We start from the raw sequence: 461,373 nt of genomic DNA on the forward strand, positions 1-461,373 counted from the left end.
TCCTGTACCCCATCGCGACCTTCGTCATCCAGCCAGTCAATATTTTTCATTTTGCGGATCATGATGAACTCGTCGCGGTTGGAGCCGACGGTACCGTAGTAGTTGAAACCGTAAGCCAGTTGGGCGTAGCCGCCAATCATATGGGTCGGTTTCGGGCACACGCGGGTGACCGAGTTATGGATCCCGCCGCGCCGTCCGGTGACTTCCGAGCCCGGAATATTCATCAGGCGCTCCTGGGCGTGGTACATCATGGTCATCCCCGGCGGTACGCGCTGGCTGACCACCGCGCGGGCGGTGAGCGCGCCGTTGGCGTTGAAGGCCTCGATCCAGTCGTTATCTTCGATACCCAGCTCGCGGGCGTCGGTTTCGCTGATCCACACGATTGGCCCGCCGCGCGACAGGGTCAGCATCAGCAGGTTATCGCTGTAGGTGGAGTGGATGCCCCATTTCTGGTGCGGCGTCAGGAAGTTGAGCGCTTTTTCCGGGAAGCCATTGGGCGGGATCGCTTTCATCTGGCTGACGCTGCGGGTGTCAATCGGCGGACGATAAACCACCAGGCTTTCGCCAAAGGCGCGCATCCAGGGATGATCCTGATACAGCTGTTGGCGGCCGGAAAGGGTGCGCCAGGGGATCAGCTCGTGGACGTTGGTATAGCCGGCGTTGTAGGAGACATGCTCGCTCTCGAGGCCGGACCAGGTAGGGCTGGAGATGATTTTGCGCGGCTGGGCCTGAATATCGCGGAAGCGGATTTTTTCATCCTCTTTATTGCGCGCCAGGTGCGTGTGCTCGCGGCCGGTAAACTCGCCGAGCGCCTGCCAGGCTTTTACCGCCACCTGGCCGTTGGTTTCCGGGGCGAGGGCGAGGATCACTTCCGAGGCGTCGATGGCGCTGTCGATGCGCGGTCGGCCTTTCGCCGGGCCGTCCAGCTTGACGTAGTTAAGCTTGCCGAGGAAATCGACTTCGCTCTGGGTGTCCCACGTAATGCCTTTGCCGCCATTGCCCAGCTTGTCGAGTAGCGGGCCAAGGGAGGTGAAGCGCTCGTAAGTCGCCGGGTAATCACGCTCAACCACGGCGATCGACGGCGCGGTTTTACCCGGCGTCAGCTCGCATTCGCCTTTCCGCCAGTCCAGCACGTCGAAGGGTTGAGACAGTTCCGCCGGGGAGTCGTGCTGCAGCGGCACCAGCACCACGTCGGTCTCTTTATCGAGGTGGCCCACACAGACCTCGGAGAAGGTTTTGGCGATATCTTTGTAGATTTCCCAGTCGCTGCGCGATTCCCACACCGGGTCAACGGCGGCGGAAAGCGGGTGGATAAACGGATGCATATCTGAGGTGTTCATATCGTCTTTTTCATACCAGGTGGCGGTTGGCAGAACGATATCGGAGAACAGGCAGGTACTGGACATGCGGAAATCGAGGGTCACCAGCAGGTCGAGCTTGCCTTCGATGGCCGCGGTCTGCCACTCCACCTCTTCGGGCCTCACGTCGTCGGCAGCCCCCAGCTCATCGCCCTGAATGCCGCTGTCGGTGCCCAGCAGATATTTGAGCATATACTCGTGGCCCTTGCCGGAAGAGCCCAGCAGGTTGGAGCGCCAGATAAACAGATTACGCGGATGGTTTTTGCCGTTATCCGGCTGTTCGCAGGCGAAGCGTATCTCACCAGACTTCAGCGCCCGGGCGGTGTAGTCCGCAGGGGTAAGTCCGGCCGCGGCGGCCTGTTCCTTAATCGTCAGTGGGTTGACGCCAAGCTGCGGCGCGGAGGGCAGCCAGCCCATACGTTCGGCGCGTACGTTAAAGTCGATCAGACTGCCGCTGAATTGGCTGGCATCGGCCAGCGGCGACAGCAGCTCCTGGGCGGTCAGCTTTTCATAGCGCCACTGGCTGGCGTGATTGTAAAAAAAGGAGGTGCTGTTCATCTGGCGCGGCGGGCGGTTCCAGTCAAGAGCGAACGCCAGCGGCAGCCAGCCGGTTTGCGGACGCAGTTTCTCCTGGCCGACATAGTGAGACCAGCCGCCGCCGCTCTGGCCGACGCAGCCGCAGAACACCAGCATATTGATCATCCCCCGGTAGTTCATATCCATGTGGTACCAGTGGTTGACGCCGGCGCCGAGGATAATCATCGACCGTCCGTGGGTTTTATGCGCGGTATCGGCAAATTCGCGGGCGATCTGCTCGATGTGCTGGCGCGGGACGCCGGTAATCTGTTCGGCCCACGCCGGGGTATAGGCTTTTATCTCGCCGAAGTCCTGCGCGGCATTGGGATCGTCTAAACCGCGATCGAGTCCGTAGTTGGCGAGGATCAGATCATAGACGCTGACCACCAGGCCGGTTTCGCCGTTGGCCAGCGGCAGCTGTTTAACCGGCAGCTGATGCAGGGTCACCGGCTCCTGCTTAACGCTGCGGAAGTGCGGGTTTTCGTTGCCGCCGAAGTAGGGGAAACCTACCGTCACCACGTCGTCACGGCTACCCAGCAGCGACAGCGAGAGTTCAATGGTTTGCCCGGCGGCCTGCTGTTCGAGGTTCCATTTGCCTTTTTCCCCCCAGCGGAAGCCAATCGAACCGTTGGGCGCCACCAGTTCACCAGCGCTGTTATAGGCAACGGTTTTCCACTCCGGGTTGTTGCTTTCGCCCAAATCGTCAACCAGATCGGCGGCGCGGACCATCCTGCCGGGAACGTAGAACCCCTCCTCGCGACGCTCAAGCATCACCAGCATCGGCATATCGGTGTAGGTGCGGCAGTAGTTGAGGAAATAATCGCTCGGGGTATCAAGGTGAAACGTTTTGAGGATCACATGGCCCATCGCCATGGCCAGCGCGCTGTCGGTACCCTGTTTCGGCGCCAGCCACTGGTCGCTAAGCTTGGCGACTTCCGAAAAGTCCGGGGTAATCGCGATGGTTTTGGTGCCCTTGTAGCGCACTTCGGTAAAAAAGTGGGCGTCCGGCGTTCGGGTCTGCGGGACGTTGGAGCCCCAGGCGATGATATAGCTGGAGTTGTACCAGTCGGCGGATTCGGGAACGTCGGTCTGTTCACCCCAGGTCATCGGCGAGGCGGGAGGAAGGTCGCAGTACCAGTCGTAGAAGCTCAGGCAGGTGCCGCCGAGCAGCGACAGATAGCGGGTACCGGCGGCGTAAGAGACCATCGACATCGCCGGGATCGGCGAAAAGCCCGCCACCCGGTCCGGGCCGTAGTTTTTGATGGTCCAGACGTTGGCGGCGGCGATCAGCTGGTTCAGCTCCTTCCAGCTTGAACGGATAAACCCGCCTTTGCCGCGAACCTGCTTGTAGCTAAGGGTTTTGACCGGGTCGCGCATGATGCTGTCCCACGCCTCTACCGGATCCGGATGCTGGGCCAGCGCTTCGCGCCACAGCTCAATCAGCCGCTTACGCGCCAGCGGATACTTCAGACGGTTGGCGCTGTACAGGTACCAGGAGTAGCTTGCGCCGCGCGGGCAGCCGCGGGGCTCGTGGTTCGGCAGGTCAGGACGGGTTCGGGGATAGTCGGTTTGCTGGGTTTCCCAGGTCACCAGTCCGTTTTTGACGTAAATTTTCCAGCTGCAGGAGCCCGTACAGTTCACACCGTGCGTTGAGCGGACGATTTTGTCGAACTGCCAGCGCTGACGGTAGCTGTCCTCCCAGTCGCGGTTGGTGTTGTACACCTGGCCGTGACCGTTGGCAAAGCTCTCGCCTTTCTGCTTAAAGTAGCGAAAGCGATCCAGTAGTTTACTCATGACATTTCTCCTGATCCATAAACTGTCAGGGCGTTCGCCCGCAGGCCGGGTAAGGCGTATCAGCGCCACCCGGCGTAGCGAGACGACCTGCGTTGAACATGTTGTTATTGTCTTGTCGCCGTCGGTTTCCGCCGGCCGTAGACCAGCCAGGTCACCAGCACGCAGACCACGTAGAATACAAAGAAGACCTTCATCGCCCCGACCGGGGAGCCGGTCATCGCCAGCGAGGTGCCGAAGGCTTTCGGGATAAAGAAGCCGCCAATCGCGCCGATGGCGGAGATAAATCCGAGCGCCGCCGCGGTATCGGTCACCGCTTCGTGCTGAGCCTGCTCATCGCTGCCGCCGCGTTTCTTCACGCTGTCGATAGTGATTTGGCGGAAGATCACGGCGATCATCTGGAAGGTGGAACCGCTGCCGAGACCGGCGGTCAGAAACAGGCCCATAAACACCACGTAAAAGGCGAGAAAGCTGCCTGAGCCGGTGCCGGGCAGGGTGAGAAACAGCAGGCCGGTAAACAGCGCCATCAACACAAAGTTGACCAGCGTCACCCGCACGCCGCCGAGGCGGTCGGAGATGATGCCGCCAAACGATCGCGCCAGCGCGCCGATAAACGGCCCGAAGAAGGCCAGCTTAAGGATGTTAACGTCGGGAAACTGGGTTTTCGCCAGCATGGCAAAACCGGCGGAAAAGCCGATAAACGAGCCGAAGGTGGCGAGGTAGAGCAGGCTCAGCAGCCACATGTGCGGGCGTTTAAGCACCGGGAGCTGTTCGCGAATGGATGCCTTCGAGCTGGCGATGTCGTTCATGCCTACCCAGGCGGCGAAGGTGGCAATCACCAGCAGCGGAACCCAAATAAGGGCGGCGTTGCTTAGCGCGAGGATCGAACCATCTTCCTGAGGCACGCCGTGTACGCCAAGAAAGGCGAAAATGGGCACAAAAATCGCTGCCGGGGCGATCATCTGCATCACGCTGACGCCAAGATTACCGAGGCCGCCGTTGATGCCCAGAGCGCTGCCCTGTTTCGCTTTAGGAAAGAAAAAACTGATATTTCCCATGCTGGAAGCAAAGTTCGCCCCGGCAAAACCGCAGAGTAATGCAATCGTAATAAATACCCAAAAAGGAGTAGCGGTATTCTGTATGGCTATTCCCAACCAGATACAGGGCGCTACCAGAATAATCGTGCTTAATACCGTCCAGTAGCGCCCGCCAAATATAGGTACCATAAAGGAGTAGGGCACGCGTAATATTGCGCCAGAGAGCGAAGGCAGGGCGGTTAATAAAAAAAGCTGATCGGTGGTAAAATTAAAACCAACCTTATTGAGATTAACGGCGACGGCGCTGAATAGCATCCAGACGCAAAAAGCGAGTAGCAGACAAGCTACGGAAATGCAAAGATTTCTGCGGGCTATTTTCTTTCCCTTATTCTCCCAAAATGCCGCGTTTTCCGGTTTCCACTCTTTTAAAAGATAATGATTCTTTTTCTCATTTTTGCTCTGCATATTGCCCTCGAATGAACAGTCGTCAGTCAAAAAGAATAAACTTGTAAAACAGCAAATTAATAAAAGAAATAAAACCAGGGGATGGGGGATGTATTTGTTGTAATGAATGAAGAATAGATAAGAAAAGCGCATCTAAAAGAGACGCGCGGAGAATAGGTGGGAATTATTTGTTACAAAGTGTAACCCTGATTAAAATAATTCCATCGAAATATAATGATTGATATGTTGATTAAAGGCGGCATCATCAATTTCCTTCATTCCCAGGGCGTAAATACCATCCAGACCGCAGACGAGGGCAATAAGCCGCCAGGCGATACTTTCCGCAGGGTCCCTTGGCCTGAACTCACCCGCTTCGGTGCCGCGCTGGATTATCTTCAGCGTCTCTTCATGCCACATGCTCATCGTCAGCAGATACGCGCCTTTAATATCAGCATCGCTATCGGCCAGCAGCTGCGCTTCGCGCCATAAACGAATGTAGGGCTCAAGCCTGCCGTCATCGCTGCCCACCATGGAAAACAGGCGTTCACGCCATGTGGCATCGTCGGCGACCAGCGGCATATCCATCATTTCGCGAATCAGGCGCACGAAGGTATGGGCCTTTAACTCACCCGCGGAGGTGAAATGGTGGTGCAGCTGGCCGGCGGAAACGCCGGCTTCGGCGGCGATATTGCGAACGGTCATGGCGCTAAACCCGCCCTGAAGCGCCACGCGCATGGCCGCCTGCACAATAACTTCCCGACGCGCATCGCGATTTAAGTAGCTCATAACGTTTGTGACCCTGGTTTTTTTGCCGATAGTAACAAAAAGTTGGACACTCGTTCAACATTCCGGCAGGATCGCTTTCCTGGACAGCTGTCCAATATTTAACTTTGAGGAAATGTAGTATGTCTCGGCAATGGTTGACGCTGATGGCGATTTTGCTGGTTTATATCCCGGTGGCGATTGACGCCACCGTTCTCCACGTGGCCGCGCCCACGCTAAGCGTAGCGCTGGGCACCAGCGGCAACGAGCTGCTGTGGATTATTGATATTTATTCGCTGGTCATGGCAGGCATGGTACTGCCTATGGGCGCGCTGGGCGATAAAATCGGCTTTAAACGGCTGCTTCTGCTCGGCAGCGGTATTTTTGGCTCGGCGTCGCTGGCGGCGGCGTTTTCCCCTACCGCAGAGACGCTGATTGCCTCCCGCGCGCTGCTGGCGGTGGGGGCGGCGATGATCGTCCCGGCGACCCTTGCCGGTATCCGCAGCACCTTTTCGCAAGCGCAACAGCGCAATATGGCGCTGGGTCTATGGGCGGCGGTCGGTTCCGGCGGCGCGGCATTCGGCCCGCTGATTGGCGGCATGCTGCTGGAGCACTTTTACTGGGGTTCGGTATTCCTGATCAACGTGCCGATCGTGCTGTTGGTGATGGCGATTAACGCCAAAGTGGTGCCGCGCCAGCCCGCGCGGCGCGAGCAGCCGCTTAATTTTTTCCAGGCGCTGATCCTCATCGCCGCCATCCTGATGCTGGTGTTTAGCGCCAAGACGGCGCTCAAAGGGCAAATGGCGCTGTGGTTAACCGGGCTGGTGGCGCTATCGGGCGCTGCGATGCTGTTCTGGTTCGTGCGCAAACAGCTCTCGGCAACCCGTCCGATGGTCGATATGCGTCTGTTTACCCATCGCATTATTTTAAGCGGGGTGATGATGGCGATGACCGCGCTGATTACGCTAGTGGGTTTTGAGCTGCTGATGGCGCAGGAGCTGCAGTTTGTGCATAGCAAAACGCCTTTTGAAGCCGGGCTGTTTATGCTGCCGGTGATGGTAGCGAGCGGTTTCAGCGGACCGATTGCCGGCATGCTGGTGTCGCGTCTGGGGCTGCGCGAGGTCGCCACCGGCGGAATGCTGTTGAGCGCCCTGAGCTTCCTCGGCCTGTCGATGACCGATTTCAGTACGCAGCAGTGGCAGGCCTGGGGACTGATGACGCTGCTGGGCTTCAGCGTTGCCAGCGCGCTGCTGGCCTCCAGCTCGGCGATCATGGCCGCCGCGCCGAAGGAGAAAGCGGCGGCGGCGGGGGCCATCGAAACCATGGCCTATGAACTGGGCGCGGGCCTGGGCATTGCTCTGTTTGGCCTGATCCTGACCCGCAGCTACACTTCGTCAATCGTCCTGCCGTGGGGTATTGAGGGCGCGGCGGCGGAGCAGGCGTCCTCCTCCATCAGCGAGGCGATTAAGCTGGCGCAGTCGCTGCCCGCCATTCCGGCGCAAAGCCTGCTTGAGGCGGCGAAGACGGCGTTTATTCACTCGCACAGCACCGTGCTGGCCACGGCTGGCGTCCTGCTGTTGTTGCTGGCGGCGGGGATCTGGCGAAGCCTGGCAAAAGCGCCGGAGCTCAACTAACCCTTTGCCAGCCGGCAGCCAGATGATTGAAGAGGTGCCCATCCCGGGAATTGCCATCAGGGATGGGACTGAAGTCAGTCGCGGATCGTGTCGGCCATTAAGGCGTTCGCCGCCTCCGCTTTAGCGCCGGGTTGCCTGCCAGCAGAGCAGGGAACCGGCGCAGACCATTCCGGCGCCCTGCCAGAACGACCACGATAGCGCGGCGCTGAGCAGTACCGCCGCCAGCGCCGATGAGAGCACCGGGGTAAAGTAAGAGGCGGCGGCCAGCAGGCTAACGTTGCCGTGCAGGATTCCGACGTTCCACGCCGCGTAGCCAAACCCCAGGGCGACGGATAGCGCGATCAGCTTGATCGTCACCGGCCAGCTAAAGACCATCGGCGGCTGATCGCTGAACAGGAATTTCAGCCACAGGGTCAGGGCGGTGAGCAGAACAAACAGCGTAATCCCGTTTTTGCCTTTGGCGTATTTCGCGGTGACCGTGCAGTAGGCCGCCCAGATAAACGCCCCGATGAACGCCAGAATATAGCTCAGCGGGCTGGAGATCACGTTGCTGATAATTTCGTCTATATTCAGACCATGCTCACCGCCTAATACCCAGGTGACGCCAAATATAGCGAGTAATAAACCGGGGATAACCAGCCAGCTGCTTTTTTGGCCGTTAAACAGAATGGCGAATAAAATCGTCAGGCTGGGCCAGAGATAATTGACCATCCCCACTTCAATAGCCTGCTGGCGGGTACCGGCAAAGCCAACCGACAGCGCCAGGCAAATTTCATAGCTGACGAACAGCAGGCTCCCCGCCAGTAAATAAGGGCGGGGAATCTGGCGTATTTGCGGGAAGCCGACGGTAAAGATCAGCAACATGCCGCTCAGGCTGTAGAGCATCGCCGCGCCGCCCACCGGGCCAAGACCTTCGCTGACGCCACGAATCAACCCGACCATAGTGCTCCAGAGTACGATAGCGGCCAATCCAATGAGCGTGGCTCTCTTTTTCTCCATATTTAACCTGATGTTGGTTCAAACGCAGTCGGGTTTTATAACACTTTTTACTGCCGTCGGGGGGATATTTTCCACCATGCTTAATACTATCGGAGTAATAAAAATTGGCGCCGCTGACTATTAAGGGGGCGTCAGTTTTCGACATTGATTTGACGCAAATAAAACAGGGATATTGCTGTTAGTTTTGCCCTCCGCGATGAATAAACATCCCGCATGGAGGGGAACAATGGACGTCAGCCGCAGAAAGTTTTTTAAAATCTGCGCAGGCGGTATGGCCGGAACAACAGCCGCTGCTTTGGGTTTTGCGCCCAAAATGGCCCTGGCTCAGGCGCGTAATTACAAGCTGCTGCGCGCTAAAGAGATCCGCAACACCTGCACATACTGCTCCGTAGGCTGCGGGCTATTAATGTATAGCCTGGGCGACGGCGCGAAGAACGCGAAAGAAGCGCTTTATCACATCGAGGGGGACCCGGATCATCCGGTAAGCCGCGGCGCGCTATGCCCGAAAGGGGCCGGACTGCTGGACTACGTCCACAGTGATAACCGCCTGCGCTACCCGCAATACCGCGCGCCGGGTGCGGATAAATGGCAGCGCATCTCCTGGGATGAGGCGTTTGAGCGTATCGCCAGGCTGATGAAAGCCGACCGCGACGCCAACTTTATGGAGAAAAACGAGCAGGGCGTCACGGTAAACCGCTGGCTTACCACCGGGATGCTGTGCGCCTCGGCAGCCAGCAACGAGACCGGCATGCTGACGCAGAAGTTTGTGCGTTCCCTCGGTATGCTGGCGGTAGACAACCAGGCGCGCGTCTGACACGGACCAACGGTAGCAAGTCTTGCTCCAACATTTGGTCGCGGTGCGATGACCAACCACTGGGTGGATATCAAAAACGCCAACGTCGTGGTGGTGATGGGCGGTAACGCCGCCGAAGCCCATCCGGTGGGATTCCGCTGGGCGATGGAGGCGAAAAACAACAACGACGCTCTGCTTATCGTCGTCGACCCGCGCTTTACGCGTACGGCGTCGGTGGCCGATATCTATGCGCCGATTCGTTCCGGCACCGACATTACCTTTCTGTCGGGCGTGCTGCTGTACCTGATCGAAAATAACAAAATCAACGCTGAATACGTGAAGCATTACACCAACGCCAGCCTGCTGGTGCGCGACGATTTTGCCTTCGAAGACGGCCTGTTCAGCGGCTACGATGCCGAAAAGCGTCAGTACGATAAATCGTCGTGGAACTATCAGTTCGACGAAAACGGCTACGCCATGCGCGATGAAACCCTGCAGCATCCGCGCTGCGTATGGAATCTGCTCCGGCAGCACGTTTCGCGCTATACGCCGGAGGTAGTGGAGAATATCTGCGGCACGCCGAAGGCCGATTTCCTCAAGGTGTGCGCGGTGCTGGCCTCAACCAGCGCGGCGGACCGGACCACCACCTTCCTTTACGCGCTGGGCTGGACGCAGCACACCGTCGGGGCGCAGAACATCCGCACCATGGCGATGATCCAACTGCTGCTCGGCAATATGGGGATGGCGGGCGGCGGCGTGAATGCGCTGCGCGGACACTCCAATATCCAGGGGCTTACCGATTTAGGGCTGCTATCGACCAGCCTGCCGGGCTACCTGACGTTGCCGTCGGAACAGCAGACGGATCTGCAAAGCTATCTGACGGCGAATACGCCGAAAGCGCTGCTGGCGGACCAGGTGAACTACTGGAGCAACTATCCGAAATTCTTCGTCAGCCTGATGAAATCGTTCTACGGCGATGCGGCGCAAAAAGAGAACGACTGGGGCTTTAACTGGCTGCCGAAGTGGGACCAGGCTTACGACGTTATCAAGTACTTCAATATGATGGATAACGGCAAGGTGACGGGATATCTCTGCCAGGGCTTCAATCCGGTGGCTTCGTTCCCGGACAAAAACAAGGTGGTCCGCAGCCTGAGCAAGCTGAAGTACATGGTGGTGATCGACCCGCTGGTGACCGAAACGTCGACCTTCTGGCAAAACCACGGCGAGTCGAATGATGTCGACCCGGCGGCGATTCAGACCGAAGTCTTCCGTCTGCCGTCTACCTGCTTCGCCGAAGAGGATGGTTCGATCGCCAACTCGGGGCGCTGGCTGCAGTGGCACTGGAAAGGTCAGGATGCGCCGGGGGAAGCGCGTAACGATGGCGAAATCCTTGCCGGGATCTATCACCGTCTGCGCGAGATGTATCGCACCGAGGGTGGCAAAGGCGTCGAGCCGCTGCTGAAGATGGGCTGGAATTACAAGCAGCCGGATCATCCCGAATCTGAGGAAATCGCCAAAGAGAACAACGGCTATGCACTGGAAGAGCTATACGACGCCAACGGTGTGCTGCTGGCGAAGAAGGGCCAGTTGCTGAACAGCTTCGCGCTGCTGCGCGATGATGGTAGCACCGCTTCATCCTGTTGGATCTATACCGGCAGCTGGACCGAGCAGGGCAACCAGATGGCCAACCGCGATAACGCCGATCCGTCAGGTCTTGGCAACACGCTCGGCTGGGCGTGGGCGTGGCCGCTCAACCGGCGGGTGCTGTATAACCGCGCATCGGCGGATATCAACGGCAAGCCATGGGATGCGAAGCGGATGCTGATCCGCTGGAACGGCAGCAAGTGGGTCGGAAACGATATTCCGGACTTTAATAACGCCCCGCCGGGCAGCAAAACCGGGCCGTTTATTATGCAGCAGGAAGGGATGGGAAGACTCTTTGCGCTGAATAAATTGGCGGAAGGCCCGTTCCCGGAACACTACGAGCCGATGGAAACGCCGCTTGGCACCAACCCGCTGCACCCGAACGTGATCTCCAGCCCGGTGGTGCGGCTGTATGCAGAGGATGCCCTGCGTTTAGGCAAGAGGGCGCAATTCCCGTACGTCGGCACCACCTATCGCCTGACCGAGCATTTTCACACCTGGACCAAGCATGCGCTGCTCAACGCCATCGCGCAGCCGGAACAGTTTGTCGAAATCAGCGAAGGCCTGGCGAAAGCGAAGGGGATAGCCAACGGCGATCGGGTGACGGTCAGCAGCAAACGCGGCTTTATTCGCGCGGTGGCGGTGGTGACGCGTCGTCTGCACACGCTTAACGTTAACGGCCAGCAGGTGGAAACCGTCGGTATCCCGCTGCACTGGGGTTTTGAAGGCGTAGCTAAAAAAGGCTACATCGCCAATACCCTGACGCCGAACGTGGGGGATTCCAACTCGCAAACGCCGGAGTATAAGGCGTTTCTGGTCAACATCGAGAAAGCGTAAGGAGCGAATCAATGGCGATGGAAACCCAGGACATTATTAAACGCTCCGCTACCAACCCGATAACTCCCGCGCCGCGCGCGCGGGATTTTAAGGCGGAAGTGGCGAAGCTGATTGATGTCTCCTCCTGTGTAGGCTGTAAAGCCTGCCAGGTGGCCTGTTCCGAGTGGAACGATATTCGCGATGAGGTTGGGCACTGCGTCGGCGTGTATGACAATCCCGCCGATCTGAGCGCCAAATCCTGGACGGTAATGCGTTTTAGCGAAACCGAGCAGAACGGCAAGCTGGAGTGGCTGATTCGCAAAGACGGCTGTATGCACTGCGAGGACCCGGGCTGCCTGAAGGCGTGCCCGTCCGCCGGGGCGATTATTCAATACGCCAACGGCATCGTCGACTTTCAGCAGGAAAACTGCATCGGCTGCGGCTACTGCATCGCCGGGTGTCCCTTTAACGTCCCGCGCCTCAATAAAGAGGATAACCGGGTTTATAAGTGCACCTTGTGCGTTGACCGGGTCAGCGTCGGCCAGGAACCGGCCTGCGTGAAAACCTGCCCAACCGGCGCGATTCATTTCGGCAGCAAGAAAGAGATGCTGGAGGTGGCTAACGAGCGCGTGGAAAAACTGAAGAAGCGCGGCTATCCCCATGCCGGGGTGTATAACCCGCCGGGCGTCGGCGGCACGCACGTGATGTACGTGCTGCATCATGCCGACCAGCCTGAGCTATACCATAACCTGGCGAAAGCGCCGCAGATCGATACCGCGATCAACCTGTGGAAAGGCGCGCTGAAGCCGCTCTCGGCGGTCGGATTTATCGCCACCTTTGCCGGGCTGATTTATCACTACATCGGGATTGGGCCGAACAAGGAAGCGGGTGACGAAGAGGAGGAGCACGATGAGTAAATCGAAAATGATTGTGCGCACGAAGTTTATTGACCGCGCCTGTCACTGGACGGTAGTCATCTGCTTCTTTCTGGTGGCGCTCTCGGGGATCTCGTTTTTCTTCCCGACGCTGCAGTGGCTGACCGAAACCTTCGGTACACCGCAGATGGGGCGTATTCTGCATCCGTTCTTCGGGGTGCTGATTTTCGTGGCCCTGATGTTTATGTTTGTGCGCTTTGTCCACCACAATATTCCTGATAAGCAGGATATTCCCTGGCTCAAAGGGATTATTGAGGTGCTGAAAGGCAACGAGCATAAAGTGGCGCGGGTAGGGAAATATAACGCCGGGCAGAAAATGATGTTCTGGACCATTATGAGCATGATTTTTGTGCTGCTGGTGACCGGGGTGATTATCTGGCGACCCTGGTTTGCCCACTATTTCCCGATTCAGGTGATTCGCTATAGCCTGCTGATTCACGCGACCTCGGCGATTATTCTTATTCATGCGATTCTGATCCATATGTATATGGCGTTTTGGGTAAAGGGATCGATTAAAGGCATGATCGAAGGGAAGGTGAGTCGCCGCTGGGCGAAGAAGCATCATCCGCGCTGGTATCGCGAGGTGGAGCGTCAGGAAGCGAAGAAAGAGAGCTGCGAAGGGCTGAAATAAGTTCTGAGTCGTAAACCCGCTCCGGTTAAACCCGGAGCGGGTCAGGTATTGGTAATAAGAGCATCGATGGCTGAAATAACATCTCCGTGGCTACTTTTTAAATTACAGACGAAATGCTTCTTTTTTAATTTGCTCTTTTCTACACTGGTGATCCCTGGTGTATTCAGGAATAAAGATTGAAAATTAATATTTATCCGTGGAGACGCGGAGTGGTAGTATCCTGCCAGCCGAGTACTATAGCCTAATGGAAGAGTAAGTCTGGTAGACAAATCACAGTAATAATCATGTTGAATAACCATAATATATGGCTGTAGCTGATTGGTTCTCTCCGATGGATTGCGATAAACATCAAATTGTAAGCTCATCACAGTCCCTCAAAGAAGGGGTCATCAGATAACAGGCCGGCTTCAGCAGTAAATTCATTCATTGCCTGCATAAACTCCTTGTCCTTCTGGTACTGTTCATCGCGATCGTCAGATGCCTGACATGGATTCTGTGGAGGGGCTTTGACGGTTAGGTTTTCAATATCGTTTAGTTTCATTATGGCCTCCATAAGTGGTGTGCTTCAATTATCAACCTATCACTTTAAAAAACAATACCGACTCCCCTGGTTGTTGCAGGTTTGCGAGACGGGTTCCAGAGAACAGCAACGATATGAAAAAGATGGCACTTTTGTGGAAGCGTGGTCCTGGGTCGGCATTGCCACACGGTTTATAGTTGCAATCCAGCCGCTGGTCACAGAATGTCCTGGCGATCGCTTTTATGGTAATCCGACCTTCGAAATAATGAGTACCTTGAGATAATGCGCAATTAATAACCGACTTGCGAATAAGCTTATGAAATAACCGCGCCGTTTTATGGATAAATATGCCACCCGGCGTTTTTATCTGGTCTGCCGTTTGATAATGCACAATAATGCCGCCGGTATATTTTATAACAAGTGATTAGTTGTATGAAAAAGACTATTTTTTCGTTAGCGCTTGGCACCTTTGGTCTCGGGATGGCGGAGTTTGGCATTATGGGCGTATTACCTGAAATCGCTCATGATGTCGGCATATCTATTCCCGCCGCGGGCAATATGATCTCATATTATGCCTTTGGCGTGGTGATCGGCGCGCCGGTGATGGCGCTGTTCTCCAGCCGCTTTTCGTTAAAGTCGGTTATGCTGTTTCTCGTGGCGCTGTGCGTTATCGGCAATGCCATCTTCACTTTATCTTCCAGCTATTCGATGCTGGCGTTGGGCCGTCTGATCTCCGGCTTTCCGCACGGCGCATTTTTTGGCGTAGGGGCGATTATCCTGTCAAAAATCGCCCCGCCAGGAAAGGTGACGGCGGCGGTGGCGGGGATGATCGCCGGGATGACGGTCGCCAATTTGCTGGGGGTGCCCGCCGGGACCTGGCTCGGCCATCAGTTTAGCTGGCGCTATACTTTTCTGGCGATTGCGGTGTTTGATATCGCGGTGCTGGTATCCATCGCCTGGTGGGTGCCCACGCTGTTTGATAAATCCACGGCGCGCCTGCGCTCGCAGTTCTGTTTTTTAACATCGCCCGCGCCGTGGTTAATTTTTGCCGCCACGATGTTCGGCAATGCCGGCGTATTCGCATGGTTTAGCTATATTAAGCCGTTTATGATTAACGTCTCCGGTTTCGGTGAGAGCGCCATGATATTCATTATGATGCTGGTGGGCCTCGGGATGGTTCTCGGAAATCTCTTTAGCGGTAAAGTTTCCGTTCGCTTCAGCCCGCTGCGTATTGCCGCCGTTACCGATGGCGTTATTGTGGTGACCTTATTATTGATCTTTCTGCTGGCTGAGCATAAAGCCGCCTCATTAACCCTGGCGTTTATTTGCTGCGCGGCGCTGTTCGCCCTGTCGGCGCCGCTGCAAATTCTGCTGCTGCAAAACGCCAAAGGCGGCGAGATGCTGGGTGCGGCGGGCGGTCAGATAGCCTTTAATCTCGGTAGCGCCATCGGCGCGCTGTTTGGCGGAATGATGATTACGGCCGATTTTGGCTGGCGTTCCGTTGCCTTACCGGCCGCTCTGCTCTCGTTTCTTGCCCTCAGTTCGCTGCTGATTTATGCCCGCTATCAGCAGCGTCCGGCCTGATTCATTTACTCCTGCCAGGGTTCGCCGAGGGTCAACATTAAACGGTTGGCCCAGGCGAAGAACGCTGCCGATTGCAGTAAATCCAGCTGAGCGAGCGTATCCAGGCCCTGCTGTTCGACCGCGGCAAGGTGTCCGGCGCCCAGGGCGGGCGGGGTAACGGAAATCGCGGCGGCGAAATCGATTTGCGCCTGCCAGCCCGGCGTCTGCCCGTCGCTCAGGTTCTCTCCGGGCGTTACCGCCAGCAGCGTTTCTACCGCCGTTTCATCCTTAGCCAGCTGCGCGGCCTTGCGCGCATGCACCGACGCGCAATAAATACAGCCGTTAACTTTGCTCGCCACCGTCGCCGCCAGCTCGCGTTCGGCGCGCGGCAGGCCGCCGGGAGTATAAAAAATCCCTTTGTCGGTTAACGTACGCTGCTCCAGTACCGGCTGGTTGCGCGCCAGCAGGCGGAAATAGGGGGAATCGCTATGGCCGAACTTCGCCAGCAGCGCCTGCTCATCCGGGGTAAACTCCGCCAGCGGTTTAGCCGCCAGCCAGGGCTCCCAGTGCAGTTCGTCGCGGGTAAATCGCACTGGCGCGCGCTTACCGCTGAGGGTTTGCGGCGAGGTATGCCAGAATCCAGCCGCGACCGGGGTTTGTGCGACAGTAATGCTTTTGCCGTTAAGCAGGCGCAGCCCGGTGACCAGCCGACTCTGGAAGCTGACAAAGGCGATAAGCTGGGCGAGGGTGACGATGCCGCGCAGGGTCCAACCGGCGCGGATTAACGCCTCCAGCGGCGATGGCGTGGCCTCCACAGGCGTAAAGGTTAACAGTCGGGCAAAGGCCAGCGCCGGGACCAGCCGCGGGGATGTGGGGTCGGCGATACCAAAACCGGCATAGTGGGCCGCCAGCGCATCGCTCTCATGCAGCTTAGCGACCCTGGCGGCAACGGCAAAACGCTCATCGAGCGGAAAGTCGTTATCCTGCTGACCAAACAGTGTTTCATAGCTTCCCTGAGCGTGGCGGGTGGCCGCCTCGCGCACGGCGCGCGCCGCGGCTAAAGCGGAATCGGGGGCAATCTCTGCCAGTTCGGCCAATATATCCTGACTTAGCGTCATGGTGACTCCTTATGTAACTGAAGGGGCAATGTGCTGAGCGATCAGCTCAAGGGAACGCAGCGTGTCCCGGTGCGACGGTTCAACGGAGTGCACCTGAAACGAAATATCGGTCACCCGCCGCAGCACGCTATCCCGCGCCAGCGAGGCGGCGACGTGTGAGGGGTCGCCAACGTGAGCGTCAAGCTGCGGTAGAAATTCGGTGACAGTGTCACCAATAATTTCATGGCCGGCGGCGCGATGTTGGGCTGCCTGCCGGCGTAAACCGGATTCGGCGACATGTAGCGCGTACTCCTGGCTGTCGGCGACGAAAGCGGTACGCGAGGCGAGGATCCGCGGCGCGACGCCCGCGGGCAGCGCGGCGAGATAGGCGTCGATAATCGGATTCTGAATCGCGTCCAGCGGCAGCATCGGTTGCCCGGACGGGCGCGGCTGGGTACGCGAGAGCATCAGTCCATGTCCGGCCTGCGCGGCGCGGACCGCGCCGTCGACGGAAAATGTGGCAATCCAGATACGTTCCGCCAGCTGCGGCGCCGGAGGGTAAAGATGATTATCCGGATGGGCGAGCGAATCTCCGCGCCAGGCGCTTTGAATCAGATGCAGGTGCTCGGCGAACACCGCGCTGCGCTGGTCGATCGTCAGGCCGAAGGGTAAAAACGAGGTGGGGGTGCCGCCGGAGCCGAAGCCCACCTCCAGCCGCCCATCGGCGAGCAGATCCAGCACCGCCGCATCCTCCGCCACCCGTAGCGGGTTTTCCATCGGCAGAGTGATAATAGCGGTTCCCAGACGGATGCGTTCAGTGTGCGCTGCCGCATGGGCGAGAAAAACCAGCGGCGATGGCAGGCCGCCTTCGTGCTCATGAAAATGGTGCTGCGCAATCCACGCGCTGTCGAACCCAAGGCGTTCGGCGTGGAGAATTTGCTCGGTGGCCAGCCGATAGCGCTCTTTGGGCGTGGCGTGGTCCAGCAGGCGGGTGAAAAAGCCCAGTCGTTTACGCGTCATGCAACCTCCTTGCTCAGGGATGAAAAGTGGGGAATCGCGGCGATAAGCTCGCGGGTATAGTGATGCTGCGGGGCGCTGAACAGACGGCTGACATCCCCATGTTCAACCACCTGGCCCGCCCGCAGCACCGTCACGCTGTGGGCGATACGGCGCACCGTCGCCAAATCGTGAGTGATAAACAGATAGCTCAGCCCGAGCTGCTGCTGAAGCTGCTGCAGCAGGGCGAGAATTTGCGCCTGCACCGTGACGTCCAGCGCTGAGGTCGCTTCATCCAGCACCAGGATCGTTGGCTCAAGGATAAGCGCGCGGGCGATGGCCACCCGCTGACGCTGGCCGCCGGATAGCTCGCGGGCGGTACGCGACAGCAGCTCCGGCGCGAGCGCCACGCGGGCGGCGACCGATTCCACGCGCTGGCGTCTCGTCTCGGCGTTGAGTCGGTCAAAGTTTTTTAGCGGCTCTTCGATAATCTCAAACAGCGTTTGCCGCGGATCCAGGGACGCAAAGGGGTTCTGGTAGACGAACTGTATTTTACGCCGCAGCTGGCGGAGCGCCTCGCGGCTGAGATGCCCGGCATCAATACCGTCAATAGCGATATGGCCAACATCGGCCTTTTCGAACCCCAGCAGGATCCGCGCAAGGGTGGTTTTGCCGGAGCCGGACTCACCGACTAGCGCGTGGGTGCTGCCCCGTTTCACCTCGAAACTCACGGCGTCCAGCGCCTGTAAATGCGCACGGCCTAGCGAAAAACGCTTGCTGATGCCCTCTACGCGGATCGCCGGGGTCGCCAGCACGCGCCCGCTGGCCGGGGGGATGGTCAGCGTCGAACCCTGGAGATCGCTGAGCAGCTGGCGGGTATAGGCGTGCTGCGGCGTGCGCACCACATCGACGGTCGCGCCCTGTTCCTGAATTTCGCCGTGGCGAAAGACCAACAGTCGGTCGGCGCGTTCCGCCGCCAGCGCCAGATCGTGAGTGACGAACAGCACCGCCGTACCGGACTCCCGGCGCAGCGTGTCCAACAGGTCGAGGATCCGTTTTTGTACCGTCACGTCGAGGGCGCTGGTGGGCTCATCGGCAATGATTAAATCGGGTTTCAGGGCGATGGCGATAGCGATCAGCACCCGCTGCTTCATACCACCTGAAAGCTGGTGAGGATATTGATCGATGCGCTGTTCCGGGTGGCTCAGCCCAACCTTCGCCAGTAGCGCCAGCACCTGCGCTTTACGCTCTGCGGCGCTGCTTTGCTGATGCAGGCGCAGTATTTCGCCCACCTGAGCGCCGATAGTTTTTACCGGATTCAGGGAGTTGCCCGGATCCTGAGGCACCAGACTAATCCGCGCGCCGCGAAGGCCGTCGAGGCGTTTGGCGGACCAGCCGCTGATATCTTCGCCGTTAATCGAGATGCGCCCGCTGTCCCGGCGCGCGTTATCCGCCAGCAGGCCGATAATCGCCTGCGCGGTGGTGGTTTTACCCGAACCGGATTCGCCGACGAACGCCAGCATTTCGCCGCGTTTTACCGCAAAACTGACGTCGTGCACCACTTCGCGCCATTCGCGCTGCGAACGATAGCTGATGCGCAGATTCTCGACGGTCAAAACATTCATGGGCGTTCTCCGCTAAATTGACGGCTGATGCGGTTGGCGGCGAGCACTACGGCGATCACCACAAGGCCGGGAAGGGTGGTAAGCCACCAGGCGGTGGAGAGATAGTTCCGGCCCTCAGCGATCAGCAGCCCCCACTCCGGTACCGGCGGCGGCGTGCCGTAGCCGAGAAAACTCAGGGTTGAGAGCGCCAGAATGGCCTGACCGAACTGGAGGGTGGCAAAAGCCAGTACCGCAGTGAGCGAATTGGGCAGAATATGCCGCCAGAAAACGGCGAAAAAAGTGCCGCCGCTGCCGTACGCCGCTTCGACGAAGTCGCTGTGGCGCACGCGAACCACTTCCGCTCGTGCCAGGCGGGCAAAGCTGGCTATTGCCGCGACGCCGACCGCGACGGCGGAGTTAAGGGTGCCGAAACCGAGCAGGATGATGACCGTCAGCGACAATAACAAAGCGGGGATCGCCAGCAGCACGTCAACCAGTCGCATGATCGCCGACTCCACGCGTCCCGCCAGCGCACCGGCCAGGGTGCCCAGCGCGGTACCGATGAACAGGCCGATCGCCACCGCCGCCAGCGCGGCGGAGAGGGAATGCACGGCGCCGTAAACGATGCGGCTCCACAGATCCCGACCCAGCTGGTCGGTGCCCAACCAGTGGCCGGCCTGCGGCGCCAGCCGCTGGGCGCCGGGAAGTCCCTCCAGCGGGTTATAAGCGGTAAACAGCTGCGGGGCGATCGCCATCAGCGCGGCAACGATCGTTATCGCCCAGGCCAGCAGCAGGCCGGGCTGAACGCGCAGCGTACGCCAGTTTATCCTGCGGCGTCGCGCGGCGATTGCGTAATCCACCAGGCTCATACGGCACCTCCGATAACGGTTTTCAGGCGCGGGTCGAACAGCGGCATCAGCAGGTCGACCAGCAGGTTAATCAGTACGAAACCGAGGGCAGAGATCATCACCACCGCCTGCAGCACCGCGATATCCTGATTATTGACGGCCTGCTGCGTCAGCAGTCCCAGACCGCCGCGACCAAACACGGTTTCGGTAATCAGCGCGCCGGCGATCAGTTCCCCCAGCAGCAGACCGGCAATATTGAGTACCGGCAGCAGGGCGTTGCCGGTAACGTGCCGCCACAGAACGCCCGTTTCGCTCAGGCCTTTGGCACGGGCAACGGCGACAAATGGCTGTGCGGCGACCTGATCCAGACTGCGCATCAGGATTTGCGCCAGCGGGGCGGAAATTGGCACCGCGACGGCAATAATGGGCAAAATCAAGCCCTCAACCGGACCCGGGTTGATCACCGGGATCCAGCGCAGCTGAAAGGAGAAAAGCTGAATCAGGGCGATCCCGAGCCAAAACGTTGGCAGCGAGATAAACAGCACCGGCAGCGATTGCAGCGTGTTGCTCAGCCAGCGCAAACCCGGCAGCCGTGAGGCGAAGGCGAGGGTGAACGCCAGCGCCACCGCCAGCGCAAAGGCGGGCAGCGCCAGGCTTAATGTCTCCGGCAGGTTGCTGGCGATAAGCGCGCTGACCGGCAGCCCGGCCTGCAGCGAATAGCCAAAATCGCCCCGTAGCATGGCCCATAGCGTGTGGAAATACTGCTTCCACAGCGGGCTATCGGCCCCGTAGGCGAGGCGCATTTCGGCGATCTGCTCGGGGCTCAGTCCCAGATCCGGGTTCTGAAACTTGATCAGTACCGCATCGCCGGGCAGCACCTGTAACAGGACGAAGGAGAGAGTAAACGCCGCCCACAGCACCAGTAGTCCCTGGCCGGAGCGCCGCAGAAGATAGTGGCTCATCGCGGGCTCCTTAGTGCTTTTCCAGCCACGCGCCGTAGAACGACGGGCGGCCTACCGCTTCAAAACTGACGCCTTTCACCCAGGGGGCGCCGGCAAAGACCTGCGGCTCTTCAAATATCGGGATCACGTAGGCGTTATCCAGCAGGTAGCGCTGGGCGTCGCCGGTGAGCTGAAGGCGTTTTTTCGGCTCGACTTCGGCTGAGATCGCGGTCAGCAGCGCGTTGAGCTTATCGTCGCGGAAGCTTTGCACTTTGTCGCTGGAGCCGCCTTTTTGCAGCAGCGCGTCGCGGTTAATGGGGAAGAACATGCTTTTCACCACGTCAGGGTCGGCGCGGCCCACTTCCGACACGGTGAGCGGCGTTTTCAACGGGTCGAGACTGTCCAGCGTACGGCTACCGGCATCACCGGCTTTGACCGCCAGCGCAACGCCGACCTGACGCCACTGCTGGGCGATAAGCTGGAGTACCTCTTTGTTTTGCGGCTGGGGCAGGGATTCATAGACGGTTAACGCCAGGCGCTGACCATCCTTTACCCGTATACCGTCGGCGGCCGGTTTCCAGCCCGCCTCATCCAGCAGCTGTTTCGCTTTGGCCGGATCGAAAGCCAGCTTATCACTGAGGTTTATGTATCCGGCCGCGCTGCTGGCGATGACGGAAGTGGCCTGCGGATAGTTGGCGGAGAACAGGGTTTCGACCACCTGTTTCGCGTTGGTGGCGTGCAGCAGCGCCTGGCGCACGCGCAGGTCGGCAACCAGCGGGTTATCCGGGCGGAAGCTCAGGCTATCGTTGACGCCGCGCGTCGGAGCGGCATAGATTTTAAAGCCTGCATCGGTGGCCTGCTTCTCATCGTAGGCCTGCACCTGGCGGATAAAATCGGCCTGTCCCGCCAGCAGCGCGCCAATACGCACGCCATCCTCCGGGGTGACGATATAGGTTATGCCGTCGAGATTGGCTGGTCCCTGCTGGGCGAGGCTTTTTGGCCCCCATTGATAATCTTTACGCGCGACCAGCGTGAGTTCACGCCCCGGTTTTTCATCTTTAACCGTAAAAGGTCCGGAACCAATAATATGGCGGGCGTCCCCCAACTCTTCAAAATTACGCGCCAGGGTGCTGAGGGAAACCAGTCCGGAGCCGATGGTCGCGGTGCCCTGCAGAAATCCCGGCGAGGGCTTTTTAAAGTAGAATTTTATCGTCAATGGATCGATGACTTCGCTGCGATCGTAATTATTAATCACCTCGGAAACCGGTAGGCGGCGCGCTTTATTCCCAAGCCCGTAGGTATCAAAGTTTTTGGCAACCGCATTGGCGTCAAGCGGGGTTCCGTCCGAGAAGGTGACGCCAGGGCGAATCTTAAAGGTATATTCGGTTTTATCGGGGTTAACGCTCCAGCTTTCGGCAATCCAGGGTTCGACTTGTAGGGTTTCGGGATTTTGCCAGGTCAGCTTATCGGTTATTTGATTCAGGATACCGCCGTTGGGATAGAACCCGCCGGCCGGCGGATAAAGATTAGTATGCGGCTGTTGCTCCAGATAAATTAACGTGCCGCCTTTAACCGGCGCATCGGCGGCCCACGCGGAAAAGGCGCCGCTTAAAAAAAGTGCCGCCAGCGCGGGCAGGCGAAAACGGGTGTGCATGGTGAATTCCTTTGTTATCTATTGTTTGGTCATCATCGGGCGCGCGTTTTAACAAAGGAAGTGAGGATTTGCGCTAAGCATTTGCATAAAAAGCATTTATACCCGGATCGATTTTTAGGGGCTGGTATTTCCATGCCTTTCAGCTGAAACTCATGATGGATAATTTAATGGCTGAGAGATAGTCAGCGTAACAAAGGGATAGCAACGATGCTGAAGTATTTACTGATGTTGGCGGTGACGGTGCTGGCGGGCTGTACCAGCGCACCCAATTTGCCTTCTACCGATACCATTATTAAGGTTAAACCTATTGAGTCGGGCATCATTGCCAATTCAAATAAATACAGCTATCGATTCTTCCGTAAAGGGGTGCCGCAGGAGTACCAGCGTTATAATACTTTCTACGAACGCTTCAATAAGGTCGCATCCGGCGTACGGGTGAATTTTGTCGTGAAACAGCATGAGGTTGTTGCGGAATATCTGGTGGTGCTCGACAAGCGCAGGCTGGATGCCAGCCAACAAACTTTATTAACCAACCAATATAAAGCGAATGCACTGGACAACGAGCATCTTGGCGTGCTGTTTAAAGCGACCGGTTTCTGGTCAACCGTTGATCCCAATGAGCTGGATGACGCTTATCGGCTTGCCAGCCCGGTGGTGGTGTCAATTAACGATACAACGCAGACCATTAGCCCGCTGGGAGAGATCGCCCTGATTCCGCTGGTGCCGCTATTTCCGCTGGTGATGATGTACGGTTGCGCAACGGGGCCATGCGTGTAAATGGGAAATGAAACCTCTCCCGCAGCGGGGAGAGGTCCGACGATTAGCGGCGGAAATCAATGACCATACGGCCGCGAATCTGCCCCTGTTCCATCTCTTTAAAGATGGCGTTGATATCGCCCAGCGGGCGCAGGGTGACTTTCGGTACGACTTTACCTTCTGCGGCGAACTGGAAGGCTTCGGTCAGATCCTGACGGGTGCCGACCAGCGAACCGACCACCTCAATTCCGTCGAGGACCAGACGCGGAATGTCCAGGCTCATCGCTTCCGGGGGCAGGCCTACCGCCACCACGCGTCCGCCGGCGCGAACCGCGTCTACCGCTGAGTTGAACGCCGCTTTAGCGACGGCGGTGACCACTGCGGCATGCGCGCCGCCCGTTTTCTCGTGAATGATTTTGGCCGCGTCTTCGCTGCGGGAGTTGATGGTCAGGTCCGCGCCCATTTCTGCGGCCAGCTTCAGCTGTTCATCGTTAACGTCAAGGGCGATCACTTTGGCGTTAAACACGTTTTTGGCGTACTGCAGCGCCAGGTTGCCGAGGCCGCCGAGGCCATAGATGGCGATCCACTGGCCGGGTTTGATATGGGAGACTTTTACCGCTTTATAGGTCGTCACGCCCGCGCAGGTGATGCTGCTGGCCGCCGCTGAATCCAGCCCGTCCGGCACTTTGACCGCATAATCGGCCATGACGATGCACTCTTCCGCCATACCGCCATCGACGGTATAGCCGGCGTTTTTCACCGAGCGACACAGCGTCTCGTTGCCGCTGTTACAATATTCACAATGCCCGCAGCCTTCGAAGAACCACGCGACGCTGGCGCGATCGCCCGGCTTCAGAGAATGCACGCCAGGACCGACCTGCTGTACGACGCCCACGCCTTCATGGCCAAGGATGACCCCGGTTTTATCGCCAAAATCGCCGTTCTTGACGTGCAGGTCGGTGTGGCATACGCCGCAGCAATCCATTTTTAATAGGGCTTCGCCATGTTGCAGTGGACGAAGCGTTTTTTCCGTAACATTGACCTGATGATCTTGCGTGACAACAGCAGCTTTCATTCTGTTCTCCTTATTGAACATAAGCGTACTAACACAATTTTGTTTTTTACGCATGCTAAGGTTTAGCTCAAATCATCACAAAATCAAGGGAATAATAGCAGTTCCTGGCTGAGATGAGTTTCATGTGCCGTTTTTTTAATCAGATTTATTAATGAAATTATCGTCACATTACCGTCATCGTTACGTCATGCACGCTTCATTTGCGGCCTCTATCGTTCTGTATTTCAATTTCTTATAACGAGAGAGCGACAATACAATGCATCTGGTAAAAACACTCCTTGCCTCAGGCCTTCTGCTTTCCGCTGCCGCTCAGGCGCAGAACGTACTGGATTTCCCGCAGCCGAAAAACAATCCTGAAGAGTTTTATGCGGTGACCGAAATTCCCGCGGGCGGGATTATCAAATATGAAACCGACGCCAAAACCGGCTTTCTGATCGCCGATCGTTTTCAGTCGATGCCGGTGGCCTATCCGGCTAACTACGGCTCGCTGACCCAATCTCTGGCAGGGGATGGCGATCCGCTGGACGTGGTGTTTTACACCCGCGCGCCGATGGCGCCGGGAACGCTGATTAAGCTGCGCGCGATTGGCGTGCTCAAGATGATTGATGGCGGCGAGAAGGACGACAAAATCATTGCCGTTCCGGCAAGCAAAATCGACCCAACCTACGATGATATCAACGCGATCGGCGATCTGCCGAAAATTGAGCAGGAGCGTTTGCAGGCTTTCTTCCGCGTTTACAAACAGCTGCCGGAAGGGCGTAAAAAAGTGGAGCTGAACGGCTTTAACGATTCCGCCGCCGCGAAGCAGGAAATTAAAGCGGCATGGGATGCCTGGAAAGAGAAAAATCCGCAATAAGCGGAAAAACAGGCATCGCCCGGTGCCTGTCGCTTTTTCTTCGCCTTATTGTCCGCAGAGTGCGGCAATACGGGGAACTACGCCGGAACCGCCGAAATTTCCGTTACCCTGCGTCCTTTTCTTCAGCCCCTGCGTGGCGACGATGCGCTCGGGATTGCTTTTTTCACGGGTAATAAGATCCCGGTCAATCTCACTGCTGACGTTGTTTCATATCACTGGTACGATATAAATCTCTTTCACGGCCCCTTATACGTACATATTTATGACAGAAATACGTATTGGCTATGCCCGATGTTCAACTGACCGCCAGGATCTGGCTGCACAGCAGGAAGCCCTCGTCGGTCTGGGCGTTTCCCCGGACCGGATTTATACCGATAAGGGACTGACCGGTTCAAATCGCCAGCGTCCCGGTCTGGCTCAGGCTCTGGCGGCAGTTCGCCAGGGAGACACGCTGGTCGTACCGAAAATGTTCTTTAATGTGCTGGCGACGTTTGCCGAGTTTGAAGGCGACCTGATACGTCTTCGCACGCGCGAAGAGATGGCCATCGCCTGGGCTAAAGGAAAACTGCGGGGGAAGCAGTCGAAGCTGTCAGATAAACAGCAGAAATAGCTTTGCAGGATGCACGGAAGCGGCGAGTACTCTATCAGCGATCTGGCTGAATTATTCTCCGTCTCCCGCCCCACGGTCTATCGGACGCTTTCCCGTGGGGAATAATGATTAACCGGATTTAATGAAATAAGCAAGGAGCGGCTATGTACTACAGAAATGAAGTTATAAGTTATTTGCAGGCTAATGAAATTCTTGCGTTAAAACTCGACCACGCATTAGAGGGTGTAGGAAAAGACGTATCAAATCAGATTGAAAGGATCGGTGCAGGTGCAACGCGTGTGCTGTATTATACATCCTGCTTTACTGATGAATATCAGGTCGTATGCCAGAAACAAAAGTCCGAAGATATCCGATTTACTAAAGGCGTTTATCATATTATAAGGCGTGGAGATGTTGTGTATGAAATGCTTAGAATTTACTTTGAAGAAGTATTCCGATACAAAACGTCCGTTCAACTAGAGCACATCAAACAACTGTTGATGGCAGTAAATATTCATATTGCCGCAAGTTCACTCACAAATACAGGATTTGCTTTAGCAACAGCATCATTTGTCGCTGCAGGCATGAATTTAAGTCTTGAACTCAGTGCACTGGCAGGGCGAAGAGCGGGAGGTATTGTTGGGATTATTGGTTTATATGGCGTTGTGCAGAATGCAGCAGATAGTGCGCGTCGTCTTGCTATTAATTGTCCAGCGTACTACTCAGCGCTATATGCACAAGAGCTGGAGATGATGTACTTCCTGATGGAGCCATTGTTTGAACGAGCTGAAGCGTTTAATGCACAATGGGTATCGGATGGTGAGATTGCAAACATCATCACCAGGATGATTCGATAATCATGATGAGTCTTATTAAAAGGTTTTTCAGACGGATATTCAGGTCATTGATATCGATGTACGGTCCTGCCTTATTGACACTTTTATTTGCAATTGTCCTTTTTCAAATTTTTCCTGACGGACCAATATGGCCTGTCCCCATATTCTGCATTTTTGTGATCGTTATTTTTTATCGATATGTGAAATGGTAATCATCAAAACATCAAAATTTAGCATTATTTGAAATTTATTTATAAGGAAATTCTATGTCTATACCCGCACATTTATGGCTTGAAGATGAAAATGGTTCGCCGATTGTTGGCAGTTGCCAAATGCCACTTCGCCTGGGTTCAATCGAATTAAAATCATTCTCTCACGGTGTCACTATTCCGGTTGACCCGAGCTGGGGAAAACTTACAGGTACACGCGTTCACCGCCCTATAACGATAGTGAAAGAATTTGATCAGACAACACCACTTCTGTACCGCGCGGTCTGTGAAGGCCGGACCATGAAAAAGGCTACAATCAAGATGTACCGCATTCTGGAATCGGGCATCGAGGCCGAGTATTTCAATATCATTCTTGAAAACGTCAGGTTCACAACGGTCGCACCATTCCTGTCTCCTGACGGTATGAGTAGTACTCACCTTGAAACGCTTGAATTGCGTTATGAAGCAATTACCTGGATGTATACGGAGGGTAATATTATCTATCGTGATTCATGGAACGATCGTTGTTGTGCCTGATGACAAGGGGTACCAAGGGAGGCCATTGTCTCCCTTGGCTCTGACGAGGAGTTAAAATGAGCGACTTAACCACGAGGATTGCTATCGTTACCGGCTTTCGTCCGGGAATGATTGGCCGCATTACGCAGATGCACGGCGAGTACTATGCGAAGCACTACGGATTTGGTCACTTTTTCGAGAGCAAGGTGGCCAGCGGGCTAGCGGAGTTTTCCGGTCGTCTTGAGAAACCGTGCAACCGGGTTTGGCTTGCCGTTCAGGGTGGGCAGATTGTCGGATCGGTGGCGATTGACGGCGAAGACCTCGGTAACAATCAAGCGCACCTGCGCTGGTTTATCCTCGACGATAGCTGTCGGGGAAGCGGCATTGGCCGCCGTCTGCTGAATGAAGCGATGGCTTTTTGCGATAGCCAGGGCTTTTCTGCGGTGCAGCTGTGGACCTTCAGCGGGCTGAACGCCGCCCGCAGGCTATATGAATCCTTCGGCTTCACGCTGCATAAAGAGTGGCAGGGCGATCAGTGGGGGCGGATGATGACCGAGCAGCAGTTTAGCCGGCAGCAGGCCCGCGCTGGATAATCTCCCGGCGCGAATCGCCGCGCCGGGAGAACCTCTTTTAGCTTAATTTCGTATTGATCGTCGCCATCTCCTTACGCCACTGCGCCTGCAGCTGCGGTTTTTGATGTTTTGGCTTGCGCGCCAGATCGTCGGCCAGCAGCTGCTCAAGCGTGATTAACCGCTCCAGCAGCGCATCATGATCGTCCTCTGCTTCGCGCCTGTTCACCGTCGTCTCCTCTATCAGCGGACGGCGAACGGCGGCGCGTAAAACGTCATACACCTCGTCGGCGCTTTGCCATTCGCTTAGCCCGCGCTCGTCGATAAGCCAGAAGCGATTGCAGCTGTGGTTGATGAGCTCGCGATCGTGGCTGACCAGCAGCAGGCCGCCGGGGTAGTCGTTCAGCGTCGCCGCCAGCGCCGTTTTGCCATCCATATCTAAATGGTTGGTGGGCTCATCCAGCAGCAGCAGGCTATAGCGGGCCAGAGACAGGCCGACGAACAGCAAGCGCGAACGCTCGCCGCCGCTTAAGGTGGCGACCTTTTGCCCGTGACGCGCCCAGCTAAACCCGGCGGAGATCAGCGCCCGCCTGCGCGTCTCCGGCGCCGGTTCAAAGGGCTCCAGCGCGTCGAGAAGGGTGTCTCCATCCGCCAGTTGATGCAGGGTCTGGTCGTAGTAACCGGGCTTCAGCCGCGGATGCAGACGCAGACCGGGCTCCGTCGTTTCATGCTGCATTTGCCGCCACAGCAGACGCAGCAGCGAAGACTTGCCGCAGCCGTTACGTCCCATCACCGCCACCCGATCGCCGCTTTTCAGACGCGCCAGGCCCGCAGTGAACAGGGCCGGCAGACCCGGCGCGGGCGAAACGGGGAGCTGTTCCATCTCCAGCAGTCGATCGGCCCGCAGCATGTCGCCGCACAGCGCCAGCCGCCAGGGCGTTCCGTCGGTGAGCTCGGTTTGGCTATCCTTCAGGCGCTGAACCTGCTTTTCCATCTGCTTGGCTTTGCGCGAAAGATCTTCGTTGTCATACGTCCGTCCCCAGATGGCCAGCCGTTTGGCGCTGGCGGCGACCCGGTCGATCTCCTTTTGCTCCGCTTTATGGCGCAGCGCGTCGCTGGCGTCCTGGGCTTCCAGCGCCTGACGGGCGGCGCTGCAGGGCAGGGAGAAGGCGTGCAGGGTTCTGTCGCGCAGGATCCAACTGGCATTAGTTACAGCATCCAATAGGATATTGTCATGCGACACCAGAACGAAGCTCCCCTGCCAGGTCTGCAAGAAGCTTTCCAGCCACAGGAGGGTCGGCAGGTCGAGGTGGTTTCCCGGCTCATCCAGCAGCAGGAGATCCGGTTGCTGGATCAGCGCTCTGGCAAGCAGCAGCCGGGTGTGCTGACCGCCGCTAAGCGTTGACGCCAGCTGCAGGACCTCATCTGGCGTAAAGCCCATCTCCGCCAGCAGCCTTTCTGCTTGCCAGCGCTGGCTCTCACGTTCAAGGACGGGAAGTTTCGCCAGTACCGCCTGCAGCAGAGGCTGCGCTAACAGCGTATCGGGTAGATGCTGTTCCACTCGCGCCATCAGACAGTGATTGGCCAGCGCCACGCTGCCCGAATTGGGCACGATAGTGCCGTCCAACACCTGTAGCAGGGTACTCTTTCCGCAGCCGTTGTAGCCAATCAGGCCAATGCGGTCGCCTTTTTTCAGGGTAAAGGAGAGGTTAGTGAACAGCGGACCAAACGCCGTATCAACATGAAGAGATTGTGCAGTTAGTAATGTGCTCATTGTGAACTTACTCAAGAGTTACAGGCATGTTAATGCCTCGTCAAACATCGCTGACGATAACCCGGTAAGCCCGAGGGAAGGGATTTAGTCTTTGGTTTCTTCGCTCAAGCTGAAGTTATCGCAGCACGATACCGATAACGCTTGAGCTGGTGCGATCGCCAAATGCACGTGAAAAAAACATTTCACGGTACGACATGGGATCCTCCTTTTCTATTCAGTTAGTTGATGGGTGCTGGCAGTGTAGAGGGATAAAAGCAGTTTGGCTAGATGAAGAACAGAAAAAGGCCTGCAAAGCAGGCCCGTTATACGGCTGATTTCCGGTTAAATCGACGTCCGGCGGTAACTGCGGTACTCCGGCTGCCAGAAGTTATCGGCAATCGCCTGCAGCAGCGCTTCGGCTGAGGTTTTCACCGCCACGCCTTGTTCCTGCGCTACTTTGCCGACCGCGAAGGCAATCGCCTGCGAGACGGTCTGGATATTCTTCAGCTCCGGCAGAACCGGGCCTTCGCCGTTATTTACCAGCGGCGAGTGTTTCGCCAGAGTTTCGCTGGCGGCCATCAGCATTTCATCGGTGACGCGAGACGCGCCCGAAGCGATCACGCCGAGGCCAATTCCCGGGAAGATATAGGAGTTATTGCACTGAGCGATAACGTACTGTTTACCTTTGAGCGTGACCGGGGCGAACGGGCTGCCGGTAGCAACCAGCGCCGCGCCATCGGTCCAGCTGAGGATGTTTTGCGGCGTGGCTTCCACCCGGGAGGTCGGGTTGGACAACGGCATGACGATTGGCCGCGGGCAGTGCTTATGCATCTCGCGGATAATCTCTTCGGTGAACAGACCCGGCTGGCCGGAAACGCCGATCAGGATGTCCGGTTTGACGTTGCGCACCACGTCAAGCAACGACAGCACATCATTCGTGGTATCCCACGCTTGCAGATGCTCACGCTTTTGTACCAGTTTGCTCTGGAACGGCAGCAGGTTCGGCATGGCGTCGGTCAGCAGGCCGAAACGGTCAACCATAAACACGCGCTTGCGGGCTTCCTCTTCGCTTAACCCTTCGCGCTGGATTTGGGCGACGATCTGCTCGGCGATACCGCAGCCCGCGGAGCCGGCGCCGAGGAAGACAATTTTCTGCTCGCTCAGCTGGCTGCCCGCGCCGCGGCTGGCGGCGATCAGCGTACCGACGGTGACCGCAGCTGTGCCCTGGATATCATCGTTAAAAGAGCACACTTCGTGGCGATAGCGGTTGAGCAGCGGCATGGCGTTTTTCTGCGCGAAGTCTTCGAACTGCAGCAGTACGTCCGGCCAGCGGGCTTTAATCGCCTGGATAACGTCGTCAACAAACTGATAGTACTCGTCGTCGGTAATACGCGGGTGACGCCAGCCCATATACAGCGGATCGTCCAGTAGCTGCTGGTTGTTGGTACCGACGTCCAGGACTACCGGCAGCGTGTAGGCCGGACTGATACCGCCACAGGTGGTATACAGCGACAGTTTGCCGATAGGAATGCCCATCCCGCCGATCCCCTGGTCACCGAGGCCGAGAATACGTTCGCCGTCGGTCATCACTATCACCTTGACGTTGTGGTTCGGCACGTTTTGCAGAATATCGTCGAGGTTATTGCGGTTCTGATAAGAGATAAACACGCCGCGGGCGCGACGATAGATCTCAGAAAAGCGTTCGCAGGCGGCGCCGACGGTCGGGGTATAGATAACAGGCATCATCTCATCGAGATGGTTGCCGACCAAACGGTAGAACAGCGTTTCGTTGGTGTCCTGGATGTTGCGCAGATAAATGTGTTTGTCGATCTCGGTTTTAAATCCCTGGTACTGGATCCACGCGCGTTCGGCTTGCTCTTCGATGGTTTCGACCACTTCTGGCAGCAGACCCAGCAGGTTGAAGCTGCTGCGCTCTTCCATACTGAAGGCGCTACCTTTGTTGAGCAGCGGAAACTCAAGCAGCACGGGGCCGGCGTAAGGGATGTAAAGAGAGCGGTTTTTCTTATGGGTGAATTGCATCGCACTAACTCCTTGATAATCGCTTCAGCCCGGGCGCGGCGACAGGCGGGGGCTGGCAGGGAATGGCAGCGTGCAGAGTATAAGGCAGATGGCATCAAAGGAGGGTAAACAAGAGGACGATAGCGTTAAAAAAACACCATCCGGTAGAAAGGACGGTGTTTTTATCATCATTCAGCTGAAAAGTTAGCCACCGCGGCGTTTGCGGCCGGTGGCGCGAACATGGTTAACCGTGGTTTCCGCATCGCCCTCCAGCAGCACTTTTTTCTGCTGAGAAAGCTTGTAGTTCAGACCGAGAAGATGACGTGCCTGTTGGTTCGATTTCATTCTTACTCCTTTATCCTGTGTCGGTTTCAAGGACAAGCCCGACGGGTGTCGGACGAAATTTAACCCTTAAGTACGCCGCACATTTTTTAGCACGGCGATAATCAGCGTGGCCCATTTTACCAGGATTAGCAACGTTGAGGCGGCAGATTAAGAACAGTCTCTTCAGCGGACCGCGGTATGTCGGCCGGATCGCGGCCGGCATACCCGCGCGATAGCCGGAATTACCACTTCATTTCGCCGGTATTCACTTTAGCGCTTAGATCCAGCGAACTCTCTTCCGCCAGTCCCGGCCAGCGCTGTTTCATCGCCTTGATGACGCCAGCGGAGTTTTTGTGCGCGTTAAGCGCCTGCTCGAACTGGGTCAGATAATCGCGGGTAAAGGTAATCGCACGGTCGCCTGCGGGCGGCGTACCCAGGTAATGGCCGGGGATCACCTGCTGCGGATGCAACGCGGCCATCTCGTCGAGCGTATGTATCCACTGCTGGCGGCTCTCCACGCTTTGGGTATCCGCGGTCCAGACGTGCATTCCCCACGCGACACCAGTGCCGCCAAGAATGGCTTTATTCGCCGGGATCCACACATAGGCGGCGTAATTTTGCGGCTGGCGGATCTCCACTTTTTCGCCGTCGATGGTGAAGGTATTTGTCGTCAGCGCTTGCGGGACGTAAACCTGCTTCGGCGCGCCGTCCTTCATCTGTGGGCCCCAGTAGGCCAGTTTAGCCGCCCTGGTGGCGTTAATGTGTTTAACCACTTCCGCGGTCGCCACCACTTTGGCGTCCGGGAAGGCCTTCACCAGCGGCTCGAGGCCGAAGTAGAAATCCGGATCGCCGGAAGTGATCACAATGCGGGTCAGTTTTTTACCGCTTTTCTGAATCATTTCAACCAGCTTCTCGCCATCTTTAACGCTAAACTGGGCGTCAAACAGCACCGCTTCATGCGGGCCGGAAGCGAGGGTGGAGTTCACTGCGAAAATGGCGTTTTCCTGCGGGTTGTAGGTTTGCAGCGTTAAAGGGGCAGCCAGAACGGACGTGCTGAACAGCGTGCTCGCGATAGCCAGGGCAGATAATTTCATATTCATTTTCTCTTGGTCAGGTGAATGAGCGCTATTGTACGGATTTCCTGATTTGCGAAAATTCCTGAAAAAAGAGATGCTGAGTTTCATAAAACGTGCAGATGGAATCAAAGAATGGATAGGGTCATCGCCGCGCAGGTGTATATGCGCATTTGTGAACTGGGGAGTTTAAGCGCCGCTGCGCGCGCGCTGGGGATGTCGCGCCCGATGGTCAGCCGCTATCTGGAGCAGATGGAGCAGTGGGCCGGTACCCGGCTGGTCCATCGCTCAACCCGCAAATTGACGCTCACGGCTGCGGGGGAAAAGGTGCTGCAAAAAACGCGCACCCTGACGCAGCTGTCGGATGAGATCGCCGGGCAAAGCGAACGCGCGATCCCCAGCGGTACGCTGCGCGTCGCCTGCGCGCACTTCACCGCCATGCAGCTTATTTCTCCGTTATTACCCGATTTTCTCGCCCGCTATCCGCAGCTGCGCCTTGAGCTGGATATCAATAATCATCCGGTGAGCCTGATTGGCGAGCGTATCGACGTGGCGATACGGATCACCGATAACCCAGAACCGGGGGCTATTGCCCGCCGCCTTGGCGTATGCCGTTCGGTGCTCTGCGCGTCGCCGCGCTGGCTGCAGCAGAACGGCCCTCTGCAAACGCCTGAAGATCTCGCCCGCCACAACTGTCTGCACTACAGCCATTTTGCCAGCCAGACGTGGCAGTTTAGCGACCCTGGCGGCGAAAGCGTGGCGGTGGCGGTTTCCGGTAATCTTAGCGCCGGGATCTCTTCGCTGCTAATGGAAGCGGCGGTAGCTGGCTGCGGCATCGCGATGCTGCCAGAGCTGGAGGCGCAGCGGGCGCTTAACAGCGGGGCGCTGAAGCTGGTGTTGTCGGCCTGGCGGCCAAAACCGTTAAGCGTGTATGGGATTTACCTCTCCAGGGACTATCAGCCGAGCGCGCTGCCGCTGTTTCTCGGCGAGATTCAGCAGCTGCTGGCGCAAACTCACGATATAAAAGGAAACCTTTGATGATAGTGCTTCGCCCCATGTGTGATGAAGAGTATCCCGCTTATCTCGACTATTTTATCCCCGACTATGCGGCGGAAATCTCGGCCAATTATGCGCTTTCGCCGGCGGCCGCTTTCGCCCAGGCGCAGCGCGAAATCGCCGCGGATCTGCCCGACGGCGTCAATACCCGCGGCCAGGTTTTATGCTGCTTATTCGATGACGGTGACGGAGCAGAAAAGCGGGTCGGCTATCTCTGGTACAAGCCGGATGAAGAAATGCGCTCCGCCTTTATCTGCGATTTTTATATTTATCCGGCATTGCAGGGACAAGGGTTGGGTAAACAAGCAATGGCGGCTTTTGAGCATGCGCTGAAAAGCCAGGGCATCAGCCAAATTAAGCTGCGCGTCGCCGGGGATAACCCACGCGCGCGCCATCTCTATGACGCCGCGGGTTTCCGCGTTACCGGCGTTAATATGAGTAAAAATATCCCGACGGATTGATCTGAAAAACGCCGCGCGCCGCCCAAATGCGTAAAGGGGTTCTATACTTAACCCTTTAATGTCAAAAAGGAGCGATATTATGGCAATCCATAAGAAAGGTCAGGCGCATTGGGAAGGGGATCTGAAAAGCGGTAAAGGAACCGTCTCGACCGAGAGCGGCGCGCTGAACCAGCAGCCTTATGGTTTTAATACCCGTTTCGAAGGCGTCAAGGGTACCAACCCGGAAGAGCTGATCGGGGCCGCCCATGCCGCCTGTTTCTCTATGGCGCTATCGCTGATGCTGAGCGAAGAGGGCTATACCGCCACCTCTATTGATACCGTGGCGGTGGTGACGCTGGATAAATCCGGCGGCGGCTTTGCCATCACCAAAATCGCGCTGCAGAGTAAAATTGTGCTGCCAGGCATCGAGGCCGATGCGTTTGACGGGGTCATTCAAAAAGCCAAAGCCGGTTGCCCGGTGTCGCAGGTGCTGAACGCGGAGATAAGCCTCGACTACCAGCTCAATCCATAAGCTCACTGGCGCCCGCTATCGGCGGGCGCTCCTGCCTTAAAAGCCATTGTTGGCAAATGCCCCTGGCGTTAATTAATGCTATCTTTGCCGCCTACGGAAAAGAGCAGGTAGGGTAATGATCGGCATACGTAAAACCATTGAGGCTCAGGTTCTGGGCTTAACCGGGATAGCGCTTAAAGAGATCGATTTTGAGCATCCCAAAGGGGAACCGGGGCTATTTGGTCCGCAGTCTGCCATCTGGCAGGTTCACGGCGATTTTACCTCCATGCTCTGCGGCGGCGTCAGCGCGCTGCTGTTGCAGATGCTGCATCCTCTGGCGCTGGCGGGCGTCTGGGATCACTCAAACTTTCGCGAAGATATCTTTGGCCGCCTGCGCCGTACCAGCCAGTTTATTTCCGCCACCACCTTTGGTGCCACCGCCGACGCCGAACGGCTGATTGCAAAAGTGCAGGGGATCCACCTGCGGGTCAGCGGCAAAGATAAAGACGGCACGCCCTATCAGGCCAGTGACCCGGCGCTGCTCACCTGGGTCCACGTCGCCGAATGCAGCAGCTTCATGGCTTCGCATCTGCGCTATAAACGTACCGTGGTGAGCCCCGCCCGCCAGGAGCAGTATTATCAGGAAGCCGCCGAAATTGCCCGCCGCCTTGGCGCTCGGGATATCCCGGTGACGCCACGGCAGGTTGCCGACTACCTGCAGGATATGCGCCCGGCGCTGCGCTGCGATGAGCGAACGCAGGAAGTGGCCGACGTACTACTGTCGGCCCGTCTGCCCGGTCGCCTGAGCCAGCCGGTTGGGCGAATGATGATGTGCGCCGGGATTGATCTGCTGCCGCCGTGGGCGCAGGAGATGCTCAATTTACCGATGAGCGCAACGCAGCGCCACAGCGCGCGGATTACGGTGCACGCCGTCGCTCGCGTACTGCGCGCGTCGGTGCGCAACGGCGCTTATCACTGCGCTATGCGTCGGATGAATCAATTTTAATTACTCAGGCTGCGTTTTACCCGGAAATATAGCCATGGCTATTATTGTCATGGCTATATTTTTTAAAAACAAACTATTCTCATTTATATATTTGGCAGTCGTAAAAATAATTAAATATTCTCTTAACGACGGCGAATTATTCAGGAAAAATTAAGCCAAAGCGCGTACGTTATTTATTTTTTTACGGAGAAGCGAATATGGGCGGGATGACTGGCGAGGATCGGCGTTCTCAGGTTGCGCGCAAAACGACGATGGTCAGCGTGGTGGTCAATCTATTTTTATCCAGCGCTCAGGTGCTGGCGGGTGTGTTCTGCGGATCGCAAGGACTCATAGCCGATGGAATCCATTCGCTTTCCGATTTAGTCGCCGATTTTGTCGTGCTGCTGGCGAATAAAAAAAGCCGCCAGCCTTCGGATGACGATCACCCCTACGGGCACTGGCGATATGAAAACGGCGCTTCCCTGGCGATTGGCGCGCTGCTGTTGCTGGTTGGCGCGGGGATGCTGTGGTCCGCCTGCGGCAAACTGTGGCATCCGGAGTCTATCCAGAATGTGCATATAACCGCGCTGTGGGTTGCGATCGCCGCGCTGGTCGCCAAGGAGGTTTTATTCCGCTATATGCTAAGGGCGGCGACGCGGATCCAGTCTTCAATGCTGATCGCCAACGCGTGGCACGCCCGCTCTGACGCCGCGTCGTCGGTGGTGGTCGCAGTGGGCATCGTCGGCAATCTGGCCGGCTTTCCGTGGCTTGACCCGGTTGCCGCGCTGGTCGTTGGCGCGCTGGTCACCCGCATGGGCTATACCTTTTCATCTGACGCTCTGCATGACTTAATGGATCGCTCAGTGGACCGTGATACCGAGCAGCAGATAACCGCCACCATTCTGTCGACGCCTGGCGTTGCGGCGCTGCATGACCTTAAAACCCGCCGTGCCGGAGATTTCATTTTGGTCGATGTGCACATTGAGGTGCCGGGAAACTTATCGGTTGCCCAAGGACACGATATTGCGCTGACGGCGCGCTCGCGGGTATTAAATAGCCATAACGTTTTGCATATGATGATTCATATCGACCCTTGTCGCGCGGAAATAGCCGCAATGAGTACCTAGTTTATTCCTCAGCAACCTAAAGGGCTTTATTATTCTGCAGACAATATTGCCTGGATAATAAAAAAGGACCATAATTCAGTGGCTATTCTTTCATCGCTGATTAATAGCAGGTTGACGCATTGTCGTGTTTTTAATCAATATAAAAAACCAATCGGCTAATAGAAAATATCTATTGTCCGTACGAAATTTCAGGAAGTAATACAATGATTATCCGGCCAGAACAACACTGGTTTCTTCGTCTGTTTGACTGGCACGGTTCGGTGCTGTCAAAAATCGTCTTTCGCCTGTTGCTTAATCTGCTGATGTCGATTATCGCCATCATCAGCTATCAATGGTACGAGCAGTTGGGGATCCATCTTACCGTCGCGCCGTTTAGCCTGCTGGGGATTGCCATTGCCATTTTTCTCGGCTTTCGTAATAGCGCCGGATACAACCGCTTTGTTGAAGCGCGTAATCTGTGGGGAACGGTCCTGATTGCGCAGAGAACGCTGGTGCGCCAGTTGAAGAATATCCTGCCAATGGAAAGCGTATCCCATCAGCGGTTGGTGAGCTACCTGGTCGCGTTTAGCTGGAGCCTGAAGCATCAGTTGCGCAAGACGGACCCGAGCGCCGATTTAGCACGTTTGCTGCCGCCGCCAGACGTGGCGGATATTCTCGCCAGCTCGATGCCCACCAACCGTATTCTGCTGCTGGCGGGGAATGAGCTGGGGCGTCTTCGCGCGGAGGGGAAACTCAGCGATATGACCTTCAGCCTGATGGACAATAAGCTTGATGAGCTCGGTCATGCGCTGGGCGGCTGTGAGCGCCTCGCCAGCACGCCGGTACCCTTTGCTTACACGCTTATTTTGCAGCGTACGGTTTACCTGTTCTGTACGCTGCTGCCATTTGCCCTCGTCGGCGATCTGCACTATATGACGCCGTTCGTGTCGGTCTTTATCTCCTACACCTTTCTGTCATGGGATTCGCTGGCGGAAGAGCTGGAGGATCCGTTTGGTACCGCGGCCAATGATTTGCCGCTGAACGCAATGTGCAACACCATTGAGCGCAACCTGCTGGATATGACCGGGCAGCATCCTTTGCCGGCGCAACTTGAGCCGGATCGCTACTACAATCTGACCTAATTTGTATGTTTATTATTCGTTAAATAAGTTAAATCTAACGCGTGATAGATAACATTGATTATACAGTCCCGGCCCTGATTGTTATGCTTTCGTTAACAAAAATGCCCGTTACGCTGGCTGGTAGCGGGTGATAAGAATCATGCGGCGTTTCACCTGCTATCCGCCGCCGAAAGCGCATCAGGAGTGAACATGAGTAATAAAAGACGCGTCGTTCCCGGCGTCCATCCCTATGATGGCCCGGCGGGAGGCTGGGGTGCCTTAAAAGCCACCGCCATCGCCGTTCGGACGCAAATGGATGCGCTCGATGCCCCCGCGACGCTACTGCGAACCAATCAGCCTGATGGCTTTGATTGCCCCGGTTGCGCCTGGCCCGATAAGGAGCATAAATCCACGTTTCAGTTCTGCGAAAACGGCGCCAAAGCGGTGACCTGGGAGGCCACCAGCAAGCGGGTCACCGAAGAGTTTCTGGCGTCGAATAGCGCCACGTCGCTGCTGGCCCGGAGCGATTTCGAGCTGGAAGGCTACGGGCGTTTAACCCAGCCTCTGGCTTACGATAAGGCCAGCGACACCCTGCGTCCGGTGTCATGGGAAGCGGCGTTTGCCCGCATCGGCGAAGTTCTTCGCACCCTGCAGCCCAATGAAGTGGAGTTCTACACCTCAGGGCGCGCCTCTAATGAAGTGGCCTGGCTGTTCCAGCTGTTTGCCCGCGAATACGGTACCAATAACTTTCCCGACTGCTCCAATATGTGCCACGAGTCGACCAGCGTCGGCCTGCCGCAGTCGATCGGCATCGGTAAAGGGACCGTCTCGCTTGATGACTTTGACAAAACCGAGCTGGTTATCTCTATCGGCCACAATCCCGGCACCAACCATCCGCGCATGATGGGTACGCTGCACGAACTGGCGCGCCGGGGCGTGCCGATTATCGTCTTCAACCCGCTAAAAGAGCGGGCGCTGGAGCGATTCGCCGATCCGCAGAACGTCATTGAGATGGCGACCTACAGCTCAACCAACATTGCATCGACCTACTTCCAGGTCAAAGCGGGCGGCGACGCGGCGGCGCTTAAGGGTATCGCGAAGGCGCTGTTAAGGCTTGAGGAGGAGCAGGGCGAGGCGCTGGATCGGGCCTTTATCGATGAGCACACGCTGGGCTTTGCCGACTTTGCGAGGGATGTCGACGCGACGCCGTGGCTGGATATCGAACGCGAGTCTGGCCTGACGCGCGGCGATCTTGAACGGGTGGCGGCGGCTTACGCTAAATCTAACGCCACGATTATCACTTACGGCATGGGCATCACCCAGCATAACAAGGGCACTTCCAACGTACGCCTGATAGCCGACCTGCTGCTGATGCGCGGGAATATTGGCAAACCGGGGGCCGGGATCTGCCCGCTGCGCGGCCACTCCAACGTCCAGGGCAACCGTACCGTCGGTATCACCGAAAAACCGAGCGCCCAGTTTCTCGCCAACCTACAGCGGGTGTGTGGTTTTACGCCGCCGCAGGAGCACGGCCATGATGCGGTAAAAGCGCTGCAGGCGATGATTGACGGTGAATCGAAAGCGCTGATCTGCCTTGGCGGTAACTTCGCGGTGGCCATGCCTGATAGCGAACGGGCTTTTCCGGCGATGCGGGGGCTGGATCTGAGCGTCCATATTGGCACTAAGCTTAACCGCTCGCATCTTCTGGTGGCAAAAGAGACTTTTATCCTGCCGTGCCTTGGGCGAACCGAACTCGATATTCAGGAGACCGGACGTCAGTCGATCACCGTCGAAGATTCCATGTCGATGGTGCACGCGTCATCGGGCAAGCTGAAGCCCGGCTCGCCTGAACTGCGCTCGGAACCGGCGATTGTCGCCGCAATGGCGACGGCGACGCTGCCGGAGAGCAAAATCGACTGGCAGTGGTTGGTTGCCGACTACGATCGTATCCGCGATCTGATTGAACAGACCGTTCCCGGCTTTGACCAGTACAATCAACGTATTCGCCATCCCGGCGGTTTTCGTATGCCGCTGCCGCCGACGGAGCGTATCTGGCCGACGCCGACCGGAAAAGCGATGTTCTCGGTTTTCCACGGCGTGCGCGAAAATCTGCAGGTGGAGGGTAACGATGTGATGCGGCTGGTGACGTTGCGCAGCCACGATCAGTACAACACCACCATTTATGCCATGGACGATCGCTACCGCGGTGTGTTTGGCCGTCGCGACGTGCTGTTTATGAACGAGCAGGACATGGCGGAGCAGGGATTCGAGCACGGCGATCGGGTGGATATCAGCTCCGCGCTACCGGGCCACCATCAGCGGTTGGAAGATATCACGCTGGTCGCCTACAGCATCGCGCCGGGCACCGTTGCGGCCTATTACCCCGAAGCGAACGTGCTGGTCCCTCTGGATTATCTCGATAAAGAGAGCGGCACGCCGTCGTATAAATCGGCGCCCGTCCGTTTAACCCTGCGCTCGAAAGAGATCCGCGCGCTGGCGGGGCTTCGCTAAAGGGCTTTTTGCCTGCGACGATCGTCGCGTCGTGGGCAAAATCGCTACCTCTGCGCCAGAATCAGCTTTATCCCCAGCCCGACAAAACCGACGGCAAAGCAGGCTCTCAGCCCTTGTAAAACCCTGGGGCGAGTCAGCACGTATCCACGCATTGCCGCCGCAAAGGCGCCATAGAACATAAAAACCAGCAGCGTCATCAGCATAAACATAGCGCTCAGGATCAGCATTTCCCGGATCGGCGAAGCCGAGCCGCGCTGGATAAACTGCGGCAGAAAGGCGAGAAAGAAGAGCGGCAGTTTGGGGTTAAGCAAATTGATCAGAATGGCGTGGCTGATGACCTGCCCCGGGATGCGTTGCCCGACGCCTTCCACGCTCAAGCTGCCGCGCTGGGTCAGCGTAGCCCAGGCGAGGTACAGCAGCCAGGCGACGCCGGCGTACTTCACCAGTTCGAATGCGCCAGGCGTGCTGTGAAGGATGGCCGCCAGCCCGGTTATCGCCGCCAACATATGCGGAATAATACCCAGCGTGCAGCCGAAGGCTGCGGCAAAACTCATTCGTCTGCCCGCCGCCAGACCGGTGGCAATGGTGTACAGCGTCCCGGTGCCGGGAGCGATAACCACAATAAACGAAGTCAAAAGAAACTCAGGGCTGATGAGCGCCATGATGTTATTCCTGATGTGGTGAATCGAGGCTCTGAGTATTTCGTAAAGCCGCGTGCCGGTATTGAACAAAATTGCACAACGTCAGCTAGCGGCTCGCCTGAACGATCGCCTGATAGCTGCCCGGCGTGACGGCAAACTGTTTTTGAAACGCGCGGGTGAGGTGGCTCTGATCGGCAAAACCGGCCATCAATGCGGTATCAGCGGGGGAGTAGCCTTCCGCCAGCAGACGGCGAGCCAGGCGTAGGCGTGCTTGTACCAGGTAGGCGTGCGGCGTGATGCCGGTTTCTCGAGCGAAGCCGCGGATCAGCTGAAAGCGGCTGAGACCGCAGAGGGTAGCCAGCGCGTCGAGAGAGATTTTTTCTTCGGGGGCGTCGTCGAGATATTGCCTGGCCAGCGCAATGGCGGGAGTGCCGATTTTGCCGGGTCGCCTGGCGCAAAGATGAAATTGGCTCACCTGCATCAGGCAGAGCAGCAGCGCCTCTTCCACGGCGGTATCGTCGGGCGCGCTGGCGACGATCTCGTGAAACAGCCGCTGCATTTGCCCGCGCAGCTGCGGGTCGTCGACGACCGGACGCAGGAGGATCTCTTCTGCCTTCATCTCTCCCTGCAGTTCGTCGACAACGCGCTCAGGATCGAGATAGACCATACGCCAGCTGCGTGGGCCCTCCAGCGGAATACCATCGTGTATTTCGCCCGGATTAACCATAATGATATTTCCGGCGGCGGCCTCAACTTTGCCCAGATGGCTCCACGAACGCTGCGCGCCCTGAGTGAAAATCCCGATGCCGAACCGATCGTGGGAATGGCGCGGAAAGCTCTGGTCCGTAACTAACGATATGGCTTCCAGTCCCGGCATGGCTATCCGGTGCTGCTGAACGTGATGAAGGCGAGTTTTCAACGGTTTCTCCTGCCGGGGCATAGCATGAGTGTAGCCTCAGGCGCGCGGGACGAGCAATGGTTGACCGGCGCTTGAATTTCATCAACGCAGAACATAACATTTAGCTAACATTTTGCCTGCTGCGCTGGCAGCAGATTGCGCAACAGTGGAACATTAATGGATATCAAACAGCTTAAGTACCTGATTGCGCTCGACAGAACACGACATTTCGGCCAGGCCGCGGCGGCCTGCCATATCACCCAGCCTACGCTATCAATGCGGATCCGCAATCTTGAAGAAGAACTTAATCTGACTCTGATTCAGCGCGGGCAGCGGTTTGAAGGTTTTACCCCAGAGGGCGAGCGTATTCTGGCCTGGGCGAGGGCGCTGCTGGCGGCGCACGACGGGCTGGAGGCGGAGGCGGCTATCTGCCGCGGGCAGATGGTCGGTCAGCTCAGAGTGGGAATGGTGCCCTTAGCCAGCCTGAATCCGATGCAGCTGATCAAACCGCTGGCGGATAAATACCCGGAGCTGCAGTTCAGTCTGCTGTCCATGACCTCGGAACAGATTATCGACGGCGTCAGCCGCAACCAGCTGGATCTGGGGATCTGCTATCTACATCACGTCGATAGCCGGCTGTTCAACGTGGTGTGGCTGCCGAACACCCGGATGGGTTTGCTGCACGATAAGCGCCATTTCCAGTTTGCTGACGCCATCCCCGGTTGGGAGACGCTGGCCGCGCTGCCGCTGGGCTTTTTGACCAAGGGCATGTACTACCGCGAATCGATTGAGATGAGCTTTAAGGCCAAGGGGCTGGCGCCAAAATACGTTTTCGAAAGCGACTCCACGTTTCAGATTATCCAGGCGGTGCAGGCCGGGATCTGCTGCGCGATTATGCCGCTGAACAACGGCCTCGAAGCGCTGAGCGATAATCTGGAAATCAGGCCGATCGCCGAGACGGAGGTCGACTCGATGCTGGCGCTGATCATGCGCAACAAAGAGCCGGTGTCGTCGCTGGCGGAAAAATGCTTCGCCGATGCGCAGGTAATTTTTAGCGAACGCCGGCCATCTGCGACTGGATAAATTCAAGCCAGACGCGCGTTCTGGCGGGCATAAAGTGGCGCTCTCGATAGAGGGCGGAGAGCTGTAACGGCGCCGGCGGCAGCTCCAGCGTGACTTCCTGGAGTTCACCGCGTTCAATAAACGGGCGGCAGGGTTTCTCCCCCAGAATCGCGAAGCCGACGCCGGCAAGCGCGGCGTGCAGGGCCATTTCGCCGCTGTTGACGCGATAGTGGCCGTTGACGCTTACCTTTTTGAAGCTACCGTCCGCCGCGGCGAACTGCCAGGCTTGCCCCGCCAGGGCGCTAACGGTGGTAATACAGGGCAGCGTGGTTAATTGCTCGCTGTTTGTCGGCATTCCCGTTCTGGCAATCAGCTGCGGAGAAGCGACCACGCAGCAGGGAAACGAAAAGAGCGGACGCGCAATAACGCTGGCGTCTTCCATTTTGCCGCGGGTAATGATCACCGCAATATCCACATCCTCTTTTAACACCTCCGTTCCCGCCAGATTGGTGGTACAGCTCACGGTTATTTTTGGGTAGCGCAGGGCAAATTGCGCCATTAGCGGCGCAAACAGCGAAGGGCCAATCTCGTTTGGCAGGCACAGGCGCAGCGGTCCTTCGGGTTCGGCCTGCTGCTGAGTCAGCTCGGCTTCCGTAGCGGCAAGTTGCTCCAGCACCGGCCGCATACTGGCGAGCAGCGTCTGACCGGCAGGGGTCAGCTTCATGTGCCGGGTACTGCGTTGTATCAGGCGTAGCTGAAGGCTCTCCTCAAGCTGTGAAATCTGTCGGCTTACGTTCGATGAGGGCATCTGCAGCGCTTTTGCTCCGGCGCTGAATGAGCCAGTTTCCGCCACGGTGACGAACACCCGCAGGGCGTTGAGATCCACTTTTTTCACTCTCGATTATCCCGATTTTGATAATTAACAACGCCACTTTTACCGTCTTATGCGCGGATTTACCAGCAGCTAGACTCTGCGCATTACATTGTCAGGAGTCTTACATGCCCGGATATCTGGTACGAATAACGTTGATCATGGCCTTTGTTCAATTCATCAACGCCCTCGAATATATGATTTTTAATCCCTTATTTACCTGGATGGCGCCGACGTTTCAGGTGCCGGTAAGCCAGGCGGGTTACGTCACCGGCGTTTATACGCTGGCTTCCGTTGTTGCCGGGGTAAGCGTCTGGCGATGGGTCGGTAACGTTAAACCACGGCGCTTTTTGCTCTGCAACATGGCTCTGTTGGGGGGACTAACGATGATGACGCTGACCACCACCCGTTTTGACGTATTGTTATTCTGGCGTTTTCTTGCCGGCCTGGTCGGCGGGACCACGATGGGCGTGGCCAGCAGTCTGCTGGTCAACATTATGCCGCCGCAGCTGCGCTCTCGGGCATTGGCCTCAACGATTGCCGCATTCTCACTGGTCAGCATTGTCGGCATGCCGATGATGCTATTTCTCAGTGAACAAATCGGCTGGCAGATAGCTCCCGCGACGATCGGCGGACTCTGCTTAATCACGTTACCGCTGATAAAACTCGTGCTGCCGGAACAACCCATCGAGGCGAGTCGTCATGCGGGTTTGCGCTGGTCGTCATCGGTGCTGTTTTACGCCTCCGGCAACGCACTAGCGCAGTTCAGTCCGATGTTAATCATTCCGCTGCTGGTACCGTTACTGACGGTGAAAATGGGGGCCAGCGGCGACGAATTGCCGTGGCTCTTTTTCGGCGGAGGAGTGGCAGGGCTGGGCGCCACTAAACTCACCGGCAAACTATGCCAGCATTACAGCGGCTACCGCATCAGCCTGCTGGCCAGTCTGCTGTTTATACTGAGCCTGAGCATCGCTTTTATCTTCAACCACGGCGGCGCACTGTTTATGGTGCTGTTTCTGGCTGCCGCCTACTGTCGCCTGGTGGCCTCATCGGCTGTGGCAATGCGTTTTCCCGCGGATAGCGCCAGGGCCGGGTTTACGCTTTTACAGAATACCTTAATGTCATTAAGTACGGCGGCGGCCTTTCTGCTTTCGTCGTGGTTGCTCTCGGTTGACGGCAACGGCGAGCGGGCAATGCAGGGAATATTGCTGCTCTGCGCCCTGAGCGCATTGCCGCTGCCGTGGCTGCTACGGATTCAGGAGAAAAGATTAGCCACGCGCGCCGCCGGCTAACCCGGCGGCGGCTAGCGTCAAATATTCTCCAGGCTGATCCCGCGAGTCTTCGGACCAAAGATGCCTACCGACAGCATCACCATCAGCATGCTGGCGACGATAAAGCTAATCACCCCTGGGGTACCGGCGTACTGCAAAATAATGCCGATCAAAATGCTGGTGATCGCCGTCGACAGTCGGCTAAAGGAGTAGCAGAAGCCGACCGCCCGCGCGCGGATGTGGGTTGGGAAAACTTCGGCCTGGTAGGCGTGATAGCTAATGGTTAGCCAGGCGTTTGACCAGGTGATCATAAACCCGCAAATCACCAGCAGCACCGGGCTGTTCTGCAGGGCAAACAGGGTCCCAAACACCACCGTCATCAGCGCGGAAAGCACAATTTGCCATTTATTTTCAAAACGATGGACGAAGCGGGTGCAGAACAGACAGCCAATCGGATAGGCGAGGGTAATAAAGAACGCGTACAGCAGGCTGTGGGTGATACTCGCCCCCTGACCGGAAAGCAGGGCGGGCAGCCAGTTGCCGAAGCCAAAGAAGCCAATGGCCTGGAAGAAGTTCATCACCATCAGCATGATCGTGCGTTTGCGGTACTGCGGCGCCCAGATCGCTTTAAAGCTTCCCAGCCTGCGCTGGTTGTCTTGCTTCTCAATCCGGTGGCGCGGCGAGGGAGAAACGCCGCAGCGCTGTTCCATTTCGCACATCACCTTATGGGCTTCCTCGTGACGACCTTTTTCCTCCAGCCAGCGCGCCGACTCCGGCAGCTTCTTGCGGATAACCCAGATGACCAGTGAGCAGAGCGCGCCGAAAATAATCACCCAGCGCCAGCCGGTCAGGCCGAAAAGGGTAATCGGCACCAGCAGCCACGACATCAGCGCCACGGCAGGAACCGATAAAAACTGAATAAAGAAGGCGAAAGCGAAAGCTTTATTGCGCAGATGCGTCGGCACCCATTCGCTTAAATAGGTGTCGATGGTCACCAGCTCAATGCCGAGACCGACACCGACCAGAAAGCGGCAGAAGATAACCCCTTCGGCGCTGCTTTGCAGGGCCATCATCAGCGAAAATACGCCGTACCAGGCGAGGGCAAACATAAACGTCAGGCGGCGGCCCAGTTTATCCGCCAGCGGCGCAAGCAGGCTGGCGCCAATAAACAGCCCCATAAAAGTGGACGACGCGAAGGCGGCCTGGTCGGAGATACCGAAGATACCCTGTTCGCCGGTATGGAAAATATTCTCTGCCAGCAGCCCGGTGCTGATATAGCCGGTCTGAAAAAGATCGTACAGCTCGAAGAAGCCGCCCAGCGCCAGGAGGGTGATAAAAGACCACAGGCCAACGGAGGCGGGCAGCGCATCGATGCGAGCGGTCAGGCTGGAGTGGGGATGTCCTGGGGAGGCGAACGCGGCGTCGCCCAGAACCTGGGTGGTAGACATATTATTATTTTCCTCAGATAAAATGTTTGCCTGCTAATGTTATTTGATTGTTAATGGTTTTAAATTTTTATTCGCACCGAGGGGGGAATATTTGCAGAATAAAATCTCGGAAATGGGATTCTGATGAGAAAGTATGCTGGTTTTCGCGCTGCATCCGCCCACGGGATGAAGGAATTCACCACTATGCCGTAAGGTTTTGACTTGGGTTAAATTTAAGATAAAGAGAGATTGTTACGTCGCGGTTATTCACCTACGTTCAAAGCGAGTACTCCCACTCAGGAAAATAATCATGTCTAGCAAGAAAATTTTACAAGCAGCGCTGGCGGCGGTGCTTTCGCTGTCAATGATGGCTACGCCGGTCTTCGCTAATCCCGGTAACGGGAATGGCGGCGGTAACGGCGGTGGAAATAGCGGTAACCATGGCAACAGTGGTGGGAATAGCGGTAACCATGGCAATAGCGGTAACAAGGGCAATAGCGGTAAAAATAACGTTGATAAGGGCAACCAGGGCCATAAAGAAGGAAATCCGGGGCAGAGAAAAAATTACGGCAAACCCGATCATGTCTCCGCCGATATCAGCTTCTCCAGAGCACGTTCGCTGGCGGTAAACTACGGTTTAACCGGCTATCAGTCCCTGCCGCCGGGAATCGCCAAAAATCTGGCGCGTGGTAAACCCTTACCTCCGGGGATTGCGAAAAAAGCGGTTCCGGCATCAATGCTCAACGAACTGCCTTACTATCCAGGCTATGAATGGCGCGTGGTGGGCCAGGATTTAGTGCTGATCGCGCTGAGTACGGCGATCGTGACGTCGATAATTAATGGCGTCTTCGATTAGTGAATTAACCCCGGTTCGCGCCGGGGTTAATCCCGGTGGGCAGGCCTGGCGCATTAAGGTCATTCTAAACAAATCGTCACTAAAGCGAGATTTTAACTTTACTCAAATAATTGAATGACTATAATGAGCACAAATTCACACAGGAGAAATATGTTGGACAGTCACCCTTACTTAAACATCAAGGCAAGCTGACGCTATTTTTTCTGCGCTGCTTGCCAACCGGCGGGCAGCAATCTCCTCATCATTCAGACGATTGCATCCCATAAAGAATAACGCAGCATGGCTGCGAGGATAATCGTCATGTTCATGTTTAAAAATACATTATTCCCTCCACCGTCAACGCGACGCTAATCGCCTATCTGGCGACAATTTGTCGTGTGCTTAATAAAGCACGTAGTTAATTCTTCCAGCAAAAATGGAGGAAGCTATGTTGATGTTTCCTTATATCGCAAATTTACTCGCGGCAATGCTGTTGGGCGCGCTGATTGGCGCCGAAAGACAGTGGCGGCAGCGAATGGCTGGCCTGCGCACTAATGCGCTGGTCGCCACCGGCGCGGCGGTTTTTATTCTGAGCTCTATCTCCGCATCGCCGGATAGCCCGGGGCGTATTGCCGCGCAGGTGGTTTCCGGAATTGGTTTTCTCGGCGCCGGCGTCATCATGCGGGAAGGCATGAACGTGCGCGGCCTGAATACCGCGGCAACGCTGTGGTGCTCTGCGGCAATTGGCGTACTGTGTGGCTTAGGCCAGTTCTGGCAAGCGGCGGTGGCAACGCTGATCATCCTCTGCGCTAATATTCTACTGCGCGAAGCGGCGCAGAGAATTAATCAGATCCCCGGTGCGACAGAAGAAGAGAAATGCTACGTCCTGAATATTATTTGTCATAGCGAACACGAAAACGCGATTCGTCAGCTATTGCTTAATATCAGTAAAGAGATGACGCTCAGCTTGCAGGGGCTGGTGTCGATAGCAGCAAAAGAACAAGGACATAAAGAAATTCGTATCGAACTGGTCGGTAATACCGACCACCGCAAAGTACGAGATCTTATTATGGCAAGAATTGGCGGTGACGAAAACATTACGTCAGTGCGCTGGTGCGTCGAAGGGAGTTAGCCTCCCTGATATTCTACTGTGGCAATGATTTGTCTAAGGAGGGAATGATGGATATTCCCAGGCATATAAAGTAATAAGCGTTTAATAACGTAAAAATGAATTATGCATAAGTTAATTATGCAGGGATAACGACGTCTTAATTTTGAGGATTAATCATGACTGACATGAAAATAGAAAACCGGAAAATAAACCGGTCTGCGTCAGAAAATGATAAGCAGCATAAAAAAAGCTTCGCCATTGAAACCGAGGCATTTAACAGCCCGGATCATACGCTGGCGCGGCTCAACAGCAGCCGTCAGGGTCTCACCACCGAAGATGCCCTTGAACGACTGGATGAATATGGCCGCAATGAAGTCGCGCACGAGCAGGCGCCGCCAGCGCTAATCCAGCTTTTGCAGGCATTCAATAACCCGTTTATCTATGTCCTGATGGCGCTGGCCGCCGTCAGCTTCGTGACCGATTACTGGCTACCGCTGCGTAACGGCGAAGAGACCGATCTGACCGGGATCATTATTATCGTCACGATGGTTAGCCTGAGCGGGTTATTGCGTTTCTGGCAGGAGTTTCGTACCAACAAAGCGGCACAGGCGCTGAAATCGATGGTCCGCACCACGGCGACGGTGCTGCGTCGCGGTCCTGGTAACATGGGGCCGGTGCAGGAGGAGATTGCCATTGAGGAACTGGTGCCCGGTGACATCATTTTCCTGGCGGCGGGGGATCTGGTTCCGGCAGATGTCCGTCTGCTGGAGTCCCGGGACCTGTTCGTCAGCCAGTCGATACTCAGCGGTGAATCGCTGCCGGTTGAAAAGTATGATGTTCTGGCCAGCGTGTCCGGCAAAGGGTGCGACAGGCTTCCCGAGCCGAATAAAGATAAAAGCCTGCTGGAGATGGGCAATATCTGTCTGATGGGCACCAACGTGACCAGCGGCAGGGCGCAGGCGGTGGTGGTGGCCACCGGAAACCGCACCTGGTTTGGTTCGCTGGCGAAGTCTATTGTCGGTACGCGCACCCAGACGGCGTTCGATCGCGGGGTAAACAGCGTCAGCTGGCTGCTGATCCGCTTTATGCTGGTGATGGTGCCGATTGTTCTGCTGATTAACGGCTTCAGCAAAGGCGACTGGGTTGAGGCATCGCTGTTTGCTCTCGCGGTCGCCGTGGGCCTGACGCCGGAGATGCTGCCGATGATCGTCAGCTCCAACCTGGCGAAAGGCGCTATCGCCATGTCGCGGCGTAAAGTGATCGTCAAGCGGCTGAACGCGATTCAGAACTTCGGCGCCATGGACGTGCTGTGCACCGATAAAACCGGCACGTTGACTCAGGACAATATCATTCTTGAGCATCATCTTGACGTCAGCGGCAGCGAGAGCGACCGGGTGCTGACGCTGGCGTGGCTCAACAGCAGCAGCCAGAGCGGGGCGCGCAACCTGATGGATCGGGCGGTGCTGCGCTTTGGTGAGGGGCGGATTGCGCCGGCGACCAAAGAGCGCTTCGTGAAGCTTGATGAACTGCCGTTTGATTTTGTCCGCCGTCGGGTGTCGGTGTCGGTGGAAGATGTTCGCCACGGTGATAAAAGCCTGATCTGCAAAGGCGCGGTCGAAGAGATGCTGATGGTGGCCACGCATCTGCGCGAAGGCGACCGCGTGGTTGCGCTGGATGAAACCCGCCGCGATCTGCTGTTAGCCAAAACGCAGGACTACAACGCCCAGGGCTTCCGCGTGCTGCTGGTTGCGACCCGCAAGCTGGATGATTCCGCCCTGACAGCCCCGCTGTGCGCCAACGATGAGCAGGGGCTGACGGTAGAAGGAATGCTGACCTTCCTCGACCCGCCGAAAGAGAGCGCGGGAAAAGCGATTACCGCGCTACGCGACAACGGCGTGGCGGTCAAAGTGTTGACCGGCGATAACCCGGTCGTCACGGCGCGGATTTGCCTGGAAGTAGGTATCGATGCCCACGGTATCCTGACCGGGCCGCAGATTGAGACGATGACGGATAACGAACTGGAGCGCGAAGTGGAAACGCGCGCGGTGTTCGCCAAACTGACGCCGTTGCAGAAGTCGCGGATCCTGAAAACGCTGCAGAAAAACGGCCACACCGTCGGCTTCCTCGGCGATGGCATCAACGATGCGCCAGCGCTGCGCGACGCGGACGTCGGTATTTCGGTCGACAGCGCGGCGGATATCGCCAAAGAGGCATCCGATATTATCCTGCTGGAAAAGGATTTGATGGTGCTGGAAGAAGGGGTGATCAAAGGACGTGAGACGTTCGGCAATATCATTAAGTACCTGAATATGACCGCCAGCTCTAACTTCGGTAATGTCTTCTCAGTACTGGTGGCCAGCGCGTTTATTCCGTTCTTGCCGATGCTGGCGATTCATCTGCTGATCCAGAACCTGATGTACGATCTCTCCCAGCTCTCGCTGCCCTGGGACAAGATGGATAAGGAATTCCTGCGCAAGCCGCGCAAGTGGGATGCAAAAAACATCGGCCGCTTTATGCTGTGGATTGGCCCGACGTCGTCCATTTTTGATATCACCACCTTCGCGCTGATGTGGTACGTGTTCGCGGCGAACAACGTCGAAGCCCAGGCGCTGTTTCAGTCCGGCTGGTTTATTGAAGGGCTGCTGTCGCAAACGCTGGTCGTACATATGCTGAGAACGCAGAAAATTCCGTTTATCCAGAGCCGCGCGACGCTGCCGGTACTGCTCACCACCGCAGTGATTATGGCGATGGGCATCTACATTCCGTTCTCCCCGCTGGGAGCGATGGTCGGGCTGGAGCCGCTGCCGCTGAGCTACTTCCCATGGCTGGTCGCGACGCTGCTCAGCTACTGCGTGGTCGCGCAGGGCATGAAACGTTTCTATATCAAACGTTTCGGTCAGTGGTTCTGATAATAAGGAGGCGCAGAGATGAATCGTTCTCCGGACACTATCATCGCGCTGATATTTTTCCTGATGGGTCTGCTGGTGCTGCTGTTAGCTATCTGGCAAATCCTGTTCTGAATAAGGGGGCGCGATGCGTAGAGGATCGCTGGATAAAGTCTTTATTCAGGTGGCGATTATTGCGGCCATCATTATTCTGCTGACAATCTGGATTAGATAGAAGAAACCCGGGCCATTGGCCCGGGTTTAGCATTTCTGCCGGGGAAAAGATTACAGATCGAAGCGGTCGAGGTTCATCACTTTGGTCCATGCGGCGACAAAGTCGCTGACAAACTTCTGCCGCGCATCGCTGCAGGCATACACTTCTGCCAGGGCGCGCAGGACGGAGTTGGAGCCAAACACCAGATCAACGCGTGTCGCGGTGTATTTCTCTTCGCCGCTCTTACGATCGCGGCCAATAAACAGCTCAGCGTGCTCGTCAGCAGCTTTCCAGACGGTACCCATATCGAGCAGGTTAGCGAAGAAATCATTGCTCAGCACGCCCACGCGGTCGGTAAATACGCCGTGCCGGCTGCCGTCAAAGTTAGCGCCCAGCACACGCAGACCGCCTACCAGGACCGTCATTTCTGGCGCCGTCAGCGTTAACTGCTGCGCTTTATCAATCAGCAGCGTTTCGGTGGAGATGCCGCCGCCCACGCGACGATAGTTGCGGAAACCATCGGCCAGAGGCTGCAGCAGATCCATCGCTTCGACATCGGTCTGATCCTGACGCGCATCGACGCGGCCAGGAGCGAAGGGGACGCTGACCTGAACGCCTGCCGCCGCGGCAGCCTGCTCAATGCCCACCACGCCGGCGAGGACGATGATATCAGCCAGAGACGCTTTACCGGATGCCTGCTGAATCGCCTGCAGGGTTGGCAGCACGCGGGAGGCGATGGCGTTAACCGGCCACGATTTCTGCGGCTCGAGCGCCAGACGCGCGCCGTTGGCGCCGCCGCGTTTATCACCACCGCGGAAGGTGGATGCCGATGCCCAGGCTACGGAAACCAGCTCGCTGACCGAAAGGCCGGCGTCGGCAATGGCGGTTTTCAGCGTCGCGATATCCTCTGCGGTCGGGGCGTGGATCGCCGCCGGTAGCGGGTCTTGCCAGATCAGATCTTCTTTCGGCACTTCCGGACCCATGTAGCGGGACTTCGGCCCCATATCGCGGTGGATCAGTTTAAACCATGCGCGGGCGAAAGCTTCGTTAAAGGCCTGCGGGTCGTTCAGGAAACGGCGGGAAATCTTGTCGAATTCCGGGTCAAAGCGCAGCGTCAGGTCGGTGACCAGCATGGTGGGCTTGCGTTTTTTCTCCGGATTAAACGGGTCAGGAATGATTTCAGGGGCGTCTTTCGCTTCGAACTGAATCGCGCCTGCCGGGCTGCGGGTCTGTACCCACTCGTATTTGTACAGGTTTTCGAAGAAGTAGTTGCTCCATTGGGTTGGCGTTTGCGTCCAGACCACTTCCAGACCGGAGGTGATCGCGTCGGCGCCCGCGCCGCTGCCGTAGCTGTTCGCCCAGCCGAGGCCCTGCGCTTCGATCGGCGCCGCTTCCGGCTCTGCGCCAACGTGGCTGGTCACCGCGGAGCCGTGGGTTTTGCCCAGCGTATGGCCGCCGGCGATCAGCGCGACGATCTCTTCATCATTCATCGCCATATTGCCGAAGGTCGCGCGAATTGCGGAGGCCGCGGAGAGCGGGTCGCCGCTGGCATTAGGACCTTCAGGGTTGACGTAAATCAGCCCCATTTCGGTGGCGCCGATCGCCTGCTGATTCAGGCTTTCCGGATGACGATGGGCCAGCCATTCGGTTTCATTACCCCAGTCAACGTCCAGATCCGGTTCCCATACGTCTTCACGACCGGCCCCGAAGCCAAAGGTGCGGAAACCGGCGTTTTCCAGCGCCACGTTGCCCGCCAGCATATAGAGATCGGCCCAGGAGATTTTCTGGCCGTATTTCTGCTTAACCGGCCACAGCAGGCGACGGGCTTTGTCGAGGCTGACGTTATCCGGCCAGGAGTTGAGCGGGGCGAAACGCTGCTGCCCGCGGCCTGCGCCGCCGCGCCCGTCAACGGTACGATAGGTACCGGCGCCGTGCCATGCCATACGAATAAACAGCCCGATATAGCTGCCCCAGTCCGCCGGCCACCACTCCTGAGAATCGGTGAGCAGGGCGCGCAGATCGGCTTTCAGGGCCGAGTAGTCGAGCTTCTTAAACTCTTCGCGGTAGTTAAAGTTTTCGCCCAGCGGGTTTGAACGATTGGAGTGCTGATTCAGCAGATCCACACGTAGTTGATTAGGCCACCAGTCGCGGTTGCCGGTGCCACCGCCCGCGCTCTGCGTGGGCGTCGGTGTTTCGGCGTGAAAGGGACATTTTCCTGCCGACGGGGTATTCGAAGGATCGTTTGACGTGCTCATATCAGGCTCCGTTTGCTTTTGTGAATGCCATTACGATATACACTGCTACCAATAAGCGATATTTGAATGAGTCTACGGATTTAATAGTTATTTCCGTTCAATGCCTTTGTAAAAACCGAATATATATCATTGTTGAATGGCTGGTTTTCAACAATGACCTTACCACCATAGTCGTAACATCAGCGTAAAGGAATCGTTAAGGCATCATCTCCGCCAGCGAAGATCCCATTATTTGCGTTATGACAATTTTAGTGCGTAAACAAGCTTAGCGCTGCCAGTATAAAGGTGTACCAAAAACGTCGATAAAATAGTCAATTACCGCCCGTACGTTAAGTGACGGATGCCTGGCGTGAGGGTAAATCGCCGAAACCGGCGAGGGGGTATTGCCGATTGCCGCGGTGTAGCGGGGCATCAGCTGAATTAGCCTTCCTTCTCCTGTCGCTTCATTAACCATCCAGTCGGGAAAGAGCACCACTCCCATGCCCCCCAGCGCAGCGGTCAGCAGCGCATCAGCGTTATTTGAAGTGAGCTGCGGCGTTTGCGGATAGTGCACCCATTCCCCTTGCGCAAGGCGGAACAGCCAGCGGTTGGGCCCGTTTGAGCCGCTGTAGACCAGCGTGCTGTGCTGGCGAAGATCTTCCGGCGTCTCCGGGATGCCGCGGCGTCGCAGATACGCCGGAGCGGCGACCAGATAATGATGCTGCATACCCAGTACTCTGGCGTGAACGCTGGAATCCGGCAGGCTACCGATGCGAAAAATCACGTCGGTCGCATCGCGGTGCGGATCGATGAAATCATCGGTCAGCGCCAGCTCAATCTGCATCTGCGGATAGCGCGCCGTCAGCCCCGGCAGCCAGGGCGCGATATGGCGCTGGCCAAAATAGACCGGGGCGTTGATGCGCACCAGCCCGCCTGGCTCAAGGTTCCGGTCCTGCAAATCGCGTCGCGCGGCGCTGAACTGTTCGCTGATACCTCTGGCATGAGCGGCAAACAGGCGTCCTGCTTCGGTAGGCACCACGGCCCGGGTATTACGATAAAACAGTTGCTGACCGAGCGCGTCCTCAAGCTGGTGAATGGTGCGCGATACCATTGAGGGAGAAACGCCTTCCCGTCGCGCCACGACGGAAAAGCTCTGGCTGTCGTAAACGGCGATAAACAGCTGCAGCGCCCGAAAGTTCACATTACCCGCATCGCTCATTAATGCAATATCCGCAAAAGTGTTTCCTTGATTGTATCGTTTTTCACATCACTCCGCTGCTTTATGCTCTGCCACCCCATTAATAATCGGATAGCAACGATGCAGTTATTACTTATTTTTCTTGTGATTGCCGGCGGCATGGGATTATCCGTGGAAGCTGGACTACTCGGGCCGCTGGCCGGTCAGGTAGGGGACCTGTGGGCCACCTTCAGTATTTTCAGCGTTGGCAGCGCGCTGACGTTTCTGTTGATGCTGCTGTTTGGCCAGAGACAAAGCCCCTCGTTCTTCTCTTTGCCGGGCTGGCAGCTTACCGGGGGCATCCTGGGCCCCATCTATGTCGTCATCTTAACTATCGCCGTGCCGGTTATCGGTATTGCCATGACGATGATCGGCATTCTTGCCGGCCAGGTCTGCAAAAGCCTGTTGATTGACCATTATGGCCTGTTCGGTTCGCCAAAACGTAAAATCGACGGTCGGCGGCTTATCGCACTGCTGTTTATCGTTGTCGCCCTGATTCTGATCGCCGCAAGCTGAGGACTTAAGATGAGTAGCATAATGATTTTGCTGGCGCTGGCCGGCGGCGCGATGTTGAGTATGCAGGCGGCGATTAACGGTCGTTTAGGCAGTCAGGTAGGCGTATTTCGTAGCGCGTTTCTCACTTTCTCCGTAGGCGCCTTGATCACCGCGCTGCTGATTTTCTACTTTGCGCCCCACCAGACGACGACGCTGCTGGATGTGCCGAAATGGCAGCTGCTGGGGGCATTTTGCGGCGTCCCCTATATCGTAATTATGGTGGTGGCGGTGCAGCGTATCGGTACCGCGACGGCCACGGTGGCGGTGATTTTTGGCCAACTGGCCATGAGTCTGCTGATCGATAACTTTGGCTGGCTCGGTAATGATGCCATTACCTTTTCACCGGGGCGGCTTGGGGCGATCGTCTGTTTGGGGTTGGCGCTGTTCTTTATTTATCGCTCCGGCAAGGCGGCAAAAGCCGCAGAGAAGCGATAGACCGCCCACCTGTTCAGGTGAGTTGTCGTGCATCGCTAACCGCGGCCATACTGTTCGTCACCATGTGACTGGCGCTTTAGACAGGTCACTGTCGGGGAGCATGGTTGCCGCCGCCGCGCGCCTGGGCATCACTTCACTTTATGGAGATACGCTATGCCTGAGATTTCGTCGCTGCTGACCTTCGCTCTGGTGGCCCTTGGCCTGGTGCTGACCCCGGGGCCGAATATGATCTATCTGATTTCGCGCTCGATTTGCCAGGGAAGAAAGGCCGGACTGGTCTCCCTCGGCGGGGTGGCGCTGGGGTTTGTCTTTTATATGCTGTGCGCCGCGTTCGGTATTACCGCGCTGATCTTCGCCGTGCCCTATGCTTATGACGTCTTGCGCATCAGCGGCGTTGTCTATCTGCTTTATCTGGCCTGGCAGGCGGTGAAGCCCGGCGGGCGCTCGGTCTTTACGGTGCGCGACCTGCCTGCGGATAGCGGCCGTAAGCTGTTTATGATGGGCTTTATTACTAACCTGGCGAACCCTAAAATCGCCATCATGTATCTCTCACTGCTGCCGCAGTTTATCTCTCCCGGTCACGGCAGCATCCTTGCGCAATCGCTGGCGCTGGGATTTACCCAGGCGATAATTAGCGTGGCGGTTAACGCGCTGATTGTGGTGATGGCCGGGCAGGTGTCGCTGTTTCTTGCGGGGCGCCCGTTATGGCAGCAGTTTCAGCGCTGGTTGATGGCGACGGTGCTGGCGGGGATGGCGGTGAAAATTGCCTTCGAAGCGCGGAAGTAATCGCTCTGCCCGGTAGTATAGCGCTGCCGGGCGCAGCGGAAGGGGGTTAAGCCCCCGGGCCAATCAGCCGCGAGCGGATCGTCGCCTCCGGCATCATCTCCAGCAGACCGTTGCTCAGCATCTCTCCCGCGTCCTGCAGCGCGCTAAGCGGCATTTCCGGCAGGCTTTCAAGAATAAACCACATCCGCGGACTCTCCACGCTCAGACGCGTGCGTACTCCCTGTCTCCAGTTCCAGCGGCGGCAGGTCACGCCGCGATCGTCGCCCCAGACCACCTCTCCCGCGTCGGGGTATTCGTAAACCGTCTGTCCTTTCTTAACGGTATCGAACGGCTCGCTGCCGTCCGCTATCTTGAGCTGCGGCACGCCAACATACGCCGCCAGGTTTTCGCCGCCGACCGGCACGGCGTAGCGCAGGCTCACCGCGTTATAGAGGTCGACGATAGGATCGATCGCGGCCATCTCGCCATCGCGCAGCACCCGTTTACGCAAGGCTTCCGCCGAGCAGGGGGTCCTTTTAGGTTTTGCGCCAAAGGCGCGGAATACTTCGCTCCAGGCCTGCAGGTGCGCCTCCGCCCACTGCGGCTCGTCGGCGAGAACCGCTTTGCAGGCGGAGCGGAGCGCATCTGACCCGACCTGGGGGGCGCGTACGGCGGCGGAAACGACATCAATGCTCAGGGCGCGAAAGCCGGGGGCCAGCGCGGAGACCTGCGGGCTGATTGACGGTAATACGCTATTCATTGGATAATCCTGTAACGACCATTTTAAAGCATAATATCGACCGATGACCAATAAAGTCAATATAACGACCGATGCGGGCGCCGATGCCGCCATGATCAATGAAGCCGTTGCCGCGCGCCTTAAACGCTACCGGGCGGAAAAGAAGATCTCCCTTGATGAGCTGTCGCGACGCGCGGGGGTCAGTAAAGGCATGCTGGTAGACATTGAAGCCTGCCGGGCCAATCCGAGCATCGCGCTGTTGTGCCGTCTGGCCTCGGCGCTGGGCGTATCCGTGGCCGATTTTGTCAACGTCGCCGCCGCGCCGCCGGTCAAGGTGATGGCCGCAAGGGATATTCCCACCCTGTGGCAGGGCGAGCGGGGCGGTCATGCGCGGCTGCTTGCCGGTACCAGCGGACCGGATATGGTGGAGCTCTGGCAATGGAGTCTCTATCCCGGTGAGATTTTTACCTCGCCGGGGCACGGCGATGGCACGACAGAGCTGCTTTTTGTGACCGAGGGCGCCTTAACCCTGACGGTCAACGACGCGAGCTATGTGATTGTCGCCGGAGATTCCGCCGTGGCGCGCACCGACGCCCCGCATAGCTACGCTAACGCCGGGGATGCTGTCACGCGCTTCACTATGACGGTCAGCGAAAAAGCGCGTTAGTATTATCCCGACCGCGCTCCTCTCTCACGGCGAGCGCACCAAATTCATGCAATGCCCCATCATCACTCCCCATTATTGGGAATCGCGGCGACGCCTGTCGTCGTATGGCTGATTTTACGCGCTCTGCGCGCCTGGCATAGACCTTGCAAACTCCTCGTCAGAAGGCAGCGCAACAGACAATTGAGATAACACAATAGCTGGCTAGGGTTCCGGTTCACTCAGGTGAACGTCTGGTCCGAGAGCTGGCGACCTCTGCGAGGTTACACGGCGGGACAAAAGCCCGGGAGACAGCAGCACCGTTGGGTGTCGCGCTGCCCCCGTTTCCCGTGCTAACCAGAGGTCCACCATGAAGACACCGCCGCTCCTCCGCTCTCTTATCCTGTCGCTGGCGCTGCTGGCCAGCGTCCCATCGTTTGCCGCCGTCAAAAAAGAGTTCAACGTCTGCTGGACTATCTACGCCGGATGGATGCCCTGGGGCACCATCAGCAACGAAAAAATCATCGATAAGTGGGCCAGTAAATACGGCATCAAAATCAATATCGTTCAGCTAAACGACTACATCGAGTCCATCAACCAGTATACCGCGGGCCAGTTTGACGGCTGCACCATGACCAACATGGATGCCCTGACCATTCCGGCGGCGGGGGGCGTTGACACGACGGCGCTGATTACCGGCAGCTACTCCGACGGCAACGACGGCGTGGTGCTGAAAGGGGCGAATAAAAAACTCAGCGATCTGAAAGGCATGGCGGTGTATCTCCCGGAGCTTTCGGTATCGCACTACCTGCTGGTTCGCGGCCTGGAAAAAGCCGGACTGCATGAAAAAGACGTCAAAGTGGTCAATACCTCGGATGCGGATATCGTCTCGGCCTTTGGCACCAGCGGCGTACGCGCGGCGGTGGCCTGGAACCCGCAGCTTTCGGTTATCAAAAAGACGCCGCAAACTACAGAAGTCTTTAGCTCTTCACAGGTCCCCGGCGAGCTGATCGACATGATGGTGGTAAATACTCAGACGCTGAAAGATAACCCGGCGCTGGGCAAAGCCCTGACCGGCGCCTGGTTCGAGATGATGGCCAAAATGCAGGCCGGCGATACCGAGGCGCTAAACGCTATGGCCGCCGACTCCGGCACCGACCTCGCCGGTTACCAGGCGCAGCTAAAAACGACCCATCTGTTCTGGACGCCTGCCGACACCCTGACGTTTATCTCCTCGCCGGAGCTGGCCAAAACCATGCAGCGGGTGGCGCAGTTCTCCTTTGATAAAGGGCTGCTGGGCGAGGGAGCGCAGAGCGCCGACTTTATCGGCATGACCTTTCCCGGCGGCGTCACCGTCGGCGATACCGCGAACAGCAAGCTGCGCTTTGACGACAGCTATCTGAAGCTGGCCGCGGCGGGCAAGCTGTAATGATTGACTCCGGGAGTCCACGCCATGCGCCACATTAACCGCTATCCCCGTCAGGGTATGCGTCTGACGCTGATGCTGTTGCCCTTTGTCCTGCTGGTCGCCGCCTGGTTTATCGGCTCGGCGGTGCGGCTGGAAGCCAATCCGCAGGATAAGCTGCTGCCCGGCCTGTCGCAAATGATCGCGGCCATTAACCGGATGGCGTTCACGCCGGATAAACGCAGCGGTGAGTATCTGCTGTGGGCCGATACGCTGATTAGCCTTGGCCGCCTGCTGATTGGCCTGACACTCTCTTCGCTGATTGGCCTGGGCATCGGCATCGCCGCCGGCGTGTTCCCGATGTACCGCGCGGCGCTGTCGCCGCTGATGACCGTGGTGTCTATGATCCCGCCGCTGGCGATCCTGCCGGTGCTGTTTATCGTCTTTGGCCTGGATGAGCTATCAAAAGTGATGCTTATCGTTATCGGTATTACGCCGATGCTGGCGCGCGACCTTGAGCAGCGGGCGCGGGAAATCCCGGCGGAGCTGTTTATCAAAGCGCAAACCCTCGGCGCCAATAGCTGGACGGTGGTCCTGCGGGTCGTGCTGCCGCAGTTGCTATCGCGGCTGATAACCTCCCTGCGCCTGCTGCTGGGCTCCGCGTGGCTGTTTTTGATCTCCGCTGAAGCCATTTCCGCCACCGCCGGGCTTGGCTATCGCATATTCCTCGTTCGCCGCTATATGGCGATGGACGTGATTATTCCTTACGTCATCTGGATAACGCTGCTGGCGTGGTTGATGGATCTGGCTCTGCGCCAGCTGCACAAAGCCTGTTTCCCGTGGGCGGAAGGAGGTCGGGCATGAGTTTTATCGACATCAAAAATATCTGGCAGGAGTACGGCGATCACGTGGTGCTGGAGCGTATCAATTTGCAGGTGAAAGAGGGCGAGTTCTGTTCGATGGTCGGGGCGTCCGGCTGCGGCAAATCAACCTTTTTACGCCTGCTGCTCGGCCAGGAAAAGCCGACCCGCGGTGAAATTACCCTCGACGGCCTGCCGCTGGCGGCGGAGCCGGATCGCAGCCGCGGCGTGGTGTTTCAGCGTTATTCGGTTTTCCCGCATCTCAACGTGTTGGATAACGTCGCCATAGGTCTTGAACTTCCGGCGTCACCGCTGTTTGGCCGGCTGTTTGCCGGCAGGAAACGCGACGCCCGCGAACAGGCGCGGCGGATGCTGGAGAAAGTCGGGCTGGGGCACGCGCTGGATAAATACCCGGCGCAGCTCTCCGGCGGGATGCAGCAGAGGCTGGCGATTGCCCAGGCGTTCGTGATGCAGCCGCGCGTGCTGCTGCTCGATGAGCCCTTCGGCGCGCTGGATCCCGGGATCCGCAAGGATATGCACGGGCTGCTGCTCCAGCTATGGAGCGAAACCCGGATGACGGTTTTTATGGTCACCCACGACCTCGCGGAAGGCTTCAACCTTGGCTCCCGGCTGCTGGTTTTCGACAAAGTGCGCATTGACCCGCAGGCGCCTAACGCCTGGGGGGCGCGCATTACCTACGATATACCGCTCAATGAAGCGCGGATGTCGCAGCTGACGACCGGCAGCGACAATAACGTTTACGCATTAAGGAGATAGTTTGATGACCGCACTTTTTCACTCCTCCCCCAGTCTGCGCGAAGAGCGTCTCCCCGGCGGGGCGCATACCTCGTTGATTTTGCGCCAAGGGCAGATCCTGCGCCTGACCGATATCGACGGCGGGGCTAACGTCAGCATGATGATGCTTAATCCCCACGAGAAGAGCGAGCGCCTGAATTTACCGGATACCCTCAAGGGCCAGCACACCGCGCGCCTGACCGCCGGGCACTGTTTCTACTCAGATATGGGGCGCGTCCTGGCCGGGATTGTGGCCGATAGCTGCGGCTGGCACGACCCGTTCGGCGGGGTACTCAACGCCGACGAGACGCGTGAAAAATATGGCGCAGGACGCTACCAGGAGCTGCGCAACGGCTTCTATCGCAACGGTGTCGATAACCTGCTGGTCGAGATGGGCAAGTGGGACCTGGGCCTTGAAGACCTGCTGATGGTGGTTAACTTCTTCAGCAAAGTGACTGTCGATGAGGACGGTAGTTTCCGCTTCATCCCGGGCAACAGCCGCGCCGGAGATTACGTTGAGCTGTTTGCGCCGATGGATGTCCTCATGGTGCTGACCGCGCTGCCTCATCCCCAGGATCCTGCCGCGGAGTACGCCCCGCGGCCGATTCAGCTCAGCTGGTATCAGGCCGACGATGTGCAGGCGGCCACAGAAGCGCTCTTTACCCGCGATGAAAACCAGCGCGCGTTCCTCAATACCCAACTTTTTGCCCTGTAAGGAGGCAGCGATGAGCCTTATCACCAGTAACCGTCGTCCTGAAGATGCCGTCTATCGTCATGTGATCCCGGCAGGGGAACCCTGGCTGTTTGAGGTACAAAAAGGGCAAACCCTGCGCCTGCTAGACCTCGAAGGCAACCAGGCCATTGATACTCTGTTCTACAATGCTGATAACCCCCGGGAACGCTACGATCCGCAGCGCACGCTGCGCCGCCAGGGCAATGCCTATCTGACCACCGGCAGCGTGCTCTATTCCAATCTGGGCAATCCGCTGCTGACCATCGTTGCCGACACCTGCGGTCGCCACGATACCCTCGGCGGCGCCTGCGCCCAGGAGAGCAACACCGTGCGCTACGCCCAGGATAAACGCTATATGCACAGCTGCCGGGATAATTTCCTTTGCGCCTGCCTGCACGATGGTCGCCTGCACAAGCGCGATATCGGCGCCAACATCAACTTTTTTATGAACGTCCCGGTAACCCCGGAAGGTGGGCTGACCTTTGAGGACGGCATATCGGCGGCGGGGAAATACGTTGAGCTGCGCGCCGAGTGCAACGCCGTGGTGCTGATATCCAACTGTCCGCAGTTGAACAATCCCTGCAACGGCTGGAACCCTACGCCCGCCGAGGTGCTGGTATGGAACTGACCCGCTGGCAGCGCTGGCGTCTGCTGGCCTTTCGGCTCTTCGCCGTCCGCGCCGATCGCCTGAACAGTAAGCCGACGCGCAAACCTTAAGCGCCGGTTCACCCCGGGGACGACCTCAGGGGAACATCGAATTTTTGCGGGACGACCCGCGACCCTGTGAGTTCCGCTTATGTTTGATACCTTACTGATTGCCAACCGCGGCGCGATTGCCTGCCGCATTCTGCGCACCCTGCGCGCGATGCAGGTGAAGGGCGTCGCCGTCTATTCCGAAGCCGACCTGAGTAGTCTGCATATCCGCGACGCCGATGAAGCCTTCAGCCTCGGCGACGGTCCGGCGGCGCAAACCTATCTGGCCACGGAGAAAATCATTGCCGCCGCGCAGCAGAGCGGCGCCCAGGCGATCCACCCCGGCTACGGCTTTCTGTCTGAGAACGCGGCCTTCGCCGAAGCCTGCGAGGCGGCGGGGCTGGCCTTTGTCGGCCCAACCCCGCAGCAGCTGCGCGTCTTCGGTCTGAAGCATACCGCCCGCGCCTTAGCCAAAGCCGAGGGCGTGCCGCTGCTGGAGGGCAGCGAACTGCTGGCTGACAGCGACGAAGCCTGCCGGGCGGCGGAGGCGGTGGGCTATCCGGTGATGCTTAAAAGCACCGCCGGCGGCGGCGGGATCGGCATGCGCGTCTGCCGCGACGCCCGTGAGCTGACCGAAGCATTCGCCACGGTGCAGCGGCTGGGGCAAAACAATTTCAGCGACGCCGGCGTATTTCTCGAAAAATATATCGAACGCGCCCGTCATCTGGAGGTACAAATCTTCGGCGACGGGCGGGGGGACGTTATCGCCCTCGGGGTGCGCGACTGCTCGGTACAGCGGCGTAACCAGAAAGTGATTGAAGAGACGCCTGCGCCTAATCTGCCGGAAGGCACCGCGCAGGCGCTATGCGCGGCGGCTATCGCGCTCGGTAAAGCGGTGAACTACCGCAGCGCCGGCACGGTGGAGTTCGTCTATGACAGCACGGCGCGGCAGTTTTATTTCCTCGAAGTGAATACCCGGCTTCAGGTTGAGCACGGCGTCACCGAGCAGGTGTGGGGCGTTGACCTGGTGCGCTGGATGATTGAGCTGGCGGCGGGCGATTTACCCGCGCTGGACGTGCTGGCCGCCGGGTTACGGCCCCAGGGGCATGCTATTCAGGCGCGACTTTACGCCGAAGATCCGGGACGGCAGTTTCAGCCATCTCCCGGACTGCTAACGGAAGCCATCTTTCCACCGGCGGACGGCGCCGCCCTGCGTATCGATCGCTGGGTGGAAGCAGGCTGCGAAGTGCCGCCGTTTTTCGACCCGATGCTGGCAAAAACGATCGCCTGGCGCCCCAGCCGCGATGAGGCTATCGCCGGCCTGGCGCAGGCGCTGGCGGAGACCCGCCTGTACGGCGTCGAAACCAACCGGCTGTACCTGCTGCAAATTCTCGGCTTTGCGCCGTTTACCGAAGGCGAGCCCTGGACCCGCTGCCTTGAGCAGCTGTGCTACCGGGCGGCCACCGTCGAGGTGCTGAGCGCCGGGACCCAGACCAGCGTGCAGGACTACCCTGGACGTCTCGGGTACTGGGCGGTGGGCGTATCGCCGTCGGGGCCGATGGACGATCGCGCCCTGCGTCTCGGCAACCGTCTGCTGGGCAATGCCGAGGGTGAAGCCGCGTTGGAAATCACCCTTAACGGGCCGACCCTGAAATTTAATACTGACGTTCAGGCGGCGGTGTGCGGCGCGCCGCTGGCGGTGACGCTCGATGGCGTTGACCAGCCGCTGGACCGCGTTTTTACCATTCCGGCAGGGGCGACGCTGAAGCTTGGCGCGATAAGCGGCGCAGGGGTCAGAAGCTATCTCTGCCTGAGCGGCGGTATTCAGGTGCCGGACTATTTGGGCAGTAAAAGCACCTTTACCCTCGGTCAGTTTGGCGGCCACGGCGGACGGGCGCTGCGCGGCGGCGACGTGCTGCATCTGGCGCCGCGCGCCGCCGCCAGGGTCGGGGATCAACTGCCCGCCGCGCTCCGCACGGCGCTTGCGCAGGTACGGACGCTGCGGGTGATTTATGGCCCCCACGGCGCGCCGGAGTTTTTTACGCCGGAGTATATCGCGACCTTTTTCGCCACCGACTGGGAGGTCCATTTTAACTCCAGCCGCACCGGCGTGCGCCTGATTGGGCCCAAGCCGCTGTGGGCCCGCGACAGCGGCGGCGAAGCAGGACTGCATCCGTCGAATATTCACGATAATCCTTACGCGGTGGGCGCGGTCGATTTTACCGGCGATATGCCGGTGATCCTCGGGCCGGACGGGCCGAGCCTCGGCGGTTTCGTCTGCCCGGTCACCGTTATTGAAGCCGACCTCTGGCAGTTAGGCCAGCTCAAGGCCGGGGACAAAGTGCGTTTCGTGGCGGTGGATTTACCCACCGCCCGGCGGCTGGCGCAAGGGCGGCGCGCCGAGCTGGCGACCCTAAGTCACCAGGCGATAGCCTGGCAGCCCGCGCCCCTGACGTCGCCTGTCGTCATGACCTGCGGCGAGGCGGATAAACGCCTGGTGGCGCGCCTTTCCGGCGATACCCACCTGCTGCTGGAAGCCGGGGAGCCGGAGCTGGATCTGGTGCTGCGTTTCCGCATTCATGCCCTGATGCAGGCCCTTGAGGCGCAATCCGCAGAAGGCGTGATTGATATCACGCCGGGGATCCGCTCGCTGCAAATCCATTTTCAGCCGGAAACGCTGCCCCTGGAGGCGCTACTGGAGCGGGTGCGCGGCGAATGGTCCACGGTATGCCTGAGCGACGATCTGCAGGTGCCGACGCGCGTGGTGTATCTACCGCTCTCCTGGGACGACCCGGCCTGCCGCAAGGCGATCGATAAATACATGACCACCGTGCGCCAGGACGCGCCATGGTGCCCGAGTAATCTGGAATTTATCCGTCGCATCAACGATCTACCTGACGAGCAGGCGGTATGGAATACGGTATTTGACGCCAGCTATCTGGTGATGGGACTGGGCGACGTCTATCTCGGCGCGCCGGTGGCGACGCCGCTTGACCCACGCCATCGCCTGGTCACCACCAAGTACAACCCGGCGCGCACCTGGACGGCGGAAAACTCGGTCGGCATCGGCGGGGCCTATCTGTGCGTCTACGGCATGGAGGGACCTGGCGGCTATCAGTTCGTTGGCCGAACCCTGCAGATGTGGAATCGCTACCACGAAGTGGCGGATTTTGCTGGCAAACCCTGGCTGCTGCGTTTCTTCGACCAATTGCGTTTCTATCCGGTTTCAGCGGAAGAACTGCTGCAAATTCGCCGCGACTTCCCGCTCGGACGCTACCCGCTGCGCATTGAGAACAGCACGCTGCGGCTGGCGGAATACCAACAGTTTCTTCGCCGCGAAGCGCACAGCATCGACGCGTTTCGCGAGCATCAGCAGCGGGCGTTCAACGCCGAACGCGAGCGCTGGATAGCCAGAGGCCAGGCCCATTTCGACAGCCAGGAAGGCGCCGTGGATGAGGGCGGCGACGCGCCGCTGCGGCAGGGCGAGCAGGGAGTGGAGAGCCCGATTTCCGGCAACTTATGGCAGGTACAAACCGCGCCAGGCAGTCGGGTTCGCGCGGGGGATGTGCTGGTCGTTCTGGAGTCGATGAAGATGGAGATCCCGCTGCTGGCCCCCTGCGATGGCGTTATTCAGCAGGTTCACGTCCAGCCGGGTAGCGCGGTGCGCGCCGGGCAGCGGGTGGCGGTGATTATTGAGGAGAAGGCATGATGCAGCAGACGTTTGATTTACGCCTGGCGACCCTGGCGGCAGATTATCGCAACGGCAAAACCACCCCGCGCCGCCTGCTGGCGGAAGTGCGCCAGCGGGCGCAGGCGCTGAACCCCGAATTCCGCTTATTTATCCATATTCTGAGCGAAGAGGAGCAGGAGCCGTTTCTGGCGGCGCTGGAAGGCCTCTCGCCGACCGAGTTACCGCTATACGGCGTGCCGTTCGCCATCAAAGACAACATCGATTTGGCGGAGATTGTCACCACCGCCGCCTGCCCGGCGTTTGCTTACCGGGCGGAGCAGAGCGCGACGATTGTCGCTCAGCTGATCGCGCTGGGGGCGGTACCGGTCGGTAAAACCAATCTCGATCAGTTTGCCACCGGCCTGAATGGTACCCGCTCGCCGTACGGCGCCTGCCGCAACGGCTATCTTGCCGATTACCCCTCCGGGGGCTCCAGCGCCGGCTCCGCGCTGGCAGTGGCGCTGGGCGTCGCCAGCTTCTCGCTGGGAACGGACACCGCCGGTAGCGGCCGCGTCCCGGCGGGGCTGAATAATCTGGTTGGCCTGAAGGCCACGAAAGGGCTGATCTCCACCGCTGGGGTCGTGCCCGCCTGCCGTACGTTAGACTGTGTGACTTTTTTCAGCGCCACCGCCGACGAGGCCAGCCAGCTGCTGGCGCTGGTCGCGCAGTACGATACATTGGATGCCTGGAGCCGCCATAATCCGCAGTGGAACAGCCGTCAGGCGTTCGGCAGGCCGGCAGCCGGTTTTCGTTTTGGCGTTCCGCGCGAGCTGAACTTCCTCGGCTGCAGCGCAAGCGAACGACTGTTTACCCAGGCCCGGCAACGGCTGACGGCGCTGGGCGGGGTGGCGGTTGAGATCGAATTCGCGCCGTTTCTGGCGGCAGCCCGGCTGCTGTATGACGGACCGTGGGTCGCTGAACGTTACGCGGTCGTCGGCCCGCTGATGGCGCGGCAGCCGGAGGCGGTGCTGCCGGTTATTCGCGATGTGCTGGCGAAAGCGCCGGACACCGACGCCACGGCGACCTTTAAGGCGATCTATCAGCTACAGCAGTACAAAGCCCGGTGCGACGCGATCCTCGAGACCCTCGATTGCGTGCTGACGCCAACCTATCCACGTCCGGTGACGCTCGACGAGCTGCAAGCGGAACCGATCGCGCGTAACGCCGATCTCGGGTATTACACCAACTTTATGAATCTGCTGGACTACGCGGCGGTGAGCGTGCCCTGCGGATTTATGCCGGACGGATTGCCCTCCGGCGTTACCCTGTTTGGCCGGGCATTTACCGACCAGTATTTGCTCAGCCTGGCCGATGCGTTTCAGCGAGCGGAGCGGCTGCCGCTGGTCGGCGGGACGCTGCTGGAAACCCCGGAGCCCGAGCGCGCCGCCGGCCATGACCGAATGGCGCTGGTTGTTTGCGGCGCGCATCTTGCCGGCCTGCCGCTAAACGATCAGCTGTTGGCGCGGGGCGGCCGGCTGCTGCAGGAAACCCGCAGCGCAGCGCACTATCGGTTGTACGCCCTCGCGGACGGTAAGCGCCCGGCAATGGTTCGCGATAAGTGCGGCGGGGCGGCGATTGCGGTCGAAGTGTGGGAGCTACCCAGCGCGGAGGTCGGTTCGCTACTGGCGGCCATTCCCGCGCCGCTGGGCTTAGGTAAAGTTGAACTTGCCGACGGACGCCGGTTAACGGGCTTTATTTGCGAAGCCGATGGATTAGGCGAAGCTACGGAGATTACCGCTTACGGCGGCTGGCGCGCCTGGCTGGCACGCTAGGACATCATCACCTCCGTCGAGTTTTCGAGGGAGGTGTTTTTTGTGACAGTGTCACGCCTCTAACATGCTGAAACATTTCTGCCAAATCATTAGCAACCTTTCGGTAGGGCTCCCGCTGCGATAACGCTATTCTTCCCCGCTTTTCCTTTTTCAGGCCCTTTGTAACCCAGGTATATGACCGCTAATGTCCCTAATGAGAGATGAAATTCGCGACCATTCAGCGGAAGAGATGCTATTTATCCGCCGAGCCGTCATTGCGTTTCTACTGGTGGTGGTCTGCTTTGCCATCCTGATCCTTAATCTTTACCGTTTGCAGGTCGATCAGCACGATTTTTATCAGACGCGTTCAAACCAGAACGATATTAAAATGCTGCCCATCGCGCCGAGCCGGGGACTGATTTTCGACCGTAACGGTATCCCGCTGGTACAAAATATTACCCTCTACCGTTTGCAGGTGATCCCGAGCAAAATCGCCGATATGACGGCGCTGCTGCAGCAGCTAACACCGATCGTCGATTTAACCCCGCAGGATATCGCCGATTTTCGCGACGATATGCACCACAACAGCCGCTACAAAGAGGTGACCTTAAAATCGGACCTGAGCGATGTTGAAGTGGCGCGTTTTGCAGTCAATGAATTTCATTTCCCCGGCGTCACGGTGGAGAGCTATCAGCAGCGCGCGTATCCCTACGGGGCCGAACTGGCGCACGTGGTTGGCTACGTATCGAAAATCAACGATAGCGATCTGCAAAAGCTGGCCAAAGCGGGGGAAGAGGAGAACTACGCCGCCGACCACAATATCGGCAAGCAGGGCATTGAAGGCTACTACGAGAAAGCGCTGCACGGCACCACCGGATACCAGGAGGTCGAGGTGGATAACCACGGGCGGGTCGTGCGCCTGCTGAAAGAGGTGCCGCCGGTGGCCGGGAAGAATATCTACCTGACGCTGGATCTGCACCTGCAGCAGTATATCGAATCGGTGCTGAAGGGGCAGCGCGCGGCGGTGGTGGTCGTCGATCCGCGCGATGGCGGCGTGCTGGCCATGGTGTCCAGTCCCAGCTACGATCCCAATCCCTTTGTCAGGGGCATCGGCTATCAGGCCTACCGTTCGCTGCTCGATAACCCGGACCGGCCGCTGATTAACCGGGTCACCCAGGGGCTCTATCCGCCCGCGTCGACGGTGAAGCCCTACATGGCGCTGTCGGCGCTATCGGCGGGCGTGATCACGCCAACCACCTCCTTCTTCGGCGCGCCGACCTGGACGCTGCCGGGGACCCAGCGCCGCTATCGCGACTGGCTGAAGAGCGGCCACGGCATGCTTAACGTCACCAAAGCGATAGAAGAATCGGCGGATACCTTCTTCTACCAGGTGGCGTTTGAGATGGGTATTGACCGTATTCACGAGTGGCTCAGCAAGTTTGGCTACGGTCAGTCAACCGGCATCGATCTAAACGAAGAGTATGCCGGGGTGCTGCCGAGCCGGGAGTGGAAACAGCGGGTGCATAAAAAACCGTGGTATCAGGGGGATACCATTTCCGTCGGCATCGGCCAGGGCTACTGGATTGCCACGCCGATCCAGATGGTTAAGGCGCTGACGACCCTGATTAACAACGGCAAAGTGCAAAATCCGCATCTGCTTTACTCCATGAAGCAGGGGAATAAGGTCGAGCGCTATCAGCCGCCGCAGGATCTGCCGCAGGTTGGCGATCCGCGTTCGCCCTACTGGAGCGTGGTGCGTAACGGCATGTACGGCATGGCGAACCTGCCAAACGGCACCGGCTATAAGCTGTTCCATACCGCGCCGTACCAAATCGCCGCCAAGTCCGGGACGTCCCAGGTCTTCAGCCTGAAGGAGAACCAGACCTATAACGCGAAAATGATCCCGGTGCGCCTGCGCGACCATATTTTCTACACCCTGTTTGCGCCGTATCAGCATCCGAAGGTGGCGATGGCGCTGATTCTGGAGAACGGCGGCGGCGATGGCGTGGTAGCGGGACCGACGGCGCGCGCCATCCTCGACCATATCTTCGACCCGGCCAACGCGCCGGCGGTACAGGGCGCGACGTCGACGGTGCCGCAGGTGGAGAGCGCCGACGCGCAGTAGCGGTTATTCGCGTAGAGCATAAGCGTTGGCGGATTGGTTATTTGCCGCCGCCGGCGCTTTTGCGCATAGTAGCGATCTATGTTGCTGTGAAAAAGGCGCTCTGATGTCGTTAAGCCGAAATACGCTTCTTCTTGTCCAGACCGGGACTCCGCCGGATGAAATCGTCTCCGACCACGGCGATCTTCCCCTCTGGTTTGGCAATCTGCTGGCGCCGTGGCGCAATAAAATCAGCGTCGCGCGGGTGTATGCCGGCGAGCCGCTTCCCGCGCCGGACAATAATACCGTGGCGGTGATTACCGGATCCTGGGATATGGTCACGGAGCGCCTGCCGTGGAGCGAAATGACCGCCGCATGGATCCGCGAGGCGATGGCAATTGACATGCCGCTGTTTGGCGTCTGCTACGGGCATCAGCTGATGGCGCACGCGCTGGGCGGCGAGGTGGACTACCATCCAGCCGGACGCGAAGCGGGAAGTAAAACCATTTCACTGTCCGCACACGGCCTGGCGGATTGTCTGCTGGCTGACCACCCGGCGCCGTTCAGCGCGCACCTCACGCATATGCAAACGGTCACCCGATTACCGCCAGGGGCGAAGGTGCTGGCTTCGTCGCAGCACGACCCTCACCAGATTGTTCGCTACGGCGCACATGCCGTATCTACGCAGTTTCATCCGGAGATCACCCCGGCGATTGCCCGCTCGCTGATCGCGTTCCGTCAGGCGGCGCTGCGCAACGAGGGGGTTGACCCGGACAGGCTGAGTCGTGACGTTGCGGAGAGTCCGGTGGCCTCGGCGATTTTGACCCGCTTTGTCGCAGGCTACCTGCAGCCAGACCTCAACCCGGCTTAACGTTAGCGCTGTTTTTCCGCGAGCCAGGCCGCCGTTTCAGCCAGGATTTCGTCGGAAAACGCCGAATCCGCGGTCATCCGCGCCAGAATCAACGCGCCGACCATGGCCGACCAGCTGCCTATCGCCACACGGCGGCGGGCTTCAGCGTCTTGATCATCCATCGCTTCACTGAGCTGCGCTATCTGCTGCTGCAGCCGTGCGCTCATTTCGTCGCGCGCGGGTTCGGACTGGCGGATGGTCTCAGCCGCCAGCGCCGCCAGCGGGCAGCCACTGGCAAAATTATCCCGATGTTTGGGTGAAAGATAACGCTCGATTTGCGCGATGACGCCATTATTCGCCGCGTCGCTCTCTATCTTCAGTTCCGCGAGGGTTTGGGCGATCAGGTCATCCTTCGATTTGAAGTAGCCGTAGAATCCGCCGTGGGTCAGACCGGCTGATTTCATAATATCGGTGACCGTGACCGCGTCAAAACCCCGCTCGCGAAACAAGCGTCCAGCGGCGGTCAGGATTGTCTGCTTATTCTCTTCAACTTGTTTTCTGCTCACTCTCATGGCGTCGTCCTGCTGCGAAATTATTTATGATGGCCATCATATAACATTATTTACAGCATACCCAGCCCGTGCCATTATACATGACGATCATCATGTATAAATTAAGGAGTACACCTATGAGCAGTAAATCAGCCGTGCTGGTAACCGGCGCATCGACCGGAATTGGCGCAGTCTATGCCGAACGTTTTGCCCGTCGTGGCCACGACCTGGTGCTGGTCGCGCGTAACCGCGAGCGTCTGACGGCGCTGGCCGAGCGACTGCGCGGTGAAACCGGCGTTCAGGTTGACATCCTGCAGGCCGACTTAACCCAGGATAGCGACATCACCGTCGTGGAGCAGCGGCTGCGGGAAGACGCGCGTATTGGGATTCTGGTCAACAATGCCGGCACCTCGATTCCCGGTGATTTCCTCCACCAGAGCAGTGACGATATCACTCGCCTGATTACCCTCAACGTGACCTCAGTAGCTCGCCTGGCGAACGCCATCGCGCCGCGTCTGGCCGAAGCCGGAGAGGGGGCGATTGTCAACATCGCGTCGGTCGTTGGGCTGGGCCCGGAAATGGGGTTGACCGTCTACGGCGCCACGAAAGCCTTTGTGCTGTTTCTCTCGCAGGGGCTCGATGTTGAGCTGAGCGCGAAAGGCGTATACGTCCAGGCGGTACTGCCGGCGGCGACGCGCACCGAGATTTGGCAGCACAGCGGCAAAGATGTGGATACCATCCCCGGCGTCATGGAGGTGGATAAACTGGTGGATGCCGCCCTGGTGGGGTTCGACCGCCGTGAATCGGTGACCATTCCGCCGCTGCATGATGAAACGCAGTGGCAGGCGCTCAACGCGACGCGTCAGGCCATGCTCCCCGGCTTTGCGCAATCTGAACCGGCGGCGCGTTATCTGGACTGATCGTGCGTTTGTCTCACCGTATATCGGAAAGGAGAGTCGATACACGGTGCGACAACATCCCGCCATGTCACGCCTGGCGCAGATACCAAGCAGCGGGAAAAATCGTGACAACGTCACAAGTCGAGGGCGAATAACCAATAAAAAAGCCGATAAGGTGAGTTATCGGCTTTCAAGGTTAATGCGAAAACAAATTTACTGCGCCAGCAGCTCCTGGGCGGTACGCTCTACCAGGCTCAGCAGCACCTTCACGTCCTCTAACGTCACGATCGGGTTCAGCAGCGTCAGCTTCAGGCAGGTGATGCCGTTGTGCTCAGTCACGCCGACGTTAGCGCGACCGGAAGCCAGCAGCGCATCGCCAACCCGCTGGTTGAGCAGGGCGATCGCGGCATCGTCGCTGCCCGCCATCTGCTGCGGACGTGAACGGAACAGCACGCTCGCCAGCTGCGGCTGCATGACCAGTTCCAGCGTCGGCTGCGTTGCGACGTAATCCGCCACGTTCAGCGCCATCGTCACGCCGTGGTCGATGATTTCCGCGTACTGCTTCTGGCCCAGCGCTTCCAGACCCATCCATAGCTTCAGCGCGTCGAAGCGGCGGGTGGTCTGCAGCGATTTGGATACCAGGTTCGGTACGCCGTGCTCTTCATCGAACTCGGAGTTCAGATAGGCCGCCTGATAGCGCATCAGCTCATAGTGACGGGCTTCTTTTAACAGAAACGCGCCGCAGCTGATGGTCTGGAAGAACTGCTTGTGGAAATCCAGGGTGATGGAGTCCACTAACTCAATGCCGTCCAGACGGTCGCGATACTTCTCGGACATCAACAGCGCGCCGCCCCAGGCCGCGTCGACGTGCAGCCAGATCTGGTGCTCTGCCGCGACGGCCGCAATCTCGCGAAGCGGGTCGATTGCCCCGGCGTCGGTGGTGCCGGCGGTGGCGACGATCGCCATAATCTGCTCGCCGTTAGCCTGCGCCTCGGCGATTTTCGCTTTCAGATCCGCCACGTCCATCCGCGCGAATTCGTCGGTTTTCACCAGCGTTACAGAGCGGTAGCCGAGGCCCATCAGCGCCATATTCTTCTGCACCGAAAAGTGGGCGTTTTCTGAACACAGCACTTTGTACTGACGAATATCGCCCGGCAGACCATCCTGCTGGATGGAGTGACCCCGGCGGGCGAAGAAGGCATCGCGCGCCAGCATCAGACCCATCATATTGCTCTGGGTGCCGCCGCTGGTGAAAACGCCAGCATCGCCAGCGCCGTAGCCGACCTGGGCGCGCAGCCATTCAATCAGCTTGATCTCGATGATGGTCGCTGACGGGCTTTGATCCCAGGAGTCCATGCTCTGGTTGGTGGCGTTAATCAGCACTTCCGCCGCCTGGCTAATTACCAGGCTCGGGCAGTGCAGATGCGCCACGCACTGCGGGTGATGTACCGACAGGCTGTCTTTCAGGAAGTACTCGATCGCACGTTCAATCGCCGCCTGGTTGCCCAGACCCTGTTCGTTGAAATCAAGGGTGATACGCTCACGCAGTTCGTCAACGCTTTTCCCCTGATACATTTCAGGCTGTTGCAGCCACTGCGCTACCGCCTGGCTGGTCTGGGCGATCGCTTGCTGGTAGGCATCAATACTTTGCGCGGAACCAGCAAGAATCGGATTCAATTTGGACATTGCGGTCACTTACTCCACTCAGACCGGTTTTACGCCGGCGGCCAGCAGGGCCTGTTCAAATTTGTCGAAGAAAATTTCCAGCTCAGCGTTGCTGATCAGCAGGGACGGCAGCAGACGCAGCACGCAGCCGTGGCGGCCACCGCGCTCGAGGATCAGACCCGCTTCGAAGCATTTCTTCTGCAGCAGCGCGGAGAGTTCTCCGTCCGCCGGGTAGCAGCCCATGTGGTCCGGCGCTTCGTTCGGTTTAACGATCTCGATGCCGATCATCAGGCCCAGACCGCGAACGTGGCCGATAACCGGATAGCGTTTCTGCATCTCGGCCAGCTTGCCTTTCAACCATTCGCCCTGAGCGGCGGTTTTATCCGCAATCTTATTGTCTTTCAGGTGACGCAGGGTGGTCAGACCGGTGGCCATCGCCAGCTGGTTGCCGCGGAAGGTGCCAGTGTGGTGACCCGGTTCCCAGGCGTCGAACTGCTTTTTGATACCGAGAACGGCCAGCGGCAGACCGCCGCCAACGGCTTTCGACATCACGATAATGTCCGGCTCAATGCCTGCGTGTTCAAAGGCGAAGAGTTTACCGGTACGGGCAAAGCCAGCCTGAACTTCATCGATGATCAGCAGAATACCGTGTTCCTGAGTCACTTTACGGATGCGCTGCAGCCACTCGACCGGAGCCGGGTTGACGCCGCCTTCACCCTGAACGGCTTCAAGAATCACCGCCGCCGGTTTACGCACGCCGCTTTCGACGTCATTGATCAGGTTTTCGAAGTAGTAGGTCAGTGCTTTCACACCGGCTTCACCGCCGATACCCAGCGGGCAGCGGTACTGATGCGGGTAAGGCATAAACTGCACTTCCGGCATCATGCCGTTAACCGCCGCTTTTGGCGACAGGTTGCCGGTGACCGACAGCGCGCCGTGGGTCATGCCGTGGTAGCCGCCGGAGAAGCTGATCACGGAAGAGCGACCGGTGTATTTTTTCGCCAGCTTCAGCGCCGCTTCCACGGCGTCAGCGCCGGACGGACCGGTAAACTGCAGGCAGTATTCTTTGCCTTCGCCCGGCAGCAGGGAGAGCAGGTATTCAGAAAAGCGATCTTTTAACGGTGTCGTCAGATCGAGAGTATGTAACGGCAAGCCGCTGGTAATGACACTTTGGATGCTCTGCAGCACGTCAGGATGGTTGTGGCCGAGTGCCAGAGTACCGGCGCCGGCAAGGCAGTCCAGATACTGTTTGTTATCCGCATCGGTCAGCCAGACGCCTTCCGCTTTGGTAATCGCAAGGGGCAGCTTGCGCGGGTAGCTCCTGACATTCGATTCGAATTCAGCCTGACGGGCCAAAAAGGTATCGTTGTTTGCATCTAATAAATCTGCGCCTAAAGTATCAATACGGACTTTATCCGTCATCATATCACTCCCACAACCAGCGTTACGGTTGAGCGCTGGTTGAATAAATTGGTGTAAGAAATTGAATCGCCATGCATTAAAGCGGGCACAATATATGGCTTTTTAGATACGCATTCAACGTTTTATTGATTAAGGTATATTTACGTTATTTTTACACTGCCGAAAACCATCATAAAAAATTGATTTTAAAGTAATATTTTAAAGCATGAAAGACCTTTAAAATTGTAATTATTAGTGAGGAAGTTTCTCGATTTTTATTAACGTTGCGCGGATATTGCTGGCGAAAAGTTTCCGCCAGCAATGGCATGACTCAATGCAGCTCAACCGCATAATTCGTTAAAGGTGTGACTTTTTTCACCAACTTATTGTTATATAAAAACTGTTCATAAGCTTCATAGCGAGGTTTATCCAACGCCGCCGGATCGCTGGCAAACAGAGGAAGGGTTTTCAGCCATGCCTGCTTGTTCAGTTCGGTGTTGAGCTCGGGATGCGCGGCGGCAAACGCCTGCCAGGTCTCCTGCGGGTGAGCGCGCAGGTAAGCGACGCCTTTTTGCAGCGCCGTGAGGAACGCCTTAATCTTCGGCGCGTTGGCTTCATCCCGGTTGGCGACAATCACCAGCTCGTCGTAGGCTGGTACGCCGTAATCCTCAACGTTCATCACCTGCGGATCTTTCCCCTGTAGCTTCAGCTCCAGCGCTTCGATATTACGATAGCCGCCAATCACCGCGTCGACCTGACCGGCCAGCAGGGCGCTGGTCAGCTGGAAGTTCACGTTGATGAGCTTGATGCTTTTGGGGTCGATGTGCGCATGCTGCGCCATGGTGGCCAGCGTCGCCTGTTCGATACCGCTCACCGAGTAACCCACTTTTTTGCCCTGCAGATCGGCGGGAGATTTTATGCTTTTATCCAGCGCGATCACCGTATTCAGCGGCGAATTAATTAGCGTGCCGACGCGGACCAGCGGCAGTCCTTCATCAGCAAAAAAATGCACCTGCGGCTGGTAGGTAATCGCCAGGTCCGCCTGGCGTGCAGCGACTAAGCGCGGCGGCAGCGCCGGGTCGGACGGCGGCACAATTTTGACGTCCAGCCCCGCGTCTTTAAAGGCGCCGATCTGTTCGGCCACCACGATCGGCGCGTGGTCGGGATTGATATACCAGTCCAGCACCAGGGTGAGTTTCTCGTTGGCCAGCGCCTGACCGCTGAACAGCACCCCAAGGGCCATTCCGCTATAAAGATGTTTACGCATGGTTATTCCTTCTGTTTAAAATCGTTATTCCGGCGTCCAGTCGATCAGCCGGCGTAAAAAAGCATCCACCGCCAGCCAGAGCAGGACGGTCAGCACCACCAAAATGAACAGGGCTGCGAAGCAGATATCGGTTTGCAGGCGGGCGTTGGCGTTAAGCATGACGTAGCCCAGACCTTCGGCTGAACCGACCCATTCGCCGATAATCGCCCCAATGGGGGCAACGGCGGCAGCCATCCGCAGGCCCGAACCGAGGGCCGGAAGGGCGGCCATCATGCGAACGTGGCGCAGCTGCGCGCCAAAAGAGGCCCCCATGGTGCGCGCCAGATCGAGATAGTCGCGATTAACCCGGCGTAGACCGTCAAAAAACGCCGAGGTGACGGGAAAGAAAATCACCAGCACCGCCATCATGACCTTGGCGCCCATGCCAAAACCGAACCACAGCACCAGCAGCGGGGCGAGGGCAAAGACCGGGATCGCCTGGCTGGTCAGCACCAGCGGCATCAGCCAGCGCTGAAGGCGAGGCGAGACAATCATGCACAGCGCCAGCGTCACTCCGAGGAGGGCGCCAAGCACGAGGCCGCTGAGGATCTCGCTCAAGGTGATCAGCGTGTGTTGGCCGAGGTACATGCGGTTGACCCACAGAGCCCTTGCCACCGCCGAGGGTGAAGGCAGCAGAAAAGCGGGAATGCCGCTGCGGCTCGCCAGCCACCAGAGCAGCAGCAGGCCGCAGAACACTACGGCGGCGCGAAACAGTTTTGCGCTCATCCGTTAGCCCTTATGAGCTGTTGCAGCAGCTCCGCCTGGCTGGCCAACAGCGCCGGATCGTCCGGCGCGCGCGGCGGCATACCGGAGAGGTGATGCGCATCGTCAATCCCGCCGGGAGCGGGGGAAAGGACCAGCAGACGATGGCTCAGGCGGCAGGCTTCCATCGGATCATGGGTAATCAGTACCACGGTGCGGTTCACCAGCAGTTCCGCAGCCAGGGTCTGAATGCGCGTGCGGGTAAGGGTATCGAGGGCGGAAAAGGGCTCGTCCATCAGCACAATGGGGCGGTCTTCATAGAGCGTGCGCGCCAGCGCTGCACGCTGGCGCATGCCGCCTGAGAGGGCGGCCGGGCGGTCGCCGGCGCAGTGTTCAAGGCCAACCTGCTGTAACAGCGCGGCAACCCGCCGATGGTCTACGCGCTCTCCGCGCAGACGCGCGCCAAGCGAGACGTTGTCGCGCACGCTTAACCATGGATAAAGCAGATCTTTTTGTCCCATCCACGCCAGCCGTTTATCTATTGGCTGCCCGTCGCTGGCGCGAACGTCACCGGCGGTAGCTTTTGCCAGCCCGGCGATAATACGCAACAGGCTGGTCTTTCCAGCGCCGCTGGCCCCCAGCAGCGATACCCACTGGCCGCCGGGGATATCGAACGTCAGATTGTCGAATATCCACCGCGCGCCAAAGCGCAGGCTCAGACCGCGCACCTCGATACCGGGTGCCGTCACGCCGGGCGCTCCGCGACGGCGTTGAGGCCCATCTGCCAGAAGTTTGCCTCCAGACGCGTGGCGGTAGTGAAAATAGCGCTGAGTTCAGCGAAGCGCGCCTCGCCGCCGCGCTGCCGCCAGAGGGTTTCCAGCAGGCCGATAGCGTTAGTGACGCCGTTCAGGTAACCCTCATCGCCGTAGTTGCGGATCCAGGAGGCATAAGGATTGGCGGTCAGCCTGGTCGCCGGATAGTGCAGCAGGCCGAGGCCGATTTCCGCGTAGCCGGCAACGCAGGGCATCAGCGCTGCCAGCAGATCCAGGGCGTCGCCGGAGTGGCCGATGTCCAGCACGTAGCGGGTGTAGTTGACGGTTTCCGCGGCTTCCGTTTCGGCGGCCATCGTCGCTTCATCCAGCCCCCATTCCCGACAGTAGCCAACGTGCAGCGGCAGCTCGTCAATAATAGCGTTCATCGACGCGGCGGCCGCGCGCATTTCCGCCAGGGTACGCAGCTTGCTGACCAACAGCGCGTAGCTGCGGGCGAAGTGGATCAGAAACAGGTAATCCTGGGTCAGATAGCGGCGGAAGGCGGGTTCGGCCAGGGTGCCATCGGCGAGCTGGCGCAGGAAAGGGTGGGCGACGTAGTGCTGCCAGTCGGCGCCGGCCTGCTGACGCAGACGGCCATAAATACCTTGGGTAAACGCGGGAAGAATCACAGGACCTCCTGAAACAAGGGAGATCCGGGCGTGCTGAATGAAGTGTGAACAGGCAGTGGCGCAAAACTGGCGGAAATGCCAACCCGTCCCTTCGCTGGCATGACCCAGATCAGGTTCAAAGGGTTCGGCTTACGCCATCTCAGCCCTCACGGGACACCCCTCGGTTTGGCCCCTGTTATACGACATTCCTTTTTTGATTACAATGCTGTGAATTTTATGAGAAAAGGTGACGTTGTCACGGATGAATGTCGCGTGAAAGGGCTTTTGTGCATCGTGGTAGCCCGGCGGCGGCTGATGCCTTACCGGGCGCGTATTATCAAAGGATCAGTGAAACTCTACCCAGCTGGCGCCGCTGTCTGCTGAACGTACGCACTTCTCGACCCAGTGCACGCCGAGCGCCCCGGCTTTGGCATCCGGATACCAGAAGTTTTCCAGCAAAGCAGCGTCGCGGCGGTCGGTCGCATCCATGGCGATGGCAAAGCGGCGATACAGATTCGACCAGGCCTCAAACAGCCCTTCGGGATGGCCGCCGCCGATCCGGTCGTCCTGGAGGGCCAGCGGGTCAAGATAGGACATTCCGCGTTCGAGGATGCGCACCGGCTCGCCCTGAATTTCGTAGCGCAGCTGGTTCGGCTGTTCATCCCACCACTCCAGGCTGGCTTTCTCCCCGACGATGCGCACTTTCTGTCCGTGCATTGAGCCGCTGTTGACCGCCGAGCACCACATCGACCCTACGGCGCCGTTGTCGTACTCCATCAGCACATGCGCGTTATCTTCCAGCGGCGCGCGGCTTTTGACAAAGCTCTGACGGGAGCACATCAGGCGAGTGATATTAAGCTTCGGCGCCATCGTCTCCGCCAGGAATAGCGGGTGGGTGGCCAGATCGCCCAGCACGTAGCTGGGACCAACAAATTTCGGGTCCACCCGCCAGCGGGTGCTGGGGTTATCCTGCTCTACCGGCTGGTTATGGAAACCGTGGGCGAACTGCATATTGATGATGCGGATCTCGCCAAGCAGCCCCTGTTCAATCATCTGCCGCGCCTGCAGAATCAGCTGATGCCCGGCGTAGCCGTAGGTGACGCCGATGATTTTGCGCTGTTTTTCGCTCAGGGCCACCAGCGCATCGGCCTCTTCGCCGGTAAAACAGAGCGGTTTTTCGCAGACCACATGCAGTCCGGCCTCAAGCGCCGCGCGGCAAATGGCATAGTGGGTGTTATTCGGCGTGGCGATAGAAACCGCTTCAATGCCGTCTTCCCGCGCCGCTTCTTCGCGAAACAACGTTTCGTAGTCGGGGTAACAGCGACCGGCCTCGACGCCCAGCTGCTGGCCAAACTCGCGCCCGCGCTCAGCGTCAATATCAAAAGCCCCGGCCAGCAGGGTAAACGAACCGTCGCGCAGCGCCGCGGAGCGGTGAATATAGCCAATCTGGCTGCTTCCGCCGCCGCCCACCATGCCCCAGCGTAAGGAGCGGCCAACAGGTTTAATACCGTTAATCATCTGTTTTCTCCCGATTAAAACCCAACGGAGCGCAGGTAGCGCAGGCTTTCCGTGACCGCCTGCAGGCTGCCCTCGACGTTGCGCGGATCGCGCTCTTGCTCAATGGTGATCCAGCCCTGATAGCCGCGTTTATCGAGAAAGGCGCGCACCGCCGGATAGTTAATGGCGCCGCTGCCGAGCGGGCACATCACCCCCTCTGCGCAGGCGGAGAAGAAGTCGATGCCGCGGGAAATCACGCTCGCGAACACCTTCGGGTCGACATCTTTAAAGTGCAGGTAGTCAAGACGGTCAAAATGGCGATCCAGCCAGATAATGGGGTCCATGCCCGAATAGTAGAGGTGGCCAGTGTCGAGACACAAACCGGCCACCTTATGGGGAATTTGCGTCGCCAGCAGGTCGATTTCATCGGCAAACTCGATGCAGCCGCCGGCGTGCGGATGGATTACCGGACGCACGCCGTACTCCTGCCACGCCAGTTTGCTGATAGTGATAATGTGGTCGATCATCCGCTGCCAGTCGGCGGGTGACAGACGTGGGGCCAGCTCGCCGCGTCCGGCATATTTCGCCCGCTGCGGATTGCCGAAATCAATAATGACCAGATAAGGCGGCTGAAAGGAGTTGCCCGGCGTCTTTTCCGCGGCTGGTACCTGCGACAGATTGCGGCAGAGGTTATGCGTCAGTTCGACAATATTCGCGAAGTTCTCTTCGCTAACCAGATCGTCAAAGATCGTTCCGGCAACCAGCGACAGCCCCTGTTTAGTCAGCGCGGCGCTGAGTTCATCGGCTCGGGTCGGCAGATAGCTCCACGGGCCCAGTTCAATGCTTTTATAACCGGCCGTCGCCGCTTCTTCCAGCACCTTGGACCATGGCGGCAGGTAAGGGTTTTTGGGATCATCGACGCCCCAGCTGCACGGCGCGTTGGCAATATGTATGGTCATGATGGCTTCCTTTTCTGATGAGGAGAAAATATGACCAGTATTGAATGAAAATTTCATATTCAACAATGATGAAACTTAAATTCTTTGATGGGATTCAAGATTTATTTTGATAGTTTAAATGATGGTTTTTTATCAAATATAGAGCTGAAGCGGGGCGCGGCGACTATACCCGCGCCTGCGGCAATCAGAGGTTTTCTTTGGTGAGGAGGTCAAACGGCTGCAGAGCGTTGATAAACGTCGCCTGCGGTTGGCTGGCCGCCTGGATAAAGGCGTTAATTGTGGCCGCAGCGAAGTCGCTAAGCCGGTGCGCAAGCATAAGATCGACGGTGCCGTCGATTAACGCCAGCTCGCCGTTGTCTATCGGGCCATGGCAAATCAGGGTGACCTGGTGTTGGCGTTGGCGAGCACGCAGGGCGTCGACAATACCTTCCACGCCGCCGCAGGGCGCGTAAATGGCCTTCAGATCGGGGTACTGTTGCAGCATATCTTCCGTCACCTGGCGCGCGACATCGGCGCGTTCGTGGTTGCGCACGGGTTCAAGCACCCGATCGCCTTTGCCCTGTTCGCGCAGGTAGGAGCGGAAACTTATCTCGCAGCTTTCCTGACAAATAAACCGATTATCGCCGACGATAATCCCAATTTTGCCGTCGCCGTGACAGAGCCTGTCCACCGCCCAGCCGGCGGTGCGGCCTGCTTTCTGGTTATCCAGCCCGATATAGCCGGTACGCTGGGGAATGCTCATATCGGAGAGCAGGGTGAAGACGTGCACCCCTTTATCAATCGCCTGAATGAGGGCATGGCGGATAAGCGGATTATCCAGTGCCACAATGCCGATCACATCCACTTCAGCGCTCAGGCGGGCGATCGCGGCGGCCATATCGTCGATGGCGTTAATATCATAATGCAGAAAAACGGGGGCCTGCGTCGGGCTATGCCACGCGAGAGCCGCCTGTTCAAGCGCCTGCGCCAGCTGTTGATAAAACGAGTGTGATGGCTGCAGCAGGATAAACCCCATTCTGAGGGCTATCGCCGGCCGGCCGGCAGCCAGCCGATAGTGGGATTGCTCAAGCGCGAAACCTAATCGCCGCGCGGACTCGAGTACTTTACGTTCGGTGCTCTCTTTGACCGCGGCCCGTTTATTGAGCACTCTGTCTACCGTCGCAATACCCACTCCGGCGTCTCTGGCTATGTCGGTCATGGTCACTTTTTTCGCTGACATCGGTCTCTTCCTTTGAGGTTATTGATAAAAATCTATCATTATTTGCGCGGGTAAAAAGCGAAGCCACTCAGGGTTTATAAAAAAATGGCGAAGCGTCTGCTTCATTGAGCTGATATTCAGACGGCGGGGACTACACTAAGTGAATCACTAACAATGGAACAGGATGCCATGACCTATTCACTCTCGAGAAAATTCCTCGCCGCCACCTCCGCGCTGCTGCTGCTTTCAATGAGCGCGGTACCGGCTAGCGCTGGCGACAGCACCGACGCTGTCTCTCCGCTCAACGCCGCGAATGGCTTAAGCGAAGCGGCAAAGCAGTACCTCCTGCATTATCCCTCCCGCAGCGGCGTTGACGGTAAAACCGCCCGCGAAGATACCGCCGCGGTATTTATTCCCTTTGGCGCGACGCCGGAAGGGGGATGGCCGGTGGTGGTCTGGGCTCACGGTACCGTGGGCGTGGCGAACCACTGCGCGCCGTCATTAAACCCGCGCAGCGATCGCGATAAGCAGTATCTGAATACCTGGCTGTCGCTGGGCTACGCGGTGGTTGCGCCGGATTACGCAGGGCTGGGCTCTGCTGGCCTGCACCATTATCTTAACGCCCGTGGCGAAGCGTGGAGCGTTCTTGATGGCGTTCGCGCCGCCCTGAAGCAGTTTCCGCTTAAGAATGAGCTTATTCTGGTAGGGCAGTCGCAGGGCGCTCACGCCGCGTTCGCCAGCGCGGGCTATCAGACGGAATATGCGCCGGAACTGAACGTTCGCGCGACGGTACTGACCGGTACGCCTTATTTTGAGAAAGGAACCACCGCCGCCGACGTGCTTCCACCGGCAGGCGGCAAAGCGCCGACCGGTGGCGACCCGAAAATACCTTATATTTTCTATATTTATCTTTCTGCCGCCGACAGCAACCCGCAGCTTAATCCGGCTGATTATTTCCAGGATAACGCGCTGCCGCTGCTGAAAGAGGCGAGCAATTTATGCATTACGCCGTTAAACGATGAGGTCATGAAGGCCGGTCTTAATGCCGCTAACTCACTTAAGCCGGGAATAGATTCCCTGTTAAACGCCAGCGTGGGCAGCATGCTTTATCCGACCCTGAAAATCGATCATCCGGTGTTTATCGGTATTGGCGGCGCGGATATCAACGTGCCGACGGCGATGCAAAAACGCTTTGCCGATGCGGTAAAAAGCGCGGGAACCCGGGCGGAGGTACATATTTACGAAGGCCTGGATCATAGCGGTACGGTTAACCCGTCTTTACGCGACTCGGTGCCGTTTCTGATTAAGACGCTGAACGATAAGCGATAGTGCCGGCAAGCCGCCCTGAGCGATAGGGCGGACTTCGATTACCAGTATTTGGGGATCAGATAGCCATACATCACGACCGCGACAACAATCATGAGCGTAATAATCAGCCAGTCCGCTTTTAGTGTTTTTACTGCGTTCATAAGTTCCTCTTTTTTCAATGAATCATCGTGCAACCTTATCGCCGCCTCACGCGATAGAAGGTGATGAAGATCACACATTAAAAATTGTCATACAAATAAAGCGTGTCGATTTTTAAATATTGTTAGCAATATTTTGTCCGCTCATTCGTCTACCTCAGCACAGGCTAATATTCACGAGCATTATGAGGAAAACAGAAGATGAGAGATTTCGATATGCACGGTCAGCACCACCATCAGCGCTTTGGCCGTCACAGAATGGCAAAACCGCTTATTATCGGCGTGGCGTTAATCGCCGTACTCGGGCTGGTGGTAATGTCGCTGTGGAATGCGCTGCTGCCGGCAATTCTAGGTGTGAAGAGCATCGGTTTCTGGCAGGCGTTAGGGATTCTGGCGCTGTCGCGGATCCTGTTCGGCGGCCTCGGTTTTCGGCCGGGCATGTTTGGCATGGGGCACGCCCGGCGTCGGATGCACGAACGCTGGATGAACATGAGCCCCGAGCAGCGCGAGGAGTTTGCTCAGCGCTTCGGCCGCCGCGGGCATCACGGCCCCTGCGGCTGGCACGACCGCCGCGGCGAGCATGGGCCGCAGCAAGAGAGTCCGGCTAAAAACGCGGATCCCGAGTGAACACAATGAAAAACGGCATCGTGGCGGAGTCACGGCTTGTTTCCGCCCTCAACGCCTGCCGTTCGCGGCTGAAGGCTTTTATCCGCGGACGGACCCCGCTGCGCGATGAGGCGGACGATATCCTGCAGGAAGTGACGTATCAGCTCATTCGCGTCGAGCAACCGGTGGAGAATATCGCCGCCTGGTTGTTCCGGGCGGCGCGCAACGAAATGACCGACAGGGCGAGGAAAAAACGCGAGCTGCCGCTGGCGGGCGGCTTCAGCGAGGAGGAAGAGGGCGATTTTCCCGAGGACGAGCTGGCCGAGACGCTGTTTGGCGTGCCGCAAACGCCGGAGGATGAGTATCTGAAAGCGCTGCTCTGGGAGGAGCTAAACCAGGCGCTTTCGGAGCTGCCGCCCGCCCAGCGTGAGGCATTTGAGAAAACCGAACTGCAGGGGTATAGCTACCGGGAGCTGGCCGAAGAGTCCGGCGTCAGCGAACAGGCGCTGCTCTCGCGTAAGCATAAAGCCGTTCTCTACCTTCGCACCCGCCTGCGTAGCCTGTACGATGAGCTCCTGGCCGGTTAGGCGTATTCCGGCCCCTTTCACAGGGCGCCGGATGATGATGGCTTATAGCCCCAGGCCGTGAGGAACACGCTAATCGCGCACTCGGCGAGAGGCTCCAGCGTTTCTGCCGCCAGCGCATTTTGCGCAATTAAGGCTCCCGCAGCGGATAGCCCATAATCGCGCCGAGAAACGCCGTCGCCTGGAGCTGCGGGTCGCTGAGGGTCAGCTGACCCTGATCTCGTTTCTTAGCGAGGATATCGCTGAGCGCCTGCAATACGCGTCCTGAGGGGCGTTGTTCGAGCGTGACGTAAAGCTCGGGCTTCTGCACCAGCACCTGGATAAGCAGGCGTTGAAAGTGAATATTCTCCGGCGCATAAAAGTGTTGTTGCACCACTTTCGCAAACCCCCGCAGCAGCGCCGGCAGATCCTGCTGGCTGTCCTGTAGAAGCTGTTGCAGGGGCGGCTGCATAGCGTCGTTGAGAAAGGCGAACGTCTCCAGCAGCAGCGCGTCTTTTCCGCCGGGGAAATGGCTGTACAGCGTCGGTCGCGTGGTTCCCGCTTCGGCGGCGATGGTATCGAGAGACACATCAAGCCCGTGCTGCAGAAACAGCGCCCGGGCGGTTTGTAAAATGCGTGGGCGGGCTTTCATCGGCCGCCCGCGTTGATTTCCCATCAGTTGAGTCCTTACCGTTTGCGCCCTTTAAGGCGCATCATTCCTTGCTGTACCAGCAGGAAAAAGAGTGGAGCGAAAAACAAGGTCAGCTGCGTCCCGGTGAGTATGCCGCCGATGACCGCGGCGCCTGTCTCTCGTTGGCTGGAAGCCCACGCGCCGGTAGAGAGTACCAGAGGGATTACGCCAACAACAAATGCGAGTGAGGTCATCACGATGGGGCGCAGGCGCGCGCTTCAGAGCCGCGTCGGGCAGTTTTTTCCTTGCTGAAACTGCGCCAGGGCGAATTCAACGATCACCCGGCTCAGCGGCTCCTGCAGGGAGCTGACGAGAAAGTGGCTCATATCGAGGCTGGTTGCGAGGGGGGATGAGCAGGAAACGCCTGCTCAGGATTTAAAACATGCCGTTGCCGCTGGCGGTTTTTTGCGGAACGTTCTGAGTCACGTCCCAGTGTTCAACGATTTTATGCTGCTCGTCGACGCGGAAGATATCGATAATCGCCCGCGTCACGCCCGGCTCGCGACCGGTGACCTCAACGTGCAGGATCACATGATCGCCATCGACAAACGCCTGCTTAATTTCACTGTGGGAGTCGGGATATTTGTTCTTGAGGAAGGCGATAAACTGCTGAAAGCCCTCCACGCCGTCTTTCGCCATCGGGTTATGCTGTATGTAGCGGTCTCCGAGATAGGGTCTGGCGGCGGCAAAATCTTTGTCATTTAACGCTTTATTATAAAAATCAATGACATTCTTTTTATTCAGCTGTTCATTTTCACTGTTTCCCGCAAAAACGACGGGCGTCAGAGCGCAGAACAAGGAAAAGGCGACGATCGATTTTTTCAACATAACATTCTCCGGTAGAGGCAGGTATGGGAATCAACCTCCCCAACGGCTTTTCAGGTAGTTAACGGCCTGCTGGGTTTGCGGCTGATTGAGGTAATTCTCTCTGAACAAAATCGTGCCCTGAATTTGCGGCATGGATTCATTCAGATCAAGCTGCTTTTTCAATTCCGGCACGCCGCCGTTAATCATCCAGTCGGGTTCGTTCTTCGACGGTTCGCCCACCTTGTACAGCGCCACGCCGATATAGAGGCGGGTATGGGTGGGTTTCACCACGTCAGCCCACCACTTTGCCAGCACGTCGTAGCGGGCCGCATCGCGGGCGAAGGGCCAGTAAATCTGCGGCGCGATGTAGTCCAGCCATCCCTGCTGCACCCAGAGACGGGTATCGGCATAGGACTCATCGTAGGCCGCCGCGCCGCGGGTGTCGGAACCGGCCGGATCGTGGGAGCGGTTGCGCCAGACGCCTGCCGGGCTGACGCCGAATTCAACCTCGGGGTTCAGCTGCTTGATGGTGCGGGAAACCTGCTCGATCAGCAGCTGGGTATTATGCCGCCGCCAGTCCGCCTTCGCGGCAAATCCCTGACCGTACTGCTGGAACGTCCGGCTGTCGTTCAGCGCCGATCCCGGCGATTCGGTGTAGAAATAGTCGTCGAACTGGACGCCGTCAACCGGGTAATGCTCCACGACTTCCGCCACGATACTGGTTATCCAGTCGCGCACTTCCGGGATGCCCGGATCGAGCACGAAGCGATCGCCGGAGGTGCGTATCCACTCGGGGTGCAGAACGTATACGCTGGCGGGAACCTTCGATAGCGTGCCGTTAAGCTCGGTGACGGTTTTCGGCCGGGTGTTGACCGAAACGCGATAGGGGTTAAACCAGGCATGAACGCGCATCCCGCGCTTATGGGCCTCGTCCAGCATGAATTTGAGCGGATCGTAGCCCGGATCCTCGCCGATTTTCCCGGTCAGCATATCGGACCACGGCAGGATCTTCGATGGCCAGAGCGCTGTGCCATCCGGTTTCACCTGGAAGAAGACGGTATTAATGCCGAGGCTCTTTAAATTGTCCAGCTTGGCAATCAGCGCCTGCTGCTGGAGGGCGATACGTCGGTCGCCCGTAATGCCGCCATTCACCGATTCCAGCGGCGGCCAGTCGAGGCGCGAAACGGTTGTCAGCCACACGCCGCGTACCGGCTCATGGCTTTTGGGTAACGTCGGTTGTCTGGTCGCGGGCGGCATGGGCGTGACGAGAGAAACGGGCGGTTTGCTGCCGCAGTGGGCCAACAGCAGCGCAGCAGCTATTGCTACGGCGGATATTTTCACCTTGTCCAGGAGAAACTTACGAGAGCGGATCGTCATGATATTAGCCAGTTTTTCTGGTCAGCGCACAAAAGAGTCATTTTCGTATTATTTGACCTTAAGTCAATAGTTTAGCCACGGATGCAGCGGCGAAAGCACGCAAGCTTCAGACGAATAAAACGCCTCTCGCGTCACGCAACGGTTTGCCATGATATATCATTGATATGCATTAAAACTTGATCCGTTCAGGGCGAGTATAAACAGGATTTATTAAAATTTGGTCAAACTATTGACCGTCAGCCCGCTGCGGCGAGTCAAACTGGATTAGCACAATGAACGACTCCTTATCACGCCATCATCTGTGGATATTCTTATTTTTAATTGCGGTGCTGAGCCTCGGTACAGGGCTTTGTTACTGGCAAATGCAAAAAAAAGTGGATAACGATATTCATGCGCGACTCCAACAGGCGATAGCCAGCCTTGATGTAACCGTTTCTCATGCGGAGCAGGCCGCTAATATGGCTGAGCCGTACTATGGGAAAAGCTGTAATGAGAATGTCCTGACGGAACTACGCACGCTGGTAGCCACTATTCCCGATGTGCGCACGGTGAATTTAGGTAAGGATAATGAAATATACTGCACCTCGGTTTATGGCGGACGAAAATTTCAGTTCGATCGCCGACAATATACGCATGGCGCTTTACGTCTGCTGAGCGGTAGTGAAATCACGCCGCTCCATCCTTTGATGGTTTACAGCGAACAGGACGGACGGGGAAATACGATTCTGGTGGGCGTGGATGGCTATTATTTATACAACATTTTAAACGTTCTCGACGGCGACGCTCATCTGTATCTTCAGGTTGGCGACCGGGTAATGACCCACAAGGGGGAAGTGACGACAACCCCGGGTATTCTCGTTCCCGTACGCATGGAATCAGAGCAGTTTCACTATTCGGTTATTGCCGACCGCCACTACGCGTCCGGCCCCGGCGCATTTATCCGTTATGCACAACACACCCTTATCGCGATTATTCTGGCCTCCTTGCTGCTGACATTTTTGTTCAGAAACTACCTCCGCTACCGGAATACGATCGAGTATCAGCTCAGGCAGGCTATCGAACTTAAACAGCTCAAACCCTATATTCAGCCGATTATCGGCAACGACACCGGTCAGATCGTCGGCGGCGAAGTGCTGGTGCGCTGGGAGCATCCCAAACAGGGGTTTATTGCGCCAGATAAATTTATCTCCGTCGCCGAACAGACCGGCCTTATCAAAGAAGTGACGGCGATTTGCTTTGCTGAGGTGAGTCGCCAGCTCCGGCGACAGCAGTCCGTCATTCCCGCGGGGCTGTTTATCTGCTTTAACACCAGCTCGGTAAATTTTCAGGACGACGAAATTGTGACCCTGTGCCAGACGTTTACCCAGCAGATGAAAGCGGAAAAAGTACGCCTTGTCCTGGAAATAACCGAGCGGGAGTCGATTGCAAATACCCTGCAGACGTCAGCGGTGACGGACCAACTCAGGCGTATTGGCGTGCAGTTTTCGCTGGATGATTTTGGTACCGGGCACGCAAACTACAGCTACATCCAGCAGTTTAATCCGGAGATTATCAAAATCGATAAGGTATTTACCTTCAACATTGTGACCAATAACGCTTCAGCGCTGGTGGTGATGAATATGGTCAATCTGGCGAAAAAATTTCATTGCCAGATTATTGCTGAGGGCGTTGAGGATAAGGAGCAGCTTGAGATGCTTAAAAATATGGGCATTACTCTCTACCAGGGCTACTACTTTTCAAAACCGGTGCCGGTTGATGAATTTATTAAGATGCTTCCGCGCACGTTTCTCCAGCGGAGAGAGGGCGAGTAAAGGCGGCTGTCCCGCCTTATCAAAACTCAGGAAATTAAAAGGTGATCGACTCGGCAAAACCGAGTCTTTATTGCCTCTTGCACCTGAAAGTTTGGCATGATTGAGAAACAACTCAACAACATGGAGGTTGTCTTGTTTGAATCTCATCTCAATATTTTTATCCGCGCGGTTTTTGTCGAGAATATGGCGCTTAATTTTTTCCTCGGTATGTGTACTTTTCTCGCTATCTCCAAAAAAATTGATGTCGCATTTCGTCTCGGCGTGACGGTAACCGCGCTGCTGGCCATAGCGACGCCGATTAACAACCTGATTTACAATCATCTGCTGAAAGAGAACGCCCTGATCGAAGGGGTCGATCTGAGCTTCCTCGATTTTATCACTTTTATCGGCGTTCTCGCGGCGCTGGTGCAGATCCTCGAGATGGTCATCGATAAATACTTTCATGCGTTGAACCATGCTTTAGGCCCGTTTCTGCCGTTATTAACCATTCACTGCGCCATTTTCGGCGCGACCATTTTTATGGTGCAGCGTGAATACAGCTTCTTTGAGTCACTCACTTACGGTACCGGGTGCGGTATTGGCTGGGCGCTGGCGATCGTGGCGCTGGCCGGCATTCGCGAAAAGCTGAAATACGCCAATATGCCGAAGGGGGTGCGCGGGTTAGGCAGCGTATTTATTACCGCCGGGCTAATGTCGCTGGGGTTTATGTCGTTCGCCGGCATCTCATTGTAACCGGAAAGGGAGGTTATTCTGCCGTCCAGACCCGGGGTCAGAGCGGCAGAATAGGTATGACCGGATTACCGTTCCGGCCACAGGCGTCAGTTTTGAGCTACCGGCTACTGCTGAAAGTTAAATGCGTCGGGATGGTTTTCCAGACTGCCGCTCAGGGCGGCAAAGAGCACCGTTTTACCATCGATGGAAAGATCGTCGCTAACGTTAAGCCAGGTCAGTTTCTCTTGGGCGGTTTTTTCATCAACGCTAGAGAAAAGACCGGTCATCTGTCTGGATTTTTCAGACCATAGCACTGCGAAGCGTTCCGCCGCGCAATCATGCGGTTTACAGACGCTGAGTACCTGGTAAGTCTCCGCGCCAAGCTTCACTGTTCTGGCTGGCGAGGCGGTACCGCCCGTACTTATCCAGGCGGGCAGAGTGTGACCTTTTACCATTTGACTAAAGGCTGCCGGTTCCTTTTTGACCAGACTGTCCAGCGTAATATCGTCTTGCGCCATGGCGTTGGTTGCTGCAGCCAGCAAAATGATAGCGGTTAATTGTTTAAGCATAAAATAGCTCCTGCGAACTTTCTGATTCCGTTTAATGTCCGGGGATAGCCCGGCGAGCGCCGGAATGCCGGGAGTCAAACTATAAGACATTTCTTATTAGGTGTTTTTGGTTTGAACCCAAAAAGCATGAATAAGCCCTGGAATATAGCCGAGGATAGTTAAAATAATATTGAGAATGAAAGCCCAGCCGAACCCTTTACCCAACAGCACGCCGAGTGGGGGTAGAATAATCGTCAAAACAATTCGCCAAAAACCCATAATATCTCCCTGCTTAGTGAGTTAGCTCATGTTTATTTTAGCGGTTACGTCTGGTTTTGCAAATTTTAACTTTTTGAATAATAAGACTGCTAATATTACCAGCACCCTGATACTACATATTTAATAAAGAGAAAAGTCGCAATTCACCAATCTGACATATATAAGATTATTCTATAATATCGCTTACATCAATCGTGCTGACGGAGCAAGAGTGCTCCAGAGTAAACATGTTTAAACGTCAATAAGGAATGCAGGTAACGAGGCGGGAAGTGCGCTACACTCGCAGGCAGTTTTATCCAATCGTGAAATGGCGGCGGCATGGACAACATCATCCTGTATAAAGTTATCGTCATCATGGTCATTGCCTGGTGGGGCTGGAGCATACTGAAAAGTAAGCAGAAACAGAGGAGCCTGGAGCCCGCCATTGCGCAGGCGAATGCCAGAGAGCGTTATCAGTGGCGTTATTTCAGATGGGGCTGGAGAGTTTTGCAAATCGTCTGCGGTTTGTATTTGCTGATCATCCTTATCCAGTTCCTTGTACGCTGCTAGCGTTTGTCGCTGCGGCGTGCGAATAGAGCACGACACAGCGACGATCTCTCTTATGCGACCCCGGTGCCGCCGTCAGAGCACCAGACCTGACCAGAAGCGTAGGAGCAGGCGTCGGAAGCCAGGAGTACGTAAAGGGGCGCTATCTCAACCGGCTGTCCCGGTCTGCCGAGCGGCGTATCCCCGCCAAACTGCTGAACCTTCTCCTGCGGCTGGCCGCCGCTTGACTGCAGAGGCGTCCAGTAGGGGCCCGGCGCCACGGCATTAACGCGGATACCGCGCGGACCCAGCTGCTTGGCCAGCGATTTCGTAAACGCAACGTTGCAGGCTTTGGTCTGGGCGTAATCCAGCAGGATCTCGCTGGGTTTAAACGCCTGGACGGAAGAGGTGTTGATGATAGCCGCGCCCTCAGACAGATGGCGGAGCGCGGCTTTTGTTATCCAGAATGGCGCATAAACGTTGGTTTTAAAGGTCGCGTCAAAGGCGGCGGTACTCAACGCCTCGATAGATTCACAATACTGCTGCCTGCCGGCGTTGTTAACCAGAATATCCAGCCCGCCAAGCTCCGCGACCGCTTTTTCGACCAGGGTATCGCAAAATGATTCAACCCGGATATCGCCGGGAATAGCGACGGCTTTTCTGCCCTCGGCCTGTATCAGCGCGATAACGGCAGCCGCGTCGGACTCCTCCTCCGGCAGGTAGCCGATCGCGACATCCGCACCTTCGCGCGCGAAGGCGATAGCCACTGCCCGGCCAATACCCGAATCACCGCCGGTAACCAGCGCTTTTTTCCCCACAAGCTTCCCGGAACCGATGTAGCTGGTTTCGCCGTGGTCGGGAAGGGGCTTCATTTCAGATGCCAGCCCCGGTGGTTGCTGCGGCTGCTCGACAAACGGCGGAAGTGGATAGTGTAGCGTTGAATTATTTCCTGTTGTCATACCGGCCTCCTTAATAAATGAAATTTAAGATTAGTCAATTATTGCGTCCGGGGGATAAAAGAAGCGTAAACCAGGAATAATTAACGACTTAAAACCAGGAATTATTTACCTGACTTTTAAGTCAACATGCATTACAGACAAGGTATTTATAAATAATAGACTTAACGCCACCAGCGCACTTGGCGCATCCTGGTCTAATCTTATATTTCGTGCCGCGTTATCTGAATAAGTCGCCTGAGGACATTGAATGGAATCCATATCGTTTCACAAGCATTGGGGGGCGGAGTTTATTGCCGCTGACACTGTCCGTTTTCGCCTCTGGGCTGAAGGTCAAAAGAGAATGATGCTGAGCCTGAAGACGCGGGATATACCGATGGAAGCCGCGGGTGAGGGCTGGTTCCAGATTGACGTCCCCGGCGTAAAGCATGGCGATGAATATATGTTCCTTTTAGCCGATGGCAGGCGTATTCCCGATCCGGCCACGCGCGCGCAGCGCGATGATGTTAACGGTCCCTCGGTGGTTATCGACCCCAGGCTTTTTCAGCCGGTTAACGATGGCTGGCAAGGGCGGCCATGGGAAGAAACCGTCATCTATGAACTCCATCCGGGCACCTTTACGCCAGAAGGCACCTTTCTGGCCGCCATCGATAAGCTGCCTTATCTGGCAGAGTTGGGGATCACCCAGATAGAGATTATGCCCGTTGCCCAGTTTGGCGGTTCCCGCGGCTGGGGTTATGACGGCGTATTACTTTACGCGCCGCACGCCGCGTACGGCGCGCCGGGGGATTTTCACGCCTTTATTGACGCCGCCCACGGGTTAGGGCTTTCGGTGGTTCTCGATATCGTTCTCAACCATTTTGGTCCGGAGGGCAACTATCTCTCTTTGCTGTCGCCGGGCTTTTTTCATCAGAACCGGATGACCCCCTGGGGTAACGCTATCGCCTATGAAACCGAGGCCGTGCGGCAGTATATTACCGAGGCGCCGCTATTCTGGCTTACCGAGTACCATCTTGATGGGCTGCGCTTTGATGCCATCGATCAGATTGAAGATCGCTCCGCCAGGCATGTGCTGATAGAGATCGCCGAAAATATCCGCAAAGCCATCCCCGACCGCCATATCCACCTCACCACCGAAGACAGCCGGAACGTCATTTTCCTCCATCCGCGCGATGAGGACGGCCAAACACCGCTATTTACCGCCGAGTGGAATGATGATTTTCATAACGCCGCCCACGTTTTCGCCACCGGCGAGACGCACGCCTATTATCAGGATTTTGCGCATCAGCCCGCCAGTAAGCTCGCAAGGGCGCTGGCCGAGGGATTTGTCTACCAGGGTGAGATTTCTGCGCAAACCGGGAAGCCCCGCGGCGTGTCCTGCGCAGCGCAACCGCCGCAGTTTTTTGTCGACTTTATTCAGAATCACGATCAGACCGGGAACCGTGCGCAGGGGGAAAGGTTGATCTCCCTTGCCGGCGCCGGGAAAACGCGCGTTTTGCTTGCCGCGTTGCTTCTGTCTCCGCATATTCCTTTGCTGTTTATGGGCGAGGAGTTCGGCGAGACCAATCCCTTTTTGTTCTTTACCGATTTTCAGGGTTCCCTCGCGAAGGCGGTACGGGAAGGGCGGGCGAAAGAGTTTGCCGGACACGCGGGACATGACGAATCCGTCCCGGACCCGAACGATCCCCGGACCTTTATCCGTTCTAAGCTCGACTGGCAAAAGGCGGCAAGCGAGGAGGGGAAATCCTGGCTGCGCTTCACGCGCAACCTCATCTTGCTGCGCCATCGCTATATCGTCCCGCTGTTGGCGGCAGGGGGCGCCGTCGAGGGCAAGATCCTGCACACGGAACCACAGGCGCTGGCCGTAAGCTGGCAATTTGCCGGCGGGACGCTCTCTGTGGCGCTGAATATCGGCGAGGAGCCGCTTGCGCTGCCGGCAATACCCGGCGAGGTCATTTTTAGCTGGCCGGAACAGCAGGAGGCATTAATGCCAAACAGTATTGTTGTCCGTTTTGCACATGGAGAAGCCTCAGTATGATCCCTTCTGCGACTTATCGTATTCAGTTCCGTAACGGCATGACTTTCGATCGCGCGGCGGCGCTGGCCCCCTATCTTCAGGGGCTTGGTATCAGCCATCTTTACGCCTCGCCGATATTTACGGCTACCACCGGCTCCACCCATGGCTATGATATTACCGATCCTAACGAGATCGACCCGGCCATAGGGGGCCGCGAAGGGTTTGACCGGATGGTAAAGGCGCTGCGAAATGCGCAAATTGGTCTAATCCTGGATATTGTGCCTAACCATATGGCGACCTCGCTGGAGAATCGCTGGTGGCGGGACGTTATCGAGCAGGGCAAGAACAGCCACTGGGCGAATTATTTCGACATTGACTGGACGCGTCCCGTTACGCTGCCGTTTCTGGGAGATACCTTTGAGGCGGAGCTGGAGAGCGGGGTGCTCGCACTGAAACGCGACCCTGAAACCGGGAAACCGGCGTTCATCTACTACGACCAGGCGTGGCCCCTGAATCCTCAAACCCTGGCGACAGGTGAGCAACTACTAACATCCCCTGAACGCGACGCTATTCTGGCGCTGCATGAGGCGCAAAGCTGGCGGCTGATGTCCTGGCGGGAAGCGCCCAGGCAGCTCTCCTGGCGGCGTTTTTTTGAAATTACCGGCCTGATTGGCGTCAGGGTTGAAGACCCGGCGGTATTTGACGACACCCATCGACTTATCCTTGAACTGGTGCATTCCGGCATCGTCGATGGTCTGCGTATTGACCATATCGATGGCCTTGCCGACCCGCTGGGGTATCTGCAGCGACTGCGCCAGGCAACCGGGCCAGAGTGCTACATTACGGTGGAAAAAATCCTCGCGAAGGGCGAACAGCTGCCCGCCGACTGGCCGGTGTCCGGCACCACAGGGTATGAGTTTATCGCTTCGCTGGCGGAAGTACTGGTGGATGACAATAACCTCGACCAGCTGCAGCAGGTACATGACGACGCGCTCGGCGGAACGGTGGATCGCCGCAAAGCGCTGCGCGAGGCGAAAGGCCTGATGGCGGATCGCAATTTTGAGGGGGAATTTACCACCTTATTGAACCTGGCTCGCGAACTGGCGCATCGTAACGGCATGGCGGTCGAGAGCGACGCGCTGCGCCACGCCCTGCGCGAACTGCTGCTGGCCTTCCCTGTCTATCGTACCTACGGCACCGCCGAAGGGCTGACCGCAGGCGATATTACGCTGTTAAACCGGGTGGTTGACCAGGTGAACGCCGAAGAAAACCGCCCCGATGCCAACGCGCTTAACGTTATTATCGCTATCCTGACCGGCAATCTGCAGGAGAGCTGCCTCGACATCGCTTCACACTTCAGGACCCGTTTTCAGCAGCTCACCGGGCCGTTAATGGCGAAATCGGTCGAGGATACGCTGTTCTTTCGCCATAACCTCGACCTGGCGCTGAATGAAGTTGGGGCCGATCCTACGCCTCGCGCCTTCTCTTTGTCTCGCTTTCATCAGGAGATGCGCATCCGTCTTGCCCGCCAGCCCGATGCGCTGCTGGGGACGTCGACGCACGATACGAAACGCGGGGAAGATGCGCGCGCCCGGCTTTATACCTTAACGGAAGCCCCGCAGCTGTGGGGGGAAAACCTAGCGCGCTGGCGTCAGATGAATCAAACCCAGGTGCGTTTTTTGAACGACGGCACGGCGCCGAACGCGGCGGATACGTGGATGATCTATCAGGCGCTGGCGGGCGCATGGCCTGCAACGCTGTTGCCGGACGATGCCGAAGGGCTGAAATCGCTCGAAGCGCGTTTTCTCGCTTTTATGGAAAAAGCGCTGCGCGAGGCCAAGCAGAGAACCGACTGGATCGACAGCAATGAAAGCTATGAAAGCGTGGTGCTTAATTATGCGCAGCAGCTATTTTCTGCGGATAATTCGCGTTTTCTCAACGATTTTCACACCGCCTTACAGCCTTTTATCCGTGCCGGACTGGTAAACAGCCTCAGCCAGACGGTGATAAAACTGACCGCGCCCGGCGTGCCGGACATTTATCAGGGGAGCGAGGCGCTGAACTTCAGCCTTGTCGATCCGGATAACCGACGTGAACCCGATTTCGCCGTCCTTGCGCAAAACCTTCATACCCGGAATGCGGATCTGTTCACCCGCGAATCCGCCTGGCGAGACGGGCGCCTGAAACAGTACGTTACCGTTTCTTTTCTCCGATTGAGACAGCGGCATTCAGCGCTCTTCCATTATGGTGACTGGGTACCATTAAAAGTCTCCGGGGAGAGGGAGGATAATCTTATTGCCTACGCGCGCATCAGCGGAGAGGAGGCCCTGATCGTGGTGGTTCCTCGCCTGGCGTTTGACGTTGCGGCGCACGGATTGGCGGAATCTTCCGCAAGGTTATGGGGCAATACTGCGGTAACAATACCAGACGATCTGGCCGGGAAATGTTTTCGCGATGTGTTAAGCGGCGAGAGCCGCCTGGTGGAAACGTCCCTAGATCTGGCGTCAACTTCCGGGTGGTTGTTGACGCTTATTAGCGATGAGCAACGGGGAGAATAACGATGCGCAAGGAAAAAGCTTTTGAAATACGGCCCGGTGACAGCCAGCAGCTGGGGGCTAATTTTGACGGAAAAGGCGTTAACTTCGCGCTCTTCTCCGCGCACGCTGAACGGGTTGAGCTGTGCCTGTTTGATCCTTCAGGGAAAACGGAAATAGCCCGGCTGGAACTGCCGGAATATACGCACGAAATCTGGCACGGCTACGTGCCCGATCTTCAGCCTGGGGCGTTATATGGTTATCGGGTTTACGGCCCGTACGATCCGGAAAACGGGCATCGCTTTAACCCAAATAAACTGCTTATCGATCCCTACGCGCGGGAGCTGGCAGGCGATATCGCGTGGAACGAGGCGCATTTCGGTTACGAGCTGGGCCATGAGGAGAAAGACCTCAGCTTTGATACCCGCGATAGCGCGCCTTTTACGCCAAAATGTAAGGTAGTCGACCCGGATGCGTTCGACTGGCAAGGGGAAAATCGCCCCGACATTCGCTGGCCGAATACGGTGATTTACGAAACGCATGTGAAAGGGTTTACCCAGCTTAATCCGGCGCTCCCCCTCGAGCTGCGCGGCACATTCGAGGGGCTTGGGCATCAGGCCTCCGTCGAGTATATCAAGAGCCTCGGCATCACTTCCGTTGAGCTGCTGCCCGTTCACTGGTTTCCCGATGACCAGCATCTGCTTGACAGGGGACTAAAAAACTTCTGGGGTTACAATACGCTGGGCTTCTTTGCCCCCGCGTCCCGTTACTATGGGCCCGCAGGTATTGCCGGATTCCGCAATATGGTGCGCGCTTTTCATGATGCCGGTATTGAGGTGATCCTTGACGTGGTTTACAACCATACCGCGGAGGGAAATGAGCTGGGCCCGACGCTCTCATTTAAGGGCATCGATAATTTCTCCTACTACCGGACGATGCCGGATCGGCATCGTTATTACATCAATGATACCGGGACGGGAAATACGGTGAATACGTCCCATCCCCGGGTACTGCAGATGGTGATGGATTCGCTACGCTATTGGGCTCAGTCCATGCACGTTGACGGCTTTCGTTTTGATCTTGGAACTATTCTCGGCCGTGAACCGGAAGGGTTCGATCCGCGAGGCGGTTTTTTTGACGCCATAACCCAGGATCCCGTGCTGGCAAAACTTAAACTGATCGGCGAGCCCTGGGATATCGGCCCCGGCGGTTATCAGGTTGGCGGTTTTCCGCCAGGCTGGGGCGAGTGGAACGACAAATACCGCGATACGGTGCGGGAATACTGGAAGGGAGATAACGTATCTACCGATTTTGCCGCCCGTTTGCTGGGATCGGGGGATCTGTACGATTTACGCGGCCGCCGCCCGTGGGCCAGCGTCAATTTTATTACCGCTCATGACGGCTTCACGTTAAACGATCTGGTTTCGTATAACGAGAAGCATAATGAAGCCAACGGTGAGGATAATAACGACGGGCACAATGATAACCGTTCCTGCAATTATGGCGAGGAAGGGCCGATGGAAAATCAGGCTATCGTCGCGGTCCGCGAACGCCAGAAGCGTAACTTCCTCACCACGCTATTGTTCTCCCACGGCACCCCGATGCTACTGGCCGGGGACGAATTTGGCCGTACGCAGCAGGGAAATAATAATGGCTACTGTCAGGACAGCGAGATTTCATGGATCAACTGGGAAGCGCTGTCCGAAGATGACCACGCATTACGCCATTTCACCCAGCGCCTGATTGCGCTACGCGCGGAACAACCGCTTTTACGGCGTGAAAGCTGGCGCGATGGGCTCGAGATACGCTGGTTTAACGCCGGCGGCGGCTTGCAGCAATCTGAGCAGTGGGATGAAGGGTCAACGTTAGGCCTTGCCATCAGTCGACCCGACCTCGAAGAGGAGAAAGGGATCTGGCACGACGTTCTGATACTTTTCAATCCCTTTGAGGGCGATGTTGCGTTCCAGATACCGCAGTTCGGCGAAGGCGGCTGGGTTCTTGAGCTGTCGACCGCTGAAGAGAAAAGTGACGGCGTCACTATTACGGAAGCGATTGATTTTATTCTGGCCGGGCGCAGCATTGCGCTATTCAGACGGCCTTAGCGTACAGATAAACCCGGCGTTGAATGCCGGGTTTGTATTGTCATTATTGATGCAGCGGATGACCACTGGCAGCAAGGATGGATTCATGCATGGCTTCAGAAAGCGTGGGATGAGCAAAGATCATCGATAAGAGACTCTCATCTGTGGCCTCCAGATGATGCGCGATACCAAAACCCTGGATCTGTTCAGTGACCTGCTCGCCAACCATATGCGCGCCCAGCAGTTCGCCGGTTTCGGCGTCGAAAATAGTCTTAACAAAACCCTCCGTCTCACCGCTGGCCAGCGCCTTACCATTCCCCTGATACGCGAACTTACCAATCTTGATCGGCCGTCCCGTCTCGCGAGCCTTCGCCTCTGTCAAGCCCAGGCTGGCAACCTGCGGCCGGGCATAGGTACAACCGGGCACGTAGTCGCGGTTAAGAGGGCGTATGCCTTCGATACCAGCCAGCGCCTCGACGCAGATCATGCCTTCGTGGCTGGCTTTGTGCGCCAGACACGGCGGGCCGACCACATCGCCGATAGCATAGAGCCCAAAGACGTTGGTTCGGCAAGCGGCATCCGTCTTGATAAACCCGCGGTCCAACTCGACTCCCAGCGCTTCCAGCCCCAGGCCTTCCACATTAGGCTGTACGCCCGCTGCCAACAGCACACGTTCGACTTCCAGGGTCTGTTCGGCGCCGGTGGTTTTCAGGGCGCAGCGCACGCCCGTATCGGTGTGCTTTACCTGCGTCAGCAGAGTTTGGCTATGGACGTGTATACCGCGTCGTTCGAACGATTTACGCACGGTCGCGGATACTTCGGCGTCTTCAAGGGGCAGAATCTGCGCGGCTTGTTCGACCAGCGTCACTTTGCTGCCAAGATCGTTATAAAGGCTGGCGAACTCCACTCCGATGGCCCCTGACCCGATAATTAATAGAGACTCCGGTAAGCGCTCAGGCTGCAGGGCCTCGAAATAGGTCCAGATTCGCTCGCCATCTGGCTCTACTCCGGGCAACGCTCGCGGCCGGGCGCCAGTCGCAAGGATCACATGATCTGCGCGATAGTCTCGCTCTTCCCCCTGGGGATCGGCGACCGTGACTTGCCCCTTACCACGCAGCCGGGCGGTGCCGGCTATGACCGTCACGCCATTTTTCTTCAACAGGTACTCGACACCTCCGGTCAGCTGTTGCGACACGGCGCGGCTAAACTGCACCAGTTTCTGCAGATCGAAACTCACCTCGCTGAGACTAAAACCCAGCCGATCGGCATACGCAATACTGTGCGCCACCTCTGCGCCATGCAGCAGCGCCTTGGTTGGAATGCATCCCCAGTTCAGGCAGATGCCCCCTAAATGCTGCTTCTCCACTAATGCGGTACGAAGCCCTAGCTGGCCGGCACGAATGGCGGCGACATACCCCCCAGGCCCGCCACCTACTATCAGTACATCATATTTGTCGTGCATAGCTCGTCTCCCCGATAAACAACAGCGTCGGTGTTTCCACCAACCGCTTGAGCGCCTGGAGAAAAGCCGCGCCTGACGCCCCATCGATGACCCGGTGATCGCAGGACAGCGATACGGTCAGTTGATGGCGGACGACGATCTGTCCGTCGCGAACTACCGCTCGGGGCTCACCTGCGCCAATCGCAAGGATCGCGCCCTGGGGTGGGTTGATGATGGCGTCAAACTGCCTTACTCCGAGCATGCCCAGGTTTGACACGCTAAAGGTGCCGCCCTGGAACTCTTCGGGCTTGAGCATGCCCGCCCGGGCTTTGGTTATCAGAGAATGAACTTCGTTTGATATGTCGCTTATCGACCTGCTGTTGGCCGAACGTACGATAGGAGTAATTAACCCGTCTGGCAGCGCAACCGCCACGGAAATGTCGGCATCGGCAAAACGGCGTATGCTCTGGGTAGCCTCATCAAACTGTATGTTAACGTCCGGCACGGCTATCAGCGCCATGGCGCAGGCTTTAACCAGCATATCGTTAACCGAAATCTTGACGCCGGGTACTTCGCTGTTGATTTCCTTACGTAATGCTAAGAGTCGATCCAGGTCGAGATCGACGGTCAAACGGAAATGAGGTGCATGTTGCTTGGACATTTGCAAACGACCAGCGATCGCTCGCCGCATGCTGGACATCGGCAACGTCTCAAAGGCTGTCGCTGACGTGGTTTGTGGAGCCCCGGTCTGGGGTAGCCCATCCAGCAGCAAAGCGGCCGCCAGCACATCATCGCGACTCACCCGTCCAAGTGAACCGCTTTTGCGGCAGTCGTGCAGGTTGATCCCCAGTTTTTTGGCCAGACGGCGCGCCAACGGGGTTGCCGATACCTGGCTATCATCGGTATGCGAACGCGGCGCTTTGCCGGAACGAACTGGCGGCGGCGGAGAGGCGATGCGGCCGCCTGCGGCAACGATCGCGCTCTCCAGGTCAGCCACGGAGATACGCTCGCCGCGCCCGCTACCGTGGACCTTTTTCAAGTCAACGCCCAACCGCGCGGACAGACGTAACGCATGGGGAGTGGCATTCACCTGAGTCGGATCGGTTTTGCCTTGTAAGCTGATGGGTACCTCGGTCAGCCCAATGGATGCCGCAGGCTTATTGGCGGGGGCCGGTACAAAGGAGGGCGCCGCGGTCGCTACAGCAGGCTCGGTCGTCTGCATGACAGGAGCTGCTGGCTGCGCCGCGCCCAGACTGGCCGCGAAGGCATCCAGTTCAGCCTCGCTTACCGAAGAGTCAGCGACCAACGCTAAAACAGCGCCGACCGGGAGGGTATCTCCCACTCGGGCGATTATCCGCCGTAGCGTACCGGCGAAGGGGGCCTCCAGAACATTGACGATTTTACTGGTCTCAATTTCACAGATTTCCTGCCCTTTGGCGAAACGGTCACCCTCCTGGATGGCCCACCGTGCGAGCACGCCTTCCTCCATTGAAAGACCCCACTTCGGCATTTCAAGTGTCCTGATATCGCTCATAGCTTAATCCTCCAGCACTTTACGGACGGCAGCTTCGATACGTTCAACGCCAGGGATCCAGAGTTTTTCGAGAGCAGGGGAGAACGGTACCGGGGTGTGTGGTGGTGTTACCAGAACAATAGGCGCTTTGAGGAAATGGAATGCCTGGGAAGCAATCAGCGCGGCGACATCATGAGCAAAGCCAAAACGCGCAGCTGACTCGTCGACAATGACCACGCGGCCTGTAGAAGCCACTGATTCCAGAATACCTTCTTCGTCCAGAGGCGAAATTGTACGTGGATCGACCACCTCCACCGAGATCCCCTCGCTGGCCAGTTTGTCGGCGACCTGGTTTGCTTTATGTACCATTGCCGACAACGCGATGATGGTGACATCCTCACCTTCACGGGTATAGTTGGCGACGCCCAGGGGAATGGTATAAATCTCGTCCGGTACCTCGCCCTTGAGGTCATAAAGCATTTTATGCTCGCAGAACACCACCGGATCGTCGTCGCGAATCGACTGGATCAGCAGCCCTTTGACATCATAAGGCGTCGATGGCACGACCACCTTGAGCCCCGGTGTGGTCGCAAAAATATTATAGGGTGACTGCGAATGCTGGGCTGCAGCAGAAAAACCAGCGCCGATCATGCCCCGCATCACCAGCGGCGCCTTCGCCTTGCCGCCAAACATATAGCGGAACTTTGCGGCCTGGTTGTACAGTGCATCATGGCTAACACCGAAAAAATCCATAAACATCAGCTCTGCCACCGGCCGCAGACCCGTTGCTGCGGCGCCGGCAGCCATGCCGACGATCGCCGACTCCGTAATGGGGGTGTCGATCACCCGCTCGGAGCCGAACTGCGTCCACAGCCCTTTAGTAACGCCGAGCACGCCTCCAAAGGCCTCTATCCTTGCTTCTTCGGGCGCATTTCCGCCGTGACCGCCACGCAAGTCTTCACCAATCAGAACGACACGTTCGTCGTGCTCCATTTCCTGGGCCAGGGCTTCCTTGACCGCTTCTCGATAGGTTTTTATAGGCATTGTGATCACCCTCAGTATGAGACGTAAACGTCTGTAAGCAGGTCTTCCGGAGCCGGGTAGGCAGCGGCGCGGGCTTTGAATACAGCATCATCGACAAGTGCTTCAACCGCCGCGTCGATCGCCGCCAGTTCCTCAAGGGAGATGTGTTGTTCGACCCTGGCAGTGAAAATCTTCAGCGGATCATGTTGTTCGCGCAGACGTTGAACTTCGCCCTCAGCGCGGTAAAGCGCCGGATCGCCCTCAAAGTGACCGTGCCAGCGGAAAGCTTTGGCCTCAATGACGCTTGGACCTCCACCTTCTCGGGCGCGCTTGACCGCCTCTGCGGTGGCATCGTAAACGGCAAAGAAATCGGTGCCATCAACCGTCACTGCCGGTAAACCGAAGCCCGCGGCGCGCCCGGCGATATCACGACCACCGACGGCGTAGTCATGGCCCGTTCCTTCGCCATAACCGTTGTTCTCGAAAATAAAGATGGCAGGGAGTTGCAGCACGACTGCCATGTTAATGGCTTCAAATACCAGACCCTGATTAGATCCGCCGTCACCAGTAAAAGAGACCCCAACGTTCCCGGTCTTAAGGGTTTTGGCCGTCAGCGCAGCGCCGATGGCTAACGGAGGGGCGCCACCCACAATAGCGTTTGCACCCAGCATACCTTTCGACAGATCGGCAATATGCATAGAGCCCCCCTTGCCCCGGCATAATCCGCTGTCCTTACCGAATATTTCAGCCATCATGCCGTGAATATCGCAGCCTTTGGCAATACAGTGGCCATGTCCACGGTGCGTGGACCCAATAAAATCAGCGTTAGTCAGATTTTCGCAGACCCCCACCGCAATGGCTTCCTCACCGGTATAAAGGTGAATGAAGCCCGGAATATCACCGCTGGTGTTTTCCTGATGCAAACGCTCCTCAAACGTCCGGATTTCGCGCATCTTACGGTAAGCCTGGAGTAAAGCCTGTTTGTTAAGCATCACTTAATTCTCCTCAGTAACGGTCGTCAGGCGGGCAGGCTGAAAGCCCTTAACCACGCCGATGCAATGAATCTACGAGTGCGACGAGGAGGTGCGAAGCCACCTTCATGGGGGGGTAGGAGGGGGTTTACATGCTTGAGGTCAAACTTTATAAATTTTATGTATCTATCGAGAGGGACGGTTCCATGTCATCCCGGGCTCTGGCGTACAATTGATAAAAAAATACGAGTAGATAACTACGGATGAAGCCATCGGATTTTAAAAGTCGTCAGGCAACTTCACTGGTCTCCGGGCCATTGCGGCTGACGAGAGATTTGCCGCTAATCCTGACCAAATTCGTCCCACCACGCTCTTCGATACGGCTGCTACAGCGCTCACGGCTTCTTCTGCTCCTCGATCGCATGCAGCGACGCCGTCTGGGTGTCGTTTGCGCGGGAGCTGGATTTGGCAAAACCACCCTGTTGGCGCAGTGGTATCAGCAAATGATTGCCCAGGGCGAACGCGTTGCCTGGCTTAGCCTCGATGAGGATGATGATGGCGTATGGCAGTTCATTCCTTATCTACTGCAAGCATTGCGACCGCTCTATGGCGATTGGGACACCGACTTTTGGCGCAACATAGAAGAACAGACGCCCTCCAGTTCGCAACAGCTGCTGGCCGGGTTGATTAACCAACTGCATTACTGTCCGCACGACCTGTATCTGATCGTTGATGACTTCCATATGATCAATGATGCCGGTGTATATGAAGCCCTGGGATATTTGCTCAAGCATGCTCCTGCCGCCTTGCATCTAATCATTGGCAGCCGTTTCCACCCCAGTCTGTCCCTGAGCCTGCTTCAGGCGCAGGACCAGCTGGTGGAAATTTATGATCGAGACCTGCAATTTACGCTCGAAGAAACCAGAAACTATTTCAGCCAGACGATTGATGTACCACTCAGTAATCAGCATGTACAGCGGCTACGTTCCGCGACAGAGGGGTGGATCGCCGGCATGAAAATCGCTTCGTTGTCCCCAGAATTGCTCAATGATCCAGAACATCTGCTGCGCAATATTCGTGGTGGAACCCGCGCCATCGCCCGTTATCTGAAAGAGGTGGTACTTGACCCATTGCCTGCGGAAATTTTTGATTTTCTTGTCAAAACATCGTTTCTTAATCGTTTAAATGCCGGGTTATGTAATGGTGTTACAGGGCGTGATGATAGTGAAGCGATACTGGCATGGATTGAGCGGCACAATCTTTTTTTGTCAGCCCTTGACGAACAAGGCTGCTGGTTTCGCTACCATCCTCTTTTGCAGGAAACCCTGCGAACGATATTGCAGCAGAACAACGATATCAACCTCAAGCATTTACATGAATTAGCCAGTCATTGGTTCGTTGAACAGAGATTGTGGTCCGAAGCGGTACGCCACGCACTTGCAGCGGGCAAGCCGATCCATAACCCCGGGCAGGATGGCGCGGGCGCGCAGTCACTGGCGGAAGAAGGGGATATAGATACCCTGGTTTCCTGGATGCATCACTTACCTGCAAGTACTGACCCTTCGCGCATTGACCTGCAAATCAATTTGGCCTGGGCGCTGGCGCACTATTTTCGCTTCGATGAATCAAGGCAGTTGCTGGATAATCTTGACCAAATGGTCGTTAATCACCGTGATGATATAACCCCCAACGCCTGGCTCAAATTACGTGTCGTGCGCGCAATTTGCGAAGCTTTTGCCGAGAAAATCCCGGAAAGCCTGGCGATTGTTGAGCCGTTGCTGGCTAAAGTGCCCTGCGGAGACACCTGGGTCGATGGCCTCATTTGCAATATTCTGAGCTACTGCCACGTGGTTAACCAGCGCTATACCGACGCTCTTGAGGTTCAACGGCATATGCCTTGCCCGGAAAGCCCGCTCGACAATCTGTTTGTCTCGGTTTATCGCGCTTTTATCATTACTCAGTGCCATCTTGGTCAGGGTGACCTGGAGAACGCCTGGGGGTATGCAGAGAATGCATTGCGCCAGGCTGAGCGTTTTACCGGCCCTCAGTCGACCAGCGGCGCGACGCTTGCGCCGCTGCTGGCGGAAATAGCTTACGAACGTAAGAACCTGGACTCATTAAATACGCTGTTAGCAGACAGACTCGAATTTATCGATCGGTTTGGTCCACCCGATGCCTTGAGTCGCTGCTATACCTATCTTGCGCGCCAGGCCTTAAATGACGATATGCCGCATGAGGCAGAACGGCTGCTGGAACACGCGCAACGACTAGCGGTGTCTCGCGGATGGCAACGGCCGCAGGCTTTATTGTTAGCAGAGCAGGCGAGAGTGCGTCTGCAGCGCGCGAATTATCCAGGCGCAGAGCAGCTGCAACGGCAACTCGAACAACTGGCCGCCCAGGCCACAATTGATGCCGAAAATCCCTGTCAACGCGCAATAGCTCAGCATGCAATCGTCAGCCGCAGCCGCCTTCTTCTGGCGTCAGGCCAGGCGCCACAAGCCAGCCTTTTACTGGGCGAACTCGTGACTGAGCAGGAGCGTCGGGGCGACCGGCTATCCGCAGCGCGACTTCGTACGCTATGGTCATTATCCTTGTGGGATAGTGGCGAAAACGCGGCTGCCGTGGCTGCATTGCAGCCCACCTTGCAATTAGCGGCACAACAGCATCTCAAACGAATTTTTCTTGATGCTGGCGAGGCATTGCAGCTTCTGCTTGTCCATGTACGCGAAACCTCAGCAGCCAGCGAAGGGGATGACCATTTGCCCGTGAAAAGGAGCGAGTCTGAAGGCAAGCGGATTCAGCGTGAAAATAGTGATGTTAACCTGGATCTCAGTGAGCGAGAGCAGCAGATATTACAGCTGATTGCTGATGGTCAGATGAACAAGGAAATCGCTCGCTCTTTGACTATCTCTACTGAGACGGTGAAATGGCACATCAAGAACATCTACGCCAAGCTCAAAGTCAATAGTCGTACGCAAGCCATGAGTCGGGCTCTGGAAATGAAGTTACTGGATTAATAATGTGAGTAATGTGCAAATCTAATCAAAAAGTGAATATGTCAATGGCATCTATTAGCTGACTTTTTACGGGCTGCCCGACGAGGGCTGTCTGATTTTGAGTTCAGGTCTTTAGCTTCTCCTACAGCCTTTACGTACAATAGATTTTACCGGGGGAGGCAGAGCAAGGCAGAATTTACTAAAGCTTACCAGCAGACTTTCTCAGCATAGTAATATCCCTCTTAGGTGATTCCCCGAACATCCGCGTATATTCCCGGCTGAAATGAGATAAGCTTTCGTAACCGACAGCATAGGCTGCTGTGGTGACATCGTAATGTTCATTCAGCATCAGTCGCCTGGCTTCATTGAGGCGCAGCCATTTCTGATACCGGAGCGGGCTCATTCCCGCAAGCTGCCTGAAATGTTGGTGGAAAGAGGGCTTGCTCATTTGCACGCGGTTTGCCAGCTCCTCGACACGTAAAGGTGATGCAATATTGGTCTTTAACCAGTCGATAGCTTTACCGATACGGTAGCCATGGCCGTCTACTGCTGCAATCTGTCTGAGATGATCGGACCGATCGCTCATCAAAAGCCTGTAATGTATCTCTCTTTGAATCAGCGGCCCGAGAACAGGAATGGCTTCAGGCTCGTCAAGCAAAGAAAGCAGACGGCAGAAAGGCTCCAGCAATACACCAGTCATGGTCCCTATCCCTACACCCGTTCCCGCGTCTCGTTTTTTGACCGGCGGCAGGCTTCCCTGTGCAATTAATTCCATCAGCACGCGCTGGTCAAGTTTATAGGCGACGCCGACGCAGGGCCGGGATGTCGAAGCCTGCAATACTTCCGAACTGGCTGGCAGATCAAGAGACGTGATCAGGAATTTTTCCGCATTATATTCATATGGTTCACCGCCAACCCACATGATCTTCGCGCCATCGGCCACCAGAACGATACTCGGAGGAACCAGGCAGCTCACCGGAGGAGCGGGTTCGTTTCGGCGGAATAATTCCAGTCCTTCTACGGCTGTAGGGAAATCACCGGTGCCAGGCGTGCGCTGAGCAATATCCCGGGAGAGCTCGCCGAGTCGTCTCTCAATCGATTTGTCTGAAATCATTCCATCACGCCCCATATTTGTTAAGTCTGTGCGACGTCGCCAACTTACCCGTTATGAAAAGTGAAATATACGCTTTGGCATCATGTTAATAGGATCAGGCAAATAATGCAGAGTATTTTAATAACAGATTTCATTAGCGACATCCAAAATAGACATACCGAAATGAGACGCTGACTACAACCCAATCCGCATCCACTTTGAATGAAGGTATGACTATCATGACGCTAAAAACTTCAACCCGCTTTTTTAATGGCGCACTCCTTGCCGGAACGCTAGCCATGATTTCAACAGAAGCTGCGGTCGCCCAGCCGGCAGCAGGCACAGCTGATTCTTCAGTCCATCTGGTTCAGACGTGGGATAAAACTTTCTCAAGGAGCGACAAAGTGGATCATCAAAAAGTGACTTTTAAAAACCGTTACGGCATTACGCTGGCCGCAGATGTATATCTTCCTGAAGATCGCGGAAACAGGAAGCTTGCTGCGCTTGTTATTTCCGGGCCTTTTGGTGCGGTAAAAGAGCAGGCATCAGGTCTGTATGCTCAGACCTTAGCAGAGCGCGGATTCGTGACGCTGGCATTTGATCCGTCTTATACCGGTGAAAGCAGTGGTGAACCGCGCAATATTGCTTCACCTGATATCAATACCGAAGACTTTATGGCAGCCGTCGATTTTATTGGACTGCAACCTTATGTGGATCGTGAACGTATCGGTGTCATCGGTATCTGCGGCATGGGGGGGATTGCCCTGAACGCTGTTGCCGTGGATAAACGCGTAAAAGCGGTCGTTGCCAGCACCATGTATGATATGAGCCGCGTGATGTCGAAAGGCTACAATGACAGCGTAACGACGGAGCAACGCGAGCAGGCGCTGGAGAAGATGAGTCTTCAGCGCTGGGAGGATGCGGCAAACGGCAAACCTGCATACCAGCCAGACTATAATAAACTGAAGGGCGGTGAAGCACAGTTTCTCGTGGACTATGCGAACTACTACATGACCAAACGCGGATATCATCCACGAGCCGTCAACTCCGGCAATTCATGGTCCGTGACAACGCCGATGGCATTTATGAATTTCCCGCTCATGACCTATATTAAGGAAATTTCTCCGCGCCCGATCCTGTTCATTCATGGCGAAAGAGCGCATTCGCTGTACTTCTCCAAAACGGCTTATGAAGCGGCAAATCAGCCAAAAGAGCTTTTGATTGTAAAAAATGCCACCCATGTTGATTTATATGATCGTATGGACAAGATCCCGTTCGATAACATCACGGCATTTTTTAACAAATACCTTAATAAATAAATCATAACACCGTCCGATATTCTACGAATCAGCGTTATCGTTTTATGTCCTTAATATACGAAATAACGTAGACAAAAGAGGAAAAGCTTATGCTCTGGAACCGCGAGCTCTTAGCAAAAATAGATGCAGCGGACGACCTAAAAATCGCGCCGTACCGTCCCGATATGAATACTACCGGCACGCCAACATGGATTTGGGAAGTGACGGTGGATGACCGACTTTTTGTCCGCGCCTATAGTGGTACCCGTTCAAAATGGTATCAGGCAGCACTAACTCGACGGGCGGGTAAGATAGTGGCTATCGGACAGGAATTCGACGTGCGGTTCGTAAAACCGTCGGACCCGGTTCTTGAAAGTAAAATCGATCGGGCCTACCAGATAAAATATTCCAGCAGTAGCTATGTTTCCGCAATGACGGGAGCTCGCGCCAGAGCGGCCACGGTTGAGATATTACCTTCGTGAATGCCATGCCGCAGAAATGTGACAGACCTCCGTCCGCTGGCTGAACGTGGTCTATTCACCATTGATGTGGCCCTTCAATAAACATAAATTCCAGCGCCGTCCGTCGCTGCGCAACTCGGTGATGCTCAGCGGGTGGATGTCGATGCGTGCAAATGAGTGAAGTGGGGCGCCGAGAACATCGACGATCATGGCGCGGATTATGGCGGCTGGCGCAATGGCACAGTGCCGACCTTGAATATCGACGTGTTTAGCCAGCCAGCTGCCACAGCGCGCCAGCAGCTGTGCGCGCGACTCTCCGCCCGGCGGAGAGTCACCCTCAAGCCATGCCCGGAATGCTTCGGCGTCTTGCGTCATCACCTCACGTAATGACCGACCCGCCCAGATGCCGTAGTCGGGTTCGGCCAGTTCCGTTACCAGAGTACCCGGTAAAGAGAGCGCAGCTGCGGTTTGCCGGGCGGCGGTGTCTGGGGAGATCCAGACGCGTTGATAACGGGCAGTACCGCTTTGTAACTGATGGGCCCGTTGCCACTCCCGTGCCTCCAGAGGATCATCACAGGGGAAGTGTGAACCTCTGGAAGCTGCCGTTTCTCCCTGGCAAATTAGCGTTAGCGACGCTCTCATGATGTTAACCGCGCCGGAAGGCCAGTCGCTGTCCGCGTGTCGCCGGCGGGCGTTCGGCTAAGGCGCCGAAAACCACACCGATGACGCTCCAGAGCACAAGATGCGTGCCGAAGGAGCTTATGCGGAAACGCCATAGCAGGTCAGCCGGGAAGTGGTCGGATACTTCGTTCACGGTCGGCATCAGGGCACAAACCACGAGCATCAGCGCCACGGCGAACAGCGTTGCCCACATCATCGCATCTGCTCTGCCGAGGCGCGGCATTAGCTGATGTGATAACCACGCGGCCGCGATGACGATGCTGATGGAAAGTAACATCATGACGAAGTACAGCCCGGTACGATAGCCGATGGTTTCCGGGTTGCCGACTGCGGGCGGATTGGGCGGGTATTTCAGACCTGGCATCAGGCTCATTGCCAGAAAGCCACCCAGCGCCAGGCACAACGCCAGCACACGCGGGTTCGATGGCCCAAAGCGCTGGTAGCTAAAGGCCCACGCCAGCGCCAGACCGCCGCCCAGTGCTGCGCCAAACAGCGCCATGCCGGTCATCAGGCCGATCCCGGACTGGGTCTGTCGGCTAAACACCTCTTCTTCTTCGCTGTCTGCTGACGCGCCGTGTTGGTGAGCATGAGCTGACATGCTTTTTTCCAGCCCAATCGCGCGGTCGACCTGCGGCTCGCCGAAATGGTGCGCAAAAGCAAACGCCACCAGTCCCGCCAGAATGCCGGCCATCATCCCTTTAAATAACAGTTTCCCAATCATTTCCGCCTCCTCAGTGGCAGGGAAAACCCAGCAGATGACGTGCGTCGTGGAAGAATTCATGCACCTGAGTGCCGGAAAACATCGACGTCGCGCCTTGTTCCGCGCCAACAAAATAGATTGCCAGCAGCGCCAGCAGGGCGGTGAACAGCGCCCAGGGCAGCAGTTTCGCAACAGGAATTGGGGCGGCCGGGATGTGGGTGTTAAGGGTGATATCACTCATGGTGTAACTCCATTATCGATTTTACTGTTGGAAACGAGAGCCGGACTCACCGTGACCGGCACGCCCAGCGAAAGGTGATGATGGCTATGTGCTGGCGGGCAACTGGCGTTCGCCAGTACAATCGGCTGACCGTGGGGCGTGTTGAGATACGCCTGACGCCACTCCTGCGTCCGTCGGCTGATATCATCCGGCACAGCCAGGTTGAGTGCAGTCACCATGTTTTCCATCGCCGCCGTCCACTGACGATAGTAGGCATCATTCACGCTTTCACCCGGTTGCGCCGGCGCCGCTTTGATCTCTTTACTGAATGTCTGTACCCATTCTGCCCACGGGAACAGCCCGGCCCGGTGGAGATGGACTATCAGGGAGAATGCTTTTGCCTGCCAGGGCTTATCGAACACCGGCCCTTCCTCATCGCGCGGTAACCCGATGGCGGCGTAATCGTGTTGAGTCGCAGTATTCATGCTTCTATTCATACTTCCTCCAGATAGTCATCCCACAGATCGATGAACACCTTGTCCGGACGCGGCTCGCCCCACAGTTCCTGCGCGGTGAAACTGACGCTGTAGACATGCTGGGGATGTTCGCCCAGGCCGTGCGCCGCAGTATCTGGCGTGATAAACACACCGTGAGCGATCTCTATGCGACCGACTTTATCGCGTGCGTAGCGTGGCAGACGGGTATGTGTGGTCGGATTGAAATTTTTCGTTCGTACCCGATCGCCCACCCGGAAGCGGGGCGTAACATCATGACTGACGCGAGCAGACCCGCCGGTGCTAACGACCTTCGATACCATATCCTGCGTCAGCACAGGCGTGCCAGGCATACAGGAGGTAGGCTTCGCGCCTCCCCACAACTCTTCAACGGTGATCACCCCCTTTGACAGCAGCAGCGTTTCGAATGCATGCAGCCAGTGCTCGTAGTAGCTCGACTGCAGATATTCTGTCGGCGCCATACCTTCGATAGCGTGGCGGAATTCATCGACGTTAAAGTGTCCGCCGACGAACAACGAGGCAAACAGAGGAAATACCCTGCGTTCCCACTCATGATGGAAATAGGGCTCGTTTTCCTCAGTAGGGATCGGGCCAAGGCCGTGCATTCCCCCCAAATCATGTATCCCGTTCATGGTTTTCTCCTTTCGTTATGGTGCGCTAACCACACCGGTGCCAATCATCGAATCGCGGGTGACCAGCTCGATTAACTGCGTTTCGCTCCAGCCGTCGGTCCCCGCCGGACGTTCTGGCAGGACCAGATAGCGCAGCTCGGCGCTGCTGTCCCAGACGCGGATCTCTTTGCTTTCTGGAATGTGTAACCCGAACTCGGCGAGAACGCCGCGCGGGTCGATGACGATACGTGAACGATAGGGCGCTGATTTGTACCACACAGGCGGCAGCCCCAGAACCGGCCAGGGGTAGCAGGAACACAGCGTACAAACGGTGACGTTGTGCACGTCCGGCGTGTTCTCCACGACCAGCATGTCTTCGCCCTGTATTCCGGAGAAGCCAAGTTCAGCAATGGCGGCGGTGGCGTTTTCCATCAGACGACGTTTGTATTCCGGGTCACTCCACGCTCTGGCGACAACCTGTGCGCCGTTTCGGGGGCCGACTTTGTGCTCGTAGGTGTCAATCAACTCATCCAGCGCAGCCGGGTCGATCAGGCCTTTTTCCTGTAACAAGGATTCCAGTGCGCGGACACGTAGCTCGATGTCTACAGGTGGTTGGGTATGGTCGTGGTCGTGTTTATGGCTCATTTTATGCTTCCCGAGAGTTAAGGTTAAAAATTCCGCCAGTCACCGCAGGCCTCGAAAGCGGCGGCGGCCTGATAGATAGTGTTTTCAGCGTAATGACGTCCTACCAGCATCATGCCCACCGGGAGTCCGTCGACCATGCCACAGGGAATAGACATCGCCGGGTGACCGGTGATGTCCTGCGGGGCGGTGTTACCGATCATTTCGAAAGCGCGCGAAATATATTCGGTGATTGAGCAGTCTGGGTCTGGCATCGGCTGAGCGAGGATAGGTACGGTAGGCATCACCAGCAGATCGAAATCGCTCAGCGCGCGGTCGTAGCCGGCACGGGCCCGACGCGCAATATTCTGCGCCCTTGCGTAGTAGCGACCGTTATAGCGTTCCAGCCCATACTGGCCGACGAACATGCAGACTTTGAGCGATGGGGAGAGGGCATTCGCGCAGTCGCGCCATTGCGCGTGTTTGTCCAGCAGGCCGACGTCGTACTGGCCTTCCCAGTTAAAGCCCATGCCGTTGCCGTGCATCATCTGGGCGGTCAGACCTTCGCAGCCGATAGGCGACCAAAGCGCGCCCGCCAGATTGTGTTCCGGCACGGAAATTTCGCTAACGATGGCCCCAAGCGCTTGCAGGCGGGCGATAGCGGCTCGTACCTTCGCTTCTACCTGCGGATCCATATTCGGCAACTGGAATCCCTCGGTCAGAATGCCGATTTTCAGGCCGTGCGCGCCTTTGCTGAGGGCGGCGGTATAAGTTTCTACAACCGGCGCGTACTGACGCGGATCAAGCCCATCACTCCCGGCGATGGTTTCCAGCATTAGCGCGTTGTCGCGCACGTTGGCAGTGATGGGACCGGCGTGGTCGATGGTCGCCTCAATCGGCATGATGCCCGTATAAGGCACCAGACCGTGGGTCGGTTTCATGCCGTAGGTACCACAGAAGGCGGAAGGGATACGTATGGAACCACCCTGATCGCAGCCTATCGCCATGTCCACTTCGCCAATCGCTACCAGTACGGCGCTGCCTGAGGACGAACCGCCGGAGCAATAGCCATGACGATGGGGATTGTGTACCGGGGCCGGGTCGGAAGTGTGGCTGCCGCCGGAGAGGCAGAAGTGCTCGCAGGTGGCTTTGCCGAGAATAGTCGCCCCGGCATCCAGCAGGCGGGTGGCCACGGTTGCGTCGTAGGATGGGACGAAACCTTCGAGGGTGGAGGTTCCGTTCATCATCGGTACGCCGGCAAGCGAGACATTGTCTTTAAGGGCGATGGTCCGCCCGGCCAGCGCCCCAGTCGCCGCACCTTTTACCTCGGTTTTGTAATACCAGGCGTTGAGCGGATTGTCCTCGCCAGTGGGACGGTATCCGGCGGCGCGTGGATAGCGGACCTCCGGGATGTCGTCAGGAAGAGAGTCGACCAGATCGTAGGCGTCGAAGTTAGCCTGCATCAGCGCGAGATATTCTTCAGCCTGCGCCGGCGTCAGGTTGATATGCAGCCGACTGGCAAGCTCTTGCAGTTCTTCGGCAGTGGGACGTTGAATAGCCATGTTTTTTCCTTTTTCCTGTGTTTGCTCATGCATCAGTCTTGAACATAAGCCCGGAATGCCATCCAGACTTGGTTATCCGAGTCAGTCGTTTGGCTGAAATGGACACCCACCCAGCCAGTGGGTGTCCGTAAGGTGTTAAGACGGCTTATCGGCTTTAGGCCAGTGGATACCGACACTTTTCATGCCCTTGGTCACGTCCATGTCAGGGTGTGAGAGCACTACATCGCGGTACGAAGGACTGCCGATAACGGCGGGCTTGAACTGGGTCAGGAAGGCAGTGACCTCTTCACGAATATCCTGCGGCACGTTGAAGTTTTCATAACACTCATCGATAGATTCGAACACGGCTTTCCAGTGCACCTCGGTCAGCCCCATGCCGCGGTGCGCGGTCACCATATCTCGTCCCCGATAGATGGTGTTGCCACCCCAGTGCTTGCACAAGAAATCAACGAAGTTGATATGTTCTTTCTGGAATGAAGACTCGGACACGTGCGCCCAGATATGGCCGATATCGGGATGCTTCATACAGGTCTTCAACACTTCGCCTGCGAAGGCGTAGACGGCGTCATACCCGCCGAGACGTTCATACAGGGACGGCTTTTGCTGCTGTTCGTTCATGGTGGATTTCTCCGTAACATGTGAGTGGAAGGGGATGTTGCGGTCTCTGTTCAATCAGAACAGTTTCATCACGCGCAGGGTGGTGTGGAGATCTTCCTTAAAACCGCCATCAACGTTGATATCGCGTTGGAGCAAGCCCTGCACTTGCACCGTAGGGGTGATGAATTTCGACAATTCCAGCCTTACCTGATCCGAACGCGTCGCTTGTCCGTTCTCGACGCCGTCGATCTGCTGTTTACCGCCCCACGATTTGGCGTAACCGGCAGAGACGGTCCAGGTGTTGTCTGCGGGCGGCGTCCAGCTTATCCAGCCCTGAAATTGATAGGTGTTGTCTTGTGTGAGGCGGCCGGTGCCGATGCCCGTGGCATCGTTGTTGTCGCCATACCACATCGCATCAGCGGACAGCTGGGTGGCGAAACCGTTACCAAGCTGTTGCACGCCGCCGAGCTGCAGGTCGAACTTCCAGCGGTTCTCACCGACGTTGAGCGTACGCCCGGCATCGTAGGAACCGGCAGGGACGTACAGGTAGGGCACGAGGGCGAAGGTGGTGCCGGGGTTGTTCACCAGCCAGACAGGGGCGGTCAAAATTGGGTCGCCCAGGCCGCTGGCGGAATCGAGGCGAGCGCCGCCCAGGGAGCCGTTATAAAGACGTCCGTAGGGCATCAGCACCTGCGGCGCGACGGTGAAGCCAGCCACATCCATGTAGTGGACGTAACGAAAGATGCTGACGAAGGAATCCAGCCCGGTGCCTTGCTTAATTTCGTCGCCACCTGTAGGGGTAAAGCTGTCTCGCGTGGCGTAGGTGAAATACGCCAGAATGGCATCGGTACCGGCAGGCGCCGGAATGAGATCCTGTGAGTTGAGATCGACCGCATGGGCCGGGCTCGTCGCCAGCCAGAGCGTGCAGGCGACCAGGCTGATGCGAGATGTGGTGCCACTAACAGTCATAACGTTACCCTCATGTCTGATATCTCTTGTTTATTTCCCGGTACCAACGTGGCCGGACGACATTACGGTTACTGATATTAGGGAGAAATTTGCGGCGTACTTGTTTCATAAGGACAGTCGTTTGGCTGGCAGGGACAACGGGCGGGCAGGGTGAAAAGGTTCATAGCGTGATGCTCCGTCGTAGCGCAGATGTGCACGCCTGGAGTGCGATTATCGCTATTTCGACGCCATTCGCGACGTGGGACGCCAGGCGCGTCGACGCATTTTCCGCCCTATTTCCGCAGCCTTAGCGCAGATGCTCGTGATAGACGGAGGCGAAATCTGTGTGCTGGCACGATAGTTGCTGCCCGTCACACCGTGTCTGTTGTTTATGCGGGAATCAAGGCGCGAGGTGAGTAATAATGAATAGCATCATGCAATCTGCGGGCAGCTCCCACTATTCGACCGTTGGCGTTGCCGAGTCGCGCCGCTTCGAGTACTGGAACGATGTGGTGTTGCGTCACTGCATCCCGGCCGCCAGTGTGCCCATGGCTGGGGTCGACTTTGATGCCCGGCTTGCGGTACGCGGTGTAGGTATGGTGGATATCTGTTCGTTGTCTGCGCCGTTGCACCGCTGGGAACGCACCGCGCGTTATCTGAGACAGGGCCCAGACGACGATCTGTGGCTGGGCTATATGCAGGGAGGGTACGGCCAGCTTGAACAGGGGGGACGCAGGGCGGCGCTGACGGCGGATAGTCTGGTGCTATACGATGCCGCCCAGACTTTCAGCTTTAGCCTGGGTGGGCGCGATAACCATCTGGTACGGGTCCCGCGGCATCTGTTGAGCGGTCGTTTGCCGAGAATTGAAAACCTCACCGCGATGGTACTGGACGACGGTCGCCCCGGCGTGATCCCACTGCGCGAAATGCTGCGTCAGGCAACAGCGATGCCAGACTGCCTGGTCAATCCAGATATTTCTGGTCGTTTCTCCCAGACAATGCTGGATCTGCTGGTGCTGAGTCTGGAATTGCAGGATCTGGATAACGTTAGCGCTGAGCGCGATCTCTACGCCCGGATGATGATTTACATTCGGCGGCAACTTGTCGATCCAGATTTGAACATTGAGAGCCTGGCGCAGGCGCACCACGTTTCCGTTCGCACCGTCACGCGGGCTTTCGCCCGTCACAAAAAAACGCCGATGGCCGTAATTTGGCAGGAGAGGTTGCGAGCGAGCCGGGAGGCCCTCGAACGCGGACGAGTCAGTAGCGTTTCCCAGGCAGCGCTGGATTTTGGCTTCTCCGATTTCTCTCATTTTAGCCATGCCTTCCGCAAAGCCTTCGGTATCTCGCCTCGCTCACTGCTGCCCAGGGAGCGGCAAAATTTGTGATGCGCTATTGCGCAGTGCTGATCCATAACGATGAGTGAAACTGCGCGTGACGAAAGGGGCTATATCCAGGCGTTGCGGCGGCAGGTGGATGACAAGATGGTGTTAGTTCTTGAGAAACTAGAATGATTTGAATAATCCCGGTTAGGCGGGCGATATGGCTACTGGGGCGAATTGCGGCAACTCGGCCTTTCGAATGGCATTTAACATAATATACATTATGCGCACCAATAGTATAGAGACTCAATGTTAATGTCTATCGCAGTTCATTCACCCGATTGATCGGCCAGTCTGCTATGACGTTAAGCACATGACGGAGGTAGCTTTCTGGATCCACGCCGTTCAGTTTGCACGTCCCGATCAGACTGTACAGCAACGCTCCTCACTCTCCTTATTTGGTGGACACCACTTTGTCGGATGATGCATCAGATTATGACCAGACGGCTTTCGCTGGACGCTTACGGTGAAACTGAGATAACGGAAAATCTGGGGTTCCGTCGTAGAACCCCAAACTGGGCCGAAAAAATTTAAGCCAGATGTAATCTGACAGACACCTGTATAAATAACCGTTAACTGTCAGATCAGGTCTGAGCTAATACAGATAAATTTCGCTTTCCAGGCTGCCTCTCCTAAGTCCAATCCTGATAACCGTTTTCGTGAATCCAGACAAGCCCAGCAGGACAAGCATCAGATAAAAACCAATATCCATTAAACGCGCCACACTCCATCTCTTCAGGAGAATTTGGGAAACTTTCTCTAAACTTAGAGACCTGCTCTTTTATTGTTCCCGTCCAGAACTCGCCACCGTTTCCAAGCCTGACTTTCCCCTCATACATTAAACGCTCGATAAACCAGAGAAATAACTCTTTCTCTTCATCAAATGACAGCGTTATCTTACCTGATAGGCTAGCTGGGTGAATATTTTCCCAAATCGTAACCATTGATGCCCCTTCAAGGGCTTCCTTTCTTTTTTTATATTCATCATTTGTAATCATATATAACTCCCTATCTAAACTTGAATCCCCGGGAAAGATAGTCCTGTGTGACATCCCGCTCCCGGATATCCGGGAGCGTCATACAACCCGGTGCCGAGACGGTCGTCAGTTTTCGCACGGCAGAGCGCGGAAGCACTGTGACGTTATCCAGTCGGATATACCGGAGCTGAAAACACTGACCGGTCGGCTCTGAAGGGGTTGCTTCCGGGAGAGAGGGCGCGGATGTGGAATGACGGAGCATGTCACGCTGCTGTTGCGTCTGTTCCAGCAATGCCGTTTGTTGTTGCTCACTGGCACTCTGGTCCGTAGGACTCAGGGGCGCTGCCAGGAGGGCTGTTGCAGTGAGGCTGCCCAGCAGAAGGCCGTACCTGGCAGAGGACAGACATGACATCAAAACTCCGCTTTCTGAAATGCTGTGAAATCAAATGTAATGATTTGCAATCAGATGTCCACCATTAATTCACAATTGAACGCAAAATGTGCAATTCTGATGCAATACTCAGTGTTCCCGGGAGGAAGAAAATATGGCGGTTTCAGCCGTGGCAGAGGTTTCAGAGGCGGGTTGATGATAAAGCCGGAATACTCTGGCTTTATCCCGAAGCGGGAAGGATGAACTGAAATCGCCCAAGAGTTAAACCGCAGGTTAATCGTTAAGGATATCGAGGTCTGACACCCACCAAATAGCGCCGGCTTAACGATGCTGCTCTTCCCTACTCCACCTATGATCGCCCCCCGGAAATCCGGTTAAATAAACTAAGGAAAACCACAGCAACGGCGACCAACATGATTTCCGCCGTTGCCCGCCGGGGGCTACGGCGACAATATTCACCTGACGTACTCCTGCGGCTTAACCTGATTATTATGGGTAAGACGGCAAGCTTTTCGCTTGCAGAAATCGCGGGAATGTTCGGCAGGGACGGAAAACCTGAAATTTCCCGCGACCTCTGTAGTGCAAAAGCCCGGGATCTGAACGACAAAATAAACGACCTGATGGCACTGCGCGACACGTTGCTTCACGTGGCCAACTGCCCTGCCTTATCGCATATGGACTGTCCGACGTTCAGACGACTAGCCGGAATAGCACGAAAGCATCACCGGGGGCAGAAAAAACGAAGCAAACGTGCGTAATCGTAAAATGTCTAAAAGCAAAGCGCGACGGCTGATATCTTCGCCCGGCCGTCGAAGCTAAGCTGAAAAAAATGACGTCAGAGTAAGGTTGAGCTGTCTGGCAATATTGAACACTGACGATATAAAACGGAAATATCTATCTCCAAATATCCGCCTTTTTGTTTACGGCACGATCTACCATCTTTATTAGCTAATAAAATAAATATACCGTCATTATCACCTCTTTTATTTACTGCATACGAAACACTATTTTCAATCAAGCTTACCGGGGTTATTCAGGCGGGAGTGATGTTTTATGCCTGAACAATTAAGTAAAATCAACTTCCGTTGGCGGCACCGGCAACGGCCCGGCTAAGGCCATGTCGGTAAACAGCATCAGGATCCTAACGAGGGCATCCAACGGTAACATTAGCAGCAGGATTATCTTAAATAGCTGAAAATATCCCACCATTCCACTTTTCGATGACCTTCTCCAAAAAATAATGTCGTCGCTATCGCAAAAGAGAAATTATTCGCTTTATTTATAAATTGGCTTGCGGAATAATTAGTAAGGTTTTATTACGCAGTAGAGGAATTAAGATGCGTTTCAGTACCATGCCCGACAGTGAAATTATTTCTGAACTGTGCCGAAGAATTAAAGAAACGCGTATACAGCTGGGGCTATCACAGATTGAGCTTGCCGAACGCGCCCAGGTCGGCGCGGCAACCATTAAACGCGTTGAACTAGGTGAGTCCGTCACTCTCAGTACGCTGATTGGTATTTTGCGCGGCCTCGACCGACTACATCAACTGGAGTCAATTTTATTTGATTCACATATGCGCACCTTTAAAGCGCAAATTAATTCCGGGGCCCCTTCCCGTATCCGCATTCGGAAAAAAACGCATCAGCCAAAAGAGAAACAGGCCGCCGCGGCGCAGACCAGCGAGTCAAACGCCACCATTAACGAATGGTACACCTCATCGGCTTCTAACAGCGTGGTATGGTCTTTTCAGCCGCCTGACGGAGAGAAAAAAAAGCCCTAAACTGTAGGGCCTGCACCACCGGGGAAAGAAAAAACGCCTGTCGTTAAACAGGCGTTTTTTTATGGGACTCAGGATTCACACACCGCGACTTTAATCGCCAGACCGCCTCGGGCGGTTTCACGGTATTTGGCGTTCATGTCTTTGCCCGTCTCAAACATCGTTTCGATGACTTTATCCAGTGAGACTTTTGGATCGCTGGTACGGTACATCGCCATACTGGCCGAGTTAATCGCCTTCACCGCCGCAATCGCGTTACGCTCAATGCAGGGTACCTGGACCTGACCGGCCACCGGATCGCAGGTCAGGCCAAGGTTATGCTCCATACCGATCTCCGCAGCGATGCACACCTTCTCCGGACTGCCCCCCAACAGCTCGGCCAGTCCGGCGGACGCCATCGAGCAGGCCACGCCCACTTCGCCCTGGCAACCGACCTCAGCCCCGGAAATGGAGGCGTTCATCTTATAAAGAATGCCGATCGCGCCCGCCGTCAGGAAATAGCGCATAGAGATTTCCGGCGTCACCTCTTTGATAAACCGATCGTAATAGGCCAGCACCGCCGGGACAATGCCGCAGGCGCCGTTGGTCGGCGCGGTCACGACTCGCCCACCCGCCGCGTTCTCTTCTCCGACCGCCATGGCGAACATATTGACCCAATCCATCGCGCTCAGCGGCGTAATCGACTGGCTCTGCGGCGCCAGCACACGGTGCAGCGCAGAAGCTCGGCGCGGCACCTTCAGCGGCCCCGGTAAAATACCTTCCGTATTCATCCCCCGATTAATGGCGTTTCTCATGGTCTCCCATATTTTTGCCATATTTTGCTCAACGCTCTCCCTGCCGTGGCGGGCGATCTCGTTTTTCATCATCACCGCGGAAATCGACAGGCAGTTGTCCTGGCAGTGCGCCAGCAGGTTGCGAGCGGAATAGAACGGGAACGGAATATCGACATCCGCGCCCTGACTCTTGCCAAAGTTTTCCTCGGTCACGATAAAACCGCCGCCGATGGAATAATAAGTCTGGAAATGGGCGATTTTGCCGTCGCAAAACGCGGTAATGCTCATGCCATTTTCATGCAGCGGCAGAAATTCATTGTGAAAACGCATGCATTCCGCCACCGGAAACTCAATTTCGCGCTGGCCTTCTTCAATAAACAGACGATGCATGGCGTTGACATCGCGAATAATGCCGGGAATGGCGTCGATATCCACGGTATCCGGTAAATACCCGGACAGTCCAAGAATAATGGCGATATCGGTATGGTGGCCTTTACCCGTTAATGAAAGAGAACCATACACGTCCACCACCAGACGGGTGACTTTATGCAGCAGGCCTTTTTCCTGCAGGGTATCAACAAAATGTTTTCCTGCTTTCATCGGCCCAACGGTATGGGAACTGGACGGCCCGATGCTGATTTTGAAAATATCGAAAACGCTAATCATGTGGCACCCATGCGGTTACATAGCAAAACGAATACGCCGCCGGTGAGCGGCGGCGCTGAAACTTAGCTGAATAGAGAGAAGAAAATGGCGGAGATGGCAATCAGTCCCATCACAACCACGAACGCGTTGCTGATGTGACCGCTATATTTGCGCATAGCCGGTACTTTGTTGATGGCATACATCGGCATCAGGAACAGGATCATCGCGATGACCGGGCCACCCAGCGTTTCAATCATGCCCAGAATGCTCGGGTTCAGGGTCGCGACAATCCAGGTGGTCACCAGCATGAACAGCGCGGTGATCTTGTTCAGTTTGTTGATTTCGATCGATTTGCCTTTACCGCGCAGAGACTTTATCACCATGCCGTTGAAACCTTCACGCGCCCCGAGATAGTGGCCGAGGAAGGATTTGGTAATCGCAATCATCGCGATGATCGGCGCCATCCAGCCAATCACCGGCGCGTTAAAGTGGTTCGCCAGGTAAGAAAGGATGGAGATGTTCTGTGCTTTCGCTTCCGCCAGGTTTTCCGGGGAGAGGCTCAGCACGCAGCTGAACACGAAGAACATCACGGTCAGCACCATCATAATGTGGGCAAAGCCCAGGATACGGGAGCATTTGCGCTCGGCGTCCTCGCCGTATTCTTCACGCTTTGCCACTGCAAAAGAGGAGATAATCGGCGAGTGGTTGAAGGAGAAAACCATCACCGGGATAGCCAGCCACAGGGTCATCCACAGCCCATTCCCCGTAGCCGAAGCGCCGCTCAGCGACAGGGTATCCAGAACCGCGCCATTCCATTGCGGTATCAAATACAGCGCCAGTATCATTAACGCAAACACGAACGGAAATACCAGTACGCTCATGGCCTTAACAATCATTTTTTCGCCAAAGCGGACAATACCCATCATCCCGACAATTAAAATCAACGATAAAATGGCGCGCGGCGGAGACACCAGCCCCAGCTGGTGAGTAATAAAGCTATCGACCGTGTTGGTAATGGCGACACTATAGACCAGCAGAATCGGATAAATAGCAAAGAAATAGAGCAGCGTAATGAGTTTACCTGCCCCGGTACCGAAATGCTCTTCCACCACTTCGGTAATATCTTCCCCCGGATTTTTTCCTGACAGCACAAAACGGGTTAAACCGCGGTGGGCGAAAAAGGTCATTGGAAAGGCAAGAATTGCCATGATAATTAACGGAATTAAGCCGCCAACCCCGGCGTTAATCGGCAGGAAAAGCACCCCTGCGCCTATCGCGGTACCGTACAGGCCCAGCATCCAGACGGTATCACTCTTTCTCCAGCCGCTGCTCTCGCGAGCGACGAGGGTATTTTGAACGGTTTCCATAATATGGCCTCAGTAATAAAAATAGGGTCAGAATTTATTGATTCTGATGCAGGTAATAAAAACGCTGTGTTTATTTGGCTATTTTATTAAATGCGACTATGCTAATTCGCTAACAGCGATCACATAACCTGATGGATAGCGGTGACTTTTAACGCATCAAAATTAATACTGAAATTTTTATATTTTTTAAAGTATCATTTTTAAGACGTTATTATTTATATGGGTGTGCTTAAGGTGCTGGATATTTATATAATTCACGTGCAGAGATAACAACCACTATTTGTCATACGATTAATAAAACGCAAAAAATCAGGGGCAAGGAAATAAACGCCCTCCCCCTCAATTATTTAAAACAATCAGTCGTCAACTTTTGCCTGTCGTTTTACCATGAGTAGTCATCCTGTCCCGATTAATTATTTCCGTAAGAGGATCGTTTAGCGGACAGTGAAAATGAGTTTTGTATCTTGGAGAAATTCATTGCTGACGCTGTTTTATATAACTGGTACGATATCAATCTCTTTGACGGCCCCTTATACGTACATATCTATGACAGAAATACGCATTGGCTATGCCCGAAGTTCAACTGACCGACAGGATCTGGCTGCACAGCAAGAGGTCCTCATCGGTCTGGGCGTTTCTCCGGACCGGATTTATTCCGATAAGGGGTTGACTGGTTCAAATCGCCAGCGACGCGGTCTGGTTCAGGCTCTGGCGGCTGTTCGCCAGGGAGATGCGCTGGTCGTACCGAAACTATCGGACGCTTTCCTGTGGAAAATAATGGAAAACCGGATTTAATGAAAATCAGCAAGGAGCGATTATGTACAACAACAATGAAGTCATCAGTTACCTACAAGCCAACAAGATTCTTGCACTGAAGCTCGATCATGCTGTTTCTGCTGTCGGCGAAAAGGTCAGAAACCAGGTTGATGCATTAGGGAAGGGGGCAACCCGCCTGCTGTATTACACGTCCTGTTTCACCGATGAATACAACGATGTTTGCCAGCAGCAAAAGACAGAAGATTTGCGCTTCAGGAATGCTGTTATACGCATTATCCAGCATGGTGACGTTGTCTTTGAAATGCTTCGGGCCTACTTTGAGGAAATATTCAAATACAAAACTAATGCTCAATTAGAGCATATTAAAAAAGCGCTTATGGCCGTGAATATCCATATCGCTGCCAACACCCTTACAGGTGCAGGGTACGCTTTAGCGGTCGCTACCAGCATTCGTATTGGATTGAATCTAAATATGCAACTCAGTGCCCTTACGGGACGCGCTGCGGGTACGGTTGCGGGGGTTTTGGCTACATATGGTCTGGTTCAGAAAGCGGCGGATAGCGCCCATCGTTTACACGTCCAATACCCAGCCTATTATTCAGCACTTTACATGCAACAACTAGAAATGATGTATTTTTTGATTGAACCCCTATTCGAGCGCGCAGGTGCCTTTGAAGCGCAATGGATGTCTGATTCTGGCATAGCAAATATTATCACCCGGATGATTAGATAATCATGATTCAATCACTAAAGAAATTTCTACTGTGGCAACTCAGGTTTTTATCATCGTTGTACGGACCTGTGATCCTCACGATTATTTTTGCGCTGCTTCAGGGGTATTTTTTTCCTGAGAGCCCTGTTTGGCCTATAGGCGTATTTGCCATGATTATGATTGTTGTTTTTACGCGTTATTGTAAATGGTGACAGGGTGAAGATCACTGTTATTAAATCATCACTGATAAGGAAATTATATGGCTACTCCCGCTCATTTATGGCTTGAAGATGAAAACGGATCGCCGATTGTTGGCAGTTGTTTAATGCCCCTGCGTTTAGGTTCTATCGAATTAAAATCATTTTCGCACGGTGTAACCATTCCAGTAGACCCCAGTTGGGGCAAACTTACTGGAACGCGCGTTCATAGCCCGATCACGATAGTGAAAGAATTTGACCAAACGACACCTGTTCTGTATCGCGCCGTATGTGAAGGCCGAACACTGAAAAAAGCAACAATCAAGATGTACCGAATACTGGAATCGGGCATTGAATCAGAATATTTCAATATCATCCTGGAAAACGTCAAAATCACGACGGTTTCCCCATACCTTGCCCCTAATGGTATGAGTAGCACACATCTGGAAACAATCGAATTGCGTTATGAGGCGATTACCTGGAAGTATACGGAGGGTAATATTATTTATCGTGATTCATGGAACGATCGTTGTTGTGCCTAATGACGAAGTTTCTGACCTCCGTGCAGCCCATGGATGCTGGCGCTGGCCGACGCACGATAAACGCCTGAATCCGGGAAAGAAAGTGCCAGCTTGCTGGCACTTTTCACCTTAAACAGGGTTGATGACCGTCATGCGGGCACCTTTAAATAGGGCGCAATGCTCGCTAATTTCTCCCGGGTTTCCGTCAGTTCGCGCTCCGGCGTAGATTGCGCGATGATACCCGCCCCCGCCTGTATCCAGCAGCGCTGGCTATCCTGAAACACGGAACGCAGCACTAACGCCGCATCGAAGCACGTATCTTCCAGAAGCAGGATTGCGCCTGAATAGAGCTCCCGCGGCGTTTTTTCAATTTGCATGATCGCGTTGAGGGCCGCTTTTTTAGGGATACCTGACGCGGTAATTGACGGAAACAGCACGGTAAACGCATCCCAGGCATCCTTATCTTCCGCGAGCTGGCCGCTGACGCCAGACCCCAGATGCTGGACGCTGCCGCGCTGGCGAACCGACATCAAATCCTCGACCACTACGCTGCCGGGCTGGCAAACCGCCTCCAGTTCGGCAATGGCCTCTTTGACCGAGAGGATATGCTCAAGCACCTCTTTACCGTCGTGCAGCAGCTCCCTCTCATTTACCTGATTATGCGCCGTATCGCCCATGCGATCGCGGGTGCCCGCCAGCGGCTCAGTGACCACTTTGTTTCCCGTCACCGACATCACCAGTTCCGGACTAAAACCCAGCGCCTCGCGTCCTTGCTGGCGAAACATAAACGTACGGGTGGGCGTGTTGGCCTGCCGTCCATATAGCAGCGTAGCGGGCATATCAATTCGCGCAGGCAGAGGAATCGCGCGTGAGACGATGACTTTAACGTAATCGCCGCGGCGGATCGCCGAAACGGCGCGCGCAACCTGCTGTTTATACGCTTCACCGTCCAGGGCGGTATCCACAACCATTGGCCCGCATGGTGTCGCCGTATCGACCTCTTTTACCCACTCGCACAGACGGCGGCATCCGTCGGCGGAGTCCGCGTAAACGGTAACATTTCCCTTCTCAAAAATAAGTTCTTCACGGGGAGCGGTTAACGTTAGCAGCGGCCACTCGCCGGCATCAAAGGCCATTCCCCGCGCATGGGCCGCAAAGTTGAACCCAACCTGGCCATATACCCGGCATCCTCTTACCCGCGGATGCGTCATAAAACGACGCGCGCAGTCGATAATCGAATCTACCGCCCACTTTTGTTCTCCGGCATCATCAATGAATGTCGCCTGGGTGCCGTCGGCATTAATCTGCAGTTGCGCCTGGCATCCTTTACCTATGTACCAGCAAGGTTGGCGCTCATAGACATAGCACTCTTCATCTCCGAACTGACGTAAGACGCCAGAAATCATCGGCAGCCATTGCTCCTCTGGTAACGCCAGGTGTAAAAATTCACTGATTTTCATCCCTTACCTCTCTCTGTTATTCCCGAATCAATCAATTGAGCTTGTCATCAGTTCTTTTGCCGAACGCAGTCTGATAGAAACAATCCACGCCGCCAGCAACGTGAATAAGCCGGCAAACAGGAAGCAGGCCGTATAGCCAAAGCGCTGCGCGACAACGCCGCCGACTACGCCGGCCAGAATGGCGATGGCGGCGTCAGTACATTGAAAGAGCGTAAAATCGACACCGGCCTGCAAAGGAGAAGAAAGCGCCATCAGCGTGGCGTAAAGACAGACCAACGCGCAGGCCAGCGAAACAGATTGAACTACGATCAATACCTGGAGAATCGGCAGCAGTAGAGGACCCGGCGCTATCTTCAGCGTCATCACTACCACCAGCAGCGCGATGCCCTGCACGCCATAAGCCGTAAACAGCGCTCTGCCGGGTGAGAGGTATTTCATCAGCAATCCACCCGCCAGCGTTCCGGCTATGCCCGCCGCAATATTACCGCCGCTGAACAGCGCGCCGAGCGCTGACATGCTCAGACCATGGTCCAACAGCAACGGCGCCAGAAGAGGCAGCACAAACCGCATGCCGGAATTCAGCATCACTACCAGCATTAAGCCCAGACGAGCCTGTCGCCTTCTAAGCGCATAACCCAATGCCGGAACATGCGGAACAGATGCTGCGCGCGTTGGTTCGGCAACGCGCCACAGGGGTACGGATAAGACCAGGATCAGCGCCGCCATCATCAGCATGGCCGCAGGCCAGCCGACGGTCGCCGACAGCATCAGAAACACCCCGCCGCCGAACATCATTCCCAGATAGCTGCCGCCGACCTGCACGCTGTTTCCCCAACCGTACCCTGCGCGGGTCAGCTGATCGACGCAAAAACCATCGCTGGCGATATCAATAGTGGAGGCGACCGTACCCGCCACCATAAACAGCGCAAATAGCGCGACGACTATCGTTTCGGGCAATACGCCTTCTCGCCCTGTCCCGCCAATCGCGGCGGCAATCGCCAGGATCGCCGCGAGCGCAGCCTGCCCGCGCAGGATCAGCATGCGGGAACGGCGCTGCGGGCTGCCAGGAGGTAGCCGCCAGCGCTCGACCCACGGCGCCCAAATAAACTTCAGCGCCCAGGGCAGCATAAACAGGGTTGTGGCCCCGGCAAGCGCAAGCGATCCGCCAGCAGCGCGCACCAGCGCCGGTAAGGACTGCATCGAGAGCGCCGATACCAGACTCTGTGTCACATAGATGCCGGCAATGGCGAAAATCACCCGCCCGGTGGTTAACGTCAACGGTTTCACATTCGACGGAACGTCACTCATGCGCCACCTCCTCTGACGTGGAAACCCCTTCGGCGCGCCAGACGCGGGCGGCCATTTGCGCGTGCCACAGCGCCTGGTAACGCCCATGAAGAGAGAGCAACTGCGCATGGGTGCCCTGTTCAACCACTTTGCCCTCCTCCATCACCAGGATATTTCCTGCCCCGACGATGGTAGACAGGCGATGGGCGATAATAATCACCGTCCGGTTGTGAACCAGGTTATCGATAGCTTTCTGTACCGCCAGCTCGCTATCGATATCCAGCGCGGCGGTCGGCTCATCAAGAATGACGATCGGCGCATCTTTCAATAAGGCCCTGGCAATGGAAATCCGCTGGCGCTCGCCGCCCGATAGCTGTCCGCCCATCTCGCCCATTGGCGTCAGCCAGCCTTGAGGAAGGCGGGTAATGAATTCAAGACACTGCGCCGCGCGGGCGGCCTCTTCTACTTCCTGCTGGGTCGCCTGCGGGCGCGCAATCAGGATATTCGCCAGCAATGTGTCATCAAACAGCCAGACATCCTGGAATACGACGGAAATCAGGCTGTTGAGCTGTTCCGGCGTCAGGCGACGAATATCGACGCCGCCGATAGAAATCCGCCCTTGCTGCGGATCGGCATAGCGCATTAACAGTTTGCTGACCGTGGTTTTACCTGCGCCGGAAGCGCCCACCAGCGCGCTCATACTGGCCGCCGGAAAGGTCAAAGAGAGGTCATTGAGCGCGGGATCGCCGCTGTCGTCATAGCGGTAATGAATATTGTCAAAGCGGATATCGTAACGTTCCGGCATCTCTCCGCGTTCTGCAACGGGAAGCGGCGCGATCGCCATAAACTGCTCAATACGCTGTAAGGCGCTGGCAATCAGTTCCACCACCGAGGTGTAGCTTATAAACATGGCCATCGGTTCAGCGAAACGCATAATCATCGCGGTGGCGGCAATCAGAAAGGCGAGGTTCAATGTGCCCGTGCCCACCCAGATGATTCCGCACAACACCACCACCTGTAGTCCCAGCTCCACAACGCCGGCGATCAGCATCGTCGCGCCCGCGCTCTGGCGGTGAGTGCGGGTCTGTAAGTTTTCCAGAGCGTTAAAATGATCCCGCAGCGCCCGGCTTTTATCAGCATCGCTACCGCAGGTACGCAATATCATCATCCCCTGCACAAATTCAACAATATCCCCGCTCAGCCGCTGGTGCGCTTCGCCCAAGGTCTGCATTTGTCGCCGCATCGCCGGGCGGCGCCAGTAATAAAACGGCGCCAGCAAGGGGAAGATCAGCAGCATCACCAGCCCCAACCGCCAGTCGATCCACAATGTCGCCAGCGACGCCGTCAGCGGCGTGACGATGGTCAGCAGTAAAATATTGGCTATCGCAATCACATAGTTGAGGTTTTCATCCACGGAGCCCAGCAACAAGGCGTTCGTTTCGCCCGCTCTGCCGCGCTGGAGCCTCTCCAGCGGCACGCGGCGTAATTGTTCGCCCAGGCGCAGACGCAGTTCATGGGTGGCCTGCGCCAGATGCCCGCGGTATTCAAAGCCCAGCCCATACCAGCGGAGAGCCAGCGTCACAAACGCCGCAATGCTGAAGGCCAAAGCCCAGTGAAGAAGTCGAGATGCCTCATTCCGTAGCAGCGCATCAACGATCGGATAGAGGCAGGCGAAGGCGATCCCCTGCATCAATGCCGCCAGCAGCAGAGCAACCAGACTGCGCCGCAGCGTTCCCACCTGACTGCCCACGCTGGAGATAAGCTGGCGCCAGATCGCGCGCCAGGCCAGATTATCCGCCGGGTTAGTGACTTTCATTTTGCACCGCCTCTTCCTGCGTTCCACCCGGCGCCCACTGCTGCGCCTGCTGATAGCGTTGCCATAGCCGTTGATACAGGCCACCTTGCGCCAATAGCTGCCCGTGGCTCCCGCTTTCCCGAAGCTGACCGTCGGAAAACAGCAATATCACATCGGCCTGACTCACCATGGAGAGACGATGCGCGACCATGATGACCGTCCGGCCGCGCATGGCAGCCGCGAGGGCTTTGATAAGCGCCGCTTCACCTTCCGGATCGGCAAACGCCGTCGCTTCATCAAGCACCAGAATGGGACGGTCCTGCAAAAGCGCCCGGGCGATGGTGATGCGCTGCCGCTGCCCGCCGGAGAGGAATACCCCTCGTTCCCCGACTCGCGTGCTGTAACCCTCCGGCAACGCGCTAATAAACTCATGCGCCTGCGCCACTCTGGCCGCCGCTATCACCGATTCCAGCGGCGTATCCGGCGCGCCCAGACGGATGTTATTGGCGATCGTGTCGGCAAAAAGAAAGTTGTCCTGAAACACAAACGAGATTTGCTTCATCAGGGTCTCTATCCGCATATCGCGCAGATCCACGCCGCCAATACGAATATGGCCTTTGTCGGGATCGGCATAACGTAGCAGCAGCCGCGCCACGGTGCTTTTCCCGGCGCCGCTTGGCCCTACCAGCGCCACAATTTGCCCGACAGGCACGTGAAAGCTCACCTCCTGCAACGCGGCGCCAGTCCGCGCTTGCGGATAATGAAAGCTTACCTGCTCAAAGGTGATACTCGCCTCTTTCGGCTGTCGATCGGCTCGCGGGCGCGAAAGTTCCGGCATCGTGAGAACCTGATAGATACGCTGAACGCTTAAACGCGTTTGCGCGACCAGGTTATTAAGCATCATCATCGGCATTACCGCTTCGGCCATTCCGCTGGCTATCAGTAATACGGCTACCCAGGCGATAAAATCGAGACTACCAGCGTGCAGCAGGCCGTATCCGCACCAGATAAGAACGAATAAGGTCGGCAGCGGGTTCAGAATCGAGAATGAAAAACGCGCTGAAAATCCGGCCTGTCGATACCAGCTTTTGAGCACATCGACCCACTCTTCGAGGGCATGTTGATAGCGCAAAAAGCTGGTACTGCCGCTATCAAAGGTCCTCACAACCGGCATGGCCTGTACGAACTCAATCACCGCGGCGCTGACCCGTTCACGCGCCTGATGATAACGCTGAGCCATGTTTTCCGAGCGCTGCCGGGCGAGTAACAGCACCACCGAACCAAACGCCAGTACCCCCAGCGTCGCGATGGCCAGTCGCCAGTCCAGCCAGAATACGAGAACAACAGTCGCCAGCGGCATGATTATGGCGCGGGCATAGAGCGGCGTACTGTCAGCAACAAAAATATGTAACGACTTCACATCATCCAGCATCACTTTCGTCACCGATCCGCTGCCCATCTGCTGTAACGCGCCCGGCGCAAGCTGTAGGGTCTTGTGGGCTAATCTGCTGCGCAGAATATTCTCCAGATGGAAAGCCGCATAATGAGAGGTATTGAACGCCTGCAGGCGCAGGATAAAGGTCGCTATCACGCAGCCAACTACGCCGCTCAGCGGCCAGACGGGGATGAAGTCAGGCGCCCCGCGCAGATCGCGCAGGCACCATGCCAGAAAAAGCAGCGCCCCCAGGCTGGTTAAGGCCGCCAGCCCTGCCAGCGCCATAGCCAGGAGCACCTTCCGGCGAACCGGGGTAATCACCTGCCAAAGAGGAAATCGGGACAGCGATTCAGTGTTGGATGAGTGAGATGACATGGGAGTGGCTGATTTTCCTGATGAATTTTTATGGACGCCAAAAACACTATTTCAAGGTGGCGTTCCGGGAATTAATGTGAATAATAACCATTATCAATTACTCATCTACCCCATTCGGTTCTATTTATACCCGCATTGGTCTAAGCCACAGGGAGATAACCCGGTCATGACGGAGTCACCACATACGCAATCTGCCATCTCTATTCACCAGCTAGTGGTTGGAAAACCCGCGAACGACGGCACTATTCCTGCCCAGTGTGAGCTGCTGCGCTGCTCGCTGCAGGAAGGTATGGATATTTTGCTCTGGCGGGGCCACTTTGCTCAGCCCGAGACGTTGCAGCTGCACGACGACCTGGGCAGGATTAACTTCTCTTGCATTCTGGAAGGCACATCGCGCTTTGCGATCCAGGGACTCAGCCGCCACACCGACTGGGAACTCGCGCGCGATCGTCATTACATTACCCATACGCCGGACTGCCGCGGCAGCGCCTCCTACTGCGGCCGGTTCGAGAGCATTACGCTCTCTTTCAGCCCTGAAGCCCTCGCGCTGTGGGTGCCGGATATTAGCTCGGTCATTAAAAATAAGATCGACTCCCACTGCTGTTGCCAGCAGCAACGTTGTAATGCCGAAACCCACCTAACGGCTCAGGCCCTGCGTCATGCGCTGATGCGGATGCACGGCGGCTTCACTCATGAACAAAAACCGTCGACGTTATGGCTACAGGGACAAAGTCTGGTGATGCTCAGCCTGGTGCTGGATGAACATCGCGAGGACGCCAGCTGTTCCTCCTGCCACTTCAATCCGATGGAACGCCAGAAACTGCTGCGGGCAAAGGATCTGCTGCTGGCCGATTTGACGCAGGCGCCGGGGGTCACCGAACTCGCCAGAGAGTCCGGTTTAAGCGTGCTTAAAATTAAGCGGGGATTTCGCGTTCTGTTCAACAACAGCGTCTATGGACTTTTTCAGGCCGAACGCATGCAGGAGGCAAGAAGACGGCTGGCTAATGGCAATACTTCCGTTATGACGGTGGCGGCGGATCTAGGCTATGCCAACGCCAGCCATTTCTCCGCCGCATTTCAGAAGCAGTTTGGCGTCACCCCGTCGACCTTCAAACGTGTGATCTAACCAGGACTCACCCCAGAACCCCCTCCGTTAACAAGGCCCGGATTCGCCATCCGGACCTTTTTTTTGCCGACCGTGAAACCGAAACGGGCATAAATAAACCCGATTCGGGTAGCGCTCAATTGTTAATAATAATTATTCTCATATACGCAATGCTTTTGGTATGACGTGCCATCAGGAGGAAGAATGATTTCTGGCGCACCCTCTCAGGATCCGCTGTTATCGGACAACGGCGAAGCGGCTGATTATCAACAATTACGCGAACTGTTAATACAGGAACTGAATTTAGCGCCGCAGCAGTTACAAGAAGAGAGCAATCTGATCCAGGCGGGCCTGGACTCCATAAGATTAATGAGATGGTTACACTGGTTTCGTAAAAAGGGCTACCGCCTCACCCTTCGCGAGCTGTATGCCGTCCCCACGTTGGCAGCATGGCGCCAGCTGATGCGCATCCGTTCGGGTGAAAAACCGGATAATGCAAGCTCCCCGGCTGACGCGGCGTGGCCAGTCATGAGCGAGCGTACCCCTTTCCCGCTGACGCCGGTACAGCATGCCTATCTGACGGGCCGAATGCCCGGACAGACGCTGGGCGGCGTCGGTTGCCATCTGTATCAGGAGTTTGTCGGCCATTATCTCACGGCGCCACAGTTGGAACAGGCCATCACGATCTTACTGCAACGCCACCCGATGCTGCATATAGCCTTTCGCGCTGACGGGCAGCAGGTCTGGCTACCGCAGCCATACTGGAACGGCGTCACCGTTCATGATTTACGCCAGACCGACGAGACAAACCGCCAGGCCTATCTGGAAACATTGCGCCAGCGCCTGAGCCACCGTCTTTTACGCGTGGAAATGGGCGAAACCTTCGATTTCCAGTTGACGCTCTTGCCGGACAATCGCCACCGCCTCCATGTCAATATCGACCTGCTGATTATGGATGCTTCCAGCTTTACGCTGTTCTTCGATGAACTTAACGCCCTGCTGGCCGGAGAGTCGCTACCGCCCGGCGACGCCCGCTATGATTTCCGCGCTTATTTGCTGCATCAACAGAAGATCAATCAGCCGCTGCTCGACAAAGCGCGCGCCTACTGGCTGGCGAAAGCATCGACGCTGCCGCCCGCGCCGGTTTTACCGCTAGCCTGCGAACCCGCAACGCTGCGTGAAGTCCGTAATACCCGACGCCGCATGATTGTCCCGACAACACGCTGGAACGCCTTTAGCCAACGGGCCGGTGAGAATGGCGTGACGCCGACAATGGCGCTGGCGACCTGTTTTGCTGCCGTTCTGGCGCGCTGGGGCGGTCTGACCCGGCTGCTGCTCAATATCACGTTATTTGACCGCCAGCCGCTGCACCCGGCGGTTGACGCAATGCTTGCCGACTTCACCAATATTCTTCTGCTGGATACCGCCTGCGATGGCGATACCGTCAGCAACCTGGCGCGTAAAAACCAGCTCACGTTTACTGAGGACTGGGAGCATCGCCACTGGTCCGGCGTCGAGCTCCTTCGTGAACTCAAACGCCAGCAAAGCCATCCCCACGGCGCCCCGGTGGTATTTACCAGCAATCTTGGGCGCTCCCTGTACAGCAGCCGCGCTGAGTCGCCGCTGGGCGAACCGGAATGGGGCATCTCGCAGACGCCGCAGGTCTGGATAGATCATCTGGCGTTCGAGCATCGGGGCGAGGTCTGGCTACAATGGGATAGCAATGACGCGTTGTTCCCTCCGGCGCTGGTCGAGACGTTGTTCAACGCCTACTGCCAGCTGATTAACCAACTCTGCGATGATGAAAGCGCCTGGAAGAAGCCGTTCGCGGACAGGATGCCCCAAAGCCAGCGGGAGATACGTCAACGGGTTAACGCAACCGACGCACCCGTTCCTCAAGGCTTGCTGCATGAAGGCATTTTCCGCATCGCCCTCCGGCAGCCGCAGGCGCTGGCGGTAACGGACGCGCATTATCAGTGGAATTATCGTGAGCTGACCGAGAATGCGCGCCGCTGCGCTGGCAGGTTAATCGCGTGCGGGGTTCAGCCCGGCGACAATGTCGCTATTACAATGTCGAAAGGCGCGGGACAGCTGGTTGCGGTCCTCGCCGTTCTGCTGTCCGGGGCGGTGTACGTTCCGGTTTCGCTCGACCAGCCCGCCGCGCGGCGCGGGAAAATCTACACCGACGCCAACGTCCGGCTGGTGCTCACCTGCCAGCACGACGCCAGCGCCAGGTCAGACGATATTCCCCACCTGACCTGGCAGCAGGCCATTGAGGCGGAGCCGCTAGCCGACCAGGCGGCGCGCGCGCCGACGCAGCCGGCCTACATTATCTATACCTCCGGGTCGACCGGCACGCCGAAAGGCGTGGTTATTTCTCACCGTGCAGCGCTGAATACCTGCTGCGATATCAATACTCGTTACCAGGTGGGTCCCGGAGACAGAGTGCTGGCCCTCTCCGCCCTGCATTTTGATTTATCGGTTTACGACATTTTTGGCGTTCTGAGCGCCGGCGGCGCGCTGGTTATCGTTATGGAAAATCAACGGCGCGATCCTTACGCATGGTGCGAATTGATCCAGCGTCATCAGGTTACGCTCTGGAACAGCGTCCCGGCGCTGTTCGATATGCTGCTGACCTGGTGTGAAGGTTTCGCCGACGCCGCGCCGGAGAAACTGCGGGCGGTCATGCTTTCCGGCGACTGGATCGGCCTCGATCTCCCTGCCCGCTATCACGCCTTCCGCCCTCAGGGACAGTTTATCGCCATGGGCGGCGCCACCGAGGCGTCTATCTGGTCTAACGCCTGTGAAATTAACCGGGTCCCTGACCACTGGCGCGCCATCCCTTATGGTTTTCCGCTGGCCAACCAACGTTACCGGGTGGTGGATGAACTGGGCCGGGACTGCCCGGACTGGGTTCCGGGCGAATTGTGGATTGGCGGTATCGGAGTCGCGGAAGGCTACTTTAACGATCCTGTACGCAGCGAGCAGCAGTTTGTGACGCAATCGAACGCGCGCTGGTATCGCACCGGCGATCTCGGGTGCTACTGGCCGGACGGTACGTTAGAGTTCCTCGGTCGTCGCGATAAGCAGGTCAAAGTCGGGGGATATCGCATCGAGCTGGGTGAAATCGAAAGTGCGCTCAGCCAGCTGGCGGGAGTGAAACAGTCAACCGTTGTGGCGATCGGCGAAAAAGAAAAGACCCTGGCGGCCTGGGTTGTGCCTCAGGGTTCGGCTTTCTGTGTTACCCATCATCGGGACCCGGCGCTGCCCCAGGAGTGGCGCGGGCTTGCCGGAACGCTGCCCTGCAGTGTCTGCCCCCCAGAAATCTCCGCCGGCCAGGTCGCTGATTTTCTTCAGCATCGCCTGTTAAAACTGAAACCGGGTCAAACTCCTGGCGCCGATCCGCTTCCCCTGATGAATGCTCTCGCTATCCAGCCTCGCTGGCGGACCGTGGTGGAAAGCTGGTTAGCTTTTCTCGTGACCCAACAGCGGCTGCGGCCCGCCGCTGAGGGTTATCAGGTTTGTGCGGGGGAAGCGCCGGAGAATAACCCTCCTTCTTTCAGCGGGCATGACCTCACCTTAACGCAGATCCTTCGCGGCGCTCGCCACGAACTGTCATTACTGAACGATGCGCGGTGGTCGCCGGAAAGTCTGGCATTCGACCATCCGGCCAGCGCCCTGTATATCGAGGAACTGGCGAAAATCTGTCAACAGCTTTCCCGGCGTTTACAGCGCCCGGTACGCCTGCTAGAGGTGGGTGTCCGCACCGCCCGCGCCGCAGAGTGCCTGCTAACCCGGCTTAGCGCTGACGAGATTGAGTATGTCGGGCTCGAGCACAGCCAGGAGCTGCTGCTGAGCGCCCGACAGCGGCTTGCACCGTGGTCTGACGCCCGTCTCGCCCTCTGGAGTGCAGACACGCTGGCGGCGCATGCTCATTCGGCGGACATTATCTGGCTGAATAACGCCCTGCATCGTCTGCTGCCGGAAGACCCCGGGCTCCTCGCGGCATTACAGCAGCTGGCCGTTCCAGGCGCGCTGCTCTACGTGTTGGAGTTTCGTCAGTTAACGCCCTCCGCCCTGCTCAGCACGCTTCTGTTAACCGATGGTCAGCCCGAAGCCTTGCTTCACAATAGCGCTGACTGGGGGGCGATATTTACCGCCGCCGCTTTCAACTGCCAGCACGGCGATGAAGTCGAGGGATTGCAGCGCTTCCTCGTACAATGCCCCGTTAGCCAGGTGCGCCGCGATCCTCGTCAGCTGCAGTCCGCTCTCGCCGAACGTCTGCCGGGGTGGATGGTACCGAAACGGATCGTCTTACTTGATGCCTTACCGCTGACGGCGAACGGCAAAATTGACTATCAGACGCTAAAGCGCTGTCATACCCCGGAAGCTGAAAACCGGACTGAAGCGGATTTACCCCTGGGCGATATTGAGAAGCAGGTTGCCGTCATCTGGCAGCCGCTCTTGTCGATGGGCGCCGTCAGCAGAGAAACCGACTTCTTCCAGCATGGCGGTGATAGCCTGCTAGCCACCAGGCTGATCGGACAGCTCCACCAGGCGGGTTATAAAGCACGATTAAGCGACCTGTTTAATCACCCCCGGCTGGCTGATTTTGCCGCCACGCTGCGTAAAACCGACCTCCCTGTTGAACAACCCTTTGTCCACTCCCCTGAAGAACGCTACCGGCCTTTCGCGCTGACTGACGTGCAGCAGGCTTACCTGGTCGGGCGTCAGCCTGGCTTTGCCCTTGGCGGCGTAGGCTCACACTTCTTTGTTGAATTTGAAATTGCCGATCTGGATATTCACCGGCTGGAGAAGGTCTGGAACCGGTTAATCGCCCGCCACGATATGCTGCGCGCCGTGGTGCGGGATGGACAACAGCGGGTTCTCGAACAGACTCCCCCGTGGGTGATACCCGCGCACATTCTGCACAGCCCCGAAGAGGCGCTACAGGTACGCGACAGACTGGCGCATCAGGTTCTCAACCCTGAAGTCTGGCCGGTATTCGATCTCCAGGTCGGGTTCGTCGACGGGATGCCCGCCCGCCTGTGGCTGTGTCTGGATAACCTGTTGCTTGACGGGTTGAGCATGCAGATCCTGTTGTCGGAACTGGAACACGGCTATCGCTATCCGCAGCAGCTGCCGCCGCCGCTTCCCGTTACCTTCAGGGATTATCTGCAGCAACCCGCGCTGCAGACGCCCAATCCCGACTCTCTGGCATGGTGGCAAACGCAGCTAGATGATATTCCTCCGGCGCCTGCGTTACCGCTACGCTGCTTGCCTCAGGACGTTGAGACGCCGCGCTTCGCACGGCTCAATGGTGCAATGGACAGCGCGCGCTGGCGTCGCCTGAAACAGCGGGCGGCTGACGCTCATCTCACCCCGTCGGCCGTACTGTTATCCGTGTGGTCAACGGTTCTTGCTGCATGGAGCGCACAGCCCGATTTCACGCTTAATCTTACGCTTTTCGACAGACGACCGCTGCACCCGCAAATCAACCAGATCCTGGGCGACTTTACTTCGCTGATGCTGCTGAGCTGGCATCCCGGCGAGAGCTGGCTGCAAAGCGCGCGGTTATTGCAGCAGCGACTAAGCGAGAGCCTCAACCACCGCGATGTATCGGCAATACGCGTGATGCGGCAACTGGCGCGGCGGCAAAACGTACCGGCTGTCCCAATGCCCGTCGTCTTTACCAGCGCGCTGGGCTTTGAGCAGGATAACTTCCTTGCCCGGCGCAATCTGCTCAAACCGGTGTGGGGTATATCCCAGACGCCGCAGGTCTGGCTCGATCACCAGGTTTATGAATCTGAAGGGGAACTGCGCTTTAACTGGGATTTTGTCGCCGCCCTGTTTCCTGACGGGCAGGTGGAGCGCCAGTTTGCACAGTATTGCGCCTTGCTTAACCGAATGGCGGAGGATGACAGCAGCTGGCAGCTGTCGCTCGCCGACCTGGTTCCCCCGCTTAAGGTCACGGAGCAACGCGCCCACCGGCTGCGCCCTGAGCGCACTCAGCCGCGGGTCGCGGCGGACGAGAGCAGCGTCAGCCTGATTTGCGACGCCTTTCGTGAGGTGGTTGGCGAACCTGTCGCACCCGCAGAGAACTTTTTTGAGGCGGGCGCCACGTCGCTGAATCTGGTGCAGCTGCACGTTTTGTTACAACGTCACGAATTCGCTGCCCTGACGCTGCTTGACCTGTTCACTAACCCTTCTCCTGTCGCGCTGGCCAATTATCTGGCCGGCGTAGCCCTGGAGGAGCAAACCAAACGCGTGCGGCCGGTTCGCCGGCGTCAGCGGCGCCTTTGACGCGATACAAACTGACTTTTCCCGGACGCCATCGCCAACGCATGGCGCGCCACTGACTTTGTCAATTTTAGGAAACGGGACCGATTATGGATAACTTGCGCTTCTCTTCTGCGCCAACAGCAGATTCCATTGATGCATCGATCGCTCAACGCTACCCGGACTGCGAACCTGTCGCAGTCATCGGCTACGCCTGCCATTTTCCTGAAGCGCCGGATGGCGAAACCTTCTGGCGGAATCTGCTGGAAGGCCGCGAATGCAGCCGACGCTTTACGCGCGAAGCGCTTCTGGCCGCCGGGCTGGATAGCGCCATTATTGACGATCCTTGTTACGTCAATATTGGAACGGTTTTAGACAACGCTGACTGCTTCGATGCCACCCTGTTTGGCTATTCACGGCAGGAAGCGGAGTCGATAGATCCCCAGCAGCGCCTGTTTTTACAGGCGGTCTGGCATGCGCTGGAGCATGCAGGTTACGCCCCGGGCGCCGTCCCCCATAAGACCGGCGTTTTCGCCTCTTCGCGGATGAGCACCTATCCCGGCCGCGAAGCCCTGAACGTGACAGAGGTAGCACAGGTCAAGGGCCTGCAGTCTCTGATGGGCAATGACAAGGACTATATAGCCACCCGCGCGGCCTACAAACTCAATCTGCACGGCCCGGCGTTATCGGTACAGACCGCCTGCTCCAGTTCGCTGGTTGCGGTCCATCTGGCCTGCGAAAGCCTGCGCGCAGGCGAATCCGATATGGCGGTAGCCGGCGGCGTGGCGCTTTCCTTTCCCCAGCAGGCGGGTTATCGCTACCAGCCCGGGATGATTTTCTCTCCCGACGGCCACTGTCGCCCTTTTGACGCCTCGGCAGAGGGCACCTGGGCCGGCAACGGTCTCGGCTGCGTGGTGCTGCGTCGCCTGAAGGACGCGCTGCTGTCAGGCGATCCGATTATCGCGGTGATCCTCTCCAGCGCGGTCAACAACGACGGAAACAGAAAAGTGGGCTATACCGCGCCGTCGGTGGCAGGACAGCAAGCGGTCATCGAAGAAGCGTTAATGCTGGCGGCCATCGACGACAGGCAGATCGGCTACATTGAAACCCACGGTACCGGCACGCCGCTGGGAGACGCGATTGAAATAGAAGCCCTGCGCAACGTCTACGCTCCTCGCCCGCCGCAACAGCGCTGCGCGCTGGGTTCCGTGAAGAGCAACGTTGGTCACCTGGATACCGCGGCGGGCATTGCCGGACTGCTGAAAACCGTTCTGGCGGTCAGTCGCGGAAAAATTCCGCCAATGCTGAATTTTCATACGCCAAACCCGGCGCTTAAGCTCGAGGAAAGCCCCTTTACCGTGCCGATGACGGCGCAGGAGTGGCAGGACGAAGTGCGCTACGCGGGCGTCTCCTCCTTCGGTATTGGCGGCACCAACTGCCATATGATCGTCGCTTCGCTGCCCGACGAACTCAATATAAGCTACCCCACCGCGGATGACGGCAGCAAGAGTTCCGCGCTGTTGCTCAGCGCCGCCAGCGACACCGCGTTGCGGCAGCTGGCCGCGGACTATGCCACGGCGCTGAGGGAGAACGCGGATGCCAACAATCTGGCCTTCACGGCATTACGCGCGCGCCGTCTCGATCTTCCCTTCCGCCTGGCGGCGCCATTAAATCATGACACCGCCGCCGCGCTCAGCGCTTGGGCTGGTGCGAAATCGGCTTCGCCGGTCTATAGCGGTCACGGTGCCAGCGGCAAACAGGTGTGGCTGTTTACCGGGCAGGGTTCGCACTGGCGCACTATGGGTCAGTCTCTGTACCAGCACTCAACGGCGTTTGCCGATACGCTGGAGCGCTGTTATGCCGCCTGTCGCGACATGCTCACGCCTTCGCTACGGGAAGTGATGTTTAATCCCGATTCAGCGCAGCTTGACAATATGGCCTGGGCCCAGCCGGCGATTGTCGCGTTCGAAATCGCGATGGCGGCCCACTGGCGCGCCGAGGGATTGCAGCCGGACTACGCCATCGGTCACTCGGTTGGCGAATTTGCCGCTGCCGTTGTCTGCGGACACTATACCATTGAGCAGGTCATGCCGCTGGTATGTCGGCGCGGCGCGCTGATGCAGCTGTGCGCAAGCGGCGCGATGGTGGCGGTATTTGCGCAAGAAGAGGCGTTGATGCCGTTGGCCCGTCAGTTCGAGCTGGATCTCGCCGCCAACAACGGCACCCGGCATACGGTCTTTTCCGGGCCGGAAGCCCGTATCGCGGAGTTTTGCGCCGCGCTTTCGCAACATGAGATCAACTATCGTCGCCTGAGCGTAACCGGCGCGGCGCACTCCGCTTTACTTGAACCAATACTCGATCGCTTCCAGGAGGCCTGCGCGGGTCTGCTCGCCGAGCCGGGGCAAATACCGCTGATTTCCACGCTTACTGCCGAAGTCATTGATGAGGCGACACTCAACCAGGCGGATTACTGGCGCCGCCATATGCGCCAGCCGGTACGTTTTATTCAGAGTATTCAGGCGGCGCGCAAGCTCGGCGCCCGCGTTTTTGTTGAAATGGGGCCCGACGCCCAGCTGATTGCCTCCGGACAGCGCGAATACCGCGATGACGCTTACTGGATAGCCAGCGCCCGGCGTAACCAGGAGGCGAGCGCGGTCCTGAATCAGGCGCTTCTCCAGCTATACGCGGCCGGCGTCACCTTACCGTGGGCCGATCTTCTGGCAGGCGATGGGCAACGTATCTCCGCGCCATGCTATCCGTTTGCGGCCGAGCGTTACTGGAAAGAACCCGCCACCTCTGCCTGCGAGCCAGCCGATGCTGTGTTTGCCGCTGGACTCGAGGTGGCCAGCAGCGCCGCGACAGCGCTCGAACTTCCCCGTCTGGAGGCGCTTAAACAGTGCGCCACGCGGCTGCACGCCATCTATGTCGATCGGCTGGTACAACGCTGTACGGGCGATGCGATAGATAACGGCGTGGACGCCATCACCATTATGCGCCATGGACGACTGATGCCCCGCTACCAGCAGCTGCTTCAGCGCCTGCTAAATAACTGCGTGGTCGACGGCGATTACCGCTGCGCTGAGGGACGCTACTACCGCGCCCGCCCCATTGAACATCAGCAACGGGAAAACCTGCTGACGGAACTCGCCGATTATTGTGAAGGTTATCAGGCTATCCCCGATACCATCGCCCGTGCCGGCGATCGGTTATACGACATGATGAGCGGCGCGGAAGAGCCGGTGGCGATTATCTTCCCGCAAGGCGCTTCCGACGGCGTAGAGGTGCTATATCAGGAATTCAGCTTCGGCCGCTATTTCAACCAGATTGCCGCCGGGGTACTACGGGGTATCGTCCAGGCGCGTCAGCCCCATCAGCCGCTGCGCATTCTTGAAGTCGGCGGCGGAACCGGCGGCACCACCGCATGGCTGCTGCCGGAACTCAAAGACGTACCGGCGCTGGAGTACCACTTCACCGATATCTCCGCGCTGTTCACCCGCCGCGCGCAGCAGAAATTCGCCGACTATGACTTTGTCCATTACGACGAGCTGGATCTCGAACAAGAGGCGCAGTCTCAGGGCTTTGCGGCGCAGTCTTTCGATCTTATCGTCGCGGCTAACGTGATCCATGCCACGCGCCATATCGGTCGAACCCTTGATAATCTGCGTCCCTTGCTCAAGCCGGGCGGGCGCCTGCTGATGCGCGAAATCACCCAGCCAATGCGTCTGTTTGATTTCGTTTTCGGCCCGCTGGTCCTCCCGCTACAGGATATCGACGCCCGCGAAGGCGAGCTCTTCCTCACCCCCCATCAGTGGCAGCAGCAGTGCCGCCGCGCCGGATTCAGCAAAGTGGCGTGGCTACCGCAGGACGGCAGCCCAACCGCCGCGATGAGCGAACATATCATTCTCGCCACCCTGCCCGGCCAGGGGGTGTCCACGTCATCAGAACCCGCGCTGGAACAGACGTTGCCGGATAACCCTGATTATCTCGCCGACTGGTCCGATTGCGCAGGTCAGCCGGAACGGTTTATCGCCCGCTGGCAGGAGGCCTGGCGGCGACTCTCCGCGCGGCACGGCGACGATTCCCCCGTGAAACCGCCCCTCGTTACCGCCCCGCAATGGCTGGGAGAGGTGCGCTTAAGCTGGCGAAACGCAGCCTTTTCCCGCGGCGAGATGCGCTTGGAAGCCCGTCATCCAGACGGCAAGTGGCTGCCGCTGGCGCCCGACGCGCCTCTTCCTGCGCCGCAGACGCATTATCATTGGCGCTGGAGGCCCCTCAGCATCGACAGCAATAGCCGCCGGCTGGCATTCCGCTTCTGCGCCGGTACCCTTGCGCACGAAGAGGCGCTGGCGCAATACGGCATTCTTCACGATCCGCAGGCCCCTTCTGTCCTGATGATTGCCGATGATAGCGAGGAGACGCTGGCGTTAGCGATGCAGGTGAAAGAGGCGCTCAGCGTCAGCCCAGGCGGCTTGATTGTCGTCACCCGCCGCGCGTGGCGAATCGAGGAAAACGAGGCGCTATCAGCGGCCCATCACGCGCTGTGGGCGATGCTTCGCGTCGCGGCCAACGAACAGCCGGAACGGTTAATCGCCGCTATCGATATGGCTGAAAACGACTCGTGGGAAACGCTGCGTCAAGGATTAAACGCTGTTTCATTGTCACAGCGCTGGCTAGCCGCCCGGGATAACGGCTTCTGGCTCCCTTCGCTGGCGCCCAATGCGGGATGCGCCGCCGAATTACCGGCGAAGGTATTTGCCGGCGATAACCGCTGGCATCTGGTGACCGGGGCGTTTGGCGGACTGGGCCGTCTTGCCGTGAACTGGCTCAGAGAAAAAGGGGCGCGCCGCATCGCGCTACTGGCGCCGCGCGTGGATGCGTCATGGCCAGGCGACACAGCGGACGTGGAGATTCGCGTCTGCCGTTGTGATGTGGGTGATGCCGGAGAGCTGGCCCGTGTTCTTGATGAGCTGGCGACCAGCGGCGGCATTGCCGGCGCAATTCATACCGCTGGCGTATTGGCTGATGGGCCCTTACAGGAACTCGATGAACACCAGCTGGCCGCCGTTTTCGCGGTCAAAGCGCAGGCGGCAAGCCAGCTATTACAAACGCTGGGCAACCACGACGCCCGTTATCTGATTCTCTATTCGTCCGCCGCCGCCGCCCTCGGCGCGCCAGGCCAGAGCGCCCATGCGCTGGCCTGCGGTTATCTTGACGGACTCGCCCGGCAGTTCTCCTCCCTTGCTACGCCGAAAGTGCTCTCCATCGCCTGGGGCGCATGGGGAGAAAGTGGCCGGGCGGCTACGACGGAGATGCTGACGACCCTTGCCGATCTTGGCATGGGCGCGTTAAGCGATGCCGAGGGACGCTGGCACCTTGAACAAGCGGTGATGCGCGGCGCCCCCTGGCGACTGGCCATGCGCGTTTTCACCGACAAAATGCCCCCGCTGCAGCAGGCTCTGTTTAACGCCGCAGCGACAGAACAAGCCGCGACTCCCGCTGATAACCATGCTTTCCACGGTAGCATCGGCGATAAAGCGGCGGTGATGACATGGCTGAAAAATCGCATTGCGCTGCAGCTAAGACTGAACGATCCTGCCTCGCTGAACGCAGATCAGGATCTGTTACAGCTGGGAATGGACTCGCTGCTCTTTCTTGAACTCAGTAGCGATATTCAACATGACCTGGGCGTACGCATCAACGCGGAACGGGCGTGGCAGGATCTCTCGCCGCACGGGCTCACACAGCTTATCTGTTCTCAGGCAGAGATGGCGCCTGCCGTATCGCCGCCAGAAATGTTGCAGCACGATGCCGCTAAGCGTTACGCGCCCTTCCCGTTGACGCCGATTCAGCATGCCTACTGGTTGGGCAGAACCCATCTTATTGGCTATGGCGGCGTTGCCTGTCACGTGCTGTTTGAATGGGATAAACACCACGATGAGTTCGATCTCGCCATACTGGAGAAAGCATGGAACCAGCTCATTGCCCGCCACGATATGCTGCGGATGGTGGTAGATGCCGATGGACAACAGCGCGTTCTGGCGACAGCCCCGACGTATCGTATCCCGCGCGACGATCTGCGCGCGCTTTCCCCGCAAGAGCAGTGTCAGGCGCTGGAAAAACGGCGCCATGAACTGAGCTATCGCGTTTTACCTGCCGACCAGTGGCCGCTCTTTGAGCTGGTGGTCAGCGAAATCGATGATTGCCGCTACCGCCTGCACATGAACCTCGATCTTCTGCAGTTCGATGTGCAGAGCTTTAAAGTCATGATGGACGATTTAGCCCAGGTCTGGCGCGGAGAAACGCTGCCACCGCTCGATATCACTTTCCGCGATTACGTGATGGCTGAACAGGCGCGCCGACAAACAACAGCATGGCACGATGCCTGGGATTACTGGCAGGAAAAAATACCGCAACTGCCTTCAGCGCCGGAACTGCCGGTGGTGGAGACACCGCCGGAAACCCCGCACTTCACCACGTTTACTTCGACGCTTGATAAGCAAGAGTGGCAGGCGGTGAAACAACGCTGGCAGCAGCAGGGCCTCACCCCCTCCGCCGCGCTGCTCACGCTGTTTGCCGCCACCCTTGAGCGCTGGAGTCGTACCACGGCATTTACGCTGAACCTGACGTTCTTTAATCGCCAGCCGATCCACCCGCAAATCAATCAGTTGATCGGGGATTTTACCTCCGTCACGCTGGTTGATTTTAACTTCTCAACGCCGCTAACGCTGCAGGAGCAGATGCAACGGACCCAGCAGCGCCTCTGGCAAAACATGGCGCACAGCGAAGTGAACGGCGTTGAGGCGATCCGCGAGTTGGGGCGCCAGCGCGGATCCCAGCGTCAACCGTTGATGCCGGTGGTGTTTACCAGCATGCTGGGGATGACGCTGGAAGGAATGGCTATCGACCGGGCAATGAGTCATCTGTTCGGCGAACCCTGCTATGTCTTTACGCAAACGCCGCAGGTCTGGCTGGATCATCAGGTGATGGAGAGCGATGGCGCGTTGACGTTTAGCTGGTACTGCATGGACAACGTGCTGGAACCGGGCGCGGCTGAAGCGATGTTTAATGACTACTGCACCATCCTGCAGGCCGCCATTACCAACCCTGAAGGCCTGAAGACCATTGACAGCGGCATTGCCGAACACATTCCCCGCCGCCGCTGGCCGCTGAACGCGCAAACGGACTACGATCTGCGGGATATTGAGCAAGCGGCGCAGGAATACCCCGGCATCCAACAGACCAGAGCGGAATTTAGCGAAAATGGCGCGTTAACCCTGGATATCGTTATGACCGAGGATCCGCCGTCCTCAGCGCCGTTATATGATAAGCACGATCTCGCCTCTCTGGCGCTGCCGTTGCCTGAACAGACGCAACTTGACGAGCTGGAAGCGACCTGGCGCTGGCTGGAGGCGCGCGCGCTGCAGGGGATCGCCGCCACGCTACATCGCCACCGTCTGTTCACCACCCCGGAGGTTGCCCACCCATTTGGCGAAATAGTACAGGCGCTGGGCGCGCAAGCGTCACACCGGCGACTGCTACGCCAGTGGCTGCAGTGTCTGGCGGAAAGGGAATGGTTAGTGCGCGAGGGGGATAGCTGGCGCTGCCGCATTCCGCTCAGCGACATTCCCGAGCCTCACGAGGCGTGCCCGCAAACCCACTGGAGCCAGGCGCTGGCGCAGTATCTGGGCGCCTGCATCGCCCGGCACGACGACCTCTTCTCCGGGCAGTGTTCGCCGCTGGAACTGCTGTTCAACGAGTCGTTGCGCGTAACCGACGCGCTGTATCGCGAAAACCCCGCCAGCGCTTGTCTGAATCGCTATACCGCGCAGATTGCCGCCCTTTGCGGCGCAGAACGGATCCTCGAGGTGGGCGCCGGAACCGCGGCCACCGCGGAACCAGTGCTGAAGGCCACGCGAAACACGCGCCTGTCATACCATTTCACGGATGTCTCCACGCAGTTCCTCAACGACGCCCGAACCCGTTTCAACGATGAATCGCGGGTGTCTTACGCTTTATTCGATATCAACCAGCCGCTGGATTTTACCGCCCACCCCGAGACGGGTTACGACCTGATTATTGCCGTCAACGTGCTTCACGACGCCAGCCATGTCGTACAGTCGTTGCGCCGATTAAAGCGGTTGTTGAAAGCCGGCGGACGCTTGCTGATCGTTGAAGCGACGGAACGAAACAGCGTATTCCAGCTGGCGAGCGTCGGCTTTATCGAAGGGTTAAGCGGATACCGCGATTTCCGCCGCCGGGATGAAAAACCTATGCTCACCCGTTCGGCGTGGCAGGAAGTGCTTGTGCAGGCCGGTTTTGCCAACGAACTGGCCTGGCCGCCGCAGGAATCGTCGCCGCTGCGCCAGCATCTGCTGGTCGCACGTTCACCTGGGGTGAATCGCCCGGATACAGCAGCCATGAGCCGCTATCTGCAGCAGCGTTTTGGCGCCACCCTGCCCACGTTGCAGATCCGGCAGCGAGAAACGTTATTTACTCCGCTATCGGCCCCGCCTGACGCACAGATTGCGCCAGCCGAATCGACACCGAGCTCCGGAGGCGATCCGGCGCTGGAAAAACAGGTCGCTGAACTCTGGCAAACGCTGCTGTCTCGCCCCGTGGCCAGACATCACGACTTTTTCGCGCTGGGCGGCGACAGCCTGATGGCGACAAGGATGGTCGCGCAGTTGAACCGCAGAGGGATTGCCAGCGCCAGCCTTCAGGATCTGTTCACCCATTCAACGCTCAGCGACTTCTGCGCCCATCTGCAGGCCTGTTCGTCAGGAGAGGAGAATCCTGTGCCCATTTGCCAGGGAGGTGGCGACGAAACGTTGTTTGTTTTCCATGCTTCAGACGGCGGTATCAGCGCCTGGCTGCCGCTCGCCAGCGCACTGAATATGCCCGTTTTCGGCCTGCAGGCAAAATCGCCGCAGCGTTTTGCCACGCTTGATCGAATGATCGATGAGTATGTTGCGAGTATCCGCCGCCAGCAGCCGCACGGCCCTTATGCGCTGGCGGGTTGGTCGTATGGCGCTTTTCTTGCGGCGGGCGCCGCGCAGCGCCTGGATGCCAAAGGCGAGCAGGTACGGCTGGCGTTAATCGATCCCGTGTGTCGACAGGATTTTCGTTGCGCAAACCGGACGGCCCTGCTGCGGCTGTTAGCCGAAGGCGATACGCCGCTGGCGCTGCCGGAACATTTCGATCGGCTGACGCCCGACCGCCAGCTTGCCGTCTTCATCGACCTTGCCAGAACGGCGGGAATAATGGCGCAAAACCTGACGCTGCAGGCGGCGGAAGCGTGGATCGACAACATCGCGCATCTGCTGCGCTTACTGACCGAGCATACGCCGGACGAAACCGTTCCGCTCCCCTGTCTCATCGTGCATGCCGCGATGAGACCCGCGCGCTGGACGCCAGCGGAAACCGAATGGCAAACCTGGATAGACCGCGCCGACAGCTATGCGATTAAAGCCAGCCATTGGCAAATCATGCTGGAGCCCCCCCACGTTCAGACCTGCGCGCAGCATATCAAGCGCTGGTTCGGCGCAACCTCAACGCAACCGGAGAACACGTTATGATGCCGTCCGCCGCCCCTAAGCAACGCGTACTGATTGTGGGCGCTAAATTTGGCGAAATGTACCTCAACGCCTTTATGCAGCCCCAGGAGGGGCTGGAACTGGTTGGTCTTCTGTCCCAGGGAAGCGCGCGATCGAGAGAGCTGGCCTATGCGTTTGGAATCCCCCTGTATACCTCGCCGGAACAGATCGCCGAGATGCCGGATATCGCCTGTATCGTCGTGCGCTCAACCGTCGCCGGCGGGAGCGGAACCCAGCTTGCCCGGCACTTTTTGACCCGCGGCGTGCACGTGATTCAGGAGCATCCCCTCCACCCGGATGACGTCCGATCTTTACAAGCGCTGGCGCAGGAACGGGGCCGCTGCTATTGGGTCAACACGTTTTATCCGCACGCGCGTGCGGGTCGCGCCTGGCTCGGGGATGCGCAGCGGTTACGTCGCAGCCTGGATCAGGCGCCGTCGGTTGCTCACGCTACCACCAGCCGACAGTTGCTCTACTCCACGCTGGATTTGTTGTTGCTGGCGTTAGAGGTTGATGCCGCCAGCGTGGAGTGTGAAGTGGTCGGTAGCTTTCGCGACTTTCACTGTCTGAGACTTTTCTGGCCGGCGGGAGAAGCCTGTCTGCTGCTTCAGCGCTATCTCGATCCTGACGATCCTGATATGCACAGCCTGATTATGCACCGTTTGCTGCTGGGCTGGCCGGAAGGTCATCTTTCGCTGGAGGCAAGCTACGGCCCCGTGGTCTGGTCATCCAGCCTGTTTGTCGCAGAACATCAGGCGAATGGTCGTAGTCTCTACCGCAGGCCAGAGATCCTGCGCGACCCGCCTGGTCAGACGCGCAGCGCGGCTCCCCTGAGCTGGCGTGATTGCTGCGAAACCGCCGGACCGGAGGGGGTCGGCAGGTTGCTACAGCAGCTGCGCTGCCATCTGGCGGGCGGAAATCTGCCGGCGGCCTGCCACTCCGCTCATCAGCTCGCGTTATCACATTTATGGCAGCAGATTTTACGTAAGACCGGCCATGCGGAGATCCGACATCTGACGCCGCCGCGTCACGACCGGTTACCGGCTTTCTACCGCCACGATGAGGAGTCACGGTGATGCAATCTGCGATGTGTATTCCGTTATGGCCCGCCCGCAACGCCAGTACGGCGCATCTGGTAATGTGCCCCTTCGCGGGCGGCAGCAGCAGCGCGTTTCGCCGCTGGCGAGACCACCCCATGGCGGAGATCGCGCTTTCCCTGGTGACCTGGCCGGGACGCGATCGCCTGCGCCATCTGGCGCCGCTCAGCAGCATTACGCAACTGGCGTCGCTGCTGGCGGACGAACTGGAAGAGAGCGTATTGCCTGACGCCCCGCTTTTACTTGCCGGGCACAGCATGGGCGCGCAGGTGGCGTTTGAAACCTGCCGGCTTCTGGAACAACGGGGTCTTCCCCCACAAGGGCTGATTATTTCCGGATGCCATGCCCCTCATCTGCATTCCCGGCGCAGGCTCAGCGACCGCGAGGATGCCGACTTTATCGCTGAACTGATTGATATCGGCGGATGTTCGCCTGAACTACAGGAAAACAAGGAGCTACTGTCGCTATTTCTTCCTCTTCTTCGCGCTGATTTTTACGCTACTGAGCACTATCACTACGATTCGCTCGATGATTTCACGCCGCTGCGCACGCCTGCGCTGCTGGTATGCGGCAGCCGCGATCGTGAAGCCTCCTGGCCGGAGATGGAGGCCTGGCGTCCGTGGCTGAACCACATCGCAGGCGAGGTGGTGATTGACGGCGACCATTTTTATCTGCTGCAACAATCCAGGGCCTTTTTTAAGCAGATTATTCACCATTTTCCCCACGTATTTTCTGCGACGACCGCTTTGCAAAATCGGTCCTGCACTTCAGAAAGGTGACGCATGCACTCTTCCTTTGATTCTCTGATAAAACAGTATCCCTTCCCCATTGCTGAACAGCTGCGCCACTGGGCGGCTCGCTATCCCTCACGAATTGCTGTCGTTGATGCCAAAGGCTCGCTGACCTACAGCGCGCTCGATCTTCGGGTCGATGAGCTTGCTGCAGGGTTATACTCGCTGGGTTTGCGTCCGGGAGAACATGTGCTTATCCAGCTCCCCAACGGCAACGCATTTGTGATCCTGCTGTTCGCGCTGTTAAGACTGGGCGTTATCCCTGTTCTGGCGATGCCCTCGCAGCGGGCGCTGGATATCGACGCGCTGATTGCGCTGGCGCAACCGGCCGCTTATGTGATTCACGGAGAAAACCACGCGGACCTGGCCCGCCAGATGGCGCGCAAACACGCCTGCCTGCGGCAAGTTCTGGTCGCAAGTGAGACCGAAGGCGGCGATTTTACGCCGCTCTTCTCGCTGCGCGGCGAACGGCAGACGTGGCCGCAGCCCGATGCTGGCGCCACCGCGCTGCTGCTGCTCTCAGGCGGCACCACCGGGACGCCAAAGCTTATCCCGCGACGGCACGCTGACTATAGCTATAACTTCAGCGCCTCTGCCGAACTGTGCGGCCTTAATCCACAGAGCGTGTATCTCGCCGTCCTCCCCGTGGCGCATAACTTTCCGCTGGCCTGTCCCGGTATTCTGGGAACGCTTGCCTGCGGCGGAAAGGTGGTATTAACCGACAGCGCCAGCTGCGATGAGGTGATGCCTTTAATCGCGGAACAAGGTGTGACCCACGTCGCCCTGGTACCGGCGCTGGCGCAGCTCTGGGTGCAGGCCAGAGAGTGGGAAGACAGCGATCTCTCTTCGCTACGCGTCATTCAGGTGGGCGGCGCCCGGCTTGACCCAACGCTTGCTGAGCAGGTTATCTCGACGTTTGATTGTCCCCTGCAACAGGTATTCGGTATGGCGGAAGGCCTGCTCTGCTTTACCCGGTTGGACGATCCTCTGGTCACCGTTCTTCACAGCCAAGGGCGCCCTATGTCTCCCCTGGATGAAATTCACGTCGTTGACGAAGAGGAAAACGACGTTGCGCCTGGCGAAACGGGACAGTTATTAACGCGCGGTCCTTATACTATTACGGGCTATTATCGCGCTCCCGAGCACAATGCGCGGGCCTTTACCGCGCAAGGATTTTACCGTACTGGCGACAATGTCAGGCTCGATGAGGCGGGAAATCTGTACGTTGAGGGGCGTATAAAAGAGCAGATCAACCGCGCCGGAGAGAAAATAGCCGCTGCGGAAGTGGAATCGGTACTGATGCGTCTGGAAGACGTAAAGGATTGCGCCGTGGTCGCCGCGCCGGACACGCTGCTTGGCGAGCGGATATGCGCGTTTATCATCGCGCAACGCACTCCCTCTGACTATCAACAGCTGCGTCAAAAGCTGGTCCAAATGGGGATCAGCGCGTGGAAGATTCCCGATCAAATTGAGTTTCTGACCCACTGGCCGCTCACCGCCGTCGGCAAGGTAGATAAAAAGCGCCTGACGGCGCTCGCCATTGATCGTTATCGCCATTCAGCCCAATAAGCGCCCCGCTACCCGAAACAGGTGGAAATAAACCCGTTTCGGGTAGCAGTGCAATTAGAAATAGTTATCATTTTCAATTCACCATTATCGGTATTTTGGCGTCTCGCCGTTTTTCAGGGATTCATCACAATGAAAATGACACGATTTTATCCTCTGGTTCTGGGGGGATTTTTACTCCCGGCCGCTGCTCATAGCCAAACCTCACAGCAAGACGAAAGCACGTTGGTGGTCACCGCCAGTAAACAGTCTTCCCGCTCGGCATCAGCCAATAATGTTTCTTCTACCGTTATCAGCGCGACGGAGTTAAGCGACGCGGGCGTTACCGCCAGTGACAAACTCCCCAGAGTGTTGCCAGGGCTGAATATTGAAAATAGCGGCAACATGCTTTTTTCAACGATCTCGCTACGCGGCATCTCTTCGGCCCAGGACTTTTATAACCCCGCCGTTACCCTGTATGTCGACGGGGTTCCCCAGCTGTCTACCAACACCATCCAGGCACTGACCGATGTGCAGAGCGTAGAGCTGCTGCGCGGACCGCAGGGAACCTTGTATGGCAAAAGCGCCCAGGGCGGGATCATTAACATCGTCACCCAGCAGCCGGACAGCACACCGCGCGGCTATATTGAGGGTGGCGTCAGCAGTCGTGACAGTTATCGAAGCAAACTCAACCTGAGCGGCCCGATTCAGGATGGCCTGTTATACGGCAGCGTGACTCTTTTACGCCAGGTTGATGACGGCGAGATGATTAACCCCTCGACCGGTAGCGATGATTTAGGCGGTACCCGTGCCAGTATCGGGAATGTGAAATTGCGTCTGGCGCCGGACGACCAGCCCTGGGAAATGGGGTTTTCCGCCTCGCGCGAATGCACACGCGCTACACAGGATGCCTATGTGGCATGGAATGATCTCAAGAGCCGTACGCTGTTTCTTAGCGAGGGTTCACCGGACCCGTACCTACGGCGCTGTACTGACAGCCAGACGCTAAGCGGTAAATACGCTACCGATGACTGGGTTTTCAATCTGATCGGCGCCTGGCAGCAGCAGAATTATTCCCGGACCTTCCCTTCCGGCTCGTTGATCGTCAATATGCCCCAGCGCTGGAACCAGGATGTGCAGGAGCTACGCGCCGCCACCCTCGGCGATACGCGTACCGTGGATATGGTATTTGGGTTGTACCGGCAGAACACCCGCGAAAAGCTAAATTCCGCCTATGATATGCCGACGATGCCCTATTTAAGCAGCACCGGCTATACCACCGCTGAAACCCTTGCCGCCTACAGCGATCTGACCTGGCATTTAACCGAGCGTTTTGACATCGGCGGCGGCGTGCGTTTCTCGCATGATAAAGCCAGCACGCAGTATCACGGCAGCATGCTGGGAAACCCATTTGGCGACCAGGGTAAAAGCAATGACGACCGGGTGCTCGGACAGCTCTCCGCAGGCTATCTGCTGACCGACGACTGGCGAGTATATACCCGCGTCGCCCAGGGATATAAACCTTCCGGATACAATATCGTGCCAACCGCAGGTCTTGATGCCAAACCGTTCAACGCGGAAAAATCCATCAACTATGAAATTGGCACCCGTTACGAAACCGCCGACGTCACGCTGCAAGCCGCCACCTTTTATACCCACACCAAAGATATGCAGCTCTACTCTGGCCCGGTCGGAATGCAGACCTTAAGCAATGCGGGGAGAGCCGACGCCACCGGCGTTGAGCTGGAAGCGAAATGGCGGTTTGCCCAAGGCTGGTCATGGGATATCAATGGCAACATGATCCATTCCGAATTCACCAACGACAGCGAGCTGTACCACGGCAACCGGGTGCCATTCGTACCGCGTTACGGCGCGGGAAGCAGCGTGAATGGCGTGATTGATACGCGCTATGGCGCACTGATGCCCCGGCTGGCGGTTAATCTGGTGGGGCCGCATTATTTCGATGGCGACAACCAGCTGCGGCAAGGCACCTACGCCACCCTGGACAGCAGCATTGGCTGGCAGGCGACGGAACGGATGAATATTTCCGTCTATGTCGATAACCTGTTCGACCGTCGTTACCGTACCTATGGATATATGAACGGCAGCAGCGCCGTCGCGCAGGTTAATATGGGCCGCACTGTCGGTATCAATACGCGAATTGATTTCTTCTGATCCAACGATGCAGGGATGCAATAATCGCATCCCTGCCATCACGGAATTTAACGCGTTGACGTCAGGAGAATGCCCGAACCCTAGCCAGCAACAAAATCTATATTGTCACTGGCCGGCCTTGAAGATAATTCCATCTGCCTGTAGCCCAAGGAATTCACCGCTTACTTCGTCGGAATAATCAGCACCTGGCCCGGATAGATTTTATCGGGATGCGTCAGCATTGGTTTGTTGGCTTCAAAAATACGTTGATACTCATTGGCGGAGCCATACATCGCTTTGGAGATGGCGCTCAGGGTGTCGCCGGATTTGACCGTGTAATAACGACTTTCCGCCCCGCTTTGCGTCACCTTCACGCTGTCATTAACCTGACCAACGCCGGTGACATTCCCTACCGCCACCAGAATTTTTTCCTTATCTTCTTGCGAACCGACATCGCCGGTAACCGTCGCGGTGCCGTCGTCCGCAACATCGATATTGACCTTTTCGGCGCCGGGAAGATTAAGACCATCAATATGTTTTTTCAGCTTGTCGGCCTTATCTTCCTTGCTGCCGCCGGAGACGGCGTCCCATATTTTCTCGCCCGCTTCTTTGACAAAATTTAATAATCCCATCGTTCCATACCTCCATTACTGTTTCACGATCGAATATTCATCGGAACGGTTAAGCCCATTTCCAGGATGTCGGTTGTTCTACCCATAGCGGCCAGCACAACCTGCCATCAAAGTATAATCAATAAGCGTCAACGTGCAGGATATTTGCCCGGCAATGGCAGGAAAGTCTGTATTCTGACCGGGCGACATGACATGAAATCTGTAGTTGACCCGCATCGTATAAGGCGTGTAGTTTTAAGCGGTTCCGTTAGTTTCTGGTTATTTATCTTCAACGAATAATAAGGTCAGAAAATGATTCATCCAGCCCGTTCAACAACGACACGTACCACCGCAACCTGCGGCGGCGTGTGCGTATCTGTGGCTGGAACCTGATAGAACAGAACCACACTCCCCGTTAAACCGGACGGGGACAAACAGCTCTCCGTTCATCACACACTGAATGGAGACACGCCCCATGATTTCATCTGAACATGCGCTAGTGATTATTGATATGCAGGAGGGACTTTTCCGCGGCCCTGATTCCCCTCATTGCGCTGATGCCGTTCTGACAAATATTCTTCTGCTGATCGCTAAAGCCAGGCAGTCACAGGTACCGATCTTTTTTATTCGCCACGTCGGGCCTGACGGCTCCCCATTCTCTGCGAGCAGCCCGTTAACCAGGCTGATAGCTGAGCTGGATGTGGACGTTGAACGGGATATCGTCTTGACCAAAAAGTATCCCAGCTGCTTTCGCGACACCGAATTACAGCGCCAGCTTATGCTGAGAGGCGTGAAGCAGCTGGTGATTGCCGGGATGAAAACAGAGTTTTGCGTCGATACCACCTGCCGGGCAGCGCCGGAGCTGGGATTCACGACTGTGCTGATTTCTGATGCGCATACCACAATCGATAATCCCCATTTATCCGCTCATGAAATCATTGGCCATCACAACCGAACGCTGGCGGGTCCGTTTGTCGCACTTTCAACTGCGGCCGACTGGCGCTTTTGACGAACACCAGGCGAACAGCGGCTTTGCGTTATGTCGGGACGAGAAGCCGCAGGCCGGGATAACGCTGTAGCCAGCGTTTTTCCACGACGCGCTGGCGGAAAATAGCCAGCTTATGCTGCGCAAATACCGGCGTTGGCCGCAGACGGAGCTCAAAGAGATCGTCCAGCCCGTAGGGCGCGATAATCTCAATATGGTCTGTTCCTCCCATTCTGACCGCCATAGCCGTCGCGGTTTCAGGCCAGTACAGCAGCGCATTCTCCGTTGAGTGATAAGGTTGATGTCCGTTGCGTTGATGCATTCTGGCCTGATTTTTCACCGACCAGTTAAAGGCGGAATATTGCTGGCTCAGCCTCTCTTCCAGCGCGCTATCGCAGGCGGAAGTCGCGCTTTTCGCGTCGAACCAGACAACATCCACATCACCCGAAACTGGCCTTAGCCCGTAGCCGTGCAGATGATCCCAGACAGCATCTCTGACAAAGCCGGCGCCAATCCAGCCATCGTTGAGTTCCAGCGCATGCACGGCGTACAGCGCGTTCATTCTTATCGGGTCGTTTAACAACACGCTTTGCAAGAGGTCCTGATATTTCATGGTTTCCCTGTAAACGGCGATCGGTCCGCTAAGTGTATCAGCGTTCAGGAGGCGCCGCTTCAGGCGCCCCTGTTATTCACCTCGCGGCTACGCTTCGTACGCGGCGTGATGGAAATCAATTTCCCACTGCAGTACATCGCCGTAAAGCGCCGACAGCGCCTGCTTTTCGCTTTCACTCAGCGTCATAGCGCAGCGGTCGAGTTCGTTCTTCAGCCAGAGAGCCTGCTGATAGAATGCGTCCTCGGCGTGCATTTCCACCCAGCAGCGCACGTCAGCATCGCTCTGCCGATGTTCGCTCGCCCGTCGGCACCAGAAATAATACATCCACTCCGCGCCGAACATCATCGTCACGATCTGCTCGTAGCTGCCCTCCCGGGCGGTTCGCAGCATACCGTCGCGAAAGCGCCGCACGCCGGGCAGATCGTCCGGATAATCAGCAGGAGTTATCCGCCGTTCTGATAAAACCTGTTCAAACCATGCAATCTGCGTGTCAACCAGAGCATTCAGGACGCCAATCAGCCAGCGCTGCTGATGAATACCTGGCGCCTTGCTGACTCCGAGGGCAAAAATCGCGATTGCCGTCGCGACGAAGTTGCCCTCAAACACCAGATAGCGGTTGAAGACGGCAGGCGGCAGACGATCCTCTTCGATATCCGTCACAAAACGGTGCCGCTGCATTGCCTGCCACACCGGCTGATGCTCGCGCAGCAGGCGTTCGCTAAACGCTTCCATTATGCCTCCTCCAGCGCGGCCTGCGCGATCGACATGAAATGCTTCACCCGGGCCAGTTCAACATTGTTCCACCACACGCCATCGACCTTCATCGTACTGGCCACGATGACCCCCTGAGTCCGCTCGAGGATCTGGCGCACGTTGGCCGGCGTCACCCCGGAGCCTACCAACAGCGGTAGTTCCGTCGCCGCGCGGATCTCGTCAATTTCCGCCATCGTGGCGCTATCGCCCGTACGCTGGCCGGTGGCGATCACCGCGTCAGCCTCGAAGAAATCGACGTCGCGCGTCAGCTCCTGAATCGAACGATCGGCAACGATGGCATGGCTACCGTGCTTGACGTGGCTATCGGCAAAAACGCGAATATGCTCAGCGCGCAGCATACTGCGGTAGCGCAGCGCCTTAGCCGCTGCCCCTTCAATAAATCCTTCATTGGCGATATAGGCGTTGGCCCACTGGTTTACGCGAACGAAATCGGCTCCGCCCGCCAGGGCGATAGCCATCGCCGGGATCGCCGCGTTCGCCAGGACGTTAATGCCTAGCGGCACAGCAAAACGCTCGCGCACTTTCTCAGTAATCACCGCCATCAGCGCGGAAGTTTCGTGACCAATATCCTCCGGTTTGGAAAAAGGAATATCCCCGTGATTTTCAATAATCAGGCCGTGAACGCCGCCTGAAATATAATTTTCAGCATCGCGAAGCGCGCGCTCAATAATATCACGGACTGATTTCCCTCGATATTTAGGCGCACCAGGAAAAGGATCGCAATGAATAACTCCAATAACCGCTTTGCTACGTGAAAAAATAGCTTGTATTGCATTCGTTTTTTCTGCTGAGATAGCAACCATCTTATCCATCCTGTTAAGGGAACACTATGCGTGTTTACGTTACCGGTAATATTACCGTAGATGAAACCTGGTCCATTCCGGATATACCGAAAAAAGGCACTTCAATTCACGGCGTTAAAGTTTCGCAGGATATCGGCGGTAAAGGCGCGAACCAGGCGATTATATTAGCCCGCTGCGGAATAGAAACACGCTTAATTGCCGCCACGGGAAATGACAGCAACGGCGTGTGGATCCGTCAGCAGATAAAAAATGAACCACTGACCTTGCTACCCGACGGTCATTTCAATCAACATAGCGATACCTCGATTATTTTAAATAGCGCTGATGGCGACAATGCCATTATTACCACTACCGCCGCCGCGGATACATTCCGCCTGGATGACATCATTCCGCATATCGCGGATGCCGTCGCCGGCGATATTCTGCTGCAGCAGGGCAATTTCTCCCTGGACAAAACGCGGGCGCTGTTCCAGTACGCCAAAAGCCGCGGTATGACGACGGTATTCAACCCCTCGCCCGTCAATTCTGACTTTTGCCACCTGTGGCCGCTCATCGACATCGCGGTGGTCAATGAATCTGAGGCCGAGCTGCTCCAGCCATACGGGGTGAAAACTTTAGTGATTACCCAGGGGGCCGCAGGTGCCTGGCTGGTCCAGCAGGGCCAGCGCCAGTTTTGCCCCGCCGTGCCCGCCGAGGCGCTTGATACAACCGGCGCGGGCGACACCTTCCTCGCCGTGATGCTGGCTTCCGCCCTGCTGCGCGACGTCGCGCCGGATGCGCTGGCGCTGGCGCATGCCAGCCGGGCTGCCGCCATTACCGTTAGCCGCCGGGGGACGCTCAGCGCGTTTCCCGGCAGCCATGAGCTCGCCGCCCTGTTAACCACGGGCGGCGCGCACTGACCTACTTAAACAGCGAACGGTAGGTATCGACGTTCGCTTTGGTTACCACCGTGGCCGGAACCAGAATGGTTCTCGGCACGGTTTTACCCGAAGTGATGCTGTTCAGCGCCTTCAGAGCTTCGGCGCCCATCTTTTCCGGGTCCTGCTGCAGTACAGCGGTCACGTAGCCGCCGTCAATACCGGAAATCGCCTTCGCCGTCAGATCCCAGCCAAACACTTTAATGTCCTTCTGGCGCCCCTGGTTTTCCACGGCGGCAATCGCGCCGAGCAGCGCGGGTTCGCCGGTGGCATATATCGCCGTCAGGTCCGGATTACCGGTGATCAGGTTTTCCGCCGCGGTCATTGCTTTATCCTGCACATTCTGCCCATCAACAACGTTAGCGATGGTGATCTTCGGATTGCTTTTCAGCGTCTCTTCGAACCCTTTCTGCCGCTGGTTCTGAATAGCCGAGTTCAGCGCGCCGACGATACCCAGCCGCGCCTGGCCGCCCATCTCTTTCTGCACGTAGTCCACGAAGTATTGACCAATAATTCTGCCGCCTTCAATATTATCAACGCCGACCTGGGCTGCCTGTGGCCCGGCCGGTAATACGGCATCAATCGCAATCACCGGAATGTTAGCGGCGGCGGCTTCTTTTACCGCGGGCATAATTCCGTTAACATCGATAGCGGCAACCAGAATGCCTTTAACGCCTTGCTGAATATAGTTTTCAATCGCGTCATTTTGCGCCACGGGATTATCGTTAGAGTTGAATATCACTAAATCTTTGCCGCTGGCTTTTGCCGCATCCTGCGCGCCTTTATTCATCAGATTAAAGAACAGCGCCTGCTGATTGATTTGGACCAGCGCATAAGTCGGAGCGGCCGCGCCGGCGGTAGAAATAAAACTCATTGATGCCAGCATCGTCGTGGCGACAGCAAGTAAACGTAGTTTTCCGGTGTTAAATAACATCATCAGTATCCTCGTCGGGAATAAGTGATAACCAGCAGAGTTCCGCGCCGCATGCGAACGCAGAAGGATTATTTTTTTTGGCGGGCAAATATCGTCTATGTGGCCAGAACCATCATCGATCGTTCGGCGAATACCTGCTTAACTTCATTCCGGCAACCGGTCCGTGTCGGTGCGCGACTGGAATGACTTAAACGGGTTTGGGAATGACTTCCCGGATGATGCGGTAAACTGCCTATACAATTCTCCGCAGATTAAAATTTGTCAAGCATTTATTTATGGCGATTATGAGCGGAGAAATTGCTGTATCCACCGCGCTTAACTATGTTACAGATAGCCGATTCTGGCAGAAATGGCGCAGGAAATGAGTATAAAACGCGTATTGTTATCCGATGTCGCAAAGCTGGCGGGACTGTCGAAAGCCACCCTGTCGCGCTATATGAACAACAGTATTGTGCTGCCGCAGGACACCATCGACCGTATCGAAACGGCGATTCGCGAACTGGACTATCGCGGTAATAGCCTGGCGCGTCGTCTGAGCAAAGGCGGCAGCGAGACGCTCGGCCTGGTGCTCCCCGATATTACCAACCCCTTTTTTGCCGAGTTGGCCGACGCCGCCGAAGAGGCCGCCTCCGCCAGCGGTTATAGCCTGGTGCTGTGCATCACCCGCAATAATCCTGAAAAGGAGTGTCAGTTCATCCGCTGGCTGGATACCTGTCAGGTCGATGGCCTGCTGTTCACCACTAACCGCCCCGATAACGGCCTGCTGCGCAAAGAGGTCCAGCGTCACGAACGCATTGTCCTGCTGGATGAAGATATACCCGGCAGTACGGTGCCGAAGGTGTTTGCCGATAACGTTCAGGGCGGGCGGATCGCCACCGAAATGCTGATCGCCGCCGGACACCGCCATATCGCCTTCGTCGGCGGTCCTGACAAGCTGATGAGCGTCCGCGAGCGCTATCAGGGCTTCTGCACCGCGATGGAGCAGGCCGGTCTGAGCTGGCCGCCCGAATGGGTGATGTACGGCGACTACCAGCGCGAGTTCGGCCAACAGGCGCTGCGTTACCTGTTTAGCCAGCCGCTTCGCCCGACCGCCGTCTTCGCCGCCAGCGACTACCTGGTGCTTGGCCTGCTTGACGGGCTGCGCGCCAGCGGGCTTCAGGCGCCGGAGGCGCTGTCGCTGGTCGGCTTCGACGACGCCAACTATGCCGATTTCACTCAGCCGCGTATCTCAACTATCCGCCAGCCCGCCCGTGAACTGGGCCGCACCGCGGTGAATATCATGATGCGCCTGCTGAACAATGACCAGGATATCCCGGCAGAAACCCGCCTGCCGGTAGAATGGATCGGTCGCGACTCAATCAAGATTTGTTAAGCGCGTCCCAAAATGGCGCAAAAGCGCCCAGTTTTGGCGCAAAAAACGATCAATTCACAATCTGTTCACTATAATCAGTAAACCGGTTTACCGGAATGTAACCAATAAAATCTATTGATTACATATGGTTAAGTTACAGGGCTGCTGTGTAGTTCCTGCCCTGGCACGGATGCTGCAACGTTCTTACTGGCGAACAAATATCTTACGTAGCGTTTGTCCTGACTGTGTTGGCGAGTGCTCTATTCCGCAGGTAAACCGGTTTACTAGCATGTAAACCGTGTCGGATAGCATCTCTCCCGCAGGATGGCGAACATTTTCCCGGCAACAGCGATGGGAGTTATCAGATGCAGCAGCCACACACTACCCCGCCAAGGGTGGAGATGATCAACATCACCAAGACCTACGGGTCGATACGTTCATTGCGCGGAGTCAACCTCGAGCTGGCTCCGGGCGAGGTGCTGGGCTTGGTGGGCGATAACGGCGCGGGGAAATCCACCCTGACCAAAGTACTCTCGGGGGCGGTGATCCCCTCCAGCGGCACGATTCGCATCGATGGCGAACAGCAGCATTTCGCTAATCCGGCCGATTCGCGCCGCTGCCATATCGAGATGGTCTACCAGGATCTGTCGCTGTGCGACACGGTCGACGTCGCGGGCAATCTGTTTATGGGCCGCGAGCCAATGAAATCGGTCCTCGGCATCCCCTTTCTCGACGAGGCCAAAATGCACGCCGACGCCCGGGAGATGCTTAAAGGTCTCGGGATCTCCATTCCGGATACCCGCCTGCTGGTGCGAAATCTCTCCGGCGGCCAGCGTCAGGCCATTGCCATCGCCCGCGCGGCGGCCTTTGACCCGAAAGTGTTGATTATGGATGAACCCACCGCCGCGCTGGCCGTCGCGGAAGTTGAAGCGGTGCTGGAGTTGATTCGCCGCGTTTCCGCTCGCGGCGTGAGCGTGATTCTGATTACCCACCGCCTGCAGGACCTGTTTCTGGTCTGCGACCGGATCATGGTGATGTACGAAGGTACCAACGTCGCCGACAGACGAGTGGCCGACACTAGCCTGAGCGATATCGTTAACCTGATTGTGGGCGAAAAATTCACCGCCCGCTCTGCGGCCGCACATTGAGGTAACAGGATGAGTATCATGAACTTAAGCAGTTCCCGCATGATCCAGCATTCGCTGCCGCGCCGCCTGCTGCATAACCACTCCGGCGTGGTCAGCATCGCGCTCTTTTTCGTTTTCTGCTGCGTGGTGTTCTCGCTGATCACCAGCAACTTTCTCACCGGCACCAACTGGCTCAACATTATCCGTCAGAGCGCCCCGCTGCTGATCGTCGCGACGGCAATGACCCTGGTCATTACCACCGGCGGCATCGATCTGTCGGTGGGTTCCACCCTCGCGCTGGTCGGCGCGCTTTCCGCTATCGCCCTTAACAACTGGGGACTGCCGTGGCCGGTGGTTTTGCTCGGCGGCTTGTTGCTCGGCGGCGTCGTTGGCGCCATCAACGGCTTCTTTATCGCCTATGAGGGCATACCGGCGTTTATCGTCACCCTCGCCACCCTGGCCGTGGTTCGCGGCATCGCGCTATTGGTCACCCAGGGCTACTCGATCCCGGTTCCGGCTGACAGCCTGTTTACCTTTATAGGCCGCGCGTGGGTTGTGGGAATCCCTATGCCTGCGCTGATCGGCATTATGATTTTGGTTATCGGGCACATCGTTCTCAACCATATGCGTTTTGGCCGCTACGTGACGGCTATCGGCGCCAACGCCGAAGGCGCGCGACGCAGCGGGATTAACACCAAAGCGGTCACCATGAAGGTCTATATCATCAGCGGCATGGCCGCCGCGCTGGCGGGGATGATTATCACCGCTCGCCTCGGCAGCGGCTCCTCCAACCAGGGCGAAGGTTTTGAACTGCAGGTCATCGCCGCCGTGGTGCTCGGCAGTACCAGTCTGTTTGGCGGCTTCGGCACTATTATCGGCACGCTGCTGGGCGCGCTGTCGATTGCGGTGATCCAGAACGGGCTGATCCTGTCGCATATTTCTCCGTTCTACACCCAGATTGCCACCGGCACTATTATCCTGCTGGCTATCTGGCTGAACACCCGCATTCTCAACACGGAATCCCACGCCCTGTTCAACGATATTCCGGGCGAATGGCCGTGGCTGCTGGGCTATAACGAAGTAGAAATGCATCCGGAAGGCAAACTGCTGGCGACCGTGGCCGGTACCGGTCATCCGCTGCTGGCTATTCGCGAATATCAACAGGGTCGCTCGCTGGTGTGGACCAGCGATATGTCGGCACACTGGCTGCCGGAAGAGTTTGCCAAATGGCCCGGCTATCGCCAGCTGTGGATTAACTGCCTTGACTGGCTGACGGAACGTCGCTGATGACCACCACCCTTGAGCTCGCCCGGCAGCTGCTGGGCTTTAACACCATCAACCCGCCGGGCAGCGAAGCAGACTGCATGCGGTACTTTGCCGACTGGCTTAACGCTAACGGTTTTGCGGTTTCGCTGTCGTCATTCGGCGAGGAACGCTGCAATCTGATCGCCAGGCTCCCCGGGGCAACGCCTGGTAAACCGCTGGCCTTTACCGGGCATCTGGATACCGTGCCGCTGGGAAATGCCCGGTGGCAGTACGACCCTTTCGGCTCGCAGGTGGAAGACGGGCGTCTTTATGGCCGTGGCTCCAGCGATATGAAAGCGGCGATAGCGGCGTTTGCCGTCGCCTGCGTTCAACAGCGGGAAACGATCCGCGCCGGGCGCGGCGCGGTATTGCTGATTACCGGCGGGGAAGAGACCGGCTGCGACGGCGCGCGGGCGCTGATCGCCTCTGCGCCGTTGCCGGAAGTGGGCGCGCTGATCGTCGGCGAGCCCACCGCCAACTATCCGGTGATCGGCCATAAAGGCGCGCTCTGGCTACGCTGCGAAACGCGGGGAAAAACAGCCCACGGCGCGATGCCGGAACTGGGGATTAATGCTATCTATCTGGCGGCGGATGCGCTGACTAAAATCCAACATTTTTCGCCGGGGGCGCCGCATCCGTTGATGAAGCAGCCCACGGTAAACGTCGGACGTATTGAAGGCGGGCTAAATATTAATTCCGTGCCGGACCGCACGCGTTTCGATGTCGATATCCGCAGCGCGCCCAATTTACAGCACGCCACCATCCGCCAGCGGTTGCTCACGCTGCTTGGCGAGAGCGTCACGGTGTCGACGCTGGTCGATCTGCCCGCGGTACTCAGCGAACAGGATCACGCATGGATAAAACAAGTATATCAGCGCTGCCAGCCGCTGCACGATCGGCCGCTTGAGCCGCGGGTGGTGCCCTACTTTACCGACGCCTCGCTGCTGCTGCCTGCGATGGGCAACCCGCCCTGTATCATTCTTGGCCCCGGCGAACCCTCTATGGCTCATCAAACCGACGAATACTGCCTGGTCAGCCGGCTGGAGGAGGCTGAGCAGCTGTACGGGAACCTGATTCGCGACTGGATGGCGTAAACCGCCCGCGGCGAAGGCAGAAGATACGTGACAGCGTCACTTAACGTCGCTGTCGCGCGTTCGATCCGCCGCATGAAAAATCAGCGATTAGGGTTTGAATAATATCGCGGAATAACAGAGGATAACCGCCTCGTATCCGGAATATCTCGTCGCCAGCAAGGAGGCATTACCCTGTTCATGAAAATCAGCCCGCTGCTCATTTGCACCCTCTCTTTACTCCTTTCCGCCTGCTCGGGTAGTGCTTCTGCGCCGGACAGCACCGAAGACGCTAAAATATCGGCAGAAGCGGATAAAATACTTCGCGATTATCAAACGGGTTCAGATACTTCACCGCAGGCCAATGCCTCACGCTATCTGGCGCGGATCCAGGCGGCTGTCTTCGCTAACATAGACCAGACGGCGTCCTGGCAAGGGCAAACATGCTCGGTGCGCTTAACGCTACAGCGTGACGGGACAGTGCAGAATCCAACGGTCGAGAACGGCGATCCGGCACTATGCGCGCAGGTGATGTCCGCGCTGAAACAAGCCAAAATCCCGCCTGCGCCAGACGAAAAAACCTATCAAACATTCAGTCATCCCGTTCTGGACTTCAGGCCCTGACAGCTCTTTGTGAAATCATTTCGCAGGGGCCATTCGGCCCCTGCATTATTGTCAGAACTCAATGCGCCCGCCGAAATTATAGCGCCGCCCTTCCAGCATCGCCGTCTGCCTGTAGGCGGTGGTGTAAACCGGATTTACATCAAACAGATTGTAGATCCCGCTCATCAGGGTGACGCGCTTAGTCAGGTGGTAACGCGCGCCTAAATCCACCAGCGCGTAGGCGTCCGTTGAGCTGGACTTGCCGATATCCGGCGATCTGCTGCGCCAGCTGGCCTTGGTCCATAGTTCCAGATCGGAAGTGGTGTTCCACGTCAGCGAAACGTTGGCCATACTGCTGGGGAAATCGTTTAGCGCATAGCCTTTATACTCACCGCTTTTCTGTTCGCTGTGGGTGTAGGTATAGTTGGCGTTTGCCTTCAGCGCTGCGGTCACCTGCCAGTCGCCGTTCAGCTCCACACCGTAGATCTGCGCATCACCGACGTTAATATATTGCGACACGCTATCGGCGGTATAGCCATTGTATTGGCACTTCTGGGTAGCCGATGAAGTACAGATGGTATGGTCGCTGATTTTATCTTTAAATTTGGTGTAAAAAAGGGTGGCGTCGAGCGCCAGGGCATCCCGCTGCCAGTACACGCCCAGCTCGGTATTGATGCTTTGTTCCGGCTTGAGATCGTCGTTGCCAATACCGATTTCAGAATAAGGATAAGCCCCATAGACGCTGGTAAAACCGGCATTATTCTGGCGTAAATCCGGTTTTTTATAGCCGGCGGACACGCCCCCTTTCAGCGCCCAGGTTTCGTCAATGGTCCAGTTACCGTACAGCTTAGGCGTAACGTGATAACCGAAATAGCTATCATGATCGAGGCGCGCCGAGGTCGTCAGGGTAAAGTCCGGGACGATCATCCACGCGTCTTCCGCGAATACCGCCCAGCCGTGGCGGGTAATTTTACTGACCGGGGTGACGCCAGGCGCCTGTTTGTCGGCGATACCGAAGGTGTCATTCAGCTCGTTGCGCGTAAAGTTGACGCCTAACGTCAGCTTGTGATCGCCCAGCGTAAAGGTGTTCGCGCTATTGGCCTCAAAATTATTCTGCTTAATAAACTGCGGGTCCATGCCGGGCACGCGGTACTCCGTGCGGGCCTTTTCGTAGCTGATAAAGTTCTTCACCTCCAGCAGGTCATCACCGTACCAGGCATGCTGTGACAGCGATGCCGCATCGCGGTCAAAACCCCAGTACCACTCTTTATCATTATGGGTTTTCTCCTGATTACCTTTGGTGGCGTTCAGATCCCAGAGCTGGGTATCGGTTGGCGACAGAGAAATCGTGGCATCCAGATTTCCGGACTGATGTTTAACAAAACGTTCTTGGGTCGGGCTGTCATCGTCGCGACGGTCAAGATAATCTGCGCCCACGCTGACCCCGAGTTTACCCGGCACGACCGGCCCCATAAAGAAGGCGTTTGTCTGGTTAGTATTGCCGTATTCGCTTTTCTCCTGCAGGAAGTAATTATCCTCCAGCACCCCCGTCCATGTGTCGAGGTTATACGCCTTTTTGGTGATGACGTTGACCACGCCGCCAATAGCGTCAGAGCCGTACAACGAAGACATCGGCCCGCGAATGACCTCGATTCGTTCAATAGCGGCCAGCGGCGGCATAAACGCCGCTTCCGTCCCAATATGATGCCCGTAGGGACGAGATTCGCGGGTAGATTGCTTGATGCCGTTCACCATATACGAGGTATAGGTCGAATCCATACCGCGCATCTGTACATCGCCGGTCGCCAGGCTGCCGTGACCGTTGCCCACCAGCACGCCAGGCATCTCGCGCAACGCTTCGGTGATGTTTTGATTTGAGCGGGTATTCAGCGCCTTCTCATCGAGCACCGAGATCGTCGCCGGCGCCTCGCGCCTCTCCTGGCTGAATCCCGTGGCGGTCACTACCATCTGTTCTTCATTTACTACAGCGCCATCTGCGGCGAAGGCTGCCGCGGGTAGATTCAAGGCGAGCGCCACCGCCACGTCCAGGCGTGTTTTCATCGTCACAAAAAATCCTTAAAATTTAGTTAGATCAATCTTGAGAACGTAGTCAGCCAGGTTGCTTTTTTCGTCCTGTTTGACGCTGGCATAGAGCGTTCCGCCATCCGCTGAAAGCGCCAGGCTGTTGGGCATGGCCGCCGTTTTGATGGTGTGTTTAAGATGGTTGGTTTTCGCGTCGATGATGCTTATCGAGCGATCGTTACGATGGGTCACATAGATTTCATCGCGCCCGGCGTGATAGAGCACGGCGATGGAGTTTGGCGAAGCGATACGATCGACCAGCTTGCCGGAGTCCAGTTGCACCACCAGCACATCGCGGGTATTGGTATCGGCGATATATCCGACTCCGGCGACGGTGTTCAGGGCGATATTGAGGAAGTAGTGGTCAGATTCAGCCGGGTCAACCTTCACCCGGGAAAGCAGTTTCGACGTTTTGCCATTGAGGGTAACCAACTCCCCGTTGCCGGTCACCGCATAAACCTTTTCACCCGAGGTATCAACGGCAAACCCCACCGGATCAATGTTCTTCAACGTGTCAATCAGCTGCTGCTTGCGGGTATCGACCACCCAGAGCAGGCCCTGGCCCTTGCGCCCTATCCCTGACACATACAGACGCTGGTTTAGCTTATCCAGTACGACTTCACGGACGTGAGCCTGTTTCTCCGGATCTGAATCATCGCTTAGCTGAATAGTGTTAATCACCCTATTGGTCAGCGTATCCAGCAGCGTCAGCGAACCATCCAGCGCATTGCCCAAATACAGGATATGGTTTTCTTCATCCAGAGAGAGCGCAAAGGCGCGGCGTTCGGTGGCGATTTTCTCATCAATCCTCAGAGAATCCGCCGTCAGTCGAAAGACCAGCCCCACAGTTTTATCTTTATCAAACGAGGGTGCGGAAGCGGCATACAGCGCCTTCTGACCGTTATCATAAGCCAGCTCATAAACGCCGTGGCCGAGAGACTGAGTGAGGAATTCCCGCTCGCTGAAATCCTTAGCCGAGGCGGAGAGAGCATGCAGACAAAACGAAATGACCAGCGCGCGGCGCGCGACCTGCTTCAGAGATGCGGTTGACATGTAATTTTTCTTTACAGTAGTTTACGGAATGCAAACATTAATGAAAATAAATATCATTTGCAATTACGTTTACCTGCATCTTCCCTACCAATTTTTGTGTTCTGATATCAACCGCCGCTTTGTTGACGCCGGGAACCCGCCACTCTGCATTCAGCGTAATCAATAAAATCACGAGATAACCGGCTGTAAGATGCTGACTAATTCCGCCAGACTCCCCGCCTGCATCTTTTCCATCACCCTCGCCCGATGGACCTCCACCGTGCGTACGGCAATGTTCATCGCCTGCGCAATTTCCCTGTTCATGAGCCCTTTCACCACCAGCAGCGCAAGCTCCCGCTCTTTGGGCGTAAGCCGCTGATAGCAATCGACGACTTTTTTCTGTGCAAAGCGCTCGCCGGAGACCGCGAGCCCATGTTCCAGCGCCGCCTGCAGCGGCATTAGCGAAACCGGCTTTTGCAGAAAATCCACCGCGCCGCGTTTCATCTGCTCTACCGCCATCGGGACGTCGCCATGTCCGGTCAGAAAGACCACCGCCAGGGTACTGCCGCACTGGCGCAGCGCCTCATGTACTTCCTGACCATCCAGCGTCGGCATCCGCATATCCAGCAGGACAACGCCGGTCCGGTAGAGATCGGCCTGCGCGAGGAAGGCGTCCCCCTCTGCCCAGCACATTACCTCGTAGCCCAGGCTTTCCAGTAAAAAAGCACATGCCTGAGTCACCGCCAGGTCGTCATCCAGTAGATAAATTATCGCCATTGCCGCTCCGCGCTTCTTGTTGCATGAATGTCAGTACCACGGTGACACCGGGTTGCCCATCGGGTGCCGCTTGATTTGTCAGGCTTATCTCCCCCCGTCCATAGCGGACCAGCCGCTGACAGATAACCAGCCCAAGCCCCATCCCCTCTTGACGACTGGTCACAAACGGCTGAAACGCCTGTGCAAGCTGCGCTCCGGCGATACCGCCACCGTTATCCTGCAGGACGATCTTCACGCCTCCGGCATCGCGAAGGGCGTCAATCCACAGCATCTTCGCCCCGGCCTGCGCCGCATTGAGGATCAGATTCGCCAGCACCTGTTCAAGCAGCACCGGCGGTAAGACGAGCGTTAACGGGCGATCGACATCGCTGTTGAGCAACAGCCCGGGAAACTGCTGCGGCATTCGCAGCCACTGCCAGACATGGTCAATGGCCTGACGAACGCTGATGCGTTCCCAGGTCTCCGTGCGTCCCGGCTTCCCGTGCGCCTGGCTAACCCAATGGCGCAGGTTGCGCAGCGTTTCCGCCCCGCGCTGAGCCTGTTGGTCGATATGGCCCAGCGCGAGCAGCAAGGGATGCTGCGGATCCTGTTTCTGCAAACGGATCGTGCAGCCCTGCGCATAGTGGCGGATAGCCGACAGCGGCTGATTTAATTCGTGAGCGAATCCCGAAGTCATTTCACCCAATACGCTCATCTGCCTCGCCGTTTGCAGCGCCTGCTCCTGCTCGCGCAGACGGATGGCGTTGCGTTCAAGCTGTCGCCCGCGTCGCCGCACCAGCAGCATCACCCAGATATAATTCAACGTCAGCAACAGCAGCGCCAGCCCGATGCCGCCCATGATTAACCGGTGCTGGATAAGCCAGCTTTTTACCTCAAGCCACAGCCGTCGCTGCTGGGGGTGCTGTTGAACTTCGCTCAGCAATGCTTCAACCTGGCGGGTCGACGCGGGCGCTCCCCAGTGAAAGGCGGCGTTAGCCGGGGCATTGAGCAAGGCGCGGGTCACCCGATCCGCCAGCGCGTCGCTCACCGCCGGAAGCGCGGCAAACGACCAGTCGGGATACAGCGGGGTGCTGGTTAAACAAGGCATCGCCGCTGGCCGCTCGATGACCGCGGTAAAATCACCTTTATCCACCAGCCCCTCATTAGCCATTTTTTCCAGCAGGCACACCGGCACAATCGCCGCCTGCAGCGCCTGTTCACGCAGCAGGTAGATCAGCGCGTCGGCGGGAAACCCGCTAAAGCGCAGGTGCAGATCGCGTTCCGGCCGCAGCCCGGCATCGATCAGCGCCTTATATCCCAATAAATAGCCGCCGAACGCCTGAGGATCGATGGCCCCTACCGTTTTGCCGATCAGATCGGCCGGCGACGCAATACCGCTGTCGCGACGAGTCAAAATAACGCTGCCGATCACGTTGCCTGTCCCTTGCGAAGAGCGCAAAGAGGCCAGCCAGCGCAGGGAAGAATGACTATTCAACTGGACAAACTGCGCCGGATTGGTCACCACGAACTGCACCGCGCCGTTATTGACCGCCTCCTGCATCTGCTGCAGATCGAGTGGCTGAATATGGAACTGCTGATCCGTTAGCTGCTGATTGAGCGCCACCTCCAGCGGCTGCCAGTGGCTGCGGGTTAAGACCTCGCCGCGCATGGCCAGAACGCCGATATTCCACGACGCCGCCCACCCGCTGCTGTTCAGCAGGAGCGCCGTCACCAGCAGCGTCAGATGCTGCACCGTTTTCGCTCTCACTCGATTGTCCCTGTTCATTATGTTGTTTTAGATCAACAACCCGCCGGGTATGTGGTTAACCACAATAGAGCTGACCTCGCCGCGATTTTTACACTGTAAATCATCAACATTGTTTATTCATCACATGCAAAACAATGACGTGACAAATGTTTCGTTATTGCCACCCGAGGGGAAAAAATGGACAGCAGTAAACGACAGTTTCTGACGCAGTTGGGCGTATTGACCGCCGGCGCGTCTCTGGTGCCGCTGGCGGAAGCGAAATTTCCCTTTTCGCCAGCCCGCCGCGAAGGCGCCTCCCGACACCGCTATGCCATGCTGGTTGACCTGCGGCGCTGCATCGGCTGCCAGGCCTGCACCGTCAGCTGCGCAATTGAGAATCAGACGCCGCTGGGGGCGTTTCGCACTCACGTTAATCAATATCAGGTGCAGCTGGACGATCGGATCACCAACGTCCTGCTACCGCGGCTGTGCAACCATTGTGATAACCCGCCCTGCGTGCCGGTCTGCCCGGTGCAGGCCACCTTTCAGCGTCAGGATGGCATTGTAGTGGTGGATAACACCCGCTGCGTCGGCTGCGCCTATTGCGTCCAGGCCTGCCCCTATGACGCGCGTTTTATCAACCATGAGACGCAAACCGCCGATAAGTGCACCTTCTGCGTTCATCGCCTGGAGGCCGGGTTGCTCCCCGCCTGCGTCGAGTCCTGCGTCGGCGGCGCGCGGATCATCGGTGATATCCAGGATCCTCAAAGCCGCATCTCGCAGATGCTCGCTTTGCACCATGACGCCATCAAGGTGTTGAAGCCGGAAAACGCTACCGTCCCCCACGTTTTCTATCTCGGACTCGACGAGGCGTTTGTTACCCCGTTGATGGGACATGCCCAACCCGCGCTCTGGCAGGAGGTTTGAATGACGCATACGTTGATGATCGAAGAGGTGCTGGCGCGTCCGCAAGAGGTGAGCTGGCTACCGTGGGCGGTGCAGTATTTCTTTTTTATTGGCATTGCCGCCTGCGCGGTGCTGTTTGCCTGCCTGCTTCACTGGCGCAAAAGACACGATGAAACGCTGGAAAGGCTAACGCTGCTGATTGCGCTGACCTGCGCGATTACCGCGCCGCTGGCGCTAACGGCGGATCTGCATCAGACCGCCCGCTTCTGGCACTTTTACGCCTACCCCACGCCCTGGTCGTGGATGCCATGGGGGGCACTGTTTCTGCCGCTGTTCACGTTGTTTTTAGGCTGGTGGTTTGTGGCGCAGTGGATCAAACAGCTTTTCAATAAAAGTTACAGTGTCACTAAATGGGTTGCGCTTGCCAGCGCCCTCACGGCGGTTGGCCTGCTGGTCTATACCGGACGTGAAGTTTCAGTTGTTCTGGCCCGACCGGTCTGGTTCAGCTACGCCTTCCCACTGGCGATGTTCTTTAGCGCGCTGCAAACTTTTTTCGCCCTGCTGATTGTGGCAACACGCGATGATTTTCCCCTTCAGCGGCGCCTGGCGCGGTGGCAGCTCTCGGCGCTGATCCTGCTGGCCGTGGTGGTGGCGATGTGGGTCAGCGGCGATACCCTGTCCGGCACCGCGATACGGCAATGGCTGGCTATCTCGTCTTCAGCCCGTCATTACGCCTTCGGCTGGTTTGCCTTCTGGTTGATGTCATTGGGCTTTGCTATTCATGCGCTGCGCTATTCGCTCAACCTCCCCCTTCGCGCTTTACAGGCCAGTAGCGCCATGGCCTTGTGCTGGCTGATGCGCTGGACGCTGCTGATTCAGGGGCAAACTATCCCTAAGTTTAATGCCCAGTTTAATCCCTATACCCTGCCGGTCGGTACCGACGGCTGGCTCGCAATCCTTGGCACCTTCGGCCTGTGGATTGCGCTGCTGATTATTGTAAGTGAAACCGTGAACGGACTCGCCAGGAGAAGGCAACATGACTAATTTAACCCGTCGTCAGTGGCTTAAAGTGGGCCTGGCCGCAGGCGGAATGGCATCTTTCGCCCTCAGCTATCGGGAGGTGGCAAAGCGCGCCCTTGACGGCCTGCTCAACGGCACCTCCGGGAAAGTGACCCGCGATCGTATCTTCGGCAACGCGCTGATCCCGGAAGCTCAGGTCAGTTCCGGCTGGCAGCCAAATCCGCAACAGGTGATTTCGATGACCCAGTGCTTTGGCTGCTGGACCCAGTGTGGCGTGCGCGTCAGGGTTGATAGCAAAGAAGGTAAAGCGCTGCGCATTGCCGGCAACCCGTATCATCCGCTCTCTCATGAACACCACATTGACGCCTCCGTTCCTTTTTCAATCGCGATGGCGCAGCTGGCGGGCGAAAGCGGACTAGACGCCCGCTCTACCGCCTGCGCGCGCGGTGCGACGCTGCTGGAGGGGTTGTACAGCCCATTGCGTATTCTTGAACCTATGAAGCGCGTCGGTAAGCGCGGCGAAGGGAAATGGCAGCGCATCAGCTTCGATCAACTGGTAAAAGAGGTGGTGGAAGGCGGCGATCTGTTTGGCGAGGGGCATGTTGATGGCCTGCGCGCCATTTATGCGCCGACAACGCCCATCGATCCAAAGCATCCGGGATTCGGCCCAAAAACCAACCAGCTACTGGTCACCAATACCAGCGACGACGGGCGCGATACCTTTTTACGCCGTTTTGCGCTGAACAGCTTCGGCAGCAAAAACTTCGGCGCTCACGGCTCCTACTGCGGGCTGGCCTATCGTGCGGGTTCCGGCGCATTAATGGGCGATCTGGATAAAAATCCGCACGTGAAGCCTGACTGGGACAACGTCGAGTTTGCCTTGTTTATGGGTACTTCACCCGCCCAGTCCGGCAATCCGTTTAAACGCCAGGCCAGACAGCTGGCCAGCGCCCGCCTGCGCGATGACTTTCAGTATGTCGTTGTCGCCCCCGCGCTGCCGCTCACCACGGTGATGGCAGACGATCGGGGGCACTGGCTGCCGGTCATCCCCGGGAGCGATTCGGCGCTGGCGATGGCAATGATCCGCTGGATTATCGAAAACCAGCGCTACAACGCCGACTATCTGGCAATACCGGGCGCACAGGCAATGAAGCTGGTCGGTGAAAAGAGCTGGACCAATGCGACACACCTGGTGATCGCCGATGATAAGCCCGAGCTGGCCGGGCAGCATCTAACCCTTGCTCACCTGAATGCGGAGGGAGCCAGCGAACCGGTGGTGGTTAACGAAAGCGGTGATGCTGTCGCCGCCAGCGGCTGCCGGCGCGGCGCGCTCTTTGTAACGCGCCAGCTAACCCTGCAGGACGGGCGCAGCGTGACGGTCAAAAGCGGCTTCCAGCTGCTGAAAGAGTCCGCTGAAAAGCTCACCCTGGCGGAGTACAGCCAGCAGTGCGGCGTCGCGGAAGATAAGATCGCGGCGCTGGCGGATGCCTTTACCCGTCATGGCCGTAAAGCCGCGGTCATTACCCACGGCGGCATGATGGCCGGCAACGGATTCTACAACGCCTGGGCGGTCATGATGCTTAATGCGTTAATCGGGAATCTCAGCCTGGAAGGCGGCGTGTTTGTCGGCGGCGGCAAATTCAACGGCGCGACAGACGGCCCGCGTTACAACCTGGAGAGCTTTGTCGGTAAAGTGAAGCCGAAAGGGCTCAGCATCGCACGCAGCAAAACAGCGTATGAATCCTCTGAAGAGTATCACCGCAAGGCGGCGGCGGGCGTCTCCCCCTACCCGGCCAAAGCTCCATGGTATCCATTCGTCGCCGGGCAGTTGACCGAGCTACTGACCTCGGCGCTCGAAGGTTACCCTTATCCACTGAAGGCGTGGATCTCCAATATGACCAACCCGCTGTATGGCGTGCCCGGGTTACGGACCGTCGCTGAAGAGAAGTTAAAAGATCCGCGGCGCCTACCTCTGTTTATCGCTATCGACGCCTTTATGAACGAAACCACCGCCCTGGCCGACTATATCGTTCCCGATACCCATAATTTCGAAAGCTGGGGGTTCAGCGCGCCGTGGGCTGGCGTCGCCAGTAAAGCCACCACCGCCCGCTGGCCGATCGTCCCTGCCGCCACCGCAAAAACCGCTGACGGTGAGCCAGTGTCAATGGAGGAATTTTGCATCGCGGTGGCGAAGCGTCTTGATCTGCCCGGATTTGGCGAAAACGCCATTACCGATGCTCAGGGTAACCGCTATCCACTCAACCGGGCTGAGGACTATTACCTGCGCATGGCCGCCAATATTGCGTTTATGGGTAAAGCGCCGGTTGCCGAGGCCAGCAGCGAGGATCTGACGCTGACCGGGGTGCAGCGTATTCTGCCGGTTATTAGCCAGACCCTGAAAGCGGAAGAAGTGAGCCGGGTAGCCTTTATCTATTCCCGCGGCGGGCGCTTCGCGCCGGACAAAAGCGGTCGAGCGGAGAATAGCGTCGGTCAATTGTGGGAAAAACCGCTGCAAATCTGGAACGCGGAGGTTGCCGCCCATCGCCATGCCATCACCGGCGAGCGCTACAGCGGCTGCCCGGCATGGTATCCGGCCAGATTGTCCGACGGACGCGCTGTCGAAGCGCTTTTCCCGCGACAGCAGTGGCCGCTGAAGCTGATCTCATTTAAATCCAACACCATGGGCAGCGCCTCAACGGTGATCCCGCGCCTGCATCACCTCAAGCCGACCAACCTGGTGGCGCTGAACCCACAGGACGGCCGCCGTTTCGGTGTGGCGCATGGCGACAGAGTGCGCATATCCACGCCCGGCGGCCAGGTTGAAGCTGTCATTAGCCTGTTAAGTGGGGTGATGCCCGGCGTTATCGCGATTGAACACGGCTACGGGCATCGCGAAATGGGCGCGGCGCGGCACCTCCTCGACGGCAAGGCTATGCCTGTCGCAGAGCAGGTCAAATCAGGTATTAACCTTAACGATCTGGGATTCGCGGACCCCACGCGAGAGGTGAGCAACACCTGGCTTGACTGGGTCTCCGGCGCGGCGGTGCGTCAGGGGTTGCCGGCAAGGATTGAGCGGGTATAGCCCCCATCGCTTCACTGTCCGAACAACTGAGACCGTTAGGTTTGCGGTTAGCCTCCTGAAACAAAACGAATCAGGTAAACAGCAAACCTACCGGTCATTCTCAGTTAAAACCTTTCCCGGACAGGGCTGGCGTTGAAATTATTGAAGTTAGCCGATCATTTTAGAGGAAGATTGAATAATACATTGACGTTATTATCAATTTAGCATGACACAGCATTTTGAATATTCTTTTTAAGAACTAGCTAGCTAATTTCCAACGCAGTGTATGACTCCGGCCTTTGCCTGTTTTAATACTTATCACGACTCCCGTCATTTCCATTTGGCATAGCAAGTAGCGCATGCTGTAAATACTCGTATCCATTTCATTTGCAATCTCACGCGTCGTTAACTAGTCAAATTCCTCACTCATGACGCCACATCATCACCTCAATGGGGACATGCATTTCTCTCGAATTACCCTTCCCCCATCTCCAGCGCCTGCGACAGCGTCATAAAATTCTGCGGGGTTTCGTCCAGGTTGAGCTGCTGCAGTAGGTCGTTAAGATGCTCTCGCATCAGATCCTGGGCGCGAAGCGAATCCCCGGCCTTCAGCGCGGCAATGATATTGCTGTGTTCATCGCACTGACAATGCGTCGTCACATCCTGCTGATAGAGCATTACAATCAACGAACTCAGCACCATTAAATTATTCAGGATATCGCGCAGCACGTCATTATCCGCGATTCTTGCCATCAGCTCGTGGAATGCACCCAGCTCATAAACAATACGCCGCCGATCCTGCGCGTGCAGCGACTGGTGCTCGTTGTGCTGTTGACAGGCAATCTCTTCGGCGAAAAGCGCCATTTTCTCCGGCGTGATGCAGGACATAATCGCGCACTCGATGGCGTTACGGGCAATAAAGACCTCGCGGGCCTGTTTTGCCGTTGGCCGCGCAACCATTGCCCCGTAATTCGGTTCAATCGTCACAATCCCCTGGCCAGCCATCCGCTGAAGCGCGGTCTGCACATGATTACGGTTAGCCTGTAGCGCCTCAACAATTTGCGCTTCAATCAAACGCGTCCCTGGACGCAGCTTATGCTGCCCAATAGCCTGGGTGAGCGCTTCCACCACCCGATTCACTTCACGCTGCTTCGGCGTCAATTTTTCACTCATTTCGTTCTCTACCCTGGTTTACTCTCTGATCCAGACTCTTTTCCCACGAAAGTAGACTGCCTCAACGGCAGGCAAGCGCGCAACAACTTGCGCCGAACAGGCAGCATTCAACAAGATAAAACTGGCCTCATCGTTGAGTTTCGGCCATACCCTCTCGCCACTGTCGGCTAAAGGTAAACAATTGCCGGTGGCGATAGCCAGCGCCCGGCTCAGCTCAAACTCCGTACCGCGAGTATAAAGCCGCGCCCAGTCATGCGCTTTTTCCAGCATACTGGCCGAACCAAACGGCGACCAGTGATCGATAACGCTATCAGTACCACTTAACAACCGTACGCCGCGCTCGCGCAAAAACGGCAGCGGCATGACATCCTTGCCTATCGGCAGACAGGTCGCCAGCGATACGCCAAGCGCCGCCATCCTGCCTGCCAGTTCGCTAAGCTCCTCGCGATCAATTTGCGCCAGGCAATAAGCGTGGCTCAGCGTCAGCTTCCCTCGCAGCACCGGCTCCTGCTCCAGAGCATCCAGTAAATAGCGGATACAGGCAATGCCGGTGGATTTATCCTCATGCAGATGGTAATCAATACCCTTTCCCGCTTCGACGGCCAGTTCCAGGGTCGCCTCCAGCGAACGGACCATATCGCCATCGACTTTTGACGGATCCAGGCCACCGACCCACTCACACCCCATCGCCAGCGCTTTGCGCATCAGCGACAGCGAGCCTGAACGCAATAGCCCGTGCTGCGGGAACGCCACAATCTCACACTGTAACTGCTCCCGCCAGGGTTCCAACGCCTCCAGCAAATGCCGCAAGCTTTGCAGGCCGCTTACCGGCTCGATATTGCAATGACTGCGAACATAAGTTGTTCCCTGCTGCTGTAATAACTGAAGAAGCGCGTGGGTGCGCTGTACCGAGGTCGGTAGCAGCTCGGGCAGTATCTCCTGCTCAAGAGCGATCATCTCAAAGATGTCCTGCGCCCCGTTCTCCCGCGCCGCTCGCCATGGACCGCCATAAAAGGTTTTATCCAGATGGATATGCTCATCGCGGGTAACCGGCAGCATCATATATCCTCTGCCATCCTGCGCCGCAACGCCTGGCAAGCGCTGCGTACCGGCGTAAAGCGCGTTAATTCTGCCGTCGATAATATCGAGGGTAAACTCTGCGCATTCGGTTCCCTGCACAACGCCCTGACGACGAATAAAGCCCTGCTCAAGGCGCACGTTAGTCAATAAATAGCGCTCACTCATCGGCGTGCCTCCGCAGGCAGAGAGGAAAGGTAGACGGGACAATTTCGGTAAGCGGCGGGTGGTTAACCGTACGTTCCGGGTAGCTGTCCAGGATATGGGCAAAAACGCGCTGCGATTCAGCATGCAGTTCCGCGAAGTCATAACCCGCCTGAACCAGACGGCCCTCCCAATATACCTTACGCCCGGCAACGATTGTTCCGCTAACATCGCGCCCGTTGCCGCTGAGCACCAGCGCGGCGATAGGGTCGAATATCTGACCTAATGCGGGCTGCGTCAAATCCACCACGATCATATCCGCCTGGCAGCCAGCTGCGAGCCGCCCCAGGTCGTCACGCCCCAGCGCCTGCGCTCCGCCAAGGGTGGCCATGCGGTAGTAATCGGCGCTGCTGGCAGCTGACATGTCGCCGGTCACGATTCGCGTCAGGATCGTACCCAGATGCATATTGCTGAACATATCCGGCGGGAATGTATCGGTGCCGAGCGCCATATTGACCCCAGCGGCCTTAAGCTGCGGATACTGTTCAAGATATTTTGCATGACGCCCGGATACCAGCGGACAGGAAACCACCGTCGCCCCGGAGCGCGCCAGACGCTCAATGTCCTGCGCTATTCGTGGCGCGCTGGGCTCAGCACCGCCCAGATACTGGCCGTGTGGTAACAGCATATGTCGGTTTAACAGCCCGGCGTCTTCCAGTACCTCCAGCGAACTCTTGCCATTATAGCGGCGAGCAATTTCGTTGATTTCCAGCTCACTCTGACAGCAGTGCAGACGCGTCGGGCAGCCTAACTCATGCACCAACCCGGCCAGTTCGCTGAGCCACTGCGGATCGCCACCTTCTATTCTGTCCGGTGCCAGCATTCCGCTGATGGTCGGAACGTCACGCTGCTGCAAACGCAGGAAAAAGCGTTGTGCGTCATCAAGGCCGCGTCTGGCCTGCTCGCGGTCTTCCCGACGGCTGAAGTGCCCTGCAGCATCGGTGATATAATATCCGGACATAAACGCCGGGCCGAGCCAGGCGCGCGCGCCGAGAGACTCGGCGACGTCCGCCGCATAAAGATATTCGTCGAAATCTTCCGCCCACTGGCGATAGAGAATTGACGTTATTGGCGCAAAGCTGGTAATCCCGTTGCGCAGTAGCTGGCTGTAAGCATAACGTTTGGCGAAATCGAGCTGTTCGCGGGTATACAGGTCGCGGCGTCGCCAGTCATCCGCAACGATCCGTCCTTTTTGCCAGCCAGGCTGATTATCAAACGCCAGTACGGTGGTATCTAAATCGCCCAGCGCGTCCAGGTCTATAAAACCAGGGCCAACCAGACTGTTGCCAACGTGAATCTCTTCATCAACAGGGCCCGGATAATCGTGGCCAACAAAGAGGATTTTATCTCCCTGATAGACCACTTCACCGTCGGCATACAGGCAGTGATCGCCCTCGCGGTAACCCACCACCCAGGCGGCGCAAATACGCGTTATTTTCTCACTCATCAAAACAGGCACTCCCCGTTTTCCGCTACCAGCACGCCGCCTTTAAACACTTTCCGCTCGCGCGGAGCTTCCACCAGCGCTTCCACCATACTGCGACCGGGGATCAGTACCAGGTCCGCGCGACAGCCAGGCTCAAGTCCGTAATGTTCCAACGCCATGACCCGCGCGCCGCCGTGGGTCACGCTACGGGCGGCGCGCGAGATTTCACTATCTTTACGCCAGCGGTAACGCAGACCCATAGTCACTGCCCGCTGAATCATATCGCCGTTACCGTAAGGGCTCCAGGTATCGCGTACGCCATCATTCCCGGCGCATATCGCAACCCCTACGCTATCGAGCAGTTCCCACGGCGGCACGGCAATATCGGCAGGCGCGGTTGTTGCAACGCTGACGCCCAGCTCTGCCATCTCTTCGGCAAATCGCTGCTGACGAGCGGGTTCCAGCATCCCCAGACAAAAACCGTGGCTGATGGTGACCGCATTCTGCTTCTGATAACGGCGAATAAACGCCAGGATCAGCTCAAGGCTAAATGCGCCGAGTTCACCGCGTTCGTGCAGATGAATATCGATTTTTTTATTATGCTGGCAGGCCAGTCTAAAAATGATATCCAGATGGCGCTGCGGGTCGCGGTCAAAAGCGCACGGGTCCAGACCGCCGATCAGATCCGCCCCCATTTCCAGCGCCCGATCCAGAAGGGCTTCACTGCCAGGGTTTTGCAAAATACCGCTTTGCGGAAAAGCAACAATCTCGATATCGACCTGCTGCGCCAGAATTCTGCGAGTCTCAAGCACCCCTTCAAGATTGGCCAGGCCAATTTCATTATCAATATCCACATGGGTACGGATAAACGAGGTGCCCGCGGCAATACCTCGCCGGGCGATACGCTCGGACTGGATCTGAGCATCGGGCATTCGTTCATGCCGATAGGCGCGTTCGTTGGCAATGATTGCCGCCAGATCGCGCGGAACGTCGTTGACGTACCACTCACGTCCCAGCAGCGTTTTATCCAGATGCGCATGACCATCCACCAGACCGGGAAAGACCTGATAACCGCGGCCGTCAACCACAGTCGCCTCTTCAGGAGGTTCCAGCTCTGCCGCTCGGGCGGCAATCTTTCCCTCCTCAAGCAGCAGATCAACGGGTGAAGAGCAGTCAAAAGGCGTGACGCCTTTAAGCAAAATGGTGGTCATCTACGATACCTTCGCAAGTGGAATAGAGGCGGAACCGGCCATCACTTCGATCGGGAAATGGCATTCCAGTTGATGATTATCGCTAAGGCTGTGCGCGGGCGGCATGGCCTGGTGGCACAGCGGTTTAGCATAGGGGCAACGCGGTGCGAACGCGCAGCCTGGCGGTGGCGCCAGCGGGCTGGGCGCTTCTCCGCGTATCGGTTCGCGCGCGCTGGATGGCGCATCAAACTGTGGGATAGCTGCCATCAACATGCGCGTATAAGGGTGCGCCGGATGGGTGAAGATCTCCTCTACGCTGCCCTGCTCAACCAATCTGCCGAGATACATCACGCCGACCCTGTCGGAGATATGGGAGATCACCGCCATATTATGGCTGATAAAAAAGTAGGTCAGGCCGTTTTCCCGTTGCAGTTTGCGCATCAGGTTGAGCACCTGGGCCTGAACCGACACATCCAGAGCCGATGTCGGTTCGTCGCAAATCAGAAAACCTGGCTGTGTTGCCAGCGCGCGGGCAATGGAAATCCTCTGGCGCTGGCCGCCGGAGAATTCATGGGGAAATTTATCCAGATCGCCGGCGGAAAGACCAACCTGGGTCAGCAGGTCGCCGCAGTATTCCCGAGCCTGGCGCGTGGTACCGACCTTTTTCGCCAGCACCAGCGGTTCCGCCAGCGATCGGCCGATGCGCCAGCGCGGATTCAGGCTGGCATAGGGATCCTGAAAGATCATCTGGGTGCCATTTTGCCCCACAGTTCCAGCCATTTGCGGGCTGCGCCAGGCATAGTTTATTTCACCGGAGGCAGGTTGATAGAGTCCGGCCAGCGCACGGGCGACTGTCGATTTTCCGCACCCCGACTCGCCCACGATGCTGAACGTCTCTCCCTGACGGATAGAGAGACTGATACCGCGTACCGCATGCAGCGTTTTTTTCGCCGCCGGACGAAACAGCGACGTTTTTTTCTCCCGCCCCAGATTGAAGCGAATATGCAGGTCGCGAATGGTCACAACTTCCGGGGCCAGGCCCGACGGTTCGTTCATAGCGGTTCTCCTTGCGGATGAAAACAGGCCAACTCAGCCTGGTGTCGCTGCTGCATCTTTGGCTGGTGGTCGCGGCATTGCGAGCTGGCATGCAGACAGCGTGAATGGAAAGCGCAGCCCTGCGGCAGCGCATTCAGACGCGGCATCGCGCCATCAATTTGCGTCAGGTATTCGCGACGCTCGCTCATTGATGGAATGGACTGAATCAGTCCCCGGGTGTAGGGGTGTTGAGGATGACGAACCACCTGCGCGATCGGTCCGGTTTCAACAATCCGCCCGGCGTACATCACCGCCACTCTTGTGCACACCTCCGCCACCACGCCCATATCATGGGTAATGAGCATCACGGCGGTGCCGTGCTGTTCGCACAAACGACGCAGTACGCCCAGAACCTGAGCCTGCACCGATACATCCAGCGCGGTGGTCGGTTCATCGGCAATCACCAGTTGCGGGTCAACGCACAGCGCCAGCGCAATGACCACGCGCTGACGCATTCCACCCGAGAGCTGGTGTGGATATTGATCGATACGCTGACGTGGGCTATTAATTCCCACTTCAGTAAGCAGGGAAACCGCGCGCTCCCGCGCCTCGTTTGCCGATAAAGGAAGATGGGTACGAATGGTTTCTATCAGCTGCTGCCCGATGGTCAAAACCGGGTTCAGGCTGGTGAGCGGATCCTGAAAAATACAGCCTATTGCCTTACCACGCAGCAGGCGCCTGGCTTCTTCGTCAAGGTTATCGATGCGTCGATTGGCAAACCAGATTTCACCCGCCCGAATGCGTCCGGGACTTTGCAGCAACCCGGCAATCGCCGCACCAGTCAGGGATTTCCCCGCGCCCGACTCGCCGACCATACCGAGGATCTCTCCTGGCTGCATCGATAGCGTCAACTCATGAATCGCCTGGAGGTTGCCTTTGCGATGCAGGAATTCAATGCTCAAATTTTTCACTTCCAGTAACGCCTGTGGAGAAGCCGTCATTATCTTTCCTCTTTAGCGCAGCTTAGGGTTGAGCGCGTTGAGCAACCAGTCGCCGAGAACGTTAAACGCCAGCGAAAGTATGACCAACAGCGTGGCCGGGAACAGAACGATCCACCATTGCCCGGAAAAGAGGTACTGATTGCCTTCATTAATAAGTGTTCCCAGCGAAGGCTGGTCTGGAGGCATTCCGACGCCGAGAAATGACATGGTGGCTTCGGTGAGAATCGCGACACCCAGATGTAGGGTCGCCATCACCAACACCGGGCGCATGACGTTGGGCACAATGTGCGCCAGCATGATATGCAGATGGCTGCCGCCGCTAATTTGAGAGGCCATAACATATTCCCGCCCTTTCTCCAGTAAGGTCAGGCCGCGTACCGTGCGGGCGTACTGCATCCATCCGGTCAGAGCGATAGCGCCAATCAGGATAGCCGGGGCAAAATGGCCGATATACTCTTTCGGAATTGCCACGCGAGCCACCCCGCTGACCAGTAGCGTGAACATGATGGTAGGAATACTGAGCATAGCGTCAGCAAACCGCATGATCAGCGTATCCACGATGCCGCCGAAATACCCGCTCAGTACCCCCAACCCCACGCCAATAGCCACCGAAGCCAGAACGCTCAGGCCACCGATAATCAGCGAAATATTCAGCCCATAAAGCATCAGGGAGAGTATATCTCGCCCCTGAACATCGGTGCCCAACCAGAAGCGCGGATCGCCGCCACTCATCCATGCGGGCGGTAGTTCTGAATCCATTAAGTCAAAACCAGCGGTATCAAAAACATTATGCGGCGCAATCCAGTGGCTGAATAATGAGCAAAGTAAAATCAACATACAGCAGGTGAAAGCGATGACCGCGCTTTTACTTTTCCAGAATAGCCATAAAAAATCGCTATCAATAAAGGCGCGCCAGCGCGCTGCGATTCGGGGAGCCAGTTTTTGCCCGGCCGTCGTATTTGAATAATGACGAGTTTGCATCACGGTTCCTTATTGCGCACGCATACGGGGATCAATCAGATAATAAAGCAGATCGACGATGGTATTTATCATAATAAATATCAGAGCGATGAATAATAGGTAGCCGGATAGCACCGGGACATCGACATAGTTGATCGACTGAATAAGTAATAGTCCCATACCCGGCCATTGAAAAACGGTCTCAATCACTATTGCAAAGGCGATTAGCCCACCAATTTGCAAACCAATTACCGTGACAACCGGCAATAAGGCATTACGCAGCGCATGGCGAAACCAGATACGGTAATTCTCAATGCCGCGTGCGCGCGCAAATTTAATATAATCAGCCTTCATCACTTCCAGCATTTCTGTTCGTACCAGACGCATAATGATGGTAATCATCGACAGCGCCAGGGAAAGCGCCGGAAGCACAATCGAGCGCCAGCCTGATGCGGTCAGCAAACCGGTCGACCAGAAACCTATTTTAACGGTTTCACCGCGGCCGCTGGAGGGAAACCAACCCAGCCATACTGAAAACACGATAATCAGCATAATACCAATAAGAAACCACGGCAGCGAAACCCCAATCAACGAGAGAATTTGCACCCCCTCACGCAATAGTTTATTGCGCGTAATGGCGACCCAAACGCCAAGCGGAAAGCCGACTGCCAGCGATATTATGACCGCGACAAACACCAGTTCCAGCGTGGCCGGCAGTCGCTCCATAATCAGTTGAAAGACAGATACCTGGTTGTAATATGAAATGCCGAAATTACCGTGAAGTAAACGGGAAAGATAATGTAAGAACTGCACAAAAACCGGATCATTTAATCCCAGGCTGGCGCGTAGTTGCATTCGTTCTACTTCCGTGGCGCTTTCCGGCAGCATATTTGCCACCGGGTCACCAAGATACTGAAACAGAATAAACGAGATCAGCGCTACGCCGGCCAGTAACATCGCAGCCTGAAACAGCTTACGCAATAAAAAGAACATTATTGCCTCCGGATAAAAATTAATGTCTGCGCTGATAAACGGGGACCGACGCCATCGAATTACCCAGCAGGCAACCCGAAGATGTTTATCCCCAATGAATAAACGAGCAAGAAAAATTAATTATGGTGTAACGTTAGCGTACCACAGGCGCTGTACATTATCTGGCGTCTGTTTTAATTGTAGATTTTTACTCAGTGCCCATACCACAGGTTCGAAATGCATCGGTAAAAAAGGCAAATCTTTATTAGCAATTGCCACCGCCTGGCTAAGTAGCGCAATACGTTTTTTATTATCCAGCTCACCGACCGATTGATCGATAAGCTTGTCGGCTTCGCTATTGCTGTAGCGCGGAATATTAAAGGTTCCCATATTTTTGCCATCGTTAGTATGCAATAGCTGAACTGCGACGCTATAGGGGTCCATAATCGGCAGGTTTGCCCATCCTAACACCCCCACGTCGGTACGGCCATTGACCAGAATCGGATCGTAGACGCTGGCTGGATGGACGTTGAGGTTGGTTTTCACGCCAATCTTTGCCCAGAAGCTTTGTACCGCCTGGCACCATTGTGCCGCATTAATATAGGTGCCCTCAGGGCAATCAAAGGCCAGATTAAACCCGTTTGGATACCCCGCATCGGCCAGTAATGCCCTGGCTTTTTGCGGATCAAACGGGATATCCGGACTGCTGGCGGCGTTGTAACCCGGAATATCCGGCGCCAGATAGTTATTGGTGGGCTTTGTCAGCCCACGCATAACCTTCTGGGTAATCGCCTCGCGATTAATCGCCATCAGTAAAGCCTGGCGGACACGCAAATCTTTCAGCGGGTTCTCGGCTTTGTCATTCTTAGCATTGAGCTTATCGCGCATATTGAGGCTTAAATAGTCCACCCGCAGCGAAGGGCTGATCTGCATATTGATCCGGGAATTGCTCTGCAGGCGCGGAATATCCTGTAGCGGGACCGACGTCACCAGGTCGTACTCTCCCGCCAGCAGCCCTGACAGGCGCGTAGCGTCGGAGGTCACCGGTTTGAAAATAATTTTATCGATGTTGCCGCCGTGGGCCGCGTTCCACCAGTTCGGGTTACGCACCAGCACCATCTGGGTGTCCCGCTGGCGGCTTTGCAGAATAAATGGCCCGGTGCCGTTAGTGTTATTGGTAGCGTACCCCTCCGTTCCCTGGCTGATATCGGTTGGCTTGAGTGCGTTGTGCTCCGCCAGCCACTCTTTATCCATGATCATCACGCCGGTCAGTTCATTCAGCGCGATACCGGTTTTCTTCACCAGATGGATATCGACGGTATATTTGTCGACGGCCACGGCATCCTTAATCGTCGAAGCGTTAGCACGGATCCCTGATGCAGGGTCGGTCACCCGGGCAACCGAAGCGACAACATCATCGGCGGTAAAGTCATTGCCGTTATGAAATTTGACGCCTTCACGCAGCTTAAAACGAATTGTCGTATCGTCGGTCTGCTGCCAGCTGGTTGCCAGCCACGGTTGAATTTGCAAATTATCATCGCGCTGCACCAGCGCTTCATAGATATGGTTCTGAAAGGTTAATGCCTTGGTAGAGGCGTAGGCATCCGGATCCAGCGTTGGGATGTCGGCATCGGTCGCCCAGCGAACCACATTCTCCGCGCTCGCCTGCTGACTCATCAGTCCGATAACGCTTACAGCCAGCAGCGATAACACTATTTTTTTCATCATGCACCACTCGAGTTGTTTGCTAATAACATTGCTAGCAATTGCAATAACGATGCCAGGTCGTTTATTTTTGCTGCAATTGATGCGCAAGGATCCATTCGGCGCTGTCATTCCAGACGTCCATCATGGTTATCTCCCCGCCCTTCACTTCATAGCGGTCAAGATAGCGGTTTCCTTCAAACTCACGTCCGTCCGGCCAGCAACCATAGAGGGTGCCGGTGCAGTAGATCACCGTGTGATCGTCACCTTTCGCCATCCATTCGAATTCGCCGGGCTGTTTCTTAACCCAGCGGTAACGGTCAGCATTAAACGCGGTGACCTCATGGACACGAGCCATCCGCCGCTTACCGGTAAAGGTGATCTGCACGTTTTCCGCCATCAGCGCAGCGGCGCGATCGGGGTCCGGCGCCATTGACGCCTCCAGGAAGTTTTTTACAATCTCAACGGCCTGCTCATGTACGCTTGTCATTCTTCTCTCCTCAATGAAATGCACTGCTAAGGTTCAATTGGTGCGTTTACGGTGCAAACCTTGCTTCGTTATGAAGCCTCTGACAGATAGCGCGCGGCGATGTCACCCGGAGTGGTTAGCCAGACGTCATCGCACTGGGCGACCAGTCGCGTCAGGGTTTGCTTTAAGTGATAAAAACGGAAAGGCTGGCCAACGATATAGGGGTGCAGCGCAATGCCCATTATTTGCGGCTGCTGGCGGCTACGCTGGTGGAGCTCGCTGAACTGATCCTCAACCATCCGGCAAAAGGTCTCGATGGAGACGCCGTTGGGAATGATGGTCGGAATATCGTTGATTTCCTGCGGATAAGGTACCGACAGTAACGTTCCGCTGGCGGTTTGCATGGGGGTCGGCATATCGTCGTGCGCCCAGTTCAGGTTATAGCTGAACCCGTGGCGGTGAAGAAAATCAGGAGTCTGGTGGCTTTCAGAAATCCACGGAGAGAGCCACCCCGCAACCGGTTTACCCTGAAATTCACTCAACCGCTGATGGCAGTAGCTAATCAGATGTTCTTCATCCGCCGGGGCCAGATCGCCCTGGCGCTGAGAGTTGGTGTGCCCATGAGCGATCAGTTCGCTTCCGGGCAGTGAAAGCCATCGATACAAAAGGTCCGGGCAGTAATCCAGAATGGCCGTGTTACTGATAACCGCAGGTGGAATCGTCAGTTCAGCAAACAGATCGGCCAAATACCAGGCGCCAACCCGGTTCCCGTAATCTCGCCAGCTATAGTTGAGAATATCGAGTTGATTTGCCGCCTGTGAGAGCTTCGCCCCCTCCTGACAGCCAAACGCGAAGTGTTCGAGGTTGATAGCCACATACAGTGCGAGCCGTTTCCCTCCCGGCCAGCTGACTGCCGGAGTATCCGCGGCAGAACGCCACGGGAAACGCTGGTGATAGTTAAGCTCCCAGAGGATGTCAGGTGTCGGCATAGCGATATCTCTTGTTCAGGGGGTGATAGTGGGTTAACAGCAACATCTGTACCAAGATAGCATTATTGCTAGCAATGAATGCAAAATGAGAAGATTTCATACCCGCAGAGGAAGTGGTGTTATTTGTCTTGTTCCTTGTTATTCTGCGGAATTGTTGCCCAGGCGACTATTATTCAGCGTACTGATTATCCAGAGGCTGGCCTGATCGCGACACTGTTGTTGCCGATTCATTATCCAGTTAGTAAAAACGGAGAACGGCAAGCTTATTTGCGCCTGCCATGCAGGTGTTTTTTCACAGGGAGAATGACCGTGAGATTTGCATCAGTCCCTTTTAATCAGAATCAGGTGGGTTGGCCCCTGAATGAGATTGACCGTCAAATACAACCGCAGCTGAGCGGCGACATTAAAGCCGACTGGGTGATTATCGGCTCCGGCTATGCCGGCGTAAGCTTTGCCCGCAGGCTGGCCAGCCTCAATCCGCAGCTGAACATCGTGCTCATCGACGCCGAATGCGCCGCGACCAGCTCCTCGGCCCGCAATTCGGGCTTTATCATTGGTCTGCCGCATAATATCGGCAGCTCTACCGCCGAGCTGAAAAAAGCGCAGGACTACCGCGCCCTGCTCCAGGAGGGGATCCGCCTGCTCGATGAAACGGTGACCGAGCACCAGATTGAGTGTGAGTGGGAAAACGTCGGGAAATATCACTGTCAGATAGATCCCACCAGCGAAACCATCATGCAGGAGTACGTGGATAATCTGCAGCTCATGCAAGAACCTTACAGCATGCTAAACAGCGAAGAGCTGTTTCAGAAGTTAGGTACACGGATTTACAGTAAAGGTATCTATACTCCCGGCTGTATTCTGGTGAACCCGGCAAAGTTAATTGCCGGACTCGCGCGCCATTTGCCGGATAATGTGACGGTTTACCACCAGACCCCGGCGCTGGCGATAAATAGCGAAAATGGTGGCATCCGTGTCACCACCCTGCAGGGCACGATCCGCGCAGGTCAGGTCATGCTGGCTACCAATGCGCTCTCCCGCGAACTCTCTCCAACAATGACTCGCCAGGCGTCGATGGCGACCTATGCCAGCATCACCGCTCCGCTTAGCCCCGAGCAGCGTCAGCGTCTGCCGGCGATGCAAAGCTGGGGACTAACGCCGGTGAACGCGATCGCTGGCGCTACGCTGCGCTATACCCACGATCATCGTTTTCTGATCCGCCAGCATGTCGATCCTGCGCTGCGCGGCATGATTACCGCCGGACAAACTGCCAGGGCGGCGCGGCAGCATCTGGCGCTATTTCGCAATGCGTACCCGCAGCTGCAGGATGTGCCGCTGGAGCGGACCTGGTCCGGGACTATCAGCGTGACCCGCAACGGCGCGCCGGTCTGGGGAGAGCTTGCGCCGAAGGTATGGACAGCCGGAGGCTGTAACGGCGCCGGGGTATCCAAACAAACCATCGCCGGGACGCTTCTTGCCGATCTGGCGATGGGGCAGGACAACCCGCTGATCGCCGCCATGCAGTCGCTCGGCCAGGCAAACTTTATGCCGCCATCCCCATTCCTGGATGTCGGCGTAGCCGGGGCGTTATTGAAAGAGCGCTATATGGGCCGTAAAGAAACGGCCATGTAGTCTCCCGGGAGGGGGACACACAGGTTTCAGCAGCATAGCTGAAACCTGTTGGTCGGTTAGTCAGGGATGGTTTCCCCTTTACGCAGGGTCAGGACTTCAAATCCATCGGCTGTAACCGCAACGGTATGCTCCCACTGCGCGGACAGCTTTTTATCGCGGGTGACCACCGTCCAGCCATCTTTTTTGGTTTTAATTCGGCTGTCGCCCTGATTCACCATCGGTTCAATGGTAAATACCATCCCCTCTTTAAGCACGGCCCCGGTCCCCGGCGCGCCATAGTGCAGAACCTGGGGATCTTCATGCATCTCTCTCCCGACGCCGTGGCCGCAATACTCTCTGACCACGCTGTAACCGTTACTTTCGACATAAGTCTGGATCGCATGGCCGATATCGCCCAGCGTCGCGCCCGGCCTGACAACCTTGATCCCTTTCCACATCGCTTCGTAGGTTTTCTGCACCAGCCGACGGGCCAGCGGCGAAACGTCGCCAATCAGGTACATTTTGCTGGAATCGGCAATCAGCCCCTCTTTTTCCAGCGTAATATCCACGTTCACAATCATGCCGGATTTCAGATGTTCGCTCTCCTTTGGCATACCGTGACAAACCACTTCATTAATCGACGTATTCAGCACGTAGGGGAAATCATACTGCCCTTTGCTGGCGGGGCGTGAATGCAGATCGTTGACGATAAAATCCTCCACCCGGTTGTTGATGGCCATGGTGGAGATCCCGGGCTGAATAAAGGTATCCAGCATGTCGAAAACCGAAGCCAACAGCTCACCTGCTCGGCGCTGTCTGGCCAGTTCGTCCGCGGTCTTAATGGGAATTGATAGCATTGATCACCTCCAGCAACCGGTCAGAGCCGGACTTGAGCATCATCAGCTTGATTTGCTGATGGTTAAGTTCGGGATAGAGTTCGCTCATCATACCCAGACGGATCCAGTACTCCGCCTGGGCGTTGACCGAACGCGACATCGCCTTACTGGCGTCACGAATATCGTCGTGCAGCAGGTCGGAAATTTTTACAATGCCCATTTATACGTACCGTAACGTTTTATATATGTTTCGTATATTACGCCACCGCGATCAAGCTGACAACGTTTGCCGTCAGAAAGCAGAAAACGGGGTTGCGGTTTTTATCACCTGCGCTAAGGCTGGTTAACGTTCACAGCCACTATCTGGATGTTCCGAGGTTCAACAACGGTGCCTTTCGTCGTCACAAATGCATTGTGGACGAAATCTCCGCTCTCTTTATCCATCAGCGCAATATGAGGTTCATCATGCAGGATATTTTTATGTCCCCACGCCATCAGGGAAAACAGGATCGGCGCCAGGCTGCGGCTTTTCGGCGTAAGGATATACTCATAACGTTCGCGCGCCCCTTCTTCCTGATAGGGCGTTTTGCTCAGTAAACCCAGTTCCGTCATTTTCTTTAACCGGTTTGCCAGCGTCTGTTTAGGCATTTTTGTATGCGAGCGGATCGTTTCAAAGCGGGTCACGCCGTATAAAGCCTCTCTTAAAATCAACAAAACCCATTGATCTCCCAGGATTTCCGCTGCCGCAGAAAGTCCGCAAAGCTCCGGTAACAGGTACGGAACTGAATTATTTTTTGACATGTTCGTTTTCGCCCTCTAATCTGAGTATGAATTTTAGACCTAGATTACTAAGGAGAATACAATGCCCTTCGTCAATGTACAAACCATTAAAGGAATGATGAATCCGGAGCAAAAAAAAGAGCTCTTACGCCGCATGACCGATCTGATTGTCGAAATTGAAGGGAAAGGCGATCCCGAGTTCCGTCGTTCAGTCTGGGTTCGCATTGATGAGCATGAGCCGGAACAGTGGAGTCTGGGCGGCATGCAGCCCACCGCTGAAGCGATCGCGGCAAAATTTTCATCGCCTAAGGCGTCATAACCTGATGGCGTTTTAACGCGTCATCCCTGCAAGAAATTGCGGACAACTTTTATGTCCGCTTTTACGCCGCCCGACGCGTGCTCAAAAACGGCCATAAACCGACGCTCCGGGGCTTATTTTACGGAACACACCACGGTCACATGATCCCACCATGGGTTCTCATTGACGTTCACCTCAAGCACATCAAAATGTTCATCGCGGATCTCGTCCAGCAGAGCCTGGAGCGGCCGCAGCGTACGCCAGGGTTGACCCTCTTTGAGCAAATGATGGCGAACGGGATCATAAGCGGCCATGTCTTCCGGGTGACGTGGAGTTCCGCACATGGAACCGATGACAAACCGTCCTCCCGGCCTGAGCAATCTTCTGACTTCCGCAAAGCAAAGATGCCGGGCTTCGTCAATCAGGCAATGCGTACAGCTGCCATCGATAATGAGCTCAAAGGTCGCATCCTGGCACTGATGAATATGGCAGACATCCCCGACAAAAAATTGAGCCGCGAGCCCCGCTTGCTGAAAACGATTTTCTGCCCAGCGGATCGCGGTTGCAGACAAATCTATCCCCCACACGGAATAGCCTCGTTCAGCAAAATACTGCGCTGCCATAGCGCCATTCCCGCACCCCAGTTCAAGGACTGGCGTTCCTGCCTGGGGAAAGTACTGGTGTAAATCAAGCCAGCTAAACACCCGCTCCTGTTGTGTCTTGGCCCTTAAGTAACCCTCGCCAGCCCAGGCGATGGCGCCATTTTCCAGCAGCTGCCGATACTTTTTTTCATAGGGACTCATCGTAAAGACGCCTTTTTTTAGCCACAACGCACGCCACTCTACTCTCTATCGCGCAAGAAGAGATCCCCCCGTTTTTAGCGACTCCCCGTTACCTTGGGCAGTAATTGCTCAATCACGCTGATGATGCTTCTGACCCGCTGCGGAATAAAGCGGGCGTCAGGGTAAACCGCATAGAGGAAGCGATCGGGTAATCGCCAGGCGGGTAACACCGGCACCAGCCTCGCGGATTGCAAAGCGTTGGCTGCGAGGGGCAACTGCATGCCACCAATGCCAATACCGGACTCCAGCGCCTGCAACAGCGCTTCGCTGGTGTTAGCCCGAAACACGGTATTGACTTTCACATCGACCGTTTTATCACCCGAGACCAGCCGCAGCGGCGCGTCCTGCGCGATGCCGCTGAAACGTACGTGCGGATGGGCAGCCAGTTCGCTCACGCAATGCAGTTCTTTAAAACCCGGGGCGGCAAATAGCGCGGTTTCAATACGCGCCAGCACGCGCGCCGCATGCCCTTGAGGCGGTTCACTGCTTAACCGCAGCGCGACATCCACCCCTTCCGTAACCAGATCGGCAATACGGTCATCAAGCGAAAGCGTCAGATGCAGCCCGGGGGTCATTTTCTGCAGCGCCAGCAGATGCGGCAAAAAGATCTGTCCCAGACCGCTCGGTAGCTGCACATGTACCCTGCCTTGCCGCTGACTATCGCTGGGGTTTAAGCGCCTTTCAGCGTCGCGCATCGCTTCCAGCAAAAGCTGCATATCGCGCCGGTAGCTTTCCCCCTGCTCGGTCAACGCCATCGCCCGCGTCGTTCGATGCAGCAAGACCACCCCGAGCTCCTCCTCCAGCGCCGCGATCTGCTGGCTGACTGCGGATTGTTTCATCCCGCACTGGCGGGCCGCCGCCGAAAAAGAACCCGCTTCGACGACGCGCAGGAAGGTGGCAATGGCGTTGAGCTTATTATTCATTTAATGATTCTTCTTATAAGTACCATCGATTTTATGGGGTATTCGTGAAATAAATAATATATCACACTGCCTCGGTCCCCCATCTGGAGAAGCAACGTGAATAAGAAACCGCAACCCAGGATCGCGCTGGTCGCCGGCGCCAGCGGCATTGTAGGCAGACAGCTGGTCAAAACGCTGTTGCGCCATCGGTGGGAGGTTATTGGCCTCAGCCGCCATGCATCGCCCCACCCGGATAACATTCCCGTCATCAACGTCGATTTACTCGATGCGCGGCACAGCGCGCAGAAACTGCAATCGCTCAACGGGATCACCCACATTTTTTACAGCGCATGGGTGAACGCCGCGAACTGGACGGAAATGGTTGAGCCGAACGTGGCCATGCTGCGCCATCTGGTCAGTAACATTGAGAAAACCTCACCGCTGCGGACGGTAAGCCTGATGCAGGGATACAAAGTCTATGGCGCGCATCTTGGTCCGTTCAAAACCCCGGCGCGAGAAAGCGATCCCGGCGTACCCGGGGCCGAATTTAATGCCGCTCAGCTCACATGGCTCAGCCAGTTCCAGCGCGGAAAAACGTGGCGCTGGAATGCGCTCAGGCCTGGCGTGGTCGGCAGTACGATGCCCGGCAATGCCATGAATCTCGCGCTGAGCATCGCGCTCTACGCCTCGCTGTGTCGGGCGCAGAATTTACCGCTGCGCTTCCCCGGTTCGGAACAAACCTGGCACAGTATCGTCGATCATACTGATGGCGGATTGCTGGCGGATGCCACGCTGTGGGCCGCCACCTCGCCGCAGGCGGAAAATCAGGCGTTCAACGTCAATAACGGCGATCTCTGGCGCTGGTGCGAGCTGTGGCCGCGCATCGCCGACTGGTTTGAACTGCCCTCCGCGCCGCCGGTCAGGCTCTCCTTTCATCAGCTGTTTGTTGATTACCGCGCGCAGTGGCGCGAACTGGCCGGGCAGGATCTGGTAGAGGCGGATATTTTACGGCTCAACGACGGTACGTTTGCCGATTTCGTCTTTAGCTGGAACTACGACATGTTTGGCGATGGCAGCAAACTACGCCGGGCGGGCTTCACGGAAATGCAGGCCACCGACGACATGTTTTTCCGCCTGTTCGCTCAGCTGAGAGCCGCACGCGTTATCCCCTGAAACAACATGCTTTAACCGTCAGCCGTCGTCGCGCGAGCAATCTACGATTCAGTTTTTCGTCCCTTCCTCGCGCGCTCTGGTATCTGGGGTAATGATTATTCCAAGACGTAAAAAAGCCGGGTTCTCCCGGCACCATGATTTACCAGCCATTTTCTTCGTATAAATACAAAACGTAGTGGATGATATTACTCCAAATTGCAGCATCCTTATGCTTCTGATGATTTCAGAGTACAGATTGAAGAGTCGCAACCGCCGTAAGCAGGATACCGATAACTACCGGATAAAAAACGCAGGAAATCAGGTATTCAGCTACCTTATGGCCTTTGCTTTGTGTATGAATAGTTCTTCCTATACTTATCAGAGAGGCAAAAAAACCGATAGTCGCCACAACGGCTATTAGAGTCAAAATGCAATACAGAGTTAACCCTCCAGCCTCTCTTTTTTCAAGGCAACCTAACATCGCCAGCGCCTGCAACAGGCTTAATGCGATCGCCCCTGAGCAGCTTTCACATACCTTTCCATAGATACCAAACACTTCCCAGGCACGTTCGTTAATACGCTTCATAATGAATTCCTTTTATAAAATTAAAAAAATGCGTTTAAGTGTTCACCCTACCCTTCACCCTTTAGAGCAAAAAACAATCAAAAGGTGAACAGGTGATTACGTGCCGTTACTCCTGTCACCGGCAGGTTAAGATTCATGGTTTACCCGCAGGGCTTTCGCATGGGCGATCTGGCAGGGGATCGGCGTCACTCAATACGTCAGAAAACGCACCATTCTGAGCCTCGACCTGGCACTGAGATGACGTCCAGAGCGCTGGCGGCCTACGTAGGAATTACCGAGCAGAACCTGTCTTTGCTCAAATCCGGAAAGGTGAAAGGCATCCGCTTCGATACGCTGGCAAAAATCTGCCAGGCGCTGGAGTGCCAGCCAGGCGATATTCTCGCCTGGGAGGCGGATTAACGTCCTTTTTCGATCGTGCAGGTCCACTGCGGGCTCATACTGCTCTGGCTGGTGGCGATTTGCAGCGACAGGCTGGCGTCAAGGGTATGCGTGACGCTGTATTCAAGCACCACATCATCCAGATCGCGGGCCACCCGTTCAATTCGAAACAGCGGCACACCCGGTTTAATATTTAACAATCCTGCCGTGCGGCTATCGCAGCACACCGGCGTATAGCGCTCCGTGGCGTTGGCCGGTGAGTAACCGAACGTTTCCCGCAGCTGCTTATACAGCGATCGGCTGCCGTCCACGTGGCTAAGATCGTTATAGATACGGCCATTGAGCCACGTCAGCACATGGCCAACCGGCCGATCTCCCTGCACTAACAACCGTTCCAGACGCATCAGCTGGCAGCCTAAATCCAGCCCCATTTGCTCCGCCACCTGGCGGTCGGCCATGGTCGAAATCAGCGACAGAACTTCCACGGCTATCTCGCCCGGTGGGGCAAAGGTCGTCAGTACATCCGGGAGGTCGGTGTAGTATTTCTGCAGCGCATCGCGGTTGATAAACGTCCCTTTACCCTGCTCGCGGTACACCATGCCAATACTGGCCAGCGAATCTATCGCCTGTTTAATGGTGCCGCGCGCCACCTTAAACTCCCCGGCGAGCAGCAGTTCGCCCGGGAGCTTATCGTCATAGGTAAAAGAGAGGATCCGCTGCAGGATAACGTCTTTTATCCTTAAATAGAGAGGGAGTCCATCCGACTCAAACATACTTGTGCTCCAACTCAGAGGTAGTGTATCTGGCTCCTGTAAGCGCTAAGTATATCCTGATTTATCGCCTGATTACCGTCTATGTTTGCGCTGGCGAGAATGGGCGGTATATGCTCATTTTCCAGCATGATTTCGCATATCCGTAATACCAGGCTGTTGGCGATGGCAGCGCCCATGATGGTAGAGAGCGGTGCGGCTTTTTGCGCCATCCCCGGCAGGCTCACCGCCGCATCGCCATACTCGCAGTGGTTATCAATGGTGATATCGGCCACATCCACCAGCAGTTTGCCGCTGGAGTGGCGAGAGGTCACGCGCGCCGCCGTCGCCAGGCTGGTAATCGCGATAACCTTTGCGCCGCAGGCTTTCGCCGCCAGCGCGACGTCAATGGTAATGGCATTCCGCCCGGAAACCGAGTGGATCAGCAGCGTATCTTCAGCCCTTAGCGGCGACTGCTCCACCAGTACCCGGCCGAGGTTTTCCACATTTTCCACCGCGCTGGTGAGGGTTAACGGCCTGACGTTAAGCATTAGCGCAGGGGTAAAAAGCGGATTGATGATGGCCAGACCGCCCGCGCGATAGCTCATCTCCTCCGCCAGAATCCCGGCGTGGCTGGCGCCAAAGACGAAGATGTTGCGCTGCCCCATAATGCTGTGGGACATGATTTCCGCCGCCCGGGTGAGTTCATCGGGGCGCTGCTCAAGAAAAGCCAGCTTCTGGCGGATCTGACTGTAGTACTGTTTCAGTGCCTGACTCATAGACTTCCTCCCGATATCAGAACGCCAGCAGGCGGGTTAAAAGATGAATGACCGGCGCGAGGACAAACATATCGCTGTCGCCTGCCCATAGCGCGGTATCCGGGATCGTATGGTCGATAAAGCCGGTGACGCAGAAATACTGCCCCCAGGCGACCACGGTGGAGGTGATAAACCCCGCCAGCAGCGCGCCTTTATAGCCTCCGGTAATATTGCCGAAGACCCCCGCCGTCCCGGCGTGAAAGAAAATCACGATCATGCTGGGAATAAAGACGTAGCCGGTATAGCGGCCGATCAGGGTCAGCCACAGCAGCGAGCCGACAAAAGCGCCGACAAACCCCAGCACCACCGCGTTTGGCGCAAAGTTAAACAGTATCGGGCAATCCAGCGCCGGTTTTGCGCCGGGGACCAGCCGCGAGCCGATGCCGTTAAACGCCGGCACCATTTCGCCAATAAACATCCGTACGCCAAGCAGCACCACGGCGATGCCGCCGGTAAACATCAGCGATTGTTTGAGGGCATAAATGTAGAAACTCAGGTCGCCCGATTGCGCCAGGATCTCCGCCGCTTTCGGCGTGCCTTTTATCTGCAGAATAAAGGTGCCAATAAAGAACAACAGCGCCATGGTTAACGCGGTCACCACGTTGGAATCGCGCAGAAAACCAAGTTTTTTAGGAACTTTAATATCCTCGGAGCTGATTTTGTTGCGGGCAAATATCTGGCCGAAAATCGCCCCCAGCAGCGCGACCGAGGCGGAAGTATGCCCCAGCGCCACGTTGTCGTTACCGGTGATTTTCCGCACCCAGGGCTGAACCAGCGCGGGCTGTAGGGTCCAGTAGAGCCCCATAATCACCGTTAGCATCAGCGTCAGCTGCACCGCTGAAATAGCGGGCTCGGTGTTCACCATCACCCCGGCAAAGATCATCGTCGTCCAGAACATCATATGTCCTGTCAGGTAGATGTATTTAAAGCGCGTCAGCCGGGCCAGCAGCAAATTAATGGCGAATCCGCCGGCAATGGCGATGGTCACGCTGCTGCCGTAGCGTTCGCTGAAGCGCGCCTGGCCAATAATATTGGTCAGGTTCATCGAGCTAAGCCCGAAGACTTCGGTCCAGATCGGTTGAAATATCAGCAGCGCGGAGACGATAAACCCGGCCCCCGCGCCGATGATCAGAAAGCCCAGAATGCCCTTCAGGGTGCCGGACACAATGTCCGCCAGCGATTTCTTTTGCAGCACCAGGCCCAGCAGCACAATCAGGCCAATTAAGATCGACGCTTCACCAAATATATTGATGGTGATCCAGCGTAGCACGCCAAGAAACTCGCTCATGACGGCTCTCCCGCGGGCAGAATGTTCGCCTGGGTCAGCGCCGCAGTAATTTCGGCGTTATCGATATAGTTGTTCACCACCACCACCGGACAGGACAGATGCTTAAGGTTATCTATCAGTTCCGCGTTGGTTATCACTACATCGGCGTTGGCCGACGCGGCGGAAGAGACATCCATATGTTCCACGGAGGCCTGAATCCCGTGCTGTTTTAACACCGCCTCAACGTTCATTTTTAAAATCAGGCTGGAGCCCATACCTAAACCACAGACTGTCAGAATTTTCATCGCTATTCACTCCGTGTTAATCACGCTACAAACGCTGCGAGCCGCTGGCTAGCAACTGATAAAGTTGTTCTGGGTCGCGAGAATGCATCAGGGTATGCAGGTTATTTTCATCGCTGAGTACGGTCACGATATGCTGGATAAGGTGGATATGCGCATCGCTGCTGGTTGCCGACAAGCCCAGCACCACCTGTACCGGGTCGTTTTCCGCATGACCAAACGCCAGCGGTTCGTGCAGCCTGATCGCGCTGATCTGCGCTTTCCTCGCCCCCTGCTCCGGGCGGGCATGCGGCAACGCCAGTCCGGGGGCAATGACAAAATAGGGGCCCAGCTCGCGGTAGCTATCGACCATTGCCTGGACGTACTGCGGGCTGCAGGCTGCCGCGCGGCACAGCGCCTCCCCCGCCTCGCGGATGGCCTCTTCCGGGCAGTTGGCCGCACAGTCGACGTTTATTGCCTGACGATCAATCATAAGAGGCTCCTTGCGCTAAATGCTGGCGGATGGAAACCAGCGTGGTTTCCAGCGCACGCTGGACAAACGCGCGCCCTTTATCTTCACTGGCGGCAGTCGGATCGCCCAACACCGCATAATCAGAGAACGCGGTCCAGGGTATCGGCTGATAGCGAAAATTCTGCGGAAAATCAGGATAGTGTTGGCGAGCTTCTGTCATGTTGACGAATTCCGGCGCCAGCGCCAGCATCAATGAAGTCTCGATTTCGTCGGCATGCATATAACCGGGATAAGCCACCGCCGAGGTTTGCCGCTTTTTTACCTCCTCATCCATCCCCGCCCAGCTGTAGCCAAGCAGCGTGATGCCCTGCTCCTTAAGCTGGCGGGAAGCGGCTTTAATGGCGTCGAAATTACCGTAATGCGCGTTAATCACCGCCGTGGTGGTGATACCGTAGCTGGCCATGTTTTCCGCCAGCGACACCAGCAGCGAGGTCAGCCGTCCATTACCGATATCAATCGCGCCCGCGTGGCCGCGCAGGGACCAGACCTGGCTGTAGGAAACAACCGGCAGGCTCAGGGCGCACTCGCCCAACTGTTCATCAATCAGCGCGCAGAACCGCTCGGCGAGCAGGTTATCGGTGTCCAGCGGCAGGTGGTCGCCGTGCGGTTCGACGGCGCCGAGCGGCAATAAAGCTATCCGCGCCTTTTGTAGCGCCCGCCTGGCCTCGCGTTCGTTTAAATGATGCAGCTTCATCACGCCTCCTCAGGCAAAAGCGAGGTAACGAGCCGGGTTGTCGACGAAGAAATCGTGCAGCAGCGCTTCGCCGTCAAATCCAGCTTCCCGCGCCTCTTCAAGGAATCTTGGTCGCCAGTCGCTAAGGATAAACTTCAGCCCCAGTCCCCCCTTGCCGTAGTGGGCGCTCATTGATTTACGGGCAAAATCACCGCCGATTAAGATCTGTTTTTGATAACCCCGCTGGCACAGGGCCAGGATGGCCTGGGTGCGGATATGCTCAGGGTGGTATTTGATGCGGCTGATACCGTCGAAAGAGAGAAACGCCCCGGTGTTGGCGATCTGACGGTGCAGCCAGGGATCGGGGTTGCGATCCATATGGGCAAAACATAAGCGGGATAAATCCAGCCCCCATTTTTTGAAGATCCGCGCCTGCTCGAGTCCCATCGTCCCCATTTCCGTATGGCTGTGCATCGGCGCGCCGGTGCGCTGCTGGGCGCGAACGATAACCTCCATGGTTTTTTCTTCCAGCGGGGAAATGGCGTTATAGCCGGTGCCGCATTTCACCACGCCGGCCCGATGTTCGGTGCCCTCTATCCCCTCAGTGACCTCGCGACAGACGTGTTCAACCAGTTCATCAACCTCTGAATGTTCAATCCATTCGGCAAAAGTCTGCGCTGAGCCCGGCCGCTTGCTGCTCCAGAGAAAACCTTTGTTGAAACCGGCGGTGGCGATGATATGCAGCTGCTGGCGCTGCGCCATGGCGGCGACGGCTGCAGCCTGACGACCATAGTCCGGCGCGGTGGCGTCATAGATGGCGCTGCCTCCCGCCTCACGAAAGTCGCTTAATTCACGCTCTGATGCCTGCGGATCGTCGAGTAACAGATCGTCATCCTGACGCTCGGCCCAATAGGGCGGAATACAGTAGATATGGTCGTGGCTGTAGGTGACGCCCAGCTGATGAGCGGAAATATCCCCGTTTAACGTTCGAATGATGCCCATGTTACTTGCTCCCAGGAACGGATAAGAAGGTGCTTTCAACATAGGCCCACCCCACTTGACCAGTCAAGTGATCAAGTTCGCATCAATCATATTAAATTCTTATCTGTGAGGTAGGTCGACATTAACATTTATGTGACGTTGTCACATAAATAGATTCGGGCTAAAAAAACCGTTACTCATGGAAAAACATACGTATTCCGGTTGAGGTAATTAAATTTATGTTACTTAAATTCAATGGGATACATACTCACAAAGCCAATGCATTCCTGACTAATAATCCATGGCTTTGATTAAAATGTTTAATTGAATGAATCGACAAAAAGAGTATTGTTAAAAACAATGATGAGCGGAGATAAATAAATGTTACGAGATTTTTTGAAGGTAGAAAAAGAGGATCGTCTGGTGGAACAGCAGGACGCTAGTAGCGGTAAAGCGAATTCAACCGATGTCACCGAGTGGATTATTGTAAATAAAAATGGTGATAAAAAAGGCCGGGTGGCGTTATTCAATCAATTTACCACCCGTCGTTCCTATTGCGTGAATTACCGCATCACCCAGTTTGATAATAGCGGCAAAGTGGTTGTCGACCGGCTGGCGGAATCAATCTGATCCCGGGAATCGTTATCACGCCTGTGTTCCGCGCCTTTAGCCCGGCCCGTCGCTGGCGGCGGCCAGCAGCGGCACAATCACATCGCTGAGCGGCGTGGGAATATGGTAAATACGACCATACCGCTGCACGACTCCGTTGCGAATATCCCACTCTAGCGGCAGCCCGGCCTCGCGGTCGGTGAGGATTGAGGTACTTAAGTCCGGAGGCGCGCGATGGAAACCGGCGAGAATTTCCTGCACTACGCCATCGTCCAGGCTGGCGCCTGCGGCGCGCGCCACCGTCAGTCCTTCCTGCAGATAGGCTAAAGCCAGCGCCGTGATATCATCGCGGGCAAACATCCCTGCCCGCCTCCCCGTCAGCACCATCAGACCAGCGACCGCATTCTGCAGCAGTTTGCGCCACGCAACGGAGAGGAAATCAGCGCTGACGTCCACTTCACAGCGGGTGTCCCGTAGCGCATGCTTCACCCGTTCAGCCCCCTGAACATCGGGCAGCGTCAGCCGCGGTTTCGCCCGCAGCCAGACTGACGCTTCCGGTTCACGCTGTGCCGGGAACCAGACGACCGATGGCAGCACGGTCGCTTCCGCGACGTAAGGCGCGAACTGCGTCTTTTGTTCAACGCCGTTCTGGAGCACGCATACAACCGTGCGATCGTGGCAGAGCGCTTTCAGCCACGGCGCAATCGCCGCAATTTGCGTTGCTTTTACCGCCACAAAGACCAGGTCTACCGGCGCGGCGACCGATGCTGGTTCCGTCACGACGGGGCCCGGCACCACAATCTTCCCGCCATCGAAACGCAGCGACAGCTGCGGGTGCGCACGGCGGCCGCATACCAGAGGCGTACGGCCTACCTCGTGCAGCGCAGCGGCGATGGTGGTACCAATTGCGCCCGGGCCTATCAGCGCAATGGTAGGTTCTTCAACTGTCATCTATGCCTCCAGGCCGCATCCGGCCCCTAAGATTTCATGGTTACGTAACATAAACGCGACTTCGTTCGCATTACCATTTTTTTCATATGGGTAATCTGAATGTGTGTGTCAGCGTACACACTTATCACCATCAACAAGGAAGGTACATGTTTCCAGAATACAGAGAGCTAATTTCTCGATTGAAAACCACGCACCCGCGCTTTCAGTCGCTATTCGAAAAACATAATGCACTCGATCACGACATTTCCCGCATAGAAGGCGTCGACGGTAAAGGATACAGTCTCGAGCTCGTACATATGAAGAAAGAAAAACTTCTGTTGAAGGATGAAATGCTGAAAATCCTCCAGCATGAAAGCCTGAATCAGGTCTGATATGTGTGCAAGGCCGCCGGGTGGCGGCCTTTTTTATCCCGCAGCTACGCGCGGATAAACGCCAGCAGATCGGCGTTAATGACATCGGCGTGCGAGGTATGCATACCGTGCGGAAAGCCGGGGTAAATTTTTAGCTGGCTGTTCGGCAGCAGCTTATCCTGCAGTATGGCGGCGTTTTGATAAGGCACAACCTGATCGTCATCGCCCTGCAGCACCAGTACCGGCAGCGTAATGGCTTTTAAATCCTCGGTCTGGTCGGTTTCAGAAAACGCCTTAATTCCATCATAATGCGCCTTCGCGCTGCCGGTCATGCCCTGCCGCCACCAGTTCTGAATAGTGCCCTGGGACACCTCCGCGCCATCGCGGTTAAAGCCATAGAACGGCCCGGACGCCACGTCGAGATAAAACTGCGAGCGGTTGGCGGCCAGCGCTTTGCGAAAACCATCAAATACCTCGATTGGCGTACCGCCAGGATTGCTCTCCGTTTTTACCATCAGCGGCGGAACCGCGCTGATAAGCACTGCTTTAGCCACTCGTCCCTGCGGCTGACCATACTGCGCAACGTAGCGCGCGACCTGCCCGCCGCCGGTGGAATGCCCGATATGCACGGCATTATGCAGATCCAGATGCTCCGCCACCGCTGACGCATCGGCGGCATAATGGTCCATATCATGACCTTCACTGACCTGATCGGAACGACCGTGACCGCGTCGGTCAATCGCAATCACCCGGAAGCCTTCTGCCAGGAAAAACAGCATCTGGTTATCCCAATCATCGGCGCTTAAGGGCCAGCCATGATGAAATACGATTGGCTGCGCCTCCTTCGGGCCCCAGTCTTTAAAGAAGATATTGACGCCGTCTTTGGTTGTCACAAATGCCATGTTACAAACTCCTCTATAGAGAAAACAAGGCTGCGGGCCTGACGCCTGCAGTTGGTCGGGGGTAAAGGCTGGATGTTCTGTCCGGTGACGATAGTGTCTCGTTAGGTTTGAAAATGACCTGGCTGGAAAAGTGTAGATGATTTTCGCCGATACGGGAGGCCGGTTGACAGATAATCCTCAGCGGACAGCAATAGCTGCGGCAGAATGGGATATCGCGACGCAATGAAGCTGTCCATATCCTGGACAGCTTCATTCATCATACTGAAGTGAAATAACGATCGGTTTAATTTACGCGCTGCGCCTACTCAGCAGACCGGCTGATAGTCACCATCGCAGCGCCCGGCTGGTCAAGCGATTTAAGCCCCTCGACCACCCGGCCAAGCTTTACCAGCCCCGGCGAGTGGCGAAAATCCTCGCGAAAAATGGCCAGATTGCCCCACGGCGCGTAATAGGCGATGTCGCCGCGCCGTGGGGTCATTGAAGCGCCAGAATCCGCACGGCGCAGTTTCGTCGGCAGCCAGGCGATCTTTTCCGTTGAACCATAATCCTCAAGCTTCACCGTCATCGGCAGCTGCGCCAGGAACGCATTAGCCGCAGCGCTCTCATCCAGCAAGCCGACGACCGTGACGCCTTTAAATACAAACTCAATCTTCACCGCGTTCTCCCTGCCGGCGGCGGATGCCGCGCCCGTCATCATGATCAAAATGGATAGCACCGCACCGAGCGTTTTCAGCATCCGCTCACCCTACCAGGCCGCGAGCGCGCAGGACTTCACTGACCACCGCTACTGCTGAAAAGGCGTTTGGCCAGCCGGCGTAGAAAGCGGCATGCGCAACGACCTCTCCCGCCTCTTCCGCGGTGAGGCCGTTATCCATCGCCCGGTTAAGGTGGTAGCCAATTTGCGCGCTTTGCCCGGCGGCAATCAGCGCGCTGACCGTCACCAGGCTGCGGTCGCGCGGCTTCAGCTCCGGTCGCTGCCACAGGTCAAGAAACAGCGGTTGCGTCGTAAACTTCACCAGTCCAGGGGAAATCGCGCCGAAGTTCTTTTCTACGGTTGTTGAACGCTGGTTTTCCACCGCCTGATTAAGAGGGAGTAGCTCCGGGGAGGCAGCAGCCAACTGCTCGCGTCCAATACCGCGCGCAAGAAAAATATCTTTCATCACCGCAACGGCGGACATCGCGCTGGGCCAGCCGGAATAAAAAGCCAGATGAGTGACGATCTCAGAGATTTCAGCCGCTGTGACCCCGTTATTCAGGGCAACATCAACGTAATGTTTTAGCTCCGCAGGCTGGTGACGGGCGATAAGGATCGCGACGGTCACGATGCTGCGATCGCGGCGCGAGAGTTTGTTTCGCGCCCAAAGATCCTCTGTCAACACCTCGTTACCGAAACGGGCAAGCGCCGGCGCGACGGATTGAACATCTTCAACGGACAACAGGGTTGGGCTAAATGGCGCCATTTTTTTACCTCTTTTTTCTTCAGCCAGGACGGGAGCGCCCAGCATCAACGACATGGCGGCAGCGGCAATAAAAGCTTTCACGATAAATTCCTCATTCGCATATTAATTCGTCAGCCTTTCCACCAGCTGGCGCTGGTACTCAGGAAGCCGGCTGCGGCTGGCATTCTCAAAAGCCAGCGGGGGAAGCCAGGTCATGCCCGCGTGCAACGCGCTGGCCTTCATCGGCGTAAAGACGTCGGCCAGGCTAACGCCGATCCGCCCGGACTCGCCGTAGGTGGATTCGCCTCCCGCGGCCGTCGTGACGATCATCATCTCTTTGCCCTGCCATATTCCCGGCCCTACGCTGCCCCAGGTATCGTTCAGCCAGGTCTTCATCATCGGCGTGATGTTGAACCAGTGGGTCGGGAAAATAAAAACGACGCGCGCGTGTTCCCGCATAAGCCGTCGCTCTTCATCGGCATTGATGTTTCGGCTGTCAAAGCCGTAAAGCGCTTCGAGATTGCGTACGGTCACGCCGGGCACGCTTCGCGCAGCGTCCTCCAGACCGTTGGTCATGACCGATTGGCCAGGATAAGGATGAGAGACAATAACCAGCGTGTGAGCCTCTGCGGCACGGCTGGCAGGGGTAAAGCTAAACAGAAACGCGGTGACGGCCAAAAGCCAGAACAGACCGGGAATACAGCGGTAAGAATAGTTCATCAAACTCTCCTTCTCTTTTGCCACAGGGTAAGGCGCGGAATAAGAAGGAGCCAGCCCTCGCTATCGAATGGGGCTGTGAGTTATTTTCATCAATCGGGCTACAGACCCAGCGGTTTCATTTCCCGCACAAGGGAGATTAACAGGCGCAGCCCGGTGGGCACCTGATGACGGCTGGAGTAATAGATATAGAATCCCGGTCCGTATGAGGCCCAGTCAGTCAGCACCAGACGCAGGCGCCCTGCGCTGACGTGCTCTGCTATCAGCGGTTCTGGCAAGTACATCAGGCCGAACCCCTGCAGAATGGCCACCACGCCCGTCTCCGCCAGATCGACCGTTAACAGCGGCGGCACTTTGACGGTGAGCTGCTCTTCGCCACGCTCAAACTCCCATTTATAAATCCGGTTATTTCCCAGACGATTGCTGACGCAGCGGTGCTGGTGAAGATCGTTGGGATGCAGGGGCTCGCCAAAGCGGGCAAGATATTCCGGGGATGCCGCGACCACCCAGCGTACATCGGCGGACAGACGCTGCGCCACCATATCTTCCGGCACGGTTCCGCCATAGCGGATCCCTGCGTCAAACCGCGCTTCCGTCACGTCAACAATGCGGTTGCTGGCCACGATATCCAGCTCAATATCGGGGTAACGTTCAGCAAAAACAGGCAGGATCGGGGCCAGCAGCAGCGTGGCCGCCTCAACGGCGACGTTGAGACGAATATGACCCGCCGGCGAATCGCGGAAGGGGTTGAGCTGTTCAATCGCGACATCGATTGAAGCGAGCGGCTCGCTTACCGCGTTGACCAGGCTTTCGCCGGCCGCCGTCAGAGAAACGCTTTTGGTCGTGCGGTTCAGCAGACGCACGCCCAGTCGCGCCTCAAATCCCTTGATAGCGTGGCTCAGCGTCGATGCGCTCACCCCAAGTTCAACGGCAGCTTTACTAAAATTCTGATGGCGTGCGATGGCGCAAAAATAGATAAGGTCGGCCATATCGGCACGGTTCAAATTCATACGGCCTCGCTAACGTGGTAAAAGATAAGCTAAAAAAACGGTACCTTAATGTGATGCCGCATCGCGGCGATCGTCCGCGAAGGAAAATCACAGACCAGGATGCACGAGTAACCTGCCGGGCAGGTAGGTTTATACTACAGGCTTCAGCCCTGATAAACTGTCCATCCGACCGGAGATAAACCCAATTTATCCGCCAGAGGCGCATTTATGTTACCTGATTGCGATAAAGCCATCGTCCTGCTGCATGAAATCTACGGCATCAATGCGCATATTCAGCGAACCGCCGCGACCTGGCGCAGCCGCGGCTTCGATACGTACACGCCAGCGCTTTTTTCTCACTCTGCGCCGTTCGCCTATGAGCAGCAGGAGCAGGCCTGGCGCCACTTTTCTGATAACGTCGGATTTGATACCGCCGCCATTGTGTCACTGCTGGCCGAGCTTAGAGCGAAATACGGCACGCTAATCCTTATCGGCTACAGCGTGGGCGCCACCTTAGCCTGGCTGGCCGCGAGGAGCGGACTCTGCGACGCCGCGGTATGCCATTATGGATCGCGGATCCGCCTTTACAGCGACCTTGCGCCCCCCTGCCCGACGTTTGTCATCATCGCCCGCGATGAACCGGCATTCGATCCCAGCGTTATGCAAAACGAGCTGGAGAAAAATCCCTCCGTGACCTGCCGGATGTTCAATGCGCAGCACGGCTTTTGCGATGCCGACAGTTCAGAGTGGGATGCGCGCCTTGCGCAGCAGGCTGACGAGGACACGCTGCAGTTTTTAACGCTTATTTAGCAAAGACAGGAGGCCTGATGCATCAGGTATTTCACTGGATTAACGAACCCGCGACATGGTCGCAAGACGAAGGCGTACTCAGCGTAGTCACCGATGCGCAAACCGACTTCTGGCGCGAAACCTGGTACGGATTTGAACGCTTCTCCGGCCATATCTACGCAACGGAGGCCGTAGCGGATTTCACCTTTCAGGTGCGGGTCCGCGCCGATTTCAGCACCCTGTATGACCAGGCGGGGCTCATACTTATGCAGGACGCACAAAGCTGGCTCAAGGCCGGTATAGAGTACAACGACGGCGCGCCCGCTATCGGCAGCGTACTGACACAGGGAAAATCAGACTGGGCGACCGGTGTTTTTCCAGGCGACCCCGGAGAGTTCTGGCTGCGCCTGACCCGTTGGGGGGAAGCGCTGCGCCTGCAGTACTCTACTGATGGCCGTCAGTGGCCGCTGCTGCGGCTGTGTCCTTTTCCCCGCGGAACGGTAAAGATCGGCGTCATGTGCTGCACGCCGCAGCGTAGCGGACTACGGGTTAATTTCCACGATATAGCGCTGCTGCCGCCAAACGAGAAAGATCTGCACGACCTGAGCTGAGTCGCCGCCCCACGCGCAAGGCAAAATCGCGGAATAATCGCGATGAGGGTATGATTTTTAGCCCCCGGGCCTGCATGACCTTCTCCTTGCTGCTAGATTGGCATCGACCTTCAAACCAACAATGAGGAGGAGCCATGTTTTCTTACATCATGCTCGGCACTAACGATCTGCCACGCGCGATTCGTTTTTACGATCCGTTGATGGAGATGCTGGGGCATCCGCAGAGCGGTCGGAGCGATGAAGGCGCATCATGGGGTACATTCAGCGGAAACCGCACCATCGGGCTGTGCGTTGGCAAACCGTTCAACCAACAGCGAGCGACGACGGGTAACGGCGTGATGGTGGCCCTGAACGCTCGTTCGGTTGAGCATATTCAGCAGTTGCATCAGCTGGCGCTGAATCTCGGGGGAACAGATGAAGGCGCCCCTGGCCACCGCCCGCAGTACGGTGAAGGTTTCCACAGCGCCTATGTCAGAGATCCGGACGGCAATAAGCTGGCGTTTGTGTATTACGCAAACGCAGGCTAAGCCCGCAGACCGGCAAGTAAAGGCAGGGTTAGCGCATGAGCGCATGGCGAAACCCTGCGCGTTGCTGAATATCGCGCCGGGCCCGAGCCGCCAGGTTCCGCCTGTTTCGCCTTCGGCGCTCATCAGTCATTCACGGCGCACCCACGAGAAAAGCATTTTTCAGCCCGTTGCCGTACAGCTGGGGTCGTCTCTGACTCAGCCTTCAGTAAACATTCCCGACGTAAACGCCGCCCGCATCGCTTCGATCTCGCCCGCCTGCGTCGCGTTTAATGCCGCCAGCATATTGCAGGTAAAATCCACAAAACCAACCCCATTGGCGGTCACCAGGTTGCCATCACGAACCGAAGGCACGTTTCGGTAGCGCGCAGCGCCGCTGTAGGCGGAGCCTGCTCTGTTCTGCAGGTAGGCCAGCCCGTTCGAGGTGTGGTCGACATCATTGAGAAAGCCGTGCGCGCCGAGGAATGCCGAAGCGTCGCATATCGCGCCAACCACGATCTGCCGGGCCAGCGCTTGCTCTACCAGCGGCACCACCCGCCGGGCCTCCTCCCCCCACCAGTTCATACCGCCCACCAGCACCAGCGCGGCGTAATCATCGGGTATCGTCTCGAAGGTATAATCCGGCAGGCAACGGACCCCGCCAATAGACATCACCGGCCCCGCATCCGCGGCAACGGTCCTGACATCATACTGCGGCTCCCATATGCCAAATCCCCGGCGCAGCCCTGGCGCCAGCAGGGCAAACTCCCAGTCGGCATACTCCTCGATGAGCACAAACAGCACTTCTTTACGCGTATCCATAAATCTCATTCTCACCCTGGTCAACAGAATCAGCCGTCGCAGCATCCGGCCTGCTCTTCGCTGTCGCGATCGTTACTCTCGCCGTGCCGCCGCTATAAACTGTATAAATGCACAGTAATGAAGGCAAGGTTAATTTTCCCCTTATGGCAATTCGCAGTGATTTTTGCGAGCCTGCTCCCCGGATAGAAACACTACCCGGGGGCATTGGCTATCGTCTTCTGCGATCCGGGTCTGCAGACAACGGAATACGCCTGTGAGCGAGAAGAACCTCCCTCGTGATGTACAGCGTATATCCTTCCGGCCTCAGTCTGGGCGATCGCAACGCCTTCAGCGTGATGCCGCTGATATCTCCCGACGCAAGGCGTTTACGGACCGCGCTACCGCTAAGGCGCAGCTGACTTCGTAGCACCGACAGCAGGCTGGTCTGAAAGGCCCGCGCAACGATGACCTCCACTCTCACCTGAGAAGCGCGAACAAGGTTGATTCGCCAGCGCTCCTTGACCACGAATTCAGGCGATCCCGATGGTGACGCGCGATTACGCCGCAGCACCAGCAGATCGTGAGAATAGGCCTCAACGGCAGATTTATCGTTGGCGCTAAATCGCTCGTAGAGCTGCGGATTAATTTTGCTGACCGGTAAACGAGAGAACAGGCTGATGTTCCAGGTATACGCGCAGCGGACGCACTGATAGATACTCCAGACATCGAGCATTTTTTTTTGTGAATTGACCCGGAAGGCGCCGGATGGGGTGAAATCCTGCTGCCCATGACAGGCGGGACAGCGCTTGCTAATCAGCTGGTAGCCCACAGGGCTGACGTTCCATGTGACTTTCATGGTGAACCTTTTTTAACCCATACAAAAGCGGATCCGCCGATAACGGACCGTGATTTTTGCGATGTGAAAAATATTTAATTAATACTTTTCAGTGGGTTAAAAAAAGATTTCCAACACGACTACCCTGTCTTACCGCCAATGGATGGGCCTAAGCGTAACAAAGCGGCTCAGGGTAAAAGTATGCATTAAATCAATAAACACTTGGAATTCATTCATAAACAGCATTGTTTATCTTCTGTTCACAAAACGAGAAGCGGCTCACTGATCAAACAAACCTAAACGTTTATGTTTTGTCTAATAAACGTTTAGGTTAAGGAAATAACCGTTTATATCACGGGTAATTTTCATAAATGCAGAGAGCGAAAAATGCGAAAAGCGACGATGCGGGATGTGAGTGAGGCGACGGGGTTTTCAATGTTCACCGTCTCACGCGCGCTAAACGGTGGCGATGGTGTCGCTGATGATAGCCGGGAGCTGATTTTAAAAGTGGCGCGCGAGCTCGGCTATGTCCCTAATCGTGCGGCACAGGCGCTACGCCGTTCGAGCAGAGATTCGGTAGCGGTGATTACCGCCCATGCGTCGAACTCTTACTACCTCAACCTGATGTCCGGGATTCAGCAGATGCTGCAGCCTTCGCAGTGGACCGTGGTGCTTGGCGATATCGCGGTAAACGGGATCTACGACCGGGCGCAGGAAGATCGCATGATTAACCGCCTGATCGAATCGCGGATGGCCGGGATCATTTCGACGGTGACGCTCCAGCCGGAGAGCCTGAGCCTGCTGGCGAAATGGGATATTCCGGTGGTCTTCGTTGACTCTCCTCCTCGCGGCGAGCACAACTTTCCCAGCGTCACAACCGACAATTACCATGCCAGCCTGCTGGTGGGGAACCATCTGGCGCAGCACGGCTATAAAAACTGGCTGTTGCTGATCTACCCGGACCGCTGGACCACGCGTTTTGAACGTGAGCGCGGGATCCGCGAGGCCGCTGAGCAGTGCGGCGCCACGCTTGAGGTTGTCGAAACGGAGAACGATGCGCAGTCGGCTGCGGACACCCTGAGCCGGTACCTGGACCGGCAGACATCGCTGCCGGACGCGCTAATTGCCGGTAACAACCCTATTCTGCTGGGTTCACTTAAACAGCTTCAGCAGCGCCAGATAGCCATTCCCGGCGATATGGCCCTTATTGCCTATGACGAATTCGACTGGGCGCCGCTATTGAATCCTCCGCTCACGGTGCTCAATGAAAACAGCGAAGAGATTGGCAGACAGTCGGCTGAAATGCTTATCCAGTTAATTAATCCGGAAGCAAAAGGAGAAATTAATACCCAGCGTAAAGTTCCCGCCGAGCTGGTTATTCGCCAGTCCTGCGGCTGTAGAAAATGAATAACCATTAAAAAAGAGATGATTGAGATGGCTGACAACCGGTAGCCCCAACGGCATTGTACGGGCCGACAGACGTTGCTCTTGCGGTTCTGTCCCTCCCGGCCAAAAAGCGGGCTACCCGGTGCGAAACAATTTTGCCGCCACTCTCTCATCATTTTAGCGATGTAAATAACGGCTGAAGTCATCAGTCGCAATTAAAAAAACAACATCAGGGGATTATTTCTGAGGCATCCCCACACCTGGCCGTACGTCATACCACAAGAAAATGAAAGGAGTAGAATATGACCAAACTTCGCAAAGCATGGCTGGCTGTCGCGGTTACCGCGGTAATCACCACCATGACAGGGTTTATTCCCGCAGCCAGCGCCGCGCCGCAGGATGGCAAAAAAATCTCCCGCATCGGCTTAATGGTGCAGGACATGTCCAACCCCTTCTTCTCCGCGATGGAAAGGAACGCTAAGCAGGCCGCGGCGAAAATCGGCGCCACCCTTAACGTCCAGGATGCGCAGGTGGACCTGGCAAACCAGAACACGCAGATTGACGCGTTTATTCAGCAGAAAGTGGATCTCATCATTATTTCCGCCGTCGATGAGTCCGGGATCGAGCCGGCCATTCAGCGCGCAAAAGCCGCCGGAATTATCGTTATTGCGGTCGATACGCCCGCTAAAGGCGCAGACGCGGCGATCATGACCAACGCCATCCAGGCCGGGGAAACCTCCTGCGAATACCTGTTCAGCCAGATGGGCGGCAAAGGCAAAGTGCTGCTGGTGGATGGCACGCCGATTCAGACCATTATCGACCGCATCAAAGGCTGTAAAAACGTCGCACAAAAATACCCGGATATCAAAATTGTCGGCCAGCAGGCATCGCGCAACGACCGCGCTTCCGGCCTGATGGTGACAACCGACATGCTCACGGCCAATCCTGACGTCGCCGGTATTTTCGGCATGAACGATCCTTCCGCGCTCGGCGCGGTGCTGGCCGTTGAACAGGCGGGCAAAGCCGGCGCGATCAAAGTTACCGGCGTCGACGGTAGCCCGGAAGCGGTTGAAGAACTCAAGCGCAGCGGCTCGCCGTTCATCGGCACCGCGACGCAAAACCCGGGAGAAATGGTGCGCCAGGCCATCACGCTGGCTCAGGATATGGTCGACGGCAAACCGATCGCTTCCCGTACCGTTTTAATCCCAAGCGTACTGGTCACCCGCGATAACGTAGGTAGCTATCCGGGTTGGTAATCACATCGTCACTCTAAGAAGCAACAAACGGGATGACCCTCAGGTTCATCCCTGAGGGCAAAGACAATGGCCGACATATCATCACCTCCCTTACTCAGGCTGGAAGGGATTTCAAAACGCTACGGCGCGACGCTCGCGCTGAACAACGTACGCTTTGATTTATTTGCCGGAGAGGTCCATGCCCTGATGGGGGAAAACGGCGCAGGTAAATCCACGCTGATGAAAATCCTCTCCGGAAACGAGCAGCGCGATAGCGGCGTTATTTTTATCGATGGACAAGAGATTGATATTCGCACGCCCCGGGACGCGCGCAAATATGGTATCGCCATTATCCACCAGGAGCTGAACACGGTGCCGGATATGACGGTGGCGGAAAACCTGTTTCTCGGCCAGGAGCCAACCTCTTTCGCCGGGATTCTCGATCGCAAACGGATGCACCGGGAGGCCAGAGAGAAGCTGAATCGGATTAACGCGGATATCGACCCGCAGGCGCCGCTCGGATCATTGAGCATCGGGCGTCAGCAAATGGTTGAGATCGCCCGCGCCGTCAGTGAAAACGCCAAAGTGCTGGTGCTTGATGAGCCGACCGCCGCCCTGTCGCGGGCGGAGACGCTCCAGCTCTATCGATTGATCGCGCAGATGCGCCAGGACGGCGTCGGCATGGTCTACATCTCGCACCGCATGGAAGAGGTATGGCAGCTGGCAAATCGGGTCACGGTCTTCAGAGACGGTACGTGGATCGGCACGGAAAACCTCGGCAACGTCTCAACCACCGATATCGTGCGCATGATGGTCGGCCGGCAAATCGTCGATCTCTATCAGCACGAGCCGCGTACGCCCGGCGACGTCCTGCTGGAAGTCAGGGATCTGGCAGGCAGTGCGACCGGCCCGGTCTCCTTTGAGGTCAGCGCGGGCGAAGTGGTGAGCATGTCCGGTCTGGTGGGCTCCGGGCGAACCGAAGTTGCCCGCCTGCTCTTCGGCGCCGATCCGCGCAGCCAGGGAAGCGTGCGCCTTGCCGGCAGGGAGAGCCAGCCGTCAGACCCCACCGCCGCTATTGCCGACGGTATTGGAATGGTGACCGAAGACCGTAAAACCCAGGGACTGTTTCTCGGTCATTCGGTTGAGCACAACATTGATATCAGCTCGCTGGATCACTTTGTCGCCGGCGGCGTGGTTAAACGTAAAACCATCCGCGCTGCCGTCCTGGAGCAGATGCGCAGGCTGCGGCTGCGGGAAAACGCCGTTGAACTGCCCGTCAGCGCCCTGTCCGGCGGAAATCAGCAGAAAGCGGCGCTGGCGCGCTGGCTGCTGCGCGACTCGAGGTTGCTTATCCTCGATGAACCAACCCGCGGCGTGGACATTGGCGCCAAAAGGGAAATTTACGAGCTGATAGACAGACTCGCTCGCGCCGGCAAAGCCATCCTGGTGATCTCTTCCGATTTGCCGGAGGCCATCGGCATCAGCGACCGCGTGCTGGTCATGCGCGGCGGGCGAATCGTCCACCAGATCCCCTCATGTACAGCCACGGAAGAAGAAGTAATGCTGCACGCAACAGGAACCTTTACCAGTCAATCCGGAGAATGCCATGGACAACAATAAACCTGTGACGGAACTGCCGGTCAAAGCGCCGTTTGATTTTGCCAAATGGTGGGACCGGGTGGGGATCTTAATCGTCCTGCTGGTTTTGCTGATCCTCATGTCGACCTTCGCGCCAAACTTTAACCGCGTCGATAATCTGCTGAATATCGCCCGCTCGATCTCCGTCAACGCCATTCTGGCGGCGGGCATGACCTTCGTCATTTTAACCAGCGGTATCGATTTATCCGTCGGGTCGATCGTCGCCGTTTCCGGCGTGGTCTCGGTGGTGGCGGCGATGGCCGGGATCCCCGCGCCGCTGGCGATTCTGGCCGGGGTTGGCGTTGGCGCGCTCTGCGGTCTGCTTAACGGCGTGCTCACCGCCTATCTCGCCCTCGCGCCGTTTATCGTCACCCTCGGGACAATGACCTTCCTGCGCGGTATGGCCTACACCATTACTGAAGGGCAGCCTATTGTGTCCAGTAGCCTGAGCTTCCGCGAGCTGGGCAACGGCTATCTTATCGGGATTCCCATCCCGGTCATTATCATGCTGGTGGTTTACCTGCTGGCGTGGTTCATTCTCGAACGCACCCGCTTTGGCCGTCACATTTACGCCGTCGGCGGCAACGCCCAGGCCGCCCGCCTGGCCGGCGTACGGGTCAAACGCGTGCTGGCGGCGGTGTATATGATTGCTGGCGTCTGCGCGGGCCTGGCGGGCATTATCTTCGCCGCCAGGGTGATTTCCGCCCAGCCTACTGCCGGAACGGGATATGAGCTGGACGCCATTGCGGCCGTTGTCCTGGGAGGTACCAGCCTCGCCGGTGGGCGCGGGCGAATTATCGGCACTCTGATTGGCTCGATAATACTTGGCGTACTCAGTACCGGTCTGATTCTGCTCAGCGTGCCCTTTTTCACCCAACTCTTAATCAAAGGCATCGTCATCATACTCGCCGTGGCGATTGACGGACTGAAGCAGCATCCGGAACTGTTTACCTTCTGGCGGAAAAAAGAGATCGCCCGTCCCCGCTAGCTTTCCCTGACGCTTTGTCTATCCGCCGCATCGGCGGCGGGTTTTCGTTTGCTTAAAATCTGATGGAGTACACCCCATGACATACCACATTACCCTGACGGATCCGATGAATGGCCCCCGGGATCGCGAACCGATTACGTTTACCCTCCCTGAGAGGCTAGCGGAACCCCTGTGGTGGGCCATTACCGGTGAAGACGAGCGGATCCTTTGCCAGCGTCTCGAACATGAATCGTCGACAAGCAGTACCGCTTTTATCGCGACGGTCAGCTTCAGCGGTACCTTTAAGATGCGGCTTGAGCGGCCGCTCACGGCAGCTGAAGTCGATGAAATATCCGGTATCCAAACGCTGCCCGGCCGGGAGAGCGACTGTTTTGTGCGCCTCAATACCGGCTGTTTCGATCTGGAAATGTGTCGGGGAACCGCTCAGGGCGTCGGTTCATCAAAATGGGGGCTGCGCCATTTCCGCGCTCTGCAGGACGGCGTCGAACTGCTTCCTTCGGGGAATAATGCCATCGGCGGTTTTTACGGTCCGTTCTTTACCCCGGAGAACGGGCTGATTAACCCGCCGGAGCATACCGTCGTTGATATTGAGATCGTTGAACAGGGTCCTGTCTATCATCACTACCGCATGCGCGGCGCGATCCCCGACGGATTATTACCGGAGCTGCGCGGTAAGCGCTTCGCCATCGACTGGAAATTTAGCTGGAACACGCCCTGGTTTCAGCGGCGCTACTGTGTAGATGATTTTTCGACGATCATCAACGGCCGTTCGGTGACCAACAAGATCACCGTCGGCGACGAATTTGAGAGCGGCCCGGGAAAACTGCTGTTCGATCGCTTCGCGGCGTATGGGGGCACCCGCTATCGTGCGGGCGACCCCTACGCCGAAGAGCTGGTCGCCATGGTGGCCAATACCGTCGCCACGTCGGAAAATCAAAGCCCGAAATTTGCCGAATTCCGCGAACAGCTCGCCGATATGGCTTCTGCCCACTGGGATCTCTACTGGCGGATGTTCTGCCGCTGGGAGCACGTGCTGGATGAAGCGGAGATTCGCCAGCGGCTGAGTCAGGTGCGCGCCCGCGCGCATCTTCGGGCCGATCTGACCGAGCGGGAATGGCTGCTGACCAACTCGCCCGTTAACGTTTCCGCTGTCGCGGATGAAACCATCTTCCCCGGGCCGGCCAGTAAAACCGTCGAGTACGATTCGGCGAGCGGCCGGGCGATGATCTGGTGGACCTCCCGCCCCTCCGGCGCGTTTCAGATAGTCCAGCGCCGTCAGTCCGGATGGGTTAACTGGGGCAGCAACGGCGAAAATGAGTGTCCGGAGCTCCCCGTCGGCGTCGAGATCAAGACCGCCTGCGGGATCTTCGCCGACAACTGGATGCAGATAGCCGATCGGCTGGAAACCCCGCCGGTGGTCACGGTTCGTAAAGGAGATAACTGATGATCCTCTGCTGCGGAGAAGCCCTCATCGACATGCTGCCCTGCCGGAGCCGTGAAAATGCTCCCGCCTTTACGCCCTGCGTCGGCGGCGCGGCGTTCAATACCGCCATTGCCCTCGGGCGCCAGGGGGTGGCGGTCAGTCTGTTTTCCGGTTTATCGGACGATTTTATGGGTGACATGCTACGCCACACGCTTGACGCCTCCGGCGTGGATTATTCGCCCTCAACCCGCGCGCCGCTGCCTACCACTCTCGCCTTCGTCAGGCTGGTAGGCGGTCAGGCCCGCTATACCTTTTACGATGAGAATAGCGCCGGTCGAATGCTGACCGAAAACGACCTGCCGACGCTCGGGGATGACGTCTCCGCCGTTCTGTTCGGCTGCATCAGCCTGATCGCCGAACCGTGCGGCAGCATTTATGAAGCGCTGATGGTAAGGGAAGCACCGCGTCGGGTGATGTTCCTCGACCCTAATATTCGTGAAATTTTCATCCCGGACCGGCAGAAACACCTGGCGCGCATGATGCGGATGATCGCGCTGGCGGATATCGTCAAGCTTTCCGATGAGGATCTCGCGTGGTTTGCCGAACCCGGCGAAGAACACGAGGTAATACGCCGTTGGCTGGCGCAGGGGCCGAAGCTTATCGTGGTCACCCGCGGGGCTGACGGCGCTGATGCCTGGACCGCTGATTTTCATCTGCATGTGCCCGCTATACGCGTAGCGGTGGCCGATACCGTCGGCGCGGGTGATACGGTTAATGCCGGTATTCTCGCCAGCCTCTCGCAGGCCGGGCTCCTGGAGAAGGAGAAACTAGTGACACTGTCACGTGATCAGGTGCGCCGCGCGGTCGATCTCGGTATGCGCGCCGCCGCGGTGACGGTGTCGAGGCCAGGAGCTAACCCGCCCTGGGACCATGAACTCTGAAGCGGCAGAGACCAGGACTGTAAACAAGGGAAAGCCGGATGAGGGTCTGTAACCGCGCGTATCAACGGACCCTTATCATTAGTATTTATGGATATGATTTCTATCCCAATTATTGAATGAAAGCTAAACCAGCTTCATTTATTCATAGGTTATTGCCGACTAATCCATTAGTATCAGGCAATTAGATCGGCACTCAATTTTTGCCCTTCTCGCTAATTGACATCAGGGACAGGAGGTCAATCATGAAAATGAATCAATGGTTTGTACGTTTGCGTAATACTCCCATTCCGCAGCGCAAGCTGCATCCGGCGAAATGGCTGACGCTGCTCGCCTTTCTGCTACTGCTGGCGCAGCTGGCGGTAGAGTCTTTGCTCTCAGTATAAGCACAATCAAAATGGGCGTTAATATCAAAACTCGCCAGCATCGATAAGATAAAACTCAAATTTAATTCGTGATAAACATCTCAGTTTATCAACAACGGCTAGACAGAAAGAACTCTGGCATGCTAGTAATTAATTCAAGCAAGGGAACGGATTTAAATTAAATGCCATTTAAACCCTACCCATAAGGCTGAAAAATTAATTGATAATGGTTTGGATTACTGAACGATTATCAAAAGGGTAAGTGAATCGAAGGCCCTCAGAGACGAAAGTCTCTGAGGGCCTTTTTGTTTTTTTTCTATCTCAGGAGTCAAAAAATGTCTAAAGAACGTCGTCTCTCTCGTATTTTCGCAAAAGATGGTAAATCCGTCACGCTGGCGCTGGATGGCTACTATTTTTCAAGCAAAACAAATGGTATTGATAATACGATAAATCAGCTTCCGGCCCTTGTTGAAAGCGGCCTGGACTGCGCGCTGGTCACTTATGGCATGTTGAAAAATTTCCGCGAAGTTTTCAATTGCGTTCCCGTTGTATTACGCGTCGATAGCACAGTGAATATTTTTGATAATACCGTTCCCGATACCACACCCGTCTTTTCCATTGAGGATGCGCTGAAAGTGGCTGCGGAAGGCGTGGTGTGCATGACCTTCCCCGGCGCATTTAATGAAGAGAAAACGCACATCATGGCGATGCAGCTGGCGCAGGCCGCCGATCGCTGGAACGTGCCGCTGATCGTGGAATCCCTGCCGTACGGCTATCCCGTGACCAGCGACGACTCCAACAACCCGTCCGTTATCGCCGCCTCGGCCCGCATCGCCGTTGAGCTGGGTGCTGACGTGATCAAAACCCGCTTCACCGGCACCGAGGACGACCGCCTTATCGTCGAAGCGGCCGGCGTGCCGGTGCTGGCGCTGGGCGGCCCGAAAACCGGCATCGACGGTTATTTTAAATTTGTGCAGCACTGCATGCAGGTGGGTGCAAAAGGCGTAGCGGTGGGTCGCAATATCACTCAGGACCCACAGCCGGCAAAAGTAGTAGCAGGTCTGAATGCCATCATCCATGAAAATGCGACAGCGGAAGATGCCTACAGCCTCTACATGGCTAAATAACATCGGATATTAATATGCTCTTAAATAACACCATCATTCCTTCAATCAGAAAATATAAACATTTTGAACAGGCGCTGGCCTGCGCATAAGAATACGTACTGCTATCCGAAGCGAATATCGGCAACCTGCAATCGTTGATCGGTAAATGTCATCAGAGTGGCAAGGAAGTGCTTATTCACCTCGAGCTCTTGGGTGGTTTTAAACCTGACCAGGCGGGAATTAGTTTGCTCAAAAATTACTACAAGGTTGATGGTGTTATTTCGTCCAATCTCTCGGCCCTACGCTATGCCAAAAAAGAGGGATTGTTAACTATCTTTCGGGTATTGCTCATCGACTCACGTTCGCTGGATTACTCCATCGATATTGTTAAGCATAACCCGCCAGATGCTATTGAAATCTTACCTGCTGAATATGCCTGCCAGTGTCTGGAATTGATTAGCCGGAATTTAAAAGGCTTTGATGTGATATTCATCGCCGGAGGCTTTGTTAAGCGGAAATACCTTGTAGATAAAATTTTCCATGCCGGATTTAAAGGCATTACCACCAGCGAACCCGGTTTATGGTAACGCATAAGGAGTCCACGCGAATGAAACAACACTATGTCATGGGCATTGATAACGGCGGCACCGTTACAAAAGCGGCGATTTACGATCGCTCCGGCAACGTGGTGGCCAGCGCGTCGAAGTCAACGCAGATGCTGACCCCGAAGGAATTTCACACCGAGCGAGATATCAACGAACTCTGGGCGGCTAACGTCGAAGTCATTAAAAAAGCCATCGCGCAGTCGGGTATCGACGCCGGCCAAATCAAAGGCGTAGCGGTAACCGGTCACGGCAACGGGCTGTATATGGTGGATGAAACCGGTGCCCCGGTGCGCAACGGAATTATCTCCACCGATAGCCGGGCTAAGGCCTGGGTAGAAAAGTGGTACCGCGACCCGACGTTTGTTAGCGATATTTTGCCCAAAACTATGCAGTCTATCTGGGCAGGTCAGCCCGTCGCCCTCCTCGCCTGGCTGAAAGAGAACGAGCCGGAAACGCTGTGTAAAGCGCGCTACATTTTCATGGTCAAAGATCTGATTCGTTTTTATCTGACTGGCGAAGCCTTTCTCGAACTTACCGATATCTCAGGGACTAACCTGATCAACGTTCGCGACCGCGACTATGACGCCTCGCTGCTGGCCTGGTGGGGACTCGGCGATCTGCGCGATAAACTTCCGCCCATCAGGCTCTCCACCGATTGCTGCGGCTACATTACCGACGACGTCGCGCAGCTCACCGGTTTGTGTGCCGGAACGCCGGTCTCGGGCGGGGTGTTTGATATCTCGGCGTCATCCGTCGCTTCCGGCATCAATACCCTGGATAAGCTAGCGATTATTACCGGAACATGGAGCATCAATGAATACGTGACCGACCATCCGGTTATCGACCAGGATCTCTTTATGACCTCGATTTATCCGATTGAGGGCAAATGGTTAATTACCGAGGCCAGCCCCACTTCCGCCAGTAATCTGGAGTGGTTTATCAATAACTTTATGGAAGGCGATCGCACCGCCGCCGCCGCACGGGGATCGTCAGTCTACGATCTATGCAATGATCTGGTCTCCACGACAACGCCCGCCGAGAGCCACCTGCTGTTCTTCCCGTTTGTCTTCGGTTCCAACACCATCCCGGACGCCTCTGCGGGGTTTATCGGCCTGAATAGTTTCCATAAAAAAGCGCATTTTCTGCGCGCAATTTATGAAGGGGTCGCTTTCAGCCATCTGTATCACACCGAACGGTTACGCAACATCAACCCTGCTCTCAGTCGCACCATTCGGATTGCGGGCGGCGTCACTAACTCTGCGGTCTGGCTGCAGATATTCGCCGACATTTTCCAGTCCACTCTGGAGATTGTCGACGTGAAAGAGCACGGCACCCTGGGCACCGCGATGACCGCCGCGGTGATGGTTGGCTGGTTTGATGACGTCTTTGCCGCCTCAAATGAGATGGTTCACGTTTCGCGAACGGTCACGCCGAACCCGGACAATAACAAGGTCTATCAGGATAAGTATCAGCTCTACAAAAATCTACTATCGGAAATGCAGTCTCCGTGGAAAAGCTGCAGTAACTACATCACGCATTAAGCGAGGAAAGTATGGATCTGAATTTACACCACCGCACGGCTATCGTTACCGGAGGCGCTACGGGCCTCGGCAAAGAGTTTGTCCTTTCACTCGCCCGAGAAGGGGTCAACATCTGCTTCACCTATATGCGTGATGAGGAGCGCCCGGAACAGCTGATTGCTACGGTAAAAAGTAGCGCCAGCGTCGAAATTATTGCGGTGAAAACCGATCTTTCCGATGAGCAAAGCCGGGAGAATCTGTTCGCGACCTGCATTGAGCGGCTGGGGAACGCCGATATTCTGGTCAACAACGCCGGGATCTGGCTAAGCGGCTACGTCACTGAAATCACCCAGCAGGAGTGGGACAGCGTGATGAACATCAACCTGAAGGCGGTGTTCCACCTGAGCCAGCTGTTTGTCAACCACTGCCTGGCGAAAGATCAGGCCGGCAGCATTCTGAATATCACGTCTCAGGCGGCCTTCCACGGTTCGACCACCGGTCATGCACATTACGCGGCCAGTAAAGCGGGCCTGGTGGCATTTTCTATCTCGTTGGCACGCGAGGTGGCGAAACAGAAAATCAATGTCAACAACATCGCCGTCGGCATTATGGATACCGCGATGATCCGTAAAAACATTGAGCAGAATCCTGACTATTACGTCAGCCGTATACCGGTGGGCCGGGTGGCCCAACCGCACGAAATTGCCGACATCGGCGTCTTCATGGTCTCACCGAAAACCAGCTATATGACGGGAGCGACTCTGGATGTCACCGGCGGTATGTTGATGCGTTAATTTATGGAGAATGATTATGAAATGTCTGGCAATTGCCGATCTGTTTATCAATGCAGCGATGATGGACACGGGTCTGAAAGCGCTGAAAGATAAAGGTATTACAGTGGAAGTGCGCGAATGGTCGCATGAGTCGATTGAAAAACTGCAAGAGGATAATTTACTGGTTGAACAGCAAGGTTCTGAGGCGCTGGCGCTGCCTGCCGCTCTGCTTCAGGGGGCTGAGGATACGGAGATCCTGATAGTCCAGTTCGCCCCGGTTAACGTGGCGGTATTCGACAAGCTGCCAAAACTTAAATACGTTGGCGTGCTGCGCGGCGGCATTGAAAACGTTAATCAGGCGGAGGCAAAAGCGCGCGGAATTGAGGTGATGAACACGCCGGGGCGTAACGCCCGCAGCGTGGCGGAGTTTACCGTCGGCATGATTCTGGCGGAAATGCGCAATATCGCCCGCTCGCACGATGCGCTGCGCGATAAGTTCTGGCGTAAAGAGAGCCCTAACCACCGGGCCATTCCTGAACTGGGCGGCAAAGTGGTAGGTCTGGTCGGGCTGGGGCATATCGCGCAGCTGGTGGCCGGCTTCCTGCGCGGTTTCGGCAGCGAGATTATCTTTTACGATAAGTACGTCCCCGGCCATGACAGCTATGAAAAGGTGGATACTCTCGACGAGCTGGTTCGCCGTGCGGACGTGATTTCGCTGCATGCCCGCATGACTCCGGAAACGGAAAACCTGATCAACGCCCAACATTTTGAATTAATGAAGGAGAGCGCCATTATCGTCAACACAGCGCGTTCCGGATTAATTAATGAAAGCGATCTGATCGCCGCGCTGCGGGACGGTAAAATCATGGGCGCCGCCCTCGACACGTTTGATGATGAACCGCTGCCGGACAATAGCGCGTTTTATTCGCTGAATAACGTCACGATAACGCCGCATATTGCCGGCAGTACTATTGATGCCTTCAGTAATTCGCCGAAGATTTTTTCTGAGATATTGCTGAAGCAACTCGGTTAAATATTAAAAGAGCCGCTTAAGGTTTTTTCTACGGCCCATTGGGCACGGGTTCGCTCGCGCCCAATTCGGTCGCCTTTTAAGGAAATATTATGGATATTATCAACAGCATTATTAGTCTGGGGGCATCAGTGATGATGCCAGTAATATTCTTTATTATCGCACTGTGCTTTGGAGTTAAAATCGGCACCGCATTTAAAGCCGGGATGCTGGTCGGTATCGGCTTTGAAGGGGTGGGACTGGTGATCGGCCTGCTCTTAACCAACCTCGGGCCGGCGTCGCAGGCCATGGTTGAACGCATCGGCCTGCACCTGACGGTGGTCGATACCGGCTGGCCGACCGCCTCCACTATCGGCTGGGGCTCGCCGCTAATGCTGCCGGTAGTCGTGGGATTTATTGTTATTAATATTGCCATGCTGCTGCTTAAATTAACCAAGACAGTAAATATCGATATATTCAACTACTGGATTTTCCTGATTATGGGGTCGGTTGTGTATGCCGGCACCGGTAACTACTGGCTCTCCGTAGGCATTACCTTCGGCATATTTATCTTAACCCTGCTGGCGGCGGATTTAACCGCACCGTATTTGCAAAAAAACTATAATCTGCAAGGGATATCATTCCCCCATCTTACCTGTATAACCTACGTACCGTTTGGTATTGCCTGTAACTATATTATTGATAAGATCCCACTGATCAATAAAATTAATTTCGACCCGGAAAGTATTAATAAAAAATTCGGCGTCTTCGGGGAGCCACTCACTCTGGGCTTCGTGCTGGGGCTGCTGCTGGCCTTCCTGGCCGGGTACGATGTCTCGGCTGCGGTATCGCTGGCGATTAAAGTTTCCGCCGCCATGCTGCTGCTACCGAAAATGATCGAAATTTTAGTGCAGGGCCTGCTGATCGTGCGCGATGCCGCGGAAGCGAAGCTGAAAGCGAAATTTCCCAACCGCGATTTCTATATCGGCATGGATACCGCACTGCTTATTGGCGAACCTTCGGTGCTGGCAACCGGGCTGCTGCTGATCCCTATGGCGGTGGTGCTGGCGATTATTCTGCCAGGCAACCGCGTGCTGCCGTTTGTCGATCTGGCCTCCCTGATGTTCCTGCTGGCGATGGTAACGCCTTTTTGTAAACGTAATATGTTCCGCATGTTTATCACCGGCACGCTGGTGGTCACCTGTATTTTGTACGTCGGAACGGATATTTCGCGGGAATACACCCAGGCGGCGGTCAACTCTAATATTCCTGTGCCGGAGGGGATGGCAGAAATTACCAATATCGTTGGCGGAGCCACCACGCCGGTGGGCTGGCTGGCGGTGAAGTTTGGCGAGTTTTTCACTACCGCGCCGTAAATTCTCTCTCTTCTCACTCTGCCCGGCGCGGGAAACGGCGTCGGGCTTTTTTCGCCGCGCCCGCCATTAAAAATGCCTGCCAGGAGGGTAAGCTGGCAGGCATGGCACAATAGACGTCTGTGCTTAGAACTGGTAGGTCATACCCACGGCAACGATGTTGTCGGTACTGATTTTGGCATCGTTGGTGAATTTCGTGTCATCCAGCAGGTTGATTTTATAGTCCACGTAGGTAGACATGTTCTTGTTGAAGTAGTAAGTCGCGCCTACATCAACGTATTCAACCAGATCCTGGTCGCCATAGCGGCCCAGATCTTTGCCTTTTGATTTCAGGTAGGCAATGGACGGACGCAGACCGAAATCAAACTGATACTGAGCAACCACTTCAAAGTTCTGCGCGGTATTAGCAATATAGCCGCTACCGAACTTCGTCATATTGCGGGTTTCAGCATAGGTGGTCGCCAGGTAGAGGTTGTTGGCGTCATACTTCAGACCGGCCGCCCATACTTCTGCTTTCTCGCCGCGGGCGTATGCGTTCGGATTGTCGCGACCCGCTTTAACCTGCGCATCGGTACGATCGGATGCCGCGTAGGCTGCGCCTGCGACAAAACCTTCGTACTCATAGGTAGAGGCCAGACCCCAGCCATCGCCATGCTGCTTAGCCAAATCGCGACCGTTGCCCTCTTCTTTACCCTGATACTGTACGGCGATATTCAGACCATCAACCAGCCCGAAGAAACCGTTGTTACGGTAGGTAGCAACGCCGGTGGTACGCGCGGTGGCGAAGACGTCGGTCTGGGTCCAGGTATCACCGCCGAACTCCGGCAGCATATCGGTCCAGGCACCGATATCATAGGCAACGCCATAGTTACGACCGTAGTCCAGAGAACCAAATTCGCCAAACTTCAGGCCGGCAAACGCCAGACGCGTTTTGTCGCCGGAGTTGTCGCCTTCAACGTTATTGGCGCTGAAGTTATATTCCCACTGGCCGTAGCCGATCAGCTGGTCGTTGATCTGCGTTTCACCTTTGAAGCCCAGACGAGCATAGGTCTGATCGCCATCTTCTGACTTATCACTGGAGAAATAATGCAGGCCGGTCACTTTCCCATAGAGGTCGAGTTTGTTTCCGTCCTTGTTATACACCTCAGCTGCCTGCACGGTTCCTGCAGCAAGAAGTGTAGAGACGGCCACTGTTAGTAATTTTAATTTCATATTATTTCGTCCCTAACTATTAATAGAATATCAAACCTCAGATACCTTCTGAGCGAGACCATTATGCGATAATTCGCAAAGAGACTTGAAATTAAAAGTTCCGAATTTTTATACCAAATACCATAATTGTGACGAAAACGGTGGTTGTTAATTGATGTGCATCAATTACTCCCCGCTTCCATTGGCAAATATTCTGAATAACGGCTTACGTAACCCAGAGATACAGAAGGTTTAACCAAAATATATAAATTATCATAAGGAAATTCTAATGATTAGATAAATTAAAGATTGCAATTTGTTAAAATCCATAAAAATCAGTAAGTTAAAATTTAACCAATCACGCATTAATGTTTATTCATAAATGCATTGATTCACCTAAACAGCTCTTAATGAGTATATTCCGATCCTTCCCAGCAGATAAATTATAGTACTGAGATTACCATATTGCGTTATTGAAAATTCTTTACAAAAACCGTAAAAATTATAACATAGTGGTTTAAGATATGTTTAACACTTCTGTGAAAGGGATGTCAGAGGCCCTATTTCAGGGGATAAGTTTAACTATGAATAAATACTATCAATAAATAGTGCATGGAGATTGTCACCCGTTTGATAAGCCGCTGACGCGCCGGGAACGTCTTAATCTATATCAGGGATAAAAAAAGCTGGCGCGGAGCTGCCCCCGCGCAATGCCTCGATTACAGGGTAAAACCGCCGTCACCCACTTGCGCCCGGGCGTACCACTTCATTAGCTCGGCAGTTCCTGGCGCGTTTTCAGCTGGCGCCCACGGGGCCGCATCTTGCTCAGTAACAGGCTGGTAACCACCGTATTTAACCTCAAAAATTACGCCGCCCTTATCCATCGACAACACGGCATGCCAGGTACCCGCCGCCATCTCCAGCACCTTACACTCTTCGCCTAACACCACGCGCTCGATTACGTTGCCAGCATCATCAAAGGTCAACACCACAAAGCGTCCGCTAAGGGATGTCAGCAGTTCAAAAGTGTGCGGGTGACGGTGAGGCCGAACATAGGTACCCGGCTCCATAGCGACGGCCAGGCGTTGCACCGGATCGCTTAAATCAGGGTGGAAATTACGATGGGCACGTAAACGAGGCGAAGCTGCAGCCTGTTCGCTTTGTTGCTGGAGGTCACTCAACGTCATTTGTTTCATATAAGCCTTTTTTTGTATTTGGGCAGCTTACGACAATCAGCTCGTCGTAAGACTTGATGCCATTTTCAACAGACGATTAGCCTCGCCGCTCGCGGAACACATCGCTGTGCGGATTATAGACGCTGATGCCGCGGTCCCAAAGCGCCAGAGATGGCAGAACAGATTGTCGTGGGGATCCGTTTTCCCCCTGCCCTCGATATAAGGCTTAGAATAGATGACATGAAAAAGAGTGACTTTGTGAGTACGCTCCTTAACAATCGCGGCAGGCGGAAAAATAAGATGAAAGTGCGAAGATAAGGGTATGGTCGCGCATGCAGATGAAGCAATTAATCCGGCGTGAATTTATCGAGCAGCGAAAAAGCGTGTAAATAATTAGACAGCGCCAGTAGCGCATGAAATGAGTTAAAACCAAACTTCTCAATTAATCTTCTTTTATAGCTGCTGTAGGCCTTGGGCGAAATGCCGAGCAGCTCTGGGTAATCTTTTGCCAGTACAGTAAATTTCATAATAAAAATATACTGAAATTCTCTCTCTGTTAACGTGATGTCCTCTCCCACGGGGATGCCATCAGTCACTCTGGCGATAATACTGGCGATATGTGCGGTGCGTCTTTTGTTTATCAAACAAATGATATTACCTTCAACCCGGAAACAAACAAAACTCTTTTTCATTTCAAAGCTGTTTATCAAAAAATGAAACTGCGCGCAGCTGCTGGATGCGTACTTTGTTAAGCACAAATCGACCAGATTCGCTTTTCTGACCGATTTTATGTCGTTTATTTTCAGACGCATGGCTCTTTTAAAAAAATGATTATGGCTGAAAATAGTTAACATTCCTTTCCCTCATGAAAGTGCAATCATCCTTTATAGAAATGCGTATAATAGGCGCCATGGGGATATACCCATGAGTGAAGTGGGTGAATTATAAGTTTGTTTAATATTTATTGTCCAGACGAGTGAATTTCAGAAAAATCCCTGCGAAATGTAAACCATGGGATTTTCACAGGCCCGGAGACAGCTCTTATACCCACGCTTACTTTAGGATTTTTCTTACCAAGCGTCGGTTAAAGAGAAAGTAGCAGCATATCACTCTGTGATAAAGACGATACTTAACAAGCAACGTTGAAATATTTAATTTATCAAAATATAAAACTATCAACGGAGGAGATTGCGCATGAACCGAAGCGCATGCGCGCACTGACTTCCGGGCAGTGGTTTGCCCTTCGTTTAAATCTGCGCCAGGAAGCGACCCGGCGCGACTCAGTTTATGACCGGTTTCTGGCCAGCAAAATAATAATAAACAGTCCGCCGATGCCGGCCGTAATGATCCCTATAGGCAGCTCCTGCGGAGCCAGCAGCGTCCTGCTGACAATATCGCCGCCGCACAGTAGCACTGCGCCCCACAGGCCGCATAAAGGAAGCAGCAGCAGATGTTTTACGCCAGAAAAATAGCGGCACATATGCGGCACCATTAGGCCGATAAAACCGATCACTCCGGTCAAGGCCACCAGCAGCGATGTCGCCAGGGCGCAGCAGAAAAAAACCTCCATTCGCAGGCGGCTGACGTTGATGCCCAGCGACCGCGCGGTCTGCTCGCCGGCCAGTAAACCATCCAGCGAGCGCCAGCGTAACAGTACGAACCCGCCGAGAAACAGCAGACTGAATACGGCATACGGTAAATTATCCCAGCGCGCCAGACCGAGCCCTCCCAGCGACCAGAACAGTACCGAACTGGCGGCCCGCTGATCGCCGGAGAAAATCAGATAGCTGGTCAGCGCGCCGAATAAAAAGGAGATCGCCAACCCGCAAATCACTAAGTGCTCGGCGCCGCGCTGCTTTTTAAAATGAAACAGCAGCATCACCGCCACCGCCGAGCAGAGGCCGCCAACAAATGCCGACACCGGCAGCGTCAGCGCGCCAAGCCGTTCGCCAAATCGGGTGATCACCAGCACCGCGCCCGCCGATGCGCCGGAGGAGAGACCAAATAAAAAAGGATCGGCCAGATCGTTGCGGGTGGTGGTCTGTAAAAGGCCGCCCACGATGGCCAGCACGGCGCCCGCCAGCACTGAGAGCAGCGTTCTTGGCACGCGTAAATCAATGACAATACGCCCAATCATCTCCGATACCGGCACATCCAGCAGCCGCAAGGCTCCAAGAACCTGGGCCAGCGATAGCGGTACGCTCCCTTTGGCAACACTGAGCAACATCAAACCGGCTAACAGCGGCAGCGCGCCCCACATTGCCCAGCAGTAACGATATGGAGTGCCCTTCATTGGTTAGCCGCTGGATACAGCGCATGAGCCAGCTTTTCCGCCGCATTGATATTCGCCGGACCGGGCGTCAATTCAGCATATTGCAGCTTCAGGTAGCGCTGCTGCTTCACCGCCGGTGTCTGCTTCATTAACGGATGATTTTCGAGGAAACGGCGCAGCGAATCAGCGCCGCTGCCGGTCTGATAATCGAGAAGAATAATAAAGTCGGGCTCCGCCGTCGCCACGCTCTCCCAGGAGGTGGTTCCCCAGCTCATCTCCAGGCTTTCCATCACGTTTTTCCCTCCGGCCGCTTCAATAATCGCGGTCGGCATGGCATACCGCCCGCTGGTAAAGGGCTTATCTTCGCCAGAGTCATAGACAAACACTTTCAAAGGCTGTACGCCCCGCGGCGGTTTAGGCAACGCGTTCAGCGCTTTCTTCCAGCCGTCAACCAGCGTCTGGGCCTCATGCCGCTTGCCAAAGATCTTGCCCAACGTCAGCTCATCGTTGTACAGCAGGTCCATACTCGCTTTACGTTTATGCTCGGCGGTAAAGACGCAGCTCTCACTCAGCACAAAGGTTTTGATGCCGTATTTATCGAGTACGGAAGGCGTGATCTCGCCGCCGACCTTCATGCCGTAATTCCAGCCTGCGAAAAAGAAATCAGGATTCACCGCCAGCAGCGTTTCCAGCGAGGGATATTTTGGCGCCAGCTCGGGAATTGCTCCCATCTGGTGTTTAAATTCCGGGGTCATTTTGTACCACCCGGTAATGCCGGTTAAGCCCACGATGCGGTCCTGCAACCCGAGAGCAAAAGCCATTTCAGACATATTAAGGTCGTGTACAACCGCCCTTTTCGGCGCCTGGGTGAATGTCACCGGCGTTCCGCAGCTCTCAATAGTGACGGGGAAATCAGCCGCGCTTGCCGCTGAAATGGAAAGAACCGCCATAATGCCTGCAAACCCTTTTTTCATGCTTCGTTATCCTTCAATAATGTATTACGCATAGCCTGGAACCTCGAAAATCCGCAGCGCTTTCCCCGTTTCGGGATGCGGTACGGTAAAGCTGGTCAAACCAAAGACCGGGTAAAGCCGTTCTGAAACCAACACGCGCTCCGGCACGTCCCAGGCCAGGGCGCGCCCTTGTGATAAAAGCAAAACCCGGTCGGCAAAGGACTCAATCAGGGAAAGATCGTGCAGTACCGCAACGACCGTGATCCCCTGGCTTTTCACTAATGCCAGCAGTTCAACCCTGGCATGCGGATCAAGGTGGTTGGTCGGTTCATCCAGCAGCACCAGTTTTGGCGACTGGGCCAGCACCCGCGCCAGCGCCGCCCGCTGTCGCTCGCCGCCGGATAACGCGGAGAGCGAGCGCGTGCGCAGCTTCTGCAATCCCGTATCGTTAATCGCCCGGGTTACGATGCTTTCATGTTCGCGCCGTGACATATCCCGGGCGTGGGGAATACGTCCAAGAGCGACATAATCCTCAAGCGCCAGACGCATATCGGGGGCGTCGTTCTGCGCCAGTACGGCTATCTGCCGGGCCCGCTGCTGCCGGGTTAAGGCGGCGACGGATCGGCCATATAAGCGAACGTCGCCCTCCCGCACCGTCAGTTCATGATCTATCGCGCGCAATAAAGAAGTTTTTCCGCTGCCGTTCGGGCCAATGACCGCCAGACACTCTCCTTTACCGGCACTAAAATGAATGTCGGCGAGAATTTCCCCGCCGCCGGGACGCGGCAACGATGCGATACTGACGCTAAGTACCGGATCATTGGTCGTAACACCCTTTGTCAAACTCTCCTCCATTAGCCGTTCTCCCTCGCTCCTGGGTACGGATTAGTGAAACGCGTTCTCTTGTTCATTTTCACCGCAGAAAATAGATGATAATCATTATCATTTAAAAAGAAAGGTGAATAGTCACAGATTTTATAATGTTTTATTTATTATGTTATAACATAACAATTATAAGCAGTGATTTGCAACTGCTCTTCGGGGCTGGCCAGAGCGAAGTGCCAAAACATTGGGAGTTGTGTTCAACGCGGCGCTGTGGTGTATTGCTGCAGCCTTCAACGGATTTGCACAGGAAATGTCAGGATGAAAACGGTAGAGTTTTTGCTTTATACCCTTAAACCGGGTTCCGGGAACGATTTTCACCGGATAATGAAAGAACAAAGCGCGCCCTGCCACCGTGCCGCCGGCATGGATATCGTCTCCTTCGGTAATTCAGTTGATGATAACGACGCTTATTATCTGATACGGGCCTATGACGACCTGGCGCATTTAAACGCTTCCCAGGCGCGCTTTTATAGTAGCCCCGCCTGGCGCGAAGGCCCGCGACAGGCCATTATTGATAGGATCAGCGTCAGCGTAAAAACGGTGATGGTACTGAGCGACAGCGCGATTGATGGACTGCGAAACGGCTGACCTCCAGGGTCGCTGGCGTGGCCCAACAAAAAACGCGGTCTCTTTTGCTGTCGCAGATATTCTGGGACCTGGGCAAAATGCGGCTGCCGTGCCTGCCCCCGCCGCCACCATTAGTTCTGATTCATCGACTCAAGAAAACCCTGCGGCGTATTGTCACCCAGTTTCTTTTGCGCCCGCCCCTGGTTCCACAGCGTACACAGCCGCTGCAGCGTGGCGTCAGGCTCATCCAGCGCCGGGATAATATCGGCTAATCGTTCGCTAAGCTGTACCGCCCCGCACTCCTCCGTCATCACCGTTACGCATGACAAATCCGCGCGTATCGGCTCGAAGCCCTTATGAGCATAAGTCTCAAGACATTGTATCTGCGCCGGACAGGCGTTCAGCGCCTCGGTGAGCCAGCTATCCACCAGCGCGGGAGAGATCCCGCTATAGATGCGGCCAAAGCACCAGCCGCTAATCGGCTCCTGCGCCCACAGCAGATGATGTTCACCACCATCATCCATCGACAGCGCCAGTTGGCGGTAGTGCAGCGTCAGGGTATCAACGCGCATCCCTGCCTTTAACGCTTTCTTTCCCTGCGGCGCGGCGTTTTTCCGCCCTTCATGGGCCGGGCGTAGATAGCGGTTCAAGGTGGCCCGGGAGATGGCGATGCCCAGCCCCTCATTCACCATAAACAGCAGCTCATCCAGCGGCGCGCGCAGCGCATCGCGCAGGGCGTTTATCAGGATCTCCTGCTCTTGTCTCAATACCTTGTGTATCAAATGCGGCGTAGTGTGGTTATCGGAAATCTGGCTGCGGTTGCGCCAGCGGCGTACCGTAGTAATGGAAATCCCCAGTTCCTGCGCCAGTTCCCGGTCGCTTTTGGTCGACTCCTGGAGATATTTTCGCGTTCTGGGGGTGGTGGTAGCATTAGCGTGCAGCTTAATTTCCATACGATCCTCTAAAGAAAATATAACCAATCATATGAGATATATATTATTGCAGAGAATACAATGTGAACCGCTTCACCTTTCAGCCCACCGCTTTCTCGCATAATCCGCCATAGATAGCACACACAGCCCCTGTCGATCTTGTACGGAGTTCACAATGAACAATGTTCTGGGATTTCTTGAAGCCAAACTGATGCCGCTGGCGGCGAAAACCGCTCAGCAGCGTCACCTCGGCGCTATTCGCGGCGCCTATGTTTCATTCATGCCTTTTATTATTGTCGGTTCCATTCTGCTGGTGATCTCGTCGTTCCCCAACCAGAGCTATCAGCAGTTTATGGCCAGCACCTTCGGCGCCAGCTGGAGCGCGATTATCGAAATTCCGTTCAACGCGGTATTTTCCACGATGTCGCTGTTTATCAGCTTCCTGGTGGCCTATCGTCTTGCGGAGCACTACGGCGATGACCGCATCTCCTGCGGAATCCTTTCGCTGGTGGGGTTTCTGATCCTCACGCCGTTCATTAAGGTCGCTGAAAACGGCGGCATCACGGTGATCCCCGTGGAATGGATCGGCACTAAAGGATTATTCGTCGCCATGATCGGTTCGCTACTGTGGACCGAACTGTTCTGCTGGCTTAAGCGCAAGAAGCTGGTGATTAAGATGCCGGACGGGGTGCCGCCCGCGGTGCAGGAGTCGTTCGCCGCGCTAATCCCGGCGCTGCTGGTAATGATTCTGATCCTGGCGATTCGTATCGGGTTTGAGCACACCCACTACGCCACCATCCACCAGTTTATTTATGAAGTCGTCGCCTCGCCGGTACGCCATTACGGTACCTCCTACTTCGGCGCGCTGATGACCGTTTTCAGCATTACCATTCTATGGTCGGTTGGCATCAACTCCGGTTCGATGATTAACGGCATTATTCGTCCGCTGTGGATGGAAAATCAGACCGATAACATCGCGGCTATTCAGGCTGGCGTCACTCCGCCGCACATTATTACCGAGCAGTTCTTCGATATGATCTGGATGGGCGGCGCGGGCGCGACCCTGTCGCTGGTGATCGCGATGCTGATTTTCGCCCGCAGCAAAAATATGCGCGAGGTCGCCCGCCTCGGCGCTGGCGCTTCTATCTTTAATATCAACGAACCGATCCTCTTCGGCCTGCCGGTGATCATGAACCCGATCATGCTGATCCCGTTTAACCTCGTGCCGCTAGTGCTTGTCACCGTGCAGTACGCGGCGATGAAAATTGGCGCGGTGGCCGTCACCACCGGGGTCTTTATTCCCTGGACGCTGCCGCCGGTGATCAGCGGGTTTATCGTCACCGGGCATCTTAGCGGTAGCGTGATGCAGATCCTCAATTTGCTGATTGGCGCCATGCTGTACCTGCCCTTCATGCGTATCGTCGATAAGCAGTATCGCGCGGCAGAAATCACCGCCCGAGCCGAAACGGACAACACGCTTGCTAAACAGGAGTAAACCAATGTGGGGAATGATTGCCACCTGGCGAATGGCGCTGGAAGGCGTAACCGAAGCCGCGACGGCGCTGGCCTCTGGCGCTGACACCGCCAGCGCCGTGGTCAATGCGGTGGCGGCGGTAGAAGATTTTCCGCTGTACAAATCGGTAGGCTACGGTGGTTTGCCAACGGAAAACGGCGAGGTCGAACTGGATGCGGCCTTTATGCATGGCGATACCCTGGCTTTCGGGGCAGTCGGCAACCTGGTGGATATCGCCAACCCGGTGAAAGTCGCCCACGCCCTCAGCCGCCAGCGCTATAACAGCCTGCTGGTTGGCCAGGGCGCCCGTGAGTGGGCCATAAGCCAGGGCTTCGCCACCAAATCGATGCTGACCGAGCGGGCCATGCAGCACTACCGCAAACGCTGCCGCGAAACGCTGGATAAAGGCCTCAGCCCCTACGACGGCCACGATACCGTGGGTATTATCGGTCTCGACAAACAGGGCTCCATGAGCGTCGCCACCTCCACCAGCGGCCTGTTTATGAAAAAGCGCGGGCGGCTGGGCGATTCGCCGATTATCGGCTCAGGCTTCTACTGCGATAGCGAGACCGGCGCCGCCACGGCTACCGGCGTCGGTGAAGATCTGATGAAAGGCTGCGCCAGCTACGAAATCGTCCGGCGCATGGCCCAGGGGATGACGCCACAGCAGGCGGCGGACTCAGTGGTCTGCGAGCTGGAAGACAAACTGATGTCACGCTTTGGCCGCGCGGGCGATCTTTCGGTGGTGTGCATGAACCGCCGCGGCGAATTCGGCGCCGCCACCAATATCAAAACCTTCTCCTTTGTCGTCGCCAGCGCGACCCAGCCGCTCACCGTATTTTGCGCCGAGCGCGTACAGGAGAAAACCCACTACCGTCCGGTGGACGACGAATGGATGCAGGCCTACGCCGCACGCATTCGCGCCCCCATCGAGGAGTAAGCCATGCTGGATTACCGTTTTATCAACCGACTGGATAGCGCCAGCCATGGCGCGCATCTGGTGACCTGGCCCGGCAGTACGCTGTTAACCCTGGCCCCCCTTAATTCAAGCTCCCTGCTCGCGGAAATGGTGGAACAGGCCGCCCGCGGCGAGGTGGCGGATACCCGCTTCGGCTGTTCCCCCTTCGCCCGTATCACCCTTATTCCGCGACCGCTGTGGCAGGATACGCTGAACGATGGCCTGGGCGAGGCGCTGCGGCCGCTATGCAAAAAGCCGGTGAGCGAAGCGCTTATCCTCGACTGTTCGCTGGAACAGAGCAGCGGCGCGTTAACCAAAGCGCTGCGCGAACTGTTTAACCTCGACTGGCAGCTTGATGATTTAGGCCTGCATCAGGTGAAAGCCGTCAGGCCACGCCTTCGCCAGCTCGCCCTCTACGCCCTGCCCGAACAGCGGCCGGCGCTGGAAACCCTCGTGCGTCAACAACAGGCGATCGCGCACGGCATGATTGCCGCACGACGACTGGCAGATCTGCCTTCAGAACAGTGTACCCCGCAGTACGTAGTGGAAGAGGCCCGGCGTCTGTGCGCTGATATTCCTGCTCTGCGCTGCGAAGTTCTGGATGAAAAAGCGATTGTTGATCAGGGTCTTGGCCTGCTGCACGCGGTGGGGAAAGGGTCCACGCGTCCGCCGCGCCTGCTGGCGATACATTATGATGGCGGCGGCGATGACCCAGTTCGCTGCTACGTCGGTAAAGGCGTCACCTTTGATACCGGCGGACTGTGGCTGAAGGAAGGCGCCGGGATGTACACCATGAAGTACGATATGTGCGGCGCAGCCAACGTCCTCGGCCTGATGCTGAGCATTGCCGAACTGGGGCTACCGGTGCGGGCGATGGGCGTTCTCGCGCTGGCGGAAAACGCGATTGGTCCCGACGCCATGCAGCCGGGCAGCGTCGCCCGGGCCTGCAACGGTCTGACGGTAGAGATCAATAATACCGACGCCGAAGGTCGGCTGGTGCTTTCCGACGCCATTGCCTGGGCCAGCCAGCGGCATCCGCAGGCGCGCTATATTATCGACATGGCAACCCTGACCGGCGCGGTGGTTAAAGCGCTAGGTTACGAGTTAAGCGGTTTGATGACGCAAAACGAAACGCTACGGGCGGCATTGACTCAGGCAGGGATAAAGAGCGGAGATGAAGTCTGGTCGCTACCGCTGGATAGCAGGCTGAAGAAACAGACTGAAAGCGCCATCGCCGACCTGTGCAATACGCCGGGCAATAATGCGGCGATCAGCGCTTCCGCCGCCTGGCTTTTACAGCATTTCTGCCCGCCGGAAATCCCCTGGGCCCATCTCGACGTCAGCGGCACGGCGCTGTGGCGCGAAAGCGGTAAAAGCGTCGCTTCCGGCCGGCCGATTCCGCTGCTGATTCAGCATCTGCTCGACGATATCGGCGAGAGTTAATGCCTCTCCGGAGGCGATGCTGCGCATCTGTCCGGGCTACGGGTTACCAGCAATCTGCAACCCTGTAGCCCGGCTAAGCGCAGCGCAAGCCGGGAAGAGGCCGCAGCAATGCCACGTCACAGCATATTCCCCGGAGGCGGTGCTCGCGCACCTGTCCGGGCTACAAAATCAGCAGGATCCGTAACCCGGAAAATGTCCTACTCCTCGCTGACTACCGGTAACCCGGAAAATATCCTACTCCTCGCTGACTACCGGTTTGACTCTTACCGCAAACAGCACAATCACCATGGCGCTGACCAGCAGCACGCCGCTGCCGACAAAAACGCCGCTCGCGCCGTTGAGATCGAACACCGCCCCGCCGCCTGCCGCACCGGCGCTAATCGCCAGCTGAATAGACGCCACCAGCAGACCGCCGGCGCTTTCAGCTTCATCCGGCACCGTGGTGGCAAGCCAGGTCGACCAGCCCACCGGCACCAGGCCAAAAGCAAAGCCCCACATCGCCACCAGCAGACCATCCAGCAGCGCCACGTGACCGAACGCCACCATCATCAGCGCCAGCACGCTCATTGCCAGCGGCACCAGCGCCAGCGTCAGGCGCAGGCTTCGGGCTAACAGATGTCCGGCAATCGACGTTCCGATAAAGTTCGCTACCCCAAAACCGAGCAGGATCAGGGAAACCCCTTCGACGCTGGCCTGAGCCACGGTTTCGAGGAACGGACGCAGATAGGTAAAGAAGGCGAAGTGGCCGCTGAAAATCAGGATGGTCGCGAGCATGCCGCCAATCATTCCGGGACGGCGCAGTACCTTAAACAGCGTAGCGAAGCTGCCGGCGCTCTCCGGGCGCATGGAGGGCAGAACCCACAGTTGCCAGAGCAGCGCAACCACGCTCGGCAGCGCACAGATAAGAAATACGTTGCGCCAGCCGATCAGCGCGCCGAAATAGCTACCCAGCGGCGCGGCAACCACCGTCGCAATTGAAACGGCGGAAAAAATAATCGCCAGCGCTTTCGGCACCATCGCCGCCGGGACCAGGCGCATGGTGGTCGCGGTCGACATCGACCAGAAGCCGCCGATGGCGATTCCCAGCAGCAGACGCCCCAGCAGCAAAAACTCCAGCGAACCGGCGAAGGCCACCATCATGCTGGAGATAATTTGCAAAACCGAGAAGAACATCAGCACCCAGCGGCGGTCAATATTTCGCGTCGCGGTAGTGATTAGTAGCCCGGTCACTAACGCCACCAGCGCCGTCGCGGTCACCGCCTGCCCCGCCATACCTTCGCTAACGCCCAGGCTTGCCGCCATCGGCGTTAACAAACTGGCAGGAAGAAACTCGGCGACAATCAGGCCAAACACCCCCAGCGCCAGCGCATAGACGGCGCGCCACGCGGGCCTGGCGTTAGCCTGGCTCTCTTCAGCTGCAATGCAGGAACTCATAAACATCTCTCCAGAACAATTAACATTTCGTTAAGGTTAAGCGCTTCTGTTCGGACGATCTATGATGCATACTCCTTGATTATTGATAATTCGTCCGGGAATGATGTTATGACTCAGCACGCCCTCGATCTCACCAGCGAACTCCTGCGCGGCATGCGCCTGTCCGGCGTCAACTACCGGCGCATCGAAACCTCCCGCCCGTTCGGCGTCGAGTTCGGCTTCGTGCCCGGTAAAGCGCAGTTCCACTTTATCAGCCGGGGGCCGGTACTGCTGCGTATGGTCAGCGGCCAGCGCCTGATGCTGCAGAGCGGCGATGCGTTGTTTATTCCCAACGGCGATGGTCACGTGCTGCTCTCCGATGACCAGGCGGCGGTGGTGAACGTGTCCAGACTGCCCAGCGAACCGGTCTGCGACTCGGTAAGCTGCGTCAAAAACGCGTGCGACGACGCGAAAAACGACAGCGCCATTATCTTCAGCGCCTGTATGGACTTTGAACTGGGCGGCATGCAGCCGCTGGTCAAAGCGATGCCCGAGGTGATGCTGGTCAGTAGCCTGCTGACCAGCCGCCCGGAGATCCCGCCGATGCTGGCGGCGATGGAACGAGAAAGCCTCACTCGACAGGCAGGCTACGCCGGCATTCTGGCGCGGCTGGCGGATGTGGTCGCCGCGCTGATTGTCCGCGGCTGGGTGGAGTGCGGCTGCGGCAACGCCACCGGCTGGGTGCAGGTGCTGCGCGATCCTAAGCTGGCCAAGGCCATTTACGTGATGCATCAGCAGCCCGGCATTAACTGGAAAGTCGAGGATCTGGCCCGCGAGGCGGGAATCTCGCGTTCGGTATTTGCTGAACGCTTCCTCTCCGCCACCGGCACCACGCCCGCCCGCTATCTGGCCGAGCTGCGTATGCGCCTCGCGGTACAGTACATTTCCCATGAGGGTCAGGCGCTGGAAAAAGTGGCCTTCCGGCTGGGCTACAGTTCGCATGCCGCCTTCAGCCGCGCCTTTAAACGCATTATCGGAAAAGCGCCGGGCGCGCTGCGCGACCCGGCGCGGGAGCAAGAGGCTTAGCGCTGTCCCAGTTCACGGGTCCGTCTGACCGCCGCCAGTACGCTACGCTGAAGCCCGGCGGCAAAATCGCTGTTGTTCAGTTCGTACAGACCGTGGATCCCGACTCCTGCCGGGGAATTATTGATATCCAACAGCTGGCGCGGATGCTTCTGGCTTCGGCGCAGCATCTCGACCGCGCCGAGCAGATTTTCCAGCACCGCCTCCGTTGCCTGGGGTCGCGACAGCCCCGCCAGCACGCCGGCGTCGGTAAAGGACTCGATAAAATAGTAGATATAGTTGGGGCCCGCGACGGCAAAACCGGTAAAGATATCGATCAGCCGTTCAGGCAGATACAGTACCTTACCGAAGCCGCACAGAAACGGCTCGATTTCCGCCGCGCTGGCGTGCGCGTTTAAGGTCACGCCGCTATAGCCAAATCCGGTATCGGTCAGGGTATTGGGGATCACCCTGGCAATCGGCGTGGCCTCGCCAAACAGGGAGGACAGCTTTTGCAGGGTCACTCCCGCAATCAGAGAGACCACCGTCGTCGAGCCGTTAAGCTGCGCGCGTACGCGGCTCGCCACCGCCGCCAGATCGTCCTGCGGGCGGATCCCCAGCACCAGCAAAGAAGCCTCGCTCACGTCCCCGTTGCCCGACAACCGATAATGGGCATACAGATGCTCGACGCGCGCGCTGTCGATATCCTCCAGCGAGATCGCGTCCGCATGCAGCGCGCCGTTGCTTAATGACGCGCGAATAATTGCCTCCGCCATCTGTCCGGCGCCGATAAAATGGACCTTTGCCATGGTTCCTGCTCCTTATTCAAAGAGATATTCGCCGTTGCCAACGCGAAAGCGCCGGCCTTTCAGCGCCGGGTCGGCAACGCGAAACACCAGTTCAGTCAGCTGGTTCGCCGCGCCGTGGCGGAAGATAAACTCACGGCCGCCCACCTCCAGTCCGAGTTCGCCATGCGGGGAAAAACCAAACAGCCGCTGCCAACGGTCGCGTACCGTCCGGGGGTTGTGAACCGCAAAAACCGCGCGCTGCAGCTCTATCTCCCCCAGCGGATGCGGCGCAGCGAGACCCTGGGCCTGCAGGCGGCTCAACCGGACGTCATCCTCTTCCCCCCATTGCAGAACGAACGGATAGACCAGGCCCTCAAAGTCGCCGTCAATGGTGAAGATCCGCCAGCTGATAACGTTGCCCTGCGGATCGTTGCGCTGGCCATCAACGATCGGCGAAACCCGCAGTCCCTGTTGATGTAGCTCCGCATGCGTGCGCGCAATATCGTCGCTACGCAGCGCCACCCGATACAGCGCTTCATTTTCCGGCAGCAGCCGTGAGGCATCCCGGGAGAGTAAAAACGTCTCTGCGGCGCAAAGCAGCTCTGCGCCATCGGCAATCGCCAGAAATTCGATATAGGTCAGGCCGAAATAGCTCAGCGCATTCCGGGTCCCCCAGCCTGGATGGCGCCCACCGGCCACCGCGTTGAGCTTTTGTCCGCTCAGCGCCTCTATCGCCGCTTCAGGCTGATTAACGAACTGGACCGCGTGGTCCCACGTTAAGGTTGTCATTCTCCCTCCCGCTCCTCTGCCTGATAAAAACGCAGCCGACAGGCGGCATCACCGCGGGCCAGCGCGGTCTGCACCTCTAAATGCAGCCCCGAAAACGCATCGGTTAATGCATGATCGCCTTCCATGCAGATATCGCACAGCATCGCAATTTCGCTGGCGCCTCGCCCCTGCTGCTGCCAGCAGTTGACATAAGGACAGTAGTGAAACAGCACGATAAACTCGGCCCGGCCGATGCTGACGGGTTCCATCTCATAAACCTGAGATTCCAGACCGCGGGTAAACAGCCCGGCAAACTCCTGCAAATCCCGTTCATTCTCCATTTGTGCGCGGATCTTATGCCCGAGATCGCGGCCATAATGGCGTATTGCCTCGCGAGCAAAATCATCGGCGATCTGGCGCTGTCGGCTTTCGTCCAACAGATAACCGATTGTTGCCGCGCGTTTTTCAGTAATGGCGCGCAGCGCCAGGGTCACCTCATCGTTTAAGGTGGCGGCGTTATGCGCCGGTTCCGAACTTATTGGCGTCATGCGCTTATTCCCAGTCGGTATTCACTTTCACATCGCTGGCGCCCGGCAGGGCGTACACATCTTCGGCGTACCATTTCCGCGAGAGCTCAGCGAGCGTGCCGTCCTTTTTCAGGGCAACCAGCTGCGCGTCAATCGCTTTGATCAGCTGCGGGTCGGTATTCTTTTTATACAAATAGACGTTAGGAAACAGGCCGACGGAATCCGAAGCTTTCAGATTAAGATTTAGCGCCTTATTTAGCGCCAGCAGCGCGCCGATGGGATAAATCGCCGCATCGTATTCTCCGGAGGCCACGGCTTTGAAAATATCGGCGGCGGACTGTTCGCCGTTGGGCTGGAGGTTAATTTGTTGGCCCGGATGTTTTTTATTGTAGTTTTCAATCACCGTATACCGGGCGTCGGAGGTGTGGATCGGCACTAGCTTTTTCTTACCGCTGGCGAGATCGCCAAGGTTATGAATATCGCTCTCATCGTTACGCACGATCAGACGCAAATCGCTGATCCCGGTCGGTTCGCCGGAGTGGTCATATTTTTCTGCCCGCTCTTTGGTGAGATAAAAGTGATCCGCCGCGAGGGTATAAGCGCCGGTTGATAGGCCGACGATCATCGCGTCGCGCGAGACCGCATTAAAATGAAACGTATAGTCGGTTAACCGCTGGTCCAGCACCTTTAACAGGTCACCATCGTAACCGGTAATATTGTTGTTATCGTCAACAAAGCTAAAGGGAAAACCGTTAGCATTGACGACCACCTCAACCGTTTTGGCATTTGCGCTTTTCTCAACCGCCTGCGCGCCGTTAATTCCCATTGCTAACGCGAGCGAACTCACCAGTAATATGTTATTTTTCAAAATACTTTCCCCAAAATGATAACCGTGGACCACTCTTTTGTCCGTTTCCTTGCCAGCGGGCGCTCAGAAACGTTTCTGCACTGCGCAATGCTCTGGCAATCGCCAGGCACAGCAGGATATAAATCACCAGCACGACGCAATAGGCTTCGACAAAATGAAACCCGCGCGCGGCGGCGATATTGGCTTTCGCCATCAGATCAATAACGGTGATGGTGTAAACCAGCGAGGTGTCTTTAATCAGATCGATCAGCACGCTGGTAAAGTTCGGCAGCGCGGATACCGCCGCCTGCGGCAAAATAATGCGTCGGAACTGCGTGAACCCGCTTAGCCCAATTGACCATGCGGCCTCCCGCTGCCCTTTATCAACCGCGTTCCACCCGGCGCGAAAGGTTTCAGCGAAATAAGCGCTGAAAATCAACGATAGCGCGGTGACCGCCGCCGCCAGCGGCGAGAGTTTATAGCCGAACATAGTGTCCTGCGGGCCGCCAAACAGCCCGACGGCCACCCACGGCCAGACGTAAAAGAAGAAATACAGCATCACCAGCACCGGGACCGAACGGCCAAAGGAGAGGAATACCTTCGCCACAACCTGAACGCCCGGAATCTGACGAATAATCGCCCACGCCAGCGCCGCGCCCAGCAGCGTGGAAAACAGCAATGATAATAATGTTATCGCCAGCGTGACCGGCAACGCGCTTAATATAAAAGTAAAATTATCCCGAATGAACGCCAGGCTAAACATGTTTATCTATCACTCCAGCAGGAACTGATATTTCTTTTCAATACGAGTAGTCAAATAGAGAATAAAACTATTCAGCACCCAGTAGACGATAATAACGCTAATAAAGGCCGCTACCTGTTTAGCCCCATAGCTATTTTGCGAAATCTTTTGCGCGCGACCAAAAATATCAACAATGCCAATAATATTGACCAGTGATGTCATTTTCACCAGGTTAATTAAAAGATTACCAAACACCGGGACGGCAATAATGAATCCCTGAGGGAATATGATTCGCAGCAGCCCAGTATGCCAGGGGATATTCAGGCTGGTAATGGCCTCTTTCTGGCCGCTATCCACCGCGCCCCACGCTGAACGCATCATTTCAGCAAAATAAGGGCTAATGCTGACCGAAATAGACAAAACCGCAAAGGTGGTATCGCTAATCAGCAGCGGCGGCAGCGCCAGCGCGGTGAGTATTAATTTGCCGCCGAAGAAAAACAGCAGGATCAGCAGCGCCAGGGGCGCGCCGCGCAGAATGTCAGTATAGGCGTTTGCCGCCGCTCTGAACGGTTTAAAGCGGCTAAATTGCAGCAACACGATCGGCAGCGCGATCGTCAAACCAAGGAGCAGCGACGCCAGCGCTATCCCGAGGGTCACGGGTAGGTTTTCCACTAGCTTCGGCAGTATCCCGGCAATATCCTGCCAGCTAAACAGCGGGTGATTGTTCATCTTCAGCCTCAGGCGTGATAGTGCAGTTGCGCAAGGAAGGCCCGGGTGCGGCCCTGCTGGGCTGCGCCAAATATCTGTTCCGCCGGGCCCTGTTCGACAATCTCGCCGTTTTCCATAAATACCACCCGGGAAGCGACCTGGCGGGCGAACGCCATTTCGTGGGTGACGATGATCATTGTCTGGCCCGCGGCGGCAATGGTCTGAATAAGCTCAAGCACCTCACCCACTTTTTCAGGATCCAGCGCCGAGGTCGGCTCATCCAGCAGCAGCACGGCGGGGCTCATCGCCAGCGCGCGCGCAATTCCGATACGCTGCTTTTGGCCGCCGGAAAGACTGTGGGGATAGTGGTCTTTTTTATGCAGCAAACCCACCTGCTTTAAAAGCCGCTCAGCAATATTGAGCGCCTCCTGACGCGGACGTTTTTTAGCGTAAATCAATCCTTCGGTAATATTTTGCGCTGCGGTGAGATTGTGAAACAGATTCCATGACTGAAAAACCATGGCGGTTTTACCGCGTAGCTTTTCAATTTCTTTTTTCCCCGCCGTTGCGCAATCCAGCGCCACATCATCTATTTTTATTTGCCCGCTATCGGCGGGCTCTAAGAAATTAAGCGTACGCAATAACGTGGTTTTTCCTGAGCCGCTGGGGCCAATAATGCAAATGATCTCACCGGAATTAACGCTAAGCGATACCTCTTTTAGTACTCTTTCCCCGGAGAAACTTTTACTAATCTTATTGAGAGTCATCATAATGTGATAGTCGTGAATGATTTAAAAACCGCCGCTTATCGGCGTTGATTGCTGTGTAAAAACTATATTGCCGGGGTTCAGACGATAGCAAACAAGAAAATAGTCTATGGAAAGTTAAAAAATAACTTTTTATATATTTGTTATGACAATGCGGCGGGATTGTAATCAGATTTTCTTAGCAAAACAGGATGGCGTAAACCGCCGCCAATCGTTCAAATTTACTGAATAATGAGAGCAAATTGTTTCGATTTTCATCATCACCATGTCGGCCTATCATTTATCACATCGGGGCAACAACGCTCCAACACTGATAAAACACTTAAGGAATACGACCATGAAATCCATCAAAACTTTCGTTGCAGTTGCCGCTCTTTCCCTGATCTCTTTCGGCTCTTTTGCCCAAAGCATCAGCGCCAGCGCGTCCACTCTGGACCGCGCAGAAGCCAAAATTGCCGCTCAGGCCGCAGAACAAGGCGCGTCCTACAAAATCACCAGCGCGCAGTTCAATAACCGCGTACATATGACCGCTGAGCTGACGAAATAAACTCACCCGTCATACTTCAAGTTGCATGTGCGTTGGCTTTGTTACTCGGCCTTCGGCCTCGCCCCTCCGGGGCCAGCGCAAGCGCTGTTCAAGGCATGAGTGCCTTGTCCTGCAACCCGAATTATTTAGGGTATATAACAACATTGCCGGGCCGCCGCAAGAAACAGGCGACAGCGACAACACGATGAAATAAGGAACACAACATGAAAAATATCGGCGTAGTCACCGCACTGCTTCTGGCTGCTACACTCTCGTCCGGCGCGATGGCCGCAGAGAATAGCTTTGCTAGCCCGGAGGCAGGTTCAAATATCGATACGTCTGTGCATCAGAATCATATAGATGTCAGCCATGCCTTTGATAAAGAGAGCCTGACCGCAGGCAATCTTCAGTAACACACAGCGCAAGGCGCGCGCGGAATTATCCGCTGCGCGCCTTACTTTTTCTGCCAGTGAGCCCACGGATTATCCGCCGGAGCGTCCTCTTTTGCCGTCTCGGCAGTGGACAGCGAATCGATATACAGCGCTTCCACCTCTTTACGCGCCCACGGCGTGCGGCGTAAAAACTTCAGACTCGATTTAATGCTCGGATCGCTTTTAAAGCAGTTAATGTTGATGCGTTTCGCCAGTTCGGCCCAGCCATATTGCGCGACCAGCGCGTTTAATAGCGCCTCAAGCGTGATGCCGTGCAGAGGATCGTTTGGGTGCTGCATTGCGTCTTTTACCTGAATTAAAAATTTTGCTCACCATACTGGCTCCCGACGCCAATCGCAACCGCCCCGCCTCTCCCTTATCCAAAATTCGCAAAAGCACAGAACCCTCCCCGGTCATAAATTAGAAAAGAACGTTATTGGTTGAATATTTTCGCTTAAGGCAAGCTGGCTTCAACCACCCGACTGAGGAATCGATCATGCGCTGTTGTTGTCCCCGAACCCTGGACCTGTACCGACGAAAACATCTGAATACCGCCTTCGGAGAACACAATGAACGCGACAACTTTACCGATACTGGATCTGGCTCGCTACGCGGATCCCGCTGAAAAAGCGGCGTTTCTCGCCGACCTGCGCCACGCCGCCCGCGATATCGGCTTCTTTTATCTGATCAACCACGGCGTTGATGAGTCGCTGCAGCAGGCCGTACAGCAGCAGTCCCGCGCTTTTTTTGCCCTTCCCGACGCTCAAAAGCAGAGCGTGGCGATGATTCACTCCCCGCATTTTCGCGGCTACAACCGCGCCGCGTCGGAATTAACCCGCGGTCAGCCCGACTGGCGCGAGCAGTTTGATATCGGCGCCGAGCGTCCGGCGCTTCGGCTTGACGAACGCGCTCCCCGCTGGCAGCGCCTGCAGGGGCCGAATCTCTGGCCAGAGGCGTTGCCCTCGCTCAAACCAACGCTATTAACCTGGCAACGGGAAATGACCGAGGTGGGGATCACCCTGCTGCGCGCCTTCGCCGAAGCGCTGCGCCTGCCGCTGGATGCCTTTGATGGCCTGTACGGCGAAAAACCCAACGAACATATCAAGCTAATCCGTTATCCCGGCCAGCAGGAAACCCAGAGCGCCCAGGGCGTTGGCGCGCATAAGGACTCCGGTTTCCTCAGCTTCTTGTTGCAGGATGAGCAGAAAGGATTGCAGGTCGAAGTCTCCCCCGACCGCTGGATTGACGCCACCCCGCTGACGGGCAGCTTTGTGGTGAATATCGGTGAACTGCTGGAGCTGGCGACCAACGGCTATCTGCGCGCAACGGTGCACCGGGTCGTTTCGCCGCCCGCCGACCAGCAGCGGCTGTCGATCGCCTTTTTCCTCGGCGCCCAGCTGGATGCCGTAGTCCCCGTCTACACGCTGCCCGACGAGCTGGCCCGCGAAGCCCTCGGACCGGATAGCGACCCGCAAAACCCACTGCTGCGCGAGGTGGGCTGGAATTACCTGAAAGGGCGTCTGCGTTCGCATCCTGATGTCGCCGAGCGCTACTACCAGGATGTTTTTCGCGAACGCGCCGAGCAATTGATCGTGTAGACCCTAATAATTCGGGTTGCAGGACAAGGCACTCATGCCTTGAACAGCGCTTGCGCTGGCCCCGCAGGGGCGAGGCTCATGGATGAGCCGAGTAACAAAGCCAACGCACATGCAACTTGAAGTATGACGGGTATAAACATAACAACAGACACAAGGAATAAGATGATGAAATATGCCGCATTTAAACTGGCAGGGGTTGCACTGTCTCTCTCTCTGGCATGGACTTCCGCCCAGGCCGCCGCGCTGCGCGTCGCCGCGGACCCGGTGCCGCACGCCGAAATCCTTAACTACATTAAAAAGATCGATCCCAGCCTCGACCTGAAAATCGTCGAACTCACCAGCGGCGTTAACGCCAACGAACTGCTGGCCAACGGCGACGTCGATGCCAACTACTTCCAGCACGTGCCCTATCTGAAAGATCAGGAGAAAGCGCTGGGCAAAACCTTCGCCGTCGCGGCGACCGTGCATATTGAGCCGCTGGGGATCTATTCGCGCAAACATAAAGATTTTAAATCGCTGCCCGAGAACGCCACCGTGGCGGTACCGAACAACACCACCAACCTGAGCCGCGCGCTGTTCCTGCTGCAAAATCAGGGGCTGATTAAGCTGGCGGCAAAATTCACCGACCCAGCGACCACCCTGGCGACGCCGAAAGATATTGTGGAAAACCCGAAACACCTGAAAATCCTTGAGATTGAATCACCGCAAATCCCGCGGTCGCTGGACGATGTCGACCTGGCGGTGATTAACGGCAACTACGCGCTGGAAGCGGGCCTGGTGCCTGCCAAAGATGCGCTGGGTCTTGAGAGCGCGACCAACAACCCGTACGCCAACATTCTGGTGACAACGCCGGCGCTGGCGAACGATCCGCGCATCAAGGCGCTGGCCAAAGACCTCACCTCGCCGCAGGTCGCCGAATTTATTCGTAAGCAGTATAACGGCTCGGTGATCCCGGTTGCCCCTCAGTCATGATTGAGATTGTCGGGCTGAGTAAAACCTATGCCGGAACAGGCCGACCGGCGCTAAACGATGTCTCTCTGCAAGTGCCGAAAGGAGCCGTTTACGGCATCCTTGGGCGCAGCGGCGCAGGCAAAAGTACGCTGATACGCTGCCTGAATCTGCTGGAGCGGCCCACGTCGGGCCGCATTATTGTGAACGGGAACGATATTACCCGGATGGATAAAACCGCGCTGCGCGAGTACCGGCTGCGCACCGGGATGATCTTCCAGCACTTTAATTTACTGCACGCCCGCAGCGTCGCCGACAACGTCGCGGTGCCGCTGGAGATAGCCAAAGTGCCGAAAGCGGCGCGGAAGGCGCGGGTGGCGGAGCTGCTGGAACTGGTCGGGCTGGCGGATAAAGCCGCCGCCTTTCCGTCACAGCTTTCCGGCGGCCAAAAACAGCGCGTGGGGATCGCCCGCGCGCTGGCCGCGCGGCCGGATGTGCTGCTGTGCGATGAGGCCACCAGCGCCCTCGACCCCGAGACCACGGCCTCGGTACTCAGCCTGCTGGCGGATATCAATCAACAGTTGAACCTCACCATCGTGCTGATCACCCATGAGCTGGACGTGGTGAAAAACCTCTGCGACCACGCGGCGCTGCTGGAGCATGGGGAGATTATTGAAAGCGGCAGAATCGCCGATTTGCTGGTGGCGCCATGGTCGCGGCTACGGCAGTCGCTGCTACACGATCCTCAGGCGGAGCGGGATTTCCTTGCCCGCCACGGTTTTCACGGGAGGCCATTATGCGGAGTAGCATGAGTTGGGAAGATCTCTGGCCGCTGCTGTTTCAGGGCACGGTAGATACCGTTTATATGGTCGGCCTGGCGGCGCTGTTCACCGTGCTGCTCGGGCTGCCGACCGGGGTGCTGCTGTTTGTTTCGCGCCGCAATGGCCTGGCGCCGATGCCGAAGCTCAACGCGGTGCTGGGCGCGATTATCAACTTTGGTCGTTCGCTGCCGTTTATCGTCCTGCTGATCGCCCTGATTCCGTTCACCCGGCTGATTATTGGCACCACCCTCGGCAGTACCGCCGCGGTGGTTCCGGTTACCATCGGCGCCTTTCCGTTCTTTGCGCGGCTGACGGAGAATGCGCTGGATGAAGTGGATTACGGGCGTATCGAGGCGATTTTATCGATGGGCGGCAACATCTGGCACGTGATCTTTAAATCGCTGCTGCCGGAAGCGCTGCCGACCCTGCTGGCAGGCATCACGCTGACCATCGTCATGCTGATCGGCTTCTCTTCGATGGCGGGCGTGATTGGCGGCGGCGGGCTGGGCGATCTGGCCATTCGCTACGGCTATCAGCGTTTTAATAACGAGGTGATGGTCGGCACAGTGCTTATTCTGGTCGCGCTGGTGCAGGGCGTGCAGATGGCCGGCGACCGTCTGGTACGCGGCCTCGCCCACCGGCGTTAACGCTAAGCGGATGGCAGCGCGCCATCCGCGATTAAAACCCGCATTCGTTGACCAGAGTCCGAATCAGCTCCGCCGCCGGCAGCTCGCGAATCAGGCTCACTCCCTGCCCGGCCCAGTGCGCGCCGTACTGACGGTCCCCCTGCGCTTTCGCCGCCGATGCCAGCGCCTTCCCGGCGGCGTAAGCCACGGGATATGCCGGAATCAGAAGCGGATCGTTTATTTCACGCCAGCCGTTAACCAGACATCTCGCCGGGCGTCCGGAAATGGCTGAGGTTAAAACCGTTTGCCCGTCAGACGCACTTTTAAGGGCCTCACGATATCCGCTATCCGTGGACGATTCAGGGCACAGCAGAAACGCCGTCCCCAGCTGCGCCCCGTCTGCGCCGAGGTTCATCACGCTGTTCACTCCCGCGCCGTCCATGACGCCGCCTGCGGCGATAAGCGGAATATCAATGCGCCGTTTAAGTGTCTGAACCAAGGTAAAGGTACTCATCTGCCCGTCGGGCGCCTGGGGATCAAAGATGCCACGATGGCCGCCGGCCTCGTAGCCCTGCGCCACCACCATATCGATTCCCAGCTCTACGGCCAGCTGCGCCTCTGCCACGCTGGTGGCGCTCGCCAGGGTAACGATGCCTTTTTCACGCAGCCGGTCAACGACCGCTCGCTCCGGAACACCAAAATGGAAGCTGACCACCGCCGGAGTCAGATCGAGCAAAAGCTCGGCCATCCGGGGCTGCTGCTGAAAACTCAGGTAGATTTCCGCCAGCGTCTCCGGCGGAAGGCTGCCAAAGCGCGCAAACTCAGGGCACAGTCGCGCCAGCCACTGCGCTTCACGCTGCGGGTCCCTTATCGCCGGAGCGTGGCAAAAAACGTTGACGTTAAACGGACGGGTGGTTAAGCGCCGGGTCTGGTTGATGAGCGCCTCGGCCTGCTCCACCGTGGACGATCCCAGCCCCAGCGAGCCGAGCGCGCCGGCATCGCTAACCGCGGCCGCCAGCTCCGGCGTCGACACGCCGGCCATCGGCGCCTGAATAATGGGATAATCAATATCAAGCTGCTGCGTAAGCCGGTTGCTCATGGTGTGCCCTGATGAAATTTGTGCGTTGAGGTAATTAAAATCTCTTTAAGAGATGATAAGATCAATATTATTTTCAAATTAAGAATAAAAGTATGAACCACACCACATTACAGATTTTCAAAACGGTGGCGGAAGAACAGAGCGTCACCCGCGCGGCAAAGCTGCTGGGTCGGGCGCAGTCCAACATTACAACCCGTATTCACCAGTTGGAAGAAGAACTGGGCGTCGAGCTGTTTGCCCGCGGTAACAAGAAGATGCTGCTGTCGCCCGCCGGGGAACGTTTTTTGGCCTATGCGCTGAAAATCCTCAGCCTTGCCGAGGAGGCCCGGCAGGCTCTGCACCCCGCCACGCCGGGCGGCAATTTTCGCATGGGGGCGATGGACGCCACCGCCGCCAGCCGCCTGCCGCCGCTGCTTAGCCAGTTTCATGCCCAGTGCCCGGAGGTGATACTGACGCTTAAAACCCAGCCCAGCCGCCAGTTGACGCAGCAGGTGCTGGACGCCGCGCTTGATTGCGCGCTGGTATGCCTGCCGCAGGGCGCTTCCCCCGCCGAAGACCTGGAATATCTGCCGCTCTTTCAAGAACAGCTGGTACTGGTGCTTCCCGCGGATAGACAACGCCTTCGCTTTGCGGCCTTCGCGGAGGGCTGTACCTACCGGGCAATGGGCGAAGCGTATCTGGCGCAATCCGAGGAGGCGGAGAGCGAGATCCAGGACGTCGGCTCCTATCACGCGATGATCGCCTGTATCGCCTCCGGCGGCTATGCCGGCATACTGCCGAAGAGCGTGCTCGATACCCTGACGCTGCCCGAAGCAAGCCTACAGCGGCCGGTTGGTCAGGCGGTCACCCAGCTTATCTGGCGTAAAGGCTACGCCTCCCCGGCCCTGGAGAAGATGCGCCAGCTTCTAATTTCAGCCTCCGACCTTTGACCCGCGCCGCCCCCCGGCGACAACCAGCGCGGCGGCAACCACCAGCGCCCCTGCTGCCGCGCAGAGTGAAGGATTAAACGACCCGCTGCGCTCATACAGCGCGCCGGCAACCAGCGGGCCGACAATTTGCCCGACGCCGTAGGTCGCGGTCATGGCGGCAATCATATTGAACGAGACCAGATGGTTAAGACGCCTTCCCTGCGGCAGCGCAATAGTCACCGTTCCCATAAAGGTGAAACCGACCAGTAGCGCGCTCAGCAGACAAAATGGCAATGCGTGGCTCCACGCCGGGAGAGTGACGCCGACGGCCTGAATCAGCAAATTAAGGGTGAACGCGCGGCGGTAGCCAAGCCTGATGACCAACCGATGCCAGATAAAGCACGAGGGCACGGCGGCAAGACCGAAAATGGCCCAGATCTGCACCGGATCGATAGCGTTCAGCGAGCCGCTGAGAAACAGCGGCAGGTAGGTGGCGGTGATGATGTAGCCGAAGCCGGCCAGGCCGTAAACCAACAGTAGTTTCCACGCTTCACGCGCGCGGCCTTGCGCCTGCGGGTCCTGTATGCCTGCAGGAGGTTGATAGGCAATAAGATAGTCTGCCGGGCTCAGCAACAGGCGCAGCGCCAGAATGAAAAGCGTGCCGGCGCTTATCGCGCACAGCAGCCATATTTGCTGGCTGGAGAGCGCCAGGGTCTTGCCCAGCGAGATAAATTCCGCCGATAAAAATATCCCCATTCCGACACCGGAATACAGTACCGGTGCGCCGTTATGGTGCTTCATATGCTGCAGCAGCCACAGAGAGGCGGCAATCAGCGTCACCGCGCTTAACAGCCCGGCTATTCCGCGTACCGCGATAATGGCCAGCGGCGAAACCAGCCAGCCGAGTAACGCCAGGCACAGCAGTGTGAGCAATACGGAAAGCAGATTTAGCACTCTGGCATCCGCAGGCCTGGCTTTCGCCAGCAACAGCGCGCCGGCCAGGTAACCCGCGTAGTTGGCCGAAGCGGCAAGGTTGCCTTCGCGCAGCGAGAGCACCTGCTCGTTCAGCATCAGCGGCAGGATCCCGGTATAGGCGAAGCGCCCGTAGCCCATGCCAATCATCAGCACCGCCGAACCGGCCAGCGCCAGCAGAAAGGCCTTTAACCCCGGCCTGAGTTCAAAAACGTTCACCCGCCACCCCCACTGTTATTCTCAAAAAGAGAATTAAAAGCACATATAATTCTCTTTTTATTATGATGACAGTCAACCCAACGCGCAAGCGACGCATGGGCCTGTCTGCCGATGACTTTACGGGGAGTGTCGGGAAACGCTTCGCCGGGCGACGAAGTATGGCGTGAGGGCTGGACGTCCATGTCCAGCACGTTTTAGCGGTGGCTGAGGGCCAGTTTGGCGGCAAACAGCATAAAGACGCCGCCGGTTGCCCGATCCATCCAGCGAATAAAGGTCGGCGTTTTCAGGAGACCAGCGGCGTAACGGCTGGCCAGAATTAGCGTTAACGACCAGAGCGTACCAATCACAACATGTATAGCGACCAGCAGAAATGTCCAGATCGTTGGCGAGTGGCCCACCGGAATAAACTGCGGCAGGAAAGAAACATAAAATATCCCCATTTTCGGATTCAGCACATTGCCCAGCATCCCTTTTAAAAACCAGTTGCTGGCCGACGGTGCGGCTATTTCCTGACTGTTAAATTGGCTGCGCGGTTTGAGAATTAACTGAATGCCGAGCCAGCATAGATAGACGGCACCGCACCACTTTAGCAGGTCATACGCCAGTGCCGACGCCGCCAGCAGCGCCCCGAGGCCGAAGGCCACCACCGCGCCCCAGATAAAACACCCCGTATCAATGCCCAATGCCGCCTGAAAGGCCTTTTTTCCGCCCTCAACGGTGGAGGTGCGCAAAATGAGCGCGGTATCAAGACCCGGGGTCAGCGTGAGCAGCAGCGCGGCAAAGGAATAAGCAAGAAGGGAATCTGCGACGGACATTTTCTATCTCCGAAAGCGAAGATTTTAGATATACCGCGTTGAAGACGCAATCATTGATATTTTCTTCGCCGGGCGCGTCCCGCTTTGCATAAAGCTTTTCGCGACAAATCTCTGGCGCCAAAGCCGGTAAAGTCATTTGACGGCGCGTTTATCAGCACAGGTTTTTATGACGCTTAACCAAATACGCATCGCCAGACCGGTCTCCGATCTCTTACTCTGTAGCAACATGTACTGCTACGGCCTTGGGCTCGAGCAAATCGCACAGTTTGCCGATCGTGATGGCTTTAGCGAGGTAATGATCGGACGCCGCGATCTTAGCTGCATCTTAAATTCACCCACTGCCATCATCATTCAGTGGCGCCCTTTCCGGGCACCTCTGTTATTTTTATGCCTTCCTGTGAATTCCTATATATTTTTGATTTGACGGGTTGGGGTAAAAGTCTTTCTGCTATGTTTTGATTTATCCCTTCGTATCCGGAGAATGTTGAGTCAGATTGCCGATCATTCAGTTACGTGCATAAAGCGGAGCATCTGGAAGCCAGAATCGAAATGATGCAGTGGTGGTCAGTTTTTTGAAGAGTGCGCAGAAGAGTATGTTACACCTGACATATATGCGCGGCGGTGTAAAATAATTCCGTTATCTGAATAGACTGTAAATCTGCACAAAAACAGCAAAAAAGATTAAATCACTTCCAATTAAATGCCATCTTTCACTGCAAGAAAACGTATTGACTCAGACTTGAACAAATACTGTTACGCTACAAAAACGCTCCCTTATCGCAAAACTGGCTTTATACGAAGAGGAAACTATCAGGTCAAGCCTGACTTTATTTATGTTCTGAGGTTAAAAAACTTCACCATCATTGATATATATAGTTCGCGCTCAACACCATCCCATAGTAATATTTTAGCACAATCCCTATGCCATATATTCGATTGCGCATTAGGCAAAGAGAACTTCGCGCCAGCGACCAGTTTAGCGTTTTATCACCATAAACCTTATTAATTTTCGCTGGTGTCTTCGAGTTTACCTTTAATATTCTCATGCAATATATTTGCAGCCCTTGCACAGAGCTCAGCGAAAATAGCAATTTCGCCCTGAGACATGCAGGATGCCACCTGCTCAGCCATGATGCGCCTGCTGGACTCTGCAGAATTCAGGAACTCAATACCTTTTTCCGTAATCCGCGTCAGCATTTCTCGTTTGTCACTTTCTGCCGATTCTTGTTCAACAAAGTGCTTATCTTTCAACATCCTCAGAATTTTGGACATTTTACTACGCGCAAATCCGAGCTTTTCACCAATTGCGCTTGGCGTCATCGGCTGGAACTGACGCAAAATATACAATGTATCGTACTGTGGCCAGTTAATGCCATCTGGATTAATCAACGAGCGACGTGCAACAAGTACACATTGCAAATTTCCTAAAGCATCTTCAAATTGACGATTCAATGATATTTCGCGCTCGGAACCACTAGCCATTTTTTTATTCATTTCCATACATTCTCCTGATGCCGTTTACAATAAGTTAAGCTTACCATTTTACCACATCCCTTCAAGGAATGAAAAGTCATCATAACTTTCGCCCCTATTAATAACACAAGAACTATCCTACTCATCCTGAAAGATATATTCTCTATTCAACACATCCTTATAATCTATTAACTCTGTTATCTCGCCATCATTCATTCTAATCACGGCTTTGTTGAATAAATCGCACTTTTGCTGAGTTGCGGGATCAGATCACGCATCCCCTGACAGCGAAGGCAGCCCCGTGGCAAAGCAAAAGTTCAAAATCACCAACTGGCCCACCTACAACAAAGCTCTTATCAACCGTGGCTCCCTCACTTTCTGGCTGGACAATGAAGCGATTAATGCCTGGTATGAGTCGGCAACGCCTTCATCACGGGGAAGACCTCAGCGCTATTCTGAGCTCGCCATCACCACCGTTCTGGTGATTAAACGCGTATTCCGGCTGACCCTGCGAGCTGCGCAGGGCTTTATTGATTCCATTTTTTCCCTGATGAACGTTCCGTTACGTTGCCCGGATTACAGCAGTGTCAGTAAGCGGGCAAAGTCGGTTAATGTCAGTTTCAAAGTATCCATCCGGGGTGAAATCGCACACCTGGTGATTGATTCCACCGGGCTGAAAGTCTTCGGTGAAGGCGAATGGAAAGTCAAAAAGCACGGCCAGGAGCGCCGTCGCATATGGCGTAAGCTGCATCTAGCGATGGACAGCAACACACATGAAATTGTCTGTGCAAACCTGTCGCTGAACAATGTAACGGACTCAGAAGCCTTCCCGGGTCTTATCCGACAGACTCACAGAAAAATCAGGGCAGCCGCAGCAGACGGGGCTTACGACACCCGACTCTGTCACGATGAACTGCGCCGTAAGAAAATCAGCGCGCTTATCCCTCCCCGAAAAGGCGCGGGTTACTGGCCCGATGAATACGCAGACCGTAACCGTGCAGTGGCTAATCAGCGGCTGACCGGGAGTAACGCACGGTGGAAATGGACAACAGATTACAACCGTCGCTCGATAGCGGAAACGGCGATGTACCGGGTAAAACAGTTGCTCGGAGGTTCACTAACGCTGCGTGACTACGATGGTCAGGTTGCGGAGGCTACAGCCATGGTGCGAGCGCTGAACAAAATGACGAAAGCAGGGATGCCTGAAAGCGTGCGTATTGCCTGAAAACACAACCCGCTACGGGAATACTTACCCGATATCTGATTTATTCAACAAAGCCCCGGCAGTCATGAAAATGTTCGTATCGAACTGTTGCTCGCCGCACAAATGTCGGGGCAGATACAAGAATATAAAGGTTTCGCCGAACAATGTATGATGGATTATGACCTGGATGGCTGGTTGGATCGCGATTACCACTGGCCTGTAGACTAATAAGATTAACGGGACAATACATCAGTATAATAATGGGCATGCATCACATTATTGCCAGTCTCTTCTGGCTGTCCCGACCACTATCTCTCACTCTACCCGGCAATGTATGCGCAACCACTCCGCGGTTAAAGAATGGCGACAGGTCAGCATCGATTCAGGTGTACCGCTAAACAGTAATTTTCCCCCTTCTTGCCCGGCATAAGGTCCAATATCAATAATCCAGTCAGCCTGAGCGATCAACTCCATATTATGTTCAATAATAATGACGGTGTTTCCGCGCTCTACCAGTCGGTTAAAGAGTTTCAGCAGCGAGGCAACATCACTGGGATGAAGTCCGGTGGTTGGCTCATCGAAAATATACATGTCACTATCATGATTTAATTGTGACGCTAACTTCAGCCGCTGGCATTCACCGCCTGAAAGATGATTTAACGATTCCCCCAAGCGCAAATATCCCAACCCGACGTCGACCAGACTACGAAAAATTGGCCTGAGCTGTGGCTCATTCAGGAAAAAATCGCCAGCATCGTTAATCGACAGAGATAATACCTCCGCAATATTTTTTCCCTGATAATGATATTTTAGCGCCTGTGGGTTATAGCGCTGCCCCTGACAGGCCTCACATGGCAACGTAACCGTATCCATAAATGCCAGATCGGTTTGTATTACCCCTAGCCCATGACATTCCGGACAGGCGCCTTTAGCATTGGCGCTGAACCACGACGCTGACACATGGTTTTTTTCGGCAAACAGCGAACGGATCGTATCAAATGCGCCGCACCAGGAAGCAATATGCGATCGAATCGAAGTATGTATCGGTTTTTGATCGATAACGATCGCGTCCGGACATTGTGGCGCCAGGGCTCCCATGACGAATGAACTTTTGCCCGATCCCGCGACCCCGGTCACAGCGACCATAACGCTCAAAGGTACGTCTACCGATAAGTTATGCAGATTATGCAATGTGGCGTTTCTTACCGAAATATAACCTTTAGCACATCTCGGTCTTTTATTTATCTCTGCCCGTGAAGAGAAATATCTTCCCGTCAAGGTTTGGGATTGCTTAAGTGCCGACAGGTCACCCTCAAATACAATATTTCCACCTTGCTTGCCCGCTCCCGGCCCTAAATCAATAACATGCTCGGCTATCGCTATCATGTCAGGATCGTGCTCTACCATCAGAATGGTATTGCCTTTGTCGCGTAGTTTACCAATTAATATATTCAATTTAACAATATCTGCTGGATGAAGCCCGGTACTTGGCTCATCAATTATATAAACGATCCCGGTAAGACTACTTCCCAGATGCCGGACCATTTTTAACCGCTGGGATTCACCGCCCGATAAGCTGGGGGTCGTCCGGTTCAAATCCAGATACCCCAAGCCTACTGCACACATTGCATCTAACCTTTCCAGCAATGCTTCGAGCAGCGGCCTGACTTCAGGATAATCGAGCTTTTCTACAAACAGCTTTAACTCTGTGACAGGCAGTGTTGCACATTCGCCAATATTTTTCCCTCTTATCCTGCAGGAAAGTATTTTGTCGTTGAGCCTCATACCCTGACAAGAAGGGCAAACCTGTAAACTAACGACTCGCTGAAATTCCTCAGCTTTAGTATCTTTAGTTTCTTGTTTCAAATAACTTCGCGTAAAGCGCGTAATGACGCCTTCAAACTTTGCACTCTTAGGCCAACCGGCTAACGGCGCTTCAGGAATGAGATTATCCGCATACAGTAATAACTCTCGTTCCGCTTTTGAATAATCCATGATTTTTTTATCAGCATCAAAAAGCCCTGAATAAACATAACGTTTCCAGCGCCATGAACCCGGTGCAAAAGAAGGATAACGAATAGCGCCTTCATTTAACGACAGATTTGAATCAATCAGTTGGTCGATATCAATGGTGCTGGCAATACCCAACCCGTCGCATGTCGCACACATCCCGGAAGGATGATTAAATGAAAAAACATTAGAATAACCGACAAAAGGTTCGCCAACACGAGAAAATAGTAGTCGCAGCAGAGTATAAATATCTGAGGCGGTACCCACCGTCGAACGTGCGTTGCCACCAATACGTTTTTGGTCAATAATAATGGCCACCGACAGGTTTTCAATGTCATCAACTTCAGGATTACCATAATGCGGTAAACGGTGTCGAATAAAAGGTGGAAAGGTGTCATTTAGCTGACGCTGAGATTCTGCCGCAATAGTTCCGAATACCAGAGAACTTTTCCCCGACCCGGAAACACCGGTAAAAACTGTTATTTTATTTTTAGGGACCTCTAAATCAATATCTTGCAGATTGTTTTGTCTTGCACCAATAATTTTTATAGCGTCATGTGTATTCATCACACTATCCTTTTTTACCTGTCAATAATAATGCCATGATGGCTATTAAACAGCATCCCGCTATGATTAGCGACATCGGTAGTAATGACAACGGGTCTCCAAATCCAAGCAGTGATGGAGTTATCGCAGCGATACCAAACTGAAAAACCCCTAAAATAGCAGAACCCGTTCCTTTTAAATGTGAAGATGCCGCCATGGCCATACTCGCGGCATTGCCAAAGGTCAAAGCCATAGTAAACATCATGATTAACAGTAATACCGCCACAATCTCAAACTGGAAATGAGAAATATAGTCAACGATGCAAAGTAATATAGATATCACCAGTGTGCCTATCACCCCCAGTTTTATGAGGTTATCTTCGCCAAATTTCGTAACATAACGAGCGCTGACAATACTACCTAACATCATTGCTCCAGCGTTGATAGAGAATATTACAGCGAATTCCCCCGAGGATAAATTAAACGCCGATTGATAGATAAACGGCGATGCTGATATATAAGCAAATAGCGCCCCGAACTGGATTGAAAAAATTAAAGTATAACCTATATATTTCTTATGACTAAGCAGCTCGATAAACTGACTGATAAACTCGTTGAAGTTGAAAGGTAATCGCTGATGACGGGGTAAAGTTTCGCTAATAAAATGACTGCTGAGCAAGGTGGAGACTAATGATATTGCGGCCATAAAAACAAAAACTACCGGCCAGATAAACCATGCAGCCACTCCTCCAAGTAGTGGTGCAATAACAGGGGCGATCCCCTGTATCGCTAACACCAGATTAAAATATCGAGCGGCTTTAGTCCCCGGGCACAGATCAGAAATAATTGCCCGGGAAAGAACGATACCAGCCGCCCCTCCCAGTCCCTGAAAGAACCGTGTAACAATGAGCAGCTGAATGTTCGCGGATATAGCGCCAGCTAATGAAGCGATGGTTAATAGTGTCATCCCGCCTAGCAATAATCTACGCCTGCCGTAATGATCGGACAACGGGCCAATGAACAACTGCCCAATTCCTAAGCCCACCATAAAAGCGGTGATACTAAGCTGAACTTTGTCAGGCGTCGTATGCAAATCACTGGCGATAGCTGGAAATAAAGGCAAGTACATATCAGTAGATAATGCAGCAACGGCGCTAAGCAAACCCAGAACAATAACGACTTTACTGGAAAGCAAACCTCTACTTTCATCTCTGTACATCGTACTGGCCGCCGGTGCCTGAACTTCTTTTGGTCGCATGATCAGTGTAATCCCTTTACCTTCTGTGGTCTGTCATAACTATACCACCAGCTAAAGTAATTGCAAAAACGAAATCAATTAAAAAAACAACTAAATGATAAATTAATAAATATCAATAACATACAAAAATAAAACTAAAGCATTATTGGTTTTTGATTGCCTTAATGGTATCACAAAACTGATAATCCACTTCCATGGATATACTAAATAGAGTTGTAATATCAATAATCTATGCCAGAAACCTCAATACTCGCGATACCTGGAGTTGCATGTTGCGGGTGCTGCTTCATGCCCATAAAAGTTGGGCTGCCCTGTTGCTCAGACATGCAACTTGAAGTTTATTGAGTATATGTCCTGGAGCTAGAAGAAGGTGTTTTTGAAGGGATGTATAATGTTAATGTTTGACTAAAATATTTGCGGGGATATTCATCCGCCCTTGCAAAACGGGTGATGTAATACAAGAATCATTAATACGTGATTGTAAATCTGAATTTGACATTGCAGAATATAATGATGCTTTGTTTTCAACATTTACCCTCGGATTTTCTGAATCACTCTCCTTAACAGTCCTAAAACGACGAGTCGAATATCTTGCCGGAATAATTTCGGTACAAATCTTACGCATAAAAGAAGGTATTGATAAAAAAGTCGCACTTTGTAGCGACCGAAGTCCTGAATGGCCAGTAGGTTGGAATGGTAGTATCTCCCTGCCGAATGGCGAGAACGATGTAAAAGCGTGCTGACCGCAATTTGTGCCAGTCAGCGCGTTTAATCCGTACTGGAATGTGAACGGTAAAACCTTTGTCGACCACGATGGTTATCGCATGGTGCTGCAAAACCGAAGCTGGTCATAACCACTGCCGGCGACGCTACTCCACAAGATGGACGTCAGGATGGCGCGGGCTTGCCGCTTCATGAAAAATATCCCCCAACCAGCCAGGAATTTCCGCCTCCGTAAGATCGTCCGGGATGATAACCCCGGCTAGCGGCGAAAATTTCCGCTCGTTAATATCGACGCGGAAAACCCGCCAGCGTTCGCCCTGACGCTGGACGCCAATATGACGCCCGAATACGTTATATATCAGCATCCTGTCTCCCTATATGACGCGGGAGCTTGTGCAGCCAATGCATTCCATTCCGCTTTGGTTATTTCCCACAGTTCGGCGTCCAGCAGGCCGGAGATGAACTGCTTTTTCTCGACACCAACCAGGCGCATACCGCTACGGTGCGAAATCTTTTTCGACCCGCTATTGTCGCAGGCCTTCGGCGCGCGCAGCACCTCCCGGTTAAGCGTATTAAACCAAAAATCGGTCACCCGGCGGCAGGCTTCGGTCATCAATCCCTGGCGATGCCAGCGCGGATCCAGCCAGAACCCGCGGTTGTTATCCACTTCATCAGAGAGCGTAATCAGGCCAATGACTCTCTCCGGCGCCGTTTTAAGGCGGAGGGTCCAAAACCAGCCGGTACCGTTAGCTGCGGCAGGTAAAGCCACATTATTGACAAAGCGCGACGCGCCATCCTCCGGAAAAGGCCATGGAAAACCGGCGGCAAGATAACGCACGATTTCCCACTGTGGAAAGATAACCTGAATTTGCGGCGCATCGTCTGCGGTCAAGGGGATCAGCAGCAGTCTTTCAGTCATCAATTCCGCTGCCATCACGCTTGTTCCTCGCGCAACCACGGCGTCACGGTGATGCCCGCCAGTAGCCCTTCCGGGCTAAGCAGGCGCGTAACGGTTTGCCCCCACGGCTCAATGCGGTTGTCCACCAGCAGCCTATAGCCTCTGGCTTTTAGCGCATCGGTTGCCGAGCCGATATCGCGGACTTCAAACTCAATCCACGCCTGCGGCACCGGCAGATAGTCTGGCCAGCTATCGGCATCAAAACAGGAACGCGCCGCCTGCGCCAGCGGCCAGAGGGCGAAATGTTTGACCCCGCCGAGAGCATCATGTTCGGTCAGCAGATACTCTTCGTTACCGGGCATCGGTTTGAGCGGCAGCCCAAGCGCGGCGACATAAAAGTCACGGCTGGCTGCGGCAGACTGCGTTATCGGCCCAAAGCCGGCGACAAAAAGTACATCCATTCCGTCTAAATCGTATTCCATATCCTCTCCCGTCATGGTCCGTGATGCGTTAACAAATTTTATACTCTGCCGCGCGCGACTTGCCCAGCCTTCTGTGTTCACTACGGCTACACATTGGGACGTTAATCTGGCCGCCAGGCGGCGATCGACGCAAATAAATATTGCTATAAAACTAATCAATATTTGACTGTAATTCGGCTTCCGTGCCACCATCGCCTCGGCGCCCGGCAAGCGGCGCGAAGGTGGTACGGGTGAATATCAGAGACCGCATGCTTAAGGTCCATACCCGTCCGCAACCTGATTCTGGCGGGAAATAAAGACATGCACCAAAGTTTTAATCAGCGCGTTCATTTCTATTATTGCATTCTGGTGGCGCTGAAAATGCACGCAAAATCAAAGAAATCGGGCGGAGTTCGCGGGAAAAATAATTTCCTGCTTAAATGGCTGCGCAAAGCGCAGGACAATAATATATTCCACCCGGATATCACCAGCGAGATCGAATGGCTGCGCGGCAAAATCATTCAGGCCGGCTACGATACCGACCTTGAACCAATGCTCGATTTTGTCTACGCCACCGCCAAACGTGCGGAAGATCTTAAGAACGCCGACTGATTCACGCCCGAGCCGCCTGGCTCGGGCGCTGAACTTTAGCGTTTGTTACGGTGCGTCAGAAGATAGACCGCCGGGATCACCAGCATCGACAGCAGCGGCGCGGTGATCATCCCGCCGATCATCGGCGCGGCTATACGCTGCATCACCTCCGATCCGGTACCGCCTCCCCACATAATCGGCAGCAGCCCGGCCATAATCGTCGCCACGGTCATCACTTTCGGGCGCACGCGCAGCACCGCCCCTTCATGAATTGCCTGGTTGAGTGTCTGGTCATCAAGCCGTCCGCGGCGCCTGGCGATCGACTGGTTTAAATAGAGCACCATAATCACCCCGAACTCCGCCGCCACGCCGGCCAGCGCGATAAAGCCCACGGCGGCAGCCACCGACAGGTTATAGCCCAGCAGCCAAAGTAGCCAGATGCCGCCTACCAGCGAAAACGGTAAGGTACCCATGATCAGCAGGGCGTCTTTAACCTGACCGAAGGTGACGTAAAGCAGAATAAAGATAATCATCAGGGTAAACGGCAGCACGATTTTCAGCTTTGCCGTCGCGCGCTCCAGATACTCATACTGCCCGGACCAGGTCAACGAGATACCTTCCGGCAGCTTGACCTGTTCGCTGACCTCACGCTGCATCTGGTCCACGGCGGATTTCAGGTCACGTCCGCGAATATCAACGTAGATCCAGTCCGATAGTCGGGCGTTTTCGCTTTTCAGCATCGGCGGGCCGTCGGTGATGGCGATATCCGCCAGTTCGGAAAGCGCCACCTGCGCCCCGCCGCTGGTCACCACCGGCAGATCGCGCAGCTTCTGCAGCGAGTCGCGCATTTCGCGCGGGTAGCGAACGCTGATCGGGTAACGTTCTCGCCCCTCGATGGTTTCGCCGATGTTATCGCCGCCGACAACGCTGGCGACGACCGACTGCAGCTCCTTCACCGACACGCCGTAGCGGGCGGCTTTCACCCGGTCGATAGTGATATCGATATAGCGACCGCCGTCGAGGCGCTCCGCCAACGCCGAGGTCACTCCCGGTACGTTACGCACGATACGCTCAATCTCTTCGGCGGTTTTTTCGATCTCCGCCAGATTGTTGCCGTTCACTTTAATACCGACCGGGCTTTTAATACCGGTCGCCAGCATATCCAGGCGGTTACGAATCGGCGGTACCCAGACGTTGGCGATACCCGGCACCTTCACCGTATTGTCCAGCTCGCTGATGAGCTTATCCATAGTCATGCCGGGCCGCCATTCGCTTTTCGGTTTGAACTGAATGGTGGTTTCCAGCATGGTCAGCGGCGCCGGGTCGGTGGCGCTATCCGCCCGTCCGGCCTTGCCGAATACGCTTTGCACTTCAGGAATGGTCTTGATCAGGCGGTCGGTTTGCTGCAGCAGACGTCCGGCTTCGCGGCTGGAGATCCCCGGCAGCGTGGAGGGCATATACAGCAGGTCGCCCTCGTCAATCTGCGGCAAGAATTCGCTGCCGAGCTGCGCCAGCGGCCAGAGCGTGGCAACCAGCAGCAGCCCCGCCGCCGCCAGCGTCGCCTTCGGCCACTGCAAAACTTTATCCAGCAGCGGTTCATAGGCGCGGATCAGCCAGCGGTTGAGAGGATTGGCGGTTTCATCAGGGATTTTGCCACGGATAAAGTAGCCCATCAGCACCGGCACCAGGGTGATCCCCAGCCCGGCGGCCACCGCCATCGACCAGGTTTTAGTGAAAGCCAGCGGCGAGAACATCTTGCCTTCCTGCGCCTCGAGGGTGAATACCGGAATAAACGACAGGGTGATAATCAGCAGGCTGCAAAACAGCGCAGGCCCCACTTCCGACGCCGCGTGCTGGGCAATCTGCCAGTAGTCAGCAGAAGACGGCTGGCGTTCGGGATGCTCGTGCCGCCACTGCTCCAGCACCTTATGCATATTTTCAATCATCACGATTGCTGCATCGACCATGGCCCCGATAGCGATCGCAATTCCGCCGAGCGACATCATATTGGCGCTGACGCCCTGATAGTGCATCACGATAAACGCGCCGAGGATCCCCAGCGGCAGCGTGATCATCGCCACCAGCGCGCTGCGGAAGTGGAACAGAAACAGCGAGCAGACCACCGCCACAACGATAAACTCTTCGATAAGCTTATGGGTCAGGGTTTCGACCGAGTTTTTTATCAACTGCGAGCGGTCGTACACCGGGACAATCTCCACCCCGGCAGGCAGGCTTTTTTGCACTTCCGCCAGTTTGGCTTTCACCGCGTTAATGGTGGTCAGCGCGTTTTTGCCCGAACGCATGATGATAATGCCGCCCGCGACCTCGCCTTCGCCGTTGAGCTCGGCGACGCCGCGCCGAATCGCCGGACCGCGGCGCACGCTGGCGACGTCTGAGAGCAGCACCGGCACGCCGCCGCGCGCGGCGATAACGACCTGGTTAAAATCGTCGATGGACTTCAGGTAGCCGGTAGTGCGTACCATATATTCCGCTTCACCCAGCTCCAGCACCGAGCCGCCCCCTTCCTGGTTGGCGCTTTGGATCGCGCTAATCACCTGCTCGTGAGTCACGTTCAGCGCCCGCAGCCGGTCGGGGTTAAGAACCACCTGATACTCTTTCACCATCCCGCCGACGCTGGCCACCTCTGAAACATCCGGTACGGTTTTCAGTTCATATTTAAGGATCCAGTCCTGAATCGCCCGCAGGTCTCCGAGGCTATGCTGGCCGCTTTTGTCGGTGAGCACATATTCAAATACCCAGCCGACGCCGGTGGCATCCGGCCCGAGCGACGCTTTGGTTTCCGGCGGCAGGCTGCTCTGGATTTGGCTCAGGTACTCCAGCACGCGGGAGCGCGCCCAGTACGGGTCGGTACCGTCCTCAAACAGTACGTAAACGTAAGCATCGCCAAACATGGAAAAGCCGCGCACGGTTTTCGCCCCCGGCACCGACAGCATGGTGGTGGTCAGCGGATAGGTCACCTGATCTTCGACAATTTGCGGCGCTTTGCCCGGATAGCTGACGCGAATGATCACCTGGGTATCGGAAAGATCCGGCAGCGCGTCCAGCGGCGCCTGCTGTATCGACCAGACGCCCCAGGCGGCCATAATCAGCGTCGCCAGCAGTACCAGCAGGCGGTTGCGCAACGACCAGCGGATAACGGCGGCAATCATGGCTGCTCCTTAGCGCCGCTCATCGGCATTATTGAGGTCACCCGCGCCCCTTCATCGGTCAGCACAAAATGAAACATCACCGACTCGCCGGGACGCACCTGTTCCCGTAGCTGCGGCGTAATAGCAAAGTCCATGATCATCGCCGGCCACTTCAGCGCCGGGACCGGCTGGTGCGCGATCGTCACCGCCTCATCGCTCACCGCCTTGATGATGCCCTGCGCCGAGTAGCTTTGTATCTCTTCATTCTGTCCGGCCATTTGCGGCAGTGCGCTGCGCAGGCTGGCTTCGGAGTCAATCAGGAACTGACCTGAGGTGACCACCTTTTGCCCCTCTTCAAGGCCGGAAGTCACTTCGACCAGACCATCCTGCGTTCGTCCCGCCGTCACCTCGACTGGACGGAAATGCCCCTCGCCGTCAGCGATCAGCACCCGGTTGCTGGTGCCTGTTGCGATTAATGCCTCTTCCGGGATAGTCAGCACCTCGCGCCCCTGCTGCGCCTCAGCCAGCTCAACGTTCAAATACATGCCCGGTTTGAGCTGATGCTGCGGATTATTTAGCACTACGCGGGCTTTCAGAGTACGGGTGGTCGCTTCGAGGTCGGGAAGCAGCTCGCTTACGGTTCCCTGAAACGTTGTGCCGGGCCAGCTGCTGGTGGCGGCCGTCACCTGGCTGCCTACGCGCAGCAGGCTGGCCTGGCTTTGCGGATAATCAATCACGATCCAGACCGGGTCGAGGCTGGCCAGCTCGAACAGCGGCTGGGTTGCCGTGACCTGCGCGCCGGTGCGCACGTCCAGCTTGCTGACGTAGCCATCGTGCGGCGCGCGCACCGTTATACGGGTTTGCGGTTTACCGCTGCGCTCAACGCTGCGGATAATCGCATCCGGCATAAACTGCAGCTGCAAACGGCCGCGTGCGGCGGCGGTTAAACCGCTATCGCCCAGTTGCCTCACCGCCAGATACTCCTGCTGCGCCGCCGCCCACTGCGGGATCCATAGCTCGGCCAGCGCCTCGTTCTTTTTCACAAACTGCTGGGAGGCGTTGACGTAGAGTTTCTCGATCAGACCGCTGGCCAGCGCCGGAACCGTTTCAACGCTGCGCTCGTCAATCGCGACGGTACCGAAAGCGCTGAGCTTCTGCGCCAGCGTCCGCCGGGCAACATCAGCCGTGCGTACGCCGAGGTTTTGCTGCTGGCGGGCGCTAATCTGCACCCCCCCGGCCTCCTCTCCCGCCCCTTCATCGGCGTAACGCGGCACCAGATCCATATCCATAAACGGTGATTTTCCCGGTTTATCGAAGCGGGTACCGGGGGCCATCGGATCGTACCAGTACAGTACTTTGCGGCCCGTTTCGGTCTGGGCCCCGTCAGCGGATGACGTCGGCGCGTTTCGCGAACCGAGCCAGTATCCGCTCGCGGCGGCCAGGGCGATGGCCAGCGCTACAAGGGTAATAGCAGATTTTGGCTTCATTATTTAACATCCTGTGGAATAAGGTAGCGAATGGCGGCCCACGCATCAGCGAGCGCTTTCTCCGCGTCGTTGCTGGCGATTTCGCCGCTCAGCAGATCGCGACGAGCGGCGAGCAGTTCCGCCAGCGCCGAGCTGCCGGCCCGATACTGGGCATTGACGAGACTCACTTTCTTGCGCAGCAGCGGCAGCACCTCGCTTTGCTGGCGATCGTAAATGGCTTTCGCGGCGTTATATTGCGAGATCAGCTGATACTGCTGGGCCTGATGCTCGCGCATCAATAACGTCAGCCGATCGTTGGCTTCATAGGTACGGGAGACGTCGGCGGCGTGATCTTTGTCCTGTCGTTTGCCCTGAAAAATAGGCATATCGACGGTAAACATGACGCCCACCATATCGTCGTAATCATCCCCGCGCCGGGCGTAATAGACCTCGACGCCAACGTCAGGGATCGCCGCGACTTCCGACTGACCTGATTTCGCTTTCGCCAGATCGGCCTCACGCGCGGCCTGAATCACCTCAGGATGTAGTTTAATTCCCGCCATTAACGCGGCTTCATCGGCCGGTAAACGTTCAATGCGCGGCAGCGGGCCGGAGATATCGCGGACCTCTTTGCCGGTAAGCTGCAACAGGCGCGCCTGAGCAATCTGCACATCACGGCGGGCGTTATCCTGCTCATTTTTCATGGCATTCAGCGCCAGCTGAACATCGAGCACGCTGCCGGGACTGGCGCTGGCGCTGCTGACACCGGCCTTTTGTACGTTGATTTGCCGGGAGGTTTCGCTAATCAACGCCTGAACCGATCGCAGCGACTTCTGCGCCACCGCCAACGCCAGCCACGCCTGAGCGGTTTCCCGCTGTAGCCGGGCACGGATCACATCGGCATTGGCGGCTGCCTGGCGCGCTTCGGCGGTGATCGAGTCGGCCTTCCGTTCGCGCTTAGTGCTGCTGACGTAGTCCTGCATCACGCCGACCCTTTGCATGGTCATCCCCTCGCGGGTCAGTCGGCTGGCGTTATTGCCGCCCAGCGGAACGTTTTCAATGCCGAATTTCAGCTTCGGGTCAGGAAGCTGCATGGCGGAATCCGCCCTGTTTTTTAACGCATTCACCTGATGATCGTTGGCGGAGAGCTCGGCGGAGTAGCTTTCCGCCGCCGACAGGGCCTCAGCCAGCGTCGTCGCCCAGCCGTTGGCGGAAATCAGCGACAGTAGAAGCGGCAGCCCGCAGGCCGCCTTATTTAAAATGGACATAATGACTCCGGAATTAGTGCGCGGTCATCGAAACGAGCGCGTAGCCGGAGTCCGTCTGGCGGAAAGTGAAATCAACCTTTTGCCCCACCGCCAGCTTTTTATCGTGGTTAGCGCCGAGCGCAAAACTCATGGTCATCGCCGGCCAGTTCAGCTCGGCAACCGGAGCGTGGGCAATCACCACGGCATTGTCACGCCAGGCTTTAATGACCCCGCTCGCCGAATAAAGGGTGGCGGAATCATCCGGCTTATCCATCCCCGGCATCTGCGCCATCGCGGACATATTATGGTGATGCATCGCGCCGTCTTCCGCGCTGGCGGAAAATGAAGTGAAGGAAAAGGTCAGAACGCTGGTAATAAGCAGAAAAATAGAAGTCGAACGCATAATAAAGTCTCCGAAAAAAACATAAAGTCGCCCGCAGACCGGGCAAATCTGATAGATGTTTTTAACGGCTTTTTATTCCCTGAAACGGCAGAAACGTATTTCAGTCGGCGGACCGGTGACCGGCGGCGTCCGCCAGTCCATACGTTCAGCGCTGGTCTCCTGCTGCGGGGAAACCACTAATAGCGCGGTTTCGGAGGGAAGCGCGTTCAGCTGTAAAGAGGTTAATGAGTTTGGCTGCGCGGTATCGGGGTCGCAGTGCTTCTCGCAGATGGCTTTCTGACCGACGTTTTCCATGCCGGGCATGCTCATCACGCCATCGACAATATGGTGAATCTGCGCCTGCGGCGCCACCGGCTGCTGCTGGCCGCCGTGGTGCGCCGCGATGGTCAACTGAAGGTTGAGCAGTAGCCAACAGGCACAAACAAGCCCCACGCGGATACGAAGCCGACGCCGGGTTACTTGTTTTAATAATGCCTGCAGTGACGCAATCATAGAGATATTCGCAATAAGAAGACCGCTGAATTAAATCACACTCACCGGCAGAATTAAATGATATTTCAAAGAGAAAACTCCAGGTTAAATAGAATGAAGTTTCTCTATAAATATTGACACCCAAAAGGGATATCAGTATTTGACCTTCCCCTAGGGGGAAGGTGTATAGCCGGCGGATAATGTATTTAATAAATAGCAAAAATGTTATTTATATGTAATTAGCAAAAGTGAACGCGATTATTATTCCAGCACCAACGTATCACCGGTTGCCGGCGCGCTACTCTCCGCTAGCCACCAGCGCCCCCATGAACCGGTACAGTGGCAGGCCATCACCTCCTCGACCTTCTGCTGGCGCAAGAACTGCTTTAGCCGACGTATCCCCCACGGCGGCGCGCTGCGCAGGTGAAGGCCACCGATGATGGCGCGTATCTGCTGGACGCCGGTGATCTTCTGACAGTGGCGAATCGTATCGATCAATCCGCGATGCCCGCAGCCGCAAATAATGACTAACCCCCGAGTCGAGCGGTAGATCAGCACACCTTCGTCGGCAATATAATCTTTCCCCGCCGCTTGACCCGCGAGGATGCCATAGGCTCGCGGGCGCGCGACCGCAATCTCGCCGGACCAGATTAATCGTTCGCCAATCGCCATAGGCTCGCGACTGTACTCCATGCGGTGGCGGGAGTAGTCAATTTCTCGCGACAGTTTTTTGACTTTCCAGCGACGTCCGGCAAGGGATAACGCCGAGTAGCGCTGTTGCGCGATCAGCGGATGGCAAATGATACGGCTGTTATCCGGTAGCCACGGCACGCCGCCGCAGTGGTCGTAATGACCGTGGGAGAGCACCGTGGCGGTCAAGTCAGATAAAGAGACTCCCATCCGCTGCGCATTATTAAGAAACGTGCCGTCTGGCCCGGTATCAAACAGCACCCGGCTGGTTTCATCTTCCACAAGCAGGCTTAATCCGGGTTTCGCCTGCAGCAGGCTGTCCTGCCCCTTGCCGAGTCGGTTTTCAAGTAACACTTTAATGATTAACGCCATTTAATTTTCATTACCTCTTTTTTGCGACGTCTACTCTAGCCAACCTCCACCGGGTCTACCGTGACGAACCCGGCATAAGTTAAGTGACGCTGTCACGTTTCATTAGCATAGAGCTATTGTTTATTTGCCAGTTAAGTATTGCCGTCTATGCTGATGAACGAGTTTCTCTTAACCGGAGCGCACTATGGCTGACTGGAATCCTTCACTTTATTTGCAATTCGGCACGGAGCGCACGCGCCCCGCCGCTGAGCTTCTCGCCCGCATCGCCCACCATCCCGTCGCGCTGGCCGTTGATTTGGGCTGCGGACCAGGCAACAGTACCGCTCTGCTACGGCATGCCTGGCCTGAAGCAACAATTATTGGCGTCGATAATTCACCGGCCATGCTGGAAGAAGCCTCTCAGAGGCTCCCGGACTGCTGCTTTGTCGAAGGAGATATCGCCGGGTTTCGCCCCGAGCGCCCGGCGGACGTTATTTACGCCAATGCTTCGCTGCAGTGGCTAACGGATCATCAGCGGCTTTTTCCCCATCTGGTCAGCAATCTTGCACCAAACGGCATACTGGCGGTGCAAATGCCGGTTAACTGGCAAGAGCCCTCGCACGCGCTGATGCGTGAGGTCGCGGAAGAGCTAGGATATCCAGCCAGCGGGCGACAGCCGCTGCCGGATGTGCCGGAGTATTACGATATGCTGACCGCCTGCGGCTGCGAGGTGGATATCTGGCGCACGACCTACTATCACCCGCTGGCATCGCATCAGGCCATTATCGAATGGCTGCAGTCAACGGGCCTGCGCCCGTTTTTAAAACCGCTTGATGAACCGCAGCGCCAGGCGTTCCTCGAACGCTATCTGGCGCAGCTGAAAAAGCACTACCCGTTACAGTGTAACGGAAAGGTGCTGCTGCGATTTCCGCGCCTGTTTATCGTCGCGCGCCGCTAGCATTTATGATGTAAAACATTGATTTTAAATAGTGATTTAACGTTTCGGCACCAGACTCTGGCGCCGAACGTTCAGGTTTACCAGGACAGGTGATGGACCAGGGAGAGATCCCATGCGGTGGCCAGCAGCGAAAGAAACATGATGAGGTTCACAACCGTCTCTATGCGTTTTTCCATTTTGTTACTCCTGAGTCGTTTCCCCTGTTTTACAGGGGAAATCTTAATAACTTCTTAATCTCAGATTTTCAGAGCGTCATACGGTAACGAACATAGTCATCGGCTGGCGTAAATTCTTCATACAGACGCCGGGCCGGATTATCAGTACGCGTGTGCCAGTATAGACGCGACCACCCTTTCTCTTTTCCTTCCGCTTGCAGCGCCTGCATCAACGCCCTGGCGATACCTTTTCCGCGCATTGACGCGGCAACGAACAGATCTTCCAGATAGCAAACGGGCGTCTTTACCCATGTCCCTTCGTGAAGGACACAAATCGCAAATCCAGCGACGTTGCCATCCGCCAGGGCAACGCGGCCTAACATTGAAGAAGCGGAATCAAGCATGCGCTGCCAGGTGTATTCCGTGACGTCCGGCGGCTGCGGGCTACCGTAGAAACAGGTATAGCCTTCCCATAGCCGTAACCACTGCGCTTTATCCTGCTGGCCCACTTCACGAATTTCGATGACCATTGGTCTAACCTCTCGTTTGGATAAGGCATTATTTTCCTGTCGAATAATTTGATCAAGCGGCAGGGGCACAATTCATCCTTTTCTCTTATTTGCCCTGTTGACCGCTGGCGGACGAAGCTGGCGCGATCTTACAGACCTGCGCCAGTTCAAAATACAAAAGAATGTTGTAACTAATGAAAGGGCAAAAATATCCCGGCAGCGGCCAGGTTGCGTTCGATAACGAATCGCGTCCAGCACGGTGCCGGGATTCTTGCCGGAAAGCGGCTGGCGTCTTACCCGGCCGTAATCCGTTCGTTTCAGGGTATCAGCACAGTGGCTTAACGGCGGCGCGCATACCGTCGCGCAGAATAGCATCCAGATCCTGCGTCACCTGCTCGACCAGACCAGAGACTTTCGTCAGGTCCTGCTCCCAGTGGGACTCAACGCAAAGCACCGCGTTTACCAGCTCGCGGGTGCTGATTTGACGATCCCGATGCTGGGCCCACAGCGCCTGATAGCTCTCCATCCATTCTGCGTCGTCCTGTACCGGATAGTTCTCACCGTGACGCTCGCCGCGATAAAATGCGATCAGCGCCGCCAGCGCAAAGGTCAGACGCGCCGGGAGTTTCCCTGCTTTCTTCTGTCCCGCCAGCAGCTGCGGCAGAATACGGGTACGATATTTTGTCATCCCGTTAAGCGCGATAGACAGCAGCTGATGCTTGATATACGGGTTACGGAAGCGGCCGGTTACCGCGCTGGCAAAAGACTCCAGCTCATCGCGCGGCAGATCGAGAACCGGAATGATCTCCTGGTAAATCGCCTTCTCGACAAAAGCGCAAATTTCCGCATCGTTCATCGCTTCGCCCACGGTATCCAGCCCTGCCTGGAAGGCGACCGGCACCAGCGCAGTGTGTGCACCGTTAAGAATGGCCACTTTACGCTCTTTGTACGGCTTAATATCGTCCACGATCAGCACGTTAAGCGGCAGTTTATCGAGTCGCAGCTCGGCGGCCAGAGATTTCGGCCCCTGAATGACAAACAGATAGAAGTGTTCGGCGGTATCGAGGAAAGCGTCTTTATAGCCCAGTTGCTCTTCAATCTGCACGGCTTCATCACGTGGATAGCCGGTCACAATGCGGTCTACCAGCGTAGAACAGAAAGCGTTGGCTTCATCCAGCCATGCCACAAAGGCTTCCGGCAGCGCCCACTCCTGCGCATAGCGCAGCACCAGTTCACGCAACGCTTCGCCGTTATAGTCAATCAGCTCGCAGGGAACGATGACCCAGCCTTTATCCGCCGCGCCGGAGAAATGGCTGTAGCGTTCAAATAGCAGACGGGTCAGTTTAGCCGGATAGCTAACCGCGGGCGCATCGTCGAATCGGTCGCCCGCGTGGTAGCTAATTCCCGCTTCGGTGGTATTGGAAAACACAAAACGCATATCCGGGTTATGCGCCAGCCGCAGCAGTTCATCATAATCCGCATAGGCGCTGATTTCGCGATTGACCGAGCGAATCAGGCGCGCATCGCTGACCGCTTCACCCTTCTCATTCAGGCCGCGAATGATCGTGGTATAGAGACCGTCCTGCACGCTGAGCGACGGCGGGAACGCACTCTCAATCGGACGTACAATCACCACCCCGGCATTCAGGTCGGTATGCTCGTTTAACAGATCGATCTGCCAGTCGATAAACGCACGCAGGAAGTTGCCTTCGCCAAACTGAATGATACGTTCAGGGTACTGCGCGCCCGGGAAATCGCGACGGTTTAGTGTTTTCACAAGGGTTCCCTCATAGAGTAGTCATACAACCTGAGTAATTGGTCCAATAAGTTATCAGGTTTTTAGGCAAGTGAAACCCTGTTTTGATCAAAGCTGTATGCAATATCAAATTTAAGACAGAAATTTATAGAACAGCGATGTTGCCGTCAGCTCGCCGTCCGGCATTAGCGCATAGCGCGGGATTTCCCCGGCTTTTTCCCAGCCGCACTGCACGTAAAATTTTTCTGCCCCGCTGCCGGTTGCGGTATCCAGCACCAGAACACTCTTGCCCTGCTCGCGTGCGATCGCTTCCAGTCGGGCCATTAGCGCATTCGCCAGCCCTTGACGACGCGCATTTTGGTGAACCAGGAGCTTGGCGACATCGGCGCGGTGCGGTTGGTTTTCCGGTTGGTCGGTAATGAGCTGTACCGTGCCAACGAGCCGCTGCTCTGCATCTGCCGCGGCGAGGACAACCCGCTCCCCGGCGGCGACGCTTTGCGCCATTCGCAGCCAGAACGCCGTCGCGGTTTCCGGGGCGAAAGGCAGCATAAAGCTCACCGAGGCCCCGCCGTTGACGCAGCTGACAAGGATATCGGTTAATTCAGAAAGGTGTTTGAGAATATCGTCATGCGACAGGGTGCGCAGAGTGAAGGATGTGGTCATAGGTAACTCCTTGAAATTGACCACATCACTATGTTTTTAACTTATATTTAACACAAGCAGAATTATCATCGCGTTTTCTTATGGGATAATTCAGGCCATTTCGTGCGTAAAAATCCGGTTGCGCCCGGCACGTTTCGCCCGAATCAACGAATCATCGGCTTCCATCAGCAACTGGTTGAACAGATCCGTAACCCTGGCGGTAGCGAGCAGTTGGCTCTCCAGCCCCATGCTGACGGTCAGCTGGATTTTGTTTTGCCCCCAGGTGAAGGTCTGCGATGCGATACCCTGACGAATTTTTTCCGCCAACGCCTGTCCGTCCCGCTCTGATGAAGTCAGCGTCGCGACGGCAAACTCTTCCCCGCCAATGCGCGCCACCATGCCCTCTTCACCTACCAGTAGCCGCACCTGCTGCGCAAACTGGGCCAGCACGCAGTCGCCGCACTCATGGCCCCAGCGATCGTTGACCTGCTTGAAGCCGTCGATATCCAGCACCATGACCGTTAACCGCTTATCTTCCGACAGCGGTTGGCGTTTCAGCGCTTCGCTTAACCCCGAGCGAGAATAGACCCGGGTCTGGAAGTCAAAGTCAGCACGCAGGGCCAGCTGTTTGACAAGGTTATTAATCGCCTCGACGCTGGAAGCGACGATAATCGGGCTAATCAGCATCGCCGCGATACCCAGACGCGTCGAAAACAGCTGCCACGGCTGCATCCGGGTGTCGGGCGTGAGGTGAATCAGCGAGTTCGCCACCAGCAGAATTTCGCTAATCCCGGTAATAAAGGTCAACAGACAGGTCAACGGCAGCGGATAGCGAATCGCGCACCAAATCAGCGCGGGTAACGGGAAGGTTATGCTCCCGGCCCCGCCCACCGCCACGCCGAGCGCAATCGACAGCACCAGCGCGATCGCCGGTAACAGCTGACGCAGGCGAAAACGTCCGAACGCCGAAGGGAGCGTGAGGGTCAAAATGAACGGCAGGATCAGTACGGCGGTGGAAAACTGTTCACTAAACCAGTCCGCCAGTTGGGGAATAAACGTGGCGCGTTCCACATCTACCGAACCCAGCGCCCCAACAGCAGCGCAGAGCAGCGCCGCCAGCAGGCAGTAGCAAAACAGGCTTAGCGCGTTGATCGGTCCCGGCATCGAATCCGCCCGCCGCTTATCCCACAAAATGAGCTGCGCCAGGGTGACGATAAAAACGATATTGGAGAAATTAATCAGAAAGGAGGCGAACCCCATTCCCCAACGAGATGTTAAACCGTCATATACCAGCATGGCGGCAAAACAAACGGCGTAAAAATAGCTGCGATTTAGCCAGATATAACGCGCAAAAATCCCCGCCATTACCGCGTTCAGCGGCCAGAAGAACGACAATTCTTGTACCAGACGCAGCATCGCGCCAAAGAAATGCAGCAGTAGCGTTAAAGTGAACAACACCAGCGCATCACGCACGGGCTGTTCCTCACGAAACAGCGTGAATGACCGAATCGACAGTGGAGACATTCATGATTATCCGTCTAATTGTTTCAGGCAATTATTATGTTAATAATTAGTAAGCGGTTCATCATATCATGAGAATAATTATCAGGCATATACCGCCGCCGATGAATTACGGTCTGCCGCGATCCGGCGAATTCATCTGGATCACCAGCCAGTGATGGATAACCTGCACCACGTAGCGCTGCTCTTCGTCGCTGAGCCCGCGGCCCCGCGGGATCGCGTGCCACTTTTCCAGACAACCGCGACAGCAGGTCGCGGTGGCATGCTGGGCGATAAACACCGGATGTCCGCGCATCGGGGTCTGCTTACCGTCGTTAGGAATTTGCGCAGGGGCCAGCCGACTGGCGATAAAGTCCGCCGCGTGCTGGTCGATAACTTCCGCGCCCTTATCATAACAATACTGCCGTTCTTTCACGCCGAGGCGAAAACGGGAGCGGAAAGTGGAACGCTGCAGGCGGGCAAACAGGTTTTCTATGGGTACCATCAGAATACCGACCTTCCCAGTTTTTGAGTGAGTTTTTCCAGTAAAGCAATTCCGGCCAGCGAGTTCCCCGCCTCATCGAGTTCCGGGCTCCACACCGCAATCGCCATCTCCTGCGGGACGATAGCCACAATCCCGCCGCCGACGCCGGATTTCGCCGGCAAACCGACGCGCCACGCAAATTCACCTGCGTTCTGATACATGCCGCTGGTCATCATCAGGGCGTTGACCTGCCGCGACTGAATCGGCGCAATCACCGGCGTCTCAAGGTGCGGGGCGATGCCTCTATCGGCAAGAAACAGAAAGGTGCGCGCCAGCTCCACGCAGCTCATCTCCAGTGAACAGTAGTGGAAATAGTTTTGCAGTACCGTGGCGACATCGTTATGGAAATTGCCGAAGGATTTCATTAGCCAGGCGATAGCGGCATTGCGCGCCGAATGATCGAACTCCGAGCGGGCAACCACCGGATCGTAGGCGATATCGCCCACCCCGCTCAGACGACGAACGATTTCCAGCATTCGCTGGCGAGGCGCGCTAAGGCGACTGTGCAGCATATCGCAGACCACCAGCGCCCCGGCATTGATAAACGGATTACGCGGTTTGCCTTGTTCAATTTCCAGCTGTAATAGTGAATTAAAGGGCTGGCCGGAGGGATCTTTCCCCACCCGCTGCCAGATCTCCTCTTCCTGATAGTGGTTCATCGCCACCACCAGGCTCAGGACTTTCGAGATCGATTGAATAGAGAAACGCTCGTGCGCGTCGCCGGCGCTGTAGTGCTGACCGTCGACCGTACAGATGGCTACGCCGAGCTTCTCGCCGCTAACGCGGGCCAACGCCGGAATATAGTCCGCCACTTTACCGCGCCCAATCAGCGGCCTGACTTCAGCCAAAATGGCATCGAGCATTGCGTTATTCATTACCGTCGCCACGCGAGGCTCCTTGCCAACAACAAAATTCGGGCGGTAATTATAGGCGCACGCGGCGCGAAGAAACAGCTTCTTTCTCGCTTCGGTGCCGCTAAGTAAATAGCTTAATAATATCGGGGGTATGTTCCCGCAAGCGGCTTTTCCGGGCTACGCGATCGCAGATGGCTGCGTCCCGTAGCCCGGTCAGGTGCATTGCGCCGCCCCCGGAGGCAGTTTGTAGGGTTAGCGGCGATCTCTCCAGACGGTCTGGACGTTGCAGAATTCATGCAGGCCAAAATGGGAAAGCTCGCGGCCAAAACCGCTTTTCTTCACGCCGCCGAACGCCACGCGGGCATCGCTGGCGCAGTAGCCGTTGATAAACACCCCGCCGCACTCCAGCTCATCGGCAAAGCGCCGGGCCTGCGTTTCACTGGCGGTATAAACCGTTGCTGAAAGGCCAAATTCGCTATCGTTAGCCAGCGCCAGCGCATGATCGGCATCGCGGGCTTCGGTAATCGTCGCCACCGGCCCAAACAGTTCTTCACGAAAGCCGGTCATCTCAGCGGTGACGTTCCCCAGCACCGTCGGCGCATAGTAGTTACCCGCGCCTTCGATTTTTTCCGCGCCCAGCAGCAGGGTCGCCCCCTCTTTTAGGGTCGCCCGCACCTGCTCGTGCAGCTCATCGCGCAGGTCGAAACGCGCCATCGGTCCAATATAGTTCTGCTCGTCGCGCGGATCGCCCATTTTCAGCGCGGCGACGGCGGCGACAAATTTCTGCGTAAAGGCTGCAGCAATACCCGCTTCGACGATGAAACGCTTCGCGGCGGCGCAGACCTGCCCGGTATTCTGGTAGCGGCCAATCACCGCCGCCTTCACGGCCTCATCGAGGTCGGCGTCGTTAAGGACGATAAAGGGATCGGAGCCGCCCAGCTCCAGCACGCATTTTTTCAACGCCGCGCCGGCCTGGGCGCCAATAGCCTTCCCGGCGCGCACGCTGCCGGTGACGGTCACCGCGGCGATGCGCGGATCGTTAATCATTTGCGAAACGCCGTCGTTGGTGGCATTAACCCAGCCAAACACGCCTTCCGGCACGCCCGCTGCGGCAAAAATTTCGCCAATCATCGCCGCGCTGCCCAGCACGTTTGGCGCATGCTTAAGCAGATAGCTGTTGCCCGCCAGCAGAATCGGCACCGCGCCGCGCAGCACCTGCCACACCGGGAAGTTCCATGGCATGATCGCGAGGATCGCGCCCATCGGACGATACTCAATCACCGCTTTATTGTCTTCAACCAGCGTCGCTTCGGTATTCAGCATCGCCGGGCCGTGTTCGGCATACCAGTCACAGAGATTGGCGGATTTAGCGACTTCGCCGCGCGCCTGGGCAATCGGTTTACCCATCTCAAGGCTAATCATTTGCGCCAGCGCTTCGCCACGGTCGCGCATCACGCTGCCGACCTTACGCAGCGCCGCCGCGCGCGCCGCCACGCTGACGTTGCGCCATTGACGATAACCCCGTTCCGCAAGGGCAATGGCTGAATCGACTTGTTGTTCGCTGGCCCAGGGCAGAGACGACAGCGTTTCACCTGTGGTTGGGTTCACGGAAACCGCCTGAGTGGCAGATAAATTCATCGTTTTTCTCTCTGTGTTGATTGCGAAGTGACCTTATTCTGGCTTACCCTTCCCTTCATTAAAAATGAATAATATTAAGCAACCTTTTCACAAAAGAAGAACGCTATGGATCTGACCCAGCTTGAGATGTTTAACGCCGTCGCCAGCACTGGCAGCATTACCCAGGCCGCGCAGAAGGTGCATCGCGTGCCGTCAAACTTGACCACGCGCATTCGCCAGCTGGAGGCGGATCTCGGCGTCGAACTGTTTATTCGCGAAAACCAGCGCCTGCGTCTGTCGCCCGCCGGACATAGCTTTTTACGCTATAGCCAGCAGATCCTGGCGCTGGTTGATGAGGCGCGGATGGTGGTCGCCGGAGACGAGCCTCAGGGGCTGTTTTCGCTCGGCTCGCTGGAGAGTACCGCCGCCGTGCGTATTTCCCCGACCCTGGCGCACTTTAACCAGCGCTATCCAAAGATCCATCTGGCCCTCTCCACCGGCCCATCCGGCACCATGATCGACGGCGTACTCGAGGGCAACCTGAGCGCGGCGTTTGTCGACGGCCCGCTGGTGCATCCGGGGCTTGAAGGGTTACCGGTGTTCCCGGAAGAGATGATGATCGTCGCGCCATTTGGCCATCCGCCCATCGCTCGCGCCAGCGAAGTAAACGGCGCCAGCGTCTACGCGTTTCGCGCCAACTGCTCCTACCGCCGTCATTTTGAGAGCTGGTTCCACGCCGATCGCGCCACCCCGGGGCGGATCCATGAGATGGAGTCCTATCACGGCATGCTGGCCTGCGTCATTGCCGGCGCCGGACTGGCGCTGATGCCGCGCAGCATGCTGGAGAGTATGCCGGGCCACCAGCAGGTTTCCGCCTGGCCGCTGGCCGAAGAGTGGCGCTGGCTAACGACATGGCTGGTCTGGCGGCGCGGGGCGAAAACTCGCCAGCTCGAGGCGTTTATAGCGCTGCTGAACGAAGATCGACAAGCAGCAGTTTCTCCATAAAGATGCTTAACGGATCCGGCTGATACGGCGTGAAGGCGCTGCGCGTCTGATACCCATTGCGCGTATATAGCGCAACGGCGGCGTGCTGATGAATGCCGGTTTCCAGGCGTACGGTATGGCATTCACGCTTTATCGCCTCTTTCTCCAGCGCCGCCAGCAGTTTTTCTCCCAGCTGCTGGCCGCGATGGGCCGGGTTAATGAACACCCGTTTCATCTCGCCAAACCCCTCTTCGCCGAGCACGATCGCCCCGCAGCCAACGGCCTGCTGCCGGGCATCGCGGATAATTAGTGCGATCACCGACTCCGCCGGGAGCGCGCTCAGGTCGATCAGATGGTTGCTTTCCGCCGGGTAGAGCGTCTGCTGGTAAGCATCCAGTTCGGCAATTAAAGCGGTGAGGTCCGGGTGGTTTAGCGGGGTCGCGGCGATAGTGTACATAAATAAGCTCCTTTTTTGAGCGTACTGTAACGCGCGGCGTCCGCAGCGCCGCCATAGCATTAACTTATAGCTTCCGGCCCCACTTGCTCTCACCCCTTGGGAGGCAGTAATTTTGCCGCATGACGTCTTTTATCAGGATAAAACGATGAATACCAAAGCACGCAAGGTGATGATTATCGGGGCCGGAAACGTCGGCGCCTCTGCGGCCTACGCCCTGTTAAACCAGTCGATTTGCGAGGAGCTGATCCTTGTCGATCTCAATAAACCACGCGCCGAAGCGCACGCTCAGGATCTGAGCGACGCGGCCGCCTATATGCCGGGAATGATGACGATTTCCACCCGGGAAGCCAGCGACTGCGCCGATGTCGATATTGCGGTGATCACCGTTTCCGGCGGCGCGCTCAAACCGGGCCAGACCCGGTTGGACGAATTGACCAACACGGCGAAAATCGTCAAAAGCCTCGTCCCGCAGATGATGAGCGGCGGTTTCAACGGCATCTTTTTGGTTGCCACCAATCCCTGCGACATCATCACCTGGCAGGTGTGGCAGCTTTCCGGCCTGCCGCGCGGCCAGGTACTGGGGACTGGCGTCTGGTTAGATACCACCCGCTTACGCAGGGTGCTGGCCCAGGCGCTGGATATCGGCGCGCAAAGCATCGACGCCTTTATTCTCGGAGAGCATGGCGATGCCCAGTTTCCGGTGTGGTCGCACTCGGCGGTATACGGCTCCGCCATTGCCGATGTTTACCAGAAACATACCGGTAAAGCCCTCGACCGGGAGCTGATTGCCGACAAGGTGCGTAAGCTGGGGTTTGAGATTTACGCCGGCAAAGGCTGCACGGAGTACGGCGTCGCCGGGACCATCGCCGAAATCTGTCGCAATATTTTCACCGGCAGCCATCGCGCGCTGGCGGTATCGTGCATTCTTGATGGAGAGTACGGCGTAAGCGGCGCGGCGGCTGGCGTTCCCGCGGTGCTCACGCAAAGCGGCGTGCAGCAAATCATTGAGCTACAGCTGGCAGATGATGAAGCGGAGAAGTTCCACCACGCTATCGAGGTGATTAAAGCCAATATCGCCCGTCTGCCGTAAGCCGCTTCCCCGGCTAGCCGGCCACGATCAGCCGGGGATGAATATGCGTTAACGCTTCGCGCGTCGCTTCCGGCAGATGACTATCGGTAATGATATCGGTGAGTGAGTCGAGATGCGTGATATTAAACAGCGACCAGGCGCCGTATTTGGAGCTGTCCGCCAGCAGTATGCGCCGCCGGGCGTTGGCGATTAAGTCGCGCTTCAGCGCCGCTTTCTCTTCCGTTGGCGAGGTGACGCCCTTCTCCAGGTCCCAGCCGTTGCAGCTGACGAATGCCAGATCGGGCCAGATATTCTGCAGCAGGCGGCGCCCGTGATCGCCGATGCAGGACTGGCTGCTGTCATCGATGCGCCCGCCGATGATCGTCACTTCAATTTGCTTAAACTCTGACAGGAACAGGGCGATATGCAGGTCGCTGGTGATCACCCGCAGCGGCAGATGGGTAATTTGCCGGGCCAGTTCAATCATGGTGGTCCCGGCATCGAGGACAATGGCGTCCCCGGCCTTAACCAACGCCGCCGCCGCGCTGGCGATGGCGTATTTTTCCTGCAGGCTACGCTGGGATTTCTCCTGCGTGGTCGGTTGTGCTGGAATAAACCGGTTGAGGGTCACGCCGCCGTGCGTTCGGCTGATCACTCCTTCCTGATCGAGCTTAATCAGGTCTCGGCGAATGGTCGCGGGCGAGGCGTCGGTCACCGCCACCAGTTGGTCCACTGTCACCAGATTATGGCTCTTGAGATAATCCATAATCTGCTCTAACCGGTTATATCCCTTCATGTTATTCCTGTGCGATTTGCATGGCGAGCTCAATAGAGGTAGTCATGCTGTCAGACTTAGCTTTACCTGTCCAGGCAATATCAAACGCCGTGCCGTGGTCGGCGGAAGTGCGAATAAACGGCAGTCCGGCGGTAATATTCACCCCATCATAAAACCCAAGCAATTTTAGCGGAATATGTCCCTGATCGTGATACATCGCGACCACCATATCAAACAGCCCTTCGTGGCACTGCATAAACACCGTATCCGGCGGGCACGGTCCGGTCACGTTGAGCCCTTTAGCTTTCATTGCGTCAACCGCCGGCCCGACGATGCGGATCTCTTCATCGCCAAACAGGCCGTTTTCCCCGGCGTGAGGATTAACCCCGGCGACGGCGATACGCGGCTGGCTATAACCCACCCGGCGCAAGAAGCTATCGGCAATACCAATCACCGTCTCCACCCGCGGCTGGTTCAGGTTATCGAGGAATTTACGCAGCGCCACATGGGTGGAGATATGGATAACCTTGAGCTTATCGGTATACAGCACCATCGCGAAATCTTTGGTCTGCGTCAGATGAGCCAGCATTTCGGTATGCCCTGGGAAATGGTGCCCGGCCAGATGCAGCGCCTCTTTATTTAACGGCGCGGTGGCGAGCGCGAACACTTCTCCGGCCATCGCCAGGTTGGTCGCCCGCTTGATGCAGCGGTACGCTAAATCACCTGCCTGTGCCTGTACCTCGCCCGGGCGCAGTCCCTGCGGATCGGTCAGCGGTTCGTCGATAACGTTGATGACGCCAGGACTAAACCGCGCCTGTCCCGGATTATCAATGATTCGCAGCTCGGCGCGGGGGGTGATCTCCATCGCCAGGATCCGCCGCAGCGTCCGCGCGCAGCCCACCACCACCACCGGCGCGCCGTTCAGTTTCCCCTCCGCCAGGGATTTAATAATAATTTCCGGGCCAATGCCTGCCGGATCTCCCATCGTTACCGCTATGATGTTAGTCACTCATTTTCTCCTCAATAAAGTTCACGACCTCCAGCAGGGTGGTTTCCGTTCCGAATCCGCCTGCCTTAGTCATTACCGGCCGCTGCCAGCTGCTACCCAGAAAATTGCCGTACGGCACGCACTGCGCCACCCGACCCGTAATATGAAATCCGCTGGCCCCCAGCGCCTGCGCGACGGCGATGGCCACGTCGCCGCCGGACAGATATAGCGCCCCCGGCTGGCGCTGGGCGATGGCCCGTTCGCTGACCTGCGCCAGATACGCGCAGATACGTTCGCCAAGCGCGGTGCGATCGACGCCGTGCTGACGGCACAGGGCATCAATGCCCTTTCGCGCCTCGCTATCGGGACGCGTGGTGACGACGCAATGATTATTTTCACTCAATACCGCGGCGATGCGTCGGGCGTCAGCGTCGACATCGCCGCCAAAGGCCATCGCGACATCAATTTCTACGCGAACAACGCGCGGATGCGCCTCAAGCCGGGCGACCTGCTGTTGCGCGATCTCGCTCATTGAACCGACAATCGCCAGCAGCGGTCCGCGCGGTACGGCAGCCAGCCGACGCGCCAGGGCGTCACACAATCCTGCCGACCCCGCCAGCAGCACTTTCCGATCGCAGGCCGCGACTGCCTCGATAATGGCGTCCAGTTGCCGATCCTCTTCGGCGTCCACGATCAATACTCGCGGTACATCGCCCGTCTGCGCCAGCGCGGTCGCCAGGGTATCGACCGTCGCCCTAAGGCAGCGCAGCTCGCTTTGCTGTGCCACCACGTCGGCGATATCCGCGCTGCCGACCGGCGTTTTCGGGTCGGTGGCGAACTCGGTTTCATTGACCGGCAGGCCGCGCACATAGCACAGCCCCTCTCGCGTCACCCGGCCTGCCGCCGGGAAAGCCGGGGCCAGGACCGCCACGGAGCACGCCAGAGCGCGCATCGTCGCCTGCAGTTCGGCGCCGAGGTTGCCGCGCAGGGTGGAGTCGATTTTCTTCACCGTCCAGCGCGGCTGAAAACGCGGCAAGATAGCCTGCAAGAGATACGTAATACGCCGTGCCGCTTCTGCGGCGGGCTGCGCGCGGCTGTCGCTATTGAGGATCAGCGCCTGCGCCTCTCCCCGATAGCGATCGGAAAACGCCACTTCCGCCCGCATTCCCGTCTCCGCCAGGCTGACGCCGGCGTCATTAGCGCCGGTGAAGTCGTCCGCCAGAACCAACACCTTATTATCCCCGCTGCCCATCGCTTTCCCTTTTATCACTGTTCGACATTGATAATGATTATATTCAATCACAATTGATTAAATGTGAGCAATCTCAAGTTATTAAATCGCCGTATAAATTATAACTTCACCCCACAATGTGAATGGCACGCAGAACGGATGATTAAATTTAATCATTCATAAAAGAGGAGAAAAAAGTGGCAACCATTAACAGCACTCTGATTAGCGGCGCGGGCGCCTTTACCGCCCTGCTGCCGCTGCTGGCGGGCAAGCGGCGCATTTTGCTGGTCACTGACGGCAACGTGGGCAAACTCCATGCCGCGCAGCAGATCCGCGCGCTTCTGCAGGATGAGGGGCGTCAGGTGCAGATCGTGGATACGGTGCCCGCCGAGCCGAGCCAGCACGATATGGCGCAGATTCAGCGCCTCGTCAGCGCCAGCGAGCCGCAGCTTATCGTGGGGATTGGCGGCGGTAGCGTTCTGGATGTGACCAAGCTGCTCTCGGTCCTGCTGCATCCCCGCTCACCGGGGCTTGACGCGCTGCTGGCAGGCGAAAAACCGCAGCAAAAAGTAACCTCTCTGTTAATTCCCGCCACCGCCGGGACCGGCTCAGAGGCCACGCCGAACGCAATTCTGGCTATCCCGGAGCAGAGTACCAAAGTGGGCATTATCTCCCCGGTTCTGCTGCCGGATTACGTTGCCCTGCTGCCGGAATTGACCACCAGCATGCCCGCACACATCGCCTCCTCTACCGGCATCGACGCGCTGTGCCACCTGATTGAGTGCTTTACCGCCACCGTTGCCAATCCGGTAAGCGATAACGCGGCGCTGATTGGCCTGCGCAAGCTGGTACGCAATATCGAGCTCTCGGTGACCGAGCCGCAGAACCTGAGCGCGAAGCTGGAGATGCTGTGGGCCTCTTATTATGGCGGCGTGGCGATCAACCATGCGGGTACCCATCTGGTTCATGCCCTCTCCTATCCGTTGGGCGGCAAATACCATCTGCCGCACGGCGTGGCGAACGCGATTTTGCTGGCGCCCTGTATGAAAGCGGTGCGCCCGCATGCGGTGGCGAAATTTGCCCAGGTCTGGGATCTGATCCCTGAGGCCGATCTGACGCTCAGCGAAGAAGAAAAATCTCATGCGTTGGTCGCCTGGCTGGCCGCGCTGGTGAAACGCCTACAGCTGCCAGACAACCTCGCCGCGCTGGGCGTGCCGCCGGAAAGCATCGGCGAGCTGAGCGAAGCGGCGCTAAACGTCAAACGTTTACTCAATAACGCGCCGTGCAGCGTTAACCAGCAGCAGGTCGAAGCGATCTACCGCACCCTATTTCCACAGCCATAACACTCGGGAAAGATGAATATGAGCAATGCAATTACCGGCGTACTGACCGCCATCGTGACGCCCTTTACCGCCGAGGGCGCGGTAAATATTCCGGCGCTGAAGCAGCAGGTTCAGCGTCAGCTCGCCGCCGGCAACGGTATTTTCTGCGGCGGGACCAACGGCGAGTTTTTTGTGCTCAATGAAGCGGAAAAAGTCGCTGTCGCTAAAGCCTGCGTGGAAGAGGTCGCCGGTCGCGCGCCAGTGGTGGCGCATATTGGCGAAGTGTCGACTCGGGAAACCATCCGTTTGGGTCAGCAGATCGAAAAACTGGGCGTCGATGCGGTCTCGGTCATCACCCCGTGGTTTGTCCCGCTGACGCAGGATGAGCTTATCAGCCACTATACGGCCATCGCTGACGCTCTGAGCGTACCGATATTCCTGTACAACATCCCGGCACGTACCGGCAATACCATCGAACCTCAGACCGCGCGGGTTCTGGCGCGGCACGCCAACATCATCGGCGTCAAAGACAGCGCCGGAAGTTACGAAAGCCTGACGGGATTTCTCGATGCGGCGCGAGGCATTGCCAATTTCGACGTGCTGAATGGCCCCGATTCGCTGATTCATCAGGGATTTATTGACGGTTGTTCCGCCTGTATTTCCGGGCTGGCCAACGTCGCGCCGAAAGAGATCAACGCCATCTGGGCGCGCTTTAACGCCGGCGATATTGATGGCTCCCGCCATGCTCAGGAGAGCGTGACCGGGCTGCGTACCGATCTGTATAAAGTGGCGTTCTCGCCGGCGGCAGTAAAAAAAGCGCTGCAGCTGATGGGTTTTGCCGTCGGCAACAGCCGCTATGCGGTCAGCTTTACGCCAGCCCAGTGCGAACAAATCAAAGACATTATCGCCAGGTATATTTCCTGAACACACCAGGAATACCGGGTTCGATCGTCGGTGCCGGTTACAGGAATAAACAGCACCGACACTCTTGACGATTATTTATAACACGTCTTACGCTGTGTAAGGGATGTTGCCATGTTTATCTGGATGCTGGACCCTGAAATAGGGTTGACGCTAATCACGCTGACCTTCCTGGAGATTATTCTCGGGGTCGATAATATTATATTTCTTTCACTGGTGGTGGCGAAACTCCCGCCCCATCAGCAAAATCTTGCCCGCAAGTTAGGGCTCAGTGGCGCAATGATCATGCGCGTGTTATTGCTGGTGTCGATTGCCTGGCTGGCGCACATTACGCTGCCGCTATTTACCATTGCCCATTTTGTCGTTTCTGTGCGCACGATTATTTTATTTGTTGGCGGTTGTTTTCTTATTTACAAATCACTGCAGGAAATACGCGGCGAGCTTCAGCCGGAAGTAGAGTCGCACAGCGACGGCCTGCGCCAGCTCTCGCTGGCCGGGGCCATCATCCAGATTATGCTGCTGGATATCGTCTTCAGCCTTGATTCTGTTATTACCGCAGTCGGTCTATCGCAGCATATTTTTATTATGATTACAGCGGTCATTATCGCCGTCGGCGTAATGATGTTGGCGGCGAAAACCATCGGCGATTTTGTGAATAATACACCAACCATGAAAATGCTCGCATTAACCTTCCTGCTGCTGGTAGGGATATTACTGGTGGCCGACAGTCTGGAAATACACATTGCGAAAGGCTACCTCTATTTTGCTATTTTCTTTTCGCTGGCGGTAGAAACGCTAAATATTATTCGCAGCAGAAAAATCATTAAAGCTTCACAGCAGCAAGACGCTTACGTCTCATTACCGATCAATAAATAAAACCCTACTAAAATAACGGAGAGTGAATATGTCTGTAACCGCAGTTCGTGACGGTATTATTTCTCAGCACCCGCAGGATGAGCGCGTGGAAACCGCCATGCTCCCCTCATCCTGCCCGCAAAATCACGCGGCTAACCTGCTGCCGCTGCCGGACGGCTCGCTGATGTGCGTGTGGTTTGGCGGCACTCAGGAAGGCGTCGCCGATATCTCCGTCTGGGGGTCGCGCCTGCTCCCCGGCCGTCGCCAATGGTGCGATGCGGTCAAATTGTCCGACGACCCCAGCCGCTCAGAGCAAAATCCGCTGCTTTTTCTCGACCCGGATAACGTGCTGTGGCTGCTGTGGACCGCGCAGATCTCCGGCAATCAGGATACCGCCATCGTGCGCTACCGCCAGTCAACGGATCTGGGTCAGACCTGGGGCGACATTGCCACCCTGCTCGACAAGCCCGGCACCTTTATTCGCCAACCGATGACCGTTCTGGACAACGGCAACTGGCTGCTACCGGTCTTCTACTGCCGCACGCGGCCGGGCGAAAAGTGGGTCGGCAACGACGATATCAGCGCCGTCAAAATCTCCGCCGATAAGGGCAAAACCTGGCGTGACGTCGAAGTCCCGCACAGTCTCGGCTGCGTGCATATGAATATCACCCCGCTGCCGGGCGGCGTGCTGGTGGCCCTCTTTCGCAGCCGCTGGGCAGACAATATCTACTACAGCCAGTCGGTGGACAACGGGGAAAGCTGGTCAGCGCCTGAGCCGACGGTGCTGCCCAATAATAACTCGTCTATTCAGGTCACTACCCTTTCCAGCGGCGAACTGGCGCTGGTGTTTAACCCCATGAGCGCCGCCGGCGCGCTGGAACGTCGCGCGTCGCTTTACGATGAAATCGACGACGGCGACAGCAGCCGTAAAGAGCCAGAAGCTAACGGCGGTCGCTCGGCGTTCTGGGGCGCGCCGCGCGCGCCGATGACTGTCGCCCTCTCTGCCGATGGCGGTAAAACCTGGCCATGGCGGCGCAATCTCGATGAAGGCGACGGCTACTGCATGACTAACAATTCGCTGGATAAGCGCAATCGCGAGTTCTCCTACCCGAGCATTAAACAAGGGGCGGACGGCACGCTGCACATTGCCTACACCTGGTTCCGCCAGGCGATTAAATACGTGCATATCACGCCCGAATGGGTGAAGGAGTCCGCGCTATGATCGTCGGCAACCTTAACGCTCTGCCGCTGGCAGGGCTTCCCCCAGCGCTGCGGCAAATTCTCGCCCATCCGCAGGCCACGCTAGCGGCGCTGAGCGCCAGGAAAGACGGGCGCTGGCAGCCGGAAAACTGTCGCTGGTATTGCGATATCGGCGAAGCGTCCACCCAGCCCGCCGCGCGGCGTCACACCGAATATCACCATCAATGGGCCGATATTCAGGTGATGCTGGCAGGCTGCGAGGTGATTAACGCCGGAACGCTCCGCGTCGCGCAGGATAGCGATGAAGAGCGCAAACCGGATCTGTTTATCGCCCGCGATTGCCCTCTACCGGTATCCATCACCCTGCATGCCGGTGATTTTGCGCTATTTCTGCCCGGCGAACCCCACCAGGCGCTGTGCGCGGTAGACGCGCCGGTAACGGTACGCAAAGCCGTATTTAAAGTGCCGGGCGACATGCTGGAAGGGTAAATAATAAGGAGCAATAACGATGACAATGGAAATGATTCTGGCGCTGGGCATTCTGGTGCTGATGATCGTGCTTATCATGTCGGACAAAATGGCCTTTGGCGCACCGCCGCTGCTGGCCTGTCTGCTATTGGTTGTGACCGGGCTCGCCAACGTCCAGCAGGCTTTTGCCGGGTTTGTAAACTCCAGCGTCATCATGATCGCCGGGTTTATGGTGGTCATGGCGGCGCTGCAGAAAACGCGGCTGATAGGCAACGTCAAGTCCGCGATGGTGAATCTGGTGAACAGAGGCAGCTACAAAAGCTATGCTCTACTGCTATTGATTGTGATGCTCGGCGCCAGCCTGGCGGGTACTGGCTCAACCGGCTACTACGTGCTGATCCTGTCGCTGGTCTCGACGATCCCCTACAGCAAGAAGCTGCCGACCTCGAAGCTGATGATGCCGCTGGGATTCGCCACCAACCATCCGCTGTTTCCGGTTAACGTCGCGCTGCTGTTCGGCGTCACCGCGACGGTGCTGCAAACCGCCGGATTTAACGAAGAAATTTCGATGGTGAAATTCGCGCTGGTGAATCTGGTGATGTCGCTGGCGTTCCTGGCATGGTGCCTGCTTGCCTGGCGCTTTTTACCCGATCACCCAATAGCCGATGCTTCTGAAGAGGCCATGGCAGTGCGCGAAGAGGAAGCCGTCACCCTGCCCGCGTGGAAAGAGTACTGCACCGTCGGGGCATTCGCCGTCAGCGTGGTCGGCATGATGCTGATGAATCAGTTAGGCAATATCGCCTACGTGGTGCCGGGCCTTGCCGCCGCGTTCGTCATGATGATTAACGTCGTCGACTTCAAGGAGGTGCGCGATCATATGGGCGCGCCGGTTATCCTGATGATGGCCGGGGTTATCGGCGTCGCCGACGCGCTGGCGGGCACCGGGTTTACGGCAATGGTGGGCGATGCGGTTGCGGGCGTGCTCGGCTCCAGCGTCTCTCCGTTCGTCTTTATTTTTATCTTTGCGCTGCTGACCAGTACCTGCGCCACCTTTACCGGTTCGAACATGGGGTCGGTCTATATCTTCGCGCCGATTGCTATCGCCGCCTGCACCAGCCTCGGCCTTAACCCAACCGCGGCCGCTATTGCCGTGGTCATTTCAGGCTGGAACGGCGGCTATATGCCGATTGACGGCATGCCGGCAATGATTCTGGGAATGGGTAAATATAAATTGCCGGAATTCTGGCTATTTTCGGTACCCATGTACTTAATTCGAATTCTGGCATTATGCGTCGGCGCGATCGTTATATTTCCGATGTAATTAACGGATAAGCCCCATCGTCGTTTTACCCGCTTGTGGCGTTGGATTTTCGTCGCGTACGCAGGATACTTCCGCCTGGTCATCCACTCAGGCTCAGGATCGGCTGACCTCTCGCCGATCCTGTCTTATTATTACGGCCTGGCTAGCGCAGCGTGATGACGCCGTTTAAATAGGTCACCGCCTGGCCGCTCATCAAGACTCTTTCGCCCTTCAGCTGACAGCGAATATCTCCGCCGCGCGCGGAAACCTGACGCGCCAGCAGATGGGTTTTGCCCAGCTTCGCACTCCAGTATGGGATCAGCATGGTATGCGCCGAACCGGTTACCGGATCTTCCCACACCGCTTCGCCGGGTGAGAAAAAGCGGCTAACGAAGTCATATTCGCCGCTGCCTGCCGCCGTCACGGTCACTTTATGTTCACCGGGCGTCATCGCCGCAATGTTGGGCCGCAGGGCTTCGACCCGGTCACGAGAGGCAAGTTCGATGAGCCATGCGCGCCCCTTGCGGGCGTGGAGATAGCTGTCAATCCCCAGCGCGGAGAGCATCGCCGCGGGCGGCTCGCGCTCTTCGGTTTGCCCCGCCGGGAAATCCAGGGTCAGCCAATCGCCTTCGCGGCTCACGGTCAGCCGACCGGAAGCGGTCGCGAAGTGAATCACCGCATCAGGATAATCCAGGTGATGAAATATCACGTGCGCGCTGGCAAGCGTGGCGTGGCCGCAAAGATTAACCTCGTTGCGGGTGGTAAACCAGCGCAGCGCAAAACTATCGCTCTCAGGCACCACAAACGCGGTTTCCGACTGGTTGTGCTGTTGGGCCATTTTGAGCAGCAGCTCATCCGGCAGCCACTCCTTGAGCAGACATACCGCCGCCGGATTACCGGCAAAAGGCTGCTCGCTGAACGCCGCCACCAGATAGACAGGAACGTCAATCACCGGGCCTCCTTAGCGTAAAGTTATGGTGCCGATGAGGTAGGTCGTCGCCTGACCGCCGATCAGAACCCGATCGCCCCGCCACTGGCAGCGCAGGTCGCCGCCGCGGGCCGACACCTGCCGCGCCTGCATCTCCGTTTTGCCGAACTTCTCGCCCCAGTAGGGAATCAGCATGCTGTGCGCGGACCCGGTGACCGGGTCTTCCGCCACCGACTCGCCCGGGCAGAAGAAACGGCTGACAAAGTCATACTCTTCATCCGCGGCGCTGATACAGATCATTTTGCCAAGGCGCTGGAGCATATGCATGTCCGGACGCACGGCCTCGACCTGCTGGCGGTCGGCTAAAATCACCAGATAATCGCGCGCCACGCGAACTTCCACCGCGTCGCTCACCCCGAGCCCCGTCAAAAGTTCAGCTGGCGGCTGTTCAACGACCGTCGTCGCCCAGGCCGGGAAATCCAGCGTCAGCCAGTCGCCGCTGCGGGTGACGCGAAGCTCGCCGACGAAGCGGGTGCTAAACACGATTGTCGACGAGGGGTGGTCGAAATATTCAAAAATGACGTGCGAGGCCGCCAGGGTCGCGTGGCCGCAGAGGTTGATTTCGTACAGCGTCGTAAACCAACGCAGCTCATACCCCTCATCCGTACGCACAAAAAACGCGGTCTCCGACTGATTATGCTGCTGGGCCATTTTCAGCAGCGTTTCGTCCGGCAGCCATTCGGTGAGCGGGCAAACCGCCGCCGCGTTACCGCCAAAGTTACGATCGCTGAAGGCATCAACCAGATAAAAGCTAATTTCCTGCATTGTTCTGTCCCTCTTTTTTTTACTTATCGATAACATGACATAAACGGGAGAAATCCACACGTTTAATAGAAAAATTAATCCGTTAGTCGCAGAAACCTCGCCTCAACAAAAATGAGATGCAGATCACAAAATGATTGTATTTTCAGCAGCAATCGTTTTAAGATCGTCCCACTTCTTTCCTCTTTGTAACCAGCCCTGAACTTATGATGACAAATACGGTTTCACGCAAGGTCGCGTGGCTTCGCGTAGTCACGCTTGCGATTGCGGCATTTATCTTTAATACCACCGAATTTGCGCCCGTGGGCCTGCTGTCGGACATCGCCGACAGCTTTGGCATGGAAACGGCGCAGGTGGGGATCATGCTGACGATCTACGCCTGGGTTGTCGCCCTGATGTCGCTGCCTTTTATGCTGCTGACCAGCAAGATGGAACGCCGTCGCCTGCTGGTTGGCCTGTTTATCCTGTTTATCGCCAGCCACGTGCTGTCGTTCCTGGCCTGGAACTTCAACGTGCTGGTGATCAGCCGTATCGGCATCGCCTTCGCCCACGCGGTGTTCTGGTCGATCACCTCCGCGCTGGCTATTCGTATGGCCCCGCCGGGTAAACGGGCGCAGGCGCTGAGCCTGATTGCCACCGGTACCGCACTGGCGATGGTCTTCGGCATCCCAATCGGCCGTATTGTCGGGCAGTATTTTGGCTGGCGCACCACTTTCCTGGTCATCGGCCTGGGGGCGCTGGTCACCATGGTTTGCCTGATCAAGCTGCTACCTAAGCTGCCGAGCGAGCACTCAGGGTCGCTGAAAAGCCTGCCGGTGCTGTTCCGCCGCCCTGCGCTATTGAGCATCTATTTGCTGACGGTCATCGTGGTGACCGCGCACTATACCGCCTACAGCTATATTGAACCGTTCGTCCAGACGGTGGCCGGGCTGAGCGGCAACTTCGCCACTCTGCTGCTGCTGACCCTGGGCGGTGCGGGGATCGTCGGCAGCATCCTGTTTGGTAAACTCGGCAACCTGCATGCTTCCGGGTTGATTAACGCCGCGATTGGCCTGCTGCTGGCGTGTTTGCTGCTGCTGCTGCCCGCCTCGCACAACGCCAATCACCTGATGCTGCTGAGCGTCTTCTGGGGCGTGGCGATCATGATTATCGGTCTCGGTATGCAGGTGAAAGTGCTGGCGCTGGCGCCGGACGCCACCGACGTGGCGATGTCGTTGTTCTCGGGGATATTTAATATCGGCATCGGCGCGGGCGCGCTGGTCGGCAGCCAGGTCAGCAGCCATCTGTCGATGGCGTCTATTGGCTACGTCGGCGCGATCCCAGCCGTTATCGCGTTAATCTGGGCGGTGATGATTTTCCGTCGCTGGCCGGTATCGCTGGAAGATCACCAGCCGCATCACTCCTGATAGTTCGGCGTAAAAAAAGCCTGCCGGTTGCAAAATCGGCAGGCTTTTTTATTTTTCTGTCGACGCAAAGTCGTCAGGCGTGATAAGTCGAAATAATCTCCAGCACGCCGTTAATAATAAACTGCACGCCCATGCAGACCAGCAGGAAGCCCATCAGGCGCGAAATCGCCTCAATGCCGCCCTTCCCGACCAGACGCATAATCGCGCCAGAACTGCGCAGGCAGCCCCAGAGGATAATCCCGACCAGGGCAAAAATAATCGGCGGCGCCACCAACACAACCCAGTCCGGGAAGCTCGCCCCGTGCTTTACCGTCGACGCTGAGCTGATAATCATCGCGATTGTCCCCGGCCCGGCGGTGCTTGGCATCGCCAGCGGAACGAAGGCGATATTGGCGGTCGGTTCATCCTCGAGCTCTTCCGATTTCAGCTTGGCTTCCATCGAATCGTGGGCTTTTTGCTGTGGAAACAGCATGCGGAAGCCGATAAAGGCGACAATCAGGCCGCCGGCAATACGCAGACCGGGAATCGATATTCCGAAGGTGTTCATCACCACCTGTCCGGCATACCAGGCGACCATCAGGATGGCGAACACATAAACCGAGGCCATCAGCGACTGACGGTTACGCTCGGCGTTGTTCATATTCCCGGCCAGGCCCAGGAACAGCGCTACGGTAGTCAGCGGGTTCGCCAGCGGTAGAATCACCACCAGCCCCAGGCCTATCGCTTTAAAAAGATCCATCATAGAGAATTAAGGTCCTGTAAATATTGGATTAGCAAAAAATGAGGCGTACTGAGTATATCGTCTGGGGTCAGATTGTACCCGTTCTCCGCAGAACGCATTCACCACTCCATCAAATCATAAGACAACAACGCGAAATAGAGTGACCTGCATCACATCAATTCGTTTTAGCAAATCGTGGCATCGGGCAATTCATCAGGTTGACTTATATTTGCCTAGGCAATAATATCTCCCGCAACTAAGTCATTGCCTGGGCAACCATTGTGAAAAGTACAAGCGACCTGTTTAACGAAATGATCCCCCTTGGTCGCTTGATCCAGATGGTTAACCAGAAAAAAGATCGCCTGCTCAACGACTATCTCTCGCCGATGGATATTACTTCCACCCAGTTCCGGGTGCTCTGTTCCATTCGTTGCGAAGTGTGTATTACCCCCGTTGAGCTGAAAACCGTGCTTTCGGTCGACCCAGGCGCAATGACGCGCATGCTCGACCGCCTGGTCTGTAAAGGCTGGATTGAACGGTTACCCAACCCGACTGACAAGCGCGGCGTGCTGGTACAGTTAACGCCAGACGGCGCAGCCCTTTGTGAGCAATGTCATCAGGTTGTGGGTCAGAAATTGCACCAGGAACTAACAAAAAATCTGTCGACGGATGAAGTGGCCACTCTTGAGTGTTTACTCAAAAAAGTTCTGTCGTAATAAGAAGAGGTAAGATGATGTCCAGACGCAATAACGACGCCATCACTATCCATAGTATTTTGTCGTGGATCGAGGATAACCTGGAATCGCCCCTGTCGCTGGAGAAGGTTTCAGAGCGCTCAGGTTACTCCAAGTGGCACCTGCAAAGAATGTTTAAGAAAGAGACCGGTCACTCGCTGGGACAGTATATCCGCAGCCGTAAGCTGACCGAGATCGCGCAGAAGCTGAAGCAGAGCAACGAGCCTATCTTATACCTGGCCGAGCGCTACGGTTTTGAATCGCAGCAAACGCTGACGCGAACTTTTAAAAACTATTTCGATGTTCCGCCGCACCAGTACCGTATTACCAATGTACCGGGCGAGTCGCGCTATCTGCTCCCACTGAACAACTGTTGTTAACCGCCTGCATAAAGACGTATTGAGGAAATAATGAAACTATTCGCTTCCGCCGCCATCGTGCTACTGGCGCTGGCCTCAGGCCAAAGTTACGCGGAGCAAACCAGCACTCCTGTTCGTCACAACAACCGGGATGCGATGATTATTCCTTCCGAACATAACGATTCGCCTTTTGATTTCAATCACATGGCTTCGGGCAGTGATAAATCAGATGAACTGGGCGTGCCCTATTACAACCAGCAAGGCCTGTAAATCCCTTTAGCCCCGTTACCGGGGCTTTTTTTTACCCCCGCGCCACGCCCGGACGCGCGATCCGCAGGCCAAACACGTTGATATACAGCCCGGCCAGAATCAGTACCGCCCCCAGCAGCTGCAGACTGTTCAGCGTCTCGCCGAGCAATAAGGCGGCGCTGGCCATCCCGACAACCGGCACCAGCAGCGACAGCGGCGCCACGCGCCAGGTCTCATAGCGGCCGAGCAGCGCCCCCCAGATCCCGTAGCCGATGATAGTGGCAATAAACGCCAGGTATAGCAGCGACAGGATCGTCAGCAGGTCGATATGCAGCAGGCTTGCCGCCATGACCTGCGGACCGTCGAGGATCCACGACGCCAGCATAAACGGCAGCACCGGAATCAACGCGCTCCACACCACCAAAGACATAATCGGCGGCCGGCTCGCATGCGACATAATTTTCTTGTTGAAGATATTGCCGCAGGCCCAGCTCAACGCCGCGGCCAGCGTTAGCATAAAGCCCACCAGCGGCACGTGCTGACCGCCGAGGCTGGCTTCGACCAGCACCAGCACGCCGAAAATCGCCAGCGCGATCCCCGCCAGCTGTTTCCCCTGCAAACGTTCGCCGAAAATAAACGCCCCGAGAATGATGGTGAAAAAGGCCTGGGCCTGCAGCACCAGCGATGCCAGCCCGGCTGGCATGCCAAGACTGATCGCGCAGAACAGAAACGCAAACTGACCGAAGCTAACCGTCAGGCCGTAGCCCAGCAGCAGGGTTAACGGAATTTTTGGTCGCGCGACGAAGAACAGCGCCGGGAAAGCCACCAGCAAAAAGCGCAGCCCGGCAAGCATCAGCGGCGGCATATCATGCAGTCCCATTTTGATCACCACGAAATTCAGCCCCCATACCACCACCACTAGCAATGCCAGCAGTCCGTCTTTACGCGTCATACCCGCCTCGGTTGTTATTGGAATTTTTGTGAACAAAATCAAAGTAACGAATAATTCGCCCGCCGCATAGATCATTATTTTCGGTAGGGCGCTGACGTGCTTTTCATTACCGATGGGAACTATACAAGCCTCGGTTAGCGTGCTATTTGTGATCGTGACAACAAAAATAACATCATATCAGGCAAGGAAAAAATGATACCGACTCTCAGGCGCTCAACCGCAGCGCTGCTGGCTTCGTCGTTGCTGTTAACCATTGGCCGTGGCGCAACGTTACCTTTTATGACGATCTACCTCACCCGTCAGTATCAGCTGGAGGTGGATAAAATCGGCTATGCGCTGTCGAGCGCGCTGATCGTTGGGGTGCTGTTCAGCATGGGTTTTGGCATTCTCGCCGATAAGTTCGATAAAAAGCGCTATATGACGCTCGCCGTGCTGGCGTTTATTGGCGGTTTTATCGCGATTCCGTTGGTTAACAGCGTCGCGCTGGTGGTCTTTTTCTTCGCGCTGATTAACTGCGCCTACTCCGTATTCTCAACCGTGCTGAAAGCGTGGTTCGCCGACGTACTCTCGCCGGCGAAGAAAGCGCAGATATTTTCCCTCAACTACACCTTCCTCAACATTGGCTGGACCGTCGGGCCGCCGATCGGCACCCTGCTGGTCATGCACAGCATTAACCTGCCGTTCTGGCTGGCGGCCGGCTGCGCCGCCCTGCCGCTGGTATTTATTCAGCTGTTTGTTCAGCGCGCCAGCGCCGCGGTTGCTCAGGATAACGCGGTCCAGTGGTCGCCGTCGGTGCTGCTGCGCGATCGCGCTCTGCTGTGGTTTACCCTCTCCGGCCTGCTGGCCTCTTTTGTCGGCGGTTCGTTCGCCTCCTGTATTTCCCAGTATGTGCTGGTGGTTGCCGATAGCGACTTTGCCGAAAAAGTGGTTGCCGTGGTGCTGCCGGTCAACGCCGCCGTGGTGGTGGCGTTGCAGTATGCCGTCGGCCGGCGCCTGACCGCTCGTAATATTCGCCCGCTAATGACCTTTGGGACGGCCTGTTTTGTGATCGGACTGGGCGGATTTGTCATTTCCGATAATAGCCTGCTGCTGTGGGGCGTCTCCGCCGCCATTTTTACCCTCGGGGAGGTTATTTACGCGCCGGGTGAATATATGCTGATCGATAACATTGCGCCGCCGGGCATGAAAGCCAGCTACTTTTCCGCCCAGTCGCTGGGCTGGCTGGGAGCGGCGTTTAACCCGATGCTGACCGGGACGATTTTGACTCACTTACCGCACTGGTCGCTGTTTGCGATATTGATGCTGGCTATTATCGCCGCATGGCTGATGATTTTCCGTGGGATGAACGTTCGTCCGTGGAACGGCAGCGCGGTCGCCAGCGCCTGAGGTCAGGCGCCGTGCGGTTGTCAGGTTGCTGTCGCGTCCCTGTCGGGTTCCGATCGTGGTGACCGACAGCCCGCTCGATAATACTCCATCTCAGGTTTTCACCCGGAGATAGAAACAATGAACAATAGCAATCAGGTTAAACAATTACGTTTGCAGCGCGCCTGGTCACAGGAGCAGCTTGCCGAACTGGCCGGCGTGAGCGTGCGCACCATTCAACGCATCGAGAACGGCGACCGCCCCGGCCTGGAGACGCTCAGCGCGCTTGCGGCGGTGTTTGAAGTCAACGTCGCCGAGATTAGCGGCGAGTCGCCGGAGGGGCATGAGGAGTCGCTGGATTTACGCATTGAGGAAGCCAAAGCGCGCGTCGAATGCGAGAGCCGTTTTTTCCGTTCTCTGACGGTAGCTGTCGTCGTCTGCGTTCTGCTGGCGCTGCTAAACTGGCTGACCGGCGCAGACAGCTACTGGTCCGCATGGGTGGCCATCATCTGGGGGACGCTGCTGGTGGTTAAAGGGTTACGCCTGTTTGTCTTTGGCGAATGGATCAATAGCTGGCGTCAGGCGCGTCTGCAGCGGCTGCTGCGCAAATAACCCTCTGCGCGCTTTTTCCCGGGGGGCGGCGCTCGACGCGCCTTGCCCGGGCTACGGGCCAGCAGACTGCTGTATACCTGTAGCCCGGCTAAGCGCAGCGCGAGCCGGAGGGAGGCCGCCATTCGGGAAGGGTTAAATGGTGACCATCCCGCGGACGCCTTCGGCTTCCATATCGCGGCCGTTGCCCTGTTGAATAATCGCGCCGCGCGACATCACCAGATAGCGATCCGCTAAACCTGCGGCGAAATCATAGAACTGCTCCACCAGCAGAATCGCCATATCCCCGCGGTTCGCCAGCTGGCGAATAACCTCGCCAATCTCCTTAATCACCGACGGCTGAATGCCCTCCGTCGGTTCATCAAGAATCAACAGCTGCGGACGGCTGGCCAGCGCCCGACCAATCGCCAGCTGCTGCTGTTGGCCGCCGGAGAGGTCGCCCCCGCGCCGTTGCTTCATGGTTTTGAGCACCGGAAACAGCTGATAAATCTCTTCCGGCACCGCCCGCGCGTCGCGGGCGGGAAAGCGGGACAGCCCCATCAGCAGATTCTCCTCGACCGTCAGGCGTGGAAAAATCTCCCGCCCCTGCGGCACGTAGGCGATCCCTGACTGTACCCGCTGGTGCGGTTTGCGGTGGGTGATATTCTTCTCCTGCCACCGCACCTCGCCGCTGCGCGCCGGGATCAGCCCCATCAGACACTTCAGCAAGGTGGTTTTCCCCACCCCGTTGCGCCCGAGCAGACAGGTGATTTCGCCCTGGCGGGCGGCAAAATCCACCCCGCGCAGAATGTGGCTGCCGCCATAGTATTGGTGTAGTTGATTAACCTGTAGCATCCGCGCTCCTTAACGTCCGAGATAAACTTCAATCACCTGTTCGTTGGCCTGCACTTCCCTCAGCGATCCTTCCGCCAGCACCTGCCCCTGATGCAGCACCGTCACCCTGTCGGCGATGGTCTCGACAAAGCCCATATCATGCTCGACCACCATCAGCGAATGCTGCCCGGCCAAGGTGCGGAACAGCTCGGCAGTATATTCCGTCTCCGCATCGGTCATCCCGGCGGCGGGTTCGTCCAGCAGCAGCAGATGCGGCTCCTGCACCAGCAGCATGCCGATTTCAAGGAACTGCTTTTGCCCGTGCGACAGCAATCCCGCCGGTCGATAGCGTTCACCCTCAAGCCGCAGCAGGCGCAGGGTATCGCTGATTCGGTCAGCCTGCTCGCTGTTCAGACGGGCCCGCAGACTGGCCCACACCGACTTGTCGCCTTTCATTGCCAGCTCCAGGTTTTCCGCTACCGTCAGCGCCTCAAAGACCGTCGGTTTCTGAAACTTGCGCCCGATGCCCTGGCGAGCGATCGCGATGGGATCGAGGGTCGTTAAGTCCACCGACTGATCGTAAAGCGCCCTGCCGCTCTGCGGCCGGGTTTTACCGGTGATCACGTCCATCAGAGTGGTTTTCCCGGCGCCGTTCGGCCCGATCACGCAGCGTAGCTCGCCGACGCCAATCTGCAGCGACAGGTTGGTCAGCGCCTGAAAACCGTCAAAGTTGACGTTAATCTCTTCCAGCTGTAGCACCGGATCGGTTTGCTCGCGAAAACGGTCCGTCGGCAGCTGGCGGGTGAAGAGCTCTTCATCCAGTTGCATCAGCGATCTCCTCTACGCAGCAGGCCAATGACCCCACGCGGTAAAAATAGCGTCACGATAATAAAAATCAGCCCAAGAAAGAGCTGCCAGTACTCCGGCATCGCCATGGTGAAATAGCTTTTCGCGCCATTGACCAGGCCTGCGCCGAGCACTGGACCGATTAAGGTTCCGCGTCCCCCGAGCGCCACCCAGATTGCCGCTTCAATAGAGTTAGTTGGCGACATTTCGCTGGGGTTGATGATCCCGACCTGCGGCACGTACAGCGCCCCCGCCAGGCCGCACAGTACGGCTGAAAGGGTCCATACCAGCAGCTTAAAGCCGCGCGGATCGTAGCCGCAGAACATCAGGCGGTTTTCCGCATCGCGTACCGCCGTCAGCACGCGGCCAAATTTACTCTGCGCCAGCAGATAGCCGATCCACAGGGTGAGCAGCAGCAGCAGCACCGTCGCCATAAACAGCGCCGCCCGGGTGCTGATGGCGGTGACGGAGAAACCGAGCAGCGTGGTAAAGCCGGTAAAACCGTTGTTCCCGCCAAACCCGGTTTCGTTACGGAAAAACAGCAGCATCCCGGCGTAGGTCAGCGCCTGGGTCATGATCGAAAAATAGACGCCTTTGATTTTTGAGCGAAAGGCAAACCAGCCGAACACCAGGGCCAGCAGACCGGGCACCAGCACCACCAGCAGCATAGCCCAGGCGAAATGCTGGGTGCCCCACCAGAACCACGGCAGTTCGCTCCATGATAAAAACGACATAAAGGCCGGTAATCCGTCACCCGCCGCCTGGCGCATCAGGTACATGCCCATGGCGTAGCCGCCAAGGGCAAAAAAGATCCCGTGGCCGAGCGAGAGCATCCCGGCATAGCCCCAGACCAAATCCAGCGCCACGGCGACAATGGCGTAGCAGAGGATCTTGCCGGTCAGCGTCAGCAGCCAGGTGGAGACCGCCAGCGGATGCGAGGCCGGCAGCAGCGCCAGAAACGGCATACTCAGCAGGCCCAGCAGCAGCACAACGCCGAGCCAGCGTAGCGGGCGCGGCGCTTTACGCGCCAGCGTTAAGGTAATAGGTTGGCTCATTAGTCAATAACCCTCCCTTTGAGGGCGAACAGTCCCTGGGGACGTTTCTGGATAAACAGGATAATCAGTACCAGGATCAGGATCTTGCCCAGCACGGCCCCCATCTGCGGTTCAAGGATTTTGTTAAAGATCCCAAGACCAAACGCCGCCGCCACGCTGCCGGCCAACTGACCAACGCCGCCGAGCACCACCACGAGGAAGGAGTCGATAATATAGCCCTGGCCCAGCTCCGGCCCGACGTTGCCGAGCTGCGACAGCGCGACGCCGCCCAGCCCGGCAATACCCGAGCCGAGGCCAAACGCCAGCATATCGACGCGTCCGGTCGGCACGCCGCAGCAGGCCGCCATCGCGCGGTTTTGCGTCACCGCCCGCACGTTCATCCCCAACCGGGTCTTGTTCAGCGTCAGCCAGGTAAAGAGCAGCACCAGCAGCACAAAAGCCAGCACCGCCAGACGGTTCCACGGCAGAATGAGATTCGGCAGAACCTGCACGCCGCCGGAGAGCCACGCCGAGTTAGCCACTTCAACGTTCTGCGCGCCGAACAGCATCCGCACCAGCTGGATGAGCATCAGGCTGATGCCCCATGTAGCAAGCAGCGTCTCTAGCGGGCGGCCGTAGAGATGGCGGATCACGGTGCGTTCCAGCGCCATGCCGATACCGCCGGTCACCAGGAACGCCACCGGCAGTGCAATTAACGGATAGAAGGCCAGCCACTGCGGAGCCAGCTGCACCAGCGCCTGCTGCACCAGCCAGCAGCTGTAGGCGCCAATCATCAGCATCTCACCGTGGGCCATATTGATCACCCCCAGCAGACCGTAGGTGATGGCCAGGCCGAGCGCGGCGAGCAGCAGAACGGAGCCGAGAGAGAGGCCCATAAAAGCCTGGCCGAGAAGATCGCCCAGCAGCAGGCGATGCTGGATTTTGCTCAGGCTCTCCTGGGCCGCCGCGCGAATCGCCGGGTCTGGCTCATGTTGCGCATCGGTATACGGCGTCAGCAGCGCCTGGGTTTCAGGGTCGCCGGAGTGGCCGAGCAGCGCGATGGCCGCCAGCCTCAGCGCGGGCTGCGGGCTGGCAAGCTGTAAACGGGCCAGCGCAATTTCCAGCTGCGATTTCACCGCGCCGTCGCTTTCCGCCGTCAGACGCTGCTGAAGCAGACCCGCCATCTCTGGCGTGGCCTCGCGCTGAAGGGTTTTCACCGCCGCAGCCCTTTCAGTGACGTTGTCACTTACCAGTAGATGCGTCGCCAGCGCGCCAGCCGCCAGGTTACGCAGGCGGTTGGTCAGGCGTACCGGTTTTGTCGCCCCCTCGGGAGCCGCAACCTCGCCCAGCGCCAGCAGCTTTTCCCCCTGCTTGCTGAAGGCATGACCGTCGCTGTCCGATTGTAATGTTTCGCTCTTCAGCGCCCGCAACAGCGGTAAACGCGAGGCTTCGGGCGCGGCGGCCCACCGTTCAAGCAGCTGAGCCTGCTGGCTACGATTGGCCGCCACAAAATCGTCGGCGTCCGCTGCCTGCGCCCGCCACGGTAGCAAGACCATGAGCAGCGCGAAGTAACACATGAGGCGCAATGCGTTCATGGTCGTTCTCCTTTTCGGGGAAATCCGGGCTTTGGGCCCGGAGGACTGAGTCAATCACCCCAGCGCAGCGCCGGGGTCTGGCGCTTAGTTGCTGGCGGTTTTCACCGGGTGATCAGGCTTTTTGTCATTACCGGCAATCCACGGGCTCCACGGCTGGGCGCGTACCGGTTCTTCGGTCTGCCAGACCACGTTAAACTGGCCGTTGCTTTCGATTTCGCCGATCATCACCGGTTTATGCAGATGGTGGTTGGTGGCATCCATGGTCAGGGTAAAGCCTGACGGCGCCTTGAAGGTTTGCCCGGCCATCGCTTCGCGCACTTTGTCTACGTCGGTGGTGCCCGCTTTGGTCACCGCCTGCGCCCACATGTGCAGGCCAACCCAGGTCGCTTCCATCGGATCATTGGTTACGACGGTATCGGCGTTCGGCAGCTTATGGGCTTTGGCATAGGCACGATAATCCGCGACAAATTGTTTGTTGGTTGGGTTATCAACGGATTCGAAGTAGTTCCACGCCGCGAGGTTGCCCACCAGCGGTTTGGTATCAATGCCGCGTAGCTCCTCCTCGCCCACGGAGAAGGCCACAACCGGCACGTCTGTAGCTTTCAGGCCCTGGTTGGCCAGCTCTTTATAGAACGGGACGTTGGAATCGCCGTTGATGGTAGAAACCACTGCCGTTTTGCCGCCGGCGGAGAATTTCTTGATGTTGGCAACGATAGTCTGATAGTCGCTATAGCCGAACGGGGTATAGACCTCTTCGATATCTTTATCCTGAATCCCTTTGGCGTGCAGGAAAGCGCGGAGAATTTTGTTGGTGGTGCGCGGATAGACGTAGTCGGTACCCAGCAGGAAAAAGCGTTTCGCCCCGCCGCCGTCTTCGCTCAGCAGGTATTCTACCGCCGGAATCGCCTGCTGGTTTGGCGCCGCGCCGGTGTAGAACACGTTCGGCGACATCTCTTCGCCTTCGTACTGTACCGGGTAGAAGAGCAAACCATTCAGCTCTTCGAATACCGGCAGAACCGATTTGCGCGATACGGAGGTCCAGCAGCCGAACACCGCCGCCACCTTATCCTGGGTCAGCAGCTGCCGCGCTTTTTCGGCGAACAGCGGCCAGTTTGACGCCGGGTCCACCACAACCGGTTCCAGTTTTTTACCCAGTACGCCGCCTTTGGCGTTGATGTCATCGATAGCCATCAGGGCGACATCTTTCAGCGGGGTTTCAGAAATCGCCATCGTCCCGGAAAGCGAGTGCATAATGCCGACTTTAATGGTGTCGGCGGCATAAACCTGCAGGGAGAAGCCCATGCTGATAACAGAGGCGGAGAGAGCAAAAGCTTTTAATAATGTACGACGCTGCATGTGTGTCACTCCTGAATAGCGCAAAGACAAAAAATGAATTAACGACTAACCGGAAGTGATAAGGCAAAAACAATGCCAGGTTGCGGAATACCCTGAAAGCGCGGCGGAATATGGGGGAAATAAAAGAGGGGGCGCCGCGTTGCCTTAAAATAGTGCAACGCTGCGCTATGAAGAGATTACCAGACCTGTGCGGCGATGCCGGTAACCAGACGGACTTTGTCCCACTGCTGGGCTTCCGTCAGGGAATTCCCCTCTTCGGTGGAGGCAAAGCCGCACTGCGGGCTGAGGCAGATCTGCGCCAGCGGGACGTACTGCGCCGCCTCCTGCAGTCGAGCCTTCACGCCTTCCGGGTTTTCCAGCTCGCCGTTTTTAGTGGTGATCAGCCCCAGCACCACCTGCTGATGGCCGGGACGAATATAGCGCAGCGGCGCGAAGTCGCCGGAGCGGTCGTTATCATATTCGAGGAAAAACGCGTCGATGTTAACGCCGCCGAACAGCACTTCCGCAACCGGCTCGTAGCCGCCCTCGGAGATCCAGGTCGAGCGGAAGTTACCGCGACACACGTGCAGGCCAACGGTCAGATCCTCCGGCTTCCCTTCCAGGGCCTTATTCAGAACGCGGGCATAGATGCGCGCCAGTTCATCCGGGTCTTCGCCGCGATCGCGAACCTGCTGACGCTGCTCATCGGAGCACAGGTAGGCCCAGACGGTGTCATCGAGCTGTAAATAGCGGCAGCCCTCATCGTAGAAGGCGCGAATGGCGTCGCGCCAGGTGGTCGCCAGGTCATCGAAATAGTCGGCGAGGTCCGGATATACCGTCGCGTCAATATCTTTGCGCCCGCCGCGGAAGTGCAGCACGCTCGGGCTGGGAATGGTCATTTTCGGTTGCGCGCTGCCGCTGACGCTCTTCAGATAGCGAAAATCTTCCAGCATCGGGTGATCGCCGAAGGCCAGTTTACCGGTGACGCGAACCCCGTGCGCTTTGGTCTGTACCCCGTTGAACTGGATACCTTTTTCAGAATCGTAGCGCTCAACGCCCTGTAAACCATCAAAGAAATCAAAGTGCCACCACGCGCGGCGAAACTCGCCGTCGGTCACCACGTGCAGCCCGCACTCGCACTGCTGCTGCACCAGATCGCGAATCGCCTCATTTTCTATCTGCCGCAGCTGCTGTGCGTCAATAGCGCCTGCGGCCAGCTGCTGGCGGGCCTGTTTGATGGCGTCCGGACGTAAAAAACTGCCGACGATATCTGCGCGGAACGGGGCCTGCTGACGTTGCATGGTGTCTCCTTAGCGGTGGGCAAGGTAGTTGCCCACCGTGATAGTTCATTATTTGAATTTTTAGACTTCTGGATGTCTATATGTCCAGATACTGGCATGCGGAGGATTCATCGGCAAACGACAATATTTCATGGCACATGAAATAAATTCATTTTGCGAAGGGCAAGCCTTCATCTTCCCAGCCGGTCAAACCGCCGAGCATCATTTTGACCGGACGCCCCAGTAGCGCCAGCTTCATGGCGGCGACGTCCGCCCCGTTGCAGTGCGGCCCGGCGCAGTAGACCACAAACAGCGTCTCCTGAGGCCATTGCGCCATTCTGGCTTCATCAATCTGCCGGTGCGGTAAATGCAGGGCGCCCGGGAGGTGGCGACGGGCAAAGGTTTCCTCACTGCCGACGACGTGTAGCAGAACAAAATCCGCTTCTCCTCCGCGCATCGCGCTGTAGACATCGGCGCAGTCGGTCTCGAGGCTTAGCTTATGACGAAACCAGGCGGCAGCGTCGGTAGAACTGGCGGGGGCAATAGCGGTTACAACACTCATGGCATCTTCTCCTTGTCTGTGATACCACTACTTTAATTAACCGCCTGCGCGACATCTGCCGAGAACCATGACTGAAAACGCTGAAATCATGACAATTCCACCCGTGACGTTGTCACAACATCGGGTCGTTGCCTTGGCCTACGATGGCCTGTGTACTTTTGAATTTGGCGTCGCCGTCGAGATCTTTGGCCTGCCGCGCCCTGAGATGGGCGAACGCTGGTATCGTTTTGCCGTGGCCGCCGTCGACGAAGGCGAGCTGCGGGCGACCGGCGGGATTCGGCTGATGACCGACGGCGGCATGGCGCTGTTAGGCGAAGCGGACACCATCGTGGTGCCGGGCTGGCGCGGTATCGACTCCCCTGTGCCGCCGCGGCTATGCGAAGCGCTGGTCGCCGCCCATGCGCGAGGCTGCCGGATCATTTCTATCTGCTCCGGGGTTTTCGTTCTGGCCGCCGCCGGGCTGCTGAACGGCCGCCAGGCGACCACCCACTGGCGCTATACCGACCAGCTGCGGGCGAGGTTTCCGCAGATTGAGGTGGTCGATGACGTGCTGTACGTCGGCGCCGAAGGCGTTATGACCTCCGCCGGCAGTGCTGCGGGTATCGATTTATGTTTGCATCTGGTACGCGAGGACTTTGGCGTCGACGCGGCGAATCTTGTCGCCCGACGTCTGGTGGTTTCCCCCCATCGCGACGGCGGGCAGGCGCAGCAGATTGTTCGCCCGGTGGCTAAAGCGCGAGAGAGCCAGCGGCTGGGGCAATTATTTGATTTTCTGCATCAGAATCTCGCCGCAAGCCACACCGTGGCATCGCTGGCGGCAAGAGCCGGCATGGGCCCCAGGACTTTTTTGCGCCGTTTCGAAGACGCCACCGGCAAAACCCCTGCCCGCTGGCTGCTTGACGAGCGCCTTCAGCGCGCCACGCAGCATTTAACCCACAGCCGGCTGAGCGTTGAACAGATTGCCGAGCTTTGCGGTTTCTCAAACGCCAGCACCCTACGCCATCACTTTCGCCAGCAGTTTGATCTTAGCCCGTTGCAGTACAGAAAGAAGATAATGGTGGACAAAAACGTAATGTGATTTATCGCCAGAATAGTCACGCCGGGCAATTTGTTAAGCATTTGTTTAGACTAGTCGGGCTAAGATGTATCCAACAACCGTAAACCCGCTCAATGAGGACAACATAGCGCATAGCAAAACTAATGGAGGTTAATCATGCTGGGAAATATGCATGTATTTATGGCGGTTCTGGGAACCATCGTGTTCTTTGGATTTCTTGCCGCGTATTTAAGCCACAAATGGGATGACTGATGAACGACGATAATCCTCACCCGTAAACGCCCCCTGCTGCCGATGCTCCAGGGGGCGTTCCTTTTTTGGCTAGTTCTCTACGAAACTCATATCCGTCGTTTTCCTGTAGACCCTGACTCAAGACGATCTTTCCATCAGCGTTGGGTACTAACTTAATTGTTATCATTACGGTATATATCAATCCTATTTTCCAGGTTTTACTTACCCTGTTTTCGATGGGAAGATCATGATATCCTTCCCGTATTAAAGGGCAGGTAGAATGTTAAAATATCTTTACTAAGTCCAATCCTGATAGCCGTCTTCATGAATCCAGACAATTCCAGCCGGACAATTTTCACTTAGAAACCAAAATCCCTCAAATGCATCACAATTCATATCATCCTCAGTTTTAGGAAATGCCCTTTCAAAAACCTCGATCTGCTTGTCGATGCTTCCAGGGAGAAACTTCCCGTGGCGAGCAAGTTTGATCTCACCATCTTCCAATAAACGCCAAATGAACCAGATATAAAGCGCTTTTTCTTCTTGATAAGTTAGCTTATAGGCGCCATCAACACTATCTGGGTCGATATTTTTCCATAACATAGTCGTAGAAGCCCCTCGCAGTAACTCTTTCCGATCCTGATATTGTTCTTCGGTTAAATATGTCACTGTACCTCTCCCCTATCTAAAATTCACTTCAAATCTATTCAATGATGTCTTAGAGACAGATTTAATATCAGCATTCCCAATGATTTCAGTTGTCCATCTTGCTCCAGTTATCTCTGAGGAAGTTGAAAAATTTCGAATGTTGATTGTTTGATTATCGTTTATTTTTGCATACATCAGCCCCCCTTCAGAAAGAACGCTCTCTTAAATGGTATTCCACCAGTTAAAGATGTAGCAAAACTAATAATTTCATCCTCAGTCAATTTTTCTGAAGCAAAAACTTTAGTCCTACCCCTTGTGTCACTCCCTCCGGGGCCCAAAACTTGCTGTAAAGATTTCCCAAAAACATTTAATTCAGCGTTTGGATTTTGTTTATTAAAAACACCTACTAATTTGGCAGTGTTATCTCTTTGCAGGCTTTTGACATAATCTGCCGTTTTCGTAGAAAGATTAGCCCCGGAGGCTGTTTCACCTTTGATAAAGCTGGCAACAGGCTGGGTATTGAACCTTTTAGTTTGGTTAAACTCATCGAAAACGTTCACCAGTTGGCGGAGCATGTCGCGCTGCTGCTGCGTCTGTTCCAGCAATGCCTTTTGTTGTTGCTCAATGGCACTCTGGTCCGCAGGACTCAGGGGCGCTGCCGGGATGGCTGTTGCAGTGAGGCTGGCCAGCAGAATCCCATACCTGGGAAATGACATACACAACATCAAAAACTCCGTTTTCTGAAATGTTATGAAATCAAATGTAATGATTTGTAATCTGATGTCCATTTGATTTTCACATTTATTCGATATTTGCGCCGAAAACTCAGCCTTCATGATGTGAAATTAATCTTCACCTTAAATACAAAGTATTGTTCGATAGATCTTATGCATGCGACAAGCAGCGGATTTTTCACGCTGCCAGGGCATATGGTTGGGTTATCTTTATTTGCTGATAGCGGGTTTGAATGAAAACACGAGGCGACAGGATGTATTAACCGTCTTTCTCAGAGCTCATAGTCACTAGCAGCAGGCAGTAAGGACCATCTGGATTTCATACCCAAATGGTCCTTTCGGAGCCAACGATCGTGTCCGCATCGGCTAATGCCGATCGCAGGCTGGTTCTTGATGAGCTATGTTATGCTTTAAAAAACACGGACAAGGAACGGCACATGCATATCAATACCAAAATGAGGATTGCGGCCCTTTTATACCTTATGGCCGCGTACGCCGTTGCCCTGCCGGCGATTGCGCTGTTTACAGATCTGGTGATAAACGGTGGCATTATTGATATGTGGAAAGGCGCGTATTCATTTGTCGACCTGCTTGTCCGGCGTAAAATGCTTTATCTGCAGTTTGCCGGGCTGGGCGCTATTCTGGGCTTTATCTACTGGCTGTTTTTCTTTAGAAAATACCGCCATTACGATCCACTGGATAAATATTTTAAGTAACTACCGACGCTGTGTATGGGTATTTCCCTGCAGAGAACTACTCCGTGAGACATTAAACCAGAGCCAGAAGCAGCGCCGCTGCCGCTGTAGCATTCGCTGGACATCTGCCAGCAACGGCGATGCTTTTCGGCCCTGTGCCAGAGGCTATTTTCCCTGGAGCTCCCTGCGGATAATCTCCGCCCCGGCGCTTAACGCCTGCAGCTTACCTGTCGCAACCCGACGCGATAATGGCGCCATGCCGCAGTTGGTTGAAGGATAGAGCTTGTCTGCATCCACAAACTGCAGCGCTTTACGCAAAGTCGCGGCGACCTCCTCCGGCGTTTCAATTGTATTGGTTGCCACATCTATGGCTCCAACCATGACTTTTTTACCGCGAATCAGCTCAAGCAGATCCATAGGCACCCGCGAGTTATGGCACTCCAGTGAGATAATATCGATGTTGGATGTTTGTAGCTTAGGGAACGCTTCTTCATATTGGCGCCACTCCGTTCCCAACGTCTTTTTCCAGTCGGTATTGGCCTTGATGCCGTATCCATAGCAGATATGGACCGCGGTTTCGCATTTAAGCCCTTCAATCGCCCTTTCTAACGCCGCGATGCCCCAATCATTGACCTCATCAAAAAAGACATTAAAGGCTGGCTCATCAAACTGAATAATGTCGACGCCGGCGGCCTCCAGCTCTTTGGCTTCCTGGTTAAGTATCTTCGCAAATTCCCAGGCCAGTTTTTCGCGGCTTTTATAATGAGCGTCATAAAGCGTATCAATCATGGTCATGGGCCCCGGCAGCGCCCATTTAATCGGTTGTTTGGTCAACTGACGCAAAAAACGCGCATCTTCAACGAATACCGGTTTTTGTCGCTCAACGGCCCCTACCACGGTTGGTACGCTCGCGTCGTAGCGATTGCGGATTTTAACAACTTCGCGTTTTTCAAAATCAACGCCGCTGAGATGCTCAATAAACGTGGTGACAAAATGCTGACGCGTTTGCTCGCCATCGCTGACGATATCGATACCGGCGCGCAGTTGGTCGAATAAGGACAAACTCAGCGCATCTTTTTTGCCGTCAATTAATTCCTGATCGTGTAATTTCCAGGCAGACCACAGTTTCTCCGGCTCAGCAAGCCAGGAGGGTTTCGGTAAGCTGCCGGCTGTTGAAGTGGGTAATAATTTTGTCATTATCGATAGCCTTATATATGCGATGTCTTAAAGAGCGTAATGAGCAGACCATTGCTGCAGAATATTTTTGTTCGGTTTAATAAAGTGCTCTTCGGTAAACTTCCCCTGCTCTACAGCCAAGTGGCTGCGCTCTTCACGATCGTAAACAATTTTTGTTAGCGAATGGTCCTGATGATGCAGATCGGGCTGGTAGCAGAGCCCTGCGGCAGAGTTCGCATTGTAGATCTCAGGGCGGTATATTTTCTGGAACGTCTCCATCGTGCTAATGGTGCTAATCAGCTCAAGACTCGTATAATCGCTCAGCAAATCCCCCGAAAAATAAAATGCCAGAGGCGCGACGCTGTTTTTCGGCATAAAATAACGAACCTGTAGGCCCATTTTGCCAAAATATTGCTCAGTCAACGATGAGGCGGCAGGCCGGTATTCGAGGCCCAGCACCGGGTGTTGATTTCCGGTCTGGTGATAGATGTCTTTGCTGGAGACGCTAAGGCAGATGACCGGTGTTTTTTTGAAATTGGCCTTGTACTGCGCTGAATTGACGAAATGTTTAAATATATTGCCGTGTAAATCGCCAAACCCCTCGGGAATGCTAAAACCTGCGCGCCCTTTATTATGTTCCAACAGCACTACGCTAAAGTCGTAATCACGAACGTACGAGGAGAAATTGTTGCCGACAATACCGTCAATGCGTTTATCCGTTTTTTTGTCAATAATGCTGGTTTGCAATATTTCAATTACCGGAAAAGTATCGCCAGTGGCGTTGAACTTCATTTCGGCTGAAATAATTTCCAGCTCAACCGCGTAGCGATCGCCTTTGGGGTTATCCCAATGCGCCAGGTTGTTGAAACGGTTGTTTATCATGGCTAACGTATTGCGCAGATTCTCCCGGCGATTTTCCCCTCTGGCTAAATTAGCAAAGTTGGTTGTAATACGCGTATTTTCAGAGGGGTTATAGTTTTCATCAAAGAGAGTGCGTTTAATAGTATATGTAAATTGTTGATTCATCGCAGATGTGCATCCTAAGTCCTGAGATAAAAAACCGCTGTCCTTTCTGATGGTTGCAGGCTACCGCATGCTTCCATAAGCAGTCTTTATCTTCATATTATCTATATCGAATACAGCATGTTATGCCAGAGTCATTAGATGAGTAAAAGCGAGTTAATTTCATTACAACATGAGCCATATTCATGGTCGGGCGTCAGACCATGCTGTACCTCGATGCTAAGCGATAGCCGCTCTTGCAAACGCGTCTGTCCTCACGGCCAAACATCCTAAAATTTTCCGGTTCGTCCGGTATGAGTTGATGCTGAAGTAAGAAACATCAGAGGTCGGCCAGGCTTAACACGACGTCAAGTCTGCCGTCTTTCTTTTCAACACCGCTCTCTTCATGCTCCCTTACGCGCTGTCGGGCGCGACCGCTGGAGGAAAAATGGAAGAGGGACCGGCGCGTTTTCATGCTTAACTTTGCTGATGTCTAAAACCTGACTATCGCTACCGATATTTTTTCTGGCATATTGATGTCCTATGGTTATTTCGGACTATCGACATCGAAGATAGCCATCAACAACCCGCTCTAACTGATCGATTTGAGGGATACAATGAATAATGTCATTCTCAGCATAATTGCTAAAATTTCCGCCATGGATGCCGAAAGTAAGCAGCTTGCTGCCCAGGTCGAGGCGCAGTCTTTGCTCATTAGCGCTCTGATGCTTGCTATCGGCAAGGAAGGCGGCGTCGCGGAATTAGTTAGCAACGTAACGAAAGCGATAAATTCGGTACTGGAATCATCTGAAGACGTTCTGAAGACGGACGCAGAACTGCTTCTGACCAAGTTTCAGGAACAAATAGCGCTTACGCAGTTGATAAACACCCACGAAGATGAAATCAGTCATGACAGGATCGATGATTAACAAAGGTCAGTTTGTTTTAGATTGGGAATAGGCAGAGCTTGCAGTTATTCATGAGCTTACCGGCCATCATCAACTCTTGGCCGGTTCAGCTGCAGAAAATAGGGACGATCCAGGCTGAATACTCAATTTCTACTCGCCTGCGCTGCTGCTGGAAGCAAACCGCTCAGTATATTAAGGCATATCAGGCTTCACTTTTTCCTTAGGCCAGCGTATATCACCGACGCCGTTGACTTTCGGCATGGCAAATAAAAAGCCCTGGAAACGTTTGATACCTGCAGATTCGAGCCAGCACCACTCCTCTATCCGCTCTATGCCTTCAGCAACCACGGCAATCTCAAGTTCACGGCAGCAGTTGATGATCGATCTGACCACCGCCTGTTTAGGGCCGCTCTGATGGATGTCGGAAATAATCTCGCGGTCGATTTTAACTTTATCAGGCTGAATTTTTGTCAACAACGAGAGCCCTGCATAACCGGCGCCAAAGTCATCAATTGCCAGCCCCATACCAGAGACGCGCAGTTTTTTTATCGCGCTGCTGAACTGGCTAAAACCGGAGATCATTTCATCTTCCGTCACCTCAACGATCACCTGTTCGGGTACCAGTCCCTGTTTTTTTATTTCCTGCAACAGGTATTCAATGGCATCAGGAATAACAACCAGCGACATCGGAAGGATATTAATGGATATTTTATGGTCGCCAATATTGATTTCTTTCGCCAGGGCAAAGGCAACTGACTTCGCTTTGAGATCAACTTCATAACGTTTCTCTGGCGGAATCGAGGCAAAGAAATTGGCGGGACTACCGCCCTCTTTATCACGAATAAGCGCTTCAAGCGAAGTGATATTCCCTGCCAACGGTTCGATAATGGGCTGGAAAGCAAACTGACAGCATTGACCGGCAAAAAACGATTCTTGCGGCGCATGAAATGCATGTTTACGCGAATGAAGCGACCATTTGTCAGGCCGTAAAAAGGGTGACGGCGCGGCAGTCCTTCTTTGGCTGATAAAAGTATGGATAAATTTATAAACGCGCTCTTCGGTGGAAAGATAACCTTTCAGTTGGCTAAGCTGGCGCACCTTTGTCAGGACGTCAGCGGTTTGCCGTTTATTCAGGTCAAAAAACATCATCCCTACGTTTTCAAAGCGCCGGCGCGGCGCGTAATCACGCATCAGCTCGACAACCTGATAGTGGCGATCGTCTTGCTTGATCTTGCTGAATAGCTGCTCAAGCACGCACTCATCCCCCTCAAGTATCTGAAGGTAAACATTATCTTTTAAAAGAAGTATGCCCGTAATCCCGCGAGCTGCATTCTCAGCATTCGCTTTTTCAACCAGCAGTGTGAGATCGGTTTCTTGTGTTAAATGCATCTGACTTCTGTAAATCAGAGTTGTCAGCATAATCCCATCCAGATTTTTGCCAGGAGAATGAGACTGTGTAACACAGTTTACCCTTTTAACCCAGGCTATCTGTCATAATTTACTGGACCCGCTATAGCCGACCAAGGTTTGGTAAATGCATTTTTTTAGGTGGTGTTTGCTAGCCAACAAATCCCTGCTCGCGCATACGCGCTATCGTCTCTTCGCTGGCGCATACCATGCCCGTCGCCAGCAATTCAAAACCGAAGCGGCGATAGAAATCTATTTTATCCACTACCGAGTAGATAAAGGTTTTGCCATACGGCCGCAGCTCATCGCTGACCGCCCGCATCAGCTGCTGGCCGTATCCTTTACCCTGGCAGCGCGGGTGCACCGCGACATCCGCCAGATAGCTACACCAGGTCAGGTCGCTAATCGCCCGGGCAACGGCAATGAGCTGACCGTTTTCATAGCCGAACCAGCAAAAGGTACTATGACGAAACGCGCGTTCAACCAGCGCAACGTCCCGCTGATTAAGCCCTGCGGCGGCGATGGTCTCCGCCACCGTCTGCCAGTCAACCGAGTCAACGTGCTCTTTTCCTTTTAATATCATCATGACCTTGCCTTTACTCGCTGCTATTGGCTTTCAGCATAGCCGAATGGCGCTAAAAGAAGAGCGTCCTGTCGCCTCATGCTCTACAGTATTTTGTGCTGGTTCAGAAACTATAGCCCCGGAAAACCTTTTAACACACGGCCGCAAAAACAATGCGTTTATACTTTATTCAGCCGATTTAACGCGCAATAAGCAGAATAAAATAAAATAATGTCATTTCCCATTGGCAAAAAAAGGCCAAAAAAAACCGCCATGTGACTGGCGGTGAATAAATGCTTGCATGGATAGATTGTGTTTTGCATTTTTACGTTCAGTGGATAAATCCCCTGAGTACGTTTGTTCCATAAACTATCACACGCAACATCAATGAAAGCTAAACGGCCCGTTGCTTAGAGCTTTTCCACCAGCGCTTTAAGCTGCGCAATGAGCTCGCCTTTCTCCCTCTCCTCATCTCCCGCATAGGGCCAGGTGGAATGGCGGATAATCAGACGCGTCGGCAGCAGCTCGCGAATTTTTATCTGCGGAGCGGCCATGAGCTTGATAAGCAGCTCGACCGCCCGTTTCCCGAGAACATTAAAATCCTGAGCGACGGTGGTCAGCGGCGGCTGGAAATAGAGACTGTCCGCCGTATCGTCATAGCCGGTGACCGAGATAGCCTGGCTGCCGGTGCGGTTAAGCTGCGCCAGCGCGCTCAGCACCCCAAGCGCCATCTGATCGTTAGCCACCACGATGGCGCTGAGGCGCGGATGGTGATGCAGCAGCTCAAAAGTTTTGTGCCAGCCGCTGGCGGCGCTCCAGTCGCCAAACACCGTCACCGCATTACTGACCCCCAGCCGGTGCAGCGCCTCGCGCCAACTGCTCAGGCGCATACGCGCGGAAATCGAACTTTCCGGCCCGGCAAGCAGGCCGAACTCGCGGTGCCCGGCGTCCCAGAGATGACGCACGCAGGCGCCGCAGCCGTCGCGGTGATCGAAACGCACGCTGCAAACGTCGGCCTCCGGCGAGACGTCAAGAAACAGGCAGGCAATGTCGGGATTCTCCGCCACCAGCCGCTCCGCGAGACTGCTTTCCAGCGGCAGGCTGATAATCGCGCCGCGGATATGCTGGGCGCGAAACTCATTGAGCCTGGCCTGAAGCGACGGATAATCGATCTGCACCGGCATCGCAATTGAAACTTCAAGCTGATGCAAACCCGCATAGCTTTTCACCGCCGCGGCGATTTGCGAAGGCGCGTGCAGCGTTAGCGAGGCGGTAATCAGGCCAATTGACGGCGCGGATTTCCCCGCCAGCAGCTGCGCAGAACGGTTCGGTACATAGCGCAGCGCCTGCATTGCGCGGATCACTTTATCGCGGGTTCTTTCAGACACCACGTCCGGATTATTCAGCACTCGGGAGACCGTCTGCTGGGATACCCCGGCCTCGCGGGCCACATCTTCTAGCGTTGCCGATCGACGCTGCATAGCGCGCTCCTTCCCTATTTTGAACCCTCAATGTCGTCCGCTAACATTTTATGTTTAAAGGACGACAAAAATCAGCCCTTTTTCCAGCTTTTCGTGATCGCCAGTAGGTTTCATTTTCGCCAATATTGCGGCCTTGACGAAAATAACTGATAACAAATTTATATTGTCTAGCGAATGACATTTTTCTCACTTATCCGTCAGGTATGCGTATGCAACAACATGACTCAATCTCCGCCGCAGGAGCGACGTTTCATCAGGTTCTCGCCCGCGAAGACTGGCAAAACCAGACCATTACCCATCTCAACCGTTTACCGGCCCACCCGACGTTCGCCAGCTGGCGCGATACCGACGCGGCGCGGGACAACCGGCCTTCGGCGTCTCGTCGCCGGCTTGACGGCCAGTGGCAGTTTTCCCTTGCCCGCAGCCCGTTTGCGGTGGATGCCCGCTGGCTGGAAGACGAGCTGCCGGACAGCCGCAGTACGCCAGTGCCATCAAACTGGCAGATGGAAGGCTACGACGCCCCAATCTACACCAACGTTCGCTACCCTATCGATACTACGCCGCCGCGCGTGCCTGAGGAGAACCCGACCGGCTGCTACTCGCTGACGTTCAGCGTTGATGAGGGCTGGCAGGCCAACGGCCAGACGCAGATTATCTTCGACGGCGTTAATTCAGCTTTTCATCTGTGGTGCAACGGCGAATGGGTCGGCTACTCGCAGGACAGCCGCCTGCCCGCTGCCTTCGATCTCTCGCCATTCCTTCAGCCCGGCGATAACCGCATCTGCGTGATGGTAATGCGCTGGAGCGCGGGAACCTGGCTTGAAGATCAGGATATGTGGCGCATGAGCGGGATCTTTCGCTCGGTCTGGCTGCTGAACAAACCGACCCTGCACCTCAGCGACGTTCAGCTCACGCCGCAGCTCGATGCGCTTTACCGCGACGCCGAGCTGCTGGTGAACTTAAGCGTTGCCGCGCCGGTCACGCAGCTGGAAGAGCTGACGGTGAAGGTTGAGCTGTGGGATGAGGATCGTCTGGTCGCCAGCCACCGCCAGTCGCCGGGTTCGCCGATTATCGATGAGCGCGGAAACTATGCCGAACGCGCGGCGATTCGTCTGCCGGTAGAAAAACCGGCGCTGTGGAGCGCGGAAACGCCAAACTGCTATCGGGCGGTCGTCTCCCTGTGGCGCGGCGATGAAACGATCGAGGCGGAAGCCTGGGATATCGGCTTTCGCCGCGTTGAAATCAAAAACGGCCTGCTGCTGTTGAACGGCAAACCGCTGCTGATCCGCGGCGTCAACCGCCACGAGCATCACCACCAGCGCGGCCAGGTGGTGACCGAAGAGGACATGGTGCAGGACATTCTGCTGATGAAGCAGAACAACTTCAACGCCGTGCGCTGCTCGCACTATCCAAACGCTTCGCGCTGGTATGAGCTGTGCAACCGCTATGGCCTGTACGTCGTTGACGAAGCTAATATTGAAACCCACGGCATGGTGCCGATGAATCGTCTTTCCGACGATCCGGCCTGGCTCCCGGCCTTCAGCGCCCGCGTCAGCCGAATGCTGCAAAGCAACCGCAACCACCCGTCGATTATTATCTGGTCGCTGGGAAATGAATCCGGCGGCGGCGGCAACCATGAAGCGATGTATCACTGGCTGAAGCGCAACGACCCTTCCCGCCCGGTGCAGTATGAAGGCGGCGGCGCCGACAGCACCACCACCGATATTATCTGCCCGATGTACGCTCGCGTTGAGCGCGACCAGCTGATTCCAACGGTGCCAAAATGGGGGATCAAAAAGTGGATCAGTATGCCGGGCGAGCAGCGACCGCTGATCCTCTGCGAATACGCCCACGCGATGGGCAACAGCCTCGGCAATTTTGCCGATTACTGGCAGGCCTTTCGCGACTATCCGCGCCTGCAGGGCGGTTTTATCTGGGACTGGGCGGATCAGGCCATCAGCAAAACCTTCGACGACGGAAGCGTTGGCTATGCCTACGGCGGTGATTTTGGCGATAAACCGAACGATCGTCAGTTCTGTATGAACGGCCTGGTCTTCCCTGACCGCCGCCCGCATCCTTCATTAATTGAGGCCAAACACGCGCAGCAGTATTTCCAGTTTACCCTGCTCGCGCAATCCCCGCTGCGGATCGGCGTCAGCAGCGAATATCTGTTCCGCGCCACCGATAACGAAGAACTGCGCTGGCAGGTTCAGGCCGCCGGAGAAACCTTTGCCGAGGGTCAAGTGAAGCTTGAGCTTAGCCCTGAAGGCCAGTGCGAACTGACCCTGTGCGATACGCTGGCGCTGCCCGCCGGCGCCGAAGAAGTGTGGCTAACCCTGGAGGTCGTCCAGCCGCAGGCCACCGCCTGGTCCGACGCCGGGCATCGCGTCGCCTGGCAGCAGTTCCCGCTCGCCGCCCCGCTGGCGCTGCGTAGCCCTGCCCCTACCGGCACGGCGCCAGCGCTGGAGGGCAGCGACGCCGCCTGGACGGTGCGCAGCGGTTCGCAGCAGTGGACGGTCGACCGGGAAAGCGGTCTGTTAACCCGGTGGCAGGTGGACGGCGTGGAACAGCTGCTGACACCGCTGCGCGATCAGTTTGTGCGCGCGCCGCTGGATAACGATATTGGCGTCAGCGAAGTGGAGCGCATCGACCCCAACGCCTGGGTCGAACGCTGGAAAAGCGCCGGGCTGTACGGCCTCAGCGCTCGCTGCGTGGCGTGCGACGCGCAGCGTCTGGCCCATGAAGTGGTTATCGATTGCCGCTGGCACTATCTGCGCGGCGATGAAGTGGTGATTGTTAGCCACTGGCGGATGACGTTTGATAGCGAAGGCAAGCTGCACCTGGCGGTCGATGGCGAACGCGCGGGCACCCTGCCGCCGCTACCGCGCATCGGGCTGACGTTCCAGGTTCCCGACCAGCAGCAGCCGGTCTGCTGGCTGGGCTACGGCCCGCACGAGAACTACCCGGATCGCCGCACCAGCGCCTGTTTCTCCCGCTGGCAGCTGCCGCTGGAAGAGATGACGACTCCTTACATTTTCCCGACGGAAAACGGCCTGCGCTGTGATAACAAAGCGCTGGACTGGGGGCGCTGGCACGTCGCGGGCGATTTCCACTTCTCCGTACAGCCCTATAGCACCGCGCAGTTAATGGAGACCGATCATTGGCACAGGATGAAGCCGGAAAACGGCGTCTGGATTGCGCTCGATGCTCAACACATGGGCATCGGCGGCGACGACTCCTGGACACCCAGCGTGCTGCAACAGTGGCTGCTGCTTGAAAGACAATGGCACTATCAGTTAACGATTCACTTCCAATAATAATCGGGGGCGAAAGCCCCCAACCTTACAGGCATAATAATATGGAATATTTACAATGAAACTCTCTGAACTCGCGCCACGAGAACGGCATAACTTTATTTATTTCATGCTGTTCTTTTTCTTCTACTATTTCATTATGTCAGCCTACTTTCCCTTTTTCCCGGTGTGGCTGGCGGAAGTTAACCATTTAACCAAAACCGAGACGGGGATTGTCTTCTCCTCCATTTCGCTATTCGCCATAATTTTTCAGCCGGTATTTGGCCTGATTTCCGATAAGCTCGGTCTGCGCAAGCATCTGCTGTGGACGATTACGATTTTATTAATCCTGTTTGCCCCCTTCTTTATTTTTGTTTTCTCGCCGTTGCTGCAGATGAATATCATCGCGGGCGCGCTGGTGGGCGGTGTATATCTGGGGATCGTTTTCTCCAGCGGCTCCGGGGCGGTAGAAGCCTATATAGAACGCGTCAGCCGCGCCAACCGTTTTGAATATGGTAAAGTGCGCGTCTCCGGCTGCGTCGGCTGGGCGCTGTGCGCCTCCATCACCGGTATTTTGTTTAGTATCGACCCCAATATTACCTTCTGGATCGCCTCAGGTTTCGCGCTGATCCTCGGCGTGCTGCTGTGGGTTTCAAAACCGGAGAGCAGCAATAGCGCTGAGGTTATTGACGCCCTGGGCGCCAACCGTCAGGCCTTCTCAATGCGTACCGCCGCAGAGCTTTTGCGGATGCCGCGCTTCTGGGGCTTTATTATTTATGTGGTTGGCGTCGCCAGCGTCTATGACGTTTTCGACCAGCAGTTCGCCAACTTTTTTAAAGGTTTCTTCTCCAGCCCGCAGCGCGGAACCGAAGTCTTTGGCTTCGTGACCACCGGTGGGGAATTACTCAATGCGCTGATCATGTTCTGCGCGCCGGCGATTATTAACCGAATTGGCGCCAAGAATGCCCTGTTAATTGCCGGGTTGATTATGTCAGTCCGCATTTTAGGCTCGTCTTTCGCTACCTCAGCAGTGGAAGTGATTATATTGAAAATGCTGCATATGTTTGAGATCCCGTTCCTGCTGGTCGGCACCTTTAAATATATCTCCTCGGCATTTAACCCCAAACTCTCGGCGACGCTGTTCCTGATCGGCTTTAATTTATCGAAACAGCTTTCAGGCGTGGTGCTCTCAGCGTGGGTAGGACGGATGTATGATACCGTCGGCTTCCATCAGGCTTATCTGATCCTGGGCTGTATTACCCTGAGCTTTACCGTTATTTCGCTGTTTACCCTGAAAGGCAGCAAAACGCTGCTGCCGGCCACGGCATAAAACCAGGCCGCTGGAGAGCCTCCGGCGGCGATTCGTTTCCGGGCCGGACTAGGCCCGTGCCGCTAGTCGGCGATCCGCGTTTCCCCGTCGCGATTTTCCAGGCCGTAAAGTCGTGCTTGCGCCATGGACGAAATTAGCTCCGCCAGCTCGGCGGAGTGGCTGGTTAACCAGATTTGGCTATAGCGCGAAGCTTCAACAATGAGCCGGGCCAGCGCGGGAAACATCTGGCGATGTAGGCTGTTTTCCGGCTCGTTAATGGCCAGAAACGCCGGAGGACGCGGGCTCAACAACGCCACCGCCAGGCACAGGAAGCGCAGGGTGCCGTCGGACATCTCCGCCGCCAGTAAAGGCCGCCAGACGCCGTTGCGGCGCATCTTTACCGAGAAACGCGAGTTTTCGTTTTCACAGTAGAAGGTACACTCCGGAAAGGCTTCGCCGAGGATTTCGTGCAGCAGCTCTTCCGCGCCGATTTCCACGATGGTTTGAAAGGCGGCGGCGAGGTTGTGTCCATCGCTGTCGAGCACCGGCGAGCGATAGCCGACCGTCGGATGGCGTAGCGGCGAGAGCCTGCCAATATTGAATTCGTGATAAAAGCGCCAGCGGCGCATGGTTTCCCTGACCCGCGAGACTTCCGGAAAGCGATGCGGCTCGCCCAGCTGGCCAAAAATCGATTCGTTCTCGTAAATTGCGTCGGTGAAGGTGCTGCGCTCTCCGTTGACGTCGACCAGGAACGCAGCCTGATTTTTACGCTCCAGCACACGCGATGACGGGCGTCGGGAAAATCCCGCCAGCCAGATCGACTCCTCTTTAACGATCGGATCCAGCTGAAACTGGGTGGGATAAGGCAGTTTTTCCGGAAAACCCACCTGCAGCTGGTAGTCAAACTCATCGGTCAGACAGCCAATCTGCAACCGTCGCGGAAAGCGGTCGGTCGGCGCGCTCGGCCCAGACCACATGATATTTTCCAGACCGCCTTCATCGCTGATATAGCCGGAAAACTTCCCGTCGGCGCAGGCGGTTAACAGGTGGATGGCTTTATAGATATTGGACTTACCGCAGCCGTTGGGGCCAAAGACGATATTCAGCGCCCCGAGTTCCAGCTCAATATCCCTGACCGATCTGAAATTTTTTATCCGGATATGGTTAATCATAGGTTCCCGAAACTGAGAAAAGCGTTTTGCGCTAGGGTATCGGAGGCACAAGAAAAACGAAATATGACCCGACCGGACGACGAATCGCCGCCCGGCACTGGATCAACTGAAGAATTTTTTCATACCGCGGGTTAGCGCCACTCGTTTAAGTTTGTCCGTATCCTCATGGCTCTCGTTGAAAACGCCGAAAAAATAGCGTTCATCATCAATGGTTTGCGACACGATCCTGTAGCTCAGCGGCTGGCCGGATTTCGCACCGTACTGCGCAGGCGTCACGGAAATCTCCGTCGCGTTATCGGCAACGCTAACCATCAGGCCGTCGCCCTTCCCTCCAACCAGCATCACCTTAATTAACGGGTGCACCATGTCCCTCCCGGGTTGAGGTCAATGATTAATTGTCGATGGCCTTGGGCTGGCAGTTGGCCGTTGAGCCGCCGTGGCCGGACTTGTCTTTAGCAGAGACCGGCTGAGCGCCCTCTTTGCCCACAACGGGTGGTAACGGCACACCGTCTTTGTCCACCGCAGGCGGCGCCGTCCGGCAGGTCGCCGTTTTGCTGACATCTGCGGCCCACGCAGGGGTTTGCAGACTCAGGATCGCCAGGGGGGCAAGCCATAACGCGTTCTTCAGTACATTCTTATAGTTCATACTGGCCTTGAGTTAAAAAATTTCTTTCTTATGCTGCGCTAAGCGCTGATTATTAGTAGCAAAAGCTGACAAATGATGAAGGAAAAAAGAGGAATTGTGAATATCAATAGTTCTTATTTATGAATCGCTACCTTTCCCACAACGGCGCCTGGCGGATCTTATATCCAGGAATTAACTTAATCAATTGAAATAATGGGGCTCCTCCTCATTCTGGCCAGGCTTTTTCGCCATTTGCTTAGCGCTTTTGAGGTCGAAACAGCAGCCTGATTTATATCCCGTACGTTGTAGAAAATTCCTGGAGTGGGCTTCACCGCAGGCTGAGCATTGGTACTTCGCCGGTCAGCCACTAGACTTTAATAAGTCAAACGAAAGGAGACTCCCATGTCATCACAAGATTATGAAAACGACGCGCAGAATCTGGCCGACAAAGTCGGTAATAAAGTGAATGAATTTGCCGGTGAAGCCCAGCAGCAATTTGGTGATGCGGTTGATTCGCCTAAGCATCAGCTGAAAGGCGCGGCCCGGAAATACGCCGCTCAGGCTTCGGATGCTGTTTCAGAGGTCTCGGAACGCGTCAGGGAAAATCCCCTAACCGGGCTACTGGCGGCCGGCGCCATCGGGCTGGTGATTGGTTTGCTGGCGGGAAGGAAATAACCCTATAAGGCCCTTTGGGCCTTAATTTTTGTCTCTCAAGCACGCCAATGCGTAAGCCAACTCAAATCGCCACAACGTCAGCAACCTCAAACTGAAAAACGTACGGGTCGGAAAGCAGCTGAAACCGCTCATCATCCGCGTAGGTCACCGCCACATGATAGTCTTCACCGGCAAAGGCGATGACGGCATCCAGATTGTTCCAGTACGTGGCCAGAAAAAAGTGTTCCCACTCCCCCTGCGTTTCCCGCCTGACAAACGCCCCCGCATTGCCAGGAACGCCACGGGAATGCTGCACGCCTGTCGCCTGCAGATGAAGCGCAAACGCATCGCCAAATGCCACGGGAACACAGCCGTGCCAGGTTCTGACAATCATCACCAATCTCCATAATCAATTAAACAAAGTGCATTTATAGCAAATAAACACCAATAAAAGTGAATTTTTATGCACCTCATAACAAGCAAATCATACCGCATGGTGCATACCTGACATTTGCAGGTATAATCTCACTCATTATTCAGCTGATTCAGACACCAAGATGACAAAACTCACCTTACAAGAGCAGATGCTAAAAGCCGGACTCGTGACCAGCAAAAAAATGGCCAAAGTCCAGAGAACGGCGAAAAAATCCCGCGTTCAGGCCCGTGAAGCCAGAGAGGCGGTGGAAGAGAATAAAAAAGCGCAGCTTGAGCGTGATAAGCAGCTAAGCGAGCAGCAAAAGCAGGCGGCGCTATCGAGAGAATATAAAGCGCAAGTTAAGCAGCTTATTGAAATGAATAAAATCGATATATCCAAAGGCAATATCGATTTTAACTTCACGGATAACAATTTTATAAAAAAAATTGCCGTGGATAAACTGACTCAGGCGCAGCTGATTAGCGGCCGTCTCGCCATTGCCCGTCTGGCTGGTGATAATGGCGGTGAGAGCCAATACGCGATTATTCCGGCGAGCGTAGCGGATAAAATCGCTCAGCGCGACGCCAGCAGCATTGTTTTAAACAGCGCGCTGAGTGCGGAAGAGCAGGACGAAGACGATCCGTATGCTGATTTTAAAGTTCCCGATGATTTGATGTGGTAAGCAACCCGGGCCTCCGCAGACCGGAGATTCAGGCGTAGTCTATGCGGGCATTGTGCTTTACACTGCCCGCGGCAAAAATTGAGTAGATAAACGATTAACCAGGCGGTAACGGCGATGAACGGAACGATCACAACATGGTTTAAAGATAAAGGTTTTGGATTTATCAAAGATGAAAACGGCGATAATCGCTATTTTCATGTGATTAAGGTTGCCAACCCTGAACTGATTAAAAAAGATGCGGCTGTCACGTTCGAACCTACCACGAACAACAAGGGCCTATCAGCTTACGCGGTGAAAGTCCTGCCGGAAAGCAAATATATTTATATTGCAGGCGAGCGAATTAAGCTTACGTCGATCAAATCTTTCCTGGTATACAGCGAGGAAGAGCCCGCCGATGCCCGCATTGATAAAGAGAATGCGGTACTCTCCGTGGGCCTGTTGATGGGAAATATCAGGCCAAAATCCGCCGCGAAACCCGGCGAAATGCGCTCGGTGAAAAAGCTGGCTATCACCACCTTCCAGGGGAGCACCCTCATTTTCTCGGAAGATGAGATTGATATTGAGGCCACGGTAAAACTGCTTAAAATGTAACAACATTCAGTGAAACCAACCGGGCTCTGCGCCCGGTTTGGGGCTTTTGACCAACCTATTCTCAACACCTGCCCCGTATCGCCGCCTGGCGATGGCTAACAGGTAACGCAGAAACCCAGGAGGCGAAATTAATTATAGCGCTGAGCTAAGCGCAATATTGATACCCCCCCCTGCGCGCGATCGCGCTATCTCCGTAAATGAAATATCCCAGAATAAGCTAATTCGCATCATGTGTTAAAACCAAGGTTATTATACAGCACAAAGTGAACAGCATTTACATTTGCATCATTTATCCTCGTAACCAAAAACAAATTTGGTGATATTGATGACTATATTTAAAAGCTTACTCTCCTTTCTTGGTGCGGCTTGCGCCAGCGCATTTGTTGTATTTAGCCTGTGGGTCGATATATACTTTTGGGATTATAATATTTCAGAACTATCACTGACCGAAATTGTGCAAGAGTCCGTTTTAACAGTCATCGTTTTTATTCATTTCCTGCTTGCGAAGCGGTATAAAGCCATGCGCTACTGTAATATTCTTGTTGGCGGGTTTTTCCTTGCCATGCTAATTCGCGAACTGGATGCCCTTTTTGATCTCATTGCTCACGGTAGCTGGGTATGGTTTGCGCTGATTGCAGCTCTTTTAGCCATAATTTATCCTGCCATTCATTATCGTCAGACCCTGCACCAGCTGGCACAATATACCCGTACTCCCTGGTACGGCTTATTAATCAGCGGCCTGTTGGCTATTCTGGTCTTCTCCCGACTCTTTGGCATGCAAACCTTATGGCTGGCCATTCTCGGTGACGGCTACGTCCGGGTGGTAAAAAACGTCGTAGAGGAAGGCTGCGAATCATTCGGTTATATGCTTTGTCTCATCGCCTCAATTGGCTATTTTTGCACTTTTCGCGGAACGTTAGCGCAGAAATCATGTTGAACCATCCGCTCTTAATGACTGTCCCGCAAAAAACAGGTTTTGCCGAGTTGAGGGGGCGAGCGCTTCCCTACGCCAGGCTCCTTCTGTCAATGTTGATCGCCCACGTAACGCCTTTATGTCATGAGTAAGGTAAGTCCTAAATATTCTCAGCGCTTAACTGTTTGATGGTTATGCCCGCAGCGCGAGGATAAGATTTCGCTGCTATGGTACTGCCTCCATAGCAAATTGCTCATCTGCAGCTCTTGCATACGGTTCGCAGGTGAGCAACCTTACCCGCAGCGAAAAATGCAAATGCGTGCCCGGGCACTTCTACAGAATAACCTCGCAAATCCTGACGAATCTGAGCGTTCCTTATCGGGAAAAAATGTACAAAAAACCGGGCGCAGCGCCCGGTCTTATTCTGCTCTAAACAACGCTCGACTAACTCAGCCCGCGGTTTTCCAGCATCGGCTCAATCTGCGGATCGTGTCCGCGCCACTGGCGATAAAGTTCAGCTAAATCAGTGCTATTGCCGCGAGACAAAATCGCTTCGCGGAAGCGCTGGCCGTTTGCACCGGTTAAACCACCCTGCTCAACTAACCACTGGTAGCCGTCATCCGCCAGCATCTGCGTCCACAGATAGGCGTAATAGCCTGCCGCATAGCCGCCGCCGAAAATATGCGAGAAGCATCCTTTTCAATGAGTACATTTACCAATAAAAATCATAAAGTTAACTTCCTTTTATTATGAAAATTCCGTTGATTTAAGCATAAATAGAATCTCATACAATTCAGTCAGTTGCATATCGTTTTGGGGACGACATTCTCTCAATAATGCCTGATTAGCACCTTTATCAGTTCATTTTTTATACTGATAGCTATCAAATAGTGTCCTGTAAGGATGAGGTAATGACTCTATGCTTCTGACCTATAATTTTAAGTCTGGCATCTGACTGGAGGTAGCCATGTGCGGACGCTTTGCTCAATCTCAAACCCGTGAAGAATACCTGGCTTATCTTGCAGAAGAGGCCGAGCGGGATATCGCCTTTGATCCCGAGCCAATAGGACGCTACAACGTGGCCCCCGGAACCAAAGTTCTGTTGCTGAGCGAACGCAATGAAGAACTGCACCTCGATCCGGTTCATTGGGGTTACGCACCAGGGTGGTGGGATAAGCCAGCGCTCATTAACGCTCGCTTAGAAACCGCGGCGACAAGCAGAATGTTTAAGCCACTATGGCAACATGGCCGGGCTATCTGTTTCGCTGATGGTTGGTTTGAATGGAAAAAGGAAGGCAACAAGAAGCAGCCCTACTTCATCTACCGGAAAGACGGCAAGCCCATTTTTATGGCGGCGCTCGGCAGCGTACCTTTTGAACGCGGCGATGAAGCTGAAGGATTTTTGATAGTGACTGCAGCTGCCGACCAGGGTCTGGTCGATATTCATGACCGCCGGCCACTCGTCCTGGTACCGGAAGCTGCGCGAGAATGGATGCGGCAGGATGTAGGTGGGAAAGAGGCGGAGGAAATAATTGCTGATGGCGCTCTGTCAGCAGATCATTTCAAATGGCACCCGGTTTCCCGCGCAGTGGGTAACGTGAAGAATCAGGGGCCTGAATTGATTGAGGCTATCAAAAGACTATAGATTTGATAACGGCCGAAATGTGCCAGGAGCAGACGGATTGGCACGCTATTAAAAAGATTGCTGTACAGCTTATCCAACCCGTCATCTAAAAATGGCACTAATTGAAAGACACCAATCCATCTCCTCATGTATATCTACATCCACACATAGTCATTAAGAAAGGATGAATGAAGATGCTAAAAGGTAAGAGGGCTGTGATTACCGGTGGTGGCGGGGGATTTGGTCAGGCGCTGAGCGTATGGTTGGCACGAGAAGGCGTCGAGGTCGATTTTTGCGCGAGGCGTGCCAATGATATTCAAAAAACTTGCAGTATCATCTCGGCTGAAGGCGGAATTGCGAAAGGATATATCTGTGATTTAACCCAGCCTGAATCCCTTTCTCAGTTTTCTTCACAGTTGTTAAGTTCAGATAAACCCATAGACATTTTAATCCTCAATGCTGCTCAGTGGTTATCCGGAACGTTAGACGATCAACCAGACACAGAAATTATCAATACTGTCAGCTCAGGACTAACAGGTTCGATTCTACTGACTCAAGCATTGCTGCCCAGCTTAAGACGTTCAGAAAGTGCGGATATAGTATCAATTGTATCTTCATGTGGGATTCCGAATTTTACAGATTCAATTGCGCATCCCGCATTTTTTGCCAGTAAACACGGCCTTAGCGGGTTTACAACTAAACTCTCACACCAGTTGTCCGAAGAAAATATACGTGTGACTGGGTTATATCCCCCAGATTTCGAACTGACAGGATTAGATACGTTTGTCGATAACCAATTCAAAATGGGGGAGCGTTTAATGAATGGGCGCTCGGTCTGGGAAACAATTCGCTTTGTGTTGGCTCAACCGCGTAGTTGCCACATTAGTAGCATCTATTTTGATGGTCCTACACGCGAAAAGCTGGGAAATAAAGGCTGAATTTGGGGACGTTGAACAGAGTAGCCAACTTCCGCTCCTCGCTCAGGCTGTGTGAAAACTCCTGATCACTTCTTGGTCTAAGCGATGGTTTCATATGATCAACCATTCTTGATAAACCCATGCGACGAACTGACTTTTTCATTAAAATTAGAAATATACGAATGAATACTGCGGATACCGACATGGCCAATCACATTCAAGGACAAGGCAGGCACCAGGTGACATTACTCCCTGATGCACTGGATGATTTTGTCACTGAAGATAACCCCGTCAGAGTCGTTGATATCTTTGTTGATGGACTAAAGCTCGATTCTCTTGGTTTCAGAAGAGTTGATGCAAAGCGAACCGGACGACCCGGATATCACCCTGCAACCCTACTGAAGTTGTACATTTACGGATATCTCAACCGAATTCAGTCCTCCCGCAGACTGGAAAAAGAGGCCCATCGGAACGTTGAACTGATGTGGTTACTTGAACGATTAACGCCTGATTTTAAAACCATTGCAGACTTCAGAAAAGATAACGGTGAAGGTATCAGGAATGCCTGTAGGGCCTTTATTGGCCTGTGCCGGCAAATGCAAATGTTCACTGATGTCGTTGTTGCCATCGACGGCAGCAAATTTAAAGCAGTAAACAGCAAACCCAACAACTTCACATCTCAGAAAGCCAAAGACCATATTGAGCGCGTTGAGCAAAGTATTACTTATTATTTAAACAAGCTGGATGAAGCCGACAAGAATACTGAGCCAGATGCAAACACAAAGTTAACTGCCACTAAACTGGCCTGGCTAAAAAAGCGTTTACGTGAGCTTCAGGAGATCCAACAAGCAGTCGCACAACAGCCAGATAAACAACTCTCTTTAACCGACCCTGACTCCCGGTTGATGAAAACAAATAATATGAATCGGCAAGTTTGCTACAACGTTCAGACAGCTGTGGATACGAAGAACCACTTGATTGTTGCGCATAAAGTTACCAACACAACAGATAATGGGCAACTTGGTTCAGTAGCAACACTGGCTCAGAAAGCTGTTGGCCGGAAGGACATAACAGTACTTGCCGACAAAGGGTATTACAGTCGCAGCGATATTAAAACAGTTCTGGATAGCGGAGCCGTGGCGTTAGTGCCAAAAGGAGATACCTCTGGTGCTGAACGTAAGGGGCTCTATAATCGCTCAATATTCAGATATAACAGGGAAAAAGATGTTTATGTATGCCCAATGGGCAATGAGCTTCAGAATCGATTTATCTCAATAGAGGACGGACTGGAGCAACATTTATACTTTAACAATATTGCCTGTCGCGATTGCAGCCAGCGCTCCAGGTGCACTACATCGAAACGCGATCCAAGGCGTATACGGCGTTGGGTTCATGAAGCTGAAATGGAAGAAATGCATGCGAGGCTTGAGTCATTTCCTCAGGCGGTAGTCATGCGAAAGCAAACGGTAGAACATCCGTTTGGGACAATTAAAATGTGGATGGGTGCAACGCACTTCCTGATGCGGAAATTTAAAAATGTCAGTACGGAAATAAGTCTACATATATTGGCTTATAACCTGAAAAGGATGATATCGATATGGGGTACTACAGGATTGATATTTCAGCTTCAGGAACAATACGGCTAACGGTTCCGGCCGTTTTATCCTCCAGAAACAAATATTAGGCTCTTTCCCGCAATAAAAATCTCTGAAACACCCGAATAAAATCACAGATTAACTCGTCAACTTAAACAGCATTCTCAAAACACAGATGAGAAATATTTTTTGGCTACTCAAAGCTATGAGTTTTCACACAGCCTGCGCTCATAGCGGACCTTTAGCCCAGTTAGCTTGTCCGCTTCGTGCCAGAAGCGACCATGGCGCGTCTCTATACCGTTGTGCGAGGTATCTCGGTATGATCAATGCAACCCTGGCCCTGTAACGTCGTATGGACAGCTACATCAAGAGGGGTGTGAGGCTCGGCACCTAAAAATTTCACCAGTTTCGTATTGTCCAGGCGGACCGACTGGCGCCACAGGTACCGCATCTCCAAAAGCTCGCGTAAGGTTGCGTTGAAAGGCGCAGCCAGGTACGCGAACCACCACGGAAATGATTGTATTTTGGCAACGCCGCCGTAGCGCGCCGCAGTGCGTTGAATCGCACTGACCATTTCGCTGCCGTCGGCATCCCAATGGCCTTGCATATGGAAGCGCGCAAAGGGCTCAAGTTCCTCGCGTCGTTCTAGCAGCGCAGCTATCGTTTCCGCTACATCAGGTAAATAAGCCCACTGGTGACCCGTTTCATGCGAACCAGGATTGCTAATGACGCCAGGCAGCTTGCCGGGTTTAATCAAACCTTGAGAAAACCAGTTATTACCGGCGCGTGGACCAAAAAAATCCCCTGCACGGAGGATTAATACCCGCCCGCCCCGCTGCGAATAGGCCTCAAGTTCGTTCTCCATTTGTACCCTGATCGCTCCCTTCTTTGTGACCGGCATCTGCGGAGCATCTTCCCGTACTAGCGGAAAAGCGTCAGGACCATAGTTGTAAACGGTACCGGGAAGCACGATCAAGGCGCCGGTTCGTTCTGCTGCGCCGATCGTGTTGCACAGCATAGGCAGCACCAGATGCTCCCAGTTTCTGTAGCCGGGCGGATTGACAGCATGAACGATCGCGCTACAGCCTGCCGCCGCCGCGGCGACCTGGTCCGGGTCGAGAACGTCGCCCCCTATCCACTGGATGTCATCACGTTGTTCACTGCCATGAAGTCCTCGTTTTAGTGCACGTACGTCCCATTTTTTCTGAATGAGCCGGCGAGCAGTTTCACCACCGATACCGCCGGTTGCGCCAAGTATCAGTACTTTGCCTCGGGTTTCCATAATATCTGCCTCTTCGCTGATTTGACCTTGACAGCGTACGTACAGGCAGAGCTAAATGGAATTGCATATCTTTATAGGGCAGCTATACAAATTTGTATGAATAAATCTATCCCATGGGAGTGGTACCGAACATTTCTGGCTGTGCTCAGGGAAGGTTCGCTTTCCGGCGCATCACGCAGGCTTTCGATTACGCAGCCTACGGCAGGACGCCATATCGCTGCGCTGGAGTCCGCTCTGGGCCAGGTGTTGTTCACGCGGTCGCAGACGGGCCTGCTGGCGACTGAAACGGCGCTGGCGCTGAGGGTGCATGCCGAAGCGATGGAGAGCACCGCGAATACGTTAGCGCGTACAGCCTCCAACTTTAGTCATAACAGCGCGTCCATTTGTGGCGTTGTCCGCGTCTCCGCAAGTGACGTTATCGGCGTTGAGGTTCTGCCACCGCTTATTGCCAGGCTCAGGAAGTCTCACCCACAAATAACGATTGAATTAGTTCTGTCGAACCGGGTTCAGGATTTACTGCACAGAGAAGCCGATATTGCTGTACGCATGACTACGCCAGTACAGGAGCAGCTTATTGCGCGTCGCGTTGGGCGCATTGAGCTCGGTCTCCACGCATCGACTTCCTATCTCGCACGTCATGGCACACCTGAAAATAGCGAAGATTTGCTGAACCATGCGCTGGTTGGCTTTGATCAGGATACGCCTTTCATCCGTAAGGCCCTGGAAAAATTCCCTCAGCTAAGCCGCGATGCCTTTTCCATGCGCACCGACAGCGACGTGGCTCAGCTGAATCTTATTCGCGCCGGTGCCGGCATTGGCATATGCCAGGTGCAGTTGGCCAATGGCTATATTCCATTGCAGAGGTTACTGCCGAATGTCTTTTCTTTCTATCTTGATACCTGGATCGTCATGCACGAAGACCTGCGTAATAGTCTGTGCTGCAAATTGGTTTTCGATGTTCTGGCAAAGGGATTAGGGGAATATATCGGCCAGAGACAGGAACAGTGAATCGCCATGGAGAAAAGGCCGCTAGTTCGAACTCCGTCTGTTAACGACCTTCAATACATCATTTATGAGACTGAAAATAATATTCAGCCACACTTATTCCTGTTTGCGGCCAGAGCAGAAAAAAACCACTATATTAAAGGGATATGTTTGTTCTGTAGCATTTAAATCAATAACATACATGGCCTTTAATAATGTAAGTGATACCTGTTCGACACGCGGAAACAGAGTGGAATGTGAAGGGTATTATTCAGGGACAGAGTGATAGTGCGTTGACCCTGCGACTTCATGTGCATCTCCGCCCTGCAAACAAGTGATACCATAGAAGGTATGAACCTGCTTCAGGAATGCTCATGAAACCGACCCTTAATCAGTTGATTAACTTTTGCACTGTTGCTGAAACCGGAAACATCGGCAAAGCCGCCAATAAACTCAATATTTCGCAGCCCCCCTTAAGCCGGCAAATTGCCCAGCTGGAAACCATCCTCGGTGCAAAGCTATTTAACCGGGCCGCTAAAGGTGTCAGTTTAACCCTTGCCGGAGAGCAATTTCTGGTGGACTGCCAGGCGGTGCTGGCAATGCTGGAGCAGGCTTGTAATAACGTACGGGCAGTAGAATCAGGGCAGAAAGGTGTTCTGAAGTTAGGTGCAACAATGTATGCCAGCTATAGCGTTGTGCCTCATGTTGCCATACAGCACCGGGATACCTATTCTGATGTGGAATTGCATTTTCAGGAGATGGTCCCCTCTGATTTACACGCCGCATTACAGGATGGCAGATTAGACGCGGCAATCAGCTTCTCCGAGACGGCCACTCCGGGAATTCATTCACTGGTGCTCTTGCGTGAGCCGCTAATCGCCGCCCTTCCTGCCAATCACCCCCAGGTTCAAAGCGAGCATTTCAGGCTTGAATCACTCAGTGATGACCCATTCATCACTGTTCCGCGCCAGAGTGCACCGATGCTCTATGATTCCATCCTTCATCAGTGCCTCAAGGCCGGATTTAGCCCGAAAATAGGACTGGAAGCCTCCATACAGCAGACTGTAATGAATTTTGTGGCCCATGGCGTTGGCGTGGCGCTTATTCCCGCAAGTATGGAGAATGCCCAATTGCGTGGTGTAGTTTACCGGAGGCTGGAAAATCCGAATATGGTGGAGAATATGCTGATGTGGTCGACAAAGAACAAAAACCCGGCTTTACCGGGTTTTGTGAACCAGTGCCGCAGTATCAGGGATAAACTGCATGCACCGCAGGCCGAACGGATTAATGATTAACTTTTACTGATAATGATTTCGATCACATTAGGTTTGCCACTCGCCAGTGCGGCCTCAACTGCCGGGGCGATATCCCCGGCACGAAGAACTTTTCTGGTTTCCAGTCCCATCGATGCACCCAGCGCCTGATAATCAACTGCCGGATTAACCAAATCCATTGCGATAAAGCGTTCTGTTTGTGCCGAAGTATAATCCGCCTGTGAACGCATGAAGTTTTTCAATACGTTATATTCCGTGTTATTCATTACAATAAAGGTTACCGGCAGTTTTTCATGTGCGGCCGTCCAGAGAGCCTGAGGAGAGTACATCGCAGCGCCGTCGCCCACAAAGCACACCACAGGCGCTCTTCCCAAACCGAGTGAATAGCCCACAGCTGCAGGCATCCCCCACCCCAGACCACCGCCGCGTAAAAAGGCATATTGATCCGCGCGGGGACTGTTGAGTGATTTACGAAGCGAGCCGCTGGTTGCAATCGCTTCGTCAACAATTGCCACATCGGGTCCGATCGCCCTTGCGGCCTCAAAGGCAGCCACGAGTGGCGTAATTACCGTAGCAGATTGTTGTTCCTTAACCTGCTCTAGCAGACTATCTCTGCTCAATTCAAACTCATTAACCGCGCTTACAAAACGACGTTGATAATCACTTCGATGGTTTGCCGTGACTTTTTCCAGCTCGGGCAGTAGCACCATTAACGATGATTTAATATCGCCAACCACTGAGAGTTCACTACTGTAGGTGCGTCCCAGGTCGCCCGCATCGGCTGATAACTGGAACACTTTACACTGCTCCGGTACTGCCTGACCTTCTGTATAAAGAATGGTGATAAGCGACTTACCACCAAGTGCGAAAATAGCATCGTACTGGCCTAATGCTCTGTTAATTTCCGTCGCTTTAGTGGACAGGTTGCCCCGCCAGAGAGGGTGTGCTGTTGGGTAGGGGATCCGGTTTGGCCATGTTGAACCGTATACGTCAGCGGCAAGCATCTCAGCAAGAGCAACAACCTCGCTGGCCGCTCCACTTTGGTAAATTTCGTCGCCGGCAATCAGTGCGACTTTACCTGGAGTAAATGCCGCCAGCTTACTTGCCAGCAAAGGTAACGAACCCGCGACTGCATTGCGGTCAATAGTAGAAGGCGCCCCGATCCCGATAGAACTCATCGCCTCCATTACATCCATCGGAAGCGACAGGAAAACGGAGCCTTTCGGTGCAGCGTCTGAATCGTGGAAAGCCCGGCGAACTAATACCGGTAGCTGGTCAACGTGAGTCACCTCCTGTGACCATTTAGCGAACGTTTTACCCATTCCCACCAGATCACCCAACAATAGCGGATCGGCTGTCGTGTGGCGTAAATCCTGCTGCCCCGCTGTCACCACGAGTGGCGTCTGTGAACATTTTGCATTCAACAGGTTTCCCATGCCGTGGCCTAAACCACCGGCGGTATGCAGATTCAGGAATCCTGGTTTTTTTGCTGCCTGCGCATAACCGTCCGCCATGGCTACTGCGCTCGCTTCCTGCAGAGCTAACACGTACTGAATTGACGGTTTTCTTAACAGCGCATCCATGAAGGGCAGTTCGGTTGTGCCTGGATTACCAAACACATATTCCACCCCTTCACTTTCCAGAACTTCTAACAATACATCACCGCCACGACGTGCATTGGCGTTGTGGACTTTAGTTATTGCGTTACTCATAGAATGATCACCTCTATCTGCATATTCGTTCGCCCTGTCTGGCGGGTGATTCAATCTTAATAACAGGTATGACATCCTTTCCAATACTATAATGATGCCCAGCCATACCCTTTTAGGTATGGAAAGTCATTCGTTTTCCATTAGGAATTGTAAAGTGTTCTGTGTCGAAGAACTGGCTCCGCGCCGCTTCAACACAGTGCCGGATCGGACTTTTCTACCGCCGCTGAGGTATTAATCAATGGAGAACAGGTCCTATTTATCATATAAATTAACGGACACGCTGAGTTTTACAGGAATATCACCGATGAATACTGCCGCCTCCATTGCCCTTTTGAGCGCTTGCCCATTTGTGAGTCTGGCGGCAGTGCCGGTGACCTTTTCCGAAACTGTCCTGGAGGCCGCTGGGCCGAAAGGTCCTTTGAAGGGTACGTTACTCACCCCAAATTCTAAACCAACCGCGGTTGTTCTTATCATTCCTGGCTCCGGGCCGACCGATCGGGATGGAAACAACCCGCTTGGTGTGAATGCATCGCCTTACCGACTTCTTGCTGAAGGTCTGGCGGCAAAAGGCTTTGCAACGCTTCGTATCGACAAACGTGGAATGTTCGCTAGCGCAATGGCCGTAGAGGATGGCAATGCGGTGACGATCGCTGACTATGTTGACGACGTTCGATCCTGGGTAGAAGTGCTTAGACGTCAGATGCACGCTTCCTGTATTTGGGTTTTAGGACACAGCGAAGGAGGCGTAGTCGCCCTTGCCTCGGCTCAAGAAGAGGATCTGTGCGGGGTGGTTCTTATTGCAACGCCCGGGAGGCCGATGGGCGAGGTGTTGAGGGGGCAACTTTACGCTAATCCGGAAAACGAAGTGCTATTAAAGCAGGCACTGCCGATCATTGATGCTCTCGAGCATCGGCGCCGGGTAGATATTTCGAATATGCATCCAGCACTGCAAAATCTCTTTAATCCTGGGGTGCAGGGGTTTTTGATCAATGCGTTTTCATATAATCCGGGTCAGCTCATTTCGCGTATTTCCAAACCCGTGTTAGTGCTACAAGGGCTACGCGATCTTCAGGTGGAAGAAACGGATGCAAGACTGCTTAAGGCCGCGAATCCTCAAGCGTCCTTAATTATACTGCCCGATATGAACCATGTTATGAAGGAGGTGACTTCGGACGATAGCAAGGCGAATATCGCTTCATACGCTGATCCAGCGCTCCCCTTAGCTCCCGGTTTAATCGACTCAATTAAGCATTTCCTCATCCACAACTCACCTTTTCCCGAAAAGTAACAGCTGCTCTGGTCCCTGTGTACTGCAAAAAAACGATGTCCTTTTAAAGCGTTCAGCATCCTTTAAAGCATTCATCTGCTTTTCGTTCTCGGCAGTCTCCCCCCTTAAATAGGGTCTGCTTCGTGCCAGCAGCGAACATCCTCAGGATAACTTACCTGTCTTCTGGTCGATTAACTTATTTGTCTACTTACCAGGTCTTGCAACATTTTTCCGGCAATCTGAATATGTCGCTTAACTTCAGTTCGCGCTTGTTCGGCGTTTCGTTGCTGGCAGGCAATAAGAATACTCGCGTGGTCATCCTGAAACAGGGATGTCTCAGAGAGTAGCTTTCGCTGGAGGTATTCATACCGCTCAATCTGATTGCGAGAATCATTAATCATGGTCAGTAGACGATGATTTTCGCACCCGCTATAGAGAAGATCATGAAACTCACGGTTTAGTTGCCCTTGCAGTTCGAATTTGGTACATGAAGCAAGAAGACTGTGCGTCAGCCCCGCTCTCGCCAGATTATCAGCACTCAAATTATTGACGCTCTGAAATATTGCTTCGCCCTCGAGCAGAGAACGCAGCTGGTAAATTTCATTAAGATCATCAACAGATAACGTTCTGACAATTGCTCCGCGATTTCTAAAAATCTCCACCAGACCCTCATGTTCAAGTTGTCTGATCGCCTCCCGCATTGGAATACGGCTTACATCAAAATGACTTGCAAGGTCTCTTTCGACAAGCCTTTCACCATCACGAAGACTACCGTTGTTAATCATTTCTCTTAACTTATTAGCGAGTAAGTCTGCGGTTGAAACAGCTCTAAAGCTCATAAACGACTCCGAAAATAACGATGGTATAATGGTATACCATTTGATAGATTGAGTCCAGAAATGCGGCGGCGAGACAAATCTAATATTTCCAAAACAATAAGTTAATGCACACGGAGACCAAAATGATCGAGAGAGAGCATCACTACCAGGTGAACGTTAAATGGACGGGAAATAAAGGTAATGGCACGCAGTCTTACAAAGACTATGAGCGAAGTTATGAGATTTCAGGGGGCGGAAAACCTGTAATTTTGGGGTCATCAGACCCCGCATTTCTGGGCGATGCCAAATGTTGGAATCCGGAGGACCTGCTCGTTGCTGCTGCTTCAGCATGCCATAAATTATGGTATCTGCATCTCTGCTCGGAAGCAGGGATAAGCGTTATAAGCTATGTTGACCGAGCACATGGAACGATGCGCGAAGGGAAAAAAGGATGTTTCACCGATATTACTTTAAAACCTGAAATAACGATACGTCCCGGAGATGACATCAATCGAGCGCAGGCTCTCCATCACCGCGCGCATGATCTTTGTTTCATTGCAAATTCCCTTAATTTCCCGATTACATGCCAGCCAGTTATTACTCACAGCCAAAATGGCTAACGAAATCTGCAGGCAGGTAACCGTGTGAAATAGCGTGCCGGTACAATAGGGCGTCATCCAAACTGAATGGTAGACGTCCGCTTCTCGCTCAAAGCAGATATTCGGTACTATTTTTCCAGTCCAGTTTGTACGAAACCTACCTCAGCAGGTAATCCCATCCCGTCGACGTCAAACCATCAGCGAACGAGAGAACAGCGTCGCTGCGGGGGTAAAAATTATCTCTCACCCGCCTGTCCGGTTGACTTATTCTGTAAAAAGATTACTTTTCAAGACATGAAGAAGATACTTATTATCGTCCCCGATGGCGGCATGCTGTTTGAATCCGCCGGTATTGCCGACATTCTGATGCAGGCCAACCGCCTGCACCCGGAAGGCGCCGGGAAACTCTGCTACCAGGTCCAGCTAGCGACCACCCAGCCGCATCAGGTGATCCATGGTCAGTCTGGATTAAATCTGCTGGCCGATCATCGCCTGCATGAGATAGATCCTCGCGAGCCGCTCGATACCATCATGATTACCGGCAGAGGTCAAAACCCGCAGGAAGGGATCGCGGTGGTTGACTGGCTGCGCCTTGCCGCACCCCATGCCCGCCGCATTGCCTCCATTTGCGGCGGAGCCATGCTGCTTGCGCAAACCGGGCTGCTGGACGGCAGACGAGCCACTACCCACTGGAAGCTACTGGATACCCTGCAGGCGGAATTTCCGCAGGTACGCGTTGAAGGCGGTCCACTCTATATTCAGGACGAACACATCTGGACCTCTGGCGGAGTCAGTTCCGGCTTCGATCTCACCCTGGCGCTGGTTGAAGAGGACTACGGCTTCAGCCTTGCGCGCGATATTGCCCAGGATTTCGTCATGTACCTGCGACGTCCCGGCGGCCAGCTGCAGTTTAGCCGCTACAACCTCCAGCAGACCAGCACCCTGGGCCCCATTAACGATCTGCTGGCGTGGTTGCTCGAAAACCTCACCGCCGACCTCAGCGTGGATAAACTGGCGGAAAGAGTCGCCATGAGTCCAAGGAATTTCACCCGCGTATTTACCCGGGAAACCGGCGCTTCGCCGGCGCGCTACGTCGCCGAAGCCCGCCTGGCCGCCGCGCGGCAGCGTCTGGAGCAAACTAACGAGACGCTGGATCGTATCGCCGAACAAACGGGATTTGGCAGCAGCATTAACCTGCGACGGCTGTTTGAAAAACAGCTTCACCTCACACCCGGGGAATATCGACAGCGATTTCACTGTCGCAAAATGGCGTAAAGTGATCCTTTTTTGTCATTTACGCCAAATCCTACCCGACCTACTCTGACGCCAGAGACAATGGATAAGGAGTTAATTATGGTAAAGGTCGGTATTAACGGTTTTGGCCGTATCGGACGCAACGTACTGCGTGCTGCACTGGGTCATCCGGATATTCAGATTGTGGCGATCAACGATTTGACGGACAGCAAAACGCTGGCGCATCTGCTGAAATACGACTCGCTGCTTGGTAAGCTCGACGCCGACGTCACCGCCGGTGAAGGGCAGCTTGTGGTTGACGGTCAACCCATTACCGTATTCAGCGAACGCGATCCGGCCAATATCCCGTGGCGTCAACGTGAAGTCGATATCGTCATTGAAGCCACCGGATTCTTCACCGATCGCGACAAGGCGTCTGTGCATATCCACAGCGGTGGCGCAAAGCGCGTGATTATCTCCGCCCCCGGCAAAAACGATGATTTAACCATCGTGATGGGCGTTAACGATGGCCTCTACTCCCCGGATAAACACTACGTGGTCAGCAATGGTAGCTGCACCACCAACGGTCTGGCGCCTGCCGCGCAGGTTCTGCACCAGCATTTCGGTATTAAGCACGGTTTGATGAACACCACCCACGCCTACACCAACAGCCAGGCGCTGCACGACCAGCCGGAAAAAGATCTGCGCGGCGCTCGCGCCGCTGCGCTGTCGATTGTGCCTTACTCCAGCGGCGCAGCGAAGGCGCTGGGCAAGGTTATTCCTGAGCTGGATGGCCGCTTAACGGGATACTCGCTGCGCGTCCCCGTGCCGGTGGTATCCATTGTCGATCTGACCGTGACGCTGGCGCGAGATGTGACGGCCGAAGAAGTGAATAATGCCTTCCGCGAAGCCGCCGCGGCGGGACCGCTGAAAGGGATCCTCGGCTATAGCGATGAACCGCTCGTCTCCAGCGACTACCAGGGTGACCCGCGCTCGTCGATTATCGACGGTCTGTCAACGCTGGTGATTGGCGGCAATATGGTCAAAATTCTGGCGTGGTACGACAATGAATGGGGATTCTCTAACCGCCTCGTTGACCTGGCGCTGATGATGGCAAGGCGTGAACGTTAATTCACTGCGGGTGTTATTGATAGTTGACATCACTCTGTCGCGGAGAACTTCTTTGGTGACGCGCAGCAGGCCCCTCTGAGCGCCTGATAAAAAGCATAAATGCCCTCGAAGGGCATTTATGCTTTAGCGGTAATGCGCGGCGGGTCAGTATTTTTTTAACCACTATTCCTGCCGTTCCGGAAAATAGTTAGTGCACAAATAACGCGATTAAAATAATGATAGGGATTGGCACACCCAGAAAGAAAAGCAATATTGAACGCATAGGTTCCTCCCGTATAATGAGTATTAGACGTTATAAATCACGCTGACGGCCGCCATAGGTGGCACAAAGACTGGCAACAAAAGCGCCAATTAACAGAGAAATAAATGACCACAGGGTAACGTAGCTGGTGGTTTTTCTGGCGGCGTCAGCGGCCTGCTGCGCTTTATCTTTCGCCTCTTTCAAATTAGCCTGGGCTTTATCATAAACCGCCTGTACCCGTTGCTCGGCCTCTTGCTGACTTATACCGGTATTCTGAGCAACCAGCTGCGCCACATAGTTCAGATCATCCTGGGGAAGCGCGCCAGAATAAATACTGTTAGCAAATATGCCCGTCACCTCGGCTAATTGAGCGGGAGACTCCGCCTTTGGCGGCACAGGATGATTCATGGCCATGACATCATTGCCTGATGCGTTGCTGTTATCTGCCGGAGTGGAGCCGCTCGCCCTGAACAGTGAGCGGGTAAAATATTCCATCGATGACTTCGATAACATCGAGGATCCGTCCCCAGCCTTATTCATGGCAGTAGCCGTCGCGCCCCCGGCAACGGAACCCATGACTTTTGCGCTGCCGCCGATCAGGGAACTGATGGTGGTGGTTAAAAGAACGGCTGATACCAGCAGCGCCACCGCCCATGTCAGAAAGCCATGCGCCGTGTCGCGGAAATAGATTTCATTGGTATGCGTATCAACCCATTTAGTCCGCAGCCTTCCGGCCAGATACCCCCCCATTCCTGAGGCCACAATTTGGGTAAATGTCAGCCAGGCGATGGCGGCAATACCGACGGTCCCCGCCGCAAGGCCTTGATTTTCCCACGGTGAAATTGAAGTAAGGCCCAATCCGGCGCCAAGCATGAGCAGCATAAGCGCCAGCGAGGCGGCAGCGGCGGCGCCTGCAAATATCGCCCCCCATGATACCGCGCTCGCGCTGTTAACTGCGGCCGCGGGCACCTGCCTGGCGGTTTCCTGACTGCTAATAGAGGTAGAGTCGTAGATATTCGTCATTTACGTTGTCCTTTGAAATAACTCATTAGTCCTGAAGTCGTTTGGCATAAACGTTCACCGCAGACATTAACCCGCCAGATCTGCGATAATATCGAGCGGGATAATTATCGTCAGCCGCTATCGCTCGCCGCTTAAATAGCGGGCGGTCGACCAGGGACTAATTATCTAAATGAGTACGAATTGCTAGCGTATGAATTTAATCAACAATTCTATTTTAGTAGATGATTTTGTTTTAACCATTTTTAATCGCCAAAAATATCACCGCACAGCCATAACAAACTGTAAACAAAGGAAATGTCGGGGAGAATAGATTTTATCGACAATATTTTTCACAGGACTATACCGCCCAGTCTTTATGGAATTATCTTAATTTTACGCGGGTAATTGACTGAATGGACTTGGTTATTAAAAGTGGCGTACATTTTCGATTTGCATTATCGATGATTTAATATCCCGGCCTGAACCGTAATACATTGCTGGCGGCCGATGGGGGTATATCAACTGAACAAAGGGAATACAGGGAAGGTTCGCTTCCCTTCCCCGTTATATCGGCTTCGTATTCGTCTCGCCGCGGGCTAGCTTGCCCGTTTGACTAATTAGCGAGCAGACAAAGCAAAGCGGTTCTCAAGCGCATGCGCAATTTCATCTTCCGCCAGCCACTGCTTCTCTACGCGGTCGGCGGTAATACTCTTAAGCATATTGCCCAGCAGAATAAAGCGCCCCTCGGGCTGATGCTGTATCACCAGCAGCTTTTGTACAAAGACCGCATCGGGATGCGTGGAGTTAAGAAAATTGGCCGGAACAAAATCAATCCACTCCTGAGGTGACAGGTCAAAACCGTATTGATTGGCCCAGCTTCCCTCAACTTTTGCCTGCAGCAGGTAGTCTCCATGCGCATCGCAGCTAAGCCGGAACGCATCGAAATCCTGGATAATGTCCGTATCAAGTTCGTCCAGGGCCAGCGGCGCGCGGATACCGTAGCTCCCAAAGCCAAGGTCGCAAAGCCACTGACGCCCCTCCACTTCCGCGACCACCGCCATATGGGTTTTAGGCCGGCGCGCAGGATAGAACATGGGCCGCGCCGCGACAAACCGCCAGGCAATACCCAGCGCTTCCAGCGCCATGGTAAACAGCCCGTTGAGTTCATAGCAGTAGCCGCCCCGTCTCTGCCGTAAGAGCTTATTGGCAATATCATCAGGCTCCATCGACACGATTTTACCTGCCTGTACGTCCAGATTTTCGAAGGGGATGGCAAAGAGCTGGTGGCGCATCAGCGCGTGTAGCGTTGCGGTATCCGCTGCCGCAGGCCCGCTATAGCCTATGCGGCGGAAGTAAAGTGAAAGGTCGAAACTGTCGCTGTGCATGTGATTTCCTTGGCTGGATTGTGTTGAACCCACTATAGATGGCGCCCCGCAACGCCTGTATAGTCAGATTTATCAAAAATCAGACTATACAGATGACGATGTCCGACCCACTCCCGCCGATTCCTCACTACCGCCGAATAGCCGATATGCTGCGGCTGACGCTTGCTTCAGGCGCTTTGCGGGCAGGGGATCGCATTATCTCCGCGCGCAAACTGGCCGAGCGCGAGCAGGTCAGCCTCCCCACTGCGCTCGAAGCCCTGCGTCATCTTGAGGCGGAAGGCCTGATCATCGCCCGACCGCGTTCAGGCTACTTTGTCCGCCAGATAAACACCTCCGGAGACGTACAGCGCGCAGCATCTTTATCCGGCCCCGTGCCGGTGACCATGTCCGCCATCGCCCGCTCGTTGTTCGGTAGCGCTGAAGCGCGTCTGGTGCCGCTTGGCGCCGCGCTACCCGATCCCGTCTGGCTTCCCGTCGATGCCTTGCAGCGGGCGTTGCACACTGCCGGACGTCGGCTTGACGCGCGCGGGCAGAGCTACAGCCTACCCCCGGGAAGAGCGGACCTGCGCAGAAAGATTGCCGCCCGCGCGGCACAGTGGGGGGCCCTTTTTGGCGCTGATGACCTTATCATCACGGCAGGCGCAACGCAGGCGCTACGCCTGGCGCTCCGCGCGGTATGCCAGCCGGGCGATGCGGTGGCGATTGAGCGGCCCGCCTATTTCGGCACGCTTCTGCTGTTGGAGGATCTGGGGCTGAAGGCATTACAGATCCCCACGGACCCGATTGAGGGATTATTGCTGGCGCCGCTTGAAGAGGCCATCAAGCGCCACCGTCCGACAGCCGTTCTGGCCTCACCCACGGTGCAAAATCCGCTGGGCGCCAGCATGCCCGTCGCGCGCAAGCAGGCGCTGGTGGCCCTGCTTGCCGATCGGGGCATCCCTTTAATTGAAGACGATGTCTACGGCGATCTGGCCGGTGGCGCGCAGCGTCCGCCCGCGTGTAAAGCCTTCGACAAGGGCGGAAATGTGATTTATTGCAGTTCTCTGTCGAAAACCCTGGCGCCGGGCTGGCGAATTGGCTGGATTGCTGCCGGACGCTATCACCCGGCGGTGTTGCAGGCCCGCATGGCCGGGGAATGGGCAGGCGCGCCGCTGATTGAAGCCGCGGCGAACGAGATCCTCGCCAGCGGAGATTATGACCGGCACCTGCGCCACCTGAAGCTGCGGATTGCGGAAGGTATGCGGGCCATCATCGCCAGGGTTGACGCCTGCTTCCCACCGGGCACGCGCGTAGCGGCTCCCGAAGCCGGCTTTCTGATTTGGGTCAAACTGCCCGCCGGGATCGATGCGCTGGAAGTCCATCGTCGCGCCCTCGCCCTGGGAATTGGCGTCAGCCCAGGGCCGCTGTTTTCCCCTGGCGCGGCGGAACTGCAAAACTACCTGCGCCTGAACGGTGCGAACGATCCCACGCCCGCGCTTTTGCATGCCGTGGAGCAGCTCGGGAGCTTATGCCATGAATTAATCAGGGGCCAATGATGGCGGATATTGCCTGAAGCGGTAAATTATACATCGTCATATTGTCTCCATTGACTTCCTTAAGCTGATGGACAGGCCTGCCGCGCTCGGGGCTTTCTGGCAAAAGAGATGTTTTTTGGAGATGAAATCAGGATATGCTAACTGTATGATTGACTGGATAAATCTCAGTCTTAGCGCTACTTTGCCGCCACAGGAATGTAAATGATCGATGACATCCGTTACCTGATTGTTTTTGCAAAAATTGTAGAGGCAGGTTCAATTTCAGGTGGTGCAGACGCTTTAGGGCTGACTACCGCGACGGCAAGCACGCATCTCTCTAAGCTTGAGCGAAATCTTGGCAGCGCGTTGCTCTACAGAAATACCCGCAAGCTCTCCCTGACTCACGATGGCGCAAGTTTGCTCGAGACAGCAAATGCTATGCTCGAGCTCTATGAAAAGGGATTTATCGAATTTAAACAGCGTACCATTTCAACAACCAATAAACTGCATATTTCGCTACCTGCCGTTTTTCAAAATAGTGTATTTACGCACCATCTTGCCGCTTTTATAAAAGAATATCCGGATGTTTGTCTGAATATTTCCTATAGCGATACGCGTAAAGACATCATTGCGGAAAGTATTGATGTGGCATTTCGTATTGGCGATCTGCCGGACAGCTCGCTCAAAGCACGGCATCTTTTTGTATTGCCGCGAAAAGTGGTGGCATCAAAGCAATGGTTAAGCAATTACAAACCTGTCAACCATCCTGATGATTTAGCAAAAATGCCCTGGATTGGTCTGACTATGCGACAGAACAGCCGAGAGTTCAGACATACTAATGGTGAAGTGGCCATCATAAAGTACACCCCAACGGTTTACGTTGATAATGTCGAGGCCGCCTATGCGCTGGCAAAACAACAGGTAGGGTTAGTTGCTCCTCCTGCCTATCTCAGTAAAGAGGATATTCAGCGCGAAGAAATGCAGGAGGTACTCCCCGACTGGTCATTAGAACCACTGAAAGTTTATGCCATTTGGCCCTCCAATATCTCGACCAGCAGCATCGCCTACACCTTAATAAATAAAATTTACCACGCTTTTGAGCATCATATATTAGATTAACTAACGAACAGGCGAACGACTGTACGCCTGGCGTTCATTGCCAGGCAGTTAAGCCGGCATCAATAAATGGGAAGCCGATCATTGAAAAGAGAGCATATAGCAAGCGGTCATGATCAGTAACCCACCCATCAGGACGTTAAATACACGGATCCGCTGAGCGCTACTTAGTAATGTTGATACTTTATTTCCCAGTATTGCCCATGCAGCCAGAGAGATGTAACACACTGAAAAATAGATAATTATAAAGGTAATCAGCATTGTGTGGGTTGACGAATCAGAAAATAGCGCCACCCCAGATGCACAGGCGATCCAGGCTTTAGGATTGAGCCACTGGAGTAAAAAACCCTGAACGAAACCTGGGGTATCTGTTTTTTTCAGAGATAACTCAGGTTGGGACGAAGCTATCTTATAACCCACAAATATAATAAATGCTGAACCGGCGACATTAAGATATTTTAAGAAGAGTGGATACGACTCGATAACGGCATAGAACCCAAAACCGACAAGGATAAGTAATAGCGTAAATCCTATAGTAGCACCTGAAACAAACGGAAGGGTTTTTCTAAATCCATGGTTCGCCCCTGAAGATATAATAACCATATTCACCGGACCTGGCGAAATGGACATCGTCAGAGCGAACATAAACATTGCCAAAATCAAACTCATTTTCTCTCCATACTCTTATGAATGCATAATAAAACAGCGTCGAATTTTCTTGCATGACCGTATTTTGTTATAGTGACAGGTTACAGAAAAAATCGAGTGAGATTAAGTGGGTTTTCTTTAAGGGTGTATTAGATTTTTTATGTGATAATTTCGATAAAACATGAAATTTAATAAAACAATAAAGATTTGATAGTTCATCACCGGGAAATAAGTCACGTTAACCGCATTGATACAAGGGCCATAAACCTTGAATCCTATAAAAAACAGCGCGCACGTTTACCCGCTAAACACTGCAAGGATTATCACCATGATGCGTATCGTGCCTGTCTTCGCTCACGGATCGTTAATCAATCCCCTTTTGTTATGTGCCAGCCCGGCCAGCAACAGTATCAATGCCAGGAAAACACCCATTGAACTTCACATAGTGCAGACGAGCCTCATCCTGTTCGTCTGTATCCGGCGCCAGTAAATCATCGCTTTCGACGAACCCCCGCCCCTGACGCACCCGGCGGGCGCGCACTTCTGATATTCAGATGGAATGCAGAATTGTAAATAACCAGCGATCTATGCGTGTGCCAGGGGTGAACTGCGCGCTTTTTTCAAGCGCGCGGACACAGGTACACTGAACCAGTTCTTCGGCAACTTCACGGTTACGCGTCAGAACCAGCCCATAACGCCACAGGCGTGTCAGATGTTCAGCAAGATGCTGACGGACGTCGCTGATCGTGATTTTTTTATCCTCATCTCCTTATTCAGGACTCAGGATGACCGTCGATCGCAGCCTGGAGATCCCGGTACTCCTCGCAGCTATGGCCGCACAGCGCGGCGATAGTTTTCAATTGCGCTTTTGCCAGGTCAGGACGACCTTTCGCCAGCCATGCTTCACCAAGATATTCACGTACTTTGGCATAGGTCGGATCGAGCGCGATTGAACGCTGATAGTAGCCGATGCCCTCATCGGTACGTCCCAGCTTACGCGTGGCATAGCCCCGTTTATTCCTGCATCTTTCTGTCAGACCATGATGGCGACGCAGTGAAGCGGGTTATCTGGTCGCCAAATAAGTGATAGCCAGGAGCGGATATTGCTTTCCAGCGATTATTGCCCTAAGAGTTAATGACCGAAGGTTATGAGGACAAACACTGTGCTTCTGGAGACGCTTAAAGGACTCGAATGTTCTCTTCATGGCGACAAGCGCAAAGAGCGGGAATGGCTTGAGCAGATACTTCATGAGGAATTTAGAGAAATAACACGATCGGGTGTGCTAGTTGATCGTGCTGAAACAATAGCGGCACTTTCTACTGAAGAATATGTTCCGCCTCTTCTCAGTCGAGATTTCAGACTTATCAGCGTTAGAGATAATTTCGCAATCTTACACTACAGGACTTTTCATCAAGATGGCAGCCGTGCATCTCTTCGTTCCTCATGCTGGGAAATGTCAGGGAATGGCCAATGGAAAATGGTATTCCATCAGGGTACTCCGGAGTCAAATGGCAAGAAGCGGACACTCTCGCCCTGAGCCTGGCGAAGCATTTCGCTAAAGCAAATAACAAACGGTCGTCACGTTGGATAACGGATCTCAAATACGATGAAAGTGATATGGGTGAGGCACGCAGAAACCGAGTGGAATCAAAAAGGAATTATTCAGGGACATCGCGACAGCGTCGTAACCCACCGCGGTATGCAAGAAACAGCGGTGTTACTGACAGCGCTGACGAAAGAGGCATATCCGATAGAATGTGTTTACAGCTCCCCGCTTGGGCGCGCCTGGCACATGGGGCTGAAGCTGTCTGAAGGTCTTGGCTGCCCGCTAAAAGTTGAAGCATCTCTTAAGGAACAGTCATTTGGTTGCTTTGAAGGGATATCTTTCGAGCACTTCAGGCGAGACAATCCGCATGATGCAGATGCGTTGCTCGCCCGTGATGCAGCGTATTGTCCCCCGGAGGGAGAGTCGTTAGCTCAGGCCACAGGACGCGTGATAAATTTCTTACAACACCTGCAAAATACCAATGAACATCAGATCGTCTGTGTTGTTTCTCACGGGCATGTCAGTCAGGGCGTACTGGCGATACTTAAAGAAGGGACTCTCGATAACTTCTCTCGCTATGCTCACCCCAATGCGAGTTACTCTGTTCTCGATTTTATGGACGGCAAAGGCGCCGCGCTCAGTTGGGGGATGGCTACCCACCTTATTCAACGTCAACGGTAAACTGCCATTAAGACCACAGCGGTCCTATGTGCCCGAGCGGGTATTAGAAGTGATGAACCTATGATTTTGCTGATACATTTTTCATCAATGCCTCACGCCATGGCGTGAGGCGTCAGCTAGCCCTCGATCTCACTCACGCTTTTTTACATAGTGGCTAAAGCGCAGATTGCTTCAAAAAAATTACCGTATTTGGTATATTGTTGTTTATTGCTTACTCACCTCTGCGGTGCCAAAAAGAACAAGATTCACCGCTACCCAGGATAAAAAAATGTTAGATTACCGCTTCCCGACAGCTTTGCAGATGGTTCTCAGCGTAGCAATGGCGGAGCAGTTGGGTGAACGTTCGACGAGTGCGATTCTGGCCTACGGTCTGGAAGCCAACCCGAGCTTTATCCGCAAACTCATGGTTCCTCTCACCCGTGACGGCATCATCGTCTCTACGCTTGGCCGCAACGGCTCTATTCATCTTGGCCGCCCGGCGGAAGAGATCACCCTACGCGATATCTACGTCTCCGTCATCGAAGATAAAAAGCTCTGGGCGTCGCGTCCTGACGTCCCCGCCCGCTGCGTGGTCAGCGCGAATGCGTGCTGGTACTTCAAATCTATCGCCGATGAAGCGGAACAGGCTTCGCTACAGGTACTGGCGCGCCACACCGTGGCAAGTGCGCTGGAAGAAGTGAAAAAAGCCGATACCAGCGGGTGCGATCCGGTGCCTGAACTTATCGCCAAGTATAAAGAAGCCTATTAATTTTCCTTGAGCGCAAAAAAAACCGCCTTCACTGTGAAGACGGTTTTTTGTTATCTGCCGCACCCTACGCCGGCGAAACGTCCTCTACCGGTTTACCGCGCGTCACGAATTTACGCAGCGTCACATAGAACACCGGAGTCAGGAACAGACCAAACAGCGTCACCCCCAGCATCCCGGAGAATACCGTAATCCCGGTGACGCCACGGACTTCCGCGCCCGCGCCGTGGCCGAGGATCAGCGGGATGGTCCCGGCGATAAAGGCGATGGAGGTCATCACGATCGGGCGTAAACGCAGGCGGCACGCTTCCAGCGCCGCTTCCATGATCCCTTTCCCCTGCATTTCCAGCTCGCGGGCAAACTCGACGATCAGAATCGCGTTTTTACAGGCCAGCCCCATCAGCACCACCAGACCCACCTGCACGAACACGTTGTTATCGCCCCCGGTCAGCCAGACGCCAAACAGCGCAGACAGCATCGTCATCGGTACGATAAGGATCACCGCCAGCGGCAGCGTCCAGCTTTCATACAGCGCCGCCAGCACCAAAAACGCCAGTAGTACCGCCACCGGGAAGACGATCAGCGCCGTACTGCCCTGGGTGGCCTGCTGGAAGCTCAGGTCCGTCCATTCAATATTCATCCCGTTCGGCAATATCTGTTTAGACATCTCGTTAAGCTGCGTCATCGCTTGCGAGGAAGAGAGTACGCGAGGGTCGGCGTCGCCAATCAGATCCGCTGCCGGATAACCATTGTAGCGAATCACCGGGTCCGGTCCGTAGGTGGTGCTGATATTTACCATACTGCCGATCGGCACCATTTCGCCCTGATTATTGCGGGTGCGCAAATTGGCAATATCCTCCACGCTTTCGCGGAACGGACCGTCGGCCTGCGCCATGACGCGCCAGGTACGCCCGAACTGGTTAAAGTCATTGACATAAGAGGAGCCCAGATAGGTTTGCAGCGTACCGAACAGATCGGTCAACGACACGCCCTGCGCTTTCGCCTTATCACGATCGACCTGCACATCCAGTTGCGGAACGTTAGCCTGGTAGGTGGAGATCGGGAAATGCATCCCCGGCGTCTGCATAATCGTACCGGACATCGCGTTCACCGCGCTTTGCAGCGCGCCGTAGCCAAGACCTGCCCGGTCCTGAATATAGAGCGAATAGCCGGAGCCCTGACCCAGCCCTAAAATCGGCGGCGGCAAAATCGAGAAGCCAAAGCCCTGCTGGATTTGTGCGATTTTGGCGTTAATCTCGGCGTTAATTTCCGCCGCCGAATGTTTACGCTGGTCGAACGGCTTCAGGCCAAAGAAGACCGTCCCGGTATTCGGCGTATTGGTGAACTGCAGCGCATTCAGCCCCGGGAACGCGACAGCATAGTCCACGCCTTCGGTATTCATCCCGATTTCGCTCATTTTACGGATCACCGCATCGGTGCGCGCCAGCGAAGATCCTTCCGGCATTTTCACGCCGCCGATTAAGTACAGCTTATCCTGAGTCGGAATAAACCCGCCGGGGACGATTTTAAACATGACGCCTGCGGCGCAGAGCAGCAGCAGATACACCGCAAACACCGCCCCGCGTCGTCCGAGCGTTTTACCCACCAGCCCCTGATAGCCGTTCGAGCTGCGATGGAAAAAGCGGTTAAACGGACGGAAGATCCAGCCGAACAGACGATCGATAAGCCGGGTCGGGAAGTCCTTCGGCGCGCCGTGCGGCTTCAATAGCAGCGCGGCCAGCGCCGGAGAGAGCGTCAGCGAGTTGATGGCCGAAATCACCGTGGAAATCGCGATCGTCACCGCAAACTGCTTATAGAACTGACCGGTCACGCCCGAGAGAAACGCCATCGGGACGAACACCGCGCACAGCACCAGCGCAATGGCAATGATCGGCCCGGACACTTCACGCATCGCCTGATGCGCCGCGGCAAGGGGAGCCAGCCCCTCCTCGATATTTCGCTCGACGTTTTCCACCACTACGATGGCGTCATCCACCACGATGCCGATAGCCAGCACCAGCCCGAACAAGCTCAGGGTATTCAACGAGAAGCCCAGCAGGTAGAGAATGCTGAAGGTTCCCACCACCGAGACCGGCACCGCGATCAGCGGAATAATCGACGCGCGCCAGGTTTGCAGGAACAGGATCACCACCAGCACCACCAGCACCACCGCTTCCAGCAGCGTTTGCACGACCGCGCGAATGGAGTCGCGAACAAACACCGTCGGGTCGTAAGGCGCCGCCCATTGCATATCCTGCGGGAAACGCTTCGACAGCTCGTCCATTTTGGCGCGCACCGCGTTCGAGAGATCGATGGCGTTCGCCCCCGGCGACTGGAAGATACCAATCCCGACCGCATCTTTATTGTTCAGCTGAGAACGCAGCGCATAGCTGCCGGAGCCCATTTCGATACGCGCCACGTCGCGCAGGCGCACCAGCGAGCCGTCCTGCGCCGTTTTGAGAATAATATTGCCAAACTCTTCTTCGGTGTGCAGACGCCCCTGGGCATTAATGGAGATCAGGAAATCGCTCTCTTTCGGCAGCGGCTCGGCGCCAAGCTGCCCGGCGGAAACCTGGACGTTTTGCTCCTGCATCGCCGTGACCACATCCGATGCTGTCAGCCCGCGCGCCGCCACTTTATTGGGATCGAGCCAGACGCGCATCGCGTATTCGCCCGAGCCAAAAATCTGAATTTGGCCGACGCCGGGCAGGCGCGCCAGTTCATCCTTCACCTTAAGCGTGGCGTAGTTACGCATATACAGAGAGTCGTATTTACCGCCGGGCGAAAACAGATGCACCACCAGCGTCAGCGTCGGCGACTGCTTCTGGGTGGTAATCCCTAAACGCCGCACATCTTCCGGTAGACGCGCTTCGGCCTGCGATACCCGGTTTTGCACCTGGACCTGCGCCTGATCCGGGTCGGTACCCGGACGGAAGGTGACGGTGGTCACCAGCACGCCGTCGGATCCGGCGACGGATTTCATGTACATCATGTTTTCAACGCCGTTGATCGCCTCTTCCAGCGGCGTCGCCACGGTCTCAGCGATCACTTTCGGGTTGGCGCCGGGATACTCCGCGCGCACCTGCACGCTGGGCGGCACGACGTCAGGATATTCGCTGACCGGCAGCAGCGGGATGGCGATTAATCCGGTGATAAAAATCAGAATCGACAGCACCGCGGCGAAAATTGGCCTGTCGATAAAAAAGCGGGAAAAGTCCATGGGTCGGATTCTCAGATAAGGGATCAGTTAAGGGCGGTGCTGGCGGTCATAGCCACGGTTTTCGCGTTAACCGGCATCCCCGGCATAAACACTTTTTGCAAACCCTCGACGATGACTTTATCGCCAGGCTTCAGCCCCTGCTGCACGATGCGCAAACCGTCCGCCAGACGCCCCGGCGTAATATCACGACGCTGCGCTTTACCCTCTTTATCAACGACATAAACATATTTACGATCCTGATCGGTCAACACCGCTTTGTCATCGATAAGCGTGGCGTTGAACTCCGCGCTGCCCGGCAGGCGGACGCGGGCAAAGAGCCCCGGCGTGAACTGACGCTGGGCGTTATCCAGCAGCGCGCGCATCCGGATCGTGCCGGTACTCGGCGTTAACTGATTATCAAGAAAATCCACTTTCCCCTGATGGGGGTAACCCTCTTCGCCAACAAGGCCAATCTCAACCGGCAGCGCCAGGTGATTGCTCGACGCGCCCTGCCCGCTGCGGGCGAGACTTTGATAGTGAAGGTAGGTCGACTCGTCCACGTCAAAGTAGACGTAAACCGTCTTTTGCGATACCAGCGTGGTCAGGACGCTGGCGCTGTCGCCAGCCGTGACCAGGTTACCGCTGGTGATCAACGCGCGGCTGGCGCGGCCATCGATAGGCGCGGTCACTTTGGTGAAATCCAGGTTAAGCTGCGCGGCGTCGACCGCCGCCTGCGCGGCGCGGATGTCGGCCTGCGCCTGGGTGGCCGCCGCACGGCGCTGCTCCCACTCTTCGCGGGAAACCAGATTGGTATTGACTAATTTATCGGTACGATTAGCCTCGCTTCGCGCCAGGCTGGCCTGGGTTTTGGCTCTCGCCAGCGTCGCCTGCGCCTGTTCCAGCGCGGCGCGATAGGTTCTGTCATCGATAGTAAACAGCACCTCGCCCTTTTTCACCTCCTGGCCGTCGGTGTAATTCACTTTATCAATGTAGCCGGAGACGCGGGGTCGGAGCTGAACGCTTTCCACCGCTTCAATCCGACCGTTGAAGCTATCCCACTGGCTGATGGATTTGACGACCACGTCAGCGGCGCTGACCGCGGGCGCTTGCGGCGCGGCGTTTTGCGCGACTCCCTCATCGCATCCGACGAGGAGCGCGGAGAGTAACATCACGCCCGGCACAGTCAGATGAAAGTTACCCCAGGTTTTTTGCAGGCTCATTATTTTTATTCCGGTATTGGTAGCCGCCGGGCAAGACGCAGCGGAAGACGCCGCGCCACTTCCTTTGTCCGGGCTGGCTTAAGGCCATTTGTGTCGTTCATCGCCACAAAACTGTAACAATTGCAAATACACTATCGCGGCGATTGTAGGAAGGCGCTAAATTTAGTGCAAGAATAATTGTTGCACTTTATGTGCTATTCCTGGCACAGGAAAAAGGCGCGTTTTCACCGGGGATTTAAATGCAACAATAAAACTTGCAATTAACGCAAAAACGGGCCACCTTTAAATGCAACAGATAAAGATGCTTTTTAATACACTGCGTTGAGGAGACAAGATGAACACTGGCGCATTCATTCACGATTTACTCGACTGGATCGACAACAATCTTGATAGCCGGCTTGACATTGGCACCGTCGCCAGGCGAGCCGGTTATTCGAAATGGCATCTGCAGCGGCTATTTAAGGAGCATACCGGTTATCCCCTCGCCGAGTATATTCGGGCGCAAAAGTTACAAAAATCGGTCGAGCGCTTAGCCCACAGCGACGAACCGATTTTGAACGTGGCGATCGCCCTCGGCTTTGACTCCCAGCAGTCCTTCAACCGCAGCTTCAAGCGTCAGTTCGGCCAGGCGCCCGGCGCATGGCGACGCAGTATCGGCTGCGCGCAAACGCAGGGGTTACGCCAGCAATCCGCTCCCCTGTCGGAAAAAGGCTTACGCTCTCAGCGTTGATCCCATTGCAGTCTCTGCCCCGAACAGTTTGGCTGGCGGCATACTGCCAGCTTCACCTCACACCTTATCAAGGCCGGGCGTCACTGCGGGCTCCGCCGTTCTTCGACCGGCAAAATAGTGCGCGGGCGTGCTGCCCATCGTTTTTCTGAACATAGTGATAAACGCGTTTACCGACTCATAGCCCAGATTAGCCGCCACGTTTTGCACCGATACCCCGCTTGCCAGCTCCCGAAGGGCAATAATCAAATGCAGCTGCTGACGCCATCGCCCAAAGGTCAGCCCGGTTTCGCGCAGCATCAGGCGGGCTAATGAGCGCTCGCTGAGCGCCAGCCGTTTCGCCCAGACTTTAAAGGTGCTGCGATCCTCCGGGTGGCTGACCAGCGCATCCGCCATAGCGCGGATCTTAGGGTGCGCCGAAACCGGCAGGCTTAATTTCTGCTGCGGCATGGCGGCAAGTTCATCGAGCGTCACTCTGATCAATCGGCCGACATGGCTCTCCGCCGGATAATCAACCTCCTCAATCGTTAGGCGGTCGACGAGCTCTTTAATCAGCGGTGAAATCGCCAGGGTGCAGCATTTCTCCGGCAGCGCGGCGGCGCCGGGTTCAATAAACAAATAGTTGAGATGCGCATTCCATGTCGCTTTGGCACTGTGCGGGATCCCGCCGGGGATCCACACCGCGCAGTCTGGCGGCACTATCCAGATATCGTTTTCCGCGCGACAAATCACCGCCCCATAGAGGGCAACGATCAGCTGGCCTTTGCGGTGGGTATGAACCGGCACTTCTGCCGCATAATCAACGAAATCAATATGCCGCGCGACGGCCGGGTTCGACGTGCTATCGGGATCAAACAGGGTATGGGCGAGTCTGGATGGCATTTTATTGGCAACATTTAGGTATTTTTTGACAGAATAGAGTATTTAAGGACCTACGCAAAGCGGGAATAATTCCCGCCATGAGCAAATTATCTTTCCATCACAGCCCTCTTTTGCACGCGATAAGCCGTTGGTCAGGTCGCATGGCCACGCCCGCGCTGCTGAGCGATGCCCATGCCCTGCTCTATTCGATCAGGAGTTTTGCCGCCGCGATGCTCGCGTATTACCTAGCCCTGGCGATTGGCCTTGAACGGCCCTCGTGGGCGATCATCACCGTCTATATCGTGTCGCAAACTTCGGTAGGCGCCTCCCTGAGCAGGAGCCTCTATCGCCTGGCGGGTACCGTGGCCGGCGCGGGGGCCACGGTATTGATTGTGCCCACGTTTGTGAATACGCCGATTTTATGCAGCGTGATGCTGACAGGCTGGATCACCTTCTGCCTCTATTTGTCACTACTTGAACGCACGCCCCGCGACTATGCCTTTGTGCTGGCCGGTTATACCGCAAGTCTGATTGGTTTTCCCGCCGTCGCCGATCCCGGCACGGTGTTTAACATCGCCATCATCCGGGTACAGGAGATCGTGATTGGCATCGCCTGCGCCGCGCTGATCCACCGCTACATTCTGCCTACCCGGATATCAGGATTGTTCAACAGCAAATTAGCGCAAACGCTTGACGCCGCGCGACAGCGGATTGCCGACACGCTGGCAGGCAAGTCCGATGCGCAGTCAGAACCGCTGCACCTGGCGCTGGCGCTGCAGTTCCTGCAGGGTATCAGCCACCACATCCCATATGATTTCGCTCTTTCGGTGCCGGTCCGCCAGGCCAGGAAAGCGCTCCATGACCGGCTGGCGCGGTTAGTCATTGTCAACGGTGAATTACGCGACCGTTTGCAGGCGATCGCGCAGATGCCCGCCGATACGCGGACGCTGCTGGATGACGTTCAGGCCTGGCTGAATTGCGGCGATAGCGGAAAACGCAAAAACACCGCGAAAACGCTGCAACAGCGCAGCGCACAGTTAGCGCAGCGATACGCCGCGCAGGCGCTGACCTTTGAGGATGCGCTGCAGGTGAATTTCTTACGCTACATCGCTGAGTCGATTGCCCTCCTGCAGCAGTGCGAACGGCTTTCAGAGGCCATCCATCACGCCAGACCCGCGACAATGCAGGCGGAAGACCGTACGGCGAAAGGATATGTATTCCATCGCGATCCCCTCAGTGCCGCCCGAACGGCGCTGGGCGCGTTTGTCATCATCCTGAGCGGCTGTCTGGCATGGATTTATTCCGCCTGGCCGGATGGCGGCACGGCGGTGTCGATTCTGGGGGTTTGCTGCACGCTGTTTGGCAGTTTCGACACCCCGGCCCCGCATATTGTGAAATACATTATCGGCTCGGTCTGGGGCGTAATAATAAGCCTGATCTATAGCTTCGCCCTGCTTCCCCCGATCGGCGATTTCCCCGTGCTGGTGGCGGTACTTGCCCCAGTCTATCTGCTTGCCGGATCGCTGCAGGCGCGCGCCCCCACCACCTTTATGGCGATGGGGATCACCCTGACGCTGCCTGTGCTCTGCGAGCTGGGCGCGCGCTACAGCGGGGACTTCGCCGACGCGGCCAACACCGCTATCGCCCTGTTTTTGGCAACCGGCTTTGCGGTTATCGGCATGAGTCTGCTGCAAACCGTGCAGGCGGACGCGGCGATAAACCGTCTGCTGAAACTGTGCCAACGCGATATTCGTCGCAGCGTGAACGGCGCGTTTAGAGGCGATGAAACGCACTGGACCAATCTGATGATCGACCGGGTCGCCCTGCTGCTGCCACGCTTGCCGCGCAGCGGGCAATCCTCCGCACGGGCGCTCGATCGCCTGGTGCACTTTCTGCGCATAGGTCTCTGCGTGATGCGCCTGCGCCGCTGCGAAACGCCCGCCGGCAGCGATATCCACGAGGTGCTTTATCGTCTTACCCACACAACGGAGACCGAAGCCTTACGCGAGCGCATTGCCGCCATGGCGGACAGCTGCTTGCCCACGACGGATGAACATTCACGCCAGCTTGTCGACAGTCTGGTCGATCTGCACTGTGCGTTACGAGCGCAAAACGAGGAACCGACGCATGATCAATGACATCAATATCGGCGGGGTTTTTATCCCCGGCCTGCTGCTAACCGCACTCATTGCCCTGGTCTGTACGCTGTTACTCGTGCCGCTTTTCTCTGTCAGCAGGCTTTACCGCCGCCTGCCCTTACGCCCGTTGCTTGATGTCTCAACCTATATCGTGACCTTTTTCCTGCTTTTGCAGGGCCTGACCACACTGGGGTTATTCGCATGAAATCTTTATTCTCTTTACTCGGCCGTTACGCGCTGACGTTAATCGCAGTAGCGGTGGCGGCGTTCGTGGCGTTTATTTTCTGGAAACAGTATGCGCAGACGCCATGGACGCGCGATGGCCGCGTGCGGGCAGATGTGGTGCAGATTGCGCCGGACGTTTCCGGGCCAGTGAGCAGCGTGGCGGTGCGGGATAATCAGTGGGTTAACCGTGGTGATGTACTTTACGCCATCGACCCGCGTTGGCTAAAGCTGGCGGTGCTCAGCGCGCAGGCCGACGTCGAGGCAAAGCGTCATGAGATGGTGATGCGCCAGGATGCGGCCCGGCGACGCGCACTCATCAAAGGAGTCATTTCCGGCGAGGACATCCAGCAAACAGGCAGCGCAGCGCGCGTCGCGGCGGCCAATTACCAGGGGGCGCAGGCTGCGCTGGAACTGGCGCAGCTGAATTTATCCCATGCGACGGTGCGCGCACCGGTTGCCGGCTACGTCACGCATCTTCGGCTTCGCCCCGGCGACTATGCCACGGCGGGAGAGACCAGGGTCGCCATTGTCGATGCGCACAGTTTCTGGGTGGTGGGCTATTTTGAAGAGACCAAGCTGCGTCATATCCGCGTCGGCAGCGCTGCGCACATTTCGCTGATGGGGTTTGACCCGCTCATCACCGGGCATGTGGAAAGTATCGGCCGGGGGATCGACGATAACAATGACGAGACGGGCGGGCTGGGGCTGCCGGATGTCAATCCCACCTTCAGCTGGGTGCGGCTTGCGCAGCGAGTCCCTGTCCGTATCCAGCTAGACAAAATTCCGGAAGGGATTGAGCTGGTGGCGGGATTATCCGCCAGCGTTTCCATCCTGCCTGAAAAGCCCTGACGGCAGGCGTAGCGGAGGATCGGGCTACGTGGCTCAGGCTCTCCCCCCATAGTGGACACAAGACTAAATGAGGAAGCGATGCGTCCTTCAAAAATATCTGGCCCGAATATACCGAACTCGATATTCTGTAATGCTTTGTATTTTTTGTGAACAGGAAAAAGTATGCTTAATACGTTACCCGATTTACATAGAAGTTTTGCAGAGCAACTCAAGCTTAACGTTCAGTCTGACGCCCGGATTCACTCCCTGCTCGCGGGCGGCTCGCTTATTCATGGCGGATTTGATAAATACTCCGATTTAGATTTTGTCATTGTAGTAGACCCTCTCTACTATGATGAAATCATGGCGCAGCGTGTGGCGTTCGCCGAAACACCAGGCAACCTACTGCATACGTTCAGCGGGGAACATGTCGGAGAGCCTCGCCTGCTGATATGCCTGTATGGCCCTGAACTCCTCCATGTCGATCTGAAATTTGTCACCCTGGACATGCTCACTCAACGTGTTGAGGAGCCGGTGGTGTTATTTTCTCGCGATCGCCATGCCCTGGAGCGACAGCTGGCAAAATTTAGTGCCCACTGGCCTGACATGACGCCGGAGTGGTTTGAGTCCCGAGCCTGGATCTGGCTTCATTATGCGGTGGTTAAACTGGGAAGGGGCGAACTTTTCGAAGCGATTGGTATGCTGTCATTCTTCCGGGAGCAAGTGCTGGGACCGATGCTGTACCGTCGCGCCAATCTACCGCAACGTGGGGTTCGCCGCATTGAATGTCACAATATCGATCCTGAAGGCCTGCTGACCTCCACGCTGGCCACGCACGATCGTGACTCCGTCAGCATCGCCATCAGAAAGGCGGTTGATGCTTATATCAATCTGCGCGCTGATGCGCTGCCGGAAAATATCGCGGACGATGCGGCACGACGGGCGCTCCTTGCCATGCTTAAAGTGTATTCGGAAAGGGGTTAAGCGAGACTTCCGGCCACTTACCTGGCCGGAATCTAAAACCATCGTGGAAGATGCCGCCAATACTCAAATCCCAGGACAAACATCGCTATCCGGGAAACTACTCGTGACAACTGGAATTCTCGTCAGAGAGTCTGACACAAATCATTGAAGGCCCGCTTATCGTTCAAAGCAGTCCATCAACATCTGAGCGCTAAATTTTAACTTGAGGTGCAATATTTCCCGTTTTCCAGACGGCCCCCGTGAAGCCTGTAAACCCCAAAGTGGTTCATCTGAATGGATAAATAGAGTATCCAGGCATCGCGGGCGCGTGATAAATTGCTGCCTGTTGATGCAGCTATGATATATCAGGCCGGCGACAGCATTGTTATGTCCTTACCGCAATCAGAACTGGGCGGGCATTTATTCATATGAGAAAACCACACTCGGGGAGGGTCGCAATAATGGCTGATTCAGGACACGATAAACCTGCTGCGTTGTCATTAAATATCGGTAATAAAATAAGACGATTGCGGCAGTCACGGGGGGTTTCGTTAAATGACCTGTCTAAATTGTCAGGGGTTTCAAAGGGGGCATTATCCAAACTGGAGTCAGGATCCTCCAGCCCCCGTGTCGATACGCTGGACGCTATCGCCACAGCATTACGTTTACCGGTTGGCGATTTACTGAGCGGCGGCAGCAGGATATATCCCTGTTTTGATAAATATCGTCCCGCGCCGGGCGAATATTCGCAAATGATGAAATTCCGCATCGGCCCCGGCAATACCTCCGAGATATGGTTGCTGCAAATGGAGCCGCAGGTCACCATCCACAGTCCCGGGCATTCAGACGGGTCGCATGAACATATACTGGTTCACAGCGGCACCCTGCATCTGCGCTTTAGTCAGTACGAAGTCATCACATTAGAAGCCGGGGATTTTTACGCTTTCTCCGCGCAGGTTGCGCACACATATAGCTCAAAGGAGACGGCGATTAGCGCAACGGTGGTGATGAGTCACCTCGAGCCAGGTTAACTCCTCCATGTGATTATCTGGCCAGGCGCCCTCTGATAAAATGCCGAAGAGCGGGCATGTGTTCACTTAAAGAAACAAAAACGCTCTCCTGAAAGCCAGGCGGAAAATTCTTTTATAAATAAAATGAAGTAAATTCAGCCGATTGATTTTGTATTGATAAATTATTCCGCCCGTAACCGGGAAACCCATTGTTCTGCATGCGGGCTGACTGTATTGTTATTTCGAACAACAGCACCGGCTTCCCTACGCTGTATTTTTCCGCAATGCGAAGCAGTTGTTAGCGCCAGAAAGCTGGCCATGTTACGGCCAATTTATCTTTGGTCTGCCGGATTTTTTTTAGCAATGAATATCGACCTTCCGGTGGCGCGCCGCGCTCCCATTGTCGGTTCTTTTTTTATGCCAAATAAATCCATCTGGATTATATATGTGACGGAGAAGATGAGTGCGTAAAGTTAATTTAAAAGAAAGTTTTGCTCTGTTCAGCGAATGCTGGAGCCCCAAAATTGTCGGCGAAATTAATAACGAGTATGTCAAACTGGCTAAATTAGCCGGAAAGTTTGACTGGCATCATCATGAACATGAGGATGAGCTTTTTCTTGTTATCAGCGGCCGCTTGCGAATGGGGTTAAGAACGGGCGATATCGTGCTTGAAGCAGGTGAGTTTATCATTGTGCCGAAAGGAACCGAGCATTGTCCTGAAGTGTTAACTGAAGAGTGCTGCGTCGTTTTACTTGAGCCAAAAACGACGCTGAATACGGGCAATATCGTCAATGAACGTACGGTCCATGAGCTGGATAGACTATAGTCGCGCCTCCTGACGTCTCAGAACGTTATCAACGAAGTTTCGAGTGAAATTAACACTCTCATAACATAATTAAAATTAAGCAAATGAAGCAGGTTGGCATTGTGGGTTGGCGAGGAATGGTCGATTCTGTTTTGCTACAGCGAATGATCGAAGAGTGAGGGGGTATTTTATGTTCTTTCGCAGGAAGTAAGTCCATCCTTAAAACCAACGGCATAAATACACGCTGAATACGGAGCTCTTGATGGTCACTACACATGTTTTTATCGCGGTCAGTCTTGATGGTTATATCGCCCGACAGGATGGCGATATCGACTGGCTGTTGCAGCGCGATGACCCGACAGAAGATCATGGCTATGCCGCATTCATCGCGGACAAAGATTGGATCGTTATGGGCCGAGGGAGCTATGAGAAGGCGCTGACTTTTGACCAATGGCCTTACGATCGACCCGTGCTGGTTCTCTCCCGACAGCTATCCGATATCGCCATTCCCGAGGCGCTGAAGGGCAAAGTGCAGCTCTCAAGCCGCACGCCAGGGGAAGTGCTTGCTGACCTGGCGTTGCAAAACGCGCATCGCGTCTATCTGGATGGCGGGCTGGTAATACAGTCGTTCCTGCGCGAAGGTCTGGTCGCCGATATGATTATCACTACCGTTCCTGTCCTGCTCGGTGCGGGAAAACCGCTGTTCGGTTCCCTGACAAGGGATATCGATTTGACGCTGTTATCAAGCCGCAGCTTCCCTTCGGGTCTGGTGCAGTCGCACTATCGGCTGACGTCATAAACTGCATAAATACATAGCGGCGACCAACGCGGAAGCAACAGTACCGCCCTGCCAGCGGTATTGAATGTTACTGATATAATCTCAAAATAGATAAAAGAGGTGACGCATGGGGACTGACAAAGTGCATAAACAAATATCAAGAAGCTTCAATCCCCTCCGTCAGGGGAGTAAACCATTTAGTCGCAAGATGGGCGGGTACTCGCCCGCCCTGCCGCCGCTACCGCGGCCAGACCTGCGGAAACTCATCGGCGATGAGGGGCTCGCCGTCGCGCAGCTTAAGCCCCGGAAACGGCGGCGAGGTCACGCCGCCGCGGTCGGCGAATGTCGCATCATCCCCGACCCAACGGGCAGAAAATACCCGCCGCGCGCGGGCGCTTGAATTGCCCCTGGCGCCGTGCAGCGTGCGGAAATGGAAAGCGACCGCATCGCCCGGCTCCAACGCCCAGCTGACAATATCGTAATCCTCCTGATGGGCATCGATATCCGGCAGCTCTTTAAAACGCGAGTGGGAATAGAGCTTTGAACCGTTAAACCGCGTTGGGCTGAACTCCTCGTCCCAGCGATGGGAACCGCGAATACAGCGCAGCGAAATCGCCTCCGCTACCGGATCGAGCGGGATCCACAGGCTGACATTCTGCCGCCCCTCCACGCAGTAATAGGGCTGATCGTGGTGCCATGGCGTTACCGTACTGCCGCCGGGCTGTTTCACCAGCGTGTGCTCGTGGAAAAACTTCGCCGTCTGCGACCCCATCAGCGCCGCGGCGATCTCCGCCGCCGGCGACTGAAAAACAAAATCGCGAAATTCCGGGATTCGTTGCCAGTTGCAATAGTCCTGAAAGAACGGTGCCGAACCGTCCTCAGGGATCACCGTTCGCGCATGACCATATTCGCTGGGGTTCTCCATCAGCGCGGCGACGCCGCACGACAGGCTCTCGATCCACGGCGTGAACACGCCTTTAAGCAGTACGACGCCGTCGGCCTGCCAGCGGTCGACGGTCTGTTGATCTATGAGCGGGGAGTTCGGGTTTTGCATAGTCGCCATCCTGTGTTGATAAATCAGTGAAGAGAATCGGAGGGATCGGCGCGCATCCAGGCGCAAAGGTTTTCCAGCATCGCCATACAGCGTTCGGTCTGGGGGATGCTGATATATTCGTCCGCTTTGTGGCCCTGCGCCATGCTGCCCGGCCCGCAGATCAGCGTCGCGACGCCTGCCTCGTCAAACAGGCCGCCTTCGGTACCGTAGGCGACGGTGGTGAAATCATCGCAGCCGCACCACTGCGCCAGCCAACGGGCGAACTCTGACTGCGGGTCGCTCAGCAGCCCCGGATAGTGGCTCAGCGTCTGGAAATGAATGTCGCTGCGCTGCGCCACCTTGCGCATCGCCGGAAGCAGCTGCTCGCGGGCATAATCGCCCAGGGCGTCGGTCACGGCCTGCGGGCACGTGCCGGGTAAATAGCGAATTTCAAAGTCGAACCAGCAGGATTGCGGAACGATATTCAGCGCCGCGCCGCCGTGGATCGTCCCTACCTGCAGCGTGCCTGACGGCGGCGAGAACCGGTGGTCCTGCTGCCGTGAAAAGCTTTCGCCCAGCCCATCCAGCTGGTAAATCAGCTTCGCCGCATAGCTAATCGCGTTAACCCCTTGCGGGGCGTAGGCCGAATGGCAGGCGTGGCCTTCCACGCGACAGCGCACCGCGAGCTTGCCTTTATGACCATAGACCGGGCGCATGTCGGTCGGCTCGCCGATAATACACAGCGCCGGTTTCTCGGCGGAGGCGCGGAGAAAATCCACCAGGCTGCGCACGCCCAGACAGCCGACTTCCTCATCATAAGAGAATGCCAGATGCAGCGGCATCCGCAGCGGCGCGGCCAGAAACGCCTCCAGCGACGCCAGCACGCAGGCGATAAATCCTTTCATATCCGCGCTGCCGCGACCGTAGTAGCGCCCGTCGCGTTCGGTAAGGGCGAACGGCGGCACCGTCCACGCCTGACCATCTACTGGCACCACGTCGGTATGGCCGGAGAGCATCACCCCGCCGGGGCCGGTTGGCCCAAGGCGGGCATAGAGGTTTGCCTTGCGCCCTTCGTCGTCATAAAACAGCTGCGACGTTACGCCGCGCGCGCGCAGAAAGTCGCCGATCCAGGCAATCAGCGCCAGATTCGACTCGCGGCTGGTGGTATCAAACGCAAGCAGCGCGCCGAGGATCTCACGCACGCGGTTATTCATCGCCCGGCACCCCGTAGGTCGGCGCTTCGCGCGGGTCAAGCGCACGGGTGATATACGCTTCCATCTGCGGCTCGTAGGCCAGCCACAGCGCTTCCAGCGCTGCTACCGGACGTTCTTCCGCCCAGTCGACGCGTAAATCCACCACCGGCCAGGCGTAATCCTCCACGACTTTAAGCGCCGCCGAGTGCTCCGGCCCGGCTTCCCCGCCCGCATCGATACCCGCCTGCAGAGCCGCAATCAGGCGGCTGGCCAGTTCGCCGGTGGCGGCTTCGAACGCCGCCGTCATGGCGGTAATCACCTGCGGGTTGGCCAGCATATTCCCCGCCGCCACGCAGTTCTCGCCCTGCGCCAGCTGCCAGATGCCGAGCGTATGTTCACCGCTGAACACTGCGCTCTCGCCGCTGGCGTCGATGACCGCCACCTGGCGATAATCGCTAAACCGGTCTTCGCCCAGCGCCTGCTTCAGGGCCTGCTGCGGCGTGAGCCCCGCCTCAAGCCCGGCAAGAATCTGCGGTCCGAGCGCGGGCAGCGTAATGTTCTGGCTGGATACCGCGCCAACACCTGCCAGCAGCCACGGGCAGCGGGCGCCGACGGCAATGCTGGATGAGCTAATCGCAATGCCCAGTTGACCCGACTCCGGGCACAGGGCGGAAATCGAAAGGGTCATGGTGCCTCCTGCGCATGCCAGTCGTCAGGGATCACCGCCGTGACGTCAATTTCCATCAGCCACTGCGGCTGCGCGAGGGCCGACACCACCACGCCGGTCGAAATGGGAAACACGCCTTTGAGCCATTTCCCCACCTCCTGGTACACCGGTTCGCGGTAGCGCGGGTCGATCAGATAGGTCGTCGTTTTCACGATATGCGTCAGATCGCTGCCAGCCTCTTCCAGCAGCTGTTTAACGTTCTTCATCGCCTGTTCCGCCTGGGCGCGCGGGTCGCCCAGGCCGATCAAATTGCCGTCAAAATCGGTACCCACCTGGCCGCGAACGTACACGGTATTTCCCGCGCGCACCGCCTGGCACAGATCGTTATTGAGCGTCTGATTGGGATAGGTCTCTTTGGTGTTAAACATCCGAATACGGGTATGGGTAGGCATAGGTTGCGTCCTCAAATCAGGCGTTAGCAGGAAGGTTGGTAGTGTTGATACTGGCGCTGAATGGCAATCTGATCGGCGATGTATTTCGCATCGTGCCAGACGCCCCAGATAAAGGTTGAACCACGGCGGGAGAGCCAGGGCAGGCCAAGGAAATAGACACCCGGTTCGCTGGAAACGCCGCGATGGTGCTGCGGGCGCTGCTGTTCATTAAAGGCGTTGACCTTCAGCCATCGGTAATCGGTGGTATAGCCGGTGGCCCAGATAATGCTGCGCACGCCCGCCTTTTCCAGGTCGAGTTCGGCAAGCGGCTGGGTCAGGCAATCGGGGTCGGGCAGGAAGAAGCGCGCTTCCGGCTCTTCCGGCAGCGATAGCCCGTTGCGAGCGATATACTCATCCGCAGCGTCGAGCAGCGCCAGATAAGAGGCGTCGCCGAGACGAATGTTGTCCGCCAGATCGGCACGGAATACGGCTTTGCCCTCGGTAAAGCCGTGCGTCTGCCCGACCAGGGTAATCCCCTGGTGCGCCAGTTGGCGAAAGTCAACGGTATGACCGCCGCGCGCGCCGCTGACCGCAATCGTCACGTGTTCTTTACCGGGCTGATTGGCCGCCGCATCCCACAGTCCTAATACCCCCAGCCACCAGCAAAAATCGCGCTGGCGGTAGCGGCGCGGCGGGCGATCGTGCGCGCCGACGGAGAGCCACACCGCACGCCCCGCCCGGCGGAGTTCTTCGGCGATTTGTACGCCGGACGATCCCGCGCCAACCACCAGCACGCCGCCTTCCGCAAGCTGCTGCGGGTTGAAATAGTGCGCGGAATGTATTTGCTCAACTACGCTATCCTGCGGCGCGATGGCCGGTATCACCGGGCGCTGGAAGGGCCCGGTGGCGGCGACAATACGCTGCGCCTCAATCACGCCCAGTGACGTTTCCACGCGAAACCCCGGACGGCCGTTTAAGCGCTCTGCGCTAAAGACCTCAACGCCGGTCTTGATCGGCGCACTAAAGGATTTGGCATACGCGGCGAAGTAGTCGGCAATCTGCTCTTTGGCGACAAAGCTGTCGGCGTCGCAGTCGGGAAAGGTCATGCCGGGAAACCGATCGTGCCAGGCCGGGCCGTTGGCCACCAGCGAATCCCAGCGGCCGCTGCGCCAGGCCTCAGCGATGCGCTTTTTTTCCAGCACCAGATGCGGAATGCCGTGATGCGTCAGATGCTCGCTCATCGCGACGCCCGCCTGCCCCGCGCCCACCACCAGGGTATCGATCTCTGTAATCTGCTCTGTCATGTCTGTGTCCTTCAAGCACGGTTGTCCGGCTTATCCGCCGGAATTGACAGAACTCAGGTTAAGTAAGTGTGATGAAATGGTAAATTATTATAAAACGATCGTCTGAATAGAAATTTACGAGGCTGGATAACGCAGCGGGAAAATAACGCTTGCGGCCGCGTTAATTACATTACGCGTGCTGATGCGGCGTTAATTCCATGCTGCGACAATAATCCATAAAAAGCTGCGTCGGGCGCGTGGGTTCATTATTGGCAAGGTGCGCCATAATTAATGTCGATGCGGGCATCTCGTCGGCAATATCCAACTGCACCAGCTTTTCACCGTCATAGGTCGTATCGCATAGCGGACGGGTAACCAGTACCGAAAAGCCTAATCCCTGACCGACCATACAGCGCACCATTTCAATTGAGGGCGAACTATAGGCCACTTCCGGGTGATAACCTTTCTCTTTAAATATTGAGACAAAATAGTTTTTGCTGGGGACCGCATCGAGCAAAATCATCGGCTCACGACTTAACTCCTGCAGCGTGACGCTTTTTTTTTGCGCCAGTGGATGAGATGCAGGCAGCAATGCATAGGGTTTATGCGGGGCATTGAGCAGCTCTTTATGAATGGAATGCCCTAATTCAAGATCATAAACCAGCGCCAGATCGAAACGCCCGCGATGCAGGCCGTGCATCAGCTCATGTTGCTCACCGTCGTAGAGCTGGAGTGTGATCTCGGGATACATTTTTTTAAATCCCGCCACCAGTTTTGGCATATACAGCGGCGCGACGGATTCAAAGCAGCCGACGGAAATGGTCCCGGATACCAGCTCTTTATCCGCCCGCGAGTTCTGCTCAAACTCATACGATAGCCGCAGCAGCTCTTTGGCTTTATCGTAGAAGCGCCGCCCGCTTGAGGTCAGGGATACGCCCTGCGCGTGGTGGCGAATAAACAGCTGCTGGTCGAAGGTGCTTTCCAGGTTTTTGATGGCAATGGAGATCGACGGCTGGGCAATATGTAGCTGGCGGGAAGCCTCGGCGATACTCTCCGTTTCCACCACCGTCACGAAATACTTAAGCTGTTTGAGGGTAAATCGGTTCATCGCGTCACCATTGATAAAATATTGTCTTATTGCGAACGGGCTTAGTTTTACGATAAGCAGTCTGCAAGCATCGTGCCATGCTCTTTGCGCTCTATATCGTCGGCAAATAACCGCCGCCTCTATTTAATTACCCGCCCTCTTTATTTTCCTGATTTCGCGTATTGCACCATAAAGAATCACCCTGCACCTTATTTGCCCGCAACATGCCCCAATATTGCACAAAATACCGTTTTGCAAAAAATCAGGTTTAAAAATAACGGTGATTGTTTTTAAGTTGTTTCAATGCTGTTTCTCATTAATTGCGTTAAATTCCTTGAGGTTAATATAGCTGTATAGTTTTTTTAAACTTAAAGGCCAAAAATTTACTAATTGCCACCGGTCGAACAGTGCCAGCATAGTGTCAGGGCAAGATGAACGCCGGCGGCTCCCCATTTTAGAACAGGGGAATCGCCTTAATTTCCGTTAATTATGGCGAGTGAAATAGCCCATGACGTTTAACTGGAACTATATGTTAAGCCTGCTCAGCGATGTCGATTTCTGGCAGGCCACCTGGACCGTCATCAAATTAAGTTTGCTGACCTGGGCTTTCAGCATTGTGCTGGGATTCATTCTGGCGCTGGCCAAACAGTCGCCGCGCAAGCTGTTTAACGCGCCTGCCCACCTCTATATCTGGCTGTTTCGCAGCATGCCGCTGCTGGTGCTGCTGATTTTTGTCTACAACATGCCGCAGGCGCTGCCCTCCTTCGCGCCGGTGCTGAACGACCCGTTCTGGGCCGGGCTGCTGGCGATGGTGCTGAGCGAAGCCGCCTATATTGCTGAAATTCATCGCGGCGGGCTGCTGTCGATTCCGAAAGGACAGAGCGAAGCCGCCCGCGCGCTCGGGCTGCGCTATGCCGGCACCCAGTGGCGCGTGGTGATCCCGCAGGCGCTGCGCGTCGCCCTACCGGCGCTGGCCAATGAGTATATCGCCATCGTCAAGCTCAGCTCGCTGGTGTCGGTTATCTCCCTGACCGAGATCTTAATGGTCGGCCAGCGCCTCTATTCGCAGAATTTCCTCGTCATGGAGACCATGGCGGCGGTGGCGTTTTACTACATCCTGATCGTCACGGTATTTGATTTTCTGCTTAAGCGTCTCGAGACCTGGCTCGACGTCACGCAACGTAAAACCACGCGCCCGGTGGATGAAGAAATGCAGCAGCTGGCCACGGCGCGACGTCCGGCAATGGCCCGCAGCGTCAGCGTGGCGCAGGAGCCAGCGCTGCAGGCGTCTAAATTGCATAAAGCCTATAACAATGTCGAAGTGCTGGGCGCGGTCAGCCTGCAAATTCAGCCCGGCGAAGTCGTCTCCGTCATCGGCCCGTCCGGTTCCGGTAAGACCACGCTGATCCGCCTGCTGAACGGCCTTGAGCAGATCGATAACGGCGAGATCAAAATTAACGGTCAGCCATTTATTCACCTCGAGCGCCAGGGGCAGCAGAAGCCGCGTTTTATGGAGAACAGCGAGCATCGCCAGAATATCGGCATGGTCTTCCAGAGCTTCAACCTGTTCCCCCACCTGACCGTGCTCGGCAACCTGTTGCTGGCACCGCGCTATCACCATCTGGCCAGCGAAGGCGAGCTCAAGCAGCACGCCTGCGAGTTGCTGCATAAAGTCGGGATGCTGGAACACGCGTGGAAATATCCGCATCAGCTTTCGGGCGGCCAGCAGCAGCGGGTGGCGATTGCCCGCGCTCTGATGATGCGTCCGCAAATTATGCTGTTCGATGAACCCACCTCGGCGCTGGATCCGGAAAAGGTTAACGAGGTTCTGCAGGTTATCGAATCGCTGGCCCATGAAGGTATCACCATGGTGATCGTCACCCATGAGATGAACTTCGCCTTTAAGGTTTCCGATCGAATTGTGTTTATGGAAAAAGGACGCGTGGTCTGCGACGACACGCCTCAGGCAATGCGCGATGGCCAGCATCCGCGCGTGGACGCCTTCCTGAAAGATGTCTCTTTGGCTTAACGCTTCCGTTCCTGAAAGGAGAAAAATATGATCGCGCAGTGGCAAATCGAACAGTTTCATCAGCAGGGTTTTCTGGTTGTTGAAGAGGTGCTCTCCGCCGAGGAGGTGGCTCTGCTGCAGACCGATTTCGACGCATGGGTCGAAGAGAGCCGCCAGCATAGCGAGGCGTGGGGAGAAACCCAGGACGGCCGTCCGCGCTTCGACCTCGAAAGCGATCACGCGCCGAACCACCCCTCGCTGCGCCGGGTCAGTTCGCCCACCGAGATTTCCGCCGCCTACCGCCACGCCGCCTTTAATTCGCGGATGGCGGCGATTGCCGGCCAGCTCATCGGCGGCAGCGGGACCCGCTTTCATCACAGCAAAATCAACTCCAAACTGCCGCACACCGCCACGCAGGTGAAATGGCATCAGGATTTTCTGTTCACTCCCCACAGCAACGACGACATTATCACTGCCCTATTGATGGTTAGCGAAGTGACGCCAGAAAACGGTCCGCTCAACGTGGTCCCGGGAAGCCACCAGGGACCGCTGTGGTCCCACTGGCAAAACGAGCGTTTTACCGGCGCCGTGGCCCCGCAGGTAGAAGAAGCCCACTGCCAGCAGCCGCAGGCCTGTTTCGGCCCGGCGGGTTCGGTGTGCTTTATGCATACCCGCCTGCTTCACGCCTCCAGCCCTAATGAAACCGATCTCCCGCGCACGCTGTTTATCAGCGTCTACGCGGCGGAAGATGCCCTGCCGTTCGGTGAAAATCCGCTGCCCAGCGTTCACGCCGGGCAGATGGTTGCCGGTGAAGAGAGCGGCCTGGTGCGTAGTACCGTTAATCATTTACGTCTGCCGCAAAAACCGCGCGGCGCATCCTTTTTTGTCCAGCAGGCCGGTACCGATCGCGCCAGCATGTAATTTGCCCACTTTTTGGAGGTTCTATGAAACGTATTAATGCTTTGCGCCCTGCTGTCCTGCTCCTTTGCGCCGCTGGCGCCCTGTCGTCCTTTAGCGCCCTGGCCTTCCAGCAGCCGGGGAAAATTACCGCCGGTTCGGATATGACCTTTTTCCCGTATGAATATATGGAAAACAACAAGCCCGCCGGGTTCGATATCGAGTTTCTTGCCGGGCTGGCAAAAACCATGGGCCGCGAGGCGGTGAATATTGATACCCGGTTTCCGAATTTGATTCCTGGTTTGCAGGGCGGACGCTTCGATATTACTAACTCGTCGATGTACATCACCGCCGAGCGTCTGAAGGTTATCGATATGGTGCCCTATCTGAAAAGCGGCGAAGCGATCCTCGCGCTGAAAGGCAGCGACTATCAGCCGAAAACGCCGGAAGAGTTTTGCGGTCATAAAATTGGCTCTATGGGCGCGACCTCTTGGCTGGCGCAGTTGCAAAAGCTCTCCGCCGACTACTGCGTGAAAAAGGGCCTGAAGCCAATAGCGCTTAGCGAATACACCACCGACCCGCAAACCACCCAGGCGCTGCTGTCGCGGGCGGTTGAGGCGCAAATCACCGATGCGGCGGTGGCGCGCGGCGTGATTGATAAGCTTGGCGATCGGGTGACGATCTCTTCCGAAACCTTAATTTATCCGGTGCTCAATGGCTTTGGGGTGAAAAAAGGCAATAGCGAAGTGAAAACCGCGCTGGAGGAAGGACTGAAGAAATACAGCGCGACGCCGGAATATGCCGCGCTGCTGAAAAAATATAACTTCCAGGCGCCGACGCCGGAGGACCTGCAAACCCTGATGCCAAAAGCGGAGTAACGACATGGCCCGGTCTTATGAAGAACAGACGCGCATCGACCTGGCGGCGACCTTTCGTATCATCGCCCATCTCGGGATGCACGAGGCGGTGGCCAACCACTTTAGCGCGGCCATCTCGGCAGACGGCAAAAAATTCCTGCTGAATCCGAAATGGAAACACTTTTCGCGCATCCGCGCCAGCGACCTGTTGCTGCTGGACGCCGATGATGAAGCCTGCGCCCGGCGATCTGACGTCGACGCCACGGCGTGGGCGATTCACGGGCAAATCCACCAGCGCCTGCCGGAGGTGCGGGTGGTGCTGCACCTGCATCCGGTGTATACCACCAGCATCGCTTGCCTCGAGACACCGCATATCCCGCCGATCGATCAGAACACGGCGCGCTATTTCAATCGGATAGCCGTCGATAGGTTATACGGCGGCATGGCGGACACCACGGCGGAAGGCGCGCGTCTGGCGTCGCTGCTGGCCGACAAGCGTCGGCTGCTGATGGGCAACCACGGCGTACTGGTGACAGCGCCGTCGATTGGCGAGGCTTTCGATGATATCTGGACTCTGGAGCGCGCCTGTCAGATTCTGGTGACCGCGTGGTCAACGGGGCAGCCGCTGAAAGTGCTCTCCGATGCGGTGGCGGAGAAAACCGCGCAGGACTGGGAGGGGATCGCCGACTTTTCACGCCAGCATTTTGCAGAGATGAAGCAGATGATGATCGACGCCGACCCTTCCTTGCTGGACTGACGGCTTACTCCTGGAAAAAGGCGCCCGGCGGCAGGCGCAACCGGGCATACGGAGATGAGGCGGATTTGAGGTATCGAGGTGCGGATTTTGCCGTAGGCCTGGCGACAGAATCCGCAAGTTACGCGCGTGTAGCCCCGGTGAGGCGCCAGCCCCCACCGGGGAACAGGCGGCTAGTAGCGCACGCAAACCGACTTTGTTTCGCACCAGTCGTCCAGCCAGTCGGGGCCGAAATCGCGGCCGGTGCCGGACTGCTTCATGCCGCCGAACGGCAGGTTGGCGTCGATCAGCGTATGGCTGTTGACCCACACCGTCCCCGCCTGCAGGCGATCGGTATAGCTCAGCGCCTGACTCAGATCGCGGGTCCAGACGCTGGCGGTCAGGCCAAAATCGCTGTCGTTGGCCAGACGCAGCGCCTCTTCGCCGTCGGCCACGCGCACCAGGTTCACCACCGGGCCGAAAACCTCTTCCCGGCTCAGGCGCAGCCCGGCGTCGGGATTAATCACCAGCGTTGGCGCAATATAGTAGCCCTGCGCATCCGGCCCCACGTGACCGCTAATCAGCTCTGCCTTCTGCTGACGGGCTTCATCAAGATAAGCCGCCACTTTCGCGCAGTGCGCCTGCGACACCACCGGGTTAATCTGGCTGCTCTCGAGCATTCCGGGTCCGACCTGTAGCGACTTCACCGCCTGCTCAAAGCCGCTCACCAGCGTATCGAACAGCGGCGCTTCGATATAAATTCGCGAACTGGCGGCGCACACCTGCCCCTGATTCAGAAAGCTACCGGTCATTAATCCCTCAATAACCCACTGCGGATCGGCATCTTTCAGCACGATAGCCGGATTCTTGCCGCCCAGCTCCAGCGTGACCCGGGTCAGGCGATCGGCGGCCACGCGGGCAATCTGTTTACCGGTAGCGGTCGATCCGGTAAAGCTCACCTTGGCGACCTGCGGATGCGAGGTCAGCGCCGCGCCGCATCCGGCGCCGCTGCCGGTCACCACGTTAAAAACGCCGTCAGGCACGCCGGCCTCGGTTGCCAGTTCCGCCACCCGCAGCAGGGTCAGCGGGGTGGTTTCCGACGGCTTAATGACGATTGAGCAGCCAGCCGCCAGCGCGGGCATCACTTTCCACATGCCGATCATCAGCGGGAAGTTCCACGGCACGATCCCGGCCACCACGCCCACCGGCTCTTTTTTGGTCCACGCCTGATAGCGCGCCCCCGGTGGGAAGGGAATCGATACGTCGAGGGTGCGGCCGCTGATTTTAGTGGTCAGCCCGGCGGTATAGCGCATCCAGTTCAGCGTGCAGCCCACTTCAAAGGCGCGGGAAATGTTAATCGATTTTCCCTGTTCCAGGGTCTCCAGCTGCGCCAGCTCCTCGCCGTGCTGCTCCACCAAATCGGCGAAGCGCAGCAGGATCCGTTCGCGGTCGGCGGGCATCCGCCCTGCCCAGCTGCGGGAAACGAAAGCGCGCCAGGCGGACATCACCGCCCGATCGACATCCGCGGCGTTAGCATCCGCGGTGCTGGCGATAGCCTGACCGGTGGCCGGATCCCAGACGGTTAAACGCTTTTCGCTCTCTGCCGCCTGCTGCGCACCGTCGAGATACAACCCATGCTGTCTGTCTAGAAACTGCTGCACGCTGGCGAGTAGCGCGACCTGTGATGTGGACATACCCCTTCCTTATTGTTCACGGATAGTGGTTTCAGTTTATGCCGGGGTCGCGATTCACGCTTTTTTCTCTGTGACATTCGCTGTTGCCGCTGTGACAGGCGCCGCAATTAAGTCGATGGGTGGACAGAAAATGTGCAGCAGGTAATAGTTCTTTCATATACTCCGCCGTTGACCCTTGCCTCCGGCATCATAAGTGCAACAATGCAAAAACATTATCATTACAAAGGACGCGCGATGAGTACGGCAAATCGTGGGCAGAATTACCAGCATTGGTTAGCAAAAATCAATCAGGTCTGCGGGCAGTTCGCCGCCCGTCCGCTGGATGATAATTTCCACGGTGAGATCGACGCCAGCTACGCGGGCGACCTGAAAGTCAGCACGGTGACCGCCCGCAGCATTAATCTCTACCGTACCCGACAAGAGATCCAGCGCGATAACGACGCCTGGTTTTATACCGTCTTCCAGCTCGCGGGCCAGGCGACGATTGAGCAGGATGGCCGTCAGGCGATGCTGGAGAGCGGCGATATCACCCTGATTGACGCATCTCGTCCATGCTCGATTATCTGGCAGCAAACCTCGCGCCAGGCCTCCCTGCTGCTGCCAAGGTCGCTGCTGGAGCAGCAGCTGCGCGGCAGTGAAATCAGCATCGCTACCCGGCTGGCGAAAAGCCTGCCGATGGTCCAGCTCAGCCAGCGCCTGCTGCATGAAAGCATGAACAGCCCTGAACTCTCGGCCAGCGAAAGCAAAGCGGCGCTGGAGGCCATCGTCTGCCTGCTGCGTCCGATGCTGCATCAACAGGAGGCCCAGCCGTCCCGGCGCGATAAGCAGTTTCAGAAAATCATGGCGTTAATCGATGAGTCGATTCAGGCGGAACATCTGCGCCCGGAGTGGCTGGCCAGCGAAACCGGCATGTCGGTGCGCAGTCTTTACCGGCTGTTTGCGGAAAAGGGGCTAGTGGTGGCGCAATATATCAAGAATCGTCGGCTCGATTTGTGCGCCCGCGCGCTGCAAAGCGCCCATGATGACGAAAAGCTGGCGGGGATCGGCTACAGCTGGGGCTTCAGCGATCATAGCCATTTTTCCACCGCCTTTAAGCAGCGCTTCGGCGTCTCGCCGGGTGAGTATCGCAAGCGCTGCCGATAGCTATTTTTTCAGCCATTTGCCGTTAAGGCCCTTCACGTACTCGCCCGGCTGCGCCCTGGCGACCAGCTTCTGACCGGCCATTTTCGCCACCTGATCCACCGGTAGATTATTGTCATCCGCCAGCTGCTGATAGCTGTCGCTACGGGCGGCGTTGATCTGCTTCACCAGCTCAAGGGTTTCTTTATCCTGACGCAGCGGTTCAAGATAGCCGTTGAGGGTTTCGCCGACCCGCCCCTGCTGGCGAGCTTCATTGAGGGTCAGGGCCAGCGCCTGAGCGCTGAACAGCACCAGCGCCAGCGTCGTGGTTATCAGTCGTATTCTCATCATCGCCTCAGAACAGATCGCTACGCGATTTGAGCAGATTCTCAACGTCCTTATCCAGCTTAATATGAATTTCATGCTCAATTTTGACATTCATATTGATGGTGATCGGCTCTTTCGATGCCGCGATTTCAATACGCGGCGTACAGCCCGCCAGCAGCGCGGTGGCCAGAAAGGCGGCGAATAGTTTGATCATTATTGTTGTTCCTTACAGGTATGACTGTCCTGACAGCGCGGCGCGGGCAGCCTGGCGTTCTGCTCCAGCCACGCCTGCAGATTGTCGCCGAAACGCAAGCTGCGCCACAGGTCAAAAATATTCTCTTCATGGGAGTAGTTTAAGTGCACCGTATTGCTTTTGCCTTCTACCCGGCTGGTGCCGCTAATCGTTGCCTTCAGCGTCAGTACGCCAAGGTTATCGAGGTTGATCCGCGTCCACGATCTGGCTACCTCCATATAACGCAGCCAGTTAATGGCCGCCCCGGCGGAGACGTTGTCGGCCACCAACGCGTCCGCGGTGTCTTTATCGAGGCGCATCGTCATCGGCCCCGGATTGCTGAACCAGCCGTCTTTGATAATCCATTTTTCGTTATCCAGCCACAGAGGCAGTGCACCATTAAACGGGCCGGAGACGGCGAACTGCTTCACTTTAATCGCACTCACTAATTCGCTGCTGGAGATATTTTGCAGACGCAGCAGCGCCGGGTCGTGCTGCGGCATCCTCAGTTGCTGCATGGTCAGCTTGCCGCCGAGAATATCGACGCTGACGTTACTCAACTGTAAAGGCGCGTCTTCACTCCAGGGCCAGGCCCCCTGAAGATCTGCCGTCAGATTGCGCGCGGTGAACTGGTTGACGACTTCGCCAATGCGCAACGATACCGGATGGCGGGTGCCAAGCTGCCAGGTGCCGTCGCTAAAACGGAACGGCAGCACAAAATCGACGCCGTTGATCTGGTTATCCGGCATCCAGGCGCTGCCGCCCTTGAGCACCCCGTGACCGCCCGCCTCGAAGCCCTGCCCGGCTGCGGCGGAGAATGCCACCTGCGCGTAAAGCGTTCCCTCACGCAGGGTCATCTTCCACTCCGGCGGCAACAGCGGCTGGAAAACGGTCAGCGACTGTTTTGGCCACCACGCTTCGCCGCGCAGACGTTCTCCGTCCCAGCGCCCGGTAACGCGCACGGGGCCAATTTTTTGCGCATGCAGGGAGCCGTTGAACTGGAACCAGGTCGGATCGCGACCGTCGATATTAAATTTCAGCGTCGACGGCGGCAGTTCGCTGCCGCCGCTGAAGGTGGTTTTCCCGGCATCCAGCGACAGCGCGCCGGTCAGTTTGGGATGCTGCCCATCGCGCAGCCAGCGGATCGGTTTTTCCAGGGTCAGACGCGGCGCGCTTACCAGCATGGAACCGTACTGCAGTTTATCGAACCCGGTCGACAGGCTGTTGAGCATGATGGCGCTGTCGGCCCATTCGCCCGCGCCTTTCACATCCCAGCGCGCCTGCATTGGGGTGAAATGACCCTCGCCCCAGTAGCGCCACTGCCAGCGGCCGCGGTCGGGCATAAAGTTGTCGGCCTGACCGTCAAGATGCAGGGTAAAATCGCCCATTTCCTGTTCATGGGCGCGTAAAATAGCCTGCAGGCGGCCATCAACGCCCTGCTGCGTCACTTTGACGCCCGCCAGCGGCCAGCGGATTTCATCAATATTCAACGAATCGATGACCCGCCCGCGCGAACGCAGCAGCGCGCCGGGGTGAAAGTTGAGCACTGGCGCGGTAAGCGGTCCACTCAGCTGCGCGGGCAGTTTGGCGTAAAAAATCAGATCGCCGAGCTTAGCCTCGCCGGTCAGCTGTAGCGGCATGTCGCTGCTGTCCATACTCAGCTTGCCGGGGCCGATATTCAGCACGGCGTTGCCCTTCCCGGCCTGACCCTGAGTGAGCACGTTAAGACGCCCGCTGACCTGCATCTGCTCGGTGCCCTGCTGCCAGTTGCCCAGCGAAAGCGCGACGCGGCCGCTCAACGCGTTGCCCGCGTATTCGGTGTGCCAGCGGCCATCGCTGATGGTAATACGATCCGGGGTGATTTCCCACGGCAGGTCAAGCATCGGCTCCACCTCACCGCGCGGCGTGACCAGCAGTTGCCCGCGGTTCTTCTGCCACTCCAGCTCGGCATCGACCAGACCGGGAGTTTGTGGAAATTCAAAGGTGCTGAACAAGTGGCCATCGACCGGCAAACCGTCCGGCACCAGCGGCATCTGAAACTCGCCCACCAGCTTCACCGGCGCCTGGTCTTCCACCAGACGCGCGGAGAAGTCGCTGACCGTCAGCGCCTGACCGCGCAGTCGCGCCTGGAGGGTAACCTCTTTCCCGGCATAGCCGATATCCTGCTGCTGCGGCGTGAGCGACATCACCAGCCGCCCCTGCCATTTATCCCACGGCGACAGGCGCAGATTGTCAATCGTCAGCCAGCTATAAGGGAGCATTGATTGCCATTCGGCGAGGGTTTTCGGCGCCCCCGGCGCGGCTTCGCTTTCCGGGAGCTTGTTCAGGCAGGCGCTGTTTATATCCAGCTCGCCGATATGTAAACGCCAGCGGCTGGGACGCGAGAGCGAGGCATTGGCGACGCGCGCGATTTCGCAGTCGCCGACCAGATAGCGCAGATCCGGAATACGCAGCGACGAGCGCGTCAGCCGCGGGCTTTCATTGAGTGAGATTCGGGTTCCCGCAGGTAGCCAAATGCCTACCAGCGTAGGCACCCAGTGGGTGAGCGTTAATAGCAAAGCCAGCGGTAGCAGCACGAGGGCTAATAATAGCGCGATGGCGGCTTTATATTTACCCTTCATGGGCAGCTAATATCCTGATTCGAAATAAGTAAAAGCCGAGAGGCCGTTATTGTGGCACGTTCGACCTGTGAGTTAAAGTTTCCATCCCGTTTAAGCGTAGTCGTCGCCCTGTGATTCACCAGCCAGCTATTTAACCAGGGTTTAGTTTTCGCCTGCGACACTGGTCTACACCTGCGAACGTAAACGGATTGTGCTGTGGACTTAATTATCTCGCTGATGGAATACGCTCAGAGCCGCTATTCATTGGTATTGCTGATGGTTTTCCTGATGACGTTCGCTAAATCCTGCGCCGTCATCTCGCTGCTGATCCCGGGCACCTCCGGGCTACTGCTGTTCGGCACCCTGGCATCGGCCAGCCCGGGACATTTCCTGTTAATGTGGATGAGCGCCAGCCTCGGCGCTATCGGCGGATTCTGGCTCTCGTGGCTGACGGGCTACCGCTACCGGTACCATCTGCATCGTATCCGCTGGCTTAATGCCGAACGCCTCGCTCGCGGCCAGTTGTTCCTGCGCCGCCATGGCGCGTGGGCAGTCTTTTTTAGCCGCTTTCTCTCTCCGCTTCGCGCCACCGTGCCGCTGGTAACCGGCGCCAGCGGCACCTCTCTCTGGCAGTTTCAGCTCGCCAACGTCAGTTCCGGGCTGCTCTGGCCGCTTATCCTGCTGGCGCCAGGCGCGTTAAGCCTCAGCTTTTGATGAAAGGTATTGTCTTTTAAAGAGATTTCTTAACACCGCGATATGCTCTAGAATTATTACTATAACCTGCTGATTAAACTAGTTTTTAACATTTGTAAGATTATTTTAATTATGCTACCGTGACGGTATTATCACTGGAGAAAAGTCTTATGAAAATCGCTGTGTATAGTACAAAACAGTACGACAAGAAGTATCTGCAGCATGTTAATGATGCATATGGCTTTGAACTGGAGTTTTTTGACTTCCTGCTAACCGAAAAAACCGCCAAAACCGCCAACGGCTGTGAAGCGGTGTGTATCTTCGTAAACGATGACGGTAGCCGCCCGGTACTTGAAGAACTGAAAGCCCACGGCGTGAAGTACATCGCGCTGCGCTGCGCGGGGTTCAACAACGTTGACCTCGACGCCGCTAAAGAGCTGGGCCTGCGGGTGGTGCGCGTCCCGGCCTACTCGCCGGAAGCGGTCGCTGAGCACGCGATCGGCATGATGATGTCGCTGAACCGCCGCATTCACCGTGCCTATCAGCGCACCCGCGACGCGAACTTCTCTCTGGAAGGGCTGACCGGTTTCACCATGCACGGTAAAACCGCCGGCGTTATCGGCACCGGTAAAATCGGCGTCGCCGCGCTGCGCATTCTTAAAGGCTTCGGTATGCGTCTGCTAGCGTTTGATCCCTACCCAAGCGCCGCCGCGCTGGATATGGGCGTGGAGTATGTTGATCTTGAAACCCTGTACCGGGAGTCCGATGTTATCTCACTGCACTGCCCACTGACCGATGAAAACTACCATTTGCTGAACCATGCCGCGTTCGATCGCATGAAAGACGGGGTGATGATCATCAACACCAGCCGCGGCGCGCTCATCGATTCGCAGGCAGCGATCGACGCCCTGAAGCATCAGAAAATTGGCGCGCTGGGGATGGACGTGTATGAGAACGAACGCGACCTGTTCTTTGAAGATAAGTCTAATGACGTGATTCAGGATGATGTGTTCCGCCGTCTCTCCGCCTGCCACAACGTCCTGTTTACCGGTCACCAGGCGTTTCTGACCGCGGAAGCGTTGATTAGCATTTCGCAAACCACCCTCGACAACCTGCGTCAGGTAGATGCAGGCGAAACCTGTCCTAACGCACTGGTCTGATTTTCCTTGCCCTTTTGTGCTCCCCCTTCGCGGGGGGCACATTCAGATAATCCCCACAGAAATTGCCTGCGATAAAGTTACAATCCCTTCATTTATTAATACGATAAATATTTATGGAGATTAAATGAACAAGTATGCTGCGCTGCTGGCGGTGGGAATGTTGCTATCGGGCTGCGTTTATAACAGCAAGGTGTCGACCAGAGCGGAACAGCTTCAGCACCACCGTTTTGTGCTGACCAGCGTTAACGGGCAGCCGCTGAATGCCGCGGATAAGCCGCAGGAGCTGAGCTTCGGCGAAAAGATGCCCATTACGGGCAAGATGTCTGTTTCAGGTAATATGTGCAACCGCTTCAGCGGCACGGGCAAAGTCTCTGACGGCGAGCTGAAGGTTGAAGAGCTGGCAATGACCCGCATGCTCTGCACGGACTCGCAGCTGAACGCGCTGGACGCCACGCTGAGCAAAATGCTGCGCGAAGGCGCGCAGGTCGACCTGACGGAAACGCAGCTAACGCTGGCGACCGCCGACCAGACGCTGGTGTATAAGCTCGCCGACCTGATGAATTAATAGTTACCGCAGCTTCCGCCTGCCAGCGCCTGCTCGCTGCAGCGCTTGCCGTTCGGCAATGCGCACATGCCGATAGCGGAGCCATCAAGCTGGCGGGCCACCGATAACGAGCCGCCAACCATGGCGCAGTTTGCCTGGCCGGAGCTGCTCATCGCAGCGCGCATTCCCGGCGATACGTGCGCCGCCGTTGCCTGCTGAACAGGTTCATCATTGCTACTACACGCCGACAGTAACAGCGCAGCACATCCCACTAAAAACGCAGCTCGCATCTTCTCTCCCCTCAGATACATCTTAAAATGGACAAGCCTAAGGATAATAGGCAGCTCAGCGCGCCGCGTCGAGAGGCGAAGTACGTATTTATGCGTTGTGTTAACATTTATTAGCAAATTTTTTGGCGTCAGAAGCCTCTCAGCATGAGCACATTAATCTCTGTACAACTGAGAAGCATCATGGTGAGGCGATAGTTTCCCGACAGTTAAATAGGTAGTTCTTTGTTCTGCAAGATTATTTCCTGTGCGTTCAATCTTAGCTTCTTTGACTCACTGGTGAGCATCCAAATCACTTTCATTCCTATCAGCGACAATCTTCAGAGTTGAATGGCTCTACTCGGCAGGGACTCGTCACAGTCAAACATAAAAAAAGCCAGCAGGGGATGTGCTGGCAATTCTTCAAATATGAAAGTTATTGAATACCGTATTTCTTTTCAGTGACGAATTTTGGCTCTTGCTAATTGTGGACTGACCCCGCCCCGGTAGACGATCCTGCCCTATAGTTGGACTGACCCCGCCCCGGTAGACGATCCTGCCCTATAGTTGGACTGACCCCGCCCCGGTAGACGATCCTGCCCTATAGTTTGAGCATAGGAGGAGCGTATGGGCACACCACGATTTACACCTGAATTTAAGGAAGAAGCCGTCCGTCAGATAACGGAACGCGGTTATTCCGTCGCCGAAGTTTCTGACCGGCTGGGCGTTTCAGCACACAGTCTCTATAAGTGGTTACGGGCTATTAAACCCGATAACAGCGAGCAGCATGCCCGTGATTTACTGGAAGCGAAAAGCGAGATCCTGAAGCTCAGGGCCCAACTGAAGCGCACTGAGGAAGAACGGGACATACTGAAAAAGGCCGCGCGGTACTTTGCAAGGGAGCCCGACTGAAGTACCGCTTTATCAATGAGCACCGCTCTGTATGGGGTGTCATGACGATGTGTCGGGTGTTGTGCGTTGCCCGGGCCGGGTTTTATGCGTGGCTGCATAACCCGGTCTCCGCGCGGGATAAAGATAACCAGCGTCTGCTGACGCTTATCCGTGACTCCTATTCACTGAGCGGAGGCGTATACGGTTACCGCCGGGTTCATGGCGACCTGAACGAAATCGGGGAAATCTGCGGTAAAAACCGGGTGGGCCGCATTATGCAACTGAACCGGATTAAAGCCGTGCGCGGCTATAAAGCTCCGCGTCGTATCGCTGGCCGACCTTCAGTGGTTGCGCCTAATCGTGTGCAGCGGCAGTTTACCGTTGTCCGGGCCAATCAGGTCTGGGTCACCGATATTACTTATATCCGCACCTGGCAGGGCTGGCTGTATCTGGCGGTGGTTATCGATCTCTTCGCCCGTAATGTGGTCGGTTGGTCGATGAAACCCACTCTCTCACGCGAACTGGCGCTCGACGCGCTGATGATGGCCGTGTGGCGTCGAAAACCGGACGGCGAGGTTATCGTACATAGCGATCAGGGCAGCCAGTACGGTAGTGACGACTGGCAGCGCTTCTGCCGGGCCAATAACCTGGCGCCGAGCATGAGCAGGCGTGGCAACTGCTGGGATAATGCGGTGGCCGAATCGTTCTTCAGTTCGCTGAAAAAAGAACGGATCAGAAAACGCATATATAAAACCAGGGATCTGGCCCGGGCGGATATCTTCGATTACATTGAAGTGTTCTACAACCGGACCCGGCGTCACAGCCACCTCGGCGGCGTCAGTCCGGAGGCCTTTGAACAGGCCTCGTCGTGAGGACAGGAAATGTCTACTGTTGTGGGGTCAGTCCACTACATAGATACTCGTGTTCGCAACCAACCATATATAAATGATTTATTAACCTCACTTTTTTCTGCTAACTCCAGATAATACTGCCCCTGGCTACAGTTTAATGCCCGGAGCAATACACGCTCCCCTTCACTGCCTCTTCGAATAACATAATGGCTCAAGGCATTTAAGGTTCTGGGGCCAATAACACCATCGGTTATAAGATCCGGATAAAGTACCCCACGATGATTAAAAGCATTTAACCAGCGTTGAAGCCACTTACCCGGCAGAACAGGCCCCATATTGACCCCGGCATCACACAGTTTTTCAGCGATCGCGGTAGATATTTCAGCAACATGATCGAACCGGGGCGCAATCCAGTAGTCAGCGTTGAGAATATCCAGCGCCTGTTGGCGCGTCAGTTTTTGCATATCGCCATCATAACCATGAGCCCGTGCGGTGACTTGAGTAATCCCCCAGTTTGTCGGACCTCCTTTATCATCAGGATGATTTACATAACCGCCCTCCTTTTCCAGAATGGCATTAAAAATCTCATCTTTAGTCATTTATTCCTCATTTATCGATTAAATGCGCGATATTCCCCCTTACCAGGAACACGGCAATAAAGACAAAAAAATTCACGGTAACCACCAACCAGTGGGTCGTCGTATACAGGCCAAAAAGATAACGAAACGGTATACTGGCATAGATGATTACCAGCAAATAAGCCGTATACGATATCCATGGTCGATACCTCCTGTACCGTGCGCGCCGATAAAACATTAAGGTTAGGGTGATCAAAGCGCAGAGAATGGCATTAAGCAGCGCGGGCAGTTCATTTCCCATTCGGGCGCCCACTATTGTTGCGGGTAAGTATTTTATATAGGTCGGTTAGTTCTTGATTATTCAGGAACGTAAGTATCTTAATAATCAGCGCGGATATCAGTACGGCGCCTAACGCGTCTAACGGTCTATCACTATATCCTGTCCAGATAGCCAGCTTCGTACCAATTAACCCGGAACCCAGAACACCGACGATAAAAGAAGTCATAAAATAGGCAGCGAGTCTAAAACGCGTGATATTAACCGCCGTCGCAACATAAAATACCGCGCCAGCAAACGCGCCAAATACAACGCCATAATCAATACCTGTCACCAGGCCAAACATACCAGCGCCCATTAATCCACCAGCAACAATTATCGACGTACCGGAAACAGGATCGGACATATACCCTCCCTTCTTTCACTATGAGTTATGATGGTAAATAACGAAGCGCAGGGTCATTTTTCCTGGCACTAAGGTGTTACCTCGCCGTCACTTTCTTTCTTTTTTGCAAACCAAGCGCATAAATTGCCCTCTCGAAGAGCCAGGCTCCTGGCTGCGCATACTGGTGGGCAAATTCTTGCTGATAAATGATGGTCGCTCGCTCAATTTGCCGTTTATATTCCTCGCGCTGCCAAAAAATATCCTGCGCCACAAATTTAATCGGCAATGCGTCCTCAATACGTTCAGGCGTATGGTGCTTCCCTTTTGCCTGAATCTGAGCGCGGGAAGGGGTGGGCCGGTGGATAAGATCGGAACTGAGCGTTTGCGGATTTTGTAAGTGGGAACGCTGCGCGCGACGTCTACCCGCAGCGGAGCCATTAAACGCGGTTTTACGGGACATTGCGGTCTCCTTTAATGGGCTTTGGCGGAATGCCATTGGCAATCGGATCCTTGCCAATGGCTTTACCCCAAAGCGCACTGCGCCATGGCGCTGGCTTTTCAGCCACGTAGATTCAGTTATGAATCGTTGTATTTCATCATCCAGATAGTGCTGCCTATCAAGCTGATGACAAAAGAATACCTCAGGGTTATTTAAAAATAAATACCCATGGGTATACTTTATGACAAAAACACATTAATGAATTGAAAACATTGAAATTTTTTTTGAAAAAAGTGGTCTACCGCGTAAAAAAACTGAAAAGGTCCGAGGGGGTTGTGATGAACAGCGTCTCACAGGAGGAGGGGCGATGACGCAGGTATGCCCGGCTTACACGCGACATACCTGGTTAAAACTTATCGGCTGAACTCAGTACGAATGGCGACCTGCGGGGCAATGCGCGCCTTTAAACGAAGCGTTTAACGCTGTGGCTATAAATCACGCGACCAATGATCTTCAGATACTGTTCATGGCTCTCGCCAATCGTCCAGTCTGCATATTTACTGTTATCCGAGTGAACAAGCAGGCCATCCGCCGTGAACTGAAGTCGCTTCACCAGCACCGCGCCTTTAAAGGAAAAGACGTAAATGCCATCGCCTTCAAAGTAGTCTTTCGAGACATCGACAAAAATGTAGTCACCGGTCTCAATGGTGCCGGACATGCTATCTCCGGATACGGTGATCACCTTGATATGCTCTGCGGGCCTGTTACCAAAAAGCCGCAGCGCGCCGGCAGAGTCATAGGTGATACTGCTGACCGTTTCATCAACCTCACTGGAGACAATGCAGCCCGGCCCTGCGCTGGCCTGGGCATCCAGAACCTCAATGACATATGGCATCTGTGGCGAATCCTCTACCGGTTCTCGCTCGATATCAATATTCCCGGTGATACCGTCCATCCATCCGCGGGGAAGATTGAACGAAGATTCAATAAGTTCGACCATCTCGTCAGCTATCCTTTTCTTTTGCTTTTTACCTTCGGGGTAGAGCATTCTTGAGACGTAAGAAGGCTCCCGTCCAAGAGTTCGGGCCACATCAACGGCCTTACCACCGCATAAATTATCACGGATATAGAGCAACCGCTGTCGTCTGATTTCGTATTTATCCATCGCAATGATTCTAACGCCATTTACCATCAGGTATCTAAAATATAGCAAAACCCGAATAAATTACCTACAGGTAATTAAGGCAGTATTGTCGGTCAGGACCCTTTGACTGGCGGAATTCGCCACACTGCTACTTATGGAAAAATGACGCCATTGATTTTGGTGTAGGGTGTCGCTCATACGTGGATACCTATGTAATACGTTGAATTAATTTATCTGAACTATGGATTTTGTCGCTACTGGAGATCAAAAAATCATGTTCCTCCGGAGTCTATACTTAGACAGTAATTCGCAAACCCGGTCCCCCTGCCCGTAACCATGCAGGGAGAAACGAACTTTTACGCTACCGGTGAAATCGCGCCGATAGCGGTTGCGCAGAATGCAGAATAGATAAGCGAGTGCTCAGAATGTATCTATGGGCATAAAAACATTTTTTATCAAACATTTAGCAATGTGAGTATTGATATGATCACTATCGACGGTAATGGCGCGGTTGCTTCAGTCGCGTTTCGCACCAGTGAAGTTATCGCCATCTACCCGATCACGCCCAGCTCCACGATGGCGGAGCAGGCGGACGCCTGGGCGGGCAACGGGCTGAAAAACGTCTGGGGCGATGTTCCCCGCGTCGTCGAAATGCAGTCGGAAGCCGGGGCAATCGGCGCCGTACACGGCGCGCTGCAAACCGGTGCCCTTTCGACCTCTTTTACTTCATCGCAGGGTTTACTGCTGATGATCCCGACGCTGTACAAACTGGCCGGCCAGCTGATGCCGTTTGTGCTGCACGTCGCCGCCCGCACCGTGGCAACCCACGCGCTCTCTATCTTTGGCGATCACTCGGACGTCATGGCCGTGCGCCAGACCGGCTGCGCGATGCTCTGCGCCAGCAGCGTCCAGGAAGCCCAGGATTTTGCGCTAATTTCGCATATCGCCACCCTGCAAAGCCGGGTGCCATTTATTCATTTCTTTGATGGTTTCCGCACCTCGCACGAAATCAACAAAATCGCCCCGCTGGCGGACGATACCCTCCTCAGCCTGCTACCGCAGGATAAAATCGATGAACATCGCCAGCGCGCCCTGAACCCCGAACATCCGGTAATCCGCGGCACCTCAGCTAATCCGGATACCTACTTCCAGTCACGTGAAGCGACTAACCCGTGGTACGACGCGGTTTACGCACACGTTGAAACGGCAATGAACGATTTTGCCGTCGCCACCGGGCGTCAGTACAAACCGTTTGAGTTCTACGGACATCCGCAGGCCGAGCGCGTTATCGTGATTATGGGCTCCGCAATCGGCACTTGTGAGGAAGTGGTTGATGAACTGCTGAGCCGCGGTGAAAAAGTCGGTGTACTGAAAGTTCGTCTTTATCGCCCCTTCTCCGCTGCCCATCTGCTGGAAGCGCTGCCGGTTAGCGCCCGCGCCGTTGCGGTGCTTGACCGAACCAAGGAACCGGGCGCCCAGGCTGAGCCACTGTATCTCGACGTGATGACCGCGCTGGCGGAAGCCTTTAACCGCGGCGAGCGGGAAACGCTGCCGCGTACCATTGGCGGCCGCTATGGTCTCTCATCAAAAGAGTTCGGACCGGAGTGCGTGCTGGCGATTTTCAACGAACTGAGCGCCGCCAAACCCAAACCACGCTTTACCGTCGGCATCTACGATGACGTCACCAACCTTTCCCTGCCGCTGGTAGAAAATACCCTGCCGTCGGAGGCGAAGCTGGAAGCCCTGTTTTACGGGCTCGGCAGCGACGGCAGCGTCTCGGCCACCAAAAACAATATCAAGATTATCGGTAACTCGACGCCGTGGTTCTCGCAAGGCTATTTCGTCTATGATTCGAAAAAAGCTGGCGGCCTGACGGTTTCCCATTTGCGCGTCAGCGAGAAGCCGATTCGTTCTTCCTATCTGATTTCGCAGGCCGATTTCGTTGGCTGTCACCAGCTGCAGTTTATCGACAAGTATCAGATGGTTGAGCGTCTTAAGCCGGGCGGTATTTTCCTGCTCAATACCCCATACAGCGCCGAGGAAGTCTGGTCGCGCCTGCCGCAGGAAGTCCAGGCCACGCTGAATCAGAAAAAAGCGCGGTTTTATATCGTTAACGCGGCCAAAATCGCCCGCGAGTGCAGCCTCGGCGCGCGCATCAACACCGTTATGCAGATGGCGTTTTTCCATCTGACGCAGATCCTGCCGTGTGATAGCGCGCTGGCGGAACTGCAGGGCGCGATTGCGAAAAGCTACAGCAGCAAAGGTCAGGAACTGGTCGAACGCAACTGGCAGGCGCTGGCCCTGGCCCGCGAGTCGCTGGCGGAAGTGCCGCTGCAGCAGGTCGATGCCAACAGCCCGAATCGCCCGCCGGTCGTCTCCGACGCCGCACCGGATTTCGTCAAAACCGTGACCGCCGCCATGCTGGCCGGGCTCGGCGATGCGCTGCCGGTCTCCGCCCTGCCGCCGGATGGTACCTGGCCGATGGGCACCACCCGCTGGGAAAAACGTAATATCGCCGAAGAGATCCCTATCTGGAAGGAAGAGCTTTGTACCCAGTGCAACCACTGCGTGGCCGCCTGCCCGCACTCAGCAATCCGCGCGAAAGTGGTCACCCCGGAGGCGATGGAAAATGCCCCGTCCAGTCTGCACTCCCTGGACGTCAAATCCCGCGATATGCGCGGCCAGAAATACGTTCTGCAGGTCGCGCCTGAAGATTGCACCGGCTGTAATCTGTGCGTCGAGGTTTGTCCGGCAAAAGATCGGCAGAACCCGGAAATCAAGGCCATCAATATGATGTCGCGCCTTGAACATGTTGAAGAGGAGAAAGTCAATTATGACTACTTCCTCAATCTGCCGGAAATGGACCGCAGCAAGCTGGAACGTATCGATATCCGCACTTCGCAGCTGATCAGTCCGCTGTTTGAATACTCCGGCGCCTGCTCCGGCTGCGGCGAAACGCCGTATATCAAGCTGCTGACTCAGCTCTATGGCGACCGGATGCTGATTGCCAACGCCACCGGCTGTTCATCGATTTACGGCGGCAACCTCCCTTCCACGCCGTACACCACCGATGCCAACGGCCGTGGGCCGGCGTGGGCCAACTCGCTGTTCGAGGATAATGCCGAATTTGGCCTCGGCTTCCGCCTTACCGTCGACCAGCATCGTCAGCGCGTAATGCGTCTGCTATCGCAGTTCGTCGATAAACTCCCGCCTGAGCTTAACGAGGCGCTGCACGCGGAGGCCACGCCTGAGGTACGCCGCGAACAGGTGGACGAACTGCGCAAGGTGCTGGCAAATGAAGAAGGTGCGAAGGAACTGTTAACCGACGCCGACGCACTGGTCGAGAAATCTATCTGGCTAATCGGCGGCGACGGCTGGGCCTACGATATCGGCTTTGGCGGTCTCGACCACGTGCTGAGCTTGACCGAAAACGTCAATATTCTGGTGCTCGATACCCAATGTTATTCCAACACCGGCGGCCAGGCATCGAAGGCTACCCCGCTGGGTGCGGTGACTAAATTTGGCGAGCACGGCAAGCGTAAAACGCGTAAAGACCTTGGGGTCAGCATGATGATGTACGGTCATGTTTATGTGGCGCAAATTTCCCTTGGCGCGCAGCTCAACCAAACGGTAAAAGCGATTCAGGAAGCGGAAGCGTATCCGGGACCATCGCTGATTATTGCCTACAGTCCTTGCGAAGAACACGGTTACGATCTGGCGTTAAGCCACGATCAGATGCGTCAGCTGACCGCGACCGGATTCTGGCCGCTGTATCGCTTTGACCCGCGTCGTGCCGATGAAGGTAAACTTCCGCTGGCGCTGGACTCCCGTCCGCCGTCAGACGCGCTGGCCGAAACGCTCCTGAACGAACAGCGTTTCCGTCGCCTGAACGCGCAGCAGCCGGAAGTTGCGGAACAGTTGTGGAAAGATGCGACCGCGGATCTACAAAAACGCTATGACTTCCTGGCGCAGTTGGCCGGTAAGGCGGAAAAACCCACCAGCGAAAGCTAATTCGCTGCCATTTTTTATCCGCGCATAAAAAAAGCCCGAATATTCATTCGGGCTTGTCGCTTTACCGCTCAACAAAAACCATTCTCAGGAACGAGGGCAATATAAATTCTTGAATGACAATAAAAGGCATATAACGAGCAGATAATACGATAATAAAATCGTCATGTATAATTTTTATTTTGTATATTTTCCGCCAAATCATTCATTATAATTATCATCATTTCATCTGAATTATTTATTTTAGATTTTACTTATATCGTAACAATTGATACTTACCATATCTCTATTTGCTCCTTTAGCATGAGTTCACTTCCCAGGAGGAAGCTAAAACAAAAACCGTTAAAGGATTGTCTAAATGAAAAGAAAAGTACTGGCCCTCGTTATCCCGGCATTATTAGCTGCTGGCGCTGCTCACTCTGCTGAGATTTATAATAAAGACGGAAATAAACTGGACCTCTATGGCAAGGTAGACGGTCTGCATTATTTCTCCGATGATTCATCTAAAGATGGCGATCAATCCTACGTCCGTCTTGGCTTCAAAGGCGAAACTCAGATTAACGATCAGCTGACCGGCTACGGTCAGTGGGAATATAACGTTCAGGCGAACAACACCGAAGGCGCCGACAACCAGTCCTGGACCCGTCTGGCGTTTGCGGGTCTGAAATTCGCTAACTACGGTTCATTCGACTATGGCCGTAACTACGGCGTACTGTACGACGTAGAAGGCTGGACCGATATGCTGCCAGAATTCGGTGGCGACTCCTACTCCCAAGCCGATAACTTTATGACCGGCCGCGCTAACGGCGTTGCAACCTACCGTAACAATGACTTCTTCGGTCTGGTTAACGGCCTGAACTTCGCCCTGCAGTATCAGGGTAAAAATGAAAACGCCGGCAGCGGTGAAGGCACCAACAACGGCGATCGCAGCGTACGTAACGCCAACGGCGACGGTTTTGGTCTGTCAACTTCTTATGATTTCGGTATGGGCATCAGCGCAGCTGCCGCATACACCTCTTCTGACCGTACCAATGATCAGATGACCCGGACCACCGCAGGCGGTGACAAAGCGGAAGCGTGGACCACCGGCCTGAAATATGATGCCAACAACATCTATCTGGCGACCATGTATTCCGAAACCCGCAACATGACGCCTTACGGCGACGGTAACGGCGTTGCCAATAAAACCCAGAACTTCGAAGTGACTGCGCAGTATCAGTTCGACTTTGGTCTGCGTCCGGCGGTTTCTTTCCTGATGTCTAAAGGTAAAGATTTGAGCAAAACCGATGGCGACAAAGATCTGGTTAAATATGCTGACATTGGCGCAACTTATTACTTCAACCGTAATATGTCTACCTACGTTGATTACAAAATCAACCTGCTGGATGAAGACGATAGCTTCTATTCTAACAACGGCATCTCTACGGATGACGTCGTCGCATTAGGCCTGGTTTACCAGTTCTAATGTCCGGGCCCGCTGGCAACGGCGGGCTTTCTCTTCCCCTCCCTGCCATCGCCTGCATTCAAAGCAAAACAATATATCGATTACCTTAAAATAATCGTCCGTTAAATGATATATTGCTACCTGGAATTGCCGCAGCCGTAGAGGACGCCCGCCATGCAACATCACCCCGTAACCTCATCCCGAATCACCTCCGTCGCCTATGATGAGTCCGCCGGCATTCTTGAAATCCGTTTTCGCGATAACCAAACGCTGCAGTATATCGGTGTCCCGCCGCGCATTTTCCGCGACTTTCTCCTGGTGGTTTCTAAAGGTCGTTTTTACGATGGCGTCATTAAAGGAAAATTTACCGAACGCCGCTGCGCCTGATGGCCAAAGTGTGATTGCGCGCAATGTACAATAATCGCCTGGATGACCTACACTTTAAGTGGTTACTTAAACAGGAGGTTTTATGAACAGAATGATTCTTGTGCCCATCGATATTTCTGATACAGAATTAACCGATCGCGTTATCAAGCATGTTGAAGCTGAAGCCAGAATCGATGATGCCGAGGTGCATTTCCTGACCGTCATTCCCTCCCTTCCCTATTACGCTTCGCTGGGAATGGCCTACACCGCAGAGCTGCCGGCGATGGATGACCTCAAAGCCGAATCGGAATCGCGGCTCAAAGAGATTGTGAAAAAGTTTAATATCCCCGAAGACCGTATCCATTTTCACGTTTCAGAGGGCTCGCCGAAAGATAAAATCCTTGCTATGGCGAAGTCTCTTCCCGCGGACCTGGTGATTATCTCTTCGCACCGTCCCGATATCACCACCTACCTGCTGGGCTCTAACGCCGCCGCCGTTGTCCGCCATGCGGAATGTTCGGTGCTGGTCGTGCGGTAAACCTACTCTGCCCGCCGCTGTGCGGGCTTTTTGTCTTTTATCCCGCCGGGCTTATTTAACCTTAAATGTGCTGACATTCCCTTCGCTAATCCGTACCATACACGCCACATGCTACGCACCAGCAGAATGCCATAATCATGCTGGCAGAACGCGTGCGCTTCTGATGCCACACTATGAATTGAGCCATTATTAAATGCTGCAGAATCAAGAAATTAGCAAGAAAGAAAAATACAATATCGACAAATTGCAGAAGCGCCTGCGCCGTAACGTCGGCGAGGCCATTGCCGATTTTAATATGATTGAAGAAGGCGACCGCATCATGGTTTGCCTCTCCGGCGGTAAAGACAGCTACACCATGCTGGAGATTTTGCGCAACTTGCAGAAAAGCGCGCCAATTTCCTTCTCCCTCGTGGCGGTCAACCTCGATCAAAAACAGCCGGGCTTCCCCGAACATATCCTGCCGGAATATCTTGAGCAGCTGGGCGTTGAATACAAGATTGTTGAAGAAAATACCTACGGCATTGTTAAAGAAAAAATTCCGGAAGGTAAAACCACCTGCTCGCTCTGCTCACGTCTGCGCCGCGGCATTCTTTACCGCACCGCTTCTGAGCTGGGCGCGACCAAAATCGCCCTGGGCCACCACCGCGACGATATCCTGCAGACCCTGTTCCTGAACATGTTCTACGGCGGGAAGATGAAAGGTATGCCGCCGAAGTTGATGAGCGACGACGGTAAACATATCGTGATTCGCCCGCTGGCCTACTGCCGGGAAAAAGATATTGAGCGTTTCTCCCAGGCGAAAGGTTTTCCGATTATTCCGTGTAATCTGTGCGGTTCGCAGCCCAACCTCCAGCGCCAGGTGATTGCCGATATGCTACGCGACTGGGACAAACGCTATCCAGGGCGCATCGAAACGATGTTTAGCGCGATGCAGAACGTGGTGCCTTCCCATCTTAGCGACGTTAACCTGTTCGATTTTAAGGGCATTCATCACGGTTCTGCGGTGATTGACGGCGGCGACCTGGCGTTCGATCGCGAAGAGATCCCGATGCAGCCGGCCGGTTGGCAGCCGGAAGAGGATGACGCGCAGTTGGATGAACTGCGCCTGAATGTGGTGGAAGTAAAATAACGTCTTTACGTCTCAGGCGCGCGCCTGAGACGCTTTTTTCGCGCTTATTTCAGCAAACGAACCCGGCAGGTCTTACCTTTAATCTTCCCGTTTTGCAGCTGCTTAAACGCTTTATGCGCTACGCCCTGGCGCACGGCAACGTAGACATGCGCCGGATGAACGGCGATCTTGCCGATGTCCGCGCCATCAAGGCCGATATCACCGGTCAACGCCCCCAGTACATCGCCCGCGCGCATCTTCGCTTTTTTTCCGCCATCAATACACAGCGTGGCCATCTCTGCCTGCAGCGGCACAATAGTGCTATTTGCCGGCCCGTTCATCCAGTTGAGCTTTGTTTGCAACATTTCGGCAAGAATATTCGCGCGCTGCGCCTCTTCCGGCGCGCAGAGGCTAATCGCCAGACCGCTTTCGCCCGCGCGAGCGGTACGACCAATGCGGTGCACATGAACCTCCGGGTCCCAGGCCAGCTCGTAGTTCACCACTAGCTCGAGCGACTTGATATCTAACCCGCGGGCGGCAACGTCGGTCGCTACCAGCACGCGCGAGCTCCCGTTAGCAAAGCGTACCAGCGTCTGGTCGCGGTCGCGCTGTTCAAGATCGCCGTGCAGCGACAGAGCGCTCTGGCCAGCGGCGTTTAGCGAATCGCAGACAGTCTGACAATCCTTTTTGGTATTGCAGAACACCACACAGGAAGCGGGCTGATGCTGGCTCAGCAGCTTTTGCAACAGCGTGATTTTTCCGTGTTGCGAAGTTTCAAAAAACTGCTGCTCAATAGCTGGCAACGCATCAACGGCATCAATTTCAATGGTCTGCGGGTTGTTCTGCACACGGCCGCTAATCGCCGCGATCGCTTCCGGCCAGGTAGCGGAAAACAACAGCGTCTGGCGCGAAGCCGGCGCAAAGCGGATCACTTCATCAATGGCGTCGCTAAACCCCATATCCAGCATGCGGTCCGCTTCGTCCATCACCAGCGTTTGTAGCGCGTCCAACGACACGGTGCCCTTTTGCAGGTGATCGAGCAAACGCCCCGGCGTGGCGACGATAATATGCGGCGCATGCTGTAGCGAGTCGCGCTGGGCGCCGAAAGGCTGGCCACCGCAGAGGGTCAAAATTTTAATATTCGCCAGAAAGCGCGCCAGACGACGCAGCTCACCAGCGACCTGATCCGCCAGTTCGCGGGTCGGACACAGCACCAGCGACTGCGTCTGGAACAGAGAAGCGTCAACGTGCTGGAGCAATCCGAGGCCGAATGCCGCCGTTTTACCGCTGCCGGTTTTTGCCTGCACGCGGACATCTTTACCCGCAAGAATAGCCGGCAAAGCCGCCGCCTGAACCGGGGTCATCGAAAGATACCCTAGTTCATTCAGGTTAGTGAGCTGGGCGGCGGGCAAAACATTCAGAGTTGAAAAAGCGGTCACAATTATTTCTCGCATTACATTTAGGGGCGGACAATCTGCTGGCGCGTATCGTCGCAGATCTCCGCTCCCGATGCGACAATTTAATCGGCTCATCGTCAGGCGGTGGGTCGGGTAACGGGCGCGGGCGGGGTTTAGGATCGTGGACCGGTACAGGATCGTTGGGTTCCGGCGGAATGGGGATTGAGTTCAGCGAATGAATACGCATATTGACTCCCGGTTATGGACGGGTACACCAGTTAAGCGTAGAAGCTGAGAAACAGAGCGCAAAAAAAAAGCCGACTCATTAAAGTCGGCGTCGTACGAATCAATTGTGCTATGCAGTAATTCAAAAAAGGAAGTAAGACAATATGGAGCGCAACGCCCATCGCTTGACGTTGCATTCACCTGCGAGAGAGATATTGCCCTGAATGGGTAGACGGTTTATTGATTTCGCTCAAACATTACCGGGTTTTCATCATCATCACCGCGCCAAAAGACGATTCTTTACAACCATTTACTACGATGCAACCACCATGTAACACCCCCAATGAGAACGACTAACATTATGCAGAAAATAGAAAAACCCATATGCCAGCTATTGCCGGGAATGCCGCCGAGGTTGACGCCAAAGAGTCCGGTTAAAAAAGTGCTGGGTAGAAAAACCATTGCCATCAGCGACATCGTATAAGTTCTACGCGATAGCGACTCCTGCATAATTTGCGCGATTTCATCGCTCATGATCGCCGTGCGGGCGATGCAGCTATCAATCTCATCCAGACCTCGCCCCAGACGTTCGGCAATATCCTGCATCCGTCGCCGATGGTCGTCCGTCATCCACGGCAGACGCTCGCTGGCAAGCCTTGCATACACATCACGCTGCGGCGCCATATAGCGGCGCATGACGATAAGCTGTTTACGTAGTAACGCGAGGAAACCACGCGGCGGGACCTGCTGATCCAACAAATCATCTTCCAGATCGATAATCCGGTCGTGAAGCTGCTCGATAAACTCGCTGGCGTGATCGGTTAGCGCATCGCAAACATCCACCAGCCAGCCGCCGCCGTCAACCGGGCCGTTTCCCTCACGCAAATCGCCGAGCACATCATCCAGCGCCAGGACTTTGCGCTGCCGGGTGGAGACAATCAAACGCTCGTCCATATAAAGACGCATCGCGACCAGTTGGTCCGGGCGCTCATCGGTACTGCCGTTAATACAGCGCAGCGTGATTAAAGCCCCATCGCCAATCCTCGTTACACGCGGGCGAGTGCTCTCGCCGGCCAGCGCATCGCGCACGTTATTGGGCAGCAGCGGCGTTGATGCCAGCCATTCCGCGCTATCAACATGGGTATAGTTGAGATGCAGCCAGCAAGGATGCTCTTTATCAATGGTGTCACTATCGACCAACGGCTTTACGCCGCCCTGCCCGTCGAACACCCATGCAAAAACGGCATCCGGCACGTTCAGTTCCGATCCCTTAATGGCGTCCACTGGACCTCCGTTAACTCATGCACATTTCCGTAGTCTAGCCTTACGCGACGGTTACGCAAGAGCTAATCAGGGCATGCTGCTGAATTCACTGGCGAAAAGCGAGGAGTCTGAAAAAAAGAACCCGCCGGCGGCGGGTTGTGGATGTACTTTGCAATACTGTGTCTAACCTGCATTATCACTCTCCGCCAGACGCTGGGCTGACGGGAAGGCAGGCTAGCAGGAGCCGTTCACTTTTTCTCTTCTGCGTATTGACGAGCGTTGTCATGCAAATGGGTACACATACTTTTTTCCTCTATGTTAATAAGCAAAATAAGAATAGAGCGATATTGCTGCTTTGCAAGTTTAACTGTGGCCTTTGGCGCTATTCAGATAGCGCAGAAATAGCAGCAGGTCTAAGTCGTTGCGTAGATGAAATTTAGACATAATCAGACGTTTATGTGCAAAAACCGTTTTATTGCAAAGCGAAAGTTCTCGGGCAATCGCGTTCACCGTTAGCCCCTGGTAGATTGCCGCCGCGATGATTCGCTGCTGTGGAGATAGCCTTCTCTGCGGGCAACGCTCGCATCGTAACACCGATTTTTGTTCCGCTGCCGGTGGAACCAGAATCCATGAGAGTTTAATTTTCGCCATAACCTGAGAGATTTTCTCATCGCGCCCAACAAAGACGATCTCTTCCAGGCAGAGCGGCAAAGCGCCTCTCCCCCGTTGATTTTGCCTGGCAACCAGGCCAATCAGCAATCCCGGTTTCCGATTTAACAACTCCGGATGACATACGAATTCAGCTCCGCGGCATAAATCCAGCACGACCACATCAGCATCCTGCACGATCCGTTCATTAAGCGATGCAGCACATTGCGTAGATAATGAGTACTCCGGGAAGATGCTCTGTAATATAAAGTGAAATCCTAAATTAAAAAACTGATTGTTATTTTTAATGACGATATTCAACATTGGCTTAGCCTGCTGAAGATAGTAAATCAAGTATTATCCAGACAGCTAACGATACGCAAAGTACCGCTATCGTCGTTTTACAAAACACGATATAAATAAACATTATTTTTCGACCTGAGAACTGGCGCCCCACGAAATTTAAGTAGAAATAGCGTTCTGGCGCAGCGAATCACACGGGCTAATTAAAACCTCCCCGCCCCGCTGTGGATTAATATCCCTCATCTTGACTAAAAAAGGATATTGCAAAAAACCTTATACCATTCACATGGATTATATTTACGCTCGCCGGAGCGTCGCCAGCCAGGCCGGCCGGCTTACAATCAAGCATCGTAAAAACCAACGCTATTACGGCTGAAGTGAATTCTCATCTAAATACACTCATTAACTCAAGTTATTTTTCGGTATAATTTTAGACTATTCATAACTTGCATTGTTGATCTTCTCAGAGGTTATTGGCTGCCAGAGGGGAGGACTCCCCGGCGGAAAAATGGGAGAGTGACAAACTATCCTGCGTAAGCATTCAACAAAACGTCACCTCTGTGGGGCATCACGTTCGGCGCATTCCTTTTTCGGTAAAATGCTGTATTATGCGATTTATTGCAGTATTTTGCGGGTTTAGATTATGCACAAAACGGCCAGACAGAAATATCTAATTGATATTCTTAGCGAAAAAGGCCAGGTCACTATCAGTGAGCTGGTCGATAACCTGCAGGTTTCTGCAGATACGCTGCGCCGCGATCTCAGCGACCTCGAGAAACAGGGGCTGGCCCAGAAAAACCACGGCGGCGCTATCGCGCTCAATCTCTCCATCATGAATCGCCAGAACAGGAATACGCTGCTACCGGATATCAAGCAGCGCTTAGGTAAAATGGTGGCGGAGAAAATCCCCGGCGGATCCACGCTGTTCCTTGACGCGGGGAGTACCGTGCTGGCCGTCGCCGCTCAGATACAGGGCCCGATGACGGTGATCACCACCTCTTTGGATATCGCCCAGCACTTCAGCGCGCGTGCGGATATTCAGCTTATTTTGCTGGGGGGGAAATGGGATATGCAGCAGCGCCTTTTTGCCGGTAGCGCTACGGTTTCGCTACTGGAACGCTATCGGGCGGATATCGCTATTCTCGGCGCCTGCGCGCTCCATGCCGATCTCGGCCTCAGCGCCAGCCAGGAGGCGGACGCTGAAGTTAAGCGCGCCATGCTGGCGGCCAGCGCGGAACATTGGCTGGTGGCCGATCATATGAAACTCAATCACTGCGAGCCCTGGCTGGTTGCCGGACTCGCCGACATCCACCAGCTCTTTCTTGATCGGCCATGGGAAGAACTGAAGGATAACGGCTCAATACAACTCACTATCGCTGATGCTTAAGAACGCGGAGATGCTTATGACTAACGGTAAGAATATTAATATTGCCCTGATTGGCTACGGATTCGTCGGCAAAACTTTTCATGCTCCGCTGATCCAGTCCGTCAACGGCTTGAATCTGGCGATTGTCGCCTCGCGCGATGAAGATAAAGTGAAACGCGACCTGCCGAATGTCACCGTCATCGCATCACCTGAAGAGGCCATTCAGCATCCGGATGTCGATCTGGTGGTTATCGCCTCTCCTAACGCCACCCACGCTCCGCTTGCCCGTCTGGCCTTAAACGCCGGCAAGCACGTCGTTGTCGACAAACCGTTTACCCTTGATATGCAGGAAGCCCGCGAACTGATTGCGCTCGCGGAAGAGAAACAGCGGGTGCTGTCAGTGTTCCATAACCGCCGCTGGGACAGCGATTATCTGGCCGTGAAGCAGGTTATCGAACAGGAGCTCATCGGAAAAGTTAAACATTTTGAATCCCATTTTGACCGCTTCCGCCCGGAAGTACGCGTCCGCTGGCGGGAGCAGAACGTACCGGGCAGCGGCCTGTGGTTTGATTTAGGCCCGCATCTGATCGACCAGGCGCTGCAGCTGTTCGGCCTGCCGCAGTCGGTGCAGGGGAACATCGCCACTCTGCGTGAAGGCGCGGAGATCAATGACTGGGCGCACGTGGTGCTGAACTATCCGCAGCACAAAGTGATTCTGCACTGCAGCATGCTGGTCGCAGGTGGCGTATCGCGCTTTACCGTCCATGGCGATAAAGGCAGCGCCGTCAAACAACGCGCAGACCAGCAGGAGAGCCAGCTGCTGGCGGGCGTGATTCCGGGCAGCGAAAGCTGGGGCGCGGACGACGATAGCCTGGTGGTGTTTGACGCGGACCTGCGCGCCAGTGAAATCAGCGCGCCACGAGGCGATCAGCGCCAGTACTATATTCACGTCCGCGACGCGCTGACCGGCAAAATCAACAATCCGGTATCCCCATTAGAGGCGCTCGCCGTGATGGCGGTGCTGGAAGCGGCTGTGCAATCCGCCGAGAGCGGTACAACGCAAACTCTCGCGCTGACCGCAGATGAACTGGCGGGTCTGCAATAAGCGCTGCGCAATATGTCTGAGGGATTGTCGCCCCCTTTAATGCCAGCCTACAGTTTCACCCGCAGCAAATCGCTGAGCCGGGTGGTGTAGGCTGGCGACAGCATCTGCCGCTTCATCTCCCAGCTGCGCTCTATCCCCTGCCCGGCAAACCAGAGCCGGCCTTTATCACGTCGATTAACAGAATCAAGAACCGTCATCAGCTGTTCACTATTCGCGCGCGGCCGATAGTCGTCAAACAGGCCTAACTGCGCCACCCCCTGGCTAAAGAAATCGCCCAGCATCACGCCGCACTTTTGATATCGGTATCCCTCTCGCCAGATGGTGTCCAGGCATTTTAGCGCCGCCGCGATGATATCCCGGCTATCCTGGGTCGGGATGTGGATTTTCGTGCCGGCATCATTGCCGTAATAGACTTCATTACCCGCAAACGGGCTGGTCTTCACAAAAACGGAAACATAGCGGCAGTACTGATGCTCCGCGCGCAGCTTCTCGGCGGCGCGGACCGCATGGCTGCATACCGCTTCACGCATCGCCCCGTATTCACTCACCTTCTGACTGAATGAACGCGAGCAGATAATTTGCTGTTTAGTCGGCATATACTCTTCCAGCTCAAGGCAGGGCTCGCCTCTCAGTTCCCGCACGGTGCGCTCCATCACGACGCTGAAATGTTTTCTGATAAGCGAAGCGGGCGTCTCGGCCAGCTGAAGCGCCGTGTTGATCCCCATATCATTGAGCTTTTTCGCAATGCGGCGCCCTACCCCCCAGACCTCACCGACGACCACCTTCTCCAGCAACTTTCTCTGCCTGACCGGTAAGGAGAGATCGACCACGCCCTCGAACTTTGGCCACCTTTTGGCCGCATAATTAGCCAGCTTAGCCAGCGTTTTCGTCGGCCCGATCCCTACCCCCACCGTCAGACCGGTACACTGGAGTAATGTACTACGCACATGGCGACCAAATGACTCAAGCTCCTCAGAACGATGGATCCCGGCCAAATTCACGAACGCTTCATCAATAGAATATTGATGAACCGCGGGGGCCAGCTCTTCGAGAATCGTCATGACCCGATGGGACATATCGCCATAAAGGGCATAGTTGCTGCTAAACACCGCCACCTGATGGCGTTCAAACTGTGATTTCACTTTGAAATAGGGCGCGCCCATTGGAATCTCCAGCCGTTTAGCCTCGTGATTCCTGGCGATGACGCAGCCATCGTTGTTGCTCAACACCACCACCGGACGCCCGCGTAAATCAGGGCGAAAGGCCGTTTCACAGCTGGCATAAAATGAATTCACATCGACCAGGGCAAACATCAGCGAAGCCTGTTGATGCTGAAAGTGACGACACCAAAAATCTCCAGCGCCTCACCGTCGTTGTGCAGCACAATGGGTGGAAAATCTGGATTCATCGGCAAGAGTTGCATGATGGGGTGCGTACAGAGGCGTTTAACCGTGTACTCGCCGCCGACGGAGGCGATGATGATATCACCATGTTTCGCTTTCAGGCCACGGTCCACCACCAGCAGCGTGCCTTCATAAATGCCGGCATCAACCATTGACGTGCCCGTCGCCATGACAAAATAGGTCGCCGCGGGATGGCTGATACAAAGCTCATTGAGATCTATCCCCTTCTCAATGTAATCCTGTGCGGGGCTGGGAAAGCCGCATGAAACAAGGTCGCTAAACAGCGGAATCGACACGATCTTTCGCAATTCAACCGGTTGATAAAACATCATATTAGAGTCACCCGTGGCAATACTGTATTTATATACAGTATCAATAGTTCATCCGAGTTTTTCAAGTCGCCCGTCAGAGATTGGTGCGAAGACGTTGAAGTTGCGCTGAATTTTGCATCCGGGTTTGCACAGGACGCCTTCCTCGTACGTATTACAGATGGTTTTGTATTGCATGCTGGAAATTTCCGCAAATTGGGAGGAGGATAGAATCCGTTGAGGCGTACTTTGCTCATAGCCTGTTGTGGTCCACCCGACATACTGAACCGGAGATTCATATGTATTACACGTTAGGAGACAAAACTCTCCACTTTTATCGTTATCAGTGCCGCTTTTATGTCGCTCATTGGGACGGAGGGCATGTAATGACGGAGAAGTTCAAGCCGTTTATTGCCTCAATCACCGAGAAAACCGGCCTTGAGGCAAAGAACGTTGAGGCGGCGGCGCGGGACTACTTCAATAACGTCGACTGATATTGTACGCCATACCATCGCTATCGGCTTATTCGCATAGCGATGGTAACGATGGACGAACGGCGGAAAGCATAAGAAAAGCCGTGTCACGCGATCGTAAAACAAAGCCTGTAGGATAAGCCCGGACGCCACCAGCGCTAAAACGAGGTGAAGAGATGGGAACAGTTAAAGCCAGTAATCTGGAACAGGCAAAGCAGCTTCTGCAGTCCGGCGACGCCATTAAACTCGAACTGGATTTCGAACTCGACTCTGATGAATTTTTTAATTTTGCTATCGAGTACTGTACGAATGGAGCGAAGCTTACGCGAGCCGGCGATCGCTTTCAGATTTCACGTAAAAAAAAGTAGCCTGAGCGTTATCCCCGCGATTCCCAGCATCACAGGGGCCTTCGTTTTTAGCGCCTGTGATGCTCGCCAGCAGAATAAAAACATCCTCATAAATTAACCTGGAATATTGATACATCGCGCATTTTCGTTGCCGAGGGAGGAATATTGTAGCTGCGGTATCTTACCGAGGGTTAAACCGTGAAAAAACTATTAATATGCTGTTTGTTTGGCGAAACGGCAGGGATTATTGCCCGCAGAATGCAAAAAATTGCTGACGATCGGCAACTGGATTTATTAATCAGCGCCGTTGGGGTTGAAAATTTCTTTAGCGTCGCTCCCGCTTACGATGCCGTGCTGGTTGCCCCGCATATCCAGTATAAGGTCGAGCAATTCACTCGCGCACCGCAGGCACCACAAGACATTGCCGTTATTGAAAGTTTGCCCTATGCCTCATTTGATGGTGAGAAGATCCTTAACTTCGCCCTGAATACGCTGCTGTAATCTCTCTCCTGTCCTGTCAAAAGAACCCGTGACAGCACGGGTTCTTTTGAGATGAATTATCTGAACGGCGCGTCAAGAGGTACTTCGGCGTCAGGTTCATGGGTAATGCGGTTGCGAAGATCGCGACGAATCATCTCAATGGCCCAGAACCAAAAAATATGCCCCAGCAATTCCGAAATATACTCATCGGCAGGAATATTCAATAACGAAGGCGTCAGCCCCAGTAGCGGAAATGAGATCCAGTGAACGGCGATGGTGGCGACAATTCCCGCCCATGCTCCCTGCCATAATTTCACTTTCGGAAAGACTTCCGCGACGACACAATAGCCAACGGCAAACACCAGCGAGAATATAATATGCGTGACCATCACCGGATTGATGATGTGTTCGGAGAAAGTATATACCGTATGCGTTGGGTCAATTCCCAGATAGTCGCGTAAGAAAAGATAAGGTGGATTAAACTCATCTCTGCCGCCGGAGAAAGTACGCGGCGGTAATGGAACTTCAGCCCCCCATTTAACAAACGCCGACATAATTCCTGCAATCACCCCGACAAATAGCGCTACGCCATAACGACGTCGCCCGGGTGTTGTTTGTATAAAAAAGTCCTTAATCGCCATAAAAAATCACCATTAATTTATTACATTTATTTCCCCTGTGTCATATTTAAGGGCATTGGCGATTATCAACATTGATCACGATCACACTTTTCTCAGGTGCCATGACGACCAATTATATACTGTAATTATGACCATAGGTCTATTACCAGCAGATAAAGAGCCCCCTTTTTATTCAAAGGACGCTCTTTCCGGGACGATACTTTTATTGCCCAAAACGGTAACTGATGCCCGCCATCATGGAGTTTACATCGCTGCTCACGCCAATTTGATTTTCGTTACCCACATTGTTGACCCACTGGTACTCCAGACGTCCCGACCATCTGTCATTAAATGCATATTCGGTGCCGAAAGCCAGTACCGGGCGCACGCCGGTGTCAAATCGATTTTTTCCATTCACGTCGGATTCCGCGCGATAGCCCATCATCCCTGCCCGGCCGTAAAGATCCCAGTCGCTGGTCAGGCTATAACTGGCCTTCAACGAAAGCTGTAGTCCCTGACTTTTCATTTGCGAACCGGATGCGCCATGGCGACCATTGATACCCATATTGCCTAAATAGTCATAGCCACCTTCAACCGCCAGCCAGGGGTTAATCTGATAGCCGGTAAACACACCGCCGCCGACGTTATCGCGGTCGACATCGACTTGCCGATCGGTGCTGGAATCGCCGTAGTGCGACCAGCCAAATTTAGATCCCGCGTACCAGGTTCCTGTCTCCGCAGCAGCAAAAGCTGCCGTCGCCGTAAAAGCATGGGCAATAATTAACGTAATAAGCGTCTTCTTCATAATCATCTCGTTGTCGACCCGTTGTCGAATAAATGTCATCGTAAATATTAAGTGGGTCTACAATAAAATATTAATACCGCGCTGATAATCGTTTTATTATTTAAATTTGGACAACCCGCCAGCCCTAAAACCGCTCGGGTAACTTATTCACGCCAATCAAGTCCCCCGTATTTAAACGTAATATAGTTACCACATTTTAACGCCGATAATACGTTTAATACACTGCTATGTGATAAGTGGCCCCCCCCCTGAATATAACCCAGAATAGATAGGCGCATCCGTGTCTGTTCGGGAAGCGGTCCTATCTCCTCCGTTGATAAAAAGGTACAGCTGTGGTTGATTTTTATGTGTCCTGGTCATACGTTTTCGCGGCTCAACGTTCATTTTTCGGCAATCGGTGTCAGGAGCGCCGTTAAACGCGGGATACTCGCTTCCGGGCGGACGGGCGGTAGGATATGCATAGGAATACCAGATGAGTTCTGGTTTAAAAATTATAGAACGCAACAAGTTTTCCGCAAGAATTGCGAAACTACGCATTTACTCACATCTGCAAAGATAAGAAAAGTACGGTCTGATTTGAATTTAAACAAACTAAAAAGCTGCCCGCAGGCAGCCGATCGAAATGGTAATAACGCTTACGATTCAGATATCAAAGGCCCTTTTCAAGGGCCCAATCTTACTTCCGTAACTCAAGCGATGCCGAGTTTCGGGACATATGCGCTGCGATATTATCGAATGTAATCATCGCGGATTTACAAAAAATGCATTTCGCGCCAAACGGATTTTTTTCTGAAACATCGTAGGTGGATGTTCTGTACTGCGACCCATGACAGCATGGGCATCTGAAATGAATGTGGTCAATCATGATGTTAGCCTCTTTTTGCTACAACATTCTCTACCGCAGGGACATTTAGCCATATTTCACAGAAAACACCTTCCCGGCTTTTCTGTCACAGCGTGAAAACGCTGCTCTGAATGGTTGAGAATAACAATGACATCATTGTCATTACTGCTTATAGATACCTCTGAAGCGCACTTCAGACTGAACTCTATTACTGCACCAGCGATTTTTTAATGTTGTTAATTTCTTAGTTTGCCCGAGGGCACGTAATGTTTGGTAGATTTCAATAAAATAATCGTGTGCTATTGGGATAACGTTATCTCTTATGCACTTTTGCACGCTAAACGGAAAATTCCAGGCCAATCCCTTCTCTATCGCCGTTTGCGCCAGTTTGTGAACCTGTCTACTCGGGTTTAGACCGTCATCGTTGTCGCAGGTTCAAAAAACTTTTAAATTATTCGCTTCACAGAGCTTAATTAATCACGATAGGGAGAGTCTAAAGAAGGATTATCTACGGATAACGCTTGAGATGAGAACTGCTTCACTAAACCGTTTATTACTGGATCTGTGTAGTAAATCGACCTGCTATTAATCACATAGATGCCGATCGATAGCAAGCTTTATTTTCACCCCGCAGCGCACTGAGAAAAAACGCGACCTGAAAAGATAGGTAAGGTAGTCGGCCGGAGCCCGCAAAGCCTTCGTTGAAGACAAGAGCAATGATCAGCCCCAGAGTGGAAACGTTAAGCTCTTATCCGGGACCAGATTCGCAGCCTGGAAACATTTATCCCCGGAGAGCAGCGTAACGGCATCTTGTTCAACCGAACGCTCCTCCCCTTCTGAATCGAATCGCCAGGCTATTTTTCTGGCGCAAGGCGTCAGAAAAATAGCGTCAGACGGAAAGCCGTAGTAACCCGCACAAAACAGAATCTCTAACTAATCGTCAGCTCATTCACAACGCTCGCTACGCTTTTGACGCTGCGAATGTTGCCGATCCCCGTGCCGAGCGAGATATAGCCTTCATCAGCGTTGCCTTCCAGCATGCCGATACGCAAGCCGCGTAATCCCCCCATGGCTTCGCCGAGCGCCTCGCGGCTGGCGCCTGCTTTATCCATCGACACCAGTGTTTCGGCCAGCCTGCCCGGCAGCGAGCGATAGAAATGCGGCAGCGTGCGGAAAAGCCGTAAATCAAGGCCATTGGCGGCAATAATTCTTTTTTTGACTGAGGCCGGCACTCTGCTTTCTTCCGTCGCGTTAAAAACCGAACCGGCAAATATCCCTTCCGCGCCGAGCGCGTGCGCCGCTCTGGCGGTACGGTTGTCGGTAATACCGCCAGCCGCCATCACCGGAATGCGATCCACCGCATCGGCAATCAGCGGCACGATTGAAAAGGTTCCCAGCACGGTACCCGGCAATGTCCCTCCCTCATCAAAACCGGTCGCGACGATGATATCGGCGCCAGCGGCTTCAGCAAGGCGGGTATTTTCAGGCGTCGGATTAATATCACGGTAAATGACAGCAATACCTGCCTCTTTTAATTCGTTGAATAGCGCCGGTATGAGCGCCCCTTCACCGTAACCGGTATACACCACGGCCCTGACGCCCTCTTCTTTTATCACCTGCAGAATAGGCGGGGTCCAGATATCGTTTTCAGGCATTGGGATCAGGTTCACGCCGAAAGGCTTTTCGGTCAGCCGTTTGGTTTTGCGGATCTCTTCGCGCATTTTTTCAGCGGTTTCTTCCGGCGTGGAAACCGCAGTCTCAGCGGTTAAACCCGCATTGGGCCCCAGCACACCAAGCCCGCCTGCATTGCTGACGGCGGCGACTAAACGGGCATCGGTTAGCCACGATAGCGGCCCCTGAATAACCGGTTTTTCTATATTCAGGATCTGACAGATACGGTTATTTTTCATGGTGCAATATCCTTCACAATAGCGCTATGGCGCGGTTCAGTTTCTTAGTGGAAGGAGTGTAGGCCGTAAGATTATTTAGAAAAATAGCCAAAAAAGTTCATCACTATTATAAAATCAGTAACAATGAAATCTCCCGATGTGGGCAAAAGAAACTAACTATGCAAATAAATCTCTTCGAATCGATTCGCATTTTTATTGAAATTGTCGAGGCGGGCAGTTTTACTCAGGCGGCGGAACATCTGCAAATCCATCGTCCCGCCGTTACGAAAGCCTTGCAGCTGCTGGAGCAGCACTGCGGCACACGTTTGCTGCAGCGAACAACGCGTCGTATTAACCTGACGCCTGACGGGGAAGCGTTTTATCGTCAGAGCAAACCTTTACTCTCCCAGGCGGATGCGTTGCTGGAGTCGTTTGGTACAGACCAGGTATTGCACGGCCAGCTGCGAGTCGACATGCCTGTCGCTTTTGCGACGTTATTGGTCGTTCCCCATCTGCCTGATTTTTATCGTCAGCATCCTGGCGTCGAAATCATCCTCAGTAGCTCGGACCGCCGTCAGGATATGCTGCGCGATGGGCTTGACTGCCTGCTGCGGGTGGGACAACTGGATGACGGGGACTATATCGCCCGCAAGTTGGGCAGCATTAAAATGACGACCTGCGCCAGCCCGGCCTATATTGCGAGCCACGGCGCGCCGCAAACGCTGGAGGATTTGCAGGATCATCAGGCTATCAACTGGATTAACAGCAGCAGCAGGCAAATTATGCCGTGGACCTTTGCGACGCCAGAGGGTATCACCGAAATGACGCTTCCCGGTAAGCTGGTCATCGATAACTCTGAAACTTATTTATCGGCAGGCCTGGCGGGGCTGGGATTAGTTCAGGGAATGAACCTTTTTTTACAACCTTATCTCGACCGCGGCCTTTTAGTGGAAGTCTTACCCGACAACCCCTCCCCCGACCGCAAACTGTCACTCTTGTATCCGCACCGCCATCTCTCACGCAAAGTGCGGGCGTTTACCGAGTGGCTAGAGAGCTTATTGTCAAAGACGCGATGCGACGTTAAACAGTAACGGTAGCGCCTGTCATCGACCAGAAAGTGCCCCGGAGAAGGTTATGCCCCTCAGGAATGACGGCTTAGATTCTCAGGGTGTCAATCACCGCCCGCAGCGCGGGCGACACGTTGCGATGGGGATAATAGAGAAAAGAGCCTTCCAGCCGCTGGCTGTAGCGTTGCAAAACTCTGATAAGCGCGCCTCGCTCTAAGTCGTCGGCGACCAGCTCCTGCGGGACATAAGCCAGACCCAGACCCAACCTGGCGGCTTTTGCCTCCATATAGCTGTCAGCAAAGGCCCACTGCCCCTGCGGACGATGGGTGATTTTTTTACCGTCCTGATCGAGCTCCCAGCCGTACAGGCTTCCGTCGCCAAACTGATAGGCGATGCAGGGATGAATCACTAAATCTGCGGGCGTTTGCGGAAAGCCGTAGCGGCGAAAATGCTCGGGCGTGCCGACAACAACCATCTCCATATCTGGCGAAATGCGGACCGCCACCATGCCGCCGCCGACTTCCGGCCCCAGACGCACCCCGGCATCAAACCGCTCCGCGATAATATCGACAAACCGGCTTTCGCCGATCAGTTCCAGGCGGATATCAGGATAGCGTTGTTTAAATACCGCCAGCTTCGGCAGGAGCACTTTATCAATAGCGTGCTGGCTGGCATTGATGCGGACGGTACCGGACGGGGTATGGCGATAATACGCCAGCGTGGATAGCCCCGAGTCTAACGCATCAAAGCCGGATTCGACGGTTTGATAGAGCTGCTCGCCCGCCTGGGTGAGCGAAAGTTTGCGGGTGGTACGCACCAGAAGCTGCACGCCCAGCCGCTCTTCCAGTTCACGAACGGAACGGCTAACGCCGGATTGCGCCAGCCCAAGCCGCTGCGCCGCGGCGGTAAAACTGCCCTCCCGCACCACCAGCATAAACAGGTACAGATCGTTATAGTTTTCCCGTTTTGCCATGATTCCTCCCGCGCCTGCGTCGTAATTTATAACAATATGATATGAATTTTAGCACTTTTCACCCACTAATCAGCACTCTGGCTGCTAACTATAATCAGCGCATTGCAACAAAGCACAGCAGCGTTATCCGTATGAAACCTGTATCTGGAACCTGTTTTAGGGGAATGATTAATGAAAGCGTTTACCAGAAAACTGACGGCCGCCATGCCTGCCATGCTGCTATGCGCGTCACTAAGTGGAGTCACCACCATGAGCTATGCCGAGACAACCAATCCAAACGCGCCCGTTTCGATGGTCGAAAAATGGGACAAAACCTTCGCGGAAAGCACGAAAGTCAGTCACCGTAAGGTGAGCTTCCAGAACCGGTACGGGATCACCCTGGTCGGCGATCTCTACATTCCGCAAGATCGCGGCGAACGCAAGCTGGCGGCGATCGCTGTCAGTGGCCCCTTCGGCGCGGTGAAAGAGCAGTCCAGCGGTCTCTATGCACAGACCCTGGCGGAACAGGGTTTCGTCACCCTGGCCTTCGATCCTTCTTATACGGGCGAAAGCGGCGGCTATCCGCGTAACGTTGCCTCTCCAGATATCAACACCGAGGATTTCAGCGCGGCGGTCGATTTCTTAGGTCTGCAAAGCGAGGTGGACCGCAACCGTATCGGGCTGCTCGGCATTTGCGGCTGGGGCGGCATGGCGCTTAACGACGCCGCGATGGATACCCGCGTGAAAGCGGTGGCCACCAGCGTCATGTACGACATGAGCCGCGCGATGGGCCATGGGGTTGGCGACGGTAAAGATCGCTATACCACCGCCGATCGCCGCGCCGTACTGCGCTACCTCAACGAACAGCGCTGGAAGGATGCGGAAAACAGCACCTACTCACCGGGCGGACATGATATTTACGTCGATGAGAAAGGCAACGCCAGCGCGGGCGATCGTATCTTGCCAGAAACCTTACCCGCCAACCCAAACCCGGTTTTGAAAGAGTTTTTTGACTATTACCGGATGCCGCGCGGTTTCCACGCCCGCTCCGTGAACTCAACCGGCGCGTGGAATGCGACCATGCCGCTGTCGTTTATGAATATGCCGCTGCTGAGCTATGCCAATGAAGTCACCATCCCGACGCTGATCGTGAGCGGTGAAAAAGCGCATTCCCGTTATTTTGCCGAAGACGCCTTTAAGGCCATCGGCAACAAAGAGAAAGAGCTGATAATCGTCCCCGGCGCGAACCATGTCGATCTCTATGACAATGCGGCCGGTAAAATTCCGTTTGCCAAATTTGAACAGTTTTTCAAAACCAACCTGAGATAACGACAGAAAGCCGTTCGCAATTCGCGGGCGGCGTTCCATCGCCCGCTCTTTACCTTTACCCACGTTTTTTGTCGTTATGCCATCAATAGCGTCTGATCCGGCCGCGCCTGAAGCGGGCCGGGAAAATATTCAGGGATGCAGATCATGTCCACACTGAGCCGTACTACCCCCCCCACGCCAGCGCACGCCCACTGGGGCGGCGTATTTGCCATGACGCTGTGCGTTTTTGTCCTCATAGCTTCCGAATTTATGCCGGTCAGCCTGCTGACGCCGATTGCCAGAGATTTAAACGTCACCGAGGGGCTGGCAGGCCAGGGCATTGCGATTTCCGGCGCCCTTGCGGTACTGACCAGCCTGACTATCTCCAACCTTGCCGGGAGTCTGAATCGTAAATATCTCCTGCTGGGGCTGACGGTTCTGATGGCGGCGTCGGGTTTGATTGTCGCGCTGGCGTCCAGCTATGCGGTTTATATGGCGGGAAGGGCCCTGATTGGTATCGTCATCGGTGGATTCTGGTCGATGTCGGCGGCCACCGCCATCAGGCTGGTGCCGCAGCGCCAGGTTCCCCGCGCGCTGGCGATTTTCAACGGCGGTAACGCGCTGGCGACCGTCGTGGCGGCGCCGCTGGGCAGCTATCTGGGGTCAACCGTCGGCTGGCGCGGCGCCTTTTTATGCCTGGCGCCGCTGGCGATAGCCGCCTTTGTCTGGCAGTGCGTCAGCCTGCCCGCGATTGAAAGCGATAACGCGAGCCGGCCGCGCGGCTCCGCGCTTCGCCTGTTCAGAACGCCCATCGTCGCTATCGGCCTGCTGGCCTGCGGACTCTTCTTCATGGGGCAGTTTACCCTATTTACCTACGTGCGGCCGTTTCTGGAAACGGTAACCGGCCTCAGCGCCTCTGGCCTGTCCCTGATTTTGCTCGCGATAGGCATCGCGGGTTTTATCGGCACCCTGGGCGTTTCGCCACTCCTCACCGCCCGGTTTTATCAGACCTTAATCACTCTCCCCTTACTGATGGCCGCGATTGCCGGAACGTTGCTGCTGGCAGGACACCACGCCTGGGCCGTAGCCATTCTGTTAAGCTTGTGGGGAATGCTGGCGACGGCGGCGCCAACCGGCTGGTGGACGTGGATAGCGCGGACGCTGCCCGACGACGCGGAAGCAGGTGGCGGACTGATGGTCGCCGTGATTCAGCTGTCGATTGCGCTGGGTTCGACGGCAGGAGGCGTGGTATTTGACCGCCTGGGGTGGCAAAGCGCTTTTGGATTGAGTGGAATATTGCTGCTTGCCGCGGTCGGAATAACGGTGATCGCTGGTCGCCTGGCGAGGAAGTAGGCTAAGGCTGCGGTTTTTTCTCGCCGCGCGTCGTGCGTATAATGCGGTTTCAATACGCGCTGAAAAACTGCGGCTAAAAATATGAATCTCAATCGGTGTTGTTATTTACTCCTGATCGCCGCGGCGATCGGCAGCTTTTTTACGTCCTGGCCTTTTGCTATTTGGCTCCTGCTGATCAACGTCCTGACGCTGGCGATTTACGGTGTGGACAAAATGGCGGCGCGCAGGGCCTGGCGCAGGGTGCCGGAGTCCACGTTGCTGGTGTTTGGGCTCGTGGGCGGCTGGGCTGGCGCGATAGCGGGTCAGCAGCTGTTCCGCCACAAAACGCAAAAGCAGCCATTCAGGACCTGGTTCATCATCAGCGCGATCGCCAGTCTCTCAGGGATGGCGGTGATTTATGTGCTCTATCCTTTTTCTTTTTATTAATTTCCGGCGAGGCTAACGGCTTGCAAAAGAGGGGAATGCACTCAATCGGCCGCTATTCGTAGTATATTGAGAGTACTGTTGATTATCAGGTGTCCCTTATGACCTACTCCATCGGTGAATTTGCGCAGCTTTGCGGCATTAACGCGACGACGCTCCGCGCCTGGCAGCGTCGCTACGGCCTCCTTAAGCCACAGCGCACCGATGGCGGCCATCGCCTGTACAACGATGACGATATCCAGCAGGCGCTCAAAATTCTCGACTGGGTCAAAAAAGGGGTTCCTGTCAGCCAGGTGAAACCCCTACTGGCGCGTCCCGGCGCGCGGCGGACGAATAACTGGCTCACCTTGCAGGAGAGCATGCTACAGCGGCTGAAAGAGGGGAAAATCGAATCCCTGCGCCAGCTGATTTACGACGCCGGGCGCGAATCCCCTCGCCCCGAGCTGGTCACCGAGGTGCTACGCCCGCTGCGCAGCCAGGTCTCCGCCAACGTACCGGCAATCATGACGCTGCGCGAAATCCTCGACGGGATCATCATCGCCTACACCTCCTTCTGCCTCGAAGGGGACAAAAAGGCGCCAGGCGATAACTATTTGATCACCGGCTGGCATCTGACGGACGCCTGCGAAATCTGGCTTGAAGCGCTCAAACGCACCGGACAGGGCCACCGCATCGACGTCCTTCCGGCGCCCCCGGCAACCCTGGCGCCGGAGATCCTGCCGGAGCGCAAATGGCTGCTGGTGACGACCGGTAAACTCTCCCCTGCTCGCCAGAAGCAGGTTGAACGCTGGCAGCAGCAGGTGGTCTCCCTGGAGATTGTCGCGCTGTAATTTAGCGCGCCTCGGCTAACACGTCCTTCGTAATATCCCCGTAAACCGATCCTCTGTGCGTTAAATGCGCCCCCTGTCCGCGCCGTCTGTCTGCTCAAGGCGCGGCGGACATGCCCTTTCGCCTCTCGCTAAAGCCTCAAACCTGCACAGCAGAGATAAAAATAACCATATGATTTTTAATAAAAATAAAAAATATTTCAGCCAAAACTTGGACAAATATTATTAATTGTGTAAGTTTTAAATACGCTATGTTGATTCACTCTGGATGTGAGCCATGAGTCCTTCGCCCTCCGTTCTCAGCCGTTTTACCGAGTACTACGCCATGCTGGATACCCAGCCGCCCTCGGCGCTGGCCGCGCTCTATCATGCGAATGCCGTACTGATCGATCCGTTTGGCCAGCATCGGGGACTATCCGCGATCCAAGGGTATTTTTCCCATCTGCTAGCCAACGTGGAACGGTGTCGTTTCGCCATCAATACGCCGGTCTGCAACGCTCAGCGGTTTGCCGTCGCCTGGACTATGCACTGGTCACATCCGCGCCTGGCCGGCGGGAAGGCGTTAGAACTTGCGGGCTGCTCGATGGTTACGGTTGAAGAGGAGCGGATTATTTACCAGCGCGACTACTACGACGCCGGAGAGATGCTGTACGAACATCTTCCCCTGGTGGGCTGGGCGGTACGCGGCGTCAAGCGGAGGGTGCGGACATGATGACGGTGCTTATCACCGGCGCCAGCTCCGGGATTGGCGCCGGGCTCGCCAAATCCTTCGCTGCGGATGGCCACTCCGTCATCGCATGCGGTCGCGATCCGTCACGTCTGGCGGCGCTACAGCGGCACAGCCCCAACATCAGCCTCCGCCCATTTGATATGACGGACAGGGAGGCCTGTCGCCGGGCGCTCGCGGAGTGCCAGGCCGATCTGATCATTCTCTGCGCCGGGACCTGCGAATACCTGGACCACGGCACGGTAGATGCCGTGCTGGTGGAACGGACGATAGCTACCAACTTTCTCGGGCCGGTGAACTGCCTGGAGGCGCTTCAGCAGCGGCTGTCTGCCGGCAATCGCGTAGTGCTGGTAAGTTCAATGGCGCACTGGCTGCCCTTCCCTCGCGCCGAGGCGTATGGCGCCTCCAAAGCGGCGCTAACCTGGTTTGCCAACAGCCTGCGCCTGGACTGGGAGCCGAAAGGCATTGCCATCACGGTGGTCTCGCCGGGATTCGTCGATACCCCGCTGACGCGCAAAAACGATTTTCCCATGCCCGGCCAGGTGAGCGTGGAGCAGGCGGTAAAGGCGATTCGCCGCGGTCTGGCGAAAGGTAAAAATCATATCGTCTTCCCGACTGGTTTTGGCATGCTCCTGCGCCTGCTGGCAGGGCTTCCCGAAGGTCTGCAACGCCTACTGTTGCGCAGGATGGTACGCTCATGAATATCGCGATTATTGGCAGCGGCATTGCCGGTCTGACCTGCGCCTGGCGCCTTGCCGGACAACACCATGTCACCCTGTTCGAAGCAGCATCCACGCCGGGGGGACATACCGCCACGGTGGATATCGCCACGCCGCAGGGCACATGGGCCATCGATACCGGGTTCATCGTTTACAACGATCGCACCTATCCGCGCTTTATGGGGCTGCTCAGTGAGCTGGGCCTCAGCGGTCAAAAAACGCAAATGAGCTTCTCGGTACACAGCCCGCAGAGCGGGCTGGAGTATAACGGCCACAGCCTGAGCTCGCTTTTCGCCCAGCGGCGCAACCTGGTAAAGCCGGCCTTCTGGGGATTGCTGACGGAGATCGTCCGCTTTAACCGTCTGGCGAAACAGGCTCTGGCGGGGGCGTTCGACCCGGGCGCCACGCTACAGACCTTCCTTGAGCGGCACCGCTTTAGCCCCTTTTTTGCGCGCCACTATATCCTGCCGATGGGCGCCGCTATCTGGTCATCGTCGCTGCAGGAGATGCGCCGCTTCCCGCTGGCGCTGTTTCTGCGCTTTTTTGAAAACCACGGCCTGCTCGATGTCCGCCAGCGTCCGCAATGGTACGTGGTGCCCGGAGGCTCGCGCGAATACGTGCGCGCCCTGCTGGCTCAGCGTGGCGATCGCCTGCGCCTGCGCCTCAATGCACCGGTGCAAAACGTTATCCGTCGTCAGGATGGCGTCACGCTCCAACTGGCATCGGGGGAGCAGCATTTCGACCAGGCGATCTTCGCCTGCCACTCAGCCCAGGCGCTGGACATGCTGGCGGACCCGACCTCTGCCGAACGCGAGATTCTGGGAGATATCGGCTGGCAGCAAAATGAAGTCGTCCTGCATAGCGATCCCCGCTGGCTACCGGTGCGTAAGCGCGCCTGGGCCAGCTGGAACTATCGCCTGAGCGAGCAGGATCAGGCCAGCGCCTGCGTCACCTATAACATGAATATTCTCCAGGGCCTGCCCGCCGATGCCCCGCTGTTCTGCGTCACCCTCAATCCGCCAACGCCGGTGGACCCGCGTTTCGTCTGGAAGCGCATGGTCTATGAACATCCGCTGTTTAATCCGCAAAGCTGGTCCGCCCAGATGCGCCGCGAGGAGATTAACGGCCGCCAGCGGAGCTGGTTCTGCGGCGCGTACTGGTATAACGGTTTTCATGAAGATGGCGTGCGCAGCGCCCTTGATGTGGTCAACGGCATCGCGGCGGCGGAGAACCTCTGAAATGAACAGCTGCCTCTATGAGGGCGTATTACGCCACCGCCGTCTCCAGCCGAAGGCGCACCACTTTCGCTATCGCATCTTTATGGCCTGGCTCGACCTGGACGAACTGGATGCGCTCGCCGCCGTCGGTATCCGCCGCAATCGGTTTGCCGGCGCTGCCTTTTACGATGCCGATTATCCGCTGGGCACGCCGTTAAAACAGCAGGTTCTGAACCGCCTGGAAAACCTGACCGGCACGCGCCCGGATGGCCGCGTCATGCTGCTGACCCAACTGCGTTACCTGGGCTTTCATTTTAACCCGGTCAACTTTTACTACTGCTACGACAGCGCCGGTACCCTGCGCTGGGTGCTGGCCGAAGTGCGCAATACGCCGTGGAATGAGCGCCATTACTACGCGGTAGACGGTCAACAGGCGCGTCCGCTGGCGAAAGCCTTTCACGTCTCGCCGTTTAACCCGATGGATATGGTCTACCTCTGGCGCTTTAACAGTCCCGGTAAAACGCTGCACATGCGTATCGAGAATCATCAGGCCGCGAAAGTCTTCGACGCCACGCTGGCCCTGAGCCGCGTGCCTTTGACGCGCGCCAGCCTGCGCGGTCTTCTGCTGCGCATTCCGCTGATGACGCTGAAAACCGTCCTCGCGATCTACTGGCAGGCGCTGCGGCTATGGCTCAAGCGCATGCCGCTGTATAACCATCCTGTCAGCAGGAGTGAACGCTCATGACCGATCCCGTCTTTGCGCTTGAACCCGATATTCCGCGCAACGTGCGTATCGCGCGCTGGTTGCTCTTTCGTCTGTTGAGCGGCATTCGCGAAGGTTCGCTCACCGTGCGCGAAGGGGCGCAAACCTTTCATTTTGGCGACCCTACCGCCGCGCTGCGCGCCGAGGTGCGAGTGCTTTCAGCGAACGTCTACTGGCGCTTATTGACCGGCGGCAGCCTCGCCGCCGCGGAGGCCTGGATGGACGGCGAATGGGAGAGCCAGCAGTTGACGCCGCTGCTGCAGATGCTGGCGCGTAACGGCCAGGTACTGGGGCGGCTGGAGCGCGGCTTCCGGCTGCTGGGCAAGCCCGTCGAGCGGCTGCGCCACTGGACGCGCCGCAACTCGCGCGCGCAGGCGAAGGCGAATATCGCCGCCCATTACGATCTGGGCAACGACTTTTACGCCCACTTCCTTGACGACGAACTGCTTTACTCCAGCGCGCTGTTTACCGACGACGGCCAGGATCTCACCCAGGCCCAGCGGGCCAAAATGGCGCGCCTGTGCGAGCGTCTGGCGCTTACGCCCGGCGATCACCTCCTGGAGATTGGCACCGGTTGGGGGGCGATGGCCGAATACGCCGCCCGCCACTACGGCTGCCGGGTCACCACCACCACCCTGTCGCAGGAACAGTTCCAGTGGGCCAACGCGCGAATTGCCCGCGCCGGGCTGCAGGATCGCGTCGAGGTACTGCTCTGCGATTACCGCGATCTGACCGGCCAGTATGACAAGCTGCTGTCGGTGGAGATGATTGAAGCCGTGGGGCAACGCTATCTGCCAGCTTTCTTTCGCACCTGCCAGGCGCGGCTGCGCCCGGGCGGCAGAATGGCGATCCAGGCCATCACCATCCAGGATCAGCGCTATCGCGGCTACAGCAAAAACGTGGATTTTATTCAGCGCTACATCTTCCCCGGCGGATTTTTGCCCAGCATCACGGCGATGAACGAGCTGATGACGCGGCACACCGATTTTGTGATGCGCGATCTGTTCGATATGGGGCCGGACTACGCCCGCACCCTGGCCCACTGGCGGCAGCGATTTATCCACGCCTGGCAGGATATTGAGAAGCTCGGCTTTGACGATCGCTTCCGCCGCATGTGGCTCTACTACTTCGGCTACTGCGAAGCCGGGTTTAACGCCCGCACCATCAGCGTTGTGCAGCTTACCGCGGAGCGAACATCATGAAACGCATTCTGACCCTTGGCCTCGCACTGCTGATGCTGGCGCTGGCGGGCTGCAGCGCCGAAGTGACCGACTACCGGCAGCAGCAGCCGGCGCTGGACATTTTCCACTACTTTCAGGGCCAAACGGAAGCCTGGGGGATGGTTCAGGATCGTAACGGCAAGCAGCTGCGCCGCTTCCACGTGGCGATTGACGGCGACGTGGTTGGCGACACGTTGACGCTTCACGAGCGCTTTGTCTATGACGATGGCGAAAAGCAGCAGCGGGTATGGCGCATTCGCCGCACCGGCGACCACCGTTATGAAGGCAGCGCGGGCGATATCGCCGGGGTGGCGACCGGCCAGGCGGCGGGCAACGCTTTCCACTGGCGCTACAGCATGAACGTGGCGGCCAACGGTAGCACCTGGCTGCTGCACTTCGACGACTGGATGTTCCTGCAGGACGACGTGCATCTGTTCAACAAAACCGAGATGAAGAAATTCGGCATTACCGTCGCCACGGTGACCCTTTTCTTCACCCGAACGGTACATTAAGAGAGGACAACGCCATGAACACGCAACCTGTCATTGGGATCAGCGGATGTTTAACCGGTTCAGCCGTGCGATTCGACGGCGGGCACAAGCGAATGAGCTTTGTGATGGATGAGCTCGCGCAGTGGGTGGCGTTTAAACCCATCTGCCCGGAGATGGCTATCGGCCTGCCCGTTCCGCGCCCGGCGCTGCGGCTGGTGCAGACGACCGAGGGGGAGTTTCGCATGCGCTTTAGCCATGCCCCGCACGACGACGTGACGGAGAAGATGGCCGATTTCGCCAGCGCCCATCTCTCCACGCTGGGCGAGCTGTCGGGATTTATTGTCTGCGCCAAATCGCCCAGCTGCGGCATGGAGCGCGTGCGGCTGTACGATGAAAAGGGCAACCGCGGGCGTAAAGAAGGCACAGGATTGTTTACCGCCGCGCTGATGGAGAAATACCCCTGGCTACCGGTTGAGGAGGATGGTCGCCTGCACGATCCTGTGCTGCGTGAAAACTTCGTCGAGCGGGTTTTCGCCCTGCATGAACTGAATAGTCTGCACAAAAATGGCCTGACGCGTCGTGCGCTGCTGGATTTTCATAGTCGCTATAAACTTCAGCTGCTGGCCCACCATCAGTCGGGGTATCGCGAGATTGGTCCGTTCGTTGCGTCGCTCCACGAGTGGCAGGATCTGGAGGCTTTCTTTGCGGTGTACCGCGAAAAACTGATGGCGATCCTTAAACAGCCCGCTTCGCGTAAAAACCACACTAACGTGCTGATGCATATTCAGGGCTACTTCCGTAACCAGCTAAACAGCCGCCAGCGCGGCGAGCTGCGGGAGGTGATCCTTAACTATCGCTCCGGGCTGCTGCCCATTCTTGCGCCGATAACGCTGCTTAAGCATTATCTGGCCGAATATCCTGATCGTTACCTGCAGGCGCAGAACTATTTTGACCCCTACCCGCAGGACCTGGCCTTGCGCCTGACGGTGCATTGAGAGGGCTGAACGAGCGAACAGGCTGGCGCGCGCCAGCCTGTTCGCCCCGGTGAATCCGTCAGCTTTTAGAACCACGCCTCAAACATGCCGCCGACGTTCAGCGAATCCAGCTGTTCGTCTTTGGTGCCGTTGACCTTCGCAGTGCGCTTGTTATCCACCTGGCCGCCGGTCACGTAGAAGCGCAGCATCGGACGGAACTCCGGCCCCATTCCGATGGCGATATTCTGCGACATCGTCAGCTTCCAGCCGTGGTTATCGCCGCCCTGGTCGTAATCGACGCGCTGGTAGCCCGCTTCCAGCCAGGTGGAGTGCACGTCGTTCCAGAAGTACATCGGACGGACGATGGCGCCGTAGTTTTTGCGGTTATCGGTGTTGTCCTTGCCGTTGTCATAGTCGTGGAAGGCCAGCAGATATTCGATCTGCGCCTGCCGGGTAAATTTATGCAGCCCTTCAAAGCTGGCGTAGATAGCGGTCAGGTCATCGGTTTTGTTGTAGACGCTGTTATCCGAGTTATCGGAGTAGCGCAGGATCACTTTATTGACGCCGCTGTCGTTGGTGTGGCTCAGCACCAGCCCGCCCTGCCAGGCGTCGAGACGCTCGTCGCTGTCCACCGCTTTCGAATCAAAACCGTAGTTGGCGTATACCTCAACGTCGATCGGCCCGGCCTTGATGTTGTGGGTTTTGGTGGTCAGGGCGTAGTGGCCGTTATCGCCGGTACCGGAGCCGCCGGTACAGGTGATGCGCGACGGGTTGGCCTCATCGGCCATCACTTCCGGGCTACAGGACTCCACCTGCGACACCCCCGCCACGTCAAACTGCACGCCGCCGATCTCAAAGTTTTTCACCCCGGCGCCCTGGCCATCGTGGTTCATCCAGAAGTAGTCGTTGATCCCCTGCTGCGGACGCTGATGGAAGTCGCGGCCTGCCCAGATATAAGCGTTGGGGTTAGATTCCAGCACGTTGGTGACGCCGACGTAGGCTTTTTTCAGGTTAACTTCATCGCTCCAGTGGTCAAACATGACGTTGATATCCCAGATCGCGCCTTTATTGCTCTTGAAGGCTTTGGTTATCTGGAATTCGCCGCCGTTACCTTCGTTGCCTAAACGACCGATCGCCGAGGCGCCGTTATAGGAGCCATCCACGCCGACAAACTTCTGATCGCCGGTCTGGAACTGCGCGCCGTAGCGGGCGTAGCCGCTGAACTTGAGGCCGAAGGGGATCGCCATATCCGGCGTGGCCGCGGTGGTCTGCGGGTTGGTAATGACGTCCACTTTTTTATCGGCGGCGGCGTCGATTTTCGCCTGGCGCTCGGCCAGGGCTTTATCGACGGCTTTCGCCACAATGGCGTCGATCTGTTCCTGCGTGAACTCTTGAGCTATTACAGAGGTAAACGGGAAAAAGGCGGCGATAACCGCCACGGGTAATGGAAGTTTTTTTATCATTGTCAAAATTATCTCAATATAGGTTAATTTTATTCAGATAATAACAATCCCATTCTGAGTAGACAGAATATCTCGCTATCATAAGAACATTATTTTAATTTTGTACATCTACAGAGGCTTTACACTATTAGGGATACCCGACCTCCTCGCGCATTATTTAATAATTAGCGGCCACCCGGGTAAATTATCACTTTGGATAATTCACGGGCCAGCAGCGGTGGTATTGATTGCCCCAGGCATGCGCCATTAATTAGCGTCGTTGTTTCAGCAGCTGGCGACGGCCTCCCTACTCACGACACCACCTTTTGCCTCCAGGCGGCGGACAGCATTGATGGCGCCAGCGACCTGCACTATTGCCGTGAAAAACAGGAACGGCGCGGCGTTGGCCGCCGCCCCGGCACCGTCGAGTGGATGTGTAAAACCACTACCTGCGTCCCACTCAGCATAAGATTGCATGATAAACCCCATAATTTATGAAGCCAAAATTTAACAACTGTGACACATCCTCTATTCTCCTGGCCGGTTGCTCAATTACGTTATTTCACTCAGCGATTAAGAAAATGCTCAAATGTGAGCCATCTCGCAAATATTAGCGCTATTTACTCAACGCCAGGAGAACCCTATAAAGTACATTTCTTCGGGTGACCAGGAGAGAAAAAATAAAATAAAAATGATTTTTTCGCGCCCTGAATCTATCGGGATATAGCTTGTGAATCGTTAGTCAACAAGAGAGACAAGATAGTCTTGATGGGTATTTGCTTCGATGATCACAGAAGTAAAAAAACATAATAAATTAATTTAAAAACGTAATGGATTCTTCGAGATCATTTATGTCAGAAATTGTTACACATCCACACAACACACCGGAGTCTGCTCAGAATGAGTAAAAACATAATGCAAAGCCGCCATGACGAATATCATAAATTAACGCGCGGGGAACGTATTGGTTATGGGATGGGCGACTTCGCTCAAAACCTGGTCTTTGGCACAATAGGCGGCTTTCTTGCTCTTCACATGCTGACGGTAAATACCATCAGCACGGCAACGGCTGGGTTTATATTTCTTTTTGTCCGAATCATCAATGTCTTTTGGGATCCAATGGTTGGTACGTATGTAGACAAAAGAACGTCAAAAGCAGGTAAATACCGTCCCTGGCTGTTAAGAGCCGGCGTGCCGCTGGTGATCCTTTCCGCGTTACTTTTTGCTCCCATTCCTGGCGTCCGAGGTTCAGTCCCTTTTGCTTTTATCGTCTATTTGGCTCTGGATTTAGTTTATTCGGTGGTGAATATTCCTTATGGTTCTCTTAACGCGTCCCTGACCAGGGATCCGGAATCGATTGATAAACTCACCAGTACCCGCATGATGCTGGCCAATAGCGCGAACCTTCTTGTCTATACCCTGTTCCCGATGTTTGTACAAATGGCCTCGCCAAAAGATCGTAGCCTTAAGGACACCGGTTTTTTTGGCATTGAGCTCAATCTGGGAAACTATACCGATCCATCAGCGAACTACGCCTGGTTCGGCGTTTACTCCGTTTATATGCTAATCGGCGCTGCGGCGCTTTTCATCTGCTATAAATTCACCAAAGAACGCGTTGTTGCAACGGCAGAACAGACTGCCAACGTCAAAACGACCGATCTGTTCCTTGAACTTAAACATAATGGTCCGCTGGTTATTCTCGGGCTGTTTTTCATGCTGGCATTTACCTTCATGTTTTTCATGAACACGGTTAACGGCTTTTTTAATCAGTACGTTGTGGGTCATTCAGAGTGGATGGGGGCCGTCGGCCTTGTTGCCTCGATTCCGGGCATTGCCTTCCCTATTTTCTGGCCCAAACTCAAGAAAATTTTTGGTAAAAAAGGATTCTTCCACATTTTTCTGGCCATGTTTATTGTCGGTGAATTACTGACTTACGTCTGGTCACGGGAGGACATGCACGATGCGCTTTGGCTTGCTTACATCGCGACCTTCATTAAACAGTGGGGCTTGACCTCGGCGACCGGCTTTATGTGGGCGCTGGTTCCTGAAGTGATTGCGTACGGCGAATTAAAATCTGGCAAGCGAAATGCGGCGATCATTAATGCCATTATGGGGCTCTTTTTCAAAATCGGCTTTACTATCGGCGGCGCGATTCCGCTGTGGTTACTGGCCGTTTACGGCTTTAATGAAACCGGCGCCCAGCAAAGCGCCAGCGCTATCGACGGGATCATTATGACCGCGGTATGGATCCCTATCGCGTTAGCCATTATATCGATGATCATCATTCAGGTTTATCCCATCTCTGACAAAAACGTTAACGATATCAACCGTCAGCTTGATGAGATACGCGTGTAGCTAAAAATTATAAATCCAGCCATTAAGTCACTTTTCATTTTAAAAAGGTGTAATGATATGTCTCTTATTCAAAACCCTATTTTACGTGGGTTTAATGCCGACCCAAGTATTATCCGCGTGAAAGATACCTACTATATCGCCAACTCGACGTTCGAGTGGTTCCCGGGCGTTCGTTTACATGAGTCAAAAGACCTGGAGCACTGGAATCTTCTCCCTTCGCCATTGTCAACGACCACCCTGCTGAATATGAAAGGCAATCCTTCATCAGGCGGCATTTGGGCGCCGGCGCTCTCATATGCGGATGGTCAATTTTGGTTGGTGTATACCGACGTCAAAGTCACCGAAGGCGCCTTTAAAGACATGACCAACTATCTGACCACCGCAACCGATATTCGCGGCCCGTGGACGGATCCCATCAAGCTCAACGGCGTAGGTTTTGATGCTTCACTATTCCATGACGATGATGGGCGTAAATATATCGTGCAGCAAACCTGGGATCATCGTGAGTACCACCATCCCTTTGACGGCATCACCTTAACCGAACTGGATACCCGGACCCTGAAATTAAGACCAGAAACCGCGCGTACTATTTACCGCGGCACTGCCGTTGCGCTTGTTGAGGGGCCGCATCTTTATAAACTGAACGGCTATTATTATCTTTTTGCCGCCCAGGGCGGCACCGTATTTACGCACCAGGAAGTGGTTGCGCGTTCTAAGACCTTAGACGCCAACAGCTTTGAAACCGAGCCTGGTGAGGTCTTCTTAACCAACGTCGATACGCCAGACAGCTATATCCAAAAGCAAGGACACGGCGCCTTAGTTTCTACCCCCGGTGGGGAGTGGTACTATGCCTCGCTCTGCGCGCGTCCGTGGAATCGCCCGGGTGAGTCAGTCTACGATCCTCGCGGCTGGTCAACGCTGGGTAGAGAAACGGCTATTCAAAAGGTGTATTGGGATGAAGATGGCTGGCCGCGTATTGAAGGTGGCCACGGCGGAAAAACGTTTGTCGAGGGTCCAAAAGATGCCATTTATACCGAAAGCCCGGAAGACCGTAGCCAGCACGACGACTTTACAACGGCGACGCTCGATCGCAACTGGAATACCCTGCGAGTGCCGTTCACAGAAAAAATGGGGACCACAGGCGATGGCAAGCTAACGTTAATTGGCCAGGGCTCTTTAGCGAATACGCACGACCTGTCGCTGATTGCCCGCCGCTGGCAGGCCTTCTATTTTGACGCGAAAGTTAAAGTCAAATTTAATCCATTTAACTACCAGCAAATGGCAGGATTAACAAACTACTATAACGATCGTCACTGGAGTTTTGTGTTCATTACCTGGAATGAAATTAACGGCAAGGTCATTGAATTAGGTGAGAATAACCGCGGGAAATATACATCATATTTAAAAGATGACGCCATCAAGGTCCCGGAACATATTGAAGAAGTCTGGTTCCGCACGAAGGTCAGGAAAGAAACGTATAGCTATGAATATAGCTTTGATGGAGTTGAATTCACTGAAATCCCCGTCAGGTTAGATGCTGCGATCCTTTCGGATGATTATGTTCTGCAAAGCTACGGCGGGTTCTTTACCGGGGCGTTTGTTGGCCTTGCGGCAGTCGACTACTCCGGTTATGACGCCAGCGCTGAGTTTTATCATTTCGATTACCAGGAGCTGGGCGATACGTTAATCGCCAGTGACGCTTACAGTTGGGAAGCCAGTGAATTACGTGGTTATTAGATAGCCCTGACCGGGGATGTGAAATGAGGAACTGGCGCGACAGGCCGCGCCGGTTCCGGGTGTTGCGGGGGCCGTTCTGGCCGCAGAATGGATATCCCGGATGCTTTTCGTAGATTATCTGTAGAAAAAAATATAACGGCGGATGCGATCCCGGGGTTATTCCGCCGATTTTTTTTGTTTCAACGCGGCATAGCGGGCAATCAGTTGCTGCAGGTGTTGTTCCGTCTGGCTCTGCTGCGCCGAAGCCCCTGGCTGATTGTGCGGCTGTTCTGACAGCTGCCGCAGCTGCTCTTCCGCCGGAACGGTCCGGCTGAACGACTGCGTTATGGCAAACACCGCCGACTTCAGTTCACTCACCGTAATATACCCCCCCTTCTGCTCATCTAGCGCGTTAAGCCGGTTCGTCAACTGCTGTAGCTGCATCATTCCCTGGTGCCAGCCGTTGAGATTCTCCGCGGGAAGTGCGGCGGCGCTGACCTGCTGTTGCCATTGCCGCGCCAGCGGTTTCGCCTGTTCCGGCCATAATGTCAGCGCCTGCTGCGCCAGATGGTCGCCATAATCAAGGGCCCAGTCCGGTTTTAGCTGCAAAAGCTGCGCCAGCCGCTGCTGCGTTTGTTTTATACCTGTCTCCGGCGAAGGGGAGCGTTGTCGCAGCGACCGTAGCTGCTCGGCTGAAAGCGCCGCGGGTAATGGAGTAAGCATAGCGGTAAACTGCCGCTGGGCCGTCTCGGACGGATGCATTGCCAGCCATCCTCCCGCCGCGGCTCCGGCCAGCACTATCATGGTCAGCATCCCGGCGGCAAAGGGTTTCCAGGGCTTCGCGGGCGGCGGCAATGCCGTTACCGCGTCAGCTTCCGTCTGCGGTGCCGGCTCGGCGACATAGACCCATTTCACCTGCTCGGTCGGTTCAGGGAGGCTGTCGCATGAAGGTTCAGGCGTAGTGGCGCTCGTTCGCAACACGGTCTCCTCTATATTTTCTCTGTCTTCCAGCCGCACCGCCACGTTGTGCATCAGGGTATACAGGGCATTGAGCTGGCTGACATGTTTGAGTTCCAGGCGCTGCAGCACATCATCCAGAGCTGTCAGGTGCGCTTCGGCCTGGTAAAGCTGGCTCAGATCGTTAGAGTTCAGGGACAGAGTACGCATCGCCAGCTGCAGCCGTTTACTGAGTGAACTGAGTATTTTCATTCGCGCAGTCGTCTGCTGCGGCCACATATTGCCCCACTGACGGGCGACCAGCGCTTCCAGTATCGCCAGCCCTTCGTTCAGACCGTACAGCCCGGCCAACTGCGTGCGGGCTAGTATGTACCAGGCGGCGGTCTGCAATTCCACGCCGTTGTGTTCAAACAGCGACAAGCAGAGCTTTTCCGCGTACTGCCAGTTGACATCCGGGCGCGCCGGATGGCTCAGTTTATTCATTTCATCGCGCAACGCGGCGTAATCCGCTAACGTACGCGGGTCACCGCCGGTTTTAAGGCAGCGCTCAGGATGTGTCGTCATGATGGTTTCAGCCAGAGTCAGAACTATATTGCGGAACGGACATCAAGATACTGCCGTTGTTTCAGATGCCTGATCAGTACCTTACCTTCAGGCATAAACTCAGTGCCATACCGTACAAGTCCTATGCCTCTCAGTTCCGCATCAATGGCGTAGCGCAATTCTCCAGGCACTTGCTGTTCGAGTAAGGTGACATTGAGTGACTGCAAACGGGGTTCGTATTTGAGCAGAACAGCCGCCAGCGTATCGATCAGCTCGTGGGCAGTTCCAGGCATGCCTTGCAGAATTTTGGTCATATCGGGCAAACCATAATCTGGTAAATGGCTTATGGTTCCGGCACGGGCGTTCAAAATTCGCTGGATGTTATCCAGTACAGATAAAATGACCTGGTCTTCTTCGTTTACAACTTCAAGGGGAAGATCCCCTGTAAAGTTGCCAGTAAGAATTTCATATAAGGAGGGCGTTTTTTGATTCATAACATATCGAATTATTTTAAATGATAGAGGCTTAGGTCCTAAGGGATAGGAATTACTCAATATTTCTTTTAATTTTTTGCAAAAATAATTATGGCGTAACCGGATAATGAGGAACCAAACATCAACATTACACGAAGTGGATTTGTTCCATACCATGTATAAAACACAAATACAAAAGCCACGCCAAGGATGGATATTTTAGTTTAATGAAGGCTGAGAGAAATATTATTGAAATAATAATATACCGCATGTATAACATTACAAATCCAAGACCGACACCTCTACTTCGAGGTGTGAAATGATCCATATGCCATTTGTAGCCGAAATAATGGGCAGTGACAACAAAAATGCATCCAAGGACTGCAATTAAAATATTTACTGCAACGGTTTTATTTTTCCCAAATTTCATATTTTTCCAACTATTGCCAGTAAGAATTTCCTATAAAGATGGGAATTTTCTATCGGGCATTTTGACCTCAGGAAACGATCCGGAATGATTGATCACTTCTTAAACTAATATTGAAAATCATATATTGCCCCTAATTATCTCCATGTTTACGGATTTATGTCACTTAGTGAATTCGTATGATTCATAGCCTTCTGGTCCTGGGTAAAGTAAAGAATGGCTATCACCGTACTGGAATTCTATACCGTCATATGCTCCCATGTTGGAAGTACCATAATACGGTGATGGTTTAAAAACCACCTCACCGGATGCATTGTAAATAATGAAAAAATAATCCTCATCCTTTAAGTACTTATAAAGTGACATAGGGGAAATTATTCCTCCATGGTAAACAATTACTTTATATTCATTGTCAGGGCTATTAATCTCAAATACTTTTGAATATGAAGAAGGAATAATTGTTGATGGTAGAATGATCCATGCAACCAATAATACCACGATAAATAACGCACTAGAAACTCGCTTCATCATAAAACAATCACCTTATCCTTTGGTAAGGGCTCCAGCCATAAAACATCTGAAAGCACTATAAAATCACCTCCAGTGTTATGCTTAGTCTGCCATTTTCTAAAGTCCGCGTTGAAAACTGGAACAAAACCAGTAAAATCTCTTGCCAATACGCCCCAAACGCCAGATAAATAAGTTGACATATTATAATGCGGATTCTGTTTTGTCTAATATTCTGTTTTTACTCCAAATGCCAAGTGGTTCTGGAGTCTTGCCTTCGTCAACAAAATCATATGTGTCTTTGAGATAAAATCCTAATTTATCGACGGTAAATATATTCTCACTTCCACTTTTACTTGTTTTTCCACGAATGCATACTTTCAAAGTAGAGTTCCCCTTAGCACCATACCATTCATTCACAGTATCGAACTTGCTACCAATTACTAAGATGTTGACCTGGGCATTCGCATCAAGCTCCTTGATATGTTCAGAATAACCCAGCGCAATATCCTCTTTTTCAAGCGAACCTTTCTTACCTAATTGAAACTTCAACCGCTTAATGCGTTTTTCACTTTTCCATATACGGGAGAGTTCGTTTATTCCATTTTTAACCTGTTCATATTGAATTGCCCATGGCATTTTAATTATGTCACAATTAATTTGTAATACAATCAGAATAAACAAGGCAACCAAGTATAACAAGTGGTGGTAGTCCCTTCATGCCTGATTTACCTCATTATTATCACCGGCACTGTTATCCGCTAACAGCTGTGTATCGTCAGCAGATACTGCATTGCTAGCAATGAGCCGCATATTATATCGAATCATGTTATTCTCTCCTTCGGTCCAGTATATAGGCAGAGCAGTGAAATAACCTTTAATTGCATGCAGGGAACCGTCGTTCTGAAATTTATAATTTCGCCAGACAATCTCTGAGAAGGGCATGCTACTCCTTACAAAACTTTTAATCTTGTCACCCGTGTACATTACTGGCCATATTGAGGCGGGTATTTCATTAGTTTTTGTGCTTTCGGCATCAGAAACAGAAGGTGTTATTTCAGCAGGATAGGGATGGCTGTCAATATAATTTTTCGGAATAAAATCAAACACTATTTCATAGGTCTCAGCATTTTTTTTCGCCAACATCTGAATCTTCTCCCAGCCTTTTTTCAGTGCCGGTTTATCCAGCACATCTGCACACTCTCCCGCTGCGCTGCCCAGCCATTTACGCCATGCATTTTGTCTCAATTCTCGCGCAAAGTTTCGGGTCGGTGCAGCAACGCCCGTCCCATCTAGGTCTGTATAACAATGGGCTGTATCGGATATCAGTACCGCCAGCTCGGAGTCCCGGTCACCTTGCAGACTCCGGTCATTGATATTCGCACTTCCTACCAGAACATAGCGGTCATCGACAATCATCAGTTTACTGTGGACATATATCTGCTCTGTTACCGCCCTGCCGTTTAGTTCAACGTGGTCGCGCAGATTCAGCAGCGTCACATACTCATTGCATGCTTCCAGTGGAATGGTTTTATACTTATCGCCGCACTGCTCTTCCAGTTCAGTGATTTTCTTCCACCACTCCCTTCGCGGGACCGTCTGTAGTTCAAGTTGTTGTTTTACCCATAAGCTACGGCGAATACGGTTAAGCAGGCTCTGCGAACCAAAGACCAACGACTGTCGGGTTAAATGAATTTGCGCCACAATGGCCGGATCATCAAGCCGCCCCTCAGGATACACCGGCAGTACAATATACACATGGAACGCCTGCTGCATATGACTAAAGATTGCCCGTTTAATCCGGTCTCCTAGCCATTCCGCCACCGGATTTTGCGGTGTTTCATCATCAGGCAAGAGCCGGGTTGCCCAAGTATCCAAGGAAGGACTAATGCTTTTGGCCACCGGACTTAACTTACTCTCAGGGTCAATAGACGACGCCCCAAACGCCGAGACAAAGAACTGATTCTCAATATAAATATAGTGCTCCGCCTTGCTGATAAGCAGGTGGATACTGCGTAGGATATCATCCTGTTTGAGCCTGGCCTTTGGTGCGCTGTCCGGCATACGTTTATGTTCATCTTTGCGCATGTCGAGTGAGGCACTGCGCAGCACCTGCACCTGGCAGCTGCCTTTTTTCTGTGGCGGTGCTGCCGGAACCTCCAGTTCAGGAACAGAGGTTTTCAGCGAATGATCCGGATAGGGGTGACTATAACTGTTCCAGCGAAACACAAAGTTACGCACCAGGTCATAAACCGCTGGCCCTTCAATTTGCATTTGGTAGTCCTGCCAGGGCATCCGGGGCTGGACCGTCGGGTCCAGATAGGTACTGTCCTTTGACGTGGCGGATGACTGCAAGTGCTGATGGCTGAGCACGTTATCGATAATGTGCTGTACACTGTCAGCCTGCCGACGCTCAGCTTTTTGCCGTTCATCCTGCTGGTTATCCCGCCGGAATCCCCCTGCCGGGATGACATATTCCTCCATGGGGTTGTAACTGCTTTGCCGCGAAACAGGCGGGATGCACGAATTGTACATATTCATCCCCTGTCGTCCGTCTGCATTTGCCTGCAAACCATAATGGTTATCATAGCGTCCGTAAGCCAGGTTAATACCGCCGACAAACGCAACTTCTTCATCAACAATCACGCATTTTCCGCGCCGTCGAACAGACCCGAGGGCTCGCTGTACGGCAGTCGCACGTCAAACCGGTAGTTAAGCTGGCTGTCGGCAAAAATGTACGTATCCAGCTCACGGGTGCCGTCCATCTCCGTGCGCCAGTAAATCCCCACCTCGGACAGAATGCGCCGGATAAACTCCAGGTCCGTTTCCCGCCACTGGGTGATAATTTCACGCGGCGGATATGTATGCTCCAGTCTGAATTCAAAATCAGGACCTTTCAGACCGTGTTTACGCAGCACCTGCTCAACCACCTCAGGAACGGACTGGTTCTGATATACCGCGCACTGTCGGGTGTATCCCAGGAGCGCCAGACGGGAACTGAGCGTCTTCATCCATGGGCATACAGTTATCCATCACGTCACTCCTTCACCGGCACGAGGCTGAGCCAGCCATCACCCAGTTCAATCGTGCGGGGTTTGTCCGGGTCCAGGTCGTCACGGGTCAGCACCAGGCGCCAGCGGTTGTCCTTCTGATCCGGGCGGTTAAACAGTCCCGCCACAGCCACGAACTGAGCGTCTTCATCCATGGGCATATTGAGCGCCACGCTGCCTTTGGACATCACCAGCAGCGATTTTGACGCCAGTACGTCGTCTTTAAGTACCCTATTAGCATTGCGAAGCTGCGTCTGGTAATCGACGGCATCAACCGCTTTACGATCCCTGAGCTGATAGACTCTCACCATCGTCGCCAGCGGTGTCTGTGCGCCATCGGCGTTAATGGCCGTACGCGGGGTAAAATCCAGATGCAGTGTTTTGATTTTCTTGTAGAAGATGAATTTCGTGATGCTGACCGTACCGTCCGTGACAGTCTGGATCAGACCGCAGCCTGCGAGCGCTGAACAAAATGCCGAAAGCAGGTATGCCTGAAAGCATGCGAATTGCCTGAAAACACAACCAGATACGGGGATACTTACCCGAAATCTGATTTATTAATTCTATAAAACCAGTGCATTAATGAACCGTACAATAAATCCTTTGGATTTTAATATGTAAAAATCATCATGGGCATTACTATTGAAAATATTCTCATTCTGATGGAATAAATCTTTTTCAAAGCCATGCCCGATAACAAACATTAACATAATATATATGGCTTGTATCTTTGCCCTAGCATTATCATATTTGAATTTTTTAGTGCCCAGCTCTATCAGGGCATTTATTTTATCTCGCCCCAAGAATTCGTACTTCTGAGGGTAAATATCACATAATAATTTATGCATACTTTCTATAAAATTAATTTTATGTATGTTTGAGAACATCTCAACTTCTAAGCTGGTAAGAAAGTTTTTTGCATGTTTGCTATCTTCCCCAATGACATTCTCGATATAGGTGCTAAATTTTTCATGAAGAGATAAAGATATTTCCAATTGATTTTTCATCGGGGATTGGTCTGACTCAAAACTAAAATCTGAGTACATTGGATCAGTTTCAAACTCAGAACCTAGCGTAACAGCCATATCGAAGTAAAGCTGAAGGGGACCACGTTGAGTAACCTTTGACCTCCCTGCCGTCTCAATTAGTTTTGCAATATTAGTTCTTAATGTTTTTTCATGCAGTGAATCATATATCAACGGAAAGATAGATTTGCAATGCTTCACTAGCTCACTAGCATAAGAATTAGATGAGTACGAATCTAGCAATGCGAGCTGGTCAGCGTTTATCTTCATTTAGGTTACTTCCTTTTATAAATAATTTTGACAGAGAAATAAAATCACCAATTTCCATTTCTTTATCGTCATATATTTTTGTTCTGATCTTGAAATCAGCATCAACATTAAGGTTTCCATCATTTATAAATGATGAAATATCTCTATCCAAAAGAGTCCACGTAAATTCAATATACCCCCCCTCAGGGATGTAAGTCATTTTTTTCTTTAAATCCCAACTAACTAGATTTGGCTTGAGTGGCATGCTACTTTTATTTCCGCGATCAGTTAATTTGATACTAGGTCCAGTTTTCTTAATATATTCCAAAGGAATATAGTAACCTTTGGAATATATATTCTGAATACTCACAATGACAGGAATTTCACTCTGATTTTTGTATATACATTCTTTCTGACCGCTGCAACTAACACTAATAGTGAAAAAATTGTTATCTTTCATTTTTGGGGCCTCTGCTAAAGAAATTGATGTATATAAAGAAGTTAATAAGCTTAGAATTATACTATATCGCATATTATCCTCCTTCCTAAACCACGTTCATTAAAAATCTCATTCGCTTCAATAGCTATAATCCATCCATGTCTTTTCAGAATAATAGTATTCCCATATGCAGCCATAATCGTTGAAGCTGGATCACTCGGATCTCCTCCATTATAAGGAACAGAAATTGGTGAATCAAGAGACCGATCCGGTTTATAGTAAACTACTTGATCATTCTCTTCTGCGTCAGGATTGTATCCATATTCATCAGGTAACCCATAGCAATGACCGAATTCGTGGGCATATGTCCATGGACCAGTATCTTTCGATACATCGAGGACATTTCCCGTGACACCTTCACGATCATATTTATCGTGTATTTTTAATATATAGTGTTCATCAGAATTCACAAATAGTACTTTAAACTCGATCGGTAGTATTTGTGTCCCACATTTAGGGTCGGAGATTTTTAATAAAAACTGATTACCCCAATATTTCTTGACTCCTTCTGTTAATGATTTTTTAGCTTGCGCTACAGCCGAATCATTTACAGCATCATCAGATTCAATTTTGAATCTGATTTCTACAACAACTATTTTTTTAGTTTTACAGAGAATTTTTAATTTATACTGGACTGTTCCAAAATTATAATCATACGATTCGCCAGCCACGTTCAACTGATCCGAATACCTTTTTCCTGTGTATACTTGAATCTCCTTGGTATAGTCCTTACTCCAGCAAGAAGCGCATGGTAGCGTCGCACTTATTGCAGGATCTTCGCACCTAGCCACCTCAGATGGACTTTGAATGCCTCCACTTATTCCCATTAAATACATCCTTTTTTGTCAGAGTTGTGAACCGTAAGTTATATAATGTAATGGTATTCATCTTCATAGAGAAATCCCCACGCAACTATTCCAGTTGTAAATGACTGAAACTGTTCTTTAGTCAATACGTCAGGCAAGTAAATAAGTACTCGCGGATCATAATATCGCAGCATGGCAATTTCATTATTTGGCAGAACAATTTTTAAATTTCCATTTAAATGAAGCACCAAATCATTAATAGCCAATGAACTTAACATCCAAGAAACTGAAGGATATTTCAGCTCAAGAGCGTTTATTTTTTTCAGCCAGTCACTACCTAAGATTGTAATATCAAGCAGCCAAGGGCCTGCAAATGCAATTTTTCTATCTTCAGAATGTTCGAATAGCGACTTAACACTCTTGCTTTCATATAATTCATCTGAATAAAATCGCTCATATTGAGCACCATCAACAAGAACATATAGCTTTCGTGAATTTTCTTCTCGTTGCAACGAGAACATATGTTCAGTCATATCATTAATCATAATTACGCCCCTTTAATTACTATTGGTGCGCCACTTTCAGCAGCTTCAAGAAGGCAGCTCAAACATATTCCGCGCCGACTAAAAGAGGGCATTAAGCTAAGAGGCGATGGACCCGCAGCCATCGTCCTTTTTACCTTCCGCATATACGTCGCCGTCGTCCCGTACTCCACCTTCCCGGCCTCAAGTCGCAGATAGCTTCCGCCGCCGATCAGCGTGATACGTTTTTTTCCGGCAAAGGAGATGTCACTCGCTGAGCTCAGCGTCAGCTTCTTCTCAGCAAACAACCGCATGTTAGCGTTTTGCGCCTGAACATCGATTGGCCCTTCTCCGGATTTCAGGCTCAGTTGTCCGGTACGGGCAAAGAGCCCCAGCTTTTCTCCGGCCAGAGTGGTCAGATTGCCCATCGTTCCGACGCTGATATCGCCCCCGGCGTTAAGCGCCAGGTTCCGGCCAGCGGCCAGCTGCATATCTTCCCCGCTGGTCAGAGCCATGCCTTCCGGTGCCGAGAAAAGCACCGCTTCATTGAGCGGTTTAAGACGCTGCTCGAACATCTGTATATGGCTGTCGACATCCCCCTTCAGCGCCTGCGCCTGTTCCGCGGCGATTTCCAGCTGCTGCAGCTGCTGATTAAGCCTGTCGATTTCCTTCAGCGCGGCATCTATATCCAGGGCCTCACCCTGGGCTTTCGCCTGCGCATCCGCAGCGACAAAAAGTCCCTTGCCTGCCCGCAGGGTTCCCCACTCATCGGTGCGCAGCTCGGTGCCCTGACCGCGAAGTTGCCCCTTGCTGTCCACCAGGTTCCCGCTGTTGAGCTGCGTCTTGCCGTATTCCGTGGCGAGCTTGATGTGCTCCTCACCACGCCTGTCTTCCATCCGCAGCTTGTTGTTCGCCGGGGTGCGCAGCACATTGCGGGTGTGGTTGTCGCGGGTGATGTGGTCCGGGTGCTCCGAGTCGTGTAGCGCACAGGCGATATACGGCAGGTCAATATCACCACTGCTGTACGCTATCGCCACTTCGGTCCCGTCGATGAGCGGCGTGTGCCAGCCCAGCGTGTCTCCTGCATACGGCTTCGCCATCCGCAGCCACAGGTAGCCGTACCCGGGTTCCGTCCCTTCCCGGTCGAAGTCGAGCTTCACCCGGTAGCGCCCCTGTTCGTCCAGGTGTGCGTAGATATCGTTCTTCTCCCGGCTCTCAATCCGGGCCGGAAGCGTGCCGTGGATTTTCGGTCGCGGGATTTCCACCGGGCGGAAACAGTACCGTTCGGTGTAAGGCATGCCCCATAGCGACACATGCAGACGGGAATCACGGGCACCCCGGAAGGTCACCAGCGTGAGGACAACACCCTCTTGCAGGGCCGTAATGACGTCGCCCTGCGGCTCCAGCACCTGCCCGGGTGTGAGGTGTGCAGCATTGCTGAACAGGTGAATGCGGGCAGACCTGTTGAGCTCCCGCTCGTGGTGAAGTCGGGCGTAGAACGCGCCAGATTCGGTTTCCGGCTCCGGGCCGGCGTCATCGCCCGCTTCACGATACGGTGCCGCGTAGCGGTAATGCTCCCCGGAGGTGACCGCATCACTGCGCACACTCACCGCCGCATCCATCGGCGTGGTGGCGGTCCGGTAGTTGTAATTCCGCGTGACGACAGAGCCGGTGGCGATGTTGTGCCAGGTCCGCACATCCCAGACCGATTCTGCCGCGCCGTCAAACAGGCCTGATGGTTCGCTGTACGGCAGGCGCACGTCAAACCGGTAGTTAAGCTGGCTGTCGGCAAAAATGTACGTATCCAGCTCACGGGTGTCGTCCATCTCCGTACGCCAGTAAATCCCCACCTCGGACAGAATGCGCCGGATAAACTCCAGGTCCGTTTCCCGCCACTGGGTGATAATTTCACGCGGCGGGTAGGTGCGCTCCAGGCGGAAGTCAAAATCAGCTCCCTCCAGCCCGTGCTTGCGCAGCACCTGCTCCACCACTTCCGGAACGGACTGGTTCTGAAACACGGCGCACTGCCGGGTGTATCCCAGGAGCGTCAGGCGGGAACTGAGCGTGAGCCGGTAGTGAGACTGGTCTTTTGATGTGGACAGCCATTCCAGGCGGGTCACCATGCCGTGAACACTTTTGCCGCTCCGCATCCGGAAGGTGGCATATTTCATCAGCACCTGTTCCGGGGGGATGTTCGCCTGAAGCGTTGTGAACTCGATGTCCCACCGGAAGGGTTCGCTCAGTGCTTCCCTGCCGTAAAAGCGCAGAACATCCGGCTTCACCGAACTGTCATTGATATCCAGAAAGTAACGGGTCTGTCCGTCAAAAAGCGCTAACCAGTTATCCATCACGTCACTCCTTCACCGGCACGAGGCTGAGCCAGCCCTCACCCAGTTCAATCGTGCGGGGTTTGTCCGGGTCGAGGTCGTCACGGGTCAGCACCAGGCGCCAGCGGTTGTCCTTCTGATCCGGGCGGTTAAACAGTCCCACCACAGCCACGAACTGAGCGTCTTCATCCATGGGCATATTGAGCGTCACGCTGCCTTTGGGCATCACCAGCAGCGATTTTGACGCCAGTACGTCGTCTTTAAGTATCGTATCGGCATTACGCAGCAGTGTCTGGTAATCGGCGGCATCAACCGCTTTACGATCCCTGAGCTGCCAGACCCTCACCATTGCCGCCAGCGGGGTCTGTGCGCCATCGGCGTTGATGGCCGAGCGCGGGGTAAAATCCAGATGCAGCGTTTTAATTTTCTTGTAGAAAATGGATTTCGTGATGCTAACCGTACCGTCCGTGACGGTCTGAGTCAGACCGCAGCCTGCGAGCAGGCTACAGGCAATAAGCGTTAGCGCCCAGCAGCGGGTTATTGTTGCCATTCAAAAGTTCCTTTTATCCCCTTCATACTTCTGATTGCAGATGCGTTGGCTGCACGCGCTCGCCCCGGTCACATAGTTATCTATACTCCCGGGGACTCATGCGTTTGCCGCCTTCCTGCAATCAGAATTATTTTGGGGAGAATGAATGATTGATGATTAGTCGAAGCGGTAATGTCCGTCTTCAGCGGGGGTTAAAGCAGAGCATTGCAACCCTTCATAGCAGCCCAGATTGACGGTGAGACTCTCCCGGCTATTGCTGAGTTTGCCTGCTTTCAGGCCGAGCAAACCGGTGCGACCCAGTTGAATGCGCCTGCCTTTGTCAAGGCGAGGCTCAGGCAGCAATCGAACGGGGACGGTGAGACGCAGTCGGGCATCACTGCGGTAGCCGAGATAAACGCGTAACAGAACCAGCAAATCGGTATGGAGCAAACCACCAGGCAACCAGCCTTCCGCCTCGACCGGATCTTTCGTTTCCAGCGTCAACAGTACCCGGCTGCATGCTTCTTTTGCGGTTTTGCCCAGCGTGGCCCGCTGCGAAAGGCGGATGCGCTTTCCGGCACCCAGCCCGCTACGGATATCGATATAGACCTTCACCGGATCCGGTTCGGTGATAATTGCCCGGGTATTCGGTGCCAACAGGCTCACCAGGGCCCGGATGCCTTCTGCATTGCGAGTGGGTAATCGCATGGTGCCCAGCAGGGCCAGAAAGCGGGAAACCGGCGTTGCCACCTGCTCAGCCGTTCCCGGTATACCGAGTCCCACCAGCCCCAGCAGACACTGAGATGTGGCATCGCGGCCACCTGCCTCGAAGGTGGCCGGGTACGCGTATTTTCGCCAGATCCGATAGTACTGGGTGGTAATGCGGTGGCTGAAAATATCCAGAAATGAGGTGACTGCCTCGTGCCCTTCGCGGCGCTGCGCAATGTCGTCCAGCCAGGACGTTGGCAGAGGGGAGTCCACGCCATACATCCCCAAAAATGTCGTACGGACCGTTGGGGGCAATGTCGGGTTGTCTTCGTCGGTCTCCACCGCTTTCAGGGTACTGACCGGGAATCCCATACCAGGCCAGGGCCTGAATCGTACCGGATCGTTGGCCGGATGGCTGGTGGTGCCCAGTTTCGGCGCATCCGGGTTTTCCTGTTCCAGCAGTTGGCAGAAACGATAAAAATTGGCCCGCCAGATATCTTTGCTCAGGACCAGTGTCAGCCCGGTACGTGCTGGCTGTGATTCTCGCGCCATCTCAGTCGTTTCCCTGTCGGTTGCAGCACCAGCGTGAGCTGGTTAAAGAGGTGAATATCCGCATAGAGCGCAAAGAACCGATGCAGCATCTCGCCGAAGAGATTCACATCGCCCTCGCCTGCAAAATTGTCCATGTTCAGCGTGACCTCTATGTCCACGCCCCGAAGCATAAAGCCCTTCTCAAAGCGTCGGATCAGGGTGTGCTTCACCGCGACGATAGCGTCGAGCCGACGGCGGTTCATTTCATCGTCGGTCCAGTCATAGAGCGCCAGCGTGCCCCGCAGAACCTCAGGATTGTCCATCATGCTGAGGAAGTTTGAGCCGAGGTGGCTCATCACTCGCCAGTGAAAACGATCGTTTGCAGGGGGATACAGCGGCATTGTCGGCGCGGAGACGTTCAGTACTCTGACGGGCACCTTCCCGGTTTTGACCACCCTGTCCAGCAGGGTACTTTCCAGTGCCTTACGCGGAAGCTGACCATTGGTACCGGTGATCCGCATCGAGAGCGACTCTGGTTTCTCAGACAGCTGCTCCAGCTCGAACGAGCGGCCGCCGAGGATCAACCAGGTGTCATACAGCCCGGAAGGACCCCGCTTCACACGGGTATGGAAATAACGCTCTGGTGCATCGTGGCGCATCATTCCGCCACGGTGCCGGAAGCTGGTGAATGGCACATAGGGGTGTTTGCCATTCTTCACCGCGCCATGGATATTATCGACGCTGTAAATCTCGGTGTGACCATCCTGAAGGCGCAACGGCCTGAGCAGGTATTCGTTGTCCAGCGGGTTAAGCGTCAGCGGATCGGCTTCCAGGGTGAAGAGATTGATAACTGGTACACAGTGCAGCCGGAAGTTTTCCGTTTCAAAAGGCAGATCGGATGACCAGGCTTCACTTAGCACGATGTCGATTTCAAACCAGGAGCTGGCTTCAGTGAGTCCGATGGTGTCGAGACCGCGCAGCTCCACAAACATAAATTTCGGACGGAAGCTGAAATACTCCAGCAGCAGTTGGTAACCGCTGAAGGCTGTATCTGCTTTCTTCCACAGGCCGTCATTGTCGTCAAAGCCCATGGGTTTGCACCAGCCATCAAACTGATGACGTTCGGTGTATGTCCCTGCATGGCGGGCATACATGGCGTGGACGCGACGGGTCATTGCCAGATGCAGCGCAGAGCTAACCGGACTCTCTGCGTTAAGGAATATGGCGACCTTGTCGATCCCGGCTTTACTCCAGTCCACTTTTTCAGGGCATTCGAGGCGCAGACGGATAGCAGAGCGGCCATCGGTTTCCGTGTGCAGGCGCGCGTCCGCAAGATGAAGTGGTTGTAGCGGTACATCGCGGGTCGTCCGGTACTGACAGGCGGTTTTATGCGGCCCGACAGGCCGTGACAGAACGGAGAAGCCTTCCGCCAGCATTTCGGCCTGACGCAGACTACGCCAGTCAGGGGAGAACTCAACGATGGCCAGCGACGGGATGGTCCGCATATAGTGCGGCCACAACAGACTCACGAGCCCTTCGGTCAGTTCCGGCAGGTCATCATCCAGCTTTTCACGCAGACGACCCATCAGGAAGGCAAAGCCTTCAAACAGACGTTCCACGTAGGGATCGCGGGCGCCGGGTTTATCTAGATTAAGCATCGCAGCCCGATCCGGATGGGCGAGGGCAAACTCTTTACCGGCTTCTCGCAGGTAGCGCATCTCTGCTTCGTAATAGCGCAGGGTTAAATCATCCATGCACGGCATTCCTGAAAATGATTAAAAAAAACATTAGCCACAGAGCACCATGGCGCGGGCCGGATCGATGGCGATCAGACCCGCCAGTAGCGTATCCATCTCAGGCATCAGACGGGCTTTATCGGATTCGCTGCGACCGGCTTTCAGGCGCAGCAGTTTCAGGCGGCGAGCCTGGACTTCAAACAACAGTGCAGGTTCCCAGTCTTCCAGCGTCAACTGCGGCGCACTGGTGGTCAGTTCGCCAAGAAGATGAAGCGCCATATCGTTTCGACCATACTGCTCTGCCACCCGGGCCATCAGCAGGCGTATCAGCCAGCGATGGCGTGGTGTGTCCATCCCCGGTCGGGACTGGAGCCAGGCAAGCGCCGCCTCAGGTCCTTCCGCGTCACCTTTTTCCATAGCTTCGGATTCAAGAAGCAGCACATCGTCAGACTGGCTATTAACAACGGTGGCCGGTTCATCACCGTACAGCTGGCCTTCCTCATTCACTTTTTCAGCGATCCAGGCGGTGGTGACTTCATCAGCGAAGGAAGTTCCGTCATTCCATGCCAGCCCTTCAAGGCCAGGAAGGCGCTGAAGAAGAAGCCGCAGATCGAGAAGGACGGAGTTTGTCCAGGCATCCCACGGGTGACCGGCATGGCTGAGCCCCTGCCAGAGATACCACTGGAGATCGAGCCAGAAATGATTCACTCCCTCGCAAAACATCTGGCTGGCCTGCTCAACCAGTTCAGTCCAGTTTTTCTGAAGGTAGAGCCGCTTGAGTTGAGCCCGGTACTCGGCCTTCGGTGGTACCAGACGGGTGCGCCCGCTACTGTCCAGCGGAGGGATCTGATCGACCGTATCCCAACGCACGGTCTTTATCAGCCGGTGAGACGCCAGCCAGCCCTGCGGCTGCTCGCTCAGCCAGCGGGAAAGTAACTTTGCCTGGTCGAGTAAATCGCGGCCGGATTTTACCGCTGACAGTTGTGGTGAATCCGAGTGGGCAGCTTCACGCCCGTGCTCCTGAGTACTGCTGTTCTGGGGGACCAGCGCTTCCATACCACCCGAACGTGCCAGGCGGTTTTCAAGCGCGGTACAAATCCCTGCAAAGGACGGTTTCTCGGCTTCCGGCCAGTCTGCCACTGTGGATTCAAGCAGGCTTATGGCTCCCGCCGTCAGACCGGCATCATTGCAGTCGACTTCCGGCCATAACAGCAGTGCATCAATCACTTTTACACTGTTCAGCCACTCCAGCGCCGCTTTCCGGGCAGTGGGGCGCCGGGGATGGCAGGCCTGCCCGTAGCGGGTCAGCATCGCAGCAAGAAGCAGTAAGCCTTCGGACAACCCTTTTTCACCGTCGCGACTGAGTCGGGCCTGCACGTACCAGGTCACAACACGTATGTCTTTGGCACATTCGCAAAGACACTTCTGGGCCAGCTCGCACAACAGCGCTGAATCAGTACCTGAAATCTTATTGATCTCTTCACGCATCAGCTGAAAATTATCATCGTATGCGGGGTCATCCCCGGTTTCAGACCCGGAGGTGAACGGGTGTAGCCAGTTATCCCAGAGTGGCAGGGCATCATTTGCCCGGGAGATAAGACGCTGTCTTTCTTCCTGGCTGGTGGCGCAGGCATTTAACAGATCTTCCGGTGAACTCATTCTTTATCCCTTTTGTTAGTCTCTTTCATAAACCTCACAACCGCTTCCAGAGAATCGTCGTTATGGGCTATTTCCCCATCGTTACCGGCGCTCTTCAGCGCCAGCCGCGACGCTGAAGATAGTGTCGGGCAGCGTGAATCCCTGAAGCTTCAGTAAGGCAAGCGGACCGTCGCCGAGCTCGCTGCGCATGACGAACTTCAGCGGATTCCCGTCCGGGGTGATCCACACCAGTTGCGTCCGGCTGGCATCAAGAGGCGTGATCAGGGCTTTGTCCAGCAGGCGAATGAAGCCCCAGTTGCCCTGGTGACTGACGTAGAGTTGCATACCACTGCTTACACTACGCCAGCTGAGCGACACGCCTGGAAAGTAAGTATTCCCAAGCCAGGTGAAGCTCTGCCAGCTTTCCATCTGATTGAAGTAATCCAGGTTCTGCTCATCGAGGGTAAGCTGCACTCTGGCAACATCCCGTGAAGGACGCGCCATCAGTTCGAAGTGAACCCCCGCATCGCCCTGAGAAAACACGATATCTGACAGGTCCGCCAGCTGATTAATCGCCCGGAGAAAATCCGGGCTGACAACCATTCCCTGGCTTGCGGAAGGATCAACGACCCAGCGACTCCCCTCCTGGTGGAGGATCCCGCCAAGATTAGTTTTCAGAAAGGTAGTGATTCGGCCCGAGTCGCTACGCAGGAACTGAGCCAGTAACGGCAGGGAGGCATCGCTGCCGGTGGCTTTAAACGGGTACCGCCCCGCAAAGGCCTTGTTCCACTGTTCGACAATGCTTGTCTGCCAGCGGGCATTGAGGCTACCTGCAGCCGGAGCAAGTATCTGTCTCCAGGCCAGATCCAGCGGTTGCACAAACAATGACTGGCCGAACCCGTTCCACTCCTGACCCAAGCTCGCCGCCACCAAACTGCTATAGTCACGCGTATCGGTCAGATCGATAGCTTTACCCTGGAACACAGTCTGGGCCAGCATCTGCGACATAGCCTGCGGATCCGGGGCGCTGGTGACCTGCTGAAGCTTCAGCCGCACCTGGGTAACGCGGGCCAGCCAGGACTGGAAACTAAGGTTACCGTTGGTACCCGTGCCCTCTTTACCTTCCATGAATCCCGTCAGTGGTCCAAAAACATCCTCCAATGGACTTTTCGGCCCCTGCGCCTGCTCAATGAACTGTCGGGTATATTTTTTCCGGCCAACCAGTTTTTTCGCTGAATCCACTATCGAATCAGCCAGTGCCTCACCCTTCTCTCCTGTTTTTCCTTGCCAGGCCAGCGTATTCATCAGGGCCACAAGCGGAGACTGACGGATATCACCGATCAGACTTAGCTGGGCAATGGCTTCAGAAAGAGACGTGGCTTCCTGCCACTGAATACTGTTGACCATGTTCAGCCAGGCATTACCAAAATCGGTAAAGTAGCGTTCTGTCAAGCGGGCCTTCAGCGCCTCCGGGGAGATATCACTTCCTGCCTGGTGCGTTTTATCCGTCAGGACCCAGTCGATTTCATCACGTCGTGTCTTGACGACCTCGTTAATTGCATCCTGGACCTGCTCTTCCCAGGCCTGGCGCGTAAACATTCCGGGGACGATTTCGTCAGTGCTGAATACTGTTGAGGCATCGGTGTCGCCGGTCATATCTGCAAGCGTCAAATCAGGCCAGTTGCTGGCCACGCGCTTAAGCATGTCCTGATATAACCCGGACTCAGCGTTCCGCTGGCCAATCTGCTTGAGCAGGATCTGACGGACCGTGCTTATTAATTCAGCGTCAGGCTTAATTTTCCATTCCGGATGTGCCGGGAGGTTTTGCGCATAAAAGCCCAGTAGTTTTGGGGCTATGTCCTGCCATGTGCCATCCGGCACATTCTGGCGTTTCGGTAAGGCTTTCAGGACGTTTTTTGCCAGCCAGCTAGCGTCCGCTTTATCCGGACGGGCCAGCATCAGATAACTTTTGAGCACGTCGTAGGTATGCTGTGTGCCCTGCGTACGTGCATCGCTGGCTGGAGGAAGTTGCACAAACGCATTCAGCTGCTGCCTGAGACTATCTGCTGTGGCATCCCTCATCAGCTGCGCGTTGTTTTTCGCATACAGGGGCCAGAATGCGGCCAGCGTATCGCTGTCCTGATTAAGACCAAAACGGGTGTACCATGGAGCGCCGGTCGCCTCACGATGTTGCAGACGGGCAATAGCTTGCTGGAGGACGAGCTGGTTGTGCAGGCGTTCAGCAAGTGGTTTTGCGGTATCCGCTGCCTGCCTCGCCGTTTCCTGCGCCTGATAAATCTGGGTACGGTTAACGATCAGGGACAGCAGGGTACCAGCCCCCCACAGAACAATCAGGGAAAGCAGAATTAACCGCAGCATCTTCAGCCAGTCGATGCCCAGCTTCCTGCCGCTGATGGCATCACAGTCATCAATGACGGCTTTCCATGTCGGTGTGTCGAGGTGCGTGTTCGGTACCGTTCCGGCAACGGCCAGTTCAGGGCTGAACATGACACCGCGTAAACGCCAGGCCGCAGATCCCTGCATCAACCCGCTGAGCAAAACAGTCAGACTGGCTTTCAGTTCGTGTTGCAGACGGGAAGATAACTGAAGCAGGCCGTTATGGGCCGGATTATTCTGTATTTGTGCCATACCGGCTTTTTGCAGGCGCTGAGACAGCGTAGTCAGGGCCTTATCCGCCTCTTTTACAGTGCCTTCCGGTCCGAATATCACCCCTGTCGCAGCCGTTTCCGCGTCCTGCTGAGCACCTGTAGCGTTGTCAGTCAGCCACAGCCAGACAGGCGCCTGCCAGCCCAGCAGGTGGTCGGCTTTCTGTCGGCAACGCAAGAAGGCATCCCGCTCGCTGTCCGTCGGGAGGGCTGAGATACTCATCACCTGAACGATGCCATCAACCGGCAGGCCGGGGCGCAGACGCTTCAGTTTTGAAAGGAAGATCTCATCCGGAAGTGACTGCGCGTCACCGCCATAAATCAGGACGTTACCGTCACCTTCCTGCCACAGATCATGACACAGGCCCGGGGCCGCTTTCTGGACGTCGTCCGGGTTGCCCATCACCAGCAGGAGTCGCACTTTACGCTGCCAGCGGCGTCCATAGCGAAACCGCAGGTGCTCGGACACCGCGTCTTCGCTGAAGACCGGTTCTTCGTCGTCTTCTTCGCTGGCAATAGTATTCGTCACCGGAGCGGCAATCTGAGACTTTTTCTGCCCCCAGTGGAAATACAACCCGGATTTACCGGCGAAGTCGAAAGCCTTCTCAGTCAGCCAGCCTAGTAAAAACAACGCAGCAACCATAACGGCGCATAATGTGAGTATGCGCTGGCCATCATAGGGCCCGAAGCCGGTGGCAGAGGCCACACTTTCCGGAAAGGCATAAAACAAAAATGCCACGATGACCGTCAGGAAAAAGGCGACAGTTACAACGGAGCCGATGAGAGTTTTTACTTTTACCTTAGACATTCCTGGGCGATTCCTTGCGAACTTCTTCTTTGGTGATGACGGCGATCCAGACGTCGTCTTTGTCAGCGGTGGGTTGTGCGGCGATAACCTGCGGGCCATTATCGTTACATGCAGCAGAGGCAAGAATAATAGCAAGCCAGGGGGCGGCGCATCTGGCATATCCCAGAGCGGGATCAATACCATGATTGTCTTTTGACAAGCTGAATGTCACCCCGTGATCTTCACAAGCCATATTCCATCCACTTCCGCCTGAAAGGACTGGTCCTGTATACCAGGCTGCTTTTAATATTTCAGGGGCTGTTGCGGCCCATAAAAGTGCCCTGTCCAGCGTTTTTATAAGCCCGGTTTCCAGGCCCCTTTCAGGGCGGTGGAGACATACGGCATCAGGATAACCAACAGCCTTACGGTTGCTGAGCACCACAAGGGTTATGGCATCGGCGTCGCCTTCATCAGGCTGCGCTGGCAATGAAAACGTTACTCCTGCAAGGATGCCTGGAGTATCCCAGCGCTGGTCCAGCCAGGCATCAAACCCCGCCAGACCTTTGCCCGAAAGGAGCCTGAAAACCCGCGCGGTTTTGGTAGTGAGTTCATTTCTGAAGTGCTCCTCCAGTTTGGGTCGGATATCCTCGTCACAGTCCAGCATCAGGCAGCAATGAACATCCTTCGACAGAGTGTCGGTAATTTTTTGTACATGGGAAACGAGTGTTGACGTGGCGGAGATAAGTTCTGTATCCAGATCTGTCTGAAAACTGGCTAAGGCTGCATACCTGACAGCAGCTTTGGAACCCCGTGGCGTTGAGGCCTCTGAAGCTGGAACGGTATGATTAAGTGCTTTCACCAGTGCACCAGCACTATTTCCTGAATAGTGTTGAACGTATGTATCGAGTATCCAGGCATAGCGCTGGCCCCGACGAGTTTCGCGATCAATAAGCGCTTCGCGTTCCACATTCCGGGACTCAGCCCCCACCTGCTCTGCTTTGTATGCAAACCGGCGCAGGGAGAAAAGCAGTCCCCAGAGACAGAAAGGCAATCCCAGGGCAGTAAACCAGAAAATAAAGCCAGTGCGTTCTGTCGTCCAGTTCCAGAGCGTTAGAGCAATCCCTACTGACATGACAAATGCCAGGAACAGCAGCCATCGGCGGGTATCAGGTCGTGGAACCTTCGCCGCCTTTTCAGGGATGGTATCAAGCAGGACTGGCATACTCAGGCAACCCTGGCAGGAGCAAAAGAACTGATCAATGTGCAGCCACAGCCACATCTATGACCGTGACAGGCAACCGGGATCCCGTTATCAAGATAATCAGGGTTGCCTTCGATGATAGTTGTCGGACCATGTCCCGGTATCGGGCAGGAAACCATATCTCCTTTACGCGCCACGCCAATCCCACCAAATATCATGGTGCCAGAACAGGTCATGACTGAACCACCGTGAGTGGTCTTGTCGCCTTTTCGAATAATTTGCAACATTTGTATCTCCATTAATTTATTGCATACAGGATAGAATAAATTAATATTTATTACTCAAGTGTATCAGTCTTGACCCAGGAAATAAGAGGGGAACCTTTTTATAAATTTTATGTTTTCCTGCTAGGAACAATGATTCTCAAGTATGTATTTTTTACAGAGATCGCGTTTTTATACTTAAATGAATTATTTTTTTGCATTATAATCAGATAAATTTAAATTATTGTCTAAAATCGCATTGGTATGAACATTCCCTTTTTTATCATATGTATATCCATATACTTTATAATAATCACCTTCGTCCATGCTTCCTCCCCAGAAGACCAGACCAATGATATTCATTCCTGAATTAATATCAATAAAAATAACAAATTACCTCATTAATAAAACCAAACACCAGGCGTTTTTTTGTGACACGACTAAGATAACTAATATTGTGTATCCGATTCGATTACTACGTCAGCACTATTATTTTTATACTTAATGGAATAGCGGACAGACTCATTTTCTTGTTCAATTATTATCTCTAGCGTGTTGCGATCAGTCCATTGATAAATGGTATATCCTCCATCAACAGGGTATTTAATATTTTTACTCGGCAACTTTTCCTTTAACGCATGTTGATAATGACTGAGCGCACGAATATTGGAATACACTTCAGCTATGGATTTATGACTAAACTGACAGCTATATTTACTTCTTCCATCGTAGGCCGCGCCTACCGCAGCGTCTTTACAGTATTGCCAAAAATCAATTTTATCTTTATTCCCCGAAGTTACATTCCCAGTTTTTTTCTTCATGAACACCACATAGTCTTGTTCAGAGAAAAACAAATTCCCCTTAGCCTCTATGAGTTCACTGTACGGTTCGGGACATTCTTCACCAGGCCTGAGAGATGTCAGGACAATAATATCATCCGTCAGAGGCATTCCTTCCTGTGAAAATAGTGCCTTATACATTGCCACCGTATCTTTAGAGTAAAAATAAGAAAGCAATGTTTTATTTATTCTCACGAAATTGATAGAGCAGATATTTCCTTTTTCCAGTAGGGAATTCTGAATGGTGAGAATGTTTGAATCAGTGACGATCTCAACCTGTCGAAACTGCGTTGTCAGATTGCGAACCCTGTCCGCATCCGTCATTCCTAAGACAGTAGAACTGGAGACTTTATCAAAAACCCATACATCCTTTGCCTCACTCACCTGGATACGAGCGCTAAATGATAAAACAAAGAGGATGTAAATCCATAATAGCTTTTTATTCACAATAGCATTCCTTGTATTACATTCTGTCAATGAGAAGAATCATAAACATTGTTATTGAATAAATCCCATTCTTTCCTACGGCGCGTCACCAGGCCAGTGGTACCGTCATTGGTAATATCGAGGAATTCGTCCGCTGCACCAGCATAATCTCCGCTATTAAGTTTCGATTTGAGTAAAGGTGCTTTGCGTAAGGAACCGAGATTGAACAAAAGGCTTACCAACGCATCAAACTCGTACTGATAGAGATTCACCGTTACTGAACTCTTAAGTTCATTTACATATGTGGGCAGTCTTTCTTCAAAAAGTTCATCGGCGCGGGCACACGTGATGCCGTCTTTAAATTCGTCTGACAGAACGATATCCTCACACTTGCGCCTTGCAATTAAGTGACCATAACCAATGGTGCAATAGCCCTCTGAATCATTATAAGGTTTTGACTTAAATGACTCCCATCCTTTGATAAACGCTTTTCCTTCATCTGAAACCTGTAACTGGTTTATATCAATCCGGTTTCCATTTTTGACATTTTCACTGAAAGTGTTCTCGTAACCTTCGCGCAATATTTCCAACGGATCACGTAAGTCATTTCGTCTTCTGTAAGGGAGATCTAATGTATTGTTTGGAGGCGATTCAGACTCATTTCCAGGATAGTATTCAAAATGTAGCATATAAACAGTCTGCCCCACTATAATGCTGGGATGCCTGTTTGTTTCTGGAGAAATCATTAAACCTGTTTTAGCTATTATACTACCTTGACTCACGTTATCCCCTACATTAACAGTAATACTATTAGGATCAACCTCTCCATAACGTGCAAAAAAACGTCTGTTATCATTCGTTTTATGCTCGATTGTTATTTGTGATGTTCCCATATAATAAGCTGTAATGCTTTTGACTGTTCCGTCACAAACAGCGACAACTTCTGTCGAAGGTTCTGTATACAAATCACGAGCAGCATGTTTACGACTCCCTCCGCTTCGATTTCGACCAAATATGGCCTGAGAGGCATTGCTGTCACTTAAAGATGCAGCCCAGTAATAATTTTTCCAGACTCCATTAATATCATTCTTCGGTTTGACTTTAAGCGGAAATATAATCAATTTCTGATCGTTTGAGACAGCATCTAAAAACACTACCGGATGCATATGCCACGGCTCCGGCCCCAGTGCCACACCTTTTTCCGATACTACCTTCATCCATGTCATCTTATCCAGAAACTCTTCCAGATACGTTTTCCACAACGGTGCATCTGTGGTTAAGGTATCCAGGTATGTCTTCCACAGCGGGTCATCCTTGCCGTAATACCATTCACTGGCGTGCTTCGCTATCACACGGTACAGATGGTCACGGTAGGAAACATTGTGGATCGCCTGAAAATACTCCTGCTCCGAGTAATCCCCGTCCTGGTTACTGTCTATCATCTCCAGCAATCGCTGGTAGTTATATTTGTTCAGGGCATGAGTGGTGCGCGTTTCATCCTGTGCCGCTTTATACAACTGCTCCAGAATACCCTTCACCACGTTATTCGGTTGTTTTATTCCATCAATCAGGTCAAAACTTTCCGGAGCCTTATTCAGTGTGACAAATCCGAGCTCACCAAGCGCATACTGCGATACTTTCTGAACACTGGCTGCGGCCAGCCAGCCACCTTCAGGACGTATCTGATAATATGCCGCATCCTTGTTACTGCTCAGCGTATTCCCCTCAGCATCAACGCCAGGGACTTTTGCCAGTGTCAGAATACCCGATATCTTTGTTTTACGACTGCCCGCAACCATTCCCCGCTCACCCTTTTCAAACAATGGTGCATCAGCTTTCCAGGTCAGATACACCGGCGCATCCTCTCCTGCTCTTCCGGGATTAGTGATGAACTTCTCCATATCATCCATGCTCAGGCACTCTATATGTACCTGGTAGCGCGAGCGTTTGCCGTTTTCTTCCGGTAGCTGATAAAAGCCCATATGCCCAAGACTGTCTCCGGCATTGACCAGTACAGGCGCTGAAGGTACATACACATCATTAAAAACGGGTTCACTACCGGATGCTGCCGGTGCAACCGGCGTCAGACTGTCGCCGTCTGATACTACCCATACCCGGTCGCCCTTTTTCAGCTTATCCTTATCCCGGCCCAGCGTGACCAGACTGAATGTTCTTGCTGCATCGCCAGGATTCTTACCTGGACGGATGACCTGCTGTGCGGTATTACTGGGTTCACCGGATGCCCGTTTACTGGATTAGCTTCATATAAAAGATGAAGGGATAGCTTTTATTCCCTGTTGCATTTGACCATACTCCTTTAAATTTCCCATTGTCTAACAGACCATCAAACGTTTCTATTCCTTCAGGGACAGAGGCTGACAGCGTCAGCTTCTTACCGTTCCGACGACCGGTTACATTTATTTTCTTCTTCATTTTTTCATAAAAATAAAAACCAGAAACGTTATTGTTATTATATTCGAGATACAGGCCTATTCTGAATTTTTCGTTTAACTTACCTATGTAATTAGTTGAGTCAGATGCAATATCACAGTCACTTAAACAACCAATATCATTCAAATTTATAGAATCAATATCTTTATTATCAAGCAAAATTACAGGAAGCTGTTTTTTTTCAACACCATTAATAAATTGCGATAGATGAAATAAGATATCACTTCCTATATATTTATTTGGGGTGTATGCTAACTTAACTTGATTAACACATAATTCTGAGGCCACTTGTAACAATAAGCCATCTTTTTTTTCAGGGATTTTTCCTGCCGATGTACCACATTCCTTGCCAGACCATTTCTTTACGTTATTACTGAAATCAATAGAACTCTCAATATAATAATATGTTACAGGTGAAAGGACTTTGTTTTCATACTTAAATGTAATAAACTCTATAGCCTTGGTGTTATCAAAATACTCTTTTGAAAAAACATATCTGTCTCCATACTTTTGCAAAGAGACATTTTCTGTCGTTTCATTCATATCAAAATAAGGGAGTATTTTTTTCCATTTTCAGTATCTGCCAATTCAACTTTGTAAGATACATCATTAATATTCCGTTCCATTTTCATAAAAACATCGCAAGAAGTACTTCCCTTTAGAGAACAGTCAGTGACATCTAAGTCAGCGTCTGCATGTACATAAAAGGAGCATAAAGATAAAACAAGGCACAATGCACTACTACATTGTTTCATTTATTATCACCTCAAATAATTCAGCGTAATCTTTAAACTCGTCAGCTTTATCAGGAATACCATCTCGATAACCATTAATGATTAACCTTGCATTAAAGTAATCCTTTTTACCTGCTCCCAAATAAGTTTCTAATGTATGCCCAGCCCTGAAGTCACCATCTTTCATACCTTTCATCATAATTGAAACAGCCGTGCTAATTTCAAGACAAAGATCTGGATTGGTAACTATATCAATACCTGTTAATGATTTGAATTTCTCATAGGCAATTTTCCATGTTAACTGAACCAAACCACGCCCGCGATATTTATACCCATCACCAATATCTGTGTTGTGGTTCAATATAGCTCTTTGTCGGTTAGATGCCGTTGGACCTGAACCATAATCAACTTCCGCCTTGTCATATGAAATATTTTCACTAATTGGTTTGAAGAACAATTTCTGTCTATAGGCATAAGACTCTATTCTTATTGTAGCAAGCATATAAGAAACAAACTTTTCATTAAAATCGTAAAAATTCTCATAATATTGATTCTTCATTTCATTTAAAAGATTTCGCAATGACTCTTCAGAGTCCGGAGTCAATTCTGGGATTGTTATTTTAGTTCCTCGATCATAGAACCCAAAAACTACAGAATGTCTTTCTTTATACTTTTGAATGAATTTTTCGATATCAAACCATTTAGATGAACTATTCATCGCCTCCAAAAATATTATTGGATGCATATGCCACGGCTCCGGTCCCAGTGCCACACCCTTTTCCGACACCGCCTTCATCCACGTCATCTTATCCAGAAACGCTTCCAGATACGTTTTCCACAACGGCGCATCCGTGGTTAACGTATCCAGATAGGTCTTCCATAATTGATCGTCCTTGCCGTAGTACCATTCACTGGCGTGCTTCGCAATCACACGGTATAAGCGGTCACGATAGGAGACATTATGCACCGCCTGAAGATACTCCTGCTCCGAGTAATACCCGTCATGGTTATCGTCTATCAACGCCAGCAATCGCTGGTAGTTATATTTGTTCAATGCGTGAGTAGTACGGGTTTCATCCTGTGCCGCTTTATACAACTGCTCCAGAATACCCTTCACCACGTTATTCGGTTGTTTTATTCCATCAATCAGGTCAAAACTTTCCGGAGCCTTATTCAGTGTGACAAATCCGAGCTCATCAAGCGCATACTGCGAAACTTTCTGAACGCTGGTCGCCGCCAGCCAGCCACCTTCCGGGCGTATCTGATAATATGCAGCGTCCCTGTTACCGGTCAGCGTGTTCCCCTCAGCATCAGCGCCGGGAACCCTTGCAAGCGTCAGAATACCCGATATCTTTGTTTTACGACTGCCCGCAACCATTCCCCGCTCACCCTTTTCAAACAATGGTGCATCAGCTTTCCAGGTCAGATACACCGGCGCATCCTCTCCTGCTCTTCCGGGATTAGTGATGAACTTCTCCATATCATCCATGCTCAGGCACTCTATATGTACCTGGTAGCGCGAGCGTTTGCCGTTTTCTTCCGGTAGCTGATAAAAGCCCATATGCCCAAGACTGTCTCCGGCATTGACCAGTACAGGCGCTGAAGGCACATACACATCATTAAAAACAGGTTCGCTACAGGATGCTGCCGGTGCAACCGGCATCAGACTGCCGCCGTCTGACACTCCCCATACCCGGTCGCCCTTTTTCAGCTTATCCTTATCACGACCCAGCGTGACCAGACTGAACGTTCTTGCTGCATCGCCAGGACTTTGGCCACTACCACTAGATAATACATCCGTTAAGGTAGCATATTCTTAAAATATTCCGTTTCTTCCTTGTAACCTTTAGTTAAACAATTATTGACTTCAGAAATTTCCGCATCAGTACCATGTGATTCTGATGTCTCCAGTAAACATCTTTTTTCAATGGTAATATCCCATGACGCCCTAAGGGAATCAATTAAATGTTTTTTCTCTGGGTTATCGTTCGCTTGATTTTGTTGGGCTTGCGTTAATAACGATATAGCATCCTCCTTCAATCTTTCGGACTTGGAGTTAATTTCCAACAATTGTTTATTTTCAGCATCATTAAAAGCAGCAAAAACATTTAATGAATAAAAAGTAAAAATGCAAATCAACAACACTTTAGTTTTCATAAAAAGAAATCCTTTGATTAAATCTTTCTTCTGGAACATTTAGCCAATTGCTTCGGGTAGATAAAACATTACCGAACGAGTTTAAATCCCCTGAATATGCATACCGTTGCATAAGAGATCTGGCATGGGGTGTATAATCACCTCTATAGCGGAGATCAATAAGTACTTCTTTTATTTTCTCTGGTATATCGTTCCATGCTTGCTCTGGTGTTGCTTGAGGATTTGGGTGATAGACACGAATCGTATTTAGCTTCTGGCATATTCTTTTAACATCGTCTTCTAGCCTTTGATAACTAATCATAAACATATCATATTGCTGTTTTCTGGTTATCGTAGAGTTCCGTATATCTTCAGAAGCTGAGTTAAACCTTGATTGGGCATCTAGCCCAGATAAACCCTGAGAACCGACAAGCCAAGATTTTAATAGTTTGGCAATACCTATCTGAGTAAGGTCAGCATTTGCCGTAGTTTGTTGTCCAAGATCATACCCACGCCCAATTGTCACACCTGATACTCCGCCTGGCCAATGAATTTTACGACTAAACCATGGGCTAGTATTAATATCATTTCCCTCAGCATCGAAAGTAAGCTGCCCTTTCGGTACTTTTAACCAATTAAGAGCCATCTCATTTTCGTCCATCATTGAACTCAAAAACACCATCGGATGCATATGCCACGGCTCCGGCCCCAGCACAACGCCCTTTTCCGACACCGCCTTCATCCATGTCATCTTATCCAGAAACGCTTCCAGATACGTTTTCCACAACGGCGCATCTGTGGTTAAGGTATCCAGGTATGTCTTCCACAGCGGGTCATCCTTGCCGTAATACCATTCACTGGCGTGCTTCGCAATCACACGGTATAAGCGGTCACGATAGGAGACATTATGCACCGCCTGAAGATACTCCTGCACCGAGTAATACCCGTCATGGTTATCGTCTATCAACGCCAGCAATCGCTGGTAGTTATATTTGTTCAATGCGTGAGTAGTACGGGTTTCATCCTGTGCCGCTTTATACAACTGCTCCAGAATACCCTTCACCACGTTATTCGGTTGTTTTATTCCATCAATCAGGTCAAAACTTTCCGGAGCCTTATTCAGTGTGACAAATCCGAGCTCATCAAGCGCATACTGCGAAACTTTCTGAACGCTGGTCGCCGCCAGCCAGCCACCTTCAGGACGTATCTGATAATATGCCGCATCCTTGTTACTGCTCAGCGTATTCCCCTCAGCATCAACGCCTGGGACTTTTGCCAGTGTCAGAATACCCGATATCTTTGTTTTACGACTGCCCGCAACCATTCCCCGCTCACCCTTTTCAAACAATGGTGCATCAGCTTTCCAGGTCAGATACACCGGCGCATCCTCTCCTGCTCTTCCGGGATAAGTGATGAACGTCTCCATATCATCCATGCTCAGGCATTCTATATGTACCTGGTAGCGTGAGCGTTTGCCGTTTTCTTCCGGTAGCTGATAAAAACCCATATGCCCAAGACTGTCTCCGGCATTGACCGGTACAGGCGCTGAAGGTACATACACATCATTAAAAACGGGTTCACTACCGGATGCTGCCGGTGCAACCGGCGTCAGACTGTCGCCGTCTGATACTACCCATACCCGGTCGCCCTTTTTCAGCTTATCCTTATCCCGGCCCAGCGTGACCAGACTGAATGTTCTTGCTGCATCGCCAGGATTCTTACCTGGACGGATGACCTGCTGTGCGGTATTACCGGGCTCGTATGAAAGCGGAAAATCGGCTACCAGACTGCCTGCATTTTTATATTGGAGAACATCGTCACTGCTCAGATAGTACGCCCAGTTTGTACGCGAAGTGCAGTTCACAACGCCTTCTGACTCATTAGTGTAAGCCAGAGAACATTTTGCCCACCAGGACGGAACAGGCACCGATTCTGTTGCTATCAGATACCCCTGGTCTGATACCGTCCAGATTCGGGTGCCTGCGGCAAGTGTTTCTCCTTCTGTATTCTTCGTCTCACGGGTAATGGTTACTTTGGTAAACTGACGCTGGTCGCTGCTGCGGGTCACAATAGTGTCACTCAGCGTGACTACGGTGTCTTTCCCCAGTTTTCCGGCTGCGCGCCCTGCCTGCAAATCTTCCGCACTGGAGTAATAGCGCTGAACGCCAGCCACTTTTCTGTCCGCCAGGCTGCCCTGTTGTTTATAAGCAGCATAAGGCGCCAGATTCATATACAGCGTGAAAAATGTCAGTCCGCTCTCTGCTGTATCACCCGGCTGGATATAATGTTTCACCAGCACAAAAGAGGTCGAAAGGAACAGTTTTTCACCGCGCCATTCAATCGCAGCACTCTCATAGTCCTTACTGACGCGCCAGGCAACTATCTCACCATCCGCCATACAACGAATAAATTGCTCCCCTTTATAAAGCTCACGACAATACTCATTCTCAGCTTCGCTGTCAGTACTCAGGGCGCACCATGGAATAGTGGTATCAGTAATATGGATACCGCCATGCCACATTCCCTGACTTCCCACCAGATACAGTCCTGAGCTTTCTCCTCCGACCATCGATAACAACTCTTCCACAGAGGAAAAGGGATGACCATTTTTGTTTGACGGTACGGGGTAACTGATTTTGGGTAGCTTTGCTGTCATAAATAACCTTCCATGCTATTCACTGGTCCATTTGGCGGAATTTTTTGTCGTAACCGTCACGTCTGTCATTTTAAAGTCCGGTGTCTCCAGTGGCAGATTGCTGCCACTTCCAGGCACCAGATAGCTCGCGACCTTCATCACCATCATCCCCTCGGAACCATGCTCAATCCCGTTCTTACTCAGCCTCAGGTAAGACCCACCACCGTTCAGTGTCAGGGTTTCCGGGGTGCTGATAATAATTTCGTCTTCACTACTGGTCACCGTCAGCTGCTTTTCAGAAAACAGGGCCATCGTGTTGTGCTGAGCCTGAATCTCGATGTCTCCCTGGTTGGCAACAAGCTTTGCCCCTTCTTTATGCACAAACAGCCCAAGCGCTTTTTCAACGCTCACCGACAGATTTTTCATCGCACCGATATCAAGATGCTGACCGGCATTGATCATGGTATTGCGGGTGCTGCTGAGCTGAAGGTGTTCACCTGAGGTCAATGCTACCCCCTGCGGCGCGCTACCCAGCAGCACCGCTGACTGGAGGTCTTTGATTTTGTCGGTCACGAGACAAATCTGGGTATTGATGTCACAGACCAGGGCTCCGGCGGCTTCAGCGGCGCTGTTCAGGGCCTGCATCTGGCTGTTGGCCTGGTTAATCTGATTGATGGCAGGGGCCATTTCCAGCACCGGCCCCTGGGCTTTGGCCTGGGCATCCGCCGTCAGGAACAGCCCTTTTGCCGCACGAACCGCGCCATGCTCATCCGTTCGCAGTTCAAAACCGGCCCCGCGTTTTTCACGCTGACCGTTAACCAGGTGTCCCAGGTTCAGCTGCGTTTTGCCGTATTCCGTTGCGAGCTTGATATGCTCTTCCTGGCGCTTATCCTCCATCCGCAGCTTATTGTTCGCCGGGGTACGCCACACGTTCCGCGTATGATTGTCACTGGTGACATGGTCCGGATGTTCTGAATCATGCAGGACATAGGCGATGTAGGGACGATCCGGGTCTCCGCCGTCAAAAACGACGGCCACTTCCGTTCCGTCGATAAGCGGGGAGTGGAATCCGTAGGTATCACCGGCATAGGGTTTAGCCAGTCGCAGCCATAAATAGGCATAACCCTGTGCAGGACTGCTGCGGTCAAAGTCCAGTTTTACCCGGTAACGTCCTTCCGGGTCGAGCCAGGAATAAGTGTCGCCTTTCTGCGTGCTTTCCACCCGGGCAGGCAGCGAACCGGATATCACCGGACGACTGAGCAGTGCCGGACGCCAGCAGACGGTTTCGCTGTAGGGGATGCCCTCAAACGTCAGCGTAAAGCTACTTTTGCGTGAACCGCTGGTGCGCACCGTGGTGATGACGATGCCTTCTTTGACGGCATCGGGAAGCGTTCCGTCCGTTTCCAGTACCTGACCCGGCGCCAGATGAGGGCTGGAGGAATGCCCGCTGACGCGATACTGCGCGTTCAGAATGCGCTCGTGACGCAGACGGGCGAAATACGCCCCGGACTCTGTGCTTTCACTATCACCTGCTGTCAGGAAGGGTTCCGCATAATGGTACGTTTCCCCGGTGGTGATCCCTTCCTTACTGAAAATACTTTCGGAGCTGTCCTGAGGTTTCAGCGCTTCGCGGTAGTTGTAGTCCCGGGTGGCCACACTTCCGCTCACCACATTGTATACAGTCTGAATATCCCAGATGCTCTCCTGCCCGCTGTCGCTCATCCCGGCCTGGTTGCGCAATGGCAGGGTGACACCGAACTCATACTGCTGCTGGCTGTCCTGGAAAATCACCACGTCCTGCTCAAGACGGCTGTCCATTTCATAGCGCCAGTAAATACCCACCTCCGCCAGCAGGCGCTGGATAAACTCAAGGTCAGTTTCCCGCCACTGGGTGATGAGCTCCCGGGATGGATATTCCCGGGAGAGCCGGAACTCAAAATCGGGTCCTTCCAGACCGTGTTTACGCAATACCTGTTCAACCACCTCAGTAACCGACTGATTGAGGTAGATCTCGCTCCCTTTCGTATAGTCCAGAAGGGCGATACGGGGAACGATCGTCAGCGCGTAGTGGGTATCATCATTCGACGTGGACACACGGCGAAACGACTCAACCACGCCGAATACCGTCCTTACAGGCAGGGCCGGTGTTCCGTCAAACATCGGGGTCTGGAAGGTAAATGACGCGGGTTTCAGCAGTAACGTGTCACAGGCGATATCTTCAGAGGAACAGGTGATCGCCACGTCATAGCGCCAGGGCTGACTGAGGGATTCAACCGCGCTGTAACGCAATACATCCAGGAATTCCGTGCAGCCATGAACGTCAACACGATACCGTGACTGGCCGATCAGCTTTTCTGTCAGACAGAGTCCTTTATTCATCAGTGATCCACTCATTGCCGCGTTCCTTCTTCCTGTTCGTCAAATGTCAGCACGATGCCTTCTTCCTCATCCCTGGTAGGGCAAGATTACGAGATCCCGTAGCCCGCAAGGACTGAAGTAAAGTATTCTTTGTCCATCGCTGTACTTTTCATCTTTCTCTTCAAATCCGCCTTAAATTCTTTGAGCTGGATGTGTCTTTAGCTTAACGAGTCGCACCAAAGCTTTCCGGAATTATTTATAATGGGATTGTAGATACGTCTTGATTTCTGCTGCATTTTTATATTTGAAATGTAACTCCTCACCATTAAACTCTCCATTAAGGCCATTAAGATTCTGGTCTTTTTTTATAGAAGGATTTATAGAAAGGTTATTAAGGGAATAGTTATAACCATAAACATGATACGCAGTTCCATTTATCTTTTCCGCAGAGTGCCGTTGCTCCCATGAAATTAATACAATTACATTTTTATTATTTGTTTTAGTAAAAAAATGTTTCCACATGAGGTTCACTACCATCGACCTCATAAGACTCCACTTTGATACTATTACCATTAGTTTCGAAATAAAGAGCTAATGGATAATTAGCATCATGCTCCTTCTTAATATAAACACTATCATTAGCATCTAACTTAAATGGCCCTTGTACTATGTCGGTTTTAGCTAGTGCATAAAAGTGACGTAAAAACGCCCCGTCCGGAAGGATACAAAACGGTCGCCCGCCTTCAGGCTCTTTCTCGTTTTTGCCGGAGCAGGATATGTCCCGGACTCCCCGTTGTCCGGCGCCCCCTCGGGTAACCCATCTTGCCCGTTTTTATACTGGCGTAACAGTATGCCACTGTGACCGTCCCTGACTTTATAGCAGGGAGATTTAGGGTAATCGGCTATCGGTGCCAGATGCATATACAGGCTGTAAAACTCCAGCCAGCCCTTTTCCTTATTGCGGGTCGGGTTTATGCTGCGATTTCACCAGCACAAAGCTGCTGCTGTAGCGCAGCTGTTGTCCAAATGACGCTCAAACAAAAAAGACAGTGAGAATAAACTAAATACTTAGATCCGCACACAACATGATGTCATCAGTAGCTATATTTTTAATACTAATATATCTTACCTTACACCATTTACCATCCTCACTAATAGATAACAAGTTAACCTTATCTCCTTTAACAAGGTAAGATTTTTTAATTCTGTACGAGGAGTCATAAAAATAGGATTTAGGTTTTATGACACTTATCGCTGGGTACGATGAGCATTGATTAGCATCAGTTTTCTTTGGGACTGCTTTATTTAATTCAATCTTACCATCTAAAACTCTCTCACTCATAATGTCAACCCCCTCTAATTCCTTGTTGTATATAACCCATGGAGAATTCACAAAAACCTCACACGCACCGTCGCTATTTAAAGAAAAAATTGAATAATCGCCATCCAACAATGCTTGCTTATTACTATACAATTGGTATATCAGTTTATTTTTGCTATTATACATAACAATAGGTAGATATTTTTCCTTGCCGCTTAAGATTAAGCCTGTATCTATAGAATCTATGTCACTTTCAGTTTTACCTACTTTGCCCTCAATAAAATTAGCGTAATTTTTCGCTGGCGACATATCTAAACTACAAACACCCTCTTTAGCTAAGATCCCATTCTTTTTACTTTTTACACTTAAATACAAGCAATCAATGATGAATTTATTTTCGCTATATTTCAATGTAGCATAAACGGTAGAGTCATGAAGAGATCTGCTATCAGCTATAATTGCAGGAGAACCTGAGAAAAAATCAAATAAATAGGATGGATTACCCGCATAATCCTCATTAAATTTCAATGCATGTTTTTTACCGTCTTTTTGTGCATAAATTAAATTATTTAATTTATCATACCCATAACTTACCGAGCTATCCGCAAAACTAAGCATGGAGCATCCACTAAAAAAAAACATTAACAAGAAAATATATTTATTCATGTTTAAAGTCCATGGGGAATAGAGGATGTATTTTCTAAAATAGATTGGAATTTCTTGGCGTAAGAAGCTATTAATATTTTTTGATCACTGCCATTGATAATTTTCCGAGCATTTTCATAATCCATTTCTCTATTGCTTATGTACATAGAGAGTTTTTTTTCCAGTGAATATACCTTCCTCCATACCCCAAATCATAATTGGCACAGCATGTTTAAAATCAGCTGCAAGTTCTGGTTGATTCACATAATCCACTCCAAATTTATCTTTCGCTTTCTGATAGTTATTTTTCCAGGTAAGATGCACACAACCTCTACCTCGATACTTATATCCATCCCCCTGCTGCGCATTGCCGTTAGCTATTGCTCTCTTCTTTAATGCTTGTGTTACAGCAAGTACTGGATCGTATTTATTAAAATAACTCACACTACCTACTTCTGGCTGTTCACTAAAATACTCACCGGTTGGAAAATAATATGTCTCATGCCTCGCAGTAGCTAGCATATACGAAATACCATATAAATTCGGCATATACTCCATATGGTGAGGGTAAAATTCATTTATACTTTCCAAAATTTCTCGCAAGTTATTTTTTGAACCTTGGGATAGAATCGGCGTACCCGGAGCAAAGGAAACATGTTCGTTTTCATACTGGGCAATAAAAGTATCAACATTAATTAGTTCTGATTTATCTTTCAGAGAATCCAAAAACACCACCGGATGAAAGTGCCACACCGCCTCATCCTTATTAAATGGCGGCACCTTACTCATCCATTCCAGATCTGCCTGCCATTTCTCACAGTATTTCACTTCCAGCGAATCCAGATCCTTATAAAATCCTTCCCAGCGCCCTGTCGAACGGCCACCACACCATTCGCTGTGATGTTTGACTACCAGCCGGTTTACCACAGCCTTCACCAGCGGATCACACACTGCCATCGCCTGCCTGATTTCCTCAGCCGTCACTTTTCCATCACGGTTGCAGTCTATCTCAGCCATCAGATCACGATAGAATTGCGGCACCAGGCCGTACTGATAATCGGCTCCCTGTTCCGCAGCCTGGCTTATCGCGCCAAACGCCGCAGGAACCCAGCTTTCATACGGACTGTTAATCACATCACCGCCACTGTCTTCCTCCAGCGCCTGAAACCCGAGTTTCAGCAGGTCGTACTGACTCACTTCCTCCACATCACTTTGCGGGAGCCAGCCGCTTCCGCTGACCTTATACCACCCTTTTTGCGCTTCATCCGTAACAGGCGTTGCCGACTTCCGGGGAAGCAGGCACTGTGCGCTCAGTCGTGCTGATGTCGCTGTAAAGACAGGTTGTCCCGTCGTATCCTGCCGGATAA

The 461,373-nt window shown here is 55.2% G+C and carries 419 protein-coding genes, 20 pseudogenes and 3 riboswitches (1 of these 442 cut by a window edge); of the genes and pseudogenes, 200 read left to right on the forward strand and 239 right to left on the reverse strand.

All coding sequences use genetic code 11. From position 1 onward, the window contains the following. The 3 genes from K7H21_RS13745 to K7H21_RS13755 form a co-directional block, all read right to left on the reverse strand. A protein-coding gene (locus K7H21_RS13745) for a nitrate reductase subunit alpha (protein WP_223035859.1) crosses the window boundary here: on the reverse strand, positions 1-3,728 show its 5' portion. It extends 13 nt beyond the left edge of the window; only the first 3,728 of its 3,741 coding nucleotides appear in the window; its start codon is at positions 3,726-3,728; its stop codon lies off the left edge, out of view. A gap of 104 nt (positions 3,729-3,832) precedes the next feature. Next, entirely contained in the window at positions 3,833-5,227 is a 1,395-nt protein-coding gene (locus tag K7H21_RS13750) for a NarK family nitrate/nitrite MFS transporter (RefSeq protein ID WP_004120662.1), read from the reverse strand. 189 nt (positions 5,228-5,416) lie between these two features. Next, positions 5,417-5,992 (reverse strand): TetR family transcriptional regulator, encoded by a 576-nt coding sequence (locus K7H21_RS13755; RefSeq protein WP_004120660.1) that lies wholly within the window; start codon positions 5,990-5,992, stop codon positions 5,417-5,419. Positions 5,993-6,111: 119 nt separating this feature from the next. Between K7H21_RS13755 and K7H21_RS13760 the strand changes: the two genes are divergently transcribed. Further along, on the forward strand, positions 6,112-7,602 hold the full coding sequence (locus tag K7H21_RS13760; protein WP_004120658.1) for an MFS transporter: 1,491 nt from the start codon (positions 6,112-6,114) through the stop codon (positions 7,600-7,602). A gap of 120 nt (positions 7,603-7,722) precedes the next feature. Here K7H21_RS13760 and yddG read toward each other — a convergent pair whose 3' ends face one another. Continuing rightward, entirely contained in the window at positions 7,723-8,601 is an 879-nt protein-coding gene (yddG, locus tag K7H21_RS13765) for an aromatic amino acid DMT transporter YddG (RefSeq protein WP_004120652.1), read from the reverse strand. Between the two features lie 226 nt (positions 8,602-8,827). On the opposite strand from yddG, the gene fdnG reads away from it, so the two are divergent. Genes fdnG through fdnI form a run of 3 tightly spaced genes read left to right on the forward strand, consistent with a single transcriptional unit; the run spans position 8,828 to position 13,420 of the window. Further along, positions 8,828-11,875 carry a formate dehydrogenase-N subunit alpha gene (gene fdnG / locus K7H21_RS13770; protein WP_142474141.1) on the forward strand — a complete coding sequence of 1,016 codons (3,048 nt, stop codon included), beginning with the start codon at positions 8,828-8,830 and terminating at the stop codon, positions 11,873-11,875. Between the two features lie 11 nt (positions 11,876-11,886). Further along, on the forward strand, positions 11,887-12,771 hold the full coding sequence (gene fdxH, locus K7H21_RS13775) for a formate dehydrogenase subunit beta (protein WP_142468245.1): 885 nt from the start codon (positions 11,887-11,889) through the stop codon (positions 12,769-12,771). Continuing rightward, positions 12,764-13,420 carry a formate dehydrogenase-N subunit gamma gene (gene fdnI / locus K7H21_RS13780; protein WP_004120645.1) on the forward strand — a complete coding sequence of 219 codons (657 nt, stop codon included), beginning with the start codon at positions 12,764-12,766 and terminating at the stop codon, positions 13,418-13,420. The genes fdxH and fdnI overlap by 8 nt, the downstream gene beginning before the upstream one ends. Before the next feature lie 41 nt (positions 13,421-13,461). Here the strand turns inward: fdnI and K7H21_RS13785 are convergent, their stop codons facing one another. After that, positions 13,462-13,785, reverse strand: coding sequence for a CcdB family protein (locus tag K7H21_RS13785; protein ID WP_071988218.1), 324 nt, complete (start codon positions 13,783-13,785; stop codon positions 13,462-13,464). After that, complete coding sequence (locus K7H21_RS13790; protein WP_004120643.1) at positions 13,785-13,961, reverse strand: hypothetical protein; 177 nt, start codon at positions 13,959-13,961, stop codon at positions 13,785-13,787. Before K7H21_RS13790 ends, K7H21_RS13785 begins: the two co-directional genes overlap by 1 nt. Positions 13,962-14,372: 411 nt before the next feature. Here K7H21_RS13790 and araJ point away from each other — a divergent pair, with 411 nt between their 5' ends. Further along, positions 14,373-15,524, forward strand: a complete 1,152-nt coding sequence (gene araJ / locus K7H21_RS13795; RefSeq protein WP_004120634.1) for an MFS transporter AraJ — start codon at positions 14,373-14,375, stop codon at positions 15,522-15,524. 5 nt (positions 15,525-15,529) lie between these two features. Here the strand turns inward: araJ and K7H21_RS13800 are convergent, their stop codons facing one another. The 6 genes from K7H21_RS13800 to K7H21_RS13825 are packed head-to-tail and all read right to left on the reverse strand — an operon-like array spanning position 15,530 to position 22,643. Further along, positions 15,530-16,621 (reverse strand): alkylhydroperoxidase domain protein, encoded by a 1,092-nt coding sequence (locus K7H21_RS13800; protein ID WP_004120632.1) that lies wholly within the window; start codon positions 16,619-16,621, stop codon positions 15,530-15,532. Between the two features lie 9 nt (positions 16,622-16,630). Beyond that, positions 16,631-17,620 (reverse strand): putative FMN-dependent luciferase-like monooxygenase, encoded by a 990-nt coding sequence (locus K7H21_RS13805; protein WP_223035860.1) that lies wholly within the window; start codon positions 17,618-17,620, stop codon positions 16,631-16,633. Next, positions 17,617-19,221: a dipeptide ABC transporter ATP-binding protein gene (locus K7H21_RS13810; protein WP_123828083.1), complete on the reverse strand. Its 1,605-nt coding sequence runs from the start codon at positions 19,219-19,221 to the stop codon at positions 17,617-17,619. Before K7H21_RS13810 ends, K7H21_RS13805 begins: the two co-directional genes overlap by 4 nt. Then, positions 19,218-20,069, reverse strand: a complete 852-nt coding sequence (locus tag K7H21_RS13815; protein WP_223035861.1) for an ABC transporter permease — start codon at positions 20,067-20,069, stop codon at positions 19,218-19,220. Before K7H21_RS13815 ends, K7H21_RS13810 begins: the two co-directional genes overlap by 4 nt. Beyond that, complete coding sequence (locus K7H21_RS13820; RefSeq protein WP_087829368.1) at positions 20,066-21,010, reverse strand: ABC transporter permease; 945 nt, start codon at positions 21,008-21,010, stop codon at positions 20,066-20,068. Before K7H21_RS13820 ends, K7H21_RS13815 begins: the two co-directional genes overlap by 4 nt. A 10-nt stretch (positions 21,011-21,020) precedes the next feature. Next, the gene (locus K7H21_RS13825; RefSeq protein ID WP_223035862.1) at positions 21,021-22,643 is read right to left on the reverse strand and encodes a TIGR04028 family ABC transporter substrate-binding protein; all 1,623 of its coding nucleotides are present in this window, start codon (positions 22,641-22,643) and stop codon (positions 21,021-21,023) included. Between the two features lie 207 nt (positions 22,644-22,850). Between K7H21_RS13825 and K7H21_RS13830 the strand changes: the two genes are divergently transcribed. Next, the gene (locus tag K7H21_RS13830; RefSeq protein WP_004120608.1) at positions 22,851-23,420 is read left to right on the forward strand and encodes a hypothetical protein; all 570 of its coding nucleotides are present in this window, start codon (positions 22,851-22,853) and stop codon (positions 23,418-23,420) included. 43 nt (positions 23,421-23,463) lie between these two features. Here K7H21_RS13830 and adhP read toward each other — a convergent pair whose 3' ends face one another. Next, positions 23,464-24,474, reverse strand: coding sequence for an alcohol dehydrogenase AdhP (gene adhP / locus K7H21_RS13835; protein WP_004120604.1), 1,011 nt, complete (start codon positions 24,472-24,474; stop codon positions 23,464-23,466). A gap of 256 nt (positions 24,475-24,730) precedes the next feature. Between adhP and K7H21_RS13840 the strand changes: the two genes are divergently transcribed. From K7H21_RS13840 to K7H21_RS13860, 6 genes and pseudogenes are all read left to right on the forward strand, one after another. After that, positions 24,731-25,330: an inorganic diphosphatase gene (locus K7H21_RS13840; protein ID WP_123828081.1), complete on the forward strand. Its 600-nt coding sequence runs from the start codon at positions 24,731-24,733 to the stop codon at positions 25,328-25,330. Between the two features lie 262 nt (positions 25,331-25,592). After that, a pseudogene (locus tag K7H21_RS13845) lies at positions 25,593-26,045 on the forward strand (recombinase family protein). Positions 26,046-26,083: 38 nt separating this feature from the next. Next, on the forward strand, positions 26,084-26,776 hold the full coding sequence (locus K7H21_RS13850) for a hypothetical protein (protein ID WP_223035863.1): 693 nt from the start codon (positions 26,084-26,086) through the stop codon (positions 26,774-26,776). A 2-nt stretch (positions 26,777-26,778) separates the two neighbouring features. Next, on the forward strand, positions 26,779-26,967 hold the full coding sequence (locus K7H21_RS28990) for a hypothetical protein (RefSeq protein ID WP_049113377.1): 189 nt from the start codon (positions 26,779-26,781) through the stop codon (positions 26,965-26,967). Between the two features lie 54 nt (positions 26,968-27,021). Then, a complete protein-coding gene (locus K7H21_RS13855; RefSeq protein ID WP_142445722.1) occupies positions 27,022-27,501 on the forward strand; it encodes an Hcp family type VI secretion system effector in 480 nt (159 codons plus the stop codon). A gap of 77 nt (positions 27,502-27,578) precedes the next feature. Then, positions 27,579-28,073 (forward strand): annotated as a pseudogene (locus tag K7H21_RS13860) (GNAT family N-acetyltransferase); the annotation flags it as partial. Between the two features lie 37 nt (positions 28,074-28,110). On the opposite strand, the gene K7H21_RS13865 reads toward K7H21_RS13860, so the two are convergent. The 4 genes from K7H21_RS13865 to K7H21_RS13880 form a co-directional block, all read right to left on the reverse strand. Continuing rightward, positions 28,111-29,823 carry an ABC-F family ATP-binding cassette domain-containing protein gene (locus tag K7H21_RS13865; RefSeq protein WP_223035864.1) on the reverse strand — a complete coding sequence of 571 codons (1,713 nt, stop codon included), beginning with the start codon at positions 29,821-29,823 and terminating at the stop codon, positions 28,111-28,113. Between the two features lie 321 nt (positions 29,824-30,144). Continuing rightward, complete coding sequence (locus K7H21_RS13870) at positions 30,145-31,842, reverse strand: NAD-dependent malic enzyme (RefSeq protein ID WP_223035865.1); 1,698 nt, start codon at positions 31,840-31,842, stop codon at positions 30,145-30,147. 183 nt (positions 31,843-32,025) lie between these two features. Beyond that, a complete protein-coding gene (gene sra / locus K7H21_RS13875; protein ID WP_004101955.1) occupies positions 32,026-32,166 on the reverse strand; it encodes a stationary-phase-induced ribosome-associated protein in 141 nt (46 codons plus the stop codon). Between the two features lie 221 nt (positions 32,167-32,387). Next, positions 32,388-33,239, reverse strand: coding sequence for a Vmh family MBL fold metallo-hydrolase (locus K7H21_RS13880; RefSeq protein WP_004120584.1), 852 nt, complete (start codon positions 33,237-33,239; stop codon positions 32,388-32,390). Positions 33,240-33,353: 114 nt separating this feature from the next. Here K7H21_RS13880 and K7H21_RS13885 point away from each other — a divergent pair, with 114 nt between their 5' ends. The 7 genes from K7H21_RS13885 (at position 33,354) to K7H21_RS13915 (ending at position 40,948) form a co-directional block, all read left to right on the forward strand. After that, positions 33,354-34,256 (forward strand): LysR family transcriptional regulator, encoded by a 903-nt coding sequence (locus tag K7H21_RS13885; protein WP_004120583.1) that lies wholly within the window; start codon positions 33,354-33,356, stop codon positions 34,254-34,256. Further along, entirely contained in the window at positions 34,256-34,735 is a 480-nt protein-coding gene (locus K7H21_RS13890) for a GNAT family N-acetyltransferase (protein ID WP_004120582.1), read from the forward strand. Before K7H21_RS13885 ends, K7H21_RS13890 begins: the two co-directional genes overlap by 1 nt. A 79-nt stretch (positions 34,736-34,814) precedes the next feature. Further along, a complete protein-coding gene (locus tag K7H21_RS13895) occupies positions 34,815-35,246 on the forward strand; it encodes an OsmC family protein (RefSeq protein ID WP_223035866.1) in 432 nt (143 codons plus the stop codon). A 115-nt stretch (positions 35,247-35,361) separates the two neighbouring features. Beyond that, positions 35,362-36,231 (forward strand): oxygenase MpaB family protein, encoded by an 870-nt coding sequence (locus K7H21_RS13900; protein ID WP_223035867.1) that lies wholly within the window; start codon positions 35,362-35,364, stop codon positions 36,229-36,231. Between the two features lie 197 nt (positions 36,232-36,428). After that, positions 36,429-37,337, forward strand: a complete 909-nt coding sequence (locus K7H21_RS13905; protein ID WP_087829361.1) for a cation diffusion facilitator family transporter — start codon at positions 36,429-36,431, stop codon at positions 37,335-37,337. Between the two features lie 203 nt (positions 37,338-37,540). Further along, positions 37,541-38,458, forward strand: coding sequence for a bestrophin family protein (locus K7H21_RS13910; RefSeq protein ID WP_049113368.1), 918 nt, complete (start codon positions 37,541-37,543; stop codon positions 38,456-38,458). A gap of 189 nt (positions 38,459-38,647) precedes the next feature. Then, positions 38,648-40,948: an FdhF/YdeP family oxidoreductase gene (locus tag K7H21_RS13915; RefSeq protein ID WP_223035868.1), complete on the forward strand. Its 2,301-nt coding sequence runs from the start codon at positions 38,648-38,650 to the stop codon at positions 40,946-40,948. 44 nt (positions 40,949-40,992) lie between these two features. Here K7H21_RS13915 and K7H21_RS13920 read toward each other — a convergent pair whose 3' ends face one another. Next, a complete protein-coding gene (locus K7H21_RS13920) occupies positions 40,993-41,610 on the reverse strand; it encodes a LysE family translocator (protein WP_139530086.1) in 618 nt (205 codons plus the stop codon). Positions 41,611-41,695: 85 nt separating this feature from the next. Further along, positions 41,696-42,508 (reverse strand): AraC family transcriptional regulator, encoded by an 813-nt coding sequence (locus tag K7H21_RS13925; RefSeq protein ID WP_223035869.1) that lies wholly within the window; start codon positions 42,506-42,508, stop codon positions 41,696-41,698. Between the two features lie 156 nt (positions 42,509-42,664). On the opposite strand from K7H21_RS13925, the gene K7H21_RS13930 reads away from it, so the two are divergent. Continuing rightward, positions 42,665-43,570: a LysR family transcriptional regulator gene (locus K7H21_RS13930; RefSeq protein ID WP_139530088.1), complete on the forward strand. Its 906-nt coding sequence runs from the start codon at positions 42,665-42,667 to the stop codon at positions 43,568-43,570. Here K7H21_RS13930 and K7H21_RS13935 read toward each other — a convergent pair. Next, positions 43,539-44,444 (reverse strand): LysR family transcriptional regulator, encoded by a 906-nt coding sequence (locus tag K7H21_RS13935; RefSeq protein ID WP_004120556.1) that lies wholly within the window; start codon positions 44,442-44,444, stop codon positions 43,539-43,541. The genes K7H21_RS13930 and K7H21_RS13935 overlap by 32 nt on opposite strands. Positions 44,445-44,548: 104 nt before the next feature. On the opposite strand from K7H21_RS13935, the gene K7H21_RS13940 reads away from it, so the two are divergent. Beyond that, positions 44,549-45,712: an MFS transporter gene (locus K7H21_RS13940; RefSeq protein ID WP_223035870.1), complete on the forward strand. Its 1,164-nt coding sequence runs from the start codon at positions 44,549-44,551 to the stop codon at positions 45,710-45,712. Between the two features lie 17 nt (positions 45,713-45,729). Here the strand turns inward: K7H21_RS13940 and K7H21_RS13945 are convergent, their stop codons facing one another. Then, positions 45,730-47,139, reverse strand: a complete 1,410-nt coding sequence (locus K7H21_RS13945) for an MFS transporter (protein WP_049112853.1) — start codon at positions 47,137-47,139, stop codon at positions 45,730-45,732. Between the two features lie 289 nt (positions 47,140-47,428). Here K7H21_RS13945 and K7H21_RS13950 point away from each other — a divergent pair, with 289 nt between their 5' ends. From K7H21_RS13950 to mgtU, 5 genes are all read left to right on the forward strand, one after another. Next, on the forward strand, positions 47,429-47,974 hold the full coding sequence (locus tag K7H21_RS13950) for an anti-virulence regulator CigR family protein (protein WP_223035871.1): 546 nt from the start codon (positions 47,429-47,431) through the stop codon (positions 47,972-47,974). Between the two features lie 415 nt (positions 47,975-48,389). Beyond that, positions 48,390-49,085 (forward strand): MgtC family protein, encoded by a 696-nt coding sequence (locus tag K7H21_RS13955; protein WP_112165105.1) that lies wholly within the window; start codon positions 48,390-48,392, stop codon positions 49,083-49,085. A gap of 155 nt (positions 49,086-49,240) precedes the next feature. After that, positions 49,241-51,973 (forward strand): magnesium-translocating P-type ATPase, encoded by a 2,733-nt coding sequence (gene mgtA / locus K7H21_RS13960; RefSeq protein WP_004120546.1) that lies wholly within the window; start codon positions 49,241-49,243, stop codon positions 51,971-51,973. An 18-nt stretch (positions 51,974-51,991) separates the two neighbouring features. After that, complete coding sequence (gene mgtR, locus K7H21_RS13965) at positions 51,992-52,084, forward strand: protein MgtR (RefSeq protein WP_004101989.1); 93 nt, start codon at positions 51,992-51,994, stop codon at positions 52,082-52,084. Between the two features lie 13 nt (positions 52,085-52,097). Next, complete coding sequence (mgtU, locus tag K7H21_RS29210) at positions 52,098-52,184, forward strand: magnesium transporter protection protein MgtU (RefSeq protein ID WP_251009858.1); 87 nt, start codon at positions 52,098-52,100, stop codon at positions 52,182-52,184. 50 nt (positions 52,185-52,234) lie between these two features. On the opposite strand, the gene katG is transcribed toward mgtU, so the two are convergent. After that, positions 52,235-54,418: a catalase/peroxidase HPI gene (katG, locus tag K7H21_RS13970; RefSeq protein WP_004120544.1), complete on the reverse strand. Its 2,184-nt coding sequence runs from the start codon at positions 54,416-54,418 to the stop codon at positions 52,235-52,237. Between the two features lie 265 nt (positions 54,419-54,683). Then, positions 54,684-55,616: a LysR family transcriptional regulator gene (locus K7H21_RS13975; RefSeq protein ID WP_087829357.1), complete on the reverse strand. Its 933-nt coding sequence runs from the start codon at positions 55,614-55,616 to the stop codon at positions 54,684-54,686. A 99-nt stretch (positions 55,617-55,715) separates the two neighbouring features. Here K7H21_RS13975 and K7H21_RS13980 point away from each other — a divergent pair, with 99 nt between their 5' ends. The 3 genes from K7H21_RS13980 to K7H21_RS13990 all read left to right on the forward strand — a co-directional run bounded on the left by K7H21_RS13980 (position 55,716) and on the right by K7H21_RS13990 (position 57,410). Then, positions 55,716-56,150 (forward strand): DMT family transporter, encoded by a 435-nt coding sequence (locus K7H21_RS13980; RefSeq protein ID WP_004120541.1) that lies wholly within the window; start codon positions 55,716-55,718, stop codon positions 56,148-56,150. A 9-nt stretch (positions 56,151-56,159) separates the two neighbouring features. Then, entirely contained in the window at positions 56,160-56,624 is a 465-nt protein-coding gene (locus K7H21_RS13985) for a DMT family transporter (protein ID WP_087829356.1), read from the forward strand. A gap of 54 nt (positions 56,625-56,678) precedes the next feature. Continuing rightward, positions 56,679-56,758, forward strand: a riboswitch (ZMP/ZTP riboswitch). A gap of 19 nt (positions 56,759-56,777) precedes the next feature. After that, on the forward strand, positions 56,778-57,410 hold the full coding sequence (locus tag K7H21_RS13990) for a LysE family translocator (RefSeq protein ID WP_004120537.1): 633 nt from the start codon (positions 56,778-56,780) through the stop codon (positions 57,408-57,410). A 46-nt stretch (positions 57,411-57,456) separates the two neighbouring features. Here K7H21_RS13990 and K7H21_RS13995 read toward each other — a convergent pair whose 3' ends face one another. Continuing rightward, complete coding sequence (locus K7H21_RS13995) at positions 57,457-58,149, reverse strand: B3/B4 domain-containing protein (protein ID WP_196564978.1); 693 nt, start codon at positions 58,147-58,149, stop codon at positions 57,457-57,459. Positions 58,150-58,192: 43 nt separating this feature from the next. On the opposite strand from K7H21_RS13995, the gene K7H21_RS14000 reads away from it, so the two are divergent. The 10 genes from K7H21_RS14000 to K7H21_RS14045 all read left to right on the forward strand — a co-directional run bounded on the left by K7H21_RS14000 (position 58,193) and on the right by K7H21_RS14045 (position 71,710). Then, entirely contained in the window at positions 58,193-58,795 is a 603-nt protein-coding gene (locus tag K7H21_RS14000) for a helix-turn-helix domain-containing protein (RefSeq protein WP_004120534.1), read from the forward strand. A gap of 190 nt (positions 58,796-58,985) precedes the next feature. Beyond that, positions 58,986-59,084: riboswitch (guanidine-I (ykkC/yxkD leader) on the forward strand. A 57-nt stretch (positions 59,085-59,141) separates the two neighbouring features. Then, complete coding sequence (locus K7H21_RS14005; protein WP_139530095.1) at positions 59,142-60,200, forward strand: putative urea ABC transporter substrate-binding protein; 1,059 nt, start codon at positions 59,142-59,144, stop codon at positions 60,198-60,200. Positions 60,201-60,224: 24 nt separating this feature from the next. Continuing rightward, positions 60,225-61,040: an ABC transporter permease gene (locus K7H21_RS14010; RefSeq protein WP_223035872.1), complete on the forward strand. Its 816-nt coding sequence runs from the start codon at positions 60,225-60,227 to the stop codon at positions 61,038-61,040. After that, entirely contained in the window at positions 61,037-61,813 is a 777-nt protein-coding gene (locus K7H21_RS14015; RefSeq protein WP_139530097.1) for an ABC transporter ATP-binding protein, read from the forward strand. Before K7H21_RS14010 ends, K7H21_RS14015 begins: the two co-directional genes overlap by 4 nt. Positions 61,814-61,817: 4 nt before the next feature. Then, the gene (locus tag K7H21_RS14020) at positions 61,818-62,546 is read left to right on the forward strand and encodes an urea amidolyase associated protein UAAP1 (protein WP_004120527.1); all 729 of its coding nucleotides are present in this window, start codon (positions 61,818-61,820) and stop codon (positions 62,544-62,546) included. A 10-nt stretch (positions 62,547-62,556) separates the two neighbouring features. Then, a complete protein-coding gene (locus tag K7H21_RS14025) occupies positions 62,557-63,192 on the forward strand; it encodes an urea amidolyase associated protein UAAP2 (RefSeq protein ID WP_004120525.1) in 636 nt (211 codons plus the stop codon). A 168-nt stretch (positions 63,193-63,360) separates the two neighbouring features. Then, positions 63,361-66,966, forward strand: a complete 3,606-nt coding sequence (gene uca / locus K7H21_RS14030; protein WP_223035873.1) for an urea carboxylase — start codon at positions 63,361-63,363, stop codon at positions 66,964-66,966. Then, on the forward strand, positions 66,963-68,759 hold the full coding sequence (gene atzF / locus K7H21_RS14035) for an allophanate hydrolase (RefSeq protein ID WP_223035874.1): 1,797 nt from the start codon (positions 66,963-66,965) through the stop codon (positions 68,757-68,759). The genes uca and atzF overlap by 4 nt, the downstream gene beginning before the upstream one ends. A 184-nt stretch (positions 68,760-68,943) precedes the next feature. After that, positions 68,944-70,863, forward strand: coding sequence for a penicillin-binding protein 2 (mrdA, locus tag K7H21_RS14040; protein ID WP_172879919.1), 1,920 nt, complete (start codon positions 68,944-68,946; stop codon positions 70,861-70,863). Between the two features lie 103 nt (positions 70,864-70,966). Next, positions 70,967-71,710 (forward strand): glutamine amidotransferase, encoded by a 744-nt coding sequence (locus tag K7H21_RS14045; RefSeq protein ID WP_172879918.1) that lies wholly within the window; start codon positions 70,967-70,969, stop codon positions 71,708-71,710. 2 nt (positions 71,711-71,712) lie between these two features. On the opposite strand, the gene K7H21_RS14050 is transcribed toward K7H21_RS14045, so the two are convergent. Then, positions 71,713-72,261: a TetR/AcrR family transcriptional regulator gene (locus K7H21_RS14050; RefSeq protein WP_004120511.1), complete on the reverse strand. Its 549-nt coding sequence runs from the start codon at positions 72,259-72,261 to the stop codon at positions 71,713-71,715. Positions 72,262-72,377: 116 nt separating this feature from the next. Between K7H21_RS14050 and K7H21_RS14055 the strand changes: the two genes are divergently transcribed. Further along, the gene (locus tag K7H21_RS14055) at positions 72,378-73,160 is read left to right on the forward strand and encodes an SDR family NAD(P)-dependent oxidoreductase (protein ID WP_004120509.1); all 783 of its coding nucleotides are present in this window, start codon (positions 72,378-72,380) and stop codon (positions 73,158-73,160) included. A 192-nt stretch (positions 73,161-73,352) separates the two neighbouring features. Here the strand turns inward: K7H21_RS14055 and K7H21_RS14060 are convergent, their stop codons facing one another. The 9 genes from K7H21_RS14060 to K7H21_RS14100 all read right to left on the reverse strand — a co-directional run bounded on the left by K7H21_RS14060 (position 73,353) and on the right by K7H21_RS14100 (position 83,308). After that, complete coding sequence (locus tag K7H21_RS14060) at positions 73,353-74,834, reverse strand: pyridoxal phosphate-dependent decarboxylase family protein (protein WP_170100444.1); 1,482 nt, start codon at positions 74,832-74,834, stop codon at positions 73,353-73,355. A 9-nt stretch (positions 74,835-74,843) separates the two neighbouring features. After that, positions 74,844-76,229, reverse strand: coding sequence for a diaminobutyrate--2-oxoglutarate transaminase (locus K7H21_RS14065; protein ID WP_223035875.1), 1,386 nt, complete (start codon positions 76,227-76,229; stop codon positions 74,844-74,846). A gap of 307 nt (positions 76,230-76,536) precedes the next feature. Next, positions 76,537-77,472, reverse strand: coding sequence for an ABC transporter substrate-binding protein (locus tag K7H21_RS14070; RefSeq protein WP_112165091.1), 936 nt, complete (start codon positions 77,470-77,472; stop codon positions 76,537-76,539). A gap of 24 nt (positions 77,473-77,496) precedes the next feature. Continuing rightward, positions 77,497-78,237: an ABC transporter permease gene (locus K7H21_RS14075; RefSeq protein WP_142446534.1), complete on the reverse strand. Its 741-nt coding sequence runs from the start codon at positions 78,235-78,237 to the stop codon at positions 77,497-77,499. Then, positions 78,234-78,962 (reverse strand): ABC transporter ATP-binding protein, encoded by a 729-nt coding sequence (locus K7H21_RS14080; RefSeq protein ID WP_004120495.1) that lies wholly within the window; start codon positions 78,960-78,962, stop codon positions 78,234-78,236. Before K7H21_RS14080 ends, K7H21_RS14075 begins: the two co-directional genes overlap by 4 nt. Further along, positions 78,959-79,654 carry a TenA family protein gene (locus tag K7H21_RS14085; RefSeq protein ID WP_223035142.1) on the reverse strand — a complete coding sequence of 232 codons (696 nt, stop codon included), beginning with the start codon at positions 79,652-79,654 and terminating at the stop codon, positions 78,959-78,961. The genes K7H21_RS14080 and K7H21_RS14085 overlap by 4 nt, the downstream gene beginning before the upstream one ends. A 69-nt stretch (positions 79,655-79,723) precedes the next feature. Then, positions 79,724-79,825: riboswitch (TPP riboswitch) on the reverse strand. 153 nt (positions 79,826-79,978) lie between these two features. After that, positions 79,979-81,151: a Gfo/Idh/MocA family protein gene (locus K7H21_RS14090; RefSeq protein ID WP_004120493.1), complete on the reverse strand. Its 1,173-nt coding sequence runs from the start codon at positions 81,149-81,151 to the stop codon at positions 79,979-79,981. 14 nt (positions 81,152-81,165) lie between these two features. Next, positions 81,166-82,089, reverse strand: a complete 924-nt coding sequence (locus K7H21_RS14095) for a sugar phosphate isomerase/epimerase family protein (protein WP_223035143.1) — start codon at positions 82,087-82,089, stop codon at positions 81,166-81,168. 184 nt (positions 82,090-82,273) lie between these two features. Next, a complete protein-coding gene (locus K7H21_RS14100; protein WP_223035144.1) occupies positions 82,274-83,308 on the reverse strand; it encodes a LacI family DNA-binding transcriptional regulator in 1,035 nt (344 codons plus the stop codon). A gap of 168 nt (positions 83,309-83,476) precedes the next feature. On the opposite strand from K7H21_RS14100, the gene K7H21_RS14105 reads away from it, so the two are divergent. Continuing rightward, on the forward strand, positions 83,477-84,616 hold the full coding sequence (locus K7H21_RS14105; RefSeq protein WP_223035145.1) for an alpha/beta hydrolase: 1,140 nt from the start codon (positions 83,477-83,479) through the stop codon (positions 84,614-84,616). A gap of 38 nt (positions 84,617-84,654) precedes the next feature. Here K7H21_RS14105 and ykgR read toward each other — a convergent pair whose 3' ends face one another. Continuing rightward, positions 84,655-84,756, reverse strand: coding sequence for a small membrane protein YkgR (gene ykgR, locus K7H21_RS29235; protein WP_004120489.1), 102 nt, complete (start codon positions 84,754-84,756; stop codon positions 84,655-84,657). 198 nt (positions 84,757-84,954) lie between these two features. Here ykgR and K7H21_RS14110 point away from each other — a divergent pair, with 198 nt between their 5' ends. Both K7H21_RS14110 and K7H21_RS14115 read left to right on the forward strand, forming a co-directional pair. After that, positions 84,955-85,380: an HMG-box domain-containing protein gene (locus K7H21_RS14110; RefSeq protein ID WP_213223323.1), complete on the forward strand. Its 426-nt coding sequence runs from the start codon at positions 84,955-84,957 to the stop codon at positions 85,378-85,380. Between the two features lie 5 nt (positions 85,381-85,385). After that, positions 85,386-85,946 carry an RNA polymerase sigma factor gene (locus K7H21_RS14115; RefSeq protein ID WP_049114469.1) on the forward strand — a complete coding sequence of 187 codons (561 nt, stop codon included), beginning with the start codon at positions 85,386-85,388 and terminating at the stop codon, positions 85,944-85,946. Between the two features lie 17 nt (positions 85,947-85,963). On the opposite strand, the pseudogene K7H21_RS14120 reads toward K7H21_RS14115, so the two are convergent. The 4 genes and pseudogenes from K7H21_RS14120 to K7H21_RS14135 form a co-directional block, all read right to left on the reverse strand. Continuing rightward, positions 85,964-86,598, reverse strand: a pseudogene (locus K7H21_RS14120) (TetR/AcrR family transcriptional regulator). Between the two features lie 11 nt (positions 86,599-86,609). Continuing rightward, entirely contained in the window at positions 86,610-86,807 is a 198-nt protein-coding gene (locus K7H21_RS14125; protein WP_032741851.1) for an efflux RND transporter permease subunit, read from the reverse strand. Positions 86,808-86,988: 181 nt separating this feature from the next. Beyond that, positions 86,989-87,441, reverse strand: coding sequence for a nuclear transport factor 2 family protein (locus K7H21_RS14130; protein ID WP_049112116.1), 453 nt, complete (start codon positions 87,439-87,441; stop codon positions 86,989-86,991). Between the two features lie 30 nt (positions 87,442-87,471). Further along, positions 87,472-88,797 carry a glycoside hydrolase family 10-like protein gene (locus K7H21_RS14135; RefSeq protein WP_087829341.1) on the reverse strand — a complete coding sequence of 442 codons (1,326 nt, stop codon included), beginning with the start codon at positions 88,795-88,797 and terminating at the stop codon, positions 87,472-87,474. A gap of 272 nt (positions 88,798-89,069) precedes the next feature. Between K7H21_RS14135 and K7H21_RS14140 the strand changes: the two genes are divergently transcribed. After that, entirely contained in the window at positions 89,070-90,608 is a 1,539-nt protein-coding gene (locus K7H21_RS14140) for an EAL domain-containing protein (RefSeq protein ID WP_049112113.1), read from the forward strand. Positions 90,609-90,728: 120 nt separating this feature from the next. Beyond that, on the forward strand, positions 90,729-91,340 hold the full coding sequence (gene nqrE / locus K7H21_RS14145; RefSeq protein ID WP_032742122.1) for an NADH:ubiquinone reductase (Na(+)-transporting) subunit E: 612 nt from the start codon (positions 90,729-90,731) through the stop codon (positions 91,338-91,340). Between the two features lie 104 nt (positions 91,341-91,444). On the opposite strand, the gene ivy is transcribed toward nqrE, so the two are convergent. Together ivy and K7H21_RS14155 are read right to left on the reverse strand one after the other, a co-directional pair. Then, on the reverse strand, positions 91,445-91,888 hold the full coding sequence (gene ivy / locus K7H21_RS14150) for an Ivy family C-type lysozyme inhibitor (RefSeq protein ID WP_004120472.1): 444 nt from the start codon (positions 91,886-91,888) through the stop codon (positions 91,445-91,447). A gap of 96 nt (positions 91,889-91,984) precedes the next feature. Further along, entirely contained in the window at positions 91,985-92,146 is a 162-nt protein-coding gene (locus tag K7H21_RS14155) for a YqaE/Pmp3 family membrane protein (RefSeq protein WP_004120471.1), read from the reverse strand. A 318-nt stretch (positions 92,147-92,464) separates the two neighbouring features. On the opposite strand from K7H21_RS14155, the gene K7H21_RS14160 reads away from it, so the two are divergent. Further along, positions 92,465-92,695, forward strand: coding sequence for a hypothetical protein (locus tag K7H21_RS14160; RefSeq protein WP_049112111.1), 231 nt, complete (start codon positions 92,465-92,467; stop codon positions 92,693-92,695). Between the two features lie 50 nt (positions 92,696-92,745). On the opposite strand, the gene K7H21_RS14165 is transcribed toward K7H21_RS14160, so the two are convergent. Then, the gene (locus K7H21_RS14165; protein WP_004120468.1) at positions 92,746-93,630 is read right to left on the reverse strand and encodes an SDR family oxidoreductase; all 885 of its coding nucleotides are present in this window, start codon (positions 93,628-93,630) and stop codon (positions 92,746-92,748) included. Positions 93,631-93,877: 247 nt separating this feature from the next. Here K7H21_RS14165 and treZ point away from each other — a divergent pair, with 247 nt between their 5' ends. From treZ to glgX, 3 genes are read left to right on the forward strand one after another with little or no spacing between them, the layout of a single operon-like run. Then, positions 93,878-95,665, forward strand: coding sequence for a malto-oligosyltrehalose trehalohydrolase (treZ, locus tag K7H21_RS14170; protein WP_123829388.1), 1,788 nt, complete (start codon positions 93,878-93,880; stop codon positions 95,663-95,665). Next, positions 95,662-98,202, forward strand: coding sequence for a malto-oligosyltrehalose synthase (gene treY, locus K7H21_RS14175; RefSeq protein ID WP_223035146.1), 2,541 nt, complete (start codon positions 95,662-95,664; stop codon positions 98,200-98,202). Before treZ ends, treY begins: the two co-directional genes overlap by 4 nt. A 2-nt stretch (positions 98,203-98,204) precedes the next feature. After that, entirely contained in the window at positions 98,205-100,280 is a 2,076-nt protein-coding gene (gene glgX / locus K7H21_RS14180) for a glycogen debranching protein GlgX (protein WP_223035147.1), read from the forward strand. Positions 100,281-100,323: 43 nt separating this feature from the next. Here the strand turns inward: glgX and lpdA are convergent, their stop codons facing one another. From lpdA to K7H21_RS14200, 4 genes are read right to left on the reverse strand one after another with little or no spacing between them, the layout of a single operon-like run. After that, positions 100,324-101,721: a dihydrolipoyl dehydrogenase gene (gene lpdA, locus K7H21_RS14185; RefSeq protein ID WP_223035148.1), complete on the reverse strand. Its 1,398-nt coding sequence runs from the start codon at positions 101,719-101,721 to the stop codon at positions 100,324-100,326. After that, a complete protein-coding gene (locus K7H21_RS14190) occupies positions 101,705-103,234 on the reverse strand; it encodes a 2-oxo acid dehydrogenase subunit E2 (RefSeq protein ID WP_004120456.1) in 1,530 nt (509 codons plus the stop codon). The genes lpdA and K7H21_RS14190 overlap by 17 nt, the downstream gene beginning before the upstream one ends. 3 nt (positions 103,235-103,237) lie before the next feature. Further along, positions 103,238-104,257: an alpha-ketoacid dehydrogenase subunit beta gene (locus K7H21_RS14195; RefSeq protein WP_223035149.1), complete on the reverse strand. Its 1,020-nt coding sequence runs from the start codon at positions 104,255-104,257 to the stop codon at positions 103,238-103,240. An 11-nt stretch (positions 104,258-104,268) separates the two neighbouring features. Continuing rightward, positions 104,269-105,228, reverse strand: a complete 960-nt coding sequence (locus K7H21_RS14200) for a thiamine pyrophosphate-dependent dehydrogenase E1 component subunit alpha (protein WP_004120452.1) — start codon at positions 105,226-105,228, stop codon at positions 104,269-104,271. Positions 105,229-105,470: 242 nt separating this feature from the next. On the opposite strand from K7H21_RS14200, the gene K7H21_RS14205 reads away from it, so the two are divergent. Next, a complete protein-coding gene (locus K7H21_RS14205) occupies positions 105,471-108,224 on the forward strand; it encodes a LuxR C-terminal-related transcriptional regulator (RefSeq protein ID WP_346268595.1) in 2,754 nt (917 codons plus the stop codon). Positions 108,225-108,402: 178 nt separating this feature from the next. Here the strand turns inward: K7H21_RS14205 and K7H21_RS14210 are convergent, their stop codons facing one another. Next, complete coding sequence (locus K7H21_RS14210) at positions 108,403-109,317, reverse strand: AraC family transcriptional regulator (RefSeq protein ID WP_223035150.1); 915 nt, start codon at positions 109,315-109,317, stop codon at positions 108,403-108,405. 209 nt (positions 109,318-109,526) lie between these two features. Between K7H21_RS14210 and K7H21_RS14215 the strand changes: the two genes are divergently transcribed. Beyond that, entirely contained in the window at positions 109,527-110,615 is a 1,089-nt protein-coding gene (locus tag K7H21_RS14215; protein ID WP_172880189.1) for an alpha/beta hydrolase, read from the forward strand. An 89-nt stretch (positions 110,616-110,704) separates the two neighbouring features. After that, complete coding sequence (locus K7H21_RS14220; RefSeq protein ID WP_049112093.1) at positions 110,705-111,076, forward strand: DUF2255 family protein; 372 nt, start codon at positions 110,705-110,707, stop codon at positions 111,074-111,076. Positions 111,077-111,127: 51 nt separating this feature from the next. Here K7H21_RS14220 and K7H21_RS14225 read toward each other — a convergent pair whose 3' ends face one another. The 9 genes from K7H21_RS14225 to K7H21_RS14265 form a co-directional block, all read right to left on the reverse strand. Beyond that, positions 111,128-111,697 carry a histidine phosphatase family protein gene (locus tag K7H21_RS14225; RefSeq protein WP_087829331.1) on the reverse strand — a complete coding sequence of 190 codons (570 nt, stop codon included), beginning with the start codon at positions 111,695-111,697 and terminating at the stop codon, positions 111,128-111,130. Positions 111,698-111,701: 4 nt separating this feature from the next. Next, the gene (locus K7H21_RS14230; RefSeq protein ID WP_087829330.1) at positions 111,702-112,457 is read right to left on the reverse strand and encodes a CbtA family protein; all 756 of its coding nucleotides are present in this window, start codon (positions 112,455-112,457) and stop codon (positions 111,702-111,704) included. A 10-nt stretch (positions 112,458-112,467) separates the two neighbouring features. Continuing rightward, positions 112,468-112,677 carry a CbtB domain-containing protein gene (locus K7H21_RS14235; protein WP_004120437.1) on the reverse strand — a complete coding sequence of 70 codons (210 nt, stop codon included), beginning with the start codon at positions 112,675-112,677 and terminating at the stop codon, positions 112,468-112,470. Continuing rightward, complete coding sequence (locus K7H21_RS14240; protein WP_032742121.1) at positions 112,674-113,141, reverse strand: nitrile hydratase accessory protein; 468 nt, start codon at positions 113,139-113,141, stop codon at positions 112,674-112,676. Before K7H21_RS14240 ends, K7H21_RS14235 begins: the two co-directional genes overlap by 4 nt. An 8-nt stretch (positions 113,142-113,149) precedes the next feature. Next, positions 113,150-113,803, reverse strand: a complete 654-nt coding sequence (gene nthB / locus K7H21_RS14245; RefSeq protein ID WP_223035151.1) for a nitrile hydratase subunit beta — start codon at positions 113,801-113,803, stop codon at positions 113,150-113,152. Between the two features lie 15 nt (positions 113,804-113,818). Continuing rightward, positions 113,819-114,427 carry a nitrile hydratase subunit alpha gene (gene nthA / locus K7H21_RS14250; protein WP_004120432.1) on the reverse strand — a complete coding sequence of 203 codons (609 nt, stop codon included), beginning with the start codon at positions 114,425-114,427 and terminating at the stop codon, positions 113,819-113,821. A 23-nt stretch (positions 114,428-114,450) separates the two neighbouring features. Beyond that, positions 114,451-115,965: an amidase gene (locus K7H21_RS14255; protein WP_004120430.1), complete on the reverse strand. Its 1,515-nt coding sequence runs from the start codon at positions 115,963-115,965 to the stop codon at positions 114,451-114,453. Positions 115,966-116,100: 135 nt separating this feature from the next. Further along, on the reverse strand, positions 116,101-116,637 hold the full coding sequence (locus tag K7H21_RS14260; protein WP_228751055.1) for a group I truncated hemoglobin: 537 nt from the start codon (positions 116,635-116,637) through the stop codon (positions 116,101-116,103). Next, a complete protein-coding gene (locus K7H21_RS14265) occupies positions 116,638-117,531 on the reverse strand; it encodes a transporter (RefSeq protein WP_049112086.1) in 894 nt (297 codons plus the stop codon). Between the two features lie 167 nt (positions 117,532-117,698). Here K7H21_RS14265 and K7H21_RS29215 point away from each other — a divergent pair, with 167 nt between their 5' ends. After that, entirely contained in the window at positions 117,699-117,821 is a 123-nt protein-coding gene (locus K7H21_RS29215) for a hypothetical protein (RefSeq protein ID WP_261365445.1), read from the forward strand. Positions 117,822-117,932: 111 nt separating this feature from the next. Further along, the gene (locus K7H21_RS14270) at positions 117,933-118,898 is read left to right on the forward strand and encodes an AraC family transcriptional regulator (protein WP_004120423.1); all 966 of its coding nucleotides are present in this window, start codon (positions 117,933-117,935) and stop codon (positions 118,896-118,898) included. A 253-nt stretch (positions 118,899-119,151) separates the two neighbouring features. Here K7H21_RS14270 and K7H21_RS14275 read toward each other — a convergent pair. Together K7H21_RS14275 and K7H21_RS14280 are read right to left on the reverse strand one after the other, a co-directional pair. Continuing rightward, positions 119,152-119,277 (reverse strand): annotated as a pseudogene (locus K7H21_RS14275) (transposase domain-containing protein); the annotation flags it as partial. Between the two features lie 247 nt (positions 119,278-119,524). Further along, a complete protein-coding gene (locus K7H21_RS14280) occupies positions 119,525-119,890 on the reverse strand; it encodes a DUF596 domain-containing protein (RefSeq protein WP_142445752.1) in 366 nt (121 codons plus the stop codon). Positions 119,891-120,673: 783 nt separating this feature from the next. Here K7H21_RS14280 and K7H21_RS14285 point away from each other — a divergent pair. Together K7H21_RS14285 and K7H21_RS14290 are read left to right on the forward strand one after the other, a co-directional pair. Further along, a complete protein-coding gene (locus K7H21_RS14285; protein WP_213223371.1) occupies positions 120,674-121,018 on the forward strand; it encodes a MerR family DNA-binding protein in 345 nt (114 codons plus the stop codon). Positions 121,019-121,597: 579 nt separating this feature from the next. Next, positions 121,598-122,041 carry a helix-turn-helix domain-containing protein gene (locus tag K7H21_RS14290; RefSeq protein ID WP_004120375.1) on the forward strand — a complete coding sequence of 148 codons (444 nt, stop codon included), beginning with the start codon at positions 121,598-121,600 and terminating at the stop codon, positions 122,039-122,041. A 68-nt stretch (positions 122,042-122,109) separates the two neighbouring features. Here the strand turns inward: K7H21_RS14290 and K7H21_RS14295 are convergent, their stop codons facing one another. Next, positions 122,110-123,477: an L-serine ammonia-lyase gene (locus tag K7H21_RS14295; protein WP_087828112.1), complete on the reverse strand. Its 1,368-nt coding sequence runs from the start codon at positions 123,475-123,477 to the stop codon at positions 122,110-122,112. A 62-nt stretch (positions 123,478-123,539) separates the two neighbouring features. Beyond that, positions 123,540-124,823: an HAAAP family serine/threonine permease gene (locus tag K7H21_RS14300; protein ID WP_170100463.1), complete on the reverse strand. Its 1,284-nt coding sequence runs from the start codon at positions 124,821-124,823 to the stop codon at positions 123,540-123,542. A 546-nt stretch (positions 124,824-125,369) separates the two neighbouring features. On the opposite strand from K7H21_RS14300, the pseudogene K7H21_RS14305 reads away from it, so the two are divergent. From K7H21_RS14305 to K7H21_RS14315, 3 genes and pseudogenes are all read left to right on the forward strand, one after another. After that, positions 125,370-125,576, forward strand: a pseudogene (locus K7H21_RS14305) (recombinase family protein); the annotation flags it as partial. 64 nt (positions 125,577-125,640) lie between these two features. Then, on the forward strand, positions 125,641-126,333 hold the full coding sequence (locus tag K7H21_RS14310; RefSeq protein ID WP_123829373.1) for a hypothetical protein: 693 nt from the start codon (positions 125,641-125,643) through the stop codon (positions 126,331-126,333). 238 nt (positions 126,334-126,571) lie between these two features. Further along, positions 126,572-127,051, forward strand: coding sequence for an Hcp family type VI secretion system effector (locus K7H21_RS14315; RefSeq protein WP_142445756.1), 480 nt, complete (start codon positions 126,572-126,574; stop codon positions 127,049-127,051). A 128-nt stretch (positions 127,052-127,179) separates the two neighbouring features. On the opposite strand, the gene K7H21_RS14320 is transcribed toward K7H21_RS14315, so the two are convergent. The 4 genes from K7H21_RS14320 to ybtP are packed head-to-tail and all read right to left on the reverse strand — an operon-like array spanning position 127,180 to position 133,292. Next, positions 127,180-128,490, reverse strand: coding sequence for a salicylate synthase (locus K7H21_RS14320; protein ID WP_142468932.1), 1,311 nt, complete (start codon positions 128,488-128,490; stop codon positions 127,180-127,182). Positions 128,491-128,517: 27 nt separating this feature from the next. After that, the gene (ybtX, locus tag K7H21_RS14325; RefSeq protein WP_223035152.1) at positions 128,518-129,798 is read right to left on the reverse strand and encodes an MFS transporter; all 1,281 of its coding nucleotides are present in this window, start codon (positions 129,796-129,798) and stop codon (positions 128,518-128,520) included. Continuing rightward, positions 129,791-131,593: a yersiniabactin ABC transporter ATP-binding/permease protein YbtQ gene (gene ybtQ / locus K7H21_RS14330; RefSeq protein ID WP_223035153.1), complete on the reverse strand. Its 1,803-nt coding sequence runs from the start codon at positions 131,591-131,593 to the stop codon at positions 129,791-129,793. The genes ybtX and ybtQ overlap by 8 nt, the downstream gene beginning before the upstream one ends. After that, positions 131,580-133,292: a yersiniabactin ABC transporter ATP-binding/permease protein YbtP gene (gene ybtP, locus K7H21_RS14335; protein ID WP_220676198.1), complete on the reverse strand. Its 1,713-nt coding sequence runs from the start codon at positions 133,290-133,292 to the stop codon at positions 131,580-131,582. Before ybtP ends, ybtQ begins: the two co-directional genes overlap by 14 nt. A gap of 256 nt (positions 133,293-133,548) precedes the next feature. Here ybtP and ybtA point away from each other — a divergent pair, with 256 nt between their 5' ends. The 7 genes from ybtA (at position 133,549) to fyuA (ending at position 155,967) form a co-directional block, all read left to right on the forward strand. Beyond that, positions 133,549-134,508, forward strand: a complete 960-nt coding sequence (gene ybtA, locus K7H21_RS14340) for a yersiniabactin transcriptional regulator YbtA (RefSeq protein ID WP_123829366.1) — start codon at positions 133,549-133,551, stop codon at positions 134,506-134,508. A 183-nt stretch (positions 134,509-134,691) separates the two neighbouring features. Beyond that, on the forward strand, positions 134,692-140,790 hold the full coding sequence (locus K7H21_RS14345) for a non-ribosomal peptide synthetase (protein WP_223035154.1): 6,099 nt from the start codon (positions 134,692-134,694) through the stop codon (positions 140,788-140,790). 86 nt (positions 140,791-140,876) lie between these two features. Then, positions 140,877-150,341: a yersiniabactin polyketide synthase HMWP1 gene (gene irp1 / locus K7H21_RS14350; protein WP_223035155.1), complete on the forward strand. Its 9,465-nt coding sequence runs from the start codon at positions 140,877-140,879 to the stop codon at positions 150,339-150,341. Beyond that, positions 150,338-151,435 carry a Gfo/Idh/MocA family oxidoreductase gene (locus tag K7H21_RS14355; RefSeq protein WP_049114803.1) on the forward strand — a complete coding sequence of 366 codons (1,098 nt, stop codon included), beginning with the start codon at positions 150,338-150,340 and terminating at the stop codon, positions 151,433-151,435. The genes irp1 and K7H21_RS14355 overlap by 4 nt, the downstream gene beginning before the upstream one ends. Continuing rightward, positions 151,432-152,235, forward strand: coding sequence for a thioesterase II family protein (locus tag K7H21_RS14360; RefSeq protein WP_049114802.1), 804 nt, complete (start codon positions 151,432-151,434; stop codon positions 152,233-152,235). The genes K7H21_RS14355 and K7H21_RS14360 overlap by 4 nt, the downstream gene beginning before the upstream one ends. A gap of 3 nt (positions 152,236-152,238) precedes the next feature. Further along, positions 152,239-153,816, forward strand: coding sequence for a yersiniabactin biosynthesis salycil-AMP ligase YbtE (ybtE, locus tag K7H21_RS14365; protein ID WP_049123096.1), 1,578 nt, complete (start codon positions 152,239-152,241; stop codon positions 153,814-153,816). Between the two features lie 129 nt (positions 153,817-153,945). Next, positions 153,946-155,967: a siderophore yersiniabactin receptor FyuA gene (gene fyuA / locus K7H21_RS14370; protein WP_223035156.1), complete on the forward strand. Its 2,022-nt coding sequence runs from the start codon at positions 153,946-153,948 to the stop codon at positions 155,965-155,967. Positions 155,968-156,128: 161 nt separating this feature from the next. Here the strand turns inward: fyuA and lysM are convergent, their stop codons facing one another. Beyond that, positions 156,129-156,578: a peptidoglycan-binding protein LysM gene (gene lysM / locus K7H21_RS14375; RefSeq protein ID WP_004120310.1), complete on the reverse strand. Its 450-nt coding sequence runs from the start codon at positions 156,576-156,578 to the stop codon at positions 156,129-156,131. A 454-nt stretch (positions 156,579-157,032) separates the two neighbouring features. Here lysM and K7H21_RS14380 point away from each other — a divergent pair, with 454 nt between their 5' ends. Further along, positions 157,033-157,566, forward strand: coding sequence for a cysteine hydrolase family protein (locus K7H21_RS14380; RefSeq protein WP_223035157.1), 534 nt, complete (start codon positions 157,033-157,035; stop codon positions 157,564-157,566). A 28-nt stretch (positions 157,567-157,594) separates the two neighbouring features. Here the strand turns inward: K7H21_RS14380 and K7H21_RS14385 are convergent, their stop codons facing one another. The 3 genes from K7H21_RS14385 to K7H21_RS14395 all read right to left on the reverse strand — a co-directional run bounded on the left by K7H21_RS14385 (position 157,595) and on the right by K7H21_RS14395 (position 159,732). Beyond that, positions 157,595-158,155: a nucleotidyltransferase family protein gene (locus K7H21_RS14385; protein WP_223035158.1), complete on the reverse strand. Its 561-nt coding sequence runs from the start codon at positions 158,153-158,155 to the stop codon at positions 157,595-157,597. Positions 158,156-158,242: 87 nt separating this feature from the next. Further along, positions 158,243-158,887 carry a TenA family protein gene (locus K7H21_RS14390; RefSeq protein WP_123829360.1) on the reverse strand — a complete coding sequence of 215 codons (645 nt, stop codon included), beginning with the start codon at positions 158,885-158,887 and terminating at the stop codon, positions 158,243-158,245. Next, positions 158,887-159,732, reverse strand: a complete 846-nt coding sequence (locus tag K7H21_RS14395) for a BtpA/SgcQ family protein (RefSeq protein WP_223035159.1) — start codon at positions 159,730-159,732, stop codon at positions 158,887-158,889. Before K7H21_RS14395 ends, K7H21_RS14390 begins: the two co-directional genes overlap by 1 nt. A gap of 26 nt (positions 159,733-159,758) precedes the next feature. Between K7H21_RS14395 and K7H21_RS14400 the strand changes: the two genes are divergently transcribed. Beyond that, complete coding sequence (locus K7H21_RS14400; protein WP_223035160.1) at positions 159,759-160,631, forward strand: PfkB family carbohydrate kinase; 873 nt, start codon at positions 159,759-159,761, stop codon at positions 160,629-160,631. 1 nt (position 160,632) lies between these two features. Here K7H21_RS14400 and K7H21_RS14405 read toward each other — a convergent pair whose 3' ends face one another. After that, entirely contained in the window at positions 160,633-161,586 is a 954-nt protein-coding gene (locus K7H21_RS14405; protein ID WP_112165032.1) for an ABC transporter substrate-binding protein, read from the reverse strand. Positions 161,587-161,932: 346 nt separating this feature from the next. Here K7H21_RS14405 and K7H21_RS14410 point away from each other — a divergent pair, with 346 nt between their 5' ends. The 6 genes and pseudogenes from K7H21_RS14410 (at position 161,933) to tolA (ending at position 167,060) form a co-directional block, all read left to right on the forward strand. Then, positions 161,933-162,955 (forward strand): LacI family DNA-binding transcriptional regulator, encoded by a 1,023-nt coding sequence (locus K7H21_RS14410; RefSeq protein ID WP_004120296.1) that lies wholly within the window; start codon positions 161,933-161,935, stop codon positions 162,953-162,955. Between the two features lie 380 nt (positions 162,956-163,335). Next, a complete protein-coding gene (locus K7H21_RS14415; protein ID WP_162626010.1) occupies positions 163,336-164,082 on the forward strand; it encodes an ATP-binding cassette domain-containing protein in 747 nt (248 codons plus the stop codon). Between the two features lie 18 nt (positions 164,083-164,100). Beyond that, positions 164,101-165,075 (forward strand): annotated as a pseudogene (locus K7H21_RS14420) (ABC transporter permease); the annotation flags it as partial. Continuing rightward, positions 165,076-165,348, forward strand: a pseudogene (locus K7H21_RS14425) (glutamine amidotransferase); the annotation flags it as partial. It lies immediately after the preceding pseudogene. Next, positions 165,348-166,491 (forward strand): annotated as a pseudogene (locus K7H21_RS14430) (M20 family metallopeptidase). The pseudogenes K7H21_RS14425 and K7H21_RS14430, both read left to right, overlap by 1 nt. Positions 166,492-166,637: 146 nt before the next feature. Beyond that, positions 166,638-167,060: a cell envelope integrity protein TolA gene (gene tolA, locus K7H21_RS14435; RefSeq protein ID WP_004120265.1), complete on the forward strand. Its 423-nt coding sequence runs from the start codon at positions 166,638-166,640 to the stop codon at positions 167,058-167,060. Between the two features lie 51 nt (positions 167,061-167,111). Here the strand turns inward: tolA and K7H21_RS14440 are convergent, their stop codons facing one another. From K7H21_RS14440 to ttrS, 4 genes are all read right to left on the reverse strand, one after another. Further along, positions 167,112-169,100 (reverse strand): TonB-dependent receptor domain-containing protein, encoded by a 1,989-nt coding sequence (locus tag K7H21_RS14440; protein ID WP_049115259.1) that lies wholly within the window; start codon positions 169,098-169,100, stop codon positions 167,112-167,114. 15 nt (positions 169,101-169,115) lie between these two features. After that, positions 169,116-170,174, reverse strand: coding sequence for a 7-bladed beta-propeller protein YncE (yncE, locus tag K7H21_RS14445; RefSeq protein ID WP_049115258.1), 1,059 nt, complete (start codon positions 170,172-170,174; stop codon positions 169,116-169,118). Positions 170,175-170,342: 168 nt separating this feature from the next. Next, positions 170,343-170,930, reverse strand: a complete 588-nt coding sequence (gene ttrR, locus K7H21_RS14450; protein ID WP_004120256.1) for a tetrathionate respiration response regulator TtrR — start codon at positions 170,928-170,930, stop codon at positions 170,343-170,345. Next, complete coding sequence (ttrS, locus tag K7H21_RS14455; RefSeq protein WP_223035161.1) at positions 170,905-172,677, reverse strand: tetrathionate respiration histidine kinase TtrS; 1,773 nt, start codon at positions 172,675-172,677, stop codon at positions 170,905-170,907. The genes ttrR and ttrS overlap by 26 nt, the downstream gene beginning before the upstream one ends. Before the next feature lie 177 nt (positions 172,678-172,854). Here ttrS and ttrB point away from each other — a divergent pair, with 177 nt between their 5' ends. Genes ttrB through ttrA form a run of 3 tightly spaced genes read left to right on the forward strand, consistent with a single transcriptional unit; the run spans position 172,855 to position 177,664 of the window. Next, positions 172,855-173,583, forward strand: coding sequence for a tetrathionate reductase subunit TtrB (gene ttrB / locus K7H21_RS14460; RefSeq protein WP_223035162.1), 729 nt, complete (start codon positions 172,855-172,857; stop codon positions 173,581-173,583). Next, entirely contained in the window at positions 173,584-174,606 is a 1,023-nt protein-coding gene (gene ttrC, locus K7H21_RS14465; RefSeq protein WP_112165023.1) for a tetrathionate reductase subunit TtrC, read from the forward strand. Further along, a complete protein-coding gene (gene ttrA, locus K7H21_RS14470; RefSeq protein ID WP_223035163.1) occupies positions 174,599-177,664 on the forward strand; it encodes a tetrathionate reductase subunit TtrA in 3,066 nt (1,021 codons plus the stop codon). The genes ttrC and ttrA overlap by 8 nt, the downstream gene beginning before the upstream one ends. Positions 177,665-177,902: 238 nt before the next feature. On the opposite strand, the gene K7H21_RS14475 is transcribed toward ttrA, so the two are convergent. The 12 genes from K7H21_RS14475 to K7H21_RS14530 form a co-directional block, all read right to left on the reverse strand. After that, positions 177,903-178,025, reverse strand: coding sequence for a hypothetical protein (locus K7H21_RS14475; RefSeq protein ID WP_227632192.1), 123 nt, complete (start codon positions 178,023-178,025; stop codon positions 177,903-177,905). Positions 178,026-178,117: 92 nt separating this feature from the next. After that, entirely contained in the window at positions 178,118-178,816 is a 699-nt protein-coding gene (locus tag K7H21_RS14480) for a GntR family transcriptional regulator (RefSeq protein ID WP_004120246.1), read from the reverse strand. A gap of 18 nt (positions 178,817-178,834) precedes the next feature. Continuing rightward, complete coding sequence (locus K7H21_RS14485; RefSeq protein WP_223035164.1) at positions 178,835-180,061, reverse strand: amidohydrolase; 1,227 nt, start codon at positions 180,059-180,061, stop codon at positions 178,835-178,837. Then, positions 180,054-181,544, reverse strand: a complete 1,491-nt coding sequence (locus tag K7H21_RS14490) for a chlorohydrolase family protein (protein WP_223035165.1) — start codon at positions 181,542-181,544, stop codon at positions 180,054-180,056. The genes K7H21_RS14485 and K7H21_RS14490 overlap by 8 nt, the downstream gene beginning before the upstream one ends. Further along, positions 181,544-182,734 carry an amidohydrolase family protein gene (locus K7H21_RS14495; protein WP_123829353.1) on the reverse strand — a complete coding sequence of 397 codons (1,191 nt, stop codon included), beginning with the start codon at positions 182,732-182,734 and terminating at the stop codon, positions 181,544-181,546. Before K7H21_RS14495 ends, K7H21_RS14490 begins: the two co-directional genes overlap by 1 nt. Beyond that, positions 182,735-183,769: an ABC transporter ATP-binding protein gene (locus K7H21_RS14500; RefSeq protein WP_004120237.1), complete on the reverse strand. Its 1,035-nt coding sequence runs from the start codon at positions 183,767-183,769 to the stop codon at positions 182,735-182,737. After that, positions 183,766-184,749, reverse strand: a complete 984-nt coding sequence (locus tag K7H21_RS14505; RefSeq protein ID WP_142468281.1) for an ABC transporter ATP-binding protein — start codon at positions 184,747-184,749, stop codon at positions 183,766-183,768. The genes K7H21_RS14500 and K7H21_RS14505 overlap by 4 nt, the downstream gene beginning before the upstream one ends. 12 nt (positions 184,750-184,761) lie before the next feature. Then, positions 184,762-185,730 carry an ABC transporter permease gene (locus K7H21_RS14510; RefSeq protein WP_004120233.1) on the reverse strand — a complete coding sequence of 323 codons (969 nt, stop codon included), beginning with the start codon at positions 185,728-185,730 and terminating at the stop codon, positions 184,762-184,764. Between the two features lie 9 nt (positions 185,731-185,739). Continuing rightward, a complete protein-coding gene (locus K7H21_RS14515; protein WP_004120231.1) occupies positions 185,740-186,702 on the reverse strand; it encodes an ABC transporter permease in 963 nt (320 codons plus the stop codon). 120 nt (positions 186,703-186,822) lie between these two features. Beyond that, entirely contained in the window at positions 186,823-188,406 is a 1,584-nt protein-coding gene (locus K7H21_RS14520) for an ABC transporter substrate-binding protein (protein WP_049115281.1), read from the reverse strand. Positions 188,407-188,470: 64 nt separating this feature from the next. Then, on the reverse strand, positions 188,471-188,875 hold the full coding sequence (locus K7H21_RS14525; RefSeq protein ID WP_004120225.1) for a nuclear transport factor 2 family protein: 405 nt from the start codon (positions 188,873-188,875) through the stop codon (positions 188,471-188,473). Positions 188,876-188,943: 68 nt separating this feature from the next. Then, complete coding sequence (locus tag K7H21_RS14530; RefSeq protein WP_223035166.1) at positions 188,944-189,843, reverse strand: polysaccharide deacetylase family protein; 900 nt, start codon at positions 189,841-189,843, stop codon at positions 188,944-188,946. 309 nt (positions 189,844-190,152) lie between these two features. Here K7H21_RS14530 and K7H21_RS14535 point away from each other — a divergent pair, with 309 nt between their 5' ends. Continuing rightward, positions 190,153-191,475 carry an NAD(P)/FAD-dependent oxidoreductase gene (locus tag K7H21_RS14535; RefSeq protein WP_223035167.1) on the forward strand — a complete coding sequence of 441 codons (1,323 nt, stop codon included), beginning with the start codon at positions 190,153-190,155 and terminating at the stop codon, positions 191,473-191,475. 56 nt (positions 191,476-191,531) lie between these two features. On the opposite strand, the gene map is transcribed toward K7H21_RS14535, so the two are convergent. The 3 genes from map to K7H21_RS14550 all read right to left on the reverse strand — a co-directional run bounded on the left by map (position 191,532) and on the right by K7H21_RS14550 (position 193,091). After that, on the reverse strand, positions 191,532-192,311 hold the full coding sequence (map, locus tag K7H21_RS14540) for a type I methionyl aminopeptidase (RefSeq protein WP_049115250.1): 780 nt from the start codon (positions 192,309-192,311) through the stop codon (positions 191,532-191,534). Further along, a complete protein-coding gene (locus K7H21_RS14545) occupies positions 192,292-192,510 on the reverse strand; it encodes a ParD-like family protein (protein WP_004102160.1) in 219 nt (72 codons plus the stop codon). The genes map and K7H21_RS14545 overlap by 20 nt, the downstream gene beginning before the upstream one ends. 113 nt (positions 192,511-192,623) lie before the next feature. Beyond that, the gene (locus K7H21_RS14550; protein WP_142468946.1) at positions 192,624-193,091 is read right to left on the reverse strand and encodes a winged helix-turn-helix transcriptional regulator; all 468 of its coding nucleotides are present in this window, start codon (positions 193,089-193,091) and stop codon (positions 192,624-192,626) included. A gap of 61 nt (positions 193,092-193,152) precedes the next feature. Between K7H21_RS14550 and K7H21_RS14555 the strand changes: the two genes are divergently transcribed. Beyond that, positions 193,153-193,389 (forward strand): tautomerase family protein, encoded by a 237-nt coding sequence (locus tag K7H21_RS14555; RefSeq protein ID WP_004120210.1) that lies wholly within the window; start codon positions 193,153-193,155, stop codon positions 193,387-193,389. Between the two features lie 113 nt (positions 193,390-193,502). Here K7H21_RS14555 and K7H21_RS14560 read toward each other — a convergent pair whose 3' ends face one another. Both K7H21_RS14560 and K7H21_RS14565 read right to left on the reverse strand, forming a co-directional pair. Then, positions 193,503-194,171, reverse strand: coding sequence for a class I SAM-dependent methyltransferase (locus K7H21_RS14560; RefSeq protein WP_223035168.1), 669 nt, complete (start codon positions 194,169-194,171; stop codon positions 193,503-193,505). A 74-nt stretch (positions 194,172-194,245) separates the two neighbouring features. Beyond that, positions 194,246-195,133, reverse strand: a complete 888-nt coding sequence (locus tag K7H21_RS14565) for a LysR family transcriptional regulator (protein ID WP_004120203.1) — start codon at positions 195,131-195,133, stop codon at positions 194,246-194,248. A 96-nt stretch (positions 195,134-195,229) separates the two neighbouring features. On the opposite strand from K7H21_RS14565, the gene K7H21_RS14570 reads away from it, so the two are divergent. Further along, positions 195,230-196,285: an SDR family oxidoreductase gene (locus K7H21_RS14570; protein WP_049115246.1), complete on the forward strand. Its 1,056-nt coding sequence runs from the start codon at positions 195,230-195,232 to the stop codon at positions 196,283-196,285. Between the two features lie 223 nt (positions 196,286-196,508). Here K7H21_RS14570 and K7H21_RS14575 read toward each other — a convergent pair whose 3' ends face one another. Continuing rightward, the gene (locus tag K7H21_RS14575) at positions 196,509-196,850 is read right to left on the reverse strand and encodes a hypothetical protein (RefSeq protein WP_046877967.1); all 342 of its coding nucleotides are present in this window, start codon (positions 196,848-196,850) and stop codon (positions 196,509-196,511) included. 237 nt (positions 196,851-197,087) lie between these two features. Here K7H21_RS14575 and K7H21_RS14580 point away from each other — a divergent pair, with 237 nt between their 5' ends. Next, positions 197,088-197,249: a helix-turn-helix domain-containing protein gene (locus tag K7H21_RS14580; RefSeq protein WP_046877968.1), complete on the forward strand. Its 162-nt coding sequence runs from the start codon at positions 197,088-197,090 to the stop codon at positions 197,247-197,249. On the opposite strand, the gene K7H21_RS14585 is transcribed toward K7H21_RS14580, so the two are convergent. From K7H21_RS14585 to K7H21_RS14615, 7 genes are read right to left on the reverse strand one after another with little or no spacing between them, the layout of a single operon-like run. Further along, on the reverse strand, positions 197,246-198,001 hold the full coding sequence (locus K7H21_RS14585) for a GntR family transcriptional regulator (protein WP_004120189.1): 756 nt from the start codon (positions 197,999-198,001) through the stop codon (positions 197,246-197,248). The two genes, K7H21_RS14580 and K7H21_RS14585, sit on opposite strands and share 4 nt — an antisense overlap. Before the next feature lie 14 nt (positions 198,002-198,015). After that, positions 198,016-198,756, reverse strand: a complete 741-nt coding sequence (locus tag K7H21_RS14590) for a sugar isomerase domain-containing protein (RefSeq protein WP_049115241.1) — start codon at positions 198,754-198,756, stop codon at positions 198,016-198,018. A 16-nt stretch (positions 198,757-198,772) separates the two neighbouring features. Further along, positions 198,773-200,083: a PTS ascorbate transporter subunit IIC gene (locus K7H21_RS14595; protein WP_223035169.1), complete on the reverse strand. Its 1,311-nt coding sequence runs from the start codon at positions 200,081-200,083 to the stop codon at positions 198,773-198,775. Beyond that, the gene (locus K7H21_RS14600) at positions 200,080-200,367 is read right to left on the reverse strand and encodes a PTS sugar transporter subunit IIB (RefSeq protein WP_004120180.1); all 288 of its coding nucleotides are present in this window, start codon (positions 200,365-200,367) and stop codon (positions 200,080-200,082) included. Before K7H21_RS14600 ends, K7H21_RS14595 begins: the two co-directional genes overlap by 4 nt. 25 nt (positions 200,368-200,392) lie before the next feature. Further along, positions 200,393-200,836 carry a PTS sugar transporter subunit IIA gene (locus K7H21_RS14605; protein ID WP_223035170.1) on the reverse strand — a complete coding sequence of 148 codons (444 nt, stop codon included), beginning with the start codon at positions 200,834-200,836 and terminating at the stop codon, positions 200,393-200,395. After that, positions 200,829-201,569 carry a creatininase family protein gene (locus K7H21_RS14610; RefSeq protein WP_004120173.1) on the reverse strand — a complete coding sequence of 247 codons (741 nt, stop codon included), beginning with the start codon at positions 201,567-201,569 and terminating at the stop codon, positions 200,829-200,831. The genes K7H21_RS14605 and K7H21_RS14610 overlap by 8 nt, the downstream gene beginning before the upstream one ends. A 9-nt stretch (positions 201,570-201,578) precedes the next feature. Further along, entirely contained in the window at positions 201,579-202,550 is a 972-nt protein-coding gene (locus K7H21_RS14615) for a phosphotriesterase family protein (protein WP_004120170.1), read from the reverse strand. A 360-nt stretch (positions 202,551-202,910) separates the two neighbouring features. Between K7H21_RS14615 and K7H21_RS14620 the strand changes: the two genes are divergently transcribed. Further along, entirely contained in the window at positions 202,911-203,159 is a 249-nt protein-coding gene (locus tag K7H21_RS14620) for a hypothetical protein (protein WP_004120166.1), read from the forward strand. Between the two features lie 36 nt (positions 203,160-203,195). Here K7H21_RS14620 and K7H21_RS14625 read toward each other — a convergent pair whose 3' ends face one another. Beyond that, a complete protein-coding gene (locus K7H21_RS14625; protein WP_004120163.1) occupies positions 203,196-204,089 on the reverse strand; it encodes an oxidoreductase in 894 nt (297 codons plus the stop codon). A gap of 146 nt (positions 204,090-204,235) precedes the next feature. Here K7H21_RS14625 and K7H21_RS14630 point away from each other — a divergent pair, with 146 nt between their 5' ends. After that, entirely contained in the window at positions 204,236-204,460 is a 225-nt protein-coding gene (locus K7H21_RS14630; protein WP_004120160.1) for a YdcH family protein, read from the forward strand. A gap of 44 nt (positions 204,461-204,504) precedes the next feature. Here the strand turns inward: K7H21_RS14630 and K7H21_RS14635 are convergent, their stop codons facing one another. From K7H21_RS14635 to K7H21_RS14655, 5 genes are all read right to left on the reverse strand, one after another. After that, the gene (locus K7H21_RS14635) at positions 204,505-205,341 is read right to left on the reverse strand and encodes an alpha/beta fold hydrolase (RefSeq protein ID WP_004120157.1); all 837 of its coding nucleotides are present in this window, start codon (positions 205,339-205,341) and stop codon (positions 204,505-204,507) included. Positions 205,342-205,642: 301 nt separating this feature from the next. Then, a complete protein-coding gene (locus K7H21_RS14640; protein ID WP_112164980.1) occupies positions 205,643-206,077 on the reverse strand; it encodes a cyclophilin-like fold protein in 435 nt (144 codons plus the stop codon). Between the two features lie 4 nt (positions 206,078-206,081). Continuing rightward, entirely contained in the window at positions 206,082-206,882 is an 801-nt protein-coding gene (locus tag K7H21_RS14645; protein ID WP_223035171.1) for a carboxymuconolactone decarboxylase family protein, read from the reverse strand. Positions 206,883-206,903: 21 nt separating this feature from the next. Continuing rightward, on the reverse strand, positions 206,904-207,500 hold the full coding sequence (locus K7H21_RS14650; protein WP_049115233.1) for an NAD(P)H-dependent oxidoreductase: 597 nt from the start codon (positions 207,498-207,500) through the stop codon (positions 206,904-206,906). 98 nt (positions 207,501-207,598) lie between these two features. After that, complete coding sequence (locus tag K7H21_RS14655; protein WP_004120145.1) at positions 207,599-208,507, reverse strand: LysR family transcriptional regulator; 909 nt, start codon at positions 208,505-208,507, stop codon at positions 207,599-207,601. Between the two features lie 207 nt (positions 208,508-208,714). On the opposite strand from K7H21_RS14655, the gene K7H21_RS14660 reads away from it, so the two are divergent. From K7H21_RS14660 to K7H21_RS14670, 3 genes are all read left to right on the forward strand, one after another. Beyond that, positions 208,715-209,296, forward strand: a complete 582-nt coding sequence (locus K7H21_RS14660) for a dienelactone hydrolase family protein (RefSeq protein ID WP_223035172.1) — start codon at positions 208,715-208,717, stop codon at positions 209,294-209,296. A gap of 17 nt (positions 209,297-209,313) precedes the next feature. Then, positions 209,314-209,886: a DUF1349 domain-containing protein gene (locus K7H21_RS14665; protein ID WP_087828139.1), complete on the forward strand. Its 573-nt coding sequence runs from the start codon at positions 209,314-209,316 to the stop codon at positions 209,884-209,886. Between the two features lie 134 nt (positions 209,887-210,020). Next, positions 210,021-210,413: a VOC family protein gene (locus tag K7H21_RS14670; RefSeq protein WP_004120137.1), complete on the forward strand. Its 393-nt coding sequence runs from the start codon at positions 210,021-210,023 to the stop codon at positions 210,411-210,413. Positions 210,414-210,608: 195 nt separating this feature from the next. Here K7H21_RS14670 and K7H21_RS14675 read toward each other — a convergent pair whose 3' ends face one another. Both K7H21_RS14675 and K7H21_RS14680 read right to left on the reverse strand, forming a co-directional pair. Continuing rightward, complete coding sequence (locus tag K7H21_RS14675) at positions 210,609-211,211, reverse strand: DJ-1/PfpI family protein (RefSeq protein ID WP_049115228.1); 603 nt, start codon at positions 211,209-211,211, stop codon at positions 210,609-210,611. A 208-nt stretch (positions 211,212-211,419) separates the two neighbouring features. After that, complete coding sequence (locus K7H21_RS14680) at positions 211,420-212,046, reverse strand: DUF1062 domain-containing protein (protein WP_004120131.1); 627 nt, start codon at positions 212,044-212,046, stop codon at positions 211,420-211,422. Positions 212,047-212,412: 366 nt separating this feature from the next. On the opposite strand from K7H21_RS14680, the gene K7H21_RS14685 reads away from it, so the two are divergent. The 13 genes and pseudogenes from K7H21_RS14685 (at position 212,413) to K7H21_RS14745 (ending at position 226,387) form a co-directional block, all read left to right on the forward strand. Continuing rightward, on the forward strand, positions 212,413-213,432 hold the full coding sequence (locus K7H21_RS14685; RefSeq protein WP_004120121.1) for a LacI family DNA-binding transcriptional regulator: 1,020 nt from the start codon (positions 212,413-212,415) through the stop codon (positions 213,430-213,432). Positions 213,433-213,713: 281 nt separating this feature from the next. Next, entirely contained in the window at positions 213,714-214,667 is a 954-nt protein-coding gene (locus K7H21_RS14690) for an ABC transporter substrate-binding protein (RefSeq protein WP_004120119.1), read from the forward strand. A gap of 66 nt (positions 214,668-214,733) precedes the next feature. Further along, the gene (locus tag K7H21_RS14695) at positions 214,734-216,266 is read left to right on the forward strand and encodes a sugar ABC transporter ATP-binding protein (RefSeq protein WP_004120117.1); all 1,533 of its coding nucleotides are present in this window, start codon (positions 214,734-214,736) and stop codon (positions 216,264-216,266) included. After that, positions 216,253-217,272, forward strand: coding sequence for an ABC transporter permease subunit (locus K7H21_RS14700; RefSeq protein WP_004120114.1), 1,020 nt, complete (start codon positions 216,253-216,255; stop codon positions 217,270-217,272). Before K7H21_RS14695 ends, K7H21_RS14700 begins: the two co-directional genes overlap by 14 nt. A 76-nt stretch (positions 217,273-217,348) precedes the next feature. Further along, the gene (locus K7H21_RS14705; protein WP_049115224.1) at positions 217,349-218,716 is read left to right on the forward strand and encodes a hypothetical protein; all 1,368 of its coding nucleotides are present in this window, start codon (positions 217,349-217,351) and stop codon (positions 218,714-218,716) included. Beyond that, positions 218,716-219,636 (forward strand): carbohydrate kinase family protein, encoded by a 921-nt coding sequence (locus K7H21_RS14710; protein ID WP_223035173.1) that lies wholly within the window; start codon positions 218,716-218,718, stop codon positions 219,634-219,636. The genes K7H21_RS14705 and K7H21_RS14710 overlap by 1 nt, the downstream gene beginning before the upstream one ends. Positions 219,637-219,878: 242 nt before the next feature. Further along, a complete protein-coding gene (locus K7H21_RS14715; protein ID WP_004120108.1) occupies positions 219,879-220,019 on the forward strand; it encodes a hypothetical protein in 141 nt (46 codons plus the stop codon). A gap of 314 nt (positions 220,020-220,333) precedes the next feature. Beyond that, positions 220,334-221,125 (forward strand): class I fructose-bisphosphate aldolase, encoded by a 792-nt coding sequence (locus K7H21_RS14720; RefSeq protein ID WP_004120106.1) that lies wholly within the window; start codon positions 220,334-220,336, stop codon positions 221,123-221,125. A 14-nt stretch (positions 221,126-221,139) separates the two neighbouring features. After that, positions 221,140-221,691, forward strand: a pseudogene (locus tag K7H21_RS14725) (glycerol-3-phosphate responsive antiterminator). Positions 221,692-221,711: 20 nt separating this feature from the next. Continuing rightward, entirely contained in the window at positions 221,712-223,250 is a 1,539-nt protein-coding gene (locus K7H21_RS14730) for an FGGY-family carbohydrate kinase (RefSeq protein ID WP_223035174.1), read from the forward strand. Positions 223,251-223,261: 11 nt separating this feature from the next. Then, positions 223,262-224,023 (forward strand): SDR family NAD(P)-dependent oxidoreductase, encoded by a 762-nt coding sequence (locus K7H21_RS14735; RefSeq protein ID WP_004120092.1) that lies wholly within the window; start codon positions 223,262-223,264, stop codon positions 224,021-224,023. Positions 224,024-224,039: 16 nt separating this feature from the next. Then, entirely contained in the window at positions 224,040-225,035 is a 996-nt protein-coding gene (locus K7H21_RS14740) for a 2-hydroxyacid dehydrogenase (RefSeq protein WP_223035175.1), read from the forward strand. Between the two features lie 89 nt (positions 225,036-225,124). Further along, a complete protein-coding gene (locus K7H21_RS14745; protein ID WP_004113196.1) occupies positions 225,125-226,387 on the forward strand; it encodes a PTS galactitol transporter subunit IIC in 1,263 nt (420 codons plus the stop codon). Between the two features lie 123 nt (positions 226,388-226,510). On the opposite strand, the gene ompC (K7H21_RS14750) is transcribed toward K7H21_RS14745, so the two are convergent. The 6 genes from ompC (K7H21_RS14750) to K7H21_RS14775 all read right to left on the reverse strand — a co-directional run bounded on the left by ompC (K7H21_RS14750) (position 226,511) and on the right by K7H21_RS14775 (position 232,830). Continuing rightward, on the reverse strand, positions 226,511-227,596 hold the full coding sequence (gene ompC / locus K7H21_RS14750) for a porin OmpC (protein WP_223035176.1): 1,086 nt from the start codon (positions 227,594-227,596) through the stop codon (positions 226,511-226,513). A gap of 698 nt (positions 227,597-228,294) precedes the next feature. After that, the gene (locus K7H21_RS14755; RefSeq protein ID WP_004120085.1) at positions 228,295-228,771 is read right to left on the reverse strand and encodes a WbuC family cupin fold metalloprotein; all 477 of its coding nucleotides are present in this window, start codon (positions 228,769-228,771) and stop codon (positions 228,295-228,297) included. Positions 228,772-229,097: 326 nt separating this feature from the next. Further along, a complete protein-coding gene (locus K7H21_RS14760) occupies positions 229,098-229,604 on the reverse strand; it encodes a helix-turn-helix domain-containing protein (RefSeq protein ID WP_049115219.1) in 507 nt (168 codons plus the stop codon). A gap of 431 nt (positions 229,605-230,035) precedes the next feature. Continuing rightward, complete coding sequence (locus tag K7H21_RS14765; RefSeq protein ID WP_004120081.1) at positions 230,036-231,043, reverse strand: FecCD family ABC transporter permease; 1,008 nt, start codon at positions 231,041-231,043, stop codon at positions 230,036-230,038. Further along, a complete protein-coding gene (locus K7H21_RS14770) occupies positions 231,040-231,996 on the reverse strand; it encodes an ABC transporter substrate-binding protein (protein ID WP_087828142.1) in 957 nt (318 codons plus the stop codon). Before K7H21_RS14770 ends, K7H21_RS14765 begins: the two co-directional genes overlap by 4 nt. Positions 231,997-232,020: 24 nt before the next feature. After that, complete coding sequence (locus tag K7H21_RS14775; protein ID WP_004120077.1) at positions 232,021-232,830, reverse strand: ABC transporter ATP-binding protein; 810 nt, start codon at positions 232,828-232,830, stop codon at positions 232,021-232,023. A gap of 288 nt (positions 232,831-233,118) precedes the next feature. Here K7H21_RS14775 and K7H21_RS14780 point away from each other — a divergent pair, with 288 nt between their 5' ends. Further along, positions 233,119-233,448, forward strand: a complete 330-nt coding sequence (locus tag K7H21_RS14780) for an NIPSNAP family protein (protein ID WP_004120075.1) — start codon at positions 233,119-233,121, stop codon at positions 233,446-233,448. 110 nt (positions 233,449-233,558) lie between these two features. Here K7H21_RS14780 and K7H21_RS14785 read toward each other — a convergent pair whose 3' ends face one another. Beyond that, entirely contained in the window at positions 233,559-234,380 is an 822-nt protein-coding gene (locus tag K7H21_RS14785; RefSeq protein ID WP_223035177.1) for an XRE family transcriptional regulator, read from the reverse strand. Between the two features lie 154 nt (positions 234,381-234,534). Between K7H21_RS14785 and celB the strand changes: the two genes are divergently transcribed. Genes celB through K7H21_RS14800 form a run of 3 tightly spaced genes read left to right on the forward strand, consistent with a single transcriptional unit; the run spans position 234,535 to position 238,273 of the window. Continuing rightward, positions 234,535-235,854: a PTS cellobiose transporter subunit IIC gene (celB, locus tag K7H21_RS14790; RefSeq protein WP_004120071.1), complete on the forward strand. Its 1,320-nt coding sequence runs from the start codon at positions 234,535-234,537 to the stop codon at positions 235,852-235,854. Between the two features lie 4 nt (positions 235,855-235,858). Beyond that, positions 235,859-236,812: a N(4)-(beta-N-acetylglucosaminyl)-L-asparaginase gene (locus K7H21_RS14795; protein WP_004120069.1), complete on the forward strand. Its 954-nt coding sequence runs from the start codon at positions 235,859-235,861 to the stop codon at positions 236,810-236,812. A 3-nt stretch (positions 236,813-236,815) separates the two neighbouring features. Beyond that, positions 236,816-238,273, forward strand: a complete 1,458-nt coding sequence (locus K7H21_RS14800) for a leucyl aminopeptidase family protein (RefSeq protein ID WP_142446562.1) — start codon at positions 236,816-236,818, stop codon at positions 238,271-238,273. A 234-nt stretch (positions 238,274-238,507) separates the two neighbouring features. Here the strand turns inward: K7H21_RS14800 and K7H21_RS14805 are convergent, their stop codons facing one another. After that, complete coding sequence (locus K7H21_RS14805; protein WP_004120066.1) at positions 238,508-239,707, reverse strand: MFS transporter; 1,200 nt, start codon at positions 239,705-239,707, stop codon at positions 238,508-238,510. Between the two features lie 108 nt (positions 239,708-239,815). On the opposite strand from K7H21_RS14805, the gene K7H21_RS14810 reads away from it, so the two are divergent. Then, complete coding sequence (locus K7H21_RS14810; protein ID WP_004120065.1) at positions 239,816-240,772, forward strand: AraC family transcriptional regulator; 957 nt, start codon at positions 239,816-239,818, stop codon at positions 240,770-240,772. On the opposite strand, the gene K7H21_RS14815 is transcribed toward K7H21_RS14810, so the two are convergent. The 7 genes from K7H21_RS14815 to K7H21_RS14845 are packed head-to-tail and all read right to left on the reverse strand — an operon-like array spanning position 240,769 to position 245,898. Further along, complete coding sequence (locus tag K7H21_RS14815; protein ID WP_223035178.1) at positions 240,769-241,557, reverse strand: pyrroline-5-carboxylate reductase family protein; 789 nt, start codon at positions 241,555-241,557, stop codon at positions 240,769-240,771. The genes K7H21_RS14810 and K7H21_RS14815 overlap by 4 nt on opposite strands. 12 nt (positions 241,558-241,569) lie before the next feature. Continuing rightward, positions 241,570-242,325, reverse strand: a complete 756-nt coding sequence (locus tag K7H21_RS14820; protein WP_049115633.1) for a VOC family protein — start codon at positions 242,323-242,325, stop codon at positions 241,570-241,572. Further along, complete coding sequence (locus K7H21_RS14825; RefSeq protein WP_004120060.1) at positions 242,322-242,852, reverse strand: L-2-amino-thiazoline-4-carboxylic acid hydrolase; 531 nt, start codon at positions 242,850-242,852, stop codon at positions 242,322-242,324. Before K7H21_RS14825 ends, K7H21_RS14820 begins: the two co-directional genes overlap by 4 nt. Positions 242,853-242,856: 4 nt before the next feature. Beyond that, the gene (locus K7H21_RS14830) at positions 242,857-243,699 is read right to left on the reverse strand and encodes a transporter substrate-binding domain-containing protein (RefSeq protein WP_032741830.1); all 843 of its coding nucleotides are present in this window, start codon (positions 243,697-243,699) and stop codon (positions 242,857-242,859) included. Beyond that, the gene (locus K7H21_RS14835; RefSeq protein ID WP_112164956.1) at positions 243,689-244,441 is read right to left on the reverse strand and encodes an amino acid ABC transporter permease; all 753 of its coding nucleotides are present in this window, start codon (positions 244,439-244,441) and stop codon (positions 243,689-243,691) included. Before K7H21_RS14835 ends, K7H21_RS14830 begins: the two co-directional genes overlap by 11 nt. A gap of 9 nt (positions 244,442-244,450) precedes the next feature. Then, positions 244,451-245,149: an amino acid ABC transporter permease gene (locus K7H21_RS14840; protein ID WP_142468957.1), complete on the reverse strand. Its 699-nt coding sequence runs from the start codon at positions 245,147-245,149 to the stop codon at positions 244,451-244,453. 8 nt (positions 245,150-245,157) lie between these two features. Further along, positions 245,158-245,898, reverse strand: a complete 741-nt coding sequence (locus tag K7H21_RS14845) for an amino acid ABC transporter ATP-binding protein (RefSeq protein ID WP_112164952.1) — start codon at positions 245,896-245,898, stop codon at positions 245,158-245,160. Positions 245,899-246,232: 334 nt separating this feature from the next. On the opposite strand from K7H21_RS14845, the gene K7H21_RS14850 reads away from it, so the two are divergent. Beyond that, positions 246,233-246,442 (forward strand): YdgH/BhsA/McbA-like domain containing protein, encoded by a 210-nt coding sequence (locus tag K7H21_RS14850; RefSeq protein WP_004120044.1) that lies wholly within the window; start codon positions 246,233-246,235, stop codon positions 246,440-246,442. A gap of 203 nt (positions 246,443-246,645) precedes the next feature. Further along, positions 246,646-246,834, forward strand: coding sequence for a hypothetical protein (locus K7H21_RS14855; RefSeq protein WP_004120040.1), 189 nt, complete (start codon positions 246,646-246,648; stop codon positions 246,832-246,834). Between the two features lie 41 nt (positions 246,835-246,875). On the opposite strand, the gene K7H21_RS14860 is transcribed toward K7H21_RS14855, so the two are convergent. Beyond that, positions 246,876-247,151 carry a VF530 family protein gene (locus tag K7H21_RS14860; RefSeq protein WP_004120037.1) on the reverse strand — a complete coding sequence of 92 codons (276 nt, stop codon included), beginning with the start codon at positions 247,149-247,151 and terminating at the stop codon, positions 246,876-246,878. 270 nt (positions 247,152-247,421) lie between these two features. Here K7H21_RS14860 and K7H21_RS14865 point away from each other — a divergent pair, with 270 nt between their 5' ends. From K7H21_RS14865 to K7H21_RS14880, 4 genes are all read left to right on the forward strand, one after another. Further along, entirely contained in the window at positions 247,422-248,450 is a 1,029-nt protein-coding gene (locus K7H21_RS14865; RefSeq protein WP_223035179.1) for an isopenicillin N synthase family dioxygenase, read from the forward strand. Positions 248,451-248,615: 165 nt separating this feature from the next. Then, entirely contained in the window at positions 248,616-249,422 is an 807-nt protein-coding gene (locus K7H21_RS14870; protein ID WP_004134110.1) for a MetQ/NlpA family ABC transporter substrate-binding protein, read from the forward strand. Then, a complete protein-coding gene (locus K7H21_RS14875; protein WP_123829333.1) occupies positions 249,419-250,210 on the forward strand; it encodes a methionine ABC transporter ATP-binding protein in 792 nt (263 codons plus the stop codon). The genes K7H21_RS14870 and K7H21_RS14875 overlap by 4 nt, the downstream gene beginning before the upstream one ends. Further along, the gene (locus K7H21_RS14880; RefSeq protein ID WP_162625996.1) at positions 250,207-250,866 is read left to right on the forward strand and encodes a methionine ABC transporter permease; all 660 of its coding nucleotides are present in this window, start codon (positions 250,207-250,209) and stop codon (positions 250,864-250,866) included. The genes K7H21_RS14875 and K7H21_RS14880 overlap by 4 nt, the downstream gene beginning before the upstream one ends. A 31-nt stretch (positions 250,867-250,897) precedes the next feature. On the opposite strand, the gene K7H21_RS14885 is transcribed toward K7H21_RS14880, so the two are convergent. Then, on the reverse strand, positions 250,898-251,944 hold the full coding sequence (locus K7H21_RS14885) for an NAD(P)H-dependent flavin oxidoreductase (protein WP_112164943.1): 1,047 nt from the start codon (positions 251,942-251,944) through the stop codon (positions 250,898-250,900). 92 nt (positions 251,945-252,036) lie between these two features. Between K7H21_RS14885 and K7H21_RS14890 the strand changes: the two genes are divergently transcribed. Then, on the forward strand, positions 252,037-252,873 hold the full coding sequence (locus tag K7H21_RS14890) for a LysR family transcriptional regulator (RefSeq protein ID WP_154901933.1): 837 nt from the start codon (positions 252,037-252,039) through the stop codon (positions 252,871-252,873). Here K7H21_RS14890 and K7H21_RS14895 read toward each other — a convergent pair. Together K7H21_RS14895 and K7H21_RS14900 are read right to left on the reverse strand one after the other, a co-directional pair. Continuing rightward, entirely contained in the window at positions 252,856-254,043 is a 1,188-nt protein-coding gene (locus tag K7H21_RS14895; protein WP_223035180.1) for a YbfB/YjiJ family MFS transporter, read from the reverse strand. The two genes, K7H21_RS14890 and K7H21_RS14895, sit on opposite strands and share 18 nt — an antisense overlap. A gap of 194 nt (positions 254,044-254,237) precedes the next feature. Beyond that, entirely contained in the window at positions 254,238-254,858 is a 621-nt protein-coding gene (locus K7H21_RS14900) for a LysE family translocator (RefSeq protein ID WP_139530171.1), read from the reverse strand. Positions 254,859-255,084: 226 nt separating this feature from the next. Here K7H21_RS14900 and K7H21_RS29365 point away from each other — a divergent pair, with 226 nt between their 5' ends. Continuing rightward, the gene (locus tag K7H21_RS29365; protein ID WP_375293856.1) at positions 255,085-255,282 is read left to right on the forward strand and encodes a hypothetical protein; all 198 of its coding nucleotides are present in this window, start codon (positions 255,085-255,087) and stop codon (positions 255,280-255,282) included. A gap of 578 nt (positions 255,283-255,860) precedes the next feature. On the opposite strand, the gene K7H21_RS14905 is transcribed toward K7H21_RS29365, so the two are convergent. Beyond that, complete coding sequence (locus tag K7H21_RS14905) at positions 255,861-256,358, reverse strand: MarR family winged helix-turn-helix transcriptional regulator (protein WP_154901932.1); 498 nt, start codon at positions 256,356-256,358, stop codon at positions 255,861-255,863. Positions 256,359-256,588: 230 nt separating this feature from the next. Here K7H21_RS14905 and K7H21_RS14910 point away from each other — a divergent pair. Continuing rightward, positions 256,589-257,556 (forward strand): annotated as a pseudogene (locus tag K7H21_RS14910) (IS5 family transposase). Between the two features lie 294 nt (positions 257,557-257,850). Here K7H21_RS14910 and K7H21_RS14915 read toward each other — a convergent pair. Both K7H21_RS14915 and K7H21_RS14920 read right to left on the reverse strand, forming a co-directional pair. Further along, the gene (locus K7H21_RS14915) at positions 257,851-260,112 is read right to left on the reverse strand and encodes an ATP-binding cassette domain-containing protein (RefSeq protein ID WP_142468960.1); all 2,262 of its coding nucleotides are present in this window, start codon (positions 260,110-260,112) and stop codon (positions 257,851-257,853) included. A 4-nt stretch (positions 260,113-260,116) separates the two neighbouring features. Further along, complete coding sequence (locus tag K7H21_RS14920; protein WP_223035181.1) at positions 260,117-261,349, reverse strand: multidrug effflux MFS transporter; 1,233 nt, start codon at positions 261,347-261,349, stop codon at positions 260,117-260,119. 401 nt (positions 261,350-261,750) lie between these two features. Here K7H21_RS14920 and K7H21_RS14925 point away from each other — a divergent pair, with 401 nt between their 5' ends. Then, entirely contained in the window at positions 261,751-262,092 is a 342-nt protein-coding gene (locus tag K7H21_RS14925; protein ID WP_123829330.1) for a hypothetical protein, read from the forward strand. Positions 262,093-262,098: 6 nt separating this feature from the next. Continuing rightward, a pseudogene (locus K7H21_RS14930) lies at positions 262,099-262,203 on the forward strand (VOC family protein); the annotation flags it as partial. A 15-nt stretch (positions 262,204-262,218) separates the two neighbouring features. Here K7H21_RS14930 and K7H21_RS14935 read toward each other — a convergent pair. Genes K7H21_RS14935 through K7H21_RS14945 form a run of 3 tightly spaced genes read right to left on the reverse strand, consistent with a single transcriptional unit; the run spans position 262,219 to position 263,452 of the window. Then, positions 262,219-262,437, reverse strand: a complete 219-nt coding sequence (locus tag K7H21_RS14935) for a DUF7661 family protein (RefSeq protein ID WP_004119990.1) — start codon at positions 262,435-262,437, stop codon at positions 262,219-262,221. Next, complete coding sequence (locus tag K7H21_RS14940) at positions 262,431-263,006, reverse strand: GNAT family N-acetyltransferase (protein ID WP_004119988.1); 576 nt, start codon at positions 263,004-263,006, stop codon at positions 262,431-262,433. Before K7H21_RS14940 ends, K7H21_RS14935 begins: the two co-directional genes overlap by 7 nt. Next, positions 263,006-263,452, reverse strand: coding sequence for a VOC family protein (locus tag K7H21_RS14945; protein ID WP_004119986.1), 447 nt, complete (start codon positions 263,450-263,452; stop codon positions 263,006-263,008). The genes K7H21_RS14940 and K7H21_RS14945 overlap by 1 nt, the downstream gene beginning before the upstream one ends. Positions 263,453-263,752: 300 nt before the next feature. Here K7H21_RS14945 and K7H21_RS14950 point away from each other — a divergent pair, with 300 nt between their 5' ends. Then, positions 263,753-264,043, forward strand: a complete 291-nt coding sequence (locus tag K7H21_RS14950) for a hypothetical protein (RefSeq protein WP_004119983.1) — start codon at positions 263,753-263,755, stop codon at positions 264,041-264,043. Positions 264,044-264,078: 35 nt separating this feature from the next. On the opposite strand, the gene K7H21_RS14955 is transcribed toward K7H21_RS14950, so the two are convergent. From K7H21_RS14955 to K7H21_RS14980, 6 genes are all read right to left on the reverse strand, one after another. After that, positions 264,079-267,192: an efflux RND transporter permease subunit gene (locus tag K7H21_RS14955; RefSeq protein WP_087828154.1), complete on the reverse strand. Its 3,114-nt coding sequence runs from the start codon at positions 267,190-267,192 to the stop codon at positions 264,079-264,081. Beyond that, the gene (locus K7H21_RS14960) at positions 267,189-268,658 is read right to left on the reverse strand and encodes an efflux RND transporter periplasmic adaptor subunit (protein ID WP_142445800.1); all 1,470 of its coding nucleotides are present in this window, start codon (positions 268,656-268,658) and stop codon (positions 267,189-267,191) included. The genes K7H21_RS14955 and K7H21_RS14960 overlap by 4 nt, the downstream gene beginning before the upstream one ends. Then, complete coding sequence (locus K7H21_RS14965) at positions 268,658-269,905, reverse strand: TolC family protein (protein WP_139530180.1); 1,248 nt, start codon at positions 269,903-269,905, stop codon at positions 268,658-268,660. Before K7H21_RS14965 ends, K7H21_RS14960 begins: the two co-directional genes overlap by 1 nt. A 13-nt stretch (positions 269,906-269,918) precedes the next feature. Beyond that, positions 269,919-270,287, reverse strand: a complete 369-nt coding sequence (locus tag K7H21_RS14970) for a copper-binding protein (RefSeq protein ID WP_004119970.1) — start codon at positions 270,285-270,287, stop codon at positions 269,919-269,921. 72 nt (positions 270,288-270,359) lie between these two features. Continuing rightward, a complete protein-coding gene (locus K7H21_RS14975; RefSeq protein ID WP_004119969.1) occupies positions 270,360-270,779 on the reverse strand; it encodes a hypothetical protein in 420 nt (139 codons plus the stop codon). Positions 270,780-271,019: 240 nt separating this feature from the next. Further along, a complete protein-coding gene (locus K7H21_RS14980; protein ID WP_112164921.1) occupies positions 271,020-271,820 on the reverse strand; it encodes an MBL fold metallo-hydrolase in 801 nt (266 codons plus the stop codon). 184 nt (positions 271,821-272,004) lie between these two features. On the opposite strand from K7H21_RS14980, the gene tam reads away from it, so the two are divergent. Further along, positions 272,005-272,757: a trans-aconitate 2-methyltransferase gene (gene tam / locus K7H21_RS14985; RefSeq protein WP_223035182.1), complete on the forward strand. Its 753-nt coding sequence runs from the start codon at positions 272,005-272,007 to the stop codon at positions 272,755-272,757. A 244-nt stretch (positions 272,758-273,001) separates the two neighbouring features. On the opposite strand, the gene K7H21_RS14990 is transcribed toward tam, so the two are convergent. The 7 genes from K7H21_RS14990 to sad all read right to left on the reverse strand — a co-directional run bounded on the left by K7H21_RS14990 (position 273,002) and on the right by sad (position 280,355). After that, a complete protein-coding gene (locus K7H21_RS14990; protein ID WP_004119957.1) occupies positions 273,002-273,442 on the reverse strand; it encodes a GNAT family N-acetyltransferase in 441 nt (146 codons plus the stop codon). A 304-nt stretch (positions 273,443-273,746) separates the two neighbouring features. Then, a complete protein-coding gene (locus K7H21_RS14995; RefSeq protein WP_142445802.1) occupies positions 273,747-275,198 on the reverse strand; it encodes a tagaturonate reductase in 1,452 nt (483 codons plus the stop codon). 111 nt (positions 275,199-275,309) lie between these two features. After that, positions 275,310-275,840, reverse strand: a complete 531-nt coding sequence (locus K7H21_RS15000; protein ID WP_142446571.1) for a GNAT family N-acetyltransferase — start codon at positions 275,838-275,840, stop codon at positions 275,310-275,312. Positions 275,841-275,930: 90 nt separating this feature from the next. Continuing rightward, entirely contained in the window at positions 275,931-277,343 is a 1,413-nt protein-coding gene (locus tag K7H21_RS15005; protein WP_172879987.1) for a GGDEF domain-containing protein, read from the reverse strand. 106 nt (positions 277,344-277,449) lie between these two features. Next, complete coding sequence (locus tag K7H21_RS15010) at positions 277,450-277,824, reverse strand: DUF4186 domain-containing protein (protein WP_004119940.1); 375 nt, start codon at positions 277,822-277,824, stop codon at positions 277,450-277,452. Then, the gene (glsB, locus tag K7H21_RS15015; RefSeq protein WP_170100504.1) at positions 277,824-278,750 is read right to left on the reverse strand and encodes a glutaminase B; all 927 of its coding nucleotides are present in this window, start codon (positions 278,748-278,750) and stop codon (positions 277,824-277,826) included. Before glsB ends, K7H21_RS15010 begins: the two co-directional genes overlap by 1 nt. Positions 278,751-278,969: 219 nt before the next feature. Further along, entirely contained in the window at positions 278,970-280,355 is a 1,386-nt protein-coding gene (gene sad / locus K7H21_RS15020) for a succinate-semialdehyde dehydrogenase (RefSeq protein WP_004119935.1), read from the reverse strand. Between the two features lie 105 nt (positions 280,356-280,460). Here sad and ptrR point away from each other — a divergent pair, with 105 nt between their 5' ends. Next, a complete protein-coding gene (ptrR, locus tag K7H21_RS15025; RefSeq protein WP_004119932.1) occupies positions 280,461-281,339 on the forward strand; it encodes a putrescine utilization regulator PtrR in 879 nt (292 codons plus the stop codon). Here ptrR and K7H21_RS15030 read toward each other — a convergent pair. After that, positions 281,293-281,775 (reverse strand): GNAT family N-acetyltransferase, encoded by a 483-nt coding sequence (locus K7H21_RS15030; protein WP_004119929.1) that lies wholly within the window; start codon positions 281,773-281,775, stop codon positions 281,293-281,295. The genes ptrR and K7H21_RS15030 overlap by 47 nt on opposite strands. A gap of 145 nt (positions 281,776-281,920) precedes the next feature. Between K7H21_RS15030 and K7H21_RS15035 the strand changes: the two genes are divergently transcribed. Then, positions 281,921-282,865 (forward strand): L-lactate dehydrogenase, encoded by a 945-nt coding sequence (locus tag K7H21_RS15035; protein ID WP_139530183.1) that lies wholly within the window; start codon positions 281,921-281,923, stop codon positions 282,863-282,865. 13 nt (positions 282,866-282,878) lie between these two features. Here the strand turns inward: K7H21_RS15035 and K7H21_RS15040 are convergent, their stop codons facing one another. From K7H21_RS15040 to dtnK, 3 genes are read right to left on the reverse strand one after another with little or no spacing between them, the layout of a single operon-like run. Next, positions 282,879-283,640, reverse strand: coding sequence for a DeoR/GlpR family DNA-binding transcription regulator (locus tag K7H21_RS15040; RefSeq protein ID WP_004119899.1), 762 nt, complete (start codon positions 283,638-283,640; stop codon positions 282,879-282,881). Between the two features lies 1 nt (position 283,641). Next, positions 283,642-284,628: a D-threonate 4-phosphate dehydrogenase gene (locus K7H21_RS15045; RefSeq protein WP_049115657.1), complete on the reverse strand. Its 987-nt coding sequence runs from the start codon at positions 284,626-284,628 to the stop codon at positions 283,642-283,644. Further along, positions 284,621-285,859, reverse strand: a complete 1,239-nt coding sequence (dtnK, locus tag K7H21_RS15050) for a D-threonate kinase (protein WP_142481862.1) — start codon at positions 285,857-285,859, stop codon at positions 284,621-284,623. Before dtnK ends, K7H21_RS15045 begins: the two co-directional genes overlap by 8 nt. Positions 285,860-286,035: 176 nt before the next feature. On the opposite strand from dtnK, the gene K7H21_RS15055 reads away from it, so the two are divergent. The 6 genes from K7H21_RS15055 to K7H21_RS15080 all read left to right on the forward strand — a co-directional run bounded on the left by K7H21_RS15055 (position 286,036) and on the right by K7H21_RS15080 (position 291,925). Beyond that, on the forward strand, positions 286,036-287,181 hold the full coding sequence (locus K7H21_RS15055; RefSeq protein ID WP_142445804.1) for an iron-containing alcohol dehydrogenase: 1,146 nt from the start codon (positions 286,036-286,038) through the stop codon (positions 287,179-287,181). A gap of 18 nt (positions 287,182-287,199) precedes the next feature. After that, positions 287,200-288,084: a dihydrodipicolinate synthase family protein gene (locus K7H21_RS15060; protein ID WP_142481860.1), complete on the forward strand. Its 885-nt coding sequence runs from the start codon at positions 287,200-287,202 to the stop codon at positions 288,082-288,084. 111 nt (positions 288,085-288,195) lie between these two features. Further along, positions 288,196-288,957, forward strand: a complete 762-nt coding sequence (locus tag K7H21_RS15065) for a TerC family protein (protein WP_004119877.1) — start codon at positions 288,196-288,198, stop codon at positions 288,955-288,957. A 28-nt stretch (positions 288,958-288,985) separates the two neighbouring features. After that, positions 288,986-290,158 (forward strand): sialidase family protein, encoded by a 1,173-nt coding sequence (locus K7H21_RS15070; protein ID WP_112164911.1) that lies wholly within the window; start codon positions 288,986-288,988, stop codon positions 290,156-290,158. Then, on the forward strand, positions 290,155-290,625 hold the full coding sequence (locus K7H21_RS15075; protein ID WP_004119856.1) for a NanQ anomerase/TabA/YiaL family protein: 471 nt from the start codon (positions 290,155-290,157) through the stop codon (positions 290,623-290,625). Before K7H21_RS15070 ends, K7H21_RS15075 begins: the two co-directional genes overlap by 4 nt. Positions 290,626-290,644: 19 nt before the next feature. Then, entirely contained in the window at positions 290,645-291,925 is a 1,281-nt protein-coding gene (locus K7H21_RS15080) for an SLC13 family permease (protein ID WP_004119848.1), read from the forward strand. A gap of 142 nt (positions 291,926-292,067) precedes the next feature. Here the strand turns inward: K7H21_RS15080 and K7H21_RS15085 are convergent, their stop codons facing one another. Further along, positions 292,068-292,856 (reverse strand): PhzF family phenazine biosynthesis protein, encoded by a 789-nt coding sequence (locus K7H21_RS15085; protein WP_223035183.1) that lies wholly within the window; start codon positions 292,854-292,856, stop codon positions 292,068-292,070. A gap of 9 nt (positions 292,857-292,865) precedes the next feature. Further along, on the reverse strand, positions 292,866-293,657 hold the full coding sequence (locus K7H21_RS15090) for a PhzF family phenazine biosynthesis protein (RefSeq protein ID WP_142473726.1): 792 nt from the start codon (positions 293,655-293,657) through the stop codon (positions 292,866-292,868). Positions 293,658-293,860: 203 nt separating this feature from the next. On the opposite strand from K7H21_RS15090, the gene K7H21_RS15095 reads away from it, so the two are divergent. Further along, positions 293,861-295,060 carry a sugar transporter gene (locus tag K7H21_RS15095; RefSeq protein ID WP_004119840.1) on the forward strand — a complete coding sequence of 400 codons (1,200 nt, stop codon included), beginning with the start codon at positions 293,861-293,863 and terminating at the stop codon, positions 295,058-295,060. Between the two features lie 73 nt (positions 295,061-295,133). On the opposite strand, the gene K7H21_RS15100 is transcribed toward K7H21_RS15095, so the two are convergent. Then, positions 295,134-295,802, reverse strand: coding sequence for a MarC family NAAT transporter (locus tag K7H21_RS15100; RefSeq protein WP_004119839.1), 669 nt, complete (start codon positions 295,800-295,802; stop codon positions 295,134-295,136). 260 nt (positions 295,803-296,062) lie between these two features. Between K7H21_RS15100 and marR the strand changes: the two genes are divergently transcribed. Genes marR through marB form a run of 3 tightly spaced genes read left to right on the forward strand, consistent with a single transcriptional unit; the run spans position 296,063 to position 297,144 of the window. Then, positions 296,063-296,497, forward strand: a complete 435-nt coding sequence (gene marR / locus K7H21_RS15105) for a multiple antibiotic resistance transcriptional regulator MarR (protein WP_004102349.1) — start codon at positions 296,063-296,065, stop codon at positions 296,495-296,497. A 17-nt stretch (positions 296,498-296,514) separates the two neighbouring features. Then, positions 296,515-296,895: an MDR efflux pump AcrAB transcriptional activator MarA gene (marA, locus tag K7H21_RS15110; RefSeq protein WP_004102351.1), complete on the forward strand. Its 381-nt coding sequence runs from the start codon at positions 296,515-296,517 to the stop codon at positions 296,893-296,895. Between the two features lie 30 nt (positions 296,896-296,925). Continuing rightward, entirely contained in the window at positions 296,926-297,144 is a 219-nt protein-coding gene (marB, locus tag K7H21_RS15115) for a multiple antibiotic resistance protein MarB (protein WP_004119836.1), read from the forward strand. 31 nt (positions 297,145-297,175) lie between these two features. On the opposite strand, the gene eamA is transcribed toward marB, so the two are convergent. Next, positions 297,176-298,075 carry an O-acetylserine/cysteine exporter gene (eamA, locus tag K7H21_RS15120; RefSeq protein ID WP_223035184.1) on the reverse strand — a complete coding sequence of 300 codons (900 nt, stop codon included), beginning with the start codon at positions 298,073-298,075 and terminating at the stop codon, positions 297,176-297,178. Positions 298,076-298,267: 192 nt separating this feature from the next. Between eamA and ydeE the strand changes: the two genes are divergently transcribed. Both ydeE and K7H21_RS15130 read left to right on the forward strand, forming a co-directional pair. Then, positions 298,268-299,461, forward strand: coding sequence for an efflux MFS transporter YdeE (ydeE, locus tag K7H21_RS15125; RefSeq protein WP_004119832.1), 1,194 nt, complete (start codon positions 298,268-298,270; stop codon positions 299,459-299,461). Positions 299,462-299,578: 117 nt separating this feature from the next. Then, a complete protein-coding gene (locus K7H21_RS15130) occupies positions 299,579-300,049 on the forward strand; it encodes a helix-turn-helix domain-containing protein (RefSeq protein WP_004119829.1) in 471 nt (156 codons plus the stop codon). A gap of 132 nt (positions 300,050-300,181) precedes the next feature. Here the strand turns inward: K7H21_RS15130 and urtE are convergent, their stop codons facing one another. The 7 genes from urtE to K7H21_RS15165 all read right to left on the reverse strand — a co-directional run bounded on the left by urtE (position 300,182) and on the right by K7H21_RS15165 (position 307,511). Then, positions 300,182-300,880: an urea ABC transporter ATP-binding subunit UrtE gene (gene urtE, locus K7H21_RS15135; protein WP_049115158.1), complete on the reverse strand. Its 699-nt coding sequence runs from the start codon at positions 300,878-300,880 to the stop codon at positions 300,182-300,184. A gap of 9 nt (positions 300,881-300,889) precedes the next feature. Then, positions 300,890-301,687, reverse strand: coding sequence for an urea ABC transporter ATP-binding protein UrtD (gene urtD, locus K7H21_RS15140; protein WP_004119825.1), 798 nt, complete (start codon positions 301,685-301,687; stop codon positions 300,890-300,892). Then, a complete protein-coding gene (urtC, locus tag K7H21_RS15145) occupies positions 301,687-302,760 on the reverse strand; it encodes an urea ABC transporter permease subunit UrtC (RefSeq protein WP_004119822.1) in 1,074 nt (357 codons plus the stop codon). Before urtC ends, urtD begins: the two co-directional genes overlap by 1 nt. After that, positions 302,760-304,334, reverse strand: coding sequence for an urea ABC transporter permease subunit UrtB (gene urtB, locus K7H21_RS15150; protein WP_223035185.1), 1,575 nt, complete (start codon positions 304,332-304,334; stop codon positions 302,760-302,762). Before urtB ends, urtC begins: the two co-directional genes overlap by 1 nt. 84 nt (positions 304,335-304,418) lie before the next feature. Next, positions 304,419-305,690 carry an urea ABC transporter substrate-binding protein gene (urtA, locus tag K7H21_RS15155; RefSeq protein WP_004136305.1) on the reverse strand — a complete coding sequence of 424 codons (1,272 nt, stop codon included), beginning with the start codon at positions 305,688-305,690 and terminating at the stop codon, positions 304,419-304,421. A 176-nt stretch (positions 305,691-305,866) separates the two neighbouring features. After that, complete coding sequence (locus K7H21_RS15160) at positions 305,867-306,970, reverse strand: cobalamin-independent methionine synthase II family protein (protein WP_004119816.1); 1,104 nt, start codon at positions 306,968-306,970, stop codon at positions 305,867-305,869. 148 nt (positions 306,971-307,118) lie between these two features. After that, positions 307,119-307,511, reverse strand: a complete 393-nt coding sequence (locus K7H21_RS15165; RefSeq protein WP_004119806.1) for a rhodanese-like domain-containing protein — start codon at positions 307,509-307,511, stop codon at positions 307,119-307,121. A gap of 67 nt (positions 307,512-307,578) precedes the next feature. On the opposite strand from K7H21_RS15165, the gene ftrA reads away from it, so the two are divergent. Both ftrA and mgtS read left to right on the forward strand, forming a co-directional pair. Beyond that, complete coding sequence (ftrA, locus tag K7H21_RS15170; protein ID WP_049115152.1) at positions 307,579-308,589, forward strand: transcriptional regulator FtrA; 1,011 nt, start codon at positions 307,579-307,581, stop codon at positions 308,587-308,589. A gap of 135 nt (positions 308,590-308,724) precedes the next feature. Then, a complete protein-coding gene (gene mgtS / locus K7H21_RS15175) occupies positions 308,725-308,820 on the forward strand; it encodes a protein MgtS (RefSeq protein ID WP_049089018.1) in 96 nt (31 codons plus the stop codon). Positions 308,821-309,096: 276 nt separating this feature from the next. Here mgtS and K7H21_RS15180 read toward each other — a convergent pair whose 3' ends face one another. Then, positions 309,097-309,402, reverse strand: a complete 306-nt coding sequence (locus K7H21_RS15180; protein ID WP_049115150.1) for a DUF596 domain-containing protein — start codon at positions 309,400-309,402, stop codon at positions 309,097-309,099. Between the two features lie 239 nt (positions 309,403-309,641). After that, positions 309,642-310,283 carry a hypothetical protein gene (locus tag K7H21_RS29000; RefSeq protein ID WP_053088654.1) on the reverse strand — a complete coding sequence of 214 codons (642 nt, stop codon included), beginning with the start codon at positions 310,281-310,283 and terminating at the stop codon, positions 309,642-309,644. A 335-nt stretch (positions 310,284-310,618) separates the two neighbouring features. Between K7H21_RS29000 and K7H21_RS15190 the strand changes: the two genes are divergently transcribed. Continuing rightward, positions 310,619-310,897 carry a hypothetical protein gene (locus K7H21_RS15190; RefSeq protein ID WP_004119801.1) on the forward strand — a complete coding sequence of 93 codons (279 nt, stop codon included), beginning with the start codon at positions 310,619-310,621 and terminating at the stop codon, positions 310,895-310,897. Between the two features lie 144 nt (positions 310,898-311,041). Here the strand turns inward: K7H21_RS15190 and K7H21_RS15195 are convergent, their stop codons facing one another. Next, positions 311,042-312,073, reverse strand: coding sequence for a methionine synthase (locus tag K7H21_RS15195; RefSeq protein WP_004119800.1), 1,032 nt, complete (start codon positions 312,071-312,073; stop codon positions 311,042-311,044). 27 nt (positions 312,074-312,100) lie between these two features. Beyond that, a complete protein-coding gene (locus K7H21_RS15200) occupies positions 312,101-313,078 on the reverse strand; it encodes a DUF1852 domain-containing protein (RefSeq protein WP_004119798.1) in 978 nt (325 codons plus the stop codon). Between the two features lie 593 nt (positions 313,079-313,671). On the opposite strand from K7H21_RS15200, the gene iraP reads away from it, so the two are divergent. After that, positions 313,672-313,983, forward strand: coding sequence for an anti-adapter protein IraP (iraP, locus tag K7H21_RS15205; protein WP_004119795.1), 312 nt, complete (start codon positions 313,672-313,674; stop codon positions 313,981-313,983). Positions 313,984-314,154: 171 nt separating this feature from the next. Here the strand turns inward: iraP and K7H21_RS15210 are convergent, their stop codons facing one another. The 3 genes from K7H21_RS15210 to K7H21_RS15220 all read right to left on the reverse strand — a co-directional run bounded on the left by K7H21_RS15210 (position 314,155) and on the right by K7H21_RS15220 (position 317,412). Further along, positions 314,155-315,381: a diguanylate phosphodiesterase gene (locus K7H21_RS15210; RefSeq protein WP_004119787.1), complete on the reverse strand. Its 1,227-nt coding sequence runs from the start codon at positions 315,379-315,381 to the stop codon at positions 314,155-314,157. A 139-nt stretch (positions 315,382-315,520) separates the two neighbouring features. Continuing rightward, positions 315,521-315,955 (reverse strand): GNAT family N-acetyltransferase, encoded by a 435-nt coding sequence (locus K7H21_RS15215; protein ID WP_004119786.1) that lies wholly within the window; start codon positions 315,953-315,955, stop codon positions 315,521-315,523. Between the two features lie 386 nt (positions 315,956-316,341). After that, positions 316,342-317,412, reverse strand: a complete 1,071-nt coding sequence (locus K7H21_RS15220) for a LacI family DNA-binding transcriptional regulator (RefSeq protein ID WP_004119785.1) — start codon at positions 317,410-317,412, stop codon at positions 316,342-316,344. A gap of 209 nt (positions 317,413-317,621) precedes the next feature. On the opposite strand from K7H21_RS15220, the gene K7H21_RS15225 reads away from it, so the two are divergent. Both K7H21_RS15225 and K7H21_RS15230 read left to right on the forward strand, forming a co-directional pair. Continuing rightward, positions 317,622-320,729 carry a beta-galactosidase gene (locus K7H21_RS15225; protein ID WP_049123358.1) on the forward strand — a complete coding sequence of 1,036 codons (3,108 nt, stop codon included), beginning with the start codon at positions 317,622-317,624 and terminating at the stop codon, positions 320,727-320,729. A 55-nt stretch (positions 320,730-320,784) separates the two neighbouring features. Next, positions 320,785-322,035 (forward strand): MFS transporter, encoded by a 1,251-nt coding sequence (locus tag K7H21_RS15230; RefSeq protein WP_004119781.1) that lies wholly within the window; start codon positions 320,785-320,787, stop codon positions 322,033-322,035. A 62-nt stretch (positions 322,036-322,097) separates the two neighbouring features. Here the strand turns inward: K7H21_RS15230 and K7H21_RS15235 are convergent, their stop codons facing one another. The 3 genes from K7H21_RS15235 to K7H21_RS15245 form a co-directional block, all read right to left on the reverse strand. After that, the gene (locus K7H21_RS15235; RefSeq protein ID WP_004119778.1) at positions 322,098-323,186 is read right to left on the reverse strand and encodes an AAA family ATPase; all 1,089 of its coding nucleotides are present in this window, start codon (positions 323,184-323,186) and stop codon (positions 322,098-322,100) included. A gap of 102 nt (positions 323,187-323,288) precedes the next feature. Next, a complete protein-coding gene (locus K7H21_RS15240) occupies positions 323,289-323,549 on the reverse strand; it encodes a hypothetical protein (RefSeq protein ID WP_032742114.1) in 261 nt (86 codons plus the stop codon). A 28-nt stretch (positions 323,550-323,577) separates the two neighbouring features. Then, positions 323,578-323,832, reverse strand: coding sequence for a hypothetical protein (locus K7H21_RS15245; protein ID WP_004119770.1), 255 nt, complete (start codon positions 323,830-323,832; stop codon positions 323,578-323,580). 381 nt (positions 323,833-324,213) lie between these two features. On the opposite strand from K7H21_RS15245, the gene K7H21_RS15250 reads away from it, so the two are divergent. Further along, positions 324,214-324,486, forward strand: coding sequence for an ElaB/YgaM/YqjD family protein (locus K7H21_RS15250; RefSeq protein WP_004136268.1), 273 nt, complete (start codon positions 324,214-324,216; stop codon positions 324,484-324,486). 61 nt (positions 324,487-324,547) lie between these two features. Here the strand turns inward: K7H21_RS15250 and K7H21_RS15255 are convergent, their stop codons facing one another. Beyond that, the gene (locus K7H21_RS15255) at positions 324,548-324,859 is read right to left on the reverse strand and encodes a hypothetical protein (RefSeq protein ID WP_004119764.1); all 312 of its coding nucleotides are present in this window, start codon (positions 324,857-324,859) and stop codon (positions 324,548-324,550) included. A 163-nt stretch (positions 324,860-325,022) separates the two neighbouring features. Between K7H21_RS15255 and K7H21_RS15260 the strand changes: the two genes are divergently transcribed. The 3 genes from K7H21_RS15260 (at position 325,023) to K7H21_RS15270 (ending at position 327,090) form a co-directional block, all read left to right on the forward strand. After that, entirely contained in the window at positions 325,023-325,562 is a 540-nt protein-coding gene (locus K7H21_RS15260; RefSeq protein ID WP_004119762.1) for a DUF2058 domain-containing protein, read from the forward strand. Between the two features lie 114 nt (positions 325,563-325,676). After that, a complete protein-coding gene (locus K7H21_RS15265; RefSeq protein WP_004119760.1) occupies positions 325,677-326,153 on the forward strand; it encodes a cold-shock protein in 477 nt (158 codons plus the stop codon). Positions 326,154-326,478: 325 nt separating this feature from the next. Continuing rightward, positions 326,479-327,090: a hypothetical protein gene (locus tag K7H21_RS15270; RefSeq protein ID WP_004119758.1), complete on the forward strand. Its 612-nt coding sequence runs from the start codon at positions 326,479-326,481 to the stop codon at positions 327,088-327,090. Positions 327,091-327,510: 420 nt separating this feature from the next. Here K7H21_RS15270 and K7H21_RS15275 read toward each other — a convergent pair. Further along, positions 327,511-327,756: pseudogene (locus K7H21_RS15275) on the reverse strand (M3 family metallopeptidase); the annotation flags it as partial. Positions 327,757-328,033: 277 nt separating this feature from the next. Here K7H21_RS15275 and K7H21_RS15280 point away from each other — a divergent pair. The 4 genes and pseudogenes from K7H21_RS15280 to K7H21_RS15295 all read left to right on the forward strand — a co-directional run bounded on the left by K7H21_RS15280 (position 328,034) and on the right by K7H21_RS15295 (position 331,253). Further along, positions 328,034-328,711, forward strand: coding sequence for an SOS response-associated peptidase (locus tag K7H21_RS15280; RefSeq protein ID WP_123829311.1), 678 nt, complete (start codon positions 328,034-328,036; stop codon positions 328,709-328,711). A 173-nt stretch (positions 328,712-328,884) separates the two neighbouring features. Further along, positions 328,885-329,409, forward strand: a pseudogene (locus K7H21_RS15285) (SDR family NAD(P)-dependent oxidoreductase); the annotation flags it as partial. 15 nt (positions 329,410-329,424) lie between these two features. Further along, positions 329,425-329,628, forward strand: a complete 204-nt coding sequence (locus K7H21_RS29220; protein WP_235891344.1) for a hypothetical protein — start codon at positions 329,425-329,427, stop codon at positions 329,626-329,628. Positions 329,629-329,810: 182 nt separating this feature from the next. Further along, a complete protein-coding gene (locus K7H21_RS15295; RefSeq protein WP_022645573.1) occupies positions 329,811-331,253 on the forward strand; it encodes an IS1182 family transposase in 1,443 nt (480 codons plus the stop codon). A gap of 241 nt (positions 331,254-331,494) precedes the next feature. On the opposite strand, the gene K7H21_RS15300 is transcribed toward K7H21_RS15295, so the two are convergent. Then, positions 331,495-332,484 (reverse strand): NAD-dependent epimerase/dehydratase family protein, encoded by a 990-nt coding sequence (locus tag K7H21_RS15300; RefSeq protein ID WP_223035186.1) that lies wholly within the window; start codon positions 332,482-332,484, stop codon positions 331,495-331,497. A gap of 96 nt (positions 332,485-332,580) precedes the next feature. On the opposite strand from K7H21_RS15300, the gene K7H21_RS15305 reads away from it, so the two are divergent. From K7H21_RS15305 to K7H21_RS15315, 3 genes and pseudogenes are all read left to right on the forward strand, one after another. Further along, the gene (locus tag K7H21_RS15305) at positions 332,581-333,492 is read left to right on the forward strand and encodes a LysR family transcriptional regulator (RefSeq protein ID WP_004120988.1); all 912 of its coding nucleotides are present in this window, start codon (positions 332,581-332,583) and stop codon (positions 333,490-333,492) included. A 197-nt stretch (positions 333,493-333,689) separates the two neighbouring features. Further along, a pseudogene (locus tag K7H21_RS15310) lies at positions 333,690-333,773 on the forward strand (histidine phosphatase family protein); the annotation flags it as partial. 69 nt (positions 333,774-333,842) lie between these two features. Beyond that, positions 333,843-334,763 (forward strand): LysR family transcriptional regulator, encoded by a 921-nt coding sequence (locus K7H21_RS15315; protein ID WP_049078941.1) that lies wholly within the window; start codon positions 333,843-333,845, stop codon positions 334,761-334,763. Here the strand turns inward: K7H21_RS15315 and K7H21_RS15320 are convergent. Continuing rightward, entirely contained in the window at positions 334,760-336,454 is a 1,695-nt protein-coding gene (locus tag K7H21_RS15320) for a thiamine pyrophosphate-binding protein (protein WP_112165204.1), read from the reverse strand. The genes K7H21_RS15315 and K7H21_RS15320 overlap by 4 nt on opposite strands. A 304-nt stretch (positions 336,455-336,758) precedes the next feature. On the opposite strand from K7H21_RS15320, the gene K7H21_RS15325 reads away from it, so the two are divergent. Next, on the forward strand, positions 336,759-337,742 hold the full coding sequence (locus K7H21_RS15325) for an alpha/beta hydrolase (RefSeq protein ID WP_154902011.1): 984 nt from the start codon (positions 336,759-336,761) through the stop codon (positions 337,740-337,742). A gap of 170 nt (positions 337,743-337,912) precedes the next feature. On the opposite strand, the gene K7H21_RS15330 is transcribed toward K7H21_RS15325, so the two are convergent. Then, positions 337,913-338,560: a GntR family transcriptional regulator gene (locus K7H21_RS15330; RefSeq protein WP_049115550.1), complete on the reverse strand. Its 648-nt coding sequence runs from the start codon at positions 338,558-338,560 to the stop codon at positions 337,913-337,915. Positions 338,561-338,682: 122 nt separating this feature from the next. Between K7H21_RS15330 and K7H21_RS15335 the strand changes: the two genes are divergently transcribed. The 3 genes from K7H21_RS15335 (at position 338,683) to gap (ending at position 341,502) form a co-directional block, all read left to right on the forward strand. After that, the gene (locus K7H21_RS15335) at positions 338,683-339,159 is read left to right on the forward strand and encodes an OsmC family protein (protein ID WP_049115548.1); all 477 of its coding nucleotides are present in this window, start codon (positions 338,683-338,685) and stop codon (positions 339,157-339,159) included. 273 nt (positions 339,160-339,432) lie between these two features. Continuing rightward, the gene (locus K7H21_RS15340) at positions 339,433-340,413 is read left to right on the forward strand and encodes a GlxA family transcriptional regulator (RefSeq protein ID WP_049123121.1); all 981 of its coding nucleotides are present in this window, start codon (positions 339,433-339,435) and stop codon (positions 340,411-340,413) included. A gap of 78 nt (positions 340,414-340,491) precedes the next feature. Continuing rightward, entirely contained in the window at positions 340,492-341,502 is a 1,011-nt protein-coding gene (gap, locus tag K7H21_RS15345) for a type I glyceraldehyde-3-phosphate dehydrogenase (RefSeq protein ID WP_139530012.1), read from the forward strand. Between the two features lie 292 nt (positions 341,503-341,794). Here gap and K7H21_RS15350 read toward each other — a convergent pair whose 3' ends face one another. Both K7H21_RS15350 and K7H21_RS15355 read right to left on the reverse strand, forming a co-directional pair. Further along, positions 341,795-342,766, reverse strand: a complete 972-nt coding sequence (locus K7H21_RS15350; RefSeq protein ID WP_004121006.1) for a hypothetical protein — start codon at positions 342,764-342,766, stop codon at positions 341,795-341,797. Between the two features lie 596 nt (positions 342,767-343,362). Further along, positions 343,363-344,130, reverse strand: coding sequence for an arylamine N-acetyltransferase family protein (locus K7H21_RS15355; protein ID WP_004121008.1), 768 nt, complete (start codon positions 344,128-344,130; stop codon positions 343,363-343,365). A 38-nt stretch (positions 344,131-344,168) separates the two neighbouring features. Between K7H21_RS15355 and K7H21_RS15360 the strand changes: the two genes are divergently transcribed. Next, on the forward strand, positions 344,169-345,665 hold the full coding sequence (locus tag K7H21_RS15360; RefSeq protein ID WP_223035187.1) for an aminotransferase-like domain-containing protein: 1,497 nt from the start codon (positions 344,169-344,171) through the stop codon (positions 345,663-345,665). A 201-nt stretch (positions 345,666-345,866) separates the two neighbouring features. Continuing rightward, positions 345,867-346,763, forward strand: coding sequence for a LysR family transcriptional regulator (locus tag K7H21_RS15365; protein WP_004121011.1), 897 nt, complete (start codon positions 345,867-345,869; stop codon positions 346,761-346,763). Positions 346,764-346,841: 78 nt separating this feature from the next. Here K7H21_RS15365 and K7H21_RS15370 read toward each other — a convergent pair whose 3' ends face one another. From K7H21_RS15370 to K7H21_RS15380, 3 genes and pseudogenes are all read right to left on the reverse strand, one after another. Then, entirely contained in the window at positions 346,842-347,429 is a 588-nt protein-coding gene (locus K7H21_RS15370; protein ID WP_004121012.1) for a LysE family translocator, read from the reverse strand. Positions 347,430-347,844: 415 nt separating this feature from the next. Further along, a pseudogene (locus K7H21_RS15375) lies at positions 347,845-348,153 on the reverse strand (sigma factor); the annotation flags it as partial. Positions 348,154-348,181: 28 nt separating this feature from the next. After that, a pseudogene (locus K7H21_RS15380) lies at positions 348,182-348,427 on the reverse strand (tetratricopeptide repeat protein); the annotation flags it as partial. Positions 348,428-348,556: 129 nt separating this feature from the next. Between K7H21_RS15380 and K7H21_RS15385 the strand changes: the two are divergent. The 3 genes from K7H21_RS15385 to K7H21_RS15395 all read left to right on the forward strand — a co-directional run bounded on the left by K7H21_RS15385 (position 348,557) and on the right by K7H21_RS15395 (position 350,384). Next, positions 348,557-348,946, forward strand: a complete 390-nt coding sequence (locus K7H21_RS15385; protein WP_211172091.1) for a nuclear transport factor 2 family protein — start codon at positions 348,557-348,559, stop codon at positions 348,944-348,946. Positions 348,947-349,015: 69 nt separating this feature from the next. Beyond that, a complete protein-coding gene (locus tag K7H21_RS15390) occupies positions 349,016-349,636 on the forward strand; it encodes a histidine phosphatase family protein (RefSeq protein WP_223035188.1) in 621 nt (206 codons plus the stop codon). 268 nt (positions 349,637-349,904) lie between these two features. Next, positions 349,905-350,384: an RrF2 family transcriptional regulator gene (locus K7H21_RS15395; protein WP_223035189.1), complete on the forward strand. Its 480-nt coding sequence runs from the start codon at positions 349,905-349,907 to the stop codon at positions 350,382-350,384. A gap of 64 nt (positions 350,385-350,448) precedes the next feature. On the opposite strand, the gene oqxB is transcribed toward K7H21_RS15395, so the two are convergent. Together oqxB and K7H21_RS15405 are read right to left on the reverse strand one after the other, a co-directional pair. After that, entirely contained in the window at positions 350,449-353,601 is a 3,153-nt protein-coding gene (gene oqxB / locus K7H21_RS15400) for a multidrug efflux RND transporter permease subunit OqxB (protein WP_223035190.1), read from the reverse strand. Between the two features lie 23 nt (positions 353,602-353,624). Beyond that, a complete protein-coding gene (locus K7H21_RS15405) occupies positions 353,625-354,800 on the reverse strand; it encodes an efflux RND transporter periplasmic adaptor subunit (protein WP_004121017.1) in 1,176 nt (391 codons plus the stop codon). 334 nt (positions 354,801-355,134) lie between these two features. On the opposite strand from K7H21_RS15405, the gene K7H21_RS15410 reads away from it, so the two are divergent. Continuing rightward, the gene (locus K7H21_RS15410) at positions 355,135-355,530 is read left to right on the forward strand and encodes a helix-turn-helix domain-containing protein (protein WP_004121018.1); all 396 of its coding nucleotides are present in this window, start codon (positions 355,135-355,137) and stop codon (positions 355,528-355,530) included. 57 nt (positions 355,531-355,587) lie between these two features. Here K7H21_RS15410 and K7H21_RS15415 read toward each other — a convergent pair whose 3' ends face one another. Continuing rightward, on the reverse strand, positions 355,588-356,409 hold the full coding sequence (locus tag K7H21_RS15415; RefSeq protein ID WP_049114491.1) for an AraC family transcriptional regulator: 822 nt from the start codon (positions 356,407-356,409) through the stop codon (positions 355,588-355,590). Positions 356,410-356,486: 77 nt separating this feature from the next. Between K7H21_RS15415 and K7H21_RS15420 the strand changes: the two genes are divergently transcribed. The 8 genes and pseudogenes from K7H21_RS15420 to K7H21_RS15450 all read left to right on the forward strand — a co-directional run bounded on the left by K7H21_RS15420 (position 356,487) and on the right by K7H21_RS15450 (position 363,156). Next, a complete protein-coding gene (locus tag K7H21_RS15420; RefSeq protein ID WP_223035191.1) occupies positions 356,487-358,526 on the forward strand; it encodes an FUSC family protein in 2,040 nt (679 codons plus the stop codon). Then, on the forward strand, positions 358,516-358,731 hold the full coding sequence (locus tag K7H21_RS15425; RefSeq protein ID WP_004121021.1) for a DUF1656 domain-containing protein: 216 nt from the start codon (positions 358,516-358,518) through the stop codon (positions 358,729-358,731). Before K7H21_RS15420 ends, K7H21_RS15425 begins: the two co-directional genes overlap by 11 nt. After that, positions 358,728-359,600, forward strand: a complete 873-nt coding sequence (locus K7H21_RS15430) for an efflux RND transporter periplasmic adaptor subunit (protein WP_142469954.1) — start codon at positions 358,728-358,730, stop codon at positions 359,598-359,600. The genes K7H21_RS15425 and K7H21_RS15430 overlap by 4 nt, the downstream gene beginning before the upstream one ends. A 162-nt stretch (positions 359,601-359,762) precedes the next feature. After that, positions 359,763-360,563: a nucleotidyltransferase domain-containing protein gene (locus K7H21_RS15435; protein ID WP_223035192.1), complete on the forward strand. Its 801-nt coding sequence runs from the start codon at positions 359,763-359,765 to the stop codon at positions 360,561-360,563. A 440-nt stretch (positions 360,564-361,003) separates the two neighbouring features. Beyond that, the gene (locus K7H21_RS15440; protein ID WP_004121027.1) at positions 361,004-361,573 is read left to right on the forward strand and encodes an XRE family transcriptional regulator; all 570 of its coding nucleotides are present in this window, start codon (positions 361,004-361,006) and stop codon (positions 361,571-361,573) included. 442 nt (positions 361,574-362,015) lie between these two features. Continuing rightward, a complete protein-coding gene (locus tag K7H21_RS15445) occupies positions 362,016-362,378 on the forward strand; it encodes a cupin domain-containing protein (RefSeq protein ID WP_223035193.1) in 363 nt (120 codons plus the stop codon). An 83-nt stretch (positions 362,379-362,461) separates the two neighbouring features. Then, positions 362,462-362,533: pseudogene (locus K7H21_RS29005) on the forward strand (hypothetical protein); the annotation flags it as partial. A gap of 86 nt (positions 362,534-362,619) precedes the next feature. Then, positions 362,620-363,156, forward strand: a complete 537-nt coding sequence (locus K7H21_RS15450) for a dihydrofolate reductase family protein (RefSeq protein WP_004121034.1) — start codon at positions 362,620-362,622, stop codon at positions 363,154-363,156. Positions 363,157-363,373: 217 nt separating this feature from the next. Here the strand turns inward: K7H21_RS15450 and K7H21_RS15455 are convergent, their stop codons facing one another. The 6 genes from K7H21_RS15455 to K7H21_RS15480 all read right to left on the reverse strand — a co-directional run bounded on the left by K7H21_RS15455 (position 363,374) and on the right by K7H21_RS15480 (position 368,850). Continuing rightward, positions 363,374-364,189, reverse strand: a complete 816-nt coding sequence (locus tag K7H21_RS15455) for a phytanoyl-CoA dioxygenase family protein (RefSeq protein WP_123828129.1) — start codon at positions 364,187-364,189, stop codon at positions 363,374-363,376. 23 nt (positions 364,190-364,212) lie between these two features. After that, positions 364,213-365,382: an acetylornithine deacetylase gene (argE, locus tag K7H21_RS15460; RefSeq protein ID WP_142446477.1), complete on the reverse strand. Its 1,170-nt coding sequence runs from the start codon at positions 365,380-365,382 to the stop codon at positions 364,213-364,215. Then, positions 365,375-366,049 carry a DUF1028 domain-containing protein gene (locus K7H21_RS15465; RefSeq protein ID WP_049114498.1) on the reverse strand — a complete coding sequence of 225 codons (675 nt, stop codon included), beginning with the start codon at positions 366,047-366,049 and terminating at the stop codon, positions 365,375-365,377. Before K7H21_RS15465 ends, argE begins: the two co-directional genes overlap by 8 nt. Further along, entirely contained in the window at positions 366,046-366,480 is a 435-nt protein-coding gene (locus tag K7H21_RS15470; protein WP_004139129.1) for a RidA family protein, read from the reverse strand. The genes K7H21_RS15465 and K7H21_RS15470 overlap by 4 nt, the downstream gene beginning before the upstream one ends. 23 nt (positions 366,481-366,503) lie before the next feature. Continuing rightward, positions 366,504-367,763 (reverse strand): flavin-containing monooxygenase, encoded by a 1,260-nt coding sequence (locus K7H21_RS15475; RefSeq protein WP_004121044.1) that lies wholly within the window; start codon positions 367,761-367,763, stop codon positions 366,504-366,506. 169 nt (positions 367,764-367,932) lie between these two features. Next, positions 367,933-368,850 carry a LysR family transcriptional regulator gene (locus tag K7H21_RS15480; protein WP_004121046.1) on the reverse strand — a complete coding sequence of 306 codons (918 nt, stop codon included), beginning with the start codon at positions 368,848-368,850 and terminating at the stop codon, positions 367,933-367,935. A gap of 487 nt (positions 368,851-369,337) precedes the next feature. Between K7H21_RS15480 and K7H21_RS15485 the strand changes: the two genes are divergently transcribed. Genes K7H21_RS15485 through K7H21_RS15500 form a run of 4 tightly spaced genes read left to right on the forward strand, consistent with a single transcriptional unit; the run spans position 369,338 to position 373,348 of the window. Continuing rightward, on the forward strand, positions 369,338-370,858 hold the full coding sequence (locus K7H21_RS15485; RefSeq protein ID WP_223035194.1) for an amino acid ABC transporter permease/ATP-binding protein: 1,521 nt from the start codon (positions 369,338-369,340) through the stop codon (positions 370,856-370,858). A gap of 27 nt (positions 370,859-370,885) precedes the next feature. Then, complete coding sequence (locus K7H21_RS15490; RefSeq protein ID WP_223035195.1) at positions 370,886-371,758, forward strand: phytanoyl-CoA dioxygenase family protein; 873 nt, start codon at positions 370,886-370,888, stop codon at positions 371,756-371,758. A gap of 23 nt (positions 371,759-371,781) precedes the next feature. After that, positions 371,782-372,612 carry an ABC transporter substrate-binding protein gene (locus tag K7H21_RS15495; protein ID WP_004121052.1) on the forward strand — a complete coding sequence of 277 codons (831 nt, stop codon included), beginning with the start codon at positions 371,782-371,784 and terminating at the stop codon, positions 372,610-372,612. A gap of 4 nt (positions 372,613-372,616) precedes the next feature. Continuing rightward, a complete protein-coding gene (locus tag K7H21_RS15500; protein ID WP_049080210.1) occupies positions 372,617-373,348 on the forward strand; it encodes a class II aldolase and adducin N-terminal domain-containing protein in 732 nt (243 codons plus the stop codon). A gap of 170 nt (positions 373,349-373,518) precedes the next feature. On the opposite strand, the gene K7H21_RS15505 is transcribed toward K7H21_RS15500, so the two are convergent. Then, positions 373,519-375,018, reverse strand: coding sequence for an aldehyde dehydrogenase family protein (locus tag K7H21_RS15505; protein WP_223035196.1), 1,500 nt, complete (start codon positions 375,016-375,018; stop codon positions 373,519-373,521). Between the two features lie 234 nt (positions 375,019-375,252). Here K7H21_RS15505 and feaR point away from each other — a divergent pair, with 234 nt between their 5' ends. Then, positions 375,253-376,161: a transcriptional regulator FeaR gene (gene feaR, locus K7H21_RS15510; protein WP_123828131.1), complete on the forward strand. Its 909-nt coding sequence runs from the start codon at positions 375,253-375,255 to the stop codon at positions 376,159-376,161. Here feaR and K7H21_RS15515 read toward each other — a convergent pair whose 3' ends face one another. From K7H21_RS15515 to K7H21_RS15525, 3 genes are read right to left on the reverse strand one after another with little or no spacing between them, the layout of a single operon-like run. After that, a complete protein-coding gene (locus K7H21_RS15515) occupies positions 376,162-376,485 on the reverse strand; it encodes a YdbL family probable chaperone protein (RefSeq protein ID WP_004121062.1) in 324 nt (107 codons plus the stop codon). It abuts the gene before it with no gap. A gap of 7 nt (positions 376,486-376,492) precedes the next feature. Beyond that, complete coding sequence (locus K7H21_RS15520) at positions 376,493-376,678, reverse strand: YnbE family lipoprotein (protein WP_004121063.1); 186 nt, start codon at positions 376,676-376,678, stop codon at positions 376,493-376,495. Then, positions 376,678-379,317, reverse strand: coding sequence for a YdbH family protein (locus K7H21_RS15525; RefSeq protein WP_223035197.1), 2,640 nt, complete (start codon positions 379,315-379,317; stop codon positions 376,678-376,680). The genes K7H21_RS15520 and K7H21_RS15525 overlap by 1 nt, the downstream gene beginning before the upstream one ends. Before the next feature lie 195 nt (positions 379,318-379,512). Here K7H21_RS15525 and K7H21_RS15530 point away from each other — a divergent pair, with 195 nt between their 5' ends. From K7H21_RS15530 to hslJ, 3 genes are all read left to right on the forward strand, one after another. Then, entirely contained in the window at positions 379,513-380,010 is a 498-nt protein-coding gene (locus tag K7H21_RS15530; protein WP_004121067.1) for a DedA family protein, read from the forward strand. Positions 380,011-380,159: 149 nt separating this feature from the next. Then, positions 380,160-381,149 carry a 2-hydroxyacid dehydrogenase gene (locus K7H21_RS15535; RefSeq protein ID WP_004112629.1) on the forward strand — a complete coding sequence of 330 codons (990 nt, stop codon included), beginning with the start codon at positions 380,160-380,162 and terminating at the stop codon, positions 381,147-381,149. 124 nt (positions 381,150-381,273) lie between these two features. Then, a complete protein-coding gene (gene hslJ / locus K7H21_RS15540) occupies positions 381,274-381,714 on the forward strand; it encodes a heat shock protein HslJ (protein WP_004121070.1) in 441 nt (146 codons plus the stop codon). On the opposite strand, the gene K7H21_RS15545 is transcribed toward hslJ, so the two are convergent. Next, on the reverse strand, positions 381,711-381,983 hold the full coding sequence (locus K7H21_RS15545; protein ID WP_004101621.1) for a putative hemolysin: 273 nt from the start codon (positions 381,981-381,983) through the stop codon (positions 381,711-381,713). The genes hslJ and K7H21_RS15545 overlap by 4 nt on opposite strands. Before the next feature lie 603 nt (positions 381,984-382,586). Here K7H21_RS15545 and K7H21_RS15550 point away from each other — a divergent pair. Next, positions 382,587-383,722, forward strand: a protein-coding gene (locus K7H21_RS15550; RefSeq protein ID WP_208431119.1) for an IS3 family transposase whose coding sequence is annotated in 2 segments (ribosomal slippage) — positions 382,587-382,833 and positions 382,833-383,722 — 1,137 coding nt in all. Because the reading frame shifts where the segments join, the coding sequence is not laid out codon by codon here. A 35-nt stretch (positions 383,723-383,757) separates the two neighbouring features. Here K7H21_RS15550 and K7H21_RS15555 read toward each other — a convergent pair. The 5 genes from K7H21_RS15555 to K7H21_RS15575 all read right to left on the reverse strand — a co-directional run bounded on the left by K7H21_RS15555 (position 383,758) and on the right by K7H21_RS15575 (position 386,545). Next, positions 383,758-384,300, reverse strand: a complete 543-nt coding sequence (locus K7H21_RS15555) for a glycoside hydrolase family 108 protein (RefSeq protein WP_004121074.1) — start codon at positions 384,298-384,300, stop codon at positions 383,758-383,760. Positions 384,301-384,307: 7 nt separating this feature from the next. After that, complete coding sequence (locus tag K7H21_RS15560; protein WP_154902023.1) at positions 384,308-384,580, reverse strand: phage holin family protein; 273 nt, start codon at positions 384,578-384,580, stop codon at positions 384,308-384,310. Further along, complete coding sequence (locus tag K7H21_RS15565) at positions 384,570-384,962, reverse strand: phage holin family protein (RefSeq protein WP_004121076.1); 393 nt, start codon at positions 384,960-384,962, stop codon at positions 384,570-384,572. The genes K7H21_RS15560 and K7H21_RS15565 overlap by 11 nt, the downstream gene beginning before the upstream one ends. 76 nt (positions 384,963-385,038) lie before the next feature. After that, on the reverse strand, positions 385,039-385,401 hold the full coding sequence (locus K7H21_RS15570) for a hypothetical protein (protein ID WP_004121079.1): 363 nt from the start codon (positions 385,399-385,401) through the stop codon (positions 385,039-385,041). Between the two features lie 442 nt (positions 385,402-385,843). Next, positions 385,844-386,545: a S24 family peptidase gene (locus tag K7H21_RS15575; RefSeq protein ID WP_049090298.1), complete on the reverse strand. Its 702-nt coding sequence runs from the start codon at positions 386,543-386,545 to the stop codon at positions 385,844-385,846. Between the two features lie 462 nt (positions 386,546-387,007). Here K7H21_RS15575 and nifJ point away from each other — a divergent pair, with 462 nt between their 5' ends. From nifJ to ttcA, 5 genes are all read left to right on the forward strand, one after another. Continuing rightward, positions 387,008-390,535 (forward strand): pyruvate:ferredoxin (flavodoxin) oxidoreductase, encoded by a 3,528-nt coding sequence (gene nifJ, locus K7H21_RS15580; RefSeq protein ID WP_223035198.1) that lies wholly within the window; start codon positions 387,008-387,010, stop codon positions 390,533-390,535. Positions 390,536-390,890: 355 nt separating this feature from the next. After that, positions 390,891-391,997, forward strand: coding sequence for a porin OmpC (gene ompC, locus K7H21_RS15585; protein ID WP_004121085.1), 1,107 nt, complete (start codon positions 390,891-390,893; stop codon positions 391,995-391,997). A gap of 153 nt (positions 391,998-392,150) precedes the next feature. Then, positions 392,151-392,363, forward strand: coding sequence for a KTSC domain-containing protein (locus K7H21_RS15590; RefSeq protein ID WP_004121086.1), 213 nt, complete (start codon positions 392,151-392,153; stop codon positions 392,361-392,363). Positions 392,364-392,445: 82 nt separating this feature from the next. Further along, positions 392,446-392,880, forward strand: a complete 435-nt coding sequence (uspF, locus tag K7H21_RS15595) for a universal stress protein UspF (RefSeq protein ID WP_004121089.1) — start codon at positions 392,446-392,448, stop codon at positions 392,878-392,880. A gap of 193 nt (positions 392,881-393,073) precedes the next feature. Further along, positions 393,074-394,009, forward strand: coding sequence for a tRNA 2-thiocytidine(32) synthetase TtcA (ttcA, locus tag K7H21_RS15600; protein ID WP_004121091.1), 936 nt, complete (start codon positions 393,074-393,076; stop codon positions 394,007-394,009). A gap of 44 nt (positions 394,010-394,053) precedes the next feature. On the opposite strand, the gene dbpA is transcribed toward ttcA, so the two are convergent. From dbpA to K7H21_RS15615, 4 genes and pseudogenes are all read right to left on the reverse strand, one after another. Next, positions 394,054-395,427 (reverse strand): ATP-dependent RNA helicase DbpA, encoded by a 1,374-nt coding sequence (gene dbpA / locus K7H21_RS15605; protein ID WP_087829559.1) that lies wholly within the window; start codon positions 395,425-395,427, stop codon positions 394,054-394,056. Between the two features lie 40 nt (positions 395,428-395,467). After that, positions 395,468-395,632 (reverse strand): annotated as a pseudogene (ynaL, locus tag K7H21_RS29240) (proline-rich small protein YnaL); the annotation flags it as partial. A 278-nt stretch (positions 395,633-395,910) separates the two neighbouring features. Continuing rightward, a complete protein-coding gene (zntB, locus tag K7H21_RS15610) occupies positions 395,911-396,894 on the reverse strand; it encodes a zinc transporter ZntB (protein WP_004121094.1) in 984 nt (327 codons plus the stop codon). Between the two features lie 342 nt (positions 396,895-397,236). Further along, positions 397,237-397,719 carry a helix-turn-helix transcriptional regulator gene (locus K7H21_RS15615; protein ID WP_227499455.1) on the reverse strand — a complete coding sequence of 161 codons (483 nt, stop codon included), beginning with the start codon at positions 397,717-397,719 and terminating at the stop codon, positions 397,237-397,239. A 748-nt stretch (positions 397,720-398,467) separates the two neighbouring features. Here K7H21_RS15615 and K7H21_RS15620 point away from each other — a divergent pair. Both K7H21_RS15620 and K7H21_RS15625 read left to right on the forward strand, forming a co-directional pair. After that, positions 398,468-399,211, forward strand: coding sequence for a DeoR/GlpR family DNA-binding transcription regulator (locus K7H21_RS15620; protein WP_004121098.1), 744 nt, complete (start codon positions 398,468-398,470; stop codon positions 399,209-399,211). Further along, positions 399,204-400,295 carry an oxidoreductase gene (locus tag K7H21_RS15625; protein WP_162626005.1) on the forward strand — a complete coding sequence of 364 codons (1,092 nt, stop codon included), beginning with the start codon at positions 399,204-399,206 and terminating at the stop codon, positions 400,293-400,295. Before K7H21_RS15620 ends, K7H21_RS15625 begins: the two co-directional genes overlap by 8 nt. Positions 400,296-400,342: 47 nt before the next feature. Here the strand turns inward: K7H21_RS15625 and umuC are convergent, their stop codons facing one another. Together umuC and umuD are read right to left on the reverse strand one after the other, a co-directional pair. Next, positions 400,343-401,608 carry a translesion error-prone DNA polymerase V subunit UmuC gene (gene umuC / locus K7H21_RS15630; RefSeq protein WP_004121101.1) on the reverse strand — a complete coding sequence of 422 codons (1,266 nt, stop codon included), beginning with the start codon at positions 401,606-401,608 and terminating at the stop codon, positions 400,343-400,345. Then, the gene (gene umuD, locus K7H21_RS15635) at positions 401,608-402,030 is read right to left on the reverse strand and encodes a translesion error-prone DNA polymerase V autoproteolytic subunit (protein ID WP_004121104.1); all 423 of its coding nucleotides are present in this window, start codon (positions 402,028-402,030) and stop codon (positions 401,608-401,610) included. Before umuD ends, umuC begins: the two co-directional genes overlap by 1 nt. A gap of 275 nt (positions 402,031-402,305) precedes the next feature. On the opposite strand from umuD, the gene K7H21_RS15640 reads away from it, so the two are divergent. The 3 genes from K7H21_RS15640 to K7H21_RS15650 all read left to right on the forward strand — a co-directional run bounded on the left by K7H21_RS15640 (position 402,306) and on the right by K7H21_RS15650 (position 403,327). Continuing rightward, positions 402,306-402,500, forward strand: a complete 195-nt coding sequence (locus K7H21_RS15640) for a hypothetical protein (protein ID WP_004121108.1) — start codon at positions 402,306-402,308, stop codon at positions 402,498-402,500. A 155-nt stretch (positions 402,501-402,655) separates the two neighbouring features. After that, entirely contained in the window at positions 402,656-402,847 is a 192-nt protein-coding gene (locus K7H21_RS15645) for a hypothetical protein (protein ID WP_004121110.1), read from the forward strand. A 177-nt stretch (positions 402,848-403,024) separates the two neighbouring features. Beyond that, a complete protein-coding gene (locus K7H21_RS15650) occupies positions 403,025-403,327 on the forward strand; it encodes a PTS sugar transporter subunit IIB (protein WP_004121114.1) in 303 nt (100 codons plus the stop codon). A 56-nt stretch (positions 403,328-403,383) separates the two neighbouring features. Here the strand turns inward: K7H21_RS15650 and K7H21_RS15655 are convergent, their stop codons facing one another. The 5 genes and pseudogenes from K7H21_RS15655 to K7H21_RS15675 all read right to left on the reverse strand — a co-directional run bounded on the left by K7H21_RS15655 (position 403,384) and on the right by K7H21_RS15675 (position 407,485). Next, on the reverse strand, positions 403,384-403,947 hold the full coding sequence (locus K7H21_RS15655) for a YagU family protein (RefSeq protein WP_004121116.1): 564 nt from the start codon (positions 403,945-403,947) through the stop codon (positions 403,384-403,386). 202 nt (positions 403,948-404,149) lie between these two features. Next, positions 404,150-404,731, reverse strand: coding sequence for an outer membrane beta-barrel protein (locus K7H21_RS15660; RefSeq protein WP_004121118.1), 582 nt, complete (start codon positions 404,729-404,731; stop codon positions 404,150-404,152). Positions 404,732-404,855: 124 nt separating this feature from the next. Beyond that, positions 404,856-405,027: pseudogene (locus K7H21_RS29370) on the reverse strand (helix-turn-helix domain-containing protein); the annotation flags it as partial. 380 nt (positions 405,028-405,407) lie between these two features. Beyond that, on the reverse strand, positions 405,408-405,596 hold the full coding sequence (ymcF, locus tag K7H21_RS15670) for a cold shock small protein YmcF (RefSeq protein ID WP_071988221.1): 189 nt from the start codon (positions 405,594-405,596) through the stop codon (positions 405,408-405,410). A gap of 908 nt (positions 405,597-406,504) precedes the next feature. After that, a complete protein-coding gene (locus tag K7H21_RS15675; RefSeq protein ID WP_223035199.1) occupies positions 406,505-407,485 on the reverse strand; it encodes an NAD(P)H-dependent flavin oxidoreductase in 981 nt (326 codons plus the stop codon). A gap of 158 nt (positions 407,486-407,643) precedes the next feature. On the opposite strand from K7H21_RS15675, the gene K7H21_RS15680 reads away from it, so the two are divergent. Continuing rightward, complete coding sequence (locus K7H21_RS15680; RefSeq protein ID WP_223035200.1) at positions 407,644-408,555, forward strand: LysR family transcriptional regulator; 912 nt, start codon at positions 407,644-407,646, stop codon at positions 408,553-408,555. A 64-nt stretch (positions 408,556-408,619) separates the two neighbouring features. On the opposite strand, the gene K7H21_RS15685 is transcribed toward K7H21_RS15680, so the two are convergent. Further along, positions 408,620-409,504 (reverse strand): LysR family transcriptional regulator, encoded by an 885-nt coding sequence (locus K7H21_RS15685; RefSeq protein ID WP_049115325.1) that lies wholly within the window; start codon positions 409,502-409,504, stop codon positions 408,620-408,622. A gap of 171 nt (positions 409,505-409,675) precedes the next feature. Here K7H21_RS15685 and K7H21_RS15690 point away from each other — a divergent pair, with 171 nt between their 5' ends. The 11 genes from K7H21_RS15690 (at position 409,676) to K7H21_RS15740 (ending at position 419,526) form a co-directional block, all read left to right on the forward strand. Next, entirely contained in the window at positions 409,676-410,812 is a 1,137-nt protein-coding gene (locus K7H21_RS15690) for an alpha/beta hydrolase (protein WP_223035201.1), read from the forward strand. A gap of 144 nt (positions 410,813-410,956) precedes the next feature. Continuing rightward, entirely contained in the window at positions 410,957-412,144 is a 1,188-nt protein-coding gene (locus tag K7H21_RS15695; RefSeq protein WP_223035202.1) for an MFS transporter, read from the forward strand. Between the two features lie 81 nt (positions 412,145-412,225). Continuing rightward, positions 412,226-412,570, forward strand: a complete 345-nt coding sequence (locus K7H21_RS15700; protein WP_142474112.1) for a DUF1294 domain-containing protein — start codon at positions 412,226-412,228, stop codon at positions 412,568-412,570. Positions 412,571-412,668: 98 nt separating this feature from the next. Continuing rightward, positions 412,669-413,397 (forward strand): MerR family transcriptional regulator, encoded by a 729-nt coding sequence (locus K7H21_RS15705; RefSeq protein ID WP_112165252.1) that lies wholly within the window; start codon positions 412,669-412,671, stop codon positions 413,395-413,397. Between the two features lie 274 nt (positions 413,398-413,671). Continuing rightward, positions 413,672-414,106, forward strand: a complete 435-nt coding sequence (locus K7H21_RS15710; protein ID WP_004121140.1) for a nuclear transport factor 2 family protein — start codon at positions 413,672-413,674, stop codon at positions 414,104-414,106. Further along, positions 414,103-414,822 carry an SDR family NAD(P)-dependent oxidoreductase gene (locus K7H21_RS15715; protein ID WP_049115318.1) on the forward strand — a complete coding sequence of 240 codons (720 nt, stop codon included), beginning with the start codon at positions 414,103-414,105 and terminating at the stop codon, positions 414,820-414,822. The genes K7H21_RS15710 and K7H21_RS15715 overlap by 4 nt, the downstream gene beginning before the upstream one ends. After that, entirely contained in the window at positions 414,819-416,078 is a 1,260-nt protein-coding gene (locus K7H21_RS15720; RefSeq protein ID WP_223035203.1) for an NAD(P)/FAD-dependent oxidoreductase, read from the forward strand. Before K7H21_RS15715 ends, K7H21_RS15720 begins: the two co-directional genes overlap by 4 nt. A gap of 1 nt (position 416,079) precedes the next feature. Next, the gene (locus K7H21_RS15725) at positions 416,080-416,802 is read left to right on the forward strand and encodes a DUF1365 domain-containing protein (RefSeq protein WP_223035204.1); all 723 of its coding nucleotides are present in this window, start codon (positions 416,080-416,082) and stop codon (positions 416,800-416,802) included. Further along, positions 416,799-418,022 (forward strand): SAM-dependent methyltransferase, encoded by a 1,224-nt coding sequence (locus tag K7H21_RS15730; protein WP_049115314.1) that lies wholly within the window; start codon positions 416,799-416,801, stop codon positions 418,020-418,022. Before K7H21_RS15725 ends, K7H21_RS15730 begins: the two co-directional genes overlap by 4 nt. Then, the gene (locus K7H21_RS15735) at positions 418,019-418,552 is read left to right on the forward strand and encodes a DUF3833 domain-containing protein (protein WP_170100383.1); all 534 of its coding nucleotides are present in this window, start codon (positions 418,019-418,021) and stop codon (positions 418,550-418,552) included. The genes K7H21_RS15730 and K7H21_RS15735 overlap by 4 nt, the downstream gene beginning before the upstream one ends. Before the next feature lie 14 nt (positions 418,553-418,566). Further along, on the forward strand, positions 418,567-419,526 hold the full coding sequence (locus K7H21_RS15740) for a YbgA family protein (RefSeq protein WP_004121158.1): 960 nt from the start codon (positions 418,567-418,569) through the stop codon (positions 419,524-419,526). A gap of 65 nt (positions 419,527-419,591) precedes the next feature. Here K7H21_RS15740 and K7H21_RS15745 read toward each other — a convergent pair whose 3' ends face one another. Continuing rightward, entirely contained in the window at positions 419,592-420,974 is a 1,383-nt protein-coding gene (locus K7H21_RS15745; protein WP_223035205.1) for a carbohydrate porin, read from the reverse strand. A 186-nt stretch (positions 420,975-421,160) separates the two neighbouring features. Here K7H21_RS15745 and K7H21_RS15750 point away from each other — a divergent pair, with 186 nt between their 5' ends. The 3 genes from K7H21_RS15750 (at position 421,161) to K7H21_RS15760 (ending at position 425,039) form a co-directional block, all read left to right on the forward strand. Continuing rightward, a complete protein-coding gene (locus tag K7H21_RS15750; RefSeq protein WP_142446457.1) occupies positions 421,161-421,445 on the forward strand; it encodes a hypothetical protein in 285 nt (94 codons plus the stop codon). Positions 421,446-421,862: 417 nt separating this feature from the next. Next, complete coding sequence (locus tag K7H21_RS15755; protein ID WP_223035206.1) at positions 421,863-423,302, forward strand: MFS transporter; 1,440 nt, start codon at positions 421,863-421,865, stop codon at positions 423,300-423,302. 57 nt (positions 423,303-423,359) lie between these two features. Next, positions 423,360-425,039 (forward strand): glycoside hydrolase family 43 protein, encoded by a 1,680-nt coding sequence (locus K7H21_RS15760; protein WP_112166421.1) that lies wholly within the window; start codon positions 423,360-423,362, stop codon positions 425,037-425,039. Positions 425,040-425,195: 156 nt separating this feature from the next. Here K7H21_RS15760 and K7H21_RS15765 read toward each other — a convergent pair whose 3' ends face one another. The 28 genes and pseudogenes from K7H21_RS15765 to K7H21_RS15900 all read right to left on the reverse strand — a co-directional run bounded on the left by K7H21_RS15765 (position 425,196) and on the right by K7H21_RS15900 (position 460,027). Continuing rightward, positions 425,196-426,539, reverse strand: a complete 1,344-nt coding sequence (locus K7H21_RS15765; RefSeq protein ID WP_195729632.1) for a VasL domain-containing protein — start codon at positions 426,537-426,539, stop codon at positions 425,196-425,198. A 23-nt stretch (positions 426,540-426,562) separates the two neighbouring features. After that, positions 426,563-427,012, reverse strand: a complete 450-nt coding sequence (gene tssE, locus K7H21_RS15770) for a type VI secretion system baseplate subunit TssE (protein ID WP_087829216.1) — start codon at positions 427,010-427,012, stop codon at positions 426,563-426,565. A gap of 568 nt (positions 427,013-427,580) precedes the next feature. After that, positions 427,581-427,949: a DUF6201 family protein gene (locus tag K7H21_RS15775; RefSeq protein WP_087829217.1), complete on the reverse strand. Its 369-nt coding sequence runs from the start codon at positions 427,947-427,949 to the stop codon at positions 427,581-427,583. Then, positions 427,946-428,128 (reverse strand): DUF6402 family protein, encoded by a 183-nt coding sequence (locus K7H21_RS29225; protein WP_087829218.1) that lies wholly within the window; start codon positions 428,126-428,128, stop codon positions 427,946-427,948. Before K7H21_RS29225 ends, K7H21_RS15775 begins: the two co-directional genes overlap by 4 nt. Position 428,129: 1 nt before the next feature. Further along, the gene (locus tag K7H21_RS15785; protein WP_142467975.1) at positions 428,130-428,627 is read right to left on the reverse strand and encodes a DUF6402 family protein; all 498 of its coding nucleotides are present in this window, start codon (positions 428,625-428,627) and stop codon (positions 428,130-428,132) included. Positions 428,628-428,642: 15 nt separating this feature from the next. After that, positions 428,643-430,571, reverse strand: coding sequence for a phospholipase D-like domain-containing protein (locus tag K7H21_RS29245; RefSeq protein WP_275955094.1), 1,929 nt, complete (start codon positions 430,569-430,571; stop codon positions 428,643-428,645). Continuing rightward, positions 430,571-430,927: pseudogene (locus K7H21_RS15795) on the reverse strand (contractile injection system protein, VgrG/Pvc8 family); the annotation flags it as partial. The gene K7H21_RS29245 and the pseudogene K7H21_RS15795, both read right to left, overlap by 1 nt. A 35-nt stretch (positions 430,928-430,962) precedes the next feature. Next, positions 430,963-431,460 carry a type VI secretion system lipoprotein TssJ gene (tssJ, locus tag K7H21_RS15800; protein WP_142445335.1) on the reverse strand — a complete coding sequence of 166 codons (498 nt, stop codon included), beginning with the start codon at positions 431,458-431,460 and terminating at the stop codon, positions 430,963-430,965. A 78-nt stretch (positions 431,461-431,538) separates the two neighbouring features. Further along, complete coding sequence (locus K7H21_RS15805; protein ID WP_142445336.1) at positions 431,539-432,270, reverse strand: hypothetical protein; 732 nt, start codon at positions 432,268-432,270, stop codon at positions 431,539-431,541. Further along, positions 432,254-432,781 (reverse strand): hypothetical protein, encoded by a 528-nt coding sequence (locus K7H21_RS15810; protein WP_142445337.1) that lies wholly within the window; start codon positions 432,779-432,781, stop codon positions 432,254-432,256. Before K7H21_RS15810 ends, K7H21_RS15805 begins: the two co-directional genes overlap by 17 nt. After that, the gene (locus K7H21_RS15815; RefSeq protein WP_223035207.1) at positions 432,766-433,575 is read right to left on the reverse strand and encodes a hypothetical protein; all 810 of its coding nucleotides are present in this window, start codon (positions 433,573-433,575) and stop codon (positions 432,766-432,768) included. The genes K7H21_RS15810 and K7H21_RS15815 overlap by 16 nt, the downstream gene beginning before the upstream one ends. Positions 433,576-433,613: 38 nt before the next feature. Then, positions 433,614-434,099 carry a DUF4123 domain-containing protein gene (locus tag K7H21_RS15820; RefSeq protein ID WP_142445339.1) on the reverse strand — a complete coding sequence of 162 codons (486 nt, stop codon included), beginning with the start codon at positions 434,097-434,099 and terminating at the stop codon, positions 433,614-433,616. 2 nt (positions 434,100-434,101) lie between these two features. Beyond that, positions 434,102-436,423 (reverse strand): type VI secretion system Vgr family protein, encoded by a 2,322-nt coding sequence (locus K7H21_RS15825; protein ID WP_223035208.1) that lies wholly within the window; start codon positions 436,421-436,423, stop codon positions 434,102-434,104. Between the two features lie 4 nt (positions 436,424-436,427). Next, positions 436,428-436,952, reverse strand: a complete 525-nt coding sequence (gene tssJ / locus K7H21_RS15830) for a type VI secretion system lipoprotein TssJ (protein ID WP_139529475.1) — start codon at positions 436,950-436,952, stop codon at positions 436,428-436,430. Positions 436,953-437,108: 156 nt separating this feature from the next. Then, positions 437,109-438,191 (reverse strand): type VI secretion system baseplate subunit TssG, encoded by a 1,083-nt coding sequence (gene tssG, locus K7H21_RS15835; protein ID WP_223035209.1) that lies wholly within the window; start codon positions 438,189-438,191, stop codon positions 437,109-437,111. Continuing rightward, on the reverse strand, positions 438,155-439,924 hold the full coding sequence (gene tssF / locus K7H21_RS15840; protein WP_223035210.1) for a type VI secretion system baseplate subunit TssF: 1,770 nt from the start codon (positions 439,922-439,924) through the stop codon (positions 438,155-438,157). The genes tssG and tssF overlap by 37 nt, the downstream gene beginning before the upstream one ends. Before the next feature lie 33 nt (positions 439,925-439,957). After that, entirely contained in the window at positions 439,958-441,565 is a 1,608-nt protein-coding gene (gene tssA, locus K7H21_RS15845; protein ID WP_142445344.1) for a type VI secretion system protein TssA, read from the reverse strand. 81 nt (positions 441,566-441,646) lie between these two features. Beyond that, on the reverse strand, positions 441,647-445,018 hold the full coding sequence (locus K7H21_RS15850; protein WP_223035211.1) for an ImcF-related family protein: 3,372 nt from the start codon (positions 445,016-445,018) through the stop codon (positions 441,647-441,649). Continuing rightward, a complete protein-coding gene (locus K7H21_RS15855) occupies positions 445,011-446,219 on the reverse strand; it encodes a hypothetical protein (RefSeq protein ID WP_223035212.1) in 1,209 nt (402 codons plus the stop codon). Before K7H21_RS15855 ends, K7H21_RS15850 begins: the two co-directional genes overlap by 8 nt. Positions 446,220-446,221: 2 nt before the next feature. Beyond that, positions 446,222-446,485, reverse strand: a complete 264-nt coding sequence (locus tag K7H21_RS15860; RefSeq protein ID WP_223035213.1) for a PAAR domain-containing protein — start codon at positions 446,483-446,485, stop codon at positions 446,222-446,224. Between the two features lie 425 nt (positions 446,486-446,910). Next, entirely contained in the window at positions 446,911-447,747 is an 837-nt protein-coding gene (locus K7H21_RS15865) for a hypothetical protein (RefSeq protein WP_223035214.1), read from the reverse strand. Positions 447,748-447,773: 26 nt separating this feature from the next. Beyond that, positions 447,774-449,708 carry a glycoside hydrolase family protein gene (locus tag K7H21_RS15870; RefSeq protein ID WP_228751056.1) on the reverse strand — a complete coding sequence of 645 codons (1,935 nt, stop codon included), beginning with the start codon at positions 449,706-449,708 and terminating at the stop codon, positions 447,774-447,776. 265 nt (positions 449,709-449,973) lie between these two features. Continuing rightward, on the reverse strand, positions 449,974-450,720 hold the full coding sequence (locus tag K7H21_RS15875; RefSeq protein ID WP_142446086.1) for a hypothetical protein: 747 nt from the start codon (positions 450,718-450,720) through the stop codon (positions 449,974-449,976). A 198-nt stretch (positions 450,721-450,918) separates the two neighbouring features. After that, complete coding sequence (locus tag K7H21_RS29020; RefSeq protein WP_228751057.1) at positions 450,919-452,595, reverse strand: hypothetical protein; 1,677 nt, start codon at positions 452,593-452,595, stop codon at positions 450,919-450,921. Positions 452,596-452,711: 116 nt separating this feature from the next. Next, positions 452,712-453,068, reverse strand: coding sequence for a hypothetical protein (locus K7H21_RS15885; protein WP_142983432.1), 357 nt, complete (start codon positions 453,066-453,068; stop codon positions 452,712-452,714). Continuing rightward, the gene (locus tag K7H21_RS15890; protein WP_228751058.1) at positions 453,058-455,703 is read right to left on the reverse strand and encodes a lysozyme family protein; all 2,646 of its coding nucleotides are present in this window, start codon (positions 455,701-455,703) and stop codon (positions 453,058-453,060) included. The genes K7H21_RS15885 and K7H21_RS15890 overlap by 11 nt, the downstream gene beginning before the upstream one ends. 15 nt (positions 455,704-455,718) lie before the next feature. Continuing rightward, positions 455,719-458,076 (reverse strand): type VI secretion system Vgr family protein, encoded by a 2,358-nt coding sequence (locus K7H21_RS15895; protein ID WP_223035215.1) that lies wholly within the window; start codon positions 458,074-458,076, stop codon positions 455,719-455,721. A gap of 1,024 nt (positions 458,077-459,100) precedes the next feature. Continuing rightward, positions 459,101-460,027, reverse strand: a complete 927-nt coding sequence (locus K7H21_RS15900) for a hypothetical protein (protein ID WP_142445353.1) — start codon at positions 460,025-460,027, stop codon at positions 459,101-459,103. Positions 460,028-461,373 lie beyond the last annotated feature (1,346 nt).

This window comes from Klebsiella sp. CTHL.F3a (genome assembly GCF_019890895.1).
Lineage (GTDB): Bacteria > Pseudomonadota > Gammaproteobacteria > Enterobacterales > Enterobacteriaceae > Klebsiella > Klebsiella grimontii.

Bases quoted from the DNA above. Each gene is read 5' to 3' on its own strand.
- K7H21_RS13750 (WP_004120662.1), bottom strand. From the start codon at position 5,227: ATGCAGAGCAAAAATGAGAAAAAGAATCATTATCTTTTAAAAGAGTGG.
- K7H21_RS13755 (WP_004120660.1), bottom strand. From the start codon at position 5,992: ATGAGCTACTTAAATCGCGATGCGCGTCGGGAAGTTATTGTGCAGGCG.
- K7H21_RS13760 (WP_004120658.1), top strand. From the start codon at position 6,112: ATGTCTCGGCAATGGTTGACGCTGATGGCGATTTTGCTGGTTTATATC.
- yddG (WP_004120652.1), bottom strand. From the start codon at position 8,601: ATGGAGAAAAAGAGAGCCACGCTCATTGGATTGGCCGCTATCGTACTC.
- fdxH (WP_142468245.1), top strand. From the start codon at position 11,887: ATGGCGATGGAAACCCAGGACATTATTAAACGCTCCGCTACCAACCCG.
- fdnI (WP_004120645.1), top strand. From the start codon at position 12,764: ATGAGTAAATCGAAAATGATTGTGCGCACGAAGTTTATTGACCGCGCC.
- K7H21_RS13785 (WP_071988218.1), bottom strand. From the start codon at position 13,785: ATGAGCTTACAATTTGATGTTTATCGCAATCCATCGGAGAGAACCAAT.
- K7H21_RS13790 (WP_004120643.1), bottom strand. From the start codon at position 13,961: ATGAAACTAAACGATATTGAAAACCTAACCGTCAAAGCCCCTCCACAG.
- araJ (WP_004120634.1), top strand. From the start codon at position 14,373: ATGAAAAAGACTATTTTTTCGTTAGCGCTTGGCACCTTTGGTCTCGGG.
- K7H21_RS13800 (WP_004120632.1), bottom strand. From the start codon at position 16,621: ATGACGCTAAGTCAGGATATATTGGCCGAACTGGCAGAGATTGCCCCC.
- K7H21_RS13805 (WP_223035860.1), bottom strand. From the start codon at position 17,620: ATGACGCGTAAACGACTGGGCTTTTTCACCCGCCTGCTGGACCACGCC.
- K7H21_RS13810 (WP_123828083.1), bottom strand. From the start codon at position 19,221: ATGAATGTTTTGACCGTCGAGAATCTGCGCATCAGCTATCGTTCGCAG.
- K7H21_RS13815 (WP_223035861.1), bottom strand. From the start codon at position 20,069: ATGAGCCTGGTGGATTACGCAATCGCCGCGCGACGCCGCAGGATAAAC.
- K7H21_RS13820 (WP_087829368.1), bottom strand. From the start codon at position 21,010: ATGAGCCACTATCTTCTGCGGCGCTCCGGCCAGGGACTACTGGTGCTG.
- K7H21_RS13825 (WP_223035862.1), bottom strand. From the start codon at position 22,643: ATGCACACCCGTTTTCGCCTGCCCGCGCTGGCGGCACTTTTTTTAAGC.
- K7H21_RS13830 (WP_004120608.1), top strand. From the start codon at position 22,851: ATGCTGAAGTATTTACTGATGTTGGCGGTGACGGTGCTGGCGGGCTGT.
- adhP (WP_004120604.1), bottom strand. From the start codon at position 24,474: ATGAAAGCTGCTGTTGTCACGCAAGATCATCAGGTCAATGTTACGGAA.
- K7H21_RS13840 (WP_123828081.1), top strand. From the start codon at position 24,731: ATGCATCTGGTAAAAACACTCCTTGCCTCAGGCCTTCTGCTTTCCGCT.
- K7H21_RS13850 (WP_223035863.1), top strand. From the start codon at position 26,084: ATGTACTACAGAAATGAAGTTATAAGTTATTTGCAGGCTAATGAAATT.
- K7H21_RS28990 (WP_049113377.1), top strand. From the start codon at position 26,779: ATGATGAGTCTTATTAAAAGGTTTTTCAGACGGATATTCAGGTCATTG.
- K7H21_RS13855 (WP_142445722.1), top strand. From the start codon at position 27,022: ATGTCTATACCCGCACATTTATGGCTTGAAGATGAAAATGGTTCGCCG.
- K7H21_RS13865 (WP_223035864.1), bottom strand. From the start codon at position 29,823: ATGAGCACATTACTAACTGCACAATCTCTTCATGTTGATACGGCGTTT.
- K7H21_RS13870 (WP_223035865.1), bottom strand. From the start codon at position 31,842: ATGCAATTCACCCATAAGAAAAACCGCTCTCTTTACATCCCTTACGCC.
- sra (WP_004101955.1), bottom strand. From the start codon at position 32,166: ATGAAATCGAACCAACAGGCACGTCATCTTCTCGGTCTGAACTACAAG.
- K7H21_RS13880 (WP_004120584.1), bottom strand. From the start codon at position 33,239: ATGAAATTATCTGCCCTGGCTATCGCGAGCACGCTGTTCAGCACGTCC.
- K7H21_RS13885 (WP_004120583.1), top strand. From the start codon at position 33,354: ATGGATAGGGTCATCGCCGCGCAGGTGTATATGCGCATTTGTGAACTG.
- K7H21_RS13890 (WP_004120582.1), top strand. From the start codon at position 34,256: ATGATAGTGCTTCGCCCCATGTGTGATGAAGAGTATCCCGCTTATCTC.
- K7H21_RS13895 (WP_223035866.1), top strand. From the start codon at position 34,815: ATGGCAATCCATAAGAAAGGTCAGGCGCATTGGGAAGGGGATCTGAAA.
- K7H21_RS13900 (WP_223035867.1), top strand. From the start codon at position 35,362: ATGATCGGCATACGTAAAACCATTGAGGCTCAGGTTCTGGGCTTAACC.
- K7H21_RS13905 (WP_087829361.1), top strand. From the start codon at position 36,429: ATGGGCGGGATGACTGGCGAGGATCGGCGTTCTCAGGTTGCGCGCAAA.
- K7H21_RS13910 (WP_049113368.1), top strand. From the start codon at position 37,541: ATGATTATCCGGCCAGAACAACACTGGTTTCTTCGTCTGTTTGACTGG.
- K7H21_RS13915 (WP_223035868.1), top strand. From the start codon at position 38,648: ATGAGTAATAAAAGACGCGTCGTTCCCGGCGTCCATCCCTATGATGGC.
- K7H21_RS13920 (WP_139530086.1), bottom strand. From the start codon at position 41,610: ATGGCGCTCATCAGCCCTGAGTTTCTTTTGACTTCGTTTATTGTGGTT.
- K7H21_RS13930 (WP_139530088.1), top strand. From the start codon at position 42,665: ATGGATATCAAACAGCTTAAGTACCTGATTGCGCTCGACAGAACACGA.
- K7H21_RS13940 (WP_223035870.1), top strand. From the start codon at position 44,549: ATGCCCGGATATCTGGTACGAATAACGTTGATCATGGCCTTTGTTCAA.
- K7H21_RS13945 (WP_049112853.1), bottom strand. From the start codon at position 47,139: ATGTCTACCACCCAGGTTCTGGGCGACGCCGCGTTCGCCTCCCCAGGA.
- K7H21_RS13950 (WP_223035871.1), top strand. From the start codon at position 47,429: ATGTCTAGCAAGAAAATTTTACAAGCAGCGCTGGCGGCGGTGCTTTCG.
- K7H21_RS13955 (WP_112165105.1), top strand. From the start codon at position 48,390: ATGGAGGAAGCTATGTTGATGTTTCCTTATATCGCAAATTTACTCGCG.
- mgtA (WP_004120546.1), top strand. From the start codon at position 49,241: ATGACTGACATGAAAATAGAAAACCGGAAAATAAACCGGTCTGCGTCA.
- mgtR (WP_004101989.1), top strand. From the start codon at position 51,992: ATGAATCGTTCTCCGGACACTATCATCGCGCTGATATTTTTCCTGATG.
- mgtU (WP_251009858.1), top strand. From the start codon at position 52,098: ATGCGTAGAGGATCGCTGGATAAAGTCTTTATTCAGGTGGCGATTATT.
- katG (WP_004120544.1), bottom strand. From the start codon at position 54,418: ATGAGCACGTCAAACGATCCTTCGAATACCCCGTCGGCAGGAAAATGT.
- K7H21_RS13975 (WP_087829357.1), bottom strand. From the start codon at position 55,616: ATGAGCGATGCGGGTAATGTGAACTTTCGGGCGCTGCAGCTGTTTATC.
- K7H21_RS13980 (WP_004120541.1), top strand. From the start codon at position 55,716: ATGCAGTTATTACTTATTTTTCTTGTGATTGCCGGCGGCATGGGATTA.
- K7H21_RS13985 (WP_087829356.1), top strand. From the start codon at position 56,160: ATGAGTAGCATAATGATTTTGCTGGCGCTGGCCGGCGGCGCGATGTTG.
- K7H21_RS13990 (WP_004120537.1), top strand. From the start codon at position 56,778: ATGCCTGAGATTTCGTCGCTGCTGACCTTCGCTCTGGTGGCCCTTGGC.
- K7H21_RS13995 (WP_196564978.1), bottom strand. From the start codon at position 58,149: ATGAATAGCGTATTACCGTCAATCAGCCCGCAGGTCTCCGCGCTGGCC.
- K7H21_RS14000 (WP_004120534.1), top strand. From the start codon at position 58,193: ATGACCAATAAAGTCAATATAACGACCGATGCGGGCGCCGATGCCGCC.
- K7H21_RS14005 (WP_139530095.1), top strand. From the start codon at position 59,142: ATGAAGACACCGCCGCTCCTCCGCTCTCTTATCCTGTCGCTGGCGCTG.
- K7H21_RS14010 (WP_223035872.1), top strand. From the start codon at position 60,225: ATGCGCCACATTAACCGCTATCCCCGTCAGGGTATGCGTCTGACGCTG.
- K7H21_RS14015 (WP_139530097.1), top strand. From the start codon at position 61,037: ATGAGTTTTATCGACATCAAAAATATCTGGCAGGAGTACGGCGATCAC.
- K7H21_RS14020 (WP_004120527.1), top strand. From the start codon at position 61,818: ATGACCGCACTTTTTCACTCCTCCCCCAGTCTGCGCGAAGAGCGTCTC.
- K7H21_RS14025 (WP_004120525.1), top strand. From the start codon at position 62,557: ATGAGCCTTATCACCAGTAACCGTCGTCCTGAAGATGCCGTCTATCGT.
- uca (WP_223035873.1), top strand. From the start codon at position 63,361: ATGTTTGATACCTTACTGATTGCCAACCGCGGCGCGATTGCCTGCCGC.
- atzF (WP_223035874.1), top strand. From the start codon at position 66,963: ATGATGCAGCAGACGTTTGATTTACGCCTGGCGACCCTGGCGGCAGAT.
- mrdA (WP_172879919.1), top strand. From the start codon at position 68,944: ATGTCCCTAATGAGAGATGAAATTCGCGACCATTCAGCGGAAGAGATG.
- K7H21_RS14045 (WP_172879918.1), top strand. From the start codon at position 70,967: ATGTCGTTAAGCCGAAATACGCTTCTTCTTGTCCAGACCGGGACTCCG.
- K7H21_RS14050 (WP_004120511.1), bottom strand. From the start codon at position 72,261: ATGAGAGTGAGCAGAAAACAAGTTGAAGAGAATAAGCAGACAATCCTG.
- K7H21_RS14055 (WP_004120509.1), top strand. From the start codon at position 72,378: ATGAGCAGTAAATCAGCCGTGCTGGTAACCGGCGCATCGACCGGAATT.
- K7H21_RS14065 (WP_223035875.1), bottom strand. From the start codon at position 76,229: ATGATGACGGATAAAGTCCGTATTGATACTTTAGGCGCAGATTTATTA.
- K7H21_RS14070 (WP_112165091.1), bottom strand. From the start codon at position 77,472: ATGCGTAAACATCTTTATAGCGGAATGGCCCTTGGGGTGCTGTTCAGC.
- K7H21_RS14075 (WP_142446534.1), bottom strand. From the start codon at position 78,237: ATGAGCGCAAAACTGTTTCGCGCCGCCGTAGTGTTCTGCGGCCTGCTG.
- K7H21_RS14090 (WP_004120493.1), bottom strand. From the start codon at position 81,151: ATGATTAACGGTATTAAACCTGTTGGCCGCTCCTTACGCTGGGGCATG.
- K7H21_RS14095 (WP_223035143.1), bottom strand. From the start codon at position 82,089: ATGACCATACATATTGCCAACGCGCCGTGCAGCTGGGGCGTCGATGAT.
- K7H21_RS14100 (WP_223035144.1), bottom strand. From the start codon at position 83,308: ATGTCAGCGAAAAAAGTGACCATGACCGACATAGCCAGAGACGCCGGA.
- K7H21_RS14105 (WP_223035145.1), top strand. From the start codon at position 83,477: ATGACCTATTCACTCTCGAGAAAATTCCTCGCCGCCACCTCCGCGCTG.
- ykgR (WP_004120489.1), bottom strand. From the start codon at position 84,756: ATGAACGCAGTAAAAACACTAAAAGCGGACTGGCTGATTATTACGCTC.
- K7H21_RS14110 (WP_213223323.1), top strand. From the start codon at position 84,955: ATGAGAGATTTCGATATGCACGGTCAGCACCACCATCAGCGCTTTGGC.
- K7H21_RS14115 (WP_049114469.1), top strand. From the start codon at position 85,386: ATGAAAAACGGCATCGTGGCGGAGTCACGGCTTGTTTCCGCCCTCAAC.
- K7H21_RS14125 (WP_032741851.1), bottom strand. From the start codon at position 86,807: ATGACCTCACTCGCATTTGTTGTTGGCGTAATCCCTCTGGTACTCTCT.
- K7H21_RS14130 (WP_049112116.1), bottom strand. From the start codon at position 87,441: ATGTTGAAAAAATCGATCGTCGCCTTTTCCTTGTTCTGCGCTCTGACG.
- K7H21_RS14135 (WP_087829341.1), bottom strand. From the start codon at position 88,797: ATGACGATCCGCTCTCGTAAGTTTCTCCTGGACAAGGTGAAAATATCC.
- K7H21_RS14140 (WP_049112113.1), top strand. From the start codon at position 89,070: ATGAACGACTCCTTATCACGCCATCATCTGTGGATATTCTTATTTTTA.
- nqrE (WP_032742122.1), top strand. From the start codon at position 90,729: ATGGAGGTTGTCTTGTTTGAATCTCATCTCAATATTTTTATCCGCGCG.
- ivy (WP_004120472.1), bottom strand. From the start codon at position 91,888: ATGCTTAAACAATTAACCGCTATCATTTTGCTGGCTGCAGCAACCAAC.
- K7H21_RS14155 (WP_004120471.1), bottom strand. From the start codon at position 92,146: ATGGGTTTTTGGCGAATTGTTTTGACGATTATTCTACCCCCACTCGGC.
- K7H21_RS14160 (WP_049112111.1), top strand. From the start codon at position 92,465: ATGGACAACATCATCCTGTATAAAGTTATCGTCATCATGGTCATTGCC.
- K7H21_RS14165 (WP_004120468.1), bottom strand. From the start codon at position 93,630: ATGACAACAGGAAATAATTCAACGCTACACTATCCACTTCCGCCGTTT.
- treZ (WP_123829388.1), top strand. From the start codon at position 93,878: ATGGAATCCATATCGTTTCACAAGCATTGGGGGGCGGAGTTTATTGCC.
- treY (WP_223035146.1), top strand. From the start codon at position 95,662: ATGATCCCTTCTGCGACTTATCGTATTCAGTTCCGTAACGGCATGACT.
- glgX (WP_223035147.1), top strand. From the start codon at position 98,205: ATGCGCAAGGAAAAAGCTTTTGAAATACGGCCCGGTGACAGCCAGCAG.
- lpdA (WP_223035148.1), bottom strand. From the start codon at position 101,721: ATGCACGACAAATATGATGTACTGATAGTAGGTGGCGGGCCTGGGGGG.
- K7H21_RS14190 (WP_004120456.1), bottom strand. From the start codon at position 103,234: ATGAGCGATATCAGGACACTTGAAATGCCGAAGTGGGGTCTTTCAATG.
- K7H21_RS14195 (WP_223035149.1), bottom strand. From the start codon at position 104,257: ATGCCTATAAAAACCTATCGAGAAGCGGTCAAGGAAGCCCTGGCCCAG.
- K7H21_RS14200 (WP_004120452.1), bottom strand. From the start codon at position 105,228: ATGCTTAACAAACAGGCTTTACTCCAGGCTTACCGTAAGATGCGCGAA.
- K7H21_RS14205 (WP_346268595.1), top strand. From the start codon at position 105,471: ATGAAGCCATCGGATTTTAAAAGTCGTCAGGCAACTTCACTGGTCTCC.
- K7H21_RS14210 (WP_223035150.1), bottom strand. From the start codon at position 109,317: ATGATTTCAGACAAATCGATTGAGAGACGACTCGGCGAGCTCTCCCGG.
- K7H21_RS14215 (WP_172880189.1), top strand. From the start codon at position 109,527: ATGACTATCATGACGCTAAAAACTTCAACCCGCTTTTTTAATGGCGCA.
- K7H21_RS14220 (WP_049112093.1), top strand. From the start codon at position 110,705: ATGCTCTGGAACCGCGAGCTCTTAGCAAAAATAGATGCAGCGGACGAC.
- K7H21_RS14225 (WP_087829331.1), bottom strand. From the start codon at position 111,697: ATGAGAGCGTCGCTAACGCTAATTTGCCAGGGAGAAACGGCAGCTTCC.
- K7H21_RS14230 (WP_087829330.1), bottom strand. From the start codon at position 112,457: ATGATTGGGAAACTGTTATTTAAAGGGATGATGGCCGGCATTCTGGCG.
- K7H21_RS14235 (WP_004120437.1), bottom strand. From the start codon at position 112,677: ATGAGTGATATCACCCTTAACACCCACATCCCGGCCGCCCCAATTCCT.
- K7H21_RS14240 (WP_032742121.1), bottom strand. From the start codon at position 113,141: ATGAATACTGCGACTCAACACGATTACGCCGCCATCGGGTTACCGCGC.
- nthB (WP_223035151.1), bottom strand. From the start codon at position 113,803: ATGAACGGGATACATGATTTGGGGGGAATGCACGGCCTTGGCCCGATC.
- nthA (WP_004120432.1), bottom strand. From the start codon at position 114,427: ATGAGCCATAAACACGACCACGACCATACCCAACCACCTGTAGACATC.
- K7H21_RS14255 (WP_004120430.1), bottom strand. From the start codon at position 115,965: ATGGCTATTCAACGTCCCACTGCCGAAGAACTGCAAGAGCTTGCCAGT.
- K7H21_RS14265 (WP_049112086.1), bottom strand. From the start codon at position 117,531: ATGACTGTTAGTGGCACCACATCTCGCATCAGCCTGGTCGCCTGCACG.
- K7H21_RS14270 (WP_004120423.1), top strand. From the start codon at position 117,933: ATGAATAGCATCATGCAATCTGCGGGCAGCTCCCACTATTCGACCGTT.
- K7H21_RS14280 (WP_142445752.1), bottom strand. From the start codon at position 119,890: ATGATTACAAATGATGAATATAAAAAAAGAAAGGAAGCCCTTGAAGGG.
- K7H21_RS14285 (WP_213223371.1), top strand. From the start codon at position 120,674: ATGATTTCCGCCGTTGCCCGCCGGGGGCTACGGCGACAATATTCACCT.
- K7H21_RS14290 (WP_004120375.1), top strand. From the start codon at position 121,598: ATGCGTTTCAGTACCATGCCCGACAGTGAAATTATTTCTGAACTGTGC.
- K7H21_RS14295 (WP_087828112.1), bottom strand. From the start codon at position 123,477: ATGATTAGCGTTTTCGATATTTTCAAAATCAGCATCGGGCCGTCCAGT.
- K7H21_RS14300 (WP_170100463.1), bottom strand. From the start codon at position 124,823: ATGGAAACCGTTCAAAATACCCTCGTCGCTCGCGAGAGCAGCGGCTGG.
- K7H21_RS14310 (WP_123829373.1), top strand. From the start codon at position 125,641: ATGTACAACAACAATGAAGTCATCAGTTACCTACAAGCCAACAAGATT.
- K7H21_RS14315 (WP_142445756.1), top strand. From the start codon at position 126,572: ATGGCTACTCCCGCTCATTTATGGCTTGAAGATGAAAACGGATCGCCG.
- K7H21_RS14320 (WP_142468932.1), bottom strand. From the start codon at position 128,490: ATGAAAATCAGTGAATTTTTACACCTGGCGTTACCAGAGGAGCAATGG.
- ybtX (WP_223035152.1), bottom strand. From the start codon at position 129,798: ATGAGTGACGTTCCGTCGAATGTGAAACCGTTGACGTTAACCACCGGG.
- ybtQ (WP_223035153.1), bottom strand. From the start codon at position 131,593: ATGAAAGTCACTAACCCGGCGGATAATCTGGCCTGGCGCGCGATCTGG.
- ybtP (WP_220676198.1), bottom strand. From the start codon at position 133,292: ATGGCGCTGGCAGGGCTGGCGGCCTTAACCAGCCTGGGGGCGCTGCTT.
- ybtA (WP_123829366.1), top strand. From the start codon at position 133,549: ATGACGGAGTCACCACATACGCAATCTGCCATCTCTATTCACCAGCTA.
- K7H21_RS14345 (WP_223035154.1), top strand. From the start codon at position 134,692: ATGATTTCTGGCGCACCCTCTCAGGATCCGCTGTTATCGGACAACGGC.
- irp1 (WP_223035155.1), top strand. From the start codon at position 140,877: ATGGATAACTTGCGCTTCTCTTCTGCGCCAACAGCAGATTCCATTGAT.
- K7H21_RS14355 (WP_049114803.1), top strand. From the start codon at position 150,338: ATGATGCCGTCCGCCGCCCCTAAGCAACGCGTACTGATTGTGGGCGCT.
- ybtE (WP_049123096.1), top strand. From the start codon at position 152,239: ATGCACTCTTCCTTTGATTCTCTGATAAAACAGTATCCCTTCCCCATT.
- fyuA (WP_223035156.1), top strand. From the start codon at position 153,946: ATGAAAATGACACGATTTTATCCTCTGGTTCTGGGGGGATTTTTACTC.
- lysM (WP_004120310.1), bottom strand. From the start codon at position 156,578: ATGGGATTATTAAATTTTGTCAAAGAAGCGGGCGAGAAAATATGGGAC.
- K7H21_RS14380 (WP_223035157.1), top strand. From the start codon at position 157,033: ATGATTTCATCTGAACATGCGCTAGTGATTATTGATATGCAGGAGGGA.
- K7H21_RS14385 (WP_223035158.1), bottom strand. From the start codon at position 158,155: ATGAAATATCAGGACCTCTTGCAAAGCGTGTTGTTAAACGACCCGATA.
- K7H21_RS14390 (WP_123829360.1), bottom strand. From the start codon at position 158,887: ATGGAAGCGTTTAGCGAACGCCTGCTGCGCGAGCATCAGCCGGTGTGG.
- K7H21_RS14395 (WP_223035159.1), bottom strand. From the start codon at position 159,732: ATGGTTGCTATCTCAGCAGAAAAAACGAATGCAATACAAGCTATTTTT.
- K7H21_RS14400 (WP_223035160.1), top strand. From the start codon at position 159,759: ATGCGTGTTTACGTTACCGGTAATATTACCGTAGATGAAACCTGGTCC.
- K7H21_RS14405 (WP_112165032.1), bottom strand. From the start codon at position 161,586: ATGATGTTATTTAACACCGGAAAACTACGTTTACTTGCTGTCGCCACG.
- K7H21_RS14410 (WP_004120296.1), top strand. From the start codon at position 161,933: ATGGCGCAGGAAATGAGTATAAAACGCGTATTGTTATCCGATGTCGCA.
- K7H21_RS14415 (WP_162626010.1), top strand. From the start codon at position 163,336: ATGATCAACATCACCAAGACCTACGGGTCGATACGTTCATTGCGCGGA.
- tolA (WP_004120265.1), top strand. From the start codon at position 166,638: ATGAAAATCAGCCCGCTGCTCATTTGCACCCTCTCTTTACTCCTTTCC.
- K7H21_RS14440 (WP_049115259.1), bottom strand. From the start codon at position 169,100: ATGAAAACACGCCTGGACGTGGCGGTGGCGCTCGCCTTGAATCTACCC.
- yncE (WP_049115258.1), bottom strand. From the start codon at position 170,174: ATGTCAACCGCATCTCTGAAGCAGGTCGCGCGCCGCGCGCTGGTCATT.
- ttrR (WP_004120256.1), bottom strand. From the start codon at position 170,930: ATGGCGATAATTTATCTACTGGATGACGACCTGGCGGTGACTCAGGCA.
- ttrB (WP_223035162.1), top strand. From the start codon at position 172,855: ATGGACAGCAGTAAACGACAGTTTCTGACGCAGTTGGGCGTATTGACC.
- ttrC (WP_112165023.1), top strand. From the start codon at position 173,584: ATGACGCATACGTTGATGATCGAAGAGGTGCTGGCGCGTCCGCAAGAG.
- ttrA (WP_223035163.1), top strand. From the start codon at position 174,599: ATGACTAATTTAACCCGTCGTCAGTGGCTTAAAGTGGGCCTGGCCGCA.
- K7H21_RS14475 (WP_227632192.1), bottom strand. From the start codon at position 178,025: ATGGATACGAGTATTTACAGCATGCGCTACTTGCTATGCCAAATGGAA.
- K7H21_RS14480 (WP_004120246.1), bottom strand. From the start codon at position 178,816: ATGAGTGAAAAATTGACGCCGAAGCAGCGTGAAGTGAATCGGGTGGTG.
- K7H21_RS14485 (WP_223035164.1), bottom strand. From the start codon at position 180,061: ATGAGTGAGCGCTATTTATTGACTAACGTGCGCCTTGAGCAGGGCTTT.
- K7H21_RS14490 (WP_223035165.1), bottom strand. From the start codon at position 181,544: ATGAGTGAGAAAATAACGCGTATTTGCGCCGCCTGGGTGGTGGGTTAC.
- K7H21_RS14495 (WP_123829353.1), bottom strand. From the start codon at position 182,734: ATGACCACCATTTTGCTTAAAGGCGTCACGCCTTTTGACTGCTCTTCA.
- K7H21_RS14500 (WP_004120237.1), bottom strand. From the start codon at position 183,769: ATGAACGAACCGTCGGGCCTGGCCCCGGAAGTTGTGACCATTCGCGAC.
- K7H21_RS14505 (WP_142468281.1), bottom strand. From the start codon at position 184,749: ATGACGGCTTCTCCACAGGCGTTACTGGAAGTGAAAAATTTGAGCATT.
- K7H21_RS14510 (WP_004120233.1), bottom strand. From the start codon at position 185,730: ATGCAAACTCGTCATTATTCAAATACGACGGCCGGGCAAAAACTGGCT.
- K7H21_RS14515 (WP_004120231.1), bottom strand. From the start codon at position 186,702: ATGTTCTTTTTATTGCGTAAGCTGTTTCAGGCTGCGATGTTACTGGCC.
- K7H21_RS14520 (WP_049115281.1), bottom strand. From the start codon at position 188,406: ATGAAAAAAATAGTGTTATCGCTGCTGGCTGTAAGCGTTATCGGACTG.
- K7H21_RS14525 (WP_004120225.1), bottom strand. From the start codon at position 188,875: ATGACAAGCGTACATGAGCAGGCCGTTGAGATTGTAAAAAACTTCCTG.
- K7H21_RS14530 (WP_223035166.1), bottom strand. From the start codon at position 189,843: ATGCCGACACCTGACATCCTCTGGGAGCTTAACTATCACCAGCGTTTC.
- map (WP_049115250.1), bottom strand. From the start codon at position 192,311: ATGCTATCAATTCCCATTAAGACCGCGGACGAACTGGCCAGACAGCGC.
- K7H21_RS14545 (WP_004102160.1), bottom strand. From the start codon at position 192,510: ATGGGCATTGTAAAAATTTCCGACCTGCTGCACGACGATATTCGTGAC.
- K7H21_RS14550 (WP_142468946.1), bottom strand. From the start codon at position 193,091: ATGTCAAAAAATAATTCAGTTCCGTACCTGTTACCGGAGCTTTGCGGA.
- K7H21_RS14555 (WP_004120210.1), top strand. From the start codon at position 193,153: ATGCCCTTCGTCAATGTACAAACCATTAAAGGAATGATGAATCCGGAG.
- K7H21_RS14560 (WP_223035168.1), bottom strand. From the start codon at position 194,171: ATGAGTCCCTATGAAAAAAAGTATCGGCAGCTGCTGGAAAATGGCGCC.
- K7H21_RS14565 (WP_004120203.1), bottom strand. From the start codon at position 195,133: ATGAATAATAAGCTCAACGCCATTGCCACCTTCCTGCGCGTCGTCGAA.
- K7H21_RS14575 (WP_046877967.1), bottom strand. From the start codon at position 196,850: ATGAAGCGTATTAACGAACGTGCCTGGGAAGTGTTTGGTATCTATGGA.
- K7H21_RS14580 (WP_046877968.1), top strand. From the start codon at position 197,088: ATGACGTCCAGAGCGCTGGCGGCCTACGTAGGAATTACCGAGCAGAAC.
- K7H21_RS14585 (WP_004120189.1), bottom strand. From the start codon at position 198,001: ATGTTTGAGTCGGATGGACTCCCTCTCTATTTAAGGATAAAAGACGTT.
- K7H21_RS14590 (WP_049115241.1), bottom strand. From the start codon at position 198,756: ATGAGTCAGGCACTGAAACAGTACTACAGTCAGATCCGCCAGAAGCTG.
- K7H21_RS14595 (WP_223035169.1), bottom strand. From the start codon at position 200,083: ATGAGCGAGTTTCTTGGCGTGCTACGCTGGATCACCATCAATATATTT.
- K7H21_RS14600 (WP_004120180.1), bottom strand. From the start codon at position 200,367: ATGAAAATTCTGACAGTCTGTGGTTTAGGTATGGGCTCCAGCCTGATT.
- K7H21_RS14605 (WP_223035170.1), bottom strand. From the start codon at position 200,836: ATGATTGATCGTCAGGCAATAAACGTCGACTGTGCGGCCAACTGCCCG.
- K7H21_RS14610 (WP_004120173.1), bottom strand. From the start codon at position 201,569: ATGAAGCTGCATCATTTAAACGAACGCGAGGCCAGGCGGGCGCTACAA.
- K7H21_RS14615 (WP_004120170.1), bottom strand. From the start codon at position 202,550: ATGGGCATCATTCGAACGTTAAACGGGGATATTTCCGCTCATCAGCTG.
- K7H21_RS14620 (WP_004120166.1), top strand. From the start codon at position 202,911: ATGTTACGAGATTTTTTGAAGGTAGAAAAAGAGGATCGTCTGGTGGAA.
- K7H21_RS14625 (WP_004120163.1), bottom strand. From the start codon at position 204,089: ATGACAGTTGAAGAACCTACCATTGCGCTGATAGGCCCGGGCGCAATT.
- K7H21_RS14630 (WP_004120160.1), top strand. From the start codon at position 204,236: ATGTTTCCAGAATACAGAGAGCTAATTTCTCGATTGAAAACCACGCAC.
- K7H21_RS14635 (WP_004120157.1), bottom strand. From the start codon at position 205,341: ATGGCATTTGTGACAACCAAAGACGGCGTCAATATCTTCTTTAAAGAC.
- K7H21_RS14640 (WP_112164980.1), bottom strand. From the start codon at position 206,077: ATGCTGAAAACGCTCGGTGCGGTGCTATCCATTTTGATCATGATGACG.
- K7H21_RS14650 (WP_049115233.1), bottom strand. From the start codon at position 207,500: ATGAACTATTCTTACCGCTGTATTCCCGGTCTGTTCTGGCTTTTGGCC.
- K7H21_RS14655 (WP_004120145.1), bottom strand. From the start codon at position 208,507: ATGAATTTGAACCGTGCCGATATGGCCGACCTTATCTATTTTTGCGCC.
- K7H21_RS14660 (WP_223035172.1), top strand. From the start codon at position 208,715: ATGTTACCTGATTGCGATAAAGCCATCGTCCTGCTGCATGAAATCTAC.
- K7H21_RS14665 (WP_087828139.1), top strand. From the start codon at position 209,314: ATGCATCAGGTATTTCACTGGATTAACGAACCCGCGACATGGTCGCAA.
- K7H21_RS14670 (WP_004120137.1), top strand. From the start codon at position 210,021: ATGTTTTCTTACATCATGCTCGGCACTAACGATCTGCCACGCGCGATT.
- K7H21_RS14675 (WP_049115228.1), bottom strand. From the start codon at position 211,211: ATGGATACGCGTAAAGAAGTGCTGTTTGTGCTCATCGAGGAGTATGCC.
- K7H21_RS14680 (WP_004120131.1), bottom strand. From the start codon at position 212,046: ATGAAAGTCACATGGAACGTCAGCCCTGTGGGCTACCAGCTGATTAGC.
- K7H21_RS14685 (WP_004120121.1), top strand. From the start codon at position 212,413: ATGCGAAAAGCGACGATGCGGGATGTGAGTGAGGCGACGGGGTTTTCA.
- K7H21_RS14690 (WP_004120119.1), top strand. From the start codon at position 213,714: ATGACCAAACTTCGCAAAGCATGGCTGGCTGTCGCGGTTACCGCGGTA.
- K7H21_RS14695 (WP_004120117.1), top strand. From the start codon at position 214,734: ATGGCCGACATATCATCACCTCCCTTACTCAGGCTGGAAGGGATTTCA.
- K7H21_RS14700 (WP_004120114.1), top strand. From the start codon at position 216,253: ATGGACAACAATAAACCTGTGACGGAACTGCCGGTCAAAGCGCCGTTT.
- K7H21_RS14705 (WP_049115224.1), top strand. From the start codon at position 217,349: ATGACATACCACATTACCCTGACGGATCCGATGAATGGCCCCCGGGAT.
- K7H21_RS14710 (WP_223035173.1), top strand. From the start codon at position 218,716: ATGATCCTCTGCTGCGGAGAAGCCCTCATCGACATGCTGCCCTGCCGG.
- K7H21_RS14715 (WP_004120108.1), top strand. From the start codon at position 219,879: ATGAAAATGAATCAATGGTTTGTACGTTTGCGTAATACTCCCATTCCG.
- K7H21_RS14720 (WP_004120106.1), top strand. From the start codon at position 220,334: ATGTCTAAAGAACGTCGTCTCTCTCGTATTTTCGCAAAAGATGGTAAA.
- K7H21_RS14730 (WP_223035174.1), top strand. From the start codon at position 221,712: ATGAAACAACACTATGTCATGGGCATTGATAACGGCGGCACCGTTACA.
- K7H21_RS14735 (WP_004120092.1), top strand. From the start codon at position 223,262: ATGGATCTGAATTTACACCACCGCACGGCTATCGTTACCGGAGGCGCT.
- K7H21_RS14740 (WP_223035175.1), top strand. From the start codon at position 224,040: ATGAAATGTCTGGCAATTGCCGATCTGTTTATCAATGCAGCGATGATG.
- K7H21_RS14745 (WP_004113196.1), top strand. From the start codon at position 225,125: ATGGATATTATCAACAGCATTATTAGTCTGGGGGCATCAGTGATGATG.
- ompC (WP_223035176.1), bottom strand. From the start codon at position 227,596: ATGAAATTAAAATTACTAACAGTGGCCGTCTCTACACTTCTTGCTGCA.
- K7H21_RS14755 (WP_004120085.1), bottom strand. From the start codon at position 228,771: ATGAAACAAATGACGTTGAGTGACCTCCAGCAACAAAGCGAACAGGCT.
- K7H21_RS14760 (WP_049115219.1), bottom strand. From the start codon at position 229,604: ATGTTAACTATTTTCAGCCATAATCATTTTTTTAAAAGAGCCATGCGT.
- K7H21_RS14765 (WP_004120081.1), bottom strand. From the start codon at position 231,043: ATGAAGGGCACTCCATATCGTTACTGCTGGGCAATGTGGGGCGCGCTG.
- K7H21_RS14770 (WP_087828142.1), bottom strand. From the start codon at position 231,996: ATGAAAAAAGGGTTTGCAGGCATTATGGCGGTTCTTTCCATTTCAGCG.
- K7H21_RS14775 (WP_004120077.1), bottom strand. From the start codon at position 232,830: ATGGAGGAGAGTTTGACAAAGGGTGTTACGACCAATGATCCGGTACTT.
- K7H21_RS14780 (WP_004120075.1), top strand. From the start codon at position 233,119: ATGAAAACGGTAGAGTTTTTGCTTTATACCCTTAAACCGGGTTCCGGG.
- K7H21_RS14785 (WP_223035177.1), bottom strand. From the start codon at position 234,380: ATGGAAATTAAGCTGCACGCTAATGCTACCACCACCCCCAGAACGCGA.
- celB (WP_004120071.1), top strand. From the start codon at position 234,535: ATGAACAATGTTCTGGGATTTCTTGAAGCCAAACTGATGCCGCTGGCG.
- K7H21_RS14795 (WP_004120069.1), top strand. From the start codon at position 235,859: ATGTGGGGAATGATTGCCACCTGGCGAATGGCGCTGGAAGGCGTAACC.
- K7H21_RS14800 (WP_142446562.1), top strand. From the start codon at position 236,816: ATGCTGGATTACCGTTTTATCAACCGACTGGATAGCGCCAGCCATGGC.
- K7H21_RS14805 (WP_004120066.1), bottom strand. From the start codon at position 239,707: ATGAGTTCCTGCATTGCAGCTGAAGAGAGCCAGGCTAACGCCAGGCCC.
- K7H21_RS14810 (WP_004120065.1), top strand. From the start codon at position 239,816: ATGACTCAGCACGCCCTCGATCTCACCAGCGAACTCCTGCGCGGCATG.
- K7H21_RS14815 (WP_223035178.1), bottom strand. From the start codon at position 241,557: ATGGCAAAGGTCCATTTTATCGGCGCCGGACAGATGGCGGAGGCAATT.
- K7H21_RS14820 (WP_049115633.1), bottom strand. From the start codon at position 242,325: ATGACAACCTTAACGTGGGACCACGCGGTCCAGTTCGTTAATCAGCCT.
- K7H21_RS14825 (WP_004120060.1), bottom strand. From the start codon at position 242,852: ATGACGCCAATAAGTTCGGAACCGGCGCATAACGCCGCCACCTTAAAC.
- K7H21_RS14835 (WP_112164956.1), bottom strand. From the start codon at position 244,441: ATGTTTAGCCTGGCGTTCATTCGGGATAATTTTACTTTTATATTAAGC.
- K7H21_RS14840 (WP_142468957.1), bottom strand. From the start codon at position 245,149: ATGAACAATCACCCGCTGTTTAGCTGGCAGGATATTGCCGGGATACTG.
- K7H21_RS14845 (WP_112164952.1), bottom strand. From the start codon at position 245,898: ATGATGACTCTCAATAAGATTAGTAAAAGTTTCTCCGGGGAAAGAGTA.
- K7H21_RS14850 (WP_004120044.1), top strand. From the start codon at position 246,233: ATGAAATCCATCAAAACTTTCGTTGCAGTTGCCGCTCTTTCCCTGATC.
- K7H21_RS14855 (WP_004120040.1), top strand. From the start codon at position 246,646: ATGAAAAATATCGGCGTAGTCACCGCACTGCTTCTGGCTGCTACACTC.
- K7H21_RS14860 (WP_004120037.1), bottom strand. From the start codon at position 247,151: ATGCAGCACCCAAACGATCCTCTGCACGGCATCACGCTTGAGGCGCTA.
- K7H21_RS14865 (WP_223035179.1), top strand. From the start codon at position 247,422: ATGAACGCGACAACTTTACCGATACTGGATCTGGCTCGCTACGCGGAT.
- K7H21_RS14870 (WP_004134110.1), top strand. From the start codon at position 248,616: ATGAAATATGCCGCATTTAAACTGGCAGGGGTTGCACTGTCTCTCTCT.
- K7H21_RS14875 (WP_123829333.1), top strand. From the start codon at position 249,419: ATGATTGAGATTGTCGGGCTGAGTAAAACCTATGCCGGAACAGGCCGA.
- K7H21_RS14880 (WP_162625996.1), top strand. From the start codon at position 250,207: ATGAGTTGGGAAGATCTCTGGCCGCTGCTGTTTCAGGGCACGGTAGAT.
- K7H21_RS14885 (WP_112164943.1), bottom strand. From the start codon at position 251,944: ATGAGCAACCGGCTTACGCAGCAGCTTGATATTGATTATCCCATTATT.
- K7H21_RS14890 (WP_154901933.1), top strand. From the start codon at position 252,037: ATGAACCACACCACATTACAGATTTTCAAAACGGTGGCGGAAGAACAG.
- K7H21_RS14900 (WP_139530171.1), bottom strand. From the start codon at position 254,858: ATGTCCGTCGCAGATTCCCTTCTTGCTTATTCCTTTGCCGCGCTGCTG.
- K7H21_RS29365 (WP_375293856.1), top strand. From the start codon at position 255,085: ATGTACTGCTACGGCCTTGGGCTCGAGCAAATCGCACAGTTTGCCGAT.
- K7H21_RS14905 (WP_154901932.1), bottom strand. From the start codon at position 256,358: ATGGAAATGAATAAAAAAATGGCTAGTGGTTCCGAGCGCGAAATATCA.
- K7H21_RS14915 (WP_142468960.1), bottom strand. From the start codon at position 260,112: ATGAATACACATGACGCTATAAAAATTATTGGTGCAAGACAAAACAAT.
- K7H21_RS14920 (WP_223035181.1), bottom strand. From the start codon at position 261,349: ATGCGACCAAAAGAAGTTCAGGCACCGGCGGCCAGTACGATGTACAGA.
- K7H21_RS14935 (WP_004119990.1), bottom strand. From the start codon at position 262,437: ATGCTGATATATAACGTATTCGGGCGTCATATTGGCGTCCAGCGTCAG.
- K7H21_RS14940 (WP_004119988.1), bottom strand. From the start codon at position 263,006: ATGGCAGCGGAATTGATGACTGAAAGACTGCTGCTGATCCCCTTGACC.
- K7H21_RS14945 (WP_004119986.1), bottom strand. From the start codon at position 263,452: ATGGAATACGATTTAGACGGAATGGATGTACTTTTTGTCGCCGGCTTT.
- K7H21_RS14950 (WP_004119983.1), top strand. From the start codon at position 263,753: ATGCACCAAAGTTTTAATCAGCGCGTTCATTTCTATTATTGCATTCTG.
- K7H21_RS14955 (WP_087828154.1), bottom strand. From the start codon at position 267,192: ATGATTGCCGCCGTTATCCGCTGGTCGTTGCGCAACCGCCTGCTGGTA.
- K7H21_RS14960 (WP_142445800.1), bottom strand. From the start codon at position 268,658: ATGAAGCCAAAATCTGCTATTACCCTTGTAGCGCTGGCCATCGCCCTG.
- K7H21_RS14965 (WP_139530180.1), bottom strand. From the start codon at position 269,905: ATGTCCATTTTAAATAAGGCGGCCTGCGGGCTGCCGCTTCTACTGTCG.
- K7H21_RS14970 (WP_004119970.1), bottom strand. From the start codon at position 270,287: ATGCGTTCGACTTCTATTTTTCTGCTTATTACCAGCGTTCTGACCTTT.
- K7H21_RS14975 (WP_004119969.1), bottom strand. From the start codon at position 270,779: ATGATTGCGTCACTGCAGGCATTATTAAAACAAGTAACCCGGCGTCGG.
- K7H21_RS14980 (WP_112164921.1), bottom strand. From the start codon at position 271,820: ATGGCGTTAATCATTAAAGTGTTACTTGAAAACCGACTCGGCAAGGGG.
- tam (WP_223035182.1), top strand. From the start codon at position 272,005: ATGGCTGACTGGAATCCTTCACTTTATTTGCAATTCGGCACGGAGCGC.
- K7H21_RS14990 (WP_004119957.1), bottom strand. From the start codon at position 273,442: ATGGTCATCGAAATTCGTGAAGTGGGCCAGCAGGATAAAGCGCAGTGG.
- K7H21_RS15000 (WP_142446571.1), bottom strand. From the start codon at position 275,840: ATGACCACATCCTTCACTCTGCGCACCCTGTCGCATGACGATATTCTC.
- K7H21_RS15005 (WP_172879987.1), bottom strand. From the start codon at position 277,343: ATGTCTCCACTGTCGATTCGGTCATTCACGCTGTTTCGTGAGGAACAG.
- K7H21_RS15010 (WP_004119940.1), bottom strand. From the start codon at position 277,824: ATGGTACCCATAGAAAACCTGTTTGCCCGCCTGCAGCGTTCCACTTTC.
- sad (WP_004119935.1), bottom strand. From the start codon at position 280,355: ATGAATTTATCTGCCACTCAGGCGGTTTCCGTGAACCCAACCACAGGT.
- ptrR (WP_004119932.1), top strand. From the start codon at position 280,461: ATGGATCTGACCCAGCTTGAGATGTTTAACGCCGTCGCCAGCACTGGC.
- K7H21_RS15030 (WP_004119929.1), bottom strand. From the start codon at position 281,775: ATGTACACTATCGCCGCGACCCCGCTAAACCACCCGGACCTCACCGCT.
- K7H21_RS15035 (WP_139530183.1), top strand. From the start codon at position 281,921: ATGAATACCAAAGCACGCAAGGTGATGATTATCGGGGCCGGAAACGTC.
- K7H21_RS15040 (WP_004119899.1), bottom strand. From the start codon at position 283,640: ATGAAGGGATATAACCGGTTAGAGCAGATTATGGATTATCTCAAGAGC.
- dtnK (WP_142481862.1), bottom strand. From the start codon at position 285,859: ATGGGCAGCGGGGATAATAAGGTGTTGGTTCTGGCGGACGACTTCACC.
- K7H21_RS15060 (WP_142481860.1), top strand. From the start codon at position 287,200: ATGAGCAATGCAATTACCGGCGTACTGACCGCCATCGTGACGCCCTTT.
- K7H21_RS15065 (WP_004119877.1), top strand. From the start codon at position 288,196: ATGTTTATCTGGATGCTGGACCCTGAAATAGGGTTGACGCTAATCACG.
- K7H21_RS15070 (WP_112164911.1), top strand. From the start codon at position 288,986: ATGTCTGTAACCGCAGTTCGTGACGGTATTATTTCTCAGCACCCGCAG.
- K7H21_RS15075 (WP_004119856.1), top strand. From the start codon at position 290,155: ATGATCGTCGGCAACCTTAACGCTCTGCCGCTGGCAGGGCTTCCCCCA.
- K7H21_RS15080 (WP_004119848.1), top strand. From the start codon at position 290,645: ATGACAATGGAAATGATTCTGGCGCTGGGCATTCTGGTGCTGATGATC.
- K7H21_RS15090 (WP_142473726.1), bottom strand. From the start codon at position 293,657: ATGCAGGAAATTAGCTTTTATCTGGTTGATGCCTTCAGCGATCGTAAC.
- K7H21_RS15095 (WP_004119840.1), top strand. From the start codon at position 293,861: ATGATGACAAATACGGTTTCACGCAAGGTCGCGTGGCTTCGCGTAGTC.
- K7H21_RS15100 (WP_004119839.1), bottom strand. From the start codon at position 295,802: ATGATGGATCTTTTTAAAGCGATAGGCCTGGGGCTGGTGGTGATTCTA.
- marA (WP_004102351.1), top strand. From the start codon at position 296,515: ATGTCCAGACGCAATAACGACGCCATCACTATCCATAGTATTTTGTCG.
- marB (WP_004119836.1), top strand. From the start codon at position 296,926: ATGAAACTATTCGCTTCCGCCGCCATCGTGCTACTGGCGCTGGCCTCA.
- eamA (WP_223035184.1), bottom strand. From the start codon at position 298,075: ATGACGCGTAAAGACGGACTGCTGGCATTGCTAGTGGTGGTGGTATGG.
- ydeE (WP_004119832.1), top strand. From the start codon at position 298,268: ATGATACCGACTCTCAGGCGCTCAACCGCAGCGCTGCTGGCTTCGTCG.
- K7H21_RS15130 (WP_004119829.1), top strand. From the start codon at position 299,579: ATGAACAATAGCAATCAGGTTAAACAATTACGTTTGCAGCGCGCCTGG.
- urtE (WP_049115158.1), bottom strand. From the start codon at position 300,880: ATGCTACAGGTTAATCAACTACACCAATACTATGGCGGCAGCCACATT.
- urtD (WP_004119825.1), bottom strand. From the start codon at position 301,687: ATGCAACTGGATGAAGAGCTCTTCACCCGCCAGCTGCCGACGGACCGT.
- urtC (WP_004119822.1), bottom strand. From the start codon at position 302,760: ATGAGCCAACCTATTACCTTAACGCTGGCGCGTAAAGCGCCGCGCCCG.
- urtB (WP_223035185.1), bottom strand. From the start codon at position 304,334: ATGAACGCATTGCGCCTCATGTGTTACTTCGCGCTGCTCATGGTCTTG.
- urtA (WP_004136305.1), bottom strand. From the start codon at position 305,690: ATGCAGCGTCGTACATTATTAAAAGCTTTTGCTCTCTCCGCCTCTGTT.
- K7H21_RS15160 (WP_004119816.1), bottom strand. From the start codon at position 306,970: ATGCAACGTCAGCAGGCCCCGTTCCGCGCAGATATCGTCGGCAGTTTT.
- K7H21_RS15165 (WP_004119806.1), bottom strand. From the start codon at position 307,511: ATGAGTGTTGTAACCGCTATTGCCCCCGCCAGTTCTACCGACGCTGCC.
- ftrA (WP_049115152.1), top strand. From the start codon at position 307,579: ATGACTGAAAACGCTGAAATCATGACAATTCCACCCGTGACGTTGTCA.
- mgtS (WP_049089018.1), top strand. From the start codon at position 308,725: ATGCTGGGAAATATGCATGTATTTATGGCGGTTCTGGGAACCATCGTG.
- K7H21_RS15180 (WP_049115150.1), bottom strand. From the start codon at position 309,402: ATGTTATGGAAAAATATCGACCCAGATAGTGTTGATGGCGCCTATAAG.
- K7H21_RS29000 (WP_053088654.1), bottom strand. From the start codon at position 310,283: ATGAAGGCTGAGTTTTCGGCGCAAATATCGAATAAATGTGAAAATCAA.
- K7H21_RS15190 (WP_004119801.1), top strand. From the start codon at position 310,619: ATGCATATCAATACCAAAATGAGGATTGCGGCCCTTTTATACCTTATG.
- K7H21_RS15195 (WP_004119800.1), bottom strand. From the start codon at position 312,073: ATGACAAAATTATTACCCACTTCAACAGCCGGCAGCTTACCGAAACCC.
- K7H21_RS15200 (WP_004119798.1), bottom strand. From the start codon at position 313,078: ATGAATCAACAATTTACATATACTATTAAACGCACTCTCTTTGATGAA.
- iraP (WP_004119795.1), top strand. From the start codon at position 313,672: ATGAATAATGTCATTCTCAGCATAATTGCTAAAATTTCCGCCATGGAT.
- K7H21_RS15210 (WP_004119787.1), bottom strand. From the start codon at position 315,381: ATGCTGACAACTCTGATTTACAGAAGTCAGATGCATTTAACACAAGAA.
- K7H21_RS15215 (WP_004119786.1), bottom strand. From the start codon at position 315,955: ATGATGATATTAAAAGGAAAAGAGCACGTTGACTCGGTTGACTGGCAG.
- K7H21_RS15220 (WP_004119785.1), bottom strand. From the start codon at position 317,412: ATGCAGCGTCGATCGGCAACGCTAGAAGATGTGGCCCGCGAGGCCGGG.
- K7H21_RS15225 (WP_049123358.1), top strand. From the start codon at position 317,622: ATGCAACAACATGACTCAATCTCCGCCGCAGGAGCGACGTTTCATCAG.
- K7H21_RS15230 (WP_004119781.1), top strand. From the start codon at position 320,785: ATGAAACTCTCTGAACTCGCGCCACGAGAACGGCATAACTTTATTTAT.
- K7H21_RS15235 (WP_004119778.1), bottom strand. From the start codon at position 323,186: ATGATTAACCATATCCGGATAAAAAATTTCAGATCGGTCAGGGATATT.
- K7H21_RS15245 (WP_004119770.1), bottom strand. From the start codon at position 323,832: ATGAACTATAAGAATGTACTGAAGAACGCGTTATGGCTTGCCCCCCTG.
- K7H21_RS15250 (WP_004136268.1), top strand. From the start codon at position 324,214: ATGTCATCACAAGATTATGAAAACGACGCGCAGAATCTGGCCGACAAA.
- K7H21_RS15255 (WP_004119764.1), bottom strand. From the start codon at position 324,859: ATGATTGTCAGAACCTGGCACGGCTGTGTTCCCGTGGCATTTGGCGAT.
- K7H21_RS15260 (WP_004119762.1), top strand. From the start codon at position 325,023: ATGACAAAACTCACCTTACAAGAGCAGATGCTAAAAGCCGGACTCGTG.
- K7H21_RS15265 (WP_004119760.1), top strand. From the start codon at position 325,677: ATGAACGGAACGATCACAACATGGTTTAAAGATAAAGGTTTTGGATTT.
- K7H21_RS15270 (WP_004119758.1), top strand. From the start codon at position 326,479: ATGACTATATTTAAAAGCTTACTCTCCTTTCTTGGTGCGGCTTGCGCC.
- K7H21_RS15280 (WP_123829311.1), top strand. From the start codon at position 328,034: ATGTGCGGACGCTTTGCTCAATCTCAAACCCGTGAAGAATACCTGGCT.
- K7H21_RS15295 (WP_022645573.1), top strand. From the start codon at position 329,811: ATGGCCAATCACATTCAAGGACAAGGCAGGCACCAGGTGACATTACTC.
- K7H21_RS15300 (WP_223035186.1), bottom strand. From the start codon at position 332,484: ATGGAAACCCGAGGCAAAGTACTGATACTTGGCGCAACCGGCGGTATC.
- K7H21_RS15305 (WP_004120988.1), top strand. From the start codon at position 332,581: ATGAATAAATCTATCCCATGGGAGTGGTACCGAACATTTCTGGCTGTG.
- K7H21_RS15315 (WP_049078941.1), top strand. From the start codon at position 333,843: ATGAAACCGACCCTTAATCAGTTGATTAACTTTTGCACTGTTGCTGAA.
- K7H21_RS15320 (WP_112165204.1), bottom strand. From the start codon at position 336,454: ATGAGTAACGCAATAACTAAAGTCCACAACGCCAATGCACGTCGTGGC.
- K7H21_RS15325 (WP_154902011.1), top strand. From the start codon at position 336,759: ATGAATACTGCCGCCTCCATTGCCCTTTTGAGCGCTTGCCCATTTGTG.
- K7H21_RS15330 (WP_049115550.1), bottom strand. From the start codon at position 338,560: ATGAGCTTTAGAGCTGTTTCAACCGCAGACTTACTCGCTAATAAGTTA.
- K7H21_RS15335 (WP_049115548.1), top strand. From the start codon at position 338,683: ATGATCGAGAGAGAGCATCACTACCAGGTGAACGTTAAATGGACGGGA.
- K7H21_RS15340 (WP_049123121.1), top strand. From the start codon at position 339,433: ATGAAGAAGATACTTATTATCGTCCCCGATGGCGGCATGCTGTTTGAA.
- gap (WP_139530012.1), top strand. From the start codon at position 340,492: ATGGTAAAGGTCGGTATTAACGGTTTTGGCCGTATCGGACGCAACGTA.
- K7H21_RS15350 (WP_004121006.1), bottom strand. From the start codon at position 342,766: ATGACGAATATCTACGACTCTACCTCTATTAGCAGTCAGGAAACCGCC.
- K7H21_RS15355 (WP_004121008.1), bottom strand. From the start codon at position 344,130: ATGCACAGCGACAGTTTCGACCTTTCACTTTACTTCCGCCGCATAGGC.
- K7H21_RS15360 (WP_223035187.1), top strand. From the start codon at position 344,169: ATGGCGCCCCGCAACGCCTGTATAGTCAGATTTATCAAAAATCAGACT.
- K7H21_RS15365 (WP_004121011.1), top strand. From the start codon at position 345,867: ATGATCGATGACATCCGTTACCTGATTGTTTTTGCAAAAATTGTAGAG.
- K7H21_RS15370 (WP_004121012.1), bottom strand. From the start codon at position 347,429: ATGAGTTTGATTTTGGCAATGTTTATGTTCGCTCTGACGATGTCCATT.
- K7H21_RS15385 (WP_211172091.1), top strand. From the start codon at position 348,557: ATGAGGACAAACACTGTGCTTCTGGAGACGCTTAAAGGACTCGAATGT.
- K7H21_RS15390 (WP_223035188.1), top strand. From the start codon at position 349,016: ATGAAAGTGATATGGGTGAGGCACGCAGAAACCGAGTGGAATCAAAAA.
- K7H21_RS15395 (WP_223035189.1), top strand. From the start codon at position 349,905: ATGTTAGATTACCGCTTCCCGACAGCTTTGCAGATGGTTCTCAGCGTA.
- oqxB (WP_223035190.1), bottom strand. From the start codon at position 353,601: ATGGACTTTTCCCGCTTTTTTATCGACAGGCCAATTTTCGCCGCGGTG.
- K7H21_RS15405 (WP_004121017.1), bottom strand. From the start codon at position 354,800: ATGAGCCTGCAAAAAACCTGGGGTAACTTTCATCTGACTGTGCCGGGC.
- K7H21_RS15410 (WP_004121018.1), top strand. From the start codon at position 355,135: ATGAACACTGGCGCATTCATTCACGATTTACTCGACTGGATCGACAAC.
- K7H21_RS15415 (WP_049114491.1), bottom strand. From the start codon at position 356,409: ATGCCATCCAGACTCGCCCATACCCTGTTTGATCCCGATAGCACGTCG.
- K7H21_RS15420 (WP_223035191.1), top strand. From the start codon at position 356,487: ATGAGCAAATTATCTTTCCATCACAGCCCTCTTTTGCACGCGATAAGC.
- K7H21_RS15425 (WP_004121021.1), top strand. From the start codon at position 358,516: ATGATCAATGACATCAATATCGGCGGGGTTTTTATCCCCGGCCTGCTG.
- K7H21_RS15430 (WP_142469954.1), top strand. From the start codon at position 358,728: ATGAAATCTTTATTCTCTTTACTCGGCCGTTACGCGCTGACGTTAATC.
- K7H21_RS15435 (WP_223035192.1), top strand. From the start codon at position 359,763: ATGCTTAATACGTTACCCGATTTACATAGAAGTTTTGCAGAGCAACTC.
- K7H21_RS15440 (WP_004121027.1), top strand. From the start codon at position 361,004: ATGGCTGATTCAGGACACGATAAACCTGCTGCGTTGTCATTAAATATC.
- K7H21_RS15450 (WP_004121034.1), top strand. From the start codon at position 362,620: ATGGTCACTACACATGTTTTTATCGCGGTCAGTCTTGATGGTTATATC.
- K7H21_RS15455 (WP_123828129.1), bottom strand. From the start codon at position 364,189: ATGCAAAACCCGAACTCCCCGCTCATAGATCAACAGACCGTCGACCGC.
- argE (WP_142446477.1), bottom strand. From the start codon at position 365,382: ATGAATAACCGCGTGCGTGAGATCCTCGGCGCGCTGCTTGCGTTTGAT.
- K7H21_RS15465 (WP_049114498.1), bottom strand. From the start codon at position 366,049: ATGACCCTTTCGATTTCCGCCCTGTGCCCGGAGTCGGGTCAACTGGGC.
- K7H21_RS15470 (WP_004139129.1), bottom strand. From the start codon at position 366,480: ATGCCTACCCATACCCGTATTCGGATGTTTAACACCAAAGAGACCTAT.
- K7H21_RS15475 (WP_004121044.1), bottom strand. From the start codon at position 367,763: ATGACAGAGCAGATTACAGAGATCGATACCCTGGTGGTGGGCGCGGGG.
- K7H21_RS15480 (WP_004121046.1), bottom strand. From the start codon at position 368,850: ATGAACCGATTTACCCTCAAACAGCTTAAGTATTTCGTGACGGTGGTG.
- K7H21_RS15485 (WP_223035194.1), top strand. From the start codon at position 369,338: ATGACGTTTAACTGGAACTATATGTTAAGCCTGCTCAGCGATGTCGAT.
- K7H21_RS15490 (WP_223035195.1), top strand. From the start codon at position 370,886: ATGATCGCGCAGTGGCAAATCGAACAGTTTCATCAGCAGGGTTTTCTG.
- K7H21_RS15495 (WP_004121052.1), top strand. From the start codon at position 371,782: ATGAAACGTATTAATGCTTTGCGCCCTGCTGTCCTGCTCCTTTGCGCC.
- K7H21_RS15500 (WP_049080210.1), top strand. From the start codon at position 372,617: ATGGCCCGGTCTTATGAAGAACAGACGCGCATCGACCTGGCGGCGACC.
- K7H21_RS15505 (WP_223035196.1), bottom strand. From the start codon at position 375,018: ATGTCCACATCACAGGTCGCGCTACTCGCCAGCGTGCAGCAGTTTCTA.
- feaR (WP_123828131.1), top strand. From the start codon at position 375,253: ATGAGTACGGCAAATCGTGGGCAGAATTACCAGCATTGGTTAGCAAAA.
- K7H21_RS15515 (WP_004121062.1), bottom strand. From the start codon at position 376,485: ATGAGAATACGACTGATAACCACGACGCTGGCGCTGGTGCTGTTCAGC.
- K7H21_RS15520 (WP_004121063.1), bottom strand. From the start codon at position 376,678: ATGATCAAACTATTCGCCGCCTTTCTGGCCACCGCGCTGCTGGCGGGC.
- K7H21_RS15525 (WP_223035197.1), bottom strand. From the start codon at position 379,317: ATGAAGGGTAAATATAAAGCCGCCATCGCGCTATTATTAGCCCTCGTG.
- K7H21_RS15535 (WP_004112629.1), top strand. From the start codon at position 380,160: ATGAAAATCGCTGTGTATAGTACAAAACAGTACGACAAGAAGTATCTG.
- hslJ (WP_004121070.1), top strand. From the start codon at position 381,274: ATGAACAAGTATGCTGCGCTGCTGGCGGTGGGAATGTTGCTATCGGGC.
- K7H21_RS15545 (WP_004101621.1), bottom strand. From the start codon at position 381,983: ATGCGAGCTGCGTTTTTAGTGGGATGTGCTGCGCTGTTACTGTCGGCG.
- K7H21_RS15555 (WP_004121074.1), bottom strand. From the start codon at position 384,300: ATGACTAAAGATGAGATTTTTAATGCCATTCTGGAAAAGGAGGGCGGT.
- K7H21_RS15560 (WP_154902023.1), bottom strand. From the start codon at position 384,580: ATGGGAAATGAACTGCCCGCGCTGCTTAATGCCATTCTCTGCGCTTTG.
- K7H21_RS15565 (WP_004121076.1), bottom strand. From the start codon at position 384,962: ATGTCCGATCCTGTTTCCGGTACGTCGATAATTGTTGCTGGTGGATTA.
- K7H21_RS15570 (WP_004121079.1), bottom strand. From the start codon at position 385,401: ATGTCCCGTAAAACCGCGTTTAATGGCTCCGCTGCGGGTAGACGTCGC.
- K7H21_RS15575 (WP_049090298.1), bottom strand. From the start codon at position 386,545: ATGGATAAATACGAAATCAGACGACAGCGGTTGCTCTATATCCGTGAT.
- nifJ (WP_223035198.1), top strand. From the start codon at position 387,008: ATGATCACTATCGACGGTAATGGCGCGGTTGCTTCAGTCGCGTTTCGC.
- ompC (WP_004121085.1), top strand. From the start codon at position 390,891: ATGAAAAGAAAAGTACTGGCCCTCGTTATCCCGGCATTATTAGCTGCT.
- K7H21_RS15590 (WP_004121086.1), top strand. From the start codon at position 392,151: ATGCAACATCACCCCGTAACCTCATCCCGAATCACCTCCGTCGCCTAT.
- uspF (WP_004121089.1), top strand. From the start codon at position 392,446: ATGAACAGAATGATTCTTGTGCCCATCGATATTTCTGATACAGAATTA.
- ttcA (WP_004121091.1), top strand. From the start codon at position 393,074: ATGCTGCAGAATCAAGAAATTAGCAAGAAAGAAAAATACAATATCGAC.
- K7H21_RS15620 (WP_004121098.1), top strand. From the start codon at position 398,468: ATGCACAAAACGGCCAGACAGAAATATCTAATTGATATTCTTAGCGAA.
- K7H21_RS15625 (WP_162626005.1), top strand. From the start codon at position 399,204: ATGCTTAAGAACGCGGAGATGCTTATGACTAACGGTAAGAATATTAAT.
- umuC (WP_004121101.1), bottom strand. From the start codon at position 401,608: ATGTTTGCCCTGGTCGATGTGAATTCATTTTATGCCAGCTGTGAAACG.
- umuD (WP_004121104.1), bottom strand. From the start codon at position 402,030: ATGATGTTTTATCAACCGGTTGAATTGCGAAAGATCGTGTCGATTCCG.
- K7H21_RS15640 (WP_004121108.1), top strand. From the start codon at position 402,306: ATGTATTACACGTTAGGAGACAAAACTCTCCACTTTTATCGTTATCAG.
- K7H21_RS15645 (WP_004121110.1), top strand. From the start codon at position 402,656: ATGGGAACAGTTAAAGCCAGTAATCTGGAACAGGCAAAGCAGCTTCTG.
- K7H21_RS15655 (WP_004121116.1), bottom strand. From the start codon at position 403,947: ATGGCGATTAAGGACTTTTTTATACAAACAACACCCGGGCGACGTCGT.
- K7H21_RS15660 (WP_004121118.1), bottom strand. From the start codon at position 404,731: ATGAAGAAGACGCTTATTACGTTAATTATTGCCCATGCTTTTACGGCG.
- ymcF (WP_071988221.1), bottom strand. From the start codon at position 405,596: ATGATTGACCACATTCATTTCAGATGCCCATGCTGTCATGGGTCGCAG.
- K7H21_RS15675 (WP_223035199.1), bottom strand. From the start codon at position 407,485: ATGAAAAATAACCGTATCTGTCAGATCCTGAATATAGAAAAACCGGTT.
- K7H21_RS15680 (WP_223035200.1), top strand. From the start codon at position 407,644: ATGCAAATAAATCTCTTCGAATCGATTCGCATTTTTATTGAAATTGTC.
- K7H21_RS15685 (WP_049115325.1), bottom strand. From the start codon at position 409,504: ATGGCAAAACGGGAAAACTATAACGATCTGTACCTGTTTATGCTGGTG.
- K7H21_RS15690 (WP_223035201.1), top strand. From the start codon at position 409,676: ATGAAAGCGTTTACCAGAAAACTGACGGCCGCCATGCCTGCCATGCTG.
- K7H21_RS15695 (WP_223035202.1), top strand. From the start codon at position 410,957: ATGTCCACACTGAGCCGTACTACCCCCCCCACGCCAGCGCACGCCCAC.
- K7H21_RS15700 (WP_142474112.1), top strand. From the start codon at position 412,226: ATGAATCTCAATCGGTGTTGTTATTTACTCCTGATCGCCGCGGCGATC.
- K7H21_RS15705 (WP_112165252.1), top strand. From the start codon at position 412,669: ATGACCTACTCCATCGGTGAATTTGCGCAGCTTTGCGGCATTAACGCG.
- K7H21_RS15710 (WP_004121140.1), top strand. From the start codon at position 413,672: ATGAGTCCTTCGCCCTCCGTTCTCAGCCGTTTTACCGAGTACTACGCC.
- K7H21_RS15715 (WP_049115318.1), top strand. From the start codon at position 414,103: ATGATGACGGTGCTTATCACCGGCGCCAGCTCCGGGATTGGCGCCGGG.
- K7H21_RS15720 (WP_223035203.1), top strand. From the start codon at position 414,819: ATGAATATCGCGATTATTGGCAGCGGCATTGCCGGTCTGACCTGCGCC.
- K7H21_RS15725 (WP_223035204.1), top strand. From the start codon at position 416,080: ATGAACAGCTGCCTCTATGAGGGCGTATTACGCCACCGCCGTCTCCAG.
- K7H21_RS15730 (WP_049115314.1), top strand. From the start codon at position 416,799: ATGACCGATCCCGTCTTTGCGCTTGAACCCGATATTCCGCGCAACGTG.
- K7H21_RS15735 (WP_170100383.1), top strand. From the start codon at position 418,019: ATGAAACGCATTCTGACCCTTGGCCTCGCACTGCTGATGCTGGCGCTG.
- K7H21_RS15740 (WP_004121158.1), top strand. From the start codon at position 418,567: ATGAACACGCAACCTGTCATTGGGATCAGCGGATGTTTAACCGGTTCA.
- K7H21_RS15755 (WP_223035206.1), top strand. From the start codon at position 421,863: ATGCAAAGCCGCCATGACGAATATCATAAATTAACGCGCGGGGAACGT.
- K7H21_RS15760 (WP_112166421.1), top strand. From the start codon at position 423,360: ATGTCTCTTATTCAAAACCCTATTTTACGTGGGTTTAATGCCGACCCA.
- K7H21_RS15765 (WP_195729632.1), bottom strand. From the start codon at position 426,539: ATGACGACACATCCTGAGCGCTGCCTTAAAACCGGCGGTGACCCGCGT.
- tssE (WP_087829216.1), bottom strand. From the start codon at position 427,012: ATGAATCAAAAAACGCCCTCCTTATATGAAATTCTTACTGGCAACTTT.
- K7H21_RS15775 (WP_087829217.1), bottom strand. From the start codon at position 427,949: ATGATGAAGCGAGTTTCTAGTGCGTTATTTATCGTGGTATTATTGGTT.
- K7H21_RS29225 (WP_087829218.1), bottom strand. From the start codon at position 428,128: ATGTCAACTTATTTATCTGGCGTTTGGGGCGTATTGGCAAGAGATTTT.
- K7H21_RS15805 (WP_142445336.1), bottom strand. From the start codon at position 432,270: ATGAAGATAAACGCTGACCAGCTCGCATTGCTAGATTCGTACTCATCT.
- K7H21_RS15810 (WP_142445337.1), bottom strand. From the start codon at position 432,781: ATGCGATATAGTATAATTCTAAGCTTATTAACTTCTTTATATACATCA.
- K7H21_RS15815 (WP_223035207.1), bottom strand. From the start codon at position 433,575: ATGGGAATAAGTGGAGGCATTCAAAGTCCATCTGAGGTGGCTAGGTGC.
- K7H21_RS15820 (WP_142445339.1), bottom strand. From the start codon at position 434,099: ATGATTAATGATATGACTGAACATATGTTCTCGTTGCAACGAGAAGAA.
- K7H21_RS15825 (WP_223035208.1), bottom strand. From the start codon at position 436,423: ATGGATAACTGGTTAGCGCTTTTTGACGGACAGACCCGTTACTTTCTG.
- tssJ (WP_139529475.1), bottom strand. From the start codon at position 436,952: ATGGCAACAATAACCCGCTGCTGGGCGCTAACGCTTATTGCCTGTAGC.
- tssG (WP_223035209.1), bottom strand. From the start codon at position 438,191: ATGGCGCGAGAATCACAGCCAGCACGTACCGGGCTGACACTGGTCCTG.
- tssF (WP_223035210.1), bottom strand. From the start codon at position 439,924: ATGGATGATTTAACCCTGCGCTATTACGAAGCAGAGATGCGCTACCTG.
- tssA (WP_142445344.1), bottom strand. From the start codon at position 441,565: ATGAGTTCACCGGAAGATCTGTTAAATGCCTGCGCCACCAGCCAGGAA.
- K7H21_RS15850 (WP_223035211.1), bottom strand. From the start codon at position 445,018: ATGTCTAAGGTAAAAGTAAAAACTCTCATCGGCTCCGTTGTAACTGTC.
- K7H21_RS15855 (WP_223035212.1), bottom strand. From the start codon at position 446,219: ATGCCAGTCCTGCTTGATACCATCCCTGAAAAGGCGGCGAAGGTTCCA.
- K7H21_RS15860 (WP_223035213.1), bottom strand. From the start codon at position 446,485: ATGTTGCAAATTATTCGAAAAGGCGACAAGACCACTCACGGTGGTTCA.
- K7H21_RS15870 (WP_228751056.1), bottom strand. From the start codon at position 449,708: ATGGGCTTTTATCAGCTACCGGAAGAAAACGGCAAACGCTCGCGCTAC.
- K7H21_RS15875 (WP_142446086.1), bottom strand. From the start codon at position 450,720: ATGAATGAAACGACAGAAAATGTCTCTTTGCAAAAGTATGGAGACAGA.
- K7H21_RS15885 (WP_142983432.1), bottom strand. From the start codon at position 453,068: ATGAAAACTAAAGTGTTGTTGATTTGCATTTTTACTTTTTATTCATTA.
- K7H21_RS15890 (WP_228751058.1), bottom strand. From the start codon at position 455,703: ATGACAGCAAAGCTACCCAAAATCAGTTACCCCGTACCGTCAAACAAA.
- K7H21_RS15895 (WP_223035215.1), bottom strand. From the start codon at position 458,076: ATGAGTGGATCACTGATGAATAAAGGACTCTGTCTGACAGAAAAGCTG.
- K7H21_RS15900 (WP_142445353.1), bottom strand. From the start codon at position 460,027: ATGAATAAATATATTTTCTTGTTAATGTTTTTTTTTAGTGGATGCTCC.